General features: G+C 64.1%; 373 protein-coding genes, 1 tRNA gene, 17 pseudogenes and 2 riboswitches (2 of these 393 cut by a window edge). Of the genes and pseudogenes, 179 read left to right on the forward strand and 212 right to left on the reverse strand.

All coding sequences use genetic code 11. The annotated features are described in order from the left end of the window. Positions 1-387: the 3' portion of a TetR/AcrR family transcriptional regulator gene (locus tag ACM62G_RS28010; RefSeq protein ID WP_419736128.1), read on the forward strand. It extends 273 nt beyond the left edge of the window; 387 of the gene's 660 nt are visible here — the last part of the coding sequence; its start codon lies off the left edge, out of view; its stop codon occupies positions 385-387. Between the two features lie 88 nt (positions 388-475). Here the strand turns inward: ACM62G_RS28010 and ACM62G_RS28015 are convergent, their stop codons facing one another. From ACM62G_RS28015 to ACM62G_RS28025, 3 genes are all read right to left on the reverse strand, one after another. Further along, positions 476-1,840, reverse strand: coding sequence for a DUF1329 domain-containing protein (locus tag ACM62G_RS28015; protein WP_419736129.1), 1,365 nt, complete (start codon positions 1,838-1,840; stop codon positions 476-478). A 35-nt stretch (positions 1,841-1,875) separates the two neighbouring features. Then, positions 1,876-3,801, reverse strand: coding sequence for a DUF1302 domain-containing protein (locus tag ACM62G_RS28020; RefSeq protein ID WP_419736130.1), 1,926 nt, complete (start codon positions 3,799-3,801; stop codon positions 1,876-1,878). A gap of 142 nt (positions 3,802-3,943) precedes the next feature. Beyond that, complete coding sequence (locus ACM62G_RS28025; RefSeq protein WP_419736131.1) at positions 3,944-4,741, reverse strand: SDR family NAD(P)-dependent oxidoreductase; 798 nt, start codon at positions 4,739-4,741, stop codon at positions 3,944-3,946. Between the two features lie 252 nt (positions 4,742-4,993). Here ACM62G_RS28025 and ACM62G_RS28030 point away from each other — a divergent pair, with 252 nt between their 5' ends. From ACM62G_RS28030 to ACM62G_RS28050, 5 genes are read left to right on the forward strand one after another with little or no spacing between them, the layout of a single operon-like run. Next, positions 4,994-6,226 (forward strand): amino acid deaminase/aldolase, encoded by a 1,233-nt coding sequence (locus ACM62G_RS28030; RefSeq protein ID WP_419736132.1) that lies wholly within the window; start codon positions 4,994-4,996, stop codon positions 6,224-6,226. A 59-nt stretch (positions 6,227-6,285) separates the two neighbouring features. Next, complete coding sequence (locus ACM62G_RS28035; protein WP_419736133.1) at positions 6,286-7,722, forward strand: coniferyl aldehyde dehydrogenase; 1,437 nt, start codon at positions 6,286-6,288, stop codon at positions 7,720-7,722. 34 nt (positions 7,723-7,756) lie between these two features. Further along, positions 7,757-8,941, forward strand: coding sequence for an MFS transporter (locus ACM62G_RS28040; RefSeq protein WP_419736134.1), 1,185 nt, complete (start codon positions 7,757-7,759; stop codon positions 8,939-8,941). A 29-nt stretch (positions 8,942-8,970) separates the two neighbouring features. Next, on the forward strand, positions 8,971-9,864 hold the full coding sequence (locus ACM62G_RS28045; protein ID WP_419736135.1) for an SMP-30/gluconolactonase/LRE family protein: 894 nt from the start codon (positions 8,971-8,973) through the stop codon (positions 9,862-9,864). Between the two features lie 34 nt (positions 9,865-9,898). Then, positions 9,899-10,717 carry an SDR family NAD(P)-dependent oxidoreductase gene (locus ACM62G_RS28050; protein WP_419736136.1) on the forward strand — a complete coding sequence of 273 codons (819 nt, stop codon included), beginning with the start codon at positions 9,899-9,901 and terminating at the stop codon, positions 10,715-10,717. A 133-nt stretch (positions 10,718-10,850) separates the two neighbouring features. Here ACM62G_RS28050 and ACM62G_RS28055 read toward each other — a convergent pair whose 3' ends face one another. Then, positions 10,851-11,162: an SCP2 sterol-binding domain-containing protein gene (locus tag ACM62G_RS28055; protein WP_273822784.1), complete on the reverse strand. Its 312-nt coding sequence runs from the start codon at positions 11,160-11,162 to the stop codon at positions 10,851-10,853. Between the two features lie 70 nt (positions 11,163-11,232). Beyond that, on the reverse strand, positions 11,233-11,988 hold the full coding sequence (locus tag ACM62G_RS28060) for a class II aldolase/adducin family protein (protein WP_419736137.1): 756 nt from the start codon (positions 11,986-11,988) through the stop codon (positions 11,233-11,235). 157 nt (positions 11,989-12,145) lie between these two features. On the opposite strand from ACM62G_RS28060, the gene ACM62G_RS28065 reads away from it, so the two are divergent. Next, entirely contained in the window at positions 12,146-13,237 is a 1,092-nt protein-coding gene (locus ACM62G_RS28065; RefSeq protein WP_273822781.1) for an AraC family transcriptional regulator, read from the forward strand. 378 nt (positions 13,238-13,615) lie between these two features. Here the strand turns inward: ACM62G_RS28065 and ACM62G_RS28070 are convergent, their stop codons facing one another. The 12 genes and pseudogenes from ACM62G_RS28070 to ACM62G_RS28125 all read right to left on the reverse strand — a co-directional run bounded on the left by ACM62G_RS28070 (position 13,616) and on the right by ACM62G_RS28125 (position 28,647). Continuing rightward, the gene (locus ACM62G_RS28070) at positions 13,616-15,067 is read right to left on the reverse strand and encodes an amidase (RefSeq protein WP_419736138.1); all 1,452 of its coding nucleotides are present in this window, start codon (positions 15,065-15,067) and stop codon (positions 13,616-13,618) included. A 21-nt stretch (positions 15,068-15,088) separates the two neighbouring features. Beyond that, entirely contained in the window at positions 15,089-16,288 is a 1,200-nt protein-coding gene (locus tag ACM62G_RS28075; RefSeq protein WP_273822779.1) for an MFS transporter, read from the reverse strand. A 52-nt stretch (positions 16,289-16,340) separates the two neighbouring features. After that, positions 16,341-17,273: a SphA family protein gene (locus tag ACM62G_RS28080; RefSeq protein WP_273822778.1), complete on the reverse strand. Its 933-nt coding sequence runs from the start codon at positions 17,271-17,273 to the stop codon at positions 16,341-16,343. A gap of 69 nt (positions 17,274-17,342) precedes the next feature. Beyond that, positions 17,343-18,335, reverse strand: a complete 993-nt coding sequence (locus tag ACM62G_RS28085; RefSeq protein ID WP_273822777.1) for a helix-turn-helix domain-containing protein — start codon at positions 18,333-18,335, stop codon at positions 17,343-17,345. A gap of 192 nt (positions 18,336-18,527) precedes the next feature. Next, positions 18,528-20,344, reverse strand: a pseudogene (locus ACM62G_RS28090) (glycosyl hydrolase family 28 protein). Positions 20,345-20,443: 99 nt separating this feature from the next. After that, a complete protein-coding gene (locus ACM62G_RS28095) occupies positions 20,444-21,220 on the reverse strand; it encodes an ABC transporter ATP-binding protein (RefSeq protein WP_419736139.1) in 777 nt (258 codons plus the stop codon). 10 nt (positions 21,221-21,230) lie between these two features. Continuing rightward, entirely contained in the window at positions 21,231-22,070 is an 840-nt protein-coding gene (locus ACM62G_RS28100) for an ABC transporter ATP-binding protein (protein WP_273822774.1), read from the reverse strand. Between the two features lie 11 nt (positions 22,071-22,081). Further along, positions 22,082-22,999: an ABC transporter permease gene (locus ACM62G_RS28105; RefSeq protein ID WP_419736140.1), complete on the reverse strand. Its 918-nt coding sequence runs from the start codon at positions 22,997-22,999 to the stop codon at positions 22,082-22,084. Positions 23,000-23,049: 50 nt separating this feature from the next. Beyond that, complete coding sequence (locus ACM62G_RS28110) at positions 23,050-24,660, reverse strand: ABC transporter substrate-binding protein (RefSeq protein ID WP_419736141.1); 1,611 nt, start codon at positions 24,658-24,660, stop codon at positions 23,050-23,052. Positions 24,661-24,707: 47 nt separating this feature from the next. Continuing rightward, positions 24,708-25,745, reverse strand: coding sequence for an ABC transporter permease (locus ACM62G_RS28115; RefSeq protein WP_273822769.1), 1,038 nt, complete (start codon positions 25,743-25,745; stop codon positions 24,708-24,710). A gap of 64 nt (positions 25,746-25,809) precedes the next feature. After that, complete coding sequence (locus ACM62G_RS28120) at positions 25,810-27,420, reverse strand: ABC transporter substrate-binding protein (protein WP_419736142.1); 1,611 nt, start codon at positions 27,418-27,420, stop codon at positions 25,810-25,812. Positions 27,421-27,492: 72 nt separating this feature from the next. Continuing rightward, positions 27,493-28,647, reverse strand: coding sequence for a mandelate racemase family protein (locus ACM62G_RS28125; RefSeq protein WP_273822766.1), 1,155 nt, complete (start codon positions 28,645-28,647; stop codon positions 27,493-27,495). A gap of 349 nt (positions 28,648-28,996) precedes the next feature. Here ACM62G_RS28125 and ACM62G_RS28130 point away from each other — a divergent pair, with 349 nt between their 5' ends. Both ACM62G_RS28130 and ACM62G_RS28135 read left to right on the forward strand, forming a co-directional pair. Next, positions 28,997-29,722, forward strand: coding sequence for an oligogalacturonate-specific porin KdgM family protein (locus tag ACM62G_RS28130; RefSeq protein WP_273822765.1), 726 nt, complete (start codon positions 28,997-28,999; stop codon positions 29,720-29,722). Between the two features lie 88 nt (positions 29,723-29,810). Beyond that, complete coding sequence (locus ACM62G_RS28135; protein ID WP_419736143.1) at positions 29,811-30,626, forward strand: NAD-dependent epimerase/dehydratase family protein; 816 nt, start codon at positions 29,811-29,813, stop codon at positions 30,624-30,626. 17 nt (positions 30,627-30,643) lie between these two features. On the opposite strand, the gene ACM62G_RS28140 is transcribed toward ACM62G_RS28135, so the two are convergent. Beyond that, the gene (locus ACM62G_RS28140; RefSeq protein WP_419736144.1) at positions 30,644-31,399 is read right to left on the reverse strand and encodes a FadR/GntR family transcriptional regulator; all 756 of its coding nucleotides are present in this window, start codon (positions 31,397-31,399) and stop codon (positions 30,644-30,646) included. Positions 31,400-31,771: 372 nt separating this feature from the next. Between ACM62G_RS28140 and ACM62G_RS28145 the strand changes: the two genes are divergently transcribed. Continuing rightward, positions 31,772-32,914 (forward strand): pectate lyase family protein, encoded by a 1,143-nt coding sequence (locus ACM62G_RS28145; RefSeq protein ID WP_273822761.1) that lies wholly within the window; start codon positions 31,772-31,774, stop codon positions 32,912-32,914. Between the two features lie 111 nt (positions 32,915-33,025). Here ACM62G_RS28145 and gspF (ACM62G_RS28150) read toward each other — a convergent pair whose 3' ends face one another. The 7 genes from gspF (ACM62G_RS28150) to gspG (ACM62G_RS28180) are packed head-to-tail and all read right to left on the reverse strand — an operon-like array spanning position 33,026 to position 41,181. Further along, the gene (gene gspF / locus ACM62G_RS28150) at positions 33,026-34,237 is read right to left on the reverse strand and encodes a type II secretion system inner membrane protein GspF (RefSeq protein WP_419736145.1); all 1,212 of its coding nucleotides are present in this window, start codon (positions 34,235-34,237) and stop codon (positions 33,026-33,028) included. Beyond that, complete coding sequence (gene gspE, locus ACM62G_RS28155; RefSeq protein ID WP_273826487.1) at positions 34,237-35,643, reverse strand: type II secretion system ATPase GspE; 1,407 nt, start codon at positions 35,641-35,643, stop codon at positions 34,237-34,239. Before gspE (ACM62G_RS28155) ends, gspF (ACM62G_RS28150) begins: the two co-directional genes overlap by 1 nt. Next, positions 35,640-38,015, reverse strand: a complete 2,376-nt coding sequence (gspD, locus tag ACM62G_RS28160; RefSeq protein WP_419736146.1) for a type II secretion system secretin GspD — start codon at positions 38,013-38,015, stop codon at positions 35,640-35,642. Before gspD (ACM62G_RS28160) ends, gspE (ACM62G_RS28155) begins: the two co-directional genes overlap by 4 nt. Then, positions 38,012-38,560 (reverse strand): type II secretion system protein GspM, encoded by a 549-nt coding sequence (gene gspM / locus ACM62G_RS28165; protein WP_419736147.1) that lies wholly within the window; start codon positions 38,558-38,560, stop codon positions 38,012-38,014. Before gspM (ACM62G_RS28165) ends, gspD (ACM62G_RS28160) begins: the two co-directional genes overlap by 4 nt. Beyond that, positions 38,553-39,740, reverse strand: a complete 1,188-nt coding sequence (gene gspL / locus ACM62G_RS28170) for a type II secretion system protein GspL (protein WP_419736148.1) — start codon at positions 39,738-39,740, stop codon at positions 38,553-38,555. Before gspL (ACM62G_RS28170) ends, gspM (ACM62G_RS28165) begins: the two co-directional genes overlap by 8 nt. Beyond that, positions 39,737-40,723: a type II secretion system minor pseudopilin GspK gene (gene gspK, locus ACM62G_RS28175; RefSeq protein WP_419736149.1), complete on the reverse strand. Its 987-nt coding sequence runs from the start codon at positions 40,721-40,723 to the stop codon at positions 39,737-39,739. Before gspK (ACM62G_RS28175) ends, gspL (ACM62G_RS28170) begins: the two co-directional genes overlap by 4 nt. 8 nt (positions 40,724-40,731) lie before the next feature. Further along, positions 40,732-41,181 (reverse strand): type II secretion system major pseudopilin GspG, encoded by a 450-nt coding sequence (gene gspG / locus ACM62G_RS28180; RefSeq protein ID WP_273820786.1) that lies wholly within the window; start codon positions 41,179-41,181, stop codon positions 40,732-40,734. 146 nt (positions 41,182-41,327) lie between these two features. On the opposite strand from gspG (ACM62G_RS28180), the gene gspI (ACM62G_RS28185) reads away from it, so the two are divergent. Then, positions 41,328-41,714 carry a type II secretion system minor pseudopilin GspI gene (gspI, locus tag ACM62G_RS28185; RefSeq protein WP_419736150.1) on the forward strand — a complete coding sequence of 129 codons (387 nt, stop codon included), beginning with the start codon at positions 41,328-41,330 and terminating at the stop codon, positions 41,712-41,714. 7 nt (positions 41,715-41,721) lie between these two features. Here gspI (ACM62G_RS28185) and ACM62G_RS28190 read toward each other — a convergent pair whose 3' ends face one another. Then, positions 41,722-42,153, reverse strand: coding sequence for a general secretion pathway protein GspC (locus ACM62G_RS28190; RefSeq protein WP_273820784.1), 432 nt, complete (start codon positions 42,151-42,153; stop codon positions 41,722-41,724). 125 nt (positions 42,154-42,278) lie between these two features. On the opposite strand from ACM62G_RS28190, the gene ACM62G_RS28195 reads away from it, so the two are divergent. The 8 genes from ACM62G_RS28195 to ACM62G_RS28230 all read left to right on the forward strand — a co-directional run bounded on the left by ACM62G_RS28195 (position 42,279) and on the right by ACM62G_RS28230 (position 51,117). After that, on the forward strand, positions 42,279-42,740 hold the full coding sequence (locus tag ACM62G_RS28195; protein ID WP_273820783.1) for a GspH/FimT family pseudopilin: 462 nt from the start codon (positions 42,279-42,281) through the stop codon (positions 42,738-42,740). Continuing rightward, a complete protein-coding gene (locus ACM62G_RS28200; RefSeq protein WP_273820782.1) occupies positions 42,737-43,354 on the forward strand; it encodes a prepilin-type N-terminal cleavage/methylation domain-containing protein in 618 nt (205 codons plus the stop codon). Before ACM62G_RS28195 ends, ACM62G_RS28200 begins: the two co-directional genes overlap by 4 nt. Positions 43,355-44,109: 755 nt before the next feature. After that, positions 44,110-45,519: a circularly permuted type 2 ATP-grasp protein gene (locus ACM62G_RS28205; protein ID WP_054057367.1), complete on the forward strand. Its 1,410-nt coding sequence runs from the start codon at positions 44,110-44,112 to the stop codon at positions 45,517-45,519. Between the two features lie 3 nt (positions 45,520-45,522). Next, entirely contained in the window at positions 45,523-46,473 is a 951-nt protein-coding gene (locus ACM62G_RS28210) for an alpha-E domain-containing protein (protein WP_054057366.1), read from the forward strand. Beyond that, the gene (locus ACM62G_RS28215) at positions 46,470-47,270 is read left to right on the forward strand and encodes a transglutaminase family protein (protein ID WP_054062221.1); all 801 of its coding nucleotides are present in this window, start codon (positions 46,470-46,472) and stop codon (positions 47,268-47,270) included. Before ACM62G_RS28210 ends, ACM62G_RS28215 begins: the two co-directional genes overlap by 4 nt. A gap of 73 nt (positions 47,271-47,343) precedes the next feature. After that, positions 47,344-48,075 carry a proteasome-type protease gene (locus ACM62G_RS28220; RefSeq protein ID WP_054057364.1) on the forward strand — a complete coding sequence of 244 codons (732 nt, stop codon included), beginning with the start codon at positions 47,344-47,346 and terminating at the stop codon, positions 48,073-48,075. A gap of 247 nt (positions 48,076-48,322) precedes the next feature. Next, on the forward strand, positions 48,323-49,822 hold the full coding sequence (locus tag ACM62G_RS28225; RefSeq protein WP_419736151.1) for a sensor domain-containing diguanylate cyclase: 1,500 nt from the start codon (positions 48,323-48,325) through the stop codon (positions 49,820-49,822). Between the two features lie 53 nt (positions 49,823-49,875). Beyond that, on the forward strand, positions 49,876-51,117 hold the full coding sequence (locus ACM62G_RS28230; protein WP_273820795.1) for an MFS transporter: 1,242 nt from the start codon (positions 49,876-49,878) through the stop codon (positions 51,115-51,117). Here the strand turns inward: ACM62G_RS28230 and ACM62G_RS28235 are convergent. Genes ACM62G_RS28235 through ACM62G_RS28250 form a run of 4 tightly spaced genes read right to left on the reverse strand, consistent with a single transcriptional unit; the run spans position 51,112 to position 54,036 of the window. Next, complete coding sequence (locus ACM62G_RS28235; protein ID WP_419737572.1) at positions 51,112-52,638, reverse strand: cryptochrome/photolyase family protein; 1,527 nt, start codon at positions 52,636-52,638, stop codon at positions 51,112-51,114. The two genes, ACM62G_RS28230 and ACM62G_RS28235, sit on opposite strands and share 6 nt — an antisense overlap. An 8-nt stretch (positions 52,639-52,646) precedes the next feature. Further along, positions 52,647-52,952 (reverse strand): DUF6482 family protein, encoded by a 306-nt coding sequence (locus tag ACM62G_RS28240; RefSeq protein ID WP_416773391.1) that lies wholly within the window; start codon positions 52,950-52,952, stop codon positions 52,647-52,649. Beyond that, the gene (locus ACM62G_RS28245) at positions 52,949-53,485 is read right to left on the reverse strand and encodes a DUF3833 domain-containing protein (protein ID WP_419736152.1); all 537 of its coding nucleotides are present in this window, start codon (positions 53,483-53,485) and stop codon (positions 52,949-52,951) included. The genes ACM62G_RS28240 and ACM62G_RS28245 overlap by 4 nt, the downstream gene beginning before the upstream one ends. A gap of 2 nt (positions 53,486-53,487) precedes the next feature. Beyond that, positions 53,488-54,036: a chalcone isomerase family protein gene (locus ACM62G_RS28250; protein WP_416773387.1), complete on the reverse strand. Its 549-nt coding sequence runs from the start codon at positions 54,034-54,036 to the stop codon at positions 53,488-53,490. 277 nt (positions 54,037-54,313) lie between these two features. Here ACM62G_RS28250 and ACM62G_RS28255 point away from each other — a divergent pair, with 277 nt between their 5' ends. Both ACM62G_RS28255 and ACM62G_RS28260 read left to right on the forward strand, forming a co-directional pair. Next, entirely contained in the window at positions 54,314-56,731 is a 2,418-nt protein-coding gene (locus tag ACM62G_RS28255; protein ID WP_419736153.1) for a glucose/quinate/shikimate family membrane-bound PQQ-dependent dehydrogenase, read from the forward strand. Positions 56,732-56,901: 170 nt separating this feature from the next. Further along, positions 56,902-58,422 carry an MFS transporter gene (locus tag ACM62G_RS28260; protein WP_419736154.1) on the forward strand — a complete coding sequence of 507 codons (1,521 nt, stop codon included), beginning with the start codon at positions 56,902-56,904 and terminating at the stop codon, positions 58,420-58,422. A gap of 10 nt (positions 58,423-58,432) precedes the next feature. On the opposite strand, the gene ACM62G_RS28265 is transcribed toward ACM62G_RS28260, so the two are convergent. Next, on the reverse strand, positions 58,433-58,951 hold the full coding sequence (locus tag ACM62G_RS28265) for an SgcJ/EcaC family oxidoreductase (protein WP_419736155.1): 519 nt from the start codon (positions 58,949-58,951) through the stop codon (positions 58,433-58,435). 175 nt (positions 58,952-59,126) lie between these two features. Between ACM62G_RS28265 and ACM62G_RS28270 the strand changes: the two genes are divergently transcribed. The 4 genes from ACM62G_RS28270 to ACM62G_RS28285 are packed head-to-tail and all read left to right on the forward strand — an operon-like array spanning position 59,127 to position 63,737. After that, the gene (locus tag ACM62G_RS28270; protein ID WP_419736156.1) at positions 59,127-60,311 is read left to right on the forward strand and encodes a sensor histidine kinase; all 1,185 of its coding nucleotides are present in this window, start codon (positions 59,127-59,129) and stop codon (positions 60,309-60,311) included. Beyond that, the gene (locus ACM62G_RS28275; RefSeq protein WP_419736157.1) at positions 60,308-60,961 is read left to right on the forward strand and encodes a response regulator; all 654 of its coding nucleotides are present in this window, start codon (positions 60,308-60,310) and stop codon (positions 60,959-60,961) included. Before ACM62G_RS28270 ends, ACM62G_RS28275 begins: the two co-directional genes overlap by 4 nt. Next, on the forward strand, positions 60,958-63,285 hold the full coding sequence (locus ACM62G_RS28280) for an ATP-binding protein (RefSeq protein ID WP_419736158.1): 2,328 nt from the start codon (positions 60,958-60,960) through the stop codon (positions 63,283-63,285). Before ACM62G_RS28275 ends, ACM62G_RS28280 begins: the two co-directional genes overlap by 4 nt. Further along, positions 63,282-63,737, forward strand: a complete 456-nt coding sequence (locus ACM62G_RS28285; protein ID WP_054060049.1) for a response regulator — start codon at positions 63,282-63,284, stop codon at positions 63,735-63,737. The genes ACM62G_RS28280 and ACM62G_RS28285 overlap by 4 nt, the downstream gene beginning before the upstream one ends. A 93-nt stretch (positions 63,738-63,830) precedes the next feature. Here the strand turns inward: ACM62G_RS28285 and ACM62G_RS28290 are convergent, their stop codons facing one another. From ACM62G_RS28290 to ACM62G_RS28310, 5 genes and pseudogenes are all read right to left on the reverse strand, one after another. After that, positions 63,831-64,448 (reverse strand): methyl-accepting chemotaxis protein, encoded by a 618-nt coding sequence (locus ACM62G_RS28290; RefSeq protein WP_419737573.1) that lies wholly within the window; start codon positions 64,446-64,448, stop codon positions 63,831-63,833. After that, positions 64,422-65,186, reverse strand: a pseudogene (locus ACM62G_RS28295) (PAS domain-containing protein); the annotation flags it as partial. The pseudogene ACM62G_RS28295 and the gene ACM62G_RS28290, both read right to left, overlap by 27 nt. A gap of 271 nt (positions 65,187-65,457) precedes the next feature. Continuing rightward, on the reverse strand, positions 65,458-67,587 hold the full coding sequence (locus ACM62G_RS28300) for a TonB-dependent siderophore receptor (RefSeq protein ID WP_419736159.1): 2,130 nt from the start codon (positions 67,585-67,587) through the stop codon (positions 65,458-65,460). 160 nt (positions 67,588-67,747) lie between these two features. Continuing rightward, on the reverse strand, positions 67,748-68,614 hold the full coding sequence (locus tag ACM62G_RS28305) for a methyl-accepting chemotaxis protein (RefSeq protein WP_419737574.1): 867 nt from the start codon (positions 68,612-68,614) through the stop codon (positions 67,748-67,750). Further along, positions 68,606-69,709, reverse strand: a pseudogene (locus tag ACM62G_RS28310) (nitrate- and nitrite sensing domain-containing protein); the annotation flags it as partial. The gene ACM62G_RS28305 and the pseudogene ACM62G_RS28310, both read right to left, overlap by 9 nt. A 421-nt stretch (positions 69,710-70,130) precedes the next feature. Between ACM62G_RS28310 and mexE the strand changes: the two are divergent. The 10 genes from mexE (at position 70,131) to ACM62G_RS28360 (ending at position 85,475) form a co-directional block, all read left to right on the forward strand. Next, positions 70,131-71,387, forward strand: a complete 1,257-nt coding sequence (gene mexE, locus ACM62G_RS28315; protein ID WP_054062230.1) for a multidrug efflux RND transporter periplasmic adaptor subunit MexE — start codon at positions 70,131-70,133, stop codon at positions 71,385-71,387. 12 nt (positions 71,388-71,399) lie between these two features. After that, positions 71,400-74,579 carry an efflux RND transporter permease subunit gene (locus ACM62G_RS28320; RefSeq protein WP_419736160.1) on the forward strand — a complete coding sequence of 1,060 codons (3,180 nt, stop codon included), beginning with the start codon at positions 71,400-71,402 and terminating at the stop codon, positions 74,577-74,579. After that, positions 74,576-76,000: an efflux transporter outer membrane subunit gene (locus tag ACM62G_RS28325; RefSeq protein WP_419736161.1), complete on the forward strand. Its 1,425-nt coding sequence runs from the start codon at positions 74,576-74,578 to the stop codon at positions 75,998-76,000. The genes ACM62G_RS28320 and ACM62G_RS28325 overlap by 4 nt, the downstream gene beginning before the upstream one ends. 231 nt (positions 76,001-76,231) lie before the next feature. Beyond that, positions 76,232-77,521 (forward strand): HAF family protein, encoded by a 1,290-nt coding sequence (locus tag ACM62G_RS28330; RefSeq protein WP_419736162.1) that lies wholly within the window; start codon positions 76,232-76,234, stop codon positions 77,519-77,521. A 66-nt stretch (positions 77,522-77,587) separates the two neighbouring features. Further along, entirely contained in the window at positions 77,588-77,971 is a 384-nt protein-coding gene (locus tag ACM62G_RS28335) for a hypothetical protein (RefSeq protein WP_419736163.1), read from the forward strand. 157 nt (positions 77,972-78,128) lie between these two features. After that, the gene (locus tag ACM62G_RS28340; RefSeq protein ID WP_419736164.1) at positions 78,129-79,943 is read left to right on the forward strand and encodes a beta strand repeat-containing protein; all 1,815 of its coding nucleotides are present in this window, start codon (positions 78,129-78,131) and stop codon (positions 79,941-79,943) included. A gap of 232 nt (positions 79,944-80,175) precedes the next feature. Further along, the gene (locus tag ACM62G_RS28345) at positions 80,176-81,075 is read left to right on the forward strand and encodes a bestrophin family protein (protein ID WP_419736165.1); all 900 of its coding nucleotides are present in this window, start codon (positions 80,176-80,178) and stop codon (positions 81,073-81,075) included. Positions 81,076-81,153: 78 nt separating this feature from the next. Further along, the gene (locus ACM62G_RS28350) at positions 81,154-82,206 is read left to right on the forward strand and encodes a tetratricopeptide repeat protein (protein WP_054058149.1); all 1,053 of its coding nucleotides are present in this window, start codon (positions 81,154-81,156) and stop codon (positions 82,204-82,206) included. 96 nt (positions 82,207-82,302) lie between these two features. Next, on the forward strand, positions 82,303-83,805 hold the full coding sequence (locus ACM62G_RS28355) for an ATPase domain-containing protein (protein WP_273820763.1): 1,503 nt from the start codon (positions 82,303-82,305) through the stop codon (positions 83,803-83,805). Next, positions 83,802-85,475 carry a response regulator gene (locus tag ACM62G_RS28360; protein ID WP_273820762.1) on the forward strand — a complete coding sequence of 558 codons (1,674 nt, stop codon included), beginning with the start codon at positions 83,802-83,804 and terminating at the stop codon, positions 85,473-85,475. The genes ACM62G_RS28355 and ACM62G_RS28360 overlap by 4 nt, the downstream gene beginning before the upstream one ends. A gap of 1 nt (position 85,476) precedes the next feature. Here ACM62G_RS28360 and ACM62G_RS28365 read toward each other — a convergent pair whose 3' ends face one another. The 6 genes and pseudogenes from ACM62G_RS28365 to ACM62G_RS28390 form a co-directional block, all read right to left on the reverse strand. After that, on the reverse strand, positions 85,477-85,854 hold the full coding sequence (locus ACM62G_RS28365) for a response regulator (RefSeq protein WP_054058152.1): 378 nt from the start codon (positions 85,852-85,854) through the stop codon (positions 85,477-85,479). 64 nt (positions 85,855-85,918) lie between these two features. After that, positions 85,919-87,112 carry a hybrid sensor histidine kinase/response regulator gene (locus tag ACM62G_RS28370; protein ID WP_054062234.1) on the reverse strand — a complete coding sequence of 398 codons (1,194 nt, stop codon included), beginning with the start codon at positions 87,110-87,112 and terminating at the stop codon, positions 85,919-85,921. Next, on the reverse strand, positions 87,106-87,711 hold the full coding sequence (locus tag ACM62G_RS28375) for a chemotaxis protein CheB (RefSeq protein ID WP_419736166.1): 606 nt from the start codon (positions 87,709-87,711) through the stop codon (positions 87,106-87,108). The genes ACM62G_RS28370 and ACM62G_RS28375 overlap by 7 nt, the downstream gene beginning before the upstream one ends. Then, a complete protein-coding gene (locus ACM62G_RS28380; protein WP_419737575.1) occupies positions 87,708-88,523 on the reverse strand; it encodes a CheR family methyltransferase in 816 nt (271 codons plus the stop codon). The genes ACM62G_RS28375 and ACM62G_RS28380 overlap by 4 nt, the downstream gene beginning before the upstream one ends. After that, positions 88,523-89,782, reverse strand: a pseudogene (locus ACM62G_RS28385) (response regulator); the annotation flags it as partial. The gene ACM62G_RS28380 and the pseudogene ACM62G_RS28385, both read right to left, overlap by 1 nt. Before the next feature lie 71 nt (positions 89,783-89,853). Beyond that, positions 89,854-92,014, reverse strand: a pseudogene (locus tag ACM62G_RS28390) (CHASE3 domain-containing protein); the annotation flags it as partial. A 252-nt stretch (positions 92,015-92,266) separates the two neighbouring features. Between ACM62G_RS28390 and ACM62G_RS28395 the strand changes: the two are divergent. From ACM62G_RS28395 to ACM62G_RS28420, 6 genes are all read left to right on the forward strand, one after another. Beyond that, positions 92,267-92,623 carry a response regulator gene (locus ACM62G_RS28395; RefSeq protein ID WP_419736167.1) on the forward strand — a complete coding sequence of 119 codons (357 nt, stop codon included), beginning with the start codon at positions 92,267-92,269 and terminating at the stop codon, positions 92,621-92,623. Between the two features lie 132 nt (positions 92,624-92,755). Further along, a riboswitch (cobalamin riboswitch) is annotated at positions 92,756-92,980 on the forward strand. Between the two features lie 96 nt (positions 92,981-93,076). Then, positions 93,077-93,262, forward strand: coding sequence for a CbtB domain-containing protein (locus ACM62G_RS28400; protein ID WP_054058157.1), 186 nt, complete (start codon positions 93,077-93,079; stop codon positions 93,260-93,262). 23 nt (positions 93,263-93,285) lie between these two features. Then, on the forward strand, positions 93,286-93,996 hold the full coding sequence (locus ACM62G_RS28405; protein ID WP_054062237.1) for a CbtA family protein: 711 nt from the start codon (positions 93,286-93,288) through the stop codon (positions 93,994-93,996). Continuing rightward, positions 93,993-94,418 carry a cobalamin biosynthesis protein gene (locus ACM62G_RS28410; RefSeq protein WP_054058159.1) on the forward strand — a complete coding sequence of 142 codons (426 nt, stop codon included), beginning with the start codon at positions 93,993-93,995 and terminating at the stop codon, positions 94,416-94,418. The genes ACM62G_RS28405 and ACM62G_RS28410 overlap by 4 nt, the downstream gene beginning before the upstream one ends. Positions 94,419-94,584: 166 nt before the next feature. After that, positions 94,585-95,331 (forward strand): precorrin-4 C(11)-methyltransferase, encoded by a 747-nt coding sequence (gene cobM / locus ACM62G_RS28415; RefSeq protein ID WP_054058160.1) that lies wholly within the window; start codon positions 94,585-94,587, stop codon positions 95,329-95,331. Between the two features lie 19 nt (positions 95,332-95,350). Beyond that, a complete protein-coding gene (locus ACM62G_RS28420; RefSeq protein WP_419736168.1) occupies positions 95,351-95,770 on the forward strand; it encodes an NUDIX hydrolase in 420 nt (139 codons plus the stop codon). 136 nt (positions 95,771-95,906) lie between these two features. On the opposite strand, the gene nfuA is transcribed toward ACM62G_RS28420, so the two are convergent. Continuing rightward, the gene (nfuA, locus tag ACM62G_RS28425; protein ID WP_054058162.1) at positions 95,907-96,491 is read right to left on the reverse strand and encodes a Fe-S biogenesis protein NfuA; all 585 of its coding nucleotides are present in this window, start codon (positions 96,489-96,491) and stop codon (positions 95,907-95,909) included. 57 nt (positions 96,492-96,548) lie between these two features. Further along, on the reverse strand, positions 96,549-97,427 hold the full coding sequence (locus tag ACM62G_RS28430) for an EamA family transporter (RefSeq protein ID WP_273820758.1): 879 nt from the start codon (positions 97,425-97,427) through the stop codon (positions 96,549-96,551). A 121-nt stretch (positions 97,428-97,548) separates the two neighbouring features. Here ACM62G_RS28430 and ACM62G_RS28435 point away from each other — a divergent pair, with 121 nt between their 5' ends. Beyond that, the gene (locus ACM62G_RS28435) at positions 97,549-98,331 is read left to right on the forward strand and encodes a helix-turn-helix domain-containing protein (protein WP_419736169.1); all 783 of its coding nucleotides are present in this window, start codon (positions 97,549-97,551) and stop codon (positions 98,329-98,331) included. Here ACM62G_RS28435 and ACM62G_RS28440 read toward each other — a convergent pair. Further along, the gene (locus ACM62G_RS28440) at positions 98,316-100,607 is read right to left on the reverse strand and encodes a fatty acid cis/trans isomerase (protein WP_054058165.1); all 2,292 of its coding nucleotides are present in this window, start codon (positions 100,605-100,607) and stop codon (positions 98,316-98,318) included. The genes ACM62G_RS28435 and ACM62G_RS28440 overlap by 16 nt on opposite strands. Positions 100,608-100,762: 155 nt before the next feature. Between ACM62G_RS28440 and metH the strand changes: the two genes are divergently transcribed. The 4 genes from metH to ACM62G_RS28460 all read left to right on the forward strand — a co-directional run bounded on the left by metH (position 100,763) and on the right by ACM62G_RS28460 (position 107,498). Next, entirely contained in the window at positions 100,763-104,473 is a 3,711-nt protein-coding gene (gene metH, locus ACM62G_RS28445) for a methionine synthase (RefSeq protein WP_419736170.1), read from the forward strand. Between the two features lie 131 nt (positions 104,474-104,604). Continuing rightward, positions 104,605-104,823, forward strand: a complete 219-nt coding sequence (locus tag ACM62G_RS28450) for a DUF2970 domain-containing protein (protein ID WP_273820755.1) — start codon at positions 104,605-104,607, stop codon at positions 104,821-104,823. Positions 104,824-105,361: 538 nt separating this feature from the next. Further along, on the forward strand, positions 105,362-107,020 hold the full coding sequence (locus ACM62G_RS28455) for a nitrite/sulfite reductase (RefSeq protein ID WP_419736171.1): 1,659 nt from the start codon (positions 105,362-105,364) through the stop codon (positions 107,018-107,020). After that, entirely contained in the window at positions 107,004-107,498 is a 495-nt protein-coding gene (locus tag ACM62G_RS28460) for a DUF934 domain-containing protein (RefSeq protein ID WP_054058169.1), read from the forward strand. Before ACM62G_RS28455 ends, ACM62G_RS28460 begins: the two co-directional genes overlap by 17 nt. Positions 107,499-107,643: 145 nt before the next feature. Here ACM62G_RS28460 and ACM62G_RS28465 read toward each other — a convergent pair whose 3' ends face one another. From ACM62G_RS28465 to sohB, 3 genes are all read right to left on the reverse strand, one after another. Then, the gene (locus tag ACM62G_RS28465; protein WP_419736172.1) at positions 107,644-111,663 is read right to left on the reverse strand and encodes an NEL-type E3 ubiquitin ligase domain-containing protein; all 4,020 of its coding nucleotides are present in this window, start codon (positions 111,661-111,663) and stop codon (positions 107,644-107,646) included. After that, positions 111,579-112,472 carry a dermonecrotic toxin domain-containing protein gene (locus ACM62G_RS28470; RefSeq protein WP_419736173.1) on the reverse strand — a complete coding sequence of 298 codons (894 nt, stop codon included), beginning with the start codon at positions 112,470-112,472 and terminating at the stop codon, positions 111,579-111,581. Before ACM62G_RS28470 ends, ACM62G_RS28465 begins: the two co-directional genes overlap by 85 nt. A gap of 126 nt (positions 112,473-112,598) precedes the next feature. Continuing rightward, on the reverse strand, positions 112,599-113,630 hold the full coding sequence (sohB, locus tag ACM62G_RS28475) for a protease SohB (RefSeq protein ID WP_273820752.1): 1,032 nt from the start codon (positions 113,628-113,630) through the stop codon (positions 112,599-112,601). Positions 113,631-113,837: 207 nt separating this feature from the next. Here sohB and ACM62G_RS28480 point away from each other — a divergent pair, with 207 nt between their 5' ends. Both ACM62G_RS28480 and ACM62G_RS28485 read left to right on the forward strand, forming a co-directional pair. Then, positions 113,838-114,548 carry a histidine phosphatase family protein gene (locus tag ACM62G_RS28480; protein WP_419736174.1) on the forward strand — a complete coding sequence of 237 codons (711 nt, stop codon included), beginning with the start codon at positions 113,838-113,840 and terminating at the stop codon, positions 114,546-114,548. 57 nt (positions 114,549-114,605) lie between these two features. After that, positions 114,606-114,920 (forward strand): SCP2 sterol-binding domain-containing protein, encoded by a 315-nt coding sequence (locus tag ACM62G_RS28485; RefSeq protein WP_419736175.1) that lies wholly within the window; start codon positions 114,606-114,608, stop codon positions 114,918-114,920. Between the two features lie 79 nt (positions 114,921-114,999). Here the strand turns inward: ACM62G_RS28485 and ACM62G_RS28490 are convergent, their stop codons facing one another. From ACM62G_RS28490 to ACM62G_RS28515, 6 genes are read right to left on the reverse strand one after another with little or no spacing between them, the layout of a single operon-like run. Next, positions 115,000-116,535: an ABC transporter substrate-binding protein gene (locus ACM62G_RS28490; protein WP_419736176.1), complete on the reverse strand. Its 1,536-nt coding sequence runs from the start codon at positions 116,533-116,535 to the stop codon at positions 115,000-115,002. Beyond that, positions 116,532-117,545 carry an ABC transporter ATP-binding protein gene (locus ACM62G_RS28495; RefSeq protein ID WP_419736177.1) on the reverse strand — a complete coding sequence of 338 codons (1,014 nt, stop codon included), beginning with the start codon at positions 117,543-117,545 and terminating at the stop codon, positions 116,532-116,534. Before ACM62G_RS28495 ends, ACM62G_RS28490 begins: the two co-directional genes overlap by 4 nt. Continuing rightward, positions 117,542-118,531, reverse strand: a complete 990-nt coding sequence (locus ACM62G_RS28500) for an ABC transporter ATP-binding protein (RefSeq protein ID WP_419736178.1) — start codon at positions 118,529-118,531, stop codon at positions 117,542-117,544. Before ACM62G_RS28500 ends, ACM62G_RS28495 begins: the two co-directional genes overlap by 4 nt. Next, the gene (locus ACM62G_RS28505; protein ID WP_419736179.1) at positions 118,528-119,385 is read right to left on the reverse strand and encodes an ABC transporter permease; all 858 of its coding nucleotides are present in this window, start codon (positions 119,383-119,385) and stop codon (positions 118,528-118,530) included. The genes ACM62G_RS28500 and ACM62G_RS28505 overlap by 4 nt, the downstream gene beginning before the upstream one ends. Continuing rightward, positions 119,382-120,329 (reverse strand): ABC transporter permease, encoded by a 948-nt coding sequence (locus ACM62G_RS28510; protein WP_419736180.1) that lies wholly within the window; start codon positions 120,327-120,329, stop codon positions 119,382-119,384. Before ACM62G_RS28510 ends, ACM62G_RS28505 begins: the two co-directional genes overlap by 4 nt. After that, positions 120,326-121,219 (reverse strand): proline iminopeptidase-family hydrolase, encoded by an 894-nt coding sequence (locus ACM62G_RS28515; RefSeq protein ID WP_273820746.1) that lies wholly within the window; start codon positions 121,217-121,219, stop codon positions 120,326-120,328. The genes ACM62G_RS28510 and ACM62G_RS28515 overlap by 4 nt, the downstream gene beginning before the upstream one ends. A gap of 167 nt (positions 121,220-121,386) precedes the next feature. On the opposite strand from ACM62G_RS28515, the gene ACM62G_RS28520 reads away from it, so the two are divergent. From ACM62G_RS28520 to ACM62G_RS28545, 6 genes are all read left to right on the forward strand, one after another. Continuing rightward, a complete protein-coding gene (locus ACM62G_RS28520) occupies positions 121,387-122,151 on the forward strand; it encodes a LuxR family transcriptional regulator (RefSeq protein WP_054058944.1) in 765 nt (254 codons plus the stop codon). A gap of 88 nt (positions 122,152-122,239) precedes the next feature. Continuing rightward, positions 122,240-123,139, forward strand: a complete 900-nt coding sequence (locus ACM62G_RS28525; RefSeq protein ID WP_054062251.1) for a proline iminopeptidase-family hydrolase — start codon at positions 122,240-122,242, stop codon at positions 123,137-123,139. 213 nt (positions 123,140-123,352) lie between these two features. Continuing rightward, positions 123,353-124,420: a phosphotransferase family protein gene (locus ACM62G_RS28530; RefSeq protein ID WP_273820744.1), complete on the forward strand. Its 1,068-nt coding sequence runs from the start codon at positions 123,353-123,355 to the stop codon at positions 124,418-124,420. A 24-nt stretch (positions 124,421-124,444) separates the two neighbouring features. Continuing rightward, entirely contained in the window at positions 124,445-125,212 is a 768-nt protein-coding gene (locus ACM62G_RS28535) for an SDR family oxidoreductase (RefSeq protein ID WP_054062253.1), read from the forward strand. Positions 125,213-125,409: 197 nt separating this feature from the next. Then, positions 125,410-125,796 (forward strand): DUF2946 domain-containing protein, encoded by a 387-nt coding sequence (locus ACM62G_RS28540; protein ID WP_419736181.1) that lies wholly within the window; start codon positions 125,410-125,412, stop codon positions 125,794-125,796. A gap of 93 nt (positions 125,797-125,889) precedes the next feature. Beyond that, a complete protein-coding gene (locus ACM62G_RS28545; RefSeq protein ID WP_419736182.1) occupies positions 125,890-128,022 on the forward strand; it encodes a TonB-dependent receptor in 2,133 nt (710 codons plus the stop codon). 130 nt (positions 128,023-128,152) lie between these two features. On the opposite strand, the gene ACM62G_RS28550 is transcribed toward ACM62G_RS28545, so the two are convergent. The 3 genes from ACM62G_RS28550 to ACM62G_RS28560 form a co-directional block, all read right to left on the reverse strand. Next, positions 128,153-129,163: an ABC transporter substrate-binding protein gene (locus ACM62G_RS28550; RefSeq protein ID WP_273820741.1), complete on the reverse strand. Its 1,011-nt coding sequence runs from the start codon at positions 129,161-129,163 to the stop codon at positions 128,153-128,155. Between the two features lie 104 nt (positions 129,164-129,267). Then, positions 129,268-129,471: a hypothetical protein gene (locus ACM62G_RS28555; RefSeq protein WP_419736183.1), complete on the reverse strand. Its 204-nt coding sequence runs from the start codon at positions 129,469-129,471 to the stop codon at positions 129,268-129,270. Further along, the gene (locus tag ACM62G_RS28560; RefSeq protein ID WP_273820739.1) at positions 129,468-129,938 is read right to left on the reverse strand and encodes a hypothetical protein; all 471 of its coding nucleotides are present in this window, start codon (positions 129,936-129,938) and stop codon (positions 129,468-129,470) included. The genes ACM62G_RS28555 and ACM62G_RS28560 overlap by 4 nt, the downstream gene beginning before the upstream one ends. A gap of 521 nt (positions 129,939-130,459) precedes the next feature. On the opposite strand from ACM62G_RS28560, the gene ACM62G_RS28565 reads away from it, so the two are divergent. Further along, on the forward strand, positions 130,460-130,873 hold the full coding sequence (locus tag ACM62G_RS28565; protein WP_419736184.1) for a hypothetical protein: 414 nt from the start codon (positions 130,460-130,462) through the stop codon (positions 130,871-130,873). Between the two features lie 33 nt (positions 130,874-130,906). On the opposite strand, the gene ACM62G_RS28570 is transcribed toward ACM62G_RS28565, so the two are convergent. The 12 genes and pseudogenes from ACM62G_RS28570 to ACM62G_RS28625 form a co-directional block, all read right to left on the reverse strand. Further along, positions 130,907-132,520, reverse strand: coding sequence for a methyl-accepting chemotaxis protein (locus tag ACM62G_RS28570; RefSeq protein ID WP_419736185.1), 1,614 nt, complete (start codon positions 132,518-132,520; stop codon positions 130,907-130,909). A gap of 311 nt (positions 132,521-132,831) precedes the next feature. Next, the gene (locus ACM62G_RS28575) at positions 132,832-133,236 is read right to left on the reverse strand and encodes a TraR/DksA family transcriptional regulator (RefSeq protein WP_010445713.1); all 405 of its coding nucleotides are present in this window, start codon (positions 133,234-133,236) and stop codon (positions 132,832-132,834) included. 345 nt (positions 133,237-133,581) lie between these two features. Next, the gene (locus ACM62G_RS28580) at positions 133,582-135,288 is read right to left on the reverse strand and encodes an AMP-binding protein (RefSeq protein ID WP_419736186.1); all 1,707 of its coding nucleotides are present in this window, start codon (positions 135,286-135,288) and stop codon (positions 133,582-133,584) included. Positions 135,289-135,309: 21 nt separating this feature from the next. After that, a complete protein-coding gene (locus ACM62G_RS28585) occupies positions 135,310-136,608 on the reverse strand; it encodes an acetyl-CoA C-acetyltransferase (RefSeq protein ID WP_419736187.1) in 1,299 nt (432 codons plus the stop codon). 64 nt (positions 136,609-136,672) lie between these two features. Beyond that, positions 136,673-137,557 carry a MaoC family dehydratase gene (locus ACM62G_RS28590; protein ID WP_419736188.1) on the reverse strand — a complete coding sequence of 295 codons (885 nt, stop codon included), beginning with the start codon at positions 137,555-137,557 and terminating at the stop codon, positions 136,673-136,675. Between the two features lie 3 nt (positions 137,558-137,560). Then, positions 137,561-138,913 carry a 3-oxoacyl-ACP reductase gene (locus tag ACM62G_RS28595; RefSeq protein ID WP_419736189.1) on the reverse strand — a complete coding sequence of 451 codons (1,353 nt, stop codon included), beginning with the start codon at positions 138,911-138,913 and terminating at the stop codon, positions 137,561-137,563. Positions 138,914-138,943: 30 nt separating this feature from the next. Further along, positions 138,944-141,492, reverse strand: a pseudogene (locus ACM62G_RS28600) (acyl-CoA dehydrogenase). A gap of 212 nt (positions 141,493-141,704) precedes the next feature. Then, positions 141,705-143,147, reverse strand: coding sequence for an outer membrane protein transport protein (locus tag ACM62G_RS28605; protein WP_419736190.1), 1,443 nt, complete (start codon positions 143,145-143,147; stop codon positions 141,705-141,707). Positions 143,148-143,262: 115 nt separating this feature from the next. Beyond that, the gene (gene praB / locus ACM62G_RS28610) at positions 143,263-143,766 is read right to left on the reverse strand and encodes an alkane oxidation protein activator PraB (RefSeq protein ID WP_419736191.1); all 504 of its coding nucleotides are present in this window, start codon (positions 143,764-143,766) and stop codon (positions 143,263-143,265) included. Between the two features lie 141 nt (positions 143,767-143,907). After that, entirely contained in the window at positions 143,908-144,399 is a 492-nt protein-coding gene (gene praA, locus ACM62G_RS28615) for an alkane oxidation protein activator PraA (RefSeq protein ID WP_081005873.1), read from the reverse strand. Between the two features lie 246 nt (positions 144,400-144,645). Continuing rightward, a pseudogene (locus tag ACM62G_RS28620) lies at positions 144,646-144,741 on the reverse strand (hypothetical protein); the annotation flags it as partial. Beyond that, positions 144,738-145,808, reverse strand: a pseudogene (locus ACM62G_RS28625) (alkane 1-monooxygenase); the annotation flags it as partial. The pseudogenes ACM62G_RS28620 and ACM62G_RS28625, both read right to left, overlap by 4 nt. 12 nt (positions 145,809-145,820) lie before the next feature. On the opposite strand from ACM62G_RS28625, the gene ACM62G_RS28630 reads away from it, so the two are divergent. Beyond that, positions 145,821-146,072, forward strand: coding sequence for a hypothetical protein (locus ACM62G_RS28630; RefSeq protein WP_273820727.1), 252 nt, complete (start codon positions 145,821-145,823; stop codon positions 146,070-146,072). Positions 146,073-146,080: 8 nt separating this feature from the next. On the opposite strand, the gene ACM62G_RS28635 is transcribed toward ACM62G_RS28630, so the two are convergent. After that, positions 146,081-147,073, reverse strand: coding sequence for an alpha/beta fold hydrolase (locus ACM62G_RS28635; protein ID WP_273820726.1), 993 nt, complete (start codon positions 147,071-147,073; stop codon positions 146,081-146,083). A 256-nt stretch (positions 147,074-147,329) separates the two neighbouring features. Between ACM62G_RS28635 and ACM62G_RS28640 the strand changes: the two genes are divergently transcribed. Genes ACM62G_RS28640 through ACM62G_RS28650 form a run of 3 tightly spaced genes read left to right on the forward strand, consistent with a single transcriptional unit; the run spans position 147,330 to position 150,649 of the window. After that, the gene (locus ACM62G_RS28640) at positions 147,330-148,883 is read left to right on the forward strand and encodes a flavin-containing monooxygenase (RefSeq protein WP_419736192.1); all 1,554 of its coding nucleotides are present in this window, start codon (positions 147,330-147,332) and stop codon (positions 148,881-148,883) included. Further along, on the forward strand, positions 148,880-149,782 hold the full coding sequence (locus tag ACM62G_RS28645; protein ID WP_054062265.1) for an SDR family NAD(P)-dependent oxidoreductase: 903 nt from the start codon (positions 148,880-148,882) through the stop codon (positions 149,780-149,782). Before ACM62G_RS28640 ends, ACM62G_RS28645 begins: the two co-directional genes overlap by 4 nt. A gap of 33 nt (positions 149,783-149,815) precedes the next feature. Then, positions 149,816-150,649: a metal-dependent hydrolase gene (locus ACM62G_RS28650; RefSeq protein WP_273820723.1), complete on the forward strand. Its 834-nt coding sequence runs from the start codon at positions 149,816-149,818 to the stop codon at positions 150,647-150,649. 156 nt (positions 150,650-150,805) lie between these two features. Here the strand turns inward: ACM62G_RS28650 and ACM62G_RS28655 are convergent, their stop codons facing one another. After that, positions 150,806-151,954, reverse strand: coding sequence for an HlyD family secretion protein (locus ACM62G_RS28655; protein ID WP_273820722.1), 1,149 nt, complete (start codon positions 151,952-151,954; stop codon positions 150,806-150,808). After that, positions 151,951-153,612 (reverse strand): MFS transporter, encoded by a 1,662-nt coding sequence (locus tag ACM62G_RS28660; protein ID WP_419736193.1) that lies wholly within the window; start codon positions 153,610-153,612, stop codon positions 151,951-151,953. The genes ACM62G_RS28655 and ACM62G_RS28660 overlap by 4 nt, the downstream gene beginning before the upstream one ends. 501 nt (positions 153,613-154,113) lie before the next feature. On the opposite strand from ACM62G_RS28660, the gene arnC reads away from it, so the two are divergent. The 8 genes from arnC (at position 154,114) to ACM62G_RS28700 (ending at position 163,517) form a co-directional block, all read left to right on the forward strand. Next, positions 154,114-155,127, forward strand: a complete 1,014-nt coding sequence (gene arnC, locus ACM62G_RS28665; RefSeq protein WP_054060832.1) for an undecaprenyl-phosphate 4-deoxy-4-formamido-L-arabinose transferase — start codon at positions 154,114-154,116, stop codon at positions 155,125-155,127. Beyond that, entirely contained in the window at positions 155,124-157,115 is a 1,992-nt protein-coding gene (arnA, locus tag ACM62G_RS28670) for a bifunctional UDP-4-amino-4-deoxy-L-arabinose formyltransferase/UDP-glucuronic acid oxidase ArnA (protein ID WP_273820721.1), read from the forward strand. Before arnC ends, arnA begins: the two co-directional genes overlap by 4 nt. Beyond that, positions 157,115-157,999 carry a 4-deoxy-4-formamido-L-arabinose-phosphoundecaprenol deformylase gene (gene arnD / locus ACM62G_RS28675; protein ID WP_054060834.1) on the forward strand — a complete coding sequence of 295 codons (885 nt, stop codon included), beginning with the start codon at positions 157,115-157,117 and terminating at the stop codon, positions 157,997-157,999. The genes arnA and arnD overlap by 1 nt, the downstream gene beginning before the upstream one ends. Beyond that, a complete protein-coding gene (arnT, locus tag ACM62G_RS28680) occupies positions 157,996-159,645 on the forward strand; it encodes a lipid IV(A) 4-amino-4-deoxy-L-arabinosyltransferase (RefSeq protein ID WP_273820720.1) in 1,650 nt (549 codons plus the stop codon). The genes arnD and arnT overlap by 4 nt, the downstream gene beginning before the upstream one ends. Then, a complete protein-coding gene (gene arnE / locus ACM62G_RS28685; protein ID WP_273820719.1) occupies positions 159,642-159,986 on the forward strand; it encodes a 4-amino-4-deoxy-L-arabinose-phosphoundecaprenol flippase subunit ArnE in 345 nt (114 codons plus the stop codon). Before arnT ends, arnE begins: the two co-directional genes overlap by 4 nt. Next, positions 159,983-160,390 (forward strand): 4-amino-4-deoxy-L-arabinose-phosphoundecaprenol flippase subunit ArnF, encoded by a 408-nt coding sequence (gene arnF / locus ACM62G_RS28690; RefSeq protein WP_054060837.1) that lies wholly within the window; start codon positions 159,983-159,985, stop codon positions 160,388-160,390. Before arnE ends, arnF begins: the two co-directional genes overlap by 4 nt. Beyond that, positions 160,387-161,754, forward strand: a complete 1,368-nt coding sequence (locus ACM62G_RS28695) for a UDP-glucose dehydrogenase family protein (protein ID WP_419736194.1) — start codon at positions 160,387-160,389, stop codon at positions 161,752-161,754. Before arnF ends, ACM62G_RS28695 begins: the two co-directional genes overlap by 4 nt. Positions 161,755-161,921: 167 nt before the next feature. Continuing rightward, on the forward strand, positions 161,922-163,517 hold the full coding sequence (locus ACM62G_RS28700; RefSeq protein WP_419736195.1) for an ArnT family glycosyltransferase: 1,596 nt from the start codon (positions 161,922-161,924) through the stop codon (positions 163,515-163,517). 157 nt (positions 163,518-163,674) lie between these two features. Here the strand turns inward: ACM62G_RS28700 and ACM62G_RS28705 are convergent, their stop codons facing one another. From ACM62G_RS28705 to ACM62G_RS28750, 10 genes are all read right to left on the reverse strand, one after another. Then, entirely contained in the window at positions 163,675-165,513 is a 1,839-nt protein-coding gene (locus ACM62G_RS28705; protein ID WP_419736196.1) for a polyurethanase, read from the reverse strand. A gap of 49 nt (positions 165,514-165,562) precedes the next feature. After that, on the reverse strand, positions 165,563-166,921 hold the full coding sequence (locus ACM62G_RS28710) for a TolC family outer membrane protein (protein WP_419736197.1): 1,359 nt from the start codon (positions 166,919-166,921) through the stop codon (positions 165,563-165,565). Between the two features lies 1 nt (position 166,922). Next, a complete protein-coding gene (locus tag ACM62G_RS28715) occupies positions 166,923-168,251 on the reverse strand; it encodes an HlyD family type I secretion periplasmic adaptor subunit (RefSeq protein ID WP_419736198.1) in 1,329 nt (442 codons plus the stop codon). Then, complete coding sequence (locus ACM62G_RS28720; protein ID WP_273820714.1) at positions 168,248-170,044, reverse strand: type I secretion system permease/ATPase; 1,797 nt, start codon at positions 170,042-170,044, stop codon at positions 168,248-168,250. The genes ACM62G_RS28715 and ACM62G_RS28720 overlap by 4 nt, the downstream gene beginning before the upstream one ends. A gap of 161 nt (positions 170,045-170,205) precedes the next feature. Next, positions 170,206-170,823, reverse strand: coding sequence for a M10 family metallopeptidase C-terminal domain-containing protein (locus ACM62G_RS28725; protein WP_419736199.1), 618 nt, complete (start codon positions 170,821-170,823; stop codon positions 170,206-170,208). 120 nt (positions 170,824-170,943) lie between these two features. Further along, complete coding sequence (locus ACM62G_RS28730) at positions 170,944-171,252, reverse strand: AprI/Inh family metalloprotease inhibitor (protein WP_419736200.1); 309 nt, start codon at positions 171,250-171,252, stop codon at positions 170,944-170,946. A 127-nt stretch (positions 171,253-171,379) separates the two neighbouring features. Then, on the reverse strand, positions 171,380-172,738 hold the full coding sequence (locus ACM62G_RS28735; protein ID WP_419736201.1) for a serralysin family metalloprotease: 1,359 nt from the start codon (positions 172,736-172,738) through the stop codon (positions 171,380-171,382). Between the two features lie 22 nt (positions 172,739-172,760). Then, the gene (locus ACM62G_RS28740; protein WP_419736202.1) at positions 172,761-174,251 is read right to left on the reverse strand and encodes a serralysin family metalloprotease; all 1,491 of its coding nucleotides are present in this window, start codon (positions 174,249-174,251) and stop codon (positions 172,761-172,763) included. Between the two features lie 189 nt (positions 174,252-174,440). Then, the gene (locus tag ACM62G_RS28745; RefSeq protein WP_273820710.1) at positions 174,441-174,653 is read right to left on the reverse strand and encodes a M10 family metallopeptidase C-terminal domain-containing protein; all 213 of its coding nucleotides are present in this window, start codon (positions 174,651-174,653) and stop codon (positions 174,441-174,443) included. A gap of 83 nt (positions 174,654-174,736) precedes the next feature. Continuing rightward, positions 174,737-176,185, reverse strand: coding sequence for a serralysin family metalloprotease (locus ACM62G_RS28750; protein WP_054059348.1), 1,449 nt, complete (start codon positions 176,183-176,185; stop codon positions 174,737-174,739). Positions 176,186-176,692: 507 nt separating this feature from the next. Here ACM62G_RS28750 and ACM62G_RS28755 point away from each other — a divergent pair. From ACM62G_RS28755 to ACM62G_RS28770, 4 genes are all read left to right on the forward strand, one after another. Then, a complete protein-coding gene (locus ACM62G_RS28755; protein WP_273820709.1) occupies positions 176,693-177,541 on the forward strand; it encodes an AraC family transcriptional regulator in 849 nt (282 codons plus the stop codon). Positions 177,542-177,592: 51 nt separating this feature from the next. Then, positions 177,593-178,204, forward strand: a complete 612-nt coding sequence (locus ACM62G_RS28760) for a LysE family translocator (protein WP_419736203.1) — start codon at positions 177,593-177,595, stop codon at positions 178,202-178,204. A gap of 151 nt (positions 178,205-178,355) precedes the next feature. Then, positions 178,356-179,303: a choline ABC transporter substrate-binding protein gene (locus ACM62G_RS28765; protein ID WP_419737576.1), complete on the forward strand. Its 948-nt coding sequence runs from the start codon at positions 178,356-178,358 to the stop codon at positions 179,301-179,303. Beyond that, positions 179,300-180,229 carry an alpha/beta hydrolase gene (locus ACM62G_RS28770; protein ID WP_419736204.1) on the forward strand — a complete coding sequence of 310 codons (930 nt, stop codon included), beginning with the start codon at positions 179,300-179,302 and terminating at the stop codon, positions 180,227-180,229. Before ACM62G_RS28765 ends, ACM62G_RS28770 begins: the two co-directional genes overlap by 4 nt. Before the next feature lie 64 nt (positions 180,230-180,293). On the opposite strand, the gene ACM62G_RS28775 is transcribed toward ACM62G_RS28770, so the two are convergent. The 6 genes and pseudogenes from ACM62G_RS28775 to ACM62G_RS28800 all read right to left on the reverse strand — a co-directional run bounded on the left by ACM62G_RS28775 (position 180,294) and on the right by ACM62G_RS28800 (position 186,070). Then, the gene (locus ACM62G_RS28775) at positions 180,294-181,157 is read right to left on the reverse strand and encodes a methyl-accepting chemotaxis protein (protein WP_416773487.1); all 864 of its coding nucleotides are present in this window, start codon (positions 181,155-181,157) and stop codon (positions 180,294-180,296) included. Next, positions 181,152-181,958 (reverse strand): annotated as a pseudogene (locus ACM62G_RS28780) (MCP four helix bundle domain-containing protein); the annotation flags it as partial. The gene ACM62G_RS28775 and the pseudogene ACM62G_RS28780, both read right to left, overlap by 6 nt. A 323-nt stretch (positions 181,959-182,281) precedes the next feature. Beyond that, positions 182,282-183,361, reverse strand: a complete 1,080-nt coding sequence (locus ACM62G_RS28785; RefSeq protein ID WP_419736205.1) for a polyamine ABC transporter substrate-binding protein — start codon at positions 183,359-183,361, stop codon at positions 182,282-182,284. Between the two features lie 51 nt (positions 183,362-183,412). Next, positions 183,413-183,754, reverse strand: a complete 342-nt coding sequence (locus ACM62G_RS28790; protein WP_416773291.1) for a cupin domain-containing protein — start codon at positions 183,752-183,754, stop codon at positions 183,413-183,415. Positions 183,755-183,798: 44 nt separating this feature from the next. Beyond that, entirely contained in the window at positions 183,799-185,205 is a 1,407-nt protein-coding gene (locus ACM62G_RS28795; RefSeq protein WP_273820705.1) for an NAD(P)/FAD-dependent oxidoreductase, read from the reverse strand. A 49-nt stretch (positions 185,206-185,254) separates the two neighbouring features. Continuing rightward, positions 185,255-186,070, reverse strand: a complete 816-nt coding sequence (locus tag ACM62G_RS28800; protein ID WP_419736206.1) for a helix-turn-helix domain-containing protein — start codon at positions 186,068-186,070, stop codon at positions 185,255-185,257. A 186-nt stretch (positions 186,071-186,256) separates the two neighbouring features. Here ACM62G_RS28800 and ACM62G_RS28805 point away from each other — a divergent pair, with 186 nt between their 5' ends. Beyond that, the gene (locus tag ACM62G_RS28805) at positions 186,257-186,547 is read left to right on the forward strand and encodes a DUF1652 domain-containing protein (protein ID WP_054059438.1); all 291 of its coding nucleotides are present in this window, start codon (positions 186,257-186,259) and stop codon (positions 186,545-186,547) included. 83 nt (positions 186,548-186,630) lie between these two features. On the opposite strand, the gene ACM62G_RS28810 is transcribed toward ACM62G_RS28805, so the two are convergent. After that, complete coding sequence (locus ACM62G_RS28810; RefSeq protein WP_419736207.1) at positions 186,631-189,093, reverse strand: UvrD-helicase domain-containing protein; 2,463 nt, start codon at positions 189,091-189,093, stop codon at positions 186,631-186,633. Positions 189,094-189,361: 268 nt separating this feature from the next. On the opposite strand from ACM62G_RS28810, the gene ACM62G_RS28815 reads away from it, so the two are divergent. After that, positions 189,362-190,060, forward strand: a complete 699-nt coding sequence (locus ACM62G_RS28815; protein ID WP_054059436.1) for a pirin family protein — start codon at positions 189,362-189,364, stop codon at positions 190,058-190,060. Positions 190,061-190,188: 128 nt separating this feature from the next. On the opposite strand, the gene pgm is transcribed toward ACM62G_RS28815, so the two are convergent. Continuing rightward, positions 190,189-191,835 (reverse strand): phosphoglucomutase (alpha-D-glucose-1,6-bisphosphate-dependent), encoded by a 1,647-nt coding sequence (gene pgm, locus ACM62G_RS28820; RefSeq protein ID WP_419736208.1) that lies wholly within the window; start codon positions 191,833-191,835, stop codon positions 190,189-190,191. 164 nt (positions 191,836-191,999) lie between these two features. After that, complete coding sequence (locus tag ACM62G_RS28825; RefSeq protein WP_054059434.1) at positions 192,000-192,269, reverse strand: DUF1652 domain-containing protein; 270 nt, start codon at positions 192,267-192,269, stop codon at positions 192,000-192,002. 373 nt (positions 192,270-192,642) lie between these two features. Here ACM62G_RS28825 and eco point away from each other — a divergent pair, with 373 nt between their 5' ends. Together eco and ACM62G_RS28835 are read left to right on the forward strand one after the other, a co-directional pair. Then, positions 192,643-193,125: a serine protease inhibitor ecotin gene (eco, locus tag ACM62G_RS28830; RefSeq protein WP_054059433.1), complete on the forward strand. Its 483-nt coding sequence runs from the start codon at positions 192,643-192,645 to the stop codon at positions 193,123-193,125. A 16-nt stretch (positions 193,126-193,141) separates the two neighbouring features. After that, positions 193,142-193,447: an NIPSNAP family protein gene (locus tag ACM62G_RS28835; RefSeq protein ID WP_054062285.1), complete on the forward strand. Its 306-nt coding sequence runs from the start codon at positions 193,142-193,144 to the stop codon at positions 193,445-193,447. Positions 193,448-193,457: 10 nt separating this feature from the next. Here the strand turns inward: ACM62G_RS28835 and ilvA are convergent, their stop codons facing one another. Next, positions 193,458-194,498 (reverse strand): threonine ammonia-lyase, biosynthetic, encoded by a 1,041-nt coding sequence (gene ilvA, locus ACM62G_RS28840; RefSeq protein WP_273820698.1) that lies wholly within the window; start codon positions 194,496-194,498, stop codon positions 193,458-193,460. 262 nt (positions 194,499-194,760) lie between these two features. On the opposite strand from ilvA, the gene ACM62G_RS28845 reads away from it, so the two are divergent. Next, complete coding sequence (locus ACM62G_RS28845) at positions 194,761-194,961, forward strand: ParD-like family protein (RefSeq protein ID WP_054059431.1); 201 nt, start codon at positions 194,761-194,763, stop codon at positions 194,959-194,961. Beyond that, positions 194,961-195,749, forward strand: coding sequence for a type I methionyl aminopeptidase (gene map / locus ACM62G_RS28850; protein WP_273820697.1), 789 nt, complete (start codon positions 194,961-194,963; stop codon positions 195,747-195,749). Before ACM62G_RS28845 ends, map begins: the two co-directional genes overlap by 1 nt. A gap of 18 nt (positions 195,750-195,767) precedes the next feature. Here map and ACM62G_RS28855 read toward each other — a convergent pair whose 3' ends face one another. After that, positions 195,768-196,709 carry a magnesium transporter CorA family protein gene (locus ACM62G_RS28855; RefSeq protein ID WP_419736209.1) on the reverse strand — a complete coding sequence of 314 codons (942 nt, stop codon included), beginning with the start codon at positions 196,707-196,709 and terminating at the stop codon, positions 195,768-195,770. A 10-nt stretch (positions 196,710-196,719) separates the two neighbouring features. Next, on the reverse strand, positions 196,720-198,306 hold the full coding sequence (locus tag ACM62G_RS28860; protein WP_054062287.1) for a RimK family protein: 1,587 nt from the start codon (positions 198,304-198,306) through the stop codon (positions 196,720-196,722). A gap of 89 nt (positions 198,307-198,395) precedes the next feature. Between ACM62G_RS28860 and ACM62G_RS28865 the strand changes: the two genes are divergently transcribed. Then, entirely contained in the window at positions 198,396-199,502 is a 1,107-nt protein-coding gene (locus ACM62G_RS28865) for a GNAT family N-acetyltransferase/peptidase C39 family protein (RefSeq protein ID WP_419736210.1), read from the forward strand. Here the strand turns inward: ACM62G_RS28865 and ACM62G_RS28870 are convergent. From ACM62G_RS28870 to ACM62G_RS28880, 3 genes are all read right to left on the reverse strand, one after another. Continuing rightward, positions 199,481-200,629 carry a PQQ-dependent sugar dehydrogenase gene (locus tag ACM62G_RS28870; RefSeq protein WP_419736211.1) on the reverse strand — a complete coding sequence of 383 codons (1,149 nt, stop codon included), beginning with the start codon at positions 200,627-200,629 and terminating at the stop codon, positions 199,481-199,483. The two genes, ACM62G_RS28865 and ACM62G_RS28870, sit on opposite strands and share 22 nt — an antisense overlap. Before the next feature lie 41 nt (positions 200,630-200,670). After that, a complete protein-coding gene (locus ACM62G_RS28875; protein WP_419736212.1) occupies positions 200,671-201,024 on the reverse strand; it encodes a hypothetical protein in 354 nt (117 codons plus the stop codon). Positions 201,025-201,248: 224 nt separating this feature from the next. Then, a complete protein-coding gene (locus tag ACM62G_RS28880; RefSeq protein ID WP_054060094.1) occupies positions 201,249-201,431 on the reverse strand; it encodes a hypothetical protein in 183 nt (60 codons plus the stop codon). A 416-nt stretch (positions 201,432-201,847) separates the two neighbouring features. Here ACM62G_RS28880 and ACM62G_RS28885 point away from each other — a divergent pair, with 416 nt between their 5' ends. Together ACM62G_RS28885 and ACM62G_RS28890 are read left to right on the forward strand one after the other, a co-directional pair. Then, positions 201,848-203,437: an ABC-F family ATPase gene (locus ACM62G_RS28885; RefSeq protein ID WP_081006056.1), complete on the forward strand. Its 1,590-nt coding sequence runs from the start codon at positions 201,848-201,850 to the stop codon at positions 203,435-203,437. Positions 203,438-203,613: 176 nt separating this feature from the next. Beyond that, positions 203,614-204,807 (forward strand): MFS transporter, encoded by a 1,194-nt coding sequence (locus ACM62G_RS28890; RefSeq protein WP_054060118.1) that lies wholly within the window; start codon positions 203,614-203,616, stop codon positions 204,805-204,807. A 1-nt stretch (position 204,808) separates the two neighbouring features. Here the strand turns inward: ACM62G_RS28890 and ACM62G_RS28895 are convergent, their stop codons facing one another. Both ACM62G_RS28895 and ACM62G_RS28900 read right to left on the reverse strand, forming a co-directional pair. Beyond that, positions 204,809-205,840, reverse strand: a complete 1,032-nt coding sequence (locus ACM62G_RS28895) for an alpha/beta hydrolase family protein (protein ID WP_273820692.1) — start codon at positions 205,838-205,840, stop codon at positions 204,809-204,811. A 246-nt stretch (positions 205,841-206,086) separates the two neighbouring features. Continuing rightward, on the reverse strand, positions 206,087-206,698 hold the full coding sequence (locus ACM62G_RS28900; protein WP_419736213.1) for an FMN-dependent NADH-azoreductase: 612 nt from the start codon (positions 206,696-206,698) through the stop codon (positions 206,087-206,089). A gap of 131 nt (positions 206,699-206,829) precedes the next feature. Between ACM62G_RS28900 and ACM62G_RS28905 the strand changes: the two genes are divergently transcribed. Both ACM62G_RS28905 and ACM62G_RS28910 read left to right on the forward strand, forming a co-directional pair. Continuing rightward, positions 206,830-207,738, forward strand: a complete 909-nt coding sequence (locus ACM62G_RS28905) for a LysR substrate-binding domain-containing protein (RefSeq protein WP_054060121.1) — start codon at positions 206,830-206,832, stop codon at positions 207,736-207,738. A gap of 11 nt (positions 207,739-207,749) precedes the next feature. Beyond that, the gene (locus ACM62G_RS28910; protein WP_419736214.1) at positions 207,750-208,094 is read left to right on the forward strand and encodes an MmcQ/YjbR family DNA-binding protein; all 345 of its coding nucleotides are present in this window, start codon (positions 207,750-207,752) and stop codon (positions 208,092-208,094) included. Between the two features lie 7 nt (positions 208,095-208,101). Here the strand turns inward: ACM62G_RS28910 and ACM62G_RS28915 are convergent, their stop codons facing one another. Further along, positions 208,102-208,536: a DUF1294 domain-containing protein gene (locus ACM62G_RS28915; protein WP_273820690.1), complete on the reverse strand. Its 435-nt coding sequence runs from the start codon at positions 208,534-208,536 to the stop codon at positions 208,102-208,104. Continuing rightward, positions 208,533-209,360, reverse strand: coding sequence for an undecaprenyl-diphosphate phosphatase (locus ACM62G_RS28920; RefSeq protein WP_054060138.1), 828 nt, complete (start codon positions 209,358-209,360; stop codon positions 208,533-208,535). Before ACM62G_RS28920 ends, ACM62G_RS28915 begins: the two co-directional genes overlap by 4 nt. Before the next feature lie 292 nt (positions 209,361-209,652). Between ACM62G_RS28920 and ACM62G_RS28925 the strand changes: the two genes are divergently transcribed. The 9 genes from ACM62G_RS28925 to ACM62G_RS28965 all read left to right on the forward strand — a co-directional run bounded on the left by ACM62G_RS28925 (position 209,653) and on the right by ACM62G_RS28965 (position 217,863). Beyond that, the gene (locus ACM62G_RS28925) at positions 209,653-211,287 is read left to right on the forward strand and encodes a methyl-accepting chemotaxis protein (RefSeq protein WP_419736215.1); all 1,635 of its coding nucleotides are present in this window, start codon (positions 209,653-209,655) and stop codon (positions 211,285-211,287) included. A gap of 210 nt (positions 211,288-211,497) precedes the next feature. Beyond that, positions 211,498-212,061 (forward strand): nicotinamide riboside transporter PnuC, encoded by a 564-nt coding sequence (gene pnuC / locus ACM62G_RS28930; protein ID WP_419736216.1) that lies wholly within the window; start codon positions 211,498-211,500, stop codon positions 212,059-212,061. Beyond that, the gene (locus ACM62G_RS28935) at positions 212,058-212,582 is read left to right on the forward strand and encodes an AAA family ATPase (RefSeq protein ID WP_273820792.1); all 525 of its coding nucleotides are present in this window, start codon (positions 212,058-212,060) and stop codon (positions 212,580-212,582) included. The genes pnuC and ACM62G_RS28935 overlap by 4 nt, the downstream gene beginning before the upstream one ends. 345 nt (positions 212,583-212,927) lie before the next feature. Continuing rightward, the gene (locus ACM62G_RS28940) at positions 212,928-213,374 is read left to right on the forward strand and encodes a hypothetical protein (protein ID WP_419736217.1); all 447 of its coding nucleotides are present in this window, start codon (positions 212,928-212,930) and stop codon (positions 213,372-213,374) included. Between the two features lies 1 nt (position 213,375). Further along, the gene (locus tag ACM62G_RS28945) at positions 213,376-213,951 is read left to right on the forward strand and encodes an adhesin (RefSeq protein WP_273820687.1); all 576 of its coding nucleotides are present in this window, start codon (positions 213,376-213,378) and stop codon (positions 213,949-213,951) included. A 61-nt stretch (positions 213,952-214,012) separates the two neighbouring features. Beyond that, the gene (locus tag ACM62G_RS28950; protein ID WP_054060129.1) at positions 214,013-214,975 is read left to right on the forward strand and encodes a hypothetical protein; all 963 of its coding nucleotides are present in this window, start codon (positions 214,013-214,015) and stop codon (positions 214,973-214,975) included. A 62-nt stretch (positions 214,976-215,037) separates the two neighbouring features. Continuing rightward, positions 215,038-215,718 carry a C39 family peptidase gene (locus ACM62G_RS28955; protein WP_054060130.1) on the forward strand — a complete coding sequence of 227 codons (681 nt, stop codon included), beginning with the start codon at positions 215,038-215,040 and terminating at the stop codon, positions 215,716-215,718. Positions 215,719-215,762: 44 nt separating this feature from the next. After that, positions 215,763-216,512: a hypothetical protein gene (locus tag ACM62G_RS28960; protein WP_419736218.1), complete on the forward strand. Its 750-nt coding sequence runs from the start codon at positions 215,763-215,765 to the stop codon at positions 216,510-216,512. A gap of 49 nt (positions 216,513-216,561) precedes the next feature. Beyond that, positions 216,562-217,863 (forward strand): hypothetical protein, encoded by a 1,302-nt coding sequence (locus ACM62G_RS28965; protein ID WP_273820685.1) that lies wholly within the window; start codon positions 216,562-216,564, stop codon positions 217,861-217,863. A gap of 89 nt (positions 217,864-217,952) precedes the next feature. Here the strand turns inward: ACM62G_RS28965 and ACM62G_RS28970 are convergent, their stop codons facing one another. Next, complete coding sequence (locus ACM62G_RS28970; protein WP_054062296.1) at positions 217,953-219,278, reverse strand: sigma-54 dependent transcriptional regulator; 1,326 nt, start codon at positions 219,276-219,278, stop codon at positions 217,953-217,955. Between the two features lie 321 nt (positions 219,279-219,599). Between ACM62G_RS28970 and ACM62G_RS28975 the strand changes: the two genes are divergently transcribed. After that, the gene (locus tag ACM62G_RS28975) at positions 219,600-219,863 is read left to right on the forward strand and encodes a hypothetical protein (protein WP_017906965.1); all 264 of its coding nucleotides are present in this window, start codon (positions 219,600-219,602) and stop codon (positions 219,861-219,863) included. A gap of 134 nt (positions 219,864-219,997) precedes the next feature. On the opposite strand, the gene ACM62G_RS28980 is transcribed toward ACM62G_RS28975, so the two are convergent. The 4 genes from ACM62G_RS28980 to cobW are packed head-to-tail and all read right to left on the reverse strand — an operon-like array spanning position 219,998 to position 226,522. After that, entirely contained in the window at positions 219,998-220,651 is a 654-nt protein-coding gene (locus ACM62G_RS28980) for a vWA domain-containing protein (RefSeq protein ID WP_419737577.1), read from the reverse strand. A gap of 2 nt (positions 220,652-220,653) precedes the next feature. Continuing rightward, positions 220,654-221,667, reverse strand: coding sequence for an ATP-binding protein (locus ACM62G_RS28985; protein ID WP_273820684.1), 1,014 nt, complete (start codon positions 221,665-221,667; stop codon positions 220,654-220,656). 12 nt (positions 221,668-221,679) lie between these two features. Continuing rightward, positions 221,680-225,450 carry a cobaltochelatase subunit CobN gene (gene cobN / locus ACM62G_RS28990; protein WP_419736219.1) on the reverse strand — a complete coding sequence of 1,257 codons (3,771 nt, stop codon included), beginning with the start codon at positions 225,448-225,450 and terminating at the stop codon, positions 221,680-221,682. Positions 225,451-225,454: 4 nt separating this feature from the next. After that, positions 225,455-226,522 (reverse strand): cobalamin biosynthesis protein CobW, encoded by a 1,068-nt coding sequence (gene cobW / locus ACM62G_RS28995; protein WP_419736220.1) that lies wholly within the window; start codon positions 226,520-226,522, stop codon positions 225,455-225,457. Between the two features lie 98 nt (positions 226,523-226,620). Continuing rightward, a riboswitch (cobalamin riboswitch) is annotated at positions 226,621-226,830 on the reverse strand. An 88-nt stretch (positions 226,831-226,918) separates the two neighbouring features. Between cobW and ACM62G_RS29000 the strand changes: the two genes are divergently transcribed. After that, positions 226,919-228,208: a glycosyltransferase gene (locus ACM62G_RS29000; protein ID WP_419736221.1), complete on the forward strand. Its 1,290-nt coding sequence runs from the start codon at positions 226,919-226,921 to the stop codon at positions 228,206-228,208. Positions 228,209-228,212: 4 nt separating this feature from the next. Here the strand turns inward: ACM62G_RS29000 and ACM62G_RS29005 are convergent, their stop codons facing one another. After that, positions 228,213-230,531, reverse strand: a complete 2,319-nt coding sequence (locus ACM62G_RS29005; RefSeq protein WP_419736222.1) for a glycoside hydrolase — start codon at positions 230,529-230,531, stop codon at positions 228,213-228,215. A 131-nt stretch (positions 230,532-230,662) separates the two neighbouring features. Further along, positions 230,663-231,418 carry a precorrin-6A synthase (deacetylating) gene (cobF, locus tag ACM62G_RS29010; protein WP_419736223.1) on the reverse strand — a complete coding sequence of 252 codons (756 nt, stop codon included), beginning with the start codon at positions 231,416-231,418 and terminating at the stop codon, positions 230,663-230,665. A 133-nt stretch (positions 231,419-231,551) separates the two neighbouring features. On the opposite strand from cobF, the gene ACM62G_RS29015 reads away from it, so the two are divergent. From ACM62G_RS29015 to ACM62G_RS29055, 9 genes are all read left to right on the forward strand, one after another. Further along, positions 231,552-232,457, forward strand: a complete 906-nt coding sequence (locus ACM62G_RS29015) for an AraC family transcriptional regulator (protein ID WP_054060685.1) — start codon at positions 231,552-231,554, stop codon at positions 232,455-232,457. Positions 232,458-232,751: 294 nt separating this feature from the next. Continuing rightward, entirely contained in the window at positions 232,752-234,062 is a 1,311-nt protein-coding gene (locus ACM62G_RS29020; RefSeq protein WP_054060686.1) for an ABC transporter substrate-binding protein, read from the forward strand. 142 nt (positions 234,063-234,204) lie between these two features. Beyond that, positions 234,205-235,131 carry a carbohydrate ABC transporter permease gene (locus ACM62G_RS29025; RefSeq protein WP_054060687.1) on the forward strand — a complete coding sequence of 309 codons (927 nt, stop codon included), beginning with the start codon at positions 234,205-234,207 and terminating at the stop codon, positions 235,129-235,131. Positions 235,132-235,141: 10 nt separating this feature from the next. Further along, on the forward strand, positions 235,142-235,981 hold the full coding sequence (locus tag ACM62G_RS29030; protein WP_054060688.1) for a carbohydrate ABC transporter permease: 840 nt from the start codon (positions 235,142-235,144) through the stop codon (positions 235,979-235,981). Between the two features lie 49 nt (positions 235,982-236,030). Further along, positions 236,031-237,134, forward strand: coding sequence for an ABC transporter ATP-binding protein (locus ACM62G_RS29035; RefSeq protein ID WP_419736224.1), 1,104 nt, complete (start codon positions 236,031-236,033; stop codon positions 237,132-237,134). A gap of 15 nt (positions 237,135-237,149) precedes the next feature. Beyond that, positions 237,150-238,628 (forward strand): mannitol dehydrogenase family protein, encoded by a 1,479-nt coding sequence (locus ACM62G_RS29040; protein WP_273820680.1) that lies wholly within the window; start codon positions 237,150-237,152, stop codon positions 238,626-238,628. A gap of 152 nt (positions 238,629-238,780) precedes the next feature. After that, positions 238,781-240,277, forward strand: a complete 1,497-nt coding sequence (xylB, locus tag ACM62G_RS29045; protein ID WP_273820679.1) for a xylulokinase — start codon at positions 238,781-238,783, stop codon at positions 240,275-240,277. Between the two features lie 6 nt (positions 240,278-240,283). Next, positions 240,284-241,222 carry a carbohydrate kinase family protein gene (locus ACM62G_RS29050; RefSeq protein WP_273820678.1) on the forward strand — a complete coding sequence of 313 codons (939 nt, stop codon included), beginning with the start codon at positions 240,284-240,286 and terminating at the stop codon, positions 241,220-241,222. Between the two features lie 286 nt (positions 241,223-241,508). Further along, positions 241,509-242,744, forward strand: coding sequence for a hypothetical protein (locus ACM62G_RS29055; RefSeq protein ID WP_152974402.1), 1,236 nt, complete (start codon positions 241,509-241,511; stop codon positions 242,742-242,744). A gap of 30 nt (positions 242,745-242,774) precedes the next feature. Here ACM62G_RS29055 and ACM62G_RS29060 read toward each other — a convergent pair whose 3' ends face one another. Continuing rightward, positions 242,775-243,944: a PilT/PilU family type 4a pilus ATPase gene (locus ACM62G_RS29060; protein ID WP_419736225.1), complete on the reverse strand. Its 1,170-nt coding sequence runs from the start codon at positions 243,942-243,944 to the stop codon at positions 242,775-242,777. Between the two features lie 135 nt (positions 243,945-244,079). Here ACM62G_RS29060 and ACM62G_RS29065 point away from each other — a divergent pair, with 135 nt between their 5' ends. Together ACM62G_RS29065 and ACM62G_RS29070 are read left to right on the forward strand one after the other, a co-directional pair. Then, positions 244,080-246,614, forward strand: a complete 2,535-nt coding sequence (locus tag ACM62G_RS29065) for a PAS domain-containing protein (protein WP_419736226.1) — start codon at positions 244,080-244,082, stop codon at positions 246,612-246,614. A 45-nt stretch (positions 246,615-246,659) separates the two neighbouring features. Next, a complete protein-coding gene (locus ACM62G_RS29070) occupies positions 246,660-246,935 on the forward strand; it encodes a peptidylprolyl isomerase (RefSeq protein WP_054059738.1) in 276 nt (91 codons plus the stop codon). 135 nt (positions 246,936-247,070) lie between these two features. On the opposite strand, the gene ACM62G_RS29075 is transcribed toward ACM62G_RS29070, so the two are convergent. The 8 genes from ACM62G_RS29075 to ACM62G_RS29110 form a co-directional block, all read right to left on the reverse strand. Further along, positions 247,071-247,997 carry a sugar kinase gene (locus tag ACM62G_RS29075; RefSeq protein ID WP_419736227.1) on the reverse strand — a complete coding sequence of 309 codons (927 nt, stop codon included), beginning with the start codon at positions 247,995-247,997 and terminating at the stop codon, positions 247,071-247,073. Between the two features lie 206 nt (positions 247,998-248,203). Further along, the gene (locus ACM62G_RS29080) at positions 248,204-249,415 is read right to left on the reverse strand and encodes an amino acid deaminase (protein WP_419736228.1); all 1,212 of its coding nucleotides are present in this window, start codon (positions 249,413-249,415) and stop codon (positions 248,204-248,206) included. 39 nt (positions 249,416-249,454) lie between these two features. Beyond that, the gene (locus ACM62G_RS29085; RefSeq protein ID WP_273826479.1) at positions 249,455-250,219 is read right to left on the reverse strand and encodes an IclR family transcriptional regulator; all 765 of its coding nucleotides are present in this window, start codon (positions 250,217-250,219) and stop codon (positions 249,455-249,457) included. A gap of 146 nt (positions 250,220-250,365) precedes the next feature. After that, complete coding sequence (locus ACM62G_RS29090; protein WP_054059735.1) at positions 250,366-250,752, reverse strand: RidA family protein; 387 nt, start codon at positions 250,750-250,752, stop codon at positions 250,366-250,368. Positions 250,753-250,773: 21 nt separating this feature from the next. Then, the gene (locus ACM62G_RS29095) at positions 250,774-251,556 is read right to left on the reverse strand and encodes an amino acid ABC transporter ATP-binding protein (protein ID WP_054059734.1); all 783 of its coding nucleotides are present in this window, start codon (positions 251,554-251,556) and stop codon (positions 250,774-250,776) included. Next, positions 251,553-252,215, reverse strand: coding sequence for an amino acid ABC transporter permease (locus ACM62G_RS29100; protein ID WP_419736229.1), 663 nt, complete (start codon positions 252,213-252,215; stop codon positions 251,553-251,555). The genes ACM62G_RS29095 and ACM62G_RS29100 overlap by 4 nt, the downstream gene beginning before the upstream one ends. A 9-nt stretch (positions 252,216-252,224) precedes the next feature. Then, positions 252,225-252,887 (reverse strand): amino acid ABC transporter permease, encoded by a 663-nt coding sequence (locus tag ACM62G_RS29105; RefSeq protein WP_273824045.1) that lies wholly within the window; start codon positions 252,885-252,887, stop codon positions 252,225-252,227. A gap of 53 nt (positions 252,888-252,940) precedes the next feature. Beyond that, positions 252,941-253,789 (reverse strand): transporter substrate-binding domain-containing protein, encoded by an 849-nt coding sequence (locus ACM62G_RS29110; protein WP_273824046.1) that lies wholly within the window; start codon positions 253,787-253,789, stop codon positions 252,941-252,943. A 461-nt stretch (positions 253,790-254,250) separates the two neighbouring features. Here ACM62G_RS29110 and ACM62G_RS29115 point away from each other — a divergent pair, with 461 nt between their 5' ends. After that, on the forward strand, positions 254,251-254,700 hold the full coding sequence (locus ACM62G_RS29115; RefSeq protein ID WP_054059730.1) for an Sbal_3080 family lipoprotein: 450 nt from the start codon (positions 254,251-254,253) through the stop codon (positions 254,698-254,700). 108 nt (positions 254,701-254,808) lie between these two features. Here the strand turns inward: ACM62G_RS29115 and ACM62G_RS29120 are convergent, their stop codons facing one another. Further along, on the reverse strand, positions 254,809-255,006 hold the full coding sequence (locus ACM62G_RS29120; protein WP_054059729.1) for a hypothetical protein: 198 nt from the start codon (positions 255,004-255,006) through the stop codon (positions 254,809-254,811). Positions 255,007-255,207: 201 nt separating this feature from the next. Between ACM62G_RS29120 and ACM62G_RS29125 the strand changes: the two genes are divergently transcribed. Further along, complete coding sequence (locus tag ACM62G_RS29125) at positions 255,208-255,474, forward strand: DUF2790 domain-containing protein (RefSeq protein WP_273824047.1); 267 nt, start codon at positions 255,208-255,210, stop codon at positions 255,472-255,474. 168 nt (positions 255,475-255,642) lie between these two features. Here ACM62G_RS29125 and ACM62G_RS29130 read toward each other — a convergent pair whose 3' ends face one another. After that, positions 255,643-256,398 (reverse strand): IclR family transcriptional regulator, encoded by a 756-nt coding sequence (locus ACM62G_RS29130; protein WP_419736230.1) that lies wholly within the window; start codon positions 256,396-256,398, stop codon positions 255,643-255,645. A gap of 96 nt (positions 256,399-256,494) precedes the next feature. Here ACM62G_RS29130 and ACM62G_RS29135 point away from each other — a divergent pair, with 96 nt between their 5' ends. Genes ACM62G_RS29135 through ACM62G_RS29145 form a run of 3 tightly spaced genes read left to right on the forward strand, consistent with a single transcriptional unit; the run spans position 256,495 to position 260,481 of the window. Further along, positions 256,495-258,027, forward strand: coding sequence for an MFS transporter (locus tag ACM62G_RS29135; RefSeq protein WP_419736231.1), 1,533 nt, complete (start codon positions 256,495-256,497; stop codon positions 258,025-258,027). After that, positions 258,024-259,052 carry an HlyD family secretion protein gene (locus ACM62G_RS29140; RefSeq protein WP_419736232.1) on the forward strand — a complete coding sequence of 343 codons (1,029 nt, stop codon included), beginning with the start codon at positions 258,024-258,026 and terminating at the stop codon, positions 259,050-259,052. Before ACM62G_RS29135 ends, ACM62G_RS29140 begins: the two co-directional genes overlap by 4 nt. Position 259,053: 1 nt before the next feature. Beyond that, positions 259,054-260,481: an efflux transporter outer membrane subunit gene (locus ACM62G_RS29145; protein ID WP_419736233.1), complete on the forward strand. Its 1,428-nt coding sequence runs from the start codon at positions 259,054-259,056 to the stop codon at positions 260,479-260,481. Positions 260,482-260,496: 15 nt separating this feature from the next. Here ACM62G_RS29145 and ACM62G_RS29150 read toward each other — a convergent pair whose 3' ends face one another. The 13 genes and pseudogenes from ACM62G_RS29150 to ACM62G_RS29210 all read right to left on the reverse strand — a co-directional run bounded on the left by ACM62G_RS29150 (position 260,497) and on the right by ACM62G_RS29210 (position 285,536). Further along, entirely contained in the window at positions 260,497-261,024 is a 528-nt protein-coding gene (locus tag ACM62G_RS29150; protein WP_054061491.1) for a GNAT family N-acetyltransferase, read from the reverse strand. Positions 261,025-261,112: 88 nt separating this feature from the next. Continuing rightward, on the reverse strand, positions 261,113-262,090 hold the full coding sequence (locus ACM62G_RS29155) for a LysR family transcriptional regulator (protein WP_419737578.1): 978 nt from the start codon (positions 262,088-262,090) through the stop codon (positions 261,113-261,115). A gap of 58 nt (positions 262,091-262,148) precedes the next feature. Further along, the gene (locus ACM62G_RS29160) at positions 262,149-263,033 is read right to left on the reverse strand and encodes a peptidylprolyl isomerase (protein WP_419737579.1); all 885 of its coding nucleotides are present in this window, start codon (positions 263,031-263,033) and stop codon (positions 262,149-262,151) included. Positions 263,034-263,098: 65 nt separating this feature from the next. Continuing rightward, complete coding sequence (locus ACM62G_RS29165; protein WP_273824052.1) at positions 263,099-263,590, reverse strand: YbjN domain-containing protein; 492 nt, start codon at positions 263,588-263,590, stop codon at positions 263,099-263,101. Positions 263,591-263,607: 17 nt separating this feature from the next. Beyond that, positions 263,608-264,249 (reverse strand): hypothetical protein, encoded by a 642-nt coding sequence (locus tag ACM62G_RS29170; RefSeq protein WP_054062317.1) that lies wholly within the window; start codon positions 264,247-264,249, stop codon positions 263,608-263,610. 18 nt (positions 264,250-264,267) lie between these two features. Then, complete coding sequence (locus ACM62G_RS29175; protein ID WP_419736234.1) at positions 264,268-265,965, reverse strand: putative porin; 1,698 nt, start codon at positions 265,963-265,965, stop codon at positions 264,268-264,270. A gap of 39 nt (positions 265,966-266,004) precedes the next feature. Further along, a complete protein-coding gene (locus tag ACM62G_RS29180) occupies positions 266,005-266,712 on the reverse strand; it encodes an energy transducer TonB (RefSeq protein WP_054057512.1) in 708 nt (235 codons plus the stop codon). A 2-nt stretch (positions 266,713-266,714) separates the two neighbouring features. Then, on the reverse strand, positions 266,715-267,140 hold the full coding sequence (locus tag ACM62G_RS29185) for an ExbD/TolR family protein (RefSeq protein ID WP_054057511.1): 426 nt from the start codon (positions 267,138-267,140) through the stop codon (positions 266,715-266,717). A 15-nt stretch (positions 267,141-267,155) separates the two neighbouring features. Continuing rightward, a complete protein-coding gene (locus ACM62G_RS29190) occupies positions 267,156-268,988 on the reverse strand; it encodes a DUF2341 domain-containing protein (RefSeq protein ID WP_419736235.1) in 1,833 nt (610 codons plus the stop codon). A 26-nt stretch (positions 268,989-269,014) separates the two neighbouring features. Next, entirely contained in the window at positions 269,015-270,709 is a 1,695-nt protein-coding gene (locus ACM62G_RS29195) for a ShlB/FhaC/HecB family hemolysin secretion/activation protein (RefSeq protein WP_419736236.1), read from the reverse strand. Beyond that, positions 270,706-271,311, reverse strand: a complete 606-nt coding sequence (locus tag ACM62G_RS29200; RefSeq protein WP_054057509.1) for a transposase — start codon at positions 271,309-271,311, stop codon at positions 270,706-270,708. The genes ACM62G_RS29195 and ACM62G_RS29200 overlap by 4 nt, the downstream gene beginning before the upstream one ends. A gap of 280 nt (positions 271,312-271,591) precedes the next feature. Next, positions 271,592-284,121 (reverse strand): annotated as a pseudogene (locus ACM62G_RS29205) (filamentous haemagglutinin family protein). Positions 284,122-284,333: 212 nt separating this feature from the next. Continuing rightward, entirely contained in the window at positions 284,334-285,536 is a 1,203-nt protein-coding gene (locus ACM62G_RS29210; protein ID WP_419736237.1) for a substrate-binding domain-containing protein, read from the reverse strand. A gap of 154 nt (positions 285,537-285,690) precedes the next feature. On the opposite strand from ACM62G_RS29210, the gene ACM62G_RS29215 reads away from it, so the two are divergent. Both ACM62G_RS29215 and ACM62G_RS29220 read left to right on the forward strand, forming a co-directional pair. Further along, positions 285,691-285,885, forward strand: coding sequence for a hypothetical protein (locus ACM62G_RS29215; RefSeq protein WP_419736238.1), 195 nt, complete (start codon positions 285,691-285,693; stop codon positions 285,883-285,885). 22 nt (positions 285,886-285,907) lie between these two features. Next, positions 285,908-286,549, forward strand: a complete 642-nt coding sequence (locus tag ACM62G_RS29220; protein WP_419736239.1) for a DUF1345 domain-containing protein — start codon at positions 285,908-285,910, stop codon at positions 286,547-286,549. A gap of 148 nt (positions 286,550-286,697) precedes the next feature. On the opposite strand, the gene hppD is transcribed toward ACM62G_RS29220, so the two are convergent. Both hppD and ACM62G_RS29230 read right to left on the reverse strand, forming a co-directional pair. Further along, positions 286,698-287,774, reverse strand: coding sequence for a 4-hydroxyphenylpyruvate dioxygenase (hppD, locus tag ACM62G_RS29225; protein WP_273824058.1), 1,077 nt, complete (start codon positions 287,772-287,774; stop codon positions 286,698-286,700). Between the two features lie 245 nt (positions 287,775-288,019). Next, a complete protein-coding gene (locus ACM62G_RS29230; protein WP_419736240.1) occupies positions 288,020-288,961 on the reverse strand; it encodes a DMT family transporter in 942 nt (313 codons plus the stop codon). Positions 288,962-289,050: 89 nt separating this feature from the next. On the opposite strand from ACM62G_RS29230, the gene ACM62G_RS29235 reads away from it, so the two are divergent. From ACM62G_RS29235 to gloA, 4 genes are all read left to right on the forward strand, one after another. Further along, entirely contained in the window at positions 289,051-289,923 is an 873-nt protein-coding gene (locus ACM62G_RS29235) for a LysR family transcriptional regulator (protein ID WP_416773225.1), read from the forward strand. Between the two features lie 79 nt (positions 289,924-290,002). Further along, positions 290,003-291,553 (forward strand): EAL domain-containing protein, encoded by a 1,551-nt coding sequence (locus ACM62G_RS29240; protein ID WP_273824060.1) that lies wholly within the window; start codon positions 290,003-290,005, stop codon positions 291,551-291,553. Between the two features lie 252 nt (positions 291,554-291,805). Then, a complete protein-coding gene (locus ACM62G_RS29245; RefSeq protein WP_054057502.1) occupies positions 291,806-292,165 on the forward strand; it encodes a histone-like nucleoid-structuring protein, MvaT/MvaU family in 360 nt (119 codons plus the stop codon). 612 nt (positions 292,166-292,777) lie between these two features. Beyond that, positions 292,778-293,311, forward strand: a complete 534-nt coding sequence (gloA, locus tag ACM62G_RS29250; RefSeq protein ID WP_017907015.1) for a lactoylglutathione lyase — start codon at positions 292,778-292,780, stop codon at positions 293,309-293,311. Between the two features lie 75 nt (positions 293,312-293,386). Here gloA and ahpF read toward each other — a convergent pair whose 3' ends face one another. The 3 genes from ahpF to ACM62G_RS29265 all read right to left on the reverse strand — a co-directional run bounded on the left by ahpF (position 293,387) and on the right by ACM62G_RS29265 (position 296,718). Continuing rightward, positions 293,387-294,952, reverse strand: coding sequence for an alkyl hydroperoxide reductase subunit F (ahpF, locus tag ACM62G_RS29255; RefSeq protein WP_419736241.1), 1,566 nt, complete (start codon positions 294,950-294,952; stop codon positions 293,387-293,389). A gap of 125 nt (positions 294,953-295,077) precedes the next feature. Next, a complete protein-coding gene (gene ahpC / locus ACM62G_RS29260) occupies positions 295,078-295,641 on the reverse strand; it encodes an alkyl hydroperoxide reductase subunit C (RefSeq protein WP_017907017.1) in 564 nt (187 codons plus the stop codon). A gap of 135 nt (positions 295,642-295,776) precedes the next feature. Then, positions 295,777-296,718, reverse strand: coding sequence for a site-specific integrase (locus ACM62G_RS29265; protein ID WP_419736242.1), 942 nt, complete (start codon positions 296,716-296,718; stop codon positions 295,777-295,779). Between the two features lie 178 nt (positions 296,719-296,896). Between ACM62G_RS29265 and ACM62G_RS29270 the strand changes: the two genes are divergently transcribed. Further along, positions 296,897-297,946 (forward strand): DNA-binding protein, encoded by a 1,050-nt coding sequence (locus ACM62G_RS29270; RefSeq protein WP_419736243.1) that lies wholly within the window; start codon positions 296,897-296,899, stop codon positions 297,944-297,946. Here the strand turns inward: ACM62G_RS29270 and ACM62G_RS29275 are convergent. After that, the gene (locus ACM62G_RS29275) at positions 297,917-298,162 is read right to left on the reverse strand and encodes a hypothetical protein (RefSeq protein WP_419736244.1); all 246 of its coding nucleotides are present in this window, start codon (positions 298,160-298,162) and stop codon (positions 297,917-297,919) included. The two genes, ACM62G_RS29270 and ACM62G_RS29275, sit on opposite strands and share 30 nt — an antisense overlap. 191 nt (positions 298,163-298,353) lie before the next feature. Next, entirely contained in the window at positions 298,354-299,223 is an 870-nt protein-coding gene (locus ACM62G_RS29280; protein ID WP_419736245.1) for a hypothetical protein, read from the reverse strand. A 754-nt stretch (positions 299,224-299,977) separates the two neighbouring features. Here ACM62G_RS29280 and ACM62G_RS29285 point away from each other — a divergent pair. Further along, positions 299,978-300,466, forward strand: coding sequence for a hypothetical protein (locus ACM62G_RS29285; RefSeq protein WP_419736246.1), 489 nt, complete (start codon positions 299,978-299,980; stop codon positions 300,464-300,466). A 79-nt stretch (positions 300,467-300,545) separates the two neighbouring features. On the opposite strand, the gene yghU is transcribed toward ACM62G_RS29285, so the two are convergent. Together yghU and ACM62G_RS29295 are read right to left on the reverse strand one after the other, a co-directional pair. Then, a complete protein-coding gene (gene yghU, locus ACM62G_RS29290; protein WP_054061212.1) occupies positions 300,546-301,424 on the reverse strand; it encodes a glutathione-dependent disulfide-bond oxidoreductase in 879 nt (292 codons plus the stop codon). A 56-nt stretch (positions 301,425-301,480) separates the two neighbouring features. After that, positions 301,481-302,443, reverse strand: coding sequence for a LysR family transcriptional regulator (locus tag ACM62G_RS29295; protein WP_054061215.1), 963 nt, complete (start codon positions 302,441-302,443; stop codon positions 301,481-301,483). 180 nt (positions 302,444-302,623) lie between these two features. Here ACM62G_RS29295 and ACM62G_RS29300 point away from each other — a divergent pair, with 180 nt between their 5' ends. After that, positions 302,624-304,153: an MFS transporter gene (locus tag ACM62G_RS29300; protein WP_419736247.1), complete on the forward strand. Its 1,530-nt coding sequence runs from the start codon at positions 302,624-302,626 to the stop codon at positions 304,151-304,153. A gap of 4 nt (positions 304,154-304,157) precedes the next feature. Here the strand turns inward: ACM62G_RS29300 and ACM62G_RS29305 are convergent, their stop codons facing one another. Continuing rightward, on the reverse strand, positions 304,158-304,799 hold the full coding sequence (locus ACM62G_RS29305; protein WP_419736248.1) for a TetR family transcriptional regulator: 642 nt from the start codon (positions 304,797-304,799) through the stop codon (positions 304,158-304,160). A gap of 81 nt (positions 304,800-304,880) precedes the next feature. Here ACM62G_RS29305 and ACM62G_RS29310 point away from each other — a divergent pair, with 81 nt between their 5' ends. Together ACM62G_RS29310 and ACM62G_RS29315 are read left to right on the forward strand one after the other, a co-directional pair. Beyond that, positions 304,881-305,546, forward strand: coding sequence for an O-methyltransferase (locus tag ACM62G_RS29310; RefSeq protein WP_054062335.1), 666 nt, complete (start codon positions 304,881-304,883; stop codon positions 305,544-305,546). Between the two features lie 151 nt (positions 305,547-305,697). After that, complete coding sequence (locus ACM62G_RS29315; RefSeq protein ID WP_419736249.1) at positions 305,698-306,372, forward strand: polysaccharide lyase family 7 protein; 675 nt, start codon at positions 305,698-305,700, stop codon at positions 306,370-306,372. A gap of 28 nt (positions 306,373-306,400) precedes the next feature. Here the strand turns inward: ACM62G_RS29315 and ACM62G_RS29320 are convergent, their stop codons facing one another. Then, positions 306,401-306,796: a DUF3224 domain-containing protein gene (locus ACM62G_RS29320; RefSeq protein WP_273824071.1), complete on the reverse strand. Its 396-nt coding sequence runs from the start codon at positions 306,794-306,796 to the stop codon at positions 306,401-306,403. Positions 306,797-306,969: 173 nt separating this feature from the next. Between ACM62G_RS29320 and ACM62G_RS29325 the strand changes: the two genes are divergently transcribed. The 10 genes from ACM62G_RS29325 (at position 306,970) to ACM62G_RS29370 (ending at position 340,500) form a co-directional block, all read left to right on the forward strand. Then, positions 306,970-311,766, forward strand: coding sequence for a hypothetical protein (locus tag ACM62G_RS29325; RefSeq protein ID WP_419736250.1), 4,797 nt, complete (start codon positions 306,970-306,972; stop codon positions 311,764-311,766). A gap of 2 nt (positions 311,767-311,768) precedes the next feature. Further along, a complete protein-coding gene (locus ACM62G_RS29330) occupies positions 311,769-312,203 on the forward strand; it encodes a hypothetical protein (RefSeq protein WP_054062338.1) in 435 nt (144 codons plus the stop codon). Positions 312,204-312,273: 70 nt separating this feature from the next. Beyond that, the gene (locus ACM62G_RS29335; RefSeq protein ID WP_419736251.1) at positions 312,274-317,256 is read left to right on the forward strand and encodes a dermonecrotic toxin domain-containing protein; all 4,983 of its coding nucleotides are present in this window, start codon (positions 312,274-312,276) and stop codon (positions 317,254-317,256) included. A gap of 1 nt (position 317,257) precedes the next feature. Continuing rightward, a complete protein-coding gene (locus ACM62G_RS29340; protein ID WP_419736252.1) occupies positions 317,258-321,106 on the forward strand; it encodes a dermonecrotic toxin domain-containing protein in 3,849 nt (1,282 codons plus the stop codon). 82 nt (positions 321,107-321,188) lie between these two features. Further along, positions 321,189-323,252 (forward strand): dermonecrotic toxin domain-containing protein, encoded by a 2,064-nt coding sequence (locus tag ACM62G_RS29345; protein ID WP_419736253.1) that lies wholly within the window; start codon positions 321,189-321,191, stop codon positions 323,250-323,252. Then, the gene (locus ACM62G_RS29350) at positions 323,249-326,404 is read left to right on the forward strand and encodes an NEL-type E3 ubiquitin ligase domain-containing protein (RefSeq protein WP_419736254.1); all 3,156 of its coding nucleotides are present in this window, start codon (positions 323,249-323,251) and stop codon (positions 326,402-326,404) included. The genes ACM62G_RS29345 and ACM62G_RS29350 overlap by 4 nt, the downstream gene beginning before the upstream one ends. Before the next feature lie 119 nt (positions 326,405-326,523). Further along, complete coding sequence (locus ACM62G_RS29355; protein ID WP_419736255.1) at positions 326,524-330,780, forward strand: dermonecrotic toxin domain-containing protein; 4,257 nt, start codon at positions 326,524-326,526, stop codon at positions 330,778-330,780. Beyond that, positions 330,767-331,702, forward strand: coding sequence for a hypothetical protein (locus ACM62G_RS29360; RefSeq protein WP_419736256.1), 936 nt, complete (start codon positions 330,767-330,769; stop codon positions 331,700-331,702). Before ACM62G_RS29355 ends, ACM62G_RS29360 begins: the two co-directional genes overlap by 14 nt. A 17-nt stretch (positions 331,703-331,719) precedes the next feature. Beyond that, a complete protein-coding gene (locus ACM62G_RS29365) occupies positions 331,720-335,337 on the forward strand; it encodes a hypothetical protein (protein ID WP_419736257.1) in 3,618 nt (1,205 codons plus the stop codon). 96 nt (positions 335,338-335,433) lie between these two features. Continuing rightward, on the forward strand, positions 335,434-340,500 hold the full coding sequence (locus tag ACM62G_RS29370) for a dermonecrotic toxin domain-containing protein (RefSeq protein WP_419736258.1): 5,067 nt from the start codon (positions 335,434-335,436) through the stop codon (positions 340,498-340,500). Positions 340,501-340,552: 52 nt separating this feature from the next. On the opposite strand, the gene ACM62G_RS29375 is transcribed toward ACM62G_RS29370, so the two are convergent. Together ACM62G_RS29375 and ACM62G_RS29380 are read right to left on the reverse strand one after the other, a co-directional pair. Then, positions 340,553-340,894, reverse strand: coding sequence for a hypothetical protein (locus ACM62G_RS29375; protein WP_054058292.1), 342 nt, complete (start codon positions 340,892-340,894; stop codon positions 340,553-340,555). Positions 340,895-341,211: 317 nt separating this feature from the next. Next, the gene (locus ACM62G_RS29380) at positions 341,212-342,087 is read right to left on the reverse strand and encodes a DNA/RNA non-specific endonuclease (RefSeq protein WP_273824080.1); all 876 of its coding nucleotides are present in this window, start codon (positions 342,085-342,087) and stop codon (positions 341,212-341,214) included. A gap of 232 nt (positions 342,088-342,319) precedes the next feature. On the opposite strand from ACM62G_RS29380, the gene ACM62G_RS29385 reads away from it, so the two are divergent. Continuing rightward, entirely contained in the window at positions 342,320-343,270 is a 951-nt protein-coding gene (locus ACM62G_RS29385) for a class I SAM-dependent methyltransferase (RefSeq protein WP_419736259.1), read from the forward strand. 181 nt (positions 343,271-343,451) lie between these two features. Then, complete coding sequence (gene rarD, locus ACM62G_RS29390) at positions 343,452-344,336, forward strand: EamA family transporter RarD (protein ID WP_419736260.1); 885 nt, start codon at positions 343,452-343,454, stop codon at positions 344,334-344,336. 129 nt (positions 344,337-344,465) lie between these two features. On the opposite strand, the gene metC is transcribed toward rarD, so the two are convergent. The 10 genes from metC to ACM62G_RS29440 all read right to left on the reverse strand — a co-directional run bounded on the left by metC (position 344,466) and on the right by ACM62G_RS29440 (position 355,153). Continuing rightward, complete coding sequence (gene metC / locus ACM62G_RS29395; RefSeq protein ID WP_419736261.1) at positions 344,466-347,204, reverse strand: cystathionine beta-lyase; 2,739 nt, start codon at positions 347,202-347,204, stop codon at positions 344,466-344,468. Positions 347,205-347,230: 26 nt separating this feature from the next. Then, positions 347,231-347,887: a glutathione binding-like protein gene (locus ACM62G_RS29400; protein WP_419736262.1), complete on the reverse strand. Its 657-nt coding sequence runs from the start codon at positions 347,885-347,887 to the stop codon at positions 347,231-347,233. Continuing rightward, positions 347,887-348,483 (reverse strand): cysteine dioxygenase, encoded by a 597-nt coding sequence (locus ACM62G_RS29405; protein WP_054061546.1) that lies wholly within the window; start codon positions 348,481-348,483, stop codon positions 347,887-347,889. The genes ACM62G_RS29400 and ACM62G_RS29405 overlap by 1 nt, the downstream gene beginning before the upstream one ends. A 21-nt stretch (positions 348,484-348,504) precedes the next feature. Next, complete coding sequence (locus tag ACM62G_RS29410) at positions 348,505-349,323, reverse strand: amino acid ABC transporter ATP-binding protein (protein WP_419736263.1); 819 nt, start codon at positions 349,321-349,323, stop codon at positions 348,505-348,507. Next, on the reverse strand, positions 349,310-349,999 hold the full coding sequence (locus tag ACM62G_RS29415) for an amino acid ABC transporter permease (RefSeq protein WP_054061548.1): 690 nt from the start codon (positions 349,997-349,999) through the stop codon (positions 349,310-349,312). The genes ACM62G_RS29410 and ACM62G_RS29415 overlap by 14 nt, the downstream gene beginning before the upstream one ends. Continuing rightward, positions 349,989-350,711: an amino acid ABC transporter permease gene (locus tag ACM62G_RS29420; protein ID WP_419736264.1), complete on the reverse strand. Its 723-nt coding sequence runs from the start codon at positions 350,709-350,711 to the stop codon at positions 349,989-349,991. Before ACM62G_RS29420 ends, ACM62G_RS29415 begins: the two co-directional genes overlap by 11 nt. Continuing rightward, the gene (locus ACM62G_RS29425) at positions 350,711-351,925 is read right to left on the reverse strand and encodes an aminotransferase class I/II-fold pyridoxal phosphate-dependent enzyme (protein WP_416773187.1); all 1,215 of its coding nucleotides are present in this window, start codon (positions 351,923-351,925) and stop codon (positions 350,711-350,713) included. The genes ACM62G_RS29420 and ACM62G_RS29425 overlap by 1 nt, the downstream gene beginning before the upstream one ends. Next, positions 351,922-353,331, reverse strand: a complete 1,410-nt coding sequence (locus ACM62G_RS29430; RefSeq protein ID WP_419736265.1) for an FAD-binding oxidoreductase — start codon at positions 353,329-353,331, stop codon at positions 351,922-351,924. The genes ACM62G_RS29425 and ACM62G_RS29430 overlap by 4 nt, the downstream gene beginning before the upstream one ends. Then, positions 353,328-354,149 carry a transporter substrate-binding domain-containing protein gene (locus tag ACM62G_RS29435; RefSeq protein WP_419736266.1) on the reverse strand — a complete coding sequence of 274 codons (822 nt, stop codon included), beginning with the start codon at positions 354,147-354,149 and terminating at the stop codon, positions 353,328-353,330. The genes ACM62G_RS29430 and ACM62G_RS29435 overlap by 4 nt, the downstream gene beginning before the upstream one ends. A gap of 170 nt (positions 354,150-354,319) precedes the next feature. After that, the gene (locus ACM62G_RS29440) at positions 354,320-355,153 is read right to left on the reverse strand and encodes a transporter substrate-binding domain-containing protein (protein ID WP_416773184.1); all 834 of its coding nucleotides are present in this window, start codon (positions 355,151-355,153) and stop codon (positions 354,320-354,322) included. Between the two features lie 244 nt (positions 355,154-355,397). On the opposite strand from ACM62G_RS29440, the gene ACM62G_RS29445 reads away from it, so the two are divergent. Continuing rightward, complete coding sequence (locus ACM62G_RS29445) at positions 355,398-356,255, forward strand: LysR substrate-binding domain-containing protein (protein WP_054060662.1); 858 nt, start codon at positions 355,398-355,400, stop codon at positions 356,253-356,255. Positions 356,256-356,310: 55 nt separating this feature from the next. Here the strand turns inward: ACM62G_RS29445 and ACM62G_RS29450 are convergent, their stop codons facing one another. Beyond that, a complete protein-coding gene (locus ACM62G_RS29450; RefSeq protein ID WP_419736267.1) occupies positions 356,311-357,609 on the reverse strand; it encodes an ATP-binding protein in 1,299 nt (432 codons plus the stop codon). A 4-nt stretch (positions 357,610-357,613) separates the two neighbouring features. Beyond that, positions 357,614-358,315, reverse strand: a complete 702-nt coding sequence (locus ACM62G_RS29455) for a response regulator transcription factor (protein WP_054060660.1) — start codon at positions 358,313-358,315, stop codon at positions 357,614-357,616. Positions 358,316-358,469: 154 nt separating this feature from the next. On the opposite strand from ACM62G_RS29455, the gene ACM62G_RS29460 reads away from it, so the two are divergent. Together ACM62G_RS29460 and ACM62G_RS29465 are read left to right on the forward strand one after the other, a co-directional pair. Then, positions 358,470-359,627, forward strand: coding sequence for an efflux RND transporter periplasmic adaptor subunit (locus ACM62G_RS29460; protein ID WP_419736268.1), 1,158 nt, complete (start codon positions 358,470-358,472; stop codon positions 359,625-359,627). A gap of 2 nt (positions 359,628-359,629) precedes the next feature. Beyond that, entirely contained in the window at positions 359,630-362,722 is a 3,093-nt protein-coding gene (locus tag ACM62G_RS29465) for an efflux RND transporter permease subunit (protein WP_054061238.1), read from the forward strand. A gap of 72 nt (positions 362,723-362,794) precedes the next feature. Here ACM62G_RS29465 and gspF (ACM62G_RS29470) read toward each other — a convergent pair whose 3' ends face one another. Genes gspF (ACM62G_RS29470) through gspG (ACM62G_RS29500) form a run of 7 tightly spaced genes read right to left on the reverse strand, consistent with a single transcriptional unit; the run spans position 362,795 to position 370,914 of the window. Beyond that, positions 362,795-364,006 (reverse strand): type II secretion system inner membrane protein GspF, encoded by a 1,212-nt coding sequence (gspF, locus tag ACM62G_RS29470; protein ID WP_419736269.1) that lies wholly within the window; start codon positions 364,004-364,006, stop codon positions 362,795-362,797. After that, on the reverse strand, positions 364,006-365,412 hold the full coding sequence (gspE, locus tag ACM62G_RS29475) for a type II secretion system ATPase GspE (protein WP_419736270.1): 1,407 nt from the start codon (positions 365,410-365,412) through the stop codon (positions 364,006-364,008). Before gspE (ACM62G_RS29475) ends, gspF (ACM62G_RS29470) begins: the two co-directional genes overlap by 1 nt. Beyond that, complete coding sequence (gene gspD, locus ACM62G_RS29480; protein WP_419736271.1) at positions 365,409-367,793, reverse strand: type II secretion system secretin GspD; 2,385 nt, start codon at positions 367,791-367,793, stop codon at positions 365,409-365,411. Before gspD (ACM62G_RS29480) ends, gspE (ACM62G_RS29475) begins: the two co-directional genes overlap by 4 nt. Continuing rightward, positions 367,790-368,332, reverse strand: coding sequence for a type II secretion system protein GspM (gspM, locus tag ACM62G_RS29485; protein WP_419736272.1), 543 nt, complete (start codon positions 368,330-368,332; stop codon positions 367,790-367,792). The genes gspD (ACM62G_RS29480) and gspM (ACM62G_RS29485) overlap by 4 nt, the downstream gene beginning before the upstream one ends. Next, complete coding sequence (gspL, locus tag ACM62G_RS29490) at positions 368,325-369,485, reverse strand: type II secretion system protein GspL (RefSeq protein ID WP_419736273.1); 1,161 nt, start codon at positions 369,483-369,485, stop codon at positions 368,325-368,327. Before gspL (ACM62G_RS29490) ends, gspM (ACM62G_RS29485) begins: the two co-directional genes overlap by 8 nt. Continuing rightward, a complete protein-coding gene (gene gspK / locus ACM62G_RS29495; RefSeq protein WP_419736274.1) occupies positions 369,482-370,456 on the reverse strand; it encodes a type II secretion system minor pseudopilin GspK in 975 nt (324 codons plus the stop codon). Before gspK (ACM62G_RS29495) ends, gspL (ACM62G_RS29490) begins: the two co-directional genes overlap by 4 nt. 8 nt (positions 370,457-370,464) lie before the next feature. Further along, positions 370,465-370,914, reverse strand: a complete 450-nt coding sequence (gene gspG, locus ACM62G_RS29500) for a type II secretion system major pseudopilin GspG (RefSeq protein WP_054062362.1) — start codon at positions 370,912-370,914, stop codon at positions 370,465-370,467. 173 nt (positions 370,915-371,087) lie between these two features. On the opposite strand from gspG (ACM62G_RS29500), the gene gspI (ACM62G_RS29505) reads away from it, so the two are divergent. Continuing rightward, positions 371,088-371,501 carry a type II secretion system minor pseudopilin GspI gene (gene gspI, locus ACM62G_RS29505; protein ID WP_419736275.1) on the forward strand — a complete coding sequence of 138 codons (414 nt, stop codon included), beginning with the start codon at positions 371,088-371,090 and terminating at the stop codon, positions 371,499-371,501. Here gspI (ACM62G_RS29505) and ACM62G_RS29510 read toward each other — a convergent pair. After that, positions 371,461-371,892 (reverse strand): type II secretion system protein N, encoded by a 432-nt coding sequence (locus ACM62G_RS29510; RefSeq protein ID WP_419736276.1) that lies wholly within the window; start codon positions 371,890-371,892, stop codon positions 371,461-371,463. The genes gspI (ACM62G_RS29505) and ACM62G_RS29510 overlap by 41 nt on opposite strands. 151 nt (positions 371,893-372,043) lie before the next feature. Between ACM62G_RS29510 and gspH the strand changes: the two genes are divergently transcribed. Beyond that, on the forward strand, positions 372,044-372,499 hold the full coding sequence (gspH, locus tag ACM62G_RS29515; protein WP_273826461.1) for a type II secretion system minor pseudopilin GspH: 456 nt from the start codon (positions 372,044-372,046) through the stop codon (positions 372,497-372,499). Then, the gene (locus ACM62G_RS29520) at positions 372,496-373,104 is read left to right on the forward strand and encodes a prepilin-type N-terminal cleavage/methylation domain-containing protein (protein ID WP_419736277.1); all 609 of its coding nucleotides are present in this window, start codon (positions 372,496-372,498) and stop codon (positions 373,102-373,104) included. The genes gspH and ACM62G_RS29520 overlap by 4 nt, the downstream gene beginning before the upstream one ends. Positions 373,105-373,143: 39 nt before the next feature. Here the strand turns inward: ACM62G_RS29520 and ACM62G_RS29525 are convergent, their stop codons facing one another. The 3 genes from ACM62G_RS29525 to ACM62G_RS29535 are packed head-to-tail and all read right to left on the reverse strand — an operon-like array spanning position 373,144 to position 375,384. Then, on the reverse strand, positions 373,144-374,094 hold the full coding sequence (locus ACM62G_RS29525; RefSeq protein WP_273826459.1) for a FecR family protein: 951 nt from the start codon (positions 374,092-374,094) through the stop codon (positions 373,144-373,146). A gap of 37 nt (positions 374,095-374,131) precedes the next feature. Beyond that, positions 374,132-374,677, reverse strand: a complete 546-nt coding sequence (locus tag ACM62G_RS29530; protein ID WP_054061534.1) for an RNA polymerase sigma factor — start codon at positions 374,675-374,677, stop codon at positions 374,132-374,134. Next, entirely contained in the window at positions 374,674-375,384 is a 711-nt protein-coding gene (locus ACM62G_RS29535; RefSeq protein WP_273826458.1) for an STN domain-containing protein, read from the reverse strand. Before ACM62G_RS29535 ends, ACM62G_RS29530 begins: the two co-directional genes overlap by 4 nt. A gap of 170 nt (positions 375,385-375,554) precedes the next feature. Here ACM62G_RS29535 and ACM62G_RS29540 point away from each other — a divergent pair, with 170 nt between their 5' ends. Then, positions 375,555-375,878: a hypothetical protein gene (locus ACM62G_RS29540; RefSeq protein WP_419736278.1), complete on the forward strand. Its 324-nt coding sequence runs from the start codon at positions 375,555-375,557 to the stop codon at positions 375,876-375,878. A gap of 123 nt (positions 375,879-376,001) precedes the next feature. After that, positions 376,002-376,280 (forward strand): putative quinol monooxygenase, encoded by a 279-nt coding sequence (locus tag ACM62G_RS29545; protein ID WP_301602151.1) that lies wholly within the window; start codon positions 376,002-376,004, stop codon positions 376,278-376,280. 204 nt (positions 376,281-376,484) lie between these two features. Here the strand turns inward: ACM62G_RS29545 and ACM62G_RS29550 are convergent. Next, a pseudogene (locus ACM62G_RS29550) lies at positions 376,485-376,784 on the reverse strand (cytosine permease); the annotation flags it as partial. Between the two features lie 50 nt (positions 376,785-376,834). Here ACM62G_RS29550 and ACM62G_RS29555 point away from each other — a divergent pair. Beyond that, positions 376,835-376,987, forward strand: coding sequence for a putative quinol monooxygenase (locus ACM62G_RS29555; RefSeq protein WP_419736279.1), 153 nt, complete (start codon positions 376,835-376,837; stop codon positions 376,985-376,987). Between the two features lie 204 nt (positions 376,988-377,191). Here ACM62G_RS29555 and ACM62G_RS29560 read toward each other — a convergent pair. Further along, positions 377,192-377,491: pseudogene (locus ACM62G_RS29560) on the reverse strand (cytosine permease); the annotation flags it as partial. 50 nt (positions 377,492-377,541) lie between these two features. On the opposite strand from ACM62G_RS29560, the gene ACM62G_RS29565 reads away from it, so the two are divergent. Further along, positions 377,542-377,694: a putative quinol monooxygenase gene (locus ACM62G_RS29565; RefSeq protein ID WP_419736280.1), complete on the forward strand. Its 153-nt coding sequence runs from the start codon at positions 377,542-377,544 to the stop codon at positions 377,692-377,694. A 204-nt stretch (positions 377,695-377,898) separates the two neighbouring features. On the opposite strand, the gene ACM62G_RS29570 is transcribed toward ACM62G_RS29565, so the two are convergent. After that, entirely contained in the window at positions 377,899-379,296 is a 1,398-nt protein-coding gene (locus tag ACM62G_RS29570; protein ID WP_419736281.1) for a purine-cytosine permease family protein, read from the reverse strand. Positions 379,297-379,620: 324 nt separating this feature from the next. On the opposite strand from ACM62G_RS29570, the gene ACM62G_RS29575 reads away from it, so the two are divergent. Then, on the forward strand, positions 379,621-380,106 hold the full coding sequence (locus ACM62G_RS29575) for a flavin reductase family protein (RefSeq protein WP_273825711.1): 486 nt from the start codon (positions 379,621-379,623) through the stop codon (positions 380,104-380,106). A 52-nt stretch (positions 380,107-380,158) separates the two neighbouring features. Here the strand turns inward: ACM62G_RS29575 and ACM62G_RS29580 are convergent, their stop codons facing one another. Then, positions 380,159-380,926, reverse strand: coding sequence for a methyl-accepting chemotaxis protein (locus tag ACM62G_RS29580; RefSeq protein WP_419737580.1), 768 nt, complete (start codon positions 380,924-380,926; stop codon positions 380,159-380,161). Positions 380,927-381,064: 138 nt separating this feature from the next. Further along, positions 381,065-382,168 (reverse strand): annotated as a pseudogene (locus ACM62G_RS29585) (cache domain-containing protein); the annotation flags it as partial. Positions 382,169-382,319: 151 nt separating this feature from the next. On the opposite strand from ACM62G_RS29585, the gene ACM62G_RS29590 reads away from it, so the two are divergent. Beyond that, positions 382,320-383,363, forward strand: coding sequence for an LLM class flavin-dependent oxidoreductase (locus tag ACM62G_RS29590; RefSeq protein ID WP_419736282.1), 1,044 nt, complete (start codon positions 382,320-382,322; stop codon positions 383,361-383,363). Between the two features lie 258 nt (positions 383,364-383,621). Continuing rightward, positions 383,622-384,524 carry a bifunctional 5,10-methylenetetrahydrofolate dehydrogenase/5,10-methenyltetrahydrofolate cyclohydrolase gene (locus ACM62G_RS29595; protein WP_273825709.1) on the forward strand — a complete coding sequence of 301 codons (903 nt, stop codon included), beginning with the start codon at positions 383,622-383,624 and terminating at the stop codon, positions 384,522-384,524. A 6-nt stretch (positions 384,525-384,530) separates the two neighbouring features. Here ACM62G_RS29595 and ACM62G_RS29600 read toward each other — a convergent pair whose 3' ends face one another. Together ACM62G_RS29600 and ACM62G_RS29605 are read right to left on the reverse strand one after the other, a co-directional pair. Continuing rightward, positions 384,531-384,779, reverse strand: a complete 249-nt coding sequence (locus ACM62G_RS29600; protein WP_273825708.1) for a DUF1652 domain-containing protein — start codon at positions 384,777-384,779, stop codon at positions 384,531-384,533. Between the two features lie 150 nt (positions 384,780-384,929). Continuing rightward, on the reverse strand, positions 384,930-386,039 hold the full coding sequence (locus ACM62G_RS29605) for a pyridoxal phosphate-dependent aminotransferase (protein WP_419736283.1): 1,110 nt from the start codon (positions 386,037-386,039) through the stop codon (positions 384,930-384,932). Between the two features lie 260 nt (positions 386,040-386,299). Here ACM62G_RS29605 and ACM62G_RS29610 point away from each other — a divergent pair, with 260 nt between their 5' ends. Both ACM62G_RS29610 and ACM62G_RS29615 read left to right on the forward strand, forming a co-directional pair. Next, the gene (locus ACM62G_RS29610) at positions 386,300-387,865 is read left to right on the forward strand and encodes a methyl-accepting chemotaxis protein (RefSeq protein ID WP_419736284.1); all 1,566 of its coding nucleotides are present in this window, start codon (positions 386,300-386,302) and stop codon (positions 387,863-387,865) included. 287 nt (positions 387,866-388,152) lie between these two features. Beyond that, the gene (locus ACM62G_RS29615) at positions 388,153-388,557 is read left to right on the forward strand and encodes a helix-turn-helix domain-containing protein (protein ID WP_054062372.1); all 405 of its coding nucleotides are present in this window, start codon (positions 388,153-388,155) and stop codon (positions 388,555-388,557) included. 21 nt (positions 388,558-388,578) lie between these two features. On the opposite strand, the gene ACM62G_RS29620 is transcribed toward ACM62G_RS29615, so the two are convergent. Next, on the reverse strand, positions 388,579-389,862 hold the full coding sequence (locus ACM62G_RS29620; RefSeq protein ID WP_273825705.1) for a cystathionine gamma-synthase family protein: 1,284 nt from the start codon (positions 389,860-389,862) through the stop codon (positions 388,579-388,581). 176 nt (positions 389,863-390,038) lie between these two features. Between ACM62G_RS29620 and ACM62G_RS29625 the strand changes: the two genes are divergently transcribed. Beyond that, positions 390,039-390,530 (forward strand): Lrp/AsnC family transcriptional regulator, encoded by a 492-nt coding sequence (locus ACM62G_RS29625; RefSeq protein ID WP_419736285.1) that lies wholly within the window; start codon positions 390,039-390,041, stop codon positions 390,528-390,530. A 1-nt stretch (position 390,531) separates the two neighbouring features. Here ACM62G_RS29625 and ACM62G_RS29630 read toward each other — a convergent pair whose 3' ends face one another. Further along, a complete protein-coding gene (locus ACM62G_RS29630) occupies positions 390,532-391,362 on the reverse strand; it encodes an oxidoreductase (RefSeq protein ID WP_273825703.1) in 831 nt (276 codons plus the stop codon). 117 nt (positions 391,363-391,479) lie between these two features. Then, positions 391,480-392,487 (reverse strand): AraC family transcriptional regulator, encoded by a 1,008-nt coding sequence (locus ACM62G_RS29635; protein WP_273825702.1) that lies wholly within the window; start codon positions 392,485-392,487, stop codon positions 391,480-391,482. Between the two features lie 282 nt (positions 392,488-392,769). On the opposite strand from ACM62G_RS29635, the gene ACM62G_RS29640 reads away from it, so the two are divergent. Continuing rightward, positions 392,770-393,582, forward strand: a complete 813-nt coding sequence (locus tag ACM62G_RS29640; RefSeq protein WP_273825701.1) for a helix-turn-helix transcriptional regulator — start codon at positions 392,770-392,772, stop codon at positions 393,580-393,582. Here the strand turns inward: ACM62G_RS29640 and ACM62G_RS29645 are convergent. Next, positions 393,579-394,226: a LysE family translocator gene (locus tag ACM62G_RS29645; protein ID WP_419736286.1), complete on the reverse strand. Its 648-nt coding sequence runs from the start codon at positions 394,224-394,226 to the stop codon at positions 393,579-393,581. The genes ACM62G_RS29640 and ACM62G_RS29645 overlap by 4 nt on opposite strands. Before the next feature lie 246 nt (positions 394,227-394,472). Between ACM62G_RS29645 and ACM62G_RS29650 the strand changes: the two genes are divergently transcribed. Next, positions 394,473-394,700, forward strand: coding sequence for a hypothetical protein (locus ACM62G_RS29650; RefSeq protein WP_054056739.1), 228 nt, complete (start codon positions 394,473-394,475; stop codon positions 394,698-394,700). A gap of 155 nt (positions 394,701-394,855) precedes the next feature. Here the strand turns inward: ACM62G_RS29650 and ACM62G_RS29655 are convergent, their stop codons facing one another. The 3 genes from ACM62G_RS29655 to ACM62G_RS29665 all read right to left on the reverse strand — a co-directional run bounded on the left by ACM62G_RS29655 (position 394,856) and on the right by ACM62G_RS29665 (position 396,914). Beyond that, positions 394,856-395,305 (reverse strand): hypothetical protein, encoded by a 450-nt coding sequence (locus ACM62G_RS29655; protein ID WP_419736287.1) that lies wholly within the window; start codon positions 395,303-395,305, stop codon positions 394,856-394,858. A 177-nt stretch (positions 395,306-395,482) separates the two neighbouring features. Next, complete coding sequence (locus tag ACM62G_RS29660; RefSeq protein WP_054056737.1) at positions 395,483-395,938, reverse strand: anti-virulence regulator CigR family protein; 456 nt, start codon at positions 395,936-395,938, stop codon at positions 395,483-395,485. A gap of 79 nt (positions 395,939-396,017) precedes the next feature. Beyond that, the gene (locus ACM62G_RS29665) at positions 396,018-396,914 is read right to left on the reverse strand and encodes a LysR family transcriptional regulator (RefSeq protein ID WP_419736288.1); all 897 of its coding nucleotides are present in this window, start codon (positions 396,912-396,914) and stop codon (positions 396,018-396,020) included. A 116-nt stretch (positions 396,915-397,030) separates the two neighbouring features. On the opposite strand from ACM62G_RS29665, the gene ACM62G_RS29670 reads away from it, so the two are divergent. Then, a complete protein-coding gene (locus ACM62G_RS29670; protein ID WP_273825697.1) occupies positions 397,031-397,777 on the forward strand; it encodes a sulfite exporter TauE/SafE family protein in 747 nt (248 codons plus the stop codon). Positions 397,778-397,803: 26 nt separating this feature from the next. Here ACM62G_RS29670 and ACM62G_RS29675 read toward each other — a convergent pair whose 3' ends face one another. The 3 genes from ACM62G_RS29675 to ACM62G_RS29685 all read right to left on the reverse strand — a co-directional run bounded on the left by ACM62G_RS29675 (position 397,804) and on the right by ACM62G_RS29685 (position 399,783). Further along, a complete protein-coding gene (locus tag ACM62G_RS29675; RefSeq protein WP_241494289.1) occupies positions 397,804-398,469 on the reverse strand; it encodes a helix-turn-helix transcriptional regulator in 666 nt (221 codons plus the stop codon). 11 nt (positions 398,470-398,480) lie between these two features. Continuing rightward, positions 398,481-398,855, reverse strand: a complete 375-nt coding sequence (locus ACM62G_RS29680; protein ID WP_054056733.1) for a RidA family protein — start codon at positions 398,853-398,855, stop codon at positions 398,481-398,483. A gap of 214 nt (positions 398,856-399,069) precedes the next feature. Further along, the gene (locus ACM62G_RS29685; RefSeq protein WP_081005870.1) at positions 399,070-399,783 is read right to left on the reverse strand and encodes an IclR family transcriptional regulator; all 714 of its coding nucleotides are present in this window, start codon (positions 399,781-399,783) and stop codon (positions 399,070-399,072) included. A 455-nt stretch (positions 399,784-400,238) separates the two neighbouring features. Here ACM62G_RS29685 and ACM62G_RS29690 point away from each other — a divergent pair, with 455 nt between their 5' ends. Then, positions 400,239-401,159: an SMP-30/gluconolactonase/LRE family protein gene (locus tag ACM62G_RS29690; protein WP_419736289.1), complete on the forward strand. Its 921-nt coding sequence runs from the start codon at positions 400,239-400,241 to the stop codon at positions 401,157-401,159. Between the two features lie 42 nt (positions 401,160-401,201). Further along, complete coding sequence (locus ACM62G_RS29695) at positions 401,202-402,542, forward strand: MFS transporter (RefSeq protein ID WP_419736290.1); 1,341 nt, start codon at positions 401,202-401,204, stop codon at positions 402,540-402,542. 16 nt (positions 402,543-402,558) lie between these two features. On the opposite strand, the gene ACM62G_RS29700 is transcribed toward ACM62G_RS29695, so the two are convergent. Together ACM62G_RS29700 and ACM62G_RS29705 are read right to left on the reverse strand one after the other, a co-directional pair. Further along, a complete protein-coding gene (locus ACM62G_RS29700; RefSeq protein ID WP_273825694.1) occupies positions 402,559-403,788 on the reverse strand; it encodes an MFS transporter in 1,230 nt (409 codons plus the stop codon). A gap of 85 nt (positions 403,789-403,873) precedes the next feature. Continuing rightward, positions 403,874-404,551 (reverse strand): RraA family protein, encoded by a 678-nt coding sequence (locus ACM62G_RS29705; RefSeq protein ID WP_054059558.1) that lies wholly within the window; start codon positions 404,549-404,551, stop codon positions 403,874-403,876. 224 nt (positions 404,552-404,775) lie between these two features. Here ACM62G_RS29705 and ACM62G_RS29710 point away from each other — a divergent pair, with 224 nt between their 5' ends. The 3 genes from ACM62G_RS29710 to ACM62G_RS29720 all read left to right on the forward strand — a co-directional run bounded on the left by ACM62G_RS29710 (position 404,776) and on the right by ACM62G_RS29720 (position 408,167). Next, on the forward strand, positions 404,776-405,753 hold the full coding sequence (locus ACM62G_RS29710; RefSeq protein WP_273825692.1) for a hydroxyacid dehydrogenase: 978 nt from the start codon (positions 404,776-404,778) through the stop codon (positions 405,751-405,753). Positions 405,754-405,835: 82 nt separating this feature from the next. Then, on the forward strand, positions 405,836-407,164 hold the full coding sequence (locus tag ACM62G_RS29715) for an MFS transporter (RefSeq protein ID WP_054059560.1): 1,329 nt from the start codon (positions 405,836-405,838) through the stop codon (positions 407,162-407,164). An 85-nt stretch (positions 407,165-407,249) separates the two neighbouring features. Continuing rightward, entirely contained in the window at positions 407,250-408,167 is a 918-nt protein-coding gene (locus tag ACM62G_RS29720; protein ID WP_054059561.1) for an amidohydrolase family protein, read from the forward strand. 54 nt (positions 408,168-408,221) lie between these two features. On the opposite strand, the gene ACM62G_RS29725 is transcribed toward ACM62G_RS29720, so the two are convergent. Further along, complete coding sequence (locus ACM62G_RS29725) at positions 408,222-410,102, reverse strand: sigma-54-dependent Fis family transcriptional regulator (protein ID WP_419736291.1); 1,881 nt, start codon at positions 410,100-410,102, stop codon at positions 408,222-408,224. A 387-nt stretch (positions 410,103-410,489) separates the two neighbouring features. Between ACM62G_RS29725 and ACM62G_RS29730 the strand changes: the two genes are divergently transcribed. The 7 genes and pseudogenes from ACM62G_RS29730 to ACM62G_RS29760 all read left to right on the forward strand — a co-directional run bounded on the left by ACM62G_RS29730 (position 410,490) and on the right by ACM62G_RS29760 (position 418,896). Continuing rightward, positions 410,490-411,560: an ATP-NAD kinase family protein gene (locus ACM62G_RS29730; protein WP_419736292.1), complete on the forward strand. Its 1,071-nt coding sequence runs from the start codon at positions 410,490-410,492 to the stop codon at positions 411,558-411,560. Further along, complete coding sequence (locus tag ACM62G_RS29735) at positions 411,541-412,515, forward strand: thiamine pyrophosphate-dependent dehydrogenase E1 component subunit alpha (protein ID WP_419736293.1); 975 nt, start codon at positions 411,541-411,543, stop codon at positions 412,513-412,515. Before ACM62G_RS29730 ends, ACM62G_RS29735 begins: the two co-directional genes overlap by 20 nt. 68 nt (positions 412,516-412,583) lie before the next feature. Beyond that, positions 412,584-413,603 (forward strand): alpha-ketoacid dehydrogenase subunit beta, encoded by a 1,020-nt coding sequence (locus ACM62G_RS29740; protein WP_054060718.1) that lies wholly within the window; start codon positions 412,584-412,586, stop codon positions 413,601-413,603. Then, positions 413,600-414,712, forward strand: a complete 1,113-nt coding sequence (locus ACM62G_RS29745; RefSeq protein WP_419736294.1) for an acetoin dehydrogenase dihydrolipoyllysine-residue acetyltransferase subunit — start codon at positions 413,600-413,602, stop codon at positions 414,710-414,712. Before ACM62G_RS29740 ends, ACM62G_RS29745 begins: the two co-directional genes overlap by 4 nt. A gap of 63 nt (positions 414,713-414,775) precedes the next feature. Then, positions 414,776-415,840: a 2,3-butanediol dehydrogenase gene (locus tag ACM62G_RS29750; RefSeq protein WP_273825713.1), complete on the forward strand. Its 1,065-nt coding sequence runs from the start codon at positions 414,776-414,778 to the stop codon at positions 415,838-415,840. A 234-nt stretch (positions 415,841-416,074) separates the two neighbouring features. After that, positions 416,075-417,823 (forward strand): annotated as a pseudogene (locus ACM62G_RS29755) (copper resistance system multicopper oxidase). A gap of 122 nt (positions 417,824-417,945) precedes the next feature. After that, the gene (locus ACM62G_RS29760) at positions 417,946-418,896 is read left to right on the forward strand and encodes a copper resistance protein B (protein ID WP_419736295.1); all 951 of its coding nucleotides are present in this window, start codon (positions 417,946-417,948) and stop codon (positions 418,894-418,896) included. Between the two features lie 43 nt (positions 418,897-418,939). Here the strand turns inward: ACM62G_RS29760 and ACM62G_RS29765 are convergent, their stop codons facing one another. Next, a complete protein-coding gene (locus tag ACM62G_RS29765; RefSeq protein WP_419736296.1) occupies positions 418,940-419,845 on the reverse strand; it encodes a methyl-accepting chemotaxis protein in 906 nt (301 codons plus the stop codon). 257 nt (positions 419,846-420,102) lie between these two features. Then, positions 420,103-421,287, reverse strand: a complete 1,185-nt coding sequence (locus tag ACM62G_RS29770; protein ID WP_419736297.1) for an MFS transporter — start codon at positions 421,285-421,287, stop codon at positions 420,103-420,105. A gap of 114 nt (positions 421,288-421,401) precedes the next feature. Here ACM62G_RS29770 and ACM62G_RS29775 point away from each other — a divergent pair, with 114 nt between their 5' ends. After that, complete coding sequence (locus ACM62G_RS29775; RefSeq protein WP_054062396.1) at positions 421,402-421,842, forward strand: helix-turn-helix domain-containing protein; 441 nt, start codon at positions 421,402-421,404, stop codon at positions 421,840-421,842. Positions 421,843-421,868: 26 nt separating this feature from the next. Here the strand turns inward: ACM62G_RS29775 and ACM62G_RS29780 are convergent, their stop codons facing one another. Continuing rightward, positions 421,869-423,638: an EAL domain-containing protein gene (locus tag ACM62G_RS29780; RefSeq protein WP_419736298.1), complete on the reverse strand. Its 1,770-nt coding sequence runs from the start codon at positions 423,636-423,638 to the stop codon at positions 421,869-421,871. Positions 423,639-423,847: 209 nt separating this feature from the next. Here ACM62G_RS29780 and ACM62G_RS29785 point away from each other — a divergent pair, with 209 nt between their 5' ends. The 4 genes and pseudogenes from ACM62G_RS29785 (at position 423,848) to ACM62G_RS29800 (ending at position 429,073) form a co-directional block, all read left to right on the forward strand. Beyond that, complete coding sequence (locus tag ACM62G_RS29785) at positions 423,848-425,758, forward strand: ATP-binding protein (protein ID WP_419736299.1); 1,911 nt, start codon at positions 423,848-423,850, stop codon at positions 425,756-425,758. Between the two features lie 234 nt (positions 425,759-425,992). Next, a pseudogene (locus ACM62G_RS29790) lies at positions 425,993-426,679 on the forward strand (PAS domain-containing protein); the annotation flags it as partial. Between the two features lie 99 nt (positions 426,680-426,778). Next, positions 426,779-427,225, forward strand: a pseudogene (locus tag ACM62G_RS29795) (methyl-accepting chemotaxis protein); the annotation flags it as partial. 312 nt (positions 427,226-427,537) lie between these two features. Beyond that, on the forward strand, positions 427,538-429,073 hold the full coding sequence (locus ACM62G_RS29800; protein ID WP_419736300.1) for a diguanylate cyclase: 1,536 nt from the start codon (positions 427,538-427,540) through the stop codon (positions 429,071-429,073). Positions 429,074-429,196: 123 nt separating this feature from the next. Here the strand turns inward: ACM62G_RS29800 and ACM62G_RS29805 are convergent, their stop codons facing one another. Then, positions 429,197-429,748, reverse strand: coding sequence for a hypothetical protein (locus tag ACM62G_RS29805; protein ID WP_273825673.1), 552 nt, complete (start codon positions 429,746-429,748; stop codon positions 429,197-429,199). Positions 429,749-429,896: 148 nt separating this feature from the next. Here ACM62G_RS29805 and ACM62G_RS29810 point away from each other — a divergent pair, with 148 nt between their 5' ends. The 4 genes from ACM62G_RS29810 (at position 429,897) to ACM62G_RS29825 (ending at position 432,817) form a co-directional block, all read left to right on the forward strand. After that, positions 429,897-430,433 (forward strand): hypothetical protein, encoded by a 537-nt coding sequence (locus ACM62G_RS29810; protein WP_419736301.1) that lies wholly within the window; start codon positions 429,897-429,899, stop codon positions 430,431-430,433. Between the two features lie 367 nt (positions 430,434-430,800). Continuing rightward, a complete protein-coding gene (locus ACM62G_RS29815; RefSeq protein ID WP_206542439.1) occupies positions 430,801-431,142 on the forward strand; it encodes a hypothetical protein in 342 nt (113 codons plus the stop codon). Next, complete coding sequence (locus ACM62G_RS29820) at positions 431,139-432,254, forward strand: AAA family ATPase (RefSeq protein ID WP_419736302.1); 1,116 nt, start codon at positions 431,139-431,141, stop codon at positions 432,252-432,254. The genes ACM62G_RS29815 and ACM62G_RS29820 overlap by 4 nt, the downstream gene beginning before the upstream one ends. Beyond that, entirely contained in the window at positions 432,248-432,817 is a 570-nt protein-coding gene (locus tag ACM62G_RS29825) for a hypothetical protein (RefSeq protein ID WP_419736303.1), read from the forward strand. Before ACM62G_RS29820 ends, ACM62G_RS29825 begins: the two co-directional genes overlap by 7 nt. A gap of 242 nt (positions 432,818-433,059) precedes the next feature. On the opposite strand, the gene ACM62G_RS29830 is transcribed toward ACM62G_RS29825, so the two are convergent. From ACM62G_RS29830 to ACM62G_RS29845, 4 genes and pseudogenes are all read right to left on the reverse strand, one after another. Further along, entirely contained in the window at positions 433,060-433,842 is a 783-nt protein-coding gene (locus tag ACM62G_RS29830) for an EAL domain-containing protein (RefSeq protein ID WP_273825669.1), read from the reverse strand. 181 nt (positions 433,843-434,023) lie between these two features. Further along, positions 434,024-434,806: pseudogene (locus tag ACM62G_RS29835) on the reverse strand (IS256 family transposase); the annotation flags it as partial. Positions 434,807-435,125: 319 nt separating this feature from the next. Further along, positions 435,126-435,212: transfer RNA gene (locus ACM62G_RS29840), tRNA-Leu, on the reverse strand. A gap of 261 nt (positions 435,213-435,473) precedes the next feature. Beyond that, positions 435,474-436,391, reverse strand: a complete 918-nt coding sequence (locus ACM62G_RS29845; RefSeq protein ID WP_273825668.1) for a LysR family transcriptional regulator — start codon at positions 436,389-436,391, stop codon at positions 435,474-435,476. Positions 436,392-436,497: 106 nt separating this feature from the next. Here ACM62G_RS29845 and nfsB point away from each other — a divergent pair, with 106 nt between their 5' ends. Next, the gene (nfsB, locus tag ACM62G_RS29850; protein ID WP_273825667.1) at positions 436,498-437,154 is read left to right on the forward strand and encodes an oxygen-insensitive NAD(P)H nitroreductase; all 657 of its coding nucleotides are present in this window, start codon (positions 436,498-436,500) and stop codon (positions 437,152-437,154) included. A 25-nt stretch (positions 437,155-437,179) separates the two neighbouring features. Here nfsB and ACM62G_RS29855 read toward each other — a convergent pair whose 3' ends face one another. The 4 genes from ACM62G_RS29855 to ACM62G_RS29870 all read right to left on the reverse strand — a co-directional run bounded on the left by ACM62G_RS29855 (position 437,180) and on the right by ACM62G_RS29870 (position 441,663). Next, positions 437,180-438,040, reverse strand: coding sequence for a TIGR03915 family putative DNA repair protein (locus tag ACM62G_RS29855; protein ID WP_419736304.1), 861 nt, complete (start codon positions 438,038-438,040; stop codon positions 437,180-437,182). Beyond that, positions 438,037-439,257: a putative DNA modification/repair radical SAM protein gene (locus tag ACM62G_RS29860; protein WP_416773083.1), complete on the reverse strand. Its 1,221-nt coding sequence runs from the start codon at positions 439,255-439,257 to the stop codon at positions 438,037-438,039. Before ACM62G_RS29860 ends, ACM62G_RS29855 begins: the two co-directional genes overlap by 4 nt. A gap of 157 nt (positions 439,258-439,414) precedes the next feature. Next, positions 439,415-440,434: a branched-chain amino acid aminotransferase gene (locus ACM62G_RS29865; RefSeq protein WP_054057947.1), complete on the reverse strand. Its 1,020-nt coding sequence runs from the start codon at positions 440,432-440,434 to the stop codon at positions 439,415-439,417. Between the two features lie 152 nt (positions 440,435-440,586). Further along, positions 440,587-441,663, reverse strand: coding sequence for a diguanylate cyclase domain-containing protein (locus tag ACM62G_RS29870; RefSeq protein WP_419736305.1), 1,077 nt, complete (start codon positions 441,661-441,663; stop codon positions 440,587-440,589). A gap of 384 nt (positions 441,664-442,047) precedes the next feature. Here ACM62G_RS29870 and ACM62G_RS29875 point away from each other — a divergent pair, with 384 nt between their 5' ends. Further along, positions 442,048-442,392: an FKBP-type peptidyl-prolyl cis-trans isomerase gene (locus ACM62G_RS29875; RefSeq protein WP_273825663.1), complete on the forward strand. Its 345-nt coding sequence runs from the start codon at positions 442,048-442,050 to the stop codon at positions 442,390-442,392. A gap of 5 nt (positions 442,393-442,397) precedes the next feature. On the opposite strand, the gene ACM62G_RS29880 is transcribed toward ACM62G_RS29875, so the two are convergent. Continuing rightward, positions 442,398-442,853, reverse strand: a complete 456-nt coding sequence (locus ACM62G_RS29880) for a GNAT family N-acetyltransferase (RefSeq protein ID WP_054057944.1) — start codon at positions 442,851-442,853, stop codon at positions 442,398-442,400. 141 nt (positions 442,854-442,994) lie between these two features. Between ACM62G_RS29880 and ACM62G_RS29885 the strand changes: the two genes are divergently transcribed. Further along, positions 442,995-443,834, forward strand: a complete 840-nt coding sequence (locus tag ACM62G_RS29885) for an NAD-dependent protein deacetylase (protein ID WP_419736306.1) — start codon at positions 442,995-442,997, stop codon at positions 443,832-443,834. A 24-nt stretch (positions 443,835-443,858) separates the two neighbouring features. Here the strand turns inward: ACM62G_RS29885 and ACM62G_RS29890 are convergent, their stop codons facing one another. Next, positions 443,859-444,557: a glutathione S-transferase N-terminal domain-containing protein gene (locus ACM62G_RS29890; protein WP_273825661.1), complete on the reverse strand. Its 699-nt coding sequence runs from the start codon at positions 444,555-444,557 to the stop codon at positions 443,859-443,861. Positions 444,558-444,689: 132 nt separating this feature from the next. Between ACM62G_RS29890 and ACM62G_RS29895 the strand changes: the two genes are divergently transcribed. Continuing rightward, positions 444,690-444,914 (forward strand): YgdI/YgdR family lipoprotein, encoded by a 225-nt coding sequence (locus tag ACM62G_RS29895; protein WP_054061542.1) that lies wholly within the window; start codon positions 444,690-444,692, stop codon positions 444,912-444,914. A gap of 69 nt (positions 444,915-444,983) precedes the next feature. On the opposite strand, the gene ACM62G_RS29900 is transcribed toward ACM62G_RS29895, so the two are convergent. The 4 genes from ACM62G_RS29900 to lexA are packed head-to-tail and all read right to left on the reverse strand — an operon-like array spanning position 444,984 to position 450,724. Beyond that, positions 444,984-448,064, reverse strand: a complete 3,081-nt coding sequence (locus ACM62G_RS29900) for an error-prone DNA polymerase (protein ID WP_419736307.1) — start codon at positions 448,062-448,064, stop codon at positions 444,984-444,986. Next, positions 448,061-449,479, reverse strand: a complete 1,419-nt coding sequence (locus tag ACM62G_RS29905) for a Y-family DNA polymerase (protein ID WP_419736308.1) — start codon at positions 449,477-449,479, stop codon at positions 448,061-448,063. Before ACM62G_RS29905 ends, ACM62G_RS29900 begins: the two co-directional genes overlap by 4 nt. A gap of 7 nt (positions 449,480-449,486) precedes the next feature. Then, the gene (gene imuA / locus ACM62G_RS29910) at positions 449,487-450,104 is read right to left on the reverse strand and encodes a translesion DNA synthesis-associated protein ImuA (RefSeq protein WP_054062560.1); all 618 of its coding nucleotides are present in this window, start codon (positions 450,102-450,104) and stop codon (positions 449,487-449,489) included. After that, the gene (gene lexA, locus ACM62G_RS29915; protein WP_054062561.1) at positions 450,104-450,724 is read right to left on the reverse strand and encodes a transcriptional repressor LexA; all 621 of its coding nucleotides are present in this window, start codon (positions 450,722-450,724) and stop codon (positions 450,104-450,106) included. The genes imuA and lexA overlap by 1 nt, the downstream gene beginning before the upstream one ends. Positions 450,725-451,128: 404 nt before the next feature. On the opposite strand from lexA, the gene ACM62G_RS29920 reads away from it, so the two are divergent. Beyond that, positions 451,129-452,265, forward strand: coding sequence for an aKG-HExxH-type peptide beta-hydroxylase (locus ACM62G_RS29920; RefSeq protein ID WP_419736309.1), 1,137 nt, complete (start codon positions 451,129-451,131; stop codon positions 452,263-452,265). Positions 452,266-452,274: 9 nt separating this feature from the next. Here ACM62G_RS29920 and ACM62G_RS29925 read toward each other — a convergent pair whose 3' ends face one another. Further along, positions 452,275-453,291, reverse strand: coding sequence for a succinylglutamate desuccinylase (locus ACM62G_RS29925; RefSeq protein WP_419736310.1), 1,017 nt, complete (start codon positions 453,289-453,291; stop codon positions 452,275-452,277). Positions 453,292-453,501: 210 nt separating this feature from the next. Here ACM62G_RS29925 and ACM62G_RS29930 point away from each other — a divergent pair, with 210 nt between their 5' ends. After that, positions 453,502-454,137 (forward strand): TetR/AcrR family transcriptional regulator, encoded by a 636-nt coding sequence (locus ACM62G_RS29930; RefSeq protein ID WP_054060972.1) that lies wholly within the window; start codon positions 453,502-453,504, stop codon positions 454,135-454,137. Positions 454,138-454,178: 41 nt separating this feature from the next. Here the strand turns inward: ACM62G_RS29930 and ACM62G_RS29935 are convergent, their stop codons facing one another. The 5 genes from ACM62G_RS29935 to ACM62G_RS29955 all read right to left on the reverse strand — a co-directional run bounded on the left by ACM62G_RS29935 (position 454,179) and on the right by ACM62G_RS29955 (position 460,359). Then, the gene (locus tag ACM62G_RS29935) at positions 454,179-454,877 is read right to left on the reverse strand and encodes an ABC transporter permease (protein WP_054060973.1); all 699 of its coding nucleotides are present in this window, start codon (positions 454,875-454,877) and stop codon (positions 454,179-454,181) included. Between the two features lie 5 nt (positions 454,878-454,882). Then, on the reverse strand, positions 454,883-455,596 hold the full coding sequence (locus ACM62G_RS29940) for an ABC transporter permease (RefSeq protein WP_273825655.1): 714 nt from the start codon (positions 455,594-455,596) through the stop codon (positions 454,883-454,885). A 167-nt stretch (positions 455,597-455,763) separates the two neighbouring features. Next, positions 455,764-456,546, reverse strand: coding sequence for a transporter substrate-binding domain-containing protein (locus ACM62G_RS29945; protein ID WP_419736311.1), 783 nt, complete (start codon positions 456,544-456,546; stop codon positions 455,764-455,766). A gap of 27 nt (positions 456,547-456,573) precedes the next feature. Further along, the gene (locus ACM62G_RS29950) at positions 456,574-458,577 is read right to left on the reverse strand and encodes an aminotransferase class I/II-fold pyridoxal phosphate-dependent enzyme (RefSeq protein WP_273826150.1); all 2,004 of its coding nucleotides are present in this window, start codon (positions 458,575-458,577) and stop codon (positions 456,574-456,576) included. 150 nt (positions 458,578-458,727) lie between these two features. Then, the gene (locus tag ACM62G_RS29955) at positions 458,728-460,359 is read right to left on the reverse strand and encodes a 5-guanidino-2-oxopentanoate decarboxylase (protein ID WP_419736312.1); all 1,632 of its coding nucleotides are present in this window, start codon (positions 460,357-460,359) and stop codon (positions 458,728-458,730) included. 277 nt (positions 460,360-460,636) lie between these two features. Between ACM62G_RS29955 and ACM62G_RS29960 the strand changes: the two genes are divergently transcribed. Next, a protein-coding gene (locus ACM62G_RS29960) for a dermonecrotic toxin domain-containing protein (RefSeq protein ID WP_419736313.1) crosses the window boundary here: on the forward strand, positions 460,637-461,373 show its 5' portion. The gene runs 4,900 nt beyond the window's last position; only the first 737 of its 5,637 coding nucleotides appear in the window; its start codon is at positions 460,637-460,639; its stop codon lies beyond the right edge, outside the window.

The following is a 461,373-nucleotide window of genomic DNA, read 5'->3' on the forward strand; positions in this document are numbered from 1 at the left end:
GCCTGTATCGATCGATGGATAACTCCGCAGGTCCTGAGCGGTACTGCGCTTGAACTGGAAACGGCCTTGAGCGGGCTGATCCTCAATACCTACGAAGTGACACGCGAGACCGAAGGAGGCATGTGGACCCTCAAGGCGCTACGCGCCGTGCCGGTACTTGAACACGTGAGGCTGGACTCCCATCGCCGCGTGGCCCGGGAGCAGGTCGACGCGATGATGGCACTGTTTCCGCACGCCCAACGCGAGACCCTGGATGATGCCATCCGCCTCACCGTGGAGATGATCCACGCCACGGTGGAGATGCTGTTCGACGAGAACATGGATGCGGCGAAAGTCAGTGCAATGATGGCCGCGATGATCGCCAGTCAACTGGAGCGAATCCTGTAGGCGGCCGAAGCATCGGGCCGCATCTGAAAACCCAGTTTTCGTCCAGGCCACCTCCATGGACCTGGTCCGAAGACTGAGCCAACGACTATCAGCGTGTACCGCGGCGGCGCAGCTCAGCCGGGCTGAAATAGTCGGCCGGGGGATTCGGCTGGTCGAAATCAATGGAGCGTGGCTCTTCGCTATCCATCTTCTGGGCATCGTAGCGGCGCGATTGCAGATCATAGAAGGCGTCGGCGGCCGACCAGATCGTGGGCAGGTTGTAGTAATTCATCAGGTAGGAAACAGACACACGCCACAACTCACCCCGCCCATCGTACTGATCGGCCAGGACGATCTGCCAGCTGTCCTCATCGAAGTAGAGCGTGCGCTTGGAGTACAGGTGCCGGGCACTGGGTTTCAATGTGCCTTCCACCACCCAGACGCGGTGCAGTTCATTACGGGTGTAAGCAGGGTTCAGGTGACCCGGTTTCAACAGGTCCTTATAAGTCACACCGGGACTGCTGGTCTTGTAGTTATTGTAGGGAATGTAGATTTCCCTTTTTCCCACCAGTTTCCAGTCAAATCGATCCGGGGCCCCGTTGAACATGTCCTTGCTGTCCAGCGTCATCAAACCCGCATCGTCACCAGGAGAATCATAGGCCAACGTCGGGGCTCGGCGCACTCGACGCGAGCCAGCTTCATAGGTCCAGGCCAGGCGCGGTTCACGGACCTGATCCATCGTCTCGTAGACCAGATTGACCACACCGGCTATGCGCGGCGGGCTGATCGCCACGCTGAAATAGTGAAACATGACATTCTGCAGTTCAGAAAAACTGGAGGTTTTATCGTAGTAGTTGAACAGGACCTCCTGCTGATACTTGGACATCGTGAAACTGCCGTTGGTCTCGACCGAGGCCTCGTTGAGCGGCTGTACCAGATGGGTTCCGCGGTAACGCGCGATATGGTTCCAGACAACCTCTACACCACTTTGCGGGATTGGAAACGGGGTACCCCCAAACGCGTCAGCAAAGCCATTTCCGCCCTCCAGCAGTTTCGCCGTGGTCGCATTTTTCAAAGTATTGTCATACACCCACTGGGGCGCTGCCGCCGTACGACGGGTTTGATACACCGGCATCTGATAAGTGTCCGGGTACGTCTTGAACATCGCCATCTGACCTGCCGTCAGCTTGTCCTTGTAACGATCCAGATTGGCCGAGGTGATGGTGAATAGCGGCTTGTCCTCTGGAAACGGGTCCACATAGTGGTCACCCGACTTATAAGGCACGGGCGGCTTTGTCAGCCCTCCACTCCATGCCGGAATGCTGCCATCGGCGTTCCCTGCCTTCTCTGCACCCAAGGGTGTCAAGACTGTTCCAAGTTTCTGTGCTTCCTGAACAGAAACCGCCGCCTGGGCCGTGACGGCAAAAGATCCGAGTATCATTGCGACACTCAAGAGGGGCGCTACTCTAGGCATGGTGAGTCTCCAGCATGGTATTGAAATACGGCCAATCAGAAGGAATATTTGACGTCGAAGCTGACGTTGTCGCGATCACGCACGGTGTTGCTTTTCCCGGCCCCATAAAAGGCGGTGTATTGAACTTCGGTTTCCAGACTCCCCTGATAGTTCGCCTTGAGCCCCACGGTGTAGGCCTGCCGACCTTCCATGAAGTTACCGGTCAGGTCGGAGTTACCCTTGAAGTCATTTGAATAGGTCAGGAACGGTGAGAGATTCACACCGACATACACATCATTCCACGTTCCCGTCATCACCAATGTATAACCATAAGAGTCCCGACTGATGGGGTTACCGGGCAGATCTGGAGAGCCGGCAAACTTGCGTTTTTCTGGTGTTGGAGTAAACGCGGTGTAAGTCAGGCTACTGCCATGCAGACTCTCGGTTGCCAGTTCGGCGATACCAATCAATGAGTCAAAACTCAGCGCCGGGCCGAAATTGTAGATAGTGCCCAACGAGGCATTAAAGGCCTCGACTCGCTCGTAGTTATTCAGACTGCCGGAGCGGCACAACGCTTTACCGGACACCTGAATGCACGCTTGAGAGCCGGAGACTGACGCGTCATATACATTGGTCGAGCCGGAAACGCCCTGACCGAGGATATCACCCAACAAATCATTGGTTGCACTGATACTGATCGGCAAGTTCGGTCGATAAGCCAACTCACCAAACACCGATGCATTGCCCAATGTCGTGTTGAAACTGAAGCCGTACATCCGTACATCCTCGACATAGGCACGACGAACCACCGCATTCCCCACCAGGTCAAGTGTCGCGATGGCGCCAGCGTTGCTACCTGCCAAGGCCGACAACGTGGACATGTCGACCCCCTGATAGTTGCCCAGGTTGACCGACTCCAAGGGCTCCTTGGTGTGGTAGTTGACGAAATAAAAGCCGAAATCGGTGTAGTTCAAGGCCGGGGCGATGTAGTGCAGGTTGATACCGAACTGGCCGCTGTCCCGCGCCTTTTCATCCTTGCCGATATTGGCCACCTTGAAGATACCGGTGCCTGAATCCATGAAGCTGTTGAGCCCATAGGGCCCGGCACCCAGCCGGGTGCCTGGAACACTCGCGGCAATCGCCTGGTAGGCCGAAAATGCCGGTGCCAGGTCCGGGACCTGCACGTAAGCCTGCCTGCCTCCCTTGCCGAACAGATCTGTTGTGGAATAGTAGGTGCCCACCGGGTCAAGCGAGCTCTCCTTCCAGTCCACCTGGTAAAAGGCCTCCATGGACAGGTTGTCCGTCAAGCCAAGGTTGAAACTGAGGGCCCCTACAGGTACGAGGACTTCCTTGAGTTGCGAACCGGGCAAGCGAAACTTGGTAACGTCCAAAGGGTTGGTGGTGTTGACCCCTCCTCGGTAGAACATGCTTTCGCCCCAGTTGAACACCTGCTTGCCGGCGCGAACAGAAAAAGGATGGTCCAACAGATCCCATTTGCCATAGATATACGCATCGAGAAGTTGTGCACCTCGTCCGGCATCACGCCGAGCCTCATAAGTGAAACGATCATCCTTGGGATAGTTCTGGCTGGGTTCAACGACAGCCGAATGGTTGTAGTAGTCGGTTCGCTTATCCATGATCTGGGTGTCATAAAAAGCGGTACCACGAACAAAGACGCCGTAGTTCTTATAGGTCGCCCCCAATTCGGAGGTCAACTTATAGACTTCTGAAACGAGGCCAGTGGCGAAATTCCGATCGCCATCATTGCCGTTGAATTCATCATTGTGTTTATCCTGACTTTGAACTCGCCAAGTCGTCCCATAGGACACCGTAGTATCGAGAGTTCCCTTGACTTCATTATCCAGAAAGTCAAACTCGACCGCTTCCGCTACTGGTATCAGCGCCGGACACAACCCCACCAATACCAGACCAACGCTGGCACGCAGGCACACTTTCCCCGACTTCCTACTTGATTTATTCATTCGAAAATCACTCCACAGCAGTTTTTTATTTTTCTGAACTACTCACCGCTCAGGGCAAGGGCTAGTTTTTTCCAGGCTCGTCAACATGGGGAGATTTCAACCTCGGACCCTTTGGACGAGTGGATACTCAGTGAAAGTCGATTTAATCCAGGTCACGGGAAACCACATAAGCGGAGATGTTCCCGGTCAGGGTTCGCGAAGGAGAGAGACGCGCCAACCAGGTGACGATGTTGTTGCTGATACCCGGCATGACCGCCGTGCGACCGGCGAGCATCGCCCGGTAACCGATTTGCGCAATCTCCTCGGGCTCGCTGTAGCCAAGCCTGGCCATGCGTCGCTCATCAACCAGCCCGGCCGCCACGAAAAAATTGGTTCGGGTCGGACCTGGCGCCAGGTGGGTGCAGGTCACACCGGTACCTTTCAGATCATGGGACAGTGACTCGGATACGCTGATGACATAGGCCTTTGATGCGGCATAGGCCGCCTCCAGGCCATGCGGCACGACATACCCCGCCGACGAACTGAGATTGAGCACCCGCCCGTGACCCCGCTCGATCATCGGCCTGACAAAATGCAGGGTCAGCTCCGATAACGTCACGATGTTGAGGTGAAGCATCGCCGTGAGCTGCGCGGCGTCATAGTCCTGATAGGCCAGACCGACGATACCGGCTCCGGCGTTGTTGACCAGGTACTCGATCGGCAACTCCAGCGCGTTGACGTGCGCCACCAGGCGGCCAGCGGCCCCCGGCACCGACAGGTCCTCGCAGAGTGCGTGCACCTTTATGCCGTACTGCTCGGTCAATTCGTCAGCCAGCAGCTCCAGCCTGGCTCGACTTCGTGGGCTGGCGCACAACACCAGACCGACACCATCACGGGCGAACAGCCAGGCCAACTCGCGACCGATCCCTCCCGACGCCCCCGTAATCAATGCGTAGTGCATGACTTCACCTTTGTTCTTGTTGTCGGCTCGTTGCTGGATTCGAGTGTAGGACCGCAAGCCGCCGTCTCCGCATAGGCTCACAGGCCAGTTTGGGGTCAGTTCCGGCCATCCGAACCGGCAGCTTGCTGGCCTGTTCGGACCCCTAGAACGGCCTCCTTCACCCTTGGTCGCGATCCCCCCAGGCTCCTATCCTTGCGCCAGTACAGCGAGGGGCAGCCGCGCCCTCTTCGCTCATTACGCAGAGACAGCCCCATGAGCCGTGTTACACCAACAACAAGCAGATCGATCGGACAGCACACGCACGACTACGCCTATTACCGGACCGTCCTGGCCAATCACGCCTTACCGGCGGCCTTCATTGACCTGGACCATTTCGCCATGAATCTGGAGCGACTGCGCCAGCGCGCGGGCAACTTGCCCATTCGCCTGGTGACCAAATCCGTGCGCTCGGTAGAAATGATTCGCCGAATACTGGCCGCCGGCTCTTTCATGCAAGGTTTGCTCTGCTACAGCGCGGGGGAAGCGGCATGGCTGGCGAGCCAGGGATTCGACGACATTGTGGTCGCCTACCCCAGCGTGGAACCCACTGACATCCGGGCTGTCGCAACGCAACTGCGTTATGGACGCGCTATCACGCTGATGGTCGATAGTATCGAGCAGGTGATGAAGATCAGTCGCATCGCACAGGCCGAGGACGTCGTCATTCCTCTGGCGATCGACCTGGACATGTCTTCGGCCTTCCCCTTCATCCACTTCGGCGTCCATCGCTCACCCATCCATGACGAGACAACCGCGCTGATACTGGCCCGAAAGATTGCCGAACAGCCAGGCGTTGCCCTGCAAGGGCTGATGGGCTACGAGGGACAGATCGCCGGCTTGATGGATGACGTACCGGGAGAGCCTGTCAAAAGTGCAGTGATTCGCCATCTCAAGAAAAAGTCGATTGTGGAGGTCAACGCTCGCCGACAAGCCGTGGTGGACGCCCTGAGGAAAGATGGGCATACGCTGCGATTCGTCAATGGCGGTGGCACCGGCAGTTTTGAAAGCACCCGCCAGGACCGCTCGGTCACCGAGCTCGCCGCAGGCTCGGGCCTCTACGCCCCCACCCTGTTCGATCACTATCGGGCGTTCAAGGTGCTCCCCGCCGCCGGCTTTGCCCTGCCCGTTACCCGCGTCCCCAAAGCGGGTGTGGTGACCTGTTCGGGGGGCGGCTACATCGCTTCCGGACCGATGGGCAAGAACCGCTTGCCACTTCCCTGGCTGCCCGCCGGTTGCCGCCTGCTCGCCAACGAAGCCGCAGGAGAGGTGCAAACCCCCGTGCAACACGCCTTATCGACTTCGCCGGCAACCGGCGACCCCATTCTGTTCCGCCACGCCAAGGCCGGCGAGCTCTGTGAACGCTTCAACGAACTGCTGCTGATTCAAGACGGCCAGATCATCGACACAGTGCGCACTTACAGGGGCGAGGGAAAAAGCTTTTTCTGAACGGCCAGCTCAATCCCCCGCTTGGCCAGCCACTTGCGATCCGCCGATGGAAAACAACAATGAACCAATCAGCCACCCCAGTGACATCACTCCTCGACTCGACCCACGACCTGCAGGCGTTGTTTGACGCCCAAAAAGCAGGCCTGCATCGCGACGGCGCCCCCTCTTACGCAGATCGCATGAGCGCCCTCGATAAACTGGCGCAGATGATCAGAAACAACCGCCAGTCATTGCTTGAGACGGTCTCACAGGACTTCGGCAACCGCTCCTTTGCCGAAACGGAACTGGGCGAATTGATGCCCATCCTCAACAGCATCAAGTATGTCCGCGCGCATCTTAAAAAGTGGATGCGCCCGCACAAGCGCAAGGTCGGTATTGCCTTTCGGCCGGCCAGTGCACAGGTACAGTATCAACCGCTGGGAATCGTGGGCATCCTGGCCCCCTGGAACTACCCCTTGACGCTGACACTGGTGCCCCTGGTTGAGGCCGTTGCCGCCGGTAACCGGGTCATCATCAAGCCCTCGGAACTGACCCCCCGCACGGCCGAACTCCTGAAAACCCTGATCAGCGCGACCTTTCCCACAGATCAGGTGGCCGTCGCGACGGGCGGCCCGGAAGTCGCTGCACAACTGAGCGCTCTGCCCCTGGATCACTTGCTGTTCACAGGCTCGACACGGATCGGTCGGCAGGTCATGGCCGCCGCTGCGCCGAACCTGACCCCCGTCACCCTGGAGCTGGGCGGGAAATCACCCGTCATACTCTGTCGGGACTACCCCATGGAGAAGGCCGCCCGCATTATCGCCATCGGAAAGTTCTTCAATGCCGGGCAGACCTGCGTTGCACCGGACTATGCACTGGTGCCCAATGACTTGACTGAAACCTTCGCCGCCGCCCTGCTTCGCGCCGCCAAGACGCTTTATCCGTCCATTGCCGGCAACCGCGACTACACCTCCATTGTCTCCCAGCGCCACTATGAACGCCTGGATGACCTGATCGAACAGGCTCAATGGGCAGGGGCGAAGGTCTGGCAATTGAACCCGGAGGGTACCCTGCAGGAACGCAAGATCGCTCCCACGATCCTCACCGCGGTCTCGCCCGAGGCCACTGTCATGCGGGAGGAAATATTCGGCCCGATCCTGCCGATCATTGGCTACGACACACTGGAAGAGGCCATCGCCTTCATCAATGAACGCCCCAAGCCCCTGGCCCTCTACGGCTTCTCGATGCAGACGCCAAATATTGAACGGATTCTCGAACAGACCCGCTCCGGCGGCGTGACGATCAATGGCACGATGCTTCATGCCACCCAGGAAGACCTGCCCTTTGGCGGTGTCGGAGAAAGTGGTACCGGCGCCTATCACGGCTACGACGGTTTCGTTCAGATGTCCCACGCCCGCGGTGTACTCAAGATGAGCCGCTTCAACATGTCCCACAGGATCGCGGCGCCGTACGGGAAAATCACACGCCTGGTCACCCGCCTGATGCTCGGAAAGTAATTCGTCCACCCATAACAACAAGCAAGGTGAATCGATGACAGCAGTTCCAGCAGTACCCGCGCTCCGCCCCGAGTTGAGCGCCCGCGTCGTCATGCGACTGGCGCTGGCGTACGCCCTGGCGACCAATGGCCTTGTTCTGACACCCTTTCTGGTGGCCGCCGTCATGCTGCGCTTGCAGCTCGACGAAAGCGTTGCCACACAGATTGCCGGCGTTGAAATACTGGGGTTGGCGCTCAGTTGTGCCGCCATGCCGCGCTGGATTGCCCGCACGTCACACACATTCACGCTGTACGCACTGCTCGGCACCATCGCCGGACAGGCCTGCAGCGCGCTGGCCCCAACACTCACAACCCTCGGCATCGCCCGCGGTTTTACCGGCATCTGCGAAGGCATTCTGTTCGTCATCGTCGCCGCCAGCGTTTCCCAACGCGTCTCGGCAGAGCAACTCTGGGGAAAAATCAATGTGCTGGCAGGGGCGATCAACGGCAGTGTGCTGGTGCTCATTTCCTATTTGCCCCAACAGTGGCTGGGACGCTGGCTATTTGTTTTGTTGGTGGTCGTGGCCGTTCTCTCGGCACCGGCGGTTTACGGGATCGGGCGATTGACCGGCCAGGTGGCTGAGCCCCGTCCGCGCCGCAAAATACCGATCCGCCTGGTCCTGGCCGTCTGGGCCGTGACGGTATTGATTTACGGCGCCCAGGCCTCGCAGTGGGCCGTTTCCGGCATTGTCGGCAATCAGGCCGGACTTTCCCCCTCCTTGATTGGCGTCCTCTTGTCGGTGTCCTCCCTGATAGGTTTTGCCGGGGCCATCATCCCCTCGCATCGCGCCAGCCATCAGCATCGACTGGCACTCATCTGGCTCGCCCAACTCGCCCTGATTGGCTCAATCCTCTGCTTCTTCCGTGCCACCGACGGCTGGTCCTACTTCCTCAGTCAACTGGCTCTGAACTGTTCGTTCTTCGCGATCATCCCCTTCATGAGCGGACTGCTTTCGGAGGTCGACCCCGATGGTTCCCTGGTCTCACGTACCGTGGTCGTCACCTTCCTGGGTGCCGGGCTCGGCACCGGGGTGGCCGGTGCGCTGTTCGACCAGTTTGGCGGCGTCTACTTCTCATATGGGCTGGGCCTGAGCATCGCCGCCGCACTGCCCTTCGTCTGGTGGTCGCTTCGCGGCAACGCCTCTCTCGCCCGTAGTACCACGTCACCGTCCCTCAATTGACGGCCCCTTCACTACCAGGAGATCACTCAGTGAACGTTATCGAGATCCCCGTCACCCCCTGCATTGATGTCCCTCTGGCACTGGGAGAAAGTCCCGTATGGGATGACGAGCGCGAAGTGCTCTGGTTCGTCGATATCGACGCGCCAGCGCTCTTGAGTTTCAACCCGCTCACCCGCGAGTTGATGCGTTTCGACATGCCATCGCCCATCGGTTGTGTCGGCCTGAGCCACGACGGCCGACTGATCACCGGTCTCAAGTCCGGGGTCCATCTCTTCGACCCACAGACCCGGGAGCTGCAGTTTCTGGTCAACCCGGAAGCGGATCGTCCCGACAACCGCCTCAATGATGGCAAGGTGGGCCCCGACGGGTGCTTCTGGGTGGGCAGCATGGATCAAAACAGCATCAACACGACGGGCGCCCTCTACCGAGTGACGCCCGAAGGGCAGTGCACCCGCGTGCTGGACAACCTTTTTGTCTCCAATGGCCTGGCCTGGAGTCCGGACCACCGCACGCTCTATCACACTGATGGTACGACTTCGGCGATCAACGCCTACGACTTCAATCCCGTCAGCGGCGAGCTGTCCAATCGGCGAGTCCTGGTGACACTCGACTACGAACAGACCGGCTGGCCAGACGGCGCCGCCATGGACAGTGCCGGTCACTACTGGAGTGCCGGAATCTACCGAGGAATGATCAATCAGATCTCGGCTGATGGGCAGCTGTTGCGCAGCCTGCAGATGCCCGTGCAGGGAACCACCATGGCGTGTTTCGGCGGTAAAGACGGCCGCACGCTGTTCATCACCTCCCTGACAGTCGAGCTCGACGACCAGGAGCAGGCGGGCACCCTGCTCTCTTGCGAACTCGATGTCCAGGGCACGCCGGCATTCAGGTTCGGAAAGCCTGCAACCCCCGCCTCCCACTGATCCAACCCCATCAAGCGGGTACAGGAAAAACATCATGAAAAAGAAGAAACCACAGGTGATCCTGCTGACCGGCGCCGCCAGCGGTATCGGTGCTGCCAGCGCCAGACATGCCATTTCCCTGGGCTACAACGTCATACTCGCCGATATCAATCTCAAGGGTGCGAAGGCGCTGGCGACGTCCCTGGGTGAACGGGCCCACGCCATCGAGCTGGACATCTGTTCGGCGAGCCAGTGGGAGCGCGCACTCGATACCGCGTACCAGCACTTCGGCCAGCTCGACATTCTGATCAACAATGCCGCCATCGTCTGCACCGGTTACGCCCGGGACGTGTCCCTGGAACAGCACCAACGGACCCTGAACACCAACTTCATGGGCCCGCTCACCGGCACCCTGGCGACCCTCAAGCGCTTCCGCGAGCAAGGCCATGGCCACGTGGTCACCGTGTGCAGCATGACCGCTTTCATGCCCTTCCCGGGCATCGCCAGCTATGGGGCGTCCAAACAGGCACTGCGGGCATTCCATCATGCACTCGCCCTGGAGGAGCGGCATGGGCCCGTGCACTTCACCATCCTGCACCCGACGTCCACCGAAACCCCGATGCTGGAACAGGAGGCCAAGGACGATGCCGCCTCGTTCGCCTTCGCCACAGAGTCGGTAAGCCCTGAGTTCGTCGCGGAAACACTGTTCAAGGCGATCAAGAAAAAGTCGATCGAAGTGTTCATGCCACCCGAGCAGGCCCGTGCTATCCGCATGCTCGGCACTGATCCGAAAAAGCTGCGCGGCCTGTTCGACACCATGGAAGAAATCGGTAAGCAGACCCAGCAGGCACGACGCTCCGCATCCGTCCTGTAAATCGGCGCCGGTGTCTGGCCGGCGCGTGCGGCGATAAACAAAAACCGCAGGATCCTCTGTCACGAGGTCCTGCGGTTCTGGGCGTTTGGGTTCAGTGCCGTGACCCGCTCACGGCACCGGGGTAGCGCCTGGCTTATCCGCGCTGGAACACCGGCAGCCATTGCAGGGCCGCTCCCGGGTCCCCCTTGATCTTGATCTTGCCCTGCATGAAGGCCACCGGCGCATTCAGCTTGCCAGCGATCAGACCTTCAAAATCCTTGCGCGAAATGGTGATCGTGGTATCGGCCTCGATATCGTCATTGCTCACGGTGGAGCCCGATACCGAAATAAAACCGACGTCCTTGAGACTGACTTTCAGGCTCGTGGCAGGGGTAGGACCGCTGGCAATTGACGCCTTGAATTTTTCGGTCACTTCAGTGAGATATTCCATTTTGAGATACTCCAATGCGAGATGTTCGATGCTCGAAAATCCCGGGGTGAATGAATGGTTGAATGGCTGGACCGCAACAGAACGGTTAGGACCGGTAGTCCGAAGCAAGGCGGTCCAGCTTGCGCAGAAGGGCCGGCCAGACGAAGCCTCCGCCCATGCCTTCGGTCTGAACCCGCGCAGCATCGGCAACGCCCTCGATAATGCGCGGATCAATGGCAAGCAGATCGCCGCCGGCTTGCGCGGCCAACTGGATCTGACAGGCGCTTTCGAAGATGTACATCGCCAGAAAGGCATCGGCGATGCTCTGGCCGACGGTGAGCAACCCGTGATTACGCAGCATCAGGAAACTGCCTGCGCCCAGGTCCGCCTGCAAACGCGGCTTTTCCTCATCACGAAGCGCCACGCCCTCGTAATCGTGGTAACCGAGGCCTGCGAGGACAAAGGACGCCTGCTGCGAGACGGGCAACAGGCCGCCGCGTTGTGCACTGACGCCGACACCAGCCCGGGTATGGGTGTGAAGCACACACTGGACATCGGCACGTGCCGCATGAACGGCGCTGTGAATGACAAAACCCGCCTTGTTGACCGTAAACCCCGACTCACGGACCTGGTTACCCTCCTGGTCCACCAGCACCAGCGACGAGGCCGTGATTTCGTCAAAGAGCAACCCGTACGGGTTGATCAGGAAGTGATGTTCGGGGCCGGGGAGACGAGCACTGATATGCGTGAATACCAGGTCCGTCCAGCCATACAGGGCCACCAGCCGATAGCAGGCTGCCAAGTCACATCGCAGTTGCCACTCCTGTTCACTCACATGAGCCTTGAGCGAAGGGATGTTCATACAATCTCCTTACCTTTTCGGGTTCTTATTGTGCTGTTCACCTCAGTTCTGCCCGGTAAGCATAAAGCGATACCCCGTTCAGCCCTGTCGCTCAAACGGACAGCTGAGAGTCTTTTCAGGTCAGCATCGATATCCGGCAGACGACCTCGAAAAAAACGTGGCACAACGCCCCAAACAGGCACATCAAAACCGTCGAAAGGCTTTAGAATCTGAAGAAAAAAAGGACATCCCGATGGACGGTTCAGCTCATTACACCCAGGCCAACCTGCATGTTTACCTGCTGCGCTGCCTCGCCGGCATGAGCAAGGACTTCGGGATTGAGCCGACGCGCCTGTGCATGGGGTTGGGGTTCGACATAGCAGACCTCTCCAACCCCGATTGTCGTGTCTCGTTTCGCCAGGCCAGTTCGATGATTCGTCGGGCACTGGACATGACCAAAGGTCGGGAGCGTGGCCTGGGGCTTGATATCGGCTGCAATGAAACCATCGGTTCCATAGGCCTGGTCGGCTATGCGATGCTCACCAGTCCGACACTAGGCGAGGCCATCAACCTCGGCATCAAGATGCAGAGCCATGCCGGAACCTTGTTGCAACTGGATCGTATCGATAGCCCCAGCCACATCTCGATTCGCGCCAGCAACTTCTTTCACGAACCCGACCTGCAGACATTCCTGATCGAGGAAACCTTCGGCACCTTTCTGAACCTGGTGCGCACCCTGGTCGGGGATGCCTTCAACCCAAGCTCCATCGACTTGAGCTATTCGAAACCGCCCTACTCGGCCCAATACGATCAAGTCTTCAAATGCCCGGTGCGTTACGAACAGAAGGACAACCTGTTCACCTGTGAAGCCCATTGGGCCGACAAACCAATCGCGACCTACGATCCGCTCAGTCACCGCCAGGCCCTGGAGTTCCTCCAGATGAGCGTGACTCGGCAATCGGCGGAAAACGAGTTCATCGAGTCGATCGAGCGAATCGTGCGCCGTGACCTGCGCCAGCCCCCTGCCCTGGCCACCGTCGCCACGCAGTTGTGCATGAGTGACCGGACGTTGCGCCGACGATTGGCGGACCAGGGGCGGTCCTATCAGAATGTGCTCGATACGGTCCGTAAACAGCGAGCGCTCGCGCTGCTGAGCAATTCGCGCCTGACGATTGAAGAAGTTGCTTATGAAGTGGGCTTCAGCGACGCGCACAATTTCCGTCGGGCCTTCAAGCGATGGACCGGACATGGGCCACGACAAGCCCATTGACCTTCACTGGCGCCCCGTGAGTCGTTGACGTCAAGTCTCTCTTGGCTGCCCCGGCGCCGTTACGGGGCGTCGAATCGTCCGGACGCGTGAACGCCTTCCAGACAGACGCCCAGTCCTCGATCAGTTGCGCCGTCACCAGCAACGGCCAGGGGAATCGCGCTTACAGCGCGGACTGCTCCAGCCAATAGGCTTCGGCAGCCCCTTCTATCAGGCAAGGGATAGCCTGACAGAAGGACCGCTACCGCGAGCCTGTGCTCGCCCGGTCGCTGAACAATACCGTTCAGGCGCGCGGACTCGCGCGCAGAATGGAAGGTTCCTCGCCACGGTACAGCGCCTCGACCGAGTCCGCACGCCCGTGCTGCCAGGCTTCACCGCAAGTCAACGCATGCAGGCATTGATCGGCGGCACACGGGCCCGCCAGGGCCGGGCCTGTTCCAGCTGCGCGGCCAGCGCCAGCAGCGTGGCTTCATCGCCAAAGCGGCCGGCGAAGTGCGCCCCCATCGGCAAGCCTTGTGCGCTCCAGTGCAACGGCACCGACATCGCTGGCTGCCCACTGGCGTTGAACAAGGCGGTGAAGGGGGAATAACTGTGAAAGCGCTCGATCAGCTCGGCAAGGCTCAGGCGGTCGTCGCGCAGGTCCAGCTCGCCGATCTCCACCGGCTCGCGGGCCAGGGTCGGGCTGAGGATCAGGTCGTAATCCTGCATGAACGTTGCCAATTGCCGGCCAAGGGCATGGATCCATTCGACCGCTGCCGCATACTGCGCACCACTGACACCGCCCTTTTCCCGCAGAATGATGCGCGTGCGGACTTCCAGTTCCTCCGACGGCACGGGCGCCCCGCGCATGCGCGCCAACAGTTCGAGATAGTTTTGTGTGCTGGCACCGATGATGGTGAAGACCTGATCGAGAAACTCGGGGATCACCACCGGCAAGCGAGCTGGCTCGATCCGATGTCCCAACGACTGGCACAAGCTCGCCGCCTGGCGCACGGCCTCCAGACTCTGCGCGGAGGTCCCCCAGGGCCCGACCTCCTCCACCAGGGCAATCCGCAGTGGCCGCGGCGCCTGCTCCAGAGCCGTCACATAGGGCCGTGCATGAAGCGGCGCGGCGTAGGGGGCCCCCAGGTCGATACCGGCAGTGGCATCCAGCAACGCGGCACTGTCACGCACCGACAAGGTGATGCAATGGTTGGTGCCCATGCCCGCCCACCCCTCGCCGACCATGGGGCCGGACGGCAGCAGGCCGCGGCTGGGCTTGAAACCGAAGACACCACAACAGGACGCCGGCACCCGCAAGGAGCCCCCGCCATCGTTGCCATGGGCAAAAGGCACAACCCGTGCAGCGACCAGGGCTGCGGCTCCGCCGCTGGAGCCACCGGCGCTGCGGTCGCGGTTCCAGGGATTGCGAGTGGCCCCCAAACGGGTGGACTCGGTGGTGTACGAGCTACCGAACTCCGGCGCCGTGCTGGTGCCGACGATCAGACATCCGGCCCGTCGCAGACGGGTCACCACCTCTGCCTCGAAATCGGCACGCGCCCCACCCAGGGCCAGCGAGCCGTTGGTCATAGCCGCCCCGCGTACCGGTGCAAACAGGTCCTTGATCAAGGTCGGCACACCGGCAAACGCCCCCGCACGAGCCCCAGGCTCCAGGGCCGTCTCGCGGGCACTCTCATAAAGCCGCTCGGCAACGGCATTGAGCGTTGGCTCGACCCGCTCCAGGCGTTCGATCACCGCGTCGAGCAATTCCACGGGCTGCACCTCCCCCCCCCTGACATGGGCGGCCAGGCCGGTGGCGTCTTCCTTGTCCAACAACTGTTGGATGTCTTGCATGCTGGATACTCCCGATCTATTTCAATGACGAATGGCTGGAGGGGTGAGGTCGCCCGACCGGCGGCCCAGCAAGGCAGCCGTTCCCCATAGCAGCGCGACAGCAAAGCTGGCAAAGGCCAACCACCCAACGACGTGGCGCAGGTCCCCGGCAAACGCCCCCAGTGCGGCCACGGCCAGGGGGCTGACAAACTGGCCGAAATACAGGCAGGCGGTGAAACCGCCCAACCCTCGGCCGCGGGTTCGCGCACTCAGCGATGCCATCACCGGTGCCATGGCATTGGGCACCAGCAGTCCGGCCCCCAGCCCATGAATCAATACCGCCAGTAACACCGCGTTGTAGCTCTGCGCTTGCATGAGCAGCCACAACCCGGCCCCCATCAGCACCAGCAGCACCGTGTTGGTCCCGGCGATGCCCAGGAATCGCCGCAACAACGGCCAGGCCAGCGAGCCACCGAGCGTTGCCAGCAGGCCCAGCCCCGCGGACAGACCGATCAGGGTGCTGGATGTGACCCCGAGGCCGACCAGCAGAATGGGGGTCTGTACCGGCACCACGAAGCTCAGGACCATGCCACCGAGAATCAGCAGGTAGCCCAGGGCCAGCGGCACCACGGCGACCCGCTCCGTGTCCTGAATCTGCGTGGCAGGCTGGGTGCGCAAGGGCTCCCACAGCACTTTCATCATCGCCGGCACCAGCAACAGCGGCAGCAGGTACAGAAGGAACGGGAGGCGCCAGGACTGCTCGCCCAGGGCACCGCCAAGGACGAAGAACAGCGCACCGACCAGACCGATGGTCACCACCTGCCGATTGATGTAGCGCAGCCGTTCCTCGCCCTGCCAATAGTCGGCGATCAGGGTGGCGCAACAGGTCATCACCGCCGCCTCGGCCAAGCCGAACAACAGGCGCACGACGACAATCGACTGCAGGTCGGCGAGCAGCGCCGGCAGCGCACCGAGCAACGCGTAGAGCACCGTGGCCAGCACCAGCAGTGCCTTGCGCCCCAGCCGATCGGCCAGCCAACCGGCCAAGGGCGCACAGAGGGCTATCGCCAGTGCAGGCCCGGTCACGGCCAACGGCACAAGAAGATCCGCCTGGGGATTGAGCGGCCCAAATTCGGCGCCCAGCTTGGGCAGGATCGGCGCGATCATCACCGACCCCATGATGGTCAGGCTGCTGCCCAGCATCAGCACCAGACCTTCACGACGTCCCGTGGCCTGACGCATACCAGGCGCCACCAGGCTCGTGGCAGAATGCACATAAGTCATGGTTCGGCCCTCAGAAGCTTTGCGAAACGCGCAGGGAGACGGTGTAGCCTTCGGCACGGTTGGTGGCGCCCTGCTCCTTGTAGACATGCAACCAGACAGGCGGCAACCCCGGCTTGAAGTAGCTCACCGCTGGCCCCAATGCCATTACCCGGGCACGGTTGCCGCTGCTCAGACCCGGCGCATCGTCATCGCTGAGCTGGCGGTAGTAGTAGCCGCCGATACCCGCGGTCCACGGGCCGAAGTGTTGGCCCACGGCGAACTCATGCCGGTACTCCGCCCCGTTCCTGTAGTCGGTCGCCTGGTTGCGCGTGTTGACATCCACCTCGAAGCTCGACGACACCTCGAAACCGGTATCGCTGAGGTAGGTGGCATTGACGATGGGAGAAAAGGTCCAGTGATTGAGACCGGGAGACACCAACCGGTTCTTGTCGTAGTCGCCCGTGGGCGCCTGGACCTGGAACTGGGTGTTGACGAAAAGGTTGGGTGACAGGTTCCACTGCAGGATCAGCGGCAGGAACTGCACGTCGGCCAGACGGAACGGATCGGCCGCAAGCTTCAGAGGCCCCCCCGGAGTGGGCACTTCGAGGGAGGCGTCCATCTTGAAGAAGGGCACCACCGTCCCGAAACCGTATTGGGCCCCCAGCACCGTGTAGTCGGTCATCCGCATGTAGGCTAGACCGATGGAAAGCACATCCAGGGAGAAGTTGTTGTCCACCGACCGCCCGTGTCGGTCCTTCTGCACATGGGTCGAATAGAAGGACGTACGCAGGCCCACGGTGCCGAACGGCGTGGCCGGTGGCATCATCCCCGCACCGAAGTCATAGACCCCCACGGCCGTGGTCGGCGAGCCGTTTTCCGTCGCCTGCACGGTACTGCACATACCGCACAAACCCAGGGTGAACAAGGTGATGCGGCTGAGATTTGAATTCTTGTCGTGACTCATCGAATGCCCCTCCCAATCAAATGGTGTGGGCCATCCTAGTAACGCTGCCGATAGACAAGTTATCCGATTTCAGCACACTTGATGACGGCGCAAGGTTTGCGATGGCGTCTCGCCGAACAGGGTCCGATAGTCGTGAGCGAAGCGGCTCAGATGCCAGAAGCCCCAGCGCGCCGCCATCTCCTGCACCCCTTGCCCATACGGACCGTCACGCAGCTCACGACGCACCGCATTGAGGCGCAACGCCCTCAGATATGCCACCGGATTGATGCCGAGTGTCTCCTGGAAACAATACTGGAGCTTGCGTCGACTGGCACCGATGTGATTGCACAGGTCGAGGATCGACAGGGGCTCATCCAGATGGCCGAGGGCATACTCCCTGGCCCGATCAACCATGCGCTTGCGCGCCGTAGGACTCAAGGGTGGGGCCTGGTCCGGCGCCACCAACTCCAGCAACTGGACCATGACCGCATCGCGCAGTCCCTGTCGCACCGCCGCATGAGCCAGCAGGTTGTCGTCTGCCTGGGCGGCCACGTCCAGCTCATCGAGGAGCAGCTTCAGCTCACCTTGCAACGAGGTTGTTCCCAAACGGTAACACTTGGGAAGATCAGTAATTCGAAAACGGGCGCCCTGGCGCTCCAGCAGATGCTCGAACACCTCGATCTCAACCGCCACACCCAACAGGTCCAGATGCGCGGGCGTGCGCAAGTCCGGCAGGTGATCACCATGGGCCACCAACAGGCTCGGCTCATGGATCGGATGGCCGGCGCAGAACACCGGGCCCTGGGAACTGAGCGGCACGCTGAAGGTGATCGCCCCTTCCCAGGCGTTGCCACTCTTGAGCATGGACTGATTGGAACAGTCGCGCACCAACTGCATCCAGCCCGCGCGGAACTCGATCAACTCGCCCTCGAAGCGCCCCGGCGTCAGCTGGTCATACCGCACCTCCCAGCCCCCCATGTTCCTGGCGTGCTGATCGATGTCGCACGTGTGATGGCGATGGATCGCTGAAGGTAAGCCCGCCATGGCGGTGCCTTTTTCCAGACCTGAGTTATTGTTGTTCATCGGCGGATCCTGTTGAGCCCACAAAGCCTACAGGCAGCGAAACAGGCAAGTTCCATTCCTTCACATCGACCGCCGGGGCAATTGTGCCGAAAACGGCTAGGCCCCTACACGACAAACCGCCAGCAGGCGGTTTTCAGCGGCCCGGCCCAAGCTCGAAACGGGCTCGGGCTTGAGCCGGCCAGACATGCTGAGCTACAGGGGAGCCGGCTGCACCTCCTTGAAGGTCAGCCCCTGACTGTTCTTGACCTGCCAGGGATTGCCCCCTCGGTCTGGCTGAACACCACCTGGTCGAAGCGTGAATCCTTCAAGCCATCAATGTTCGCCTTGGCCGGACCGCTGAAACGTACCCGTTCGAAAACCAGGCCCTGGTGGTAGGCATTGCCCTGGCTGTCACCCTTGACCTCGATCGCCGCAAGCTTGGCCTGCTCGACGCTGACATCGCTGACGTGAATATCCCTGAACTGCCCGGGGATCGCGGAGCGCGTATAGTCGAGCTTGGCGTTCGGATCGTTGTAGTCGAGGGTGAAGATGAACCCCTGCTTGACGGTATTGCGAATCGCCGAATCGCGGAAAATGACATTACGCGCCCCGCCACCCATGAAGTTGGTGCTCTTCATGCGCAAGCCGGCATCGGTGCCGTCGGAAACATTGTCTTCGGCCAGGATGTTCTGTATCCAGGCGCCAGTGTGGCTACCAGCGACCACCATGCCGTGCCCCTTGCGAAAGTAGTTGTTGAAGATCCAGGCCTCTTCCTGGGGCTTTTGGTGCACCGCCTCGGCCCCCGTGCCAGCGGCGAAGTTGACGCAATCGTCGCCCGTGTCGAAGAAGTTGTTGAAGACCATCGCGCCCTTGCTGTTGGCGAACTCGACGCCATCGCCGTTGTTCGCGTCGTAGGTCTTGTGCGTGGTGTTGGCCAGCACCACATTCTCGGTTTCCAGGTTCATGATGCCGTGGTAGGCCGGGTTGACCACGGTGAAACCGCCATAGAAGACATTCTTCACATCACGCAGGGTGATCAGCGACGAACGCATCTGCCCGTAGGCGTCCTTGACGTTCATGCCACGGGCCAAGGCCTGCTCCACCTGGGCCCTGGCGAGGATGCCGTCCTGCATGTAGCGGGTATTGTCACTGGGTATATAGAACGGCAACGCCTGGCCACGCTCGTCGATCACGTCCGCCCGCCGCTTCCAGCCATTGCCGTCAATGGTGCCCTTGCCGACGATGCGGATGTTCTCGAACGTCTGGTGCTCCTTGGGATTGCGCGGCAAGGCGTTGATCAGCGAGGCCGGACGCACCGTCGTGGAATACGGGTACTGGATGTAGCCCGCCAGCGGATAGTCTTCGGCGCGCTCGGAACCGAGCAGCGTGGCGCCTTCGGCGATTTCCAGGGTCATGTTGCTTTTGAGATACAGCGCACCACTCTTGTAGGTGCCCTTGGGCAGCAGCACCTTGCAGCCGACGGTGCACGCATCGATGGCATTCTGGATGGCCTGGGTATCGAGGCTGCTGCCATCTCCCTTGGCCCCATAGTTTCTGACGTTGAACACCGGCGCCACCTTGCTGGTGCGTTGCACCAGCGCCGGGCTGTCGGCAGACTCCTGGCCGTCGCTGCCCACCGAACGCACGGTGAAACGGTACTGCGTGTCCGGCTTCAGGCCTTCAGCGGTATAGCTGTGGATGCCGATGCGGTAATGAAAGTTGCTCGTGTCCTGCTCGTAGAAGCGGTCGATGTAAGGCTTGGCCGGCGAAACCCGGTCGTTGTTCGCGTTGCTGCCGCCCAGCAGGACACCGTTGGCATAGACCCGATAGTCGCGGATATCAGCGTGATCGGCGGGTTTCTCCCAGACCAGGATGATCTGCTGGTCATCGACGGCCAGGGTCGGCACCTGCAATCGCGACGGTGGCTGCAGCGCCCATGACGGCAGGCTGCACCCCAGCGCCAGTGCGGCGAGTCCCAGGCGCGCCAAAGGGTGGCGCGACGAAACGGCAAAAGGGTCTTGGTACGACATGTGGTTTTCCTTGTTTTTATCCATCATCACACCAGGACGCCCGACCTGTGGGTCGAGGCCGAGCACCCGGTTTCCTTGAAATGCCGCCGCAATGGCGGCTCACCCGACCCGTTCGTAGCCGGCCGCCTGGCTGAAGTCCCGGCTGGCCTGCACCAGCATCCGGGTGTACGCATGGGACGCCAGGTCCTGGCTCAGGGCCGGGCAGTCGAGCGACTCGACGATCCGGCCCTGCTGCATCACGGCCACCCGATCACAGAGGTGCGTGACCACGCCGAGGTCGTGAGTCACCATCAGGTAGGTGAGTTTTTCCCGCTGCCGCAGGTCTGCCAGCAGGTTGAGGATTTCCGCCTGCACCGACACGTCCAGCGCCGAGGTCGGCTCATCCAGCAACAGCACCCGCGGTTCGAGGATCAGAGCCCGGGCGATCGCCACCCGCTGTCGCTGGCCGCCGGACAACTGGTGCGGATAGCGGTAGCGGAAGGTTTCGTTCAGGCCAACCTTGAGCAGGATCTCGTTGATCCGGTCATCCTTGTCGGCAATCGCGTGGATGATCAACGGCTCGCGCAGGGCCGTATCGATGGTGTGACGCGGGTGCAGCGAGCCATAGGGGTCCTGAAACACCATCTGCACCTGGCGAAAGTGCGCCTTGGGAATCTTGTGCTGCAGCGGCACCCCGGCAATGCTCAGGTCACCGCTCCAGTGCCGATACTGCCCGGCCAGGCAGCGCAGCACCGTGGTCTTGCCCGACCCGGACTCCCCCACCAGGCCAAAGGATTCGCCATCGGCGACGTCGATGCAGACATCGTGCAGTACCTGGTTGGCCGTCGGACCGGCGCCGAAACTCAGGTTCAGCGAGTGTGCTTGGATCATGGTCATGGTCGGGTCCTCAGCAGGTCAGCCAGAGCGGGTCGCGTTGCAGCACCGGCAGCCGCTCACGGCGGTTGTCCATGCTCGGCAACGCGGCCAGCAGGCCACGGGTATAGGGGTGTTGGGCGTGATCCAGATCGCAGGCGGCCAGCGACTCGACCACCCGCCCGGCATACATCACCAGGACCCGGTCACAGTAATGGCGTACCAGATTGAGGTCGTGACTGACGAAAATCAGCCCCAGCTCCTGTTGCTCCACCAGCTCTTCCAGCACGCTGAGCACCTGCTGGCGCACCGAAACGTCAAGGGCCGAGGTCGGTTCATCGGCGATAAGCACCTGCGGACGGGTAATGACCATCATCGCGATCATGATGCGCTGACCCATCCCACCCGAGACCTCGTGCGGATAGAGGTTGTAGACCCGCTGCGGATCACGGATGTGCACCTTTTCCAGCATCTCCATGACCCGCTCGCGGGCCTCGCCGCGGCTGGCCTTGTGATGCGCCAGGTAGGCTTCGGCGATCTGGTCGCCGACCTTCACCACCGGGTTCAGCGAATACTTGGGGTCTTGCATGATCATCGAGATGCGCTGGCCGCGGATCGACTGCATGACCTTTTCGCTGGCCGAGAGCAGATCGATCTCGCCGAAACGCATGGCCCGGGCCGTGATCTTCGCGCTGGCCGGGTGCAACTTGAGCAGGCTGCGCCCGACCGTCGACTTGCCCGAACCGGACTCGCCGACGATGGCGAGCTTTTCCCGGCCCAGGGTGAACGACACGTCACGCACCGCATGGGTTTCTTTCTGACCGTTGACGAAGCGCACATTGAGCCCTTCGACCTTCAATTTGATGGCAGACATACAACCTCCGATTACTCGCTACGCGGGTCAAGGATGTCCCGCAGGCCATCGCCCAGCAGGTTGAAGGCCAGGCTGACCAGCATGATCGCCGCCCCTGGGACAGCCACCAGCCACCAGCACTCGAGCATGTAGCGCCGCCCCGTGGAAATCATCGCGCCCCACTCCGGCAACGGCGCCTGGGCGCCCAGGCCGAGGAAACCCAGGGCCGCGGCGGTGAGGATGATCCCGGCCATGTTCATGGTCAGCCGGATGATCACCGACGACAGGCACATCGGCACGATGTGCCGCAGGATGATGCGGCTCGACGAAGCCCCTTGCAGTTCCACCGCAACGACGAAGTCAGCCTTGCGCAGAGAGAGGGTTTCGGCTCGCGCCAGACGGGCGATCGGCGGCCATGAAGTCAACGCAATGGCGACCACCGCATGCTCCAGGCCAGGCCCCAGGGCCGCAATGAACGCCAGCGCCAGGACCAGGCTGGGAAAGGAAATGAAGATATCGGTCAGGCGCATGAACACCGTATCGACGATGCCGCCGTAGTAGCCGGAGACGGTGCCGATGAACAGCCCGATGGGCCCGACGATCACCGTCACCAGGGCAATGATGTACAACGTGACCCGCGAGCCGTAGACCAGCCGGCTGAAAATGTCCCGGCCATACTCGTCGGTGCCGAACCGGTGGACGGCGCCCGGAGCCTGCAAGGCGTTGCCCAGGTTCTGCACCACCGGATCGTGGGTGGCGATCCAGGGGGCGAAGGCCGCGACCACGATCAACAGTAGCGCGACCAGCAACCCGGCCAGGGTCATGGGGTTACGCAATAGATGACGCAACACCCGCAGGCCGCTTTTGCAAAAGGCATCGAAGCTGGACCCCGGGGTACGCTCCAGCCGCCGCTTGGCGCTGGATTCGGCAGAAGAGAGGTTGGCAATCATTGGCATGTTCTCGGGTTGAATTCACATTCGCCTGGTACACCAGACGTTGTTCAGCGCTGCTTGTAGACGCCCAGGTAGCGGGTCGCCTCGGCGTCGTCGCCACTGAACCCCTTGACGTCAGCCGCACTGACCACGGTGTCGGTCATCTGAGAAATCATCATGATCGGGCCGACCTGCTGGTCGTAGAGGGTCTGCGCCTGGTGGTACAACTCCAGACGCCGGTCCGCGTCACGCTCGACCCCGGCTCTGTCGATCAGGCTGTTGAGCGGCGGACTGAAGAACGACGCACGCCAGCCCTGGAAGTTCGGCAGACCGGCGTCATCGCGATTGTCGGGGTTGTAGGCGAAGGTGCGCAGGCTGAAATACGGATGCGGATAACGTTCGGCCCCTCGGGCCACGATGATCTCGAAGTTGCGTGCACGCATCGCGCCGTACACCTGGTTGCCGGTACCGGGGACGATACTGGCCTTGATCCCACCCTCGGCCAGGGTCGCCTGCAGGCGGGCGGCGATGTCGATGAACGGCGGTTCCGACAGGGTCCGGATGGTGGTGCTGAAACCGTCGGGGTAGCCGGCCTCGGCCAACAGTTGCCTGGCCTTGGCAACGTCCAGGTGATAGCCCGGATCCGGCAGGCGCGCCTGCAACCCAAGCTGCATCGGCTGCTGGTTGAGCTTGCCGTAGTAAGGCATGACCTGCTCATCCAGGCCCTTGTAGTCGATCAGGTTGCGCACTGCTTCGCGGACCTTGTCCTTGGCGAATTCGGGCTGCTTCATGCTCAGGGCCACGTAGTACATCGTGCCGCGCGGCAGCGACTGCACCTGCAGTTTTTCCGAACCGTCGATCGCGCGGATATCCGGCGCTGCCATGCCATAGGCCAGGTCGAGGTCGCCACGTTCAAGCATCAGGCGCAGCGACTGGGACTCGGTCATGTGCCGCACCACCACGCGCTTGAGCTTGGCTGCGCCAGCCCAGTAGCCGTCGAAGCGGGTCAGCAGCAACGAGTCGTTGGCGGTCCACTTGCTCAACACGAACGGCCCGCTGCCGGCCTCGTTGGTCACCAGCCAGCCGGCCCCCAGGTCGCCATTCTTCTCGTGCGCCAGGACGGTCTTGCGGTCCACCACCACGGCGCTTGGCGATGTGGCCAGGGAGTCCACCAGCAGCAGCGGGTCCATGACCTGCGGCAGGTCGATGACCAGCGTGTGGTCATCACTGGCGCGAATCAGCGAGCGGATGTTGTCGACGCTGTAGCCATAGGCCTTCCAGGTGGTGGCCAGACCGTAGTTGAGTTTCATCACCCGGTACAGCGACCAGGCGACGTCCTCGGCGGTCAGCGGGTTGCCAGAATGGAACTTCACGTCCTGGCGCAGGTGGAAGGTGACCTGCCTGCCGTCCTCGCTGATGTCCCAGCGCTCGGCCAGTTGTGGCAGGTGCTGTTCCGGGTTGCCCCGGTCACGCTTGACCAGGGTGTCGTAGAGATTGGCATTGACCCCGGAGGCATCCAGGCCGGGTGCGTTGGCCGGGTCGATGGAGAACAGGTTGACCAGGCTCATGCCGACGATCAATTGGTCGGCCGGGGTCTTGGCCTGCACGGCCGCCATCGGCGCCACGATCAGGGCGGCCGCCAGCAGGCTGGCGTGCCATCTGGAAAAAACAGTTTTCATGAAAAAATCCTTCTTTTTATAGTTTTATCGAGACTGCAGGTGCGGGCTCAGCGGGTACGCGGGTCGAACACCTTGTACAGGGCGTCGCTGATCAGGTTGAGCGCGACGAAGATCAGGCCGATCACCAGCACGCAGCCCATCACCGCGTTCATGTCGCCCAGCATCAGGCTGCTGGTCAGGTACTGGCCGAAGCCTGGCCAGGCGAACACGGTCTCGATCAGCACCGCCCCCTCGAGCAGGGAACCGTAGGCCAGCGCCACCACCGTCAGCAATTGCACGAGGATGTTGCGAAAGGCATGGCCCCAGACCACCTGTCGCCGGGACAGGCCCTTGACCCGGGCGGTGATGATGTATTCCTGGGACAGTTGCTCGAGCATGAAGCTGCGGGTCATGCGACTGATGTAGGCCACCGAGTTCAGGCCGAGGATCAGCGCTGGCAGAACGATATGCCGCAAGGCGCTGGCGAAGGCTTCCCAGTCACGGGCCAGGGCCGAGTCAACCAGCAGCAGGCCGGTGACTTCCGGCACCATGCCGTCATACGCCAGGTCGATACGCCCCGCGCCACCGGCCCAGCCGAGCCAGGCGTAGAACACCAGCAGCCCCATCATGCCCAGCCAGAAAATCGGCGTGGAGTAGCCAAACAGGGTGATGACGCGCGCCATGTGATCCCCCAGACGGCCCTGGTTGCTGGCGGCGCAGACGCCCAGCGGCAGGCCGATCAGCACGCCGAACAGGATCGCCAGGGTCGCCAGCTCGATGGTCGCCGGAAACACCCGTCGGATGTCGTCGAGCACTGGATGGCCAGTCAGCAGGGCGTTACCGAAATTCCCGTGCAGCAGGTCGTTGAGGTACAGCCCGAACTGGGTCCAGATCGGCTTGTCCAGGCCCATGGCCCGATGCACCTGCTCATAGGTGGAGCTGTCGGCGTCCGGGCCGACCACCGCCAGTACGGGGTCCAGCGGCATGACCCGACCGATGACGAAAGTCAGTGCCAGCAGACCGAGCAGGGTCACCAGGACCGTGCTGGCGCGCCGGACGGTGTTGGAGGCGCGAGCCCCCAGCACAGAGGCAGTCGAAACAAACATAGTGATCTCCTGATCAATCATTTACAGGGGCACCGGGCATGCGGACTTTCGTCGCGCACATTGCTCAGCGCTGCTTGTAGACGTCCTTGTAGCGGGTGGTCGCGGCGGTGTGGCCCTGGAAATCGGCGACATCGCTGTAGACCAGCACCGTGTCGGTCATCTGCGCGACCGGCAGGATAGCGCCAACCTGCTGGTCGAACTGCTCCTGGATCTCACGGTATTGCGCCTGCTGCCTATCGGCATCCGGCTCGACCTCGGCGCGCTCGATCAACTGGTTCAGCTCGGGACTGTAGAACGAGGTGCGCCAGCCCTGAAAATTGCTCAACTTGGCATCGTCCCGGTTATCCGGGTTGTACACCAGGGTACGCAGGCTGGAATGCGGGTGACGCTCCGCCCCGCCACCACCGCGACCGACGATGATGTCGAAGTCACGCTCGCGCATGGCGCCATAGATCTGGTTGCCGGTGCCGGTGATGATGCTGGCCTCGATCCCGGCCTGGGCCAGGGTCGACTGCAGGTTGGAGGCGATGTTGATGAACGGCGGCTCGGCCAATACCCGGATGCTGGTCTTGAAACCATTGGGATAGCCGGCCTCGGCCAGCAGCTTCCTGGCCTGCTCGACGTTCAGCCGATAACCCGGATCCGGCAGGCGCGCGGCCAGCCCCAGCGGCAGCGGGCGCTGGTTGATCAGCCCGTAGTGGGGCATCACGGTCTGGTTGATGCCCTGGTAGTCGATCAGCGAACGCACCGCCTTTCGCACCCGCACGTCGGCGAACATCGGCTGCTTCACACTCAATGCCACGTAGTAGAGGGTACCGCGCTGCAAGGTCTGGGTACGGACCTTGTCACTGTGCTGCAGGGCCTCGATATCCGGCGCGGAGATGCCTTTGGCGATGTCCAGATCGCCACGCTCGATCATCAGCCGCAACGACTGCGACTCGGTCATGTTGCGCATGACGATGCGCTTGAGCTTGGCCGGGCCGCCCCAGTAGCCGTCGAAGCGGCTCATCAGGATCACGTCGTTGGCACGCCAGTCGTTGAGCACGAAGGCACCGCTGCCGGCAGCATGGGTCACCAGCCAGGCCGCGCCCATGTCGCCATTCTTCTGATGCTCGAGGACTTTCTTGCGATCGAGGATGAAGGCACTGGGCGAGGTCGCCAGGGTATTGAGCACCAGCAAAGGATCGGTCGGTCGCGGCAGCTCGATGACGAAGGTCTGGGCATCGCTGGCGCGCATGTAGCGCTCGACGTTCTCGGCGCTGAAACCGTAGGCCTTCCAGGTCGAGGCCAGGGCGAGGTTGAGCTTGAGGACGCGCTGCAGCGACCAGGCGACGTCCTCGGCGCTCAAGGGATTGCCGGACTGGAACTTCACGCCGCTGCGCAGGTTGAAGGTCAGGGTCTTGCGGTCATCGCTGACCTGCCAGTGCTCCGCCAGGGCCGGCAGCAGGCGGTCCGGCTGGGCCGCATCCTGCACCAGCAGCATGTCATAGAGGTTGGCGTTGATCTCCGACACGTCCAGGCCGGTCGCGGCGGCCGGGTCCAGGGACAATAGGTTGATCATGCTCATGCCGATGATCAACTGGTCGGCCGGGGTCTTGGCATAGGTGACCGGCACAGCGGCAAAGGCCAGGGTCGCCACCAGTGCCCGCGCCAGAAACGAGGGACGAATATTCATAGTGAGAGTGCCTTTCTTATATTTATTGGGCGCTCGGGTGACCCGGTATCGAGCGGGACACCCGTGTACAGATCAGAAGCTGTTAAGGGTATGGGTCTCGATGAAGTCGAAATCGATGTCTTCGCCCAAGCCAGGCAGATCGGACAGGTGAACGAAACCGTCGCTGTCCATCGGGTCCACCAGTTGCTTGAGGTAGGCCGGTACCTCGTCATAGTCCAGGTACGGGTGCAACAGGCCGCGCTCATACCAGGTGCAGTTCTTGATGGCCCCGACCACGGCCAGGTTCGCGGCCCCGTTCCCATGGATTTCACAATCCATGCCGAAGGACTCGGCCATGTGCGCGACCTTCAGGCACGGCGCAATGCCGCCTACCCCGGCCACACCGGCGCGCAGGATGTCGCAGACATCGTGCTTCACCCAACTGGCGCGGCTCAGGTGCTTGCCAGCCAGGGTTTCCGGGCCCAGTACCGGAATATCCAGATTGGCGGCCAGCCAGGCATAGGACTCGGCGGAGTCTTCCATCATCGGCTCCTCGATCCAGGCGAAATCGAGCTTCTCCAGTTCGCGACCGATATACAGGGCGTCGGTACGGCTGTACCAGTGGTAGCCGTCGAGCATCAGCGCGATATCCGGCCCGACCGCCTCGCGCACCGCGGCGCAGGCCTTGACGTCGATCTTCGGACTGGGTGCGAAGGACACCGGTGGCATCCAGGTGTGCAGCTTGATCGCCTTGTAACCGCGCTTGACCAGGGTTTCGGCGAAACGACCGTAGTCTTCGGGGGTCGCCAGGCCACCGGGCAGTTCATCGCCGCACATGGTCGAGCCGTAGGCCGGCACCTTGTCGCGAAAGCCACCGATCAGTTTGTGCACCGGCACCCCGAACTTGCGCCCGGCCCAGTCCCACAGGGCCTGCTCGACCAGGGCCAGGGCGCGATCGGTCAACTGACTGGCACTGCCACGCTGCCAGTGCACCAGGTCGTGCCAGATTTTCTCCCGATCCAGCACGTTCTGCCCCACCAGCACCTTGCGAACAAAGCCATCGAGTACATAGGGACGGATCAGTTCCGGCGCCCCGAAGGCAAACCCTTCAGAGCCATCTTCGCTACAGATCCGCAGGAGGGCCATCTGGGCCTGAGTGACATCGCCGGGGTGCGCATGCCCGGCGCTGTCCACCGCGCGACGGGTCGGGTAGGAAAACACCTGGACGTTGACTGCTGTGATTCTCATGGGCGTCTTTAGCCTTTTTTATTGGATTCATGACAAGGATGCGGCCGCTGACGAAGATCATAGGTCATCGTACAACAATTGAAAAGCCGCCCCAAAAAACCCGGGGAAAACCCAAAAAACGCCTTTTCACCCCGTAAAACCTGCCCGTAAATGAGCAAAAAAGAATAACAAGCTCATCTTGATACGCCTACACAGCGGCAATATATGTAACACAATGTTTCAAAATGCCTCATACCACGTAGACGTCGGGCAATGTCGTACGATAACTTATCTCAACGGAAAAGATGAGACTCAATCTCAACAACCGTATCGTTCGACAACCTCAACAAAAACAATAAAAGAAGACCGTATGAACAACACTCTACGCACCCTCGCAACCCTCGTGACCGTCAGCCTGCCCTTCTGCGTCAACGCCGACTCCGCCAACATCAACTACCGCCATCAGCTCACCGAGGACGACCGGGCCCATGCCGATCGGATCAAGCTGGCTTATCGCATGGACAGTGGGTTGGGATTCGAGGGCGAACTGAAGTACCGCACCGCCGGTGACCGCAAGGATGTCGCTTACGACAACATGGTCAACAACGGGCATGAGTTCACAGTTAGTTACAACTATGCACTCAGCCCGCAGTCGACCCTGACCCCGGCGTTCCAGATGGACAGCTCGAAGGACTCGACCACCTACAAGTTCGGCCTCAAGTACAACTACAAAATCAACGATGCGTTCTACGTTGCGACCCGCTACCGGCTGGACGCGAGGAAACTCGATCGTGACCAGATCAACGAGGACCTGCCAGATCGCGCCAAGGACAACCAGAACACCCATCGCTTCGAAGGCTGGCTCGGCTACACCCCGGCCAGCAAGTGGGCTTTCGAGTATCAGTACATTTACTTCAAGACCGACTACATCCGCTACGACAACAACAAGAGCGACTACGAGCAGAACCTGATCGTCAAATACAAGCTGGACAAGAAGTGGGCACCGTTCATGGAGATCGGCGATGTCAAGGTCAACTCCACCACCGATGATCGCCAGGCACGCTGGCGCCTGGGCGTCCAGTACAACTTCATGTAGGCCACGCGCGGCCTGGTGATCGCGCATCGCTCGCCAGGCATGCCGTCATTCTCGAACCACTCGCAACCAGAGCAAGGAAGACCTGACCATGAGCATCAACCCAACGTCACACAAACCCTTCAACCGCATCCTGCTGACCGGCGCCGCGGGTGGCCTGGGGCAAATCCTCAGGGAGACCCTCCAGGCGCATGCCGCCATCGTCCGTTCCTCGGACATCAGCCCGATGGCCCCCAGCCGCGGCGAGCACGATGAAGTGATCAACTGCAACCTGGCCGACAAGGCCGGCGTCGAGGCACTGGCCAGGGGTGTCGACGCGATCGTTCATCTGGGCGGGATTTCGGTGGAGCGGCCTTTCGAGGACATTCTCGAGGCCAATATTCGCGGCACCTTTCACCTCTACGAGGCCGCACGCAAACACGCAATCAAGCGGGTGGTCTTTGCCAGTTCCAATCACGTCACAGGGTTCTACCCACAGGGCATCGAGGTGGATGCGCACTCCCCCCGCCGCCCGGATGGCTACTACGCGCTATCGAAGTCCTACGGTGAAGACCTGGCGACCTTCTACTTCTACCGATATGGCATCGAGACCGTCAGCCTGCGCATCGGTTCGTCATTCCCTGAACCACGCAACCTGCGGATGCTCTCGACCTGGCTGAGCTATCCCGACCTCGAACATCTGGTGGAACGCGCCCTGCTGACCCCCGAGGTCGGCCATAGCGTGGTCTATGGGGTTTCCGCCAACCGCGACCGCTGGTGGAGCAACCGTCACGCGACGCACCTGGGCTTTACCCCGCAGGACACCTCGGAAGACTTTCGGGCCCGGATAGAACAACAGCCCAAACCTCAGCCCGACAGTCTGTTTCAAGGCGGAGCCTTCACCGCCGCCGGGCCGTTTGGTGACTGAAAGGGCAACGCCTGCGTTCAGTTTTCCAGCGTGTGCGCGCCCAATGCCTCATAGGCGCGCCGCATGCGCTCGCGGCTATTGGACAGGTGCAGGCGCATGGCCGCGCGCGCGGCATCGGCATCGCGTCGCAGGATCGCCTGATAGATGTCTTCGTGCTCTCGACTCAGGCGCTCCAGATAAGGCTCGGTGCGATCATTGGCCACGCGTGTGGAGTGCAGGCGCGCACGTGGCAGGATGCTGACGCCCAGGTGCAACATGATATCGGTGAAATAGCGGTTACCCGTGGCCAATGCGATCTGCTGGTGGAAGCGGAAGTCCGCGGCCACGGCGTAATTGACGCTGACCACTCTGGAGTTCAGCAGGTCCAGTGAATCACGCATCACCTGCAGGTGTTCATCGGTGCGACGGGCACAGGCCAGCCCTGCCGCCTCCACTTCCAGACTGATGCGCAACTCCAGAACGGCGAGCACGTCATGCAGCGTGACAATGCTCTCGGGGTCGATTCGAAAGCCACTCGGTCCTGGCACATCGCACACGAAAGTACCGATGCCATGGCGGGTTTCAACCAGACCGGCGGCCTGCAATCGGGAAATGGCCTCACGGACCACGGTGCGGCTGACACCATGCTCCTTCATCACCTCGGACTCGCTCGGCAGCTTGGCGGCACACTCAAGCTCTCCGTCGTGAATACGCCGGGAGAGTTCGGCGACCAGATTCTCGGCCAGGCTGCGGTGCTTGGGACGAACGCTGGGTTGGACACTCTGTTTGTCCATTGAGAGCACTTATCTCGGCTGGAGGAATGAATCCTTATAATAGCCCAAGCAGTTGTACGACAACACGCCCTCACGGTTAACAGAACCTACCTGCACAATCTGGTGTCTGGTCAACGAACGGATGGCGTAAACGCTGCATCTTCAGTTATATACAGATCGATTCCATATTTTTCCTGTCGAAGCGGGGGCGGTAGGTGTGTCGTTTTTTTCATAAAACCTCATAAACTTGTACGACAACACATCAGATCACATGATAGTATTTCGCATGTAGCGGACGTTCGATTCGCTGCAGTGGCGACAAGGACGTCCGCTTGAAGGACACGCCAGACACTGGCGTGTGCGTACTTAAGTCAATCAAGGATCTGATTACTCATGGTAAAACCCACAACGTTCACACTCGGCAAACTGACCAGCGCAGTGGCCGGTGCCCTCCTGCTTTCAAGCCTGCCCGCCCATGCTGCCGACATCTGGCTGGATGTTGCCACAACAGGCTGGGCCACCCAGAACGGCGGCACCAAGGGGGGTTCCCGAGCTGCAGCGAATAACATCTACACCGTCAAAAACGCCGCCGAGTTGAAGGCAGCACTGAGTGCCAGCGCGGGCAGCAATGGTCGCATCATCAAAATCACCGGGATCATCGATATCAGCGAAGGCAAGGCTTACACAACGACCGCTGACATGAAGAAACGAGCCCGTCTCGACATTCCGGGCAAAACCACCATCGTCGGGACCAGCAGCAATGCGGAAATCCGTGAGGGTTACCTCTACGCCAAGGAAAACGATGTGATCATTCGCAACCTCACCATCGAAAACCCATGGGACCCCGAGCCGGTGTGGGATCCGAACGATGGTGCCGACGGCAACTGGAACTCGGAATACGATGGCCTGACGATCGAAGGCGCGAACAACGTCTGGGTTGACCATGTCACTTTCACCGACGGGCGTCGCACCGATGACCAGAATGGCACCGCCAATGGCCGCCCCAAGCAACACCACGACGGCGCATTGGACGTCAAAAACGGCGCCAACTACGTGACCATCTCGTACTCCGCATTCAAGTCCCATGAGAAAAACAACCTGATCGGCTCGAGCGACAGTCGCACGACCGATGACGGCAAGCTCAAGGTGACCATTCACAACACGCTGTTTGAAAACATCTCGGCCCGTGCGCCACGCGTGCGCTTCGGCCAGGTACACCTGTACAACAACTACCATGTGGGCAGCGTCAGCAATAAAGTGTATCCGTTCACTTATGCCCATGGCGTAGGCAAGAACTCGAAAATCTTCTCCGAGCGCAACGCCTTCGAGATCAGCGGCGTCAGTGGTTGCGACAAGATTGCTGGCGATTACGGCGGCAGTGTCTACCGCGACCAGGGCTCGATCCTCAACGGCAGCGCACTGAGCTGCTCGTGGAACTCGAGCATCGGCTGGACGCCGCCCTACAGCTACACCCCGCTGAGTGCGGACAAGGTCGCCGCTGACGTCAAGGCCAAGGCGGGTGCCGGCAAGATCTGAATGCCCCCTGCGTGAAGGAAAAGCCCTCGGTGACGAGGGCTTTTTCATGCCGTCAGAAGCCTTGGGTTTGAGTGCTGTCGCGGGCAGCCCGACCAGCCCCCACAGGCCCCACTACTGCACCAACTGGTTGATCTCGATGATCGGCAGCAACACCGCCATCACGATCACCAGCACCACCGCGCCCATCACCACGATCATTAACGGTTCGAGCAACGCCGTCATCCCCATCGCCCGCCGTTCGATATCCAGCGACAGGGTCTGCGCCGCCCGCTCCAGCATCGGCGGCAAGGCGCCGGTCTTCTCGCCGCTGGCGATCAGGTGGATCAGCAACGGCGGAAACACCTTCTCCACCTTCAGCGCCGCCGCCAGGTTCACCCCTTCCCTGACCCGCGCCGTGGCCTCGCTCACGCTCAGGCTCAAGCGGTCGTTCGACACCGTCTGCCGCGCCGCCTCCAGCGCCCGCAGCAACGGCACCCCGGCACCGCCGAGAATCGCCAGGGTCGAGGCGAACCGCGCCGTGTTCAGCCCCAGCACGAAACGCCCGATCATCGGCAACCGCAGGATCCGGCTATGCCAACCCAGCCGCGCAGCCGGCTGGCGCAGGTACAGCCGCCAGCCCCAGAACGCCCCCGCCAGCCCGGCAAAGCACAACACGCCCCACTCGCGAATGAAGTCGCTGGCATTGAGCATCACCAGCGTCAGCCCCGGCAGGTCCTGGCGCGCCTGGGAAAACGCGCTGACCACCTGCGGCACCACGTAGCTGAGCAGGAAGATCACGATGCCCACCGACACCAGCCCGACCACCGCCGGGTAGATGAACGCCGTGAGCACCTTGCCGCGCAGGTTGTTGCGCTCCTCGATGTAGTCGGCCAGCCGTTCCATGACCAGGGCCAGGTCGCCGGATTCCTCGCCGGCGGCGATCAGCGCCCGGTAGATTTCCGGAAAGTCCCGGGGCCGCCGGGACAGCGCGTCGGCCAGGCGCATGCCGCCCCGGACATCGGTACGCACCGCACTCAGGGTCTGGGCGATGTGCTTTTTTTCCGCCTGTTCGACCGTGGCGCTCAACGCCGCCTCCAGCGGCAGGCTCGCTCCCAGCAGGCTCGCCAGTTGACGGGTGGCCCAAGCCAGGTCGTTGTCCGAGAGTTTTGCGCTGAACAGCCCGCCGGCCGTCTCGCCACTGTCGCTGCTTTCGGCCCGCAGCGACAAGGCGGTCAGCCCACGCCCGCGCAAGGTGGCCATGGCCGCGCCCTGGCTGTCGGCCTCCAGATGGCCGGACTCGATCTTGCCCTGGGCATCGGCCGCTTCGAAGCGATAGCGGTTCATCAGGCGTCCCTCGTCACACGCAGGATTTCTTCCGGCGCCGTGGCACCCGCGCGGACCCAGCGCTCACCATCCTCGCGCAGGCTCAGCATGCCCGCCGCCCGTGCCGCCTGGCGCAACGCCTGCTCGCCGGCGCCCTGGTGGATCAGGGTGCGAATAGCGTCGTCGATGCAGAACAGCTCGTGGATGCCGGTGCGGCCGCTGTAGCCGGTGTGGCTGCAGGCGCTGCAGCCGACCGGGCGCCAGGTGCCCGGCGTGGCCGGATCGGGCTGGCGGCAGTGCCGGCACAGCCGCCGCACCAGGCGCTGGGCCAGCACCCCGAGCATCGACGAGGCCAGCAGGAACGGCTCCACGCCCATGTCGATCAGCCGGTTGACCGCCGACACCGCGTCGTTGGTGTGCAGAGTCGCCAGCACCAGGTGCCCGGTCAGCGAGGCCTGCACGGCGATCTGCGCGGTTTCCAGGTCACGGATCTCGCCGATCATGATGATGTCCGGGTCCTGGCGCAGGATCGCACGCAGCGCCAGGGCGAAGGTCATGTCGATCCTGGCGTTGACCTGGATCTGGCTGATGCCCGGCAGGTCGTATTCCACCGGGTCCTCGACGGTGAGGATGTTGCTGGTGCTGGCGTCGAGCCGGGCCAGGGCGGCGTAGAGGCTGGTGGTCTTGCCGCTGCCGGTGGGTCCGGTGACCAGCACGATGCCGTGGGGCTGGCGGATCAGGTGGTCGAGCCGGGCCAGCAGGTCCGGGTCCATGCCCAGGGTTTCCAGTTGCAGGCGCCCGGCCTGCTTGTCCAAAAGGCGCATCACCACCCGCTCGCCATGGCCGGTGGGCACGGTGGAGACGCGGATGTCGATCGGCCGTCCGGCGACGCGCAGGGCGATACGGCCGTCCTGGGGCAGGCGTTTTTCGGCGATGTCCAGTTGCGCCATGATCTTGATCCGCGACACCAGCGCGCCGTGCAGCGCCTTGCGTGGCGAGACCACGTCGCGCAGGGTGCCGTCGACCCGGTAGCGCACCACCGAATGGGTCTCGAACGGCTCGATATGGATATCGCTGGCCTCGTCGCGCGCCGCCTGGGTCAGCAAGGCGTTGATCATGCGGATCACCGGCGCGCCGTCCTGGGTGTCGAGCAGGTCGGTGACTTCCGGCATGTCCTGCATCAGCCGGTCGAGGTCCACCTCGTTTTCCGCCGCGCCGACCACGGCGGCAGCGCTGCCGGTGTCGGCATAGGCCGTGGTCAGCAGGCTGTCGAGTTCCTCATCACGCACCCGCTCCAGCCGCGCCGGCCCGAACTGCCGGCGCGCCTCGCTGATGGCCCAGCCGGGGGTCGAGGGACAGGCGGTGAGCACGCCGTCGACCAGCACCAGCCGCTGGGCCTTGGCCCAGGCGTACGGTAATGCGTTCATGGCTGCGCCTCGTTCAGCGACACCGGCACCGCGCGGATCGGCCTGGGTGCCTGCGGCACGGGCACCGGCTGCGAGCCCGGAATGGCGTGGGCCGCACTGGGCAACTGCGGGGCCTGCATGTCCGGCAAGGCCCAGTTGCGTTCCGGCGTCAGGCTGCCCTGGGCACGGCGGATGAAGTCGTAGCGGTTCAGGGTGATCGCCCGCCCCGCCGCGCCGTCACGGATGATGTACGGCCGCAGGAACACCATCAGGTTGGTCTTGTTGCTGTCGCGCCGCTCATGGCGGAACAGCGCGCCGATGCCGGGGATGCTCGACAGCAACGGCACGCCGTCGTTGCTCTGGCTGTAGCCGTCCTGCAGCAGGCCGCCCATGACCATGATCTGCCCATCGTCGAGCAGGATGCTGGTGTCGATCGCGCGCTTCTTGGTCACCGTGCCCGCCGCCGTCGCGGTGGCGCGGTCGTCGACGCTGCTGACCTCCTGATACACGTCCAGCTTCACCGTGCCGCCCTCGGAAATCTGCGGCCGGACGTTGAGCTTGAGTCCGACCTCCTCGCGCTGGATGGTCTGGAACGGGTTGTTGCTCGAACTGCTGCCATTGGTCACGTAGCTGCCGCTGACGAAGGGAATGGTCTGGCCAACGAAGATGCTCGCCACTTCGTTGTCCAGGGTCAGCAGGTTCGGCGTCGACAGCACGTTGGAGCCGCCCTTGCTCTTCAGGGCCCGGGCCAGCACCTTGAGGTCCATCACCTGCCCCACCCCGGGAATGTTCACCGATCCGCGCACCACGCCGATATTCAGCCCCTGGGGCAAGGCGTCGATGCTGTTCTTGGCGGTGGTGACGATGCCGGTGTTGCCCAGGTTGGCCCCGGCGAACACCCCGCTGCCCCCCAGGTTGCCGCTCTGCCACTGCACGCCGAACTCGTTGGCCTCGTCCTCGCTGACCTCGACGATCAGGCTCTCGATCACCACCTGGGCACGGCGCTGGTCGAGCTGGTCGATGACCTCGCGCAGGCTGCGGTACAGCGGCTCCGGCGCGGAGATCAGCAGGGTATTGGTGGTCGCGTCGGCTTGAATGGTCACGCCACCCGCACTGAAGGCCACACTCTGATCGCTAACGGCAGGCCCGCTCTTGCCGGTTGTACTACTGCCCTGCCCATAAGCGCTGCCGTTGCTGCCCGAAGTGCTGGTGGATGGGGTACTGGCCAACGGACTGCTGTTCTGTCCACCCTGCCCGCTGCCATTGCTGGTGCCGCCCATCACACTGAGCGCCGACCGCGTGCTGTCAGTGGTGCCGCTGTCACTCTCACCTGTCAGCAGCCCGCGCAGGGCCTGGGCCAGCTTGCCGGCCTGGGCGTTGCGCAGATAGACCACATGCAGGTTGCTCGGATTGCTCTGGGCGTTGTCCAGCTTGTAGATCAGATTGCGCGCCAGCTCGGTGCGCTCGGGACTGCCGGCACGAATGATAATGGTGTTGGAACGCGGATCGCCGATCACCGCGATTTTCTGGGTCGGATCCCCCCCCGGTGCATCGAGCAGCTCGGCCACCATTGGCGCAATATCAGCGGCGATGCCGTTATGGATCGGCACCACGTCGGTGTCGATGGCACTGGGCGTATCGATCCCCTGAATCAGTTGCGCGACCCGGGTGAGATTCTCGGCATAGTCGGTGACGACAATCGTGTTGTTACCCGGATAGGCATTGATCGGATTGTTCGGCGAAACGATGGGCCGCAGCACTGGAATCAGGTTCACCGCGTTCTCGTAATGCAGGCGGAAAGTGCGCGTCAGCATGCCGTTACCGGCCGGTTTGTCGGCACTGTAGATCGGCCCACCCAACAGTTTGGCATCCGCCTCCGGCACCACCTGGGCGATACCGCCGACATCGACCACGCTGAAGCCCTGCATGCGCAGCGCTGCCAACAGCATGTCGTAAGCCTGGCGGGCCGGCACCTGGCCTTCGGAAACAAGGGTCAGGCTGCCCTTGACCCGTGGGTCGACCAGAAACTGTTGGCCGGTGGCCCGGGACAATGCGCGAACCACCGCCTGGATGTCAGCCTCGACGAAATTCAAGGTCACCGGTTGCTCACCCAACGGGTTGGCCGGTAGTGAGCGGCTGCGCGCCGCGCCACCCGGAGCGCGCCCGGGAATATCATGCAACAGCCTGGGCACAGGCCGGGTCTGTGCCTGCGCACGCTCGCGATCCCGTAGGACGTCTCCACCGCGCTGAGTGTCGCCCAAAGGCCGACCGAGTTCACTGTCGACCAGCAACGTGGATTGACCGGGCCCGGTGGCGGTGTTGCTGCACGCCCCCAGGACCATGAGCAGCAGGGGCAATGCAATACGTACCGATTTGGGTCCTGAACCCTTCATGAAGCTTCCTTAGCGTCCAGCGCCTGATCCATGCGAACGGTGCCTGACAACGTGCCGGCGGTCTCATTGGTCGCCGCCTCGCCTGCACGTTGCAAACGGGCCTCGACCACTTTCAGTGAAAACTGCTGCGGATGGCTCAACAGCCAGACGAGTATCGCCTCGGCTGGGGCCGCCTCGAAACGCAAATCCCAAGTGCCAGGCTGTTCGGCCTGGAGCTGGAAGTGCCCGGCGAGTCCACTGGATTGCAGGCTTTGCCGCAGAGACTGCTCCAGGCTTTGCCCGTCCGGCCTGATATGAACCTCTTGCAGCAACGACTCCAGTGCTTCGTCCTGCGCTCGCAGTTTCGGTATCTCGGCTTGCCAATAGGCGATTTTTCTCAGAGGCGGCTCGACCAGGGCTACCCACACCACCAACGCGGCTAGAGCCACGGCCATGCCGCTGACCATGGTTTTCTCCCGCGGCGTGAACGCCTGCCAATGGGCTTGGAGCTGACTGCGCCAGCGTTGCCAACGGGCACGGTAGTTTGCCAAGGCAGCCTTACTCATCGCCTGCACCACTGCTATCGTCGGTGGGGGCGTCGGGGTAGCCCGCCGGGCCTTCGACGGGGCGCAGCGTCCAACCGTTCTCGTCGGCCTTGGCGCTGATACCGACCCGTGCCAGGCTGTCCTGCCAGGAGCGATCAGCACCGAACCGCCGGGCGTCGGCCAGTAGCGTCAACTGCAACGCCCCGTCGACGAACACCAGGCGCTCCACACTTGCCGACATGAACGGCATGCCGCTGCCGGCCTGCAACACCAGGCGATTGAACAACTGACCCGGATCACTCACCGCGCCCTGCTTGCGCGCCGCCAGTTGCTGGCGGGCCTGTTGCAGCGGATTGAGGATCACCGGCAGTTCGGGAAATGCCTGCCTGACCCGCTGACTCATCTGCTGTTTCATGCGCTGACCCTCACTCACCTCACGGGCGGCGTAGAGGTTCAGGCCGATCGCCCAGACCGCCAGCGCCAGCAAGCAGCACCCCACCGCCCGCCCCCACCCCTGAGCGGCAACACGGGGTTGCCGCGTGCCGCCCTGCAGCCCCCACTTTGGCGCAACGCCCGTCCAGAGCCATGTGGCGGGCTGTTGCGTGAATACTCCGGCAGGTGCGTTGTCACCGATCCAATGGAAAACCTCGCCCTGGGCCAGCCGCTCGGCCAGGCACTCCTCGAACACGGGTTCCACCGTCGCCTGCTCGGCATTCAGGCGCAGCAACAACTGACCGTCCTGCACACAGGCACTTGTCTGTCCGTCAGGGGGCAAGGCCAACCTGTAGGGTGCCGGGTAAAGACCCCGCAACGCCAACCGATGCTGCCACAGCAACTGGCCGAGACAGTCCAGGTGCGCCTTGGGTAACCAACTCACATGTACCCACCCGGCACCATCACGGCCGCTGTGGGCGATATGCATCTGATCGCTGTCCCCCAACATCAGCGCCTGGGCGGCGAGGCGCACGGCGGCACCGATCCGGGCGGACGAAAGTGGCGGTATTTCGATACGCGTCAGAACGCTGTCGACAGGGTGGAGAAAACACTCGACAGCTTGTGACCTGGCGGCCTCCCCCAGTTGCATGAATGTGCCGACACGGGGCTGGCTGACACGGCCACTCGAGTCCAGGCCCACGTACTCGAATTCGGAGTGGGCCGTCAGGTGTGCCAACGGCGGCAAGGCAATTCTCAGCAGCGTCATACGCCCAGCCTCGACCAGATCACCTGGGGTCGTTGCTCCTGTGGACGATGCAGGAACGCGTTGATGCCGAGCCGACGCCGATCACAACGTGCCTGCCCCTGGAGCAGGAACCACTCGCTGGTGATACCGACATTGAGTCCATCCACACTCAAGTGCGGCAGGTGCAGACGATTGACGAAGTCTCCCCGGTTGATGAACCACAAGCCACTGTCACGTTCGGCCACCACGGCCTGCGCCTGCGACAGGGACAACCCCGGCACCACCGACGCCAGGACCTCGGCACTGGCGGTGTTGGCGTTGACCCAGGTGTTGGCCGGGATGATGCTGACGAATTGTTCCAGTCGAGCCAGCACACGCTCATTCATCCCCTGGATATCGCGCAGCCCCTCCAGGGTGCGCAACATGGGCCGGGTTGCAGGCAGCGGTTGGCGGGCCACCCCCGCAGAAGTGGGCCGATCGCTGGCAAGGTGGCTCGGAGCGGTATCCTGCCCGGCCGCTGGCGGACTCATCACTCGCGGATAGGATGCGATGACTCTCTGGCTGATGCGCTGACCGAGACCGGTGTCGATACCGATCATTTCGCATAACCGGGCAAAGCTGCGGAGTTGCCCGACGTCGACGCGCTCGTTGGTGAGCAGATTGCGCAGGTTGAACTTGCCTTGCTGGTCCACCAGACGCCCCTCGAAAGGTCCCAGCAGGACGTTGGGCGAGGTGAACCGAATGGGCCGCGCCCAAGGTTGATCCAGCCGGGTCAGCACCTCCTGCTGGCGAGACGCCCAGAGCAGTTGCCGGCTGGCCTCCAGACCGCCCTGGAGCACCGCGCGGCCTTGGGCGTGACATTGCTGCGCCTCGAGTGAACGAGTGAACACACGCTGCCGGGTGAGCATGCCTGCCGCGATCACTGCCACCACGGCGGCGATCAGCAGGGCACTGATAACCGCCGTGCCAGCTTGGCGGGTCGATAGCTGCGAATACGTGTTCATGGCAGAGCCTAGAGCTGCCAGGACCCGATATCCGCGTTCACCCCTTCGCCATCCGGTTGGCCGTCGGCCCCTAGTGAAAAGACGTCGATTTCGCCGTTGGCGCCAGGATTCAGGTATTGATAAGGACGCCCCCACGGATCATTGGGCAAGCGTTCCAGGTAGGAACGCCATTGGCCATCCTTGGCGTTCGCCGGCCGTTCCACCAGGACCTTCAGTCCCTGGTTCAGGGTGGGGTAACTGCCGTGATCGAGACGATAGAGCTTCAGTGCCTGCATCAGCCCCGCGACATCCTGCTTGGCGGCTGTGGCCCTGGCCTGATCAGGCCGATCAAGGACCTTGGGCACCACCATGGCGGCGAGAATTCCGAGAATGACCACCACAACCATGATCTCGATCAGCGTGAAGCCCTGCTGACCGTGACGGCCACCGGAACGGAATCTGACGCGCGCGCAATCCATTTCAACCTTCCTTGGTATATGACAATTCGTCGCGCAGTGTAACAAAACCTACTGAATGAAATACAAAAATACACCGTGCAATACCTACCCTGCTCGCTGACACCAGGTGCTATTCTGCGCCCCTGTTTTTCGGTCAAGAGTCACCCATGGAGAGGTTGTGCAAGGAGCGGGGTTTTACATTGATCGAAGTGCTGGTGGCCTTGACGATCATTGCCGTCGCCCTGTCGGCGGCAGCACGCGTTGCGGGCCTGATGACGCAGAGCAACGGACTGTTACGCGACCGTTCGATCGCGCTGCTGGCGGCGCAGAGTCGACTCGCCGAACTGCGCCTGGAAGGCCATCTCACGCCAGGCATCAAGCAGTTCGAGTGCGACCAGGGACGACTGCAACTGCGCTGCGACCAAAGCATCACCCCGGACGCCGAGGCCAACCTGATGCGCGTCATGCTGTTGGTGTCGGATCGCAAGCACGAGGCACCGCCGCTCGCGCGGCTCGATTCACTGCTGGGCCAGCCCATGGAAAAACACCCATGAGGCGCGCTCAAGGGCGGATCAGTCGGGGCAGCGTGGGCACGTCCGGCAACGGGCTGATCTTGAGTCGGGTCGGCTGCGAACCGCGTTCGAGGATGACCGCATCCCCCTCGATCGCCAACAGACGCACGCCGGGGGCCAGGCGCTCACCCGCCAGAACACCGCGAGGCGGCCCACCGTTGAGACTGATGATTGCCACCGCCCCCTGTGCACCGGCAATCACGCCAGACACCTCGACCTCCATCGCCACCGGCTGGTTGGAAAACCACTGCAAGGCGGGTGTGTCGATCCCTGCGATCGGGGTCGAACGCTCCATCACCGGCGTATTCGATTGCGCCGGCGTCAACAACAGCGATGACCAGAACAACACACCCGCCAGCGCTGCCAGCAATGCAGCCCCTTGCAAAATACGTGGCGCCGCTACGCCCAAAATCAATGTCAAGACGAAACCTCCCTGTTGTCCTGCACGGCAGTCTACAGGACAACAACAGCTTTGGGTCCAGGCCATTTCTTGAGCGGGACCACTGAGTTCGACAGGATTGATTCATCACGACGGAACGTTAAGTCATGCCCTCACCCAGACAACAGGGTTTCACCCTGATCGAGCTGATGGTGGTGCTCATCATCGTTGGTATCGCCACTGCCGCCGTGAGCATCAGCATCAAACCCGACCCACGACAGTTGTTGCACAAGGACGCCACTCGGCTGGTCCAACTGCTGCAGATCGCAGAGGCCGAAGCGCAGGCCGACGGTCGCCCAATCACTTGGGAGCCAGGCGCCAAAGGGTTTCGCTTCAGTCGCCCGAATGAACAGGGTCTGGGGTTCGATGACTTCTCGGCGGATCCACAACTGCACCCTCGCCTCTGGGAAAGCGCCTCGATCAAGGTACGCGTCACCCCCAGGCAACCGGTGGTCCTGAATGCCGAATGGTTCAACCCACCATGGCGCCTGGAACTCTCCGACGGCCGCTACCGACTCACCGTGCAACGCACGGCAGCCGGGCAACTGCAGGTGGTGGATGCACCATGAGGCACAGGCAGAAGGGTTTCACCCTGATCGAAGTCATGGTGGCGATTCTGCTGATGGCCATCGTCAGCCTGATTGCCTGGCGCGGCCTGGACAGCGTGACCCGCACCGACTCCCACCTGCAGCGCGACGCGGAGCAAACCCGGGAGTTGCTGCGGACCTTGCAACAGCTCGAACGCGACCTGGCCTTGCGGGCCAGCATCGAGTTGCGGGAACCGAGCCCGACCGATAACGACACCGAACAAACCGAAAAGACCGGAGCCATCAGCGTGCGCAGCACGGACAGGAACACCTTCAGTCTCGATGTGATTCGCAGTGCGGCCACCTCGGCGGGCAGTTTGCAGCGGGTGCGTTGGTGGTTGAAGGGCGACACCCTGTACCGGGCCAGTGCGGCAGCCCGTGATCGCTTGCCTCTGCCGGCGCCTGAGCCGCGGGCCGGTGTGGCGGCCCTGAGCAACATCAGTGGGTTACAGGTACGGGTTTGGGAACCCGGCCAGGGCTGGCGTCAATTGAGTGGCAATCGCAAGGTCGACCCTGTGGGGTTGGAAATACGACTGACCCGGCAGACGCCTCAAGGGGAGGAACATTACAGGCAGGTATTCGGGCCATTGGATTAATCCGCAACGCCATCCAAGACGTGCCGACCTGCCCGGGGGAGCCCAAGATTTCGCCTTCCGCCCATACCGGCATGTCGGCCTTCTCGTCGGGCAGCGAGCTTCAGTGAGCCTTGCTTGCAAGCAGGCAGGTGCGCGTCAGATCTCCAATCATTTTACGGCAGCGATTTACAGGAGCGATCAGGTCGTGGATGCGCCCGGTCAAGATGCCCTCCAGTTGGCCAGTGTGCATGGGCCAGCGCACCCTGCTCAGGATGCCACGCCAGTAGCTTTTCAGGCGTTTAGCAAACTGCTTCAGAGCGGGGACCCCGATACCTCTAAACGCTGCAAGTCCCTGCGCCAGGTGCAACCACCCTCCTCTGGCGCGCCATTTTGGTGCGCAACCCCGTGTCGCGGGAACAGGCCCGGCGCCTGGTCTTCCCGCATCGCCCGGCCTCGACGCCGATAACCGATACAAATGCCGCAAAATCGATCATCCCAGCCGGGAAAAGCGGTCGATTTCTGCACTTGCGGTTTTCCGGCATCGTTATTGCTAAAGCTTGCCTACCAGCGCAAGTCTTCGTTCACCAAAGAAAAATGTGAGCCAGGCCACCAGCATGGAAAGGCAAGCGACGCCGATCCGAAGCGCCGCTGGCAGTCGATAACGCACACTGAGGTGCCCCCACAGCCAGTACTCGATCATCTCTCGCAGGGTCTCGCATCGTGAAATAGCCAGGTAGAAGGAAAATGCCGTCGTCTTGAACGGCAAGGAGTGCGATATGTCCCGAGATTTTTTCAACGAAATGTATGACGCGGACGGTGCCTGCCGCCCCCATTATCAGCCGTTTGCACACTGGCTGGCGGATACACCGCCCGAACTGTTGGAGCAGCGCCGTCGCGAAGCCGACCTGCTGTTCCACCGCGCCGGTATCACCTTCACCCTCTACGGGGACGAACAGGGCACCGAGCGCCTGATCCCCTTCGACATCATCCCCCGCAGCATCAAGGCCAGCGAATGGCAAATGGTCGAACGCGGCTGCATTCAACGGGTGCAGGCGTTGAACCTGTTCCTGGCCGACGTCTATCACGATCAGCGCATTCTCAAGCAAGGCATCATCCCGCCCGAGCAGGTGCTGGTGAACGAGGGTTATCAGATTGCCATGCAGGGCCTGGACCTGCACCGCGACATCTATGCGCACATCGCCGGAGTCGACCTGGTGCGTGACGGCGATGGCAGCTACTACGTGCTCGAAGACAACCTGCGCACCCCCAGCGGCGTGAGCTATATGCTCGAGGACCGCAAGATGATGATGCGGCTGTTCCCAGAGCTGTTCGCCAGCCAGCGCGTGGCGCCCATCGACCACTACCCCAACCTGCTGCTCGACACCCTCAAGAGCGCCAGCCCGCTGGACAACCCCACCGCCGTGGTGCTGACCCCGGGTCGTTTCAACAGCGCCTATTTCGAACACGCGTTCCTGGCCCGGGAGATGGGCGTGGAACTGGTCGAAGGGGCCGATCTGTTCGTGCGCGACGACCATGTCTTCATGCGCACCACCGCCGGCCCGAAACAGGTGGACGTGATCTATCGGCGCCTCGACGACGCCTACCTCGACCCGTTGTCCTTCACTCCCGACTCGTTGCTCGGGGTGCCCGGCCTGATTGCCGCCTACCGCTCGGGCAACGTGGTGCTGGCCAATGCCGTGGGCACCGGCCTGGCCGACGACAAGTCGATCTACCCCTACGTCGGCGACATGATCCGCTTCTACCTCGACGAGGAACCGATCCTCAAGAACGTCCCGACCTGGCAATGCCGCAACCCCAAGGAGCTGTCCCACGTGCTGGCGCACCTGCCGGAACTGGTGGTCAAGGAAACCCAGGGCTCCGGCGGCTACGGCATGCTGGTCGGGCCGGCCGCCACGGCGGCGGAAATCGAAGACTTCCGCGCGCGGCTCAAGGCCCGCCCCGAGGCCTACATTGCCCAACCGACCCTGAGCCTTTCGACCTGCCCGACCTTCGTCGAGAACGGCATCGCGCCGCGTCATATCGACCTGCGGCCGTTCGTCCTGTCGGGTAGCGAAACCCGCCTGGTCCCCGGTGGCCTGACGCGGGTGGCCCTGCGTGAAGGCTCGCTGGTGGTGAACTCGTCCCAGGGCGGCGGCACCAAGGACACCTGGGTAGTGGAGGACTGACACATGCTTTCAAGAACCGCTGCGGACCTCTACTGGATGTCCCGTTACCTGGAGCGCGCCGAGAACCTGGCACGCATGCTCGAAGTCAGCTACTCGCTGTCGCTGATGCCCCAGGCCGGCCGCACCGACGGCCAGGCCGAGCTGGCCATGTCGCTGCTGGCGGCAGGCACCCTGGATGACTACAACCGGCGCCACGACGCGCTCGACACCGCGCGCATGCTGCATTTTTTCGCCTTCGACGAAACCAACCCCGGCAGCATCTACTGCTGCCTGCAGGCGGCGCGCACCAATGCCCATGCGGTGCGCGGGCGGATCACCGCCGACATGTGGGAGAACATCAACGCCACCTGGCTGGAAATGCGCAAGATCGCCAGCAATGGCCTGGCCCGCTACGGCATGAGCCAGTTCTGTGACTGGGTCAAGGAGCGCTCGCACCTGTTCCGTGGCGCCACGGCGGGCACCATCATGCGCAACGATGCCTACTGTTTCATCCGCCTGGGGACCTTCATCGAGCGGGCCGACAATACCCTGCGCCTGCTGGACGTGCGCTATGAGATGTTCGGCGAGGCGTCGGAAGAAGTCAGCGACCATTCGGCCCGCGGCTACTACCAGTGGAGCGCCCTGCTGCGCGCCCTGTCGGCGTTCGAGGCCTTCAACGAGATCTACCGCAATGCTCCCAGCGCCAGGCAGGTGTCCGAACTGCTGCTGTTGCGCGCCGACGTGCCGCGCTCTCTGCATGCGTGCATCGAGGAACTGGACCACATCCTCGCCGGCCTGCCCAGCAACAGTGGCCGCGCCTCGCAGCGCATGGCCGCGGAACTCAACGCGCGCCTGCGCTACACCGACATCGACGAGATCCTGGAGGCCGGCCTGCACCCCTGGCTGACCGATTTCATCGAATGCATCCGCCAACTCGGCCAGACGGTTCACCACTCCTACCTGGAGGTCGTATGAAGCTCGCCATACACCACGACACTCGCTACACCTACGCCAACCCGGTGAGCGCAAGCATCCAGTTCCTGCGCCTGACGCCCAAGAGCACCGAGCGCCAGCAGATCCTCGACTGGCGCGTGCAGATGCCCCGCCAGGTACGCAGCCAGATCGACCCCTATGGCAACGTGCTGCACGTCCTGACCCTGGAAGAGCCCCACAGCGCCCTGGCGCTGAGTGCCTGCGGGCAGGTGGAAATCGACCAGTCGCTGGAAGTCGAACACGACAGCCAGTCGCCCTTGCCGTTCCTGCGTACCAGCCGCCTGACCCTGGCCGACGCGGCCCTGATCGACTTTGCCACACAACGTTGCGGCCGCCGCCGTGATCGTGCCGCCCTGATCGAACTGATGGCGGGCCTGGCCGAACGCATGCCGTACAGCCCTGGCACGACCGCGGTCGACAGCACCGCGGCCGAGGCGTTCGCCGCCGGGGTGGGCGTGTGCCAGGACCATACCCATGCATTTCTTGCCTGCGCCCGCAGCCTGGGGATCCCGGCCCGGTACGTCTCCGGCTACCTGTGCACCGAGGATGAAAACCACCTGGCCAGTCACGCCTGGGCCGAGGCCTGGCTGGAGGATGGCTGGTACAGCTTCGACGTGACCAATCGACTGGCCAGGCCCGATCGTCACCTGAAACTGGCGGTGGGCCTGGACTACCTCGATGCCTGTCCGGTACGCGGCATGCGCCGCGGAGGCGGAGCCGAGTCGATGCTGGCGCAGGTCAAGGTCACCTCGCTCCCACAGGGGCAACAGCAACAGTAGGCCCCTCCACTTCAACCCGCGCCCCCCGCCGTCGCCATGACGGCGGGGCATCCAACGTACACAGGTAAAACACATGACGTACTGCGTGGCCATGCACCTTGCCGACGGGCTGGTGTTTGTCTCCGATTCACGCACCAATGCCGGGATCGACCAGATCTCGACGTTTCGCAAACTGTTCATTTTCAGCACGCCGGGCGAGCGGCTGCTCGTTCTGCAGAGCGCGGGCAACCTGGCCACCTCGCAATCGGTGGTCAACCTGCTCAGGCAGCGTTGCAACGGCACGGGCAACCACCTGTTGAATGTCCGTACGCTTTATGACGCAACGGTGCTGGTGGCCGAAACCATCCGTGAGGTCGTCATCCGCGATCGCAGCAAACTGGCGAGCAAGGTCGACCTGAGCTGCTCGTTTCTGGTCGGTGGGCAGATTGCCGGCGGACCGATGGGCCTCTACAGCATCTACCCGCAAGGCAATTTCATCCAGGCCACCGAGGACACGCCGTTCCTGCAACTGGGGGAAAGCAAGTACGGAAAACCGATCCTCGATCGCAACCTGACGTACCAGACGTCATTGGGCGAGGCGTTGCGTTGCGGCCTGATCTCGTTCGATTCGACCATCCGCAGCAACCTGTCGGTGGGCATGCCCCTGGACCTGCTGGTGTATCGCAAGGACGCTTTCGGGCCGGCGCAAAGCTATCGCATCACCCAGGACGATCCCTACTACGCCCAGATCCGCAACCAGTGGTGCACCGGGCTCAGGGACCTGCTGGCCGATCTGCCGGCACCGCCCAAAGACTACATGGCCTGACGTCCCCCGTAACCGGACCTTTCGTTCATCGAGGTTTTTCCTGGCAGGTGCCCCTTGTCCGTGCGGTGCGCCTGCGACTCCGGTGCAAGCGGGCACAGTCCCCCTTGCCGGCGCCTGCCACCGACTGGCTACTGCATCCCGACCCGAGTCCCTGTATCCTTTGCCCGAAACCAGGAATGGCTTTGTGCTATGCCCCCTTCGGAAAGGGTCGCCGGCCCAGGAATTCGGACTCCCATCAGGTATTGACGTGAAGCGTGACATCCACCTCGTTGTCCTTCTGCTATCGATCATCGGTTGCTCACTCGCCTCGTTGACGCTCTGGAAAGTGATGGCCTCCCGCGAGCGGGCGCTGGAGGAAATCAATACCCACAGCCTTAACCTGACCCAGGCGTTATCCACCTATTCCGAAGGCATCGTCAGGCAGAGCTCACTGCTGCTGCTCGGACTGGTCGAGCGCCTGGAAACCGAAGGCAGCGGGCCCGCCCAGATCGAACGCCTGAGCCAACTGGTCAGCCGCCAGCAGCCCCTGATGCCGCAGATGAGCGGCATTACCGTCTACGACAGGCACGGACACTGGCTGATGTCGTCCAACCGCCCGATACTGGTCGGTGCCAACAGCAGCGACCGGGCCTACTTCATCCATCACCGCGACGACCCATCGCGCGAGCCGTTCATCGGCCTGCCCATCCGCAGCCGCACCAACAATGAATGGGTGATCACCATCAGTCGCCGTTTCAACGACGCCGACGGCGGGTTCGCCGGCGTGGTGGCCGTTACGCTGGGGGTGGAGAACTTCCTGCGCCTGTTCGGCCAGATCGATGTGGGCCAGGAGGGCGCCATCGGTCTGTCCTACACCGACGGCTCGATGCTGGTGCGCTACCCGTTTCGGGAGCAGGACATGAGTCGCAACTTCTCCAAGTCGCCGATCTACGCCAAGTACCTGGTCGACAAGACGGTGGGCACCGCCTCCTTCACCTCCAGCCTGGACGGGGTGGAGCGCCTGTACGCGTTTCGCAAGAGCGACAAGCTGCCCCTGGTGACCACCGTGGCCCTGGGCAAGCGTGAAGCCCTGGCGGCCTGGCAACTGGAGGCGCTGCTGTCGTTGCTGGTGGTGTGTGGTCTGCTGGTGGTCACAGGCACCATCGGCTGGATGCTGATACGCAATATCAACCGCCGTATCGCGGTGGAAAACGAACTGCGGCTGACCCAGCAACAGTTGCTCGACAGCAACCAGCAACTCGAACGCCTGGCGATGCACGATGCCCTGACCGGCCTCGCCAACCGGCGCTGCTTTGACGAAACCCTGGAGCAGGAAGTCGGCAGGGCCCGCCGAAACGGGACATCGCTGGCGTTGCTGATGATCGATATCGATTATTTCAAGCGCTACAACGACACTTACGGCCACCCCGCCGGCGACGCCTGCCTGCAACAGGTGGCCCGGCTGCTCTCGACCTGCATTCGCCGTCCACCCGACCTGCTGGCGCGCTACGGCGGTGAAGAGATGGCCGTGATCCTGCCCGATACCGACAGCGCCGGCGCAACCGTGGTCGCGCGCCTGATGCTCGAACGCCTGGCTCTGGAACCTATCGCTCACCCGAGCAGTCCCTTTGCACAGGTGACCGTCAGCATTGGCATTGCCTGCGCCACGAAAACTGACCTCGACAACTGGCAGCCGCTGCTCGAACGTGCCGACCAGGCGCTCTACATCGCCAAGGAGGCCGGGCGCAACCGCCTGCATGTCGGCTGAAACAGGCCGGCAAGGCACATGCTGATGGTGTCCCCCTCCTCTGGCCAATCGAGATCGCATCCTTGAACGACTTCCGGCAAACCGCTTCCTCCAACCGTGCGCTTGACTGGCTGAACTTTTTCCTAGCGGACGTGCGCGACGGCCTGGGGCCTTACCTGGCGATCTATCTGCTGGCCGTGCACCAATGGCAGCCGGCGAGCATCGGCCTGGTCATGACCCTGGCCGGCATCGCTGCACTGCTGGCCCAGACGCCGGCCGGCGCGCTGATCGACCGGACGCCAGCCAAGCGCGCGGTGGTGGTGATTGCCGCCCTGCTGGTCACCGGCAGTTGTCTGTTGCTGCCGATGGTCTCGTCGTTCGGGCTGGTGGCCCTGACGCAGACCGCCAGCGCCCTGGCCGGCTCGGTGTTCGCCCCGGCCATTGCCGCCATTTCCCTGGGCCTTGCCGGCCCCAAGGCCTTTACCCGGCGCGTGGGCCGCAATGAAACCTTCAACCACGCCGGCAATGCCTGCTCGGCCCTGCTGGCCGGTGGCCTGGCCTACCTGTACGGGCCCGTGGTGGTGTTCTACCTGATGGCGGTGATGACGGTGGCCAGCCTCATCGCGGTCAGTCGGATACCCGGCGCGGCCATCGATCACCAGGTGGCACGTGGCCTGGCCCATCTGCCAGCGGGCGACGCTCACCCGGCCGGCCTTGCGCTGTTGCTGCATAACCGCACCCTGCTGCTGTTCGCCGTGTGCTGCGCCCTCTTCCACCTGGCCAACGCGGCGATGCTGCCGCTGGTGAGCCAGAAGCTGTCGCAGGTCGATCTGCACCTGGCCACGCCGCTCACTTCCGCCTGCATCGTCGCGGCGCAACTGGTGATGGTACCGATGGCGCTGCTGGTGGGCGCCAAGGCCGAACAATGGGGGCGCAAGCCTTTCCTGCTCGCCGGCTTTCTCATCCTGCCGCTGCGCGGCGCACTCTACGTGGTCTCCGACAACCCGTTCTGGCTGGTCGGCGTGCAACTGCTCGACGGCATCGGCGCGGGGATCTTCGGCGCATTGTTCCCGATCGTGGTCAAGGACCTGACCGAGGGCAGTGGCCGCTTCAATGTCAGCCTGGGTGCGCTGAGCACGGTGTTCGGCCTCGGTGCGGCGCTGAGCCCCGGGCTCGCCGGGCTGGTGGTCCAGTCGGCCGGCTACGACGCCGCCTTCCTGACGCTGGCCGCCATCGCCGCGGCCGCCTTCATGCTGGTGTTGCTCGCCCTGCCGGAGACCCGCGCTCGAACGGCCCCGCAAGTGGCCTTTTCATAACACCTCGGCACTGTCCAGGCGCTGCAGCAAGGTCTCGCCACGCTGCCACAAGGCCTCACGGCGTGCCTGCGACATGCCGTCGAGGCTGCGATAGACCAGGGCCAGCCGCGGGTTGGCCGCCAGCGGCTGGCGATGGCGGATGAGGAAATGCCAGTACAGCGCATTGAATGGGCAGGCATCCTCCTCCACCGCCCGCTCGACCTTGTAGCTGCACGCCTTGCAATGGTCGGACATGCGCTGGATATAGCGACCACTGGCGCAATAGGGCTTGGACCCCAGGTAGCCGCCGTCGGCATGCATCACCATGCCCAGGGTGTTGGGCAGTTCAACCCAGTCGAAGGCATCCAGGTAGACGGCCAGATACCATTCGCAGATCGCGGGCGGCGCGATCCCGGCCAGCAGCGCAAAATTGCCGGTGACCATCAGCCGCTGGATATGGTGGGCGTAGCCCAGTTCCAGGGTCTGGCCGATGACCTGGGCCATGCAGCGCATGCGGGTCTTCCCCGTCCAGTAGAACTCCGGCAATCGACGCTCGTTACCCAGGTAGTTGAGCCCGGCGTATTCGGGCATGCGCAGCCAGTAGATGCCCCTCACGTACTCGCGCCAGCCGATCAATTGGCGAATGAAACCCTCGGCGGCGTTGAGGGGCACCCGCCCCTCGCGCCAGGCGCTGTCGACGTCTTCGCACAGCTGGCGGACATCCAGCAGGCCGATGTTCAGCGCGGCACTGATACGGGCATGGAACAGATAGGGCTCGCCCTCGGCCATCGCATCCTGATAGTCGCCGAAGGCCGCCAGGCCGAACTCGAGGAAATGCGCCCACAGCTCCCGGGCCTGGTCGTGGGTCACCGGATAGTCGAAGGTGTCGAGCGCGCCGTAGTGCTCAGGGAAACGCTCACGGACCAGGTCCACGACCGCCGCCGTGGTCGCATCCCGGGCAAAATGTGCCGGGAATGGCCCGCGCAAGCCCCGGGGCAACGCTTTGCGGTTGTCGCCGTCGAAGTTCCAGGCACCGCCCACCGGGTGGCCGTCGGGCTCCAGCAACAGGTTGCAGCGTTTGCGCATGCCCCGGTAGAAGTGTTCCATGCGCAATTGCTTGCGGCCGGCAGCCCAGCGCGCGAAGGCTTCCCGCGAGCACAGGAAGCGGGTGTCACGGTGCCAGACCAGGGGCAACCCGGTGTCGCGCAGGGCCTGTTCCAGGCGCCATTCGCCGCACTCGGTCACGTGCAGTTCCTCCACGCCCAGCCCGGCCTGCCAGCGGCGCAGCTCGCCGGCGATGCTGCCCGTATTGCCCGGATCGTCCAGCGGCACGTAATGCACCCGCCAGCCACGCTCACGCAGGGCCTGGGCGAAATGGCGCATGGCGCTGAAGATCAGCACGATCTTCTGTGGATGATGGGGCACGTAGCGCGCCTCACCCTCGACCTCGGCCATCAGCAGGACATCGCGCGTCGGGTCCAGTGCGCGCAGTACCGCCACATCGAACGAAAGCTGGTCGCCCAGCACCAGGCCCAGCCGCACCGCCTGCGCTACCACTGGCTGGCCAGCGTCACCGGCACCCGCAGGGGTTCGATCGGGCCGCTGCGCTGCCCGCACATCTCATCGTGCACCACGTGCTGCACCAGCATGCAGCGCAACGGCGGTACATCGGCGAGCAATTGTCGCAGTTCGGTGGTCGAGCGCAGGTGCATCACCTCGCCTCGTGCATCGCACAAGGTTTGCGGCCCGGTCCCGGTCAGTGCGCGCAGGACATAGAAACCGCCCTCCAGGGACAGCAGTTCAAGCTCATCGATGGCGCCGGCGTGGGCCAGCTCGGTCAGGTGTTGCAGGTTCATGGTGTGCCCTCCGGCAGGCGGCGGAAGAACAGGGTGATCTGCCCGATCTCCACGCCGAGTTTGCTCATGCTCGAGCGGTTGATGAGGGTGTCGTCATCCATGCGGTACATCCAGTCGTCCAGGTCGACTGCCCAGTGCCGGCTATCGACCGGCAGATCCAGGCGATAACGCCAGCGCAAGGCATTGCCGGCGACCTGCCCCCGTGCCTCGCCGATCACGTCACCGGCCGTCCCGCGCCAGCGACCGGGGCCATCCGGGGTGAGCGTCCAGGTCCGCTGCTGGCGGGTCCCGTCGCTGTAGAGGAAATGCTCGTCGAGAATCAGGCTCTGCCCTTCACGGCGGCTGTCGATGCGCACCTGGAAGCGCTTGACCGCTTCGCCCGAACGCTTCTGGAACATGCCCCAGGCCTGCACCGGTCGGGAAAAGAACTCCACCAGGTCCAGGCGCGGCTGCTCCCCGGCATAACGATCGACATCAACGTTGCCGCAACTGCCCAACAGCAGGCAGCAGATCAACAGCAGACTTCTGTACATGCTCACTCTCCTGACGAATTCCCCGCCTGGCCGAGCAGGCGCTGGCGCAGTTGTGGGTCACGGGCGCGCGGGTCGAGCCAGATGGCGAAGAACGACCGGGCAAAGGCCGGGTCGGCGATTTCCCGGCTCAGTCGACCGTCGACATAGAAACGACAGCCCTGGCCCGGCAGATACAGCCCGGTGATGCGCATGCCCGGGCGGACATCGACGAATGCCTCGCGCATTGCCTGCGCCCAACGCGCCTCGGTGGCAGGGGGCAGCGGCCCGTCGGCCAGTCGGCGGATTTCATCCAGGCTGGCCTGTACCAGCGTGTCCCGGGACAACGACCGGTGGTAGATCAGATCCAGGGCGAACGGCTGTTGCCAGCCCTGTACCGGCCCCGCACTCCAGACCTGGGCGCTGTACAGGCGCAGGCCGAACCAGGTGAACTCGCCCGTGCCGATCAGCCGCGCTCCCGGCAGCCCGGAGCGCCAATCCGCCCAGGCGGGGGGCGTGATCGTCAGCAGCAGGCCGAGGACGAACGGGCTGAGCGCCGAGGTTCCATATGTCATGACCAGGACACCGGAAGCGGAGAATATTGTACAAGCATATATCCTTGTACAAGTTTTTGTATAAATTTTCGAAGACCTGGGCAGGTTCGGATCGCCCTGCCCTCGACACCGCGAAAATCAGGACTGCGTGGCGGGCACAGCATGCCAACGAGAGCTAATCTGCGCTTGTCAAGGCAGACCCTTGCGAAAATTTGTCGCATTATTTCAAATTAACTATTCAGTTAATTAGCAAGCTAAGGGTATAGTCGCCCGCATTCACACAGCGAGACGTTCTTGTATGACACAACCTTCTCAGGCCCGCGGCCTCAGCAGATTCATCCTTTCCGGTCTGGGCATCGTCATCGCCCTGCTCGGCCTTGCCCTGGCCGCTGGCGGCGTGCGCCTGGTCACCCTGGGCGGTAGCGGATACTTCCTGATCGGCGGCCTGGTCATGGCCAGCGCCGGGCTCCTGATCGCCCGCCGCAAGCCGGGTGGCGCCTGGCTGTTCGCCGCGTTCCTGATCGGCACCGCGATCTGGGCACTGGTGGATACCGATCGCAGCTTCTGGCCAATGTTCTCCCGCCTGTTCATGTTCAGCGTCATCGGCCTGGTGGTCGCGCTGGTCTACCCGACCCTGGTGCGGGCCTCCGGCCGCACAGCCGGACGCGGCGCCTACAGCGTGGCCGGGATACTGGCGATCGCTCTGGTCTGGGCGGTGGGCAACATGTTCGTCGCTCACCCCACCGTGCCGGCCACCGGTAACGGCCCGGCACTGACACCGGTCGATCCGGCCAAGGCGCAGAAGGATTGGGCGCATTACGGCAACACCGAGGGCGGCAGCCGCTTCGCCGCGCTGGACCAGATCAACCGTGCCAATATCAATCAGTTGAAGGTGGCCTGGACCTACCATACCGGCGATGTGGCCATCAGCGACGGCAACGGTGCCGAGGACCAGCTGACCCCGCTGCAGGTCGGCGACAAGGTGTTCATCTGCACCCCGCACAACAACCTGATCGCGCTGGATGCCGACACCGGCAAGGAACTGTGGAAGAACCAGATCAACGCCCAGACCAAGGTCTGGCAGCGTTGCCGCGGCATGGCCTACTTCGATGCGACCCAGCCGCTGGTCCAGCCGTCCCAACCCAACAGCGTGCCGGTGATCGCCGCCAGCGTGCCGGCCGGCGCCAACTGCCAGCGTCGCCTGCTGACCAACACCATCGATGCCCGCCTGATCGCGGTGGACGCCGACACTGGCGCCTTCTGCGAGGGCTTCGGCAACCATGGCCAGGTCGACCTGAAAGCCGGTCTCGGTGATGTACCGGACTCTTACTACCAACTGTCGTCCGCGCCGCTGATGGCCGGGACCACCGTGGTGGTCGGCGGCCGTGTCGCCGACAACGTCCAGACCGACATGCCCGGTGGCGTGATCCGTGGTTTCGACGTGATCACCGGCGCCATGCGCTGGGCGTTCGACCCGGGCAACCCTGAGGACAGGCAGGCACCGGCCGAAGGCAAGACCTACGTGCGCAGCACCCCGAACAGTTGGGCGCCGATGTCCTACGACCCGGCGATGAACACCGTGTTCCTGCCGATGGGCAGCTCGTCCACCGACATCTACGGCGTCGAGCGCACCGCGCTAAACCACAAGTACGGCGCCTCGGTCGTCGCGCTGGATGCCAGCACCGGCGCCGAGAAGTGGGTCTACCAGACCGTGCACAACGACCTCTGGGACTTCGACCTGCCGATGCAGCCGAGCCTGATCGACTTCACCCGGGATGACGGCAAGCAGGTCCCTGCCGTGGTCATCGGCACCAAGGCCGGGCAGATCTACGTGCTCGACCGCGCCACCGGCAAGCCGCTGACCAAGGTCGAGGAAGTACCGGTCAAGGCCGCCAACATCCCCAACGAGCCCTACTCGCCGACCCAGCCGAAATCGGTGGGCATGCCGCAGATCGGCGCCCAGACCCTGACCGAGTCGGACATGTGGGGCGCGACCCCGTTCGACCAGTTGCTGTGCCGTATCGACTTCAAGAAGATGCGCTACGACGGCCTCTACACCGCGCCGGGCACCGACCTGTCGCTGAGCTTCCCGGGTTCCCTGGGCGGCATGAACTGGGGCAGCCTGTCCACCGACCCGGTCAATGGCTTCATCTTCGTCAACGACATGCGCCTGGGCCTGTGGATCCAGATGATTCCTTCGGCCAACAAGGGTGCCGCCGCAGGCGGTGGTGAAGCGCTGAACACCGGCATGGGCGCGGTGCCGCTCAAGGGCACGCCGTATGCGGTGAACAAGAACCGCTTCCTGTCGGTCGCCGGCATTCCATGCCAGGCCCCGCCCTACGGTACCCTGACCGCCATCGACATGAAGACCCGCCAGATCGCCTGGCAGGTCCCGGTCGGGACCGTCGAAGACACCGGCCCCCTGGGCATCCGCATGCACCTGCCGCTGCCGATCGGCCTGCCGACCCTCGGCGGCACCCTGTCGACCCAGGGCGGCCTGGTGTTCATCGCCGGCACCCAGGACTTCTACCTGCGCGCCTTCGACAGTGGCAACGGCAAGGAGATCTGGAAATCCCGCCTGCCCGTGGGCAGCCAGGGCGGCCCGATGACCTACGTGTCACCGAAGACCGGCAAGCAGTACGTGGTGATCACCGCCGGTGGCGCGCGGCAATCGACCGACCGCGGGGATTACGTAATGGCGTACGCCTTGCCGTGATCCTGGAGCCCGCCTGCGGGTGGGCGTTCCATTCGCCTGACGGGGCCAGCTCGAACCAGCCCCGTTCGGCATCCATGTCCAGATGGACACAAAGCTTCACAATCCCTCACATTCCTCTCGACCGTTGCGAGGCACACTAGGACCTTGCGCAATGATTCCGTCGAGTGCCCATGCCTCTTTCCCCTTCCTCGGCCAAACGCTGGCTGATCCTGTTTGCCGTGATGCTGGCCTTCCTGCCGGTGGTGATCGACATGACGATCCTGCACATCGCCATTCCGCCACTGACCCTGGCACTGGGCGCCTCCGGCACCGAAGTGCTGTGGATCATCGACATCTATCCGCTGCTGATGGCCGGCCTGCTGGTGCCCATGGGCACCCTGGCCGACCGGATCGGCAACCGACGCATTCTGCTGACAGGGTTGCTGGTGTTCGGGATCGCTTCCCTGCTGGCGGCCTTTGCCCCGAGTCCGGCCATGCTGATTGGCGCCCGCGTGCTGCTCGCCCTTGGCGGTTCGATGATCATGCCTTGCGTGCTGGGCATCATTCGCAGGACCTTCGAGGATGAAAGGGAGCGAGCGATGGCCTTGGGCCTATGGGGTACCGTCGGTGCCGCAGGGGCGGCGGTCGGGCCGCTGATCGGCGGTATGCTGCTGGAACACTTCTGGTGGGGCTCGGTGTTCCTGATCAACGTGCCGGTGGTGCTGGTCGTGGTGCTGTCCGCCTTCGTGCTGTTGCCCCGCCGCGAGATCACCACGCCCGGCGGTTGGGCCTTTGGCCAGGCGCTGGTGTTGATCGCCGGCATCATTGCGCTGGTGTATGGCATCAAGGCCGGGGTCGCCGGGACACAACCGCTGGTGCTCACCCTGTGGATCCTGGCTTTCGGCCTGCTGTTGCTGACGCTGTTCGTCCGCCTGCAACTACGCGCCGAAAGCCCGATGCTGGACCTGTCGCTGTTCTCGCATCCGGCGATCCTGGCGGGCATGATCATGGCCCTGGTCGCCTGCGGGGCGCTGGCCGGGGTGGAACTGACCCTCGCCCAGGAACTGCAGTATGTGCTGGACAAGACGCCGTTGCAGGCCGGGATCTTCATGATCCCGATCATGGCGGCGGCAGCGATCGGCGGCCCCTGCGCGGGCCATCTCACCCACCTGTTCGGCCTGCGCCTGGTGGCGAGCCTGTCATTGGCCCTCTCCGCGCTGGTGCTGGCGCTGCTGGCCAACGCCGACTTCCATCATCCCGGCCTGTGGGTACCGGCCCTGCTGGGAATGCTGGGCCTGGCCCTGAGCATCGGGCTGACCGCCTCTTCCATCGCGATCATGGGTTCGGTCGACGCCAGCAAGGGCGGTGCGGCGGGATCGCTGGAGGCCACCGGCTATGAACTGGGCAGTGGGCTGGGCATCACCTTTTTCGGCGTGTTCATGTCCAGCGTGTTCGGGCGCACGCTCGAACTGCCGGCCAGTCTGGCCCAACCGCTGGCGACCCAGGCCAGCCGTTCGATCGGTGACTCCCATGTCGTGGCCCGGCAGTTGGACGCGCAGCAGGCCGGTGCGGTGATCGAAGCGGCAAAAGCGGCCTTCTCGACCACGCACTCGGTGCTGCTGACCACCTCGGCCGTGCTGATCGGCCTGCTGGCGGTCGCGGTGTTCTTCATGCTTGCCGGCCATGCACCCAGGGACATGTCCCCGGCCTAGGCCAGCGGGATCACTTGGCTGCGTGCCTGGCCTGCAGTTCCGGCATCGCCGAAGAGTGATGGTTGAGGATCTTCCACTGACCGTTCAGTTGCTCATAGACGAAGGTGTAGCGGGCCTGCACCTGACGGGTCGAACCATCGGTCCCGGTCAGGGTGAAGGTGTAGACGCCGCTGTCGATCGCCACATCGTTGCCCAGGCGATGGATGTCGCGGTAGTTGATCTGTCCGATCGGCTTGAGCGCCAGGAAGTGGTCGAAGTAGTCCTTGATCTGCGCCGGCGTGGTGCGCACCTGGTTGGAGACCGTCGGCTGCAGCATGGCGTCCGGCGCATAGAGGTCCACCACCGCCTGGGCGTTGCCGCTCTTGAGGGCCGCGTTCCAGCGATCGAACAGGTCGGCGATCTCGCGGTCCTTCTGGTTTGCCGGCTGCGCGGCGACGTCGTGGTAGACATAGGGGGCCGTTTGCGCAGCCTGGGCAAACGGGGCGCTGAGGGCTGCCAGCAGTACCAGGGCCGAAGTCTTCATGTGCATTGCAACTCTCCAGTGATGTCCGATGGCTGCACTTTGCCCGGCGCCGCCCCGGCCGCCATCGGCCAACCGGAGCCTTTTGCCTATGCCATTCGGCAGATAGCCCACGGCCCGGTTACACGGTTTAATAGCGCCCTCGCCCGTACGGGCACGCCTCTCGAAGCGTCGGAGCCCGACCATGCAAAACCTGCCTCATGATCCGGGCAGCGCCCTCGCCATCCGCACCCAGTACCGGCAGTCACAAAGTCGCGCGGCGCGCCTGCGCCTGCTGGTCGACACCGGCCAGGAACTGACCCGGCTGTCCCCGGCGGCCATGCGCGAACGCGTGCTTGTCCGCGCCTGCGCGTTTCTCGCCATGGATCACGGGGTTCTGCTGGAGCACGCGGCCGATGGCCGGGTCCACAGCAGCGCGAGCCTGGGCAGCCAGGAGCGCCTGAACAGCCTGGAGCAGCAGGTCGATACCTCGCTGCGCAGCCCCTGCTGGCAGGAACAGCCCGGCGCCCTGCTGTCCCGGGTGCTGCGGGTGCCGTTGCGCGGAGGCGACGACCGGGCCTTCGGCCTCCTGGTGCTGGCCAACAGCACCGGTATTGCCGCGCCCGATAACGAAGACCTCGAATCCCTGCAACTGCTCGCCACCCTGCTGGCCGCCCACCTGGAAAACGACCGCCTGCTGAGCACGCTGATCGTGCGCGATCGCACCCTGTCGGATCTGGTCAGCCGACTGTTCCGCGCCCAGGAAGACGAACGCCGGCGCGTGGCCTACGACCTGCATGACGGCCTGGCCCAGACCCTCGCCGGGCTGCATCAACGTCTGCAGGGTTTCGCCGGCCGGTGCCCGACACTGCCGCAGGCGCTGGATGCCGACCTGCAGGCGATCCTGAACCTGGCCCAGCATTGCGTGGTCGAGGGGCGCCAGTTGATCGCCGGACTGCGCCCCAGCGTACTCGACGATTTCGGCCTGCTCACTGCTCTGGACAAGGAAGCCGACCGCCTGCGCGACGCCGGCATCCAGGTGCAGTGGACAGCCCGCGACCCGGCGCGCCTGTCGAGCCCGGTGGAGATCGCTCTGTTCCGGATCGCCCAGGAAGGCATCAACAACATTCTCAAACATGCCCTGGCCAGCCAGGTGCAACTGGCCCTGGAAGTGCGCGACGGCCAGGCTCTGTTGCGGGTGGCCGACAATGGCGAAGGTTTTACCCCGGCCCTGGCGCTCGCGGCCCACGACGCCCGCCACCTGGGGCTGGCGACGATGCAGGAACGCGCCAGCCTGCTCGGCGGCACATTCACCTGCATCAGCAGCGCACAGCGCGGCACGCAACTGTCGATCAGCGTGCCCTGCACCCTGGAGGAAACCGCACAATGACAGCCGCCCTGCGCCTGGTCCTGGCCGATGACCACGAGGTCACCCGTACCGGCTTCGTCGCCCTGCTCGCCGGCCACCCGCAATTCGACGTGATCGGCCAGGCCTGCGACGGCCAGCAGGCCGTGGAGCTGTGCGAACGGCTACAGCCCGACATCGCCATCCTCGACCTCCGCATGCCGGTGCTCAACGGCCTGGGCGCGGCGCGGATCCTGCAACAGAAAATGCCGGCGCTGAAAGTGGTGATCTTCACCATGGACGACAGCCCGGATCACCTGGAGGCGGCCATGCAGGCCGGTGCCGTGGGCTACCTGCTCAAGGACGCACGCCGTGACGAGGTGATCGATGCCCTGCAACGGGTCGCGCGCGGCGAGGAGGCGCTGAACAATGCGGTCAGCGCCCGTCTGCTGCGGCGCATGACCGAACGCCACGGCCAGGGTGCGGCGGCCAGCGAAAACCTCACCGCCCGCGAGCGGCAGGTGCTCGGGCTGGTGGCCGGCGGCCTGAGCAACCGTGAAATCGGCGAAAGGCTGGGCATTACCACCGGGACCGCCAAGGCCCATGTCGAACGGGTCATCGGCAAGCTCGGCGCAGCGGACCGCACCCAGGCCGCGGTTCGCGGCATCGCACTGGGTCTGGTGACGCAACCGTGAGGCTGCTTTCCGCCCGACGCTGGATCGACCTGCCGCTGCGGGGCAAGGCGCTGGTGGCGATCTCCCTGCCGCTGGTGATCCTGCTGATGTCGCTGGTGCTGATCTACATCACCGAACGCCAGACTGCCCACGCCGAAGAGGACGTACGCCGGGTGCTGCGCGTCCAGGGCGATATCCAGACCGTGCATACCCTGCTCGCCGAGGCGGCCGCCAGCGTGCGCGGCTACCTGTTGACCGGGCGCGAGGACTTCCTGCCGGGCTACCTGAAAGCCCGCCCGCTGATCGACGGCGCCCTGCAACGGCTGAACCGGAACGTGCGTGATGAACGGGTGCGCCGGCACCTGGAAGCCATCGAACCGCTGATCGACAGCAAGGTGGCGGGCCTTGAGGAAATGCTCGCCGGACACCGCGCCAACCCGGCGGCGATCACGCCGATCCTGATCAGCAACAAGCACATTCTCGACGAGCTGCGCGAACATATCGGCACCATCCTCACCCTGGAGGACACCCTGCTGGCCGAGCGCACCGCCGCCGCGGTCGCGACCCGTCAGCGACTGTTGCTGTCGACACTGCTGGCGGCCTTCTGCGGCCTGTTCGGCGCCATCGTCGCGGTGCTGTTCCTGTCCAGGGGCATCGTCGCCCGGGTGCAGCAGGTCAAGGGCAATGCGCAGCGCCTTGCACTCGGCCAGCCACTGCAGCCGCAACCGCCGGAAAACGATGAAATCGGCCAGCTCGGCACCCGCCTGGTGGAAGCCGGGCTGCTGCTGGCCGAACGCGAGCGGGCCCTGCGCGACAACGAGGAACGGCTGAGGCTGATCATCGACGGCGTGAAGGACTATGGCATCTTCGCCCTCGACACCCGCGGTTTCGTCACCAGCTGGAACGCCGGCGCCGAGCGGATCAAGGGCTACACCGAGCAGGAAATCATCGGCCAGCACTTTTCGCTGTTCTACCTGCCCCAGGAATGCCCGGAACATCCCGAGCATGCGCTGCGCGAGGCGACCCGCGATGGTCACTACATGGAAGAGGCCTGGCGTATCCGCAAGAATGGCAGCCGCTTCTGGGCCAGCGTGGTGATCACCGCCCAGTACGACAGCCGCGGCGCCTTGCGCGGCTTCTCCAAGATCACCCGCGACATCACCGACCGCCGCACGGCCGAAATCGCGCTGCGCACCGCCCGCGAGGAAGCCGAGCGCGCCAGCCGCGCCAAGAGCGAGTTTCTCTCGCGCATGAGCCATGAACTGCGTACCCCGCTCAACTCGATCCTCGGTTTTGCGCAATTGCTGGAGATGGATGCGCAGCCGGGGCAGGAAGCCAACGTCGGGCACATTCTGCGCGGAGGCAAGCACCTGCTGGGGCTGATCAACGAGGTGCTGGACATCGCCCGGATCGAAGCCGGGCACCTGCAGTTGAACCTTGAGCCCGTACCCCTGGCACCGGCCCTGCAGGAGGCCCTGACACTGGTCTCGCCAATGGCCGCCAGTGCCGGCATCCGCCTGTTGCCATTGCCCGCGCTACCGGCGGACAGCGGCATCATCGCCGACCGGCAGCGCCTGACCCAGGTGCTGCTCAACCTGCTGTCCAACGCCATCAAGTACAACCGGCCCCGGGGCCAGGTCAGTATCGAGGTCAGGATCGATCAGCCACGGGTCGCGGTATCGGTCAGCGACACCGGCAAGGGCATTGCCGCCGAGCGCCTGGGGCAACTGTTCAAACCGTTCGAGCGCCTGGATATCGACCCGAACATCGAAGGCAGCGGCCTGGGCCTGGCGCTGAGCAGGAACCTGCTGGAAATGATGCAAGGCCGCCTGACGGTGCACAGCCAGCCCGGCCTGGGCTCCCGATTCACCCTTGAACTGCCGTTCGTGCGCCTGCAGGAGAACCCGCAGCCCGGTACCGCCGCCCTCGAGCGACCGGTCGAGCCGCCGGCGCCCTGCGCACCGACCTGGCGCGGCCAGGTGCTTTACATCGAGGACCATCTTTCGAGCCTGGCGCTGATCGAAACCCTGTTGCAGCGACGCCCGGGTATCAGGCTGCTGTCGAGCATGCAGGGACAACTGGGGCTTGACCTCGCCGCGCAGCATGCGCCACAGCTGATCCTGCTGGACGCGACGTTGCCGGACATGGAGGGGCTGGCCATCCTGCGCCTGTTGCGCGAATCGCCTATCACCCGCTCGACCCCGGTGCTGATGATGACCGCAGACGCCAGCGAGACCACCCGCCAGGCGCTGTGCGAGGCCGGTGCCACGGCGGTGCTGGGCAAGCCGATCCACATCCCCACATTCCTCGCCCACCTTGACCAGTACCTTGCGGAGCCCGCGTGAACAACGACCTGCGTATCCTGATCATCGACGATCAACGCCCCAACCTCGACCTGATGGAGCAACTGCTGGTGCGCGAGGGGCTGAGCAACGTCCTGAGCAGCACCCAGCCGTTACGAACCCTGGACCTGTTCAACAGCTTCGAGCCGGACCTGGTGATTCTCGACCTGCACATGCCGGAGTTCGACGGCTTCGCGATCCTCGAACAATTGAATCGGCGCATTCCGGCGGGCGAGTACCTGCCGATTCTCGTACTGACCGCCGACGCGACCCGCGACACCCGCCTGCGCGCCCTGGCGCTGGGCGCGAAGGACTTCATCAGCAAGCCCCTGGATGCCCTGGAAACCATGTTGCGGGTGTGGAACCTGCTGGAAACGCGTGCGCTGTACAAGACCCTGCGCACGCTGGTGCCCGCCGAACGGATCGAGCTGCTGCGTCAGGCGGGGACGCTCTAGACAGACCGCCAGACGTGGTCCGTACCGAGGCTCAGTGACCGCTTCCAGAGGCCTTGCCGGTCGATGGGCCGGCAGGCGCTCACGAACCGGTCCCTATCCCACCCAGCCAACCGCCGTCTTCGGAATGATGTCGGACTCCTCCAGCTTGGACGCGAACATGCTCACCGCCTCCACCGCATCGCTGGTGCCGCTGCGGATCTGCAGAATCACCGAGCCGGCCTGGTCGGCCAGGGTGACGCCACGTTGTGCCCCCTCCTGGGTGACATGCATGCTCGCCACCGCATCACGGGTTTCGGCGAGGATCTTGCCGATCACCTCGGCGATCTCGGTGGTCGAACGGCTGGTGCGTCCGGCCAGTTGTCGCACCTCGTCCGCCACGACGGCAAAGCCCCGCCCCTGATCACCGGCCCGCGCCGCTTCGATGGCGGCGTTGAGGGCCAGCAGGTTGGTCTGTTCGGCGATGCCGCGGATGGTATTGACGATGGCCGTGATCTCCTCGGAACGGCCGCCCAGTTGCCCGACCAGGCGCGACGAATTGCCGATGTTGTCGGCAATCAGGCGCATCTCCTTGGCCGTCTGCTGGATGACCTGCTCACCCTGTTCCGCGACGCGCTCGGTCTCGGCGGAAATATGGTAGGCCCGCGCCGCGCCGAGGGAGTCCGCCTCGAATTTCTCGACACGCTCGGTGATGTCGCTGGCGAACTTGACGATCTTGCTCAATTTGCCAGCGGCATCGAAGACCGGGTTGTAGGTGGCTTCGAGCCAGACGGTCTTGCCGTGCTTGCCGATGCGCTTGAACTGGCCACTGAAGAACTCGCCGGCGTTGAGCCGACGCCAGAAATCGCTGTACTCGCTGCTGTTGACCAGGCTGGACTCGCAAAACAGCCGGTGATGCTTGCCCTTGAGGTCGCTCAGGGCATAGCCCATGGTGCTGAGGAAATTGTCATTGGCCCAGAGGATATTGCCACTCAGGTCGAACTCGATCACCGCCATCGCCCGGTCGAGTGCCGCCAGCTTGGCGCCGGTGTCGGCCTCCCTGACCACCTGGCTGGTGACATCGAGGGCGTATTTGACCACCTTGCAGACCTGGCCCTGCTCATCCAGCACCGGGTTGTAGCTGGCCTCCAGCCAGACGTTCTGGCCCTGGGCGTTGACGCGCTTGAACGTGCCGGAAACGAAATTCCCGGCGCGCAGCTGGGCCCAGAACTCGCTGTACTCGCGGCTGCGGACCAGCTCGGGGTCACAGAAGTCCTTGTGGGACTTACCAGGCAGTTGGTCTGCACGGTAGCCCATGGTTTTCGAAAAATTCTCGTTGGCGCGGATGAGCTTGCCATCCAGGCTGAACTCCACCACCGCCATGGAGCGGTCGAGCGCGGCAACCAGTCCCTTGTAGTTCTCCATCTCGGCCGTCCTGGCCGCCAGTTCATCTTTGAGTTTTCTATTGAACATGACACACCTCGGCAAAGGACGCACACCCTTAACCGATTATCGGCCGATAAGGGTATGGCTGAAGGCCCTTCGAAAGAATTAAGGGTATGCCTGATTCTAGATGCGGAGATGGATGAGTGGAGGGCTGGGGTGAGGCGGTTGGCGTATTCGCGGGCAAACCCGGTTCTGCAAGGGCGCGGCATACACGGAACTTGTGTACGACACCTTCCTGTAGGAGCCGGGCTTGCCCGCGAAGCTTTACCCTTGAGCCCGCAGGCGAACGCCGTTGGGTCTAGAGCGTGTAGGAAACGCCAACCTGAACGGTGCGCGGTGCACCCGGATAGGCATAGACGTTACCGAACGCGCCCTCTTCATAGTCACGGTCAAGCAGGTTCTTCACATCCAGGTTCAGCCGCACCTTCTCGTTGACCTTATAGAAGCCGAGCAGGTCGACGACCGTGTAGCTGCCCATGGAGAAGCCGGTTGCGGCAGTCTGGCCGGCACGCTCGGCGACGTATTTGCCCCCGACACCCAGGCCCAGCCCCTTGAGCGTACCCTCCTGGAACTCATAAACGTTGAGCAGGCTGAAGCTGCTGCGCGGGATGTTCATCAAGCGGGTTCCCTTGGGAATCGTGGTGTCCTTGGTCACCTCGGCATCGACATAGGCATAGCCGCCAATCACCCGCCATTGCGGCGTCAGGTTGCCGGTCACGTTCAGGTCGAAACCGCGGCTGCGGACCTCGCCTGCTGCGACCTTGAAGGTGGTGGGGTCAACCGGATCCGCGGTCAGCACGTTGCGCTTGTCGATCTGATAGATCGCCGCATCGACGCTCAACTGACGATCGAGTGCTTCCCACTTGATCCCCACCTCATAGGATTTCCCCTTCTCCGGGTCGAAACCGCCGCCCTGGCGGCTGGCGCCACTGTTGGGCTTGAAGGAACGCGCAGTGTCGGCATACACCGCCAGCGTGTCGGTCAGGTCATAGTTCACCCCAAGACGCGGGGTCACGCCGTTTTCGCTCTTGGTCCAGCTCGGCACGCCCGTCACGAAAGACTCATAGTCATCTTCGAAACGCTCGAAGCGAGCCCCTGCCAGCACCTTCAGGCGCGAGGTCAAGGCCACTTGGTCCTGCACGAAGGCCGCGTAGGTCTTGAGGTTTTCCTTATCATGGGTCGGCGTGCGGGTCAGCGCCGGCCGCGCCTGACCGTACACCGGGTTGAAGATGTCGACCGTATAGGAACCCACGGCACCGCTGGAGCGCCGGATGATCGACTTGTAGTCGTAGTCCTCGTACTCGACACCGGTCAGCAAGGTGTGCTCCAGGCCCCAGGTGGCGAAATGCCCGGTCAGGTTCAACTGGGCGTCCTTGTCCGTCCACTCCAGCTTGCGGTAGTTGAAGTTGCGGCCCAAGGTACGCCCATCGGTGCCGATGCCGTTGGCCTCGACCGCATTGCCCTGCAAGGTCCCGTCCAGCCACTGGAAACCGCCGCCCAACGTCCAGTTCTCGTTGAGCAGATGCTCGAAGCGCACCTGCGCCATGTTGTTGTCGTTGTGCAGCTTGCCCGCGTCCTTCTCACCGAAGAAAGTCTCGCGCGAAGCCGTGCCAACCTGCTTGGCATAGTGCGTCACACCGCGATCCAGCGGGTGGTTGTTGCGCATGAAATCACCCTCGAAGGTGATTTTGGTATCGTCGGTGGCCTGCCAGGCGATCACCGGCGTCACGCCATAGCGTTCGGTCTCGATGTGATCACGAAAGGTGTCTCCGCCCTCGCCGATCACGTTCAACCGATAGGCCAGGCGCCCTTCCTCATCCAGCGGGCCCGAGGCGTCCAGGGTCCCGCGCTTCATGCCCTGATCATCCAGTTGGCTGCCCAGCGTGACGGTGCGCTCGGCCAGCGGCTGCTTGGACACCACGTTGAAGGTACCGCCGGGATCTCCGCGGCCGTAGAGCGTGGTCGCCGGCCCGCGCAGCACTTCCAGGCGTTCGATGGTGTTGGCATCGGGCATGTTCGGGTAGCCGCGGTTGATCGGGAAACCATTGCGGTAGAACTCCCCCGTGGTGAAGCCGCGAACCGTAAAGGTGGTCAGCCCCTGCCCGCCGAAGTTGTTGGCCCGTCCCACGCCGCCGGCATAGTCGAGCGCGTCCTGCAGGCGGGTCGCGCCGATATCCTCCACGGCATCCTTGGGCACCACGCTGATCGACTGTGGCGTCTCGTGAATCGCGGTATCGGTGCGCGTCGCACTGGCTGAGCGTGTAGCACGATAGCCCTTGACCGGCCCCTGTGCGGTTTCATAGTCCGCAGTACCGACGACATCGGTGGCTTGCAATTCCAGGGTGGTCTTTTCCACGGCGTTCTGCTCTGCCCAAACGGACGAGGCAAACGCCTGAAGCACGCAAATCGAAATCAGGGTGCGACGCATTAACAATGAATCCTAGTAAAAGAGCCAAATGAGAGGGTATAGGCGCCAAAAAATCCGGCGCATGGTATGCCATCTCATTAGCTTTTGATACTGATTCTCATTAAATATTTTGCAGCGAGGCGACAACTGTGATCGCCTCGTCGTCGCGAAGGTTGCCGAATCAGGCGACCTTGAAGCGGTTGACCAATTGTTGCTGGTGCTCGGCCAGACGCGCGAGTTCACGGCTGGTGACGGCGGTCTGCTCGGCTCCGGCACTGACCTGTACCACCAGGTCATTGATCTCGTTTACGTTGCGGCTGATGTCTTCGGAAACGGCACTTTGCTCCTCGGCCGCCGAGGCGATCTGGATATTACGGTCGCTGATGCTGGCGACTCCTTCGGAGATCTGCCCCAGCAGCTCGCTCGCCCGCTCGATCCGGATGGCCCCCGCACGGGCCTTCTCCAGCGTCTCCTGCATCGAACTGCTGGCACGGTCCGAACCCTGCTGCAGGTTGACGATCATCTGCTGGATATTGCCAGTGGACTCCTGGGTCTTCTGCGCCAGGGTGCGCACCTCCGAGGCCACCACTGCGAAGCCGCGACCGTGGTCCCCTGCCCTTGCCGCCTCGATGGCCGCGTTCAGCGCCAGCAGGTTGGTCTGCTCGGCAATGTCGCGAATGACGTCGATCACCGAGGAAATCGCGTCGCTTTCGTGCTTGAGGTCGCCAATGACCGAGGCGGTCTGCCCGGCCTGGGTCGAGACCTGACGAATCAGTTCGATGGTCCCCTCGATCTCGCCGCGCCCCTGGGTGGTGCTGGCATTGACCTGTTGCGACAACTGCGCCGCATCGCTGGTGCTGCGGGCGACATCGCGTACGGTGGCACTCATTTCGTTGATTGCCGTGGCGACCAGTTCAGTGCCCTGGCGCTGTTGCTCGACACTCTGGCTGGTCTGCACCGTGACTTGCGAGGACTCTTCGGCAGCCGTGGCCACCTGCGCGGTGGCACTGCCGATTTCCTGCACGATATCGCGGATCTCCTGAGCCATACCATTGAGGTTGCGCGAGATCTGGCCGAATTCGTCCCGGCCGTCATAGGTGGTGCGGGCGGTCAGGTCACGTTGTGCCAGGCCACCCAGCACACGGTTCACCTCGGCCACGGCTTCATTGATATTACAGATGATCAGATAGGAGAGCAGCGAAACGGCCAGCAAGGCCGCGACGGCACCGCCGATCGTCAGCCACAGGGCCCGGCTGGCGTCGTCACGACGCTCTGCGGCCAGGGCGCTGACGCTCTGCCCCAGGGCTTCCTCGACCCGTCCCATCAGGTCGATGCGCTGCGTGGCGGTCTCGAACCAGGCCTGGGGCCTGATCCCCAGTGACTGGCCCATGGGCACTTCAAAACCCAGACGTTGCAGCCTGGCGACTTCGAGCGCCGCCGGTGCCTGCATTTCCCGGTCGAACTGCTGCAACGAGGTTTCGGGAGCCTTGCGGCGGAAAGCATCGGAATACGCGGTGAACTCGCCAAGGTTGCGACTGAAACTGGACAGCAGGGCTTCATCGAAATGATCCTGGTTGAACACCAGGCCCAAGATCACCCGCTCCCGCCCGGCCCGCTCTTTCATCTCGATGAACTGATTGAGCGCGCCCAGTGCATAGACAATCGTTGCGTTATTGACGTGAGCCTCCAGCGATTGCGTATAACCGATCAGCTGTTTAATGGTCTCGGTATAACGCTGGCCGGAGTCATTCGCCGTGATTGCCAGCTTATCAACCTGTCGACGAACTTGCGTCAGCTTGTCCAGGGCATCGATAACCGTAGCGAGGTTCTCGCCGTTAGTTGCCGAAAGGCTGCGCACGACATCGATCGAGTCATCGGATTCCTTTCGCAACTGCCCCAGGCGATCCCCCATCGCCGTACCGCGACTGCCCAGGAAAACCCCGCTGGCACCGCGCTCCCGCTGCAATGTGGTGATCAGGCGACTCAGTTTCTGTGCGGTGGCGCTGGCACTCACTGTCGCATTCATGTCCTTCAGGGTCTTGTAGTTATCGACAACGAAAACCCCCGCCAGCATCAGAAACCCCAACAAGGGCAACATCAGGATCAGCATTAATTTCATGCGCAACGGCAGGTTTCTGAACATGTGACTTCAAGCCTCTTTATGAACCGATAAAGTTTTAGCGCTGTGAAGTTGCTTGTTCTTGTCCCTCGATGCGCGAACGCATCTTACGCGACATAGCGAAGTGCCATCACCCCTATTGGAGTAAATAATCAGTTACGCGGAAATCTCTATCACACTATCTATCGGCATTCATTGACCCAAATCAGCAGAATATATTTAACCTGTCTCGGTCTCTCTCGAAAAACGCCCCCTGTTGCATTTCCGGCAACAGTGATTTGCACCGGAAGAGATTGATAGGCTGCTAACGAAGGGCGCATGCTAGAGGGCTGGCTGCGCGCTCATATCATTCCGAATGATAGTTACCTTCGCTTCATTCGATTCGTGTGCGATCAGCGGCCAACGCATGATCCGCCCATCCTCAATAGATTGGCGGACTCCCCCCATGGAACAGTCACTTAAACTTTTGCGCTTCCCTCTCGCGGCCCTGGCAGTCGTGGTGATGAGCGCTTGCGGTAAGGCACCGGTGGCAGCAGGCGGCGCGATGCCGGCGGCCAAGGTCAGCGTGGCCAAGGTCATCGAACAACCCGTCAACGAATGGGACGAATTCACCGGGCGCCTCGAGGCTCCGGAAACCGTGGAGATCCGTCCGCGCGTCTCCGGCCAGATCGACCAGGTGGCCTTCACCGAGGGTGCGCTGGTGAAGAAGGGCGACCTGCTCTTCCAGATCGACCCACGCCCCTACCAGGCCGAAGTCCATCGCCTTGAAGCCCAACTGCAGCAGGCCCGCGCCACGGCCAACCGTACCGCCAACGAAGCCGAACGCGGCAAGCGCCTGCTGACCAGCAACGCGATTTCCACCGAGCTGGCCGACACCCGTACCAGCACCGCCCAGGAAGCCAAGGCCGCGGTCGACGCGACCCAGGCACAACTGGACCTGGCGCGTCTGAACCTGAGCTTCACCCGCGTCACCGCGCCGATCACCGGCCGTGTCAGCCGTGCCGAAATCACCGCCGGCAACATCGTCACCGCCGATGTCACGCCGCTGACCAGCGTGGTCTCCACCGACAAGGTCTACGCCTACTTCGACGCCGACGAGCGGGTCTACCTCAAGTACACCCAGCTGGCTCGCCAGGGCAAGCGCGGCCAGACCACGCCGGTCTACCTCGGCCTGTCCAACGAAACCGGCAACCCGCACCTGGGGCAGATGAACTTCGTCGACAACCAGGTCAACCCACGCACCGGCACCATTCGCGGTCGCGCAGTGTTCGACAACAGCGACGGCAGCTTCACCCCCGGCCTGTATGCACGCCTGAAGCTGGTCGGCAGCGGCACCTACGACGCCGTGCTGATCAACGACGAAGCGGTCGGCACCGACCTGGGCAAGAAGTTCGTGCTGGTGATGGATGCCGACAAGAAGACCGCCTACCGCACCGTCGAGCTGGGTCCGAAGATCGAAGGCCTGCGCATCGTCCGCAGCGGCCTGAACAAGGATGACACCGTCATCGTCAAGGGCCTGCAGCGCGTGCGTCCTGGTTCACCGGTGGATCCTGAAGTGATCCCGATGGCCAGCAAGGAAACCCTCGCCGCCCTGGCGCAACAACGACAAGCCCTGGAAGCCAGCAACCTGTCCCAGGTCGCCCCGGCCAAGGCCGCCCCGACCCAGGCAAACAAGCTGGCCGCAGCGACTCCACGCGGTTAAGGGATACACACGATGAATTTTTCCCAGTTCTTCATATCAAGACCGATCTTCGCGGCCGTACTGTCGCTGTTGATCCTGATCGCCGGTGCGATCTCGCTGTTCCAGTTGCCGATCAGCGAATACCCGGAGGTGGTGCCGCCGACCGTGGTGGTGCGGGCCAACTTCCCCGGCGCCAACCCCAAGGTGATCGGCGAAACCGTGGCCGCCCCGCTGGAGCAGGCGATCACCGGCGTCGAGAACATGCTCTACATGTCCTCGCAGTCGACCGCCGACGGCAAACTGACCCTGACCATCACCTTCGCCCTGGGCACCGACCTGGACAACGCGCAGGTGCAAGTGCAGAACCGCGTGACCCGTACCGAGCCCAAGCTGCCGGCCGAGGTGACCCGGATCGGTATCACCGTCGACAAGGCCTCGCCCGACCTGACCATGGTCGTGCACCTGACCTCGCCGGACCAGCGCTACGACATGCTCTACCTGTCCAACTATGCCCTGCTCAACATCAAGGATGAGCTGGCGCGCCTGGGTGGCGTGGGTGACGTGCAACTGTTCGGCATGGGCGACTACTCTCTGCGGGTCTGGCTCGATCCGAACAAGACCGCTTCGCGCAACCTGACCGCCACCGACGTGGTCAACGCCATCCGCGAACAGAACCGCCAGGTCGCGGCCGGCCAGTTGGGCGCCCCGCCCGCCCCGAACGCCACCAGTTTCCAGATGTCGATCAACGCCCAGGGCCGCCTGGTCACCGAGGAGGAGTTCGAGAACATCGTGATCCGTGCCGGCGACGACGGCGAGATCACCCGCCTGAAAGACATCGCCCGGGTCGAACTCGGCTCCAGCCAGTACGCCCTGCGCTCGCTGCTGAACAACCAGCCGGCGGTGGCGATCCCGATCTTCCAGCGTCCCGGCTCCAACGCCATCGAGATTTCCAACGAAGTCCGGGCAAAAATGGAAGAGCTGAAGAAGGATTTCCCCCAGGGCATGGACTACAGCATCGTCTATGACCCGACCATCTTCGTCCGTGGCTCCATCGAGGCGGTGATCCACACCCTGTTCGAAGCCCTGGTGCTGGTGGTTCTGGTGGTGATCCTGTTCCTGCAGACCTGGCGCGCCTCGATCATCCCGCTGGTGGCCGTACCAGTGTCGCTGATCGGTACCTTCGCGGTCATGCATGTGTTCGGCTTCTCGTTCAACGCCCTGTCGCTGTTCGGCCTGGTACTGGCGATCGGTATCGTGGTGGACGACGCCATCGTGGTGGTGGAGAACGTCGAGCGCAACATCGGCCTGGGCCTGAGCCCGGTCGAAGCCACCAAGCGCGCCATGCGCGAGGTGACCGGCCCGATCATCGCCACGGCGCTGGTGCTCTGTGCGGTGTTCGTCCCGGCGGCGTTCATTTCCGGCCTGACCGGCCAGTTCTACAAGCAGTTCGCCCTGACCATCGCCATCTCGACCGTGATCTCGGCGTTCAACTCGCTGACCCTGTCGCCGGCCCTGGCCGCGGTACTGCTCAAGGACCACCATGCGCCCAAGGACCGTTTCTCCAGGTTCCTCGACGCGCTGCTCGGCGGCTGGCTGTTCCGTCCGTTCAACCGCTTCTTCGACCGCGCCAGCCATGGCTACGTCGGTGCGGTGGCCCGTGTCATCCGCGTCAGCGGCGTGGCGCTGGTGCTCTACGCCGGCCTGATCGTGCTGACCTGGCTCGGTTTCTCGACCACGCCGACCGGCTTCGTGCCCGGCCAGGACAAGCAGTACCTGGTGGCCTTCGCCCAACTGCCGGACGCGGCGAGCCTGGACCGTACTGAGGACGTGATCAAGCGCATGTCCGACCTGGCCCTGAAACAGCCTGGCGTGGAAAGCGCGGTGGCCTTCCCCGGCCTGTCGATCAACGGTTTCACCAACAGCCCGAACGCCGGCATCGTGTTCGTCACCCTGAAGCCGTTCGACGAGCGCAAGGACCCCAGTGAGTCGGCCGGCGCCATCGCCGGTGCGCTGAACGGCAAGTACGCCGGGATCCAGGAAGCCTACATGGCGATCTTCCCGCCGCCGCCGGTTCAAGGCCTGGGCACCATCGGTGGCTTCCGCCTGCAGATCGAGGACCGGGGCAACCTGGGCTACGACGAGCTGTACAAGGAAACCATGAACATCATTGCCAAGAGCCACAGCGTGCCGGAGCTGGCGAACCTGTTCACCAGCTACACCGTCAACGTGCCGCAGGTCGATGCCGCGATCGACCGCGAAAAGGCCAAGACCCATGGCGTGGCCGTCAGCGACATCTTCGACACCCTGCAGATCTACCTGGGTTCGCTGTATGCCAACGACTTCAACCGCTTCGGTCGTACCTATCAGGTCAACGTCCAGGCCGAACAGCAGTTCCGCCTCGAATCCGACCAGATCGGCCAGTTGAAGGTCCGCAACAACAAGGGCGAGATGATCCCGCTGGCGACCTTCATCAAGGTCAGCGACACCTCGGGGCCGGACCGCGTGATGCACTACAACGGCTTCATCACCGCCGAAATCAACGGTGCCGCGGCCCCGGGCTACAGCTCCGGCCAGGCCCAGGCGGCGATCGAGAAGCTGCTGCAGGAGGAACTGCCCAACGGCATGACCTACGAGTGGACCGACCTGACCTACCAGCAGATCCTCTCGGGCAACACCGCATTGCTGGTGTTCCCGCTCTGCGTACTGCTGGCGTTCCTGGTACTGGCGGCCCTGTATGAAAGCTGGAGCCTGCCGCTGGCGGTGATCCTGATCGTACCGATGACCCTGCTGTCGGCGATTGCCGGGGTGATCCTGTCCGGTGGCGACAACAATATCTTCACCCAGATCGGCCTGATCGTACTGGTGGGCCTGGCGTGCAAGAACGCGATCCTGATCGTCGAGTTCGCCAAGGACAAGCAGGAAGAAGGTCTCGACCCGCTGAGCGCGGTACTGGAAGCCTGCCGCCTGCGTCTGCGGCCGATCCTGATGACCTCGGTGGCGTTCATCATGGGTGTGGTACCCCTGGTGTTCTCCAGCGGTGCCGGTGCCGAAATGCGTCATGCCATGGGTGTGGCGGTGTTCTCCGGGATGCTCGGCGTGACCTTCTTCGGTCTGCTGCTGACCCCAGTGTTCTATGTATTGATCCGCCGCTTTGTCGAGCGTGGTGAAGCTCGCAAGGCTGCCCGGGCCCTCAAGCTGGAGGCGCAACAATGAGCAGTATGAAGGCCTTTCTCCCGAGCCTGCTGGTACTGGCGCTGAGCGCCTGTGCCGTCGGCCCGGACTACAAGACCCCCGACACCCCGGCGGCGAAGATCAGCGCCGCCAGCGATGACAGCGCCGATCGCAAGAACTTCGACCGCGCGCGTTTCGAGGGTGTCTGGTGGCAACAGTTCGACGATCCGACCCTCAACCAACTGGTCACCCAGTCCCTGAGCGGCAACCGTGACCTGCGTGTCGCCTTCGCCCGCCTGAAGGCGGCGCGGGCGATCCGCGACGATGTCAGCGACGATGCGATGCCGACCATCACCAGCCGTGCCAGCGCCAACCTCGGCAAGGGCCAGGTGCCTGGGCAGACCGAAAGCCGGGTCAACAGCGAACGCTATGACCTGGGGCTGGACATGGCCTGGGAAGTCGACCTGTTCGGCCGCATCCAGCGCAACCTGGAGGCCGCCGACGCCGACCAGCAGGCGGCCGAAGCCGACCTGTACCAGTTGCAGGTGACGATGATCGCCGAACTGGTGGATGCCTACGGGCAACTGCGCGGCGCGCAACTGCGGGAAAAGATCGCCCTGGCCAACCTGAAGAACCAGCAGGAGTCCCGGGGCATCACCGAAAGCCTGCGCGATGCCGGTGTCGGCGACCAGCTCGACGTGGTCCGCGCCGATGCCCGCCTGGCGGCGGTCGAGGCCAGCGTGCCGCAATTGCAGGCCGAGCAGGCCCGGCAGAAGAACCGCATCGCGACCCTGCTCGGCGAGCGTCCGGACAGCCTGACGGTGGACCTGAGCCCGAAGGAGCTGCCGGCGATTTCCAAGGCCCTGGCCATTGGCAACCCGGGTGACCTGCTGCAGCGTCGGCCGGACATCCTCAGCGCCGAACGCAAGCTGGCCGCCGCCACTGCACGGATCGGCGTGGCCAAGGCCGACCTGTTCCCACGGGTCAGCCTCAGCGGCTTCCTCGGCTTCACCGCCGGGCGTGGCTCGCAGATCGGCTCGTCGGCAGCCAATGCCTGGGCCCTGGGCCCGAGCATCACCTGGCCGGCGTTCAACCTGGGCAGCGTGCGGGCCCGCCTGCGCGGCGCCAATGCCGAGGCCGAAGGTGCCCTGGCGACCTACGAGCAGCAGGTGCTGCTGGCCCTGGAGGAATCGCAGAACGCCTTCACCGACTACGGCAAGCGCCAGCAGCGGCTGATCTCGCTGATTCGCCAGAGCGAATCGAGCCGTGCCGCCGCCGACCTGGCCGCGATCCGCTATCGCGAAGGCAGCGTGGACTTCCTGGTGCTGCTCGATGCCCAGCGCGAACGCCTGGCCGCGGAAGACAGCCAGGCCCAGGCCGAGGTTGACCTGTATCGCGGCATCGTCGCGATCTACAAGGCGCTGGGAGGCGGTTTCACGCCGCAGACCGTCGCCAGCAACTGATTCAAGCTCTCCCGGTTGGATGCCCCTCCGACCGCTTCGGCCCCGCAGCCCTTGGGTTGCGGGGCTTTTTTTCATGCATGAACAACACCGGGCGATAGTGTTACAAGATATTTCATCAACTCCGAAATACTCTAACGAACTGTCATTTCTGACAGTTACCGGGGAAGCAGGCGCTGGGTACGTTAAGGACGCGCATAGATCGTGCGCGCACTCATCGCAAGGAGAAGCGTCATGAAAATTCCCCCTCGTCTTGTCACCTCACTTGGCCTGGCTATCGCCGTCGCCAACCTGGCCATGACGGCACAGGCTGCCGGATGGGCCTATAGCATCGGCAACGGCTCATTCAGCAATACCCTGGTGGCTGCTCTCAATGATTTCCATGTGGCTGTGGGCAGGGCCGAAGGCACAAACTTCATCACCCGAGCCGTCTATGACACTACCGCTGGCGGGGCCACGGCCCTGCCCTCCCTGTTCGCCTCCCCCAGTGGCGTGCAAGCGAGCTGCACCGCCGACGCGGTCAATAATGCGCCGCTCAGCACCGCCGTGGCCATTGGCACCTGTGAAGACGCCAACGAAGTAGGCCAGGGTGTCAAATGGAATCTGAACAATCCCAGTGCAGCCCCTGTGCAAATGCAACCACTGCCCCCTCTCGCCGCGCTGCACCTGGTAGCTGACGTAGAGACAGAAACCGTTGCCGTCAACCAGGCAGGTATCGTGGTGGGCAACAGCATCAGCCCCACGGGGGTGAGCTCTCCGGTGTACTGGAGCGCCGCCGGGGCGGCGAACCTCCTGCAACCGCCGCTGCTCGGCTCGGTCGACAACTGCAACGTGGTGGATATCAATGACGCTGCGACCCCATCGGTCATCGGCAATTGCCCGGCGGGGGTCGGAGGCCTGGGAAAAAACCTGGCCGTGCTCTGGACCACTCTCACCAGCAGCTATACCGTGTTAACCGTGCCCAGCGGGGCCAGCTACTGCGAGGCCAGTGCGATCAATGCAATCGGACAAATCCTCGGCACCTGCTACTACACCGGCACCGGCAGCGGCACGCCCGGTGTGTATAAAACCGTGCAATGGCCGGCCGGCGGTACCAGCGCGCCAGCAGTGATGACGACCATCAACGGCAGTACCTCATTGCGTAACTCCGGGGTAGCCATGAATGCTTCGGGGCAGATCACCGGCAACCGGGTGAAAGCCGGCGGCTTGACCGGGCCCTTCGTCTGGGACCCCGCAACAGGTACCAACGGCATCCCGATCCCACTCTTGTCGGGCAGTTCGCAAGCCGTCGCCAAGGCGATTTCCAACAATGGCATCGTCGTCGGTTGCGGCGAGGTCAATGGTGAAAGTGAAGCCTTTGCCTACCATCTCACCGGCGCTACGCTCATCCCGATCACTTCCCTTGGCGCCGGTGGCAACGACTGTGCCGACGCCATTTCTCCCAATGGCGCCTATACCGCAGGCATCAGCGAAGACGCGAGCGTAAGCCAGCAGGGAGACGGCGTGGTCGCCAACACCCCCTGAGGCGGGCACGTGAAGGGTTCAGGGTTTGCACCTGAGTGTATTGGTTTGATCCAGAGGGATACTGAAATGACTCCTATCGTTCTTTCGTCGTCGGCCCGTTCCGGGGAGACAAAAACGGCGTACTCCTTGCGCTCCCGAAAAGGGCTTGCATTGGCCTTGCTGGTTGCAGCGGGGATTATCTGCCCGCTGATCGCGACACCCAGCCAGGCCGCGCTCGCCTGCCGCACTACTTGCCATAGTAACGTGCCCGCCAGACCCCTGAGTTACGCTTCGGCTTACACTGTCGGATACAACAATGGGTATAACAGTGGCTATAAAGCGGGTTACATAGCGGGCAACACCCATGCTCTTGCCATGCAGTACAATGCAGGCTACGACTATGGCTTCTCAGGCGGTTACAGCGGCGGTTATCCCGCCCACCCGCCGATTTATCGCCCGGCCCGCTATTAAGACTCTGCCACTCCCCCACAGCCCCGAGTGTCCCTGGCCTCGGGGCTTTCCTGTCGCCCTTTCATACTTCGATCGATTCAGTCGATAATCCGCCCATGTGCAGTGAGCGGTCTACCGCTTACCAGGGACAGGATTCAGCAACGCAAGGAAGTAACAAATGGCAGTGATAAACGGAACAGATGGGGCGGACACGCTGGCAGGAACCAGCGGGAATGATGAGATCAACGGACTGGGTGGCAATGATCTGATTCTAGGAAGTGCGGGTGCCGACAAGATCGATGGCGGCAACGGTACCGACACCGTCAACTATTCGTCATCCACCGCAGCTATCAACGTCGACCTTCGTTATGGCGTCGTAGGCCGGACCGGTATGGGTGGTGATGCCGAAGGCGATACCCTGGTCAACGTCGAGAGGGTTATCGGCTCGGCGTTCGACGACACCTTCAGCATCGACACCCTCAATGCGACGCTCGAAGGGGGTGCCGGTGACGATGTTTACATCATCAGCAACACACTCGGTACTGCCATCATCGAGCAGGCCGGTGGAGGCAACGACGAGGTCCGTACCAGTTATGGCGCGCACACCCTGTCGGCCAACATCGAGCGCCTGACCTATACCGGCACCGGGGCCTTTACCGGCTACGGCAACGCTGGTGACAACATCATCACCGGCGGGATTGGAAACGACACATTCTATGGTGGCGACGGGGCCGATCAGTTCATTGGCGGCGCAGGTACCGATACGGTCAGCTACACGGAAAGCGCCGTCGGCGTAAACCTCAACTTCCGGACCGGAGTTCACTCGGGTATCGCACGGGGTGATACATACAACAGCATCGAAGCGATTCTGGGTTCCAACTACAACGACATCTTTGTTGGCGACAGCCGAGCCATGGCATTCAATGGCGGCACGGGCATCGATCTGATCAGCTATGAAAGCTCGGACGCAGGAGTCACCATCGACCTGAAGACCAAGGTCAACGGTGGTGACGCCGCCGGTGACACCTATACTGGAATCGAACTCTTCCAGGGTAGCCGGTTTGCCGACACGCTGTCGGGTTCGACTGCCAACGACAACTTCATTGGAGGTGCCGGTGCCGATGTGATCGATGGCCGCGAAGGCATCGACACAGCCTGGTATGCCAACAGCAGCACCGCCGTAAATATCAACCTGCTGACAGGCGTCAATCAGGGTGGAGATGCCGAGGGCGATGTACTGATCAACGTCGAGAGTCTCATCGGCAGCAATTTCAACGATATCCTGACCGGTAACGCAGTTGCCAACGGCCTTGAAGGCGGCCTGGGCAATGACACCATCTACGGCGGTGACGGCGATGATGTCATTTACGGCAGCCTCTATACCGCGCTCGGGCCGTTCGCAGTTGACGTTACGGCCGCCGGTCCGCAGGCCGATATATTGTACGGCGGAAATGGCAATGACATCATCATCAGCGCTCCAGATGACCGGGGCACCTTCGCCTTTGGTGAAGCCGGTAATGACACGATTACCGTGATCAGCGGTACCGCCGATGGTGGCGATGGTGCCGACATCCTGATCGGTGCCGGCAACAACTTCTCGCTGTTCGGCGGCGCGGGCAATGACACGCTGCAAATGGGCCTGAAGGTCGAGTTCCCATGGCAAATGAAGTCCGGAGGCTTTGCCGACGGCGGCGAAGGCGATGATACCTATATCGTCAACACCAACCAGTTGGTCACCATTCAGGACACGGGCACCAGCTATGGCGACAAGCTGGTCCTGAACTTCCTTGGTTCCGGAATGCTGCTCGATCGTGTCGGCAATGACCTCTATCTGCACAACAACAGTGTGGCGGCCGGAGAGATTCCACAGGAAGGCGTGCGCCTGAAGGACTGGTTCGCCGGTTACGACACCATCGAACAGATCCAGACGGCGGACAACCAGATCATCAACCTGCCAGCCAACAGCGGCGATGCATTCGCCATGTTCGGCTAACCGACTGAAAGCCTAATATTGGCTGAGGCTGCGAGAAGAAAGGGATGAGTTCGGTCAAGGGCTCATCCCCTTTCAGCGCACGGCTTTTCGAGAGCTGATAATCCAAAGCTGCACTCGATGTCCTGTTGATAGACATCGTCGATCAAACCGTCGGATAAAGCGATTGGACAAGCCCGACCCGGACTTCTAGTCTACGCCTGCGTAAACCCCGCGCTTCAAGCAGTTCCTGCCCATGATCGTCCGCCCCAAGCCGAACCTGTTCGCCATCCTGTTTTCCCTCAAGGGTTCGATCGCCCGCCGGATTGCCCTGCGTTGCCTGATGGTGACCCTCCTCGCCGCGGTCATCGTGCTGGTGGAAACCGCGCGCCCGGAGCTTTTTTCCAAGGTCAACGCCACGCCGTTCACCCTGCTCGGCCTGTCGCTGTCGATCTTCATGAGCTTTCGCAACAACGCCTGCTACGACCGCTGGTGGGAGGGCCGCAAACAGTTGGGGCAGATGATCATCGATATCCGCTCGGTGATCCGCGAAAGCCAGGTGCTCGGCGAGGGTCCGCAGCGCACCGTGCTGTTGCGCGAGCTCTGCGGCTTCGCCCATGGCCTGATCGCCCGCCTGCGCCGGGAAGACGAACGCCAGGCCATCAGTCCCTGGCAGCAGGACATGCCAGACCCCGGCCACCCGAATGTCACCGACCAGTTGCTGCAAGCCATCGGCGCCCGTTGCCAGGCCCTGGCGCACCAGGGGTTGATCAGCGAATGGCGCTATACGGTACTCGCCGGGCTGCTGCTCAGCCTCAGCCAGGTCCAGGCCAGTTGCGAACGGATCAAGCTGACACCACTGCCCTTCCCCTACAACCTGCTGCTGCACCGGACCATCTACCTGTTCTGCATCCTCCTGCCCTTCGCCATGGCCGAACCGCTGGGCTGGCTGACGCCGGTGTTCACCGCCATCGTCAGCTACACCTTCCTCGGCCTGGACGAGATTGGCGATGACCTGGAGGACCCGTTCGGCTTCGATGAAAACGACCTGCCCTGCAGCGCGATCCTGCGCACCGTGGAACGCGAAATCCTCGCCAGCCTCGGCCACCGCGACCTGCCGCCACCGCTGCAACCGGTGGAATACGTCCTCAACTGAGCCCCGGGGTTTGACTCCGGGACGCTGCTGACCGAAGCTGGCAACCTCACGAAAAGCTCGCCAGCTCACGGACCCTGCATGACGAAGCCCCGCCGCTATCTGCTGATCAGCCTGTCGCTACTGCTCGCCCTCGGCTTCATCTGGCACAAGCTGCCCGGCAAGCTGGCCGCGCCCCAGGCGCCGCACGTCAACTACGGCCAGGCGCTCAAGCAGGCGCACAACGGCCTGCCGGGGGCTGCGCGGGTGCTGTATCAGCAGTTGGCGCGCACCGACCTCTCGGACATCCGCCGCGCCGCGCTGCATGCCGAACTGCCCAACTACCCCAGCCCGCGCGCGCTGAAATTGGCCGATGCGGACCTGCAGAGCCCGTCGGCGCTGGTGCGCGAAGCAGCGATCCAGAGCATCGTCGGGCTGGTGCCAGGGGCCCAGCGCAGCCTGCTGCTGGGGCCGGTGCTGGAAGACAGCGAACAGGAAGTCCGTTTCGCCGCGGCCAATGCCATGCTCGGCCTCTCACCGGACGACCAGGGACTGTACTTCGGTCCGCTGCAGCAGGTGGTCGACGAATATGAACGCACCCTCAAGGCCCAGCCGGAAAGCGCCGAGGCGCAGTTCCAGCTGGCCCGGCTGTACCTGCATGAGGGGCAGCTGGACGAAGCCCAGCAGTCCCTGGAACGCGTCTCGCAACTGGAGCCGAACAACCTCAAGGCAGTGGTCGCGCAGGTCGAACTGCTGGATAAACGCAACCAGCCGGACCAGGCCCGCCAGTTGCTGGCCAGGCAGTTGGAGCTGCAACCGCAGTCGGCTTACCTGCAACATGCCCTGGGTGTGTGGCTGTTGCACCACGGGCAGAGCGAATATGCGCTGCTGAGCCTGGCCAAGGCGGTGGAACTGGAGCCGGACAACAGCGAGTACCGCTTCAAGCTCGCCACGACCCTGCATGATCTCGACCAGCTCGAGGCCGCCCAGCGCCAGTTGGAGGAACTGGTCCAGCGCCACCCGGCGAACCGCAAGGCCCGGGTGCTGCTGATCGCCTACTGGAAGGAAAGCGGCCAGTTGCAGAACGTGCAGATCCTGCTGGCCCAGCTGGAGCAGCAGAATCCGGATGACCCGGCGTTGCAGCAAGGCCTGTAGCCCTCCCACACAGACACAATAGCGCCGTTGAAGTGGGGAACCGTGGGTGACGCTGAAGGTCCAGTAAGGAACTCCCAGCCAAAAGAGCCCCTGGAATTGACTACATCCACTGCCCCCAGCACACCCAAGGCAGCCACTGGCATCGAAGGCCTGGACGACATTCTTTCCGGCGGCCTGTCCCGCGGCCATGTGTTCCTGCTCGAAGGCCAACCCGGTACCGGCAAGACCACCGTCGCATTGCAGTTCCTTCTGGCCGGTGCCGCCGCCGGGGAACGCTCGCTGTATATCACCCTCTCGGAAACCGAGGAGGAACTGCGCCAGGGGGCCAGCTCCCATGGCTGGGACCTCGACGACAACATCGAGATCTTCGAGCTGACGCCGCCGGAGAACCTGCTCGATACCGAACACCAGCAGAGCCTGCTGTATTCCTCGGACCTGGAACTGGGCGAAGCCACCCGGCAGATCTTCGAGGCGGTCGAACGGGTCAAGCCGACCCGCGTGGTGCTCGACAGCCTGTCCGAGATCCGCCTGCTGGCCCAGAGTTCGTTGCGCTACCGCCGGCAGATCCTGGCGATCAAGCATTACTTCGTGCGCTACGACGCCACGGTCCTGCTGCTCGACGACCTGACCAACGAATCTCTCGACAAGACCGTGCACAGCGTCGCCCACGGGGTGATCCGGCTCGAGGAACTGGCACCCAACTACGGCGCCGAACGGCGCCGGGTCCGGGTGGTCAAGTACCGTGGGCAGAAGTACCGCGGCGGCTACCATGACTTCACCATCAGCAACGACGGCGTCCATGTGTTCCCGCGCCTGGTGGCGGCCGAGCATCGCGGCGAGTACCTGCGCCAGCAGCTGAGCAGCGGTATCAAGGAGATGGACGCCCTGCTCGGCGGCGGCATCGAAACCGGCTCCAGCACGCTGATTCTCGGCCCGGCCGGTACCGGCAAGACCCTGATCGCGATGATCTTCGCCGCAGCAGCCGTGGCCCGCGGTGAAAAGGCCGCGCTGTTCATCTTCGACGAGGAACTGGGCCTGCTGTACGAGCGCATGAAGAACATCGGCATCGACCTTGCCGCCCTGCGCGCCACCGGCAACCTGTGGATCGACCAGGTCGACGCCGCCGAACTCTCCCCCGGGGAGTTCTCCCACAAGGTCCGACGTTGCGTGGACGAGGGCCATATCAAGACCGTGGTGATCGACAGTATCAACGGCTACCAGGCGGCCATGCCGGAAGAAAACGCGCTGATCCTGCACATGCACGAACTGTTGCTGTACCTCAATCGCCGCGGCGCCGCGACGTTCATGACCGTCGCCCAACACGGGCTGGTCGGTGACATGCAGGCCCCGGTGGAGATCACCTACCTGGCCGACACGGTGATCCTGCTGCGCTACTTCGAGGCCCTCGGCCAGGTGCGCCGGGCGATGTCGATCATCAAGAAACGCACCGGCTCCCATGAGTCGACCATTCGCGAATACCGCATCAGCCCGCGCGGGATGACCATCGGCGAACCGCTGGAGGCCTTCCAGGGCGTGCTGCGCGGCGTTCCGACCTATCTCGGCGAGGACCTGCCGCTGCTGCAGGACGCAGACTTGTGAGTCTGCGCGACGAGGTCTCCGAACGGGCGATCATTCTCGCGCCCTGGGGGCGCGACAGCCAGATTGCGCGGATGGTCCTCGAACAGGCCGGATTCAGCGGGGTGGTCGCGCAGAACCTGCCGACACTGTGCGACGAACTGAAGCTCGGTGCCGGCCTGCTGATCATCGCCATCGAGGCCTTGCAGACGACCGACCTCGAGCCGCTGCTGCAGCACCTGCAGGAACAACCGGCCTGGTCGGACCTGCCGATCGTCCTGCTGACCCATCATGGCGGCCCGGAACGACCGGCCTCTTCCCGCTTCGGCAGCCAGCTGGGCAACGTCACCTTCCTCGAGCGCCCCTTTCATCCGGTGACCCTGATCAGCCAGGTGACGTCGGCCATTCGCGGCCGAAGGCGACAGTACGAAGCCCGTGACCGGCTGATCGACCTGAGCCAGAGCGAATTGCGGCTAAAGGAAACCCTGGAAACCCTCGAGCAACAGGTCGAGGAACGCACTGCACAACTGCGTCACAACGAGGAAGCCCTGCGCCAGTCGCAGAAGATGGAAGCGGTCGGCCAACTGACCGGCGGCATTGCCCACGACTTCAACAACATGCTGACGGGCATCATCGGCAGCCTGGAACTGCTCAAGCGCCGACTGGCGCGCGGGCGTCTGGAGGACCTGGAAAACCTCATCGACCTCGGCGTGACCTCGGCCAACCGCGCCGCCGGCCTGACCCACCGGCTGCTGGCCTTCTCCCGACGCCAGTCGCTGGACTCCAAGCCGGTGGACATGAACGAGCTGGTCAGATCCATGGGCGAACTGCTCCATCGCAGCCTGGACGAGAGCATCGAACTGCGCATGAACCTGGCCGAGGCGCTGTGGACCGCCGAAGCCGACCCCAATCAACTGGAAAGCGCCCTGCTCAACCTGGTGATCAATGCCCGCGACGCCATGCCGGACGGCGGCCAGTTGCTGGTCAGCACTTCCAACCAGACGCTGGACCTGGCCTTCACCCAGACCCAGGGCCACCTGGAACCCGGCGACTATGTGCTGCTGCAGGTCCGCGACACCGGCTGCGGCATGCCGGAGAGCATCATCAGCCGGGTATTCGACCCGTTCTTCACCACCAAGCCGATCGGCCAGGGCACCGGCCTCGGCCTATCGATGATCTACGGTTTCAGCAAGCAGTCCCATGGCCACGTCAGCATCGACAGCCATGTCGGCCAGGGCACCTCGGTCAACCTCTACCTGCCGCGCTACAAGGGCGAGCCGACACTGCAGGACGATTCGCTGCAACTGCTGCCGACCTCACACGCTGCGGAAGGCGAAACCGTGCTGATCGTCGAGGACGACCCGGCCGTGCGGGTGCTGGTGCGCGATGTGTTGAGCGAGCTGGGCTACCACTTCGTCGAGGCGGCGGACGCCAATGCCGCCGTACCGGTGCTGGAGTCCGGCCAGCGCATCGACCTGCTGATCAGCGATGTCGGCCTGCCGGGGATGAACGGCCGGCAACTGGCGGAGATCGGTCGCCAATTGCGCCCCGGGCTCAAGGTGCTGTTCATCACCGGCTATGCCGAGCATGCGGCAGTACGCGGCGGCTTCCTCGATCCGGGCATGCAGATGATCACCAAGCCCTTCAATCTGGACCTGCTGACGGCCAGGGTGCGGGAAATGATCAACGCCTGAGTCAGGCCAGCAGGCGCTGGATCTGCTCCTGCAGGGTATCGAGGTCGAACGGCTTGGCCAGGATCGGCGCCTTGCGGGTGATCGGGCTGTCCGTCTCGAGGATCTCCGCCGGATAACCGCTGATGAAAATAACCTTCAGGTCCGGGCGCAGCTTGATCGCGGGCTCGGCGATGTCGACCCCGGAAATCCCGCCGGGCAGCCGGAAGTCCGTAACCATCAGGTCCAGGTTGGGCTTGGTCGCCAGTATCTCGAATGCCTGCTCGCCGTTTTCGGCCTGCAGCACCCGATAGCCCACACTGGACAGATAGGCCGACAACACCATCAGGATCGACGGGTCGTCCTCGACGATCAGGACGACGTCTTGTGCATCTTCACTCATGGAAAACCTTCATTCTCAAAATTCTGCCCATACGACCACCGGCCCGCCCGGAGGTTGCGTCGGTTTACCGGTTTTCCTGTAACGGCAGGTGAACGCAAAAGGTTGAGCCTTCACCCAACCGGCTGCTGACCGTGATGGTACCGCCATGGGCGGCGACGATCTGCTCGGAAATGAACAGGCCCAACCCCAGCCCGGCGACCGCATGGGCCGCCGAAACCCGCTCGAACTGCTGGAAGATACGTTTCTGGTTCTCTTCGCTGATGCCGATACCGCGGTCACGGACCTCGATGCAGGCCTGATTGTCCCGTGTATAGACGCGGACATCGATCGGGCTTTTCGCACCGTAGCGCACAGCGTTGGTCAGCAGGTTGGAAACCACCTGCTCGATACGGAACTCGTCCCAGTTGCCTTCCACCGGGCCGCTCGTCTCGAAGTTGAGGGTCGATTCGGCAGCCTGGACCTGGGGAGCAAAGCCTTCCAGCAGCTTGCTCACCAGCTGCGACAGATCGAAGCGGCTCGGGCGGATCGACAGCTTGCCGGTGCGGATACGCGACACGTCGAGCATGTCCTCGATCAGCCGGATCAGGCTCCGGATCTGCCGCTCGTCACGCTCGACCATGGCCGTCATTTTGTCGAGGGTGAAGGCCGCGGCGTTGTTGCGGGCCAGGTGCATCTTGCGCAGTTGGGTTTCGAGGATCAGCCCGTTGAGCGGCGTGCGCACCTCGTGGGAGACGATCGACATGAAATCGTCGCGCATGCGCACCGCGCGTTGCAGTTCCTCCTGGGTCGCCTGCAGCTCGCGCAGCAGTGCCTCCTGCTCGCGCCGGCTCTGTTCCAGGGCCTCGACCTGCTGCTTCATGGCCTTGCTCTGCCGGTACAGGTCGACAAAGACGTTGACCTTGCTCTTCACCGCATGGGTGTCCAGCGGCTTGTAGAGAAAGTCCACCGCGCCGCTTTCATAACCCTTGAAGGCATAGTTGAGCTCACGCCCGCCGGCGCTGACGAACACGATGGGAATGTTCTTGGTCTTTTCCGTGCCGCGCATCAGTTCGGCCAGCTCGAAACCGTTCATGCCGGGCATCTGCACATCGAGAATGGCCATGGCGAATTCATGCTGCAACAACAGCGACAGGGCCTCGTCGGCGCAGTGGGCCTTGTAGACGACACGATCCTCACGTTTGATCAGCGCTTCCAGCGCCAACAGATTTTCCGGCAGATCGTCGACGATCAGCAGTTTGGCCTGGATAGTACTTAGCATGCGATTCGTTCCAGCTCGGCAAGCAGGCGGCCAATGCCGCGAAGAGGGAGTATGTAGTCGGGAGTATGCAGCGCCAGGGCCGCCTCGGGCATGGTGGCCACCCGCGCCTCGCGCGGGTCCTGCACCACCGTCAGGCCACCCTGGGCCTTGACCTGGGCCAGTCCGCCGGCACCATCGTGGTTGGCTCCGGTCAGCAGCACCGCCAGCAGTCGTGAGCCATAGGCATCGGCGGCCGATTCGAACAGGTAGTCGATGGAGGGACGCGAATAGTGCACGCGCGCCTCGCAACTGAAGGAAAACGTGCGGTCCTGCTCCACCGACAGGTGATAACCGGGTGCCGCGAAATACAGGGTACCGGGACTGATCAGTTCCTTGTCGGCCGGTTCCCTGACCGGCATCGACACACGCCGGGCGAATACCTCGGCCAGGTGGCTCTGGCGCTCCTCGGGCAGGTGCAGCACCACGATGATCGGCAGGCCGAAACCTCTTGGCAACTCGCCGAACACCGTCAGCAACGCTTCGACACCGCCAGCCGAAGCCCCCATCGCTATGGCTTCGACACGCTGTCGCTGGGTGAACTCAAGGGCCAGTCTGTTCATAGCTTGCGATAGATCCGCTCTTGCTTGACCAAGGTCTCGAACTGCTTGCCAAAGGAGGAAAATTCCAGGGTTTCCCTGTTGCCCAGCGCGAGGAACCCCCGGTAGCAGAGCGACTCGTGAAACAAGCCAAAGGCTCTATCCTGAAGCTTTTTATTGAAATAAATCAATACGTTACGACATGAAATTAATTGAGTTTCTGAGAATACGCTGTCGGTTGCCAGGCTGTGATCGGCGAAGGTCACGTTCTCACGCAGCGTCTTGTCGAAAATCGCATAGCCATAAGCGGCCGTGTAGTACTCGGAAAACTCCCGCTGCCCACCCGCCAGCTGATAGTTACGGGTATAGGCAGGTATGTTGTCCAGGGAAAAGATTCCCTGCTTGGCCTTTTCCAGCGAACTGGGATTGATATCGGTGGCGTAGATGATGGTGCGTTCCAGCAGGCCTTCCTCGCGCAGCAGGATCGCCATCGAGTAGACCTCTTCCCCCGTGCTGCAGCCGGCCACCCAGATCTTGATCGACGGGTAGGTCCGCAGCAGCGGCACCACCTCCTGGCGAATCGCCAGGAAATGGCTGGGGTCGCGAAACATCTCGCTGACCGGAATGGTCAGGAACTGCAGCAGTTGCATGAACGCCGCCGGGTCGTGCAGGACCCGTTCCTGCAGCGCGGAAATGGTCGCGCAGTCGAACTGGCGCATGGCGTGAACGATCCGGCGCTTGATCGATGCACCGGAGTAATCGCGAAAATCGTAGCTGTACTTGAGGTAGATCGCCTCGATCAACAGGCGTATTTCAATGTCGATGTTCTGCTGCACTAGATCCTTTCCATTTTCGGCAACCACACGCGAATCAGCGAGAACAGGCGGTCCAGGTCGATCGGCTTGGCCAGGTAGTCGTTGGCGCCGGCCTGCAGGCAGCGTTCCTGGTCGTCCTTCATCGCCTTGGCCGTCACCGCGATGATCGGCAGCTTGCGCCAGCGCGGGTCCTTGCGGATTTCGACGGTGGCTTCATAACCATCCATTTCCGGCATCATCACGTCCATCAGCACCAGGTCGATGTCCTCGACCTCATTGAGCCGCTCGATCGCTTCGCGGCCGTTACGTCCGATCTCGACCACCGCGCCCTTGTGCTCCAGGGCGCTGGTCAGGGCGAAGATGTTGCGCACGTCGTCGTCCACCAGCAGGATCCTGCGACCTTCGAAGACCTTGTCGCGGCTGCGGGCGGTCTTGAGCATGCGCTGACGTTCATGGGACAACTGCGATTCGACTTTGTGCAGAAACAATGTCACTTCGTCGAGCAGGCGCTCCGGCGAGCGGGCGCCCTTGATGATGATCGAGCGCGAATACTTGCGCAGGTCGGCCTCTTCATCGCGGGTCAGGTTGCGTCCGGTGTAGACGATCACCGGCGGGAACGAGCGGATTTCGTCGGTGGACATCCGCTTGAGCAACTCGTTGCCGAGCATGTCCGGCAGCTTGAGGTCGATGATCATGCAGTCGTAGACATTCTCGCGCAGCAGGTCCAGGGCCTCCTGAGCCAGCCCCACCGCGGTGATCTGGATGTCGTCGTCGCCGATCAGCCGGGCGATGCTGTCACGCTGCAGGTCGTCGTCCTCGACCAGCAGGACGCGCTTGACCTTCTGGGTCAGCTTGGCCTCGAGCCGGGAGAAGACCTCCTTGAGTTCCTCGCGGGTGGTCGGCTTGACCGCGTAGCCCATGGCGCCCATGTGCATGGCGGTTTCGACGCGGTCCTCCACGGAAATCACGTGCACCGGGATGTGCCGGGTCGACGCCTGCTCCTTGAGGCGTTGCAGCACGGTCAGGCCGGAGTGATCGGGCAGGCGCATGTCCAGCAGGATCGCATCCGGGATGAACTGCGCCGCCAGCCCGAAGCCCTCGTCGGCACCGTGGGCCACCAGGCACTGGTAGCCCAGTTCGTGGGCCAGGTCGTAGAGGATCTGGGCAAAGCTCGGCTCGTCCTCGATCACCAGGATGCTGCGGGTGGTGAACGGCGCCTTGTCACGATCGTCGGCGAAACGCTCGATCGGCGTTTCGATCGCCGCCGGCGGCTCGACACGGGGGCTGGCCGCCATGATCGACGGCACGTGGGCCGGCACCGGAGCCTGGGTGACCTCGTTGGTGGCCATGGTGTACTCGCGCGGCAGCGCCAAGGTGAACACACTGCCCCGACCCGGCTCACTGGCCACACTGATCGAACCGCCCAGCAGCGCCGCCAGGTCGCGGGAGATCGACAGGCCCAGGCCGGTACCGCCGTAGCGCCGGTTGGTGGTGCCATCGGCCTGATGGAAGGCCTCGAAGATACTTTCCTGCTGCTCGACGGCAATGCCGATACCGGTGTCGCGCACACTGAAGACGATGCCGACACCGGGCCGGCTGGAAACGGTCAGGTTGACATGGCCCTGCTCGGTGAACTTCAGCGCGTTCGACAGCAGGTTCTTGAGCACCTGCTCCAGGCGCTGGCGATCGGTGAACAGCATCTCGGGCGCGCCCTCCTCGATCACCACGCTGAATCCCAGGCCCTTGTCGTTCGCCAGCGGCAGGAACAGGTTGTCCAGGCCTTCAACGAGCCGTGCCACGCTGGTGTTCTCGGGGCGCACCTCAAGCTTGCCCGCCTCGACCTTGGCGATATCGAGAATGTCGTTGATCAGGTTGAGCAGATCGTTGCCGGCGGAATAGATCGACTCGGCGAACTTGACCTGCTCGTCGGTGAGGTTTTCCTGGGGGTTCTCCGCCAGCAGCTTGGCCAGGATCAGCGAACTGTTGAGCGGCGTGCGCAGCTCGTGGGACATGTTGGCGAGGAACTCGGACTTGTACCGGCTCGAACGCTGCAGTTGATCGGCCCGTTCTTCCAGCTCGACCTGTGCCTGGTTCAGCTCGCTGTTCTTGCGGTCCAGAGCGTCGCGCTGTTCGGCCAGGGCCGTGGCCTGCTCGGCCAACTGCTCGTTGCTCTGCTCCAGCTCGGTCTGCTGGGTCTCCAGGTGCACCTGGGATTCCTTGAGTACCCGGGATTGCTCCTCCAGTTCCTCGTTGGCGGTCTTGAGCTCCTCCTGCTGCACCTGCAACTCTTCGTTGAGTTGCTGGGTCTCGGCCAGTACCTCCTGCAGGCGCTGGCGATAGCGGGCGGCCTCGACGGAAGTGCCGATACTGCCGGCAATCAGCTCCAGCAATTCGATGTCGCGCTCGACGAGCTCACGCAGGAAGCCCAGTTCGATCACGCCGTTGACTCGCCCATCGTCGCGTGTCGGCACCACCACCACGTGGCGTGGCAACCCCTCGCCGAGACCGGAACTGACCTTGAAGTAGTCCTGCGGAAGTCCGTCGAGACGAATCAGGCGGTCCTCGGTGGCGGCCTGGCCGACAATACCTTCATCGGTGAAGACCTCGACCCGCTGCTGCTCCTGCTCGCGAGACAGACCATAGGTGGCGATGCGCCGGAAACCACCATGCTCCTCACGGACATACAGGACACCCACGGCACTGCCCAGGTACTGGGCGCAGAACTGCAGAATATTGCGCCCCAGGGGGCTCAGCCCGAGTTGGCCGAGCATCTGCGAGGACAGTTCGTTCTGACCGCCACGCAGCCAGGCCTGCTTCTCAAGGCGCTCGGAACTCTTCAGTTGCGACTCGAGATTCTTCCCATAACTCGCTGAAAGATTTAGTAAATCTCTTCTACCAACGTAAGCCAGGAGCGCACTCAGGCCCAGCACGAAGACCAGATAGGCAGTGATGCTCCATAGGGTGGTACGCCGCACATCGTCATTGCGGGACAGGCGCAGTTGCTGCTCGGTGTCGATGGCATTGGCATACTCGCTGCGGATCTCGTCGGTCAGGCGCTTGCCACGCCCGGCCTTGATCGCTTCGCGATAGTCGCCCTTGCTGCGCTGCAGATCGATCATCGATTGCGCGTATTCGGTCCAGGCCCCCTGCAGGGCCTCGATGCGCCTGAAACGATCGACCTGCTGCGGGTTGTCCGCCACCAACTGCTGCAAGCCGCGCAGTTCGGCCATGATCTTCGGCTTGGCGACTTCATAGGGGTCGAGGAAGTGCTCATCGCCGGTGATCAGGAAACCGCGCATGCCGGTTTCCAGGTCCACAGACAGCGTCATCACCTCATTGATGTTGTTGATCACCCGGTCCGTGTGCTGCACCCATTGGATCACCGAAAGCAGATAGCTGATCAGGGAAACGAAGAACACTGCGCTGAGCACACCCACCCCAAGCGGCAGGCTGATGTTGCGACTCAGGAGTTTGCGAAAACTGCTCTCATCAACCGAAGACGGTGAATTCATTTCGGGCCCCGGAGGAAGTCTTGAAAACCAAGGAGTTTGACGTAATTTTGTAAAAAAAGGATCCATTTTTCTCACAGCGTAGAAGGCATTTTCCTGCCTCGCACTGCCCAGCATCAATCAGACCCGCTATCCTACTCTCTTGTACAGCAAAATATTTTTGTACAAGAAATAGAACTTGTGGCAATTGGCCGCTTACCAATACAAAAGACAGGCACCTTCCTGCTCCGCTTTCACTTTTTTGGGAAACCCCTTATGTGCGCAGCCAGCTCCACCATCCTGGTCGTCGAAGACGACGCCATTGTCCGCATGCTGATTGTCGATGTGCTGGAGGAACTGGAGTTCAGGGTCCTGGAGGCCAGCGGCAGCGACGCGGCCCTGGAGTTTCTCAATGACACCGCCACCCCCATCGACCTGCTGATGACCGATGTCGGCTTGCCCGACATGGACGGCCGAGACCTGGCGAGGACCGCGTGCCAGGTCCGCCCCGGACTCTCGGTGCTGTTTGCCAGCGGCTACGCCGACAGCCTCGAAGTACCCGCCGGCATGCAGGTGATCGGTAAGCCGTTTTCGATCGATCAGCTCAGATATAAGATTAAAAGCATTATCTAACTCATTGTTTTTATTGAGATTATTATTCTAGAAATAACTTTAGGTTCGGCTTTTTACCGCAGCCCTCCCCACCTTTTCTCGACCCGGTGGTCACCATGCAGCTCAGTTGACGCACCGGTAGATGGCATGCTTTCCTACTCGTCTGTTCTGGGTGCCCTTCACAGGGTGAAACGGGAAACCGGTGCGTCGGCGGATGCTTCATCATGCCTGACAAGTCCGGTGCTGCCCCCGCAACGGTAAGCGAGAGAAGCGTCAGATCCACTGTGCCAGCCGGCATGGGAAGGTGATGCTGGAAGGTTCGAGCCAGGCTGGAACCCCTCGCGAGCCCGGAGACCGGCCCGGAAATATCGAATGACAAACCTGCGGTGGGCAGGCGCTGTTGAAACCTCCGGGCCCGGCCCGCCGAGGTTTTTCTGCGCGTGGCCGCCTGCTGAAGACCCAGAAGGAAGCGCCATGTCCGTCACCACCGCCAGCCATTCCGGCACCGTCACATCGACCCGCAGCCAACGTCTCGTCGCCGCCATCGGCGCCAGCGTCCTCGGCGTGCTGCTGGTTTATTTCGCCGGGTTCTCGCACATCGATGCGGTCCATAATGCTGCCCACGATACACGTCACAGCGCCGCCTTCCCGTGCCACTGAGCCGTGCCACCGAGAACCCTGCCATGATCAAGCGTATCGCCCAAACCGCCGGCTTCAGCGGACTGCTGGCCGCCCTGCTGCTGACCCTGCTGCAAAGCTTCTGGGTCGCCCCCCTGATTCTCGAAGCGGAAACCTACGAGAAGGCCCCGGCCAGCGAAGCCCATGAGCACACCGGCGCCGCCATGGCCGGGCATAGTCACGAAGGCCACGATGAAGCAGCGTGGGAGCCGGAAGATGGCTGGCAGCGCGTGCTGTCCACCACCGGCGGCAACCTGGTGGTCGCGGTCGGTTTCGCCCTGATGCTCGCCGGCCTGTATACCCTGCGTACGCCCAATCGCACCTCCCAGGGGCTGCTCTGGGGGCTGGCCGGCTACGCCACCTTCTGCCTGGCACCGACCCTCGGCCTGCCGCCGGAACTGCCCGGCACCGCCGCGGCGGATCTGCTGCAACGGCAGATCTGGTGGGCCAGCACCGCTGCCTCCACTGCCGTGGCCATCGCCCTGGTCGTGTTCGGCCGGCATTGGCTGCTCAAGCTGCTGGGCGTGGCCATTGTCGTGGTGCCCCACGTGATCGGTGCACCGCAACCGGACGTGCATTCCAGCCTGGCACCAGAAGCACTGGAGGCGCAGTTCAAGATCGCCTCGCAACTGACCAACGCGGTGTTCTGGCTGGCCCTGGGCCTGATCAGCGCCTGGCTGTTCCGTCGCAAGGCCGACACTCGGCACCGGGCATGACAAAGCCCCCCGCGCAGCCAGCCCTGGCGGCTGGCTTCGGTTGCCGGCAAGGCTGCGAGGCGTCGGTCCTGCGGCAACTGCTGGAAAGTGCCCTGCAGAGCTGTCGACTCGACCTCTCGGCAGTCACCGGGCTGGCCAGTATCGATGGAAAACGCCATGAGCCGGGATTGCTGGAACTCGCTCGACAGTTGCAACTGCCACTGCTGTTCTTCAGCGCCACGGCGCTGCAACCCTACGAGCCACATCTGAGCCATCGCTCCAGCCTGGCTTTCGCCCATACTGGCTGCCACGGCGTTGCCGAAAGTGCCGCCCTGGCCCTGGCCGAACAACAGGGACAGTCCCCGGCAAGCCTGCTTATTTCACGCCAGAAGCACCCGCAGGCGACCTTCGCACTGGCCTGGACCGGGCAAAACCCTGGATAATCCCCTCCTCCTGCATGAGCGTTGTTCATGTGGACCCAGGATTTACCCGCAAACCCACCCGGCGAGCTCCGCGTGCGCTCGACGCGAAACGAGCGACTGCCGTCAGGGCTTCGCGGATAAATCCGGTGCCCATGGAACCTTGCGCGCAGCCCGTTCAGAGAAGTTTATGACCGTCTATTTCATCGGTGCCGGCCCCGGCGATCCGGAACTCATTACCGTCAAGGGCCAGCGCCTGATCCGCAGTTGCCCGGTGATCATCTATGCCGGCTCACTGGTACCTGCGGCCGTGCTGGAGGGCCATGGCGCCAGCCAGGTGATCAACAGCGCCGAACTGCACCTGGAACAGATCATCGAGTTGATCAGGGCGGCCGATGCCCGCGGCCAGGATGTGGCCCGGGTGCATTCCGGCGACCCATCGCTGTACGGCGCCATCGGCGAGCAGATCCGCCACCTGCGCGAGCTGGGCATCGCCCACGAAATCGTTCCCGGGGTCACCGCCACCGCTGCCTGCGCGGCCCTGCTCGGTGCCGAGCTGACACTGCCGGATATCTCCCAGAGCGTGATCCTGACTCGTTACGCCGACAAGACCGCGATGCCCGCAGGCGAGGAGCTGGGCGACCTGGCCCGGCACAAGGCGACCATGGCGATTCACTTGGGGGTCAACCATCTGGCGAAGATCGTCGCCGAGCTGCTGCCTCATTACGGCGCGGACTGCCCGGTTGCGGTGATTCACCGCGCCACCTGGCCCGACCAGGACTGGGTACAGGGCACATTGGCGGACATCCAGGCCAAGGTCGAGGCCAAGGGATTTCGGCGCACGGCGCTGATCCTGGTGGGACGGGTACTGGGCAGCGACCATTTCAGCGAATCATCCCTGTATCGGGCCGGTCATGCCCACTTGTATCGACCCTGAACAGGCGGAGAAAAAAACGATGCCCGAACCGACGTTTTCCGGAGCCAAGCTGGCACTGCTCTGCGGCGATCAGTTGTTGACCTACCTGCGCGACATGAAGGACGGCATCCCCTACCCTGGCCACTGGGACTTTGCCGGCGGTGGCCGCGAAGGCGAGGAAACCCCGAGCGAATGCGCGCTGAGGGAACTGGACGAGGAGTTCTCCCTGCGGATCGGCGCCGAACGCATCGAGTGGGCGCGACGCTACCCCAGCGTCACCCAGCCGGGCAGCCACTCATGGTTTCTGGTGGGGCAACTGGACCCGGTGGAGATCGAGGCGATCCATTTTGGCGATGAGGGACAGTACTGGCGGATGATGCCGATTGCCGAGTACCTGGAGCATCCGCTGGGGGTGCCGTATCTGCAGGAGCGGTTGCGCGATTACCTGCGGGGGCGCTAGCGAGCTTCAGGACGTATTCGCGGGCAAGCCCGCGAATGGGCCGACACAGGCACCACAAATCCTGCCCCCAATAAAAAACGGTGCTCACGGGCACCGTTTCTTGCGACTCAAGGCAGCGAACGCCCTGCTACCGGACTCAGTAGTAGGCGTTTTCTTTCTGCGTATGGTCGGTCACATCACGCACACCCTTGAGCTCGGGCACGCGCTCGAGCAAGGTGCGCTCGATCCCTTCCTTCAAGGTCACGTCCGCCTGGCCGCAGCCCTGGCAACCGCCACCGAACTGCAGCACGGCGATGCCGTCGTCGACCACGTCGATCAGGCTGACCTGGCCGCCGTGGCTGGCCAGCCCCGGGTTGATCTCGGTTTGCAGGTAGTAGTTGATGCGCTCGTTGATCGGGCTGTCGGCATTGACCATCGGCACCTTGGCGTTCGGCGCCTTGATGGTCAGCTGGCCGCCCATGCGGTCGGTGGCGTAGTCGACCACCGCGTCATCGAGGAACGCCTCGCTGAACGAATCGATCCAGGCGGTGAAACTTTTCAGGCCCAGCGCGGTGTCTTCCGGTTTTTCCTCGCCCGGCTTGCAGTAGGCAATGCAGGTCTCGGCGTACTGGGTGCCCGGCTGGGTAATGAAGATGCGGATGCCGATCCCTGGAGTGTTCTGCTTCGACAGCAGGTCCGCCAGATAATCGTGGGCGGCATCGGTAATGGTTATGGCGCTCATGGAATCTCCTCACAGATTGCTGTCAGTCTACGCCAAATCGCGCCACTCGACAAAGTCCTAGTATTTTTGTCGGAAAAGCATCGAGACCCCATTCGTCGAGCCGACCAGCAGCGCCGAGAAAATCAGTGCGCTCGCCAGCCAACCCGCCGGACTTGGCCAGACCCCCAGCAGCAGGATCGAGCCGAGAATGCCAAAGACCGGAATCAGCAATGACAGCGGCGCCACCCGGGACAACGGGTACTCGCGCAACAGCAGGTTCCAGCCCCAGTAGCTCAGGTGCGTGGCACCATACACCTGAAACGCCAGCGAGCCCAGCAGGCCGGCGCCGATCTGCCCCGGCAGTTCGACGAAGGGTGTCACGCCGCCCCGGAGCCAGGCCAGCAGCAACAGTGGCAACGGTGCGAACAGGCTGGCCCAGAGGACAAAGGCAAACACCTCCTTGACCCGTGACAGCTTGATCAGCACGTTGCCCAGGCTCCAGGCCACGGCGCTCAATACCACCAGCAGCAAGCCGGCCCTGCTCGCCCCCACCGGGCTGCCGAACAGCACGCAGGCCAACCCCAGGGCCGCCAACAGCGCGCCGACGAGTTGGGACGCTTTCAGCGTCTCGCGAAACAGCAGCACGCCCCAGCCCAGGGTAAAGAAGGCGCTGGTCTGGATCAGCAACGAAGCCGTCCCCGGCGGCACTCCCAGGCTGATGCCGAAGTTGATCAGGCCCCACATGGCAACGCCGAAAATCATTCCGTAGGCGGCTATCCAGCCCATGGCCACCTGCGGACGGCGGATGAAAAACACCCCCGGCAGCGCCGCCAGGGTGAAACGTAGCGCGGTCAGCAGCAAGGGATCGACCCGCGCCAGGCCGAGCTTGGTGACAGGGAAATTCAGGCCCCAGACCGCCGTGACCAGCACGGCGAGCAACAGGTGTTTTTTCTGCATGGCAAACCATCCGGATAATCAGTTCCGGGCTACTTTGCCCGCAGGTGCAATGGCCCGCTTGCGGCTCAAGGCCAGATAAGGATAAAAATGGGCCAAAGATCAACCCCTGCCCCTTTATCCCATGCCCGACTTCTACCCAAGCAGCGCCCAGGACGTCATCGTCACCCGTCATGACTACCGTGACGGCCAGCGATTCGACTCGCACCGCCACGAACGCGGCCAGTTCGCCTATGCCGGGTGTGGCGTGATCACCGTATTCACCGACGACGGTGACTGGGTGGTGCCGCCAGGACGCGCCGTCTGGGTGCCTGCGGACCTGCCGCACGCCATGTGCATGCGCGGCCCGGTGACCATGCTCAACGCCTATGTTCTGGCCGAAACCGGGCAACGCCTGGCACTGGCCGGGCAGTGCCAGGTCCTGGAGGTTTCCGAACTGCTGCGCCAGTTGCTGGCACAGGCGGCCGAGGTTGGCAGCAACGGCAGCTGCAATGAGCGTGACAGCTACCTGCTGGGCCTGCTGCTCCACGAGATGGCCCGGATGCCCCGGCTGGCACTGAACGCGCCGCTGCCCCGGGAGCCTCGCCTGGCGCGGATCTGCCGCCGCCTGCTGGACCAGCCCTCACTGGAGGTCGCCATCGACGACATGGCCCGTGACGCCGGCATGAGCCGCCGCACCTTCACCCGACTGTTCCGCCAGCATACCGGGGTCAGCTTTGTCGAATGGCGCCAGCAGGCCTGCCTGCTGGCGGCGGTGGTGCGCCTGGGCAACGGTGAAGCCGTGACCCGGGTCGCCCTGGAGCTGGGCTACAGCAGCCCTGGCGCCTTTGCCACGGTCTTTCGGCGGGCGCTGGGGGCGTCCCCCAGCCGCTACTTTCAGCAGGACACGCCCTACAGGTTCTCGTAGCGGTTCATGTCCAGCACACCGGCATTCACCGGGTCGGTTTCCTTGAGGTACGTCGTCAGGTCATGGAAATAGAACCAGAACTGCGGGTGGCTGCGACGAATGCCCCAGCGCTGGACGATCTGCTCGAACGCCGCCGCATCCCGGGCCTGCTCCATGGCATCGACGAACGCGGTCACCTGCTCGGCCGGCACGTTGAACATGAAGTTCGGATAGCTGCTCAATACGCCGGGGTAGATGGTCACGGTATCCAGGCCCGGCTGGTAGCGGTAGGCCTCGCCGAGCATGAATGCGACGTTACTGTGGGCCCGGTTGCGCAGCAGGCTGTAGACCTCGCGTTTGCCGCCACGGGTCTCGACGCGCAGCATCGTCGCCTCCGGCAGTTGGTCGATCACCTTGAGCCCAGCCGCCGGGCGCGAAGCCAGCCGGCTCAGGGACTGTTCGGCCTCCTGCAGCGCCGGGTCGATATTGGGCCGCGAGCAGTAGGCGCCGTCACAACGGTTGATCGGGTCCGGGTGGACGTTGAGATCGCCGTAGCGCGCCAGCAACTGCCTGGCAAAGTCGAGTTTCGGGTCCTTGCCATGGAGCTTCAGCGCGCTCGGCTTGCTGTCGTCGATACGCTCGTAATCCAGCCACATCTTGATCTTGCCGCTGTTCTGGTACCAATCGTCGAGATAGCCATCGCGCGAATCCGCCGGCATCAGACGCAGGAAGTTCTGCTCGGCGCCGTTGCGGATGAGGTCGAAGTACAGCCGGGTCTGGGCCTGGTGCGAAACGTTGCCGAACACGTCGAAGTTCACCGCCAACTGATAGTAGGTGCGCTCCAGCAGCGGATAGTCGAACAGCCACAGGGTCTGCGGGACTTCGCCGATCAGCCCCTTGCTGACCGTGGCGCTGTCGAAATGCCGGAAAATGCTCAGCAAGGCGTTGTCATTGCCGGCCCACAGGCTCGACCAACTGGGCGCCGGCACGGCGGCATAGGCTTCGGTGCGCAGCGACTCGTATTCGTTGCGCTTGTCCCGGTAGGCCAGCCACAGGCTCAGCACGCTGCCGACATCGTCGTTCTGCCCGGGCATCGCCAGCAGCGGCGTGGCCTTGCCCCGATAGCTCGGGTCGGTGATGTACAGATCATGCTCCGGCGCCTGGAAGAGCGCCCAGAAGTTGTCACGGATCACGTCGGTTGCAATCTGCCCCCGGCAGACCGGCCCGCGGATGAAGGTGTCGACGAAATACTCGGCATTGTCGAGCATGAACTGGTAGCGCGCCGCGGCCGGGATCGCCTCGAAGGTCTCGAACGGATTGGCCCGGCGCTGCGGGCCATAGCCCGGCAAGGCGCTGACCTGCCAGTTGCCGCTGTAGAACAGGGTCTTGATCCGCGCCATCTTCGCCGCGTTGAGGGCATAGGTGATGTGGGTCTTGTGGACGATCGCCCCCTGCACCGGCCACAGGCGGTAGTAGACCTGGGTGCCGGGATCGTCATTGGGGCGCCGGGTGTTGATCAGGTCGATCGGCTGGCCGCTGGGCGTACGCGAACGCACCCACTGGTAGAAGTGCCCGGATTCGCCGCCATCGAAATAGATGTGGGCCAGGAACCAGTGCTCGTACAGCCAGCGCGCCACCAGGCTTTCCCGGGCGCCCGGGGCGTTGAGCAGGTTTTCCCACTGGCTGATCTGCTGCGCCTCGCGGGCCGTCGGCGCCAGCGGCTGGGCATCCATCGGCGCACCGAGCGCCAGCCAGGCGCGCAGGGTCTGGTACTGGCGGTCGGTCAGGCCGGTCACCGCCAGCGGCATGCCTTCCCGGGGGTGGGCACTGGCATAACCGTCGAACTCCTCGGGCAACGGGCACAGGTTCTGCCGGTTCAGGCCCAGCACGATGTCGTCCGGCAATTTGGCATTGGGCTGCAACGGCGTGCGGTGCCCCAGTTCCAGCATGCGCGCCATCAGCGCCGCCTGGCTGCCCTGGGCATCGAGCACCGAATAGAACTTCTTCTGGCGCCACTGCAACGGGGTCTGCGCATCGATATACAGACGTGTCGGCTTGAGCGCCTTGCTGCGGTCGCCATCATAGACCGGCAGCTTCGACGCCCCCCGCGCCGCGCCCTCGGCGCTGCCCAGGTTGAGCTGGCAGGCGGAGTCGTAGCAGGCGTGGCAGGCCACGCACTTCTCGGTGAAGATCGGTTGTATATCACGGGTGTAGGAAATCGCAGGGGCCGGGCTTTGCGCCTGAGTGACACTGCTGAATAGCAGCAGTAAGAAAACACTGACAAAGCGATGCGACATATCCCTGGTCCTGGAAGTAAAAAAACGCGCTGATTCTACCCTGTCGCCAAGGTTTCAACATGAGCGATTTTCATGGAAAAGCCCGACATGCTCTCAAAGCGTACAGCTTTGCTATCATCGCGGCTCTTTTTGTATCCGTCTTTCCAGGTAGTCCCATGTCCGACCGCAGCGCTCGCCTCAACGCTCTCCAGCAGGCCCTCAAAGAACGCATCCTGATTCTTGATGGCGGCATGGGCACCATGATCCAGAGCTACAAGCTCGAGGAGCAGGACTATCGCGGCAAGCGCTTCGCCGACTGGCCGAGCGACGTGAAGGGCAACAACGACCTGCTGGTCATCACCCGTCCGGATGTGATCGGTTCGATCGAGAAAGCCTACCTGGATGCCGGTGCCGACATCCTGGAGACCAACACCTTCAACGCCACCCGCGTCTCCCAGGCCGACTACGGCATGGAAGAGCTGGTCTACGAACTGAACGTTGAAGGGGCGCGCCTGGCCCGACAGGTGGCCGACGCGAAAACCCTGGAAACCCCGGACCGGCCACGCTTCGTCGCCGGCGTCCTCGGCCCGACCAGCCGTACCTGCTCGCTGTCGCCGGACGTGAACAACCCCGGCTACCGCAACGTCACCTTCGACGAACTGGTGGAAAACTACACCGAGGCCACCCGTGGCCTGATCGAAGGCGGCTCGGACCTGATCCTGATCGAAACCATCTTCGACACTCTCAACGCCAAGGCGGCGATATTCGCCGTACAGGGTGTCTTCGAGGAACTGGGCTTCGAACTGCCGATCATGATCTCCGGGACCATCACCGATGCCTCCGGCCGTACCCTGTCGGGCCAGACCACCGAAGCATTCTGGAACTCCGTGGCCCACGCCAAGCCGATCTCCGTCGGCCTGAACTGCGCCCTCGGCGCCAGCGAACTGCGCCCTTACCTGGAAGAGCTGTCGGACAAGGCCAGCACCCACGTCTCCGCCCACCCCAACGCCGGCCTGCCGAACGAATTCGGCGAGTACGACGAGTTGCCCGAGGCAATGGCCAAGGTGGTCGAGGAATTCGCCCAGAGCGGCTTCCTGAACATCGTCGGCGGCTGCTGCGGCACCACTCCGGCGCATATCGCGGCGATCGCCCAGGCGGTCTCGGCGTATGCGCCGCGAGTGATCCCGGACATTCCCAAGGCCTGTCGCCTGTCCGGCCTGGAGCCGTTCACCATCGATCGTCAGTCGTTGTTCGTCAACGTCGGCGAGCGGACCAACATCACCGGTTCCGCCAAGTTCGCCCGGCTGATCCGCGAGGAGAACTACACCGAAGCCCTCGAAGTCGCCCTGCAGCAGGTGGAAGCCGGCGCCCAGGTGATCGACATCAACATGGACGAGGGCATGCTCGACTCGAAGAAGGCGATGGTCACCTTCCTCAACCTGATTGCCAGCGAGCCGGATATCTCCCGCGTGCCGATCATGATCGACTCCTCCAAGTGGGACGTGATCGAGGCCGGCCTCAAGTGCATCCAGGGCAAGGGCATCGTCAACTCCATCAGCATGAAGGAAGGCATCGAGCAGTTCATTCATCACGCCAGGCTGTGCAAGCGCTACGGCGCCGCCGTGGTGGTGATGGCCTTCGACGAGGTCGGCCAGGCCGATACCGAGGCGCGCAAGAAGGAAATCTGCAAGCGCTCCTATGACATCCTGGTCAATGAAGTGGGCTTCCCGCCGGAAGACATCATCTTCGACCCGAACATCTTCGCCGTTGCCACCGGCATCGAGGAACACAACAACTACGCGGTCGACTTCATCAACGCCTGCGCCTACATCCGCGACGAGCTGCCCTATGCCCTGAGCAGCGGCGGCGTGTCCAACGTGTCGTTCTCGTTCCGCGGCAACAACCCGGTGCGCGAGGCGATCCACTCGGTGTTCCTGCTGTACGCGATCCGCGCCGGCCTGACCATGGGTATCGTCAACGCCGGCCAGCTGGAGATCTACGACCAGATCCCGCTGGAGTTGCGCAACGCGGTGGAGGACGTGATCCTCAACCGCACGCCGGAAGGCACCGACGCCCTGCTCGCCATCGCCGACCAGTACAAGGGCGACGGCGCCGCCAAGGAAGCCGAAACCGAGGAGTGGCGCGGCTGGGACGTCAACAAGCGCCTGGAGCACGCCCTGGTCAAGGGCATCACCACCCATATCGTCGAGGACACCGAGGAATCGCGCCTGTCCTTCGCCCGCCCGATCGAAGTCATCGAAGGCCCGCTGATGGCCGGCATGAACATCGTTGGCGACCTGTTCGGCGCCGGCAAGATGTTCCTGCCCCAGGTGGTCAAGTCCGCCCGGGTGATGAAGCAGGCGGTGGCGCACCTGATTCCGTTCATCGAACTGGAGAAAGGCGACAAACCGGAAGCCAAGGGCAAGATCCTGATGGCCACGGTCAAGGGCGACGTGCACGACATCGGCAAGAACATCGTCGGCGTGGTGCTGGGCTGCAACGGCTACGACATCGTCGACCTCGGCGTGATGGTCCCGGCGGAGAAGATCCTGCAGGTGGCCCGCGAAGAAAAATGCGACATCATCGGCCTGTCCGGGCTGATCACCCCGTCGCTGGACGAAATGGTCCACGTGGCTCGGGAAATGCAGCGCCAGGACTTCCACCTGCCACTGATGATCGGCGGCGCGACCACCTCCAAGGCGCACACCGCGGTGAAGATCGAACCGCGCTACAGCAACGACGCGGTGGTCTACGTGACCGACGCCTCACGTGCCGTCGGCGTGGCCACCCAACTGCTGTCCAAGGAGCTCAAGGCCGGTTTCGTCCAGCGCACCCGCGAGGAATACATCGAGGTCCGCGAGCGTACCGCCAACCGCAGCGCCCGCACCGAACGCCTGAGCTACGCCGCCTCGATCGCGAAGAAGCCGCAGTTCGACTGGAGCGGGTACCAGCCGGTCAAACCGACCTTCACCGGCACCCGCGTACTGGACAATATCGACCTGCGCACCCTGGCCGAGTACATCGACTGGACGCCGTTCTTCATCTCCTGGGACCTGGCCGGCAAGTTCCCGCGCATCCTCGAGGATGAAGTGGTCGGCGAAGCGGCCACCGCGCTGTACAAGGACGCCCGGGAGATGCTCGACAAGCTGATCGACGAGAAGCTGATCAGCGCCCGTGCCGTGTTCGGCTTCTGGCCGGCCAACCAGGTACAGGACGACGACATCCAGCTGTACGGTGACGAGGGTCAGCCTCTGGCCAGGCTGCATCATCTGCGCCAGCAGACCATCAAGACCGACGGAAAACCGAACTTCTCCCTGGCCGACTTCGTCGCACCACAGGGCAGCGGCCTCACCGACTACGTCGGCGGTTTCATCACCACCGCCGGCATCGGCGCCGAGGAAGTCGCCAAGGCCTACCAGGACAAGGGCGACGACTACAACTCGATCATGGTCAAGGCCCTCGCCGACCGCCTGGCCGAGGCCTGCGCCGAGTGGCTGCACGAACAGGTGCGCAAGGAGCACTGGGGTTATGCCAAGGACGAACAACTGGACAACGAGGCGCTGATCAAGGAGCAGTACAGCGGGATCCGCCCTGCCCCCGGCTATCCGGCCTGCCCGGATCACACCGAGAAGGCCACCCTGTTCAGCCTGCTGGACCCCGAGGCCAGCGAAGGCAAGGCCGGTCGCAGCGGCGTGTTCCTCACCGAGCACTACGCGATGTTCCCGGCGGCGGCGGTCAGCGGCTGGTACTTCGCCCATCCGCAGGCACAGTATTTCGCCGTGGGCAAGGTCGACAAGGACCAGATCGAAAGCTACACCGCGCGCAAGGGCCAGGACCTGGCCGTCAGCGAGCGCTGGCTGGCACCGAACCTGGGTTACGACAACTGACGCGATTCGCGGGCAAGCCCGGCTCCTGCAGTTACCTCCACGTTCGCGCGTGGGCAGGTCTCACCGCACGCCCGGCGACCACCGCGGAAATTGTCTATGCTCTCCACACACAGAACTGTGTGGAGGGCTTTATGGACGACCCTATCAATAACAAGCCACCGACCTTCTGGCAGATGCTGCACAGTGTGATGGCGGCGGCGTTCGGCGTTCAGAGCGGGAAAAACCGGGCGCGCGACTTCACCCACGGCAAGCCCAGCCATTTCGTGATCCTGGGCATCCTGTTCACCGCCGTGTTCGCCTTGACCCTACTGGGTATCGTCAAGCTGGTGTTGCACTTCGCCGGCGTCTGATGCACACGAGAATTCACGGTTCCCCGCTCCTTCGGGGAACCGCGTGCTGCTGCATCTGGCTACACCCCTTTCATTCCTGAGCCCCACAACAGACTGCACACAGACCCGGGAACAACGTCTGGCTCAGGCCAGGCCAAACGGCCCGATCACTGATGACTGACCCAGAACACCGCCGTGACCACCACCAGGATGATCAGGAACAGGATGGCCCAGGCATCGACCGCGCTGTCGCTTTTCCTTGTCTTGGTTGGATTGCTCATCGCATCGCCTCTTGTAGATTTTGTCGGTGATTGCTCGAAGACTCATCGACAGTTAAGACCACAATTGTCCCCACCACAACCAAGGGCTTTGCGGCTTCGCGGAGCATATCGATTTTGGTTATGTTCATATTCAAAAACATCATTTTTGCACATAACCGCAAACTGCTATCTTTCGCCGGCTCCCCCTGGGAGTGCGCGGCCGTGCGCGCGGAATTGTTCAGGTCTGGCGACGGTGTCTTGCCCTCGACAGACCTATAAAGCCTGAAAACAGGATCAATATGTACGTATACGACGAGTACGATCAGCGAATCATCGAGGACCGCGTCAAGCAGTTCCGTGATCAGACCCGACGCTATCTGGCGGGCGAACTGAGCGAAGAAGAGTTCCGCCCCCTGCGCCTGCAAAATGGCCTCTACATCCAGCGCTTCGCGCCGATGCTGCGGGTCGCCGTGCCCTACGGCCAACTGAGTTCGCGCCAGACGCGGATGATGGCCAGGATCGCCCGCGACTATGACAAGGGCTACGCCCACATCAGTACCCGGCAGAATATCCAGTTCAACTGGCCGGCGCTGGAAGACGTTCCGGATATCCTCGAGGAACTCGCCACCGTGCAGATGCACGCGATCCAGACCAGTGGCAACTGCCTGCGCAACGTCACCACCGACCAGTTCGCCGGCGTCGCCGCCGACGAGCTGATCGACCCGCGCCCCTGGTGCGAAATCGTCCGCCAGTGGACCACCTTCCACCCGGAATTCGCCTACCTGCCGCGCAAGTTCAAGATCGCCATCAACGGCTCGAGTTCCGACCGTGCGGCCATCGAAGTCCATGATATCGGCCTGGAAGCGGTGTACAACGCCGCCGGCGAGCTGGGCTTCCGGGTCCTGGTCGGCGGTGGCCTGGGCCGTACCCCGGTGGTCGGTGCCTTCATCAACGAGTTCCTGCCGTGGCAGGACCTGCTGAGCTACCTCGACGCCATCCTGCGTGTGTACAACCGCTATGGCCGTCGTGACAACAAGTACAAGGCGCGGATCAAGATCCTGGTCAAGGCCCTGACCCCGGAAGTCTTCGCCGAGAAGGTCGAGGCCGAGATGGTCCACCTGCGTGGCGGCCAGACCACCCTGACCGAAGCCGAAGTGCAGCGGATCGCCAAACACTTCGTCGGCCCCGACTACAAGGTGCTGCAAGACCAGGCTGCCGAACTGGCGGCACTGGACCAGCAGCACCCGGGCTTTGCCCGCTGGCGCGTGCGCAACACCCTCGCGCACAAGAAGCCGGGTTATGTCGCCGTGACCCTGTCGCTGAAGCCGACCGGCGTTGCCCCGGGCGATGTCACCGACAAGCAGTTCGACGCGATCTCCGATCTCGCCGACCGCTACAGCTTCGGCCAGTTGCGCACCTCCCACGAGCAGAACATCATTCTCGCCGACGTCGAGCAGAGCAAGCTGTTCGAACTGTGGGGTGAACTGCGCGAATACGGTTTCGCCACGCCGAACATCGGCCTGCTGACCGATATCATCTGCTGCCCGGGCGGCGACTTCTGCTCCCTGGCGAACGCCAAGTCGATCCCGATCGCTGAGTCCATCCAGCGCCGTTTCGACGACCTGGACTACCTGTTCGACATCGGCGAACTGGACCTGAACATCTCCGGCTGCATGAACGCCTGCGGCCACCACCACGTCGGCCATATCGGCATTCTCGGGGTGGACAAGAAAGGTGAAGAGTTCTACCAGGTTTCCCTCGGCGGCAGCGCCAGCCGCGACGCCAGCCTGGGCAAGATCCTCGGCCCGTCCTTCGCCCAGGACGACATGCCCGACGTGATCTCGAAGCTGATCGACGTGTACGTGGAACAGCGTACCGAAGACGAGCGCTTCATCGACACCTACCAACGTATCGGCATCGACCTCTTCAAGGAACGCGTCTATGCAGCGAATCATTAAGAACAACCAGGTGGTCGACGAGACCTGGCACCTGCTGCCCAAGGACGCGACCCTCGACGGCATCACCAACTGCGACGACCTGATCGTCCCGCTGGCCCTGTGGCGCGACCACGGCCACGCCCTCAAGGCCCGCGACGGCGGCCTGGGTGTGTGGCTGGACGCCGACGAGGAAGCCGAGGAAATCGGCGACGACGTCAAGCACTTCCAGGTGATCGCCTTGAACTTCCCGGCCTTCACCGATGGGCGCAACTACTCCAACGCCCGCCTGCTGCGCGACCGCTACGGTTTCAAGGGTGAACTGCGGGCGATCGGCGACGTGCTGCGCGACCAGCTGTTCTACCTGCATCGCTGCGGGTTCGATGCCTTTGCCCTGCGTGCCGACAAGGACCCGTATGAAGCCCTGGAAAGTCTCAAGGACTTCTCGGTGACCTACCAGGCCGCCACCGACGAACCGCTGCCGCTGTTCCGTCGTCGCTGAAACGCTGTGGTCCGGGCTCGCCAGAGCCCGGGCCCGGTCGCTCCACGGCAAAAGCCGAAACGCTTGATCGATTTGAATGTTGCGGTGCTCTTATCCGCGAAAGCGCCCTCAAGACCGCCAGAAGCTTCGCGGGCAAGTCCGGCATCTACAATTGCCCCTGCGGCGTCCTTTGCAGTATCTCTCCGGTCAGTTTCTCCAGTTCCCTGCCCTGCTCTTCACGCCAGGCCTTGAGCTGGTCCCCCATCTGCGCCTCCAGTTCGATATCGATGAACTCATGCCACGCCGGGTCCTGGCGACTGGTACGCCGGGCATCGAGTGCCTGCACTGCGGCCTGGTACCGGCTGTTGATCGCCTCGAAGCGCTCGGGATAGCGGGCCTTGAGATGGTCACTCCAGAACTCGCGCGCGGCCAACGAGCGGAGGTAGTCCGGGCCCTTTTCCCGTTCGAGCACCTTGAGGCAGGCGGCATCCAGCACCGGCTGCGGGACCCGGGCCAACTCGGTGAAGGTCATGTGGGCCGGCTGCCCCGGCAGGCCGAGCCGGTTGGCCAGGCCAATCCGGTAGGCCAGCCGGACCTCCAGTGGGTCGACGTGGGTACCCGGCAGCCTGAGGCGTGCCTCGACATCGGCCTGCGCCAGGGCCTCGACCTCATCCAGGCGCCACAGCCCCCTGGCCAGCTTCAACAGATTCGCCTCGGTGAGGGCCGGACTGTCGTCAGACATGACCCTGGCCTGGAACACCAGGGTCCGAACTTCCAGGTCACTGAAGATCAGTTCCGCACCATCGGAGCAGGTCTGCGGCTGGGACGCCGTCACGAACAGTTCTTCGCGCAGATGGGTGTACTGGCTCGCCGCATCCAGCACCTGCCAGACCCGCCCGCTCAGCGCTGCCCGTGCCTCGCGGTACTCGGCCGTGGCGGCCAGGTCGGCCAGCAGGCGGAAAAAGTCGCCGGCCCCCTGCTCGCGGAACAGCGCCCGCCATTGCTGCTCTTTCAGTGCCTCCTGCCCCCGGGACAGACCCACGGTCCAGCGATCGTAGGCCTGCTGCGACGGTGTTCGGCGAAGGGTGTGCGCACGACGCCGGGCCGGCGTATCGATGCCGAAGTTGATCCCGGTCTGCTGTTCATAACGCTGCAGGCGCTCCATCTGCACCGTCGACAGCCGCGGGTTGTCGTGCAGATGAATCACCCGGTTGGTGGCGACCGGATTGGCGTAGACCGACTCGGGAATCGTCACGATCAGGTTGTCGCGCAGGTCCAGCATCTGCAAGCGGTGCAACAGGCCCAGGCCCGTGGGCCACTCCTCGATGTGGGTATGGCGCAACAGCAGGTGTTCCAACGCGGGCATACCGCTGACATCCGGCGGCAACACCAGCGGATTGTTCGAGAGGTTCAGGAACCTGAGCCTGGTCAACCGCCCCAGGACCCCGCGGACCTGGGTGTTCATCACGATCTGATTGCCTGGCAGATGCAGATGCACCAGTTCGGACATTTCCGCCAACGCTGCCGGCAAGCCGTCGAGGTGATTGAACCCCATCGACAACCAGCGCAACTGCCGAAAGTGCGTCAGAAACGACAGTTCGCTACTGCTGAGGCCCATGTCGTTCATGAATAGAAAACCCACGTGACTGAAATCGGCGGTGAGCGGCGGCAGGTCGCCGACGCGCATGCCCAGCAGGTCCAGTTCATGGAAATGGCGTCCGCCCAGCAGGTTGCGTGGTGATTGCCGACGCCAGCAGGCCAGGATAGCCTCCGCCACCCGCTGCTTGTTGTCCATGGCCACGGGGGCCACCTGCAGGCTGCCGCGAACCCGGCGCCAGGTCTGGCGCTGTACCCAGCTGTCCAGTGTGGCGGACAAGGTTTCATATTCCTCGCGCCGCCGCTCGAGCTCGATCAGGCAGGCCGGTTCGGAAAGATCGAGCGACGTGATGAACGTTCTCACTTCATCGGCGGAAAAACCCGGGTACAGGTCCCGTACCCGCTGGCTCAGGCGTTCGGAGTCACCGACAACGGCACCAACGTCGCTCAACGGGTAGCCAATACGTCCCGAGGCCAGGCGCATCGGCGGCTTGAAGCGCTGACTGTACGGTGCCAGGCCCAGAATGCGCTGGCCGCTCTGCGAATCGACGGTGACCCGGCGGACAATCTGGTCCCGAAGCCAGGTGCCATTGACCGTCGCTCCAGAGCCGAGGCTATCGCGCGCCGACTGCGGCAAGGCCAGCGCCAGGGCGTCGAAGATATCCTGTGCCGTCCCCAGGATCAGCCCTTCGCCATCGAGGGCCGTGTATTGGTGACCGACCTTGAGCAGCACACGAAGGGTCGTGGCCTGCGCCGCGCCCACCGCCTCGACCGCCTCACTGATGATCCGCTGCCGGCGCAGCTCCAGGCGCAGGTTCTTCGGCCAACCGGGCAACAATTCAAGAGCATGCAACGCCAGGCGATCGGCCTGGGGCTCTTCATTGCTGGCCAGATACCAGCTTTCACAGACCCGATTGAGCTTGAGCTGCTTGAGGTACCAGCGAATCTCCTCGACCAGACGCAACGGAATCCGTTCGCTCATCTGCTCCAGCTCGGCACCGTTGGCCTGGCTGATCAGTTCCTCGGCGATGCTCCTGGGCAGCCCGGGAAAGCTGTCGAGCATACGCCTTTCGAGCGCGTTGTCGGTCATTTCGCTGACCTCGTACAAGGTATCGAACAACCACTGTCGGCGCTGGGCCGCCGCCTGTCGAAGGCGTAGCGCCAGTACCCTGGCACGCTCGGCCCGGTCCGGCAGGGTGCTGCCCAGCAGCTCCAGGCGTTCGGTTTCGCTCAGCATGCCCAGGGACAGGTTCAGCATATCGCCCGACTTGAGTTGCGACTCGCTGATCTGCAACGACGAGAATTGCTCCGAAGTACGCAGGCCATACTCTTGCAGTATGTCGCCCTCGGCATTGAACAAATGGATAACGCGGTTTTCCGGCCAACCCGGCAATGATGTCAGCACCCGCAGTTGCAGATCACCCTGCTCCAGGGTCCGTATCCGGGCACCCGACGCATCGGCAATGAATTGCTCGATGGCCTGGTCGATTCGGAAACGCTTGAGGGTATCGAGCAGCAACGCTGGCGGGCGCTGATTGTCCACCAGGCTGCGGCGCAGGGCGGGCACCTCGCTGCCGTACAACTGCCGGACCTGCTGCAGGATCCGTTCACCCAGCCCGGCAACCGGCCGCCCCAGGCGCTGGAACAGTTGCATCGCCGACCACTGCGCCGGCCGCGCATGCAGTGTCTGCCAGGTGCCCATGCCATTGTGCCGCAGGGCCGGGGCATGGAAAGCCTCACCGCCTGGATGTTCGATTCGCCAACACAGGCGCTGGCGGTCATAGCCCACCACGTAGAGCTTGCCCTCCAGGGGCAGGTAATGATTGCCCTCGAACGGATAGAGCCCGGTTTCGTCGGGCATCGTGCCCTCCGGCAGCCGGATGCCCCGCTCGTAGGGCGCCAGGTCGGGGCTCCACAAGCGGGTGCGTCCGCCGACCTCGACCGGAATCAGCGAGTCGACCAGAGGTGATACCTTGATCGACTTGAACAGCGCCCGGCCGCCACCGATGACCAGTGCTCCGGCCGCGAACAGCGCGACATTCTCCGCCACATCCATCAGGTAACCGAGGGCTTCGTGCCTTTGCCCCAGGTGCCAGGCCTCCAGGCCGTTATAGACGTCCGTGACCAGTTGCACCACGGTCGCCGCCAGGATCACCTCGCCGATCACCGGCACGAACGACAGGGCCAGGGTCAGCAGGCTCAGCCCGGCCTGGAGGTAGGCATCCAGCCTGGCCTGTCGCACCCGGGCATCGACATCGGCCGTGGCCACCACCAACTGCCGTGCATGAGCCTTGATCTGCTGGTAGCGCTGCTGGTGCAGACTCTCGAACAGGTCACCCTCGATCCGGATCTCACTCAACGTCACATGACGAGGGGTGACGCCCGTGGGCGGGCGGCCATAGCGCCTGAACGCGATTCGACCGTGAATGGTGGCCAGGAAACGCAAACGCTGTTCTTCGACGATAAAACGGCTGAAGAAGCGCAGGTAGTCGGGATCCTGCAGCTTCAGGGCCAGGTCCTGCTCAAGAGAGAAGAAGCTGCTGTAGCGCTTGAGGGGGCCAGGGGATCCCCGGGAATATAGGCGATGCAAGGGGCGACCGCGTCGCTCGAGAGTTGTGCCCCGATCACCACCCAGCCGAAGGACTCGATGTCGAACAGGTTCATCCGGCTGTAATGAACCCTGGCCCCTTCCAGCTTCAGGTCGGTTTCTCCATTGGCCAGGCGTATCAACAGATCATGCACCGTCGAGGTGATCGCCCCTTTCATGCAGGCGATATCGGCGCTGACCCTCAGCGCACGCTTGTCATAGTCGAGAAAACGCCGATTGACCGAGCCCGGAGCGCGGTCGGCGGGTTTGAAGACATTGTCGATATGCGCCTGGTAATGCCTGCCGAGGTCCAGGCCGCGGCAGATTCCGGCGAAGACCTCCGGCGCGAGCACCGCCCTCCGGCCGGGTATGCGACCGGGCAGCCTGATGATCCCCCTGCCCTTGAGCGCGCCCGGCTCGGTCTCGCCAGCCTCGAAATTCTGCAGGGCCGCGCCCAGCAGCGTCTGGCGCTGTACGAAGGAATAGAGCCTGCTTTCGAAGATACTCAGCAGGTAGGTCTCGTCGATCCTGATGAACTCGGTGTGGTCCACCTCCAGAGCGGTATTGAGATGTTTCTCCAGTGCCGCGAGCAACAACGGTCGGCAGAACTGCTCGATACCCTGCAACTGCGCCAGGACCTGTTGCACTTCGTGCCTGGCGGTTTCCAGCGCCAGCAGGTGCTCGCGAAACGACTGACGCATGGCCGCACCGGCCTTGTACAGCCAACCGGGTAGCTTTTCCCTGACCGTATCGAAATGCACCCCTAACCCTGCCGACGCGGCATTGTCGACGGTGGAACCTGTTTCTGCCATGAGCCTCGTCCTGAAAATCCATTGAAGGCTCCAGCGTATTGACGGGACAACGACAGGGAGGGGTATTTATCGCTGGCCCCCTGGCCGCTGGCGACAGGAGGCGCCAGCGGCCAGGGAGCGGAAGGGTTACCAGAAACGCTGGCGGGTCAGGCGATTCCAGCCGTTGAGCAGCACCCGCTCGAACGAGGCGCTGGCGGCCAGGCCGACACGCTCCTGCAGGCTCTTGCGCTCGGCATAGTGCAGATGGAACAGTTCGGCGCTCTTGGCGCGTTCGGCCAGGTATTCGTCACTGGTGCGCAGTTCGTCGACCAATTGCTTGTCCAGCGCGGCAATGCCCAGCCAGACCTCGCCGGTCGCCACGTCGTCGATCGCCAGTTGCGGGCGATAACGGGCGACGAAGTTCTTGAACAGTTGATGGGTGATGTCCAGATCCTGCTGGAACTTCTCCCGGCCCTTGTCGGTGTTCTCGCCGAACACCGTCAGGGTGCGCTTGTATTCGCCGGCGGTCAGCACCTCGAAGTCGATGTCGTGCTTCTTCAGCAGCTTGTTGACGTTGGGCAGTTGCGCCACCACGCCGATGGAACCGAGGACGGCGAACGGCGCGCTGATGATCTTGTCGCCAATGCACGCCATCATATAGCCACCACTGGCCGCCACCTTGTCGATGCACACGGTCAGGGGCACCCCGGCCTGGCGGATACGCGCCAGTTGCGAGGCGGCCAGGCCGTAGCTGTGGACCATGCCGCCGCCGCTTTCCAGGCGCAGCACCACTTCGTCCTTCGGCGTGGCCAGGCTGAGCAACGCGGTGATTTCATGGCGCAGGCTCTCGGTGGCACTGGCTTTGACGTCACCATCGAAGTCCAGCACGAATACCCGGGACTTGGCCTGGGGCTGTTTCTTCTGCTTCTTCTGTTTCTTGTCGTCCTTGCCCTGTTCCTTGCGCAGCGCCTTGAGCTGCTCCTTGTCCAGTAGCGTCTGCTCCAGGCGTTCGCGCAGGCCCTTGTAGAATTCGTTCAGCTTGCTGACCTGCAACTGGCCCGCGGACCGGCGCCGGCCCTTGCTGCGCAACGAAGCCGCGACCACCAGCACCACGATGATCGCGATGACCAGGGTGACGGTCTTGGCCAGAAAACTGGCGTATTCGGAGAGAAACTCCACGATAGCTCCTTAAAAAATCCAGACAGCCCCGGTTCCGGCGGCTTGACGCCCCAAGCATACCGTCGGGACAGCCCTGCGGCCAGCCGCCGTCACCGCGCGATACAAGTCTCTAACAGACATTTCAAACGAGCGTATGTTTTTTCATTGACAGGCTTCCGGCATCCTCATAACCTCGCCAGAACATCAACGTACCGGGATGACGCGGACGTGGGCAGCATCTATCTGATTCGACATGGCCAGGCCTCCTTCGGCGCGGACGACTACGACGTCCTCTCGCCGACCGGCGTGCGCCAGGCGCAAGTCCTCGGCCAGCACCTGGCCGAGCTGGGCCTGAGTTTCGATCGTTGCCTGGCCGGCGACCTGCGTCGCCAGCAGCACACCGCGGAGCTGGCCCTGGAGCAGTTCGCCCGGGTCGGCATGCCGGTGCCGCCGCTGGAGATCGATGCCGCCTTCAACGAGTTCGATGCCGACGCGGTGATCCGCGCGCTGCTGCCGGCCATGCTGCCGGACGAACCCGAGGCTCTGCATATCCTGCGCAACGCCGCGCAGAACCGTGGCGAGTTCCAGCGCATCTTCGCCCTGATCATCGCGCGCTGGCTCGACGGCAGCCACGACCCGGCGGGCCTGGAAAGCTGGCTGGGTTTCGTCGAGCGGGTCAATGGCGGCCTGCAGCGGATCCTGGAACGCGCCGACAACACTCAGAAGATTGCCGTGTTCACTTCCGGCGGGACCATCACCGCCCTGCTCCACCTGATCACCCAAGTTCCCGCCAGGCAGGCTTTCGAGCTTAACTGGCAGATCGTCAACACCTCGCTCAACCAGCTCAAGTTCCGTGGTCGCGAGGTGGCCCTGGCTTCCTTCAACAGTCAGACCCACTTGCAACTGCTGAAGGCGCCGGAACTCATCACCTTCCGCTGAGAGCCGGCCAACCGTGACCCTTGGGGTCGCTGTAATCACCCATAAAAGGATCGAACCATGACCGCTGTAGCCAAAGCCGTAGAAGCGATGAAAGCCAAGTTCAAACCAGAAGCCGCTGCCGGCCTGGACGTTGTCTTCGGTTTCCGTATCGATGAAACCCAGCACTTCTCGCTGATCGTCAAGGATAAAACCTGCGAATTGAAGGAAGGCGAAAACCCGGACGCCAACGTGACCCTGGTGACCGACAGCGAAACCATGCAGGGCATCGTCAGCGGCGACACCGACGGCATGCAGGCCTTCATGAGCGGCAAGCTGCGCGTCGAGGGCGACATGATGCTGTCGATGAAGCTGAGCGAGCTGTTCCCGGCCTGATACCGGCAGCGTAGCGCTTGAACGCAAAAGCCAGGGATTTCCCTGGCTTTTGCTTTTTTACCGCTCCGACATTCGCCGATCAGTTGCTGGCGAGCTTGTCGTCCTTCTTCACCGTCTCTTCCAGCGAGAAGCGGCCCAGCGGGTTCTGTTGGAAGTTCTCGATGTTCCTGCGCGAGATGTTGATGTAGGGGCTGTAGTACAGGTCGATCCAGTTGACATCGGCCTTGGCCATCTTCTGCAGGTCGACGTACATCTGCTGGCGCTTGGCCGGATCGCTCTCGATACGTGCCGCCGCCACCAGTTCCTTGACCTTCTCGTTGCGGTAGCCGGTCATGTAGTTGTTGTTGGTGTCGTGACCGAGGACGAAGGTGGTCTTCTGGTCGGCATCGAGGATGTCGTTGGTCCAGTACATCACCGAGAGGTCATAGGCGCCGTCGATCAGCATCTGCCAGCTCTGGGTCGGGTCGACCTTCTGCAGGTTGGCGGTGACGCCGACCTTGGCCAGTTGCTGCTGGACCATGACCGCGATCTGCTCGTCCGCCTCGTTGCCGGCGTTGACCACATAGTTGAGCTTGAGGTCCTTGACGCCCGCCTCGGCCAGCAGCTTTTTCGCCTTCTCGGGGTCATACGGGCGCTGCAGGTTGTCCGCGTAGTGGTACTGACCGCCCTTGGGGATGTAGGAATAGGCCACGGTGCCCTTGCCGAAGGTCACGGTATTGACCAGCGATTTCTTGTCGATGGCGTAGTCCAGCGCCTCACGCACCTGCTGCTTGGCCAGATCGCCGTGGGCGTGGTTGATCAGCAGGTGGTCCTCACGGGTCGACGGATCGAGGTGAACCACCAGGTTCTTGTCTTTCTGCAGGGCATCGACCCGCGAGAACGGCACGAAAATCGCCGAATCCAGCTCACCGGCCTGGACCTTCAGCATCCGCGTGTTGTCATCCGGAATGGAGATCCACTCCACGCCATCCAGGCTGACGTTGGCGGCATGCCAGAAGTCCGGGTTCTTCTCAAGCACCACGCGATCGCCACGGATCCATTCCTTGACGGCGAAAGCCCCGGAGACCACCGGCTTCTCCGCATAGGCGTCTTCGCCCATCGTCTCGATGGCCTTCTGCGACAGCACCGAGGCGGTCGGCGAAGCCAATTGCGAAACGAAGGGGGTCGATGGGGTCTTGAGGGTCACCACCAGGGTCTGCGGGTCCCTGGCTTCGGCCTTGTCGATCAGCTTGAACGAATCGCTCCACAGCGAGGCCTTGTTGTCACGGATGCGCAGCAGGCTGAAGGCCGCATCGCCGGCGGTGATCGGCGAACCGTCGGAGAACTTCGCCGCGCGCAGCTTGAAGGTGTAGGTCAGACCATCCGGCGAGACCGACCAGGACTGCGCCAGGCCGGGCTGCAGCTCGGTGCCGGCCTTGTCGACCCGCACCAGGGTGTCGTAGACGTTGGCGAACACCCAGGTATCGCGGTTCTGCGCACTCTTGATGGGATCGAAGGTGGTGCTGTCCTCCCGGCAACCGATGGTCAGCACGCCCGCGGCCTGCGCCACGCCCGCCGCCAGCGAGCAGACGGCCAGGGCGGCCGCGCTCAACAGTCTGAAGTGCCTGGATCTCATGCGTATAACTCCCTGTTAATCGAGGTTGGGGTTGGGGTTTGCGACAACGGTTGCTCGAGCACGCAGCTGTAACGCTGGTGTTCGAGCTGATGGGTGGGCGGCCGGGCCTCGGCACAGGCGGGCCGGGCCTGCCGGCAGCGCGGATGAAAGGCGCAACCGCTCGGGGTCTGCAGCGGGCTCGGCGGCTCGCCGGGCAAGGGTTCGACGGGCAGGCGGCGTTCGGGGTCGATATCGGGGATCGAGTCGATCAGGGCCGCGGTATACGGATGGCGCGGCGCACCGAACACCGCCTCGACATTGCCCTGCTCGACGATCTGCCCCAGGTACATCACCGCCACCCGGTCGCACAGGCGCCGGACGATCGCCAGGTCGTGGGCGATGAACAGGATCGACAGATTCAGGCGCTGGCGCAGCTCCAGCAGCAGGTTGACGATCTGCCCCTGGATCGACACATCGAGCGCCGCCACGCATTCGTCGGCGACGATAAGCCGCGGTTCCACCGCCAGGGCCCGGGCAATGCCGACCCGCTGGCACTGCCCGCCACTGAGGCTGCCCGGCTTGCGCCCGGCCAGCTCGGGGCGCAGGCCGACCAGGTCGAGCAGTTCCTCGACCCGCGCGGCGATCCGTGCGGGCGCCACCTTGCGCTGTACCCGCAGCACTTCGGCGAGGGTCTCGCCGATGCTCAGGCGCGGATTGAGCGCGGCATAAGGGTCCTGGAAGATCATCGCGGTCTCGCGACGCAGTCGCTCCAGCTCGATGGCACCGCCCCGGGCGACGTCGACACCGTCGAACAGCACCTGGCCAGAGGCGATATCGTTCAGGCGCAGGATCGCCCGGCCAAGGCTGCTCTTGCCGCTGCCGGACTCACCGACCAGACCCAGGGTCTCCCCCGCCGCCAGGCTCAGGGACACGCCATTGACCGCCCTCACCCATTGCCGACGCAGCCCCAGCAGGCCGCGGCCCTGGGCGGCGAAGCGCACGTGCAGATCCTTGACTTCGAGCAGGCTCATGGCTGACCTCCGACCCGCAACGGATAATGACAGGCGACCCGCTGCCCCTGGTCGAGGGCCCGCAGGTCCGGCAAGGTTTCACGGCAGTCGGTCGCGGCTTGCTGGCAGCGCGGATTGAAACGGCAACCCGCCGGCAAGTCGGCGAGCAACGGCGGCTGGCCGCCAATGGTGCGCAACGGCTCCTGGCTGGCGCCACCGGCCGGCTGGCAGGCCACCAACCCGGCGGTATAAGGATGCCGCGGGTACGCCAGCAGGTCCTGCTTGCGCCCATGCTCACAGAGGCGACCGGCATACATCACGGCGATCGAGTCGCAGGTCTGCGCCACCACACCCAGGTCGTGGGTGATCATGATCAGCGACAGGCCGCGCTGATCGCGCAAGTCCAGCAGCAGCCGCAGGATCTGCGCCTGCACCGTCACATCGAGGGCGGTGGTCGGCTCGTCGGCGATCAGCACCTTCGGCTCGCAACCGAGAGCCACGGCGATCATCGCCCGCTGGCGCATGCCACCGGAAAACTCGTGGGGGTAGTTGTCGACCCGGCGCTGCGGGTCGGGAATACCCACCTGGCGCAGCACCTCGATGGCCTGGGCCCGGGCCTCGCGGCGCGAGCACTGCTGGTGCTGGCGGATGCCTTCGGCGATCTGCTCGCCGATACGCATCAACGGATCGAGATGGCTGCCGGGGTTCTGGAACACCATGCCGATCTGCCGACCACGCATGGCTCGCATGCCCTTTTCGTCCAGCGCCAGCAGGTTCTGCCCGGCCAGACGCACGGCCTTGCCCTCGACACTCAGGCTGCCGGACGGCAACAGGCGCATCAGCGCCCGACAGGCCATGGTCTTGCCCGAACCGCTTTCCCCGACCAGGCCGAGGATCTCGCCCTCGCCCAGGTCAAAGGACAGACGGTCGACCAGGGTCAGGGGTACCGGGCCATTGTGGGCCACCACGCTGAGCTCCTGTACCTGCAACACCGGCGCACGACTCATGTCCGCTCCCCCATGGCTTCGGCGACACCGTCGGCCAGCAGGCTGAAGCCCATGGCGAGGGTGACGATGGCAATCCCCGGAAACGTGCAGATCCACCAGGCGCTGGTGATCAGGCTCTGCCCTTCGGCGACCATGGTGCCCCACTCCGCCGTCGGTGGCTGCACCCCCAGGCCGAGATAACTCACCGCCGCACCGTTGAGCAGCACCAGCACCGCATCGGACATGGCGAACACCACCGAACTGAACAGCGCATTGGGCAACAGGTGGCGGAACAGGATGCGCCCATGGCCGAAGCCCAGGCTCCTGGCCGCCAGGGCGAAATCGCTGTGCTTGAGAATCAGGATCTGCGAGCGGATCAGCCGTGCATAGGACACCCAGCCGACCAGGGCCATGGCGATGTAGAAGCTGGTGAGGCCCGGGCCGAGGATCGCCATGATCGCCAGCATCAGCACCAGGAACGGAAAGGCCAGGACGATATCGATCAGGCGCATGCAGAGGGTATCGAAGCGCCCCCCGATGTAGCCGCACAGGGCACCGACCACGGTGCCGATCAGGAACGGGAAGACCACCCCCAGCATCGCCAGTTGCAGGTCGACCCGGGCGCCCCAGATCACCCGCGACAGCACGTCGCGGCCGAAGTGATCGGTGCCGAACCAGTGCGCCGCGCTCGGCCCCAGCAGGCGCACCTCGGTGTCCTGCTGGATCGGATCGTAGGGCGCGATCCATGGCGCGAAGAGCGCCAGCAGCAGCCAGCCACCGAGAATCGCCAGGCCCAGGACCATCGCCAGCCGGCCGTTGCCCAGCCGCAGGCCGAGCAAGTTGCGCCGCAGTGTCATCGTCTGTGCGTTGCTCATCGGACGTTCACCCGCGGGTCGATCGCCACCGTGGCCACGTCGGCCAGAAAGTTCACCGCCACCGTCGCCAGGGCGAGGACCATCGCCACCCCCTGCACCACCATGTAGTCACGGCCGAAAATGCCGCGCACCAGCAACTGGCCGATACCGGGGATGGCGAACAGGCTCTCCACCACCACCGTGCTGCTGATCAGCCAGCCGATGTTCACCGCCAGCAGGTTGACCGTCGGCACCAGGGAATTGGGCAGCACATGCCGACGCAGGATCGCCGCTTCGGACAGGCCGCGGGCGCGGGCGGCGGTGACATGATCGGCCTGCAGTTCGGCCAGCATGCTGGCGCGCAGGTTGCGGATCAGCACCGAGGACAGCGCCAGGGCGATGGTCAGGCACGGCAGCGTCAAATGGTGCAGCTTGTCCAGCCAGGTGCGCCCGTAGCCGGTCACCGGGAACCAGCCCAGTTGCACGCTGAACACCAGGATCAGCATGATGCCCAGCCAGAACGCCGGCACTCCCAGGCCACTGGTGGTGAACACCCGCACCAGGTTGTCGGCCCAGCCGTCCTTGTGCCGCGCCGCCAGGGTCGCCAGCGGAATGGCGATCAACAGCGCCAGTAGCACGCTGCCCAGCACCAGTGTCAGAGTCGGCTCGATACGGGTGGCAATCAGCTTGAGCGTATCGACCCGATACTGGATCGACTGCCCCAGGTCGCCCTGCAACAGGTTCCGGAGGAAATAGAAGTACTGCAGCGGCAATGGCTGGTCGAGGCCGAACTGCGCCCGGACATTGGCCAGCGCCTGCGGCGTGGTGCGCGAGCCCAGCAGGGCCCGCGCCGGATCGCCGGGAATCGAGCGGATCAGCACGAAGGTCACCAGGCTGATACCGAACAGCACCGGCAGCAGCTGCAGCGGCCGGGTCAGGATGAAACGGTAGCGCTGCAGGTTCATGCAACGCCCCGGTGTCGCCGCAGGAAGTCGAGCAGGACCGGGAAGTAGGCCTGAGGCTCCTCGTAGAACGGCATGTGGCTGCTGTTGGGGAAGACATGCAGCTCGACATCGCGCAGCGACCGTTTCATCCGGTAGGCGCAGGCCGGGGTCAGTTCATCGTGCTGGCCGGTGGTGATCAGCACCGGCATCTCGAAGGCCTTCATTTCCTCGATGCGGTTCCAGTCCTTGAGGTTGCCGACATACAGGAACTCGTTGGGCCCCTGCATGGTTTCGTAGGGTTCCATGTTCCAGTCGCCCAGGGAGCGCCGCACCGGTGCCGGCCACTCGTCGAGACGGCACACGTGGCGGTAGTTGAGCAAGGTGATCGCCGCCTGGTACTGCGGGTGGTCGAACCGCCCTTCGGCTTCATGGCGCTGCATCATCGCCACGGTCTCGCTGCCCAGGGCGCTGCGCAGGCGTTCCAGTTCCAGGGTCAGGTGGGGGATGTCGCCGACGGTGTTTTCCAGCACCAGGCTCCTGAGGTGGCCGGGATGGTGGATCGCGTACTCGATCGCCAGCCAGCCGCCCCAGGAATGCCCGAGCAGGTGCACCCGCCCCAGCTCCAGGGCCTGGCGCACGTGTTCCACCTCGGCGACGTAGCGGGTGATATCCCACAGCGCCGGGTCGGTAGGACGGTCGGAGGCACCCGTGCCCAGCTGATCGAACGCCACCACCCGCAAGCCCTTTTCCTTCAGCCAGCCATGGGCGTCGCGCAGATAGTCGCACGGCAGGCCGGGGCCGCCGTTGAGACACAGCAGCACGTCGTCGCCGCTGCCGAAGCTGTAGACAACGATGTTGTGGCCATCGACTTCAAGGGTGTAACGCTGATCCGGTTCCAGCTCGTACCACATTGCCGCTCTCCCTGTTGCAGACCTTGTGGCCTGTCGGCTTCACCCTAACGGGTAATTTCCGAGCCCATAAGCTAGCAATTCTTATAGGTTTGGTATGGCTGTCCCTCGCCGAGGCGTGGCATTCTACTTGCTTGATTTCAGGATTGAAATTTTCAGGAGAGCAAAGGATGCAGACCAAATTCACTGAAGTCGACCCCCGCCGCTTATCCGGCAGCACCCTGGATGAGCTGATGGACAACGCGATGGTCCTGGCGGGCCAGCTGGGCTTCGATGCCCTGGTCTACGACTACACGCCGGTACCGACGGACCACGAGGGCGCCCTGATCACCCCGTCGCTGCTCAAGGTGCGCAACACTCCGTCGGACTGGCATTCGCTCTGGTGCGAGCAGGGTTTCTACCAGATCGACCCGGTGCAACACCTGGCCCTCAATAGCACCTCGCCCTTCGTCTGGTCCTACCGGCCCAAGGCCGAAACCGCCCTGCAGAAGGTCATCGACCAGCGCCACTCGCCCGTGACCAGCTACCTGCATGACCGCCAGATGACTTGCGGCGTGAGCGTGCCGATTCACCTGCCCAAGGGTGGATTTGCCTCGTTGACGGGATTACGCACAGGCAACGGTAAATATGTCCTAAAGGACGCCCAGCAGACCCTGACAGAATTCAGCGTTATTTCCCACGCATTACAGGAAGCGGCCTACCCATTATTCAGCCCTGAGATACGCGCCTACCCGCACATCCATCTGACCCGGCGCGAGCGGGAGTGCCTGCAATGGGCTGCCGAGGGGCTCACCGCCAAGGAAATCGCCGAACAACTGCACCGTTCACTGGCTACCGTGACCCTGCACCTGGCCTCGGCCATGCACAAACTGGGGGCGAAGAACCGCGTACAGGCAGTATTGCGCGCCGTGCACTATCGACTGCTGGACAACTGAGCCGCAAAACCTAGCAATTCACCTAGTTATGCCGGCCGGCCAGTTTCGCTATCGTTCCCCACATCGTGCATACAGGGAGCTTGGCGAGATGGAATTCAAGGAAATACAGGAAGGCTTTGCGAACTTCGGCCCCTACCAGACCTGGTATCGGGTGACCGGTGACTTGGCCAATGGCCGCACACCCCTGGTGATTCTCCACGGGGGCCCGGGTTGCACCCACGATTATGTCGACGCCTTCAAGGACATCGCCGCCAGCGGCCACGCGGTGGTGCATTACGATCAACTGGGCAACGGCAAGTCCACCCACCTGCCCGATCAGGACCCTTCATTCTGGACCGTTCAGCTGTTTCTCGACGAACTGGACAACCTGCTCGACCACCTCGGCATCCGCCAGCACTACGTGCTGCTCGGCCAGTCCTGGGGCGGCATGCTCGCCAGCGAGCACGCGGTTCGTCAGCCGGCCGGGCTCAAGGCGCTGATTCTCGCCAACTCGCCATCGTGCATGCGCACCTGGGTCAGCGAAGCCAACCGCCTGCGCGAGCAACTGCCACCCGCGGTGCAGCAGGCCCTGCTCAAGCACGAGAAGGCCGGTACCTACAGTGATCCGGAATACGTCGAGGCGTCGCGGGTCTTCTATGATCGCCACGTCTGCCGCATCAGTCCCTGGCCGGAAGAAGTGGCGCGCACCTTCGCCCAGGTCGATGCCGACCCGACCGTCTACCACACCATGAGCGGCCCGACCGAGTTCCACGTCATCGGTTCACTGAAGGACTGGACCATCATCGATCGCCTGCACCGGGTCCAGGTGCCGACCCTGGTCATCTCCGGCCGCCACGACGAAGCGACCGAAGCGGTGGTCAAACCCTACGTGGAGAAGATCGCCGGCGCGCGCTGGGCGCTGTTCGAAGACTCCAGCCACATGCCCCACGTCGAGGAACGCCAGGCGTGCATGGGCACGGTCCTGCAATTCCTCGACGAAAGCCTCTAGCCCGCTGCTTCGCCCCTTCCCCTTCGAGAACTGCCCGGTCTGATTCAGACCGGGCTTTTTTCGGCTACGCTGCATTCCGGCTCGCGCATCAGGAACGCTGATCATCCTGCAACACCCAGACCTATAAGGCCCGTTCAGGCTTGTGAGCGACGCAGGGCGAGCATTAGATTAGCCAATAATCTCTGGCCTCCAGAATAAGCAGAAGGGATAAGCATGGCGCTTACTGACCAGTCCACTCAAATCCGTGCCGGCGAAGAACTCGATGCCGCCCTGATCGACCCATACCTCAAGGCGCATATTCCCGGCCTCAGCGGCGAACCGAGCATCAGCCAGTTCCCCGGCGGGGCCTCGAACCTCACCTACCTCATCCAGTACCCCGAGCAGGAGTTCGTCCTGCGGCGGCCACCGTTCGGCCACAAGGCCAAGTCAGCCCACGACATGGGCCGCGAATTCCGCATCCTCAACCAGCTCCGGGACGGCTTCCCGTACTGCCCCAAGGCCTATGCGCACTGCACCGACGAAAGCCTGATCGGTTCCGAGTTCTACGTCATGGAGCGGGTCAAGGGGATCATCCTGCGCTCCGAACTGCCGCCGGAACTGGGCCTCGATGCCGCCCGTACCGAGGCCCTGTGCAAGAGTTTCATCGACCGCCTGGTGGAACTGCACCGCGTCGACTACACCGCCTGCGGCCTGGCCGACCTGGGCAAGCCGGAAGGTTATGTCGAGCGTCAGATCCGCGGCTGGAGCGAGCGTTATGAAAAGGCCATGACCCCGGATGCGCCGAGCTGGGCAGCGGTCAAGGCCTGGTTGAACGACAAGATGCCGGCCGACCACCCGACGTCCAGCATCGTCCACAACGACTACCGCTTCGACAACGTCATCCTCGACCCCGAGAACCCGATGCAGATCATCGGCGTACTCGACTGGGAACTGACCACCCTCGGCAACCCGCTGATGGACCTGGGCAACACCCTCGCCTACTGGATCGAGGCCGACGACCCGGCACCGGTGCAACTGATGCGCCGCCAGCCCAGCCACGCGCCAGGCATGCTCACCCGCCGCCAGTTCGTCGAGTACTACGCCGAACGTGCGGGCCTGGCGATCGACAACTTCGACTTCTACTACACCTACGGCCTGTTCCGCCTGGCCGGCATCGTGCAACAGATCTACTACCGCTTCTACCACGGCCAGACCCAGGACAAACGCTTCGCGCAATTCATTCACATGAACAAGCTGCTGGAGCAGATGAGCCTACAGGTTATCCGCAACTCCAGCCTCTGATCGCGACTACAACAAGGAAAAACCATGTCCAAGACTCAGTTGTTCGACCTCGACGGCAAGATCGCCTTCGTTTCCGGTGCCAGCCGCGGCATCGGTGAAGCCATCGCCCGGCTGCTGGCCCAACAGGGTGCCCACGTGATCGTCTCCAGCCGCAAGCTCGAAGGCTGCCAGCAGGTGGCCGACGCGATCATCGCCGACGGCGGCAAGGCCACCGCGATCGCCTGCCACATCGGCGAGATGGAGCAGATCAGCCAGGTCTTCGCCGGCATTCGCGAACAGTTCGGGCGCCTGGACATCCTGGTCAACAACGCGGCGACCAACCCGCAGTTCTGCAACGTGCTGGACACCGACCTCGGTGCTTTCCAGAAAACCGTCGACGTGAACATCCGCGGCTACTTCTTCATGTCGGTGGAAGCCGGCAAACTGATGCGCGAGCACGGCGGGGGCAGCATCATCAACGTCGCCTCGATCAACGGCGTCACCCCGGGCATCTTCCAGGGCATCTACTCGGTGACCAAGGCCGCGGTGATCAACATGACCAAGGTCTTCGCCAAGGAATGCGCGCAGTTCGGCATCCGCTGCAACGCCCTGCTGCCGGGCCTGACCGACACCAAGTTCGCTTCGGCCCTGGTCAAGAACGACTCGATCCTCAAGACAGCGCTGCAGCAGATCCCGCTCAAGCGCGTGGCTGACCCGAGCGAAATGGCCGGCACCGTGCTGTACCTGGCCAGCGACGCCTCCAGCTACACCACTGGCGTGGCGCTGAACGTCGACGGTGGTTTCCTCTCCTGACCCCTGGGTTGCAAAGTCCTCCTTGCAGGAGCCGGCTTGCCCGCGAAGCTTCAGGCGCCCTCACCGCCGCCTTCGCTGGCAAGCCAGGCTCCTGCGGTCTTGGCCGCCACAGGCCGATCGCTCCGACAGATCCAGCTTCCCTGCGCCGATGACCTCGGCTTTGTAACCGTTCGTCGCTCCTGTTAAAGTCCGCGCCCATGAAACTGGCCCGTACCGACCGCTCGCTCATTGCCTGGATGCTTTACTGCTGCGTCCTGTTCAATGTGTTCGCCTGCAGCATCGGCCACGGGCAGATGGTCGGCCAGCAGCTCAACGGCATCGGCGGGCAGTTCTGTGCCGTCGATCCGGGCACCCGGGCGCCGCTGTCGAGCAATCCCGCCGAGGAAAAGCTGCCCACCCTGGCCAAGGCCTTCGGCTGCCCGCTGTGCTCCACCGGTGGCATGGGCCCGGCGCTCAACTCCAGCCTGACCCTGGCGATCCTCCCGGAACAGCACAGCCCGCCGCGGCTCCACAGCCCCAACCTGCCACTGCCCGGTCGCTTCACCTGGCCTTCGGCCCATCCCCGCGCACCACCCCTCGCCTGAGTCATTGCGCCCGACGATCAGCCCATCCGGTCGACGCCCAACCGTGTCGTGCCCGTGCGCGCTGGAGATTTGCCATGATTTCAGGAATTCACCATGAAACGCTTCCCCCTTTTTGCGGGCCTGCTCGGCTGCCTGTCCGCCGGAGCCTGGGCGCAAGACACGCTCGACCTCGCCCCCATTACCATCGAAGCACAGCCAGCCACCGAACCGGGGCTGGACCTCGACACGCCGATCGCCACCGGCTCACGCCTGGGCCTGAGCCCACGGGAAACCCCGGCCTCGGTCAGCGTCGCCAACCGTGACAGCCTCGAACGCCACGGTGCGCGCAACTTCCAGGATGCCGCCAACAGCCTGCCAGGGGTCAACGCCACCGCTCCGCTGGGCTTCGGTGGCTTCGTCTCCTACCGCGGCTTCACCAGCGGCCAGGTCAGCCAGATGTTCAACGGCATCGTCGTCCCCACCGGCCTGGCGCGACCGGTGGATGCCTGGATCTACGACCGGGTCGAACTGGTCGGCGGCCCCTCCTCGCTGCTCAATGGCGCCGGCTCCGTCGGCGGCTCGCTGAACTACATCACCCGGCTCGCCAGCCGCCAGGAACAGGCGGCCGAAGGCAGGATCAGCTATGGCAGCAACGACACCCGGGAAATCTCCTTCGGCCTCAATCACGCCCTGAGCGATCCCGGCGCCGACGTGCAGCACTACGCCCGCCTGGATGTCAGCCACAACGCCAGCAACGGCTACATCGACCGCAACCGGCGTGATGCCTGGAGCGCGGCATTCTCGCTGCTCAGCGACCTGACCCCGGACCTGTCCCACACCCTGGCCCTGGAGTATCAGGACGAGGTGCTCGACAGCCCGTACTGGGGCACGCCGGTGCTCAACCCCAAGGTCGGCGAGCTGAAGATCGACAGGCACAACCGTTTCAACAACTACAACGTCGCCGATGGCCAGTACGTGCAACGTACCCGCTGGCTGCGCTCGATCATCGACTACCGGATCAACGACAGCACCAGCCTGCGCAACACCCTCTATCATCTGGGCAGCGAACGTGACTACCGCAACCTGGAGACCTATCAGTACAACGCCGACAACACCGCCGTGAACCGCTCCACCGCCTACCTGGTGCGCCACGCCGGCGAGCAGAACGGCGACCAGTTCGAGTTGCGCCACCAGTCCAGCCTGTTCGGCCTGGACAGCCGCTGGGCCGGCGGTTTCGAGTACCGGATCAACACCACCACCAACCACCCGTGGAATGTCTCGGCCGCCAACCGCGTGAGCCCGGACCACTTCGATCCCGGCTACTTCTACGCGCTCCCCGGTACCCGTCCGGGTTTTGTCAGCGACAAGACCAACCAGGTCACCACCCGCGCCCTGTTCGTCGAAAACCGACTGATGCTGACCGACAAGCTGGCCCTGTTGACCGGGCTGCGTTACGACGACATCGACCTGGACGTGACCAACCACCGAGTGGTGACCGCCAGCAATCCGCGACACCTGCGCCGTCGCTGGGAACCGATCACCGGGCGCGCCGGGCTGACCTACCAATTCGTACCCTCGGCCAATGTCTACGTGCAGTACAGCACGGCGGCCGAACAACCCGGCGGCACGCAGAACTTCGACGTATCCACCGGCAGACAGTGGGAAATCGGCAGCAAGTTCGACTACCTCGACGGTCGTGGCAGCGCCACGGCGGCGACCTATCACATCGTGCGCAAGGACTTCGCCGTCACCGATCCGCTGGACCCGAACAACACCCTGCCGGTGGGTCAGCAATCATCGAAAGGCATCGAACTGGCCAGTTCGCTGCGGATCACCCCGAAACTTCTGGCCGAAGGCAATTTCGCCTGGGTCGATGCGCAGTACGATGAATTCAACGAGAAGAACGCCGCCGGCATCGTGGTTTCGCGCAAGGGCAACACGCCGACCAATGTGCCGGAACGGGTGGCCAACCTGTGGCTGACCTATGACTTCGATCCGCACTGGCAAGGGGGTGTCGATGCGCGTCATGTGGCCAGGGTGTATGCCGACAGTGCCAATACCCGGTACGTGCCGGGCTATACCCTGTATGGCAGCTTCCTGAGCTACAGGCTCGACAGCCACACGACGCTGACCGGGCGGGTGCGCAACCTGACCAACCGGGTCTATGCCGAGTTCGCCCACGTGTCCCCGGCGTATTACCTGGGCACGCCGAGAACCTTCGAGCTGGCGGTACAAACCCGCTTCTGATGGGGTTCAGAGATCGGATAAATCCTCCCACAATGCCCGCGTCGTTCGCAGGATCCATGCACGGCGCGAGCACTTGGGGGAGCCGGCGGTCCGGCGTCCCGGTTCATCCGCGAACAGGCCTCCACCGAACCTACAGGCTGTCAGCGACCTTCTGCGCCACGTCCGCCGGCACCCAGGCCTTCCAGACCTGCGGGTTGTCCTTGAGAAAGGCCCGGGCCACCTGATCCGGCGGCAGGCGTTCCTCGCTCATTTTCGCCAGCGCCTGGTTCAACAGGTCGATCGGCAGGTCGACCTTGGCGAAGAACTCCACCACCTGCGGATGTTGCTGGCGGAACGGTGCCGACACGCCGATACTCAGCTTCGAGGCCAGTGACCGGGTCGGCTTGGGGTCGGGATTGTCGGCATCGGTCAGGGTCTTCCAGGCCTCGGCATCGAACGGCGGCTCCTGCAGTTGCACCAGCTTGAACTTGCCCAGCAGCGGCGTCGGCGACCAGTAGTAGAACAGGATCGGCTTGCCGCGCCGAATCGACGAGGTGATTTCGGCATCCAGCGCCGCACCGGAGCCACTGCGGAAGTTCACGTAGCTGTCGCTCAGGCCATAGGCCTTGAGCTTCTGCTTGTTGACGATCTCGGAGGTCCAACCGATCGGGCTGTTGAGAAAGCGCCCCTTGCCGGGCGACTCCGGGTCCTGGAACACCGCCTTGTAGCGCTTGAGATCCTCGACACTGCGCAGCCCCGGTGCCAGGGGCCTGATACCCCGCTCGGGGTCCCCCTTGATCACATATTCCGGCACCCACCAGCCCTCGGTCGCGCCCTTGACGGTATCCCCCACCGCCACGACCTCGCCCGCCGCCTCGGCCTTGACCCAGACCGGGCTGCGCCCGGCCCACTCCTCGCCGATCACCTGGATATCGTTTTTGGCCAGCGCGGTTTCCAGGGTCACGGTGGTGCCCGGCAGCGTATCCGTCGGCAAGCCGTAGCCCTTCTCGACAATATGTCGCAACAGCTCGGTGATCAGGCTGCCACTTTCCCAGTTCAGGTCGGCAAAGTGGATCGGAACCGCCGCACGGGCCGGAAGCGCCGCGAAGGCAACGCTCAATACCGCCAGAGCGCCGGCGAACAGCGCACGAAATCCTTTCATGGGTCTACCTCAGTCATGGAATCACCCTCGACGCGTTGCCGAAAGTCTCTGAATTAATCAGTCAACTGACTTTAGTAGAGGTTCCTTGACAATCACGGCGCGATTCAATCCGTATCGTGCGTCTGAAGTTGCTGCAACTCGCGCCGGACCATGCTGGCGTATTCCGCCGGGGCCATTGCATAGAGCTGTGAAGCGACCCATGGCAACCAGGCGCCCTGCAACTCGCCCTTGCGTTCGAACAGGCGCCGGGCATCGCGGCGAGCCTGTTCCAGGTGCTGCCGATGAAACCCGGCCCTGCCGCCACTCATTGCTCGCTGGCCTTGAATGTCAGCTCGCCCTTGCGCCACTTCGCGGCCTTTCGGGTGACGTCCTTGAGGGTCTTGGTCAGGCCTTCCTGCAGCTGTTCATGGGCCGCGAACACCATCACCACGGTATGACCTTCCTTGAACAGGATGCCGTGGCCCTGTTCGCAGGTGACATAGGCGTAATCGCCCAGTCCATAGACCGTCAGCTTGATTTCGCGAAACTTGATATCGAACTTCCCACCTTCGCGACTGGGCAGTACCGCGGCGCGGAAATGATCGCCGACTTTCAGTTCAAGACGCTGTTTGTCATCGACGACCATCGCCGTTTCAGTGTCGATTTCAGCGATATAGATGCCTTCGGCGGTTTGTTCGGTGATGTAGACGAAACGTGATTGAAACTGCTTGACCAGCTTTGCCCGCAAGTCGCCCAGTACGAACAATGCGTGCATATCCAGATTACTGACTGCCAACGAAAAGCCCTCAAACCCAAAAATGAAGCCGCCCGGCAGGGAGCAGGCAGCACAAGTCCTTCGGTCATTGCCGACGGTTACTCACTGGAAACCCTGATGACGGGCCTGTCGCCCCCCCGCAGGTCGCGTGAAAAGACACAGAGAGACTAATGGATCAAAAGCCCCGTTACTTCTGCGAATACTCACCAGAGTGTGAAGGAAAACACCGCATATCGCTGACGCCAGCCAGTGGGACAGTGAAGTTGCGGAGATGACCTTTCTGAAAAAGCGAAGTTTCCGACGTGCAAGTTGAAAGCCCCCAGGACAACGATCGGGGGCACGGCTTCGATTTTAGAACACGTCGACCCGTCACTGCCAATCAAACCACCGTCAAGTGGTATCAGACAAGACAAAAAGTACTGATCGATTGCCGGTCTGGCAATCCCCTGCGGCAGGGTACCTGCGATTTCCGCGGGATAGCCGCTCAAGCACCCGGTAACGATGCCGATACAATGGCAGGCATCCATTGAACGGAGTCCATGATGATCAGCCTGAATCCACTCGCGATGCCCATGTCTTCGCTGACCAGCCGCAGCGACGACACCGAGGATGCGGCGCCGGTCCTGTCGATTCGCGCCCTGCTCGGCGAGGACACCGACAGCGACTTCAATACCGCGTCTGCCGGCGACAGCCTGGCCGGCAATGAGCTGGCGGCGAAAAACCGCATCAGGCAATTGAAGAAACAGATCGAGCAGCTGCAGCAGAAACTGCGGCGGGCCAACGCCCGCCTGGCAGCGCTGAAAAAGGCCCGCTACCGCAGCGAAGAGGCCCGCAATGCGGCCATCCAGCCGGCCCGGGCCGAGGTAATGGCGCTCAACAGCGCCTTGAGCAGTGTCAATATCGCACTGTTCATGGCGCAGAAACTGCTGGCCGGGATGGTCAACACGACCGTCTGACAGCGCCGAACCCATCAGGCGCGGGGCCAGCGGTCACTTGTGCGGCGCGCTTTCCGGCCGGTAGCCCAGGCGCAAGCCACCCCAGTGCCGGCCCTTGACCATGATCGGCACCGAGAGATCGTGCATCAGCTCGCCGGTATCGCGGGTATAGGTCTGCAGCAGCACCGGTTGCTGATGGCTGCCACAGCGGATGCCGGTGCGGTCATCGAACTTGCGCTTGGTGCGGTTCTGCAGGGCGTCCTTGGCCGTATCCCCGGTCAACGGCTGGGAAAACGCCTGGTTGTGGGTCGGCACATAGCCTTGCGGGGTACAGGCGATGGCGAACACCAGACCCTCATGACGGCTCAGCAGCGGCTCCTGGATCGCCGGCAGGACCTGGTCGGTGTAACGGTCGAAGCGGGTCTGGTACTTGGTCGGTGAAGTGTTGGCAATGGGCTGGTAACTGCGATCGAACAGATCCTCGAGGCTGATGCGGTTCTGCTCGATATCGGCCTCGAAGCGGGCGGCGATCTGCGCCGCGCCCTCGCGCGCCAGGTCGTAGACACGCTGGTGATAATCGTCCAGGCCGACCTCGGCCAGCCGTTCGCTGATGGTCTCGGCCTGCCCTTCCATCTGTACCGCAGCCTCGGCCAGCCGCCGGGTTTGCTGGTCACTGATCGACAGGTCGCCGCGCATCTGCTCTACGGCGCTGAACAGGCTGCCCAGTTGCTCGCGATTGTTCTGGGCGCCGTGGGCGATTTCGCTGACCTGGCTTTCCACGCCCGCCGCCAGTTGGGCAATACTTTCCAGTTGCCGGCCGGTGTGTTCGACCTGCTCGACACCGCTCTCCAGGTCCACCGACAACTGCTGGATCTGCTCCACCACCTGTGCCGTGCGCTGCTGGATATCGGCGACCATCACCCCGACCTCATCGGTGGCGGCCGCGGTGCGCCCGGCCAGGCCACGCACTTCGTCGGCCACCACGGCGAAACCGCGTCCGTGCTCGCCGGCACGGGCCGCCTCGATGGCTGCGTTGAGGGCCAGCAGGTTGGTCTGGCTGGCGATCGCCTGGATCACCAGGGTCACTCGCTGGATTTCCTCGCTGCGCTGGCTCAGGGCCTCGATCAGTTGCCGACTGGCCGCCGCGCGCTGGCTGAGCTGGTGCATGCGGCTGATCGACTCCGACAGCACCGCGTGCCCCTGGGCACTGCTCTGCCGCGCCTCGCTGGCCGAACCCAGCGCCTGCTGGCTGAGCTGCGACGTGGCCTGCTCGGTGTCGATCACCTGTTCGGCGCTGCTGACGATCTGCGCTGCGGCATCGAGTTGCGATTGCAGCTTGGCGGCCAGTTGCTTGACCGCAAAGGCCACACCGGCGGCGGACAAGGCGTTATGGCTGGTGGCATAGGACAGGTCGCGGGTCAGTTCGCCCAACGCATCGCCCTCGGCCCGGGCGGCAATGGCAGCCGGACGTGGGCGCAACAGCGGCAACCAGGCCAGCAGCAGCGCCAACGGCAGGCAGACGCCCAGGGACCAGTTGGCATAGGCCATGGCCGTCAACAGCAGCGTCAGCCCGATGCTCTGCAGCAACGGTACGAGCCAGCGTGGGGACGACTTCGACTGCGCCTCCAATGGCGCGAAAACCCCGGACAGAATTCCTTCTCCAGACATAGGCGTTACCCACTCTCGGCTTCTGATTGTTTTCCTTCATTAAACGCCATCACACGGCCATTATCCATGGTCCATTAGTGGTAATCGGTGAAGGGGAACGATCATGGGGCCGGGCGGCGCTGAAGAACGTGAGAGGGTTCAGGGGCAACACCGCAGGAACTGACGAGCGGCCGGGTCGGGACTCTGCACGCCGTACCCGCGCGGCGAAGTGCTCGCAGCCGATCATGTCGGGGCGTCGGGTACGGCGTCTATCGGCGCTTGCATCGGGGCGCTTTGGCACCCCGACGAGGCCGCGGGCATCAGGAGGCCGATCAGGCCTGGCGCTGGTGCTTGTCGATCTGCTCGTGACGCTCCTGCGCCTCGATGCAGTATTTGGTGGTCGGGCTGATCAGCAGGCGCTTGAGGCCAATCGGATCGCCACTGTCGTCACACCAGCCGAAGGAGTCGTCGCGAATGCGGTCCAGGGCCTGTTCCAGCTGCGGCAGCATGCGCTGGTCGCGGTCGATCGCGTTCACCAGCCAGGTGCGCTCTTCTTCGACGGACGCGGCGTCGGCCGGGTCTGCCGGAGTATCGAGGCTTTCGATGGCGACACGGTTCTGCTCGATACGCTCGTGGGTTTCCACTTTCATGGCTTGCAACAGTTCAGTGAAGAAAGCCAGTTGCTCGGCGTTCATGTAGTCGTCCGCCGGCATGGCCAGCAACTTTTCCTTTGTCATTGATTTCTCTATAGAAAATACGTGCATTAAGGCGAATTAGGGAGCGTTCTGGGCACCTGAGGGGATGCACAGAAAGGCGCCGTCCATTCCAAGCGCCACCCGGCACTCAATTTACGAGGGGCGGCAGTCTAAGGCCGAGTTATCGAGTCAGCAACAGAAATGACAGCAAAATCGTTCGATAGCCCCGAACAGGCGCGATGAAGCCCTGTATACGGGGGGTATCGGAGTGCTTTTATAACAAGAAATTCCCTGGCCTGCCTGTATCCGGGAGACGGACGGCAGTGACCAGCGGGCCGGGAATGGCCGCACCACAGGCGCCAACCCTGCGCGCGGCCCGGACTGCCACTATTCGCGCAAGGCCCTGCGCAATACCTTGCCCACCGTGGTCTTGGGCAGTTCCTCGACCCGGAACTCGACGATCCTCGGCACCTTGTAGCCGGTCAGGTACTCTCGGCAATGCGCCAGCAACTGCATTTCGGTCAAGCCCGGATCCCGCCGCACGACGAAGATCTTCACCCGCTCCCCGGTCACCTGGTCCGGCACGCCGATCGCCGCCACCTCGGCCACGCCCGGATGCAGCGCCACCACGTCCTCGATCTCGTTGGGATACACGTTGAAGCCCGACACCAGGATCATGTCCTTCTTGCGATCCACCAGGCGGATGAAACCCTGCTCGTTCATCACCCCGATGTCCCCGGTCGACAGCCAGCCGTCAGCGTCGAGGACCTTGGCCGTCTCGTCCGGGCGCTTCCAGTAGCCCTTCATCACCTGTGGTCCACGTACCTGCAGCTCACCCTCCTCGCCGATTTCCGCCAGCGTGCCGTCCTCGCGGACGAAGCGCACCCAGGTCGACGGCAACGGCACCCCGATGGTCCCGCTGAACTCGCCCTCGCGCATGCGCTTGATATCGATCGGGCTGATGCTCACCACCGGCGAGCACTCGGTCAGCCCGTAGCCCTCGATGATCGGCACCCCGGTCACCTCCTGCCAGCGCCGTGCCACGGCGGTGTGGGTGGCCATGCCGCCGGCGATCGCCAGCTTCAGGTCGGAGAAGTCCCGGGCGCGGAATTCGTCATTTTCCAGCAGGCCGTTGAACAGCGTGTTGACGCCGACGATGCCGTTGAACTTCTCCTTGCGCAGGATCATCTGCACCCGTTTCACGTCCCGCGGGTTGGCGATGAGGATGTTGCGCCCGCCCAGGCACATGAACATCAGGCAGTTCACCGTCAGCGACAGTACGTGGTACAGCGGCAACAGGGTGACGTTGGTCTCCTGCCGGTTCTCGTCAAGCTGGTCGCCGACCCAGGCCTTGGCCTGCATCAGGTTGGCGAGGATGTTGCGATGAGTGAGCATCGCGCCCTTGGCGTCGCCGGTGGTGCCGCCGGTGTATTGCAGGAAAGCGATGTCATCGTGGGCCAGTGCCACTGGCTTGGCCTTCAGCCCGCGGGCCTGCTTCAGCATCGCCGGGAAACGGATCGAGCCCGGCAGGTCGAAGGGTGGCACCTGCTTCTGCACATGGCGCAGCACGAAGTTCAGCGCGGCGCCCTTGAAGGTCCCGACCAGGTCCCCGATGGCCGCCACCACGATGTTCTTCAGCGAACTGCCGTCCATCGCCTGTTCCAGGGTGTGGGCGAAGTTCTCGAAGATCACCAGGGTTTCGGCGCCGCTGTCCTTGAGCAGGTGCTTGAGCTCGCGGGCGGTATACAGCGGGTTGACGTTGACCACCACGGCGCCGGCCAGCAGGGTGCCGAACAGGCAGATCGGGTACTGCAGGCAGTTGGGCATCATCAACGCCACGCGATCGCCCTTCTTCACCCCGCGCGACTGCAGCCAGGCGGTGAAGGCGAAGACCCGGCGCTCCCATTCGTCATAGCCCATCTCGGTGCCGATACTGACGTAGGCCACCCGCTGGCGGTACTTCTCCACATGTTCGAGGAACACCTCGCGCAGCGACGGGTAACGGTCGATCTCGGCCTCGACATCGGCCGGCACGCCGGGGTGGTAGGCCTTCACCCAGACACGTTCGGTACTCTGCAGGCTCGCGACACTCATGGCAGTCTCCTTGTTGTTGTTTTATTTTTCGACGATCGCCGTGACGCCCAGGCCGCCAGCGGCACACACGGAAATCAGCCCGCGGCCGCCACCGCGCTGGTCGATGGCCTTGGCCAGGCTCGCCAGCAGCCTGCCGCCGGTGGCGGCGAACGGATGTCCACAACCCAGCGAACCGCCATTGACATTGAGCCTGCTGCGGTCGATGGAGCCCAACGGCGCCTCCAGCCCCAGCCGTTCACGGCAATAGTCGGCATCCTCCCAGGCCTTGAGCGTACACAGCACCTGTGCGGCGAAGGCTTCGTGGATCTCGTAGAAGTCGAAGTCCTGCAGGCTCAGACCTTCGCGGGCGAGCATTCGTGGTACGGCGTAGGCCGGTGCCATCAGCAACCCTTCGCTGCCATCGACGAAATTCACCGCTGCGGTTTCGCCGGTACGCAGGTAGGCCAGCACCGGCAGGTTGTGCGCCGCCGCCCACGCCTCACTGGCCAGCAGCACCACCGAGGCGCCGTCGGTCAAGGGCGTCGAGTTGCCGGCCGTGAGGGTGCCGTTGCGCTTGTCGTAGGCCGGTCCCAGCCCCGCAAGCCTCTCCAGGCTGGCGTCGGCGCGCAGGTTGTTGTCGCGCTGGAGTCCGCGATACGGGGTGATCAGGTCGTCGAAAAAGCCCCGCTGATAAGCCGCATGGAGCGACTGGTGGCTGCTCAGGGCCAACTCATCCTGGGCCAGGCGCTTGATCTGCCAACGCTTGGCCATCTGTTCGCAGTGTTCGCCCATGGACAGCCCGGTGCGCGGCTCGCCATTGCGCGGCAGCAGCGGCTTGAAGAACATCGACGGGCGAATGCCGAGCAGGCTGCGCAGCTTGCCCAGGGTATCCTTGCTGCGATTGGCTTCCAGCAGGATTCGGCGCAACGACTCGTTGATGCCGATCGGCGCATCCGAGGTGGTGTCGGAGCCGCCGGCGACCCCGACCTCGATCTGCCCCAGGGCGATCTTGTTGGCCACCAGCAGCGCCGCCTCCAGGCCCGTGCCGCAGGCCTGCTGGATGTCATAGGCCGGAGTTTGCGGCGCCAGCGTGGTGGACAGCAGCGTCTCGCGGGCCAGGTTGAAGTCCCGCGAATGCTTGATCACCGCACCGGCGGCGAACTCGCCGAGGCGCTGGCCATGCAGGCCGAAGCGCTCGACCAGCCCTTGCAGGGCGGCGGCCAGCAGGTCCTGGTTGCTGTCATGGGAATACGCGGTATTGGAGCGGGCAAACGGAATCCGGTTGCCGCCGAGAATCGCGACCCGTCGTACCGGGGCCGGGGTGAAACTGTATTCGGTCATGCGGAGTTTCCTTCCATACACTGGCCCTTGTCTCTTGTGTTTCCTGTGGGAGCGGGCGGCGTGTTCAAGTAAGCGTGAGCACCCCACGCATGTGCGGCTTGTCACCCGCCGCCGTGCGCACTTCAAAGGCCTGGCGCGCCTCGGAGGACGGCAACTTCCATAACGTCGCACTGCCGGGCAGGAACATCGGCAGCTTGAACTCGCAGTCGAGCCCGGCCGCGTCCAGGGGCCGCGGTGGCTGTTGCGCCGCCAGGGCCCGGCCGAGGGTCCACATGCCATGGGCGATCGGCCGCTTGAAACCGAACAGCCGGGCGCCTGGCCAGGAGGTGTGGATCGGGTTGTGATCGCCCGACACCCTGGCAAAACGCCGTCCCAGGTCCGCCGCCAGCGGCCAGCGCTGGGTCAGGACCCATGCCTGTTCATCCGGCTCCAGCTCACCCTGCCAGGGCTCGCCGAGCGGCGCGGCGACACCCCGGCGCAGGTACAGGCTCTCGCTTTCCCAGACCAGGCTGCCATCGCCATGGGCCTGGCTGACGATCAGCAGCGCCTGCCCCTTGGGGTGCGCCACCCAGCGTTCGCAATGCACCTGCAGGCGCAACGCCTGACCCTCGTGCAGCCGCCGGTACTGGCGGATGCGATTGGCCAGGTGCACCATGCCGCTGGCCGGCCAGGGAAACGCCGGGCTGGTCAGCAACAGCAGGTGCAGGGGAAACGCCAGGGTGTGCACGAAGGACAGCGGCACCCCGTGTTCGCGGCGAAAGCCACAGGCACGGGCGTAACGCTCGATATCCGTCGCGCGCAGTTCCACGGCCGGCCGTACCAGCCGCTCCTGCGGCAGGCGCGGCGCCCCCTCGACCTTGGGCTTGCGCAGGCTGCGCAAGCCGCTCCACAGCAACTGGCCGGTCGAAGGCACCGGATCGATGATACGAAGGGTCGAATCGGCGTTCATGGTTCAGGCCCCCAGCAGGCTTTGCCCGCACACGCGGACCACCTGCCCGTTGATCCCGCCGGAAGCCGGGTGTGCCAGCCAGGCGATGGTCTGCGCCACGTCCTCGGCCTGCCCGCCCTGGGACATGGCGTTCATCCGCCGCCCAGCCTCGCGGATCAGCAGCGGGATCTTCGCGGTCATCTGGGTCTCGATGAACCCCGGCGCCACACCATTGACCGTCACCTGCTGCCGCCCGGCCAATGGCGCCAGGCCCTGCACCAGGCCGATCACCCCGGCCTTGGAGGTGGCATAGTTGCTCTGCCCGAGATTGCCGGCGATCCCGGAAATCGACGACACACAGACGATCCGCCCGCCGGGGTTGAGCCCCTGCCCTTCGAGCAGCGCCGTGCTCAGTCGCAGCGGCGCCTCGAGGTTGACCGCCATGACCTTGCGCCAGGCCGCTTCGGTCATCTTCGCCAGGGTCTTGTCCTGGGTGATGCCGGCGTTGTGCACGACGATATCGAAGGCCCCGTGCTCCCCGACAAAGGCCAGCAGGCGCTCGGCGGCCTGCGGCGCGGTGATGTCCATGGCCAGCGCCGTGCCCCCCAGTGAACCGGCCACCTGCTGCAACTGCGCCTCGACCGGTGGAATATCCAGGCAGACCACCTCGGCGCCCTCGCCGGCCAGCACCTGGGCGATCGCCAGGCCGATGCCGCGACAGGACCCGGTGACCAGCGCCCGGCGTCCGGCCAGCGGCCGCTGCCAGTCGACGGCCTTGGGCACATCCACCGGCTCGGCGATGCGTACCACCTGGCCGGAAACATAGGCGGAACGGCGCGACAGGAAGAAGCGCAGGCTGCTGTCCATTTCCGTTTCCGCACCGGGTTCCACGTACAACAACTGCACGGTGATGGCCTTGCGCAGCTCCTTGCCCAGCGAACGCACGAAGCCCTCCAGGGCCCGTTGTGCCACGGCCTGGGCCAGATCTCCGCAGTGCTCCGGCGGCGTGCCCAGCACCAGCACGCGACCGTGCTGGCTCAGGCGCCGGACATTGGCATGGAAGAACCGGTACAACTCGTCCAGTTGGGCGATATCGGCCAGGCCGCTGGCATCGAACACCAGGCCCTGGACCTTGACCGTGGAGGGAGCCTCGACACTCGCCGGGGCGGCGGCGACCGTCTCGGTAGCGGCGAAGATCCGCTGCAACTCGCCCAGCAACCGACCTTGTGGCGCCCCCGCCAAGACCACCGGATTGAGATGGTTGCCCACCTGCCCCTGCCGGTAGCGCTGCAGCGGCAACGGTTGCGGCAAGCCGACCGAGCGGGCCAGGCGCCGCCCCCAGGGCGAATTGACGAAAGCAAGATAACTGTCAGACATGAAAGAATTCCGTTCCAGACCCGAGAAAGATCAATAGCTGCTGTCGTCAGCGACAGCCGTGCCTTCGCTGACCGCCGCACGCCGCCTGGACGCCGGCTTGGCGGCCTGCTCGAAGTGCGCCTGGCGCCGTTGCAGGGCTTCGAGCAGACCGAAGTCCTGCGGGAAGTCGTCGACCTGGATTGCGTGGTCGCCGTACTCGACGTAGCGTTCGAGCAACTGCTCCTCCTCGGCGCTGATCAGTTGCAGTTCCAGGGCCTTGGCACGCCAGGCCACGAAGGCCTCGCGGGAGATCGGCAGCGGCGCAATGGTCCCGTCGCGGACCGCTGTCTTGAGCCGCGCCTCGATCAGTTCCACCTGCGGCAGCAGGCGGAAGGCCAGTTCGCCATAGGCCAGCTTGTCGATGTCCGGTTGCGGGATATAGGAATCGGCCAGCAGCCGATCGCGGCTCGCACCCGACTGTTGCACCAGTTCGGCGACTTCGCCGAGCAGGCGGTCGGACGGCTTGCGCAGCGGGATACCGAACGGGAAGCTCAGCGCGCGAATCACCCGCGCCGCGGCCTTCGACGGGTAGTTGTCAAGGGTTTCGGCCAGGGCCTCATGGGCACGCAGCAAGGCATCCTGGGCAGCCCAGTGCACCAGCGGCAGGTCGCCCTGTGGACGCCCGTCGTCCTCGAAGCGCTTGAGCACGCAGGACAGGATGTACAGTTGCGAAAGGATGTCGCCCAGGCGACCGGTGATGCTTTCCTTGCGTTTCAATGCCCCCCCAGCACGCCCATGGAGATATCCGAGGCCAGCGCCAGCACCACCGACAGGCGTTCGATCTGCCGGTAGTAGGCGGTCAGCGCCTTGTCGGTTTTCGCCGGGGCCTTGAGCAGGCGCCCGCCACTCAGGCCATGGACCGCCGCCCGTACGGTGTTGGCGACGACGAAGCTGATATGGCCGAACATTGCACTGTCGAACGCGTCCAGGCCGGCACGCCCCTGGGCGCGGGCAGCTTCCATTTCGCGGAACACATAGGGATGGCAACGAATCAGCCCCTGGCCGTAGATGATCAGGCAGCGGGTCATGATGTTCGCGCCTTCCACGGTGATCGCGATCGGGCTCTGCTGGTAGGCGCGGGCCAGGAAGTTGTTCGGGCCCATGCAGATACCCTTGCCGGCGACGATGTCCATGCCGTCATTGACCACCGCCCGGGCACGCTCGGTGACGTGGTACTTGGCGATGGCCGAGATCACCGACGGTTTTTCCCCGGCATCCAGCGAGGCCACCGACACCTTGCGCACCGCGTCACAGGCATACAGGTGCCCGGCCATCCGCGCCAGGGGGGCCTGCACGCCTTCGAACTTGCCGATGGGCAGGCCGAACTGCTTGCGCATCGCCGCATAGGCGCTGGTGCCCCGCACCGCGATCTTGCTCAGGCCGACGTTGGCCGACGGCAGCGAGATCGCCCGCCCGGCGGCCAGGCATTCCATCAGCATGCGCCAGCCGTTGCCGACCTGGTCGCGGCCGCCGATCACCCACTCCAGGGGGATGAACACGTCCTTGCCCTGGGTCGGGCCGTTCTGGAACACCGCATTGAGCGGCCAGTGCCGACGGCCGGTCTGCACGCCGGGATGGCTGGTGGGAATCAGCGCGCAGGTGATGCCCAGGCTGCCCTTGCGCCCCAGCAGGCCCTCGGGGTCTTCGGCGCGGAACGCCAGGCCGAGCACCGTGGCGATCGGGCCCAGGGTGATGTAGCGCTTGTCCCAGGTGACCCGGAAGCCCAGCACTTGCTCGCCCTCGAACTGGCCCTTGCAGAGGATGCCGACATCCGGGATGGCCCCGGCATCGGAACCGGCGTACGGGCTGGTCAGGGCGAAGCACGGAATGTCCTCGCCGCGCGCCAGCCGCGGCAGGTAGTGCTGGCGCTGGGCCTCGGTGCCGTAGTGCAGCAGCAGTTCGGCCGGGCCGAGCGAGTTGGGCACCATCACCGAGATCGCCGCCGCCGAGCAGCGGGTCGACAGCTTCATCACCACCTGGGAATGGGCGTAATGGGAGAAACCCTTGCCGCCATACTGCCTGGGAATGATCATGCCGAGAAAGCCGGCATCCTTGGTGTATTGCCAGGCCTGGGGCGACATGTCCTGCCAGACCTGGGTGGTTTCCCAGTCGTTGGCCATGTCGCAGAGGGTTTCCACCTCGTTGTCGAGGAACGCCTGTTCCTCCGCGCTCAGGCTCGCCGGAGCCGCCTTGAGCAGGCGCTCCCAGTTCGGCTTGCCGCTGAACAGCTCGGCATCCCACCACACCGTGCCGGACTCGATAGCGGCGCGCTCGGTGTCGGACATCGCCGGCATGATCTGGCGAAACAGCGCCAGAGCCTTGCTGCTGAGCAAGACCCGACGCAGCGGTTTGATGGCCAGCACCCCAGCGGGCAGCAGGACCAGGATCGCCGCCACCGCCGCCCCCAGCGGACCGACCACGTTGAACAGATAGCCGCCGGCCAGCCAGGCTGCGGCAACGCCGAGCCAGAGAACGGCCGCAGCCTGTCGATAGGCGAGTACGAGGGCGGCAACGAGCCCTGCCAATAACCATACCATCATGGAATACCTCTCTCTTTGCGTACGAGACAACCAGCGAGGGCGGGATTCAGCGCCTTCTCGAAGATCACCTTACAAATGAAGCGCACGCGTTTCAAATTTTATTTTTAAATATTTATTTATTTCATGGGCAAAAAAATGAGGCCGAACGGGTTCAGCCTCAATGAACGGTAAAAGGAGTGAAAATGCGCGCTCAGATCACTTCAGTGCATGCCTCAGAAACGATAGGTCGCCGATAGGCTGACCACTTCGCCCTTGCTGTTGACCTTGCCATCGAGCGAGGCGCCACCGAGACGATCCTGGTTCTGGGTCTTGAGCTTGACCTCTTCCACGAACTGGCGTGAATACGCACCGTCCACACTCAGGCCCGGTATCGCCCTGATTTCGTAGCCAAAGCCCAGCGATGCAAACCAGCGGTCGCCGTCGGGGATACGCGGGTCGCGGGTCGAATTGCGGGTTGGCGTCTGGTCACGGGCCACACCGGCACGGAAGGTGAAGTCATCGGTGACCTTGTAGTCGCCGCCCAGCGAGAGCATCCAAGAGTTCTTGTAGTTATAGGGAATGGCAACCAGCGTATTGCCATCGGATTTCAGCGTCAGGTTCTTGAACGATGACCACTCGGTCCAGTTGACGCTGGCCCCCAGGGTGAACCTGTCGTTGAACTGATGAACCCAGTCGAGTGCCGCTGTGGCGGGAATGTCCAGTTGGGTCGAGGCGTTGGCCCCATCGGGAAACAGCTTGAGTCCAGGATAGGCAAACTCGACCAGCGTCTCCCCATTCGGCCCGAAAGGCTGGGTCATGAGACCCCTGGAGGTCTCATCCGCGTAGATGTTGTATTTGCCCTCCATCTTGTTCTTGATCTTGGCGTGATAGTTCAGTCCGATCGTATCGACCTCGGTCGGTTTCCAGACCACCCCGGTAAACCAGCCCACCGAAGTATTGTCTACCTTCACCCGAATCAGGGACTGCCCCATGCCCGATGGAAGCTGAACTCCACCGAAGTTGGGGGAGAGAGAGGCTGCTGCCAGAAGGTCAATGTTCTGGCTGACGAAACCACTGCTGTGCTGGACGATGAGGCCACCACCCAACGAAAACTGATCGTTCACCTTGAACGAAAGAGATCCAGTCAGTCCGACCGTCTCAATTTTGGTGTCTACGGCAAAATCACGTCCTTTCCAATCCTGATCCCAAGTGCTTTTCATGCCTTGGGGAACCACCTGGCTCAGGCCGAAACTGATCCGGTCGTTGATCGGCATCACCAGAAAACCGGTAGGCAACCAGGCTGTAAAACCTGCCTGACCACCATTGCCAGTACGCTCGTTGAAAACGGGAGCGCCGGTCAGTGGGTCAGTCGTCGTGTTGGAAGTCGGCTGGCCGGTGTAATCCTTGGCCGTTCCCTTGTACTTGATGCTGATTCGCGCGTAATCCACGGTCTGCTGCACGACCGCCTGATCGATAAATGCCATGGCAGCCGGGTTGTTGAACGCAGCCGAAGGATCGTTCTTGAACAACGACCCCCCGCCAAATGCCCGCCCCCATCCTGGCGCACCGTAGGTCGGTGTCTGGAAGCCACCCGCCTGCACCGAACCGGACGCCATCACACTGCCCAGCAGTGCCAGTCCAATCGCTACATGCAACTGCTGTTTCTTATTATTCATGCCCCACTCCTTATTATTATCTACCGCTGCGCCGTAGCTCTTAGCACTCAACAGGCGCCTCTTGCGAGGCGCCTGTCTTTCAGCGGGTGATCAGCCCATTACGGAGTACCCAGCCTCAAGGGGTGATGCTGATGGTCGGAGCGCTGACAGACAGCGAAGACACGGTGCAGTTACCGCTCAGCGCCTGGTTGGTAGCGCTCAGAGTGCCACCGACCGTCCCCGTGGCGGTCCAGGTCACGTTAATGGTGCTTGGGCCGCAGTTGGTCGATGGCAGGCTGCTGATGGTGTAGCCCACGTTGGCGATGGTACCGGCGGTGGTGCTGGCGGCAGTAATCACCCAGCCTGGAGAAGGCAGGTTCTTGAACTGCGGCAGTTGGCACAGACCGCTACCGCTGGCAGTGCTGAAGCTAGTGATCGTGGCAACACCATTGGCGACTGTGCCGCTTGCGGTGACAGGGCAGGTCACCGGAGCCTGGAACGACGACGGCGACTTGACGGTGATGGTACCCGTGGCCGAAAACGGACCATTCGGGCCGATGGTTGCGGCGGATGCCATGGATGCAGCGCCCATGCAGACAGCGATAGCAGTTGCAGACACGAGAGTCTTGATGCCTTTCATTGTTGTTTTTCCTCACATGTATGGCGATTCATTTCGCCGGGGTTAATGGCCTTTTGAGACGACACGGAGTACCGCAACCACGACCGAGTTTCCCTTTCAGCCAAACTTCAAAATTCTGCTGTGGCCTGAACCACCGCCGACTCAGGGGACTACCCGGAACGTCGGCGGCATCTGGATCGAAACCGTCTTGATGGTGCAACCGCCGTCCAGCGCCACGTTGGCCGCCTGGAGCTTGCCGGTGCTGTTGTTCCAGCTGCCTTCGGCGGTAGTCGGCCCGCAGTCGCCGCCCACCAGCGGCGCATGCACGGTGACCTGGATACCCGACATCGCACCGCTGGTTTCATCCTTGGCGATCAGCTTCCAGGGCAGGTGCGTGGCCTCGACCTGGCCGCACTTGAGGCCGCCGTCGAAACCGACCTTCTCGACGCTGACATAACTGCCGTCGGCACTGATCCGGCCACTGACCTGGATGGTGCAATCGGCACTGATGATGCTCTTGGCGAAACTGATGGGGCCCTTGGCGGTGAACTCGGCATTGGCCGGCTCGATCCGCGCCGCGGCAAACGCTGGCGCCACCTGGGAAAGCCCCAGCAGCGCGGCAACGACACGAACGGTCAACAGAACCTTGTGCATGGTCGACATCCTTCCCGTTACTTATTGTTTTTATCCGGTCAACTTGTCACGGCTGCAAACAGCCCCTGAAAGTGGGCAAGCCGCTCCCGTCATGCGCACGTTCAAGTACGCATTCAATGCAACTCTTCAATTCAATCGGTGTAGCGAGTGCCGTACTGTTGAAGCAACTGCTTTCGCCTGGAAGGTTGCAGATTCGCCAGGCGCACATCACCCGCGTAGTGCGCCAGCACCCGGTGATCCATCAGCCGCCGCCAGAGGAACGGCACGTAGGCCCAGACGATCATGCTCGCGTAGCCGTAGGGCAGCTGCGGCGACTCGTCGAAGTGCCGCAGTGCCTGGTAACTGCGGGTGGGATAGGCGTGGTGATCGGAGTGGCGCTGCAACTGGAACAGAAAGATGTTGGTGACAATACGGTTGCTGTTCCAGGAGTGCCGGGGCGAGCAACGTTCATAACGGCCATTGGGCAACTTCTGACGCAACAGGCCGTAATGCTCCACATAGTTCACCACTTCCAGCAGCGAGAACCCGTAGATACCCTGGATGATCAGGAAAGGAATCACTGCCACACCCAACCAGGCAATCAGCACGCCCCACAGCACCACACTGAACAGCCAGGCCGTCAGCACCGTGTTTTTCCAGTGGAAGGTCGGCAGGCCCTGCTTGTGCAGGCGCTCGCGCTCCAGGTGCCAGGCCGAGCGCAGGCTGAACCAGACCGAACGGGGCAGGAAGCTCCAGAAACTCTCGCCCAGGCGCGAACTGGCCGGATCCTCCGGCGTCGCCACCCGTACGTGGTGACCGCGATTGTGTTCGACGAAGAAGTGCCCATAGAAGGTCGGTGCCAGGGCCACCTTGGCCAGGAACTGCTCCAGCGGCCGGGTCTTGTGGCCCAGCTCATGGGCGATATTGATCGCGATACCCGTCGCCGCCCCGGTGGACATCGCCATGCCCAGGTAGGTGAACCAGCCGATACTGCCATGCACCTGGGCCCGCTCGGTGATGTAGCCCAGCAGGCCGGCCAGGCCGCCCTGCAGGTGATGGGCCTGGACCAGTTGCGTCAGGCCACCGCCGATGATCCAGTCGATGCCCCCGGCGGCCATCCAGGCCGTGGTGACCACGGAAAGGCACATCAGGGCGACACAGGCGTAGATGATCCAGCGGTAGTAGGTCTGTTTTTCGAGGTCAGGAACGATGGTTTCCGGTGGGTTGCTGCGGTCTTCGCCGAGCAGGCCGTCGATCATCGGGATCAGGCCGAAGATCACCACCACCCCGCTCCACCACAGCGATTGAACGCCGGTGACCAGGGCAAAGATGCCGGACAGTACCGGGGTTGCCATGGGCAAGGCGCCGAGCCACCACAGGTGACGCTTGCCATCCGTCCAGATACCAGGTGCAGCGACAGTGGAGTTCATGGCAACCTCCGGATGACGCTGATGGACGGCGCTGTGGCGGATGCAGCCCAGATGCGGGCCGAATCTTGCGCCAGGCAGCGGGCAGGAGTAGACAGAGAAAATGCTTCAAAAGGCGTTATTTTCATTATTCTAACCGCTCAATTGCATTTTTTAAAAAAAACATTCAAAACGTTTTTTCAAAAAACTAGCCCGATTTCGATAGCTCGTCAACTATTTTTTTGGCGTCATTTCGAATGTCGTTCGTGGCGCCGCTCGCACACCTGAAACCCATCTCAGGAAAGCGTGGCGGCCGCTGCTTCGTGTTGCCGGGTGATGCCTTGTTGCTCGTTGGCCCGAGCGGCGACAGCGCGCACCATGGCCACGACCGGCTCAACTGCCGTCACCGGCAGCATGTGCCCTCGCCCCTCGAGAATGTCCATTTGAATGCCGGGCACCAGGCCCGCCATCGACTCGCCGTGCCGGCGATAGTCCAGCACCTCGTCCTGCGCGCCGTAGATCAGCCCCACCGGCAGGTCGAGCTGCGGATAGCGCCGGACCATCCGCGGCAGATCGTCGTTGACCGTGGCGATCTCGCTGGAGGCGCAATAGAAGTTGCCGGAGCGCATGCCCAGCAGGCCGCCGCCGCGCTCGGCGAAATCCGCTGGCGGCCGTTCGGGCGCGAACACCGCCTTGAGCAGGCTGCCGCGTCCGAGCATGGCCATGGGCGCCGCCAGGGTCCGGGCGAACCAGCGCCGGATGAAGTCGGGCCTGACCCCCAGTGACAGGAACACCAGGGGCAACATGCGCTGCGGATGGGTCAAGGGAGCCACCAGCACCAGCCCGGACACCCGCTGTGGATGATCGAGCGCCAGGGCCAGTGCCAGCGCGCCACCCAGGGAGTGCCCGACGACCAGTGGCCGGTCCAGGTGCAGGATCTCGATGAAACGGGCGACCAGGCTGGCCTGCGCGGTAATGCTGACACCCGCACCGCGAGAGCGGCTCGAATAACCGGAACCGGGGCGATCCAGGGTGATCACGCGGAACTGCTCGCGCAGCCGGGGCGACAGCGAATGGGTCAGGTTGCGCCCGCAACCGCTCAGACCATGGATCATCACCAGCACCGGGCCCTTGCCTTCATCCACGTAGTGAAGGCGCTCGCCGTCGACTTCGATGAAACGCCCATCGGGTGGTACGGCCTGTTCGATCCGGCGATTGATCCGGTTGCTGGTGGCCCAGAGTCCGACACTGCCCAGCATAAAAGCCACCGCTGCTACGCCCCATCCCATGACTTCAGCCCTCTGCTTCCCTGCACCCGGCCAGAAACCGGTATTGGCTCCTGCCGTGGCTATCTCCCGGCGCCTGTTTCGCGACTCCCATCGGTCGGGTGAGTCGGTCAATTCGTACAGACCACTAGCGTAGGTGAGATTTTCAGGTAAATTATTTAAATTAATTTTTAAAACAAATAATTTAATTGTGCAACACCGGGTTTTCCCCAAGCGACGAAACTGACGGTCAGGCGTCGCCACAATCGAGGTACACACCATGAATGCGTACTCGTCACCCCCAGGCCGCGAATCGGTCGATATCGCGATCATCGGCTCCGGCTTTGCCGGGCTGTGCATGGCCATCAAGCTGAAAGAGGCCGGGATGGCCGATTTCTTCATTGCCGAACGCGCCGACTCGCTCGGCGGCACCTGGCGGGACAACCACTATCCGGGCTGCGCCTGCGATGTGCAGTCCCATGTCTATTCCTTTTCCTTCGCACCCAACCCGCACTGGAGCCGGCAGTTCGCGCCCCAGGCGGAAATACGCGCCTACCTGGAGCGCTGCGCCCGGGACTTTGGCCTGACGCCGCACCTGCGCTACAACATGGAGCTGCAGCAGGCCGTGTACGACGAGACGCAGCAACGCTGGCACCTGAGCTTTTCCGATGGCCGCGAGGTCAGCGCCCGGGTGTTGATCAGCGGCATGGGCGGGCTGTCCCGCCCGGCATTGCCGGATATTCCGGGGCTGGAGAATTTCGCCGGCAAGAGCTTTCATTCCCAGCACTGGGATCACCAGTACCCACTGGAGGGCAAGCGTGTCGCGGTGATCGGTACCGGTGCCAGCGCCATCCAGTTCGTGCCGCAGATCGCCCCGCGGGTGGCGCACCTGAGCCTGTTCCAGCGCACCCCGCCGTGGATCCTGCCCAAGCCCGACCGCCCGTTGTCCGGCGCCGAGCGCTGGCTGTTCAAGCACCTGCCGTTCACCCAGCGCCTGGCCCGTTCGGCCATCTACTGGCTGCTCGAAAGCCGGGTGATCGCCTTCGCCCGCCAACCCAGGCTGATGAAACTGGTGCAGAAGGTCGCCCTGCGCCACCTGCACAAGCAGGTCGCGGCCCCGACCCTGCGCCAGGCCCTGACCCCCGACTACACCATCGGCTGCAAGCGCATCCTGATCTCCAACGACTATTACCCGGCGCTGACCCGCAGCCACGTCAGGGTGGTGACCCAGGACGTGCAGCGGATCGAGGCCGATGCCGTGGTCACCGCCGATGGCCTGCGCCACCCGGTCGACTGCCTGATCTACGGCACCGGTTTCCAGGCCACCGAACCGCTGCCCCGTGGCCTGCTGATCGGCCGCAACGGCGAGGACATCATGGACGCCTGGGCCGAGGGTGCCCACGCCTACCTGGGCACCTGCCTGCCCGGCTACCCCAACCTGTTCCTGATCATCGGCCCCAACACGGGCCTGGGGCACAACTCGATGATCCTGATGATCGAGGCCCAGGTCGACTACATCCTCCAGGCACTGAAACAGATGCGCGACCAGCGGATCCGCGCCCTGGAGGTCCGACCCCAGGTCGAAAGCCGGTACAACAGCCGGCTGCAGCAGCAGCTCAAGCGGGCGATCTGGTCCACCGGCGGTTGCCGCAGCTGGTACCTGGACCCGCGCACCGGCAAGAACACCACGCTCTGGCCGGGCTCGACCTGGCGCTTCCGCCAGGCGACGCGGCACTTCGAGCTGCGCGACTACCTCACCTTCGGCGACAGCCATCAGCGCCCCGCCGCTGCCGTGCCCGCCGCCATCGAACCCGCACAAGGCAGCCACTCATGAAGACATTCGACGGCAAGGTCGCCGCCATCACCGGCGCCGCTTCCGGCATGGGCCGCGCACTGGCTATTGCCCTGGCCCGCGAGGGTTGCCACCTGGCGCTGGCCGACAAGAACGCCGCCGGCCTGGAACAGACACTGCACCTGGCCCGCGCCGCGGCGCTGCTGCCCCTGCGCATGAGTTCGCAGGTACTCGACGTGGCCGATCGCCTGGCGATGTTCGACTGGGCCGCGGCCACCGCCGCCGAGCATGGCCAGGTCAACCTGATCTTCAACAACGCCGGCGTGGCGCTGTCGAGCACCATCGAGGGCATGAGCCTGGAAGACCTGGAGTGGATCGTCGGCATCAACTTCTGGGGCGTGGTGCATGGCACCCAGGCCTTCCTGCCCTATCTCAGGCAGTCCGGCGAGGGGCATATCGTCAACACCTCCAGCGTGTTCGGGCTGTTCGCCCAGCCGGGCATGAGCGGCTACAACGCCAGCAAGTTCGCCGTGCGCGGTTTTACCGAAGCGCTGCGCCAGGAACTCGACCTGATGAACTACGGCGTCTCGGCCACCAGCGTGCACCCGGGCGGTATCCGTACCGATATCGCCCGCGCCAGCCGCATCAGCGACAACGTCAAGGGCCTGCTGATCGACAGCGAGCAACAGGCCCGGGCCGACTTCGAGAAGCTGTTCATCACCAGTGCCGAACAGGCCGCCAGGGTAATCCTGCAGGGCGTGCGCAAGAACCGCCGCCGCGTGCTGATCGGCCGTGACGCCCACGCCCTGGACCTGTTCGTCCGGCTGCTGCCCAGCGCCTACCAGGCCCTGGTGGTGTTCCTCACCCGGCGCCTGTCGCCCCTGGGCCGCCGCAAGAACAGGGCCGCAGGCTACGACGTCAAGGACTCGGGCGGAATCTGACCGCCCCCAACCGACATTTCAGGAGGGCCAGCCATGCTGCCAATCCGTCGCGACATCCACCCCGAACTGCCAGCCGAACGCATCAAGGACTGGCATGCCGAAGGCCCTTGGGTCACGCATTTCTTCAACGCCCTGTCCCTGCTGTTCCCCTCCGGCGAGCTGTTCTTCATGGACAGTGTGCGCCACTACCGCGACCGCATAGAGGACCCGCAACTGCGCAAGGCGATCCAGGGCTTCATCGGCCAGGAGGCCATGCACAGCCGTGAACACCTGCTCTACAACGACCTGCTGCAGCACGCCGGCCTGCCGGCGCACCTGCTCGACCGGCGCCTGCGGGCCATCCTCGACTTCCAGAAGAAACACTTCGCGCCGTCGTTCAACCTGGCGATCACCATCGCCCTGGAACACTACACGGCGATGCTCGCCGACCTGCTGCTACGCGACCCGAGCCGCTTCGGCGATTCGGTCGAGGGCTACCGGCAGATGTGGACCTGGCACGCCCTGGAGGAAACCGAACACAAGTCGGTGGCCTTCGATGTCTGGAACACGGTGATCAAGCCGGGGCCCAAGCGCTACCTGCTGCGGACCGGCGCGATGCTGTCGACCACGTTCTTTTTCTGGCTGGTGGTGTTCGACTTCCATGTCCGCCTGCTGATCGCCGACCGCAAGGCCGGCCATCACCTGCGGGGCGGGTGGCGGATGATCAAGTATCTGTTCGGCTGGCGCGGGGTGTTTCCACGCATTGCGCTGCCGTGGCTGGACTATTTCAAGCCGGGGTTCCATCCCTGGGACCATGATAACCGCGAGCAACTGGAGCGCATCGAGGGGTTGATGGAGGCCATCAAGCGTGGCAAGCCTGCCCAATAGCTGAGTGGGCGCCGGAATCAGCTGTCACCTTTAGAGCCCTGTTCGCGGATAAATCCTGCTCCCGCAAACGCTTCGCGCTGATCACAGGCCCTATGAGCCCGGTCAATCGGTGGGAGCCGGCGGTCCGGTTCATCCGCGAACAGGCGCCCCCCAACCTCAGAAGGCCTCCTCCACCGCCTTCACCTCACTGGCGGTGTCGATACTCACCACCACCGACATCCCCGGCCGCAGCCGCTCGGCCTCGGCCTGGCCCGGATCGACAGTGATCCGCACCGGCACCCGCTGGGCGATCTTGACGAAGTTGCCGGTGGCGTTATCGGCCTGCAACAGGCTGAACTCCGAGCCCGTGGCCGGCGCGATGCGCTGGACCCGCCCGGTAAAGCGACGATGGTCGAGGGCATCCACGGTGAACGACGCCGCCTGCCCTTCGCGCACCCCGGCCATCTGCGTTTCCTTCATGTTGGCGATGATCCAGCGCCGCTCCGGCACCAGCGCCATCAGTTGCGCACCGGAGTTCACATAGGCGCCCAGGCGCACGCCGATCTGCCCCAACTGCCCGTCCCGGGGCGCCACCACCCGGGTATTGGACAGGTCGATGCGCGCCAGCTCGACCGCCGCCTCGGCACTGGCCACCGCCGCTTCCAGCGACCCGCGGTTGACCACCACCGTCTGCAGGTCCTGCCGGGAAATCTCCAGCGCGGCCTCGGCCTGGGCGATGGCCGCCAGGGTCTGGGCCCGGTCGGCACGGGTCACGTCCAGCTCACGGCGTGATACCGAGCCATCGGCGATCAACGCCTGGTTACGGGCCAGGTCGGCTTCGCTCTTGCGCGATTGCGCCTTGCTGTTCTCCAGGGCGGCACGCCGCTGGGCAATGGTTGCCTCGGCACTGCGCCGTTGCTGCAGATTGTTGGCCAGGGCAGCCTTCTGCACCGCCAACTGGGCCAGTGCCTGGTCCAGGCGTTGCTGGTAGATGCGGTCGTCGAGGCGCACCAGCAGGTCGCCGGCCTTGACGTGCTGGAAGTCCTGCACAGGCACCTCGAACACATAGCCGCTCAACTGCGGGCCGATCAGCGTCACCTGGCCGCGAACCAGCGCGTTCTCGGTGCTCTCGATGGCACTGCTGAACGGCGGCAGTTGCCAAGCGTACAGCACGATCAGCACGCCGACCAGGGCGATCGCGGCAAAGCCCAGCGACGAGATGATCCGCACCCGCAACGAGCGCGGCTCGGTCGACGATGCCCCGGGAGGCGTCTGGCCCTCGGCGGTGGCGGCAATGGCATTGGTGGTGGTGACGGATTCGCTCATCGTGGGGTGGCACCGCTGCTGGAGGTGGAAGGTGGAGGATTGCCGGCGACCCGCCGCGTGGTGCTCATCAGCCACAGGCTGCGGATGAAGATCCAGATCATGGTCAGCACCGCGATCAGCGCGATCAGCATGAACACATCGTTATAGGCCAGCACGTTGGCCTCGCGGGTCGCCGCCGTGGCCAGCGCGCTCATGCCCTGGGTGGTACGCAGCGCCGGATCGAAAATGGTCGAGGCATAACCGGCGGCGGAACCCTGTATCCGCGCGGCCACCAGCGGGTCGCTCAGCACCAGGTGCTCGACGATGCTGCTGGAGTGGAGTTTCTCGCGCACCACCTGGAAGGTTCCCAGCAGCGCCGAACCGATCAGCCCGCCGAGGTTGTTGCAGATCCCGAACAACACGGAAAAACTCACCAGGTTGCGCGGGTTGGTGATCACGTTGCGGGTGCCCAGGGCCATGGTCGGGCCGACGAAGAAGGTACCGCCGAACGCCAGCAGGAACTGGCTGAGGTACATGTTGGCCGGACGGGTCAGGTTGTTAGAGAAGCTGTCGAGGGAGGAACCCAGCGCCATCAGCGCCAGGGAAATGATCAGCGGCATGAACAGGTGGTCGGGATGAATGGTCAGGGCACTGACCGCCAATCCGGCGATGCTGCCCACCAGCATCACCAGATAAAGGCTGCGCATCTGCTCGCTCCCCATATTCAGGGCCTGCAGGAAGCCCACCGCCCCCGTGGACTGCTCGGAGAACACCAGGCGGATCAGGATCACCGCCAGCGCCAGGCGGATCATCGCCCCGCTGCCCAGCCAGCGGGTCATCAGCATCGGGTTGCTGCGGTTGTGCTCGATCGCCAGCCCGGCCAGGATCAGCACGATCGACGCGGCGCTGGCGATGCCGATCCACGGCGCCTCCAGCCACCAGTCGATGCGGCCCAGGGACAGCACCGCACACAGCAGCGCGACACCGGTGGCGAGGATCGCGAAGGTGAGAAAGTCGAGCTTTTCGAAGGTCCTGAAACGGTCGCCCGGTGGCAGCTTGAGCAGGAACACGCAGCCCAGCGCCGCCAGCGCCAGGCCCAGTTCGAACAGGTACAGGCCACGCCATTCGGCGATCTGTAAAAGGTCCTCGGAAAACAGCCGGGCCAGCGGCAATGCCAACTGCGAGGTGCCCAACCCCAGCACCAGGGCCTTGAGCCGCCATTTCGCCGGGAACGCCTGGATCATGTAGTAAAGGCCGAGGGAGCTCAGGGCCGCGCCGACCATGCCGTGGGCCGCGCGCACGGCAATGGCCGAACTGAGGTCGTTGACGAACAGGTGGCCGAAGGTCACCAGGGCGTAGAGCACCAGGAACACCTCGGTGAACGCCCGCAGACCGAACTGCTGGCGAAATTTCACCAGCAGCAGGTTCATCGAGACATTGGTCATCACATAGGCCGCCGGCAGCCAGGCCATTTCCGCGGTGGTGGCGCCGAGTGCGCCCTGCAGGTAAGGCAGGTTGGCCACCACCAGCGCATTGCCCAGGCCACCGGTCAGGGCTACCAGCAGCCCGACCATGGCATAGGCCAGGCGCCGGGGCGTCGAATGCAGTGGAGTCGAGGGTGAGCCGGGCAGACTGGGGCGTTCGTGGGGCTGCCAGTTGCGCGGCGTGTACTGATTCATCCCGGATTCCCGAATACAAGAGCGACTTGGAGATTACTTATTTTCGTACAGCGCCGGGAGCCTGTCAGAAAAATTCCCATGCTCGAAGCGGTTGCAGTGGGTTGAGCAAAAAATCACCGATTGCAAGCCGCAGAACGTTACAAGTTTTCACATCCCCCCGGATTCCTGAATAGAGCCTGTCTGTATGTCAAAAAGGACACGATGTTGAGCTATCTTTCATAGGCTTTTCACATCTCTACGTTTACCGTAGCCCCTGTCCAGGACTCAAGTCAGGGAATTGATGGAAATCATGAAGATAACGCGACATCACTCCTTTACCTTTCACGGTTTTAGGCTTTAATCGCCGGATGTCCGTCGTGTGTGTTTAGCATCTTCCTACAAGCAGTTCTGGTTTTGCCCGACACACTGGTACAAGTCGTCTTTCCCATGGTGAAATCCGACCTGTCACACGATGACACAGATCATCGCTTGCATTACTGAAACCTTTCTGGAAAGAAGCCTTTGAAACCTTACCCGATTCAGCGCGTGTCGATCGTCATACCGGTCTACAACGAAGAACAGAGCTTGCCCGAGCTGTTGCGCCGTACCGAAGCCGCCTGCGCGCAGTTGAGCCAGGACGTGGAAATCATCCTGGTCGACGACGGCAGCCGTGATCGCTCCGCCGATCTCCTTCAGGAAGCCGCCGAGCGCGAAGGCAGCCCGGTGGTTGCCGTGATCCTCAACCGCAACTATGGCCAGCACGCAGCGATCATGGCCGGTTTCGAGCAGTCCACCGGTGACGTGGTGATCACCCTGGACGCCGACCTGCAGAACCCGCCGGAAGAGATTCCGCGCCTGGTGGCCCAGGCCGCGCTGGGCTACGACGTGGTCGGTACCGTGCGCAACAACCGCCAGGACTCGGCCTTCCGCCGCTGGCCGTCGCGCCTGATCAACCTGGCCGTGCAGCGCTCCACCGGCGTTGCCATGAGCGACTACGGCTGCATGCTGCGCGCCTATCGCCGCAGCATCGTCGACGCCATGCTCGCCTGCCGCGAACGCAGCACCTTCATCCCGATCCTGGCCAACAGCTTCGCCCGCCACACCACCGAGGTGCTGGTGCAGCACGCCGAGCGCGAGCACGGCGACTCCAAGTACAGCCCGATGCGCCTGATCAACCTGATGTTCGACCTGGTCACCTGCATGACCACCACGCCCCTGCGGCTGCTGAGCATCATCGGTTTCGCCATGGCCGGCCTCGGCGCGCTTTTCGCCTTGCTGCTGATCTTCCTGCGCCTGATTTTCGGCGCCGAATGGGCCGGTGACGGTACCTTCGTGCTGTTCGCCGTGCTGTTCGTGTTCACCGGCGGCCAGTTCATCGGCATGGGCCTGCTGGGTGAGTACCTGGGTCGCATGTACAGCGATGTCCGCGCCCGTCCACGCTTCTTCATCGAGAAAGTGCTGCGCAGTCAGCCCTCTTCCAGCAGCACTGCCGCGCAAACCCCTTCTACAACTACTGTCAATCAGGTTGCCCCATGAATCCGAAAGCTGTTGTCTTTGCCTATCACGATATCGGTTGCGCAGGCATCGAAGCCCTGCTGAACGCAGGTTATGAAATCGCTGCCGTGTTCACCCATGCCGACGATCCCAAGGAAAACACCTTCTACGGTTCGGTAGCCCAGCTGTGCGCCCTCAAGGGCATCCCGGTGCATGCCCCGGAAGACGCCAACCACCCGCTGTGGATCGAGCGCATCGCCAAGCTGAACCCGGATTTCATCTTCTCCTTCTACTACCGCAACCTGCTGAGCGAAGCGCTGCTGGCCACCGCCAAAAATGGTGCGTTCAACCTGCACGGCTCGCTGCTGCCACGCTATCGCGGCCGCGCGCCCGCCAACTGGGTACTGGTCAACGGCGAGACCGAAACCGGCGTGACCCTGCACCGCATGGTCAAGCGTGCCGATGCCGGTGCGATCCTGGCGCAGAACCGCGTCGCCATCGAGCGCTCCGACACCGCCCTGAGCCTGCACGCCAAACTGCGTGACAGCGCCGCCAGCCTGCTGCGTGACGCCCTGCCACAACTGGCCCAGGGCAAGCTGAGCGAAACCGCCCAGGACGAGTCCAAGGCCACCTACTTCGGCCGCCGTACCGCCGCCGATGGCAAGCTGGTCTGGAGCAAGCCTGCCGAACAACTGTTCAACCTGGTTCGCGCCGTGACCAAGCCTTATCCGGGTGCGTTCTGCGCCGTGGGTGAGCACAAGCTGATCGTGTGGGGCGCCGAAGTGGTCAAGGGCAACGAAGGCCAGGCGCCTGGCCGCGTGATCAGCGTCGACCCGCTGCGCATCGCCTGCGGCGAGGACTCGCTGGTGATCAACGCCGGCCAGCGCAATGAAAACGGCCTGTTCCTCAGCGGCCCGCAACTGGCCAACGAGCTGGGCCTGGTCGACGGCTCCCTGCTGCGTGGCGCTGAAGCGGCCCGCAAGAAACGTCGGACCCGCGTGCTGATCCTGGGCGTCAACGGTTTCATCGGCAACCACCTGTCCGAGCGCCTGCTGCGTGACGACAAGTACGAAGTCTATGGCCTGGACATCGGCTCCGACGCCATCGAGCGCCTGCGCAGCCACCCGAACTTCCACTTCGTCGAAGGCGACATCAGCATCCACTCCGAGTGGATCGAGTACCACATCAAGAAGTGCGACGTGGTCCTGCCGCTGGTTGCCATCGCCACCCCGATCGAATACACCCGCAACCCGCTGCGCGTGTTCGAACTGGACTTCGAGGAAAACCTGAAACTGGTTCGCTACTGCGTCAAGTACAACAAGCGCGTGATCTTCCCGTCGACCTCCGAAGTCTATGGCATGTGCCAGGACAAGAACTTCGACGAAGACACCTCGAACCTGATCGTCGGCCCGATCAGCAAGCAGCGCTGGATCTACTCCGTCTCCAAGCAGCTGCTGGACCGCGTGATCTGGGCCTACGGCGCCAAGGGCCTGAACTTCACCCTGTTCCGTCCGTTCAACTGGATGGGCCCGCGCCTGGACCGTCTGGACTCGGCCCGTATCGGCAGCTCCCGCGCCATCACCCAGCTGATCCTGAACCTGGTGGAAGGCACGCCGATCCGCCTGTTCGACGGCGGCGAGCAGAAGCGCTGCTTCACCGACATCGCCGACGGCATCGAGGCGCTGGCGCGTATCGTCGACAACGAGAACGACTGCTGCAACGGCCAGATCATCAACATCGGCAACCCGGACAACGAAGCCAGCATCCGCCAACTGGGCGAAGAGCTGCTGCGTCAGTTCGAAGCGCACCCGCTGCGCGGCAACTTCCCTCCATTCGCCGGTTTCCGCGAGGTGGAGAGCAAGGCGTTCTACGGCGCCGGCTACCAGGACGTGGAACACCGCAAGCCGAGCATCGAAAACGCCAAGCGCCTGCTGAACTGGGAGCCGACCGTCGAGATGAGCGAAACCATCGGTAACACCTTGGACTTCTTCCTGAAGGAAGCCATGCTCGAAATCGCGGAAAAACGCTGATGCAAGCTGGACTTCGTATCGATGTGGACACCTATCGCGGCACCCGTGACGGTGTGCCGCGACTGCTGGAACTGCTCGACGAGGCCCAGGTCAAGGCGACGTTCTTCTTCAGTGTCGGGCCGGACAACATGGGGCGCCACCTGTGGCGCCTCATCAAGCCGCAGTTCCTGCTGAAGATGCTGCGCTCCAAGGCAGCCAGCCTGTACGGCTGGGACATTCTCCTGGCCGGCACCGCCTGGCCAGGCAAGCCGATCGGTCGGGACCTGGGGCATCTGATGCGCCAGACCCTGGCCGCCGGTCACGAAGTCGGCCTGCACGCCTGGGATCACCACGGCTGGCAGGCCAATGCCGGACGCTGGAGCGAAGCCGAGCTGATCGAACAGATCCGCCGTGGCGTCGACTGCCTGAGCGACATCACCGGGCAAGCCGTCGAATGCTCTGCCACCGCCGGCTGGCGGGCGGACGAGCGCGTCGTGCAAGCCAAAGAACATTTCGGCTTTCGCTACAACAGCGATTGCCGGGGACACGGCCTATTCCTGCCACGGCTGGCAGACGGTAGCCCGGGCACCCCGCAAATCCCCGTGGACCTGCCGACCTTCGACGAAGTCGTCGGGGCGGACCTGGCCGCGAAAGACTTCAACGCATTCATACTCGACCGGTTCAGCCCGGCGAAACTGAATGTCTACACCATCCATGCAGAAGTAGAAGGGATTCTGATGGCAAACGAGTTTCGTCAGCTGCTGGCGCAAGCCAAGGCACGCAGTATCGAGTTTCAACCCCTGGTCAATCTGCTGCCAGCCCAACTGGACAGACTGCCCGAAGGTCGGCTGGTGCGTGGCACCCTCAGTGGCCGTGAAGGCTGGCTGGGGGTGCAGCAGGGATGACCAGACGCTGGGCTTTGCCACTCCTGTTCCTCGCTTTCCTGCTGTTCTATCTGGCTCCGCTGATGAGCCACGGCATGTGGATTCCGGATGAAACCCGCTACGCGCAGATCGGCCAGGAAATGCTCCTGCGCGGCCACTGGGCGGCACCGCACTTCATGGAGCTGCGCTACTTCGAGAAGCCGATTGCCGGCTACTGGATGATTGCCATCGGCCAGGCGATCTTCGGCCAGAACTTCTTCGGCGTGCGCTTCGCCTCGGCCCTGAGTACGGGCCTGAGCGTGTTGCTGGTGTATCTGCTGGCCGGGCGCCTGTGGAACGACCCGCGCAAGAGCTTCGCCAGCGCCGCGCTGTTCATGAGCTTCGGGCTGATCGCCGGCCAGGCCGGCTATGCCAACCTCGATCCGCAATTCACCTTCTGGGTCAACCTGAGCTTCGTCGCCCTGTGGCTGGCGATCGACAGCCAGACCCGCAAGGCCCGCCTGCTGTCCTGGGCGGCCCTGGGCTTCGCCTGCGGCTGGGGCTTCATGACCAAGGGCTTCCTGGCCCTGCTGCTGCCGGTACTGATTGCCCTGCCCTACATGATCTGGCAGAAGCGTTTTCGCGAACTGGTGGGTTATGGCCTGGTGGCGGTGCTGGTCGCCGCGCTGGTCAGCCTGCCCTGGGTCATCGCCGTGCACCTGCAGGAACCGGACTACTGGCGTTTCTTCTTCTGGCACGAGCATATCCGCCGCTTCGCCGCCGAAGACGCCCAGCACACCCGGCCGTGGTGGTTCTACCTGCCGCTGATCGTGGTTTCCAGCCTGCCCTGGGCCCTGCTGTTCCCGATCACCCTCAAGGATGCCTGGAAAGGCAAGGGCCAGCGGATCACCGCGTTCCTGCTGCTGTGGCTGTTCCTGCCGCTGGCGTTCTTCAGCCTCAGCCGCGGCAAGCTGCCGACCTACATCATGCCGTGCCTGATGCCATTGGCGCTGCTGATGGGCCATTCGCTGATGGAGCGGCTCAACCAGGGCCTGCCCAGGGTGTCGCGCCTCAATGGCCTGCTCAACCTGCTGCTGGGCCTGCTGGCGCTGGCTGCGGTGGTGTTCTTCCAACTGAAGAAACCGTTCTACGACAACGAGCCGCAGCACCTGGCCCTGCTGTGCGTGGTGATCGTCGGCTGGATCCTATTCAACGCCCTGACCGTGTTCAAGCCGCTGCAACTGTGGGCGCTGCCGGCACTGGGCATGGGCCTGCTGATCGCCCTGCTGCCGGCGGCGATGCCGAGCGTGATCGTACACAACAAGATGCCCGACCAGTTCATCGCCGACCACGAGCAGGAACTGGCCAGGAGCCGTCATCTGCTGAGCAACGACCTGGGCGCCGCCTCGGCCCTGGCCTGGCGGGTGAAACGTACCGACATCACCCTCTACAACACCCAGGGCGAGGTGAAATACGGCCTCTCCTACCCGGAGGCCGAGCACCGTACCCAGGACATGGACCAGATCCAGGGCTGGATGGAGCAGGCCCGGCGTGAAGGCCAGGTGGGTGTGGTGATGCGCGTCAAGGACGAGGAAGAGTTGCGCGAAATCGACCGGTTGCCCAAGGACTTCAAGCGTTACGACGAAGGCAATATCGTGATCCTGATCTTCCCGCAGAGCGCTCCATGACCCTGGTTCTTCTCCTCGGCGCCTGCCTGCTGACGTGCCTGGGCCAGGTGGCCCAGAAGTTCGCCGTCGAAGGCTGGCGTGAAACCTCCCCGGGCGTACTCGACAAGCTGCGTTCGCCCTGGTTGTGGCTGGCCCTGGCCAGCCTCGGCCTGGGCCTGCTGGTGTGGCTGCTGGTGCTGCAGCGGCTGGAGGTGGGGATCGCCTATCCGATGCTCAGCCTCAACTTCGTGCTGATCACCCTGGTGGCGCACTACCTGTTCAAGGAATCGATCGACCGCCGCCACTGGCTGGGCGTCGCCCTGATCATGGCCGGCGTGGTGCTGCTGGGGTTGCATCTATGAGCCTGGCACGCGGTTTCACCTTCGCCAGCGCTAGCGTGGTGCTGGTCAGCAGCGCCCAACTGGGCATGCGCTGGAGCATGACGCGCCTGCCCGAGCCAAGCCAGTGGCTGGACGCGCTGATGACCGGCAACGTCTCGCTGGTCGCCCTGGCCGTCGTAGCGGCTTCGATCCTCGCCTATGCGCTGTCGATGCTCTGCTGGCTGATGGCCCTGCGTGACGTGCCGCTGGGCCGCGCCTACTCGCTGCTCAGTGTCAGCTATGCACTGGTCTACCTGCTGGCCGCCAGCCTGCCGTTCTTCAACGAAAGCTTCAGCCTATCCAAGACCCTGGGGGTGGCGTTGGTCATCCTCGGTGTCCTTACGATCAATTCTCCACGTATACCCCGTCCTAGAGACTCCGTATGAAAATCAGCGTAATTGGTAGCGGTTATGTAGGCCTGGTACAGGCGACTGTTCTGGCCGAAGTCGGTCATGACGTCGTGTGCATGGACGTTGACCAGAACAAGATCGACTTGCTGCGCAAGGGTAATATCCCGATCTTCGAACCAGGGCTGGAGACCATGGTCAAGAGCAATCTGGAAAGTGGCCGCCTGCACTTCACCAGCGATGAAAAGCTGGCCATCGAGCACGGCCAGGTGCTGTTCATCGCCGTCGGCACGCCATCGGACGAGGATGGTTCGGCCGACCTCAAGTACGTGCTGTCGGTGGGTGACGCCGTGATCCGCCATCGCTTCGAACCGCTGATCCTGGTGGAAAAATCCACCGTGCCGGTCGGCACCGGCGACACCCTGCGCGCCCACATCGAGGCCGGCCTGAGCAAAGCCGGCCGCAGCCTGCAGTTCGATATCGTCTCGAACCCGGAATTCCTCAAGGAAGGCTCGGCGGTCGAAGACTGCCGCCGGCCGGACCGCATCATCATCGGCTGCGAACGCGAGGAAGTGCGCGAGGTGATGCGCGACCTGTACGCACCGTTCAACCGCAACCATGACCGCATCATGTTCATGGACCTGCGCAGCGCCGAACTGACCAAGTACGCCGCCAACTGCATGCTGGCGACCAAGATCAGCTTCATCAACCAGATCGCCGAACTGGCCGAACACCTGGGCGCCGACATCGAGGCCGTGCGCATGGGCATCGGCGCCGACCAGCGCATCGGCTACCACTTCATCTACCCGGGCTGCGGCTACGGCGGCTCGTGCTTCCCCAAGGACATGCGCGCCCTGATCCACAGCGCCCAGGAAGCCAACTGCTCCAGCGACCTGCTGCAGGCGGTGGAGGCGATCAACGAACGGCAGAAACACAAGCTGTTCGACCGCATCAATGCGTTCTACAAGGGCGACCTCAAGGGCAAGACCTTCGCCCTCTGGGGCCTGGCGTTCAAGCCCAACACCGACGACATGCGCGATGCGCCAAGCCGGGTGCTGATGGAAGCGCTATGGGCCGCCGGTGCCCAGGTCCGCGCCTTCGACCCGGAAGCCATGCAGGAAACCCAGCGCCTGTATCCCGATGAACCGGGCCTGTCGCTGATGGGTACCCCGGAAGCGACCCTGGTCGGTGCCGATGCCCTGATCATCTGCACCGAGTGGCAGCAGTTCAAGGCGCCGGACTTCGAGCGGATCAAGCAGCGCCTCAAGGCGCCGGTGATCTTCGACGGCCGTAACCTGTATGACGCCAACCGCATGCAGCGCAAGGGTTTCACCTACTTCGCGATCGGCCGCGGCGCGTCCCTGGAACTGCCGGTGACCCGCCATGGCCAGGTAGAAGCCTGATCCCCGGCGTGCCTCTGTAGGAGCCGGCTTGCTGGCGATAGCGGTCTGACAGCCCCGATGCGGTCATTGAATGGCCGCCTGGCGGCGGTTCGCGGGCAAGCCACGCTCCTACAGACTTCCTTCGCGTCCTCAAAACGGTGTCATCCTCCTTTCACAAGGACTTCGTTGTGACATTGACCTCCCGCGCCACCCTCAATCGTCAGTCCCTGGGCCTGGGCCTGCTCGCCCTGCTGCTGTTCCTCGCCGGGGTTCACCAGCAGGCGGCCATCGGCTTCGATTCGCGCTTCGTCCTGTTCGCCCAGGAAATGCTGCGCCACGGCCCGGGCTTCTTCCCCACCACCTACGGCGAGCCCTACCCCGACTACTCGGCCTTCTCGACCGTGCTGGTCTGGCTGTTCGCCCTGCCCTTCGGCACCGTCAATGCCCTGGCGGCGTGGCTGCCCAGTGCCCTGGCAGCGGCCTGGATCGTGGTGCTGATGTACCGGCTGGTCGCCCCCCACTCCCCGCGCTGGGCACTGCTGAGCATCGCCCTGCTGTTGTTGAGCAACACCTTCATCACCGAGACACGTGCCGTCTCGCTGGATCTGCTGCTGGCCGCCGTCGGCTTCTCGGTGTTCTACCTGGGCTACGCCGCCGATCATTTCGCCGCAACGAAACGCCATGGCTGGATACTCGCCCTGCTGGTGCTGGGCTTCGCCATCCGCGGACCGATCGGCCTGGTGATCCCCACCGGCATGCTCTGCAGCTACTACCTGCTGGGCGGCCAGTGGCGACGCCTGTTCGTCTTCGGCTTCCAGGCCCTGGGCCTGCTGGCGGTCTGTATCGCACTACTGCTATGGCTGGCTTGGCTGGATGGCGGCAGCGTCTTCCTCCATGAAGTGATCCGCATGCAGTTCACCGGCCGCATGGATGGCAGCGAAGGCTCCAGTGGCCTGCTGTATTACTTCGGCAGTTCGTTCGGCAACTACGCCCTGGCCTATCCGCTGGCGGCCCTGGTGGTGGTGGCACTCTTCGCCGGTGGTCGCCAGCAACGTGGGCCGGCGCTGCAACTGATGCTCTATTGCCTGGCCGCCGGCCTGATCGTGATGCTCGGGCTGTCGGTACCGCAGGCGAAGAAGGCCCGCTACATCCTGCCGATGGCGCCGATGATCGCCATCGTCGCGGCCTTTGCGTTCCAGGCCGGCCAGGGGCGGCTGTTCGCTTGGCTGCGCGGACTGATCCAGGGCCTCTGGCTGCTGCTGCCGGGGCTGCTGATCGGCGGGATGATCCTGCTGCATCGACGCTTTCCCGAGGAACTGCCGACACTGGGCATCGCCCCCTGGCTGGTGGGTGCCCTGCAGGTCATTGCCGTGGTGATGCTGTTCAAGACCCGCTGGCGTGCCATCGGCCTGGCGGCCTGTGCGGTATTGGCGATGTGGTCGAGCTACATCCTGGTCGTCGAGCCGGTCGAGCGGACGGCCTATGACACCCGGACATTTACCCGGGCGGCCCAACAGTTGATCCATCAGGCGCCGGCGCCCGTGGTGCTGCACGCCATGGGCAAGGACGCGAAGGCAATCAAGTTCATGGTCAACCTGGACGAGGATCTGCAACCGCTGTTCACCGATACGCCGCAGCAGTTGCAGGCGGTGAGCGGGCCGGCGTGGCTGGTGATGGACAGGCAGGATTACCAGAAGCTGCAGGGTACGCCGGTCGGGGCGCTGGTGCCGGTGTTGAGTGGGCGGTTCGACAAGAATGATTTCGTGCTGCTCAAGCAGCCCTGATACGGAGTCGCCTGGCCGCTCCTGGCGGTTCGCGGGCAAGCCCGGCTCCTACGGGGGATCGATACCGAACGCGGCATTGGCGTACGGCACCATCCTGTAGGAGCGTGGCTTGCCCGCGAACCGCCGCAGGCGGCCAGACGACACCAGCCGACTACCCTCAGGCGATCACCACACTGGCGCCTTTGAGCGTATCCAGCCCAACCCCCACCAAGGTCACCGAATCAGCGCCAAAGCTGAGTACGGTGTCATTGCCGACCACCTTGGCATGTTCAAGAACGTTGTGCCCCTGGGTATCGGCATAGCCCATGAACACCAGCTTGTCCGAAGACTGGAAGCCGCTGATGCGGTCCTGGCCAAAGGCACCGTTGAACAGGAAGGTGTTACCCCCGCCCCGCGCCTCCATCAGGTCATTGCCCGCCCCGCCGATGAACAGATTGCCGCCCTTGGCCGCGCCGATCAGGTGATCGTTGCCGCCATTGCCCAGCAACCATTCACCCGAAGCCGTCGCGGTCAGGGTGTCCGCCCCGGCGCCGCCCACCTGCGAAGCGACATACTGGCCGCCGGACAGGCTCTGGTCAGCGACCTTGTGGGCCACGTCCCGGGACAGGAACACCAGGTGCGGTTCGCTGCTGACCAGCGTGCCGATATCCCTGGCAATGGTGATCCCGCCCTGGGCATCGCGAAGATACAGCGTGCCCTGGCCGTCATTGGCGATCTCGACGCTGTCGAGAGGCTTCTGCAGGTCAAGGGTGTTATGGCCCTTGCCACCGAGAATGATGTTGTAGCCGCCGTCGTCGCGGAACCTGTCATCGCCGCCGCCCCCTTCGAGATAGTCGTTGCCGCGCCCGCCCTTGAGCAGGTCGCTGGCCTCGCTGCCGATGATGAAGGTGGTGCCGCTATGGGCCTCGGCGTTGCGGTTGAGGTCCTGCACCCAGGTCTTGTCCCGCGCCGGATCCGACAGGTTGCTGACGACGATGGTCGAGTTCCTGCCGGTCAGGTCGTAGAACGACGAATCGACTATCCGTTGCATGCCGTTGCCATAGGCGGTCGGCAGATGCGACAGCCAGGTGGCGATGTTGCCGATGGAGAACGGCATGGCGTTCCAGGCATCGGACGCGTAGTGGTCGTTGAAGTTGACGATGTTGTTGGTCGCCGAAGCCTTGTAAGCGTCATGCACGCCGAGGGTCGCCAGGGTTAGGCTGGAGCCGTCGAGGGCCCGGAACACCGGATCGTTTTCATAGCCGATGTTCAACACATGGGTGCCCGCGCCGCTCTGGGTCGGCGAGGCGAAGGCGATGTAGCTGGCATCCTTGTAGAAACCGCCCCACTGGCCCGCACCCAGGTCCGCCAGGCTGTTGACCGCCAGCCCGCCCAGGCTGTGCCCGCTGACCAGCACATCCTTGCCGCCCAGGCCGTTGGCCCGGGCAAAGGCGGCGACGCTGTCGAGCAGGCCGGAGAAGGCATTGGCGCTGTAGTTTTTCGCGTAGTCCTTGGGGCCGATGGCCGCCAGCAGGTCATTGATCGCATCACCGATGGTGTCAGTGATCACGGTTTCCCGCGGGCCGCTGGTGCCGCGAAAGGCGATGCCGATGGAGGTCAGGTGGCCCTCGGCGTCGTACTTGCCGAGCACTTCCGCCTGAGCGGTGGTGTAGCCGGCCTTTTCGCCGTAGAAGGTACCCCGGCCATCGGTCTTGCCGGCGTAACCCAGCTGGCTGGCGCTGATCGGCGTCCAGCCGGCAGCCTTCACCGCCGCCAGCGCCGCCTTCTCCGAATCGGGGTTCCAGGGCACGCCGGGAATTACGCCCTGGGCGTCCGTGCCACCGATCAGCGCCTTGACCAGCGTCGCCGGCAGGCCGAGGCCGAAGCCGTGCTGCTGGTAACCGACGGCCAGGCCGTTGTCGATGTTATGGTAGGAATACAAGGTGATCGCCATCGCGTCAGCGTACAGCGCCTTGGAGACAGTGGAACCCGCATTTTCATAGTCAAAAACACCCATGGTATTGCCTCTCTGTTGTTGAAATTGTCGAGAAAGCCTGCAACGGAAGTCAGTGAACGGCCGCCGGCGCCACGAAAGCCTCATCGACCCTGGCCAGGTCGGTTTCGCGCAGCGTGCCGGCGTAGTAATGCAATCGGGTCCAGGCCATCAGGTAGTCATAGCGCGCCTGCGCCATGTCCCGACGGGTGCTGTAGAGCTGTTGTTCGGCGTTGAGCAGGTCGAGGTTGACCCGCTCGCCGCCGAGGATGCTTTGCCGGGTGGAGAGCACCAGCGACTCGGCCGAAGCCAGCGCCTTGCGGTAGGCGCGCAGCTTGCTCGCCCCCGACTGGCAGGCGTTGTACTGGCGCCGCAGCTCGATCAGGGTTTCGCGGGTCTTGCCATCGAGTTCGTATTCGGCCTGTTCCAGGTTGGCACTGGCCTGGCGAACCGAGGCGGACACCCCGCCACCGGCGAACAACGGCACGCTGACCTCGAAGCCGACGGTGTTGGTGTCGTAACGCTGGTTGTAGGTGTTGCCGCTGTCGGACTCGCTCTTGCGCAGGCTGGCATAGGCATTGAGCTTGGGCAGGTGCCCGGCGCGGTTGCGCTCCACTTCGTAGTGCGCCACCTCCACCGCCTGGCGCTGGGAAGCCAGCGTCGGGTTGTTGCTCAGGGCCAGCTCATGCCAGGTGGCGAAGTTGGCCGGCTCCAGTGGAAACGACTCGAACCCCTGCGCCAGCGGCGCCAGCTCGGCGACGTCGACCGTCGGCACGCCGATCAGCGCTCCCAGCTCGCGCAACGCCGCATCCTGCGCATCGCGGGCCTCGATCTCCTCGGCCGTGGCCAGTTCATAGCGCGCCTGCGACTCGAGGATGTCGGTGCGGGTGCCCTCGCCCCGGCGGAACAGCTGCGTGTTCTGCTGGAACTGTTCGTCGAGAGCCTTCTTCCGGGCCCTGGCGATCTGGATCTGGTCCTCGGCGAACAGCGCCTGGGTGTAGTAGGTCAGCACCCGAACCAGCAGTTCCTGGCTCTTGCCGCGAAAGGTTTCGTCGGCAAACAGCGCCTGGGCCACGCCCTTGCGATAGTTGGCATAGGCCTCGTAGTCGATCAGCGGCTGCTGCAGGGTCAGGGTGGAGCCGGAACTGGTGTAGTTGCGGTCCTCATGGAAATTGCCGCGTTCGTTGAGGTAGGTGACCCGAGAGTCGTTGCGGCCCTGGTTGTAGTTGTAGGACAGCCGCGGCAGCAGGCCGGCGCGGCCAATGGCACGGTTTTCCTGGCCGGCATCGCGCTCCTTGAGCGCGCCGAGGAACACCGGGTCGTTGCGCAGCGCCTGCTCATAGACCTGGAACGGCCCCATGGCCTGGCAATCGAGGGAAAACAACAGCAACGCAGCCGCCACACACAGCGGTTTGGTCATCAGGCGCAACATACTACTCCTCGGTCAACGCAGAGCCCGCACGGTCCATCAGGGGCTTGAACAGATAGTTGAGCAACGACCGCTCACCGGTGCGCACGAACATTTCCGCCGGCATGCCCGGCTTGATCACCAGCCCGTTGAGTTTCTCCAGGGCCAGGTCGCTGACCGAACTGCGCAGTACGTAATACGGCGTACCACTTTTTTCATCGAGCAACTGGTCGGCGGAAATCAGGCTCACCGCACCGCTGACCCGCGGCGTGCGATTCTGGTTGAAGGCGGTGAACAGGATGTCCACCGGCAATGCCGTGCCGACCTTGTCCACCAGGTGGACCGGCAACCGCCCCTCCACCTCCAGGCGTTCGCCCTGTGGGACGATCTCCACCAGGGTGTCGCCGGCACGCACCACCGCACCTTCGGTATGCACCCCCAGGTTCACCGCGATACCTTCGGCCGGTGCGCTGATTTCGCTGTGCTGCAGTTCGAAACGGGCCGAGGTCAGTTGCTGTTCCAGGGTCAGGGTCTTGAGCTGGGCCTCGGCCAGCTGGCTGCGCACCTCCTTCTGGTATTCCTCGGCGTGCTGCGAAAGCTTCAATCGCGACTCGAGAATGCCCTGCTCGACCCGCCCGCTCTCACCGCTGTTCTGCGCCAGGTCCTGCTGCACCTGGGACAGTTGCCGCTCGTACTCCAGCAGGCGGTTGGCCGGGATATAGCCGTTCTCGGCCAGCGGCCGCAGGTTGTCCAGTTGACGTCGCAGGGAGTCGGCGCGGGCGTTCATGTCGGCGCGGGCCCGACGCATGCCGGCCAGTTGCGCACCAGCGCCCTCGATGGCGGCACGAATACCGGCCTGTTCGCGGGCAAACGCCTCGCGCCGGCTGCTGAACAACTGCCGCTGACCTTCGAGCACCAGGCCCAGTTGCGGGTCGGTATCGGCGGTCAGCTCATCCGGGAAGTTCACCCGCTCCAGGTTGTCCCGCTCGCTCTGCCAGCGCGCCTGGCTGGCCCAGGCCACCCGGTACTGCGCGCGCAGGGACTGGACATCGGCCGAGCGCTGGGTCTGATCGAGGCGAAACAGCGGCTGCCCCTGGCGGACCAACTGCCCCTCGTGCACCAGGATCCGCTCGACCACCCCACCGCCGAGGGACTGCACCGCCTTGCGCTTGCCGGAGACCACCACGGTCCCTTGGACCGCAATGCCCTGGTCCAGCGGCGCCAGGGCCGCCCAGGCGAAGAAGCTGCCGGCACCCAGCAGCGCCAGCCACCAGCCGGCGCGGACAAAGAAGCGGGCATCGCGCTCCTGGCGCTCGTGGGGTTCATCGTGTTGCATCAGGCTGTCCTGGCTCATGCTCCACTCCTGCGTGTCGCTGCACCGTATTGCCGGCTCAGGCTGAGCCCGGCCGGAGTTGGGGATGGCTCGCGCGGGGCTTCGGCCACCGCGGCAGCCGCCGGTTGCGCGTTGCCGGCCAGAGCCTTGAGCACCTCGGCGCTGGGCCCGAAGGCCTGCATCCGCCCCTCGTTGAGCACCAGCAGCTTGTCGGTCTGGGCCAGGGACGTGGTCCGGTGGGTCACCAGGATCACACTGCTGCCCTGGGCCTTGAGCTGGGCGATGGCCGCGGTGAGCGCCGCCTCGCCGACCGCGTCGAGGTTGGAGTTCGGCTCGTCGAGGATCACCAGCCGAGGGCCGCCATACAGCGCCCGGGCCAGGGCCACCCGCTGTTTCTGCCCACCGGACAGGCCGCAGCCATCGTCGCCCAGCAGGGTGTCGTAGCCCTGGGGCAGGCGCAGGATCAGTTCATGAACACCGGCCTGTACCGCGGCAGCCACCACCTTTTGCGGGTCGGCCTCGCTGAAACGGGCGATGTTCTCGGCCACCGTGCCACTGAACAGTTCGATCGATTGCGGCAGGTAGCCAATGTGCGGGCCGAGTTCATCGCGGTCCCAGCGATGGATATCCGCGCCGTCCAGGCGCACCACGCCCGCCAGGGTTGGCCAGACCCCCACCAGCACCCGTGCCAGGGTGGACTTGCCCGACCCCGAGGCGCCCAGTACGCCCAGCACCTCACCGGCCTCGATGGCAAAGCTGACATGGTGCAAGGTGGCCCCGCGCCGCCCCGGGGGCCCGGCGCTGACCTGCTCGAACGCCACCCGCCCCTTGGGCTCGGGCAGGCTCATGGCGGGCTCGCCCTGGGGAAACTCGCGCAGCAGTTCGTCGAGCCGCCGGTAGGCCAGCTTGGCCGCGCTCCACTGCTTCCAGACGGCGATCAACTGGTCGATGGGGCTCAGGACGCGCCCCATCAGGATCGAGCCGGCGATCATCATCCCGGAGCTCATGTCGCCCTTGATCACCAGCAAGGCGCCCAGGCCCAGTACCAGCGATTGCAGGCACAGGCGCAGCGACTTGCTCAGCGAAGTCACCAGGGCGCCGGTATCACTGGCCTGGTTCTGCCGCGCGAGAAACCGCGAGTGCACCTGGAACCAGCGTCGACGCAGGGCCCCGAGCATGCCCATGGCCTGGATGGTCTCGGCATTGTGCAAATGGCTGGTGGCCAACTGGCTGGATTTCTGCGAATAGCCACTGGCTTCGGCCAGGGGTTTGCGGGTCAGCCACTCGTTGAGGCAGGCCAGCGCGATCAGCAGTACCGCGCCCACGCTGGCAAACACTCCGAGCCACGGGTTGAACAGGAAGATCACCAGCAGGTAGAGGGGAAACCACGGCGCGTCGAAGAACGCGAACAACGCGGGCCCCGTGAGAAACTGGCGGATATGGGTCAGGTCGCCCAGGGCCTGGCCGGCATGCCCCTCGCCGCGAAACAGGTTGCGTTCGAAGGCCGCCTTGTACACCCGCAGGTTGAACTGCCGTTCGAGCTGGCTACCGATGCGGATCACGATGAAACTGCGGATGGTTTCCAGCACCCCGATGAAGGCGAAGAAGCCCACCACCATCAGCGTCAGCATCACCAGGGTGGTTTCGTTCTGCGACGTCAGTACCCGGTCGTAAACCTGCAGCATGTAGATCGACGGGACCAGCATCAGCAGATTGATCAGGGCGGTGAAACAACCGACGCTGATCAATATGCTCTTGTAGTCACCCAGTACGCGGAACAAGGGTGTACCCGAAATCATCTTCAACGATTTCATTTATCGTCCCTGATTTTTTGATTCTCGAAATTCGTGAGACCCGCAAGGATCTCTGCCTATCACTGAAGTGGATTCAAAACAGGCAATGGTCCTGTTCCCGAGGCGATGGATTCGCCATCCAACGGACAGAGGCAGCCATCAGGCTGCCTCCTTTCCCAGACTCAGGCGACGATATCCGTCTGCACCGCCTGCCCGACGGTCATGACCCGGAAATCGGCCACGCCGTCCCCATCGAAGTCGACCGTCAGGTCATACCCCAGCACCGCCTCACGGGCCTGCCCGGTGAACTTCTCGACATAGGTCAGGCCCGAGCCGTGGGTGAGAGCACTCAGATCGATCTTGTCCTTGCCGCTGACGAAGTCGACGATCCAGTCGGCACTCTCCGGGATCGAGTCGCTGATATCGCGATACAGGAAGGTATCCCGACCGGGGCCGCCCACCAGCCAGTCAAGCCCGGGGCCCCCGACGAGGATGTCGTCGCCGGCCCGGCCATTGAGACGATCCTCGCCGTCGCCACCATTGAGGTGGTCGGAACCGCGGCCGCCGATCAGGAGGTCGTCACCGGCGCCCCCGTAGAGGGAACTGGCCTTATGGCCCGCCTTCAGCATGTCGTTGCCAGCGCCGCCGAGCAACAAGTCATGACCACCGCCGCCGACGATACGATTGTCCTGGGCATTACCGACGATGTAGTCGTTGCCGGTCGTGCCGTTGAAGTTGACAAGCGGGTCATGGGGCGCATCCTGCTTGGGAGAAAAGGGATTGAGGATAAACAAAGACATATCATTTCCTTAAAAATCAATAGGTAAAGCGACAAGAGCGCTTCACCAACGAAAGGTGGTATCGGGCGGACTCTTGTGTACGGCTGTCTTGGGCTGGCGGTCACCCGCGCTTGCCGAAACTCAGTCGCGGCTCTTTCTGCCGAGGGTCAGCTCACCTTGCTGGCGTGACACCGAATAACCCGCGCCATCCCGGTTCAGGTGCACCAGGCCGCTGCCCTGCTGATCGAACAGCCACAGGCCATCCGGGGTCGGCTCCCAGCCGCTGGGGCGCTCGCCGAGCAGCTCGGTGGCGCATTCCAGGTCGCCCGTCAGTATCGGCGGCTGGGCCGCCAGCTCCAGCACGCAGGTCCGCGCCGGGCTTGCACTGCTGGACAACTGCCATTGGCCCGCGAGCGATTCGCGGCTGGGTAACACCAAACTACTGGCCATGACGGCTTCTCCCATGAAAGTAAGTGACAGGGCCAGCAGCCAGGCCCCCCTGCGTTTTCGAGTGATGGGCCCGCTGGCGGGCCGGTGGTGGTCTTGCATGCGTTCCTTGCTCGTGCGTTTGATACCGTCAGACCAGAATATCCGTGACCGCCATCCGCCCTACGGTGACAACCTGGAAATCCGCCAGGCCCCGCCCGGAAAAGTCGATGGCCAAGGTGCCCAGGTCGGTGTCGGCGTCATGACTCAACACCGCCTCGCCGGCCCGTCCGGTAAATGCGTCGACGAAACTCAGGCCGGTCCCCTGGGTCAGCCTGCCCAGACCGATCTGGTCCTGGCCGCTGACAAAATCCATGATCCGATCAGAGGCCTGCGGCGTCGAGTCGGTGATGGCGCCGAACACGAAGATGTCGTTGCCCTCGCCGCCCCAGAGGCGATCCGCACCGCCACCGCCATGGAGGATATCGCTGCCAGCGCCGCCACGCAGTTCGTTGGCTACGTCATTGCCGATCAGTACATCGTGGCCCGAACCGCCCATGGCATTCTCGAGGGTGACGCCGTGGGCAATCGAGACATTGCCCCGCAGGCCACCCACATCGGAGAACGAACCGGCCCGCAGGTTGATTTCCTGGTCCTGGGTGAAACCGGAGAAGTCCAGGGTGTCATTGCCACCCCCATCCCACACCGAGAACACCAGGGCATCGGCAGACGAGTGGGCACTGAGGTAGTCACGGCCGGTGTTGGAGTTGAAACCGTAGACGGTGTCATCGGCGCGGGTACTGTAGTTGGCCCCGTAGAGTTTCTGGATCGCCGCGATATCGTCGCGCAACGGCGCGGATGAATAGTGTTCGGCGCCGTTCTTGACGAAGTCCTGCCCGGTGTTGCTTTCGCTGAAGTAGCTCATGATGCTGTAACCCAGCGTGTCCTGCACGTAGCCGGCATCCCGGTAGCTCGGCTGGTCCACATTCGCCCCGTAGTCACTGGGGTGGGACAGCCCCAGGGTATGGCCGATCTCATGGACCAGCGACATGCGCCCATAGTTGTTCAGGCCGGGTGCACTGTTGAGGTCGTAGCTGTCGCTGACCAGGTACCACGACTGGCCGTCGTAGTCGGGATCGGACCCTGGCGCATAGGCGAACGCCGCGCTGCCCGCCGGGCCGACCTCGTAGTTGCCAAAGCTCAGGTGCCCTTCACCACCGCTCGGCGCCTCGGCGAAGCTCAGGTTGGCGACATCCGCCCAGGATTGCAGGGCCAGCACCGCCTGCGCCTGCTGCAACGCGCTGAACTGGCCGAAGCCGCCGAGACCGTGGTCGACCTTGAGCTCGACGAAGTTCGAGGGCGGCGTGTCCGGGAAGGCGAACGTCAGTTCGACGGTACCGTTGCCGTCCTTGTCCTTCCAGGACTGGCCGCTACGGGTGAGCTGCTGCGCCGCCTGGTCCACGGAATAGCTCGGCTTGCCGCTGGTGATAGGGGAATTGATCGTTGTCACGCAAAATCCTCAAGGCAGGGCATCAGGCCACGATATCCGTGACGGCCATCCGACCGACCGTGATGATCTGAAAATCCGCCAGGCCCCGCCCCGCGAAGTCGATCGCCAGGGTGCCCTGGTGGGTGCTCTCGTCATAGGCCAGTACCGCCTCCCGGGCATTGCCACTGAAGGCACTGACGAAGTTCAGGCCCGAACCGCGGGTCATCCCGGCCAGGCTGATCTCGTCCTGACCCGTGGTGAAATCCATGATCCGGTCAGAGGCCTGCGGCGTCGAATCGGAGACGGCGGAGAACATGAAGCTATCCTTGCCGGCACCGCCCCAAAGTTCATCCGCACCACCGCCGCCCTTGAGAACGTCGTCGCCGGCACCACCGCGCAACTGGTTGCCCAGTTCGTTGCCGACCAGCAGGTCCTTGCCCGAACCGCCCATGGCGTTCTCGATAGCAACGCCATGGGCGATGGAAACATTGCCACGCAGGCCGCCCACGTCGGAAAACGCCCCCTCATTCAGGTTGATCTCCTGGTCCTGGGTGAAACCGGAGAAGTCCAGGGTGTCATTGCCACCGCCATCCCAGACCGAAAACACCAGCTTGTCCGCGGATGAGGTGGCGGTCAGGTAATCGCGGTCGGTATTGGAGTTGAAGCCATAGGTGGTGTCACCGGCGCGGGTGCTGAAGTTGGGGCCGTAGAGTTTCTGGATCGCCGCAATATCGTGCAACTGCGGCGCCGAAGGGTAGACATACGCGTCGTCCTTGGCGAAATCCTGTCCGGTATTGGTTTCACTCCAATAGCTCATCAGGGTGTAGCCGACGGAATCCTCGACCACATCGGCCTTCAGCCCGTAGTCATCGTCGCCGCTGATCCGATTCCACAGCCAGTCGAGCCAGGTATCTTCCCGGGAGTTGTAGTCACCGGGGTGGTCCAGGCCCAGGGTATGACCGATTTCGTGAACCAGGGCGAATCGGCCAGCGCTGCCCATCACCGGCGCCTGGTTGGGCCCGTCGCCAGAGGTGCGGCTACGCAGCCATCCGGACCAGGTATCGTCGCTGGGCACCCGGTACCAGGACTGGCCGTCAAGGATGGGGTGGCTGTTGGGCAGGAAGGCGAATGCCGTGGCACCGTGCATGCCATCGCTGAAATTGCCAAAGCTCATTTGCCCCTCCCCACCCGCCTGGGCCTCGGTGAAGGTCACATTGGTCACATCCGCCCAGGTCTGCATGGCCAGTTTCGCCTGCGCCTTCTGCTGCGCATTGAACTCACTGAATCCATCCAGGCGCATTCCAACGAAGGCCGGATTGGGTGCGGTGAGAAACTGGTAGGTCAGGTCGATTCGGCCGTTACCATCCTGATCCGCCCAAAGCTGATTGGAACGGGCGAGCAGCATCGCCGCCTCATACGTGGTCAGGGAAAACTTTCCGGAAGATTCCAAAGTATATTGCCGGGCCTCGGACGGAAACTGTCCAGAGAGAACTTTATTGTAGCTGGTAGATGTCATGCTGAATCCTTGAGGCATGGAGAAACTTGCTCGAACCGGTAATTAACCGATAAAAAGCCGAACTATTGGACTGTCCCCTGCCTGAAGCCTCCTGCAAATAACGCTCATTCGTCCATGCCCCGTACAACTTTTGAAAATGCTATCTGAAGCATGCTCAGCCCCAAGAGGAAAAGTCGACAAGACCGTTAAATCATCCAGACTTTCCACTCAAGATTTCCCTTTGTCCAGGCAACAGCGACTCCCGGCTATATCGGCCAGGTCGATCCGGTCCTCGCCGCTGACGAAGTCCATGGTCCAGTCGCCGGCCGCTGGCGTCGAATCCGATAGCCTGGTGAGCACCCTGCAGGTAGGGGTGATCTGGTTGACCGCGTGCCCCTGACAATAGAGTGGCTTGTCATCGATCGACAGGAAGGTGCCCATCTGGGCGAATCCCGATGCGAGCGCTCACCCGACACCTTCTGATTCGAGGAGGCGGCGCAGGCGCCACCTCCCGTTTCATCGACTCAGGCCACGATATCCGTGACCGCCGCCTGGCCCACCGTGGTGACCAGGAAGTCCGCCACACCGTGCCCGGAGAAGTCGACCGCCAGGGTGCCGAGGTTGGTACCCGCGGCGTAGGTCAGTACCGCATCGCCGGCATGCCCGGTAAACGCGTTGACGAAGTTCAGGCCCGTACCATGGGTGATCCCGGACAGGTCGATCTTGTCCTGGCCACTGACGAAATCCATGATCCGGTCGGCCGCCTTCGGTGTCGAATCGGAAACCGCGCCGAACACGAAGGTGTCGCTGCCGGCACCGCCCCACAGCTTGTCCGCACCGCCAGCCCCGTAGAGGATGTCGTTGCCGGCACCGCCACGCAGTTCGTTGGCGACGTCGTTGCCGATCAGCAGGTCGTTGCCCGAACCGCCGATGGCGTTCTCCACCGTTACGCCCTGGGCAATCGAGACGTTGCCGACCATGCCGCCCACATCCGAGAAGGAACCTGCATGCAGGTTGATCTTCTGGTTCTGGGTGAAGCCGGAGAAGTCCAGGGTGTCATTGCCGCCGCCGTCCCAGACCGAGAACACCAGCTTGTCCGAAGACGAGGTGGCGCTCAGGTAGTCACGACCGGCGTTGGAGTTGAAACCGTAGGTGGTATCCCCGGAACGGGTGCTGTAGTTGGCGCCGTAGAGCTTCTGGATCGCCGCGATATCGTCCATCAGCGGGCCGGACGAATAGGCCTCGACGCCGCCCTTGCTGAAGTTCTGGCTGGTGTTGCTTTCGCTCCAGTAGCTCATGATGCTGTAGCCGCGGGTGTCCTGCCCGTAGGTCGCATCCTTGTAGCTCGGGTTGCCCTCGCCGGCGTTGTAGTCGCCAGGGTGGGACAGGCCCAGGGTATGGCCGATCTCGTGGGTCAGGGTCTGGCGCCCGTAGTTGTTCAGGCCCGGCGTCTTGTTGACGTTGTAGCCGCTGCCGGTCAGGTACCAGGACTGGCCGTCGTAGCCAGGCTCGGTCCCCGGCAGGAAGGCGAATGCCGCCGCACCCTCCTGACCGGCGCTGTAGTTACCGAAGGTCATGTGACCATCTCCGCCCCGCGCCGCCTCGGTGAAGGTCACGTTGGCGACATCGGCCCAGGACTGCATGGCCAATACCGCCTGCGACTTCTGCAAGGCACTGAACTGACTGAACCCGGTAACGCCCAGACCACTGAAATTCGAGGTCGGGGACGTCAGGAAGGTATAGGTCAGCTCGATCTTGCCGCTGCCGTTCAGATCATGCCAGGCGGCACCGTCACGCAGCAGTTGCGTGGCGGCCTGATCGACGGAGTAGGAGGGTTTGCCATTGACCGTGAGATTGCCACCGCGGTCATACTGATGGCTGAAGCTATCGATCTGGTTGAAGGCGGAACTTGTACCGCTGGCCGCCAGCGCCGACTCTACCGAAACAATAGCTTTCGCTTTGACTTTCGACATAAACACACTTCCTTGTTTACAAGTGAAACAGTTTTTGTCCGATAGCGACAATCCCTTGGCGAGATCATCCTATCACTCGCCCTTTTTGAAGGCAGCGAGAAACTGACACATTTTGAAATCAACCGTCCAGCGCTTTTTTTGATATCAAAACGCCAAAATCCGGAAAGATCCCGTAAACATTGCCTATGTCTGTGAAAATATTTTCTGACAGAAGTTTCCCAACCCCATGAGCAGGACATCGCGAACATTCAAGTGAGAAAAATGCATAAGCGAAGTGCATCGTTAAATGACCAATGGGTCATTTATCAACTTATGGGTCTTATTACTATTTTTCACCCTTTATTATTGTAGGACAATCCAACTATTCAACGCCACCGGTCCAGCCCCCGCATTCCCGCCATGGCATGCCCGCGAGGCCCCCGACAGCTGCACAGATGTTCTAGACTTGCCCTGGCCAGGCAGTGCCTACTGTTATCCTGCACGATTGAGCTATGTTCCAGGTACAGCATGCCCAGCAACGCCGACAACTGGATCGACCTGACTCAGGATCGCGATACCGGTATCGAAACCCTCCGTGCCCACTTCAAGGGGCACGCCTATGACGCCCATTGGCACGACACCTACCTGATCGGTGTCACCGAACAGGGCGTGCAGCAATTCAATTGCCAGCGCACCCGCTTTCACAGCATGCCGGGCCATGTGTTCATGCTCGAACCGGGGGAAATCCACGACGGCGACGCGCCCACCGAAGGCGGCTTCACCTACCGGACGCTGTACCTGGAACCCCACTGGCTGGAGCGTGAGCTGGGCGCATTGTTCCAGGAAGCGCCCGCCAACAGCCAATTGTCCTTTGCCACACCGCTGGCGACTGGCGACAGTCGCCTGGCCCAGGCCACCAGCGCGGCGTTCCAGGCGATGCACAGCCCGGAGCTGCGAATCGTCCAGCAAAGCGCCCTGGACCAGATGTTCGACGCCCTCACCCGCCACCTGCACTGGCGCACCCGCTACCGCGAGGACCCACGCCTGCCGCGGGTGGCACAGCGGGCCCGGGAATACCTGCATGCCAACCTGCAGCTGGATGTCAGCCTGGATGACCTGGCCGCGGTGACCGGTGTCGACCGCTTCCGGCTGACCCGGGCCTTCAAGTCGGCCTACGGCCTGCCACCCCATGCCTACCTGGTGCAATTGCGCCTGGCCCGGGCGCGGCAACTGCTGGCCCGTGGCGAACAACCGGCCACGGTGGCGATGACCCTCGGCTTCTCCGACCAGAGCCATCTCGGACGCTGGTTCGTCCGGGCCTACGGCCTGACGCCGGCAGCCTACCGCAAGCGCTGCTCAAACCTTCCAGACGCCTGAGGCGGCAACCGCGAAGATCGTTGCATCGATTCATTCGCGGAGCCGCCCTTCATGCTGTCCACTTTCCCCAACCTGCTTCCTTTCGTGCTGTTCGCCTTCGTCGCCTCGGTCACCCCCGGGCCGAACAATATCCTGGTGCTGAGCAACAGCGCCCGTCACGGCGTGGCGGCGGCGTTGCCGATCATCCTCGGTGCGGGTACCGGAGCCGCGTTGATCGTGCTGCTGGTGGGCAGCGGAATCGGCCAGTCACTGAGCAACCTGCCCGCGCTGCAAAGCCTGATGCAATGGCTGGGACTGGCCTGGCTGAGCCGGTTGGCCTGGCAGATCTTCACGGCCCCGGTGAACGCCGTGGACTCCACCGCCACTCAGGCACGGCGTCTCGGCCTGCTGGGCGCCGCCAGCCTGCAATTGATCAACCCCAAGGTATGGATGATGGCCCTGGCGGTGGTCGGCGTGTTCGCCGGCAACGGTGCCGAACGCCAGGCACATGTCGCCTCCTTGTCCCTGGTGTTCTTTCTGGTATCACTGCCGTGCATGGGACTGTGGGCCGTGCTCGGTGCCGGCTCGGCCCGACTGCTGCGCTCGCCCCTGGCGATGCGGCGTTTCAATCGCGGCATGGCGTTGCTGTTGCTGGCCTCGGCATGGATGAGCGTGCTGGCATGATGGAGTCCGAGTCGCCCTAGTGCAAAAGCCGGTCGCCCTGGTGCGCTTTTGCCAGGCAATGGCTGCGTAACTTAGCCGAACGGTGCAAGAAGACACCGGCCACGACAATAACGACCTGCCACGAGACTCAGCGCTCATGAAAACCCCGAACCTGAAAAGACTGTTCAACGGTTGTCTGCTCCTCGGCGCCACCGCATTGCTCGGCAACCCGGCCTTCGCGGCCGAAGACGCTTCCTGCAAGAACGTGCGCATGGGCGTGGTCAACTGGACCGACGTGATTGCCACCAGTGCGGTGGCCGATGTGCTGCTCAACGGTCTGGGCTATGAAAGCAAGCAGACCAGCGCCGTACAGCAGATCATCTTCGCCGGCATCCGCGACAAGCGCCTGGACATCTTCCTCGGCTACTGGAAGCCGGCGATGGACAAGAACATCGAGCCCTTCGTCAGCGCCAACCAGGTCAAGGTCATGGCCAGCCCCAGCCTGGCCGACGCCCAGGCGACCCTGGCGGTACCGCAGTACGTGGCGGACGCCGGACTGAAGACCTTCGGTGATATCGCCAGGTTCAGGGACCAGCTCAAGGGTACGATCTACGGTATCGAACCCGGCAGCGGCGCCAACACCACGATCAAGACCATGATCGACACCGACCATTTCGGGCTCAAGGGTTTCAAGCTGGTGGAGTCGGGAGAGGCCGGCATGCTGGCCGCGGTGCAGCGGGCGATCAACCGCAAGGAGTTCGTGGTCTTCGTCGGCTGGACCCCGCACCCGATGAACATCAACATGAAGATCGCCTACCTGACCGGCAGCGAGGACGTCTACGGCCCCAACGAAGGCGCCGCAACCGTCTCCACCGTGACCGCCCCGGACTATGCGCAACGCTGCCCGAACGTGACCCGGCTGCTGGAGAACCTGACCTTCACCGCAGCCCAGGAAAGCCAGCTGATGGTACCGATCATGGAGCGCCAGGCTCCCCAGGATGTCGCCCGGCAGTGGCTGCGTGATCATCCCGAGGACCTCAAGCGCTGGCTGGCAGGGGTCACCAGCATCGACGGCCGGGATGGCGTGGCAACGGTGCAGGCCAGCCTGAAAGCGCAATGACCGACTATCGCCTTTCCCCCGGCATGAGCGCCTTCGTCAGCAAGACGCTCGGTTTCACCTCTCCGGACAGCAGCATCCAGGGCCTGCGCCGCAGCTACAGCCGGATGTGTCGGGCCTTCACCCCGCCCCGTCCGGCCGATATCGAAGTCCGGGAGCAGCGTATCCGCCAGGTGCCGATACGCCTGTACCGCCCGACCTCGCCTCGCCCGGCCAATGGCTGGCCCTGCGTGGTCTATCTGCATGGGGGTGGCTGGGTGGTGGGTGATCTGGACTCCCACGACTTCATCACTGCCGAACTGGCCTCCAGGCTCCAGGCCGTGGTGGTTGCCGTGGACTACCGGCTGGCACCCGAGCACCCCTACCCGGCCGCATTCGACGATTGCCTGGCCGTCTGGCGCGGCTTGCGTGCCGAGGCCGGCACCTGGCAGGTGGACCGGCGGCGCATGGCGATCGCCGGCGACAGTGCCGGCGGCAACCTGGCCGCCGCCGTGTGCCTGGCGCTACGCGATGCCGCCGAGCCGCAACCGCTGCTGCAGGCACTGATCTATCCGGGACTGGGTGGCAGCGACGGCCTGCCTTCACGTAGCGAGTGCGCCGACGCGCCGTTGCTCAGCAGCGACGATGTACGCAGCTATCACGCCTGGTACCTGGCGGACAGCGACAGGCCTGAAGCCTATGCGATGCCACTGCGGGCAACGAACTTCCAGGGCCTGGCCGCGGCGTTCATCGCCGTGGCGCAGTACGACCCGCTGCGGGACGACGGTGTCTGCTATTTCGAGCGCCTGAAAAAGGCCGGCGGCAGCGCCAGCCTGCATGTCGGCCTGGGCCTGGTGCACGGCTGCCTGCGGGCACGGGGCCAGGTGCCCGAGGTGGACCAGCTGTATGAAAAGCTGCTGGCACAGTTGCGACGCCATCTGACCCTGTGAGCGAGCGCGCCGCGAAGCCTCTACCCCGAGCGGGAGCCGGCCCCCACAGACAGGGCCGGCGACGTCAGATCACGAAACGGGCCACCATCGCCTTCAGGTCCACCGCCAGGCGCGACAGCTCATGGCTGGCAGCGCTGGTCTGGTTGGCGCCGGCAGCCGACTGGGAGGCCAGGTCACGGATGTTCACCAGGTTGCGGTCGACCTCGCGGGAGACCTGTGCCTGCTCCTCCGAGGCACTGGCGATCACCAGGTTGCGCTCGTTGATCAGGTTGATCGACTGGGTGATCTGCTCCAGCGCAACCCCCGCCGCCCGTGCCCGCTCCAGAGTATCCTGGGTACGCTGGTTGCTCTGCTGCATCGACTGCACGGCTTCACTGGTGCCGTTCTGGATCCCCGCCACCATCTGCTCGATCTCGCGGGTCGACTGCTGGGTCCGATGGGCCAGGGCCCGCACCTCGTCGGCCACCACCGCGAAACCACGCCCGGCTTCGCCAGCCCGGGCCGCCTCGATGGCGGCGTTGAGCGCCAGCAGGTTGGTCTGCTCGGCAATCGCCCTGATCACGTCCAGCACCTGGCCGATGTCCCGGCCCTGGGCGGCCAGGCCCTCGATCAACGCCGAAGTGCTCTGCACGTCATGGGTCATGGTCTGGATCGCTTCCACCGTCTCCACCACCCGATCCCGCCCGTCGCGGGCGGCGTGGTTGGACTGCTGGGACGCCTCGGACGTCGAGACCGCGTTACGTGCCACCTCTTCCACGGCGCTGGTCATTTCGTTGACTGCGGTGGCCGCCTGTTCGATCTCGTTGTTCTGCTGTTGCAGGCCACGGGAGGCCTCTTCCGTCACCGCGCTGAGTTCCTCTGCCGCCGAGGCCAGTTGGGTGGCCGAGCCGGAAATCTGCTCGATGGTCTTGCGCAGGTTGTCCTGCATGCTCGACAGGGCCGTCAGCAGGCGCGCCGGCTCGTCCGTACCGTCGATCCGGATCGGCTTGGTCAGGTCGCCACCGGCAATGATCTCGGCGGTTTCGACGGCGGTCTTCAAGGGGCTGACAATACTGCGGGTCAGCAACCAGGCCAGCAGCACCGTCATCAGGGCGGCAATCACCGAAACGCTGATGATGCCGGTACTGGCATTGTCATACTGACGGCCCGCCTCGTCCGAGGCGGCCTTGGCCCCGGCCTTGTTGATCTCCACCAGTTGATTGAGCTGCACGCCCATCAGATCGGTCCCCGCCTTGATCTGGGTATTGATCAGGTTGCGCAACTCATCGAGCTTGTTCTGCCGGGACAGCTCCATCATGCGGGTCTGATCCTGCAGGTAGGTCTCGAGGGTCGCGGAGAACTCCCGGTACTTGGCCAGTTCCTCGCCCTGGGAAGGCAGGTCGGCATAACTTTTCTGATCCTTGCGAACCTTGTCCACCAGGAACGCGATGCGCGTTTCGGCTTCCTGCAGAGCGGCAGGTTCACGATTGGTCAGGACCCGAAAGGACAGGATGCGCATCCGCAGCACACCCTCGATCACATTGCCCAGGTAACCCACGCTGGGCAACTGGTTGGTCTGCATGTCGATGGACGCCTGACGGATCACCGTCATGCGGGTTTGCGCAAACACTCCCAGCACAATCACCAGCAATGCAATGAATGCAAAACCGAGAAAGGCCCGAGGGGCGATATTCATATTGCGTAGGGACATGGGAAGCTCTCTCTCAACAATGAGGCGATCAGCATCCATGCCATCTCTCTATCGGGCTCTGTCACCGGATAGTTTCAACGCCATGCAGCAAAACGACATGGACTCATCAGCAATATCGGCAGGACTTTATGTTTTATACAGGGCGAAAAGTAAAAATACTTCCAGAAATTACAACTAGTTGAGAACTCTTATCTATGACGCCAAAAAGATGGCCGTTTAATATTAAAAAATCGATTCAGCTAGTGTAACTTTATAACGCTTTAAATAAAACTGGATCCAATACCCAAGGGAAAACAATGAAAAAGGCGGAAAGCGAATGCACTTCGCCTCCCGCCTTCTACCAATCCTGGAAAACCCCGTGGTTATTCACCCGTCTTGATCTTGCTCCACAGCCGTGTGCGAATCCGGTCGATGTTCAACGGCATGGCCTCCAGGGCAAACAGCTTGCCCATCATTTGCGGGCTCGGATACACCTTGGTGTCGGCCTTCAGGGCCGGGTCGACCAGGCTGTCGGCCGCCGCGTTGCCGTTGGCATACTTCACGTAGTTGCTGATACCGGCCATCACTTCAGGCCGCAACAGGTAGTTCATGAAGGCATAACCGGCCTTCTCGTCCGGCGCATCGGCCGGCATAGCAACCATGTCGAACCAGATGGCCGCGCCCTCCCTGGGAATCGAATAACCGATCCTGACCCCATTGTGCGCCTCCTGGGCGCGACTGGCGGCCTGCAGGATATCGCCGGAAAAACCCACCGCCACGCAGATATCGCCATTGGCCAGGTCGGTGGTGTACTTGGATGAATGGAAGTACGCCACAAACGGCCGCACTTTCATCAACAGCGCCTCGGCCTTCTTGTAGTCCGCCGGGTTCTTGCTGTGGTGCGGCAGGCCCAGGTAGTTGAGTGTCGCCGGCAACAATTCGGGGCCATTGTCGAGAATCGCTACACCACACTTGTGCAACTTCTGCATATTCTCCGGCTTGAATATCAGGTCCCAGGAGTCCACCGGCGCATTGTCCCCCAGTACCGCCTTGACCTTGTCGATGTTGTAGCCGATCCCGGTGCTGCCCCACAGATAGGGGAAACCGTGTTCGTTGTCCGGATCGTTGACCTGCAGGGCCTTGAGCAGCACCGGATTGAGGTTCTTCCAGTTCGGCAACTGGCTCTTGTCGAGCTTCTTCAGCGCGCCGCCCTGGATCTGCCGGGCCATGAAGTGGTTGGAAGGAAACACCACGTCATAACCCGATTTGCCGGTCATCAACTTGCCATCCAGGGTCTCGTTGCTGTCGTAGACGTCGTAGCTGAAACCTATCCCGGTTTCAGCCTGGAAGTTCTTGGTGGTGTCCGGGGCGATATAGTCCGACCAGTTGTAGATCTTGACGGTTTCGGCCGCCTGGACGAAGGACGCCACCAGCATCAGGGGAGCAAGGGACATGCGGATCATGAGTCGATTCCTGGGTATGGTTGTTATTGGCAGGCTCAAGTGATCAGAGGATCAGAAAATCAGCACATAGGTCTTGCGCACGGTCTCCTGGATATCCCAGATGCCGGTGCTGTTGGCCGGCAGCATCAGGGCATCGCCGGCTTCTATCTGCAGGGGCTCGCCCTCATCTGGCGTGAAGGTGCAGCGGCCCTGGATGAAGTGACAGAACTCCTGGGCGGTGATCTGCCTTCGCCAGCGCCCCGGGGTGCACTCCCAGATGCCGGTCTCGACGCCGTCGCTGCGCTCGACGCAGGTGACCGAAGTCACCGACACCGGCTCGCCCAGGGGGACCGCGACCGGAGTCGAGGTCTCCAGGGCGACCGTGGCGGTGTTCTTGAATTGCGTAATGCTCATGGATTGGACTCCAGCGGATGAATGATCCGGCGCCCCAGCGCCGGCTACTGCATGAAACTTTCCATGAAACCGGCCAGGCGGCTGGCCAGCTTGCGGCGCCAGGGGGCGGCATTCGGGTTGGCCAGCACCTGATCCTCGTGGACGAAACTGCGCACGATCGCGTTGTAGCCCAGCCAGCGGCAGGGCTCGGGTTCCCAGGCACGGAGCGCGGCCAGCCCGCCTTCATGGATCACCCAGGGCTGCCGGACACGCGCGGTATCCTCGCGCAGGATCAGGTCGGCCAGGGTGCGCCCGCCCAGGTGACTGGCCCCCACGCCCTCCCCGCCATAGCCGCCGGACAGCGCGATACCGTTGGCACGATCGCAGAGCATGTGCGGCCGGAAACGTCGCGACATGCCCAGGTTGCCGCCCCAGGAATGGCTGATACGGACCTTTTTCAACTGCGGGAACAGCTCACCGAACAGGTAGCGACGCAGCTCGATTTCCTGCCCGCTGAGGTTGAAGTCATGCCGCAGCCGGCCGGCGAAGCGATAACCGCCGCGGGCACCGAAGACCAGTCGATTGTCGGCCGAGCGCTGGCCGTAGGTGACCTGGCGGCTGCCTTCGCTGAAGGCCTGGCCGCGGTCGAGGCCGATTTCCTCCCAGGTGGCCGCCGGCAGCGGTTCGGTGGCCACCAGCAGGCTCTGCACCGGTAACTGGTAGCGGCCCAGCGGTGGCAGGGTCACCGAATAGCCTTCGACGGCCGGCACCACCCAGTGGCTGCGGACCTGGGCCTTGGCGGTGCGCAGCCCCCCGGGGCGCCAGTCGGTGACCGGCGTGTTTTCGTAGATCGGCACCCCCAGCCGCTCCACCGCACAGGCCAGCCCGCGGGCCAGCCGGGCCGGCTGGATCGTCGCCATGTGCGGCGAGAAGATCGCCCCGTACGGCCGGGCGATGCGAATCTGCCGGGCCAGCTCGCTGGGGCTCAGCCAGGTGTAGTCGGCTTCGTCCAGGCCCTGGCGGTGCAGGCCCTGCAGGTAGGCCCGCAAGCTGTGTTCCTGCTCGGGATAACGCGCGGCACAGTAGAGCACCCCGCCCTTGCGATAATCGCAGTCGATGGACTCCTGCTCGATGACCGCTTTCACCTCGTCGGGAATGCCGTGCAGCAGCTCGAAGGCGTCGCGCCGTTGCTGCGGCGACAATCCGGCCAGCAGGCGATCCTCGCCCAGCAGGTTGCCCATCAGCCAACCGCCATTGCGCCCCGAGGCCCCGAAGCCGGCGGTCTGCGCCTCGATCACCACCACCTTCAGCTGCGGGGCCTGGCGCTTGAGGTAGTAGGCGGCCCACAACCCCGTGTAACCGGCACCGATGATCGCCACATCGACGTCCAGGTCCCGCTCCAGGCTGGGCCGTGGCGTCAACGGCTCATCGAGCTGATCCATCCATAAACTGATATTTCGCCAGACCGGCATGCAGGACTCCGCGACCTGTAACAGATGGCTGCGATGCTAGTCCGGCTGCTCAAGGCGTGTCTTGCGCGCGTGCACGCAAGGAAATTTGCCGGACATAGGCCTTGGGCGACAGGCCGGTGTGCTGGCGGAAACAGCTGTAGAAGGCCGACAGCGAGTTGAAACCGGCGGCGAACGCCAGGTCGTCGATCCGCGCCGACGGCCCGGTCTGCTCCAGCGCCGCGAGCAGATGCCGCAGGCGGGCCTGGTTCACATAACGGTAGAAGCTCTGGCCGAGCACCTGGTTGAGCAGGTAGGAAATCTGGTTGCGGCTGTAGCCACTCTCCCTGGCCACCCGTTGCAGGTCGAGGCCGGGGTCGAGATAGGGTTGCTGGCGCTCGAAGTACTGCTGCAGGTCGTCCGCCATGAAGCTCAGTTGCCGGGGCGAAAGGCCCAGGCGGCTGGTCGCCGGACGCAATGGGCTCGCCTCGGGGCTGGCGGCCTGCTCATGCACCAGCGAGGCGTATTCATTGACCCGCCAGATCAGCCCGTCACGGACGGTGATCGCCTCGCTGGAACGAAACGACACCAGCCCCGCGCCACCGCGCAGGGTGAGCTTGTACTGGATGAACGCCGTGTTGCCGTCGAGACGGATCCGGTCACTGTGTTCCAGCGCCTCACCGCAATCGCGGGGCATGCTGGCCTGTACGTAGTCACGCAACTCGCCCAAGCCCATCACGCGGTTCTGGAAGAAATCGTGATACTGGACATCCGGGTGATACAGGGCCATGACGCCGTCCAGGTCGCGATGTTTCCAGCGCAGGTGGTAGCGCAGGACGATTTCGCCGGTGGCCTGGGTCTGCAGTGGACCGTCATCGTCGTCGAACATGGAGCGCTCGCAAGTGAAGGTTTCATGACATCGATCAAGTTACAGGAAAACAATCGCCCCACAGGCCGAAAAAACTCCCTGCGGGTGATGGACGGGTGCTATTTTTAGCACTCGGCTTTTTAACACAAGGCCAGGTCGGACCATGAGGTCCTGCCGTTCCTACCCGCGAGCACAAGGAAGCGCTCAATGACACAGGTGGGCAACATGAGCAAATTCTTCAGCAAGGTCACGTTTCCCAATGCCTGCCAACTGATGCGCTGGCATTTTCATCCGATGGGTTTCGAAGCCAGCATGGACGCGCCGGGCAGCATGGTCGCCCGACTGTTCGACCGGGCCAGCGGCGAGACCCTGATCGCCATCGCCGGCATCCCCTGTGCGACGGTGATGAATGCGGCCGATGTGGAACGCATCATCGAGGCGATCGAGGCCGAGCTGGAGTCCTTTGTGCCACCCCAGAACCTGCAGGTCCTGGCCTGATCAGTCACACGCTGTCGCCAGCAGGCCGGCTCCCACGGGGTACAGCCGTGCCGGTGTGCCTACCTTGTCAGTGACACCACCGTTCACCTGGCGCGCCAATCGGCAAAAAACGCCTTGCCCGCCGCGATCCGATCGGACGCCTTCGGCGCATTCGCCGCCTGGGCATCCGGAGCGTCCAGAAACCAGTAGCAGTGCTTCACCGCCCGGGTGATGCCCACATAGGCCAGGCGCAGGATCTCGTCCTTCTGGGCGCTGTCATACGGCTCGGCATCGCCGTCCCGGGCCAGCCCGGCCATCCGGTAGACCTGGTTCTTGTACGGCGAACGCGTCAGGTGCAGGCAATCACCCAGGAGAAACACCGCATCCGCCTGCAGGCCCTTGGCGCTGTGGTAGGTCAGTTGCTTGAGCCGCCGTTGCTCGAACGGCAAGCTAGAATCAGCATTAACTACAGCCTGAATATGCTCTTCAATCAACAGCTTATCGCTACTTTTTCGAAATAACATCAAGACACTGTCACCGTTTCGATAGTGCTCTGCCAGGCGCCTGCCCAACTCGGCATCATCGCGCTCGAACACCTGCACCGGCCCCCCTTCCCTGGGCTCGCCGGCAGCCTTGGCCTTCTTCCCGGCGATGGCCGGCGCCGCGCGCACGATATGCTCGGCGGCATCGATGATGTGCTGGTGGCTGCGGAAGTTGTCGCTGAGCATCACCCGCGTGGTCGACGGCGATGGGAACTCCTTGCCGAACTCCATGAAGTACTTGGGCGAGCTGCCCCGCCAGCCGTAAATCGACTGCCAGTCATCGCCCACGCACAGCAATGAGGAGTGCTGGGCGCCACGCCCGACATGCAGTGCCGGACCGCGCCGGCGAATCTCCCGCAGGCTCGCGCGCAGCCAGGAAACGATCTGCGGCGAGACATCCTGGAACTCGTCGATCATCAGGTGCGACAGCGGTCGCAGCAGCTCGTCGCTGAGCAGCGCCTGGTTTTCCGGGCTGTTTTCACCAAACAGCGAGAACATCCGGTTGTAGGTCATGATCGGCGGCGACTGCGCCAGCAGGTGTGCTTCCAGGGCCTTCCAGAACAGGCTCAGGGCTTCGAAGAAGAACCGGTCCGGATCATCCTTGGCAAAGCTCATCCGGCCGACCGCCACGCTGACGTCCAGGCCAAGGTTCTCGATGAACCCGGCCGCCATGACGAAACAGTCGAGCAACGGCGCCGAGGCCAGCTCACCCTTGACCTTGTAGTCGAATCCCGGGCCGGCACTGGCATTATCGCCCAGGGACGCCAGTACGCGCTTGGCCGACTCATAACTATCCAGCCATATCAATGGCTTACGACAGAAAGCTTGAAACAGGGTGCGCTTTACCGCCCACTCCGCACGCACCGTCAGGCGCGACCCCGGGCGGGTGATCTGCGGACTTTCGCGCGGGTCGAAGCCCAGCACCACCCAGGCATCCAACTGCTCGATGTAGCCGTGGCAATGGAACGGCGAGCCGTTGATCTCCAGGATCTCGCGGTTCGGTTCGATGCCCTTGATCGGCCAGGCACCGGCGCGGAACCACAGGTCCTCGATGGTATCGCACAGTTCCTCATCGCGCCGGGAAGCCAGCTCGGTCACCGCCATGCGCTTCTGCACGTCAGGATGGTCCTGCTCCAGTTCCTTGAGCTGCAGGGCATGCTTGTACAGCGGCGCCAGAATCTCGCGAAAACGTGGATTGTCCCGCTGCAGGCGGTGGTAGCAGGCGTTGAGGTGTTGGCGCTGGGCGTCGTTGATCCGCAGGTCGAAGGGGTTGCTGTCGCTTGCTTCGTCGTCGCCGACCGTGCGTGCCCCCAGATTCTCGAACGCCTGCAATTGACCGAAACCCGGCAGGCCGCGCACCATCGGCAGGATTCGCGAGTGGAAAGTGCGCACCACCTCCCTGGCCTCGCGCAGGCCGAGCGGGCGCCCCCACAGGGCGAAGACCTCGATCAGCTTGGCAATGAAATCCTTGCGCGACTCGCGGGTGAAGGTCACCACGGTCAGCGAGTCGAGCTCGAAGCCCAGGTAATGGGTCAGCAACAGGATGCGCAGCACCAGCGAAGTCGACTTGCCCGCGCCAGCCCCGGCGATCACCGCAGTCGACGGGGTATCGCTGAAGATCATTTTCCACTGCGCCGCGCTGGGTTGCCCATGGGCGGGCAACCGTCGGGCGACGTCGGCCTTGATGCGTTTCTTCAACTCGGCGCTCAGCGGCAGGCGCCAGTCGTCGAACAGGTTGTCATCGACCCCGGGCGCCCGGTGCTCCGCTGGACGGGTATCACGGATCAGCAGAACCTGGCGGCCTTGCTCCAGGCCCTCGGCGTGCCCTTCCCGATAGCCGTACTCGACACCGGCGCTGTGGCCGCTGCGAAAGCCGTCCGCCTGGCCCTGCAACCAGGACGCCACGTGCTGCGCCCGCAGGCGGCTCAGGCCACCGCCCAACAGACGGGCCAGCAGGCGCCTGAACAGCGGCAACTGGGCCAGGGAGGAAAGTTCGGCAGGCGGTTCGGGGCTGTATTGCGACACGCTGACTCCAGGTATGGGACTGTCCGGGCGAAAGGCCTATGGTCGCCCGATTGGACCAGCAGTTCTAGTCAATTGCTTTTCAATCAGCCATTTAGATGACGAAGTGAAAGAACAGACATCACTCTGCCACTGACCAATTATCGATTAAATCGATCATTATTAAGAACAATTTACGCTTTTTATCGATATTGCTTTGACCGATGATGAGTCCATCAACCACCGGTCATCGCGACACCAGCCCGCGACGAACCTGAACAGGAGCAGAATCATGCTGCAACTTCGACCTTTCAACAGCCTGGGCGGTGCCCATCATGGCTGGCTGAACGCACACCACCACTTCTCGTTCGCCGAGTACTACGATCCGCAACGCATGCACTGGGGCAACCTGCGGGTCTGGAACGACGATGTCATCGCCCCCGGCACCGGCTTCCCGACCCATCCGCACCGGGACATGGAAATCATCACCTATGTGCGTGAGGGCGCGATCAGCCACGAGGACAACCTCGGCAACAAGGGCCGTACCGAGGCCGGCGATGTGCAGGTCATGAGTGCCGGCACCGGCATCGCCCACAGCGAGTACAACCTGGAGTCGACACCGACCAAGATCTTCCAGATCTGGATCATCCCGCAACAGGCCGGGGCGGCGCCTTCCTGGGGCACCCGACCGTTTCCCAAGGGCGAGCGTGGCGAAGGCTTCGTGACCCTGGCCAGCGGCCGGGAGGGTGATGAGCAGAGCTTGCGGATCCGCGCCGATGCGCGGCTGGTGGCGGCCAACCTCAAGGCCGGCGAAAGCGCCGAGTACCCTCTGGGCAGCGCTCGCCGCGCGTACCTGGTGCCAGCCACCGGGGTGATCGAGGTCAACGGCCTGCGCGCCGAGGCCCGCGATGGCGTGGCCGTGGCCGAGGAAGAGGTGCTGCGGGTCACCGCGGTGCAGGACAGCGAGATCATCCTGGTGGATGTGGCTTGAGGCGGCGGTGACTGTACCGACGCTTTCGCGGCTGAATCCGACGCCCACAGGTTCTGTGCAGTACACAAAATATGTCTGCACCCCGATCCACTGTGGGAGCCGGATTCAGCCGCGACCGGGCACAGGCATCAGGCCGGGGAAATCGCCCCGTCCACCAGCACCTGCGCCTCTTCCACCAGGCGCTTGAGGTGATCGTCGCCGATAAAGCTCTCGGCGTAGATCTTGTAGATATCCTCGGTGCCCGATGGCCGCGCGGCGAACCAGCCGTTCTCGGTCATGACCTTCAGGCCGCCAATCGCCTGTCCGTTGCCCGGCGCATGGCTGAGAATCTGCCGAATCGGCTCCCCGGCCAACTGGGTCGAACTCACCTGCTGCGGCGACAGCTTGCCCAGCAGCGCTTTCTGCGCCGGCGTGGCAGCGGCATCGACCCGTACGGAGAACGGTTCGCCCAGTTCGTCGGTCAGGCCACAGAAGATCTGGCTCGGATCACGACCGCTGCGCGAGGTCATCTCCGCCGCCAGCAGCCCCGGAATCAGGCCGTCCTTGTCGGTGGACCAGACACTGCCGTCCTTGCGCAGGAACGACGCACCGGCACTCTCCTCGCCACCAAAGCCCAGGGAGCCGTCGAACAGCCCGTCGGCGAACCACTTGAAGCCCACCGGCACTTCGTACAGGCGACGGCCCAGGCGCGCCGCCACGCGGTCGATCAGGCCGCTGCTGACCACGGTCTTGCCCACGGCCGCCTCGGCGCGCCATTGCGGACGGTTCTGGAACAGGTAGTCGATGGACACCGCCAGGTAGTTGTTCGGCGCCAACAGGCCGCCAGAGGGGGTGACGATGCCATGGCGGTCATGGTCGGGATCGCAGGCGAAGGCGACGTCGAAACGCTCCTTCAGGCCGATCAGGCCCTGCATGGCATGGCTGGAGGATGGGTCCATGCGGATCTTGCCGTCCCAGTCGACGCTCATGAAACGGAAGGTCGGATCGACCTGGGTGTTCACCACCTCCAGGTTCAACTGGTAGTGATCGGCGATCGCCGACCAGTAGCGCACGCCGGCGCCGCCCAGCGGGTCGACGCCCAGGCGCAGATTGGCACTGCGGATGGCGTCCATGTCGATGACATTGGCCAGGTCCGCCACATAGCTGTTGAGGTAGTCATGGCGGTGGGTGGTGGTGGCCTTGAGCGCGCGCTCGTAGCTGATGCGCTTGACCCCGGCCAGCTGGTCGGCCAGCAGTTCGTTGGCCTTGGCCTCGATCCACTTGGTGATATGGGTATCGGCCGGGCCGCCATTGGGCGGGTTGTACTTGAAGCCGCCGCTTTCCGGCGGGTTGTGGGACGGGGTGATCACCACGCCGTCCGCCAGGCCGCGGGTGCGACCGCGGTTGTAGCAGATGATCGCGTGGGACACCGCCGGCGTCGGGGTGTACTCGTCGCCCTGGGCGATCATGGTTTCCACGCCATTGGCGGCGAACACTTCCAGGGCACTGGCTCCCGCCGGGGTGGACAGTGCATGGGTGTCGATACCGACGAACAGCGGACCATCGATCCCCTGGGCCTGGCGATACAGGTAGATGGCCTGGCTGATGGCCAGGACGTGCCATTCATTGAAACTCAGCTCGAACGAGCTGCCCCGATGTCCTGAGGTACCGAAGGCGACACGCTGGGTGGAGATCGTCGCATCGGGTTGGCCGGTGTAGTAGGCCGATACCAGTCGCGGGATATCTACCAGCAACTGTGCCGGTGCCGGTTTACCCGCAAAAGGACTGAGTGTCATGCAAAACCTCTGGAAGTGAAGGGTACGGGGAAAGCGCGCAGTTTACTGGCAGTTCGACACCGCCGGTAAGCTATCTATCCCGTGGCGGGAAAGATTTTTATGAGAGGCGCCCCCTTCGGGCAAAGGGGGCGCGGGAGGGAGAGTCGTGCAGCGCGAATCCGGCGTCAGGACGCCCTCGCCCGCTCCTGCTGATGGCCGCCACCCTGGCTGTATTGCAGGTCATGGCGCAGCTTGGCGATCAGCTCCGAAATGGCGCGGCTGCTATCGAGCTTCGAGGCGCAGATGCCGGTGACCATCAGGTCCACCCGCTCGGATTTCCTGTCGAACACCTTGACGGTGAGGGATTCATCCGCCCCGACACTGCACTGGCAGCGCGTCGGCAGAAAGCTGCTTTCAATGATATTGCGTAATTCAAGCGACGATAGCGATAGCATGGCGACTCTCTCCGTTATATGAGACTGCCAGTTTCGAAGCCGGGACGGTCATCGACCGCCTGCGGATGGTTCACACATCACAAGCCCTGCAAGCGCCACCGCCCTGTCCTATCCTGAAAGGCGGGTGCACCAACACAGACTAGGCCGTTTCCCCGCCATGCGTGAGCGCTGTTCGTCCGACAGGCGCACCACTGGTCGAGTTAATAGCGAAATGCCGCTATTCGGCCGGCAAGAAAAAACCTTTGCCGAGGCGGCATTTGCCCTTATCTTCGCCAGTTGTTTGCGGTTGCACCGTGAAAACGGTACGGACCACCCGCGTTGTATCTTTCCACCGAGGGCACGACCCCTCCTGACCCCAGGGCACAGAAAGCTCATGAATTCGACGACCATCGCCGCCACCTTCCTGCTGGCCATGACCACAGCCGCCAGTGCGGTCGCCGCCGACAAATCGGACCTGGCGCCCTTCCCCAAGGCGGAAGACGGCTTCACTCGCACGGTCATCCGTGTGCCGAAAATGACCAAGGACTCCGACCACCGGGTCGAGATCATCGCCGGCAAGGTCCTGCCCGTCGACTGCAACCAGAAACGCCTGACCGGCAACCTCGACGAGAAAAACCTGGAAGGCTGGAGCTATGCCTACTATCGCCTGGAAAGTGTCAGCGGCCCGGTTTCCACCCTGATGGCCTGCCCGCCCGGCACCAAGCCGAAAAAGGACTTCGTTCCGGTCGTCGGCAACGGCTACATGCTGCGCTACAACAGCAAGCTGCCGCTGGTGATCTACGCGCCGGACGATGTGCAGATCCGCTACCGGATCTGGAGCCCGTCCAAGCTGATCAAGAAAGCCGTCAGCGAATGACCCGGAGAGCCAGCCGATGATCACCTGCCACGTCAAATACGTCATCGATCCGTATCAACTGGCTGAGTTCGAGGCCTATTCCAAGGCCTGGATCGGTATCGTCCAACGCCTGGGCGGCACCCACCACGGCTACTTCCTGCCCAGCGAGGGCGCGAGCAATATCGCCTATTGCCTGTTCAGCTTCAGCTCGCTGGCCGAGTACGAACGTTATCGCCAGGCGGCCCTCAGCGACCCGCAGAGTACGGCCCTGGTCGCCTCGGTGGTGGAGAAGAAGTTCATTCTCAGCTACGAGCGCAGCTTCATGCGCCCATTGCTGTCCTGAGCCAGCCCGCTCAGGCGGGCACCGCCTGCGGCCTGACCAGGGCCGCACGCTCGACCACATGGCGCAGGCTGTCGAAATTGATGTTGGCACCGGAGTTGATCGCCACCAGCGTCTGCCCCCGGGCCCCACTACCCGCCACGTACTTCCTGATCCCGGCCACCGCCAGCGCGCCCGACGGCTCGGTGATGGAGCGGGTATCGTCATAGATGTCACGGATGGCGCTGCATAACTCGTCGTTGCTGACCGTGATCACCTCGTCGACATGCCGCCGGCAGATCTCGAAGCCGTACGCACCGATCTGTGCCACCGCCACCCCGTCGGCGAAGGTCCCGACCTGCGGCAACACCACCCGCTCGCCGGCCTGCAAGGCCCTTTGCAGGCAATTGGAATGCTCCGACTCGACCCCGATGATCCGCACCTGCGGTCGCAGGTATTTGACGTAGGCGGCGATCCCGGCGATCAGGCCACCACCACCGACCGGGACAAAGATCGCGTCCAGGGTTCCCTGGTGCTGGTTGAGCAGTTCCATCGCCACCGTGCCCTGGCCGGCAATCACCTCGGGATCATCGAATGGCGAGACGAAGGTGTAGCCTTTTTCCTGCGCCAGGGCCAAGGCATGCGCCAGGGCGAAGGGAAAGCTGTCGCCGTGCAGTACCGCCGTGGCTGCACGGCTGCGCACACCCTGCACCTTGAGCTCGGGCGTACTGGTGGGCATGACGATCGTCGCCTTGATCCCCAGGGTACGCGCCGCCAGGGCCACGCCCTGGGCATGATTGCCCGCCGATGCGGTGATCACCCCGCAGTTGCGCTGGGCTTCGCTCAGTTGCACCAGCTTGTTGTAGGCACCACGGATCTTGAAGGAAAAGGTAGGTTGCAAGTCCTCGCGCTTGAGCAGCACCTGGTTGCCCAATGCCTCCGACAACGCCGGGGCCGGTTGCAGGGGCGTGCAGATCGCCTGATGGTAGACCGGTGCCGCAAGAATCCTGCGGACATAGCGGCCCAGCAGTTCGTCATCGACGTTGGCGTGTTGGCTGACGGTATCGGTGTTCATCTGGCTCTCCGGGTTGGCACTTGACCTCGGAGGCAGAAACGACAAACCCGCCTCGGAGGCGGGTTTGGGTAAACAGGTGCAGCTCAGCCCGCCGGATAAGGAATGGCGATAATAATGCTTGGCTGAGGCAGAACGTGAGCGCAGGTCATGGCCCGAAACTATCCGGGAGCGATGGACAAGTCAATGGGGAAAATTCGCCGTGGCTTGCCTGAAATATACGAAACATATACGCTTCGTATATCAACTTCCTCAAGAGAACCCCATGGGTATCGTCAAGATCTCCGATGAACTGCATGAACAGGTCCGCATGGCCAGCGCCGCCATGGACCGCTCGATCAACGCCCAGGCCGAGTTCTGGATCAAGCTCGGCCTGCTGGCCGAACTCAACCCGCAACTGGGCTACAACGAGTTGGTCAATCGTCTGCTGCTGAACCGGGACGATCTCATCCGGGGGCGCAGCTGATGTCCGTCGGCCTGATCAAGAGCGAAACCGAACTGGCGCTGATGCGCGAGGCCGGGCGCCTGCTGGCGCAGGTCTTCAGCATGCTCGACGGCCTGGTGACCGCCGGCCTGTCGACCCTGGAACTGGACCGGCGGGTCGAGACCTTCATCCGCCAGGAGTTGCTGGCCCGCCCGGCGAGCAAGGGCCAGTACGACTACCCCTACTCCATCAACACCTCGATCAACGAAGTGGTGTGCCACGGCATGCCCGACGCCCGGGCGATCCTGCACGAGGGCGATATCGTCAATATCGACATCACCCTGGAAAAGAACGGTTTCATCGCCGATTCCAGCAAGATGTACCTGATCGGCGCCGTCAGCCCAAAGGCCCGGCGTCTGGTGGACAAGACCTTCGAGGCGCTCTGGGAAGGTATCCGGGTGGTACGCCCCGGCGCGCGCCTGGGCGATATCGGCCATGCCATCCAGAAACACGCCGAAGGCAATGGCTACAGCGTCGTGCGCGAATACTGCGGGCACGGCATCGGCCGGCAGATGCACGAGGAACCGCAGGTGCTGCACTTCGGCCGACCGGGTACCGGCCTGGTGCTGCGCGAAGGCATGGTCTTCACCATCGAACCGATGCTCAACCAGGGCAGCCCACGCACTCGTGGCCTGAAGGACGGCTGGACCGTGGTGACCCGCGACGGCAGCCTGTCGGCGCAGTGGGAGCACACCGTGGCGGTGACCCGTGACGGCTTCGAGGTGCTGACCCTGCAACCGGAACTTCAGGATTGTCCGACACCTCAGTGAAACCTCACGCAAACGCGATCAACTGACGCGGTCAGCCTTCCCGGCCAGACGATTGAGCCCCACGACCATCAACCCCGCCCCCGCCAGCATCGCCAGCAGGAACAACGGGTAGGATACCCACCACGGCGTGCCGGCGGTCATCATGCTGTATTCGGACATGCCACCGATGCTGGCGATCAGGTTCAGCGGCAGGAATACCACGTTGATCAGGGTCAGCTTGCGCAACAGGCCATTGGTGCTGTTGTTCATCAGGTTGCCACGGGCATCGATCAGCGCGGAAAACACGTTGGAGTAGATTTCCGCCTGCTTGTAGCACTGGTTGTTCTCGATGATCAGGTCGTCGATCAGGCCGATCGCCTGTTCGCCGAAGGCCTGCTTCTGCGCATGATTGCGCAGCCGCGTCAGCACCGCGCCGTTGCTGTGCAGGGCATTGATGTAATAGATCAGGCTCTCGCTGAGATTGAACATCTGGATCAGGTGGCGGTTTTCCATCGAGGCATAGAACTTCTGCTGCAGCTCGCGGGCAACCATCTTGATCACCTTCAGGTGCCCGAGATAGTGGTGGATGTTGTTGAAGAGCATCTCCAGCAGCACGTCGAGCGGCGTGTTCAGCGCCTTGTGGCTGCCCAGGCCATCGAGCTGGGAGGCATGGGTGGCGATCACCAGCAGGCGCTCCTCGCACAGCAGCAGGCCGCAGGAGGACACTTCGAAGGACAGGCTGTCCGCTCCCGAGTAGTTCAGCGGGCGCTTCCAGATCAGGAACAGGTTGTCCGGGTGGAACTCGATACGCGAGATCTCGTCCGGGTCCAGGGCCGAGGCCAGGGCATGTTCGTCGAGCTTGAAATGACTGCGCAGCAGTTCCCGCTCGACCGCATCGGGGTTGCAGAACAACATCACCGCGGCCTCCAGGTGCGCGACAGCCTGCAAGGCCCCCTGCCGCAATTCGAAACGCCTGATCATCGCCGCCCTCCTACCAGGCCTGGCCGCGACGCTTGAGCTCAAGGCGCCGGATGAACTCCTCGAGCACCAGCCCATACAGGTCATCCTGCAGGTAGGCATCCTCGATCCCGGCATCCAGGTTCGGGTTGTCGTTGACCTCGATCACCACCACCTTGTCGCCGGACTGCTTGAGGTCGACCCCATACAGCCCGTCGCCGATCAGATTGGCGGTTCTGACCGCCAGGTCGACCACTGCCCGCGGCGCCTCGTGAATCGCCAGGGTGCGGCATTCGCCGTTGACGTCCTGGCCCTTGGCCTTGTGGTTGTAGATCTGCCAGTGTCCCTTGGACATGAAATACTGGCAGGCGAAGATGGGTTTGCGATTGAGCACCCCGATGCGCCAGTCGTACTCGGTGTAGAAAAATTCCTGGGCCAGCAACAGCACCGAATGCTCGAACAGTTCGGCGGTCGCCTCCAGCAAGGCCTGCTGGCTCTCGACCTTGATCACACCGCGGGAGAAACAGCCGTCGGGGATCTTCAATACCAGCGGAAAGCCCAGACGCTCCCCCACCCGCTCGAAGTCTTCCGGTCGCTCCTTGTACAGGATCTCGGTCGCCGGCATGCCCAGGCCATGGCTCTTGAGCAGATCGGTCAGGTAGACCTTGTTGGTGCAGCGCAGGATCGACGCCGGATCGTCCATCACCACCACACCCTCGCTCTCGGCCTTCTTGGCGAACCGGTAGGTGTGGTTGTCGACGCTGGTGGTCTCACGGATCAGCAGGGCATCGTATTCGGCGATCCGCCCGTAGTCCTTCCTGCCGATCAGTTCGACATCGATACCCAACCCCTTGCCGACCCGGATGAAATTCTCCAGCGCACGGGCATTGGAAGGCGGCAGGGCCTCCTGGGGATCATGCAGGATCGCCATGTCGTAGCGGGCCAGGCGACGCGAGCGCGGCAGGCGCCAGATCCTGCGACTGAAACCGTCCAGCGCCTGGGCAAAGTGGTCTTCCTGGTCATCACGCAACTTGTGCAGCGTTCCGGCCTTTACGCCTTCGACATGCCAACCATTAGTCTTCTTGAAGTCCACCAGCAATAGAGGACAGGGAAATACTTCAAACAATTGCCGGGCAAGTTCCTGCAAGGGCTCGATAACCGTACTACCAAAATACAGCGTCAGGGTAAAACCTTCGGTATCACGATAAAGATGATCACCCAATGCCCGGTCCAGGGTCTTGTCCAGATCATCCAGGGCTAACCCGTAAAGGGATTTGCGGGCCAACTCGCTGATGGTCTTCACCGACGGAATGACCCGATGCCCACGCGCCTCGGCCAGCAACGAGCAGTAGTAGCCGTGCCCCAGGTACTTGTAGCTGCGACACAGGTTGATCACCTGCACGCGCTTGCCCGGCTCACCGGCACGGGACTGTTCGAGGTACTCCTGGGCCGTGACGATATCCTCGCAGGGAAAGTACGAAGCCCAGTCTTCCTTGCGTTCGACAATAATAACCAGCTGACTGCCCAGATTATTCGACAAGGACAAATAAGTTTCTGGGGATATTGCTACCGGAAAACTTTGATCGGATACTTCGCGCCAATCACCTTGCACCGCTGACATAGAGATAGATCCGTTGAACAAGACACTTTCTATTAAGCACGAAGTTTCGGGAAAGTCCCGTTTCGTTACGCAACTTTTACGGTGGTTATATGGATCTTGTCTTTCGCCCTGCCACAACCGATGACTTGCCCGCCCTGCTGCAACTGGAGGAGCACTGTTTCACCAGCGACCGCCTGACTGCGCGCAGCTTCCACTGGATGATCAATCGCGCCCATGCCCGGCTGATCGTCGCCCAGCAGGCCGACGCTCGGCTGGCCGGCTATGCGCTGCTGCTGTTCCATCGCGGGACGTCCCTGGCACGCCTGTACTCCATCGCCATCGCACCCCACGCCCGCGGCATCGGCCTGGGCAGGCAACTGTTGCAGCGCAGCGAAGCCTGCGCCCTGGACCACGATTGCGCCTACCTGCGACTGGAGGTCCGCACCGACAACGGCGCGGCGATCGCCCTGTACGAGCACAACGGCTATCGCCGTTTCGGCCTGATCAACGACTACTACGAAGACCACGCCGATGCCCTGCGCCTGGAAAAGCGCATCCTGCACCATTCGGCCAGGCGCGAGGCCCAGGTGCCCTACTACGCCCAGACCACCGAGTTCACCTGCGGCCCGGCCTGCCTGTTGATGGCGATGGCGGCCCTGCAGCCCGAACGCCCGGCCACTCGGCGCGAGGAGGTACAGCTCTGGCGCGAGGCGACCACCGTCTTCATGACCTCCGGCCACGGCGGCTGCAGCCCCCAGGGCCTGGCGCTGGCGGCCTGGCGGCGCGGTTTCGCGGTACGCCTGCAAGTGAGCATCGATGGCCCCCTGCTGCTCGACGGCGTGCGCAATGCACATAAAAAAGCCGTCATGCGCCTGGTGCATGACGGCTTTGAAGAGGAACTGCGAGCGACCGATGTCGAACAGGTGCTCGCTGGCACCCTGGACCTGCCCCGCCTGCTGGCGGCCGGCGGCAAGCCACTGGTGTTGATCAGCAGCTACCGCCTGACCCGCTCCAAGGCACCGCACTGGGTGATCGTCACCGACTGCGACGAGGAGTTCGTCTACCTGCATGACCCGGATGTCGACCACAGCCAGCATCGCCAGCCGCTGGACTGCCAGCATCTGCCGGTCAGCCACGGCGAGTTCGACAAGATGAGCGCCTTCGGCCACCGCAAGCTGCGGGCCGCGGTGATCCTCTACTCCAGGCCGACCCTGTAGAGTGCGCCGTCATCGGCATCGGTCAGTACATACAGATAGCCGTCCGGCCCCTGGCGGACATCGCGTATGCGCGACTTCAACCCACTCAACAGGCGCTCCTCATGCACCACCTGGTCGCCATCGAACTGCAGGCGGATCAGTTCCTCGGCGGCCAGCGCGCCGATGAACAGGTTGTGCTGCCATTTCGGGAAACGGTCGCCGTCATAGAAAGCCATGCCGCTCAGGCCCGGGGATTTTTCCCAGACATGATGGGGAGGCACGGTGCCCTTGACCGTCTTGCCCTGGGCCTCGGGAATGGGCTGGAGCGAGTAGTTGATGCCATGGGTCGCCAGCGGCCAGCCGTAGTTCTTGCCGCGCTCGATGATATTGATCTCGTCGCCGCCACGGGGCCCGTGCTCATGGGTCCACAGGGTACCGGTCCAGGGATTGAGGGCGGCGCCCTGCTGGTTGCGGTGGCCGAAGGACCAGATCTCGGGGCGTACCCCCTGCTGGCCGACGAAGGGATTGTCGTCGGGCACCCGGCCATCGGGGAAGATCCGCACTACCTTGCCCTGCAGCTTGTCCAGGTCCTGGGCGGTCGAGCGCTGGTTGTTTTCGCCGAGGGCGATGAACAGGTAGCCATCACGGTCGAACACCAGGCGCGAACCGAAGTGGTTGCCCTCCGAAAGCTTGGGCTCCTGGCGGAAGATCACCTTGAAGTCGACCAGTTGCTTCAGATCCGCCGACAGCCGTCCGCGCCCGACCGCGGTGCCGGCTTTGCCGCCTAAGCCGCCGCCTTCGGCATAGGACAGATAGACCAGGCGATCCTCCTTGAACGACGGCGACAGCACCACGTCCAGCAAGCCCCCCTGGCCCTTGGCCCAAACCTCGGGAACGCCGCCCAACGGCGCCGAGAGCTTGCCGTCGGGGCTCACGACCCGCAGCCGCCCCGGACGTTCGGTGACCAGCATGCCCTGTTTGTCCGGCAGGAAGGCCAGCGCCCAGGGATGCTCCAGGCCGCCAACGATCTGCGTGGCAGTGACCGGCCCCAGCTCGGAGTCGACGGTCTGCGCCGCCAGGGCCGGCTGCAGCGGCAGGCTCAGCAAGGCGCCGGCGCAAAGCGCGGCTATCAGATTTTTTCGCAACATGGACAGTTCCTTACGGGGATAAAGAAGGGCCACGGCAACGTTCAACGCTGCGTGTTCGGACTGCGGGTACCCGGCTGGATCGGCACCGCCATCGGTGCCTGCTGCTGGCGTGGGTAGCCGTTGCCGATCGCGCCGTTCTCGATGGTCGAGGGACGCGGCGTCGGCAGCGTGTTGGGCCCGCGCAGGGGCGGCGTGCCGGGTTCGGAGCCCTGGCGGCTGTTGGGGTTGGCGCGCCGGATCGGGCTGTTGTAGGGGTTGTCGCTGTTGGGCAGGTTCTGCGCCAGTTGCAGCGCGGCGGGCCGGCCGCCGTCCAGGGGCGCCGCAACGGCGGGAATGGCGATGGCCAACAGGCCGGCTGCCAACCAGGGTGCCAGGCCGATTACCACTCTGTTCATGACGCCTCTCCTGATGCGATAGATCATTCCCTTGATTGGATAGCACCCAGGCCCGCAGGTTCGAACCTGAGGGAAATTTCATATGACAGAATGCTTCAGCGCCGCGCCCGGCACCCCTTCGGCGAAAGCCACAGGCCACCCCGGGGTGGGTGGAACTGGACGGGTAGCGCAACGCTCTCGTCGGCTCCCGAGCGCCTCCAGGCCCCCGGGAGCCTCGCCGGTTGCTACTGATTGGCGGGTTGACGCACCCTGTGCATTGGCAGCGATACCGCATAGGCCATCGCTTCTTCCCGGGTCTGGAACGAACCGAGTCGATCGGTCCCGGTGCACACCTTCCAGGGGCCACCGCCAACGCGGATCACATCATAGCCGTTGACATGCGTCTTCAAGAGCTGGGAAACGCTCATGGTCACCTCCTTTTCACGTCCAAAGATCCAAGGCGTTGCCCCGCCACCATACACCCGCCTGGCGCCAACGGCCCCTCCGTATGTCGGCGAGACGCTGGGACTGTTCGCGCGCCTGGTGGGCTGCATCTTCTTCTCCAACCTGGTCGAGCCGGGCGCAACGCCGTCCGGATGACGTTCAGGCGCAGACCGGCGTACAACTGTCATCACACCTATGCGACAATAGGCGCAATGGTCCGGTCTCAACCCCCGCATTCATCGCCCAACCATTGGGCCACAGCCTGCAGATGCTGCTGTCGCCCCATGCCTGTTGGTCCAACTCAAGCTCCGACTGGAGCGGGCTGGAAAGACTCAAGATTGGTATCGAGTCGGTATCGGCTGAACGATCCAGCTGCGCAAGCTATTGATAGGTAAGTATTTTGATCTCCACAGCTAACATCACGATGCAATTCGGCCCCAAGCCACTGTTCGAGAACGTTTCGGTCAAGTTCGGCAGCGGCAACCGCTACGGTCTGATCGGCGCCAACGGCTGCGGCAAGTCGACCTTCATGAAGATCCTCGGCGGCGACCTCGAACCGTCCAGCGGCCAGGTCATGCTGGAGCCCAACGTGCGCCTGGGTAAACTGCGCCAGGACCAGTTCGCCTACGAGGAATTCACCGTGATCGACACGGTGATCATGGGCCACGAGGAGCTGTGGAAGGTCAAGGCCGAGCGCGATCGCATCTACTCGCTGCCGGAGATGACCGAAGCTGACGGCATGGCCGTCGCCGAGCTGGAAACCGAATTCGCCGAAATGGACGGCTACACCGCCGAATCCCGCGCCGGCGAACTGCTGATGGGCCTGGGCATCCCCCTGGAACAGCACTTCGGCCCGATGAGCGAAGTCGCTCCCGGCTGGAAGCTGCGGGTGCTGCTGGCCCAGGCGCTGTTCTCCGATCCGGAAGTGCTGTTGCTCGACGAACCGACCAACCACCTGGACATCAACACCATCCGCTGGCTGGAAAACATCCTGACCCAGCGTAACAGCCTGATGATCATCATTTCCCACGACCGGCACTTCCTGAACAGCGTCTGCACCCACATGGCCGACCTGGACTACGGCGAGCTGCGCCTGTTCCCGGGCAACTACGACGAATACATGACTGCCGCGACCCAGTCCCGCGAGCAGTTGCTGGCCGACAACGCCAAGAAGAAAGCCCAGATCGCCGAGCTGCAGACCTTCGTCAGCCGCTTCTCGGCCAACGCCTCGAAGGCCAAGCAGGCCACTTCCCGGGCCAAGCAGATCGACAAGATCCAGCTGGCCGAGGTCAAGCCCTCGAGCCGCGTCAGCCCGTTCATCCGCTTCGAACAGACCAAGAAGCTGCATCGCCAGGCGGTCACCGTCGAGCGCATGGCCAAGGGCTTTGACGGTACCACGCTGTTCAAGGACTTCAGCTTCACCGTCGAAGCCGGCGAGCGCGTGGCGATCATCGGCCCGAACGGTATCGGCAAGACCACCCTGCTGCGCACGCTGATGGGCGAACTGACCCCGGATGCCGGCAGCGTGAAGTGGACCGAATCGGCCGAACTGGGCTACTACGCCCAGGACCACGCCCATGACTTCGAAGACGACGTCACCCTGTTCGACTGGATGAGCCAGTGGACCCAGGGCGGCGAGCAACTGGTACGCGGCACCCTGGGCCGCATGCTGTTCTCCAACGACGAGATCCTCAAGTCGGTCAAGGTCATCTCCGGGGGTGAACAGGGCCGTATGCTGTTCGGCAAGCTGATCCTGCAAAAGCCCAACGTGCTGGTGATGGACGAACCGACCAACCACCTGGACATGGAATCGATCGAGGCGCTCAACCTGGCGCTGGAAAACTACCCGGGCACGCTGATCTTCGTCAGCCACGACCGCGAGTTCGTCTCGTCCCTGGCTACGCGCATCATCGAGCTGAGCCCGAATGGCGTAACCGACTTCAGCGGCACCTACGACGACTACCTGCGCAGCCAGGGCGTGCTGTTCTAAGAGGCTCCCGACCGCTGCCATGCTCCCCGTGGCAGCGGTTATGCACTGATGAGTCAAAGACCGTTGGCTGCCCAATCGCGGTGAGGACGCCGCAAAAATTAGTTAGCCTGCTTTCATTTATCCCGGCATGCCGCCATGATGGAGTTCTCCAACCGCCCGCCCGCGAACGAGCCTCCATGTCAGCCCAGCAACCACCCCGCCAGCCCGGCAACCTGACCGTCACCCTGCAAATCGTCTCCATCGTTTTCTACACCTTCGTCGCCTTCCTCTGCATCGGCCTGCCGATCGCGGTATTGCCCGGCTATGTGCATGAACAGCTGGGGTTCAGTGCGGTGATCGCCGGCCTGACCATCGGCTCGCAGTACCTGGCTACCCTGCTCAGCCGCCCCATGGCCGGACGCATGGCCGACAGCGTCGGGACCAAGCGCGCGATCATCTACGGACTGGTGGGCATCTGCCTGAGCGGCGGACTGACCCTGCTGTCGACGCTGATCCAGCAGTGGCCCCTGGCGAGCCTGATCATCCTGATCCTCGGGCGCCTGCTGCTCGGCACCGCCCAGGGCCTGATCGGCGTCGGCACCATCAGTTGGGGGATCGGCCAGGTCGGCGCCGACCAGACCGCGCGGGTGATTTCCTGGAACGGCATCGCCTCCTACGGCGCCATCGCCATCGGTGCGCCACTGGGGGTACTGATGGTCGCCGACTACGGTTTCGCCAGCCTCGGCATCGCCCTGTCGGCCCTGGCCGCCGGCGCCCTGCTGCTGATCCGCAACAAGCCCTCGGTACCGGTGATCCGCGGTGAACGCCTGCCGTTCCGGGCGGTGTTCGGCCGCATTGCTCCCTACGGCACCAGCCTGACTCTGGCGTCGATCGGCTACGGCACCCTCACCACCTTCATCACCCTGTTCTACCTCAGCCGCGGCTGGACCGGCGCCGCCTACTGCCTGACCGTATTCGGCAGTTGCTTCATCCTTGCGCGGCTGTTCTTCATCGGCAGCATCAACCGTTTCGGCGGTTTCAAGGTGGCCATCGCCTGCATGAGCATCGAAACCCTCGGCTTGGTGCTGCTCTGGCTGTCCCCCTCCACCGGCTTCGCGCTGGCCGGCGCGGGCCTGGCGGGGTTCGGCTTGTCTCTGGTGTACCCGGCCATCGGCGTCGAAGCCATCCGCCAGGTGCCCACCAGCAGCCGCGGCGCGGGGTTGAGTGCCTATGCGGTGTTTTTCGACCTGGCGCTGGCGATCGCCGGCCCGCTCATGGGCGCGGTCGCGTTGAACCTGGGATATGCGTGGATCTTCTGCTGTGCGGCGCTGCTGTCGATCATCGGCCTGTCGGTCACCGTGCTGCTGGCACGGCGCCCGACAGCCGGATGAGTCACTGATCGGCGGTCTGCATGCCGGCGCGGTTCGGCACGCTCAGGGTCTTGCTGAAGAAGCGCCCGGCCTCGGAGATCAGATCGCGGTGGATATCCGCCCGGTTGACACCTTCGGGGTCGGTACACAATCCCGGCGTGGCGTGCAGCTGTTCCTCGCTGCAGGGCGCCATGAACACGAAGTGTCCGGCCCCGGCGATCAGCTTGAACTGCGGCGCCACCGGCAGCTTGCGCGCCAGGGCCGCGGCGTTCTTGTCAGGGAACACCAGCTTGTCGCCATCGCCGCTGTACATCAGCACCGGCACGTGCACGTCGGCCAGCGTGTGCCGGCCGAACATCAGGCCCAGTGGCGCCATCAGCATCAGCGCATGGACCCGTGGGTCGGCCACCGGCTGCAGGTCATCGCGGTCGACGATCAGTTCGCCCTTGGTGGTGCAGGCGTCCTTGTCGTCCGGAAACTCCTGGCAGTAGCGCCGCAGGCGATCGAGGTTCGGCTGTGCGCCGGAGAGGATCAGGGCGGTCTCGCCGCCGGCGGAATAGCCGATCACCCCGACCTGATCGGCCTCCACGAACGGCGACAGCATCGGGTCGCCGAGGGTGGCGGTGATCGCCTCGGAAATCTGCATCGGCCGGCCGTAGAGGTTGCTCAAGGTACCCAGCCGGCTGTGGTCCTTGTAGTTGTCGCCGGGGTGCAGCACCGCGACCACGACGAAGCCCTTGCGGGCCAGCGAGGTTGCCAGGTCATGCAGGGCCAGCGGCGTGCCGGTGTTGCCGTGGGATAGCATCAACAGTGGATAGCGGCCAATGGCGATCCGCGAGTCCTCGCTGGCCTGGATGGTGTAGCCGCCGATCTTGCTCCACTGCTCACGGCCGGTGGAGGGGTAGAAGACAATCGCCTTCATCGGCTGCAGATCCAGCGGATCGAGAAACGTCAGACGATGAAAACCCACGCTCCAATGAGCCGCGGGAGCCGCCTGCACCGTCGTGAAGCCTGCGGCCAGGCAAATCAGCAATACTGCACAAAGACGCATCATCGGGATGCCCACCTTTGTCGAGTCACTACACACCAAAATCTCTGTCATTCCTTGAAACTGAAGCACTGCACCGGGCTTCGACCGACTCTTCGCAGTTTTCCAGAGCGCCTGTGCGGATGGTTTTTGCACAAGATGGGCCAAACCTGCGCAGAGAACGCAAAAAACTCCGTACCCGATCATTCATCATGATCAGAGTACAGAGTTTAGTGTTTGTTACCGGAAGTTTCTTGCGCGTTTACAAAAGCTTTACGGGGCGGCGAACAAGGTGTCGTTTATTCGCGCCTGGGCGTCGCTCATGGCCTTGGTGCGCACTTCTTCACCATAGCCCAGACCGTGGGCGCGAACGAACTCGATGTCGGTGATGCCGAGGAAGCCGAACAGTACTTTCAGGTAGTCTTCATGGCCTACACCGGTCGGCAGGCCCACATGCAGGCCACCGGAAGTCGAGACGATCACTACCTTCTTGCCACCGGCCAGGCCTTCAGGGCCGTTTTCGGTGTAGCGGAAGGTCTTGCCGGCCACGGCGATACGGTCGATCCAGGCCTTGAGCTGGGTCGGCACGCTGAAGTTGTACATCGGCGCGGCAATGACGATGGCGTCCGCGGCCAGGAACTCTTCCAGGGTCGAAGCGCTCAGTTCGGCTTCGTGGCGCTGGGCCGCATCGCGCAGTTCGGCAGCAGTGCCGCCGGCAGCCAGGGTCAGGCTGGAGAAGTGGCTGATGGCATCGGCGGCCAGGTCACGGTAGGTCACCACGCTCGAAGGCTCGGCGGCCTGCCAGGCCTTGACCACGCTTTGGCTCAACTGACGCGAAGCCGAGTTGTCACCCAGGATGCTGGAATCGATGTGCAAGAGTTTCATGCGGGATCTCCAAGTGAGGATCGCCACTTGGCGATCGAGTTGGGATAATCCTACTTGCGAAGCCAATAAATGATTAGCCGCTCAAAATGCGATAGATTGTCCTACCCATAGAACGACCGGAACTTCACACCATGCAAGACCTCAACGATCTCTACTACTTCGCCAAGGTCGTGGAAGCCGGTGGTTTCGCCGCCGCCGGGCGCCTGCTGGGGATTCCCAAGTCCCGGCTGTCACGGCGGATCGCCGAACTGGAAGAGCGCCTGGGCGCCCGCCTACTGCAGCGCACCACCCGACAGTTGAAGCTGACTGCGGTGGGCGAACGTTACCTGCGCCATTGTCAGGCCATGCTGCTGGAGGCGGAGATGGCCGACGAGGCCGTGGCCAGCATGTCCAGCGAACCTCGTGGACGGCTGCGGGTGTCGTGCCCGATCGGCCTGGCCCAGGTGTTCATGCCCCGGGTGATTGCCAGCTTCCTGGCGGCGCACCCGCTGGTGCAACTGGAGGTGGTGATGGTCAACCGTCGGGTCGACCTGGTCACCGAAGGCATCGACGTCGCTCTGCGGGTTCGTGAACATGGCGACGAGGACCCGTCGCTGGTGACGCGGCGACTGCGCCAGGCCCAGACCTTCATGCTCGCCACCCCGGCCTTTCTGCAGCAGCACCCGATCGACAGCGTCGACGACCTGCTGAACGCCCCCGCCCTCGGCGCCCTGGAGGCCGACCGCCAGGTCCATCTCAGCCTGCTGGACGAACGCGGGCAGAAGCGCGAGCTGGCGCTCGAAGCCCGGCTGGGCGTGGACGACTTCATCGTCCGCAAGGCCTGTGCCCTCGCCGGCCTGGGCTTCACCGTGCTGCCCATGCTCTACTGCGAGGAAGAACTGGCCAATGGTACCTTCGTGCGAATCCTGCCCGAATGGTCACTGCCGGGCGGCTGGCTGCAGGCGGTCTACCCGCACCGTCGCGGGCTGCTGCCGGCCGTACGGGCGTGGATCGACCACCTGGCCGAAGCCTTCAGGGAATGTGGAGACAGAGCACTATGAAAGGAGCCAGCATGAACAAGGAGGCCGTCGCGCGCTTCTGCCTCGACCTGCCCGGCGCACGGGAAGACTACAAATGGGGCGGCGTCAGGGTGTTCTCGATCGCCGAGACCAAGATGTTCGCGCTGCTCAACCTGAGTGGCGACACACTGTCGCTCAAGGTCGGCAAGGAACTGTTCCTCGGCTATGTCGACCGCCCCGGAATCCGTCCCGCGCCTTATCTGGCGCGAGCGTTCTGGATCAGCATGAACGCGCCCTACCCGCTGGGCGCCGAGGAACTGCAGGAGCTGCTGCGCCGCTCCCACCAACTGGTGGTCGCCAAGCTGCCCAAGCGCAGTCAGGTCGGCCTGCTGCTGTAGCGCTACCCTACAGAAAGGACAGCTGCGCCAGGGTGGCATCGAGAAACAGCCGATCGATCCAGAAAACCTGGTGCAGCAACACGATCAGCCAGAACACCACCTGGAACGACAGCTTGCGGGTTTTGTGCCGGAACACCTGCTGGGCGATCAGTGCCCCCGGCCAGCCGCCCAGCAGCTCGACGCCATGCAGAACCTTCTCCGGTATGCGCCAGGCGTCATTGCGCGCCTTGCGCTTGTCGTTCCAGTACAGAACGAACGCCAACAGGCTGGCGCCGCCGTAGAGCCACAGCGGCCAACTCGTCCCGCTGCCCAGCCACAGGCGCAGCGCGCCGAAACCGGGCAAGACGCAGAGCAGCAGCCCCAGCAGCACCTTGAGCTTGAGCTGGCGGACCCGGCCCGTGGGCGCTGGCCGGCCATTGCCGGGAGTGTTCGGCTTTCTCATCCCTTGGTCGACCAGTCGACCCAACCGAACTGCCAGGTGGCCAGGATCACCAGGCCGAAGACGATCCGATACCAGGCAAACGCCGCGTAGCTGTGGCTGGCGATGAACTTCAGCAGGCCGCGCACGGCGATCATGGCGAACACGAAGGAAGTGACGAAGCCCACCGCGAACACCGGCAGGTCGGCCATCTGGAACTGATGGCGGAAACCATAACCGGAGTACACCGCGGCGGCGACCATGGTCGGCATGGCCAGGAAGAACGAGAACTCGGTGGCGGTCTTGCGCGACAGGCCGAACAGCAGGCCGCCGATGATGGTCGCACCGGAGCGGGAGGTTCCCGGAATCATCGCCAGGCACTGGGCGAAGCCGACTTTCAGGGCGTCCTGCCAGCGGATCTCATCCACCGTTTCGGCATGCACCGTGTGCTCGCGCCGCTCGGCCCAGAGGATGACCACACCACCCACCACCAGCGCCGAGGCCACGGTGATCGGGTTGAACAGGTAAGTGGCGATCACTTCCTTGAACAACACCCCGAGAATCACCGCCGGCATGAACGCCACCAGCAGGTTGAGGGTGAAACGCTGGGCACTGCGCTCCCTGGGCAGGTCCCGGACCACGGTGAAGACCTTCTGGCGAAACTCCCAGACCACCGCAAGGATCGCGGCCAACTGAATGATGATGTTGAAGGCGATTGCCCGTTCACCGCCAAAACCCAGCAGATCGGCCACGATGATCTGGTGGCCGGTGCTGGAAATCGGCAGGAATTCCGTCAGGCCCTCGACAATCCCCAATATCAACGCCTGTGCGGCGGTCCAAAAATCCATCATTCCCCCTCAAGGCCCGCTCCCGCAGGCCCTACAAAAATCGAAAAGCGTGATTCGCCATCTCGGCGATCCACTGGCAAGCCTGCTGCGCAGTTCGTCGGCAAACCGTGAAAAATGCCTGAAAAATCAAACAGCAACTCAGGTTTGTCGAGATTGGGCCGAAATCCTATCAGACATGCCTGTTTATCGCTGCCTCGATAGTAGCCATAAGCATAGTGGGCACTCTGGGCTAAACCTGCTGGTATAAGCTGCATGACAGCAGGACAACAAGAAAAAAAGGAACGGTGGTCTTATGAATAGCTTGCGCAGTGTGTCGATCAGCCGACGCTTGTGGCTCATCCTGGTCCTGGCGGTAGCCATGCTGCTGACCCAGGGCCTGCTGATGCTCAAGCAGACCCATGACAACCTTTACCAGGCCAAGGCCCTGAAAACCCAGCACGTGGTCCAGACCGCCAGCGGCATCCTCGCCTACTACCAGGGGCTGGAAACCGCCGGCACCCTCAGCCGCGATGCCGCGCAGAAACAGGCGCTGAGCGTCATACGCGGGCTGCGTTACGACCAGAACGACTATTTCTGGATCAACGACCTGCGCCCGGTCATGGTCATGCACCCGGCCAACCCCAAGCTCGAGGGCCAGGACCTGTCCGGCATCAAGGACCCCGATGGCTATGCGCTGTTCAACGAGATGGTGATTCTGGCCAAGGCCAAGGGCCGCGGCATGATCGATTACCGCTGGCCGAAGCCGGGCGCCAGCGCTCCGGTGCAGAAAACCTCCTATGTGCAGTTGTTCGAGCCCTGGAGCTGGATCATCGGCTCAGGCGTGTACATCGACGATGTGCAGGCCGAGTTCTACGAGCAGGTGCGCAATGCCTCGCTGGTCGGCCTGGCGATTGCCGTGCTGGTGAGCGTGCTGGTCCTGCTGATCGGCCGCAGCATCGTCCATCCGCTGCGGGAAACGGTCCAGGCCATGGCCAACATCGCCAGCGGCGAAAGCGATCTGACCCGCACCCTCGATACCCACGGCCAGGACGAAGTGACCGAACTGGCCCGCCACTTCAACGCCTTCACCAGCAAGCTGCGTGGCGTGGTCAGCCAGTTGCAGGTTTCGGCCAGTGAACTCGGCCAATCCTCCAGCGACCTGGGTAACAGCGCCATCGAATCCCAGACCCGCAGTCAGCAGCAATCGCAGCAGATGGAAATGGTGGCCACGGCGATCAACGAGGTGACCTATGGCGTGCAGGATGTCGCCAAGAACGCCGAACAGGCCGCCAGCGAGGTGCGCGATGCCGAAGGCCAGGCCCGCCAGGGCCAGTTGAACATCGACAACAGCCTGCAGCAGATCGACCAGTTGTCCGCCACCATCGCCCAGGCGGTCGAGGTGATCCGCACCCTGGCGGCGGAAAGCACGCAGATCGGCAGTGTCCTGGAAGTGATCCGCGCCATCGCCGAGCAGACCAACCTGCTCGCCCTCAACGCCGCCATCGAGGCCGCAAGGGCCGGTGAACAGGGCCGCGGCTTCGCCGTGGTGGCCGACGAGGTGCGCTTGCTGGCCCAGCGTACGCAGAAATCCACGGCGGAGATCCAGGCGATGATCGAACGTCTGCAGAATCACTCCGAAGCGGCGGTGAAAGTCATCGGCGACAGCAGCCGTGTCTCGCAGCAGACCATCGAACTGGCCGGGCTGGCCGGCGAAAGCCTGAATGCCATCAGCCAGGCGTTGCGCAACCTCAATGGCCTCAATGCCTCGATTGCCAGCGCCACCCTGCAACAGGCCCATGTGGTCGAGGAGATCAATCAGAACGTCACCGAGGCGGCGGGCCTGTCCCACACCACTGCCCTGGCGGCCGAACAGTCGAGCACCGACAGCGACCGGCTCAAGGTGCTGAGCGAACAGCTCAACGGGTTGCTGCGCCAGTTCCGTATCTGACCGGAGAGCCTGTTCGCGGATCAGTCCGGCCCCGACAATTTTGCGGCGCACACAAGACCAGTGCTCACCGCGATGCCTTGTGGGGCCGGCGTCCAGGCTTATCCGCGAAGAGGTCGCGAGAGATAAGCGCAATCGCGCTGCGGCCCTCCCTTCTCCCTGCCACTCTGGGTACAATCCGCCCCCCCTTTCCCTTCGATCCAGAGGTCTCCCATGTCCGGGCTTGAACTGTTCGCCGCCGCCCTCGGCGTGATCGCCGTCTGGCTGACGGTCAAACAGAATCCCTGGTGCTGGCCGATCGGCCTGGTCATGGTGCTGCTCTACAGCTGGATCTTCTTCGATGTGAAGCTCTACTCGGACCTGCTGCTGCAGGTGGTCTACGCCGTGCTGCAGCTCTATGGCTGGTGGCAATGGACCCGCGGCGGCATCGTGCACCAGGGCCGCGAGGTGTCCAGCCTTGGCCCGCAAGCCCTGCTGGGCGGCCTTGCCGTCGGTGCCTTGGGCAGCCTGCTGCTGGGCGCTGCCATGGCCACCTGGACCGACGCCGCACAACCCTGGCTCGATGCCGCACTGACCGCCTTCAGCCTGGTCGCACAGCTGTGGATGGCGCAGAAACGCATCCAGTGCTGGCCACTGTGGATCGCCGTCGATGTGATCTTCGTCGGCCTGTTCATCTACAAGGACCTGTACCTGACCGCCGCCCTCTATGGCCTGTTCACCCTACTGGCCGTGCAGGGCTGGCGCGAATGGCGTACCGACCCGGCGTTGCAGGCATGAAGGTGGTGGTGCTGGCGGGCCCCGAATCCAGCGGCAAGAGCTGGCTCTGCGAGGCCCTGCAGGCACGCTTCGGCGGCCTGCTGGTGGGTGAATACGTGCGTCATTTCATCGAGCGGGAACAGCGCGACACCTGCCTAGCCGACATCCCCGCCATCGCCCGCGGCCAGTTGGTCTGGGAGGACGAGGCGCGGGCACGGCAGCCTTCGCTGCTGATTCTCGATACCCACCTGCTGAGCAACATCCTCTGGAGCCAGACCCTGTTCGGCGACTGCCCCGCCTGGCTCGAACCGGCCCTACTCGCCCGGCATTACGACCTGCACCTTCTGCTCAGCCCCGACGGCGTCGAATGGACCGATGACGGTCAGCGCTGCCAGCCCGACCTGGAGGAGCGCCGGGCGTTCTTCGAGGCCAGCCGGCAATGGCTGACCCGGCACCGGCAGACGGTCGAGGTGCTCGGCGGTGATTGGCAGCAAAGGCACCGCCAGGCCATGGGTGCGGTCGAGAAGCTGCTGGGACGCTGACTCCGGCCAACGCCGCAAAAGGCCTGGCCCCGCAGCCGCAGTGTCCACTCATGAAACACCCTGCACCACCGCAAACGACCAGATTCAACAGCTTGGGGCCCTTGCACGGCCATGTGTCAAGCCACTGATACAGCTGTCCGAAAGCCCCATTCCACGGGGCTTTGCCACCTCTCCAGCGCTCTCCCGGCACGGACCTGTTTCAAAGCTGAAACAGGCAAACACCGTCACCTGCCCGACAGCCCTGGCAACCCATTGATACAGAAGAAAAAACGAAAAGCGGCACAGCTTCTGCTCTTTCCTTCCCAACGCTGAACAGGGCCAGCGCACTGAAGAAGGAACACTGCCGTGGGGATGACAAGAACAGCTTTAACCCGCACCTTGCTGATCGGTTGCGCCATTGGCTCGCTGTTCAGCCTGACCGCCGAGGCCGGTGGCAACAACGGCGTGATCGTCCTCGAGCGCACCGTCCAACCGCAAATGTACGGCCGCCCGCCCCTGCAGCCTGATCCGAATCCGACCACGGTCAATGCCAACCCCTCTGCCCGTGTCATCTCGCTGACCAACGGCATGGAACTGAGCGACGGTGATATCGCCGGCATCAGCACCGGCGCAACCGTTAACCGTGTGATCACGGTCCATACCGAGCACATGCCCGGCCTGAGCAACCCCAACGGCCTGCCGGGCCTGTCCTCCGGACACGGTGGCGGCAGCGGTGCCGGCATCGCCAATACGGTCAATCGCGGGCTGTCGGCCGGCATGGGTGCCCTCAACGCCATCGGCAAGGGGCAATGAAATGAAGCGCACCCTGCTTTTTCTCGCCCTGTTCAGCAGTTTCACCGCCTACGCCGACAGTGGCGTGACCGCCAATGACAATGCCGTGATCAACAACTCCGGCCAGCAGTACAAGGGCAGCCTCATGGTCAACCAGGCCGCCGGCGACCAGCAGCAACAGATCAACAGTCGTGCGATCGCCATCGGCACCGACGCCAGCGCATCGACCGCCCTGACCCAGAAGCTCAGAACCCCGGCCAGCACGGCAATCAACGCCAAGGCGGCCATCCAGGGCAACGCCTTCAGCAATGGCACCGGCATGGTGGGCGTCAACCAGTCCGCCGGCGCCAACAACCAGATGATCAACGCCGTGCGCATCAGCATCAGTGCTGCGCCGCAGAGCGTCGATGACAGCGCCCTGTCGCAACAGAACGTGGCGCTGTCACCCAACTCCGGTTCATCCGGCACCCCAGGCAGTCGCCAGGTCGTTACCAGCGACCAGGCCTTCACCGGCAGCCGGGGCGTGATTCAGGTGAACCAGAGCGCGGGGGTGGGGAACCGCATGGCCAACACCCTCAGTATCCGGGTCGCCGACTGACCCGAGCAGTGCAATTAGAAAGTACCAACACTTAACCAACTAATAAGCACGGAGATACATCATGAAACCTACAATGGCTCTCAAACCACTGGTGTTCGCACTGGCCGCAGTCATGGCAATGGCCGCCCAGGCAGGCGGCAACAACCACGGCCATGGTCACCATGGCCCCAAAGGTCCTGACCTCGGCACCCTGCTGCAGATCACCGCCGGCGCCGGCGCCGCCGTGATCGACACCCAGTACAGCCACAACAACGCCGTGATCAACCAGGGCACCAGGAACAACGCCAGTGCCAATGACTCGCTGAACGGCTCGAGCGGCAACATGGGCGCCAACGTTGCAGCCGGCGACGGCAACCAACAGGACAACGCCGCCGCACTGGCCACCGCCGACGAAAGTTTCATCTTCGGTACCGCCGTCTCGGCCAGCAGCGCCACCCAGACCAACACCAACAACGTCGTGCTCAACCAATCGACCCAGAACAATGCGTCGATGAACAACTCCGGCAACAATGGCTCCGGCAACATGGGCGTCAACATCACCGCCGGCAACTTCAACCAACAGAAAAACAACCTGGCCATCGCCGTCTCCGGTGGCCGCGTAGCCACCGCCGCCGCCGCCGCCAACCAGACCGAAAGCGGCCTGCTGGTGACCAACAGTGGCGTGCAAGCCTATGAGAAAGAAACCCTCAAGGGCACCATCGATCTCAAGGGCAGCTACAAGGGCACCGGCTCCGGCACAATCAAGGGTGACGACGATCATCATGGCCATGGCTACAAGGGTGGTCATGACAACGATGACCAGAAGTTCACCTTCAAGGAACAAGGCTCTGTTGAACTGGCCGGCTACTGGACCCAGCAAGTGCTCACTCCCAACGGCTGGAAAAACGTTGTCACCAACAACGCCAGCATGAACAACTCGGCCAACCACATGTCCGGCAACGCTGGCATCAACGTTTCGGCCGGGGTGGGCAACCAGCAAAGCAACTCGCTGTCCATCGCCGCCGGTTGCAAAGCCTGCATGTAGTCGCGACAGCAGAGAGCCCCGGAAACGGGGCTCTTTTTTCCGCACCTGAAGGCGTATCGACCATGCGTATTCTCGTCCTTGCCTTGCTGATCGGCCTTTGCGACCTGACCCAGGCCGCCACCATGGCGGTCCCCGGCCTGCCCGGCGCCAGCGTCTTCTACAAGAACGTACAGAGCATCCGCGAACGGCGTTTCGCCAACCTGGTCCAGCAGAAAACCGATTTCAGTTGCGGCGCCGCCGCCCTGGCCACGGTGCTGCGCCAGGCCTACTGGCTGGATGTCGACGAGGAGCAGGTGATCAAGGGCATGCTGACCACTTCCGATGCGGAGCTGGTCAAGACCCACGGTTTCTCCATGCTGGACATGAAGCGCTACGTCGAGAGCATCGGCATGCGCGCCCGCGGCTATCGCATACCCGCCGACAAGCTGACCAGTGTCAGCATTCCGGTGGTGGTGCTGATGGATATCCGCGGCTACAAGCATTTCGTGGTGATGCAGCGCGCGGACAAGGACTGGGTGTACATCGGCGACCCGGTGCTTGGCCACAAGCGCTACGCTGCCGCGGATTTCGCAAAGGGCTGGAATGGCATCGTGTTTGCCATCGTCGGCCCCGGCTATGACAAGACCAACGCTCTGCTGGCCCCGCCGGCCCCGCTCACGGCGAAAGACAAGCTGGATACCTTCAATCCGGTCAAAGACGCCGAGCTGATGGATTTCGGCTTTATACAGAGCGATTTTTTCTGAAGTGCAGTAACGAGTAAGGGAGCAGGAAGCCCCGGGAGCAACAGATGAAAACTCCACACTGGCTGGTCGTGAGTTGCCTGGCATTCACCTGCCTGCCCGCACAGGCGACATCACCCTTCAAACCCATCGAAATCAAGGATCAGGAACTGTCCGAACTGCGTGGCCGTTATGTCATGCCGGGACGCATCATCAGCTTCGGCGTCGTGATGGAAAGCAGTTGGAAAAACGCCAGTGGCGACATCATCGGCGCAACCACCAGCCTGCAGATCCAGCAATCGACGGTCAAACCGCAGTTCTACGTTTCCACCTACAGCAACCAGGGCAACGGCTCCCCTGCCGCCCCGGGCTCCGGCACGGTGGTCGGCGGCAACGGTTTCACCACCTCGGCCGGCGTGACCCAGGTGGTCCGTGCCGCCGGCGATGGCAACAGCGCCTACAACAATGTCGCCATCAACGTCAGCGAAGCCAACCAGGCCCCCGTCAGCGGCCAGCAGGTCGGGCAGATTCTCAACAGCGGCGGTAGCATCAGCGGCTCTGGCGCGGCCGGCAATATCACGGTTTCCGCGGTCTCCGGCGGCATTCAGATGGCGATCGCGGCCAGCAACAACCAGGGCCATTCGCTGCAGCAGATCGCCCAGGGTGGCGTCCTGCAGTCCACCGCCCTGCTCGGTGGCCAGAACCTGGTCCACAACATGACTCAACTCAATGTGGTATTGCAGAACAACCTGCAGACAGTGGGAGCCTTGGACTGCAACCTGACCCAACTTAAAGGCCTACGCAACATGGGATTCTGAACTACGCTCACTTTCGACCATTGGAAGTCAGTAAGGGATGGCTAATTTCATGTACCGATCGTTTTCTCTGCGGGCGGCAATTTGTGTGGGGACACTTTTCCCGGCAGCGATGTTGCAAGCGGCACCTGACGCCGAGGTGGAGGCCCTGAAACAGGAACTTCTGGAGCTCAAACAGCGTTACGTTCAACAGCAACAGGCGCTTTCGGTGCTGGAACAGCGGGTTCGACAGGTCGAGGACCAGCCGGCGGCGCCGCCGCCCAAACGCCTGGTCAAATCGCCGGCCGACCTGAGAAAGGGCCAGGCGGTGGCGGGGGCCAGCGCCAATGCCCCGGGTGCCGCGGCAGGGACCTCCGGGGCCTCCTATGGCCAGTCGCTCAAGGATGATTCGGCACCGGCCCAGAGTGTTTCCGACCTGTACAACGAAGCCAGCGGCTTCTTCGGCAATGGCAAGTTCAGTGTCGAAACGGGTATCACCTATTCGCGTTATGACACCCGGCAGCTGACGCTGAACGGTTTCCTCGCACTGGATTCGATTTTCCTCGGCACCATCAACCTCGATCGGATCAAGGCCGATACCTGGACGCTGGATCTGACGGCTCGCTACAACTATGAAAACCGTTGGCAGTTCGACATTAACGCTCCGGTCATCTATCGCGAGTCCACCTATCAATCCGGCGGTGGCAACGGCGGCAGCGCCGCCTCGACCGTGGAAGACACCGTGACACGCGACCCGACACTCGGTGACGTGAACTTCGGGGTGGCCTACAAATTCCTCGATGAAACGGAAAGCCTGCCGGATGCGGTGGTCAGCGTCCGGCTCAAGGCGCCGACCGGCAAAGACCCTTTCGGCATAAAATTTGTCCAGTCGCCAAAGAGCAGCAGCCTGTTCGTGCCTGAGGACCTGCCCACCGGCAATGGCGTCTGGGCGCTCACCACCGGCCTCTCGCTGGTCAAGACATTCGACCCGGCGGTACTGTTCGGCACGTTCGCCTACACCCATAACTTCGAGGACTCCTTCAGCGACATCAGCGCCCAGCAGGGCGTCACGCAGCCAGGCAAGGTCAGTATCGGCGACAGCTACCAGTTCGGTGCGGGCGTTGCCTTCGCCTTGAACGAAAAGATGAGTATGTCGTTCTCGGTGTCCGACCTGGTGCAACGCAAAAGCAAACTCAAGCCCGATGGGCAGAGCTGGCAAAGTGTAGTGGGCAGCGACGCCAACGCCGGCTATTTCAACGTCGGCATGACCATCGCCGCCACGCCGAACCTGACCATCGTTCCACAATTGTCCCTGGGCATGACCCCCGACGCCCCGGACTTCAGCTTCAGCCTGAAATTCCCCTACTACTTCTGATCCAGCCTGATGGCGCCCTCTGCCCCGGCCATCGCCGTGGCAGAGGCGCCTGTGAACGGCGCCATACCTGCCTGGGCAGCCTCCAGTGCCTAGCGAATCTGATGCTTGTGCAGCAGCCGGTAGAACGTCGGCCGGGAAATCCCCAGCACCTTCGCGGCGATACTCATGTTGTCGCCATGCCGATTGAGCACATCGCACAACGCCTGGCGCTCGGCCTGATAGAGGTAATCCTCCAGGGTACCCATGGCCAGCTGGGCACTGGATTCGCTGGCCAGGCCCAGGTCACCGGCCTCGATCTGCCGCCCCTCGGCCAGCACCAGGCCACGCCGGACCCGGTTGGCCAGCTCGCGCACATTGCCCGGCCAGCCATGGTTGCCCATGGCGACCAGCGCCTCCTCGCTGAAACTGCGCGGTCGCCGCCCGGTTTCCTGGCTGTAGAAATGGGAGAAATGGTTGGCCAGCATCCGCACGTCACCGTGGCGTTCACGCAGCGGCGCCGTCACCACCTGCAGCACATTCAGACGGTAATAGAGATCCTCGCGAAAGCGCCCGGCAGCGATCGCGGCTTCCAGATCGACGTGGGTCGCAGCCAGGACCCGCACATCGACCGGGATCGGTTGGCTGCCGCCCACCCGCTCGATGTGTTTTTCCTGGAGAAAGCGCAACAGGTTGGCCTGCAGCTCCAGCGGCAGGTCGCCGACTTCGTCGAGAAACAGTGTCCCGCCATTGGCCGCTTCGATGCGCCCGACCTTGCGCTGGTGCGCTCCGGTAAAGGCGCCCTTCTCGTGGCCGAACAGTTCGGACTGGATCAGGTGCTCGGGAATCGCCCCGCAGTTGATCGCCACGAAGGGCTTTGCGTGGCGCTGTGACTGACGGTGCAGGGTACGGGCGACCAGTTCCTTGCCGGTCCCGCTTTCACCCCGGATCAACACCGGCGACTCGGTCGGCGCCAGTTTTCCGAGGAGCTTGCGCAACTCGCGGATCGACCGGCTGTCGCCGAGCAACTCGTGCTCCGGCGGTTCGACAGGGGCCGGCCCCTGCCCGCGCAGGCGCGCCATGCCGAAGGCGCGACCCAATGTCACCTGTACGCGGGAAACGTCGAAGGGCAAAGTATGAAAATCGAAGAACCACTCGCAGACGAAGTCACCCACGTTCTGCAGGCGCAGGACTTCCTGGCTGAGCACCGCGATCCATTCGGTGCCGCTGCGACTGATCAGGTCCTTGACCGCATCGGGGCGCTCCAGATGAAACGGTTGCAGGCGCAACAGGCCGATATCGCAGGGCCGATCGACCGCCGCCTCGAGCTCGCAACTGTCGACATCCCAGCCAATGCTGCGCAGGCCGGGAAGCAACTGGTGGCAGTCGTTGCAGGGATCGACCACCAGGAGACGCCTTAGCGGTGTGGCTTCTTGCATGACAGCTCCCTGGCACCTGAATTATAAAATTTTATTAGAAACAGTAATTTGGCAAACCTGGCTGTAACACTAGCAAGAAATTGACGCTAACTTGTACCGATTGAGCATAAGGGCGAAAGCCGATCGAACGCGCCAAACATAACAGTGAAACCATTTCGGTATTCGAGAGTCTTGTTGGAGGCACTGAAAAAAAGTTGAAAAAAACTGTATTTCCCGTGTGACCTGATGCCCCTCAGCGGACATCAGTACAAGTAACCAGCCGCGACGGTGCGCCCAGCCGACGGCTGACACACTGTTTGGGCATACTTGAGAGAAGACCCCATGAACGCCCCGCTCCGTTTCAACGAAGCACTCCTGATGGCCGGCAACGCATTCAAACCCTTCCAATGCGTGGCCTGGACGGCACAAGACAAAGGCGACCTGAGCCTGACCGTAATCGATCGCACCAACAACAGCATCGACCGCCGGCAGATCTCTTGCAGTGACTATTCGAACCTGGCGCAGTTGAAATCCGTTCTGGAACAGGCCCGTGCCGAATTGAGCAAGAAGGGCTACGACTTGCAGCCCTGGACTTTCTCGGCCTGATTCTCGATCTTTAAAGCGATAAGCTTCGCGGGCAAGCGCTGCCCCTACAGTAACCGAGCAAGACACGCCGCAATATCTGCAGGAACGTGGCTTGCCCGCGAATGCGATCAAATGGACACAACTTTTAACTGAAGTTAGAGCAGCTCGATGTGCCGATAATCGGCCCCGAGTTCACTGGCCAGTTGCCGCGCCCGCCCCAGGCGAATCGGCCCCTTCTCCAGGTCGACCAGTAATGTCGGGCAATTGAATGGCGCCAACCCCGTCCAGGCCTTCAGGCGCCCATCGGTCAAGACCAGTACCCGCTGCCGCTCCTCGGCAAAACGCCGCTGTCTGACGGCCAACCAGTGGCCGGCCTCCTGCAAGGCCGCCAGCAACGGCGTTCCGCCGCCCGCCCCCAGGCTCGCCAACCAACCCGCCAGGCCACTGGAGGCCTTCAGCCCCTGGACCTGCCACTGCGGCCGGCTGCCACTGGCGGTCAACAATGCCAGGCGTGCCCGCTGGCGATAGGCATCGTCGAACAACTGCGCGAGCAGCCCCTTGGCATCGCTCAGGGCCTGATGTCGCCGGGTGGAAGCCGATGCATCGACGATCACCAGCCACAATTCGTGGGCCGTACTGCTGCGCAAGCGAAAACGCAGATCGCGGCGGGCCTTCGGCCGCCCACCCAGTAGCGTCCCGAGCCAATCGATCGCCCCGCTCGCCGCACCCCGGGCCGCACCCTGGCGCCCTCCGGGAACCTCACCCGCACCGGTTCTGGCATTCGCCCCCGGCTTGAGTCGAGGGCGAATGCCTAGGGCTTTTTTGGCCAGCTCGGAATATCCCGACGAGCCCCCATGGCCATGGCCTTGGCCGGCAGTTCACCCCATTGCCCCTGGGCCTGCTCCGTGCCCGGGGCCGGATCGGGGCGGTTCTGTGGCGCGCCGGCGGGAGGGTTTGACGAGGTTGCGGGCGAGTTCTCGCGACGCCGATGACGCAAGGCAAACTCGGCGACCGCCTCGATATCCTCGTCGGCGATCTGCCGCGCTCCCCGCCAGGCGGCGTGGGCACGGGCCGCCCGCAGCCAGACCAGGTCGGCGCGCAGGCCATCGACCCCGGCGGCAAAACAGCGCTCGCTGATCGCGGCCATCGCCCGATCATCCAGGTCGATTTCCGGCAGCAACGCCCGGGCCCGCTCGCAACGCTCGCGCAGCACCTGCTGTTGTGGCGCCCACTGGTCGCAGAAGGCCTGCGGGTCGCTGTCGAAATCCAGCCGGCGCCGAATGATCTGCGTCCGCTCGGCCGGTTCCGGCTGGCCGCTCAGGGCGACATTCAGGCCGAAACGGTCGAGCAATTGCGGGCGCAGCTCGCCTTCCTCGGGGTTCATGGTACCGATCAGCACGAAGCGCGCCGCATGCCGATGGGAAATGCCGTCGCGCTCCACCAGGTTGGTGCCGCTGGCCGCCACATCGAGCAGCAGGTCCACCAGATGATCGGCCAGCAGGTTCACCTCATCGACATACAGCACGCCGCCGTCGGCCTTGGCCAGCACGCCGGGGGAAAACTGCGCGCGGCCCTCCCCCAGTGCCGCGTCCAGGTCGAGGGTGCCGACCAGGCGCTCCTCGGTGGCCCCCAGGGGCAAGGTGACGAACTGCCCGCTGACCAGCAGGTCGGCCAGGCCACGGGCCAGGGTCGACTTGGCCATGCCGCGCGGCCCCTCGATCAGCACACCACCGATCTTCGGGTCGATGGCGGTCAGGCACAGCGCCAGCTTCAGCGCATCGGCACCGACCACCGCCGACAGCGGGAAATGCGGGGAGTCACTCATGGTGCATAGTCCTCAGGCATCTTCTTCAATATCCAGCAGCAGGTTTTCCAGCGCCTCGCGGTATTCCCCCGGTTCACGCCACAGCCCGCGCTGCTGGGCTTCCAGCAGGCGCTCGGTCATGTCGCGCAAGGCATGGGGGTTGTGCTCGCGGACGAACGCGCGGGTGTCGGCATCCAGCAGGTAGGCATCGGCCAGCAACGCGTACTGGTGATCGTCGATCAGATGGCTGGTGGCATCGAAGGCGAACAGATTGTCGACCGTCGCCGCCAGTTCGAAAGCGCCCTTGTAGCCATGACGCTTGACCCCGTCGATCCACTTGGGGTTGGCCGCCCGCGAGCGGATCACCCGGTTCAACTCCTCCTTGAGCGTGCGGATCTTCGGCAGGTCCGGCTGGCTGTGGTCGCCATGATAGCTGGCGGCGGTTTCGCCACTGAGGCTTTCCACCGCCGCCAGCATGCCGCCCTGGAACTGGTAGTAGTCGTTGGAATCGAGCAGGTCATGCTCGCGGTTGTCCTGGTTCTGCAACACGGCCTGGACCTGGCTCAGGCGCCGGGCGAATGGCGCCCGGGCCGCGGTACCCTCGTCGGAGCCGCCATAGGCGTAGCCACCCCAGTTCAGGTAGACCTCGGCGAGGTCCTCGCGGCTCTGCCACAGGCGCCCGTCGATGGCGTTCTGCACACCCGCGCCATAAGCGCCCGGCTTGGCGCCGAAGATCCGCCAACCGGCCTGGCGTGCGGCCTGCTCGGCATCCAGGCCCTGCGCCTGCAGTTGCTCGCGCTCCTGGCGAACGCGGGCCGCCAGCGGGTTCAGGTCCTCGGGTTCGTCCAGCGCCGCCACCGCCTGCACCGCCGCGTCGAACAGACGGATCAGGTTGGCGAAGGCGTCACGGAAGAACCCGGAAACCCGCAGGGTCACGTCCACCCGAGGGCGGTCCAGCAGGCTCAACGGCAGGATCTCGAAGTCGTCGACCCGCTGGCTGCCGGTGGCCCAGACCGGCCGCACGCCCATCAGCGCCATGGCCTGGGCGATGTCGTCGCCGCCGGTGCGCATGGTCGCCGTGCCCCAGACCGACAGGCCAAGCTGACGCAGGTGGTCGCCGTGGTCCTGCAGATGTCGCTCGAGAATCAGGTTGGCCGACTGGAAACCGATGCGCCAGGCCGTGGTGGTCGGCAGGTTGCGTACGTCCACGGAAAAGAAATTGCGCCCGGTAGGCAACACGTCCAGTCGCCCGCGGCTCGGTGCACCACTGGGACCGGCCGGGACGAAGCGCCCGTCGAGGGCGGCAAGCAGGCCCTGCATTTCCGCCGGCCCGCAAGCATCGAGCCGCGGCGCCACCTGTTCGAGCAGGCCGTCGATGATGCTGCGCACATCGGCCCATGCCTCGCTGTCCGGCAGCTCGGCGAGGCCCGCCAGGGCCTGCTCGATCAAGGCTGCGGCATACAGTTCCAGGCGCTCGCGACTGTCGCCGGCGGTGCGCCAGGTGGCCGCGCCGAGGTCGCGCAGCGCCTCCGGGCGGCGGCCGGTCCAGGGTTCGGCCAGGTTACAGTCGAGCGGGTCGAAGCCCAGTTCGAAGGCCTTGGCCAACGCCCGCAGCAGGCTCGACCGGGCACCTCGCCCGTCACCGCGGGGAATACGCAGCAGGGCCAGCAGGGTATCGATGCGCAGCCGTCCCTGCGGCGACTCGCCGAACACGTGCAGACCATCGCGGATCTGCGACTCCTTGAGGTCGCAGAGGTAGGTGTCCAGGCGCGGCAGCCAGATCGCTGCGTCGGCATCGCTGTCGAGCCCGGCATCCAGCTGCAGCTCGCGGTCGATCTGCGTCTCGCGTACCAGTTTGAGGATGTCTCGCTGCAACTCCCGGGCCCGGCGTGGGTCAAGCAGTTGCGCTTCGTAGTATTCGTCGGCAAGCAGTTCCAGGTCGCGCAACGGGCCGTAGGTTTCGGCACGGGTCAGCGGCGGCATCAGATGATCGATGATCACCGCCTGGGTCCGGCGCTTGGCCTGGGCCCCCTCGCCCGGGTCGTTGACGATGAACGGATAGATATTCGGCAGCGGCCCCAGCAGCGCATCCGGCCAGCAGTGCTGCGACAGACCGACCCCCTTGCCCGGCAGCCACTCCAGGTTGCCATGCTTGCCGACATGGATCACGCCGTGGGCACCATAGCGGTGGCGCAACCAGAAATAAAACGCCAGGTAGCCATGGGGCGGCACCAGGTCCGGATCGTGGTAGACCGCACTCGGGTCGACCTGATAACCACGGGCCGGCTGGATGCCGACGAAGGTCAGCCCCAGGCGCAGCCCGGCGACCATCATCCGCCCGTCACGGCACATCGGGTCGTTTTCCGGCTGCCCCCAGCGAGCCAGTACCGCCTGGCGGTTGGCCTCGGGCAATTGCTCGAACAGGGCCTGGTATTCGGCCAGCGCCAGGCTCTGCCGGCAGGGTCGCAGATCGAGGCTGTCGAGATCGTTGCTGACGCCGCCGAGCAGGGCCTGGATCAGGCCGGTGCCACTCTCGGGCAGTTCGGCAACCGGGTAGCCCTGCGCCTGCAAGGCCCGCAGGATATTCAGCGCCGCGGCCGGCGTGTCCAGGCCGACACCGTTGCCGATGCGGCCGTCACGGGTCGGATAGTTGGCCAGGACCAGGGCGATGCGCTTGGCGCCGTTGTCCAGCCGTGCCAGGTCGACCCAGCGCCGCGCCAGTTCGGCGACGAAGTCCATGCGCTCGGGCTGGGCCCGGTAGCAGACCACGTCGCTCTGGCTGCGCTCGCTGCGCCAGGCCAGGTCCTTGAAGCTGATCGGCCGGCTGATGATCCGTCCGTCCAGTTCCGGCAAGGCGATGTGCATCGCCAGGTCCCGCGGCCCCAGGCCCTGCTCGCTGGCCTGCCAGCCGGGCTCGTTGTCCTGGGCGCAGATGGCCTGGATCACCGGAATGTCACGGCGGAACGGCCGCAGGTGCGGCGCCTCGGGGGTCGATTGGGCAAAACCGGTGGTATTGAGGATCACCGCCGCCGACACTTCGTCCAGCCAGTCCTCGACCGTCGCCAGGCAGGCCGGCTCCTTGAGGCTGGCCACGGCGATCGGCAACGGGTTCAGCCCGGCCGCCTGCAGGCGCTGGCAGAACACATCGACGAAGGCGGTGTTGGCCGCCTGCAGGTGCGAACGATAGAACAGCAGCGCCGCTACTGGTTGGTCGGCCTGCCAGTCGGTACGCCAATCCGCCAGTTGCGCATCGACCACGCGGGGGTGGTAGATCGCCGTGCGCGGCAAGGCGCGAGGCTCGTGCCACGGGTAATCGCGCCCCAGCCAGGTACTGGCCAGGCAATTGAACAGTTGCAGGGCGTTACCCAGCCCCCCCTGGCGCAGGAAATGCCAGAGCCGTTCGGCCTCGGCCGCCGGGACGTTGCCCAGGGCGCTCAGTTCCGGGTCGGGACGGTCATCGCCCGGCACCAGGATCAGCGCCACGCCGCGCTCGGCCAGTTGCACCAGGCGCTCGATGCCGTAGCGCCAATAGCCGATCCCGCCGTGCAACGACAGCAGGATCACCTTGGCGTGTTGCAGCACCTGGTCGACATACAGGTCGACCGAGGCATGATTCTGCACCTGCATCGGGTTGGCCAGGCGCAGGCTGGGGTAATCGTCCGGCAGTTGCTGCGCCGCTTCGGCGAGCAACGCCAGGCTGGAATCACCGCTGCACAGGATCACCAGCTCGGCGGGGGTTTGTCCCAGGTCGGCAATGTTGTCGTCCGACACGAAACCGCCGGGCTGGGTCCTGAGCAGGTGCATGGGGTCAGACCGTCAGCGCCGCGCGCAGGGTCGACTCGAGCAGGGCGGCATCCAGTTCCTGACCGATCAGCACCAGGCGGGTGACACGCGGCTCGTCAGCGCCCCAGGCACGGTCGAAGTGCTTGTCGAAACGGGTGCCCACGCCCTGGATCAGCAGGCGCATCGGCTTGTTCGGGATCGCCGCGAAGCCCTTGACCCGCAGGATGCCGTGCTTGACCACCAGTTGCGTCAGGGCATCGAGCAGCAGGCTTTCATCGGCTTGCGGCAGGTCGATGGAGATCGAGTCGAAGGCATCGTGATCGTGGTCGTCATGATCGTCGCCCTCGTGGTGGTGATCATGGTGGCTGTGACGGCTGTCGATATGTTCTTCGGAGCCGGCACCCAGGCCGAGCAGCACGTCCAGCGGCAGGCGACCGCTGCTGGCCTCGATGATCTTCACCGCCGGTGGCAGTTCCTCGGCCACTTCCAGGCGGACCTTGGCCAGGTCTTCGGGGGCGATCAGGTCGGTCTTGTTGAGAATCACCAGGTCGGCGCTGGACAACTGGTCGGCGAACAGTTCGTGCAGCGGCGACTCGTGGTCCAGGTTCGGGTCGAGCTTGCGCTGGGCGTCCACCTGGTCGGGGAAGGCGGCGAAGGTACCGGCGGCCACCGCCGGGCTGTCGACCACGGTGATCACCGCATCGACGGTGCAGGCACTGCGGATTTCCGGCCACTGGAACGCCTGGACCAGCGGTTTGGGCAACGCCAGGCCGGAGGTTTCGATGAGGATGTGGTCCAGATCGCCGCGCCGTGCCACCAGTTCGCGCATCACCGGGAAGAACTCTTCCTGCACGGTGCAGCACAGGCAGCCATTGGCCAGTTCGAAGACACGACCGACCGCCTCTTCCTCGGTGCAACCGATCGAGCACTGCTTGAGGATTTCACCATCGATGCCGAGTTCGCCGAACTCGTTGACGATCACCGCAATGCGGCGGCCCTGGGCGTTGTCGAGCATGTGGCGCAACAAGGTGGTCTTGCCCGAGCCGAGGAAGCCGGTGACGATGGTGACGGGAAGCTTGGCCAGTGTTTTCATCGGGATGCCCCTTGGCAAAAATAGCGGGCATACGGGACGAGAACCGCTGCCGGAACAGGCGCGGGTAGGTTCGCCACCGGATCACCCCGCCCGGTTTAAGTGAAATTCTGTCACGAGGCAGGTCTCCTGGCTTGCGGGCGGGTGTTCGGCAGTCGCCCGATCACCGGGTCTTGCGCCTTCCCGCCCCCAAGGGGCAGTGGCCAGGCAAGACTATCAAACCGCTCACAGTTGCGGGGGCAGCCGCGGCTTGCCGCGTTCCCATCTTAGCTTCGGCCGGATGCCGAAGAACCTCGAACCTGCAAGGCTACGCAGTGCGCGGGAGCAGGTCAATCTCGACGGCCGCTGTGGTTTAATTGCGCCCCCCTTTCACCCTGCCCGTTTCAAGGAAGCCCGCCCATGAGTGCCACCGGCACCACCACCGTCCTGGTCATCGGTTATGTCTGGCCCGAACCCCGTTCCTCGGCCGCCGGTGGGCACATGATGCAGATTCTCGAAAGCTTCCTCGAAGCCGGCTGGCACATCACCTTCGCCAGCCCCGCCAGCGTCGGCGAGCACAAGGCCGACCTGCAGAGCCTGGGAATCGACGAACAGGCCATCGAGCTCAACAACAGCAGCTTCGACACCTTCATCACCGCCCTGCAGCCGGATGTGGTGCTGTTCGACCGCTTCATGATGGAGGAGCAGTTCGGCTGGAGGGTCGAGAAGCACTGCCCCGACGCCATCCGCGTGCTGGAAACCTCCGACCTGCAAAGCCTGCGCGACGCCCGCCAGCAGCAGCTCAAGGAACGCCTGAAGGCCGATCCGGATCCGAACGACTTCAGCACGCTGTTTGCCCCCGACCTGCCGCAGGTGTTCCAGCAGATGAGCGAAACCGATCAGGCCCAGCGCGAGATCGCGGCGATCTACCGCTCGGACCTGAGCCTGATGATCTCCGATGTCGAGATTCGCCTGTTGACCGAGCAGTTCCGGCTGCCGCCGGCGCTGCTGCACTGGTGCCCGCTGATGCTCGATCAGCCCGCTGCCTTTCGGCCGTTCGAGGAGCGCGCGCATTTCCTCAGCATCGGCAACTTTCGCCACGCACCGAACTGGGACGCGGTGCTCTGGATGAAAACCACCCTCTGGCCGCTGATCCGCCAGCAATTGCCGAGCGCGCAACTGCACGTCTACGGCGCCTATACACCGCCCAAGGCCACCGCCCTGCATAACCCGACCCAGGGCTTTCACGTGCTGAACTGGGCCGAGGATGCCTTGCAGGTCATGAGTGCGGCGCGCATCTGCCTGGCACCGTTGCGCTTTGGCGCCGGGATCAAGGGCAAGCTCGCCGATGCCATGCTCTGCGGCACGCCAAACGTCACCACGCCGATCGGTGCCGAAGCCATGCACGGCGACTTGCCCTGGCCCGGCGCCATCGAGACCCGCGCCGAAGCCCTGGCCGCGGCCGCCGTGCAGCTCTACCAGGACCCGGCGGCCTGGCGGCAGGCCCAGGTCGCAGGCCAGGCCTTGCTGGCCGCCCGCTACGACCGGCGTCAGCACGGCCCGGCCCTGGTGGCGCGTATCGAGCAATGCCGGCAGCGACTGGCGCAACATCGGCGCGACAACTTCACCGGCGCCATGCTGCGGCATCACCATCACAAGAGCACCCAGTACATGGCCCAGTGGATCGAGGCGAAAAACCGCAAGGCCTGAGGCCTCATGCCGAAGGCAGGAACAACCGGGCAATCTCGATCAGTTGCGGCCCCCGATCCGGCGCCAGCACCAGGGCCGAACGCGGCGGCAACAGCCGGCCCTCCGGCGAACGGGCGGGTTTCCTGGCGAAGTTCACCGTGATCAGGGTGCCGTCGCTGAACGAGGTACGCTGAACCAGGCGATCGGCCGAGAACACCTGAAAATCGCTCAGCCGCTCGGTGAACAGCCTTTCGTGCAACGGCCGAAACACCTTGTCATAGGCCCGAATGAACGGCAGATCGCGGGCCAGCACCTGGTCGTTGAGGTGATACAGGGGCGGTACCATGTGCAGCAACTGCAGCAACGCCGTGGTTTCCCGCTCGCTGGAGAACTTCAGCGAGCCATATTCCCAATGGTGGGTACTGACCAGGCTGTCGTGGAACACCAACTGATACAGCGGCAGGCGAAACTGCGCCGAGGTGACGAAGCGGGCGACCGCCGGCTTGAGCGGTATCGGCTTGAAATACAGGTCCGGGGTCTCCGGCGGCCAGTACCCGCCGCGGTAGAACGGCGACTGCTTGTTCTTGCCGATATCCGGGTCCATCCAGGCGAACGGCTGGGTGGCGATGCCATGGCTGTAGGCGATGCTGGGCACATAGAAGGCCACCCCACCCTCGCTGCCGGTGACCAGCCCCAGCTCGGTGCCGGGAAACTGCAAACGGCGCCTGCGCGCCTCGGCATCCTCGCGCTCGCTGGTTTCCCGGCCCGGGGTATAGTCCCTGAACTCGGGACCGGCGGCATCGACATCGAGAAAATAGCTGTTCAGGCGGGCGCCCCGGGCAACCGCACTGATACGCCGTTGCGCATAGGGTTCGACCACCCGGGAATTGACATAGACCCCGCGGCCATTGAAGCCACGCAGCTTTTCCCCCCGGCTGTCGCGATAGCCCGCCGCCGCCAGTTCGTCGCCCATCTGCGCCGTGGCCCAGGTGGCCCGCAGGTTGGAGGGATGCGCACTGCCGTAGCTGTCATACACCGCCACCAGATAACCGGCAGCCTTGGCCGCCTCCACCGCCTCGGGGTGCCACAGCGCATCGCGCCAGTCGTCCGCCCCCAGCCAGGCCCGGCTCAGGCCGGCCTTGCGCAGCGCCTCCACGGTCTCCAGCGACAGACCGCCGCCCCAGCGCCGGGGCGATGCCAGCCAGGGGCCGAACGCGTCGAGCAACTGCCCGCGGACCTGCTGCCCCCAGGCCACATTCGCCGCCGGATCGTGATTGCCCGGCAGCGGCTCGACCGGCACCAACGGCAACGCCGCCTGCAATGCCGTATTGAGCGCACGGGTCACCTCGCGCCGACGAAACAGCGACACCCCGCTCTTCCAGTCACCGGCCTCCTGCAACGCGGCCTCGAAACTTTCCCGTGCCGGTGGGTCGAACGCCGCCCACAACCTCGATGCCAGGTGCCGATGATCCTGGCGACGCGCGGCAAAAAACCTCAGGAACGCCGGCCAGTCCTTGATATCCGCGGTTTTCAGCGGCCCCGCCCCCCACAGATAGATATGCGCGGCCCCGCCAAGCCGGGCGACCAGCGGCTGCCGGGCAATTTTCTGTTTCAGCGAAACCAGGCGGTGACGGGCCTCCAGCCACTGGCGATAGAAACGCGCGCCATACAACGGATCGGCCGGGCCGACCCTGATGCTGACCGTGAAGGGCGCGTCCCCGGCCAACCGGTTGAACTCGTGACTGATCCGCGGCAACGGTCGCGAATCCTGCTCGATCATGCCGAAACGGGTATCGAAGGGCGTTTCGATCAGCCAGGTGATCGAGTGATCGCCCCGCAACTCACTCCAGAAGGGCATCGACAGCAGGCCGTTGAGGGCATCCGGCTCATAGCGGCGCAACAGCCAGTCCAGCCACTGGCGATCGTCAGCGGGGACATAGGCGCCCTCCCCGAACGGCAGTGCATAGGCCTCGATGGCTGCGGCCTCCACGGGCCGCGGCCACTCCAGCAGCCCCGGCTGATCGGCGCGGATCGACAGGCGCAAGGCGTCCTGCTCGATCCCGGCCTCGACCCGGAAGCGATCGGCACCGTGGCTGATACGCCAGCTGCGCCCGGACAATCCGTTGGCCCGGGCACTGTCGGAAAAGGCCGGCGCGCTCAGTACCGAGACCTGGCCATCGTCACGGTGCAGGATGACCTGCAGGGTCGCCGGATCGACGCTGAACACTCCGCCGCTGTAGGGCAGGTCGACCGGCAACTGCCCGAAAACCGGCAGGCTGGACAGACACAGGGCCAGCGTCAGGAACAGGCGGCGAAATCGATCAATAGCGGGTACGGGGCGCATGGCGTTCCACAGAGGTATCCCAGGAATTTTGAGAGCCTGCGGACACTAAACGACATCGCCCTCCTTCTCCGTAAGAACGGTCTCTTAGCGACACCTGAAATATCGCCAAATCGCTGCTACCAGGATCTGTCCTACGAACCCAGCGGGCGACGCAGCAGGTAGGTATCCATGATCCACCCCTTGCGTTGCCGGGCAGCCTCACGCAATTCACGGATCTGTCCGTGCACTTCATGCAACTTGCCGCTCACCAGCAGCTCGTCCTCGGTGCCCAGGTAGGCTCCCCAGTAGATGTCCAGGGTCTGGTCGACGAACTGGCCGAAGGCACAATGGGCATCGAGCATCACCACCACATTGTCCAGGTCGGCCGCTTCCAGGCGCCGGCCAGTGGTGATACGGATCGGTTCGCCGATGCGGTTCAACGGGATTCGATGCCGCGCCGCCAGCGCCTGCACGCTGCTGATCCCGGGGATCACCTCGACCTCGAACGCCGGGCCGCCAAGCGCCACTACCCGCTCCAGTACCCGCAGGGTGCTGTCATACAGGCCCGGCTCGCCCCAGATCAGAAAGGCGCCGCACTCGTTCTCGCCCAGTTCCTCGTCGATCAGCCGGGCGAACAATCCGGCGCGCTGCGCATGCCAACGCTCGACCCCGGCTTCATAGGCATCCTCATCGTCCTCGCGCAGCGGGTCGCTGACCTGTACCAGGCGATAACCCGGCTGTTCGATGTAGCGCTCGCAGATCTCCCTGCGCAGGTTCACCAGCTCTTCCTTGGCCCGTCCCTTGTCCAGCAGGAAGAACACCGTGGCGCGATTCAGGGCCCTGATAGCCTGCAGGGTGATCTGCTCCGGGTGGCCGGAACCGATACCGATCAATAGAACGCTCTTCACCGTTTTGCTCCTGGAAATGGGCACGATAGACGCCGTCCAGCCTGTTTCAGCTTATCCGAAACCTGGCGCAAGGTTGGCAGATGGCCGACGAAGGAGGCATTATCGAGCAGCAATAATAATAAAAGCGCTTCCAATGACTCGAACGACCCGTATCACCGATCCCTCCTATGAACTGATGGATGACCATAACGGCCTCTCCATCATCTACCGCCAGCACGGCTTCCCCTGCCCGCTGGTACGTTGGCATTTCCACAAGGAATACGAGCTGCACCTGATCGTCGCCAGCTCCGGCAAGGTCTTCATCGGCGACTACATCGGCAACTTCCATCCCTACACCCTGTTCCTCACCGGCCCCAACCTGCCCCACAACTGGATCAGTCAGGTGGCCGAAGACGAGGTGGTGCCCAAGCGCGACATGCTGGTGAACTTCACCGACGAACTGTTCGAGGAAGGCCACCAGATCTTCGCCGAGCTGAAAACCCTGGCGCCGCTGCTGGAACGGGCCCAGTACGGTATCGAGTTCCGCTGCAAGGACACCATCGGCCAGGCCGCGCAACTGATGCAACGCATCGCCGACTCCCAGGGCGTGACGCGCCTGGGGCACTTCCTGATTCTGCTGGAACTGCTCAGCACCTGCGACGACTACCAGTTGCTCTCCGGCGTCACCACCCCGCAACTGGCCGACGAAAACAATATCGACCGCACCAACCGCGCCGTCGACTACATTTTCGCCCACTACGCCCGGGAACTGCCGCTGGAAGAAGTCGCCGACTACCTGGGGATGAAGCCCACCTACTTCTCCCGGGTGTTCAAGCAGGCCACCGGGCGCTGCTTCGTCGAGTTCGTCAATCGCCTGCGCATCAGCAAATCCTGCGAACTGCTGGTCGATGGCGACAAGCCGGTCACCGATGTCTGCTTCGAGTCCGGTTTCAACAACATTTCCAACTTCAACCGGCGCTTCCAGCAGCTCAAGGGCATGACCCCCTCGCACTATCGCCGCCTGGCCGTCCAGCGCCTGACCGAACAGAACCTCGGTTGACCCACTTCGGGCGCCCCGCTCGGGGCGCCCCCGGCCGATTGCGCAAAATCCTGTACGGATTTACCCCCGCCCGCCTACCCCGGAACACCCGGCCTTGAGCCTTCGTACGGAGGTTTCAACGAGACGCGCCCTACCCATCGAGTGCAAAAAAGTATCGATCACAGTGTCTTCAAGGATTTGTCTGGCTGGCGATTGAGGGCTGTAATCAGCCACAGATTCTTCCGGGGCACAGGAAGACACAACAACAATAAACCGACCTTCGACCGCCACCGGGCGCCAGAAGAGGAGTGTTCGATGAAAGCCATAGCAAAAGCTCTGCTCGTCTCCACCTGCCTGACCGCCAGCAGCGTCAGCTTCGGCGCCCAGACCCTGACCATCGCCACCGTCAACAACAGCGACATGATCCGCATGCAGAAGCTGTCGAAGACTTTCGAGGCCGAGCACCCGGACATCAGGCTGAACTGGGTGGTGCTGGAAGAAAACGTGCTGCGCCAGCGCCTGACCACCGACATCGCCACCCAGGGCGGCCAGTTCGACGTGCTCACCATCGGCATGTACGAAGCCGCACTCTGGGGCGCCAAGGGCTGGCTGGAGCCGATGAACAACCTGCCCGCCACCTACGACATCGATGATGTGTTCCCCTCGGTACGTGATGGCCTGTCGGTCAAGGGCACCCTGTTCGCCCTGCCGTTCTACGCCGAAAGTTCCATGACCTACTACCGCACCGACCTGTTCAAGGACGCCGGCCTCACCATGCCCGAGCGGCCGACCTGGGAGCAGTTGGGCGAATTCGCCGCCACGCTCAATCACCCGGACAAGGAGCAATACGGCATCTGCCTGCGCGGCAAGGCCGGTTGGGGCGAGAACATGGCGCTGATCACCACCGTCGCCAACGCCTATGGCGCCCGCTGGTTCGACGAGAAGTGGCAGCCGGAATTCACCGGCCCCGAATGGAAGAACGCCCTGAACTTCTACGTCGGCACCATGAAGAAATCCGGCCCGCCCGGCGCGTCGAGCAACGGTTTCAACGAAAACCTGGCGCTGTTCAACAGCGGCAAGTGCGCGATCTGGGTCGATGCCAGCGTCGCCGGCTCGTTCGTCACCGACAAGACCCAGAGCAAGGTCGCCGACCATGTCGGCTTCACCTTTGCCCCGCACCAGGTCACCGAGAAAGGCTCGGCCTGGCTCTACTCCTGGGCCCTGGCGATTCCCACCAGTTCCAAGGCCAAGGACGCGGCGAAGACCTTCAGCGCGTGGGCCACTTCCAAGGAATACGCGGCCCTGGTGGCCAAGGAAGATGGCATCGCCAACGTCCCGCCGGGCACCCGGGCCTCGACCTACAGCGACGCGTACATGCAGGCCGCGCCGTTCGCGAAAATCACCCTGGAATCGCTCAAGGTGGCCAACCCTAAAGACCCGAGCGCCAAGCCGGTGCCCTACGTCGGCATCCAACTGGTGACCATCCCCGAGTTCCAGGCCATCGGTACTCAGGTCGGCAAGCTGTTCTCCGCCGCACTGATCGGCCAGACCACGGTCGACCAGGCCCTGGCCTCGGCCCAGCAGAGTACCGAACGCGAGATGAAACGCGCGGGCTACCCCAAGTAGACGCTGACCTGCAGGCGCCGGGCTTGCCCGCGAAGATATCGGTCCAGGCAACACGCCATGCCAGGAACGCCGAGTCGCACCCTTCGCGGGCACGCCCTGCTGCACAAGATCCGCTCCCTGACCCCAAGCGGTTTTGAACACCATGAATACCACTACTGCAAAAGCCCATATGGACCGTCCCCAGCCGCTGCGCAAAAGCCGTCTGCGCAACCCCGGCTGGTTTCTGGTCAGCCCCTCGGTAGCCCTGTTGCTGCTGTGGATGATCGTACCGCTGGGCATGACCCTGTACTTTTCGCTGATCCGCTACAACCTGCTCTACCCTGGCGAAAACCAGTACGTGGGCCTTGAGAACTTCAGCTACTTCCTCACCGACTCGGGCTTCCTGCCCGGCGCCACCAATACCCTGCTGCTGGTGGGCAGCGTGCTGCTGATCAGCGTGGTGTTCGGTGTACTGATCTCGGCCCTGCTGGAAGCCAGCGAGTTCCTCGGCCGCGGCATCGTCCGGGTACTGCTGATCTCGCCGTTCTTCATCATGCCCACGGTCGGCGCGCTGATCTGGAAGAATCTGCTGTTCCATCCGGTCTCGGGCGTGCTCGCCGCGCTGTGGCGGCTGTTCGGCGCCGAGCCGGTGGACTGGCTGGCGCACTACCCGTTGCTGTCGGTGATCATCATCGTGTCCTGGCAATGGCTGCCCTTCGCCATCCTGATCCTGATGACCGCCATGCAGTCCCTCGACCAGGAACAGAAGGAAGCCGCGCGCCTGGACGGTGCCGGCCCGCTGGCGATCTTCTGGCATCTGACCCTGCCACACCTGGCCCGGCCGATCGCCGTGGTGGTGATGATCGAGACCATCTTCCTGCTGTCGGTGTTCGCCGAGATCTTCACCACCACCAACGGCGGCCCCGGCTATGCGTCGACCAACCTGGCGTACCTGATCTACAACCAGGCGCTGGTGCAGTTCGACGTCGGCATGGCCTCCGCCGGCGGCCTGATCGCCGTGGTCATCGCCAACATCGCCGCGATCATCCTGGTGCGGATGCTCGGCAAGAACCTGACAGACAAGCCCTGAGGCCCGCGCCATGACGACCCTGACCCTCAAACAATCACGCCGCCTGCAGAGCGTGCTGCTCGGCATCCTGGCCTGGGCCCTGGCCCTGCTGATCTTCTTTCCGATCTTCTGGATGGTGCTGACCAGCTTCAAGAGCGAAATCGACGCCTTCGCCACGCCGCCGCAGTTCATCTTCAGCCCGACGCTGGAGAACTACCTGCATATCCAGGAACGCAGCGGCTACCTGCGCTTCGCCTGGAACTCGGTGGTGGTGTCGTTCAGCGCCACCGCCCTGTGCCTGCTGATCGCGGTACCGGCGGCCTACTCCATGGCGTTCTACGAAACCCAGCGGACCAAGCGCACCCTGCTGTGGATGCTCTCGACCAAGATGCTGCCACCGGTGGGCGTGCTGATGCCGATCTACCTGCTGGCCAAGTCGTTCGAGCTGCTCGACACCCGCCTCGCGCTGATCGTGATCTACACCCTGATCAACCTGCCGATCGTGATCTGGATGGTGTACACCTACTTCAAGGACATCCCCCGGGACATCCTCGAAGCCGCCCGTCTCGACGGCGCCACGCTGTTGCAGGAAATGCTGCGGGTGCTGCTGCCGATCAGCAAGGGCGGCCTGGCCTCGACCATGCTGCTGTCGCTGATCCTGTGCTGGAACGAGGCGTTCTGGTCGCTGAACCTGACCTCCTCCAATGCCGCGCCGCTGACCGCGCTGATCGCCTCCTACTCCAGCCCCGAGGGGTTGTTCTGGGCCAAGTTGTCCGCCGTCTCGACCCTCGCCTGCGCACCGATCCTGATCTTTGGCTGGATCAGCCAGAAACAGCTGGTCCGCGGCCTGTCCTTCGGTGCCGTGAAGTAATGACCCCAACACGGACCGGTGTTCTGCCAAACAACCGAGGAGCCACATCATGGCCAACCTGAAAATAAGACATCTGCAAAAAGGCTTCGAAGGTCTGTCCATCATCAAGGGCATCGACCTGGAAGTGCGCGATCGCGAATTCGTGGTCTTCGTCGGCCCGTCGGGCTGCGGCAAGTCGACCCTGCTGCGGCTGATCGCCGGCCTTGAGGAAGTCACCTCCGGCACCATCGAGCTGGACGGCCGCGACATCACCGAAGTCAGCCCGGCCAAGCGCGACCTGGCGATGGTGTTCCAGACCTACGCCCTGTACCCGCACATGAGCGTGCGCAAGAACATGTCCTTCGCACTCGACCTGGCCGGCGTGGCCAAGGCCGAGGTCGAGCGCAAGGTCAACGAGGCCGCGCGCATCCTCGAACTCGGCCCCCTGCTGGAGCGCAAGCCCAAGCAACTCTCCGGCGGCCAGCGCCAGCGCGTGGCCATCGGCCGGGCCATCGTGCGCAACCCGAAGATCTTCCTGTTCGACGAACCGCTGTCCAACCTCGATGCCGCGCTGCGGGTGCAGATGCGCCTGGAGCTGGCGCGCCTGCACAAGGAACTGCAGGCGACCATGATCTACGTGACCCACGACCAGGTCGAGGCCATGACCCTGGCCGACAAGGTGGTGGTGCTCAACGGCGGGCGCGTCGAGCAGGTCGGCTCGCCCCTGGAGCTGTACCACTCGCCGGTCAACCTGTTCGTCGCCGGCTTCCTCGGCACGCCGAAGATGGGCTTTCTCAAGGGCAAGGTCAGCCGCGTCGACGCCCAGGGCTGCGAAGTCGAACTGGAGGCCGGCACCCGCATCAGCCTGGCCCAAAGCGGCGCCAGCCTCAGCGTCGGCAGCCCGGTGACCCTCGGCATCCGACCGGAACACCTGGAAATCGCCAAGCCCGGCGACTGCGTCCTGCGGGTCACCGCCGATGTCGGCGAGCGCCTGGGCAGCGACACCTACTGCCACGTCCGTACCCGTTCCGGCGAGGCGCTGACCATGCGTATCCGCGGCGACCTGGCCAGCCAGTACGGCGAAACCCTCGACCTGCACCTGGACAGCGCCCACTGCCACCTTTTCGATGCCGACGGTGTGGCGCTGCCCCGCGCGCTGCGTGCCGCGGCCTGATCAAGAGAACCCGCAATGAACCTGAACAAACAGAACCTGCACAACCTGTCCCCCCAGGTCGCACTGCCCGGCTATGTGGCGAGCGACACCCGGCAAGGCATCGCCCATATCGGCGTCGGCGGCTTCCATCGCGCCCACCAGGCCTACTACACCGATGCGCTGATGAACCTCGGCGAAGGTCACGAGTGGAGCATCTGTGGCATCGGCCTGCGCCCCGAGGACCAGGGCGTACGTGACGCCCTGGCGGCCCAGGACCACCTCTACACGCTCTACGAACTGGGGGACGGCGACGACACCGAAACCCGCGTCATCGCCTCCATCAGCGGCATGCTGCTGGCCCAGGACGGTGCCCGGGCACTGATCGACAAGCTGGCCTCGGCCGAGATCCGCATCGTTTCGCTGACCATCACCGAAGGCGGCTACTGCATCGATGACAGCACCGGCGAGTTCATGAGCCACCTGCCGCAGGTCCGGCACGACCTCAGCCATCCGGACACCCCCCGGACGGTCTTCGGCTTTCTCTGCGCGGCCCTGGCGCAGCGGCGGGCCAACGGCATTGCGGCCTTCACCCTGATGTCCTGCGATAACCTGCCGCACAACGGCGCGGTGACCCGCAAGGCGCTGCTGGCCTTCGCCGCGCTGCGCGACGCCGGCCTGCACGACTGGATCGCCGCCAACGTGAGCTTCCCCAACGCCATGGTCGACCGCATCACGCCGATGACCAGCTCGGCGCACCGCCTGCAACTGCATGACGAGCACGGGATCGACGATGCCTGGCCGGTGGTCTGCGAACCCTTCGTGCAGTGGGTGCTGGAAGACAAGTTCAGCAACGGCCGCCCGGCCTGGGAGAAGGTCGGCGTGCAGTTCACCGACGACGTCACGCCCTATGAGGAGATGAAGATCAAGCTGCTCAACGGCAGCCACCTGGCCCTCACCTACCTGGGTTTTCTCAAGGGCTACCGTTTCGTCCACGAGACCATGAACGACCCGCTGTTCGTCGCCTACATGCGCGCCTACATGGACCTGGACGTCACCCCGCAACTGGCCCCGGTGCCGGGGATCGACCTGGGCGACTACAAGAACACCCTGGTCGAGCGTTTCTCCAACCAGGCGATTGCCGACCAGTTGGAGCGGGTCTGTTCCGACGGTTCGTCGAAGTTTCCCAAGTTCACCGTGCCGACCATCAACCGGCTGATCGCCGATGGCCGCGACACCGAACGCGCCGCCCTGGTGGTGGCCGCCTGGGCCCTGTACCTCAAGGGCGTCGACGAAAACGGCGTGCGCTACCGCATTCCCGATCCACGGGCCGAGTTCTGCCAGGCGATGGTCACCGATGACAACCTGATCGTGCAACGCCTGCTGGGCGTGGAGGAAATCTTCGGCACTGCGATTCCCCAGTCCGAAGCCTTCGTCGCTGCCTTCAAGTCGTGCTACGACAGCCTGCGGGAAGTGGGGGTGAGCAAAACCCTGGAGCGCCTGCTGGCGAGAACCTGATCCCATTACCCTGTAGGAGCCAGGCTTGCCCACGAGGGGTCTTCCTGACATTGACACGTTGTCAGGGCCGACGCCTTCGCGGGCAAGCCCGACTCCTACAGGGTTGTGTTCACACCACGACCGGGGGCGCGCCCCAACCACCAGGCACCACCATGAACCAGAAACTCTACCTCGGCATTGACTGCGGCACCCAAGGCACCAAGGCCCTTGTCCTCGACAGCGTCAGCGGCCAGGTGCTGGGCCAGGGCTCGGCCCGCCACGACCTGATCAGCGGCGCCAACGGCCGCCGCGAGCAGGACACCGGGCAATGGCTGGAGGCGTTCATCCAGGCCACCCACCAGGCCCTGCAAGCCGCACAAATCGATGGCCACGCCATCCGTGGCCTCGGCGTTTCCGGGCAGCAGCACGGGCTGGTGCTGCTCGACGAACAGGGCCAGGCCCTGCGCCCGGCGAAACTCTGGTGTGACACCGAAAGCACCCCGCAAAACCAGCGCCTGCTCGACTACCTGGGCGGCGAAGCGGGCTCGCTGGCGCGCCTGGGCCTGGTGATCGCCCCCGGCTACACCGTGTCCAAGCTGCTCTGGACCCGGGAGCAGCACCCGGACCTGTTCGCCCGCATCGCCCATGTCCTGCTGCCACACGACTACCTCAACCACTGGCTCACCGGCCGGGCCTGCGCCGAGTATGGCGATGCCTCCGGCAGCGGCTATTTCGACGTGCGCCGACGTGACTGGGACCGGCCGCTGCTCCAGCACATCGACCCCAGCGGCCGCCTGCAGGCGGCCCTGCCGGAACTGATCGAGGCCCACCAGCCAGTCGGCCGGATACAGCCCGCCATCGCCCGGCGGCTGGGCATCAACCCCCGGGCCGTGGTCGCCAGCGGTGGTGGCGACAACATGATGGGCGCCATCGGCACCGGCAATATCCAGCCCGGCGTGATCACCATGAGCCTGGGCTCCTCCGGCACTGTCTACGCCTATGCCGAGCAGCCGCTGATCAGCCCGGATGCCGCAGTGGCGGCGTTCTGCTCCTCCAGCGGCGGCTGGCTGCCGCTGATCTGCACCATGAACCTGACCAACGCCACCGGCGCGGTGCGCGAACTGTTCAGGCTCGGGCTCGACGAGTTCAACGCCCTGGTGGCACAGGCCCCCATCGGCGCCGAGGGCGTCAGCATGCTGCCGTTCCTCAACGGCGAGCGGGTGCCGGCCCTGCCCCGGGCCAGCGGCAGCCTGCTGGGCCTGACCCTGACCAACCTGAACCCGGCCAACCTGTGCCGCGCCGTGGTCGAGGGCACAACCTTCGGCCTGCGCTATGGCCTCGACCTGCTGCGCGGCAACGGCCTGCAGGGCCAGAGCATCCGCCTGATCGGCGGCGGCGCGAAAAGCCCGGTCTGGCGGCAGATGGTCGCCGACATCATGAATACTCCGGTCATCTGCACCGAACAGAGCGAGGGCGCCGCCCTCGGTGCGGCGATCCAGGCGGCCTGGTGCGAGTCCGGAGCGCTTCACGGCCTCGCCGAACTGTGCGAGCGTTGCGTCAGCCTCGATACCGGCAGCGAGACCCGGCCGATCCCGGCCCATGTCAGCGCCTATCAACCGATTTATCACCGCTACCGCCAACAGGTCGCGGCCCTTCAAGAGCAAGAGTGAGCATCCATGTATCTGGTCTGTGGTGAAGCGCTGTTCGATTTCTTCAGCGAGCCCGACGCGAGCGGGCAAACCTCGAAAGTGAATTTCAAGGCGATTGCCGGCGGTTCGCCGTTCAACGTCGCGGTGGGCCTGCGCCGCCTGGGCGTGGAGGCGGCGCTGCTGGCCGGGCTGTCCAACGACTACCTGGGGCGCCGCCTGCAACAGGTTCTCCAGGAGGAAGGCGTGCGTGCCGACTACCTGCGGGCTTTCGACGCGCCCACCACGCTGGCGATGGTTGCCGTCGGTGCCGATGGCTCGCCCCAGTACAGCTTTCGTGGCGAGGGCTGTGCCGACCGCCAGTTGCTGCCGGAACACCTGCCGCCCCTGGACGACGCGGTGCGCGGCCTGCATATCGGCTCCTACTCGCTGGTGGTGCAGCCGATCGCCGATACCCTGCTGACGCTGGTCCGCCGGGAAAGCGGACGCCGGCTGATCACCCTCGACCCCAACGTACGCCTCAACCCGCAGCCGGACATCGGGCTGTGGCGCCAACGCATCGCCGCCCTGGCGGCCCACGCCGACCTGATCAAGGTCAGTGACGAGGACCTGCACCTGCTCTACCCCGATCGCGAACCGCAGGACGTCGCCCGGGAATGGCTGGAGCAGCGCTGCCAACTGCTATTCCTGACCCGTGGCCGCCAGGGTGCCAGCGTCTACAGTCGTCGCCACGGGCATTGGTCGGTGCCGGCCCGACAAGTCACCACGGCCGATACCGTGGGGGCTGGCGACACCTTCCAGGCGGCGCTGATCGCCTGGCTGACCGAGCAGCAACTGGATTCGGTGCAGGGCCTGGAGCGCCTGGAAAAGACCCAGATCGAAGCCATGCTCGACTTCGCCGTCCGCGCGGCCGCGATCACCTGCAGCCGCATCGGGCCGGACCTGCCCTATCGCCACCAGGTGGTCTGACGGCAGGAAAACGACGGATGGTGCCTCGAACTGTCATTTCTGACAGGTGGCAAACGAGAGGCCGTAGCGTTAACTAGGCTGTGTACGAAATTGTTTGAAACGCAGGTTAGGCAAGGCAAAAACCGGCGAGGAAGCGCAGTTGACTGGTTGTCAATGAGCATTCCGAGCCGGTTTTTAACGCCGCATAACCAAGTTTCAAGCGATTTCGTACATAGCCTAAGCCCGTCACTTGTAGAAGGTCGTCACAGGTGAGCCAGAGAAACGTCTCATCAAGGATGGATCAAACATGGCAAGCCTTCTGAAAGCTCATGCAACCACGCTCATGACCTGTGGCGTCCTGTCCGTCGGACTCATCGCACCGCTCGCGCACGCCGCCACCTTTCAGCCCGTGGGGCCCACCAGCGCTACCGCCAGCAGCATCGCTCAATCGGTGAACAGCACCGGCAAGGTCGTCGGAGCCATCGGCTCCGATACACCGGGCGGCCCCGATCGGGCCTGGGTCGATCCGGGTGTCGCGCTGACCCCGCTGAACAGCGGTGATTCATGTCGCGCCAACAGCATCAGCAACGAACCATCGACGGGAAGTCCCAATCGCATACTCGGTGTCTGCACGGCACCCAGTGGCCTGGCACGTGTAACAACCTGGTCATCCGGACTCAACAACCCCACCGAGGACAAACCGCTGTCGCTGCTCGGCACCGGGCTGCTGCCCGACACCAGCGCCAAAGCCACCTCCCGCAGCCGCGTCACGGGGTTCACCGCCGGCCAGAGCCTGAACAGTGCAGGACAGGCCACCTCCGTTGTCTGGAACCAGGGCAACGCCGTCGCTCTGGCCCTGCTCGACGTACCGCTGGTGCGCGACAACTGCCTGCCTGTCGGGGTCAATAACCAGGCATTCAACAATCTCGCCATCGCGCTCAACTGCCCCGGCCCCGGTGGCACGGTAACGCCAAAGCTTGCCACCAACGGGCTGCTGGGCTTTACCGTGGTCAATCTGCAGGTGCCCACCAACAGCCATTGCGAACTCGTTGCCGTCAACACACAGCGCCAGGTTTTCGGTACCTGCCTGGACCCGGCAACCTCCAAGCCGACAGCCGCCTACTGGGAAACCCCGTCCAGTGCGCCGAAGTTGCTCAATATGTCCGGGCACCCGGCCAACCAGGCCAAATTCGCCAATGAACTCGGTTATGTGGCGGTCACCTATCAGCTGACATCGGGTGGCTTCGGGGCGGCGCTCTGGCAACCGGCAGCCAGCCGCATATGGTTCGTCACCCCACCGGCGAACATCACATCCCTCGCTATCGTCGCGCTGGCGAGCAGCAATCGCCTGCTGTTGGACCAGACCAATACGGCACAGATCGTCAACGGTGCCACCTGGACAGTTGAAAACGGTCTGCAGGCCTGGGGCAGCTATCAGGGGCAGCCGGTCCAGGGTATCGACATGGATAGCAGCGGCAGCTATGCCGCTGCCACAGCCACGGTCGCGGGGAAAGTCGTAGCGCTCAGAGCAATCCTGCCCTGAACCGATCCTCGGGAGCGCCGGGCAGCCCGCTCAACCCGGGCCGTCTTCGCCGTCCTCCACCAGGCCCCAGTCCTTCACATCCAGCTCCCGAGCCGCCACCGGCGGCGCGGGTGGTGTGCTCTGCGGGGTCAGAGCCCCGCCGTCCTGATGCAATTTCAGGCGCAGGCGCAGGTTGTTCACCGAGTCGGCGTTCTTCAGCGCCTCCTCCTCGTCGATCGCCCCCTCCACCACCAGGTTGAACAGCGCCGTGTCGAAGGTCAGCATGCCGCTGACCTCGGATTTCTCCATGATGCCCTTGAGTTCGGAGAACTCGTTGCGCTTGATGAAATCGCGGATCGTCGGTGTCCCCAGCATCACCTCGACCGCGGCCCGGCGCTTGCCGTCGGTAGTGCGCACCAGACGCTGAGAGACGAAGGCCTGCAGGTTGTTGCCCAGGTCGTTGAGCAACTGCGGGCGACGGTCCTCGGGGAAGAAGTTGATGATCCGGTCCAGCGCCTGGTTGGCATTGTTGGCATGCAGGGTGGAAATCGCCAGGTGCCCGGTGTCGGCAAAGGCCAGGGCGTGCTCCATGGTTTCACGGTCGCGGATCTCGCCGATCAGGATCACGTCCGGGGCCTGGCGCAGGGTGTTTTTCAGCGCGGCATGGAAACTGCGGGTGTCGACCCCTACCTCGCGCTGGTTGATGATCGACTTCTTGTGCCGGTGAATATACTCCACCGGGTCCTCGATGGTGATGATGTGCCCGCTGCTATGCCGGTTGCGGTAGTCGATCAGCGCCGCCAGGGAGGTGGACTTGCCCGAGCCGGTGGCACCGACGAACAGCACCAGGCCACGCTTTTCCATGATGGTTTCAAGCAGGATCGGCGGCAACTTGAGGTCTTCGAAACGGGGTATTTCCAGCTTGATGTTGCGGGCTACGATGGAAACCTCGTTGCGCTGCTTGAAGATATTGACCCGGAAGCGCCCGACACCCGACAACGACAACGCCAGGTTCATTTCCAACTCCCGTTCGAACTGCTGGCGCTGTTCGGCGTCCATGATACCGTCGGCAATCAGCGCCACCTCGCCGGTCTTGAGCGCTTCGGTGCCCAGCGGCTTGAGTACGCCATTGAACTTGGCGCAGGGCGGCGCCCCGGTCGACAGGTACAGGTCCGAACCGTCCTGGGCGGCAAGGAGTTTCAACAAGGCGTGGATTTCCATGGCAACGATGTCCGCAATACATTCGAATGAGGTTGAAATGCTCAACCAGGCGTCATTTCAGATTGGCAACGCGCTACAGCTTGGCGGGATAATGGCCCGCCACGCAACCCAAAGCTTCATCTTCAAGGCAGGTTTATGAACGGATTGCCCCACGACAACGATGTCGCCACCCTGCTCGCTTGCCTGGACTGGTCGCAAACCGCCCTCGGCCCGCGTCAGGACTGGCCGCAGAGCCTGCGCACCGCTGTCGATATCGTCGTCCATTCCCCCATGCCGATGCTGCTGTTGTGGGGCACGGAGCGAGTGCAGATCTATAACGACCGTTTTTCCCGGCTCTGCGGCAACCAGCATCCCCAGGCCTTCGGGCAAGCGTTTGCACTGACCTGGCCGCAATACCTGGAGTTTAGCGCACCGCTGTTACAGGCCGTGACCCAGGGCCGCAGCGTCGAGCTGGCGGAACAGCAGTTCATCCTGCAGCGCCCCGAAGGTGACACCGACCTCTGGCTGGACCTGACCTACAGCCCGGTGCGCGACGAGTCCGGCGAGGTGGCCGGCGTGCTGGCCACCGCCATCGAAGTCAACGAACGACGGCTGCGCGCCCAGGAACTGGAGCAACGCTCCGAGGCCAGCATCAAGGCCCAGCGCGACAGCGAGGAACGCCTGCAACTGGCGATGGCCGCCACCGGCACCCTCGGCACCTGGGACTGGGATATCGACCAGGACCGTTTCGTCACCGATGCCCGGTTTGCCCGGCTGCATGGCGTCGACCCGGCACTGGCGGCACAGACGCCCCTCAGCGTGTACATGGAAAGCGTGCACCCGGAAGACCGGGGCCTGGTCGCTCGCGGCATCAAGCACTGCCTGGAGAACAACACCGAGCACGCCGAGGAATACCGGGTACAGACCGACGGCCAGATCCGCTGGGTGTTCGCCCGCGGCCGCTGCTATCAGGGGCCCCATGGTCGCGCCCAACGCTTCGTCGGCGCCGCCCTCGACATCACCGAACGCAAGCAGAACGAACAGGCCCTGCGCCAGAGCCAGACCGAGCTGCAACTGGTGATCAACGCGGTGCCGGCGCTGATCGCCTACGTCGACCGCGAGGAGCGCTTTCGCCTGAACAACAGCGCCTATCTCGACTGGTTCGGCAAGACCCCACAGGAACTCTACGGCAAGACCCTGCGCGAAGTGCTCGGCGAACAGGCCTATGCCATGCGCGCCGAACATGTCGCCGGGGCCCTGGCGGGCAAGGCCTGCAGCTTCAGCCTCGACACGCCCTATCGCGACGGCAGCACGCGGCACGCCAACATGCGCTACCTGCCGCGCCACGGCCAGGATGGCGCGGTGAACGGCTTCTACATCTTCGTCAGCGATGAAACCGAGCGCAAACGCACCGAGGAAGCCTTGCGCAACCTCAACGAAACCCTTGAGGAGCGCGTCGCCCAGCGCACCCAGGCGCTGGCCGAGTCGAACCAGCGCCTGCAGAACGAGATGTTCGAGCGCGAGCGCGCCGAAGACGCCCTGCGCCATGCGCAGAAGATGGAGGCGGTCGGCCAGCTCACCGGCGGCATCGCCCATGACTTCAACAACATGCTCACCGGCATCATCGGCAGCCTGGACCTGATGCAACGCTACATCGCCGCCGGGCGCAGCGCCGAGATCGGCCGCTTTGCCGATGCCGCGGTCAACTCCGCCCAGCGCGCAGCCGCCCTGACCCACCGCCTGCTGGCGTTCTCCCGCCGACAGTCGCTGGACCGCAGACGCATCGAGCCGAACCAGCTGGTGCAATCGCTGGAGGAGCTGTTCAGCCGCACCAAGGGCGCCCACATCGAGCTGCAGGTGCGCCTCGGCCAGGACGTCTGGCCGGTCAATACCGACACCGGACAGCTGGAAAGCGCCCTGCTCAACCTGGTCATCAACGCCCGCGACGCCATGCCCCATGGCGGCACGCTGCTGATCGAGACGGCGAACAGCTACCTCGACGGCAGCGACATCAGCACGGTGGAACCGGTCAAGGCCGGCGACTACGTGATGATCGGCGTCAGCGACAACGGTACCGGCATGAGCCCGTCGGTGATGTCCAAGGCCTTCGACCCGTTCTTCACCACCAAGCCGATCGGCCAGGGCACGGGCCTGGGCCTGTCGATGATCTATGGTTTCGCCCAGCAATCCGGCGGCCATGTCACCCTGCACAGCAAACCCGGCGAAGGCACCTGCGTGCGTCTGTACCTGCCACGCTTTCACGCCCAGGCCGTCGAGGACGAGCCACCTGCGGACTGCCCGCAATCGCCGACCGCATCAGTCGATGAGTCGGTGATGGTGGTCGAGGACGACCCGGCGGTGCGCATGCTGGTGCTCAACCTGCTGGACGAGCTGGGCTACACCGTTCATCCGGCCGCCGATGCCAGGACCGCCCTGCCGCTGCTGGAATCGGCGCTGCGCATCGACCTGCTGGTCACCGACGTGGGCCTGCCGGGCATGAACGGCCGGCAGTTGGCCGAGATCGCCCGCCAGCACCGCCCCGGGCTCAAGGTGCTGTTCATGACCGGTTATGCGGAAAAAGCCGCCGAACGCCAGGGTTTCCTCGAGGAAGGCATGGACCTGATCGCCAAACCCTTCACCCTGGACCTGCTGGCCAACCGGGTGCGCGACATGCTCGGCCATTGCGGCTGATTTCAGGCATAATCGCGCGCCCCAGCGTTTCAAGGTAGCCCGTCAATGAAAGCCCAAGCCCGTCATATCCTGGTCAGGACCGCCGAGGAGGCCGAACAGCTCAAGCAGCGCATCGCCAAGGGCGAGGCCTTCGACGTGCTGGCCAGGAAGCATTCCACCTGCCCCTCGGGCAAGCGCGGCGGCGACCTCGGCGAAATCCGCCCGGGGCAGATGGTGGGGGCCATCGACCAGGTGATCTTCAAGAAACCGCTGCGCACCGTGCACGGGCCGATCAAGAGCAAGTTCGGCTATCACCTGGTGCAGGTTTTTTACCGCGACTGAAGGTAGACCGCGTTATCGTGCTTCGCGGATAAACCCACAAGTGCTCGCGCCGTGCATGAATCCTGCGAACGACGCTGACACTATGGGAGCAGGGTTCATCCGCGAAGAGGCCGGCAAGGCCCCCCGACGTCCGGATCAGTCCCGTGGGATCAGCGCACCACGCACCTGAATCACCCGGCTCGCCAGTCGATGTCCGGCCAGTGCCGCCGCCTGTGGATCGCCACCCGTCAGCCGACTGGCCAGGTAGCCGGCACTGAACGAGTCCCCCGCCGCCGTGGTATCGACCACCGTCTCGACCTGCTGCGCCGGCACCTCGAACGCCTGGCCCGCGCACCGGATCAGGCAGCTTTCGGCCCCGCGCTTGATCACCACCTCGGCAATACCGAACGCCTCGCCAGCACTGAACACCGCGCCGGCATCGGCATGCCCGAACAACGCCTGCTCGTCCTCCAGGGTCAGCAGCGCCGTGTCGACGTAGGGCAGCACCGAGCGATAGGCCGCCCGGGCCTGCTCGACACCTGTCCACAGCCGTGGCCGGTAGTTGTTGTCGAAGACCACCCGGGTATCGCCCTCACGCGCCTGACGCAGCACCGCGAGCAGCTTGTCCCGGCCGGTTTCGCCGAGCACCGCCAGGGTGATGCCGCTGAAATACAGCACGTCGTAGTCCGGCAGCGCCGCCAGGACCGGCGCGGCCGTGGCGGCGGTGAAGCAATCGCGGACCGCCGCCTCGTTGCGCCAGTAGAGGAAGCGCCGCTCGCCGCGCTCATCGGTCTGGATGCAGTACAGCCCGGGCAAACGACCGGGCAGGCGCTGGACCAGGCCCAGGCCGATGCCCTCCTCGGCCCAGATCCGGCACATGGCGTCGCTGAAGCTGTCGTCGCCCAGGGCCGTGACGTAATCCACCGAGCCGCGCCCGGCCAGTTCGCGGGAGAGGTACACCGCGGTGTTCAGGGTGTCGCCGCCGAAGCTTTGCCGCAGGCTGCCATCGGCGTGTTGTTGCAGTTCGATCATGCATTCGCCGATCAGGGCGATGCGCGGAGGAGGCAGGGTCAGGGTGCTCATGCTGGGAATCTCGTGATGGTGTGTCGGGCCTGTTCGCGGGCAAGCCCGCGAAAGCGATCTCAGGCTAGGCTATGTACGAAATCGCTTGAAACTTGGTTATGCGGCGTTAAAAACCGGCTCGGAATGCTCATTTACTCCAGTAAACTCCGCTTACTCGCCGGTTTTTGCCTTGCCTAACCTGCGTTTCAAACAATTTCGTACACAGCCTAGAAACAGGTCTCGAAGGTTTCGATCACCCGCAACTGCTCATCGACAATGCACCCCACCCGCCACTTGTCGAAGGTCAGGCACGGGTGGGAGGTCCCGAAGGAGATGATGTCCCCCACCCGCAACTCACAGCCCGGCGCCACGCTCATGAAAGCGTGCTGGTCCATCACCGCCGTGACCTTGCAGGCACTGACATCCTCGCCCAGCGCCGCCGCCACCCCGGCCTGGTAGCGTCGCAACGGCATCGGCAACCCGGCATCGAACGCCACGTCGCGCTTGCCCAGGGCGATCACCGCAAAGCCCGGTTCCGGCATCGACTGCACATGGGCCCAGACCTCCATCGCCGGGCGCAGGCCTTCATCCAGATCGGCGCGGCGATGCAGTACGCAGCACTGCGCCTCCTTGTAGATGCCATGGTCATGGGCCACATAACTGCCGGGGCGCAGCACACTGAGAAAACGCCCATCGGCATTCTGCGCCTTGAACTCCTCGGCGATCAGGTCATACCAGGCCGAGCCCGAAGCGGTGATGATCGGCTTGGTGATGGCGAAGGCGCCGCTGTCCTGCAACTGCACCGCCAGGCGCACCAGGGAACCGGCAAAGGCACGGATGCCGCTGACGGCCTGGTCGCCGTGGATCACCCCTTCATAGCCTTCGATCCCGGTCAACGCCAGCGCCGGCTGGGCCCGGATCGCCCGGGCGAGGTCGAGCACCTCCTGCTCGCTGCGGCAGCCACAGCGGCCGCCGACCACGCCGTACTCGATCATCACGTTGAGTTTCAGGCCACGGCCGGCGAAGAACCCGCCCAGGGCGGCGACGTTGTCCGGGTGGTCGACCATGCAATGGAACTCGAACGCCGGGTCCGCCAGCAGCTCGGCGATCAGCGCCATGTTCGCCGTGCCCACCAGCTGGTTCGCCATCAATACCCGTCGTACGCCGGCGGCATAGCCGGCCCGGGTCTGCACTGCGGTGGCCAGGGTCAGGCCCCAGGCGCCCTCGGCCAGTTGGCGCCGGAATAGCGCCGGGACCATGCTGGTCTTGCCGTGGGGGGCCAGTTCGGCGCCGCTGCGCTGCACGAAGTCCTGCATCCAGCGGATATTGTGTTCCAGCGCCGCACGGTGCAGCACCAGCGCCGGCAGGCTGACATCACTGACCAGTTGGGCGCCGATGGCGGCCGCGCCCTTTTCCACCGGGGGAAGGTTCACAGGCATGTCTCTGACTCCTCGAAACGCGGCCGCAGGCAGCCGCTGCTAATCGTTGATCCGACGCGCCAGGTTGTTCGCGCTGTCGATCAGCACCCGGCGATAGTCGTGGTAGTTGTTCTTCGCATCGGCCCTTGGGGCGACGATGCACAGGGTCGCAATGCAGATGCCGCGCTCATCCTTGACCGGCGCGGCGAAACAGTGGGTGAAAGTGTCGGCAACGCTGTCGAAGGAGAAGAACCCGTCGATTCCGGCCTGGCGGATTTCCTTGAGGAACACCTCCAGGGGCAGGCGCTGGCCGTCGGGCAGGATGAAGTCGTCGGGATCGATCAGGTCGACGATTTCCTGATCGCTCAGGTGCGCCAGCAGCAGACGACCGGATGCCGTCCAGGGAATCGGCGCGTTTTCGCCGATATCCGAGGAGATGCGGAAATGCCGCTCGCCCTCCTTCATCAGCGCCACCGTGTACTTGCGCCCGTTAAGCAGGCACATCTGCGCGGTCTCGCGGGTCTGGCTGACGATCTCCTGCAAGGCGTGATCGGCCTCGCGGCTCAGGTCGAAGTGGCGCAGGTGGGCCTGGCCGAGAAAGTACAGCTGGCGACCGAGGTAGACATGCCCTTCCTTGCCGACCGGCTCCAGGATCCGCCGCTCCAGCAACGAAGCCACCAGCTCGTAGACCGTCGACTTGGGGCTGCCGATGCCACCGGCGATGTCGTTGGGACGCAATGGCTGGCCGACCTCCTTGAGGTAATCGAGGATATCGAACGCCCGGTCCAGTCCCTTTGCGCGGCGCTTGATGGTGTCTTCGCTCATGATTGGTGCAATCCCATGGAAAATTTGCCGGGGAGTTTACCCAGAGTGCCGCGGTGATCGTTAGGGCCCATTCGCGGGCAAGCCACGCTCCTACAGGTCTGTGCTGTCTGTAGGAGCGCGGCTTGCCCGCGAACGGCGCCCCAGGCTCACTTCTTCCGGTAGGCGATACAGTCGATCTCGACCTTGCAGTCGACCATCATGCTCGCCTGCACGCAGGCCCGCGCCGGCGCATGCTCGGGCTTGAAGTACTCGGCGAACACCTTGTTGAAACTCCAGAAATCCCGCGGGTCCTCCAGCCAGACACCGGCCCGCACCACATCCTCCAGACCGTAGCCGGCCTCCTCGAGAATCGCGATCAGGTTCTTCATGGTCTGGTGCGTCTGTTCGACGATCCCGCCGCTGATGATCTCGCCATCCACCGCCGGCACCTGGCCGGACACGTGCAGCCAGCCATCGGCTTCGACGGCCCGGGCGAAGGGACGCGGCTGCCCGCCACCCGCGGTGCTGCCAGTGCCGTAACGAGTAATGCTCATGATGTGCTCCTTGAGTGAAAGTTAAAAACGGGTGTTCCTGAGGAATTCCGCCAGACGCGGCGACTGCGGGCGCTCGAACAGTTCCTTGGGTGGTCCCTGTTCCTCTATGCGCCCCTGATTCATGAAAACGATCTTGTCCGACACCTCGAAGGCGAAACGCATCTCGTGAGTGACCAGCAACATGGTCATGCCCTCCTCGGCCAACCCCTTGATCACCGCCAGCACTTCGCCGACCAGTTCCGGGTCCAGCGCCGAGGTCACTTCATCGAACAGCATCAGGCTCGGGTTCATGGCAATGGCCCGGGCGATCGCCACCCGCTGCTGCTGGCCGCCGGACAGTTGCCCCGGATAGTGATCGCGGCGCTGCAGCAGGCCGACCCGCTCCAGCCATTTCTCCGCCAGGGCCACCGCCTGGTCCCGGGGCAGCTTCTTGACCTTGAGCAGGCCCAGGGTGACGTTCTGCAACGCGGTCAGGTGCGGGAACAGGTTGAACTGCTGGAACGCCATCCCGGTCATGGCCCGGTGCTGGGCGATCACCTTCTCCGGATGACGGACGCGCTTGCCATCGACCTCGCTGTAGCCGATCGACTCGCCATCGAGGGTGATCTGCCCGCCCTGGAACTCTTCCAGCAGGTTCACGCAGCGCAGCAGCGTGGTCTTGCCCGATCCGCTGGAACCGATCAGCGTGACCACGTTGCCACGGTGCATGTCCAGGTCGACACCCTTGAGCACTTCGAGCTGACCGTATTGCTTGTGCAGCCCGCGAATGCTGAGCAGTGCTTGCTTGTCGTTTGTCGCAATCATGGCAACGCCACCCGCTTTTCAATATGCCGACCGAGCAGTTCGATGGCGTAGTTGATGATGAAGAACAAGAACCCGGCGAACAGGTAGAACTCCAGGGTCATGAAGGTCCGGGCGATCACCTGCTGGGTGCTGAGCAACAGCTCGGCAACGCCGATCACCGACAACAGGGTCGAGGCCTTGACGATCTCGGTGGACGAGTTGACCCAGGTCGGCAGGATCTGCCGCAGGGCCTGGGGCAACAGCACGTATCCGAGCGCCTGGAAGAAGGTCAGGCCGATGGCCTGGCTGGCTTCCATCTGCCCGCGGGGAATGGCCTGCAGCGAACCGCGGACGATTTCCGCGACATGGGAGCCGCAGAACAGCGTCAGGCCCAGGGCACCGGCCTGGAACGCACTGATCTGCCAGCCCAGGGCCGGGGCCATGTAGAAGCAGGCCAGCACCAGGACGAACACCGGCGTACCGCGGATCAGGTCGACGTACAGGCGAAATGGCAGGCGCATCCAGACATTGCCGTAGGCCAGCACCAGCCCGGCGACGATGCCGATCAGCGTGCCGCAGACAATCGCCAGGGCCGAACACTGCACGCTGGTCAGAAAGCCCTGCCACAACGGCTCGCGGGCGATCCACAACTCATGCAGCCAATGGGGGGATTCGTACATGACAGGCTCCTAGCGGCGGATCGCCAGACGCTGTTCGAGCTGACGCAGCATCAGGGCAATGAGGTAACAGGCAGCCACGTAGAGGGCGGTGGTGACCAGCCAGGTCTCGATCACCCGGTAGCTCTCCACGTTGATCTTGCGGGCGTAATAGGTCAGCTCCGGCACGGCGATGGCGGCCGCCAGGGAGGTGTCCTTGAACAGCGAGATGAAGTTGTTGGACAACGCCGGCAGCACGTTGCGCAGCATCACCGGCACCGTGATGTAGGCACGCACCTGCCACTCGCCCAGGCCGATCGCCAGCCCCGCCTCGCGCTGGCCCTTGGGAATGCTCAGCAGGCCGGCGCGGAACACTTCGGTCAGGTAGGCCCCGGCATACAGCGACAGGGTGATGATGAACGAAGGGATCTTGTCCAGGCGGATGCCCAGGCTCGGCATGGCGAAGTAGATCAACAGGATCAGCACCAGGATCGGCGTGTTGCGGATCACCGTGACGTACACCGAGGCCAGCGTACGCAAGGTGCGGTGCTGGCTGAGCAGGGCGAACGCCATCATCAGGCCGATCACGCAGCCGATGGCGATCGACACCAGTGCCAGCTCCAGGCCCAGGCCGAGCCCCGCCAGCAAGCTGGGGAAGTCGCGCCACACGGCAGCAAAATTCAACTGATAGTTCATGGTTCACAGTACCTTCGACAGGGCACCGCACGCGGCGCCCTGCTCTGGAGAGATCACTTGAATTCGACGGGGAAACCGATTTCCGGAGTGGGCAGGTCGACACCGAACCACTTCTTGAAGGAGGCGGCGTAGGTCGGGAACTCGACCCCGGTCATCGACTCGTGCAGGGCGGTGTTGACGAAGTTCAGCCAGTCCTGGTCGCCGCGCTTGACCGCACAGGCATAGGTCTGCGGGCTCCAGGCGTAGGCAGGGCTGCGGTAGCGGCCGGGGTTCTGCACCATCAGGTACTTGACCGAGGACTGGTCGGTGGCAGCGGCGTCGGCGCGGCCGGAGTTCACGGCCTGGTACATCAGGTCGACGCTGTCGTACTGGTCGACCTTGGCCTTGGGCAACGCCTGGTGCACCAGTTCCTCGGCATAGACGTTCTGCAAGACGGCCACGGTGACCTTGTCGCCGGCGGCCCTGAGGTCCTCGATTTCCTTGTACTTGCTGTTTTCCGGCAGCAGCAGGCCGACGCCTTCGCGGTAATACGGCAGGGTGAACGCCACCTGCTGGGCACGACTGGCGGTGACGGTGATGAACTGGCAACTGATGTCGACCTTGTCGGTCAGCAGGTTGGGAATCCGCGCATCCGACGACTGCACCACGTACTCGACCTTGCTCGGGTCGTTGAACAGGCCCTTGGCGATCATGGCGCCGATGTCGATATCGAAGCCCTGCAACTTGCCGTCCGCCCCCTGGAAGTGCCAGGGCGCGTTGGTGCTGCCGGTGCCGACGATCAGGTGACCGCGCTTGAGCACGCTGTCGAGCTTGCTGTCGGCGGCCTGGGCCGTCCCTACCGCAGCCGCCGTGGCGGCCAGAATGAAAGCACAGGCTTTGAACAAGGAAGGTACGCGTTGCATGACGTTGCACTCCGATGATGTGTATTCCGCTATAGCGGAACTTGGTATGTAACAACGGAATATAGAGCAGAAAGTGTGCCACAGGAAATCGCGGTCGTTAACCGGCTCGGTAAAGTTCAGGAAAATCAGAGAGATAGGTTTTTCTGCAGGAAACCGGTTACACAAGGTGCGCGTGGGCAAATGCTACGGAAGGCAACGATGGTGGGTGCCAAGGCCCCAAGGCGGTGCAGGAGCGAAGATCAGGCGCTTCGCGGACAAGCCCTGCTCCCATCGTTTTTTGCCGCATGCAAATCTTGTGTACGACATCACCCTGTAGGAGCAGGGCTTGCCCGCGAATGGGCCGCCAGGAGCAGCACGAAATCCGGACCAGCGCAGCGGCTTCTGCTTTGCGGCACCCGAGCAAACAGCTAGTATCCCGCCCTCTCTTCCCACCGCCCTTGCGGGCCTACATGGATGTCGCGATGCGTTCCCTGCTTCTGCTCTGTTTAGTTACCCTGATCACCGGCTGCAGCATCAGGCAGCAGGTCACCCCAGTCGATTTCGCCGCCAACCCCGCCGCACGGATCTGCGTGATCCCGGCTGATGGCGTGCGTGAGTCGTTTACCGAAGCCTATGGCAATGCCCTGAAGGCCAAGGGTTTTACCGTGGAAGTGCTGCCCAGCGTCAGCAACCCGCAGAACTGCCCCCTGAGCAGCACCCTGCTGGGGCGCTGGAGCTGGGACATGGCGCTGTATCTGTCGGAAGTGGATATCAGGGTCTACCAGTTCGGCCGGGAAGTCGGCTCGGCAACCTATAACTCAAGGAGCGGCTCATTGCGCATGGACAAGTTCATCAACGCCGAAAGCAAGATCAAGGAACTGACCGACCAGTTGTTCCCGATCGGCGTGCGCCCCCTGAGCGCCCAGCGCTGAGATCGCAACAGCCCAGGCAGGCGCGAGTGCCAGGCATCCCCCTGGGGCTCGCGTGCGGGAACGCAACGGCACCCTGTTCGAGCTGTCTGGAAAGTGTCGCGGCCGCGCTCAGTGCAGCAGCATCACCACCGCCACGGCGAACGTCGCCATCACTGCCGTCATGCCGGTCATGTACAGTGCAAACCCCTTGGCCATGCTGATCCCCCGAAATAGGCTGTAGAAATCACCGTCGTTTTTTTGACCCTTCCAACAAACGGTTAAGGATTCTAGCAGCGAGTGATGTGTTTTTGACATTAACTTTCGCATGAATACTTTCGCCTCCCGATCGGTGGCGGCTGCACCATTTAATTAGCAGCCTAATAAAAAGCTCCGCACTTAATTCAGCGTTAATCGTGTGCAGGGAAAGTGAAGTCGACCGCGTCAGCGCAGATCTCCCCTGCCGCCTTGCGCGGCATGTCCAATGCCCTGGCGATTGGACCCTTGTTCAGCCTGATTCGGAGAAAGATCATGAAGTTTCGCACCTTACTGATGAGCGGTGCCCTGGCCCTGAGTGCCTTCGCCGGCGTGGCCCAGGCCGACACGGCTGCCACCGCCCAGGCCGTGCCCTATCACTACGGCATGCCCCTGAATATCGACAAGGTCATCTCGATGACCGAACAGCCCACCGCGGACTGCAAGGTGGTCAAGGCCGACATGAAGTTCATCGACAAGGCCGGCAAGACCGAGGAAGTCAGCTATCGCAAGCTGTCGGATGCCTGCAACTTCAACAACTGAGGCAGGGTTTCGAAGGCCCATTCGCGGGCAAGCCCGGCTCCTACAATTTTGTGTCGTTCACAATCTGGCGTACTCCCTCGAACCGTAGGAGCCGGGCTTGCCCGCGAATGGGCCCCAGAGCCCTGCCTACCCTAATGAAATCCCCCGCAAGCAGGCGCTGCCCCAGGCTCAGCGGCTGTCGAAAGCCTTGAGCATGGCCTTCTGCGTTGCCAGCAGCCGCCCCTTCACCGCCTCCCGAGCCCCTTCCAGGCGCGCCGACGGCGCCACCACGCACAACGCGTAGGCACTTTGCCCGGCCAACAGCTCGACACCCATGGCGCTCACCCCCGGCATATGCCCGTCGGCATCGAAAGCCACCCCCGTGCGCCGCACCTCCGCCAGCTCCGCCAGCAGGTCCGGCCAATGGGTCTTGGTCATGGGCGTCAGGCTCTTGAGCTGCTTGCCCAGCAGTTGTACCACCGCCTCGTCGCTCATCCGCGCCAACAGCACCTTGCCACCCGAAGTCGCATGCATGGTCAGGAACGAACTGGCATCCGGCACCACCCGCAACGGCTGGTTCGACACCGCCATCTGCAGAATCAGCAACTCGGCACCGCTGGCATGCAGCAGCACCGCGGTTTCACCGGTCTCGCGCGACAGCTGTTCCAGGTAGGGCCTGGCCTTTTGCGTCACATCGATATGGCTGTGGGACGCCAGGCGCATCAGCGCCGGCCCCAGGCGCACCCCGGCCGGCCCCTGGATTTCCAGTAACTGTTCCTGGGCCAGGGCATCGACCAGCCGCTGGACCGTCGAGCGCGGCAGATCGATGCGCTTGGCGATCGCCCCCAGGCTCAAGCCCCCCGGTTCGTCCTCCAGGCAGCGCAGAATGGCAGCCGCCCGGCTGATCACCTGGATACCCCCACGTTCGGTTTCAGGGACTGACATCGACATTGCTCCTTTGTACCGCTCACTGATACAGTGTACCGAAATATTGTTAGCGGTGACGTTTTCGCGCAACCGCCTTCCACAGGATTTGCGTGCATGCTGTCCCCACCCCCCGGGCCACCCGTGGCCGTTCCCTTCGATCGGCGGCTGATCATCGGACTGGTCGGCGTACTGATCGCCGCCCTGACCTCGGGCATCAACGACCGCGTCACCGAACTGGCACTGGCGGATGTGCTGGGGGCGTTCGGCATCGGCCATGACGAAGGCACCTGGATCAGCGCATTGTATGCAGCGGCGGAAGTCTCGGCGATGCTGATCGCGCCCTGGCTGGCGGTGACCTTCTCGCTGCGGCGCTTCGCCATGGCCATGACCCTGGCCTTCGGCCTTTTCGGCGTGCTCTGCCCCCTGGCGCCGAACCTTGAGGCGCTGTTGCTGCTGCGGGTATTGCAGGGCCTGGCCGGCGGCGCCCTGCCGCCTTTGCTGATGACCGTGGCCCTGCGTTTCCTGCCCTGGCACTACAAGCTCTACGGTTTGTCGGCCTATGCGCTCACCGCCACCTTCGGCCCGAACATTTCCCTGCCCCTGGCCGCCACCTGGACCGAAAACCTCGACTGGCGCCTGGTGTTCTGGCAGATCGCACCCTGCTGCCTGCTCGCCACCGCCTTCATCGCCTACGGCATCCCGCAGGACCCGCTGCGCCTGGAGCGTTTCAGGCAGGCCGACTGGCGCGGCGCGCTGCTCGGTTGCGGCGGCCTGGCCATGCTGGTGATCGGCCTGCTGCAGGGCGAACGCCTGGACTGGTTCGCCTCGCCGCTGATCGGCCTGCTGCTGGGTGGCGCGGCCCTCTGCCTGCCGCTGTTCCTGCTCAACGAGTGGTTCCACCCGCTGCCGCTGTTCAAGGTGCAACTGCTGGAACGGCGCAACTTCGCCTATGGCATCGCCACCCTGGCGCTGTTCGTCATGGTCTCGATGTCCAGCGTCGCCCTGCCCGCCAACTACCTGGCCCATATCCAGGGCTACCGCGCCGAGCAAAGCATGCCGCTGGCCCTGCTGATCGCCCTGCCGCAACTGCTGCTGGCGCCCCTGGTCGCCACAGTGATCAACCGCAACTGGGTCGACTCGCGCTACGTGATCGCCTGCGGCCTGCTGCTGATGACCCTGGCCTGCCTCGGTGGCTCGCAGTTGACCAGCGCCTGGGTCCGCGAAGATTTCTACCCGCTGCAACTGCTGCAGGCCCTCGGCCAGCCGATGATCGTCGTACCGCTGCTGATGGTCGCCACCGGCGTGATCCAGCCCATCGAGGGCCCCTTCGCCTCGGCCATGGTCAATTCGCTGCGTGGCCTGTCCTCGGTGATCGGCGCGGTCCTGCTGGAGAATTTCATCACCACCCGCCAGCACCTGCATTCCAACACCCTGGTTGACCAATGGGCCGCCAACCAGCAGGCCCTGATTCCGCTGCTCGATGAACAGCCGCTGGCCGGCATGGCCGCGCGCCTGCGCGAACAGGCCTTCGTATTGAGTTTCAGCGATGCCTTCCTGGCCATGATCGGGCTGATGGCGATCCTGACGATTCTCCTGTTGACCCTGCCGACCCGCCCTTTCCCTCCCCAAGCGCCGAAAATGCCATGAAACCGAAACTCTCTCTCAGCCTGGTCGGGGGTGCCGTACTCCTGATCGTCGCTTACAGCGGCTATCACCTGCTGCGCAACGACGGCACGCAGAGCACCGACGACGCCCGCATCACCGCCGATTCGGTACTGATTGCCCCGCAGATCGCCGGCGTGGTGAGCAAGGTCGCGGTGGCCGACAATGAACCGGTCAAGGCCGGCCAACTGCTGCTGGAAATCGATGCCCGCGACTATCAGGCCGCGCAGGCGGCTGCCATCGCCGCGGTCAACGCGGCCCAGGCCCAGGTGAAGGACCTTGCGGCGGAGCTCGAACGCCAGGCGACGCTGATCACCCAGGCCGACGCCACCCTGCGCTCGACGGCGGCCTCACTGAAGTTCGCCCAGGCCAATGCCCAGCGCTATCGCAACCTGTCCAGTTCCGGTGCCGGCACCCGCGAAGAACAGCAGAAAGCCGATGCCGAACTGGCCCGCTGGCAGGCCGTGCACGACCACGACGCGGCGGCCAGGCTGGAACAGCAGAAGAACCGGGAAGTGCTCAAGGCCCGCCTGGAGATGGCCCACGCAGCAGTGGAACAGGCCCGCGCCGCGCTGCTCAAGGCCGATCTGGAGGTGTCCTATACCCGGATCGTCGCGCCCCACGATGGCGTGGTCGGCCAACGCAGCGTCCGCGTCGGCGCCTATGTCGCGCCGGGCAAGGCAGTCATGGCGGTGGTCCCGATCAGCGATGCCTACGTCGTCGCCAACTTCCGCGAGACCCAACTGGCCCACATGCAGCCGAACCAGGCCGTCGACATCAGCATCGACAGCTTTCCCGACCGCACCTACAACGGCCATGTCGACAGTCTCGCGCCCGCCACCGGCCTGAGCTTCTCCGCGATTGCCCCGGACAACGCCACCGGCAACTTCACCAAGGTGGTACAACGGATTCCGGTGAAAATCGTCTTCGACCATGACCAGCCCGGCCTGAACGACCTGCGGGTCGGCATGTCGGTGATTGCCCGGGTCATCACCCTGGAGAATCGATAGGATGCGTGGCTATTTTTACCTGCTGGCCTTTTTCGGACTCGGCGCCTGCAGCGTTGGCCCCGACTTCTCCAGGCCTGCCGCTCGACTGCCCGCCACCTGGGCCGCAGAACCCCGGGAGGTGCGCAGCAATGCCGCCACCCGGGCCATCGAGGCCCACTGGTGGCGGCAATTCAACGATCCGTTGCTGAGCGAACTGGTCGAACGCGCCGCCCAGGCCAACTTCGATGTGCGCACCGCCAATGAACGTCTGCTGCAGAGCCGGGCGGCCCGCCAGATCGCCGGTGCGGAGCAACTGCCCGGGGTGGCGGCCGACGGCAGCTACCAGCGCCAGCGCAACAGCGCCGTCGGTCTGATGGACGCCTCGGGCCACAGCGGCAAATCGCCTTTCGAGCTGTGGAACCTGGGCCTCGATGCCAGTTGGGAAGTCGACCTGTGGGGCCATGTACGACGCGGCCTCGAACGCGCCGGGGCCGCGGTCGAGCTCAGCCGCGCCCAGCGCGACGGCGTGCTGCTCAGCGTCGCGGCGGAAACCGCCACTGACTACCTGCGCCTGCGTGGTACCCAGGCGCGCCTGGAAGTGGCGCGGCAGAACCTCGACATCGCCCGGCAGAGTCGCGACCTCACCCAGACCCGCTACGACAACGGCGTGACCACCCAGCTGGACACCGCCAATGCCGCCGCCCAGGTTGCCGATATCGAAGCCCGCCTGCCCTTGCTCGAGGCGCAGCAGGCCCATCTGATCAATGCCCTGAGCTATCTGCTCGGCGAACAGCCGGGCAGCCTGAGCGCACGGCTGTTGCCTCCGGCAGCGATTCCCCTGCCCCCGCTCCGGGTGCCGGTCGGCCTGCCTTCGGAACTGGCGCAACGGCGCCCTGACATCCAGCAGGCCGAAGCCGCCCTGCACCGCGCCACCGCCGCCATCGGCGTGGCCGAGGCCGACTTCTATCCACGGGTCAGCCTAGGCGGCGGCTTTGGTTTCCAGGCGCTGCAGGGTTCGGACATCGGCAGTTGGGGTTCGCGGCAATGGAGTTTCGGTCCCAGCCTGTACCTGCCGATCTTCCAGGGCGGCCGGTTGACCGGAACGCTCGAACTGCGCGAGCACCAGCAGCAGGAAGCGGCGTTGAACTACCAGCGTACGGTGCTCGCTGCCTGGCATGAGGTGGACAATGCGCTGACCGACTACAGCGCCGAACAGCGTCACCATGCGGCCCTGGAAGAAGCGGTGAAGCAGAACCGGATCGCCCTGGCCAATGCCCGGCAGCGCTACAAGGAGGGTGCGGTCGACTTCATCAACGTGCTGGGCGTACAGCGAGCGCTGATCGCCAACCAGAGCGAACTGGCCGACAGCGCGACCCGCGTGTCGACCAACCTGGTGCAGCTCTACAAGGCACTGGGCGGGGGCTGGCCACAGCCTGCCAAGGACAGTTGAAAACTCCCACAGGGTCTACCGCCCAACGCGCCCCAGGCGAAGCCGCGCCATGTTCAGCGTATCGGTCAACACTCCATCGCGAATCGCATAGGCGCGCATCACCCCCTCCTCCTCGAACCCGAACTTGCGGTACAGGGCCTGGGCCGCCTGGTTGTCGACATAGACGCTCAACTCGACCCGCTGCAGGTTCATCCAGTTGTCCGCCACCTCCAGCACCGCCGCCAGCAACTGCGAACCGATGCCCTTGCCCTGCCAGGCCGTCGCCACGCCCATGCCGATACTCCCGGCATGACTGCGCCGCACCCGCGCATACTGCTCCAGCGAGCAACTGCCGATCACCACGCCCTGATGCAACGCCACCAGCGACAGCTGGCGCTCGTTGCCCTGGTTCTGCAGCAACCGCTGACGCCACACCTCGGCGGACTGGAACGGCATCTGCAGGACCTGACGGCAGACCGCAGGCTCGTTGTACAGCGCGGTGACGCCGTCGATATGGGCTTCGCGGAAACGTTCGAGGGTGATGGCGGGAGTGTCGGCGGGCATCGTCTTTTTAATCCATGAAAAATGACAAGGCCGCCCAGTGTAGCGGCCTGTACGGTTACAGGCGAATCAGCCACACAGGCCGCCAGACCTACTCAAACCACTCCCGCCGCTCCCTGAAGGTGTTCAATATCAGCTCGACGATCATCTGCACCTCTTCCCTGCCCTCGGCCCCACGCCGGGTGGCCAGCCAGGCACGCCGCTGCATGCCCTCGTGGAACAGGCCGGGCAAGGCCGCCAGGCCACGGTCGAAGCGGGTGATGTAGCGCGGCAGCAGACCGATGCAGGCACCGCAGCGGATCATTTCCAGCATCAGCTCGTAGGAATGCACCTGCACCACGCCGGCCAGGCGCTGCTCCAGCACGTTGTTCCACGGCTGGAAACCTTCGACCTGGCGATCCTGCTGCCACTGCACCAGCATGTAGTCCTCCAGGTCCTGCAGCGAGTCCGGACGCACCGCCACCCGCGAGTAGCGCTTGGCGATGTGCGGCAGGTAATCCAGCCGCGCCAGGGGCTGCGGTGGGGTCGTGTCGAAACTCGGCCCGGGCAGTGGCGAGTCGCCATCCGACAGCCAGACCACCACCTCGGCACTCAACGCCTGCAACGACAGGACGCTGTCCACCGGGATGATTTCCAGGCGCACGCTGGCGTTGCGACGCAACAGGGCGATCAGGTCGCGACCGAGGATGTCGTGCAGGATCGACTCGGCAATCGCCAGCCTGACCAGTGGCTGCTCCATGACCGGCAGCCGCCGTTCGTGGGCCAGGGCCAACAGTTGCGCCTGCAGGTGCTGGCCTTCACGGCTCAGGGTCAGGGCGCTGCCCTGGTAGACGAACAGTGGCCGATTGAGCTGGTCTTCAAGCGCCGCCAACTGCTTGCGCAACTGGGTCGACTTGATATTCAGGCTGCGCGCCGCCTGCATGAAGCAGCCACAGCGCGCACTGGCGAGAAAAAACTGTGCGGTTTCCGGCTCGATCCGCTCGGCCAGCGCCAACCAGCCCCCGTGCGTCTCGACGGGGCCGTGATACTCCATGTCGCCCGTACGCTGGGCGGGTTCATTCAACGACATCATTCAGACTCCCTGTCGACGCCTCACGGCGCCCAACCATCCAATGGCAAGTTTCCCGTCAGTGTTTGTCTTCCAGTACCTGGTTGAGCACCGCGCCATCGATGCTCAGGGTCGCGGTGTTCAGCATGCCTTCCAGATAGGCCTTGGCAATCTGCTGCTGACGCTGGGCCCGCAGGGCTTCACGCAGGCGATCGCGCAGCTCGTCGAGAGTGGCCGTGCGTGCCGGCTGCAGCTCGGTGAGCCTGACGATATGAAAGCCCGCCGGGCTCTGCACCGGATCGGCCACCTGGCCGACCTTCAGCCGCGACAATGCCCCGCGCACTTGCGGCATCAGTTGCTCCAGCGGTTGCAGTCCGGTATCGCCACCGCGGCTGGCGGTTTCGCGGTCCTGGGAATACTGGGTCGCCAGGGCGGCGAACTCGCCCGGTGCGGCCTGGGCCTTGCGGCTCAGGTCCACGGCCTGCCTGCGCACGCTTTCCAGCGATTGCTGATCGGACACCGCCAGGAAGATCTGGCTGACCCGGTACAGCGCCGGCGTCTGCCACTGCGACTTGCCGCTGTCGTAGACCTGCTGCAGCTCCTCGTCACTCGGGTAGTCGGCCGGCACCTGGCTGACCGAGGCCATGTAGTTGCGAAAGACGATCTGCTCGGTCGCCGCCCGGGTCTGCTGCTCGATTTCCGGGCGCTGGCGCCAGCCCTGGGCATCGGCCTGTTCGAGCACCGCCTTCTCCGCCAGGCGGGTGCGCAGCCAGCTTTCCAGGGCGCCGCGGTTGCTGCGCAACTGCTCGCGCGACGCCTGCGGCAACGCCGCGAACAGCGCCTTCAGCTCTTGCGGGGACACTTGCTGGTTGCCCAGCCGGGCCACCGTCGGCGCACTCGCGGTGGCTGGTACGGCGGCCGGTGCCGGCTGCACCGCCGCCACCGGATCGTTACCCGGACGCATGGCCAGGGCAACGGCCCCGACCAGCACGGCCAGCGCGCCCGCGCCGGCCAGCAGGTTGCCTTTGTTCACAGGGCGGCCTCCTCCTCACGGGTTTGCTCCGGCTCGGCCGCAGCCTGGGCCTTGGCCTGCAACTGCGCGGCCTGCTGGCTGTATTCGCGCAGGTAGACGATGAACTCCTGCAACAGGCGATCCCACAGCTCCAGGTTGGCCCGCAGGTAGTTGACGCTGACGCCCGCGGCGACCACCACGTCCATCTCCATCACCAGGAACTCGCCCTGCGCCGACAAGCGGGCGAAACGCCGCGAAGCGTTCCACAACTCGGCCAGGCCGGCCGGCAGCTCGCCCTGCACACGCAGGGCGCAGCTGTAGGTGAAGTCGACATAACCGCCCTCCTGCGCGCCCGGGTTGCCGAAACGCACGGCATAGCCGATGCCCTGGCTGGCGCTGAGCAGTTGCACGATACCGTTCTGCTCGGTGCGGTTGACCCGGTAGCCGGCGCCTTGCAGCAGCTCGGTCAGGCTGTCGGGGGTAACTTGTTCGATCAGTTGCTCGCTCATGGAGGTTCTTCCTTGTGTCATGGGTTCAGGGATGCGTGGGTCGCATCGAACTGGTTCTTGTAGAGGTCATCGCCAAAGGCCTGGGCCATTTCCTCGAACTTGACCCGGGCGCTGCCGGCAAACGGCTGGCGGATCTTCATCACTTCGGCCACGTCGATCTTCTCGTAGGCGGCGAGGATGTCCTTGGCGATGCCGTACATCTGCTGATTCTTGGCTGAACATTGCTGCACTTGTGTGTCACGCTCGGTCAACTGGCCCTGCAACCTGGCCCGTTCGGCTTCCTTGGCCTTGGCCATCACCAGCAGGTCGTCATAGGCCTTCTTGTACTTGCCCAACTGCTCGTTGGCCGCCACGGAGAAGGCCTGGGCCTGGTTTTGCAGGGCCTGCTGCTGGCCAGCCAGTTGCTCGCTCAGGCCCTTGGCCCTGGCCAGCTCGGCCGTCAACTGCCGGATCTGATCCTGGGCCGCCCTGGCCTGGTTCTCGGCGGCAATCCGTGCCGCACTGGCCTGGGCCTGCTCGCTTTGCAGCGCCTGCAACTGCTGGGTGGTGCTGCGCAGCTGGGTCCGCAGGCGCTCTTCCATGCCTTCGGCGCTGGCGCCGTGGGCAGTGAAGAGACCAACGGTCAGCAGGCACAACGCTGCCGGGATTCGCCTGTTCATGGGGATTCTCCTTCGGGCTTAGAAGCGCGTGTTCAGCTCAAGTTGGAAGACATCGACCTGGAACGGGTCGCCGTAGACTTCCTCGGCGCTCAACCAGCGGGCCGAGGCGATGATGTTCTTGTCCAGGCTGTAGTTGCCGCCGATGAAGTAACCCTTGGCGTTGGTGCCGCCCAGGTGGTAGGAGGAGTCGTTGAAACCGTCAGGCAAGGCGTCCGGCTGGATGTACTTGTAGCCGGCGTAGAGGTTCCAGTCGCCCTTCTTTTTCAGCTCGAGCGCGTTGCCGAGGGTGAATTGCATCATCAACGCGCTGCCACCGCTTTCGAACTCGCCGTTGCTGTTGATGTTATTGACGATCTGGCCTTCGGAGCGCTTGAGCATCTCGCCCTTGTCGTACGCCAGGTTATGAATGAAGTTGGCCTGGCTGCGCAGCTTGAAGTCTTCGGGCAGTTGCGTATCCCAGGCCAGGTTCAGGTCGAGCACGTTGAATTCCGAGGCCAGGCCCAGGTACTGCGGCTGCGGCGTCAGGTTCGGGTTGGTCGGGTTCGGCGTGATGTTGCGCAACAGGAACACGCTGTTGCCGTGCTGCATGAAGGCCAGGCGGGTGCCATCCGTGTCGCAACCCGGCTGGCCGTCCCACGGCTTGCAAGGGCTGGAACGCTTGCCCTCGATATCGTTGAAGCTGTAGTAGGCCGCCGAGCCCTTGAGGCTGTTGTCGGCGTTGATCTTCCAGTTGGCGCCGATCTGCCCGCCGATCAGCCATTTGTTCTGGCTGTCGGCCTTGTCGATGCCGTTGCTGGTTTCCGAATCCGAGGTGTATTCGACCGGGAATGCCCCGAGGGTACCGAACAGGCCCCATTCGCTGTTGAGCGTGTGATTGAACACCGCCGCCACGCCGTCGAAGTTCAGGTCGTTGGAGTACATCATGTCGGTGGAATAGAACGGGTTGGCGAAGCGCCCGCCGGTTACCGTCAGGTCCTGCGAAGGTTTCCAGCTGATATACCCCTGGTCGAGCCAGATGTCTTTCTTGGCAAAGCCGCCGCCGAGGGTCTGGGTGGTCGAGACCGGGTTGTTGTCGGAGCCGGTGCCGATGCGCACGCCGGCGACCCACTCGGGCGTCAGGACCGCCTTCATGCCCAGGCGGGCGCGCAGGCGGAACAGGTTCTCGCGGTCCTCGCGGCTGTTGAGCAGCGGCGGATACTGGGTGTTGGTGCTCCGGTTCACGTCATAGGGCGAGCCGCTGTTGATCCTGGCGTAGTCGACCAGGGTGTTGCCGTTGCCACCCGAAAAGTAGCGGGACTCATTGCGCACGCGCAGGTCACCGTCGAAGCTGATGCGCGAGACCCAGTCCGGGAAAGTGTTGGGTTGTGCCCAGTTCTCCTGCCTGGCGGTCGCCATGACCTCGGCCTTGACCTGGTCGCGGATCTGCTCGCGGACGATCGCCGGCACGTACTGCACCCGCACCTCTCCCGGCGTGGCCGAAGGGGCCGCAGCCGCCACGGCGTTGGCCTGACGTGCCTGGACTGCCTCCTTCTCGGCCTGGGCGATCAGGCCATCGGCCTGTTCCTGCTTGAGCACACCCTGCTGCACCAGCAGGCGGATCAGATTGATCGTGGCGTTCTGCGAAGGCGCGGCGGGCTGCGCCGCCACCGCCTGGCCGACCAGGGTCGCGATGACCATGCCGACCGCCAGGGTCAATCGATTCACGTTGGAAATCATTTGCACACAACTCCTGTTGAAAAGCGTGAAAGTGTTCGATCAGTCCGGGCGTCGGCCCTTGAGCGATACGCGAATGGGCAAGGTCAATGAAGCCGGTGTGCGCTCCCTGAAACGCGGTGCGTTCTGCAGGGACGCGATGATCCGCTCGTCAATCTTCGGCTCGCCGGTCCCCTTGACCATGGCCACCTTGAGCACATCGCCGTCCGCCGAAAGCCAGAAATCGACCTGCACCGAAAACGCCAGCCGACGCAGGTCCGGGTCGTCACGCAGCAGCCGTTGCAGGGTCGCGGCCAGGTACTGCTTGTAGGTACCGGTGCCCAGCCCGCCCCCGCCGGAACCGGCCATGCCACCGCCCTTGCCCGCGCCGATGTTGAACGCGTCGCCGCCGGCCTGGGCGTCGCCGTCGATCTGCATCGGGTTGGCCAGGTCGTCCGCCGGTGACGGCGGTGCCTCTTCCTGAGGCTTGATGTCCTCGGGCTCGGGCGTCGGTTCGGGCACCTTCTCCTCCACCGGCGGTTCCGGCTCCTTGGGTTTCTCCGGCTCCGGAGGCGGCGGTGGTGGTGGAGGCGGCAACGGGATGATCATCGGCACCTTCGGCGCCTCACGCCGTACCCCGCTCATGTCATGCGCCCACTGCCACAGGAACCAGGCGGCAGCCGCCCCCAGCAGCAGCCCGGCGCCCCACTTGAACAGGCGCAGCGGCGACGGCTTCACGGGCTCGGGGCTGATCGGTAATTTCGCGGTCATGGTCATCCCTGATTCGGTTTGCCGGTGACCAGCCCGACCTGGGACAGCTCCAGGCGCCGCAGCAGGTCGAGCACTTCGATGACTTTCTGGTACTGCACCGTGGCGTCGCCGCGCACGATGATCGGAAAGTCCGGGTTCTGCGCCTTCTCGATACGCAGGCGTTCCTCCAGCTCCGGCAGGGTCACCGGATAGGCATCGAGGAACACCTGGCCACCGTCGTTGACCGAAATGGCCTTGGTCTTGGCCTCGGACAGCGACACCGAGGCACTGGCCTTGGGCAGGTGGATCTGGATCCCCGAGACCTGGGCCGTGGCGGTCAGGATGAACATCACCAGCACCACCATCAGCACGTCCACCAGGGGCGTGATGTTGATACTGTCGACGGCGGCATCGTCATCGTCGTCATGGGAGGCGTTTACGGAAGCCATGGCAGTTCCCTCCCCTCAGACCGATAGCAGGTCGACGGCATGCTGGCCGGCCTGGGCGGGCCTGGCACGATTGGCGTCATGGCTCTGCCCCTCACCGTGCATTTCCGCCAGGCGGGTGATGAACTCGTCGACGAACACCCGCATGTCGGCACTGACTTCCTTGTTGCGGGTGATCAGCCGGTTGTAGCCGAACAGTGCCGGGATCGCGACGAACAGGCCCATGGCGGTGGCCAGCAGGGCTGCGGCCATGCCCGGAGCGATGGCGTTGATGTTCACGTCACCGGCCATGGCCGTGCCGAGGAACACCACCATGATCCCCAGCACCGTACCGAGCAGGCCGATGTACGGGCCGCCGGCGATGGCGTTGGACAGCGTCGAGAGTTTCGAACCCAGTTGCTGGTTCTCCCGGGTGCGCACACCGTCCATGGAGCAGCGGATGGCCTCGATGGTGGCCGCCGAAACCGACGAGGTATCGGCGCCCTGGGCGCGACGGGTGCGAATCTCCTTGACCGCCACCAGATACAGGCGCCACAGCGAGGAATGCTCCAGGCGGCGGGCCAGGTCCTGGTCGTCGGCGAACATTTCCAGGCGCGTACCGACCTGGGCGAACTGCTCGCGGAACGCCTCGTTGGCGCGGCTGACACGGCTCAGGGCGCGGTTCTTGCGGACCATAATGACCCACGACTGCAGCATCATCAGCACCAGGATGGCGATGATCACCCAGGCATCCGCCGGCACCGACTTGAGCAGGAAGCCCAGGCTGCCGAAGCCGAAACCGGACTGTTCCTCATCGGCGCCATAGGCCACCAGCTTCGACTCGGCGCCTTGCGCGCCGGCATCGGCCAGCAGCACGGCGGCCGGCCGCACGACCTTGGACAAACGCAGCTCATCGATGGCGCCATGGAAGCCGGCGAAGGGGCTCGCCGCCGCCGCGGGGTCGGCAGCCGGCAGGTCGCCGCCCAGGGCGATCGGCGAATTGAACGCCGCGACTTCCTGGGCCAGGCTGGCACTCTCACGGCCGTTGACGAACAGCGAGACCTTGCTGCCCTGGGCGGTCAGCGCCAGGTGTTGCCACTGGCCGGGGTTGAGCGGCTGGGTCGATACCGCGCGCTGACCGTTGACCTCCACGAAGGGCGTACCCTGGCTGACCCCCAGCAGCAAGGCATGGCCGCCTTCGCGCCGGGCCATCAGCAACTGCTCGCCCGAAGCCTGGTCCAGACGCACCCAGGCGCTCAGGGTGAAGGCCCCCCCGGCGTTGTATTGCAGCGACGGACTGGCCGGCAACAGCAGCGGCTGGCCACTGAACTGCAAGGCCGCGCCGATCACCCCGTCGATACGGCTGCCGGTGGCGTTCTGCGCGTGGTTGGAGAAGGCCGTGGCATCCTTCGCCGGCGTCCCCGGCGCGCCATCGAAGTGATAGACCGCGGTGTAGTTCGGTTCGAAGGCCAGTTGCCCATTGCTGGTGGCCGGGGCCTTCGGGTTGCCGTAATACATCCAGATGTCCTGGCGCTGGCCGCCTTCGACCTTGGGCACATCGACCCAGATCAGCGCCGAGCCCATCAGCGGGTCGAAGCTTTCGATCTGATAATTGAGCACGGTCTTGTCGTCGGCCGCGATGAAGCGCAGGTCCGAACCGTCTTCCTTGACCCCGTCGAAGGTGAAGTTGCCGGTGTGCAGGCGCACCAGCAGGCTGGTGCGACCCAGGGCCTCGCTGATGGCCGCGCCCTGGGGCGTGGTGTCGACGCTGATCTGCTTGCGGTAATGCCAGTCGTCCTGCCACCAGGCCTGGGCGGTGGCCGGGAGCACGAAGCCCAGGCAGATCAACAGGGACACGATTAAGCGTGACATGCGGTGGTTCTCCGTCAGTAAAAGGGTCAGAAAGTCGCCTGCACACTGAAGTGCAGACGTGAGTCGTATTTGCGGGTGTTCGGGCCGTCGAGCAGCGGGTAGCCCCAATCCAGGCTGCCGGACAGCCATTTGCTCAGGCTGGCGCGTGTCCCCAGGCCGACGCTGGCCAGGCTGTATTCGTCTTCCTGCTCGGGCAGGGCCTTTTCCAGGGTCAGCCGCGCGCCTTCGGCGAAGGCGTAGAAGCGCCACTCCTTGACGTAGCTGCCGACAAACCTGGCCAGCGATGGCGTGCGCAGTTCCTGGGAGAACAGCATCCCGCTGTCACCCGAGCGCTCGGCCGCCAGGTAGCCACGCACCGAAGTGGCGCCCCCGGCGGAAAACTGTTCGTTGGACACCAGCGGGCCGGACGCCAGCTGGAAGGCTGCCTTGGACGCCGACTGCCAGTCGCGGGTGAAGGTGTAGGTGTAATTCAGGTCGCCCTTGAGCACGGTGAAGCTGGGGCTGGCACGGTAGCGCTTGTAGTCGAACTCGTCGGAATCGCTGCCATAGCCGAAGAAGCTGCGGGTCGCCGCCACCAGGTTCAGGCCCAGGCCGAGCTGGGCGTTTTCGGTATAGCGGTAGCCGTTGTAGCCAAAGGTCAGCGGGGCGTACTTGAGCGGAATCTGGTCGCTGCTGCTGCCGAACTTCAGCTCTTCCTCGAAATCCTTGAAGTCCACGCCGATGGAGAACGAGTTGGCCCAGGCCCCGCTGGAAGGCAAGGTGTAGATACCCGAGACGCCATAGGAATGGCCCTTGCCCAGTACGTTGCTGCCGCCGATGGTGGCGACATTGCTGTCGGACTGGTAACCGGAGAACTGCAGGGTCCAGCGCTCGCTCAGCGGTGCGCTGTAGGAACCGGACCAGACCTTGGCGTTGCTCTGGTCCTCAGGTGCGGTGAAGTAGGTCAGCGAGACGCTGTGCCCCAGTTGCCAGAGGTTGTCGTAACCCAGGGAGGCGACTGCTCGCAGCTCCTTGGTGTCGGCACTGTAGTCGTTGTTCAGCCCAAGGCTGGCGTGCCACGGATTCTGGTCCTCGACCTGCAGGTCAACGTCCATGGTCCCGGGCCGTTGGCCTTCGCGCACCAGCGGCATGACCTGGCGACCGGCGCCCTTGTTGAGCGCCGCCAACTCGCTCTGGACCTTGGCAAAATCCGGTACCTCGCCCTCTTTCAGGGCCGGCACGTCTTCGCGGATCTCCACCGGCGAATAGTGTTTGGCACCCACCACGCGCACCCGGCCAACCTTGGTTTCGCTGACCTGCAGGAAGACGATGCCACCCTCGACCTTTTGCTCGGGCAGTTCGACGAACACCGACTGATACCCCTTAGCCTGATAGACCTTCTGCAGGGCATCGCGGGCGCCTTCGATATCGGCCAGGGCCTTCTGCGGACCGAGGAACGGGTAGACCGCTTCCTCGATATCCCGGGCCTGCAACACGGTGTTGCCGCGCACGACGTACTCGTTGACGTCCACCAGACGGGCCACCGGAGCCTCCTCGGCGACCGATGGCCCGGCCAGCAGGGCCAGCACCAGGCCCGCGCCGGCCGGCCAGGCGCGTCGTGCCCCTGTCGGTCGCGCCGTCTCTTTGAAGAACAGATGCTCCACACCGCCCCCTTGATTCAAGAAATGGCCCCGAGCGTTGTCGAGGCCGCATGGCCGGGGCTGTCGCCCCTGGCGCCTCATTGGTTGTTCGTGATCGCCAGCGATGGATGCCTTGCCAGCCAGGTGTGCAACAAGGCGAAGTTCAGCGAGAACTCCGGCATCTGCAGCAGGGCGCCACAGAACAGTTCACCGACGATTTTCTGGATCAGCAGCACGGCCTGCGGGTTGTCCAGCAGCGTGGCGATGTCCTTGCTCAGGACGTTGAAGCTCCAGACCTTCTGGTTCAGGTCCAGGCCGACGAACCAGCGGAACAGCAGGTTGTAGTTGAGCTGCTCGTACAACTGCTGTTCGCCGGGCACCGAATACAGCAGTTGCAGCAGAAGGATGTGCATCACCGTCTGCGGGGCGATCAGCATCTTCGCGTTGGCCCCCGCCGCCAGCAGGACGTCGCGATGCTCGTCGAGCAGGTCGTCGATCTGTGGCCGCAGCAGCACCAGCGAATGACCGGGCGGGATGTAGCTGGAGACCTCCTTCAAGGCGCCCTGCCAATCTTCCTGGGACACGATCCAGACCCACGGTGCACCGTAGCGATAGACCGACACCGGCTTCTTGCGCGCCGCCTCGACGATCTTCGACAGGCGCTGGTCCAGCTCCTGCATGCCCACTTTCGAGTAGCGTTCCATAGTCCCCATACCCTCCCCTCCAGCGTTCCCTGCAACCTTGGAAAACGGGGCCTGACGCCCCCTTGCCCGTTCTACATATCCAAGACGGGGCTGGCCTTGTGCTACCGAACTTTTGTCACAAAAGCTTCATTCCTGGCGCTTTCCGGCCAGCAAATGCGGCCTGAAAAATCCATGCCCGTAGGCGCCGGTGGGGCCCATGGAAGTGGGATTGCCCGCCACAGGACGGCCGGGCAAAAAAAGGCGGCCATCAAGGCCGCCAGAGAGGAGAAAGAACCCGCGTTTACAAGGTCAGGTTGCCCCGTTCCTCTTCGGTCAGGCGTAGCCTGGCCTGCTCGCTCAAGGGGCCCGCACCGAGGACCTGGACCGGGCTGTCGGGGTTATAGGCTGGCGTGTGGCTGGCACTGTCGCGACTCGGGGTCACCGGTTCGCTGCCGAAACCGAGCACCTCGACGGTGAAGACCGACGGCCGATCCTGCTTCGCCGCCTGTTGCTGCTGCCGCGCGGCGTCTTCGGCCGCCTGGGAGGCCGCAGCGCCGGCGGAGCTGGCGGCGGTCATGGCCCCGGTGTTGATCGACGCGGTCATCGGCACCCCCGAGGACTTGCCCTGGGTCTGGATGTTGGCCGCGTTGACCACCTGCAAGGCCGCGATGTTGACGTTGCCCGACACCCGAATTCCCGCCTCGCCGGCATCGATGGTGCCCAGCGGCGCGATCAGGTCGATGTCGCCCGGCGCGATCTCCGGAATCGGGTTGAGCGTCGCGATCCCCGCCCCGGTGCTCGGTACCGAGGGCGACAGGGTGACATTGCCCCAGTTGTCGTAGACCCGCTTGGGCGGCGTATAGACCACGGTGGTCTTCGAACCGCGGCCGGCGTTGATGTCGCCGGCCGCCGACCAGGCCATGATCGAACCGCCGAAGGTGGTCATGATCCGGCTCTGCCCCAGCAGGATGCTGTCCAGGGAATAGAGCTGGATATCGCCGGCACCCTGGGTGATCACGCCGGCCGTGGACGGTGGCGCCACGCCCTCGATACCGAATACCTGGCCACCGCCCGGCGTGAGCATCTGGATGTTGCCACCGAAGTCGGTGTGTACCCCGGCGCCACCGAACAAGGTGATGTCGCCCTGGTAGGTGATCGGGTTGCCCGCCACGTCGGTCTGCGGGAAGAGCAAGGCGATGGCCTCGCGACCGCGCAGGTAGCTGCCCTGGCGTGGTCCGCCAACCTGGTTGTACTCGCGTCCCGCCGCTTTCAGCTCGGCGAAGTAGACCTCGCGGGCGAAGATCCGCTGTTGCTCGGGCGACAGGGCCGCGTAGTCGGCACGCGCCTGATCGGCAGTGCCACTGAAGCCGTACCGCTCGGCCAGCCAGGCGACCAGTTCGGTCTCGTAGGTCTTGGCCACCTTGCCGCCGCTCAACGACTGGCCGGCCTGTGCCAGGTTCTCCGGGTTCAGGTAGGTCTGGACGAAACGCAGGTAGTCCGCGCCATTCGTGCCGAAGCCGGCCTGCATGACGATGCTGGCACCCGGGCGGCTGTCGCCGGGGACCACGGCACCGATGCTGGTGATGCTGGCCTTGTCTTCCATCAGGATGTTGCGCCCTGCCGTCAGCTCCAGGGTACCGGGACCGGCCACCGTGAAGTTGCTGTAGAGAATGTCGCGGCCGGCGGAAACGATGGAGACATCGTTCGGGTCGTTGTGCACGAACAGGTTGCCGGTGCTGGTGTATTTGTTGATATCGGTCATGCCCGAATCACTGCTGCCCAGTGCGGTACCGCTGCTGACGATATCGCGACCGGCCATCATCCAGACCGGGCTGGCGCCTTCGTACCAGGTCTGGCCAAAGCGTGGAGTGCCAGTCCCCTGGAAGCTGATGATTCGGCCGCTGGTGACGCCCAGCAGGTCGCCGTTGAGCGCGTAGAAGCGCGAAGGGAGACGGCTGGCGGCAATGGTGTCGGAGGCGGTGGCGGAGCCAAAGGCGAACAGGGGCAATACCGCCGGTACCTGGGCCGTGTTGCCATCCGTCGACAGGTTGTTGCCGTTGGTCACCATACTGCCGTTGATCAAGCCCGCGAATGCCGGACGCCAGGGGTCGCCATCGTTTCAGCGGCCGCGCCGGAACGACTGACGCTGAACCCACTGGCGTAAATGGAGTCGCCGGCCAGGAACTGCAGTTCGCCGGTCACCGAAGGTGCCAACAGTAACGGTGCCTTGTATTCGGGGTCTCTCAATTGGCTGGTGGCAGCCTTGCCATAGTAGAAACTGCCGCTGGCCGCGACCGCCCGCAGGATGGAGGGGTAGACCACCGCCGCATCGGTGACGGTACCCAGGGTATAGGGGGTGAGGTTGCCACCGGCCGAGAACAGATCGATCGCCGTATGCCCGGTCCACAGGGTGAACCAGCTCTGGCCCGCACCATTGACGCCGCCGCTGACAAAAGGCGTGGCGTTCATCAGGGCGACCCTACCCGGATCCTGCACGTTCTGTACGACCAGATCGCCCAGCGTAGACAGATTGAACGTGGCATCCCCCGGAACCAGCGTCATGCCGCCGGCCGAGAGGGCGCGAGTAGCGATCGTCGGATCATAGGCCCTGACCTCGCCAGGTGCCTGGTCCGTGGCCTGGTTGCCGTAGTGCAAGGCCACGCTGCCCATCGATGCGCCATTGAGTTGCACATGCCCGCGCAGGTCGACCAGCAAACCGTTCTGCTGTCCCTGGGTGAGATCGCTGGCCGGGTTCAGCGCGCCCCCTACCCGCAGGTTCAGATCGCCACCGCCGGTCATCTGCACGCTGCCATCGGCCGCTACCCGCCCCGTGCTGCCAACGGCAAGCACCAGGCCCTGGCTGCGCGGGTTGATCGACGTTGCAAACGCCGCCCCGGACAGGGGGGCCAGGATGCCCGCATCCCCCGCCACACGGACATCGACATTACCGCCGCCCAGGGTGCCGAACCCGGTGAAACCGACCATCTGGTCGGCGCCACTGCCGCCCAGTGCGGCAGTGTTGGTGTAGGTGCCGAAGTTGATCCACCAGGCGGTTGGCTGTGCCTGTCCCCCTGTGTCGACGCTGCCGCTGCCCTGGCGCCAGAGCCAGTTGCCGACACCGGCGGTGTCATGGCCCAGGTCCGCCGAGTTGGGCCGTCCCAGGCCAGTCGAGACACGGTCCATGATATTGCCGGTGAGATCGCCGCCCACCTTGAGGGTCAGGTTGCCACCGGCGTCCGGGTACCAGGCACGGTAAACGCTGGTGGCACTGCCATTGACCAGCTCCTCGTAGCCACCGAAGGCATCGCCAAGGACTGTTCCGCCGGTCCCCCGCGCCCGGGCCTGGTTGTAGGGATCATTGGCGGAGGTGGCTGTCGATGAGTTGCCGGCGGTGTAGACGCCGTAGAGCGAGTCCATCTTCAGATCGCCACCGGCCAGCAATTCAAGGTCTGCCGTACCGGTACGAACCACGCTGAAGCGCTGGCTACCGGCAACCAACTGAGACTGACCGACCGCCTTGCAGAACGTCGGGTTGTCGGTACATAGCTCAGGGTAACCAATGGCATCGAAATCGATGGGTTGGCCAACCAGGCTGGTATCGCCGGCCCAGTTCAGCGACCCCTCCTCGGTCCAGACATAGCTGGTGGCTGCCTTGCAGAACGTCGGGTTGTCGGTGCACAGATCCGGGTAGCCAATGGCATCGAAGTCGATGGGTTGGCCGACCAGGCTGGTATCGCCGGCCCAGTTCAGCGAACCTTCTTCGGTCCAGACATAGCCACCCGGCTTGGCCTTGCCGAACATGCCGTAATGGGTATCCGCCAGATGCAGGTCACCGCTGACAGGGTACGGCTGGACGATACGGCTGTCGGCCGCTTCGGTGTCGGCTCCCGCCACCAGGCGCAGCGACCAGGACTGCGAACCTTCAGCCAGCATCGGCGCAACGGCCCAGATCTGCCCCTGGCGGCCGGCAACCTCAGGACGCAACTGGATGGACTCCACGCCCGCCAGCAGTTTTACATCGGTACCCGAAGGAATCAGAGCACCCCGGGACAGAACCTGGTTCCCATTCAGGACCACGGTCTGCGTCGTACCGGCAACGCCCGGCAACGGCACGCCCCTGGGCCAGGTCAGGGCCTTGAAGTTGGCCGCCACCGGAAGCAGGCTGCCGGCATCCAGCTGGGTGCCCGCCGCCAGGGTCTGGGACTGACTCAACAACGTACCGGCGGCAAATAGAATATTGCCGGAGGCGTCGCGTACCGCTGCCGCCAACACGGTCCCCGCCGGCAGCGACAGCGCCTGGTCGAGTGTCGCCGATACCGGCAGGCGGGTTCCAGGCGCCAGTTGCAAGCCTTTTATCGGCAAGTCGTAGTTGAGAGTGACGCCGCCGGGGAAGGTCGTGCCATCGGCCAACGTCACCCCGGCCCCCGGTACCACGGTATCGCCACCATTGATGTCGCTCCCTGGCAGCAAGATCCAGCCCTTGTCGTCCTGGGTCGCCGGCGGTGGCGCGAACCCGTCGCTGATACTGCCGTAGATATTCAGGTCGCCACCGGCCCGTAAGGTCAGGCTGCCGACTTCGCCGGAACCGTAGACCCCGGTCTTCCGGGTGTTCGGGTTCACACTGGCATAACGATAACCCGACAGATCGATATCGCCTTGCACCACCAGGTCGCCGTCCGGCGTCGCGCTGACAATCTCCACGCCGGGACGCAGATGGAAGGCATCGGCATAGGTGGCGTTGTTCAAGCCCGCCAGCTTGCCTTGCATCAGGCTGGTATTGGCCAGGGCAGCATTGATGAACGCGGTACTCTGCAGATGCTTGGCGTCCAGGTAGGCCTGGTCGATGATCTGGTAGGGACGGCCGCTGGCCGCCGGATCGGTGCCGTAGGCCGCATCGTCATAGCGCCAGGTCCCGTTGACGGCGATCGAACGCGCCCCCTGGATGGTCAGCGGACCGCTGGCATCGATGGCAATGTCGCCGCCAGTGGTGCCGCCCAGGCGCGGAGCATTCAGTTCCAGGGTACCGCGGGCACGGCCGTCGTTCTGCCCCGGCAGATTGCCCAGCGGCCCATCGGTGCCGTGGCGCAGGTCGATGCGTGCACCGCTGCCCAGGGTCAACTGACCATTGCCCGAGTTGAGTTCGACGATCGCCCGGTTCGGCGAATCGATGATCTTGCCGTAGCTGTCGACCCGCAGGCGCGTACCATGGGCATCGAGTACGGCGCTGCCGTCCAGGGTCAGGCCGTTTTTCGCCGACAGGCGAATACTGCCCACCCGCTCGCCGCTCGCATCGACGGTGCCGCTCACCCGCAGGCTGCCGTTGTCGATGGAGACAGTCACGTCACCGGCCTTGAGGCCCTCGCCAATGGTCAAGTCGCCCTGCTTGAACTGGAAGCTGCGCGAACCGGTGACCTGCCCCTCGTTCAGCCGCTGGTTGAGGGCGGCGAACTGCTCATCGAGCGTTCCCGTCGCTCCCAGCCGTTGGGCCTGGATCTCAACGCCCGCCGCCGTGTACGGCATCAGGGTGCCGCCCGCATCGTAATAACCGCCGCTGGAGCCGAGAATACGCCCCTGCAGGTCAACGATACCGGCCGCTGCATCCAGCGCCACCGCGCTCAAGGTCCCGGCCTGGTTGTACCTGGCCGACAGGTCGATACGCGAGCCCGCCGCCTGGTGGATATTACCGTTGCGGCTCTCCAGCCTGACGCTGCCGCCCCAGCCGTACTTGGTCACGTCGTTGAAGACAATGGCCCGCCCGGCCACATCGAGCCGGGCATCATCGGTGAGCAGCACGTCACCGGTCGCCCCCAGAGTGACCTTGCCGCTGGGCAGGACCACGGCGCTGGCCAGTCGGATACTGCTGCCCTGCAGGGCCAGTTCGGCGCCCTGCCCGTTCACCTCACCCACAGCGGCGCCCGACGACGAAACGTCAATCGTGCCACCAGCGGTGATGCGGTTCACCGAGCCAGCCTCACCGGTCATCAGCGGTGTCAGGACGTTCAGGTTGCCGCCGCTGTACTGGAAGCCCTTGCCGGCCTCGTAGGCACCCTGGCTCCGGTAGACCGAGAGGCTGCCCTTGTGGTTGGCGGTGATGCGTTCGCTGGCGTTGAGATTGACGTTGGCGAAACCAAGCACCAGGCGATCGAAGCTCTTGACCGTATTGGGCTGGGCGAAGTCGCCATAACCGAACTCGATGCGTTGGGCATTGATATCCAGGCGCCCGCTGCCGGTTCCCGCGCCACCAGCGATCACCGAACCGGCCGGCTTGTCCGAGCCCAGCCAGATCAGGTTGGCGGTATGGATCGTGGCCACGTCGCCAGCGCCACCGGCACCGTAGATCGCCGGAGTGGACAACATCAGGTTGCTCAGGCGCGACTTGCCGGTCTGTACGTCATAGGTATCGAGCGTCGTGGTGCCATGGAAGTTGAACGCATCACGCGCCGACAGTTGCAAGGTCTCCAGGGCCGGCGCACCGGACTGGGTGTCACCTTGCAGCAGGCGATCGATCAGTTGCTGGTTGAGCGTCAGGCCGGCCGGCAGCCGATTGCCGGCCACCGCATCGGCCAGCGCTTCTGGCGTACCGACGTTGATATTGTTCAGGGCCAGGGTCAGGTGACGAGTGCCGTAACGCACCTTGTCATCGAGCTGGAACGCTGTCGGCGTGACAGCGGCGATGCTGCCGTTGGAATACAGCGAAGTCTGGCCGGTGCACGGGACAAGGGCACAGGTACCCACCTTGATCCCGCCCGTCACCGCCGTTTGGCCCTCAGGCAGGTTGACGACATTGAGCAGACCGTTGGAGACGGCGAGCAGGTTGCCAACCTGATAGATAAAGCCGTTCCGGGCATCGTAGGCGGCGTTGCCGTAACCCAGTGTGGTGATCGAGGCGCCCTGCTCCAGCACGATGTCCCCGGAACCGGTGGCCAGGAACACCTCCGGTGCTCCCAGGGTCGCGCCGTCGCGCATGACGATGCTGCTCGACAGTTTCGACAGGGTGATGTAGTTGCCGCCCTGTCCATAGGTCAGCGTCGGCAACCCGCCAATCACCATGCGCCCCGCCCCCAGGGCACTCAGGCTTTGTGCATCCAGGGTCACACCGTCAAACTGCGCCGTGGCCTGGCGCCCGGCGCCGACGATTTCCAACGCGGAGCCGTTACTGCCCAACACCGCGACCGTACCGGCATACCCCCCTTCGGCGGCGTCGAATTTGCCGATCCCCGCAAAGGTGAAGGCTTTCTCCCCGGCGCCCTTTTCCAACTCCAGCTTGAGCGTCCGGGCGTCCTTCGGCAGCAGGGCCCGGGGCACGCCGAGGCGGGCCGCGTCCGCAATCGCGAACTGTGCATAGCTGGTTTCGTTGTACTGCGAGTAGCGACGCAAGACGTCGCCGGAGGTCAGGATGATCTGGTTGGCGACACCGTTGCGGATACCGGTGTTGGCAATGGACAACTGGCCCGAGGTTGACCACGATCCGTTGCGCATCCGTTGCGTACCACCCGCCGTGCCGCCGGTTGCCAAACCATTCAGTTCGACCCGGAAGGCACCGGGCAACAGGGCGTAGGTCGAAGGCATCAAGGTGTAGGTGCCAGCCGGCAGCCCGGGAATCCCTGCACCGAGAGTGATCTGCTGGCCGATCATCGGGTCGACCGCGCCCCCTTCCGGTGATACCGGCGCATAACCCGGCTGCACGCCGGGCACGATGGCATAGATCGGGTTGGTCGCCAGGCCCGGCAACAGGAAGCTGCCATCGGAGCCGAACTGGACCAATGGATTGAAACGCGCATCAGTGGAACCGCCACGCCCGGAAATGAAACCGGCACCGAGCAGGTCGCCACCGCCGGACAGGTCCAGGGTGGCGTCGGGCAGGACCGACACCGACTTGCCACCCAATGCGATACCCACCTGCAATCCGCGGTTGGCGGTGGGTGTACCGCCCTGCCCGAGGAATTCCACCGCCTTGCCGTTGTAGTAATAGGTCTGGCCATCGAAGGTACCACCATACGGAAGCACCAGGCCCTTGCCGCTGACGGAGGTGATACTGCCGGGAAGCAGTTCCACTTTCTCCACGCCTGGGGTGCCCAGGCCGCTGCCGATTTCGATCAGCCCCAGGGGCGCTCGGACCACGCCACCCTGTTTGATGACCGCCGCCCCGAGCCGCAAGCGACCAAAAGCCGAATAGGGAATCGGCGCACTGGCATCGCCCACGCGACCGATGGTCAAGGTTCGCGTCGGATCGAAACCGCTACCACTGCCTCCGGAACCCGCCATGATGGCGGCACTGGTCTGTGTGGTCGGGTACAGCTGGGCCGCGCGCAGAGTCATGTCACCGGCAGTGTACAGACCTGTCTTGGGACCTGTCGTCGGATCGGTATCGCTGGAAACCGCCAGGAAGCGCAAGTCGCCCTGGCTGGTCAGCTCCACCTGGTCGAAACCTCGACGCTCGATGGCCACCGCCGGTTGGCCCAGGTACGCGACGGAGCTCTTGACCCCGAAGGTAACGTCACCGCGCACATCAATCAGCTTGGCATCCGCAGAGAACACACCATGGCCCAGCGGGGTTGGCGAACGACCGTTCAGGCCGGGAACGACATAGCTCTCTTTCCCCAATGACTCGAGCATCCCACCCAACAGCAGATAGGCGCTGGAAAGACGAACCCGAGCCTGATCCGCGGCGTTGCCCGTCAATCCCAGGTAGCTGGAATAGAGTTGCAGGCTTTGGCGGGTCGATAGCGTCACATCGCCATCAACGCTCAACAGGCCACTGCTGAACAAGGTCAGGTTGTCAAAACCTCCAGCCTCGAACTGGTCGACGCCGAACCGGCCCTGCCCGTAGGTCAGCACACCCGCCGCGTCCTCGGCCGTGGTCGGTAGCGTATTGGCCTGACGGATCTGGCTGAGCACCAACTCGCGGTAGTTCAGCACTCGATCGGTGGCAAACGCCTTCAAGTACGCCTGGCTTTGCAGGGCCACCGTCAGCGTGCCGCCAGCAGCGCCCTCTGCGCCGGCGCGGGCATTGAAACGGCCATCCAGGTACAGGCCGTTGTTCGAGGCCAGGGTGATGCTGCCGCCATTGCTGGCGACCAGCGTGCGCCCCTGCCCCGGGACGTCGAGCATCGCCTGTGTGCCGGAGGCTTCCAGTCGTGCACCTTCACGAACCACCAGGAACAGGTCCGCCGCCTTGACCTTGCCCGTCGCGGCGTCGAACGTGCCACCCAGGCTGATACTGCCGCCGTTGGCCACCCGGCCGTAGACGCGACCACTGGCATCGGTCGCCGTCACGGCCCTGGCCGCCACATCGATCAGGGCGTGCTCGCCCACCCAGATGGAGCGGCCATGGCCGATGGCATTGACCTGATCCGAACTCCCTGTGGGGATCGCGCCCAGGCTGACCTTGCCACCCCAGGCGCTCAACGTGCCATCCAGCGTCAGTTGGCCGATACTGTTCAGGGCGATGGCCTGGCCGGGATCGACATGGATGAGCGCACCGCGGCCGACATTCAGTACGGTGCTGGCCATGTCCGCAGCACTGGATGTATTCGTCCCCGCGTTAAGGCTCAGGCTGGCGCCGCTACGCTGGGTCAGCACCCCCTTGGCGGCATCGTTCTGGTAGAGATCGGGCGTCCAGCGTTCCAGCAGTGTCGATGGCGATCCCCCCGACGGTATGTCGCCGGCCTGCTCCCCGACCCGATAGACCGGTATGCTTACGTCGACCTGAGTACCGTCGGTGACGGTCAGCCCCTGGTTTCCGGTGATGTCGTAGGCCGAGAACCCCTTGTTGAAGAAATCGCCCGCCAGTTGAAGGGTACCGGAAGCTGCCGGTGTCGAACTGTCGCCGATCTGTACCTTGCCGGCCTGCAGCTTCAGGGTGCCGCCACCGTTGACGCCGTAGCCACGCAGTTCACCAGCAAGCGTCAGATCAGCTGCCGCCGTGGAGTTACCCACGTTGACAGCAAGGGTGATGTCACCCCCTTTGCCACCGCTGAGCTTGCGATTATTGAGCAGGGCAGCCCCCGAAGAGACATCGACCAGGCTTCCCGTCCCAAGCGTCACATCACCGGTACTGCGTAGCGAAACCGCCCCCCCGTTGATATAGGGCAACCGGCTGTTATCGCCATCCAGCGCCAGGTTGCTCCATAGGCCAGTGGTATCGAGTTTCACCCCAGCCACGATGTCGACCACGGCCTTCTGGCCAGCCGCCGGCTGGATGATCTGGTCGATGACGCCCTGGGTCGGGTTGGCGGAGTTCACCTGATTGAGCACGTTGCCCAGATGCAGGCTACCGGAGTGAGCGGTCAGGTTGGCATTGACCCGGACCTGCGGCCCGTACAGGGTGATATCACCGCCCTTGCCCACGGCCAGGTCGCCATTGACCTGGACCTGCTGCCTGGCCGCCACCTTGATGGCGCCGAGCTGGAAACCATTGAGTTGATCGCTGTCCAGGTACAGGGTGCCCTGGCGATTGGCTGGCAGCGCGGTGTCCAGGTCCAGTCCGGCTGCAATCTGCTCGACCCCGTCGCCGATCTGCACCTGGTCCGCAACCGCGTCCAGGCTGTAGCGCAGGGTGCCGGTCTTCTTGTCATGGATCGGCGTGTACTTGCCGAAAATCAGCTGCGCCCGCTGGGCGACAGCGTTGCGCGATTGCTGGTAGCCATCGAGATTGAGGTTCGGCGCCTGATTCTGCCGGTCGCCCTTGAACACCTCACTGACGATCTGGCCTTCCAGCACCGCGTTGCTGGTACCGATCACCAGCTTGCCAGCATCACGGCCCACGGTGTAACCCGATTCATAGCGTTGCTGCTGCGCGATCATCGGGTTGTAGAAATACTCGGTCTGGCCCCAGCGGGCACTGCTGGACTCGAAGCCCTTGTAGATCCCCGAATAGAGAATGTCTCCGGGGGCCCGGGACAATTCGTAAAGGCGACCGTCGGGCCCCTTGAGCCAGGTCTGCCGGATGTAGCCGGACTGTACGTCGACGGTGCCGCCGGACAGGTTGAGCTGTGCGCCCTGCTGGGTCACCACCTCCTTGCCGGTGAAGGTCAGCGTGCCGCCCTGGGCCATCCATTCGCCGATGTTGTGGCCCTGGGTACCGAGATACCCGCCGACTTCCAACAGACCGCCCGCCGTGTACCAGCGATCGGTGGCATAGCCGTTGGTGCCGGCGGGGACGAACACCAGCTCGCGCAGGTCGACCCAGACGTCGTTGTTGATCAGCTTGCCACCGTCACGGTTGACCGGTGCGTCGCGCTGTTCGTTACCTTGCACGTTGATCTTGATGTTGTTGGACTCCATCGAGACCTTCACGCCGACCGCGCCGGAAACGTCGATCACCGCGCCATCACGCACCAGGCTGCGCTGGGCGGCACTGACGGCCACCTGGCCGCCGGTGGCGAGGGTGATGGAACCCTTCTGGAAGTCGACGTTGCCCCCACTGACGATCTCGATGCGCGACTGGTCGGTGCGATCGCTGACCGTGCTCAGGTTGTTGAAGAACCCGGTGATCAGGGTGTTTGGCAAACCGTCGAGACCGGTCAGGCCGTTGTTGCGCTGGCTGTCAAGAGCAGTAGCATCGGTGTTTTCCAGCAGGATCGCGGTGGTACTGCCCTGCCCCAGGGTCACGCTGCCAGTGGTGTCGGTAGCCGAGTTGAGCAGGTGAATGGTGCCACGGGTGTCGACCGAGGTGCTCGCCAGCGCCACACCGTTCTGCTGTACCTGGTGCCCGGTCAGGGTGATATCGCCGGTGGAGGCCAGGATCAGACCGCTGTTGCTCACCTTGCCGGCGGTACTGCCGGCTTTCAGCGAAGTCGCCACTTCGTTGCCACGGGTGGTCGAACGCTGGTTGCTGCTGGTACCGACACCGCGACGAATGTAGAAGTTGTCACCCGCGGCCAGGGTGGTCTGGCCTTTGGCAGTAGCGATGGTCCCGGCGTTTTCCACCTCGGAACCGAGCAATAGCGCATAACCGCCGGCCTCGGTCGACGAGGTGGGCGCCAGGGTCTGGATGATCGCACCACGCTGAACCTCGACCTTGCCCGCCGCATCGGTGAAGGTCGGCTGGGTGCCATTGGTGTCGACGTAGATGCCCCGCTGGATGAACTGATCGTCGCTGATGGTTGCCGCAGCGGCCACCAGGTTGCGCACGTTGACCTGGCTGGAACCGCTGAAAACCACACCGTTGCGGTTCATGATCATCACGGTGCCATTGCCCTTGACCTGGCCCTGGATTTCGCTTGGGCGTGCCAGCGGGTCGTTGACACGGTTGAGCACCGCCCAGTTCGACTGCTGCTGGAAATCCACCGTGGTGTTGCGCCCGACGTTGAAGGTTTCCCAGTTGAGAATCGCCTTGTCGGCGGTCTGTTCGATGGTCACGGTGGTCTTGCCACCGGATTGGGTCTGGGTCGGCGCCTTGGCATTGAGCCAGCCCTGGGTCAGGCTGTTGTCGACCTGCAGGCCGCCCTTGCCCAGGCCATCGGGAATGTTGCTCAACTGGCCGAGCGCCGCCTGGCGACCGGCCGCCTGGGCCGCCTGCTGGGCGGCGATGGCGGCGACGGTGCTGTTGAGACTGCCCAGCGAACGCTGCAACTGCTGGTTGGCCCGGCTCTGCTCCGCCAGGGTCGGGATACCCGGAATCTGTCCGCTGTTGTTGCGCGCCGCGGTGGCCGACAGGTTGGCCCCCTTGTTGGTGAACCAGGCCGAACTGAACGCTGTTTCCGCCTGGGCGCTGCCCGCCACCATCCACAGGGCGATGGCCTGGACCAGGGGCTTGAGCCGCAGGATCGAGGAGGCGTCGTCGTGACGCCGGGCGTTGAGTCTTGCCGAGGGTTTGCAGCGCAGCATCACTCCATCCTTTTCAGATCGTGCCAAGGGCGGCAACGCATGACCCGATCGGTGACGGGGCGTTGCTCATTACCGGATAGGCGGTTACGGAAGGTCGCGACCGAACTTCTGTCATGGAAAATTCATCTGCCGGGAACCGTGCTCCCAGACGCAAGAAATCAGCAACGGCAGGACCGTTGCTGATCGGGTATTGCCAGTCGTTGAAGCCAGGGTTACAGCGGACGACCGATGGTGTTGCAGACGCTGGTGTTGCCGATGTACTGGGCGCTGGTCGCGGTCAGGAAGCTGCTGCGAACAGCCACTTTCCAGGCAGCCGGCAGCGGCACGAAGCGGTTGGCGGTGATGGCGGCGTCGTTGTTGCTGGCAGCGTTGGCACCGTAGTGACGGGTGAAGAAGTCACGAACCTGAGAGGTCTGGGTCGCATCGGCGTAGCACTGGCTGAACACCAGGTTGGTGAAGCCCAGGATCGGGTAACCCGAAGATGGGTAGGCTACGACGCTTGGGTCGGTCGAGCTGGCAGTAGCAGCGAAAACAGGTACCCAGGCGTTGGGGTTGGCACGGTTGGCGGCAGCTGGAACCGGTACGGCAGCGATGGCGGCCGAAACGTTGGCAGGGGCTGGCGACAGGCCGTTGATCTTGGCCACTTTGGTGGCGTCGTCCAGACCGGCCAGGGTGGTCGCGGCGAAGTCGGGGCTCATGTAGGTCACACGGCCTTCTACAGCGTTGACAGCCGCCATCACACCGGCGCTGGTATCGGGTTGAGCGGGCGAAGCCTGGTCGGCGCTGATGGCACCGGCTGGCAGACCACCCGAGAAGCTGGTGCCGAAGGTGGTGGTGACAGCGAAGGTGCCGCCTTCAGTTGCAGCCGAGCACTTGGCGTTCAGGAAGCGGGTGAACAGCTCGGTGGTACCGCTGCTGGCTTTGCGGTAAACGATCTGGATGTTCTTGTTGACGCCTGGAACGATGGTGTTCCAGTTGGAGATACGGCCGGAGAACACGCCGCAGAGTTGGTCAACGGTCAGGTTTACGCTATTGCCGCCAGCCAGGTTGAAAGGCACGGCAACCGAAGTGGCAACCGATGGCACCTGGATCAGCGGGCCCCAGGCGGCACCGTGAGCGGAGACGTAGCCATCCAGTTCAGCCTGGGTCAGTTTCGAGTCGCTACCGGCCCAGTGTACGTTCTTGCCAGTGGTACCGGCCACGAACTTGGTGTAGTCGTTGTTCAGGAAAGCTGCTTTACCTGCACCGCTGCCTACGCCGATGTAGGGAGCAAAACCGGCAGTCAGTACGCCGGAAGTCTGGTACAGCGGTTGTGGCAGGGTGGCACCGCCGCCGTTGAGGTCAGCCATTGCAGCCTGTGCGGTGCACAGGGCGGCGAGAGCCAGGGAAACTGCCAGAGCGTTGCGCTTAAACATGAAGAATCTCCTTTCGTCGTGTTCGTACGTTGAGGTTGCTCGTTCGTGACGCCATGGCGCTCGATGCGTCGCCTTCGTTCCAGACGACTTGTGGGCTGAGGCCATGACGCAGAAGTTCTCAACTTCCGGTGACAGATAAAGGAAAAAACCTCGGGTGGATGCGATTGATTTTCAAATTATTTATCGGGTGATTTCGCTATTTTTACTGCAAGTTCATGGTGTTTTTTCGGGAGTGGCAAAGAGCCCTGCGCTACAGGCGACGGGAACCGCGACACCCTTTTGCGGATATGACAGAACAGGGAACCCGAGTTCTGAAGTGGCAGTTCCTGCTAAGGTGCAGGAAATCTGAAAAAAACTGCAGGCTCCCCTTCATGCCCCACCTTGCCCGAACCCATCCCCGCCTGACCATCGCCACCCTGCTCGGCCTGGCCGCTGGCGTACTGGTGCCGCTCAGCCCGGTACTGACCAAGGTCCTTGTTGGCTGGAACAGTGCCGTCTGGTCCTACCTGGCCATGATGCTGTGGCTGACCGTGCGGTCCCGGCCGGAGGATGTGCAGCGGTTCGTCGAACGCGAGGACGAGAATGCCGGGACGGTGTTGCTGATCGTGTCGATCGCGGCGATTGCCAGCCTGGCGGCGATCACTTTGGAGCTGGCCGGCGGCAAGGATCTGGAGGCGCATGCCCGGGCCTGGCACTACGCCTTTACCGGGTTGACGGTGCTGGGTTCATGGCTGCTGATCGGAGTGATCTTCAGTGTGCACTATGCGCGGCAATTCTATCTGTCAGATGAGGATGAGCCGCCGTTGCGTTTTGCCGATGGTGAAAAGTATCCGGATTACTGGGACTTCCTGTACTTCTCTTTCACCATTGGCGTGGCGGTGCAGACGTCGGATGTCGGTGTGGCGACCCGAGCGATGCGCAGGGTGGTACTGGCGCAATCGTTGATCGGGTTTCTGTTCAATACGGCGATACTGGGCTTTTCGATCAATATCGCGGCGGGCTTGTTTGGCTGAAAGGCTGGCTTACACCAGACTGTAGGAGCTTGGCTTGCCAGCGAAGACGGCCTTGAGGGCGCTAAAAGCTTCGCGGGCAAGCCCTGCTCCTACAGGGCCGGAAACATCCGGAAGAACCGGATATGTCCGGCAGGAGCAAATGGCAGGATTACTCGGTGGTCAGCACACCACGGCGAATCTGGTCACGCTCGATGGATTCGAACAGCGCCTTGAAGTTGCCCTCGCCGAAACCATCATCGCCCTTGCGCTGGATGAACTCGAAGAACACCGGGCCCATGAGAGTTTCCGAGAAGATCTGCAGCAGCAGACGCTTGTCACCCTCCTGCGAAGCGCCGTCCAGCAGGATGCCGCGCGATTGCAGTTCCTGGACCGGCTCGCCGTGGTTCGGCAGGCGGCCTTCGAGCATCTCGTAGTAGGTGTCCGGCGGCGCGGTCATGAAGCGCATGCCGATCTTCTTCAGCGCATCCCAGGTCTTGACCAGGTCGTCGGTGAGGAAGGCCACGTGCTGGATGCCTTCGCCGTTGAACTGCATCAGGAACTCTTCGATCTGCCCCGAGCCCTTGGACGACTCCTCGTTGAGCGGGATACGGATCATGCCGTCCGGCGCGGTCATCGCCTTGGAGGTCAGGCCGGTGTACTCCCCCTTGATGTCGAAGTAGCGGATCTCGCGGAAGTTGAACAGCTTCTCGTAGAAGTTCGCCCAGTAGGCCATGCGCCCACGATAGACGTTGTGGGTGAGGTGGTCGATGATCTTCAGGCCCGCCCCTTTCGGGTTGCGATCGACGCCTTCGAGGTAGACGAAGTCGATATCATAGATCGAGCTGCCCTCGCCGAAACGGTCGATCAGGTACAGCGGCGCGCCGCCGATGCCCTTGATCGCCGGCAGGTTCAGTTCCATCGGGCCGGTGGCGATGTGGATCGGCTGGGCACCCAGCTCCAGGGCACGGGAATAGGCCTTCTGCGCGTTCTTCACACGGAAGGCCATGCCACAGACGGACGGGCCGTGCTCGGCGGCGAAGTACGAGGCTTCGCTGTGGGGCTCGTTGTTGAGGATCAGGTTGATCGCGCCCTGGCGATACAGGTGCACGTTCTTCGAGCGGTGGGTCGCGACCTTGGTAAAGCCCATGATCTCGAAGATCGGCTCCAGGGTGTTCGGGGTCGGCGATGCGAATTCGATGAACTCAAAGCCCATCAGGCCCATCGGGTTTTCAAAGATATCTGCCATGGTGGCGCCTCATCATATCAATCAAGTAACGGTCGGTTAGTTGCTGTCGATGCGGACGCTGGAGGGTGGCGCGCAGGAAATCCCCCGCACGCTGCGGGCAAGGAAGTCGCCGTAGATCAGTTTGAACCCGAGTATCTTCATTGCAACCCAGTCTCTCAGGGCGAGGCTTCTGTCGCCAGAAGACATTATTCTTATATGCGTAAGCAGATTCTACATGGCGTAAAACGTTTTGTCCGTATCACTTTTCATTTCCGGTTGGGCAACGGCGATGCCAGCCGGTTGCAGAGGTAGATGCCGACCAGGATCAGCACACCGCCCAGGCACATGATCAGCGTCAGTTGCTCGCCCAGCAACAGCGCACCGCAGATCACCGCGGTCAGTGGGTTGAGGCCGATGAATACTCCGGCGCGGGTCGCGCCCATGCGCTGGATGCCATCGTAGTACCAGATGTAGGCCAGCGCCGAACCCAGGCCGCCGAGATAGACCAGGCTCAGCAACTGCTGCGGTGTCAGGGCGCGGATCACCTCGACACTCGCCTCCCCGCGCAGCCAGGTCGCCAGCCACAGCATCGCCGTGCCGAGCCAGATGGAATAGGCCACGGTGGCCAAGGGCCCCAGCGCGCGGGTCAGGTTGCGGGAAAACAGCGAGTAGATCGCCCACGACAGCACGCAGCCAAAGATCAGCAGGTCACCGATCCAGGCCTGGCTCGCCCCCGCGAACAGCGAATGGTTGCCACTGACGATCACCAGCCCAGCGCCGCCCATGCACACCAGGATACCGAGGACCTTCACGGCACCGAGGCGCTCCTTGAAGAACAGCCAGGAGGCCAGCCCGAACACCGCCGGGTTGAGCACCACGATCAGCGAGGCCCGCGAGGCGTCGATGTAGTGCAGGCCATAAAAGAAGCACAGGTTGTAGAAGAAGATGCCGAAGAAGCCGAGCACCAGCAGTTGGGCGAACTGTTTCCGGTCAGGCAGCACCAGCGGGATCCGCGCCAGCAGGATAAAACCCAGCAGGATCAGGCTGGCCAGCAGGAACCGCAGGCTGGCCAGCAACCACGGGGCGATGTCGGCGCTCAGGAAACGCCCGGCGACAAAGGTGCCGCCCCAGATCATCGAAACCCCGGCAAGCTTGAGATAGACCCACGGTTCGTCGCTGTGGCTGAAGGTGCCGGCCTGGGTGTGCATGATTTCTCCTGGGCACGCGGCCCGATGGGTTGCTAATCTGCGCGCATTATTTTTCTTATTCCCAATCATCGTAAAATGAGTAAAAACTCATGACACTGACCCAACTGGAAGTGTTTTCCCTGGTGGCCGAACTGCAGGGTTTCACCAGCGCCGCGCATCGCCTGGGGATCAGCCAGTCGGCGGTGTCCCATGCCCTCAAGGGTCTGGAACAGGAGCTGGGGGTCGAGCTGTTGCGCCGTCATCAGCACCGGGTGGAACTGACCGATATCGGTGCGCAGTTACTGCAGCGAACCCGGGCCATGCTCGGGCTGGCCGAGACCCTGAAGCAGGAGGCCGCCGACGCCAGGGGCATGAAAAGCGGGACCCTGCGGATCGGCTCCTTCGGTCCGACCGCTTCCAGCAAACTGTTGCCGGCGCTGCTGGAACGCTACCGGCGCGAGCATCCCGGTATCCAGGTGCATGTCGATGAAGGGCCGGACCGCCAGGTCGTGCAATGGCTGGAAGAACGGCGCATCGACATCGGTTTCGTGGTGCTGCCCGAAGAACGCTTCGACACCATCCCCCTGGTGCAGGACCAGATGATCGCCGTGCTTCCGGTCGGCCACGCCTTGAGCCACAAGGCGGCGGTCGAACTCCGGGAGCTCTGCCAGGAGCCGTTCATCCTCACCGGTGCCGGCTCCGGCGAACTGGTTTCCAGGCTGTTCGCCGCCCAGCGCCTGGTGCCCGATGTGCGTTACCGCACCACCCAGTTGCTCAGCATCCTCGCGGCGGTGGCCCGTGGCGAAGGGCTGACGGTGATTGCCGAGCAGTCGCTGCCCGACCACCCTGCCCCGGGTTATGTCAGCCGCCCCCTGTCACCGCCGGTCACGCGACAGATCGGCCTGGCCGTACTCGACCGCCGCGCGGTTTCCCCCGCGACCGAGGCGTTCCTCGACCTGGCCACACGCGGCAATCATCGTTGAACGTGCGAATGCATCAGCCCCGACTATCCTGCCAGGAGCCGTGCCACCCACCGCTTCCCCTGCCCAAACAGGTCTTCCCATGCCACTGACTGTCAAAGGCCGCCCCTGGCCTGCCCGCTACGGGCTGAATCTGCTGATCGGCCTGCTGCCCGTCGTTTCGGGTATCGCCATCCTGCACTGGCAGGCCGACCGGGCGCTGAACGCCAATACCCGGGAAACCGCCCAGGATGCCCTGAAGCAGTTCGAGCTGATGCTCGACAACGCCGAGCGGGCCGCCCACGCCATCGTGCCACTGGCCGGGCGCCCCTGCGCCCAGGTGGAACTGGCCCTGCGCGAGCAGGTCACCCGCCGCCCGTTCGTGCGCGCCGCCAACCTGGCCTGGGACAACAACCTGTATTGCACATCGTTGTTCGGCCCCTACCAGGAAGTCATCGATCCGGCCAACTATGTTGCCGGCAGTCTCTGGCTGATGAAGGGCAACACGGTGACGCCCGGCTCATCGCTGCTGGCCTATCGGCTGGCGCAGGGCAACGGTGCGGCGATCGTCAGTATCGACGGCTATCACCTGAGCAACCTGCTGCACCTGATGGGGCGCGAGACCGGCCTGGTGTTGCAGGTCGGCAACGCCTGGACCTCCGGCCTGGGCCAGATCATGGATGGCAAGGCCCCGGCATTCGCCGTGGCCCGTACCACACTGCGCTCCACCCGCTTCCCGTTCAGCGTCAGTGCGGGCTTTGCCGAGGGCGAGACCTGGCGCTACCTCGTCCGGGAGTATCGGGAACTGCTGGCGCTGCTGCTGATCCTCGGCCTGCTGGCGGGCATCACCACCCGCTGGCTGCAGAAGCGCTCGGGCGCGCCGAGCAACGAACTGCGGCGGGCACTCGAGGCCAGGGAGTTCATCCCGTATTTCCAGCCGGTGGTGCGCAGCGGCACGCTGCAATGGTCCGGTCTCGAGGTGCTGATGCGCTGGAACCACCCCCGCGAAGGCCTGGTGCGCCCCGACCTGTTCATTCCCTTCGCCGAGCACTGCGGGCTGATCGTACCAATGACCCGCTCGCTGCTGCAGCAGACCGCCGCCCTCCTCGCGCCCCATTCGGCGTCGTTGGAGCCGGGGTTTCATGTCGGTGTGAATATCACCGCCCAGCACTGCCACGACCTGCGACTGGTGCAGGATTGCCGGGATTTCCTGGCGGCCTTCGCTCCGGGCCAGATCCGGCTGGTGCTGGAGCTGACCGAACGCGAGCTGATCGAACCCGGCGAGGTCACCCACCAACTGTTCGAACAATTGCACGACCTGGGCGTGATGGTTGCCATCGATGATTTCGGCACCGGCCATTCCAGCCTGAGTTACTTGCGCAAGTTCAACGTCGACTATTTGAAGATCGACCAGAGTTTCGTCGCCATGATCGGTGCCGATGTGTTGTCGCGGCATATCCTCGACAGCATTATCGAACTGAGCGTCAAACTGGAACTGGGCATCGTCGCCGAAGGGGTGGAAACAACCGAGCAACGCGATTATCTGGCCGCCCGCGGCGTGGATTTCCTGCAGGGTTATCTGTTTGGAAAGCCGTTGCCGGCGGCAGACTTCCTCAATAGCCTGAAATGCCAGGCCAGTGAATATCGTGAATAGTGTCCGGCGGCGAAGATAACGGTTCAATCCCGGTAACATCTGCCGCCCCGGACATATGATTTACTCTTGGACAAATAACTACTACACTTTTCCTGCCTGCAGTAAATCGACGGGAAAGCCTCTGGCTTATCAATAATGATCCGCGGCATTCCGGGCGTTACCGACAACGCCTTATCGGATCGACTGCAAGCGCCGGCTTGTCTCTCTCGTTACAGGTTGCCCGCAACCCAATAGACCACTGGAGTAAAAACCTTGTCCAAACTCGCTGAGTTCCGTGCCGCAGAAAAAGCCCTTCAAGAACAACTCGCCCAGCTGGAAGCATTGAAGAACGATGCCGGGCTCAAGAAGGAAATCGAGTTCGAGAAGAAGCTTAATGACCTGATGACGAACTACGGCAAAAGCCTGCGGGACATCATCGCCATCCTCGACCCGCACGCCAGCTTCGGCAAGGCCGCCCAGGCACCGAAACAGCGCCGTGCCCGCGTGGTCAAGGTCTATCAGAACCCGCACACCGGCGAACTGATCGAAACCAAGGGCGGCAATCACCGTGGTCTCAAGGCCTGGAAAGAACAGTACGGTGCCGCGACTGTCGATTCCTGGGTTCGCAGCTAACTGCCCGGTCGGTCGATAAAGAACAAACCCTGCACATGCAGGGTTTTTTCATGGATATAACCTTGCCCGCCGAGTGTGACAGTTGTATGCCACTGCAATCGCCAGCCTACTGGCGGCGCAAGCAGGCGCCAGATATTTCAGCGCCCGACAGGCATAGTTCAAAAGAGTTCAACCCGTTCGAAACTTTCATCCGGATCGGTTAATGACAGTTTGCCAGTAGGCTATGGACTACTGCCATCAAACCTGATCCGCTTGTAAAAAATCCCCCACACTCCTGAGTGAACAGTCGTACCTCTTTGCGTCGGTCGGATAAAAAACGCCGCCTTGCATCTTTCACATTTTTTTCACATCAACTCTTACAGGATGAAGGCTGCTAAAGGACTAGCGCCCCAATGCCCGCTTCGGCGGGCTTCTTTATGCCTTCGATATTTACCCGTCGCCTCTGCATATAACGCCCCAAGCCAGTGAAGTAGCCGGCTATTACCTTTTGCCTTGAACAGCGCTCCAGAATGCGGGTCGAGCGGATTTGGAGCTTGAGTCCGCTTTCCGTATCATCCCTTTCCCACAAGGTCCAATGAGCGACCGCCGTTCCATCACCTTCGCGGAGGGCTTATGAGCCTGCACGACCTGAACACCTTCCCTGGCGTAACCGCCCAACCCGACAGCGCCACCCAGGGCTTCGTGTTCAACCACACCATGCTGCGCGTCAAGGACATCACCAAATCCCTGGATTTCTACACCCGGGTACTGGGTTTCTCCCTGGTGGAGAAGCGTGATTTCCCCGAAGCCGAATTCAGCCTGTACTTCCTGGCCCTGGTCGACAAGGCACAGATCCCGGCCGATGCGGCCGAGCGTACACAATGGATGAAGTCGATTCCCGGCATCCTGGAACTGACCCACAACCACGGCACCGAAAACGACCCGGACTTTGCCTACCACAACGGCAACACCGACCCGCGCGGCTTCGGCCACATCTGCGTCTCGGTACCGGACATCCGTGCCGCCTGCGAGCGCTTCGAAGCCCTGGGCGTCGAATTCCAGAAACGCCTGAGCGACGGCCGCATGAAACACCTGGCCTTCGTCAAGGACCCGGATGCCTACTGGGTTGAAATCATCCAGCCAGCACCGCTGACAGACGCCGAATAAGGCGCTGCCACGCAAAAGCCCCATGGACCAAGGATCCATGGGGCTTTTTTACACCATCACCCTGTTGGAGGGCGATCAGGCCGGAGCCGAAGTCCGAATCAGGTGATCAAAGGCACTGAGCGAAGCCTTGGCCCCCTCGCCCACCGCGATCACGATCTGCTTGTACGGCACCGTGGTCACGTCACCGGCCGCGAAAATCCCCGGCAGCGAAGTTTCGCCCCGCGCATCGACGATGATCTCGCCCCGTGGCGACAGCTCGATGGTGCCCTTGAGCCAGTCGGTGTTCGGCAGCAGGCCGATCTGCACGAAGATCCCTTCCAGATCGACGGTGTGGAACTCACCCGAATCACGGTCCTTGTAGACCAGACCGGTGACCTTCTGGCCGTCGCCCTTCACTTCACTGGTCAGCGCACTGGTGATCACCTTGACGTTCGGCAGACTGTGCAGCTTGCGTTGCAGTACGGCGTCGGCGCGCAGCTTGCCGTCGAACTCCAGCAGGGTCACGTGGCTGACGATACCGGCCAGGTCGATGGCCGCCTCGACACCGGAGTTGCCCCCGCCGATCACCGCGACGCGCTTGCCCTTGAACAGCGGGCCATCGCAATGCGGGCAGAAGCACACGCCCTTGGCCTTGTATTCCTGCTCGCCCGGCACACCCATTTCGCGCCAGCGGGCGCCGGTGGCAAGGATCACGGTCTTGGCCTTGAGGCTGGCACCGCTCTCGAAGCGTACTTCGTGCAGGTCGCCGGCATGCTTCGCCGGAATCAGCGCACTGGCACGCTGCAGGTTCATGATATCGACGTCATACTGGCGTACGTGCTCTTCCAGGGCCCGGGCCAGCTTCGGCCCTTCGGTTTCCTGGACCGAGATGAAGTTCTCGATCGCCATGGTGTCCAGCACCTGGCCACCGAAACGCTCGGCCGCAACACCGGTGCGGATGCCTTTACGCGCAGCGTAGATTGCCGCCGAGGCACCGGCTGGGCCACCCCCGACCACGAGGACCTCGAAGGCCTCCTTGGCGTTGAGTTTTTCCGCCTGCTTCGAGGCGGCACCGGTGTCGAGCTTGCCAAGAATCTCTTCCAGGCCCATGCGGCCCTGGCCGAAGTTCTCGCCGTTGAGGTAGATGCTCGGTACGGCCATGACCTTGCGATCGTTGACTTCATCCTGGAACAGCGCACCGTCGATGGCGACGTGACGGATGTTCGGGTTCAGCACCGCCATCAGGTTCAGCGCCTGGACCACGTCCGGGCAGTTCTGGCAGGACAGCGAGAAATAGGTCTCGAAGTTGTACTCGCCCTCGAGCGAGCGGATCTGTTCGATCACTTCGACACTGGCCTTCGATGGGTGGCCGCCGACCTGCAGCAGGGCCAGCACCAGCGAAGTGAATTCATGCCCCATGGGCAGGCCGGCAAAACGCAGGCTGATATCGCCACCGGGGCGGTTCAGCGAGAACGATGGCTTGCGCGCATCGCTGCCGTTTTCCAGCAGGGTGATATGAGTCGAAAGGCTGGCGACGTCTTTGAGCAGCGCGAGCATTTCCTGAGATTTCGCGCCGTCATCGAGGGAGGCGACGATCTCGATCGGTTGCGTAACCCGTTCCAGGTACGACTTCAACTGGGCTTTAAGATTGGCGTCCAACATGCGGGCGATTTCCCTTTTTCAATACGGTAGAAATAACAACGCCCAGGTGGATACCACCCGGGCGTCATGGGGCGGTGCGGCTGACTTATGAAGTGCGGATGACCGCCCTCGACTGGAGCATGGACTTAGATCTTGCCGACCAGGTCCAGGGAAGGCGCCAGGGTGGCCTCGCCTTCTTTCCACTTGGCTGGGCAGACTTCGCCTGGGTGGGCAGCGACGTACTGGGCAGCCTTGATCTTGCGCAGCAGCTCGGAAGCGTCACGGCCTACGCCGCCATCGTTGATTTCAACGATCTTGATCTGGCCTTCAGGGTTGATCACGAAGGTACCGCGGTCAGCCAGGCCGGCCTCTTCGATCAGCACGTCGAAGTTGCGGGAGATGGCCAGGGTCGGGTCGCCGATCATGGTGTACTTGATCTTGCCGATGGCTGGCGAAGTGTTGTGCCAGGCAGCGTGGGCGAAGTGGGTGTCGGTCGAAACGCTGTAGATCTCGACGCCCAGCTTCTGGAATTCGGCGTAGTTGTCAGCCAGGTCTTCCAGTTCGGTCGGGCAGACGAAGGTGAAGTCGGCTGGGTAGAAGAACACGACAGACCACTTGCCTTTCAGGTCAGCGTCCGACACTTCGACGAATTCACCGTTTTTGAAGGCGGTTGCTTTGAAGGGCTTAACTTGGCTGTTGATGATAGGCATCGTTGACTCTCCGTCAGTGGTTGTGAACTTGATGGGAGAATCCTAGCCATTCTTTTCCGATCTGGCTCATTGGCAAAGCTGATGCTCGCGATTGGTTTTCGCTATAAGCCCTACGTATTAATAGAAGAAATTTTATCAGCCCGGCCTCACCGACTTCTCGACGGCCAGGCTCATGCCCTCGAACGGGCTGGCCTCGACATAACGCATGGCGGATTTCAGGTCCTTCCAGCCGACATAACTCATCAGTGACTTCAGATCCCAGCCGCTGCGATGGGCCCAGGTGGCAAAACCCCGGCGCAGCGAGTGGCTGGTGTAGTGCTCGGCGGCAATCCCGGCGCGCGCCAAGGCCTGGCGCAACAGCGGGATGATGCTGTTGGCGTGCAGCCCCGCCTCGCCCAGGTTGCCCCAGCGGTCGATGCCGCGAAACACCGGCCCACGGACCAGTACCGCACAGTTGATCCATTCGATATAGGCCTGCACCGGGCAAAGCCTTTGCAACGCCGGCGTTTGATAGGTACGTCCGAGGTTGTCGCGATCACTCTTGCTGCGCGGCAGATAGAGCGTGATGCCGGCGCCGGCCTGGGCCACCACATGCTCAACCTCCAGCCGGCACAACTCATCGCTACGAAAACCGCGCCAGAACCCCAGCAGGATCAGCGCCAGGTCGCGCCGCGCCCGCAGCAGTCGCGGCCGATCCTCCTGTGCCAGGGCCGCCTGCACCTCCTGCTCCAGCGAGACAACCACCTGTTCCAGGTGCTGCAACTGCAGCGGCTGGGCCTGCTTCTCCTGCACCGGATGCAACGCGCGGATGCCCTTGAACACCTGGCGCACCACCGGTGCCTTGGTCGGGTCGGCAAAACCCTGGCTGTTGTGCCACTGGGCCAGGGCCGACAAGCGCAGTTTGAGGGTGTTGATCGACAGCACGCCGGCATGGGCCGCCAGGTAGCGCGCCACGCTGTCGCTGGTGGCCGGCAGGAAGCCGCTCCAAATGACTTCGAAATGTTCGATGGCCGCCTGGTAGCTGCGGCGGGTGTTGTCCCGCGTGGCGGCGTGCAGGTAGCGATCCAGCTCGCTCATGGGCAGAAATCCCGGCAGGTGTGCGGAAAAAACCGGGTTGGAAGCGAAAAGCGCTTCTCACACGGGGTAATACCACTATATCCCATGTGAAAAATTCGGAATATCGCTTTATATTTTTTTCGATTTATACTATGTATTTACATGCTACGTAACACAGTACGAAATCGTAGGAGAGAACATGGCTCGCGGCGGCGTGAACAAGGCGGTGGTGCAAACGGCCCGTATGGCGATCCTCGCCCGTGGCGAATACCCCAGCATCGATGCGGTACGGATCGAAATGGGCAATACCGGCTCGAAAACCACCATCCATCGCTATCTGAAGGAGCTGGACGAAAGCGACCAGCGCCAGGCGGCCGCGGGCGAGCACCTGGATGACGAACTGACCGACCTGATCACCCGCCTCGCCCGCCGCCTGCAGGAACAGGCCCGCGAGCCGCTGGAGCTGGAACAGGCCCGCCATCGCCTGCTGGAGAACCAGTGGCAGGAGCAGTTGGGCGCCCTCACCCGCCAGTTCGAGCAGTTGCAGCAGGACTTCGACGTGCAGGCCGCAGCACTGGCCCAGGAAAGCGAGCAGTTGCACACCACCCGCTCGATGCTGCAGACCGAGCAGACCCGCAACGCCGGGCTGAGCCAGGCCTGCAGCGACCAGGAACTGCGCCTGGCGGACAAGGAAGCCCAGGTGCGCTCCCTGGAAGACAAACACCAGCACGCCCGCGACGCCCTGGAACACTTCCGCAACGCCGCCCGCGAACAGCGCGAGCAGGACCAGCGGCGCCACGAGGGGCAGTTGCAACAGGTGCAGATGGAATTGCGCCAGGCCCAGCAGAATGCCCTGGTCCGCCAGGATGAAATCACCCAGTTGCACCGCGACAACGAGCGGCTGCTGGCGGAAAGTCGCGGCATTGCGAAAGAGGCCAGGCAGCTTGAAGAGCAACTGCACAAGGGCAGCAAGCGCGAGGAACAGTTGCAGAGCCTGATCTCGACGCGGGAAGGCGAGCGCACGCTCCTCCAGGAACGCCTGAGGGTGGCGCAGCAGGAAAACGAGTCGCTCAAGCAGGGCCTGGAAGCGCAGCGGTCAACGAACAGGGAACTGGAACTCAGGCTGCGCGAGGTCGAGGCGCAACTGAGCAAGGAGCGGGAGAATGCACGGGAAGCCAAGGCCGCTCCAACCCGGACGATTGAAAAACAGGCTGTCGAATCAGTTGTCCAGACCCCGGGCAAGGTCTGATCCGGCAATACTGCCGAGAACTTCGTTGGTGTCGTACTCGACCCTGAAACTGTTGCCGTCGCAAGCCACCACCAGGACCTTGCGGGTGACGACATGGGTGACCCCCGGGGTCGATTCGAACCGCAGTTCATCCCCTACGTTGATGAACGGATCGAAGGAGATGCGCTGGGCTTTCTTCTGCTTGCCGTCGGAAAAGTGGATCAGGTGAGTCTCCATGACGACCTCCTCCAGGGATTCAGAAACGCCCCGGTTTCGCGATCGCCTGTCGATCGCCCAGCCTATTTCATGGCGTATCGACCTCGCCGGCTACTGTCAGAAATGACAGTAGCGACGAGCGGCACATGGCACCCTGCCTCATCGCTGCCGCCGGTACCGCATCAACGACACCAGAAAGAGCAGCAGCAGGATTACGTCGCCAACACCAACTCCAGCTGACTGAGCAGATACACGACCCGTTCATCCCCGTGATAAACGCTCACACGGCTCCTGACCCAACAGGAATTTGCCGGATCTGGCGTTATTTCCACACTGAACTTCAACACACTGTCAGCCCCCATCAGCTTCTCTGCCGACAACTGCGTATCCCGTACACAGAAGCGTGTTCCCATACCGTATTTTTTCCTGAGCAACTCGCCGGTAACCTGAAACGCCGTCTGCGAAATAATTGCTACCGGCCAGCACGGAAAACCGGGAAAGTGCCCGGCACATTGCTGCGCAGACAAAGGTCCCGCCAAGGCCTCCAACTGCTCATGCTGGTACTTCAGGCTATAGATGGGCACCGGCCATTGATAAGGGGAACGGGAAGTAACACCCCGAATGTCGTTGGCGTAGCTGCGGAAATTACGCTGAAACAATGCCGGCGAGAGAATGGCATATTCACAGACCAACTCTGCTATCGGCTCGCGACCCCATGCCCGCGCTGAAACTTCCAGGGAGCGCTTATCGAGATTCACGACCTGGGCACTGGCGTGGAAACCTTCTTGAGCCATAGCCTGCTTAGTGCTCTTTCGTATGAAATGCGCTCGGGTTGCCAGATAATAGCCGTCAGCCCCGTTTTGCAATGCAACAGCCGCACAGCCACCCAGAATAGCCATATGCCGCCCCAACTCACCGGCTGTTATGGGGCCGACCTCATGGACAAGAGGCTGCTCGGAAGTGAACGTCCCCATCAGTGATTCCCCCTCCTGCCAAAGCGCCTGAAAGGCGAAATACGGCACTTGCAGCCTGATTCGCCGAGAGAGTTCAGCAGGATCAAAAGACCGCCTTTGCTCTTTCATACCCACGCACCCACGCCGTGTTTTCGAGAACGGATAATCGATGATGTCCTCGAACACCCAGACAGGGACAACACCGGCCCCGGGGTCGATACTCCAGGACTGGAGTTTGCAGACGGGCCTTACGCGGTCAGCCTCGCTGATCGCCTATCTGCCACTGGACCTATTTCATGGCCTCTCGGGGCCGTTCGCTACTGTCAGAAATGACAGTAGCGACGAACGGACGAGTCACTGCCTGCCTCGATACAGCATCAACAGCACCAGGTACGGCCCACCGTCGCCACCAGCCCCGCCGGGCCACGCGGCAGGACAATAGCCTGCCGATGCCCCTAAACCTATGTGGAACGAATCCTCTGCGGGGCACCGGGGGTGGTGAATGAAGAGGCCAGCGCCGAACGGGTCGGAACCGGCTCAATGGCCTTGGCAGAAACAACCCGCCAAGGCGCCGCCACCCGCTGAACACGGACAAACCGGGCAGCCCTTTCTCATGGCAGGCCAGGAAACCGCCGACTAGCCCGACCCGCCATGCCGGAGCAATCATCCAGGCTGGTTCGCTGTCGTCGACAGCACCTGTCCCACGTGGTCGCGATCTTCCAGGCCACAGTGCGCATTGCGCATTGATCGTCTGAAGTTCGCCCAGTATTCGGAAGCGCGAACGGTCGTCGATGCCCTCCTCGACCGAATACACCACACCCCCATGACGGAGACCCCAGCCGTCAGGTGGTGTCTCCGTTGCTCGCAAAGAAAAGGAGACACCATGGAAATGAAGACCTTGCTGCACGAACTTCTGGCGGCATTCGGTGCCGACCTCAAAGGCACGGAGAAACAGCTGAAGCAGTCGATCGCGGATGTAGGGAGCGAGTTTCGCGGCACCCTCAAGCGCGTCCAGACGTCACTCGGCGACAACAACAGCGGGTTGCGGACGCTGCTTGAACGACAAAGTGAGCAGATCGCCGCGCTGAATCTCAGCATCGACGACCGGTTCAACGAACTACGCTCGTTCAGGGGAAAAACCGTTGACGGTCTTTCCGACAACGCCGGAGCGAAAGGCCATGAGCCTCTTGCACAGGGAGAGGAACCGGAGGAAGTCATCGACGAAAGAGACGTTCGGCTGGAGGCGGCCATCAGGCGCCTCGACTCGAAGAATCGACTCATCCAATGGCATTTGGGGATCATCAGCGTCGGCGTGGCCTTCCCGTTCGTTCGGGACGCGTTCGAACAGATCCTTGCGCTTTGCCAACGTTGATCCACCGTTACGCCTCGGCCTGAGCGAGGCGGCTTGACCCTTTGCTCGCCCGCCCGGGCGAGCAAAGGTTTTCATCCCTTTACGCCTGGGCGGCGGCCAGCTTGTCTTCGGTGCGGGTGTCGAAGTCCGAGGCGTCATGCCGCTCGCGCAACTGGCTGGACAGTTCCCCGGACACGCGGTTGACCATCCGCCCGCGCTGCACGGCGGGACGGGCGTCGATGGCGTCGGCCCAGCGCCGAACGTTCGGGTAGTCCTGCACCGACAGGAACTCGGCCGCGTCATAGAGCCGGCCCTTCACCAGGCCACCGTACCAGGGCCAGATGGCGATGTCGGCGATGGTGTAGACGTTGCCGGCGATGTACTCGGTGACGGCCAACTGCCGTTCCAGCACATCGAGTTGGCGCTTGGTTTCCATGGCGAAGCGGTTGATCGCGTATTCGATCTTGATCGGCGCATAGGCGTAGAAGTGCCCGAAACCACCGCCCAGGTACGGCGCACTGCCCATCTGCCAGAACAGCCAGGACAGGCACTCGGCACGGGCCGCCGGTTCGGTGGGCAGGAACGCGCCAAATTTCTCCGCCAGGTACTGCAGGATCGCCCCTGACTCGAACACCCGGATCGGCTTGGCACCGCTGCGGTCCAGCAGCGCCGGGATCTTGGAGTTCGGGTTGACCTCGACGAAGCCGCTGCCGAACTGCTCGCCTTCACCGATACGGATCAGCCAGGCATCGTATTCGGCCCCCTGGTGCCCGAGCGCCAGCAGTTCCTCCAGCAGGATGGTGACCTTCTGCCCGTTGGGCGTGGCCAGGGAGTACAACTGCAGCGGATGACGGCCGACCGGCAGTGCCTTGTCATGGGTCGCGCCGGCGATCGGCCGGTTGATGTTGGCGAACTTGCCTCCATTCTCGGTATCCCAGGTCCAGACCTTGGGCGGCTGGTAATCCGATGAATCACTCATGCTCGGTACTCCTTGGTTTCAATGGATGACGCGTTGGCGTGCCAGGGCTCGCGCCCCTAGCGCACCGATGAATTGTCGTTGCGACGCGAATACAGGCAGTCCTGCGCCAGGGTTGCGCGCATCTGTGTCGCCTCCTGCTCCAGCCGCTCGCACATGAAGTCGACGAACACGCGGATCTTGCGCGACAGTTGCCGGCTCGACGGCCAGACGATGCTCAACGTGTCCGGTGGAATCAGGTAGCCATGCAGCAGGCAGTACAGCGAGCCGTCGGCCAGCGCCTCGCGGGCCAGGAAGTCGGGAATGGTGCCCAGGCCGAAACCCTTGATCAGCGCCGCGCGAACCATTTCCATGTTGTTGCTGACCATCACCGTGCGGGTCCGCGGCTCGCGCGCACCCTCCTCGCGCAGCAGCGGAAAGTCCAGCAGCTTGCCGTTCTTGTAGTAGCGAAAGCGCACCGCCAGGTGATCATCCAGCTCGGCCGGGGTCTGCGGCACGCCATGCCGCTCCAGGTAGGACGGTGCCGCGCACAGCACCGGCTGCACGCCGGGCAACGGCCGATGCATCAGCCGCGAGTCCGGCAGCTCGCCGCTGCGGATGACCACGTCCATCCCCTCCTCGATCACATCCACCAGCTTGTCGCTGAAGTCCAGGTCCAGCTCGATATCGGGATACAGTTCCATGAAGGCGATCAACACCGTCTGGAACAGGTGATAGCTGGCCGCCGGCATGCTCACGCGCAAGCGCCCGCGCGGGATTTCGGTGGACTGCGACAGCGTCGACTGCGCATCGTCCAGGTCATCGAGGATGCGCCGGCAACGCTCCAGGAACACCCGGCCCTCGTCGGTCAGGCTGAGGCTGCGGGTCGAGCGCTGGAACAGCCGGACGCCCAGGCGCTGCTCGAGCCGGGTCACGCCCTTGCCCACCGCCGACGCCGACAACCCCAGCGCCCGGCCCGCCGCCACGAAACTGCCCAGCTCCGCCGTGCGGATGAAGGACATCAAGCCACTGAGTCGATCCATCTGCCGCCCCCATTCGATCATTTTATTCCGCTATAGACGGAATTCTTACCGTTTTTCACACGATTACCTGTTCCTTATCATCCTTGCACGTTCTGTCGACCCCGGTAAACCACCGGATAGTCGATGCAGTCACCTTTAACTGCGGGCGCCTTGACCGGCCCGACACCAGGATTTCATGTCATGTCCAACCTGCTGCTACAACAACGGCTGATACTGCTGGCGGTGTGTATCACCGCCATCACCATGCCCTTCAACTTCACCGCGCCCGCGGTCGCCCTGCCGGCCATCGGCCAGTCCTTCGGCGGCTCGCCCATGGAACTGAGCTGGGTCACCAACGCCGTCATGCTCACTTTCGGCAGTTGCCTGATGCTGGCCGGCACCCTGGCCGACAGCTACGGTCGCAAGAAAATCTTCATCGGTGGCGTCAGTGCGTTCGCCCTTCTGGCCGCGATCCTGCCTTTCGCCCCCAACCTGGTCCTGTTCGATGTGCTGCGTGGCGCCCAGGGGGTGGCGGCGGCACTGGCCTTCTCCGGCGGCATGTCGGCCCTGGCCCAGGTGTTCGACGGTGCGGGTCGCATTCGCGCCTTCAGCTTCGTCGGCACCAGCTTCGGCATCGGCCTGGCCGTCGGCCCGGTCATCGCCGGCGCCATCATCGAAGCGTTCAACTGGCAACTGATGTTCCTGCTGATCACCGTACTGGCAGTCATTTCCCTGGTACTGGCCGGCCGCTACATGCCGGAGTCGCGCAACCCTGACGCCGCCGGCATCGACTGGCCCGGCGCGATCACGTTCACCTGGGCGCTGGGCATCTTCACCTTCGCCATTCTGGAAGTGCCGGAGAGCAGTTGGACCAATCCGCTGGTGCTCGGGCTGTTCGTCGTGGCCCTGCTGTCCTTCGTCGCCTTCGTAGTGATCGAAAAGCGCGTGGCGCAACCCATGCTCGACCTGAGCCTGTTCCGCTACCCACGCTTTGTCGGCGTGCAATTGCTCGCGGCCGCTCCAGCCTACTCCTTCGTGGTGCTGCTGATCCTGCTGCCGATCCGTTTCGTCGGCATCGAAGGCATGAGTGCGATCGCCGCCGGCTGGCTGCTGATCGCCCTCTCGGCCCCGCTGCTGGTACTGCCGATCGTCGCCGGCTACCTGACCCGCTGGCTGTCGCCGTCGACCCTGTCCGGCAGCGGCCTGCTGGTTTGCGCGGCCGGGCTGTACTGGCTCAGCCAGGTGCCGGTGGGCAGCAGCGCTGCCGAACTGGCCTGGCCAATGCTGGTAATCGGTGCCGGTATCAGTCTGCCCTGGGGCCTGATGGATGGCATGGCGGTCAGCGTGGTGCCCAAGGAGCGCGCCGGCATGGCCACCGGCATCTTCAGCACCACCCGGGTGGCTGGCGAAGGCGTGGCGATTGCCGTGGTCACCGCATTGCTGTCGGCCTATACCGCCAGCAACCTGGGCGTATTGGCGCAGGGCGACCTGAGCGAGGTGGTCGGGGCCGCCCAACACCTGGCCACCGGCAACCTGGCCGGCGCCGAGCAACTGCTGCCGGCGGCCGGACGTGAAGCCCTGGCGGCCGGCTACAGCGCCGCGTTCAGCAGCCTGTTGTGGGTACTGACGGTGATCACGGTGCTGACGGCCGCGGTGGTGTTCCTGTTCCTCGACCGCGGCCAGGTCGAGGACGGCGAGGCCGACGGCACGACCCTGGACCCGGCGGCCTGAGCCATCAGGCTCGGCCAACAGCCCCCAGGGTCTTCAGATAGGCACAGAACATGTCCGCCATGGCATCGGCATACACCTCGATTTCCGCCTCGGTCCGCGGGCTCTCCGAATAGGTCTTGCCCACGGAACCGAGGGTCATGCCGATCAGCTCACAGGCCAATGCCCGGGTGCTCGCCGAGGCTTCGGGCAAGGCCTCCTCAATGAACAGTTCGAAAGTCCGCCGACCCGCCGCCCTCACCTCCCGGGCCTGGGGCGCATCGCGGTACAGCGGCGCCGCATCATTGAGCGCCACGCGCACCGCGGCCTCATCGCATTCGGAACGGACGAACGCCCGCACCAGGGTCCGTAGCCGCACCAGCAGCGGATGCGCGCGGTCCTCGACAATGGCGCAGAGCATGTCGCTGGTCTGTTGCCACTCATCGCTCTGCAAACGGAAGAGGATCGCCGCCTTGTTCGGAAAGTACTGGTACACCGAACCGACGCTGACACCGGCCCGCTCGGCCACCCGCGTGGTGGTGAAGCGGCGCATGCCTTCCTTCGCCAAAACCTGAACAGCGGCCTGCAGAATCGCCGTCACCAGCTCATTGGAGCGGGCCTGCCGGGGCTGTTTGCGTGAGGTAATCCGCGGGCTTGGGCGTTCGCTCATGGGAATGGCTCGCAATGCGAATAGAAAATGTGAAGGTTCATTCGCATTATAACGGCTCACCTACCTGCACAGGAAAAGCCCATGAGCACCCTGACCCAAGCCCCGCTCGCCCCTCTGCTGGAACGCCTGTTCAGCCAGGCCGACGCGAGTTCGCCGATGAGCAGTCCGGCCTTCGCCAACGTCTCGAAGCAAGAGCGCGAGCGCCTGATGCGCAGCAAGACCGAATACCTGAGTCTCTATACACAGTTGAAGGACTTTCCGCTGGCCGTTTCCCGGGAGACCGGTAGCCTGCTCTACATGCTGGCCCGTAGCTGCAATGCCCGGAACATCGTCGAATTCGGTACCTCGTTCGGTATTTCCACCCTGCACCTGGCCGCGGCGCTGCGTGACAACGGCGGTGGACGCCTGATCAGCAGCGAGTTCGAGCCGTCCAAGGTGGAACAGGCAAGGCGCAACCTCGTGGCCGGCGGGTTGGCCGACCTGGTGGAGATCCGGCTCGGCGATGCCTTGCAGACCCTGGCGAACGACCTGCCGGAGCCTATCGACCTGGTCCTGCTCGACGGTGCCAAGGCGTTGTATCCGCAGATTCTCGCGCTGCTGGAAAGCCGCCTGAGGCCAGGGGCGCTGATCATCGCCGACAACGCCGACTACAGCCCCGAGTACCTGGAGCAGGTGCGCGGGAGCGGTTCGGGCTACCTGTCCGTGCCGTTCGCCGAGGACGTCGAGCTGTCCATGCGCCTGGGCTAGCCGTACGTCGCCCTGATCGAGCGTAATCACTCCCGAAGCGGTCACAACCCAGGCATTGCCGCTACCGGCATCGGCAGCGGCATGTGGCAATTCCTCCGGTCGAAAGGCAATCGTGCCAGGCCAATGATCTTTATCGTCAAGGAGACCTACCATGACCGTAAACATCAGCAATCTGACGATCGCGACTCCAGTCGCCACCTCCGCCACCAACCCCGTAGCCCTCGAACTCAACGGCGCCCAGGCCATCTCCCAGTTTCCCAGCGTGATCCAGGTGCTGCCGGACGGCTCCCTGCAGTTCAACGCGCCCACTCGGGGGGCGTCGAGCAAAAGCACCCATCGCACCCGATGCGAGTGGAAGGAATCGATCTACTGGTCGCTGGCCAGCGCGGCGCAACACATCAACGACCAGGAAATGACGGTGATCAAGGTCAACTCCGCACAAAAGGTGGTCATTGCACAGATGCACGTGAAGGGTGACGATAGCCCGGCGGTAAAAGTGTTCTGGAACAAGGGCAATATCACCCTGGGCTTTCGCCAGCGCTACAACCAGACCGACCCGGTGAACACGACGGTGCTCAAGGGCGTTGCGCTCGGGGCGCGGTTCCGGGTCAGCATCCGCGCGACGTCACAGGGCACGGTCAACGTGACCGTCCAGAGCAACGGCCTGTCCGGCGCCTCGGGTGACCTGCAACTGGACGCCAGCTGGAATACCCAGCTGTTCGACTTCCACGGCGGCGTCTACAACCAGATCGATTTCACCGACGCGACACCGGCCGATGACGGCTCGATCTGCATTATCAGCGACCTGCAGATCAGCCACCTCTAGGTGATCACCCTATCAACCGCCAGGGTTGTCAGCCCAACGAATAATCGAACCGATAGGCATGCTGCCCCTCGGTAATGGTAATCACCATCCGCCCGGCCAGCCCCACCAGATCCCCGGTCGCCGAGTCCGGCACCACGATGATCGACTGCTCGGGCACGCCCCGGCTCATGGTCGAGCTGTGCTGCAGGACGAAACTGCCCTTGCGGCCATCCAGCGTACCGGTCACCGTCTCCAGCGCCACGTAGCCGGCCGAGCCCTGCACGCCGCTGCGAAAGGACAGCATCTCGCCCTGGCTGGTTGCCACCAGGTCGCCGTGAAACCGCTTGTCGAGGGACATGCGCCCCAGCCCCGCGCCCCCGGCAGTCTCACTCAGGGATTCGGGGTTGAGCTTGACGTCGAAAAGTCCGTTTGCCTGCTTGTTCATCATGAAGGGTCTCTCGAGAGATGGAACGTTCACCGCGTATTTAACAGATTGCCCTTCGACGAACCAGCAACCTCGAACCGCCGCGCCCGTGGCAAACCCTACCTATCTACCTCACGCCGGGCAGGCACGGCGCCTAGCGTAGCCGATTCGAATCACGTATCGGACCCACGCTCATGTCCAACGCCCCCACCAACCTGCCCGTTGCCCCCACCCGGCCGGAGGCCCTGTTGGCCGCCGCCAGCCAAAAATACGACTACTCCATCAGCAGCGCCGGCCACCTGCTGAACCTGATGGTCCCGAAGGAGATACGCGAGGCCCTGAACAACGCGCGAACGGTCGACGAGGCCCGCGCCACGCTGTCCCGGCTGTGCCGTCAGCCGACCTTGCTGCAGGCCCTGAAAGACATCAGCGGTACACCCATCCCCTCCGGCGGGGCCGCCTGGGCCGCCCTGGCCAGCCTGGTGCGCGCCACCGGCGCCAGCGCCGATTGGGCCAGGGATAACGGCCAGGCGTCGATCGCCGCCTTCATTGCGCCCGGGCTCGGCGAACAGCGGATCGACTTCCTGCAGGCCGTATTCATCCGCGTTCTGCTGACCCAGGCCTACGATCAGCCGGAGCCCCTCTCCAGCGACGTGGGCACGCCGCCGCCCCCCCTGGAAAGCCCTGCACGGCTGGCGGACAGTGCCCAGCCAGGCGCCAACCTGGCGCTGCTCAGCGCGCTGCTGCCGGCGACCACGCCCCGACGCCCACTGGCCTCGACCCTGCTGGCGTACCTGGGGGTCTACGACCTGTCGACCCGTATCCCCACGCACTGGAGTGCCGTCGAGGACTATCAATTTCTGCGTGCCCTGCCGCACTTCCAGGCGCTGGCCGCAAGGATGGGCGACGGCACGACCGACACGCCGGTTTCGCCAGGGCAACAGGCCCACCTGCTGATCCAGGCGCTGCTGGCCACGGTGGAAGCCGACGTCAGCGACCTGTGGCCACTCGGTACCGAATTGGGCACTGCGGATGCCGCCGCCGGCCAGGGCTGGCACGTACTGCGCGACAGCGCCATCCGCGACATCGGCCAGCAGTTGCTGGCCCGGCACAGTGTCGATGACCCGGAACAGGCGAAATTCCTCGCCCGCCTGCTGCTGCAGCGCGAGCGCCCCGAATGGTTTCTCGAGGACGTCGAGACCATCCACAACGACTACGCCCGGGACGTGGCCTCCATCACCTGGCGCTACGTCACCCGCCTGTGCGAAGCGCTGGCGCCGCGCTCGACCCTGGGCAAGCCCCTCGGCGAAGTGGTGCGCCTGGCCGGCGCGCTGGAAAAGCTCGCCGGCGTCTGCGCGCTGGACCCGGGCACCGGCCAGGCAAGGCCCGCCGATGCCAATGAACTCGGCACCCTCAGCGGATTGCTGCTGGCCGAGTCCACCCAGGCCTGGGGCAGCGTCTGGCAGGCCAGAAACGCCGCGCAGTTGCTCGACACCCTGAACCGGGTCGAACAGAACCATCGGGGCCTGCTCGAGCACCTCGGCGCGGAAAAACCGCCGGACCTGACGAAACTGGCCAGGCAGGCCCTGCGCGCGCGCAAGGCCGACCCGGACGAACGGGTCCAGGTCACCGAACACGCGGACACCTATTTCAACTTCTCCCCCTCCCCCAATCAGGTGCTGCGCAGACCCGACCCGACCTGGACGGTGTCGGCCGTGCAGCGCTTGCTGATGAAGGATGCCGGGATTTTCGAGGAGGAGCGCGCCACGGTGGTCGGCCAGTACCAACAGCAGATCGCCCGGTACGCCAACGCGCGCCTGCCCCTGGTGGAAATACGCATCTCGCAGATCCTGCAGCAAATGGCACCGCAAACCCTCAAGCGCCTCGACAGCGGGCGCTGGCGCGTGCACCAGTTGTCTTCGCGCAACGCCCAGCTCTATCAGGAAGGGATTTTTGCCGTGGTGGAAATGGCCCCCGAGGGCAAGCGGCCGGCCCTCTACCTGGCGGCCCGAAAGGACCCGTCCGGAGTGTTCTTCCTGCGCCAGGAAAACGTCCAGGACATGCGGAAAAAGGAACAGGGCGGCCCCCTCGACACGGCACTCAAATACAACCTGGTCGTGCACCTGGGCGGCAAGATCATCAAGGTCATCAGCGAAGCGGCCCAGGATGTGCCCGTCGAGGGGATAGGCCTGGAGCCCGGCGCCTGGCAGGACGGTAAACCGGCGGCGGACCGATCCAGCCTGCACCCGCTCGACCCGGGCAGCGCGGCCTGGCAACTGGCACGCCAGTTGGCCAAGCCCCTGTGGCTCGACCCCATGGTCTGGGAAGCCGCCCACGAGGTCGACCGCAAAGGCCGTGCCCCCTGGCAGAGCGGCGCCAGCTTCAGCCTGTGGTCGCTGATCCCGCTCTACGACTACTTCAAGAAACCCGTTGCCGAGCGCGGCGAGGAGGATCATCGCTCGGCCCTGTTCGACGTCGGCACCTTGTTCGCGCCCGGCGCCGGTCATGCCAGCCGGGCCATGTCGCTGCTGGCCCAGGCGGCCTTGAGCGCCGCGCGGGCCGGCCTGCTGCGAACCCTCGGCCAGGGGCTCACGCTCAAGACCGTGATCGGCGGCCTGCAAGGGGTGATTAACGCCACCGCGTCGCCGCTGTTTCGCCAGGGCCTGCGGGCGGGTGGCCTGCAGTTGACCCAGGCCGCCGGGGAAACGCTGCTGAATATTTCGCCGGTCCCCCTGCCCAACACGCGCTGGTTCGGCAAGCGCAGCCAGCAGCTCTGGCAATGGCTGCCGGGCCCGCAACTGAGGGAAAAGGCCACGCGGCTGATCGATGAGGTGCTGACCAACCGCCTGCGGCCGGCGAACCTTGGCAACCTCAGTGCCTACGTCGTCGAGGATGGCGAAGCCCTGCTCCGTCAGGCCCGCCCGCACCGCTTCAATGGCAGCGCCAGCCTCTACCACGCCAGGGACAGCCGCAACGCCGACCGCTGGCTGATCCGCTACACGGATGACACGCGCCGCGAAAAGGTCTACGAGATCAAGGGCAACTTCAAGCCGCAAAACCACTACGTGGAGATCATCGACCCCATCAGCCGAAAAACCGTGCTGACGGTGGGCAACCAGGCGGGAACCTGGCAGCGGCTCGCGGCCAAGGGTGGCGTGCTGCCCAGCAATGGGCGCAAGATCACCTACCCGATCATCCAGCAGTGGCAGGAACTGGTCAAAACCGACAGCAGCAAGGCCACGCTGAAATTCCAGGCGCAGTTTGCCAAGTCCCACGGGCTGAAGGACAGAAGCCTGTGGGAGTACGTCTCGGTCAATGGCGAACTGGCCGATGAGGGGAAATTCCTCCAGGCCGAGGCCGCGGGCCGCACCTTCAGCCCGCCCACCGTACAGCAACTGCGGGAATGGCGGGACATGCCCGCCGCCGTCCGCCGCAAGACCTCGCAATTCCAGTTCGCCATGGACCACGGCATCCAGTTGCGCGCCCTGGCCCGCCAGGCCAGGAAAACCGGTGAACTGAACTGGCAGGGGCAATATGCCGTCGACCTGGACGAAGGCCGAACCTTCCACGCGCCCACCGCGGATGACCTCAACGCCTGGCGTAACCTGACCCCGGGTCATGCCATCCCCTGGTACGAGTTCGCCCGCGAGCACAGCATCAACCCGAAGACCTTTTCCCGCCTGATCAACCGCGGCCACAAAGCGGACGGTGCCCTGAGTGTGATGGGCGAACATTCGATCAAGCAGAAGACCGGACAGACCTTGCGCGACGTCACCGCCGCGGATATCCAGGCCTGGCGCGACCTGTCACCGGCCGAACGCAAGCAAACCAGCCGGGAACGGTTCGCGGTGGCCCGTCACATCAACCCGAACATCCTCGGCAGACACATCACCACACAGGGCGAACTCAAGCCACTCGGCGAGTTCCGGGTCAACCAGGCCGCCGGTATCGAATACCACGAGCCCACCGTGCAAGAGATCATCGAGTGGCGGGACCTGCCCAGGGCCGAACGCGGAAAGACCTCCCGCGACCGCTTCGCCCTCGACCGGCGCATCGACGTGCCGGGCTTCCAGATCCATGTGAAGGCCAACGGCGAGTTGACGGCGGTCGGCGAGGTCAAGATCCGGCCCGGCGATGAAACATTCCGGCCGCTCACCGCCCAGGACCTGGTCGACTGGCGCGACCTGTCGGCAGCGGAACGCAAGCAGACCAACCGGAAAAAGTTCGCCATCGCCCGCGAACTCAACCCCCGGGTATTCGCCGATGAGGCCCAGGCCTCCGGTGAACTCAAGCCTCCAGGGCAGTTTCGCGTCGACAAGGCCAATGGCGTGGAATTCCATGAGATGACCGCCGAAGAACTGGTCGCCTGGCGAGACCTGTCCAGGGCCGAACGCAAGCTGATGCCCTGGCACCGGTTCGCCCTGGAGCGCCAGATCGATCTGAAGAGCTTCCACCAGTTCAGCTACACCAACGGCAAACTCAAGGACATCGGGCTGTTCAAGGTCAACGCCGCCGCCCGGCAGCGCGCCGCCGCGCCAGACGGCCAGCCAGCGCTGCCGCCCGCCCAGGCGGCATCAGCCGAGGGACCGCCGGCCAAACGTGGCCGGTACGCGCCGAAGGCGGCGATGTCGCCGGCCGAGGCGAAAAAATACGTGGCCCACCGTGTGCTGGAGTTGCAATCGCAACTGCCGTCCTACACAAAGGACAAGACCACCATGGCCGTGGCGCTGCTGGACGACCCCGACGGTCGACAGATCACCGCCATCGCCTCCAGCAATCCCAGGGGCTACCTGCCCAAGGGGGTCACCGTGAAAAAACACGAGCACTTCGTCCGTGGCAATCTGCACGCCGAAGCCGACATCCTCGAATGGGCCGCCCAGCACCAGTACCAGGTGGCGGTGATCGGCGCCGGCCGGCCCATCTGCCGCCCCTGTGCCGAATTGATCGAAGCGGCCCAGGCCGTTCCCGCCACATCGCTGAAGAAGGTATGAACATGAACACTCGACTCGCCACGGTAGCGCCAGAACTGGTGAACTGGGCCGAAAGCCTGCCGGCAGCCCGCCGGCGAACGCTCGCCTGCGCGGTGGCGCAATGGGCCTGCGCCAGGACCGATGTGGCCGGGCTGCTGGGCGAAGGCCCGCTGCAACGCCTGCTGCAACCTGGCTACCATGCCACGGCGCAGGACCGCGCCCTGCTCGGCGCCAAGGCCGATGAACTGGACGAACAGTACTTTCGCCTCGCCGATGAAGGGGAAATTTCGGAGCAGGCCCTGGGCGGGTTCGAACAGGCCAGGGCGCTGTCCTCGCTGCTCTGCTCGTTCGATGCAGGCAACCTGCCGAGCCTCTGCGACACCCTGTACGAAGCGCAGGCGGTGACCGATGACCTGCCCGCCTTCGAGCAACTGTGCCGAAGCTACGCCATGCCATAGATACCTACCACATCCGCACGCGGCCCGCCCCTAGTGTGTCCGATTCGAACCACGAATCGGACCACAGGCCATGCCCAACTCCCCCCAAGACCCTCTTCCTGCCACCGCAGCCCCTCGTTCGGCGCGCAACCGCCGCCTGATCATCGACCAATTGCCCACCTGGCTTTCCGGTGCCAGCCTCGAACGGCGCCAGGCTTTCGCCGCCTGCCTCAAGCGCAGCCAGGCGTCCAAGGCCGCCCTGGCCAAACACCTCGACGGCTTCAAGAGCGTCAGGGAATTTGCCGCCCCGCTGCTGGCCCAGGCCCTGCTGAAACACTACGGCCCGGGCCTGGACGTCCACCAGGATCGGCTCAAGCACGTCCACATCCTTGCCGCCGCCACCCTCGGCAGCCCCCGCCAGGAACAGATCGTCAACCAGAGCCTGCTGCAGGCGGCGCTGCAGAATTTCGAAAGCAGCGAAACCGGCCATTTCGGTTTCGACCGCGGCTCGGCGATCCTGCGCACCAGCAGCCTGCCGCTCAAGCACGCGATCACCCCGCCGGACTTCGCCAGCCTGGCCCGCCAACTCGACCTGGGCGGCCAGTACCAGAAACACATCGAAGGCTTTCTGCTGTCTGCCGAGCCGGGTCAACGCGCCGGCTACCGCCAGTTGTTCGAGCGCCAGCAACGCGACGAACTGGCCCTGCAGACGGAAATCGCCCGGCTGCAGGGCCAGCTGGACGAGGCCGCCTACCAGATGCTGCAGAGCCTACTCGACCCGGACCGCACGCCCAGCTGGGACCAGCGCCCGATCAGTTGCAACACCCTGACCCTGCTCGACTTCGCCAACCCCAGCGGCAGCTACGGTGCCCTGCTCAAGGGGGTCCTGCTGATCGAACGCCAGGCGCCATCGGGCAGCAGCGAGGCCCCCTGCGTGCTCTACCTCGCCGGTGAGCCGAAAGGGGCCGTGCGCCAATATGCCTCGCGCCAGGCCGTGCATGACGACCTGCGCGAACGCCTGCGCGACAGCCACTACCGGACCTTCTTCCAACGCTACGTGCACGTGCGCAGCCAACCGGCGTTCTTCCAGACGCTGGCCGAATGCCTGGCCCCCCTGGACCGCCTCACGGGCCAGCGCAAGCCGGCAACGAATGCCGACCTGCAACTGCAACTGGGCTCCCTGGGCGACGACCCGCTGGACGAATTCTGCGTGTTGCAAACCGTGAAGCGGCTCGACGACGCGCGGGTCACCGCGGTCCCCACCGACGACGAGGACCGGAAAACCCGCAACGCCCGCCTCAAGTCACTGCTCAACTGGACCGAGAACCTGCTGTTCCTGGTTCCCGGGCTGGGCGAAGCCATGCTCGCGGTGGCCGGCGGACAACTGCTGGTGCAGCTCTTCAACGGCATCGAACAGTGGCGGCACCATGAGCAGGAACAGGCCGTGCTCGGTTTTCTCGGCGTGGTGCTGAACCTCGAACTGCTCGGCCTGGCGACCGCGATGCACGTCGATTTCGACGGCGCGGACTTCATCGAGGGGCTGCACCCGATCAGCCCCGAGCCCGGCAGACAGGCACTCTGGAAAGCCGACCTGGCGCCCTACGAACAGACCCTGCCCGAGCTCGGCCGGGCGCACCCCGACGCCACCGGACTCACTCACCACCAGGGCGCCGCCTACCTGAAACTGGAAGGCCGCCACTACCGGGTCGGCCCCGACAACGGCCGCCATCGCTTCCGCCTGCGCCACCCCAACCGCGCCGAAGCCTACGCGCCGCTGCTGCGGCATAACGGCAAGGGCGCCTGGCAACTGGAATTCGAACGGCCCGAGCAATGGCAACAGCCGCAGCTGTTTGCCCGGCTGGACCCACAGGCCGCCAGCCTCGACAGCGAGTCGGCCAACCGCGTCCTGCAGGCCAGCGGCATCGACGAACGCCTGCTGCGGCGCATGCACATGGACCGCCAGGCACCGCCCGCGCTGCTGCAGGACAGCCTCACCCGCTTCCGGCTCGACCAGGACCTGAGCCAGTTGATCCGGCGCCTGAGCAGTGGCGCCGCGGCCGACGGCTCGCTGAACGAGCTGCACATGGAGCTGCAACTGCTCACCAGCGAACCGGTCTGGCCGCGCACCAAGGTCCTGCGCCTGCTCAACCGCCAGCGTGCGCAGATCCAGGAATACCCGGCCGGGCAGCCGCCGGAGGTCAGCCGCATCGACCTGCAATGGCCGGGCCTCGATGCCAACCGCCTGCTGAGCCACGTGCTGGAAAACCTCACCGAGGGTGAAATCCGCACCCTGCTGGACGAGGAGTTCGGCGCCGGCCCGTTCAGCCTCCAGACCCGCACCGCCAACCTGCGGCGCAAGCTGGCCTCCCAGGCGAGCGTGCAGCGCCAGGCCCTGTTCACCTCGCACTACCGCTACCGCACCCAGTCGGAGCTGCCCGCGGCCTCCGTGATCCAGCGCGACTTTCCCGGGCTGTCGAGCCCCATCGCCGAAGAGCTGGCGAGCAACGCCCGCCCGCTCGAACTGCAGCAACTGCTCAACGCCCGCCGGGTACCGCTGCGCCTGGCCGAAGAGGCACGCCACTACCTGCGCAACCAGCGCCTTACGCGTGCCGTCGAAGGGCTCTACCTCGCGTCCGGGCCCAACCCCGACAGCGACCGCCTGATCCTGCGCCTGTTGCAAAGGCTGCCCGGCTGGCCGCGGCAGGTGCGGCTGGAGATCCGCGAGCGCACCGTCAATGGCGCCCTGCTGGACAGCATCGGCGACGAGTCGGCGAGCATCCGCAAGATCCTGGTGTGCAACGGCGGCGGTTACGACACCTACGACGCCCAGGGCCAGGAACTGCACGCCGCCGACGACCTGTATGCCAGCGTCCTGCACGCCCTGCCCGATGCCGAACGCCAGGCCCTGGGCTTTCCCGGCACCCACGAGGCCGAGGGCCTGCGCCAGCGCCTGCTGCAACAGCCGCTGCCGCCGCGCCGGGAGCTGGAAAAACTGCTCGGCCTGCCGCCCATCCGCCCCGGTTACCAACCGCCGATGCGCCTGGCCGATGGCCGGCTCGGCTATCCGCTCAGTGGCAGCGGTGCCGGCGGACGGTCCCTGGGCTCACGCTCGGCGGCCTTCACCGAACTGGCCGAGCGCCTGTACCCGGATCACGCCTGGCAGGAAGTGCAAAGGTTTCTCGGCCTGCAGGGCCTGAACGAAGGCGCGGCCGTGCGCCGTCTCGAAGCGTTGGAGGCCGAATACAACACCCTCTGCGCCGAACTCGATGCCTGGTCGACGGCCGCCCCGGGGTCCATCGCCAACCAGCAGTTGCGCAGCCAACTGGCGGACAGCCTCATACGCTGCTGGCGCCGCGCCCCTTCCACCAGTTCCACCCTGGGCGGTGTCCAGTTCAACTTCCTCACCATGGGCGACCTGACGCCCCTGCCCACGCTCTCGGCGGACTTCAGCCATGTCAGCGAACTGACCCTGCTGCATGGTTTCCCGAATGCCCCGAGCAACATCGACGGGTTTCTCGCGCGCTTCCCCAGGCTCCAGCAACTGAGCATTCGCGGCGGCATCCTCCAGGAACTGCCTGCGCGCCTGGAGTCGATGACGCAACTGACCCACCTGGACCTGAGCAGCAACCGCATCGTCCTCACCCCACAGGACGCCAGCCGCCTCGCCGCCCTGACCCGCCTGAGAAGCCTGAACCTGGGTCGCAACCCGGCACTGGGACACACACCGGACTTCAGCGCGATGACCGAACTGGTCTACCTCTACCTCAACGACTGCGGGCTCGCGACCTGGCCCAGCGGTTTTGAACGACTGCACGGGCTGGACCTGCTGAACCTGCGCTCCAACCGCCTGACCCATGTGCCGTCGGCGCTGCTGCGCACCAGCCAGGAAGGACAGCGGATCGCCAGGGCCCTCGACCTGTTCAACAACCCCATCGACAACCTCGATGACGTCGTCGAGTACTACGAAGAGACCGATATCGACTTCAATCTGGAGCTGCCGATCGACTCGGAGGACGATGACCTGTCACTCGACGATGAGCCCATCCACAACCCGCACCTGCCACGCGGCCCGGTGTCCCGGGATGGGGAGGCCTGGCTGCAGGGGCTGGCGCCCCAGGAGCAGGAAGCCTTTCACAATGACTGGCTGCTGTTGGCCAATGAAGAGCCGGCGGAGCAGTCCGAGGCGTTCTTCCGGGTGATCCAGGACCTGCAAAAGTCCGCCGACTATCTGGACACCCGCCTGCGCCCGCGGGTGCTGGACAAGGTCCGCCGCATGGTCCGCGCCATGGTCGCCGACACCGCGCTACGCGAGAAGCTGCTGCTCAAGGCCAACGCCCCGGATACCCATGCCTGCGAAGACGGCATCACTGTGGTGTTCAGCGACATGGGCCTGGATGTGCTGGAACACGAGGCCTATGCCCAGCCCACCCCGCAGCAGATCGAAGCCAGCCTGCTGGAACTGGCCCGGGGCAAATCCCGCCTGAACCGGGTCAATCAGCAGGCGCGGGCGGAGATCAATCGGCGCAAGGCCGAGGGGCGCAACCCGGATGAGGCGGAAGTCTACCTGGCCTACCGCACCGGCCTGGTCGAACGACTGAACCTGCCCTGGCAGGCCTCGACCATGCAATACGGCGAGATCGCCAACATCGACCAGGACCAGCTGGACCGGGCCTACGCCAGCATCCTCGACCTCGAACGACAGCCCCTGGATCGGGTCAGGGAAGCCTTGCGGCAAGGGTTCTGGCGGGACTACCTGGACATCCAGTACCTGCAGGAACTGGATGCGAAAAGGGCCCTGCGCGACAACAAGGGCGGTGCCCTGGATGACCTGCACGGCGCGCAACAGCGCTGGTTCGCCAGCGCCGGCCTGCCCGCGGCGGAAAAGGCCCGGCTGAAGTCGGCCATACAGGCCGCGGCCCGTATCCTCGGCATGTCGGACCAGGCGGTGTTCGCCCGTAGCATGACCGACGCCGAATACCAGGCCCTCTACGAGGCAATCGCCCGCGAATACGAAGACGAACTGGAGCGCCTCACCCAGCAGGCCCTGCAGGAACTCGAGCCGAGGGTCGCCTGACATGCCGCGCACACCTCTGCCCCCCGTCCTCGACCTGCCTCACGCGCGCTTCATCCTGAACCGCCTGCCACGCTGGTTGAAGGACACCCACTCCGAGCAGCGCGCCGAGCTGCGCGAAGCCCTGGCGACCGCGCACCGGTCCGCCGCCAGGGCCAGCAGCCTCCTCGCCCCCCTCAAAAGCCTGGACAGCTTTGCCGAGCCCATCCTCGAACTGGAGCTCAAGGCCAGTCATCCGCAATTGCACGACATGCAACGGGCCACCCTGGACAAGCGCTGGCAACGCGACACGTTCCTCTGGCAGGCCATCTACGACAGCAGCCCCGAGCACAGTCTGCTCGAGGCGGCCCTCTACAACTTCGAAGACTGGGAAACCCGCCGCAGTGCGTTTGGCAAGGGTTCGACCATTTACCTCACAGGCAAGGCCCAGGGCCTTCGGAGCGAGCTGCTGCCCGAGGAGTTCGCCCAACGTTGCCGACAACTCGACCTGGGCCACAAGTACCTGCAACACCTCATCCAGGTGCTCGACGACACCAACCCGGCGAACGAGCCGCTGGGCTCGGGGAGCAAGCATCAGGTATTCATCAGGCATCAGCGCAACTGCTTCCAGGCCGAACTGCAGATGGCCTACCTGAGTGGCAACCTCACCCAGGAAAGCCTCCAGGCGCTCAAGGTGTTCCTGTTGCACTACGACGCCACCTACGGCAGACGCCTGCGTTGCCACCGGGTCAAACTGCTGGGGCAGATCCTTCCCGGTCTCATCCACTTCGCGGCCGACCCTGACAATGACCAGGGGCGCTGCGCGGTCTATTTCGCCGGGCACCCCACCTACCCGGTCAGGGAGTACAGCTCCCTGAAGATGTTCCAGGTCGCGCTGATGGCGCAACTCAATTCGGCAAACCTGCGACAGCAGTTGGGCCAGCTCCTGCCGCTCGATCACCAGGAGCCGCTGCTGCTGGCCAAGCTGAAAAAAGCCATGCAGAGTTCCAGCGCACCGGACACCCAGCTCGTCAGCCTGTCCGGCTGGATCGAAGAGGATGTGTTCGAGGAAACCCACCGATTGCGGCTGCTGCACCTGATGAGCGACCTCGGCAGGCTGGCGCCGTCGTCCAAAGACGTCAACGCCGAGCGGCGTGAACAACTGCTCGATGAGTTCAAGCTGGCCGGCCTGGACCTGCTGTCCAGCCTCAAGGACCGCATCCCCCGGTTCAAGCGAACGCTGGCGGCCCCACCGGAGATGCTCGGTACGAACGCCATCTTTCAGGACCTCCACACCTGGGGCAAGGCCGAGCGGCTGGCGGCCGCCCTCCATCTGCTCAATATCGTCGAGGCCCAGGCGAGCGGCCAGGTGACGCAACCGATGCACACCGAGGGCCGCTCACTGCCCGAACTGATCCCTGTTCGCGCCAAGGGCGGGACGCGCCTCTGGAAGCCCGACCCAAGCCACTACCGGGTAGCCCTGCGCCTGCCCGAAGGCCAATGGCAGACCAACGCCCTGGGGCTTCATGAAGTGGCGGGCAAGCACTATCTGCTGCTGGACGAATCGTATTACGAGGTCCGCTACGACGGACATCACGGCCACTGGCACATCCTCGGCCAGACCCAGCCGGAGACCTACTCGCCCCCGCTGCGGCACAACGGCGTCGGTGCCTGGCGCACGATACACGAGGACGTCAGGCAATGGTCCGACGCCAGGCTGATCGCACGCCTGTCCCCGCTGGCAGCCCAGTTGCCGCGCCCACTGGCCGATGCCCTGCTGCCTCTGGGCAACACCAACCTGCACACCCTGCGACAACTTCACAAACACCACCGCCGCACCCCGCCGCTGCTGCTCGACAGCCTCAAGCGCCTGTGGATCCTGAAGGAAATCGAGGGTTTCAACCTCGATCAACCCCGCGACAATGCCTGCTCCACACTCTGTTCGGCCATCCGTTCATACCTGGCGAAACTGCTGTCCGACGTGCCGGCCGGCACACAGCTGCGGTTCAGGAAGCAGAACTCGCGCAAGTTCATCCAGTACCCCAAGGGCTCGCGCTGGGTCGACGTCGATGAAGCGTACTGGCTGCCCGATCTGCTCGATCACCTGTACCAGCAGTTGGATCACCCCAGCGCCACCACACAGCGGCATCTGCGTGAAGAACACCCCAAACTGCCCTTGAGCTTCCTGGAGGATCTGGATTTTACCCGGCAGGTCCTGGCACCGACCGAAACGGCGCTGCCGAACCTGGACAGGGAAATCAACCGGGCCCTGGAGCAGGTGCAGGTATCACGGGCATTCGAGGGGCTGCATCCGGACTGGCCGCATGCCCAACACAGTGAACGCCTGGCCTTTTCCCTGCTGGAAACATTGGCGGGTTGGCCAGAGGATATGCGTCTTGAGTTCGTGGACAACGAAGCCAGGCCGTGCCAGCCTGCGTCGGGCATCGGAGCGATCACCAGCCTGAACCACCGGCGGCTGCTGAAAAAGGGCGCCTTTTACGAGATCCAGGACCGACAGGGCAGGACACTCTCGAGCACGGCCGACTTCTACAATGCCCTGTGGCAGGTGCTGCCGACCCCGGCCCAGAGGAAGGTGAGCCAACACCACCAGATCAGCCTGGAAGAGGGCAGGAGTACCGCCGATCTGAAACAGGCCTTGTTCGGGCAGGCCGCCAGGCTGCGCGGCCAGGCTCCCGCGGTGCGCAACCTGCAGCACTTCCTGGCACCGCCCATCAGCGCCTCCGCCGCGCCCCTGCCGGTGCAGTTCGCCGTCCCCGGCCGCCTGGTGTCCGGCCTGCAATTGCGTGACGACGGGATCTACTGGAACCTCAACCGTCACCCGCTCGCCAACCATGACCATCGGCACTACATTCTCGAACGTTATCGCTACTACCCGGTGACCTGGACGCCCGAGGGCTGGCGACTGCTGAACGCCAGCAACCCCTACGGTTTCTATCAGCCGCTGTTGCAGCGCAGAAGCAAAACCGACCCCAGGTGGACCCTTCACCATCCGGACCAGCCGCCGCGACTGCTGGCACAGCCCGACAGCCTGCCAGTACCGGCGGACAACGACACCCGCGACGAACGCCTGCAAAAGAAGATGTTCACACAGGCCCAACGCGTGCGCCTGCAAACCGCCAAATCCTACCATTCCTGCGCGAACTCGCCGTTGACCTATGACCGTGTCGACAACGCCCGCTACCCGCTGCGGGACCTGGAAGGCAGGCCCATGACCATCACCCGGCTGCATTATTCCAACGCCGAGGATGCCCCCCAGACCCTGGCACGGGCGCAACAACTGCTTGCCTACCTCGGGCAGGGCGTGGAGGTGGCACGGCTTTACGAGAGCAAACTGCGCATCCGGCGCTTCCAGCCGTGGCACATGCTGTCCGCCCACGAGCAGCATCTGGTTGGCCGCTTCCGCGTCGCAGCCCGCCGCGACCTGGCCAGTGGCGAGTTGCTCGGCGTCTACGGCGGCATGCTGATTCCGTTGCTGCTCTGCCACCATCGTCGCGACCCTTTTGCCACCTGGGTCGAGGTGGACCGCTCGCTGGAATTGATGCGCCTGCGCGACGGTCGGCTGCAGACGGCCCTGCCGTGCCTGACCGCAGACAACATCCTGTCGCGGATCAACACGATCTTCGAATACGAGGATGGCGTGCCCGTCAGGCAGGCCAGGAGCGGTTACAACGTCCAAGCCATGGCCTTTCCCGTCGACATCCGCACCCATGACGGCTGTATCGAGAAGGACCGCTACTTCATCACGGCGCTGTTCACCTCCCGGGTCGTCAAGGCCGACGAGGAACTGCGCCTGAACCACGGCTACAGTCACGAGCAGATCCAGACCCTGAACAGTGCCGAGTCCACCCGCTGACGAGCACTGCAATAGCTACCGCAACCCATGGAGGTGCCGCGCCTACCCTGCCCCTTCGAACCACCAATCGGGGCCACCCCAAATGACCACCACTGCAAGCCTTACGAGCGGCGCCACCCCTGGCGCCGCCTCCCCTGCCCCCCAGTTGAACCGCCACCAGGCCTTCATCGCCAGCCGCCTGCCGGCGCCGCTCAAGCAACGGCATTCGGCCTGCCTCAAGCCGCTGCTCGACATCCACCCCACCACCCCGGCCTGGTACAGCCAGGCCGACGCCAGCCTGCGTGGCGCCTTCGAGGCCAGCCAACTGGCGCGCTGCGCCAGCCAGCACCCGTTCGAAAGCCTGCTCGGCCAGATCACCCCGCTGGCAGCCTTCGCCGCGCCGCTGCTGCAACTGGCGATCCGGCAGACCTTCGGGCTGGAGCTGGATGTACACGACACCTATTTCGTGCGCCGCCTGCAAACGCCGCGTCCGGCCAGGCTGGGCGGGCTGCTCGACTTCTCCGCCGGCGACCCCAAGGTCAGTGGCTGGTACTGGGATGTCACGCTGCTGGAGGCGGCGCTGCACAACTTCACCGCCGACGAAGCGGCCAAACCGCCCACCGAAGGCGACGAGTTCATCACCCGCGACCACAGCACCGAGCAGGTGCGGATCGCCGCCTACGACCGGGAGCGCGCGCTGTCCCTGCGCCCCGAGCAGTTCGCCACGCTGTGCCGCCAGCTCGACCTGGGGCAACGTTACCAGGAACACCTGCACGCGGTACTCAACCCGGCCGATGCCACGCAAAAGGCCCAGGTCCGCCAGACCTGGACCACTCACCTGCACAACCAACTGGCCGAGGCGGTGCACCTGGCGCGAATGCAGGCGCACATCCCGGACGATGCCTACCAGATGCTCACGCACTGGCTGGCCGACGGCACGGACCTGCGCCTGGGCGGCCACCCGGTGCAGCCCGCGCGCCTGCGGATGCTCGGCGTCGACCTCGACGAAGTCCTGTTCCTGCGCCCCGACGCCGGCCCGTCACCGCGGCGCTGCCTGGTCTACCTGCCCAACGACGAGCTGCATCCGCTGCGCCACTACGATTCCAGCACGGACTTCATGATCGACCTGCGCACGCGCCTGCACAGTGCCCGGTTCCGGCGTTTCTTCGCCCGGTTCATTGCGCTGCGTGAACAGCCGGCGTTCTTCAGCGCGCTGAAAAAACGCCTGGACCCCGGCGACCGCCATGACCTGTGGGACGACTACACCGTCGATCCCGAACGGCGCGTGGGGCTGGACCTGATCGAACTGTACCTGCCGACGGACAGCCGACCCTCGCTGCCAAACCTGCTCCGGGAGCAGTGCGAATCCAGGATCGAGCGCCTGCTCGGCGACGCCCGGGCCCTGGCGGTGCCCACCGACGACGAGGATCGCCAGGCGCGTATCGCGCGTTTCCTCGGCTTCGCCGACGCGGCCATGGACCTGCTCAACCTGCTGGTGTTCATCCCCGGCGTCGGCCAGGTGATGCTGCTGGCCATGGGCACCCGCCTGCTGCATGAGGTCTACGCCGGCATCGAGGCCTGGGAGGCCGGGGAAACCCGCCAGGCCTGGGCCCAACTGCTCGGCGTGGCGATGAACCTGGCCTTCATCGGCAGCGCCGGCGTGGTACTGCCGCATCTGGACAGCTCGGCCTTCGTCGACGGGCTGATCCCGGTCAGCGTGCGCCAGGGCATCACCCGGCTGTGGAAACCCGACCTCGGCCCCTATCGGCACCCGCTGCAACTGCCGGCCCGCTCCCAGCCGGATCGGCTGGGCTTGCACGAGTACCTGGACCATCGCTATCTGCCGCTGGACGACGGCTACTACCAGTTGCACGCCGACCCGCGCAGGGCCGGACGCTATCGTGCCCGCCATGGCCGCGCCGAGGAACTGCTGCACCCCTACCCCCCGAATTCCACAGCAATGGCGCCGGCGCCTGGCGCCACGCTTTCGAACGCCCCCTGGGCTGGTCCGACGCCCACCTGTTCCAGCGCCTCGGCCCCGAGGCCGCGCGCCTCGACGCCAGCGCCGCGCGGCATGTCCTGCACATCAGCGGCGTCGACAACGACGCGCTGCGCGCCCTGCATCACAACCGCGGGCGAACCCCCGCGCTGCTCAGCGACAGCGTGACCCGCTTCGCCCTCGACCGCGAGCTGGCGCACCTGCTGCAACGCCTGGAGAACGGCGGCAATTCAGGCGGTACCCTCGACGAACTGCACATGGAGCTGCAACTGCTGACCAGCGACCCGGTCTGGCCGGCCACCCGGGTCCTGCGGCTGCTCGACGATGCCGGGCGCACGCTTCAGGAATACCCGGCAGACATCGACGCCCAGGTACCGCGGATCGAGGTGAGCTGGCCACAGCTGGAGGCCGATGACCTGCTCCGCCAGGTGCTGGGCCCGCTCGACGACAGCGAAATCCGCCTGTTGCTGCGCGAGGAGTTCGGCCAGGGCAGCACCAGCCTGGCGGCCCGGGTCGCGGCCCTGCGCCGACGCCTGGCCGGGGCTGCGCTCAAGCGCCGCCAGGACCTGTTCGAATCCCACTACCGCCACCGCACGGCCGCCAGCCGTGGCGAACCGGGGGCCGCCCTGTTGCAGCGCGATTTCCCCGGCCTGCCGGACCGCCTGGCCGAGGAGCTGGCCCGCGCCGCCGACGGCAACGAAAGCAAACGCCTGGCCGCCGGCCGGGTACCGCTGCGCCTGGCCGAGGAAGCCCGCTACCTGTTGCGCAACGTGCGCCTGGCGCGCCTGTACGAGCCGCTGTACCTCGACTCGGTCGGCCAGGCCGAGGGGCATCGCCTGGTGCTGCTGATGCTCGGCAAGTTGCCGGGCTGGTCCAGCCAGGTCCGCCTGGAGGTACGGGACCGTTTCTTCGCCGGCCCCCTGCTCGACAGCCTCGGCCCCGAGACGGCGCCGATCCGCAAGGTGCTGGTGAGAAACGGCGAACGCTACGAGGCCCATGACGATCAGGGCCAGGAACTGCACGGTGCCGACGACCTGTACGCCAGCGTGCTGCACGCCCTGCCCGATGCCCAGCGCCAGGCACTGGGTTTTCCCCATGTCGGCCAGGGCGCGCAACTGAAACAGGCCCTGCGCGCCCTGCCGCCGCTGCCCCGCGCGGAACTGGCGCGGCACCTTTCGCTGCCGCCCATCAGGCCACGCTGGCGTTCGCCACTGCGCCTGGCCGATGGCCGGGTCGGCTACGCGCTGAGCGGCCGCGGCGCGGGCAACGGTCCGGGCACGTCCCTCGTCAGCCGGCTGGCCCGCGAGCTGTACCCGAACCTGTCGCTGGCGCAGGTGGAAACCCTGCACGGCCTGCGCGACCTCGGCCAGGGCGCGGCGATCGGCCGGCTGCGGGCCCTGCAAGGCGAATACCGCACCCTGGAAAACGAGCTGGAGGCCTGGGTCGGCGAGCCCCAGGGCGCCGAGGGCAACGGCAAACTGCGTTTCGCCGTCCAGCTCAAGCGCTGCTGGCGCCACGAGACCGATCGCGCCATCGACCACGAAGGCGACCCGATCGTCCTCGACCACCAGGGCATGCGCGTGCCCGGCCATGAACTCACCCTCACCGGCTACCCGCTGGACAGCCTGCCGCTGCTGTCCGGGCGCTTCGTGCATGTCGCCGAATTGCACCTGCGTTCGATCACGCTGCAAAACTCGCCGTCGCTGGAGCGGTTTCTGGAGGCGTTCCCCAACCTGCTGCGGCTGAACCTCTCGGGCAACCTGCTCACGCGCCTGCCGGCGGCCCTGGCGCACATGAACCGACTGACGCACCTGGAGCTGAGAAACAACCAACTGGTCATCCCCGCCACCGGCACAAGCCCCCTGAGCCCGTTGCGCCACCTGCAAACCCTGAACCTGGAAAACAACCCGGACCTGGGCACCCTGCCCGATCTGCGCCCGCTGGCCGCCCTGCGCTTCGTGAACCTGCGCAATACCGGCCTGCGCGAGATCCCACAGGGCTATGACCGCTTGCCCGATCTGCGCCGCCTCGACCTGCGGGACAACCGCATCAGCCAGGTTCCCGACGAAGTCTTCGGCCTGAGCGCCGCCCGCCAGCAACTCAACCTGTCGATCAACCTCGACGCCAACCTGATCCCCGCCGACCTGCATCGACGCATCGCCCGCTACCGCCAGCAGACCGGCATCGACCTGGGCCTGGAAGTGCTGCCGGAGAGTGACGACCTTTCCGAGTCGAGCAACAACTCGCGCCCGCACTCCCAGGCCAGCCAGCACCACAACCGCTGGGGCAGCGCCTCGCCCGTGCCGCGTGACAGCGCGCCCTGGCTGCCGGGCCCGGATACCGCCGAGCACGAACTGCGGCGCAACACCTGGCTGCGCCTGGCCAGCGACGAGATCGAGGCCTCCGAGGCTTTCTTCAAGGTGCTGGCCGACCTGCGAAACTCCGCCGACTATCTCCAGGGCGATGGCGCCCACCGCCCGCAACTGCTCGATCGGGTCTGGCGCATGGTCAAGGCCGCCGAGCAGGACAGCGCCCTGCGCCACCGGCTGTACCTCATGGCCAACCGCGCGGTCGACACCAGCGGCAGCATGATCGAGGCCGATACCTGTGAAGACGGCATGACCGTGACCTTCGACGACATGGGCCTGGAAGTCCTGCTGCACGAGGCCCGGGCCCTGCCCCTCGAACAGCGCGAAGAGCCGTTGTTGCGGCTGGCGCGCGGCAAGGCCCGCCTGGCCCAGGTCAAGCAGCGGGCCCGCCAGGTGATCGAGGCGCGCCGCAACAGCCAGGAAGCCGTGCATGAAGCGGAAATCCACCTGGCCTTCCGCATCGGCCTGGCCAGCCGGCTGGACCTGCCCTGGCAGGCCGGGAGCATGCTCTACAGCCAGGAGGCGAACGTCGACCGGGCGACACTGGAACAGGCCAGCCGGGCCATCCTGGCCGAAGAGCGCCTGCCCGGCGAAGCGGCCAGGCGCCTGCTGGAGCAGCCGTTCTGGGAAGAATACCTGCTGGAGCGCTACGGCCAGACCCGGCTCAAGGAACCCAGGGAGCAACGCGACGACATGATCGGCGCGCTCGATGACCTGCTCGACGCCCAACGCGAATGGTTCACCGGCGATGCCCTGGACCGCACCCGCAAGGACGCATTGCAACAGACCATCAGCCAGTCGGCGCGCACCCTGGGCCTGACCCAGACCGAAGCGTTCCTCCGAGCCATGACCGACAGTGCCTACAAAAGCCACGCCGAGCGTATCGCCAGGACCTACCAGCGGGCATTGGCGCAGTTGACCGAACAACTGCGCCAACAGCACGGGCTGTAAGCCCACGCCAGCACTATCTAACGCCCCGCCCGCGCCGGTCGCGGTAGCGTGGCCGGCATTCCGGCGGCTCCACCCCGCCCCCGCGCGGCGGGGCCGCTCCCCCCATGAAGGTACCCTACATGCCCGATCAACCTCCCTTTTACCTGCTGTCCCAGGCCGCGGAGTTGCGCAGCACCCTCAGCGCCGAAGAACAGGCGCTGTCCATCGACAGCGCCGAGCGCAATTGGCTGAGCAACCTGTACCTGGCGAACCAGGACGCCCGCGAGGCGCTCGATGAGCCGATGTACGTCGACAAGCTGCTCATCGTCGCCCAGGGCGCCACCACGGCGGACCTGGCCGGCAGCTTCCTGGCCAGCGGCGCCGCCGGCCACGCGGTGTTCCTCTGCACCCCGGCATTCGGCCTGGAACGCTTCGGCTCCCGCGACCTGGCCCTGGCCAAAGTACGCGAACGCCTGGCTGTCCCGGCCCAGCGCGATGAACTGCTGCGCTTCGTCCCGCTGCACATCCGCAACGCCATCGGCCTGGAGCCACTGCCGGCGCTGATCACCCGCCCGATCCAGGGCATCGTCCTGGATGACCGGCGCCAGGCCATCAACACCTACCTCGACATCACCCTCAAAGACCTGCAGGACGAACTGCTGGAACTGCCCAGCCTCAAGTCCCTGCTCAATCGGTTGTTCGACAGCACCCTGGGCAAGCGCTTTCCCCAGGCCAACCTGAAAGCCCTGCGGGTGATCAGCCACCCGGCCCCCAGCGCGGCCGAATCGACCAGCGGGCAGCCGCTGCGCGCCCTCTCGACCCACTCCCTGACCGAGACCCTGCTGGAGCGCTACAACCACGGCCCGTGGCCCGGCGACCAGGTTCACGAGTTCCTCGCCCCCGGCTACACCGCGCAGGCAGCGGACACCGCGGTCTGGGAAAACACCCTGCTCACCCTCGCCAGCCAGTTGCCAGGCCACCTGCAAAGCCGGCTCAACGCCTTCTGGGACGCCCCGCTGGCTATCGGCCAGCCGCGCCGGCACTTGTTCGTCGACGCCCTGGGCAGCCGTTTTCGTGCCGAGCTGCTGCACCAGGAACAGGACCTGAATGAAATCGCCGCCGACGACTACCCGGTGCTGAGCGCCCTCTATCCGCTGGACCGCTCCCGGCTCGGCGCCGTGGCGCTGTACACCCTGATGGTCCAGTCCAGCGCCGGCTCGTACCCGCTGGCCAACGCCTTCGTGGTGCACAACCTGGGCCGCCGCTCCGCCGAATACCTGCTGTATGGAGCCGATCGGCTGCAGGCCTTCGACAGCCAGGCGGCGCTGCTGGAATCGGTGAGGACGCAACTGCAGCAGCCCGGGCAAGACCCAGACTGGCACCTGGGCCTGTCGCTGCGCGAACGCGCCGAACTCCAGAGCGCGTCCCTCAGCGGGGTTGCACTGGTCGCCAGTTCCCTGTCGATTTTCGATACGCTGTTCAGCCGCGTCATCAGCAAGCTGCTGGACAATGTCAGCTACGTGCTCAAGCGCTATCGCGACAGCGACGGCGCCCTGGTGCTGCCGGCGGCCTTCGACAGCGCACTGGATATCCGCGGCCTGATCTCTCCCCGGCTACCGGCCCTCGCCAAAGGCCCGCGCTGGAGCCATCGGCTGGACCTGTCGCCCAGCGAAAAACCGGCGTCACAGCCGCTGATCAAGACCCTACGGCCAACCCTGGAGACCGCCCGGCACCAGTTGGCGACCCTGGAACAGCTCAAGAGCCGGCTCAGCGAAGGCCTGCAAAAACGTCCGTCACTCAAGGACTTCATCCGCGGCGAGCTGTCCAGCGCGCTGAAGCAGGCAAAACTGCACAACCTCTCGCCCGACAACCTGTACCTCAACCACTACGCCTCGGCACTGCCCGAGGTCGGCGATCCCAGCCTGCCCCCGCTGACGTCGCGGAGCGTGGTGGACCATGTGCTCGAACGCCTGACCGACGGCAGCGGCGAACCCGACCAGACCACCAGCGGCCTGTTCAGCAAAACCGCCGACGGCGGCTGGTCACGGGTGACCAACCTGGAGATCGAACCGTTCAACCGGATCGTCGCCACCCTGCTGCCGGACCTGCTCGGCCAGTACCTGCGCCGGCAACGCTCGCTCTATGGCGAGCTGTCCGGCACCCTGCACGAGGCGATCCGCAGTGGCTTGCGCCAGGAAGTGCAACTCAAGGAAATGCGCGGCGCCCTCAACGCCGGCGACCTGGACCTGCTCGACAACCTGCTCGACAGCCATCGCCGCGACGAGCGCCCGGGCCTGCACGGGTTCATCCCGGACGCCTTCGCCCTCACCTACAGACCCGACACCGCAGCCGCGCCGATCAGGCTGCACAACTGCTTCCTGCTCACCGCCCACGGCGGCCTGGACCAGGAGCACTCCGGCAGAACCCTGCTCTGGACTCCGGCCCAGGGCGCCGAAGCCTTCGACTCGCTGCACAGCGCCGACAACGAGTTGCAACGGCGTCTGCATGACCCGGTGGAGCGCCTGTCCCTGCTGGAAAACACCACGCAAGAGCAACGGCCCCGGCATTTGCCCATCGCCACGCCGCAGCGCGGCAACCGCCGGACCTACCCGAGCCTGGGCTTCGAGCTGATCCACAACGGCCTGCAGAACAATCGCTACAACTCACTGATCGACAAGGCACTGGCCGACTTGAACCATGCCGTCACCTCGGATTACAAGGGTGACAACCTGCACCAGCACCTGCAAAGCTGCCTGGACAGCCACGCCACCGTGCCCATGCTCGAACGGGCGCTGCAAGCGGCGCAGAACAGCGCCACCCACCTGGCGCTGCCGCCCTGGCTCAGGAGCGCCAGCGACAGCCAGCAGTTCGCCCTGGCCGCCCTGCTCGACCGCTATCGCCAGGACGCCGCGACCACCGACGACTACCACCGGGGCATTCCCGATATCCGCGAGACCGCCCGCACCAAGCTCAAGAGCCTGCTGGCGCGGGACTTTCCCCAGGCCTACCTGGACCCGCAGCGGATCACCGTCTGGCTGACTCCGCGCGAGGCGGCGCTGCCGCTCAGCGAACCGTTGAGCGAATTCGTCCTGCGCCATGTCGACGACATCAGGCCGCGCGCGATCAGCCTCAGCAGCGACGCAGGCAGCCTGCCCGGCACGTTGACCGACGAGCGGATCAAGGCCCTGGTGCAGGAGGCGGACATCGGCCAGCACTACGCAGCACTGCTCGAATCGCATCTGTCGCCCGAGGTGCTGCACAACGCCCATCGCCGTCCGGCGTTCAGCCGGCACAGCTTCTGGCAGGGCCTGCTGCACGCCTTCGTGCAACGGCTGCGCAACACCCTCTCGGAAAAGGCCCACGCCTACATCAAGCACCTGCTGGCCATGCCGGACGGTGTCGCGCGCCTGCCGCTCGATGGGCAGCACATCGAACTCAAGCCACTGCAACTGCAAAGTGGCGCGCAGACGCCGGCCGACCCGGTGGCCGGGTTCTACCTGATCGGTCCGCACGCCAGCCAGCCGGGCCCGCGTGTCCTGTTCTGCCCCCAGGGCGATCGACCGGTGTTCCAGGAATACCCCAGCGAAGCGGCGCTGCTCGGCGACCTCGGGCGCTCCACCAGCCTGCAGCAGCAGGTCCTGGAACGGCTGCCCCTGGCACGCTACGCGCACTACGCGCAGCAGGCGTTCAAGGGCGCCCTGACGCTCGGCGACCACCCCGAGCGCGGCAATCTGTTCCATCGGCTGTACCAGGACATGACCGGCCTGTTCAAGCACCTGCTCGGTTGCCAGTACCTGGCAGGCCGGGGCTCGCTCTGGAACAAGGCGCTGTCCTGGCTCAAGGGTGAACTGCAACAGGGTGCGACCCACCTGCTGGGCCGGCTGCGCCTGCCGTGGCTGGTCTGGCAGTCGCTCTCGCAACTCAGGGACGCCGGGCAGAAAGCCTGGCAAGGTCGCTGGAGCGAGGCCATCGAGGCGTTCGCCATGACCCTGGCCAAGCTGGCGATGGCGCGCCGCGGCTGGGTCCAGTCCGACCTCGGCGGTGCCGCGCAGCCCCCCGCCAGCGCCCCCGCCGAATCGCCCTTCCCCAGCCAGGCCTGGGGCGACCAGCGCCTGACACCCGGGCAAAAGGCCATGCTCCTGGGCCTGCAGGCCCAGCGCGTCGCCCTGCAGCACATGACCCCGAACCGCGCCGGCGACCTCTACACCGACCCGGCCAGCCGGCAGACCTTCGTGGCGATCGGCGGCCGGGTATTCCGGGTACGCCAGGAACAACAGCGCTGGCGCATCGTCACCGACAGCGGCCAGGGCCCCTGGCTGCGCCAGGATTCCCGGGGGCAGTGGTCATTCGACCTGGCCGACCGCTGCCTCAAGGAGGCTCACCATGAAAATGCTTGATCATTGCATCGGCCAATGGGCGATCCGCGAAGAACTGCGAGTGGAGGCCGTCGGCATCCACGACATCCGGCAACTCTATCCCAACCGCGCCCGCATGCTCGCCCATGCCCATCGCCAAGCCGTGGCATACCTCAACAACGCCCTGTACAACGTGGACCGGCTGTTCAACGGCCAGCGGCTGGACACCAAGCGTCGCCGCTTCATCGAAGAATTCCTCGGCGTTGCCCAGGTCGACAACGACATCATCCGCAAACTCAAGATCCGCATGGGCGTCATGCTCGACGAATTGCTCAAGCCCTCGCTCAACCCACAGCACTCGTCCCGTTACATCGTCGGCTCGGGACGGCAGCCGGAGCACACCAACCAGGCCTTTACCGTGAGGCGGGAAAAGGGTGGGAACATCTACCTGACCGAACGCTTCTTCGAGCCAGGCCTGGAGGTGTACCTGCCCATACGCCCGCGCACCTTCGACGCCTATGGGCACCACATGGCCACGGTGCTGCTGCACGAAATCAGCCACATGACCCTCGAAACCCTGGACTTCGCCTACCTGGACCCCAGCCGCCCGTTCGTCGACCTGATCGACACCAGCACACCCGATGGACGGCTTCGCCACCTGGTGCTCGAAGAACTGCAACGGAATGCCTTGTCCGCCACCACACCGGGCAACGAGCTGTTCAAGACCCTCGATGACTACGAACTGCGCTGGTACGACCTGGAAGGCGACCTCAGGCAGCGGGTATTGAGCCTCACCGGCACCCGCGACCTGGACAGCGCCCGGCGGGTCTTTTACTCCGACGCGGGCAAGCGCACCGATGTGATTCTCAACAACGCCGACTCCATGGCCCTGCTGATCACGCACCTGGGCCGACCGGTGGAGTTTCAGCCCCTGGAAGAACCCAGCTCCAACCCGTCAACCTGAGCCACGAAGCCACCCACATGAACCACGAGAACCGCAGCACCACCCTGGCAGCGGAGCTGTCCGCTGTCAGCTCGGCCTTTCAGAGCCGCGTCATCGAGCTCCCGCCGGGCGACAACCTTCTCCCCAGCCCGGCCTTCAAGGCCGATGGCACCAGCATCGCCGAACTGACGCTGAAGTTCCTGCAATCGGCGCTGCCCCATCGGACGTTCTCGCAGGACAGCCTCGCCAACCTGAGCCCTTCGCAGTTGTTGTGGGCCTGGCTGAGCCCTGGCGAGGTGAACAGCCAGAAGGCTGCGGCGCTGGTGCAGAGTATTGTCCACTCGGCACTCGACGACAGTCCCGGGGTCGAGAACAACCCCAGGGTCCAGGCCTTCGTCACCCTGCTGTCACGGCACTTCGCCTCGGAGCACCCGTCGACGCCCATCGGGCTCACGCCGGATATCCGACAAGTCCAGGCCGACATCATCCACGGCAGCCTCACCGCGCAACCGCCCACCCCGGGCCTGACCCTGGCCGAACGCGAACGGCGCCTCGACGCCTACGCCACCCGCGTGCGTACCAGCCTGGCCAACACGGAAAAAGGCAGTGAAGCGCAGAGAAACAGCCACTTCATGACCCATCAGCCCTTCACCCGGCCCGAGGGCTATATCAGCGCCGGGCTGCTCGCCGCCAGCCTTGATCCCCAGGAAAGGATTCCCATCATCTACACCAGCGCCACCCGCACCCTCGCCAACGAGGAACGCACCTCCAGCCGCTACGAGCGCACCTATGCCGCCTGGGAGATCGCCGCCGGCCTGCACCAGCACGACGCCCCGGACAACAGCGGCAGCGTGCTGAACTTCCAGTACGAGCAGTTCAGGTCGGAACAGGACCGGCAGCGGGTCAGGGACCTGGAATCGCTCGGCCAGGGCCTGAGGGACCACTGGCAGGAGGACGTGCTGGCCGCCCTCGACGACGTGACGGACGCCCAGGCCAGGCGTTCCGGGGAGGCCGATGCGTATCAGGTCAAGGCCATGCTGGCGAGCCTGCGCCGGGACCTCGTCCTGTTCGGGAAAACCTCCGCCGCCACGCAGAAAGCCGTGATCCGCACACTGGATTACAACGGGCAGGTGATCATTCCCAATCTCTATGGTTATCCGCTGGAAGGCTATGCCTTCATTCCCTACCAGCCGTATGACCAGGTCCACCGCCCCAATCGCGGGCTGATGCTCGACCTGCGCAACGTCACCATCAGCGCCATCAACGGCGACCCGGCGTTCGCGCACTGGGCCCGAAACCACAAGGGCACGCTGCTGCAACGCTTCAACAGCTGCGACGCCCAGGGCGGCCGGGATGCGCACTGGCCCAGCGCGCCGAACCTGCTCGACACGCTGATCGACAACCCTTCCGCGCAACTGGAGCGCCCAGTGTTCCAGGGCAGTTTCCCGGTGCGGCAGGCCTTCAACTACACAGGGTCGGCGACCGCCGGATACCGCTTGAAGTATGCGCCCTTCGACACCATCGCCAGCCTGTATACCCAGCTCAACGCCAGGAACGCCCAGGCCCGCAGCCAGACCCAGCTGTTCAGCAGTACCCAGCGCAACTGGCGCACGGCGCAAAAGATCTGGGCCAGCACCTTCGGCTACATTCCCGTGGTCGGCAACATCGGCAACCTGGTGTTCGGCGTCCATGAGCTCACTGCCGGCATGAGTGCCCAGGAACGCCTGGGCGGCAGTGTCGCCATCCTGATCTCGACCCTGCAGTTGGCCCATGAAGTGCCGGCGATCGTCGCTGGCACCCCCCCCCTGGAAGACACCGGCAGCCCCGGGTTCGGCTGGAAGGCGAACCCACAGGGCAGCGAGTGGCGTTTCAGCCTGGAGGCCGAAACCCTCGACCTCGTCGGGGTCGAATCCGCGGTCGAGGACCGGGAAACCGGCGTCGAGCCCGACACGCAGCAACCGCCACCCGCCCTCCCGTCCGTGGTCGTCACCGAAACGACGGTGGTGGCACAGGTCAAGGATGACGGCTCGGTGTTCGAGCTGGCGGGCAAGTCGTATATCCGGGTGAAGGAGCAGGTCTTTCAAAGCCGAAGCAGCCTGCTCGGCCCGGAACAGCGCACGGTCATCGACCCGCACAGCGAAAGCCCGCTGTTCCAGGTGCACAATGGCAGTGGCAGGTGGCAAAGGCTGCGCGGGCTCCAGGGGGGCGGGCATTGCCTTGGAAAACTGTGCTACGCCTCGGTCAGCGAAACCGAGGTGGGCATCGAGATGCACCCCGCCCCCCCCGCGGACGAGTCTGCGGCCAGTGACACGGTGCTGTTCGCGCTTTCCAAGACCCAGCGCCAGCAAGCCTTCGCCGCTGAGGTGGTCAACCTGGAAATCTGGCTGAGCCATGAGCAATCACTGGCCGAATTCAAGGCCATCTACACCCGGGAACAAGCGAATCCCCATGGTTTCTGGGGCCCGGCCCAGAGCTACACCGACTGGCAAGCCATCCGCCGCATGGTCCGCGACGACACCTCCCGGCTCCCCCTGCAGGACATCGACCACCCGCTGCCGAATGAAATGCTCGATGAAATCAGACAGCAGTTCACCCGCCCACCCCATCCGACGCTGCATCTGGATGAGGAGGCCAGCACCCGGGCGCTGTTCGACAAGATCCTGGTGCCGCCCAGCAGTGCCGATGACCTCACCTTCCTCGTCGGCCACCGGCAGAGCCTCAGGCTGGCCAGCTACACCCGCCGCATCCTGTTCAAATACGGCTTGACCGCCCGGCAACTGCGCCTGCTCATTTCCGAGCGGGCCACGGTGCGCGATACCGTGCGGACGGTGATCGACGAACGTTATCCCGACCTCCGCGAGCGTGCGGAGATTCTCTTCAACTCCCACGAATTCGACCTGCAGCACCTGCCCTTGAGCCAGAGAAAGCTGGACACCTTCCTCGAGTGCCTGGAGGACCAGAGCATTGCCGTGGAGAAATTCCGCCTCATCGTCCAGTGCATCGATAGCGATACCCTCCCGCCCCCCAGCTCGGCCATCTACCTGTTCAGCAACAGCCGCAAGATCAACATCCTCAAGGCCCTGGACGAGCCACAACTGCGGCAACGACTGCAAAATGCCTCGACCCTGGTCGAAAGGACTTCCAGTTTCTGGAGACGCCTGCGGCATCGTAACTACGTGGTCGAAAACTCCGCGACCGGAGACCCGGTTGCGATCCTCAACTGGTCGTTCTTCAAGCTCAAGAGAACCCCCGTCCTCAGGGACGCGGGCCAGTGGTACGTCAAGGAGCAATGGTGGCCGGATATGCTGGACAAGCGCTATGCCAGCTTCGATGAGCTCGAGCAGGACCTGCAACGGCGGTTCGGCGGGTTCCGGCAGACGCTGGCGACGGAAAATATCACCCTGGTCTCCACCCCCGCCCTGGCCGCGGCCAGCTACGAGGTCGAACGCTCCCCGCAAGGCGCGCCGATCGCGGTTTTCTACCGGGCCTTGCACGAGGCACAAACGAAAAGGGTCCCTATCGTCAGCGAAGCCGGCAAGCTGTTCGTGGTCAACAGCGACCCCAATTGGTCGGCGGTGAGCGACAGGGCCTTTTCCACCCTCGGCGATCTGGAGCGGGCCATCCGGGGGGCCTTGACCGAGCCGCTGGAAATCTGAGGCACGGCCCCCGGACGGCGCCATGCACAGTTACCGCAGGCCCTGGCGGCAGGGCACCTACCCTGGCCCTTCGAATCAACAATCGGGCCCGCTCCCATGACCGCAACGACCGCAACAACCGGCAGCGACCACGCTGCCGGCTCCCCTGCCCCGGCTCTCAACCGCCACCAGGCCTTTATCGCCAGCCGCCTGCCGGCGCCGCTGACGCAACCCGGCTCGGCCTGCCTCAAGCCGCTGCTCGACATCAACCCCACCACCCCGGCCTGGTACAGCCGGGCCGACGCCAGCCTGCGCAGCGCCCTGGAAAACAGCCAACTGGCGCGCTGCACCAGCCAGCACCAACTCGAAAGCCTGCTCGGCCGCATCACGCCCCTGGAGACCTTCGCCGCCCCGCTGCTGAAAACGGCCATCCAGCAGGAAACCGGCCTGGACCTGGACGTGCGCAACACCTATTTCGTGCGCCGCCTGCACGTACGGCGCCCCTCCAGCCTGGGCGGGCTGTTCGACTTTTCCGCCGGCGACCCCAAGCGGCGCACCTGGTACTGGGATGTCTCGCTGCTGGAGGCCGCCCTGCACAACTTCACCGCCGGCGAAGCGGCCCAGCCGCCCAACGAGGGCGACGAGTTCATCACCCACGACCACAGCACCGCCAACGTGCGGATCGGCGCCTACGACAAGGACCGTACCCTGCCCCTGGCGCCGGAGCGCTTCGCCACGCTGTGCCGCACCCTCGACCTGGGGCAACGCTACCAGACGCATCTCACCGCGGTGCTCAACCCCGAAGAAGCCGCGCAAAAGGCCCTGGTGCGCCAGACCTGGACCACGCACCTGCACAACCAACTGGCCGAGGCTGTCCACCTGGCGCGGATGCAGGCGCACATCCCGGACGACGCCTACCAGATGCTCCGGCAGTGGCTGGCCGGCCGCACCGATATCCGCCTGGGCGATCATGCCGTGAACCCCGGCTGCCTGCGCATGCTCGGTGTCGACCTGAGCGACATCCTCTTCCTGCGCCCCGAGTCCGGCCCGTCACCGCGGCGCTGCGTGGTCTACATCCCCGGCGACGACCAGCATCCCGTGCGCCACTACGACTCCAGCGCCGACTTCATGGTCGCCTTGCGCACGCGCCTGCACCAGGCCCGCTACCGGCGCTTCTTTGCCCAGTTCGTGCCGGTACGTGAACAGGCGGCGTTCTTCATCGCCCTGAAAAAGCGCCTGGACCCCACCGACCGCCACGCGCTGTGGGACGACTACACCGTCGACCCCGCACGGCACGTCGGGCTGGACCTGGTCGAGCAGTCGCTGCGGGTCGGTACCCGTCCGTCCCTGCAGACGGCGCTCAAGGACCAGTGCGAACTGAAGATCGGCCGCCTGCTCGGCGATGCCCGCACCCTGGCCGTGCCCACCGACGACGAGGATCGCGAGGCGCGCATCGCCCGCTTCCTGGGCTTCGTCGATGCGGCCATGGACCTGCTCAACCTGCTGGTGTTCGTCCCCGGACTCGGCCAGGTGATGCTGCTGGCCATGGGCACCCGCCTGCTCCACGAGGTGTACTCGGGCATCGAAGCCTGGGAAGCCGGCGACACCCGCCAGGCCTGGGCCCACCTGCTCGGCGTGGCGGTGAACCTGGCTCTCATCGGCACCGCCGGCGTGGTGCTGCCCCATGTCGACACCTCGGCCTTCGTCGACGGACTGATCCCGGTGAGTGTCCGTGAAGGCGTCTCGCGGCTGTGGAAGCCCGACCTCGCCCCCTACCGGCACCAGCCGAACCTGCCAGCCCGCAGCCAAGCCAATGAACTGGGCCTGCACGAAGCGGCGGACGGGGCCTACCTGCAGTTGGAAAGCCACTACCACCGCCTGGACGCCATCGGGCCGGGCTATTATCGCGCCCGCCACAGCCAGGCCGCCGAACTGCTCAACCCCTATGCCCCCGAATTTCGCAGCAACGGCGCCGGCGCCTGGCAACACGAACTCGAGCAGCCCCTGGGCTGGAGCGACGAGCGCCTGTTCCAGCGGCTGGGCGCCGATGCCGCCAGCCTCGACGCCGCGACCGCCCGCCGCCTCCAGCACATCAGCGGCGTCGACAGCGATGTGCTGCGCGCCACCCACCAGAACGTCGAGCGGCCACCGGCCCTGCTCAGCGACAGCGTGACCCGCTTCGCCCTCGACCGCGACCTCGGCCGCCTGGTGCAACGCCTGCAGAACGGCGGTGTATCCAGTGGCAGCCTCGATGAACTGCACATGGAACTGCAACTGCTGACCACCGACCCGGTCTGGCCGCGTACCAAGGTGCTCAGGCTGTTCAACGCCGCGGGCCGGACGATTCAGGAGTACCCGGCGAGCGTCGACGCCCAGGTCCCGCGGATCGACGTGCGCTGGCCGGACCTGGACGCCGACGGCCTGCTCCAGCAAGTGCTGGGCAAGCTCGACGAGGGCGAGATCCGCAGCCTGCTACGCGAGGAATTCGGCCAGGCCACCACCAGCCTCCCGGCCCGGGTCGCGTCCCTGCGCCGGCGCCTGGCCGGAGATGCGGTGAAGCGGCGCGCCGACCTGTTCGAGTCGCACTACCGCTACCGCACCGCCGGCAGCCGTGGCGAACCGGGCACCGGGGTGCTCAAGCAGCACTTCCCCGGCCTGCCGGACCCGATCGCCGCAGAGCTGGCCCGGGGCGCCGATGCTCTGGAACGCCAACGACTGATCAGCGGGCGCCTGCCGGCGCGCCTGGGCCGGGAAGCCCGCCACTACCTGCGCAACGTGCGCCTGGCGCGTCAGCACGAATTGCTGTACCTCGACTCGGCCAGCCAGGCCGAGGCCTACCGTATCGTCCTGAGCATGCTGCGCAAGCTGCCGGGCTGGTCGAGCCAGGTGCGCCTGGAAATCCGCGACCGCTTCTTTGGCGGCCCGCTGCTCGACAGCCTCGGCCCGGACACGGCGCCGATCCGCAAGGTGCTGGTCAGGGACGGCGAGCAGTACCTGGCCCATGACGCCGACGGCGAGGAGCTGCACGGCCCGGACGACCTCTATGCCAGCGTGCTGCACGCCCTGCCCGATACCGAACGCGCCGCGCTGGGCTTTGCCCATGTCGGCCAGGGCGCCCAACTGAAACAGGCCCTGCGCGCCCTGCCGCCGCTGCCGCGCGAGGACCTGGCCCGCCTGCTGGCCCTGGCGTCGCTGAAGCCGGGCTTTCGCCCGCCGATGCGCCTGGCCGACGGCCGGGTCGGCTACGCCCTCAGCGGGCGCGGCGAAGGCCTGAGCCGACGCGACGGCCTGGCGCGCCAGCTGTACCCGAACCTGTCCGTCGAGCAGGTGGAGGCCCTGCACGACCTGGGCACCCTGCGCCCGACCGAGGCCCTGGCCCGGCTGGAGGCTCTGCAAGCCGAATACCGCGCCCTGGAAACCACCCTGCAAGCCTGGCAACGCGAACCGCAGAGCTATATCCAGGCGTTCAACAGAGGCCGGGCCATGGCCGGGATCCTCCGCTGCTGGCGCCATGAAATGGAGCCCGGCGCCATCGGCCTGCTCAAGCTCAAGGGCAACCTGGGCCGCCTGCCGGTGCTCCCGGCCAGTTTCGACCAGGTCACTGCGCTGCACCTGGAACACCTGGAGCTGGAGGACTGGTCGACGCTGACGGATTTCCTCGGCCACTTCGCCAAGCTGGAACGCATCGACGCCTCCAGCCACCTGCTGGCGCATTTGGCCCCGGCGTTTCGGCAGTTGCCGGGCATCCGCTACCTGCGGCTGCTGGACAACTACGCGACCGCGCTCGGCCCCGACAGCCAGGGTTACTACCGCTTCAAGGCTGGCAGCGACACGCTGTATGCCTTCAAGCACGAGGACGGCAGCTGGGCTCCGGTCACCCCACCGCCGGGCCGCTTCGATGCCACCGGCCAGCTGGTTTCCCCCAGGCAGCTGCCGTCCTGGACCGACGGCGAAATCTGGCAGCACTACCGGCTGCAGGGCACGGCCGCCGACGCGTTCCGCAACCAGGCCGCCCTCACCGGCAAGAGCCCCGCCTGGGAGTATCCGGGTTCGCGCGAGCGCGCCCGGACCCGGCTGCTGCGCGACCTCAAGTGGGCGTTCCCGGAAAAGACCACCCCGGAGCGCGCCGAGCTGCTCAAGGGCTACAACCTGCTGCCCAGCCAGTGGCCGCTGCTGAAAAAGGCCCTGCAGGACACCGGCCGGATCCCCGACTGGGCCGAAAGGCACAAGATGCAGATGCAGGACGCCGGCAACCTGCAACGCTTCGACCTGTTGCAGGCCGAGGTGGTCCCGCAGATCCGCCATCTGCGTAACTTCGAGCTCGCCAAGCTCGAACTCGACCGGGATTTCCCCGACTACTACACCCGGGATTTTCTCGACGCCTTCCTGCTCAAGATCGGCTACCAGCGCAATATCCGCAATTGCCTGTACCGCACGGACATCCCGGCGATGTTCCGCAGCGACGACCGCACCCCGTTCGAACTGGCCCGCGACAACACAATGCTGGCCCGCGAGACACCCGGCGAGGAACGCGCGACCACCGAGGAGGCCCTGAGCGCCAGTTTCAGCCTCGACGATGCCAAAAGTTATGGCCTGGGGGGCGGCCCGGGTGAAGGTCAATTGCGCTACAACAGCCAGTTCGACCGTTACCCGGGCGGCCGCGATTCCGACTCGGACATGCAGACCGAGGGCGACGCCGACAGCCAGGTGGAAAGCGGCTCGGACGCCGACAGCGATGAGCCGTGGAACCGCGAGCGCGGCTACAGCCCGCGGCGGCTGCGCCAGAGCGTGGCGTTCCTGTACATGATCGACACCCGGGGCATCGAGGTGGTCCCCGGCCAGGAGAACGAGTTCTTCAACAGCGCCGGTCCCCAGGGGCTGTTTCCCAACGACGACATCGAAGGCGAAATCTCCGTGCCGACGCTGGGGCTGAGTGCCGACCGGGTCTGGCTGGTCAATTCCAGCCAGACCCGCGCCGCCAATGTGCACGCGATCAACGAGGCGGCGGGCGAACAGGCCGCCGGCATCGAGCACGACACCTGGGACGGCGTCGAGAACCAGACCGTGTACGACGACCTGATCGACCAGGTCGCGGTGTCCGGCGGGCAGGTGGTGACGGCACCGCCCAACAGCTCGATCTTCTCCGATGACGTGGTGTGGCCACATCCGCAGCCGTCGGCCTGAAGCTGAACGGTGGCTTCTGGCCGATCATGGCCAGAAGCCCAGGCGCCGCGAATCAGCCGGCCGGCAAGCGCTGGCCGGACGCCCGGTCGCCTTCGAGCAGCGAATCCACCACCGCCCGTGCCATTTCCACCGAGTGCAGCAGGCTCCAGAACAGCGAGCGTTCGAAGGGGTCGGTGTGCAGGCTGAGTTCGTCGCCATTGAGCTGCGCCGATTCGAGCAGGCGCGAAACGTGGGTCAGCGCGTCATAGGCATTGACGCCCGGCTGGATGGCGAACAGCGACGGTTTGCCGGGGGACTCGGCGGTGACGGGTTTGGCGCGGGTGACGGTGAGGGGGTCGAGTGAGTCGTCGGCGTCGTGTTCTGACGGGGGATCGGGGGTGAGTTTCTTAGTCATTGCGTAAAGCCCTCTGTAGGAAAAGAGCTTGTCACTCACGCTGCAAAACGATGGGTGGCAAGCTGTACACAGGTTTGCAGACCGGACAGAGGAGCCGGCAGGCCGAAGCCTCCTGCGCACAGCTCGCCATGACACGAGCATGAAAAAGCCGCTTTCGCGGCGCTGTGCGCCTCCGTATCCGGGCTGCAAAACCCGCGTCGCTGAATTTGCAGCGACCCACGGACTGTATTCCCGGCACCTTGGCGCACACCATAGTGTCCCACGCCTGATTGTCGTGGGACATATTGGATTGTGTTGAAGGTTGTTTCTTACAGAGATCAGCCCTTGGCCAGCGACCCCGACACCGGCAGGCTGTCCAGCAGCCGCAAGCCAGTGGTTTTCACGAAGGTCGCGTAGTCCATCGGCCGTTCGATACGGGTTTCGGCGTTCGGCAGCACGTAGGCCCAGGCGCGGCCCGAAGCGCTGTCATAGACCAGCTTGAACAGCCGCGTCGGCACCCAGACATTGTTGTCGCCGACCGTGCCATGGCCTTCGTCGAACAGCGGGCCGGTGAACACATAGACGTTGCCGCCCGCACGCTGGGCGAACTTGCGCACGTCGGCCTCGACCTTGCTCCAGATCTTGCGGTTGTTGGTCGGGTCCTGCGGCACCATGTTCGACAGGGCGAAGGATTGGGCCATGGCATTCGGCGTCGGCGCATCGGCCGCCGGCGCCTGGTGCCCGCGGTCCACCGCCGGCTGCTGGGCGCGGTAGTCGCTCAGCTCGGCGCGGCCGCCCTTGGGAATGCGCGGGTCGGGGTAGAACTGGTTGGTGCGTTCCTCGCCCTTGGCGTCCTTGAGCTGCGCGGCGTTCAGGCGCTCGACCACCACCAGCGGGGTCTTGCTGGTCTGCGAGTAGAGCACCGCGAAGGTGTCGGAACACAGCGCCATCGGTTTCATGCTCGCCGGTACGCTGCCGAGGTTGATCGGCCGCGCGTTCGGGAACAGTTGCGCGCAACCGTCGAACGAGGCCTGGCGCTCCTGGCTGGAATACAGGTCGAGGGCCGCGCTCTGGCTGATGGAGCCTGCGCGGTGCCCCGACTTTTCGTGTGCCGCGGGCGCGTCGAGAAAATCCAGCACACTGCGCGCCTGCACCGCGCCGCTGGTAAACAACAAAAGGGCTGACAAACCGACTGCTAACTTGCCTGGTTTCATGCGTCGCTTCTTTACTCGGGAGGGTCGAAAAAAATCCTGCAAAGCCCTCTAGGTCGGGGCTCGGCGAGGCTTCTACCATCCACTGCCGGCAAAGGACAAGAAAATCCTGCAACGAGCGTAGGAATCGGCGAAAAGCTGGCAGACTGACAGTACTTAACCCGGAAAACCCGACGATTTTCCGCCGCCATGGCGTTAAACTGCCCGGCCCTTTCCGACTGCCGACGTTAGCCCGATGAATCCGCAAGCCCTGTCCACCCTCCATGCCCACCTGCTCGACGCCCTGGCGAACCCGCCCACGGAGACCCGCAGGCTGTTCCATGGCCGTGGCCGTTGCTGGCCGGGGCTGGAGCAACTGACCGTGGACTGGCTGCAGGGCGTGCTGATGGTCTCGCTGTTCCGCGAGCCGGAGGCCGCGCAACTGGACGCGCTCAAAACCATGCTCGGCGAACTGGACCGCTCGCCGGCCTGGCAGGCCAGTGGCGCCCATACCCTGTTGCTGCAGCACCGCTACCTGCCGCTGAGCCCGGCCGAATGGCTGCTGGGCGAGCCCATCGACGAGTGGACCCTGACCGAAGGCGGCCTCAAGTACCGGGTCGACCTCGGCAAGAAGCAGAACAACGGCCTGTTCCTCGACATGCGCTACGGCCGCGACTGGGTCCGCGCCCAGGCCGGTGGCAAGCGGGTGCTCAACCTGTTCGCCTACACCTGCGGTTTCTCGGTGGCGGCCATCGAGGGTGGCGCCGAGCGCGTGGTCAACCTGGACATGTCCCGCGCGGCGCTGAGCCGCGGTCGCGACAACCATCGCCTGAACGGCCACGACCTGGGCAAGGTGGCGTTTCTCGGCCATGACCTGTTCAAGTCCTGGGGCAAGGTGATCAATGGCGGCCCCTACGACCTGGTGATCATCGACCCGCCGTCGTTCCAGAAAGGCAGCTTTCTGCTGACCAAGGACTACCAGCGGGTACTGCGCCGCCTGCCGGAACTGCTGGCCGAAGGCGGTACGGTGCTGGCCTGCATGAACGACCCGTCGCTGGGTCCGGACTTCCTCATCGAGGGCGTGACCCGCGAGGCACCGGGCCTGCGCTTCGAACAACGGCTGGAGAATCCGCCGGAGTTTCCCGACAGCGATGCCGATTGTGGCCTGAAGGCCCTGGTGTTCCGGCTACATCCCGGCCTGGCCTGAACATCCGGGGCGAGCCGGCTGGCCCGTTCGCCCGATACGCCCAGGCGGTTTGCGTCACATGTCGTGAATCGGCAAGCTGTCGACCAACAAGAAACCTATATTCAACTACCTGACTGACCGATCGTTCCCACGCTCCGCGTGGGAACGCTCATTAACCTATCTGCCCACCCGCGAGGCTGTTGTGTCCAGAGGCATCGTTTTATCGGTATCGGCGTCCTGCCTGTTCGCCGTCATGTATTTCTACACGTCCCTGCTGTCGCCGCTCAACGGCGAGGACATCTTCGGTTGGCGCATGCTGCTGACCGTGCCCTGCATGACCGTATTCATGCTGATTTCCGGCGACTGGAAACTGGTGCCGACTCTCGTCGCGCGCATCGCCCGGCAGCCGGCGCTGCTGCTCACGCTGATGGCCTCCTCGGCGCTGCTCGGCGTGCAGTTGTGGATTTTCCTCTGGGCGCCGCTCAACGGCCACAGCCTGAACGTGTCCCTGGGCTACTTCCTGCTGCCGCTGACCATGGTGCTGACCGGGCGCATCGTCTACGGCGAACGGCTGTCGCGGCTGCAACTGCTCGCCGCCCTGCTCGCCCTCGGCGGCGTGCTCAACGAGCTGTACCAGGTGGGCCGGGTGTCCTGGACCACCCTGGTGGTCGCTGGCGGCTATCCGGTGTACTTCGTGCTGCGCCGGCGCACCGGCACCGACAACCTCGGCGGCCTGTGGTTCGACATGGCGCTGCTGCTGCCGGTGTCCTGGTGGTTCGTGCACAGCGGGGAGCAGGGCTTCGCCGTGGTCGACCAGCGCCCGGCGCTGTATGCGCTGATCCCCGGGCTGGGGCTGATCAGCACCGCGGCGCTGATCTGCTACCTGCTGGCCAGCCGCAAGCTGCCGTTCGGCCTGTTCGGCCTGCTCGGTTATGTCGAACCGGTGTTGCTGGTGTTCGTCGCCCTGCTGCTGGGCGAAAGCATCGCCCCGGGCGAATGGCTGACCTACATCCCGATCTGGCTGGCGGTGGCGGTACTGGTGCTCGAAGGGGTCAAGCGCCTGCTGAGGCAGCGCCGGGCCCAGTAGCCCCTGATCGTGTCCACCGATGGGAGAGCGGAGGGTCTTGCGGCACGGGCTGTTGCCATTCAGTCCGAGAGGCGGCGGATTGATACCCGCCGCCTTCGCCTGGACGACTGCCGCCCCAGCCTGCCTGGCTCAGAGGGCCGCAAACCCGCGCTGCAGATCCTCGATCAATGACTCCACCGCCTCCAAGCCGATATGCAGGCGAATCACCGGATGGCTCGCCGCCACCGGGAACTGCCGATCGCCCAGGTCGGCCAGGGTCACCAGGCTCTCGTAACCGCCCCACGATGCCCCCAGCCCGAACAGTTGCAAGGCATCGATGAACGCCTCGGCCTGGCGCCTGTCGGCTTCGGCGAACTCGAATGACAACAACCCATTGCTGCCACTGAAATCCCGCCGCCACAGCGCATGCCCCGGATGCTCCGGCAACGCCGGATGGAACACCCGCCGCACCTGCGGCTGCGCCTTGAGCCACTGGGCAATTTCCAGGGCCTGGCGCTGGTGCACCTCCAGCCGCGCCGCCAGGGTCCGCGCACCGCGCAGCACCAGGTAGGCGTCGTCCGGGCTGACCGTGTTGCCGAAGCTGTCGCTCATGCGCGCCAGCGCCGGCCAGGCCGCCTGGGTGGTGCAAACGCTGCCCATGACCACGTCGCTGTGGCCGGCCAGGTACTTGGTCAGGGCCATGATCGAGATGTCCGCACCGAGCGCCAGCGGCCGGTACTGGTAGGCCGAGCCCCAGGTGTTGTCCACCGCCACCAGGATATTGCGCGGCTTGCACAGGGCGACGATCGCCGGCAGGTCGGCCAGTTCGTACAGCAAGGAACCAGGCACCTCGCAGTAGACCAGCCGCGTGTTGGCCCGCAGCCGCGCGGCGAGGTCCTGGCCATCGGCCGTAAAGTACTCGACCTCGATGCCGAACGGCCCGAGAAACTCTTTCGCCAGTGTGCGCACCGGCCCGTATACGCCGTCGGTGATCAGCACATGATCGCCCGGCCGCAGGTAGGCCAGCAGGGTCTGCGCCACCGCCGCCAGCCCGGTGCCGAACAGCCGCGTGCGGTAGCCGCCTTCCAGTTCGCTCACCAGGTCTTCCAGGGCGAAGGCCGTGGGGTTGCCACGGGCGCCGTAGCTCAGCACCTGTTCATGGTCGCGCCGACGGCGGGCATCACGCATCTGCGCGACGTTGTCGAACAGCACCGTGCTCAGGCGCGTCACCGGCACGTTCACCGCCCGTGCCCCGCTGCCCGCCGCAGTACGGGCCGCGTGGACCAGGCGGGTGCGCACAGCGCTGGCAGCCGCCGGTTTCAGCGGCTTCAGGCTGGCGATTTCGGCCGCGGTCATCTGCCCCAGCAGGCCGGTCTCCCAGGCCAGATACTGGCGCGCCGCGTCCTTGTTGCCGGAATGTCGGTCGTGGGTGAAGAACAGAAAGTCGATGCAACGCTCATCAGGCAATGCGGCCGCGTCGCTCACCAGCGGCAGGTCGGCCGCCTGCCAACGGGCGAGATCGCCCGCCAGCAATCGGGCAGCGGCCTGTTGCGCCGCCGGCAGTTCCAGCAGTGCCAGGCGCGCCACCGCCGGGTCGTCGGCGATCAGCACCAGTGGCCGCCCTTCCCCGGCCAGCTCGGCGGCCAGCAACGGGCGGATGGACCACTGCGAACCGGCCACATGGTTTTTGCGAAAGCTCATGCTCGGCCGCAGGTCGATCAGCGCCACCCGCCGTTCGGCCCACTCACGCACCAGCACCTCGGGCTCGATCCGCGGCAGCTCGGGCAACGACGGCAGCGTCGTCACCGGCAGTTGCAGGCCGCTGTGCAAGCCCTCCGCCAACACCTGGGCATTGTGCCCCAGTTGTCGCAGCCAACTGGCAACGATCGGCGCCCGCACACCATCGTCGTCGAACAGCACCAGCCGCGCCTGGCGCACGCCGATGTACAGGTCGGTGGCCTGGATCAGTTGGCCGCCGGGCGTGTGCTGTGCGCCGGGCAGGCTGCCACGGGCGAATTCCTCGGCACTGCGCACATCGCAGAGAAACAGGCTGCCCGCGGCGCTGGCGGCCCAGGCTGCGACCTCGGCGGCGCTGACGCTCGGCACGCCGGCACGCTGCGCCAGTTGCCGGGCGGCGGCGCGCTGTTGCTCGACGCCAGCCGGCGCCTGCTCGTCGCGGTAGCGCCGGGTGCTGCCATGTTCCAGTGGCAGGTCGGCCAGGTACCAGCCCTGGGTGCCGTTTTCCAGGGCGTAGACCGGGTTCTTCACCCCCAGGTTGATCAGCGTCTGCGCGCCGATGATGCTGCGGGTGCGGCCGGCGCAGTTGACCACCACCGGCGTCGACTCGTCCGGCACCAGGTCGTGCAGGCGGTAGCCCAGCTCGCCGTTGGGGCAGCAGATGGAACCGGGGATGGTCATCTTGCGGTATTCGTCGAACGGCCGGCCGTCGAGCAGCACCAGCGGCTTGCCCTCGGCCTGCCAGGCCGCCAGTTCGCCGGCGCTGAGATGGGGCGTATGGCAGGCCTCTTCCACCCGTTCGCCAAAGGCCTTGGACGGCACGTGGACACCGGCGAACAGTTGCAGGCCGGCAGCCTGCCAGCCATCGGCGCCGCCTTCGAGGCGATGCACCTGGCGGTAGCCGAGGTCGGCCAGGCGCCGGGCCGCGCGCAACGACAGCTCGCCGCCGTCCTGGTCGTAGATCACCAGGCGCACCGCCGGGTTCGGCGCCAGGCGCCGAGCTTCCAGTTCCAGGCGGCTATAGGGCAGGTGCACGCCATGGAACAGGTGCGCCTCGCCGTACTGGCCGTGTTCGCGGAGGTCGAACAGGGCGATTTCCCGGCCATCGAACAGCCACGTCTGCAACTGTGCCGGGGTAATGGTTGTGCTCACGAAAGCCTCGTCTCGGGATAAAGATGTCATTCCAGCACCAGCGACCGTTCGGCCGGCGCCACCTCGCGGCCGCGGGCATAGGCCCGCTGCACCGCCGGCCGGGCCTGGATGCGCTCGCGCCAGGCCCGGATCGCCGGGTAGTCGGCCAGGTCGAAGCCCTGGCGGCGCGGCTGAATCCAGGGAAAGATCGCCATGTCGGCGATGCTGTAGTCGCCGGCCACGTAGTCGCGCCCGTCCAGGCGCCGCTCCAGCACCTCGTACAGGCGGGTCGCCTCGCCCTGCAGCAGGTCGAGGGCGAACGGAATCGGCTCCGGGGCCTTTTCCCGGAACAACTGCCACTGGCTCAGGTACGGGGTGACATGCCCGACCTGCCAGAACAGCCACTCCTGCACGCGCTGGCGCTGGACGCTGCCGGCCGTGGGCAGGAAGCGCCCGGCCTTGTCCGCCAGATACGTCAGGATAGCGCCGGATTCGAACAGGCTCAGCGGCTCGCCGCCGGTGCTCGGCGTGTGGTCGACGATCGCCGGAATGCGGCCATTGGCGCTGATCTGCCGGAATGCCGCGGCGCGCTGCTCTCCAGCGCGGATGTTCACCGGTTGCAGGCGGTGGTCCAGGCCCAGCTCTTCGAGCAGGATGCCGATCTTCAGGCCATTGGCGGTCGGCCAGTAGTAGAGGTCGATCATCAGGCGTAGGCCTTGATCGAAGGCGCCATCTGCGACTTGTTGTAGTTGAGGACGGTGCCGTCGTCCTGCACGCCGTAGCGGCCTTCGAGGGATTCCAGAGGGCGCCCGTAGAGGTGGAAATGCAGGGTCGCCTGTTCGCCGTCGACGCGGATGCTGTGCAGGTCCTCGCCGAGGAAGGCGATCGAGGTGCCGGGCTGCACCACCACCTCGCGCTCCAGTTCCAGCACCGCGCGGGCCGGGTCGCGGCCATCGTCGCGGCGGGTGTAGACACGGTTCAGCTCCTGGCCCTCGACGGCGCTGATCACCGCCCAGGTCTCGTGGTTGTGGGCGATGGTGCTCTTGCCCGGCAACAGCGAGTTCAGGTACAGGGTCGGGGTTTCGCCGTCATCGTTGAGGCGGTAGCGGAACGCGGTGTTGCCCTCGCCCGCCACCGGCGCCGGGAAATGATCGAAGTTGAACAGATCGCGGCGCTCGGCCAGTTCTTCCAGCAGGGCAACGATGGCTTGCAGGGCCGCGCGGTCGACGCCGCGCTGGTGGATGGCGCGGATCTTCACCAGGAAGGTTTCGATCACGTTGGCGCGTTCGGTGGTGCTCATGGCAGGCTCCTTGTAGGTGCGTCAGATGGACAGGCTGAAGGGGCTGATATTGGTCAGGCGGTACGGGTCGGCCTGTACCGGACGACGGTTGTCGCCCAGGGCATGCCGGAGGAACTCGCGGGTCCGCTCGCTTTGCGGCTGCTGGAAAATCCGTTGCGCACTGCCGGATTCGACGATCCGGCCGTTCTCGGTGAAATACACCACGTCGCTGATCTCCTCGGCGAAACGCATTTCGTGGGTCACCAGCACGCAGGTCATGCCTTCCTCGGTCAGCTCGCGGATCACCGTCAGCACTTCGCCGACGGTTTCCGGGTCGAGGGCCGAGGTCACTTCGTCGAACAGGATCAGTTCCGGGCGCATCGCCAGGGTGCGGGCAATCGCCACCCGCTGCTGCTGGCCGCCGGAGAGCTGGCCGGGGTAGGCCTCGGCCTTGTGCTCCATGCGCACCTTGGCCAGCAGTTGCCGGGCCTGCCGCTCGGCCTCGGCACGGCTGCGGCCGAGCACCTTGCAGGGGGCGATCAGCAGGTTCTCCAGCACCGACAGGTGCGGGAACAGGTTGTACTGCTGGAAGACGAAACCGACCCGCTTGCGCAGCTCGATCAGTTCGGCCTCGCGCTGCAGGCGGTGCACCTCGGTGTCACCGACACGGATGCTGCCGCGCTGCGGCTTGAGCAGCCCGGTGATACAGCGCAGGAGGGTCGACTTGCCCGAGCCGGACGGGCCGATGATCGACACCGCCTGGCCGCGCTGCACGTCCAGGTCGATGCCCTTGAGGATCGGGTTGGCGCCGAACGACAAGTGCAGGTCGCGCAGGCTGACCAGGGGTTCAGTAGAAGGCATAGCGGCGCTCCAGGCGTTGGGTCAGGCGGGAAATCGGGTAGCAATAGGCGAAGAATAGCGCCAGCACGCTGAAGTAGATCAGCACGGTGAAGCCGGTCCGGTTGACGGTGTTACTGGCGATCTGCGCGGTGTCGATCAGGTCGTGCACGCCCACCAGCGAGGCCAGCGCGGTACCCATGGTGATCACCGCATAGAGGTTCATCCACGGCGGCAGCATGCGCTTGAAGCACTGCGGCAGGATGATCGAGCGAAACAGCTGGCCGCGGCTGAACGCCAGCGAACGCGCCGCTTCCCACTGGGTCGACGGAATCGAGCCGATGGCACCGCGAAAGATCTCGGCGACGTTGGCGCTGGCCGGCAACGCCAGGCCGAGGGTGACCTTCACCCAGTCGGGGAATGGCAGGTAGTAGCCGCCGACGTGGATCTCGAACGGGAACACGTAGGTGGTGAAGTAGATCAGCACCAGCCACGGCGCGTTGCGAAACAGTTGCACCCACAGCCGCGCCGGCAGGCGCAACAGCCGCAACGGCGACAGGCCGAGGGCGCCGATCAACAGGCCGAGCAGCGACCCGAGGGCGATCGCCAGCAGGCTGATCAGGATGTTCTGGCCGAAGCCCGCCGCCAGCGCCGGGCTCCAGCGCAGCAACGATTCGACCACCGCGGTTTCAATGGCCATAGCCGGGCATCCTCAGGCGCGCTTCCAGGTAGCGGCCGACACAGTTGACGATAAAGCTGAGCAGGCCGAAGAAGCTGAGGATCAGGATCATCAGTTCCAGCACGTTGTCGCTCTGGGTCCAGATCATGATCGAGGCGTAGGTGATATCGCCGACAGCGATGGCCGAGGCCACGGCGGTCATCTTCACCAGGTCGATCAGGTTGTTCACCAGCGCCGGCAAGGCGAAGCGCAGGGCCAGCGGCAATTGCACGTTCCACAGCAATTGCCGGCGGCTGAAGGCCAGGGAGCTGGCGGCTTCGAGGGTCACCGGCGGCACCGCCTCGATCCCCGCACGCAGCGCCTCGGCATGGAAGGCGCCCTTGTGCAGGGAGATCACGATCACCACCCAGGCGAACGGCGTCAGCGGGTTGGCCGCGCCCACCGCCTGGGTCAGCAGCATGTTCAGCACCAGGAAGGCGCAGTACAGCTGGACCAGGGTCGGCGTGTTGCGCGTGACCTCGACGAAGACCCGCGCCGGACGCGCCAGCCATCGGCTGCCGCTGGTGAGCATGGCGGCCAGGACCACCCCGGCCAGCAGGCTGCCGACAAGGGTCAGCCCGCACAGCAGCAAGGTGGTCCAGGCCCCCTCCAGCAGGCTGCCGCGCTGGTAGGCGTCGAGCAGGAAGCGATAGTTGAGGCCCAGTTGCGCGGCCCACTGCACGAACGTTTCCATCAACCGCGATCCTCGACCAGCCGGGCGCAGGCCGCGGCGATCCGCCGGCCGGCTTCACGGACGCTGTCGGTGGCGGTGGCGATCGACAGCCGCAGCCACGGCGACAGGCCGTAGGCGCTACCGGCCACGGCGGCCACGCCCGCCTCCAGCAGGTAATCCACCAGGTCGTTGTCGCTGGCGATCAGGCCCCCGTCGGGACGGCGCCGGCCGATCAGGCCGGCGCAGCGGATGAACAGGAAAAAACCGCCTTCGGGCACCAGCACCTGCAAGCCGTCCACCCCGCTCAACGCGGCCACCAGCACGTCGCGCCGCTCGCGATAGGCCGCCACCTGCGCCGGCAGGAAATCCAGCCCGCCCTGGTAGGCGGCCAAGGCCGCGGCCTGGCTCACCGAGGACGCCCCGGAAGCCGACTGCGACTGCACCACCGCCATGGCCGCGGTGAGCACCTGCGGGCCGGCACCGAAGCCGATGCGCCAGCCGGTCATGGCGTAGGTCTTGGACACCCCGCCCACCAGCAGGCAACGTGGCTGCAGGTCCGGCGCGACATTGAGCAGGTTGAGCGGTGGCTGGCCGTCGAAGCGGATGTGTTCGTAGAGTTCGTCGAGCAGCACCAGCACCTTGGGATGCCGGCGCAGCACCTCGGCCAGCGCCTGCAGCTCGGCGGCGCTGTACACCGCACCACTGGGGTTGCCGGGGCTGTTGAGGATCAGCCAGCGGGTACGCTCGCCGATCAGCGCTTCGAGCTGCGCGGGCGTCAGCTTGCAGCCCTGCTCCAGGCTCGACTGCACGAACACCGGCTCGCCGCCGTTGATCCGCACGCTGTCGGGAAACGACGGCCAGTACGGCACCGGCACCAGCACCTCATCGCCCTCGTCGAGGGTCGCGGCGAAGGCATTGAAGATGATCTGCTTGGCACCGTTGGCGATGACAATGCCGGCCAGCGGGTAGTCCAGGCGGTTTTCCTCGGCCAGTTTGCGCCGTACCGCTTCACGCAGGGCGCGCACGCCGGGGGTAGCGGTGTACTTGGTGGCGCCGGCGGCAATCGCCGCGCAGGCGGCCTGCTTGATGTGCCCGGGGGTGTCGAAGTCCGGCTCGCCGGTGGTCAGGTCGAGAATGTCCCGCCCGGCCTCGCGCAGCTCGGTGGCGCGGGATTTGGCGGCGGCATTGGCCGACAGCGAGACCTTCTGTACCCGCCGGGAAAGTTGAACGGTCATGGCAGCACCTTGCCTGGGTTGAGCAGCCCGCGGGGGTCGAGGGCCTGTTTGATCCGCCGCATCAGGTCCAGCTCCACCGGGCTCTTGACCTGCCCCAGCAGCTCGCGCTTGCGCTGGCCGATACCGTGTTCGGCGCTGATGGAGCCGCCGAAGGCGTGGGTGTTGCGGTGCACCAGCTCGCTGAGGGCGGCGTAGTGGGCCATATGCGCCTCAACCGGCTGGCCCAGGGGTGCGGCGACGTTATAGTGCAGGTTGCCGTCGCCCAGGTGGCCGAAGGTCAGGTTGCGCACGCCGGGGAAATGTTCCTGCAACAAGGCATCGGTGCTGGCGACGAACTCGACGATGCGCGAGATCGGCAGCGAAATGTCGTGCTTCATGTTGCGCCCTTCGCGGGCCTGGGCCTCGCTCATGTTCTCGCGCAACTGCCACAGCGCCGCGCTCTGGGCCAGGCTCTCGGCGATCAGCGCATCGGCCAGCAGACCGGCCTCGAAGGCCTCGCCCAGTACCCGCTCGAACGCCGCGCAGGCGTGTTCGGCGCCGTGGTTGTCGGACAGTTCGAGCAGCGCAAACCACGGCTGCCGCGCCGTGGCGAACGGCTGCGGGCCGTCGGGGAACTGCTGGCGCAGCAACGCCAGGCAGGCCGCGGACATCAGCTCGAAGGCGGTCAGGTCGGCGCCGAAACCGGCGCGGGCATGGGACAGGAAACTCACCGCCTGGGCCAGCGAGTCGAAGGCCAGCAAGGCGGTGCTCCGGGCCTTGGGCAGCGGGAACAGCTTGAGGGTCGCGGCGGTGATGATACCCAGGGTGCCTTCGCTGCCGATGAACAGGTCACGCAGGTCGTAGCCGGTGTTGTCCTTGCGCAAGCCGCGCAGGCCGTTCCAGATCTCGCCGTCGGCGGTGACCACTTCCAGGCCCAGGGTCAGCTCGCGGGTATTGCCGTAGCGCAGTACCCCGGTGCCGCCGGCGTTGGTGCCGAGGTTGCCGCCCAGGGTGCAACTGCCTTCGGCGCCCAGGCTCAGGGGGAACAGACGGTCGGCCTGGCGGGCGGCATCCTGCAGGTGCTGCAGGATGCAACCGGCCTCGACGGTGACGGTGTCGTTGTCGGTATCGAGCTGGCGGATGCGGTTCATCCGGTCCAGGCGCAGCAGCACGCTGCGGCCGCTGTCGTCCGGCGTGGCGGCGCCCATCAGCCCGGTGTTGCCGCCCTGCACCACCAGCGGCGCGCCATGGTGGGCACACACACGCACCACGGCGGCGACTTCCTCGGTGCTGGCCGGGTGCACCACCGCCACCACCTTGCCGTGATAGACCCGATGCTTGTCACTCAACCAGGCCGCCCCGTCGACACCGTCGCGGACATGGGCGGCGCCCAGCAACTGCTGCAACTGGCTGAACAGCAGGCTCATGGCGCGGCCGCCAGGGGGGCGCTGTTGCGGTACTGCTCATGCAGCTTGAGCAGGGCCTGGGACGGCGGCATGCCGGTGCGCTTGCCCAGTTCGATCAACCATCCGCTGCGATGCCAGTCGCGGACGATGGCGTCCAGGCGGGCCTGGGTGTCCCACTCACCCTTGCGGACCCAGATCACCGACGGCGACGGGATCAGGTCGTCGGGCAAGGGAATCTCGTAGCCGCTCCACTCGGCCTCGTCGAGCAGGCTGTGCATGGTCGGGCTGACGTGCACCGCCGCCACACAACCGTTGCCGCGCAGCGACAGCAGCGACTCGGACTGGCTGCGGAAGGCCTTGATCTGCGCGCCGTAGGTTTCCTGCAGCGGCTTGATGAAGTTGCTGCCCTGGGACACGCACACCGGCTTGCCCTTGAGGTCTTCCCAGCGAGCGATGCCGGCGCCCTTGCGGATCAGCGCGGCGCCGCCGACTTCCTCGTAGGGGGTGGGCACGTAGTCGAGGATTTCGGCGCGTTCTTCGGTCAGTTGCATGTTGGCGACCAGCACGTCGACCTTGCCCTGCTGGAGGAACTGCACGCGGTTGGGGGCCAGGACCGAGACGGTTTCCAGTTCGACGCCCAGGCGTTCGGCGATGCCCTTGGCCAGTTCGACGTTGTAGCCCTGGTGGGCACCGGTGGCGGGGTCGATGGTGCCGAACGGCGGACCGCTGAGGATCACCCCGACACTGATCCTGTGGCGTTGCTGGATCTTGTCCAGGGTGGCGTCGGCGTGGGCCAGGCCGGTGAGCAGCGCCAGGGCCAGCGGCATGTACTTGAGCATCGCGGTATGTCCTTTGGATGGTGGGGAGGACCCGAGGGCCTCTTCGCGGGCAAGCCGCGCTCCTACAGGGTCCGTGTCGTACGTAAGGCGTTTGTACGCCGCAGCTTTGTAGGAGCGTGGCTTGCCCGCGAAGAGGCCCCCAAACCTCACAAACACTCAGCGGCTGAACATCAGCCCTTGTATTTCTCGTGCAACTCCACCAGCGCCGGCGACGCCGGGGCGATGTGGTTGCGCGTCTCGGCCTCGATCAGCCAGCCGCTGCGGTGCAGGCCCTGTACCACGCTGTCCAGGCGCTTCTGGGTGTCGGTCTCGCCGGTGCGGGTCCAGATCACCGACGGCGCCGGGTTCAGCTCCGGGGTCAGCACGCGGTAGTCCTTCCACTCCGGATTGCCGGCCACCAGCGGGTTGATCAGCGTCGAGTCGTGCACCGCCGCCACGCAGTTGTTGCCGCGCAGGGCCAGCAGGGACTCCGACGAGCTCTTGAACGCCTTGATGTCCGCGCCCAGTTCGGTCAGCGGCTTGACGTAGCTGCTGCCCTGGGAAGTGCACACCGGCTGGCCCTTGAGGTCTTCCCAACGGGCGACCTTGCTGTCCTTGGGCAGCGCGGCGGCACCCCCGATCCTGTAGAACGGCGTCGGCACATGGCCGAGGATCGCATCGCGTTCCTGGGTCCATTCCATGTTGGCGATCAGCAGGTCGACCTTGCCCTGCTGCAGGAACTGCACGCGGTTGGCCGGCAGCACCGGCACCAGCTCCACCGCCACGCCGAGGTCCTTGCCCAGGGCGTTCGCCAGGTCGACGTTGAGCCCCTTGGGGTCCTGGGTCGCCGGGTCGATGGAGCCGAACGGGCCACCGGACAGCACCACGCCGACCACCAGCTTGTGCCGCTGCTGGATCTTGTCCAGGGTGGCATCGGCCTGGGCCGCGGCGCTCGCGCCAAAGGCCAGCAAGGCGCCGAGCACGGTGGGCAGGAAGCGATGGATCGGTGTGCGCGTGAACTGCATGGTTATCCCCTCGATGGCGGCCGGCGTCTCCCGGCCTCGTTGCCCCGCATGCTAGGGACGGCCCTCCACGAACGGAAATGCAAATATCTAATATTGTTATAACTTTCTGGTTATTAGGTTTTTGAAAAAATGGCATAACCCGTATTTACAGGGCCTTTATTGGGGGCTTGCATTTTTATCTCGCCATATGCATAAGAATCCGTAATCTATTGCGAACCACCCTTGATATGAATTCGAGCCGCCCATGCCCTCGCCCACCCTCGATCTGGAACTGCTGCGCACCTTCGTCGCGGTGGTCGACCACCACACCTTTGCCGAAGCCGGCCAGCACCTGGCCCGCACCCAGTCGTCGGTGACCCAGCAGATGCAGCGCCTGGAGCACCAGGTGGGGGTCAGCCTGTTCCAGAAACAGGGGCGGCAGAAACAGCTCACCGAGCCGGGCCGGCAGCTGCTGCGCCATGCCCGGCAAATGCTCTCGCTCAATGATGAAGTGCTCAACTCGCTGCAGGAGAGCCATCTGAGCGGGGTGCTGCGCATCGGTTCGCCCCACGACATCGCCGACACCATCCTGCCGCCGATCCTCAGCCACATCGCCCGCTCGGCCCCGCGCCTGCGCCTGGAGATCGACGTGGGCCGCAGCCCCTACCTGATGGAAGACCTGCACCGGGGCAAGATCGACATGGTGATTTCCACCCGCGAGGACTCGCGGCTGCAGGGTTTTGCCCTGCGCACCTCACCGGTGTGGTGGATCTGCTCGGCGCAGTACATCCATGTGCCGAGCGAGCCGCTGCCGCTGATTCTGGTGGAGGAACCGAGTATCTATCGGCGTTATGCCATCGAGGCGCTGGAACGCGCCGGGATCGCCTGGCGCCAGGCATACCTGGCGTCGAACCTGATCGGGATCAAGGCGGCGATCCGCGCGGGGCTGGGGGTGACGCCGCGCAGCATGGAACTGCTGGGGCCGGATATGCGAGTGCTGGGCGAGAACGACGGATTGCCGCGGTTGCCGGATGTGACCTATCACCTGTGGATCCGGCCGAATACGGTCAACCCGCTGGTACGCCGGGCCTATGACCTGATCCGCGCGAGCCAGGGGTTGTAGAGCTCTACCGACCTGCCCTCACAACTGATCGTTCCCACGCTCCGCGTGGGAGCGATCAGGTTACCGGTAGCCAGAGGCGGAATCGGGCTCCACCCAGCGGCGATTGCTCGACCGTCAGCGTCCCCCCCTGGGCCTCCGCCGCGCGCCGGCTGATCGCCAGGCCCAGGCCAAAGCCGCCCGTGGAACGATCACGACTGCGATCCAGCCGATAGAACGGCTCGAAGATCCGCTCGCGTTCCTGCTCGGGAATGCCGATCCCATCGTCATCCACCCACAACTCGCAGCCCTCGGTCGTCGCCTGGATGCCCACCTGGATGCGCCGCTCGCAGTAGCGCATGGCATTGCGCAGCAGGTTCTGTACCGCCCGCGCAGTCAGCCGCGGGTCCAGGGAGAAATGCTCCTGGGAACCCTGCATCAACACGTCGAGCACAATATCCGGCGCCTCCAGTTCTTCGTCGAAACTGCCGAGGATGCTGTCGACGAACTCGTGCAGCGGCACCAGCACCCGCTCCGGCAGCCGCCCGGGATTCTGCAGGCGGCTGTAGGACAACAGTTCCAGCACCAGGTCATCCAGCTCGCGGATGTGCCCGACCAATCCCTGCAGTCGCTCACGTGAAGCCGGCGGCAACTCGTCGGACAGCGCCAGGGCCAGGCCGAAATCCAGCCGGGTCAGGGGCGTGCGCAACTCGTGGGACACCGCATTGAGCAGGTCACGCTGCTGGTTGAGCAGGCATTCGATGTCGTTGGCCATGGTGTCGAACACCTGCGCCAGTTCGCCGATGTTCGAGCGCGGCGAGATCCGCGTGCGTTCGCTCAACTGGCCCTGGCCGATCTGCCGGGCGGTCTGCTTGAGGCGCTCCAGGTCCCGCCAGTGCGGGCGCAGCCAGAACAGCAGGCAGCCCAGCAGCGCTGCGCCGACCAGCACGTTCATGCTCCAGTACAGCAGCTTCACGTCCAGCGGGTCCGGCGGTATCACCACCTGCACCGCCAATTGCCCATCCAGCGGCGAGGCCACCAGGTCCGGCGCGCCCCAGTCGCCGACACGGATGGCGTTCTCGCCATGGCGCAGGCGCTTCTGCTCCGGCTCGCTGAAGCTGATGTCGTCGATGCGGATCAGCGAGACCCGCAGCGGCGCGAAACTCTGGTCCAGCTCGGCCGCCACCGCCGGCCAGCGCGCGTTCGGCACCGTCTTGAACTGCTTGACCAGGAGGTCCTGCATGCCCCGCGCCTGGTCGATGTTGTAGTTCAGGAAGCGCTCGTGAAACACCCCGACCACCAGGTCCGGCACCAGGTAGATCGCCGCGCTGAAGGTGATGATGGTCATCAGGTAGAGCCGGATGAGGATCTTCAGCATCGGCTCAGCATTCCCATTCGGAACGGCTGAACAGGTAGCCCTTGCCCCAGACGGTCTTGATCTTGCGCGCCTCGCCGGCGTGATCGTCGAACTTGCGCCGCAGCTTGGAGATCGCCACGTCCACCGAGCGGTCGGTACCGTTGAACTCGATACCGCGCAGGCGCTGCAGGATCTGGTCGCGGCTGAGCACTTCGCCGGCATGCCGGGCCAGCACCACCAGCAGGTTGTATTCGCCGCTGGACAGTTCCACCTGCTGGCCACGCCAGGTCACGGTGCGCTCGGAAAGGTCGATGCACAGGTTGCCCATGAGGATCTGGTCGCTGGCCACCTGCGGTTCGCTGAGGCTGCTGCGGCGCAACAGGGTGCGGACCCGCGCCAGCAGCACCCGCGGCTCGCAAGGCTTGGTGACGTAGTCGTCGGCGCCCATCTCCAGGCCCAGCACCTGGTCGTGGCTGTCGTCGCGGGCGGTGAGCATCAGGATCGGCAGGCTCGCCGAATCGGCGCGCAGCAGGCGGCACACTTGCAGGCCGTCGAGGCCCGGCAGCATCAGGTCGAGGATCACCAGGTCCGGCGGCTCCTGCCGGGCCCGCTCGCGCACCTGGTCGCCACGGGCCAGCACGTTGACCTGATAGCCGTTGCGCTCCAGGTAGCTGGCAATCAGTTCGGCAAGGGCGGTGTCGTCTTCGACCAGGAGAATCGTCGGCATAAATAACTACGAAATGAAGGAAAAGGTGAAGGATATACGCCCTTACGCGTGCGCGAGCATTCGCTTCACACTTTTTCACCAACCACCTACATTGCTTCACAGCAGCGCTTGACGGCCGCCCTTAGCATGGCCGGGTCATCATTGGGACTCGATTATGTTGAAGAAGCTGTTTGCCCCGCTCTGCCTGTCGGCGCTGGCCCTGGCGCTGACCGCCTGTGACCGGTCCGCCGGCGAGCCCGAGACCATGCCCGCGCCCAAGGTCCGGGTCGAGACCATCCACACCCAGCCCCTGTCGATCAGCAGCGAGCTGAGCGGCCGCATTGCCGCACCGCGGATCGCCGAAGTACGCGCGCGGGTCGCCGGCGTGGTGCTCAAGCGCCTGTTCCAGGAAGGCAGCGACGTCAAGCAGGGCGACGTGCTGTTCCTGATCGATCCGGCACCGTTCAAGGCCGACCTGGACAGCGCCGTGGCCGCCCTGCAGAAGGCCGAGGCCAATGCCTTCCAGGCCAGGCTGCAGCACCAGCGCTACCGCGAACTGGTGGAGAGCAACGCCATCAGCCGCCAGGACTACGACAACGCCCAGGCCGCCGCCCGCCAGAGTGCCGCCGACGTCGCCGCCAACCAGGCGGCGGTGCAACGGGCCCGGCTGAACCTCGGCTACGCCACCGTCACCGCGCCGATCTCCGGGCGTATCGGCCGTGCGCTGGTCACCGAGGGCGCGCTGGTCGGCCAGAACGAGACCACCGCCCTGGCGCTGATCCAGCAGTTGAACCCGATCCATGCCGACCTGACCCAGTCGACCCGCGAACTGAACGACCTGCGCCGGGCCTTCCGCGCCGGCCAGTTGCAGCAGGTCGGGCAGAACCAGGCCAAGGCCACGCTGATCCAGGACGACGGCAGCGCCTACCCGCTGCCGGGCAAGCTGCTGTTCACCGACATCAGCGTCGACCCGGGCACCGGCCAGGTGATCCTGCGCAGCGAGTTCCCCAACCCGGAACTCGACCTGCTGCCCGGCAGCTTCGTGCGGGTGCGCGTCGAACAGGCGGTCAACCGCGAAGGCATCAGCATCCCGCAGCGGGCGATCCAGCGCGACAGCGCCGGCGTGCCGCAGGTGCTGCTGGTGGACGGGAACATGCAGGTCAGCCTGCAATCGGTGAGCCTCGGCGCCACGCAGAACGACCGCTGGATCGTCAACGCCGGCCTCAAGCCCGGTGACCGGATCATTGTCGAAGGCCTGCAGCACGCCCGCCCCGGCGAGCCGGTGCAGATCGACGACAGCCCCCTTTCCCTCGCCCAGTCCAAAGGACAGTGAGCATGCCGCACTTCTTTATCGACCGCCCGATCTTCGCCTGGGTGGTCGCCCTGTTCATCCTGCTGGCGGGCGTCCTCGCCATCCCGCAGCTACCGGTGGCGCAATACCCCAACGTCGCGCCGCCGAAAGTGGAAATCGTCGCGACCTACCCCGGCGCCTCGGCCCAGACCCTGGACGAAAGCGTGGTCAGCCTGATCGAGCAGGAGCTCAACGGCGCCGACCACCTGCTGTATTTCGAGTCCCAGAGCAGCCTGGGCAGCGCCACCATCACCGCGACCTTCCAGCCCGGCACCCACCCCGAAATGGCCCAGGTCGACGTGCAGAACCGCCTCAAGGCGGTCGAGCCACGGCTACCCGCCGCCGTCACTCAGCAGGGCCTGCAGGTGGAAAAGGTGTCCGCCGGCTTCCTGCTGCTGGCGACCCTCACCTCCAGTGACGGCCAGTACGACGACACCGCGCTCAGCGACTACCTGGCGCGCAACGTGATGAACGAGATCAAGCGCCTGGACGGCGTCGGCAAGGCCCAGTTGTATGGGGCCGAACGCGCCCTGCGGATCTGGATCGACCCGCAGAAGCTGGTCGGTTTCAACCTCACCGCCGCCGATGTCAGTGCCGCCGTTGCGGCGCAGAACGCCCAGGTCTCGGCCGGCAGCATCGGCGACCTGCCGGGGCCGTCGACCCAGGAAATCACCGCGGCGGTGCTGGTCAAGGGCCAGTTGTCGACGCCCCAGGAATTCGCCGACATCGTCCTGCGGGCCAACCCGGACGGTTCCACCGTGCGCATCGGCGATGTCGCCCGGGTGGAGATCGGCAGCCAGGAGTACCAGTACTCGACGCGCCTGAACGGCAAGCCGACCACCGCCTTCAGCGTGCAATTGTCGCCGGGCGCCAACGCGCTGAAGACCGCGACCCTGGTACGGGCGAAAATGGATGAACTGGCGCGCTACTTCCCGGCCGGCGTGGAGTACAAGATCCCCTACGACACCTCGCCGTTCGTCAAGGTATCGATCACCAAGGTGATCTACACCCTGCTCGAAGCCATGGTGCTGGTGTTCGCGGTGATGTTCCTGTTCCTGCAGAACATCCGCTATACGCTGATCCCGGCGCTGGTGGTGCCGGTGGCGCTGATGGGGACCTTCGCCACCATGCTGGCCCTGGGTTTCTCGATCAACGTGCTGACCATGTTCGGCATGGTGCTGGCCATCGGCATCCTGGTGGATGACGCCATCGTCGTGGTGGAGAACGTCGAGCGGATCATGGCCCATGAAGGCCTGCCGCCCAGGGAAGCCACCCGCAAGGCCATGGGCCAGATCGGCGGCGCGATCATCGGCATCACCCTGGTGCTGGTGGCGGTGTTCATCCCGATGGCCTTCATGCCGGGCTCGGTGGGAGTGATCTACCAGCAGTTCTCGTTGTCCATGGCGACCTCGATCCTGTTCTCGGCCTTCCTCGCGCTGACCCTCACGCCGGCGCTGTGCGCGACCCTGCTCAAGCCGATCGCCCCGGGCGAGCACCACGCCAAGGGCGGCTTCTTCGGCTGGTTCAACCGGCGCTTCGAACAGATGAGCGACGGCTACCAGGGCTGGGTGGTCAGTGCGCTCAAGCGCAGCGGCCGCTACCTGCTGCTGTTCGGCCTGCTGGTGGTGCTGCTGGGGCTGCTGTTCAGCCGCCTGCCCGCCTCGTTCCTGCCGGTGGAGGACCAGGGCTACACCATCACCGACATCCAGTTGCCGCCGGGGGCGAGCAAGAACCGCACGGTCAAGGTGGTCGAGCAGATCGAGGCCAATGACGCCAGCGAAGCGGGCGTGGGCGACACCACGATGATTCTCGGCTTCAGTTTCTCCGGCAGCGGGCAGAACGCCGCGTTGGCCTTCACCACCCTCAAGGACTGGTCGGAACGCAGTGCCGAGGATTCGGCGGCGGCCATTGCCGAGCGGGCGAACATCGCCTTCAGCGAACTGAAGGATGCGGTGGCCTACGCCGTCCTGCCGCCACCGGTGGATGGCCTCGGCACCTCCAGCGGCTTCGAGTTCCGCCTGCAGGACCGCGGTGGTGTCGGCCACCCGGCGCTGATGCAGGCGCGCACCGAACTGCTGGAAGCGGCGCAGAAGAGCAAGGTGCTGGCCAACGTCCGCGAAAGCGCCCTGGCCGAAGCGCCGCAGGTACAGTTGGAAGTCGACCGCAAGCAGGCCAATGCCCTGGGCGTGTCGTTCGCCGATATCGGCGGCATTCTCTCCACTGCCGTCGGCTCGGCCTATGTCAACGACTTCCCGAACCAGGGCCGCATGCAGCGGGTGGTGATCCAGGCCGAAGGCGACCAGCGTGCCCAGGTCGAGGATCTGCTGAAGATCCACGTGCGCAACAGCAACGGCAAGATGGTCCCGCTGTCGGCCTTTGTCCAGGCGCGCTGGACCCAGGGCCCGGCGCAGTTGACCCGCTACAACGGCTACCCGGCGATCGCCATCTCCGGCGAATCGGCACCGGGCTACAGCACCGGCCAGGCCATGGAGGAGATGGAGCGGCTGGTGCAGCAACTGCCGCAGGGCCTGGGCCTGGAATGGACCGGGCTGTCGTTGCAGGAGCGCCTGTCCGGCGCCCAGGCGCCGATGTTGCTGGCGCTGTCGCTGCTGGTGGTGTTCCTGTGCCTGGCGGCGCTGTACGAGAGCTGGTCGATCCCGACCTCGGTGCTGCTGGTGGTGCCGCTGGGAGTGCTCGGTGCGGTGCTGGCGGTGACCTTGCGCGGGATGCCCAACGACGTATTCTTCAAGGTCGGGCTGATCACCATCATCGGCCTGTCGGCGAAGAACGCGATCCTGATCATCGAATTCGCCAAGAGCCTGTACGACGAGGGGCATGACCTGCTGGAAGCGACGGTCCAGGCTGCGCGGCTGCGGTTGCGGCCGATCATCATGACCTCGCTGGCGTTCATCCTCGGCGTGGTGCCGCTGGCGATCGCCACCGGCGCCAGCTCGGCGAGCCAGCAGGCGATCGGCACCGGGGTGATCGGCGGGATGATCACGGCGACATTGGCGGTGGTGTTCGTGCCGGTGTTCTTCGTGGTGGTGATGAAGCTGGTGCGGCGCAAGGCTTCATGATGCTTCGCTGAACCTGGGGCCCCTTCGCGGATTTATCCGCGAAGGGGCCCCACCAGACAGCATAAATCCCGGTTATTGCACCAACTGGTTGATCTCGATGATCGGCAGCAACACCGCCATCACGATCACCAGCACCACCGCGCCCATCACCACGATCATCAACGGTTCGAGCAACGCCGTCATCCCCATCGCCCGCCGTTCGATATCCAGCGACAGGGTCTGCGCCGCACGCTCCAGCATCGGCGGCAAGGCGCCGGTCTTCTCGCCACTGGCGATCAGGTGGATCAGCAGCGGCGGAAACACCTTCTCCACCTTCAGCGCCGCCGCCAGGTTCACCCCTTCCCTGACCCGCGCCGTGGCCTCGCTCACGCTCAGGCTCAAGCGGTCGTTCGACACCGTCTGCCGCGCCGCCTCCAGCGCCCGCAGCAACGGCACCCCGGCGCCGCCGAGAATCGCCAGGGTCGAGGCGAACCGTGCGGTGTTCAGCCCCAGCACAAAACGCCCGATCATCGGCAACCGCAGGATCCGGCTATGCCAGCCCAACCGCGCCGCCGGCTGGCGCAGGTACAGCCGCCAGCCCCAGAAAGCCCCCGCCAGCCCGGCAAAGCACAACGCGCCCCATTCACGGATGAAGTCGCTGGCATTGAGCATCACCAGGGTCAGCCCCGGCAGGTCCTGCCGTGCCTGGGAAAAGGCGCTGACCACCTGCGGCACCACGTAGCTGAGCAGGAAGATCACGATGCCCACCGACACCAGCCCGACCACCGCCGGGTAGATGAACGCCGTGAGCACCTTGCCGCGCAGGTTGTTGCGCTCCTCGATGTAGTCGGCCAGCCGTTCCATGACCTGGGCCAGGTCGCCGGATTCCTCGCCGGCGGCGATCAGCGCCCGATAGATCTCGGGAAAGTCCCGGGGGCGCCTGGCCAGTGCCTCGGCCAGGCGCATGCCGCCCCGGACATCGGTACGCACCGCACTCAGGGTCTGGGCGATGTGCTTTTTTTCCGCCTGTTCGACCGTGGCGCTCAACGCCGCCTCCAGCGGCAGGCTGGCGCCGAGCAGGCTCGCCAGTTGGCGGGTGGCCCAGGCCAGGTCGTTGTCCGAGAGTTTTGCGCTGAACAGCCCGCCGGCCGTCTCGCCACTGTCGCCAGCCTCGGCCTTCAGCGACAGCGCGGTCAGCCCGCGCCCGCGCAGGGCCACCATGGCCGCGCCCTGGCTGTCGGCCTCCAGATGGCCGGACTCGATCTTGCCCTGGGCATCGGCCGCTTCGAAGCGATAGCGGTTCATCAGGCGTCCCTCGTCACACGCAGGATTTCTTCCGGCGCCGTGGCACCCGCGCGGACCCAGCGCTCACCGTCCTCGCGCAGGCTCAGCATGCCGGCCGCCCGTGCCGCCTGGCGCAACGCCTGCTCGCCGGCGCCCTGGTGGATCAGGGTGCGAATAGCGTCGTCGATGCAGAACAGCTCGTGGATGCCGGTGCGGCCGCTGTAGCCGGTGTGGCTGCAGGCGCTGCAGCCGACCGGGCGCCAGGTGCCCGGCGTGGCCGGATCGGGCTGGCGGCAGTGCCGGCACAGCCGCCGCACCAGGCGCTGGGCCAGCACCCCGAGCATCGACGAGGCCAGCAGGAAAGGCTCCACGCCCATGTCGATCAGCCGGTTGACCGCCGACACCGCATCGTTGGTGTGCAGGGTCGCCAGCACCAGGTGCCCGGTCAGCGAGGCCTGCACGGCGATCTGTGCGGTTTCCAGGTCGCGGATTTCGCCGATCATGATGATGTCCGGGTCCTGGCGCAGGATGGCCCGCAGGGCCAGGGCGAAGGTCATGTCGATCCTGGCATTGACCTGGATCTGGCTGATACCCGGCAGGTCGTATTCCACCGGGTCCTCGACGGTGAGGATGTTGCTGGTGCTGGCGTCGAGCCGCGCCAGGGCGGCATAGAGGCTGGTGGTCTTGCCGCTGCCGGTGGGCCCGGTGACCAGCACGATGCCGTGGGGCTGGCGGATCAGGTGATCGAGCCGCGCCAGCAGGTCCGGGTCCATCCCCAGGGTTTCCAGTTGCAGGCGCCCGGCCTGCTTGTCCAGCAGGCGCATCACCACCCGTTCGCCATGGCCGGTGGGCACGGTGGAGACGCGGATATCGATCGGCCGGCCGGCGACGCGCAGGGCGATACGGCCGTCCTGGGGCAGGCGTTTTTCGGCGATGTCCAGTTGCGCCATGATCTTGATCCGCGACACCAGCGCGCCGTGCAGCGCCTTGCGTGGCGAGACCACGTCGCGCAGGGTGCCGTCGACCCGGTAGCGCACCACCGAATGGGTCTCGAACGGCTCGATATGGATATCGCTGGCCTCGTCGCGCGCCGCCTGGGTCAGCAAGGCGTTGATCATGCGGATCACCGGCGCGCCGTCCTGGGTGTCGAGCAGGTCGGTGACTTCCGGCATGTCCTGCATCAGCCGGTCGAGGTCCACCTCGTTTTCCGCCGCGCCGACCACGGCGGCAGCGCTGCCGGTGTCGGCATAGGCCGTGGTCAGCAGGCTGTCGAGTTCCTCATCGCGTACGCGCTCCAGCCGCGCCGGCCCGAACTGCCGGCGCGCCTCGCTGATGGCCCAGCCGGGGGTCGAGGGACAGGCGGTGAGCACGCCGTCGACCAGCACCAGCCGCTGGGCCTTGGCCCAGGCGTACGGTAATGCGCTCATGGCTGCGCTTCGTTCAGCGACACCGGCACCGCGCGGATCGGCCTGGGTGCCTGCGGCACGGGCACCGGCTGCGAGCCCGGAATGGCGTGGGCCGCACTGGGCAACTGCGGGGCCTGCATGTCCGGCAAGGCCCAGTTGCGCTCCGGCGTCAGGCTGCCCTGGGCACGGCGGATGAAGTCGTAGCGGTTCAGGGTGATCGCCCGCCCCGCCGCGCCGTCACGGATGATGTACGGCCGCAGGAACACCATCAGGTTGGTCTTGTTGCTGTCGCGCCGCTCATGGCGGAACAGCGCGCCGATGCCGGGGATGCTCGACAGCAACGGCACGCCGTCGTTGCTCTGGCTGTAGCCGTCCTGCAGCAGGCCGCCCATGACCATGATCTGCCCATCGTCGAGCAGGATGCTGGTGTCGATCGCGCGCTTCTTGGTCACCGTGCCCGCCGCCGTCGCAGTGGCGCGGTCGTCGACGCTGCTGACCTCCTGATACACGTCCAGCTTCACCGTGCCGCCCTCGGAAATCTGCGGCCGGACGTTGAGCTTGAGCCCGACCTCCTCGCGCTGGATGGTCTGGAACGGGTTGTTGCTCGAACTGCTGCCGTTGGTCACGTAGCTGCCGCTGACGAAGGGAATGGTCTGGCCGACGAAGATGCTCGCCACTTCGTTGTCCAGGGTCAGCAGGTTCGGCGTCGACAGCACGTTGGAGCCGCCCTTGCTCTTCAGCGCCCGGGCCAGCACCTTGAGGTCCATCACCTGCCCCACCCCGGGAATGTTCACCGATCTGCGCACCACGCCGACGCTCAGCCCCTGAGGCAAGGCATCGATGCTGTTTTTGGCGGTGGTGACGATGCCAGCACCGCCCAGGTTGGCCCCGGCGAACACCCCGCTGCCCCCCAGGTTGCCGCTCTGCCACTGCACGCCGAACTCGTTGGCCTCGTCCTCGCTGACCTCGACGATCAGGCTCTCGATCACCACCTGGGCACGGCGCTGGTCGAGCTGGTCGATGACCTCGCGCAGGTTGCGGTACAGCGGCTCCGGCGCGGAGATCAGCAGGGTATTGGTGGTGGCATCGGCCTGGATGGTCACGCCGCCGGCGGAAAACGCCAGGTTCTGCTCCTTGCCCGGCCCCGTGCCGGAAGCCAGGCTGGAACCATTGCGGGCGGATTGACCGTAGAGCGAATTGCTGCCGCTGGTGCTGCTGCCGGTCTGGGGGGTGCTGTTGACCTGGCTGCCGTTCTGGCTGTTGTTGCTGTTACTGCCGCCGCCGAGCATGGCCCGGGTCTGGTCGCCCTCGCCGCTGCTGTCGCTTTCGCCGGTGAGCAGCCCGCGCAGGGCCTGGGCCAGCTTGCCGGCCTGGGCGTTGCGCAGATAGACCACATGCAGGTTGCTCGGGTTGCTCTGGGCGTTGTCGAGCTTGTAGATCAGCTCCCGGGCCAGTTGCGTGCGCTCGGGGCTGCTGGCGCGGATGATCACCGAGTTCGAGCGCGGATCGCCCAGTACGCTGATTTTCTGCGTCGGGTCGTTGCCCTGGTTCTCCAGCAACTCCGAGACCATGCTGGCGATATCGCTGGCGATGCCGTTCTGAATGTTCACCACATCGGTGTCGATGGCGCTCGGAGTGTCGATGCTGGCGATCAGACTGGCCACCCGTTGCAGGTTCTGCGCGTAGTCGGTGATGACCACGGTGTTGTTGCCCGGGTAGGCGTTGATCGGGTTGTTCGGTGAGACGATCGGTCGCAGCACCGGAATCAGGTTCACCGCGTTCTCGTACTGCAGGCGGAAGGTTCGCGTGACCATGCCGTTTTCCGCCGGCTTGTCCGAGCTATAGACCGGTCCGCCGAGCAGCTTGGCATCGGCCTCCGGTACCACCTGGGCGACCCCGCCGACATCGACCACGCTGAAGCCCTGCATGCGCAGGGCCGAAAGCAGCATGTCGTAGGCCCGGTAGGCCGGTACCTCACCTTCGGAGACCAGGGTCAGGGTGCCCTTGACCCGCGGATCGACCAGGAACTGCCGTCCGGTGGAACGCGACAAGGCGCGCACCACCGCCTGGATATCGGCGTCGACGAAATTCAGTTGCACCGGCTGGTCGCCCAACGGGTTGCTGGCCGGGAGCGCCTTGCCCGGCCCATGGCCGGCCCGTGCCGAATTGCCCACGGGATGCAACACGCGCCGCGGCTGCTCGGCCTGCGCCTGGGCCCGCTGCCGCTCAGCCAGGACGTCGCCGCTCTTCACGGTCGAACCCAGTGGCCGCCCGAGTTCGCTTTCGGCCAGCAACGGAGCCTGCGGCGCCGTACCGCTACTGCACGCGGTCAATGCCAACAGCAACCACGGGGCCGCCGCCTGGCGGCAGCGCAACCCATACAACCAGCCTGAGCACTTCATGAAGCTTCCTTAGCGCCAAGCGCCTGATCCATGCGAACGGTTCCCGACAGTCTGCCCGCCGAGCCTTCGGGTTCGGCCGCGGCCGCCCGTTGCAGGCGGGCCTCGACCACATCCAGGGAGAATGAGCGGGGTTTTCCCAGCAGCCAGTCCAGCAGCACGTCGGCCGGTGCGTCGTCGACGGTCAACAGCCAGCCGGCGCCACGGCCCTGCAACCGGTAATGCCCGGACAACCCGCTGGCTTCGAGACTGGCGCGCAGCCCCGCTTCCAGGTCACCGGTGGCCGGTCGGGCAAGACCTTGCAGCAGGCCTTCCAGGGTCTGGGCCTGGGTTTTGAGCCTGGGTGTTTCGGCGGCCCAGTAATCGAGCGTCTTCAACGGCGGCTGGATCAGCACCAGCCAGACCAGCAGCCCCGAGACGCCGAGGGCCATGCCGCCGACCAGGCGGCGCTCCCGTGGCGCCAGACTGCGCCAGTAGCCCTGCGCCCGGGCCGACAGGGCCTGCCAGCGGGCCCGGTACTGCGCCAACCTGGGGTTATTCATTTTCCGTCTCCGCCAGCGGTTGCCCCGGTTCGGCCTGGGCCTTGAGGGTCCAGCCCTCGGCGGCGGCGCTCGCCAGCACCCCGGCCTGGGCCAGTTCGGCCTGCCAGGCGCCGGCCGCGCCCGGCTTGCGGTTGTCGGGCAGCAGGTTCAGGTGCAGTTCGCCGTTTTCGAACACCAGGCCCTGCACACCGCCGACCACGAACGGCATCGCCAGGCCGGCCTGGCGTAGCAGTCGGGAGAAATCGCTGTCGCCGGCAGCGCCGGCCTCCCGCCGGGCCAACTGCTGGCGCGCCTGCTGCAAGGGGTTGAGCACCACCGGCAGTGCCGGAAAGGCCTGCCTGACCCGCTGCACCATCCACGCCTTGAGCTGTTCGCCCTGCTCGGCCTGCCGCGCCGCGTGGAGGTTCAGGCCTACGGTCCAGACCGCCACCGCCAGCGCGCAGCAGGCCAGCGCCCGTCCCCAGTGACCGGCACTGGCGCCCGGCTGCCGCAGGCCACCGTGCAGCCCCCAGCCCGGTGCCTGGCCGGTCCAGCGGCGGTCGGCGGGCACTGCCTGGAACAGCGGATTCGCCGCCGGCGCTTCACCGAGCCAATGCAGCACTTCGCCGCGGCCCTGCCATTGCGCCAGCGCCTGGTCGATATCCGGGTGCACTTCGGCCAGGTCCACGCCCTGGCGAATCAGCAGATGCTCGTCGCGGGCCTCCAGCACCGGCTCGCCGGCAATCACCGGCAAGCAATAGGCCGCCGGATACAGGCCACGCAGGCCCAGGCCGGCCTGGCGCACCAGGGCGCCGAAACGTTCGAGCACCTCCCGTGGCAACCAGGCGACCGGCACCCGGCCCTGGGCATCGCGCGGGCCATGGGCGATGTGCATCGACTCGCAGGCGTCGAGGATCAGCGCCTGGGCCGCGCAGTCGACCGCCGCGCGGATCTTCGCTGGCGGCAGCGCCGGCAGTTCGAGGCTGGCCAGCAGGCTGTCCTGGGGGTGCAGGTAACATTCCACGGCCATGCCCCGGTTGGCCTGCCCCAACTGCCTGAGGTTGGCCCGGCCGGTTTCAGCGAGCCGGCCCTGGCGGTCGAGCCGGGCGAACGCCAGCGGACTGTCGAGTTCCAGCGCCTGCAAGGGCGGCAGGACGATACGCAAGAGGCTCATACGCCCACCCGCGACCAGATCACCTGGGGCATTTCCAGCTCGCTACGGTGCAGCAACGCGGCCAGATTGACCCGGCGCCGGTCGTTGCGTACCTGGCCGACCAGCAGGAACCACTCGCTGGTGATACCGACCTTGATGTCGGCAACCGCCACTTGCGGCATGCGCAGGCGGTTGACGAAGTCGCCACGGTTGATGAACCACTGCCCCGCATCACGCTCGCCGATCAGGCCCCGGGCCCGCTGCGGCGACAAACCCGGCACCTGGGAAGCGAGCACCTCGGCGCTGGCGGTATTGCCATTGACCCAGGTGTTGGCCGGCAGGATGGTCACATGGGGCGCCAGCCGGGCGAGGGTCTCGTCGTCCACGCCGTCGACGCTGCGCAGGTCATCCAGGCTGCGCAGCATCGGCCGGCTGGCGGGCAGCGGCTTGTCGGCAGCTCCCGGCGAGGTCAGGCGACCGCTGTCGAAGGTGCCCTGCACCTTCGCCGCGGCCTGGCGCTGCGGATTCGGCAGGCGCGGGTAGGAACTGATCACCCGCTGGGCAATGCGCTGGGCGACCGCCGCCTTGACGCCGAGCATTTCGCACAGGCGGGCAAAACCCTCCATCTGTTCGTCATCGACGCGCTCGTCGCGCACCAGGTTGCGCAGGTTGAACTTGCCCTGCTCATCCTCCAGGTGGCCGTCGAACTGGCCGCCACGTTCGCCGAGGATCGGCCGGGCCCAGGCCTGGGCCTGGTGGGTCAGCGGGTCGCGCTGGCGGGCCTCCCACAGCCGTTGGCGGCTGATTTCGAGGCCGCCACGCAACTGCCAGGCGCCCTGGACCCGCGATTGCTCGGCCTCCAGGTTGCGGGTAAACAGGGTTTCGCGGGTGAGCATGCCGGCGGCGATCACCGCCACCACTGCGGCGATCAGCAGCGCGCTGATGATCGCCATGCCCTCCTGCTTCGCGGCCATCGGGGAATGAGCCTTCATGACCGCGACTACAACTGCCAGGAGCCGATATCGGCATTGACCCCGTCACCGTCCGGCTGGCCGTCGGCACCGAGGGAAAACACGTCGACTTCACCGTTGGCGCCCGGGTTCAGGTATTGGTAAGGACGTCCCCAGGGGTCGTTGGGCAAGCGTTCCAGATAGGAGCGCCAGTTGCTGTCCTTGGCGTTGGCCGGCCGCTCGACGAGGATCTTCAGGCCCTGGTTCTGGCTCGGGTAGCTGCCGTGATCGAGGCGGTAGAGCTTGAGCGCCTGCATCAACCCGCCGATGTCCTGCCTGGCCGCGGTGGCCCGCGCCTGGTCGGGCCGGTCGAGGACCTTGGGCACCACCATGGCAGCGAGAATCCCGAGGATGACCACCACGACCATGATCTCGATCAGCGTGAATCCCTGCTGTGCCCGACGACCTCTGGAACGGGAATTGATACGCGCGATATCCATCTCGACAGTCCTTGGCTTGATTCGATTCGCGGCGGATTGTTGCAAGAAGATATGTCACCGATATTGAAAATCCTCGGGTGAATCGCCCGGGCAAAAACTCGGGAGCTTTGGTCAGCAAGCGGTCAAACAGGCACGCTAGGCTCCGGACTCGCTTCCCCATGTCGAGACAGCCCATGCAGCGCCCGTTCCGCCAACAAGGCTTCACCCTCATTGAAGTGCTGGTGGCGCTGGCGATCATCGCCGTGGCGATGTCCGCCGCGGTGCGCGTGGCCGGTCTGATGACCCAGAGCAACGGCCTGCTGCGCGATCGCTCCGTGGCCCTGCTGGCCGCCCAGAGCCGGCTGGCCGAGCTGCGCCTGGAGGGTCGGCTGGGCACGGGACGCAAGTCCTTCGAGTGCGATCAGGGCCGCCTGGCCCTGCGCTGTGATCAGACCATCGGCCCGGCCGGCAGCCCACGGCTGTGGCGGGTCGAGATCCTGGTAATGGACCGGCACCACGAAGGGCCGCCGCTGGCGCGCCTGGAAACCCTGATGAGCCTGCCCGACCTCAAGGCCGCGTCAGTTGCGGCAGGAACGGCGCTTCGCTGAGCCGGGTCACCGCCAGGTGCAACTTCTGCGAGCCCTGCTCGATCAGAATGCCGTCGCGCTCGATCGCCAGCAGCCGTACGCCCTGGCCCAGCCGCTCACCGGCGAGATAGCTGCGCGGCGGGCCATCGTTCAGGCTGAGGATCGCCACCGCGCCACGCGAGCTGGCCATCACCCCGGAGACCTTGATGTCGAGCCGGGCCGGCTGGTTGGAAAACCACTGCAAGGCCGGATTGTCGCTGCGCGTCGCCGCCACCGCCGGCTGAGCCGCGGGCACCTGGGACACGGCCGGCGTCAGCAGCAGCGTCGACCAGACCAGCACACCGGCCAGGGCGGCGAGCAGGGCCGCCGACTGAACGATCTGCACCGGGGAAAAGCGCGGGGTCCATTGCATGCTTGAGGCTCCTTTTCTATCGGTCTGCGCCACAACGAAGGGCCCACAGGGGCACGTCCGAACAGCCTACCGGGCAATTCTCACGTTTTTATTTCACACGCCCATCATCTTTGCCAGGCAGCATGGAGCCAGCCTCGAGGAGCCTTGTCGAATGGATGCCCTACGCCCCGCCCAGGCGGGTTTCACCCTGATCGAACTGATGGTGGTGCTGGTGATCGTCGGCATCGCCAGCGCCGCCATCAGCCTGAGTATCCGGCCCGACCCACGGCAACTCTTGCGCAAGGATGCCGAGCGCCTGGCCCAGGCTATCCAGGTGGCCCAGGCCGAAGCCCGCGCCGATGGCCGGCCGATTCTCTGGCTGAGCGACCGCCAGGGCTACCAGTTCATCCGTACCGATGGCCAGGGCGGCAAGGAGCAGTTCGACGCAGACCCGCAACTGCGTCCGACCCGCTGGCAGAGCGCATCGATACAGGTGCAGCGGGATCGCGACAGGCCCCTGATACTCGACGCCGAGTGGATTGCCCAGCCCATGCGCCTGTCGCTCTCCGATGGACTGCACAGCATTGGCGTGGTACGCAGCGCCAACGGCGAGGTGCACGTGCAATGAAGCGCCAGGCCGGTTTTACCCTGATCGAGGTGATGATCGCGCTCATGCTCATGGCGGTGGTCAGCCTCATTGCCTGGCGCGGCCTGGACAGCGTCAATCGCACCGACGAACACCTCAGGCGCAGCAGCGCGCAGACCCAACAGTTGCTGGCCGCGCTGGGCCAACTGGAGCGTGACGTGGCGCTGCGCGCCGGGATCGAGCTGGTGGAACCGCTGCCGCCCGACCAGGCACCTTCGCCGTCGGCCGGGCCAGTTCCGTTGAGCGTGCGCAGCGCCGAGGGCAAGGGCTTTCGGCTGGACCTGATTCGCGCGTCGCCGCAGCAGGATGGCCGCCTGCAGAGGGTGCGCTGGTGGTTGAAGGGCGGGACGCTTTACCGGTCGGCGGCAGAGGCGCGCTCGAGGTTTCCGCTACCGGCCCCGCAGGACGGGGTGGCGGTGCTGGAACAGGTGACCTCGATGGACCTGCGGGTGTGGCAACCGGGCAAGGGTTGGCGGCCGTTGAGTGGCAATCGCCAGGACAATCCGACAGGGCTGGAGATCAACCTGGTGCGGGATACGCCACAAGGCGGGGAGCGCTATCGGCAGGTGTTGGGGCCGTTGGAGTGAATCCGGGAAGTGGGTGGAAGATGGGCGGGCCCACAATACTCAACTGAGCAACACCACCCCACCCGGCAATTCGGTGCACTTGGCCCCATAAGCATCGCGAATCAGCAACGCCACCCCCGCCAACTGATCCAGGCTGAACCGCGCCTGCACCTTGCGCTTGCCCAGTTCACTGTTGAGCAACACCAGCATGCCCGGTCGATAGCGGTTGATCTCGCTGATCACCGTGGCCAGGGTCGCATCGTTGAACACCAGCATCCTGTTGCGCCAGGCAATCACCGCCGTCGGGTCGACAGTCTGCGGCTCGCCGGCCTGGCGGGTGTCGTACACCAGTTGCCGGCCGCCCTCCAGGCGGAAACGCCGGCCCAGCACCTCCACCGTCAGGGTACCTTCGATACAGGTGACACAGACGCTCCGGTCGAGGTTGCGCAGATTGAAGCGCGCCTGTTCGGCCGTCATCAGTCCGCCGCCGGCCTGGACTTTGACCGGTCCCCGGGTCCGCGCCAGCACCTCGACCTCGCCACTGAGCAGTTCGATCCGCGTATCACCGTTGTCCGATGGCAGCCGGTTGATCCGGGTCTGGGTATTGAGCTCCAGGCTGACGCCATCGGCGAGGTCGACGCGCCGTTGCTCGCCGACCTCGGTGCGATAGTCCGCCCCCAGGCCGGAGAAACCGCCCGGCACGGTGCCGCGGACCAGGAAAAACGCCGCCGATGCGGCAATCGCCCCCCCCAGGAAGGCCCGGCGCCCGAAATGCCGGGCCCGTGGTGGATGCTGCAGGTGTTCGAGAGCCGGTTTGAGCGACTGCCACAAAAGCTTGGCCTGTTCGAAGGCCCGGGCGTGCTCGGGGCTCTGTTCGCACCATTGGCGCAAGGCCCGCGCATCGGCGACGGTGGCCTGGCCGGAGGTCAGGAGAATCAGCCAATCCCGGGCTTCGCTCTGCAGGCGGGCGCTCGGGCCGGCCCGCAATGGGGTAATGGAAGTCGTGTTCAAGCGCACAGGTACTCACGAAGATTTCGCTGATGTATGACTAAGACGGTTTTCCCGCCCCGGGACCGAACCGCTGAATCACTTTTCTTTCCAGACGGGCCGCACAATGCCCCAGGGCGGCCTTCAGTTCCTTCTCGACCATGCGCGTGGAAATACCGAAACGCTGGGAAATCTCCAGGTGAGGCGCCTCCTCCAGGCGGGCGGCGATGAAGATCCGCCGGCGTCGGGCCGGCAGTTCGTACAACGCGTCGAGCAGCGCCTGAATCTCCTTCTGGCCACCGACCACCCGCTCCGGGTCAAGGGCCTCGTCACTCAGGTGCAGCAGTTCCTCGACCTCTTCGCCGGTGAGCAGGCGCGCATCGGCCTGGCGGCGGTCGGCGGCGATGTTCAGGGCCATGCGGTACAGGTAGGCGTTGGGCTGGGTCAGGTTCAGCGGCGGCTCCATGCGGTCGACCCGCAGGTAGGTCTCATGCAGCACGTCATTGGCCAACTCCTCCGACCCCAGCCGGCGGCGCAGGCGCAGCTTGAAATCGTCGTAGGAGGTCAGGAACAACCGGACCATCGGACTGTGCCCGATATTCTTCATACCCCAGCGGCTCCCTTTGGTGCTGTGCAATCCATGCTCGTTCCTGCTGAATCCGGCGTTAAAAGAAGGGTCACCGGCTGGCGCAGCGACGACGGGGCCGAACGCTCGACCCGCACCGTACGCAAACGCTCGACCAGCGCCCCATCGCGCTGAACATCCCCGGTCGAACTGACCAGACGGCTGTGCTGCAGGGCACCGTCCTGGCCGATCCAGACCTGCAATACCGCCCGGTAGGTGCCGGGACGGGTCAAGGGGACGGCGCACAGGGCCTGCTCGATGGCCTGCTGGATCGCCCGTGCGTAACTGCCGGCCAGGGCCCCGCCCTTGCCGGCCGGCGCCCGGGCCGACGACTCGCTGACCTGGGCCACCTGCAGGGTGAAGGCGTCGGCACGGGCATAACGCGCCATCAACCCGCTGCCGGTGAGCAACAGGGCCAGGGCCTCGCCGGCCCGGTAGTGGCCGTGTACCGCCAGGGAGCGGCGGGCCCGGGTCAGGTCGCGGTCGACCAGCACCGCCATGCCGGTCTGGCGACTGAAGGCATCCAGCGCACCGGCCAGGTCCTGGGCAGCGATATCGAACTCGACACGGGCCTGTGGATCGACCTTCAGCGGCTCGGCCGCCAGGCAGACGGGCGCCTGCCCGGCCAGCAGCGCAGCCAGGGCGATGAGTAGCGGACCCAGGCGAAAAAACGACAGACGCACGGCCACGGATCGAAGTCCCTGCACTGCTGACGTGTCCCTGAAAACCGTCATCCTGAGGGCTGTTTATGAACCTGGTATGACGGTCGCCGCAAAAAAACCATCACCCAGGCCGGCCGGGCTTTGCACTAGACTTCAGGGCACCAGGACCGCCGCCGCGCGGTCAGCCAGGAGGCCACATGAAAGCCCTTTCACGTCTTGCCAGCATGCTTCTGCTCGCCACCCTGCCCGGCCTGGGCCACGCCGCACAGGTTGAGCCGAGCGGTTGCGTCGAAGTCAGCGTCGACGGCTACAAGGCACCGGACTACTCGTGTCTGAGCCAGCAGATGAGCAGCCCGGAAAACCGCGAAGCCAGGCGCCGCAACCTGGAAGCGACGAGCCCGGATATCCGCACAAAGGCACCGAACCAGGTCGGCCTGGCCACGCCAGCCGCCACCCACATACGCATGGGCAATACCTTCGGCACCTCGGTCAAGCCGCAGCGGCCGGTTTCGGGCCAGTAGCACCACCGCAATTGGCCCGTGGGTTTTGCCGGAAATTGGCTATAGGTGCGCTCGCCTGCCGCCTCTACTCTTGTTCACGCCGCCCTGCTTATCGGGGGGGCCGTCCAAACAGGAGAACCGCCAATGTCTGTCCAGGCGACCAATACCCTTCGATTCAAGGCCGCCCCGGGGTGCAGCGCCGAACTCGGGCGGCGCCTGGAAACGCTGGCCGAAACCCTGCGCCATGCCCCCGGCTGCCTGGACTACGCGGTGACTTGCGCGGGCGAACCCGGCGAGTGGACCGTCACCGGCCACTGGCAGTCCCCCGCAGCGCTGCAGGCGCATTTCCAGTTGCCGGCCCTGCAAGGCTTCATCGACCTGCTCGGCACCCGATTGGCCTGGCGCATCGACTTGCAGCACTGAAGTCGGTGCCAGCAGCGCTTTGAAGCAGGCAGCAGGGAGAAGCCTGGGAATTTTGCAGTGACCGTGATGACGCTTTCGCGGGCAAGCCCTGCTCCTACAGGGCTATGTCGTACACACACTCGTGTACACCACCAAACTGTAGGAGCAGGGCTTGCCCGCGAAGCTTTTGATCTTCGGCCCCGTTCCCGGCAGGCTGAGTGGAGGTCAGTCGGCAACCCCCAACCGCCCCACCCCGACCCGCTCCTGGCGAGTCCGCGTCGCCAGGCAGTAGTACAGCGGACAAGTCACCACCAACCCCACCAGCCACGACAGATCCGCCCCCTCGACCAGATTGGCATAGGGCCCGACATACAGCGACGTGTTGGCAAACGGCAACTGCACCAGAATCCCGATGAAATACGCCACGATCGCATGCAGATTGAAGCGCCCGTAGATCCCCCCATCCGCACTGAAGATCGAGGCAATGTCGTACACCCCGCGCTTGATGAGGTAGAAGTCGATCAGAAACGCTGGCCGAAACCCTGCGCCATGCCCCCGGCTGCCTGGACTACGCAGTGACTCGCGCGGGCGAACCCGGCGAGTGGACCGTCACCGGCCACTGGCAGTCCCCCGCAGCGCTGCAGGCGCATTTCCAGTTGCCGGCCCTGCAAGGCTTCATCGACCTGCTCGGCACCCGACTGGCCTGGCGCATCGACCTGCAGCACTGAAGTCGGTACCAGCAGCGCTTTGAAGCAGGCAGCAGGGAGAAGCCTGGGAATTTTGCAGTGACCGTGATGACGCTTTCGCGGGCAAGCCCTGCTCCTACAGGGCTATGTCGTACACACACTCGTGTACACCACCAAACTGTAGGAGCAGGGCTTGCCCGCGAAGCTTTTGATCTTCGGCCCCGTTCCCGGCAGGCTGAGTGGAGGTCAGTCGGCAACCCCCAACCGCCCCATCCCGACCCGCTCCTGGCGGGTCCGCGTCGCCAGGCAGTAGTACAGCGGACAAGTCACCACCAACCCCACCAGCCACGACAGATCCGCCCCCTCGACCAGATTGGCATAGGGCCCGACATACAGCGACGTATTGGCAAACGGCAACTGCACCAGAATCCCGATGAAATACGCCACGATCGCATGCAGATTGAAGCGCCCGTAAATCCCCCCATCCGCACTGAAGATCGAGGCAATGTCGTACACCCCGCGCTTGATGAGGTAGAAGTCGATCAGAAACGCTGGCCGAAACCCTGCGCCATGCCCCCGGCTGCCTGGACTACGCGGTGACTTGCGCGGGCGAACCCGGCGAGTGGACCGTCACCGGCCACTGGCAGTCCCCCGCAGCGCTGCAGGCGCATTTCCAGTTGCCGGCCCTGCAAGGCTTCATCGACCTGCTCGGCACCCGATTGGCCTGGCGCATCGACTTGCAGCACTGAAGTCGGTGCCAGCAGCGCTTTGAAGCAGGCAGCAGGGAGAAGCCTGGGAATTTTGCAGTGACCGTGATGACGCTTTCGCGGGCAAGCCCTGCTCCTACAGGGCTATGTCGTACACACACTCGTGTACACCACCAAACTGTAGGAGCAGGGCTTGCCCGCGAAGCTTTTGATCTTCGGCCCCGTTCCCGGCAGGCTGAATGGAGGTCAGTCGGCAACCCTCAACCGCCCCACCCCGACCCGCTCCTGGCGGGTCCGCGTCGCCAGGCAGTAGTAAAGCGGACAAGTCACCACCAACCCCACCAGCCACGACAGATCCGCCCCCTCGACCAGATTGGCATAGGGCCCGACATACAGCGACGTGTTGGCAAATGGCAACTGCACCAGAATCCCGATGAAATACGCCACGATCGCATGCAGATTGAAGCGCCCGTAGATCCCCCCATCCGCACTGAAGATCGAGGCAATGTCGTACACCCCGCGCTTGATGAGGTAGAAGTCGATCAGATTGATCGAAGCCCACGGCACCAGCACCAGCAGCAGCGCCAGGATCAGGCCGATGAAGTGCGAGATGAAGTCCGCCGAAGCGCCCAGCGCCACCAGGCAGCAACCCGCCAGGATCACCCCGGACAACAGCACCCGTACCTTGATGCTCGGCGTCCAGTGCCCGGCGAAGGTCTGGATCGAGGTCACGATCGACAGCACCGCGCCATACAGGTTGAGGGCGTTGTGGCTGATGATGTTGAGCAGGAACAGCACCATCAGGATCGGCCCCAGCCAGCCGGTGGCCTGCTTGACCGCCAGCATCGCCTCGGTGCCCTCGGGCGTGGCCAGTGCCGCCACCGCGCCAAAGGAGAACGACAGGATGGTCCCCAGGGACGCGCCCAGGTAGGTCGCCCAGAACGGCCGGCTGATGCCGATGTCGACCGGCAGGTAGCGTGAGTAGTCTGAGACATAGGGCGAGAAGCTGATTTGCCAGATCACCCCCAGCGATACCGTGGCCACCCAGCCGGACAGGTTGAAACCGCCCCGGCTGAAGAAGTCCGCCGGCAGGTCGTGGGCGAAGATGTAGATGAACCCGGCCAGCAAGGCGCCGCCCATGACCCAGGTACCCAGGCGGTTCAGGCTGTGGATGAAGCGGTAGCCGATCACGCCGATGGCGGTGGCGCCCAGGGCACCGATCAGCAGGCTGGCCGACATCGGCATCGACGGCACGATCCCGGTGATCGACTTGCCCGCCAGGACGATATTGGAAATGAAGAAGCCGATGTAGATGATCGCCGCGAAGAACACGATCAGCAAGGCGCCGTAACGACCGAACTGGCCACGGCTCTGGACCATCTGCGGAATGCCCATCCTGGGCCCCTGGGCCGATGCCAGGGCGATCACCAGGCCGCCGACCAGGTGCCCGAGGGCGATGGCGACCAACCCCCAGAACAGGTTGAGGTGGAACACCTGCACCACCATCGCCCCGGTGACGATCGGCAGGGGCGCGATATTGGTACTGAACCACAGGGTAAACAGGTCACGCGCCTGGCCATGGCGCTCGGCCAACGGCACGTAGTCGACCGTATGCTGTTCGATCAACGGATCTTGCTGGGACATAGTCATGAACTCGGTTCTGTCTGTTCTTATCTTTGTGCGAAGCCAAACCAGGGGGTGCTCTGCGGCACCGCCCAATGAACACCATATTATGGTATTCCAAAAAATCCACAAGACTGATCCGCATTTCCTGACGGCATCTGATCCGCAATTCTACTCCGAAAAAACCCGGTAGAATCAACTGAAAGCCCCGTAAACATTGGGATTTCGTCAAATGATTAAACGTTTGTCGGCCTCCTGAAAAAGCCCTTGCAAAGACAGAATTACGGTATACCATCAGACAATAATTCAACAAAAATGCCGCTGGCGGCGGCCGAGGTTTCTCCAATGATCGACGCAACCCTCTACAAGCAAGTCATGGGCTCGTTCCCGTCCGGTGTCACCGTGATCACCACCCTGGACGACGACGGCCAGATCGTCGGCCTGACCGCCAGCGCCTTCAGTTCGCTGTCGATGGAACCGGCGCTGGTGCTGTTCTGCCCCAACTACAGCTCCGACTCGTACCCGCACCTGATCAGGAGCAAGCGTTTCGCCATCCACGTGCTGTCCGACGCCCAGCAGAAGGAGGCCTATGCCTTCGCCCGCAAGGGCAAGGACAAGGCGCAGGGCATCGAGTGGAGCCTGAGCGAGTTGGGCAACCCGCTGCTGGGCAACGCCACGGCGATCATCGAGTGCGAGCTGTGGCGTGAATATGAGGGCGGCGACCATGCGATCATGGTCGGCGCGGTGAAGAACCTGATCGTGCCGCAACGTGACTGCGGCCCGCTGGTGTATTGCCACGGCAAGATGGGATCTCTGCCCGCCGTGGCCTGATCGACCGGCCTTGCTGCGGCAGTGCCCGTGGGCACCGCCGCGCTCCCCCGCCTCAGGTCCGGAAGCGCCGGACCCACTGATTCAGGGTTTCGGACAGGTGCGTCAGGTTCTGCGCATCCTGACTGGTCGAGTCCGCCAGATCCGCCACCAACTGCGCATCGCCATGAATCTGGCTGATGTGCCGGTTGATGTCCTCGGCCACCTGGTGCTGCTCTTCGGCCGCCGTGGCGATCTGGGTGTTCATGTCGCGGATGACGTCCACCGACTCACGGATCAGCTCGAAACTGGCCCGCGCCTCATTGATCGACACCACGGTTTCCTGGGACACCTCCAGGCTGGCGTGCATCTGCTGGCCCATCTGCTGGGTACGACGGGCCAGGGTGCCGAGCAGCTCATCGATCTCGCCGGTGGAGTCGGCCGTGCGCTTGGCCAGCGCCCGCACCTCGTCGGCGACCACGGCAAAACCGCGACCCTGCTCACCGGCACGGGCGGCTTCGATCGCCGCGTTGAGCGCCAGCAGGTTGGTCTGCTCGGCAATCGAGCGGATGGTGCCGAGAATCGACTGGATGTCATTGCTGTCCTGCGCCAGTTGCTGCATGGCCTCGGCCGACAGGCCGATCTCCTGGCTCAGCCGGTCGACCTTGTTCACCGCCGTCTCGATCTGCTTCTGCCCGCTGTGGGCCTGGCGCTGGCCGTTGTCCGCCGAGTCGGCGGCCTGGTTGCAGGAGCGCGCGACCTCATTGGAGGTGGCGACCATTTCATGGAAGGCGGTCGAGACCATGTCCACCGCCTCGCGCTGGCGCGCGGCGACCTCGGCCATTTCCCGGGACACCGCGGTGGTGCTGCCGGAGGTGCTGTGGATCTGCACCGCCGCCTCGCCGATACGCTGGATCAGGCTGCGGATCGCCTCCAGGAACTGGTTGAACCAGCCCGCCAACTGCGCGGTTTCATCGCGCCCACGCACCTGCAGCCGTGCAGTCAGGTCACCCTCGCCCTGGGCGATGCCTTCCAGGCCATTGGCCACCCCACGGATCGGCCGCACGATCAGGCCGGCGAAAAACGCCCCGGCAAAAGCGAACAGCACGGCGCAGACGACCGCGATGGCGGCGATGATCCAGGTCAGGCGTGTGACACCGGCCATCACCTCGCTTTCGCGCACCAGGCCGACGAAGCGCCAGCCCAAGGCCTCGGAAGGCTGGACGTTGGCCATGTAGCGCTCGCCGGCCAGTTCGACCTCGACCAGCCCCTTGCCGGCCTTGGCCAGGGCCGCGTAGCCATCGCCCAGTTGGCTGAGGTTCTTGAAGTTGTGCTCGGGCTGTTGCGGGTCCACCAGGACCTTGTCGCTGCCTTCGGTGAGCATCAGGTAGCCACTGTCCCCCAGGCGGATCTGCTTGACCAGGTCGGTCAGTTGCTTGAGCGAAACGTCGATGTTGACCACCCCGCCCTGCTCGCCCAGGCGATTGGCGAAACTGCGCACCGTGCTGACCAGCACCACGTTATCCGCAGCCCAGTAGTAGGCACCGGTGCGCAGGGTCTTGCCCGGTTGGGCCATGGCCGCCTGGTACCAGGGACGGGTACGCGGGTCATAGTTGGCGAGATTGGGATCTCCCGGCCAGAACACATAGCCGCCCTCACGGGTACCGAGGGACAGATAGCTGTAGGCCGGATGGCTCTTGGCCAATTGCGCGAACAGCCGGAACACCTGCTGGTCCTGCTCGCCCATGGCAACTTTCGGTGCCTCGGCATCCAGATAGCGCTTGAGCTGGCCATCCACATTGTGCAGTTGAGGGGCTTCGGCGAGGAACTCGACGTTCTGGGTGATGCCCTCGAAAAACAGCTGCATAGCGTTCTCAACCTGGCGGATTTCCCGGCCACTGCTGTCCAGGAACGCCTCGCGGGCCTCGTTGCGCAGGTTGATGATGATCAGGACTGCCACGAGGATGACAGGCAAGGCGGCAATTGCGGCGAATGCCAGGATCAGTTTTTGTTTTATGTTCATCGGGTAGGACGCGTTCCTTGTCAGGTGAGTGCGAGTCGTCGGTGAGAAAACTTTTGCAGACATTCCATATTATGGTATACCAATAACCTATCGATGAGCCAGTTTCTCTGGCCGACTCGAACCCGCTTGAACATATCCGGCAGCGCCCCGCGCGCCATCCAGGCAACAGGCCCGCAGTCGACCGGCCAACTACAAGAGACCCGAGGTAAGCGTCATGAAATTTTCCCTGTTCGTGCACATGGAACGCTGGGACGAAAGCGTCAGCCACCGCCAACTGTTCGAAGACCTCACCGAACTGACGCTGATGGCCGAAGCCGGTGGTTTCAGCACCGTGTGGATCGGCGAGCATCACGCGATGGAATACACCATCTCGCCCAGCCCGATGCCGCTGCTGGCCTACCTCGCGGCCCGCACCACCACCATCCGCCTGGGCGCCGGCACCATCATCGCGCCGTTCTGGCACCCGCTGCGGGTCGCCGGCGAATGCGCCCTGCTGGATGTGATCAGCAACGGCCGGATGGAAGTCGGCCTGGCCCGTGGAGCCTACCAGGTCGAATTCGATCGCATGGCCGGTGGCATGCCGGCCTCCTCCGGTGGCCTGTCCCTGCGGGAGATGGTTCCGGTGGTCCGTGCCCTGTGGCAAGGCGACTACGCCCACGATGGCGAGATCTGGAAGTTCCCCACCTCCACCAGCGTGCCCAAGCCGGTCCAGCAGCCCAACCCACCGATGTGGATCGCCGCCCGCGACCCGGACTCGCACAACTTCGCCGTGGCCAACGGTTGCAATGTCATGGTCACACCGCTGATGAAGGGCGACGAGGAAGTGCTAGACCTGAGGAACAAGTTCCAGACCGCGCTGGACAACAACCCCGGCGTGCCACGTCCGCAACTGATGGTGCTGCGCCACACCCACGTGCACGCCAAGGACGATCCGCAAGGCTGGAAAGTCGGCGCCACGGCGATCAACCGGTTCTACCGCACCTTCGATGCCTGGTTCGGCAACAAGCAGGTGCCGCAGAACGGGTTCCTCGCCCCGAGCCCGGAAGAAAAGTTCGCCGAGCGCCCGGAGTTCGAACTGGAGAACATCCGCCGCAACACCATGATCGGCACGCCGGAGGAGATCATCTGCCGCCTGCGCTACTACCAGGAACTGGGGGTCGACGAGTTCAGCTTCTGGTGTGACAACAGCCTGTCGCATGCCGAGAAGAAGAAGTCCCTGGAACTGTTCATCCAGCACGTGGTGCCGGCGTTCCGCTGAAGTCCTCCATAGCCCCCCTTGCGGGAGCCGGCTTGCCAGCGAAGGCGCTCTTGAGTGCGCCAGAAGCTTCGCGGGCAAGCCCGCTCCCCCAGAGGAGTTACTCTCGTCACAGGGGTGTGATTTTCCGGCCAGGCTGCTGCGCTATGTCACACCGCCGGCCGCTGCGCAGGTGCTATATTCCCGTCACTCCGCCAGCGCCCCGGGCCTTGCCCCGAGGCGCTGGCGATCTTTTGGCTACAGACGACGGTGACGCATTCCATGAGCAATCCCCTTCCCCTCGCCCGCGATATCGACGGCAAGGCCATTGCCGCCCGGGTACTCGAAGAAGTCCGCGAGGATGTCGCGGCCCTGGCCGGGCAAGGTGTCGTGCCGTCCCTCGCGGTGCTGCTGGTCGGCGACGATCCGGCCAGTCATGTCTACGTGCGCAACAAGCTGCTGCGTGCCGGGGAAGCCGGTATCCGCTCCCTGGAGCATCGCCTGCCGGCCAGCGCCAGCCAGGCCGAAGTCCTGCACCTGATTGCCGAACTCAACGCCGACCCGGCCGTCAACGGCATCCTGGTGCAGTTGCCGCTACCGGCGCACATCGAGGAACAGGCGGTGATCCACGCCATCGATCCGATCAAGGACGTGGACGGTTTTCATCGGGAAAACGTCGGCGCCCTGGTGCAGGGTGCCGAAGTGCTGACGCCCTGCACACCGAGCGGCTGCATGCGCCTGCTGCAGGAAACCTGCGGTGACATCAGCGGCTTGCACGCGGTGGTCATCGGCCGTTCGAACATCGTCGGCAAGCCGATGGCCACCCTGCTGCTGCAGGCCCACTGCTCGGTCAGCGTGATCCACTCGCGCAGCGTCGACGCCGCCGCCCTGTGCCGCCTGGCCGATATCGTGGTGGTCGCGGTCGGGCGGCCGCAGCTGGTCGACGCCAGTTGGCTCAAGCCAGGCGCCGTGGTGATCGATGTGGGGATCAACCGCATTGAAACCGAAGCGGGTGCGCGGCTGGTCGGAGATGTCGACTATGCCAGCGCACGCACGGTGGCCAGCGCGATTACGCCGGTGCCGGGCGGCGTCGGGCCGATGACCATTGCCTACCTGCTGAAGAACACCGTGATCGCCACTCACCTGCAAGGCGCCCGCCGCCCCCTCGCCGCAGTAGCGGGATGATCGCGCCTAGAGGGCGCCGGCAAAGGCCCGGCGCCCAGCCTGCATTTCGGTGCGCAGTTCGCCGATAAAGTTGGCGACCGACCTGATGCTGGTGAAACTGCTGATGGCGACACCATTGAGCTGAAGGTCCACGCGTCCGGACACCGGGTCGAAGATCTTGATCATCAGCGCACCGTTGCCGTTGGCGGTGCAGGTGCAGGACAACGGGAGAAAACCGGACTCAATGATCTGGCACAGTTCACGTTCTGGAAGCATGGCGGTCATCCCTGAAGGCGAGCTCGAGGCAGCTCTTGCCGAACCAGCGTAGACCACCTGCCGCGAAGTGCCTGCGGCGTGACGGTCTGGAACCGTTCCTGGCTCACCACTTTAAGGAAATGTGAACCCCGTCACGCTATCAACCCCGAATCAGTGCTTGGCCGGCAGTGCCACCAGGGCGAACGCCTTGCGCAGGCGGGCCATTTCCTCTTCCTTGCCGACGGTGACGCGCATCCAGGTCGGCCAGTTTTCCCAGGTGCGCGCCACCCGTACTCCGTGCTGCGCCAGGGCCTGGGCCACGTCACTGGCCGGGCGACGCAGGTCGACCATGAAGAAATTGCCCTGGGCATCGGTGCAGGTGAAGCCGCGGTCGCGGAACCAGGCCATGCTCTCACTGCGGATACGGGCGTTAGCCTGCCGGCGCTCCGGCAGCAGCGCACGGTCTTCCAGGCTGGCGATGCCGCCCAGCAACGACGAAGCGGCGGCGACATTCTGCTCGCCCAGCACGTTCAGCTTTTCCAGCAGCGCCGACTGGCCGACGGCATAGCCCAGTCGCGCCCCCGCCATGCCGTAGATCTTGGAGAAGGTACGCAGCACCAGCAGATCGGGATGGTCCTTGACCAGCGGTACGCAACTGGGGGCATCGCAGTAGTGGATATAGGCCTCGTCGACCACCACCAGCGCACCGGCAGGCTTTTCCCTGAGGGCCCGCTCGATCTGCGCCATCGGCGTGAGGGTGCCGGTCGGGTTGTTCGGGTTGCAGATATAGATCGCGCCCAGGTTGGCATCCGCCGCGAGCATGGCGCCGATGTCATGGGCATGCCGGGCATCGAGGTCGATCTCATGCACGGCCGCTCCCTGTGCCCTGGCGGCCAGAGCCGGTGCCTCGTAGGTGGGTGTCGCCAGCACCAGGCTGCGGCTGCCACCGGTAAAGGCCATCACCGCCTGCTGCAGGGCGACCTTGGAGCCGGCGTAGATCTCGATGTGTTCTGCGGGCACCGACAGTTGCCGCGCCAGCAGGTCAACCAGCTGGTACTGGAACCGGTAAGGGTAGCGTCCGGACAGGGCGACGCCCTGCTCCATGGCCCGCCGAGCCGCCGCCGAGGGCCCCCAGGGGTTCTCGTTGAAGTCGAGACGGACCTCGCTGGACGAAGCCTTCGAAGCGGCGGGCAAGGCCGCCGAAAATGCCCTTGCCGACCCCCCTAACAACGGCAGTGCTGCCATCAACCCCACCACCGAACGACGCGTTACATCCACCATTTACCCGATCTCCCTTGATCTCCAGGCTGGATGGCCTCCAGGCCACTTGCAAAAGCTTGTTATCAAAGGGACGAAACGGAAAAAGTACGATTTATCGGCAATCGGGTATCGGTCATTCTACAAATAGTGGCATATTCAAACCATTCCAACCTGCCTCCCCGGCACGCCCGCACGATTGGGCTAGAGTTTTTATCCGCATCAGCCTAATTCTTTTCATAGAGTCGGCAGATAGCTTTGTATGGAAGACAGGAGCAGTCGGAATGAGAAACAACCAGCCTGTTACACAGCGTGAAGTCTCGCTTGCCCCGCAACAAAAGCTTATCTCGACGACAGACGCCCGAGGCGTGATCACCTACTGCAATGACGCGTTCGTGGAAATCAGCGGTTTCGATCGGGCCGACCTGATCGGCGCACCCCAGAATATCGTCCGCCACCCCGATGTCCCTCCAGCGGTATTCGCCCATATGTGGGGTGCCCTCAAGCAGGGGCGGCCCTGGATGGGCATCGTCAAGAATCGCTCCAAGACTGGCGATCACTACTGGGTCAACGCCTACGTGACGCCGATCTTCGAAGGCAGCCAGGTGGTGGGCTACGAATCGGTCAGGGTCAAGCCGACGGCCGAACAGGTCCGTCGTGCCGAGTCGTTGTACCGGCGTATCAGCCAGGGCAAGACCGCCGTGCCGCGCCAGGACACCTGGCTGCCGCTGCTGCTCGACTACCTGCCCTACCTGGGACTGGGCCTGGCGGCCGCCGTGAGCGGCCTGTTCCTCAGCGCACCGCTGGCGATCGCCGTGACCGTGGGCCTCTCCGTGCCGATCGCGCTGCTGTCCTCGCGTTGGCAACGGCAAGGTCTGCAGCGTCTGCTGCAACTGGTCGAGCCCTCGACCAGCGATGCACTGCTGGCGAAGATGTACAGCGATGCGCGAGGCCACCAGGCGCGCCTGGAAACCGCCCTGGTCAGCCAGGATTCGCGCCTGAAGACCTGCCTCACCCGCCTGCAGGACACTGCCGAGCAGGTCAGCGAACTGGCCGGACAGTCCGACCTGCTGGCCACCGACAGCTCCAAGGGCCTTGAGCGCCAGCGCCTGGAAACCGAGCAGGTGTCGGCCGCGGTCAACCAGATGGCCGCGACCACTCAGGAAGTGGCCAGTCATGTCCAGCGCACCGCCGATGCCACCCAGCAGGCCAACCAGCTCACCCGCCACGGTCGCGATGTGGCCCGCGACACGCGCCAGGCCATCGAGCGCCTTTCGGCGGTGGTCGGCGAAACCGGCATGACCGTGGCGCAGTTGGCCAGGGACAGCGACGAGATCGGCACCGTGGTCGACGTGATCAAGGGCATTGCCGACCAGACCAACCTGCTGGCTCTGAACGCCGCCATCGAGGCGGCCCGCGCCGGCGACATGGGGCGCGGCTTTGCCGTGGTGGCCGACGAGGTTCGACAACTGGCCCAGCGCACCTCGCAATCCACCAACCAGATCCACGAACTGATCACCAAGCTGCAGACCTCATCCAGCAATGCCGTGCAGACCATGGAGAACGGCAATCGCCAGGCCGAGGAAGGCGTGGCCTGGGTGCTCGAGGCGGACAAGGCCCTGGTGGGGATCAGCGAAGCCGTCGCCCATATCACCGACATGACCTCGCAGATTGCCACCGCCACGGAAGAACAGACGGCGGTCGCCGACGAGATCAGCCGCAATATCAGCACGATCGCCCAACTGGCCGATCAGTCCTCGGAGCAGGCCATCCTCTCCACGGAACTGAGCAAGGACCTGACCAGGACCGCTTCCACGCAATACTCCCTGGTCGAACGATTCAATCGATAGCCTGGTTGCACAATGGTCGGTCAACGCCGAAACTCAGCGCCAGGGCTGAAGCGATCATGCACGCCGCTGTGTCAGCGGTCTGTACGAAATGTTTTCGAGCGAGGGCCAGGCAAGGCAAAAACCGGCGAGCAAGCCCAGTTGACTGGAGTCAACGAGCATGGCGAGCCGGTTTTCAACGCAGCCTGGGCCAGCGCAGATCCATTTCGTACAGAGCCTGGCCGCGTCAGCTCTGGCACGTTGATCCTCCTCTGACTGACACAGAAATGCCGCTCTCTCAGGAACGTTTTATGTCGCTCAAAGCAACCTTTGCCGCTGTGCTCAAGGCCATGCGCGCCACCCGTGGACTCTCCCAGAAAAAACTCGCCGAAGTCAGCAGCCGGACGTACATCTCGAAGTTGGAACGTGGTCAATGCTGCCCGACCCTGGAGATGATCAGCGCACTGAGCGTCCCGCTGAACGTCAGCCCGCTGACGCTGATGGCTGTCACGCTTGGCGCGCAGACCGGTGAACCGATCCAGGTGCTGCTCGGCCGCCTGGAACGCGAAGCCGCCGAGCTGGCGCAGTCGGGGGTGCTCAAGGAACTGCAGATTCCGTTCAGCGAGGAACCACGGGTACCGCCGCGTCGTGCCCAGCCCCGCCTGCGCGATTCATCCCAGGCCATTCGGCAAACCGAGTTCTGCTTTGCCGAGTAGCCCTGGAACCTTGCGTTTGCCTCAGCTGTTGCGCAGGGCGTTTTCGAGGTCGGCAATCAGATCCGCCTCGTGCTCCAACCCGATCGAAACACGGATCAGTCCCTCGGACACACCGGCCTTGGCACGCAGTTGCGCGGGCACGCCGGACTGGGTGGTCGAGGCCGGATGGCAGATGAGCGACTCGGTGCCCCCCAGGCTCACGGCGGACTTGAACAGGGTCAGCGCATTGATGAACTTGAACGCCCGCTCGCGGCCACCGTCGAGGATGAACGAGAAGGTGGAGCCCGGCCCGCTGCACTGGCGCTCGTACACCGCCTGATAACGCGAATCGTCAATCAGTTCCGGATGCAGCACCTTGATCTTCTGATAGGGGTTGTTCGCCAGCCAGTGGGCAATGGCGCTGCCGCTGCGAGCCGCCTGCTTCATGCGCAGCACCAGGGTTTCCATGGAGCGCGAAATCATCCACGAGGAATGCGGGTCCAACTGCGAACCGAAGGCGCTGCGGATCGCCCGCACCTTGGCGATCAGTTCCCTGCTGCCGGTGATGCCGCCGGCGACCAGGTCGCTGTGCCCACCGACGTACTTGGTCAACGAGTAGACGCACAGGTCGGCGCCATGGCGGATCGGCTGCTGGAAGATCGGCCCCAGCAGCGTGTTGTCGCACACGATCAACGGACGGTAGCCATGCCGGGCCGTGAAATCATCGACCTCCGTCCGGATCGCCTCGAAGTCCACCAGGGTGTTGGTCGGGTTCGCCGGCGTCTCGATGTAGCAGATTCGCGCAGCGCCATGGCGCGCGGCGGCCTCCAGTGCCTCACGGATCGATTCGCGCGACAGGCCGTTGTCGATGCCGTGGGAACCGATGCCCCACTCGGGCAGGATCTTGGCGATCAGGGTTTCGGTACCGCCATACAGCGGTGCCGACTGCACGATCTGGTCTCCCGGCCGCAGGAAGGCAAGCAGCACCGCGGCAACGGCGGCCATGCCGCTGGAGGTCACCGCGGCCGCCTGCGCGCCATCCAGCACCGCCAGGCGGTCCTCGACCATTTCCAGGTTCGGATGGTTGAAACGGCTGTACACCAGCCCGGCGGCCTCCCCCTCGGGCAGCGGCTTGCGGCCGGAAACGATATCGAAGAACTGCGCACCGTCTTCAGCGGTACGGAAGGCAAACGTGGAAGTCAGAAAGACCGGCGGCTTGACGGCGCCCTCGGACAGAAACGGGTCGTAGCCGTACGACATCATCAGCGTTTCCGGGTGCAGCTCGTGATCGGCAATTTTCTTCTTGTGGTAGCTGGAGTAGGACATTCGTGAGTCTTCCCTGAACTGAAATAGAGCCCACGCACCTCGTCTCAGCCACGCGAGACACGACGAACCGAGCGGGTGGTGAACCCATCCAGTGTATCCACTGCCCCGAAAAAGATTCTTTCCATTTTCATCATGTTAAAGCCAGAATGGGAAATATTCTTCCATAAAAAGTCAGAATGATGAAATCAAGAACTGCGAAGATCGAGCTGGACGACACAGACCTGAAAATCCTGAAGATCCTCCAGGACGATGGTCGACTCAGCAACGCCGAACTGGCGGAGCGCGTTTCCCTTTCGCCCTCGCCCTGCTGGAAACGCCTCAAGCGCCTGGAGTCGATCGGTGCAATCAGGGGCTACCAGGCCATCCTGGACAGGCACCTCATGGGCCTGGGTGTCGTCGCCTTCGTCAGCATCCTCCTGGACAACCACACCGAAGCCACCTGCCGGGTCTTTGAAGAGCGGGTCCGGCAAATGCCCGAGGTCACCGCCTGCCACAACATTTCCGGGCAGCACGACTACCTGCTGCAGGTGCTGGCCGATGACCTGGAAAGCTTCTCGGCGTTTGCCCTCAACCGCCTGCGCACCATCCCCGGCGTCAAGGAGATGCAGTCGAGCTTCTCGTTGCGCGAAGTGAAGGCGTCCAACAGGATCAGCGTTCGCCAGGCGTGACTCAGCGGGCCTGGCTGAGAATGATCCGGTCGAACAGACGATCACCCAGCCATACCCGCAGGCCAATCAGCAGCCTGGCGAACTTGCCGGCCACGTAGCGCGTGCGTGGATTGCGGCTGGCGACGGCCCGGGAGACAACGTCCGCGATCACGCCCGGATCACTGGCCGTCCCCTGGCCGTAGGTCTGTCCGATCAGCCTGGCGACCACCTGTACCAGCCGTCCATAGGGCCCCTCGGCCGAGCGCTTGACCAGGCTCTGGCTCGCGCCCTCGCCGAAGCCCGTTTCGATAACGCCGGGCTCGACGATCACGACCTTGATGCCGAACTCGGCGACTTCCAGGCGCAGACAGTCCGACCAGCCCTCCAGGGCATGCTTGGTGGCGTGATACCAGGCCCCCAAGGCGCTGTACATCTTGCCGCCCATCGAAGTGATGTTGACGATGTAGCCTGAGCCCCTGGCACGCATCGAGGGCAGCAGCAACTGCGTCAGGCGCGCCGCGCCGAAGACATTCACCTCGAACTGGTAGCGGGCCTCGTCGATGCCGATTTCCTCTACCGGCCCGTACAAACCGAAGCCGGCGTTGTTGACCAGCACCTCCACGCCGCCGGTCTGGGCGAGGATGGTTTCAACGCCGGCAACTATCTGCCCGTCGCAGGAAACATCCATGCGCAGGACCTGAGCGCCCAACCGGGCCAGATCGGCCATCTTCTCGACACTGCGCGCAGCGACGTAGACCTGATAACCCTCCTCGATCAGTTTCCTGGCAATGGCCTTGCCCATGCCCGACGAAGCGCCGGTGACCAAGGCGGTTTTCTTTGTGTGGGTGAACATGTCGAACCTCGCTTGTCTGGATGGAACCCATTATCCGGATACCGCCAGGCAGCTCACTTGCCATCGGTGCCAGGAGGCCGACAGTTCGCGCCAACGCTGAACGAGTTGTCCTGTCGCTCAATTCGGGCGCATGGCATGGCGGACGCGCTCGGGCGTCTGCCCGGTCCAGTCCTGGAAGGCGCGGTAGAAGGAATTGGGATCCTCGAAGCCGAGCAGGAAGGCAATCTCCCCTCCGGACATCGTGGTACTGCCCAGGTAGTGCCGGGCCAGGCTCTCCCTCGTGGCATTGACCAGGGCACGAAAGTTTTCCCCTTCGTCCTCGAGACGGCGCTGCAGCGTGCGTTTGCTCAAGCCCAGGCGCTCGGCGGTTTTCTCGATGGTGGCGGCGTTGCCTGGCAGCAGTTCCAGCAACACCGCCCGCACACGCGCCACCGTCGTCGCCGTGGCATCGAGTTCGCTGAGTCGTCGGCGCAGATCGGGCTCGAATACCCGCCACATGCCTTCGTTGACAGTGAGGAATGGACGCAGCACATCCGCTGCGTCAAAAGTGACAGCGGGACATTCCGCGTACTGCACGGGCGCACCGAAGAAGTGCTCGTAACGCCGCGCATAAGCGCCGGGGGGCGACTTGGGAAGAGCGACCCGCAGCACCCTGATCGGTTCGCGGGTAGCGAGACGGGCCAGGCGCAGGAAGAATGCCACCTCGGCCACCTGCAACGAATACGGCACCGCGCTCTGCGCCAACAGCCAGCGAGGCGATAGCGTCAACTCCCCCGCCTCCCCCACGACCACCTCAAGGCTCATGGGTGCCACCAGTTGCTTGTACTTGGCCAGGCGCTGTACGGCCTGCATGAGATTGGCGCTGCACAGGGCCGCGAACAACGGTGGACTGAAGGTCTCCGCCGACACGGTTTCGACCAAGCGCAGGGGAAACATCAGATCACCCGATTCCGCCTCCAGAGCACTCCAGAAACGGAAATACTCTTCTGTGCTGAGCCCGGGCCCTGCCCGGGAAAACAGGTCGTCGGGGAGACCGGCCCGACGCAGGACATGAACGGGTTGCAGGCCAAAGTCCCTGAGCAGGACCTGCCAGCCGATGTCCAGCCCAAAGGTTTTGTTCTGCATCGTCAGCCCCTGTCGTGGGTCCAGGGTGGCGACATGCCGCCCTTTCAAGCATGCCCCAGTATAGAGAGATGGCGCATTTTCCATTCATGCAAAACGCGCCACGGCCTATTCAAGTGGCGCCACGGCCTCATGCCTTTGCCAATACCTCCCGGCTATGCGCCCATTCCGGAGTTTATCGCCGCCAGGACTGCGCTCTGGCACAATGGCAGCATGACTTTCCTGCCCGATCCCCAGCCGATAACCCCGCCACAGCCTGATGCGCTGACCAGGAGGACGTGACTCATGCCCCTTGTCACCGACGACTGGCAAGCTGGCACGTTGATCGAAGCCTCATGGGTGCGTGCCGATGCCGCGAGCTTCCCCCGCCATACCCATGATGAGTATGTGCTGGGCACGAACCTCAAGGGCACCGAACACATCTGGCTCGATGGCCGGACGCTGACCGCCAGGCCCGGCGAGATCACCCTGTACAACCCGCTGGCCATGCAGGCCTCGGAGTTTTGTCCGACCGGGGTCGAGTATGTGAGCCTGCATCTGGACCCTGAGGGTATTTCCCGCGTGGTCAGGGACAACAACCTGGCCAGCAGCACCTTTGAGCAGGGCGTTTTCAGTCACCCCGACCTGCACCAGGCCCTGCTCGACTTCGCTCGGACACCGGCCGCTCATCGCAGGCAGCGGGAGGAAGCTTTCCTGTGCCTGCTCTGTCAATGGCTGGAACCCCGCAATACGCGGTTCGGCGAACAGCACGCCGCCGTCTCGCGGGCCGTCGAGTACCTGCGTGACTGCCTGACCCGCAAGGCCGATCTGGATGACCTGGCCGCAGCCGTGGGTCTGAGCAAATACCACCTGGTGCGATGCTTCAAGAAGCAGATCGGACTGGCGCCCCTGCAATACCAGATGCAACTGCGGCTGATCGAGTCACGCCGGCGGCTACGTGATCGGGCCTGCGTGCTGGACGTCGCCACCGAACTGGGCTTCTACGACCAGAGCCACTTCATCAACGCCTTTCGCAAGGTGATGGGCGTCTCTCCCCAGGCCTACTCGGACGCTTACAGGGACAGCCCGCGAATGCCACGCAAGGGCCCACGGCGCTAGGCGACAGGCTGCCCGAGGATGAACTCCTGGTACCCCGTTGCGATCACGTAGGCCGCGAACCAGGCGAAGATCAGTGCCGAGGCAATGTAGCTGTACCTCAGCATGCGGTCACCCAGCAGCTTGCCGCCGTGGCTGGCCGCGGTGCACAAACCGACGCTCCAGCACACGCCCGCCACGAAAAAACCGGCGAGAAACAGGGATGCATTGCCCAGCCCACCGGCACCGGAGCGGGAGATGAGCGTGCCGCCCACCGCCGCGAACCAGAGGATGGCGCTGGGAGAAGAGACGGCCATGAATATTCCCCGCAGGAACGCCTTGATCGCCGAGCGCTCCACGACCTGCCCCGCGTTCTGCATGGTGCCATGGCTCTGCCAGGCATTGATGATCATGCGCACGGCGAAGTAGATCAGCAGCGCCGATCCTCCGATCCACAGGCTCCACTTCACCCAGGTGAACTGGAGCAGGACGGTCATCCCGACCAGGGCCAGGATCGCGTAGATCAGGTCGCCGAAGCAGGTACCCAGCCCGAGCCAGAAACCCTGCAGAAAGCCCCGCTGCATCGCCAGGGTGATCATGGCGATATTGGCCAGGCCGATGTCGAGACAAAGCGAAAGACTGAGAAGAAAACCACTGGTGAACTGCACGGACAAACCCAGGCAAACGTAAACAGGTCGCTGATTGAGCCAGAACGCGGCGGCGGAATATTGGAAAAAATTGCTGTTGCCCAGGTATCTGCCAACACCGCCCGGGCCAGGGCGGCCACAGACCTGACTCGTGACACCAGGGTTGCGCTCGGCGCTGTAGGCCGGCGGGCAAAACGCCGAGGCAAGCTGCCGCCATGTTCCGACAGAGCGCTGCTACACTGATGAGGTCGAACGGAGGATCCCATCATGTCCGAACGAGAACTCACCAACCTGCTGTCGTTGATGAACCAGCGTCAGGCCTGCCTGAGCAGTGCCTGCAAGGAGATAGCCGACTGGATCGACCGCCAGGGCGACATGCCGGCGGCCGGCAAGATCCGCGCGAGTCTCAAGGCACTGGAGGCCGAGGATGCCCAGGTGCGCAAGACGCTCACCTCGCTGAGCATCGAGCGTCCATTGCCCAGGTTTCGCAGCTGACTGAAAACAGGTGAATGGATCCGTGTTTTCCGGCAGCGGCACGGGACAAGCCTTCGTTGGCACGAAGGCTACGGTGTGCTGTTGTCCGCTCGCCGCCGCCCCTCCCCGGCTATAGCTACAGGCTATACCCCACGAACGCAGCCTGATCGACCGCCCTACCTGGCCTTTGACACGCTGGCCTTGCTCAGCCCCTTGGCATTGTGATCGCCCGGCGTGGTGGCCGAAATGGCGGTCGCCTTCGACAGGCCCTGGGTCGCCTTGGAGTGGGCGACGCCGGAAGTGGCAACGCCATGTCCCTTGGAACCGTTACGGGCCTGGCCAGTATGTTGGCCGCTCACCCCATGATCCCGAACCGCCTTGCCGACATGATCGCTCTGGTGACCCAGTGCCTGGCCTCGCCCCTCGGCGCTCGCCGAGCGCCCGGCACCGGCGTGACCGCCGCCCTCTCCCCCATGCCCGCCGTGGCCGCCACCGCCGTTGCCACCTCCACCGCCCTTGGCATAGGCGGAGGTCACGAGGGAGAGTTGTGCCGGTAGCAGCGGAGCAGTTGCAAACATCATGAAGCAGGACATGACGGCAATCAGGTTGGTTTTTTTGAAACGCATGATGGCTTCCAGTTGAGTGAGTCTTTTGCACTGCCTGGGACTCGATCAATGGGTTGCCGTTCAATGGAAGACGACAGACGGAAGCCTTGATGGCCTTTTATAAAGTGAATGAGAACGCCTCTCCCTGGATCCCTTCGACAACCGGCCACCGCCGAAGCGAATGGCCGGTGGAACGGGTCAATTGAAGGCACCACTGAGCACTTCATAGATGATCCCGCTGGCAATCGAAACCAGGATCAGGTCGGCCCCTGCCTGTTGCCATTCATAGCCGTCGTAACGCGGCAACTGCCCCAGCAGTCGACCATCGAGCTTCCTGGCGATACCGGGTGGCAGCGGCTTGCCCCGGGCCAGGTTCTTGCGAATCCCCGGCGGCAAGGCAGGCCCCGGGCTCCAGTAGTCACGGTATCCACCCAGCACGACGAGCACCCCATTGCGGTCGATGCTGGGACCCTGCGCCCGATCGCCATGAGCGGATTTCCTGCCTTTACCGTGACCGCCCTGATCGTCCTGGCCCTGAAAGCCCTGGGAAAACTTCTTGCCGTTTCCCTGGCCATTGCCCGGATCTGCCCAGGCGGAGCCGGCAGCCAGCACCAGGGCGGTGGTCAGGGCCGTCAACAAACGAGCGTTACGCATGGTCGTCCTCCTGAAAAGGAAATGTCTCACCGCTATCAATGTAGCTGCCCCGAAGCCGGTGCGCCGTGCCAGCAGAGGCTCAAACCGCTTGCGGCCCGCCTCCCAGATGAACCAGCAGGCTTTGCATCGGCGCCGCCAATTCATGCCACTGCCGAAAGCAGAGGCAGAGCTGCCGCCGTGCCCAGTCATCGTTCAAGGCAAGCAGCCGAAGGGGGTACCGCCGTTTGTAACGCCGGGCGATGTCCTGGGGCACGATCCCGACACCGACGCCATGGGCAACCATTTCGCACAAACCTTCGAAGGTTTTCATGCGAACCCTGAGATCGAGAGGCCTGCCCGCGGCATGGGCATGGTCGTTGAGGTGATCCTGCAGGGCATTTCCGGGGGACAGGCCGACGAAGGGAAGATCCACGACCTGCGAGAACGTGACGTCCTTGCCTGGCGGAAATGGCTGCCCGGCCGCCGCGATCAACACCAGGTGATCCTTCGCCACGGCCTGCAACTGCAGGCCCTGCGCGTCAACGGCATCCGAGACGACACCGGCCTCGACCAATCCAGCCGCCACCGCGCTGACGATGTCGGCACTGGTGCGCTCCCTGAGTTCGAGGCGTAAACGGGGGCGCTCGGCCAGCCACGGTGCAAGGCGGTTCGGCAGAAACCCGGTGAGTGCGGCGGTGTTGGCATACAGGTGGATCGTGCCCCGGACACCGGCGGCAAAGTCCTGCAGTTCGCCCTTGAGCCTCTCCTGCTGCCGAAGCATCAGCCGGGCGTGATGCGCCAGCACCTCGCCCGCCTCGGTGGTCACCACTCCTCGCGGGCGTCGATGCAACAGGGCCACGCCGGCGGCGCTTTCAATGCTGCGCAATCGCTCGCTGGCCGAGGCCAGGGCCAGATTCGCCCGGGCCGCGCCAGCGGTGATGCTGCCGGCATCCACGACACACAGGAACAACTGCAGGTCCGCCAAGTCGAAACGCATGGATCACCTCGCTCCTGCCTTCGGATCATCCGAAGGCTGTGCTGATATTTCCGCATTGTGCAGCGTTCCGCCAGAGGCTTCAATTCAGCCCTGTCCCCCCTCGAAGCGGATCACTCATGCACGATCACACGCTGTACATTGTTCTGTTGGTGGGCACCTTCCTGGCGGCCGGCCTGGTCAAAGGCGTCACCGGCATGGGGCTGCCAACGGTGGCCATGGGATTGCTCGGCACGGCGATGCCGCCGGCGGCCGCTGCCGCGATGCTGCTCATACCGTCTTTCGTCACCAACGTCTGGCAACTGTTTTGCGGCCCATCGATAACGCGTCTGCTACGCAGGCTCTGGCCGATGATACTGGGCATCCTGCTCGGCACCGTGGGCGGCTCGGCATTATTGGTGAAGGCAGACCCCGTCTGGTCAGGCTTCGGCCTGGGCATGGCGCTGATCGTCTATGCCGTCTACGCCCTGGTTGCGCCCACCCTCGCGGTGCCGGGCCGGGTGGAAAAATGGCTATCGGCGGTCATCGGCCTGATAACCGGGGTGGTGACAGGGGCGACAGGTGTGTTCGTGATGCCTGCGGTGCCCTACCTCGGGTCACTGAACATGAACCGGGAGGAACTGGTTCAGGCGCTGGGCCTGTCCTTCACCCTCTCCACGGTGGCCCTGGCCATCGGGCTGTTCTCCCACGGCGCCTTTCACGTCGAGCAGTTCGGTATGTCGACAGCAGCCGTCGTGCCGGCACTGATCGGCATGTGGGTGGGCCAACGTGTACGGAGGCGGATCAGCCCCCTGCGCTTCCGCCAGTGTTTCCTGCTGTTGCTCCTCGTGCTTGGCCTTGAGCTTTGCTCTCGGCCGTTGCTCTGAGGCAACCTGGAACAGGGTGGCTGCGCTCAGGCAGACGACTCGCCGTCCTGTGCCGAACGCAGGTGCAGATAGACGGTGTTCCTGGAGACCCCCAGGTCCTGGGCAACCCGAATGACGGCGCCCTTGAGCTTGAAGATGCCCTGCTCGTGAAGCAGGTTGATGACCGCCTTGTTGTAGCCGCCCGAGGACACCGCCATCGTCTCGGCGACCTTCCTGCGCGCCGTGCTCAGCGCCACCAGCACGGTTTCATTGACGTCAGCGCCAAAGTTCTCCGACAGCACCTCGGGGGCGCCGGCGGGCAGTTGTGTGAAACTGCCGAGGATCTCGTGCAGCGGCGTGTTCAGGTGGAAGTTGATGCACAACAGCCCTATCGGCGTGCCCTGCTCGCCGCGGATGACGAGGGTGGTGGACTTGAGCGGTTCACCGTTGCGATTGCTGCAGAAGTAGCTCATGCCGGAGCGGTTCGGCGAATCGTTGATCTCGGCGAGCATGCGCAAGGCCAGGTCGGTGATCGGAGCGCCCGCCTGCCGCCCGGTCAGGTGCCCGTTGATGATCTTGATCACCGAGGCGTCCAGGTTGTCCAGGCTGTGGAGGACGAACTCGAAGCCCGCCCCCAGGTAGGCTGCCAGGCCGTCCAGCAGCGTCGAATGGGACTGCAGGATGGCCTGGTCTGCCGGCGAAAGCTTGACCATGCTCCGGGGCATCAGGCCGAGACGGCGATCGCCTCGATCTCGACCAGCACACCTTTTGGCAGGGTCTTGACCGCCACGCAGGAGCGTGCCGGCTTGGACACGAAGAACTGCTCGTAAACCTCGTTGAAGACGGCGAAATCGGCCATGTCATGCAGGAAGCACGTGGTTTTCATCACCTGCTCGAAGCCGACCCCACCTTCCTTCAGGACAGCTTCCAGGTTCTTGATGGTCTGCAGCGCCTGCTCGCGAATGCCGCCTTCCACCACCTGGCCACTGGCAGGGTCCAGCGGAATCTGGCCGGAGGTGAAAATCAGATTGCCGAAAGCCTTGGCCTGGGAGTACGGGCCGATTGCAGCGGGGGCATTGGCGCTGGTGATGGTCTTCATGAAAGGGGCTCCGATAGCGATTGGTGTGACCCATGAGGGGAAGCCCAGGATGCTAAAATGAACAAATGCTCATTCGCAATACTTTTATTCACTCTGCAGCATCATGCCGAAGCGCGGCCCTGCCATTGCCCGAGCAGCCGTCGACGTTACAAAACCGGGGGCTTCAGACGAGGACCAGCGGGTTTTCACACCATCGGCGAAGGGCTGCTCCCCGTCATTCAGCGTCAAGCTCCGCATTGGAAGGCTTGTAGCCCAGGCTGCGCATCAGATCGCGCGCCGTTTCGAAAAACACCTGCTTGAAGCTGTCCGCACATTCCTCCGTCAACCGGCTGGCAGGCCCGGAGATGACCAGCGCGCCCATCAATTCATGCTGCGCACCATAGATCGGCAAGGCCATGGATGAGGCATGCGGGTCGGTCGCACCACAGGAATAATAGGGTTTCTCCAGGGCAATGCCGGTCTGGAACGGCGCGCGCAGGGCCTGGGCACCGGCGGCCTCGTCCATGGGCCGCATGTCGCCTGGCTGCATGTTGAGACGAAGGCGATGGGAGGAGTTGACCCGATACTGGCACATCCGATAGGCGCCATGACGCACGTAGAACGAGGCGGTCTCGCCGGACTGCTCGGCCAGATAATGCAACCGAGGCATGACATGTCGCTCAAGGTCGAGGGTTTCCTGGTACACCGCGTTCAACCTCATGACCTCACTGGCCAGTTGATAGCGGCCATCGCTCATTCGAGTGATGAAACCGTGGTTCTCCAGCGACACCATCAGCCGCATGATCGTGCTTTTGATCAGCCCCGTACGCTCCGTGAGTTCCACCAGGCTCAACGCCGAATCGCCCATTTGAAACGCTGAGAGCACAGTCAATACACGGTCGGCCGAAGCCACACCGTTTACCGCTGGACGCGGCCGCGCTTTTACCATCAGAAAGACCTCACGTGATTGGTGCCCTCATGTTTCGCAAGGGCTAATGCACGCATTATCCGACAACCCCCCTGCTCCTCGCCATCCTTGTGCCGCCGATGCGGCCCTGGATGGATTCGGGCAAGAAGACCAGCCGTCCCTGGCCTCGGCGTAATCGGTGGACTGGCGTTGAAAAACCTCTTCGCGCTGGCCCACATGAGGCCCGGCCCCCAACGGCCCGCTGGCGCTGCCGGAGGCCATGCCGCCAAAATATTAGAACAACATTCCTTTTTTTAATCCACCTACAACCACACCACTCTTCACCGCATCCTTACCACGCAGTTAAATCGGAAAATACCGGACGCCAGGCATCGCATTTTTGAAACTTATGATTTATTTTGAAATGGCATTTCATTAAATTGCAAAACACAACAACAACCAGGCGCCCTGTTGCGCCCCTGTCGCCCGGAGCCTCCATGAGCTTCTTCGCCGCGCCACCGCGCACCGAAACCACCGTTTTCACACGCCTGCCCGATCGCTACCGCGATGTCCGCCCCACTGCGTGGGCCAATGCCAATCGCCAGGGCCGGGCCATCGACTCGTTTCTCGAAGGCCCATCCTTTGATCGTCAAGGCAACCTCTACGTGACCGACATCCCCAACGGCCGGATTTTTCGCATCTCCCGCCAGGGAGAATGGGAACTGGTCTGCCAGTACGACGGTTGGCCGAACGGCCTGAAAATCCACCAGGATGGGCGAATCTTCATCACCGACTACAAGCGCGGCATCATGGTGCTCGATGCGCAGAGCGCAAGGATCGAGCCATTGCTGGAGTCCGCAGGCTCGGAAGGTTTCAAGGGCGTCAATGACCTGGTGTTCGCCCCCAACGGCGACCTGTACTTCACCGACCAGGGCCAGACCGGCCTGCAGGATGCCAGTGGGCGCGTGTACAAGCTCGACGCCGGCGGCAATCTCACCTGCCTGCTCAATACGATCCCCAGCCCCAACGGCATCGTCTTCGACCCGCACCTGAACCACCTGCTGATCGCGGTGACCCGCGCCCAGCAGATCTGGCGAATCCCCCTGGGCAACGGCTCGATCATCGGCAAGGTGGGCGTCTTCGCCCAGTTGCATGGCGGCCTCGGCGGCCCGGATGGCCTGGCCCTCGATGCCCAGAGCAACCTCTATGTCGCCCACACCGGTTTCGGTTCGGTCTGGAAGCTGTCCAGAGTCGCGGAGCCCCTGGAGCGCATCGTCTCTTGCGTCGGGATCAGCAACACCAACCTGGCCTTTGGCGGCGACGATGGACAGACCCTGTTCATCACCGAATCCGAGACCGGCAGCATCCTCCAGGTTCGTACCGCCAGCCCCGGGCTGCCCCTGTATTCCCATAGCTGACAGCCATACGGCTCACACAACAATTACAAAAAGAGTAATGACATGTCCCACGACACTCCCCACGCTGCGGCGCCGCTCGACGACGCCGAGGGCGAACGCCTCATGCGCCGCGTTCTCTGGCGACTGATCCCGTTCATCTTCCTCTGCTATGTGATCAGCTACCTGGATCGCACCAACGTCGGCTTCGCCGCCATCAGCATGAACCAGGACCTGGGCCTGACCGCAACCTTGTTCGGCTGGGCCGCAGGGCTGTTTTTCTTCGGCTACTTCATCTTTGAAATACCCAGCAACCTGCTGCTGCAACGCTTCGGCGCACGCGTGTGGATTGCGCGGATCATGATCACCTGGGGCCTGGTCTCCATGGCGACGGCGTTCGCCACCGGCCCCATCAGTTTCAGCATCGCACGCTTCCTGCTGGGCCTGGCCGAAGCGGGCTTCACCCCCGGGGTGTACCTGTACTTCACCTACTGGTTCCCGGGCAAATGGCGGGCCAAGGCGACTGCGGCATTCCTCCTGGGAATTCCCGTTGCCAACATCGTCGGCTCGCCGCTGTCCGGCTGGCTGCTGGAACAGCACGGCGTCTGGGGGCTGAAGAACTGGCAGTTGCTGCTGGTGACCGAGGCCATGCCGGCCGTGCTGCTGGGCGTTGCCTGTCTGTTCGTGCTGGTCGATACCCCGGCGAAGGCCAAGTGGCTGACAGCACGCGAAAAAGCCTGGCTCAGCGAAAGGATTTCCAAAGAGCAGCAGACCATTGGCGCATCGCACGGCAATACCCTGCGCGCCGCCCTGACCAACCCCAAGGTGTTTACCCTGGCCGCCATCAATTTCTGCTGTATCGTCGGCTCCATCGGCATCGGTATCTGGCTACCCCAGATCATCAAGGGCATGGGCATCAGCAACGGGATGGTTGGCCTGGTGGTGGCCCTGCCCTATCTGCTGGGTGCGGTGTCGATGACCCTGTGGGCCCGTCTGGCCAACCGCAGCCAACGGCGACTGCCCTATGTCGTGGCGGCCCTGGCGCTGGCCGCAGTGGCCCTGGTTGCCGCCGCCCTTACGACCCATCCAGTGCTCAGGATCGCCAGCCTCTGCGTGGCCGTGGCCAGCATCCTGTCGTTCCAGGCAACGTTCTGGGCCATTCCCTCGACATTCCTCACCGGCCGCGCCGCGGCGGGAGGCCTGGCGATGATCGTTTCGATCGGCAACCTGGGCGGTTTCACCGGTCCCTTCCTGATCGGCCTGATCAAGGATGCGACCCACAGTTTTACCCTGCCGTTCTTCGCCGTGGCGTCGATCCTGCTGATCGGTACCTGCCTGATGATCTGGCTGGGCGACCCGGCCAAACAGCAGCCGGCACAGCCCCGGGCACTCGACAGTCACGCCTGAGCCGCCGCGTGGCGCCTTATCGCAAAGGGCGCCGCGCGACCAGGATCACCAGAAGACCGACCGCCAACAGGCCGCCGGCAATCCCCAGGGTTGCCGGCGCACCGCAATGGGCGGCCATCAACCCCGCCAACATGCCGCCCAGCGCTTCGAAACCGAAACGCATGGCGATGTAGAACGCGACCACGCGACCACGCAACTGGGCCGGCGCAGTGCTCTGCAACTGCATGTTGGTGCTGACGTTGTTCAAGGTGATGCCAAACCCCAGCAGCCCCAGGGCCAGCAGCGCCCATGGCAGCGCCTCCGAGAGCCACAGCCCGATCAGGGCCACCGCGCAGAGCAGCGCACCGGCATCGGTAAAGCGCCGCAAGCGCTGCTGCGCGCCCCCGACCGCCAGCACCAGGGTGGCGACAAAGGCGCCCGCCCCTGCCGCCCCCCAGAGCCAGCCGAGAATACGCGCATCGCCGGCATACACGGCCTTGGCCAGAATGGGCAGCAAGGCGGCGTAGCAGGAGGCCAGCAGGTTCACCATGATGACGTTGCCCATGAGCTGGCGAACGCTTCGGCTGCGCCACATGTAGGCCAGCCCCTCGCGAAACACCTGGGCAGTCGATCCGGCGGCCTTGGGCGCCGGCGTGCCGCGCACCTTCAGCAGGCCACCGAGCAACGCCAGGAACCCCAGGGCCGTGAGCATGAAACAGGGCGCTTCGCCAGCCAGGGCGATCAGGCCGCCCGCCAGGGGTGGGCCGACGAAACGCGCCGCATTGATGAGCATGGCATTGAGCGCCAGGGCGTTCGGCAAGTCCGCAGGGTCGTCGACGAAACTGCCGATCAGCGCCTGGCGCAAAGGAGTCTCCAGGGCATTGAGCAAACCCAGCAGCAGCGCCATCACGGCGATGAACACTCCATCGATCCAGCCCTGGCTGGTTGCCAGGGCCAGGACAAGCGATTGCACCACCAGCATCCCCTGCACAGCGATCAACAACCGGCGCTTGTCATGGCGGTCGATCCAGGCGCCGGCGAGCGGACCGATCACCAGTTGGGGGGCCAGCGAAAGAAAGGTGATCAGGCCCAGCAGGACGGCCGAGCCTGTCAGGTGATAGGCCAGCCAGGACAAGGCGACCTGCTGCACCCATTTGCCCAGGGTCGAGACACCCTGGCCAATGAAGTAGATCTGGAAGTTGCGATAAGCGAGCGCCCGAACGGCCGCGGGCCACGGGTTACGACGAGACGACGATGAATCGGACAAGACTGCGTATCCTCAATAGGCCCGCGTCCGTGTCCAACTCATCGCCTCGTGCATACCGGTGGCGAGGTATGCATTCTGTGCTGAATCAGCCCGGCAGCAGGCAACCTTTCTTCTTCAGGGAATCCAGGACCCAGGAGCGGTCATTGGTACCCTGGGCAATGTGCTCCATCTGGGCGGTTTCGGCAGCATGCTTGGCGGTCGCACGCTCGTAGACTTCGGCAACATGGTCGTAAGGCACGCACAGCAGGCCATCGTCATCACCGATGACCAGGTCGCCCGGCTCGATCACCATACCATCAATGGCGATCGGCACGTTGATCTCACCCGGCCCATCCTTGTACGGCCCCCGGTGCGAAATACCGGCGGCAAACATCGGAAAGTCGCCTTCGCCAATGCTCGCGGCATCGCGGATCGCGCCATTGACCACGATACCGGCCACACCACGCTTGACCGCGTAGGCCACCATCATTTCGCCGATCAGGGCGTTGGTCAGGTCGCCTCCGGCGTCCACCACGATGACATCGCCGGGCTCGGCGATATCGATCGCGTAATGCAGCATGAGGTTGTCACCAGGGCGCGCCTTGACGGTCAGTGCCGGGCCGGCGAGTACGCCTGCGCGATGCATCGGGCGCAGTCGGGCTCCGCCTGCGGTCATGCGATTCATCGAGTCGCTGACGTTGGCGACCGGAACCTCGCGATAGCGCCCAACCCATTCTGTGCCGACCTTGCGCGCGCGCTCAAGCACTTGGAAGCCAATGCTCATGTGACCTACCTCTCTTGGTTTTTATTGGATGTCTTCGACAGCTGCCGAATCACATTTTTAGAATGTCATTTCATATTTGCATTGGCAAATGCTTTTTCAACCTGAGTTCGTGGACTCGACGAACAGCAGAATCATTTTCTTGCAACGCCATTTCATTATGTTAGGGTTAATCATCGCCGCTTCCGAGCGAGCGCATTTGCCCAGACAAGAACAAGGTATTCACGATGTCCCGCACCCTGCTGCTTACCGGCCCTGAACTCGCCGCCGATGCCATGACACTCGCCGCCGAGCACGGCATCCGAGTGATCCCGACCACACCGTATCTGCCGGAGCAGGAGCTGGAAGCGATCATCCGCGCCGAGCAGCCCGACGCGATCATCGTTCGCCAGGGCAAGCTGACCCGCGACATGATCCAGGCTTCGAGCAAACTCAAGGTGATCGCCAAGCATGGCGTCGGCTACAACACCATCGACATCCAGGCCGCCGCGGATCACGGTATCCCGGTCTCCATCGCGGTCGGTGCCAACGCCCAGTCCGTGGCCGAGCATGCCTTTGCATTGATGTTCAGCGTGGCCCGGCAAACCGCGCTGCTCGATGCGCGGATGCGCGATGGGCACTGGGACAAGAGCTCGGCCAACGGCATCGAGCTGTTCGGCAAGACCCTCGGCCTGGTCGGGCTGGGCTCGATCGGCAGCATTCTCATGGACCTGGTCGCGCCCCTGCGCATGAAGGTCAAGGTGTACGACCCCTACCTCAAGCAGTTGCCGGAGCGCGCCCATGTCGAGCGGGAGGAAGACTTCGATCGCCTGCTGAGCCAAAGCGATATCATCAGCCTGCATTGCCCGCTGACCGAGAGCAACCGCGACCTGATCGCTGCCGATCAGTTCGCCCGCATGCGTCCCGAGTGCATCCTGATCAACACCGCACGGGGCGAGCTGATCGACACCGACGCCCTGGTACAGGCGCTGAGCGAGCGCAGGATCGCCGGTGCCGGCCTGGATACCTTCAACCCCGAGCCGCCGCCTGCCGACAGCCCGCTGTGGGGGCTGCCAACACTGGTTGCCACTCCCCATGTCGGCGCCAACACCTCAGCAGCCAGGGATCGGGTCGGACTGGTCGCCCTGGGCCAGGTACTCGACACCTGGGCGGGCAAGGCCCTGGATCCGCGCTGCGTCGTCAATCGCCACCTGCTCGACAACTGATCGATAGACAGGCGCCCGGCCGTTGCCCGGCCGAGCGCCTTCACCCAGCGAAACTCCAGAAAAAAAACAATCGGAGAGCCCCATGAATCCTGCAACTTCCCAGCCTGACGCACTCGAGCGCAGTACCATGCGGCGGGTCGCCTGGCGACTGCTACCCTTCCTCATCGTCTGCTACCTGATCGCGATCATCGACCGCGGCAACATCGGCATGGCCTCGCTGCAGATGAATGCGGACCTTAACCTGACAGCCAAGGTCTTCGGCTTCGCCAGCAGCCTGTTCTTCTTCGCCTACTTCCTCATCGAAGTCCCCAGCAACCTGGCCATGCAGCGCTACGGCGCACGAATCTGGATTGCCCGGATCATGATCACCTGGGGCCTGATCTCCGCCGGCACCGCCTTCGTCCAGGGGGCCAACTCGCTCTATGTGATGCGCTTCCTGCTGGGGGCGGCCGAGGCCGGCTTCTTCCCCGGCGTGCTGCTCTACCTCACCTACTGGCTGCCGTCGGCCTACCGTGCCCGCATGGTGGCGTTGTTCATGGTGGCCATTCCGGCGGCCAACTTCATCGGTTCGCCGTTGTCGGGCCTGCTGCTGGGACTGGACGGCTGGATGGGCATGCGCGGCTGGCACTGGCTGTTCATCCTCGAAGGCATTCCGGCGGTGCTGCTGGGTATCGCCTGCCTGTTCGTGCTGACCGACCGTCCGGAGCAGGCCCAGTGGCTCACCGACGAGCAACGCTCCTGGCTCACCAGCCGCCTGGCTGACGAAGCCTCTAAAAAGACCGCCATCGGCCACATTTCCCTGTGGAAGCTGCTGCGCCACAAGGATATCTGGGTGCTGGCGCTGATCTATTCGGGGGCCTCCGCGGCGGGCAGCACCATGAGCGTGTGGGCGCCACAACTGCTCAAGACCTTCGGCCTGACTTCCCTGCAGATCGGCCTGGTCAATGCCATCCCCTACGGCATCGCCTCGGTACTGATGATCATCTGGGGCCGCAGCTCGGACCGTACCGGTGAACGCCGCTGGCACACCGCCATGACCCTGCTGCTGATCGCCGCCGGCCTGCTGATGACCCTGTTCACCTCGTCGCTGGCCGCCACGGTGTTCATGCTGACCCTGGTGCTGGTCGGTGCCTACTCGATGAAAGGCCCGTTCTGGGCGCTGGTTTCCGGCTGGCTTTCGTCATCCACCGCCGCCGCCGGCCTGGCCGCCGTGGGGGCCATGGCCAACCTGATCGGTGGCGGCCTGATGGTCAACGCCTACGGCGCCATCCACGATGCCACCGGCAGCTATGCCCTGGCGCTGATGCCACTGGCAGCCCTGTGCACCTTCGCCGGCATCAGCGTGCTGGTCATCGGTCGCAAACGCCAGCTTGAGCAGGCCGCACCCGTCCCCGCGGCCAGCGCCAAGTAAGTCGCTGCCCCTCCCCGCGATACCCACCTCCGCCCTCGGCGGTGGGTATCGTGCCCCCAGAACAACAATAATCGAGGTATGCCCGATGTCCCTGTCACGTCGTCATTTCCTGCTGGCGGGAGGCGCACTCGGCGCCGCCGCCTCCATGGGCGCCCTGGCCAAGGTGCCCTTCAGCGAGGGGGAAGCCAGCCCCCGACTGACTCCGCCGGCTGGCAGCGTGGACTGCCACATGCACCTGTACGACAGCCGTATCCCGGCGGCCCCCAACGCCACCCTGCTGCCACCCGATGCCTCGCTGGAGGACTACCGCGCGCTGCAGAAACGCCTGGGCATCCGCCGCATGGTGATCGTGACGCCGTCCACCTACGGCACCGACAACCGTGTCATGCTTGATGGCCTGCTGCGCAGCCGGGGGGATGCACGCGGAGTCGCCGTGGTGGATGGTTCGGTCACCGACGCCGAACTGGCCCGCCTGCAGGACGCCGGCGTACGGGGTATCCGCTTCAACCTCAGCCTCGGCGGTACCGCCCTGGACGATCTCGAACGTCTTGGCGCACGGGTCAACGAGCTGGGCTGGAATGTCCAGTTCGCAACCGGGCCCTTGCTGCCGGAAGTGGCGCCGCGGCTGCTCAAATTGCCAGGGAGCATCGTCATCGACCACATGGGCCACGTCCCCCAGCCTGAAGGCCTCAAGTCGGCGGCATTTGCCTCGCTCGTGCAATTGCTCGACAGCGGTCGGGCATGGGTGAAGCTCTCGGCACCGTACCTACGCTCGAAGGTTGGCGCTCCGGGGTTCGAGGATGTCGGGAGGGTGGCCGGCCACCTGATCGGTCGCTACCCCCAGCGCATGCTCTGGGGCAGCGACTGGCCACACCCGACCCTCGCCAGCGGGCAGAAGCCGGATGATGCCTCTGTCCTGGACCTGCTGCTGGCCTGGGCGCCGGAGGAAAGCACCCGCGCCCTGATCCTGCGCGACAACCCTGTCAGCCTGTACGGTTTCTGATTCGCTGCGGGCGCTGCCCCGGCGCCCGCCTCCGTTGCCGACCGTTGGAGGGTTTCAACGGCCTGGCACCGGTTCATGGGGCTTGACCCGCGGCATCACGATGTCATGCTGCTTCACGCGCCGATACAAGGTCGCCCGGGAGATACCCAGGGCTTGCGCCGCCGGCCCCGGCTGCCAGCGATGGCGCACCAGGGCCTCGAGCAACGCCTGGCGCTCGGGACTGGCGGGGCCCTCCGCCCGCACCGGTGGCAAGCGGCCGTGCAGATCCTCGGGCAGGTCCTCCAGGCGGATGCTGTCACCTGGACAGATGGCGCAGGCGTAGCGCAGGACATGGCGCAACTGGCGCACGTTGCCCGGCCAGCTGTAGCCCAACAGACACTCCAGGGCCGCAGCCCCCAACCCCAGGCGCAAGCCGCAGCGTGCGGCTTCCTCGTCGAGGATGCGGTTGATCAGGTCCAGCTTGTCGCTACGCTCGCGCAGCGGCGGCAGTTCGAAACGCGCACCGCTGAGACGAAAATACAAGTCCTCGCGAAAGGCGCCTTCGGCCACCAGGGTCGACAGGTCGCGGTGGCTGGCGCAGATCACCTGAATGTCCACCGCCTGCCGCCGCGCCGCGCCCAGCGGCGCCACTTCGCCCTCGGCCAGCGCCCGCAGCAGGCGCGTCTGCAGGGCCAGCGGCATGTCACCGATCTCGTCGAGGAACAACGTGCCGCCATCGGCCTGCTGCAGCAGCCCGCGCGCGCCCTTGCGCTCGGCACCGGTAAAGGCGCCGGCGACATAACCGAACAGCTCGCTCTCGATCAGGCTCTCGGGGATCGCGGCGCAATTGAGCGCCACGAAGGGCTTGTCGCGCCGCGCGCTTTGCTCATGCAACTGGCGGGCGAAGACCTCCTTGCCGGCGCCGGTTTCGCCATGGATCAGCACGGGCAGGTTGCGGTCCTTGACGCGGACCGCCAGGCGCAGGCTCTCGGCGATCCGCGGATCCGGTTCGCCGGCGGCGTGGCGCGCAACCGCCCTCTTTTGCGCGCCCCGGGGAACGCTCAGACGAATATGCAGGCCGTGCTCGGCAACATGCCGCGGATGTTCGTCGGCGGCCGCGTGCAACAGGTCCGGATCGAAGACCTCGCCGATGTGCCGTGGCAGTTGTCCATGGCGCTCCAGCAGGTAATGCCGGGCCGAGGGGTTGAGCGCCTGTACGCAACCGTCGGCGTCCCAGGCGAAGAGAAACTCCGGCTGGCTGTCGACATAGCCGGGGGCGGCGTGTGCCCGCAACACCCACAGGCCACGGGTGCTGTGCATGAAGAAGGCGTTTTCGATGTCACGGGCACTCTGCACGGTCATCTGTCGGATCAGATGCTGGCTGCGGCGGTCATCCGGGGATTCGACGGCCGACACGTCGAGGACACCGAGCAGTTCGCCCCAGGGGTCGAACACCGGTGCCGCCGAGCAGGTCAGGCCGATGAAGGCGGCGCGGAAATGGTCACGCTTGTGCACCGTCACCGGGATGCCATTGGTCAGCACCGCGGCCACGCCACAGGTGCCCTCCTCGCCTTCCGACCAGCAGGTTCCCAGGTACAGCCCGGCACGCCGGCAATCGGCACGGATCGCCGACTCCACGCGATAGTCGATGGTATTACCCTGGGCGTCGGTGAGCAGCACACAGTAGTCGGCGTCGCGCACCCGGCCATGCAGCCGCGAGACCTCCTCGCCGGCGATGCACAGGAAGCTCTCGGCGCGCTCTCGGTATTCCCTGAGCAGCGTCTGGCTCAGGATCCGCGGGCCCTGCAGGGAGCCCGGATCCAGGTGGTGCTGCTCCATCGAGCGGCGCCAGGAGTCGAGGATCAGGTTCGGTACCGGCGCTTCAGGCAAACGGCCGGCATGACGCAACACACGGCTGACACAGTCCACGTGGGCTCTGGAGTAGGCAGGAAGCATGGGGCCTCCACGGCGTGTTTCATTGTTCTTGTTGCGCTCATTTAAGCCCCGCCTCGCCTGCGGGACAAGTGCCACGAACAGGCGGCGGCCGACTGAGACGCAGCGTCTCAACGTCTCACCGCAGCGCCGGGCAGGCTGACATGGCCCGTCTCATTCAGCTGTGGCCCCAGGCCCCGCCCGATACGGCACCAACCGCTCTGGCACACCACATGCGCCGTCATGAATAGCGCCCTGGCACCGCCCTTGCTATGACCCGGCAGACACCGGGACGTCATCCCGCACCCACAACAACAATCAGAGGTGCCTCATGTCCGCAACTGTTGCTTCGCCCTGCTTCCTGGCCGGCAAGGTCGCCCTGATCAACGCCGTCGGTGGCGGCCTGTCCCTATGAGCGCCCCACTGCGTGTCGGCATCATCGCCAACCCCGCCTCGGGACGGGACCTGCGCCGCCTGACCGCGAATGCCGGGCTCTACTCCAGCACCGACAAGGCCGCCGTGGTCCAGCGCCTGCTGGGCGCCTTCGGTGCCACCGGCATCGAGGAGGTGCTGATGCCACCGGACATGACCGGCATCGCCGCGGCCGTGCTCAAGGCGAGCAGCGGCCGCCACGCCCGCGAAAACCGCTGGCCACGCCTGGAGTTCCTCGACATGCCGCTGCGCCAGAGCGTGGAGGACACCCGCCTGGCCGCGCGCCTGCTGGTCGAGCGAGGCGTCAGCCTGGTGGCCGTGCTCGGTGGCGACGGCACACACAAGGCAGTGGCCGCCGAGGTCGGTGACATCCCCCTGCTGTGCCTGTCCACCGGAACCAACAACGCCTTCCCGGAGCTGCGCGAGGCCACCGGGGCCGGGCTGGCCGGCGGGCTCTATGCCAGCGGGCGGATTCCTCCGCAGGTCGGCCTGCGACGCAACAAGCGCCTGCGCGTGCGACTGGCGGCACGGGGTATCGACGAGATCGCCCTGGTGGAGGTCGCCGTCTCGCCGCTGACCTTCACCGGCGCCCGCGCCATCAGCCGCGCCGAGGACCTGGCGGAAATCCACGCGGCGTTCGCCGAGCCCCACGCCATCGGCCTGTCCTCGCTGTGCGGGTTGTGGAACCCGGTGTCACGGCGCTGTCCCCGCGGCAGTTGGCTGCGCCTCTCCCCGCAGGCTGACGAGGCACTGCTGGCGCCGCTGGCCCCGGGCCTGCTGCAAGCCTGCGGCATCGTCGCCAGCGGCAGCCTCGAGCCGGGGGTGCCGCGCCTGCCGCTGCTGGCCGCCGGCACTCTGGCGCTGGACGGTGAACGCGAGATCGAGTTCGTCGCCGCCGACCGCCCCAGCATCACCCTCGAACTTGACGGCCCGCTGAGCATCGACGTCGAGGCCGCCCTGGCCTTCGCCGCCCACCATCATCTGCTGGCCGTTGCCGGCAAGCCCGTGAACCACCCTGGAGAACAAGAAAATGTCCACGCTACCGACTGAACAACTGCTCCATGCCTATCGCGTGATGCGCACCATTCGCGCCTTCGAGGAACGCCTGCACGTGGAGTTCGCCACCGGCGAGATTCCCGGCTTCGTGCACCTGTACGCCGGCGAGGAGGCCTCCGCCGCCGGGGTCATGGCCCACCTCGACGACGAGGACTGCATCGCCTCCACCCACCGCGGCCACGGTCACTGCATCGCCAAGGGGGTGGACGTGTACGGCATGATGGCCGAGATCTACGGCAAGAAGACCGGCGTCTGCCAGGGCAAGGGTGGCTCCATGCACATCGCCGACCTGTCCAAGGGCATGCTCGGCGCCAACGGCATCGTCGGCGCCGGCGCACCGCTGGCGGCCGGTGCGGCACTGGCCGCCAAGCTCAAGGGCAACCGCGCGGTGGCCGTGGCCTTCTTCGGCGACGGCGGCTCCAACGAGGGTGCGGTGTTCGAGGCGATGAACCTGGCCTCGGTGTGGAACCTGCCGTGCATCTTCGTTGCCGAGAACAACGGCTACGCCGAGGCCACGGCCTCGAACTGGTCGGTGGCCTGCGATCACATCGCCGACCGTGCCGCCGGTTTCGGCATGCCCGGGGTGACGGTGGACGGCTTCGACTTCTTCGCCGTGCACGAAGCCGCCGGGGCCGCCATCGAACGCGCCCGCGCCGGCGAGGGCCCGTCGCTGATCGAGGTGAAACTCACCCGCTACTACGGCCACTTCGAAGGCGATGCCCAGACCTACCGTGCCCCCGATGAGGTCAAGCACTACCGCGAAAACCGCGACTGCCTGATGCAGTTCCGCGAGCGCACCGTGCGCGCCGGCCTGCTGCAGGCCAGCGCCCTGGACGGCATCGACGCCGAAGTGCACGCGAGCATCGATGAAGCCGTGCTGCGCGCCAAGGCCGATCCCAAGCCGTCGCCAGCCGACCTGCTGAGCGACGTGTACGTCGCCTACCCCTGAGATCAGCCGCCGGGCGCCGTGCGACAGACCCGCACCCCGGCCCATGGAACAACAAGAGGAGAGCCATCATGGCCAGAAAGATCAGTTACCAGCAGGCCATCAACGAAGCCCTGGCCCAGGAAATGCGCCGCGACCAGACGGTGTTCATCATGGGCGAGGATAACGCCGGCGGTGCTGGCGCACCCGGTGAGGACGACGCCTGGGGCGGCGTACTCGGCGTCACCAAGGGCCTGTTCCACCAATTCCCCGGCCGCGTGCTGGATACCCCGCTGTCGGAGATCGGCTACGTCGGTGCCGCCGTGGGCGCCGCGACCCGTGGCCTGCGCCCGGTGTGCGAACTGATGTTCGTCGATTTCGCCGGCTGCTGCCTGGACCAGATCCTCAACCAGGCGGCCAAGTTTCGCTACATGTTCGGTGGCAAGGCGGTGACCCCGCTGGTGATCCGCACCATGGTCGGTGCCGGCCTGCGCGCCGCCGCCCAGCACTCGCAGATGCTCACCGCACTCTGGACGCATATCCCCGGGCTCAAGGTGGTCTGCCCGTCCTCGCCGTATGACGCCAAGGGGCTGCTGATCCAGGCCATCCGCGACAACGACCCGGTGATCTTCTGCGAACACAAGCTGCTCTACTCGATGCAGGGCGAGGTGCCGGAGGAGCTGTACACCGTGCCCTTCGGCGAAGCCAACTTCCTGCGCGAGGGTGATGACGTGACCCTGGTGACCTACGGGCGCATGGTCCACCTGGCCATGGACGCCGCCGCCAGCCTGGCGCGCCAGGGAGTCTCCTGCGAGGTGCTGGACCTGCGCACCACCAGCCCGCTGGACGCCGACAGCATCCTCGAAAGCGTGGAAAAGACCGGTCGCCTGGTGGTGATCGACGAGGCCAACCCCCGTTGCTCCATGGCCACCGACATCGCCGCGCTGGTGGCCGAACAGGCGTTCGATTCGCTCAAGGGCCCGATCCGCCAGGTCACTGCGCCGCATACACCGGTGCCCTTCTCCGACGCCCTGGAAGACCTGTATATCCCCAGCGCGGCGAAGATCGAGGCCACGGTCCTGGAACTGGTGCAAGGGAGGAAGGTGGCATGAGCCGAATCCATACCCTGACCATGCCCAAGTGGGGCCTGTCGATGACCGAGGGGCGTATCGACTCGTGGCTCAAAGATAACGGCGACGTCATCGAGAAAGGCGACGAGGTGCTCGATGTGGAGACCGACAAGATCAGCAGCAGCGTCGAGGCGCCCTTCAGCGGCGTCCTTCGCCGGCAGGTGGCACGCGAGGAAGAAGTCCTGCCGGTCGGCGCCCTGCTGGGCGTGGTCGTCGAAGGTGAAGCCAGCGACGAAGAGATCGACGAAGTGGTCAGGCGCTTCCAGGCCGAGTTCGTTCCGAACGACGGCAGCGAGGCTGACAGCGGGCCCACACCACAGAAAGTCGAGCTGCAGGGGCGTGTCGTGCGTTACTTCGAGCGCGGCGAAGGCGGCGTACCGCTGGTGCTGATCCACGGTTTCGGCGGCGACCTGAACAACTGGCTGTTCAACCACGAGACGCTGGCGGCCGGACGCCGGGTCATCGCTCTGGACCTGCCGGGCCATGGCGAGTCGGGCAAGACGCTGCAACGCGGCGACCTCGACGAACTGAGCGGCGCGGTACTCGCCCTGCTCGATCACCTAGATATCCAGCAGGCACACCTCGCCGGGCACTCCATGGGCGGCGCGGTGGCGCTCAATACCGCACGGCTGGCGCCTCGGCGGGTGCGCACGTTGAGCCTGCTGGCCAGCGCCGGGCTGGGCACGCAGATCAATGGCGACTACCTGCAAGGCTTCGTCAGGGCCAACAGTCGCAACGAGCTCAAGCCGCTGTTGGTGCAGCTGTTCTCCGACCCGGCACTGGTCAACCGGCAGATGCTCGAGGACATGCTCAAGTACAAGCGGCTCGAAGGTGTGGGCACGGCGCTGCAGCAGCTTGCCGACCAGCTCTTCGCCAACGGCCGGCAGCAGCACGACCTGCGCCATCTCCTGGATACCGCCGAACACCCGGCCCTGGTGATCTGGGGCGAGGCGGACGCGATCATCCCGGCCAGCCACGCCGAGGGGCTGCCTGCCGAAGTTCACGTGCTGCCCAAACAGGCCCACATGCTCCAGCTCGAAGACGCCGAGGCGGTCAACGCCCTGCTGCTGGACTTCCTCAAACGCCATTGACCAACGAGGGTCCGCCCATAGGGCCGGGCCCAGGAGACAGCCATGACCCTCAACACCAACAGCATGCGTGCCGCGGTCTGGCACGGCCGCAACGATATCCGTGTGGAAAACGTGCCGCTGCCGGGTGACCCGCCAGCCGGCTGGGTGCAGATCCGCGTGCACTGGTGCGGCATCTGCGGTTCGGACCTGCACGAGTACGTCGCCGGTCCCGTGTTCATCCCGGTGCAAGCGCCACACCCGCTCACCGGCATCAAGGGCCAGTGCATTCTCGGCCACGAATTCTGCGGAGAAATCGTCAAGCTCGGCCCCGGCGTCGAAGGCTTCAGCAGCGGCGAGGTCGTCGCGGCCGACGCCTGCCAGCACTGCGGGACCTGCTATTACTGTCGCAACGGTCTGTACAACATCTGCGAGAACCTGGCCTTCACCGGCCTGATGAACAACGGCGCCTTCGCCCAATGGGTCAACGTACCGGCCAACCTGCTGTACAAGCTGCCCGCGGGCTTCCCCGCCGAGGCCGGGGCGTTGATCGAGCCGCTGGCGGTGGGCATGCACGCGGTGAAGAAGGCCGGCAGCCTGCTGGGGCGCAACGTGGTGGTAGTCGGCGCGGGCACCATCGGCCTGTGCACCATCATGTGCGCCAAGGCCGCCGGTGCCGCGCAGGTGATCGCGCTGGAGATGTCCTCGGCCCGCAAGGCCAAGGCCCGTGAGGTCGGCGCCAGCCATGTGCTCGACCCGAACGAATGCGACGTGCTGGCGGAGGTGCGCCGCCTCACCCATGGCCTGGGGGCAGACGTCAGCTTCGAGTGCATCGGCAACCAGCACACTGCCAAGCTGGCCATCGACGCCATTCGCAAGGCCGGCACCTGCGTGCTGGTGGGCATCTTCGAGGAACCCAGTTCGTTCAACTTCTTCGAGCTGGTGGCGACCGAGAAGCAGGTGTTCGGCTCGCTGGCCTACAACGGCGAGTTTGCCGATGTGATCGCCTTCATTGCCGACGGCCGCCTGGACATCGCCCCGCTGGTCACCGGACGCATCGAGCTTGAGGACATCGTCGAGAAGGGCTTCCAGGAGCTCGTGAACAACAAGGAGCACAACGTGAAGATTATCGTTTCACCCCAAGTGCCTTGAGTTTCACCTTGAGGGCCGCAGGTTGCGGCCCTCTTCAGTTATGCAGCCGGTATCAGACCCCACCTGTTACATCGGTGAACAGCAGAATCTCCCCTCCAGAAGCTGACGGAAAAGTAATGTCGGGCTCAGGTCGCTGACAGCACGGGATCACTAACTTGATCACGAAGCCAGGGACCAGGCCGGCCGCATTGGCCTGCCTGGAGACCCGCGAATCATCTGACTGGACGCAACGGCATGCAAAGCAAAACCACGAGACGTTCCTTCGTCAAGGGCCTGGCCGCCACCGGCCTGCTGGGCGGGCTGGGCATGTGGCGCGCCCCGGTTTGGGCGCTGACCAGCCCGGGCCAGCCGAATGTGCTGACGGGCACCGACTTCGATCTCTACATCGGTGAGCTGCCGGTGAACATCACCGGCACCCCACGCACGGCAATGGCAATCAACGGTTCCCTGCCCGGGCCGACTCTTCGCTGGCGCGAAGGCGATACCGTCACGCTGCGCGTGCATAACCGCCTCAGGCAGGATACCTCCCTCCACTGGCACGGCATCATCCTGCCGGCGAACATGGACGGCGTGCCAGGCCTGAGCTTCCACGGCATCGCGCCCGATGGCCTGTACGAATACAGGTTCAAGGTCCGCCAGAGCGGCACCTACTGGTACCACAGCCACTCCGGCCTCCAGGAGCAGGTGGGCGTGTACGGCGCACTGGTGATCGATGCCAGGGACCCCGAGCCATTCACCCACGAACGTGATTACGTCGTCATGCTCAGCGACTGGACAGACGAGGACCCGGCAAGGGTTGCCTCCAGGCTCAAGAAGCAGTCCGACTACTACAACTTCCACAAGCGGACCGTCGCGGATTTCATCAGCGATGTGAGCGAGACGGGTTGGTCGGCCGCGTTAGCCGATCGCAGGATGTGAGCCGAGATGAGGATGAACCCCACCGACCTGGCCGACGTGAGCGGGTACACCTACACCTACCTCATGAACGGCCAGGCCCCGGACGGCAACTGGACCGGCGTATTCAAGCTCGGCGAGAAAGTCCGCCTGCGCTTCATCAACGCCTGCGCCATGAGCTATTTCGATGTGCGGATTCCCGGCCTCAGGATGACGGTGGTCGCCGCGGATGGGCAACCCGTCCATCCGGTTTCGGTCGACGAGTTCCGCATCGCCGTTGCGGAAACCTACGATGTCATCGTCGAGCCTGAAGACCAGCCGGCCTACACCATTTTCGCTCAGTCCATGGATCGCACCGGGTACGCCAGGGGTACCCTGGCCGTCCGCGAAGGCTTGCAAGCCCGGGTGCCGGCGGTCGACCCGCGCCCCCCGCTGTCCATGAACGACATGGGCATGGATCACGGCGGGATGGATCACGGCACCATGCCGGGCGGTATGCCGGGCATGGACCACGGCACGATGGCCGGCATGGACCACGCCCGCATGACCGGCCTGAGCACGACGCGGCAGGGGCATCCGGATTCGGAGAAGCACAATCCCCTGGTCGACATGCAGGCGACGAACCCGCTACCGAAGCTGAACGATCCGGGCATCGGGCTGCGTAACAACGGACGCCGCGTGCTGACCTATGCGGACCTGCGCAGCACCTTCCCCGACCCGGACGGCCGGGAGCCGGGCCGCACGCTCGAGTTGCACCTGACCGGCCACATGGAGAAATTCGCCTGGTCCTTCGACGGCATCAAATTCTCCGATGCCGAACCGCTGCGCCTCAGGTACGGCGAGCGCCTGCGCATCACCCTGGTCAACGACACCATGATGGCTCACCCCGTCCACCTCCACGGCATGTGGAGTGATCTGGAGGATGAGAACGGCCGTTTCCGGGTGCGCAAGCACACGATCGACATGCCGCCCGGCTCAAAACGAAGCTATCGGGTAACGGCCGATGCGCTGGGGCGTTGGGCCTATCACTGCCACCTGCTGTTCCATATGGAAATGGGCATGTTCCGGGAAGTCCGCGTGGAAGAATGACGGGAGATTCGAGATGACCCCACCGATGCAGCGTAACGCCCTTTTCCCCACGGCGGCGGCAGGCCCGCTTGCAGCCAATACCCCATTCTCCTGGTACGGTGACCAGGCCAAGGCAGGGCAACATGAGCAATAACCTGGCAAGACCCGCGCTGCTGACCTTGACCGCTGCCCTCGGCCTGCTGAGTGGAGCGAGCGGTTTCGCCGCTCAAGAGAGGGATCATTCGGCGATGGGACACGGCAACATGCAGACGGATAGCGCACCCTCGCCGGGATCGATGCCAGGCATGGATCACGGCGCCATGAATCATGGTGCCATGAATCATTCCGGCATGAACCCTGGCCCGACTACGCCGGCGGCGACCAGCCGGACGCCGATTCCGGCCCTGACCGACGCCGACCGCCAGGCCGCCTTCCCCCCATTGGGCGGGCACCAGATCCATGACAACCGGATCAACAGCTTTTTCCTGCTGGACCAGCTCGAGTACCAGGCTGCCAACAAGGGCAGCACCCTGGCCTGGGAAGCCTCGGGCTGGGTGGGCACGGACACCGACCGGCTCTGGCTTCGCTCCGAAGGCCAGCGTACCGATCGCACCACCGAGGACGCCGAGCTGCAGCTGCTGTACGGGCATTCGATCAGCCCCTGGTGGGACGCCGTCGCAGGGGTACGCCAGGATTTCAAGCCGCAATCGCCCCAGACCTGGGCGGCGTTCGGCGTCCAGGGCATGCCGCTCTATGACTTCGAAACCCAGGCCACCGCCTTCATCGGTGAAAACGGCCGGACAGCCGCTCGGCTGAAAGGCGAGTACGACATCCTCCTGACCAATCGCCTGATCCTGCAGCCAACCGCTGAAGCCAATTTCCATGGCAAAAACGACCCGGCGCGCGGCGTGGGTTCCGGCCTCTCCAATACCGAAGTCGGGCTGCGGTTACGCTATGAAGTCGTGCGCCAGTTCGCCCCCTACATCGGCGTCACCTGGAGCCGCGCCTACGGCAGGACCGCCGGCTTCATCCGCGACGAGGATGGGGACGTGGATGAGGCGCGTTTCGTTGCCGGCATCCGGGTGTGGTTCTGAGCATGAACCGTGCCCGCGCCGCCGTGGCAGTGGCCGATGCCATTCATTGTTTGTGCTGGTGCAACATGGTCTGAATCTGGTGGGTCGCCTGGCGGGTACTTTCCGCCAGTTTGCGCACCTCATCGGCCACCACGGAAAATCCACGTCCCACCTCCCCCGCCCTGGCCGCCTCGATCGCCGCGTTCAGCGCCAGGAGATTGGTCTGGTCGGCAATCCCCTTGATCACCCCCACCACCGTCGCAATCTGGTCGTAGGTCGCCTGATTCTGCGTCAGCATCTGCTGATGGGCTGACTGGGCCGATCGTTCATCGCTGATATCGCGCACCGCGCCAATCACCCGGGTCAATCGCCCCTGCTCATCGCGCACTCCGCGGCCACGCTCGCGGCACCAGATATAGCCCCGGCTCTTGTGCCGCATCCGGTACTCGAAAACATACTCGCCACTGCCTTGGGGACCGAGGATTTCACGGTCGAAGATTGCCATCATCTTCGGCAAGTCGTCCGGATGGGTGATACCCACCTGGGCCTCCCAGCCATCAGGCAACTCCTGGGCGGTGTAACCCAGCAGGACGCGGAACTGATTGGAAAAGCGCATGCAACTGGCCGGGTCCTGAACGTCGCCGTTGACCACCGCGATGTCCCAGCAGCCCTCGGTCAGGGTCGACTGCAACAGTTCCCAGACCCTGGCCTCCAACTGATGCTGGCCAGCCCGCTGCAGGTGCTGTTGCACCTCAAGGTCGAGAGCCTGCTCCCGCTGGCGCATCGGTTCCAGTTGCCGATGCAGGGTTTCAAGCGCGTGCTCAACCTGCCCCAGGCGAATGGCCTGTTGCTCGGCCAACTGCGTGGCCGCCTGCAACTGCTGTGTAAGACGCGCGTTTTCCTGCGTGGACTGCTCCAGTTGCCGGGCCTCGCCGGACCCTTGTGGCTGTTTGTGCTTCTTGAAGAACATGCGCCTGCCCTTTGTGCGTCACGTCGAAACACTGAATCTAATCGCAGGCCCAGGGTGATTACTTGTACGAGCCTGAAGCGGGTCTTGCCCATGCCTGCCAGGCAAGGGGACAGCACCCTGTCGACAAGAGGGGTTCGCCAGGCAGGTGCAAGGATCACGGTCTCGCATCGATGAAACACCGTGGTGCTTCAGGACTACAGGGGGCAGCGTGGCCCTTTGAAAAACGATGTTATCCGGGCCTGAGGGGTGTGTTGTTATCACGAACGACAGGAGGCGCGACCGAAGGTGATCACGATTGAGGCGATCATCATCACGCCAGCCAGTATGAAGGTCAGGCGCATGCCGGAAGCGATCGCCAAAGCGCTGGCGTGCGAGAACGCTTGCGTTCCGACACCGTACGAGAAAACGGCCCCCATCACGGATGCCCCGGTGATCAGGCCGACATTGCGCGACAGGCTGAGCAGTCCCGACACGGTGCCGCGCCGATCCTGGGGCACGTCTGCCAGTGTGGTGGTGTTGTTGGCCGCCTGAAAGAGCTGATAGCCCGGCGTCAGGACGATGATGGAGATCAGGTAGCCCGCAACGCCGATCATGTTCGGCACAAACGCGAGCAAGAAAGCGCCCGCCGCCAACAGGGCCAGTCCCAGGGCCAGTGCACGGTCACAGCCCCAGGCATCGACGAGCCGTCCCGAGGGAACCCCGCTGAAGATGGAGATCACCGGGCCCATGGCCATGACGCAGCCGACCTGCGCCGCCTTCAGGCCCAGACCGACGCCCAGAAAGAAGGGCCCCACCACCAGCGTCGTCATCATGACAGCGGCCACCAGGCCGTTGACAAGCAGGTTGGGCACCAGGCGCCAGCCCAGCACCGACCACACGCTTGCAGAAGGCGTCGTGCCCTCGCCGGTGTCGCCCGGCAGCGTCACGGCAGCCAGGATCAAGGCGATAAACGCCAGCGGGAACTGGACCCAGAAGATCCCGCGCCATCCCGTCACCTCGATCAAGAGCCCTCCCAACGAGGGGCCCAGCGCTGTTCCGAGTGCCGAGACGGTACCGAGCAGGCCCATCGCACGCCCCATACGCGCCTCACTGGCCGTCTGGCGCATCAACGCCATGGCCAGCGTCATCAGGAAGGCGGCGCCGATACCCTGGAGCGCCCTCGCACCGATCAGCAGCCACAGGTTGGGCGCAACGCCGCACAGCCCCGAGGCAACGCCGAATATCGCCAGTCCAGCCATGAGCATCGGTTTCAGCCCGAAGCTGTCGCCGAGCCGGCCGGCGATCAGGACCGCGATCGTCAGGGTCGCCAGGTAGGCGACGACCACCGACTGCACCTGGGCGAAAGGTGCCGAAAACGCCTCGGCCAGCGTGGGCAGCGCGATATTGGCAATGCTGGTGCCGAGCGAGGTCAGCAGCATCGACAATGCCAGCGTGAACGTCATGCCTGCTTGTGTTCTCTTCGATACGAGCGATTGCGCCCAATTCATCACCTTGCCCCCTTTCCAGAATTTCAGACTCAAAGTAGTTTGCAACTTCAAGTCAACTTGAGGTCAAGCATGAAACTTCTGGATATTGGCGAGGTGTCGGCGAAGAGCGGGATCAGGCCCTCGGCGCTGCGCTACTACGAAGAAGCCGGGTTGATCGCGTCCATCGCACGGCATGGGCTGCGCAGGCAGTTTTCGCCCGAGGTGCTGTTGCAGCTCAAGCTGATTTCGATGGGTAAATCAGCGGGTTTCTCGCTTGGGGAGATTGCCGGCATGTTCGGCAGGGATGGCCTGCCGGACCTGTCACGCCCCTTGCTCCATCACAAGGCTGACGAGATTGACCGCCAGATCCGCGAGCTGACGGCCCTGCGCGACACCCTTCGCCACGTTGCCGACTGCCCTGCGCCATCCCACCTGGAATGCCCCACTTTCCGGCGGCTGGTAGAGATGGCCGGCAAGCGCGACATCAAGCAGGCAAAGAAGAAATCACCCGCCTTCAAGGCCAACCGGTGACCCTGGAAGCGGGCCCGCCCAAGGCGTCACACCGGTCTCGCCAACCAGGCCACGAGGTCCTCGGGCGGCATGGGCTTGGCGTAGTAATACCCCTGCCCCTGATCACATCCCCAGCCACGCAGGAGGTGATGGTGTAAATCCGTTTCTATACCTTCCGCCACAACCGTGAGACTCAAGTCGCGCAGAAGGCTGATCAAGCCTCGAACAATGTGCCACTCATTGTTTCCCGGCTGCAGGTTGGCCAGCAGCGAACGGTCGAGCTTCACGCTGGTGGCGGGGATTCTGCGCAGATACACCCAGTTGCTGTAGCCACTGCCAAAATCGTCGATGCCAATCGCCACACCCAGGTCTCGGAAGCGTTGCAGTTGCTGGTGGACCATATCGAAGTCGGTCACGAGTGCGCTCTCGGTGAACTCGAGTTCTATATGGCGAGCGTCCAGGCGGTATTCGCTCAGCGCGCGGGTCAAGTCCTCGAACAGGTGGCCGTCACCCAGATCCAGCGCAGAGATGTTCAGCGATACCGACAGCTGCAGCCCTTGAGCCTGCCATTGGGCCAGTTGCTCGCAGACACGCCGGACCACCAGGCGTGTGATGCCACGAATCGATGCGGTCGTTTCAGCCAAGGGGATGAATTCCGCGGGGCTGATCGGACCCAAGGTGGGATGGGTCCAGCGCAGAAGTGCCTCGACTGCCACACAGCGATTATTGGCCAGGCCGACCCTGGGCTGGTAGACGAGCCGCAATTGATCCGAAGCGATAAGCGCCGCCTCGAGATCGTTGAGCAATGTGGTGCTGCGACGCAGGCTGGCATCCACCACAGGGTCATAACCCAGCCAGCGATGTTCGCTTTGACGTGCGGCGTCGGTCATGCTGGCCATCAGGCGCAGGCTGTCGAGTGAGGCATCGACCTCTACGCCCAGTTCCAGAACACTGATCGCCACGTCCGCGAACACCGGCACGTTGCCACAGTGCAGCGGCCTGCTCAGCGCCAGGACGATTTTATTGAGTTGTTCGGGCAAGGTCATCGCCTCGCAAGGCTCGACCAGGGTCAGGAAGCTCAGGGTACTGACCCGATACAGACGTGCGGATGCAGGCAGCACCTCCAACAGGACTTCCTTGACCGCGAGCATGAAATCGGTGAAGAACTCCACACCCAGAGCCTTCACCTGTCTGTCCATGCCAGATGCCGAAATCGGCTCGATCAATACAGCCAGTTGGCCGGCAAATGCATCGGCCTCATGAAGGTCAGCCTCGAAGCGCCGCCGATTGGGCAACCCGGTGATCGGGTCGTAAAAATGTTGCTGGTGGATGGACTGCAGTCGCGACACCACAATCTGCGCGGCATTGCGCAGCAGCTCCTGATCGCGCTCGTTCAGAGCCGCTCGCGTCTTCCGGTCGATGATGCACAGGCGGCCTACACTCACACCGGGCCTGACCATCAGGGCAGCCCCGGCGTAGTAGCGGATGTACGGGTCCCCCGTCACCAACGGATTATCGACAGTACGGGAATCTGTCTGTGCATCGCAGATTTCCAGCACCGTCTCCTGCCCCAGGCAGTGAGCACAGATGGACAGCTCCTTCGGCGTACGCTCCAGGGCCATACCTATCCGTGCCTTGAATATCTGATAGTCGCGATCAATGATGCTGACCAATGCGATCGGCACATTGAAATAAGCGCAGAGCATGGATACGACGCTGTTCAGCACAGGGTCCGAGCCGCTTGAAAGCTCGGACGTCAAACGGTCGACCTCGACCAGACGCAAGCGTTCATCCTGCTCGATTGTCGTATTGTCCATGGTAACTCCAGTTGCAGTGTGAAAGGCGCATGCCCTTAAGAGTGGCACATTGCCGGTTTGTTCATCCTTGAGGGCTCCGCAAGGTGGAACCTCATGCTCCTTCAAAGGAACTAATGCCAGACCGTTACTGACGGGGAAAGCCTCCAGGCAGCGCCCTAGACGCTTGCCAGCTATGATGATGGCCAGAAACCTCAACACCGGAGTCATTCTTGTCCAGTTTTTTTAGACGGGCCGTAGACGTTCTTCAACGTTTGGAACGAATTCATCTCAAGCGCCCGACACGCTACCTGGGGGCGGTGCTGGTGGTTGCGTTGTGCGGCGTTGCGCGCGCGCAGATGTCAGCCTCGGCGCTCCCTTACCTATTCTTCATACCCGGTTTGATGTTCATCGGCTTCTGGTTTGGTGTAGGACCCTCCGTACTGGGATGCGTCCTGGCAGTGCTGGCGGCACAATATTTCTTCATAGGACCGATCGGTTTTGACGACGACCCGACGACGTGGCTCAACAGCCTGAATTTCGGATTGGTCACCTTGGGCATAGCCATCGTCTGCGCCCTGTTGCGACGCAGCCTCAGAGCACTGGACAAGGTCAATAAAAACCTTGAAGGCGAAGTGCAACGGCGCACGGATGAGCGCGATGGTATCTGGAGGGCATCTCCCGATCTGATCTGCACGCTGTCCGAGAGCGGTGAAGTGCTGACGATGAACCCCGCCTGGCAGGTCGAAACCGGCTGGAGCGAGCAACAACTCAGGGAAGGCGCGTTTTCCAGTCTGATTTCACCGGCACAGTTATCGGACGCGTTGCGCAGTCTCGGTAATCGCCCCATAGCGGAACTCGATACCCAGAGTGTGCGCAGCAATGGCCAGCCCCTGCTCCTGAACTGGAGAATCGCGGAGCGTGTAGGCCTATATTTTGCTATCGCACGGGACATCACCCTCTACCGTGAGCGACAGCAGGCACTGGAACGGGTCAGCACCCAGTTGCAGCAGAGTCAAAAAATGGAATCGCTCGGACAATTGACGAGGGGGCTGGCGCACGACTTCAACAACCTGCTCACCATCATCAATGGTACCCAGGAGATGATCCAGCAGCGCCTCCTCCAGGGGCGATTCGGTGAAGTCGAGCGCTATGTCACGCTGGCCAGAGACGCCACCCACAGGGCCAGTTCACTGACACATCGGCTGCTGGCTTACGCCAGGAAGCAACCCTTGGCGAGTGAAACGGTCGACCCCGCCCTGCTCATGGAGGGCATGAAAGAGCTGATTGCCAGAACGCTGACACCGCAGATTGAATTCCAGTTGCTGACAGCCTCAGGCTCAGCCCTGTGCTACTGCGATGCCCATCAATTCGAAAATGCCCTGTTGAACCTGTGCATCAACGCACGCGATGCCATGCCCAACGGCGGTTGCCTGACCGTCGAGGTGCTCAGGCTGACTCTGGACGCTCCCCCGCCGGGTTCCGATCTGCACAGGGGTGACTATGTGCAGATACGGGTCACGGACACCGGCCAGGGCATGCCGGCCAGTGTGGCCGAGCATGCGTTCGAGCCGTTTTTCACCACCAAGCCGCTGGGTTCGGGTTCCGGCCTGGGACTCTCGGTGGTGCAGGACTTCATACGTCAGGCATCCGGGCATGCGCAAATCGAATCAGTGTTGGGTGAAGGCACCTCGGTCAGCCTGTTCTTGCCGGTATACAGCGGCGTGATGCCGGCTGCGAAAGATACCCCCGTCGACAGGATCGATAGGGCCGGACAGACGAACCTGGGCTCGGCGCTGGTCCTCGACGATGAGGCCGCCATACGCGAACTGGTCGGAGAGGCATTGCAGGACATGGGCTACCAGGTGGTCGAAGCGAGTACACCCAGTCAGGCTCTACAGCAGATCAATGAGCTACAGAATCTGCAGTTGATTGTGACGGACATCATATTGCCCGGTAATGTGAATGGCCACGACGTCGCCAAGGCTGCATGGGCAATGCGACCCGCCCTCAAGATTCTGTTCATATCAGGTTTCGTCGATGCCACCACCCGTATTCACGAACAGCAGGGCAAGGCCAAGCTGCTGGTAAAGCCCTTTACCATTCAGGAGTTCAAGACAGGCGTTGAACGACTGCTCAGTTAGCCCGACGGCTTCGTCGGGGGGATCATCGATTCACCTGCAAGCCAGGAAAATAGCTAGCCATACTATTACCACGACGCCGAACGATTAAACTTTCTGTGAAATCTTCCGATAAAATGGAACCAGCTAACGATGCGGAAGTGAAAAATGTTTAACTCTCACCTTAAAAAGGAGCTACAGCTACTCAAGGAGGAGATTAACGAGCTCCGCAGCAGACAAAATCTCATAAAAAACGAGATGCTGGAAGTTACAGTTGATCGCAACATGATCATCACGGCCGTCAACAGCAACTTCTCCAGCTTTGTTGGCCACGATCCAGACAAGCTCTTAGGTAACCCCCTGGGAAATCTCACGCCCAGTTACGTAAGAGACTTGCCTTGTTTCAAGAACTTTCAAAAAGCCATGAGCCTTGGCACAAGCGTTACAGATGAATATCGGTACATTGCAGCCAACGGCCAGATGGTTTGGATGAGAGCCATGTGGTGCCCTGTCAAAAACGAGACCGGCAGCGTTACCCACATGACAGCCTATGGCTGCAATGTGACGCAGAATGTAAACAAGTCAAGAGAGAACGAAGAGCTCATTCAAGCGCTGTATAGATCAACGGCAGTCATTGAGTTCAACCTGGACGGCACAATAATCAATGCCAACCAGAACTTTCTGAATACCGTAGGGTATTCGCTCGAGAGCCTATCAGGAAAACACCACAGGATATTCTGCGACCCCGAATATGCCTCCTCACCCGCCTACCAGGAACTGTGGAAAAGGCTGAATGACGGTCATTTTGTCGCCGAACGATTCAAGCGAATTGACAGTTCAGGCCGAGAACTCTGGTTGGAGGCTTCCTACAACCCCGTTCGCGACACTACCGGCAAACTCTACAAAATCGTGAAATTTGCCACAGCCATCACCGACCAGGTAAACCGGGAAAGGGAAGTCAGCTCGGCGGCCGGGATTGCCTACGAGGTCTCGCGCAAAACGGACAGTTCGGCCAAAAAAGGTGCGGAAGCCGTTCAGGACACCGTTGACACGATGAACAAGATAGTCGCGCAGGTCTCCAACGCCTCAGAGGGCGTTGAAGCCCTTGGTCATCAGTCACACCTGATCACCTCTATCGTTTCGACGATTGGAGGTATCGCGCAACAGACAAACCTGCTGGCCCTGAATGCTGCCATCGAGGCCGCTCGCGCGGGCGACCAGGGTCGCGGGTTTGCAGTCGTTGCGGACGAAGTTCGAAAACTGGCAGGAAGAACCAGTACCGCAACGGAAGAAATTGTCGAAGTTGTCCAACGAAACAATGCCCTGGTGGCGGAGGCGGTGACCAGCATGAGTGAAAGCCGTCGGCAAGCGGAAATAGGGCTTTCACTGGCCAGCCAGGCAGGAAACGTCATCGTCGAGATCCAGTCAGGAGCACAAGAAGTGGTCAGCGCGGTAGGAAGATTTGCCAACCATCTCTCTAACGAGGGGTGACAGCAAAATACTGTAGCGGTCCTCCCATCACTGCGGTACTGACGCCCAGGCACTCATTACCCACGTCATCAGGCGGGCAAGCCCGCCGATGACTTCACCAAGGCATTTCCACCTTGACCCAAGAGCAGGCCACTCAGTGGCCCTGACGATGCAGGCTATTGAAGCGCTCGTAATGCATGCTCACGGGTTGTACACCTTCATGAAGTGTCTTGTTCCAACACCTTGTTCATAAAGATAACGGCAAGCGTGCCGATACTCCAAAAGCACTCCAGTCACTGCACGCTGTTTTTGACGATGAGCAAGGAACACAAAATGATGTCTACTCGTCAGAACGCACTCAAAGCAGCAGACGTCATCCTGTGCGGATTGGTGTGCCTGGCAGGGCTGGCCATCACCTTTCTGGTACTGACTCTGTTCGAAAGGTCAGAGCAGCGTACCGTTAGCGTTGCTTTTGAGCTGGAGGTCGACGAGAGATTCAGTCGCCTGCAACGACGCTTTAATACCCAGGTCCTGAAACTGGATGTTGTGAGGCGTTTCTTTATCAACGCCGACGATGTCACTGAAAGGGAGTTTTTGGGATTCGTCACGCCCCTGGTCGGAGAGGACGAATCCTATGGCTGGGTACCGAGGATTCTCGAGAAGGACCTCCAGGCTTTTCGCGCCAAGGCGCTTGGTAACGGCACCAGTGATTTTTCATATCATGAAATGAATCCCGTCACCGGCGAGAGAGCCCCCCTCACCCACCGGCCGGAACACTTGATATTGCTCTACTTATTGAAGCGCGATGACGTAACGATCATGCCCGGGATGGATGTTCTGGCTCGCCCGGGCCGCCAAGCCTTGATGAGCAAGGCACGAGAAACACGTCAAATAGCCGTGTCGGAACCGTTGGAAATGACCAATGGGCAGTCGGGAATTTTCTTTGTCGCACCTGTCTTCAGCGAGTCCCCCAAGGCTTCCTTGAACGATGATGATTTGCAGGGATTCGTTGTCTCCACCGTGCGCTTGGCTTCTTTGATGGAACAAGGGATTCCATTGCCAAGTCTGCAACGACTGAACGTGACGCTTTCATTGAGCGACACGCAGCATCAAGGGGAAACCATTTATCACAGCTCGACCCCTGCTGCCCCTTCAGGGCTGTACGCGCAGCGGCTGCTGAAAGTAGCCGACCAGAATTACCTGATCCAGTTCAGACCCAGCTCGGCCTTTCTGCTCAGCAACAGCTACGCCCTGTCCACCAACCTGATCATCGTGTTCGGAGCAGGGCTGACACTGCTGCTGACCTCGATGGTGTACATGCTGATCACGCAGCGCGCCCGTGCGCTCTTGCTGGTTGATGAACGCACACAAGACTTGCGTCTGTTGAACATCACCGACCACCTGACCGGCGTCTATAACCGCCGATACTTCGAAGAATTGATGGAAAGCCTGCTCGTCGAGGCTACCGTGCAATACCGCCCTCTGTCGCTGATCATGTTTGACGTCGATCACTTCAAACAGATCAACGACCGCTACGGCCATCAGTGGGGTGATAACGTTCTGAAGTCGTTGTGCACACGGATACGTTCGGCCACACGCAAAACCGATCTGTTGTGCAGAACGGGCGGAGAAGAGTTTGCATTGATCTGCCCGGATACCGAACTGGACGATACGAGACTGCTGGCAGAAAAGCTTCGAGCTCTGATAAGCAACCTGCCGTTTGACGATATTGGACAGGTGACTTGTAGCTTCGGCGTTGCGACGTGGACTCCATCAGAATCGTTTGACGCCTTCGTCCGGCGTGCCGATACCGCGATGTACAGAGCCAAATCAAGTGGTAGAGATCAAGTCCAGCTTGCCGAGGTGTAGCAGAGCGGCTGCCGGGGTCCAACACCACCAAGCAGCACGCCGGAAGATCATCTTCACCAACAGCCCGCCGACCGAGGGGACTATTGCGGCTTTTCCCGACGATAAGGTGAGGCCTCACCCGTACTAGGCCCATCGTGTCCCCGCCACATCCCATGACAGCGCCTGCTGCTCTCTCACGTGACTCCAGGTGCCGTGGTCCAGGCGGTACATGACCATTGTCTTGAAGATCCGCTTGTTGACGCCTTCGTACTCGATCAGCGTGACCAGCAGCGGAACGTCGGCCTCCCAGTATTGCTCAATGTAAGCCAGCTGTTTTTCGATGGTGCCCGTGGGCGCATAGCTGAACAGAAAACAGAACTGGGGGCGTTCCTTGAGGGCCGCATCAGAGAGCTTTTTCGGCTCGTTGATTCGGTACTCGCGAGGCGTCGTCCACTCCCACTCGGCAAAGACTACCGCGCCCTTGTGCGAATCGCGGATCACCGCATCGGTCCGGCCACTGGATTCAAAATGAGCGTAGTACCCCATCAGGTCGGCGACCCGGCGTACGGTGTAGCCGGTATGGATGTTCCAATCCGAGGTCGAGCCCCAGTCCCGACTGTAGCCATCCAGGGGGAAGTCGCGGTACCAGCAATAGGCAAACAGCGTCGAGAAATCGTTGAGCAGGTCCGTCTTCATGTGTCATATCCTTTTGGGCCAGTGAAATGCTGAGCCCTTGATAAAACCCTCAACCTCGCTTTTTTGCGCCTTTGGGCCCCGCTGCACAGGTATGATACGCGCCCGAAGCCGTCCGCTGGAGGCGGTGTGTTTGAGCACAGGAAGTCCCATGAAAAAAATGCTGTTCGGTGTGTGTCTGCTCTCACTGGCCGGTTGCGTCAGCTCGCCCGATACCACCTTCACCCAGGCCACCCCAGGCTGCAAGTCGTCCACCACTGAGGTCAACGGAAAACCGGTCACCACGCAGTTCTGCATCAAGTCCATCGCCTTCAAACCCTCGCAATACCGAGTGGCTGTCAACGACCAGGTGCTGTTCACCGGTACGGATTACCAACGCGTAGCCTTCACCAAAACCATCAAGGAAGGCCCGGCCAAAGGTGGGTGCGATGAGCTGATGCAATTGCAGGGCTCAGGTTCCAAGCCGGTACTCTTGAACCAGTTGCCCGCCGAATTGGTGGCCGGTTGCCGAATTACCGCCGACGCGGCCGGAAATGCCCAGCCCTTCAGCAAAGACGCCGCCTGCGACAAGGTGTTCTACAAGTCGCTGGTGTCGTTGCTGGGGAAAGTGACGCCGGTTGAAGTGGCCCGCCAATGCACCGTAGCGATCGGTGAGCAAAAAGTGTTTGACCAGCGTTTCGATTTTTAGAGAACGCAGCTGGAGCGGAGGAATGGGTAGCGTTCCTCTGCTCTGGCCGTCAGTCGAGATTGTAGTGGTCAACTCATCCCGGACACAGAATTGAGTTTTTCTTCCGCAACCGCCGGCGGTACGAAGCCGTTGTGCTGATGCGGTCTTGTCCAGTTGTACCGCTGCATGAGGTAAGCGAGCCGGTTCCCGTCCATCATCATGGTCAGGGCCCCCCTGATCATACACAACGCTGCATGATGAGGCCCAAGCTCTATGGGAGCGCAAGGTCCGCATCGCAGCGAGCTCACTGTCGTATCGATCGAGAAACTATTCGACGTGCCTGCCGACCGGCTTTATAGTTCCGTTTAGTGGAACAGATGTGACCCGTATGAGCGAATACGAAGTGAATGAGCATGGCGTTCCTCAGTATCCCAAGGGGCATGCTGGACGGCTGTTTGTGACCCTGGCCGCGATCGACCGCCTGGAGCGTGCGACGACTACCAGCGTTGCGGCGTTGACGGGGCTTAGCAAAGGCAAGATTGACGACTACGTGCGAGTACTCAACCTAGAGTTCGGCACACGTATTGTGAAGCAAGGTCCCGAATTTCGTATTGAGTCTTGGGGAGAGGTGTTGAAGCGAGCCGGTGTCAGAAAGGCTCTTCAGGCCCCCTTTGACGGGGCAAACCCGACGCCTACTGAAGCTCAGAATGATCGACAGGAAACCTCATGAATATCAAGAAGCTGCACATAAAAGGCTTTAAGAGCTTGGCTGATTTTCAGCTTAAGGATGTCTCGCCGTTTCTGGTATTTGCAGGTGCCAATGGCTCTGGGAAAAGCAACATTGCCGATGCTCTGGCATTCATGGGGGCAGTCGTCAAATTCGGTGCGTCACAGGCCAGGACGCAGTTTGGAGGCTTTTCTCAGATTCACTGTTACAAGTACCGCAAGGAGCTGCGCACCAGCATCAGTTTCTCCATGGAGGTTGAGCTGGATGGCAACCTCCACGATTACAGCCTCACGATCCGCTCCCTGGACAAGAAACCTCAGTTGGCAGAGATGTTGAAGGTGGATGGCAAACTGTTGATTGATCGACGTCCGGGGGCGGATTTAAAAGTCCAAATGGGCGAGTCGACGGGTCTCCAAAGCCTGCCTGACTACCCGCAGGATCTGGCGGCACTGATGCTGTTGGGGCAGAGTCCACTTCGTGCGTTTTTGACCAATACCAAGGTGTTCCGTATTGATCCGATGGCGGCGAAGGAGCCGGATAGTTCGACCACCGATACCACCGAGCTGGACACTCAAGGGAAGAATGTTACGTCCATGCTGACTGTCCTTGAGAAGGACCCTGATTTCAGGGACCAAGTCCTGGAATGGATGGAGCTGATCGTCCCCGGAATGGAAAGCCTCTCCACTGAGAAGCAACGCTTGGATGGATCGACGGTCATTACCTTCAAGGAGTCAGGAACAAAAACACGCTTTCCGGCAAAGCTGGTGTCAGATGGCACGATCTATGTGCTGTGCATTCTGACTGCCGTACTAAGTCGTACGAGCAAGACGGGTATCACCATCATTGAGGAGCCAGAACGCGGCATTCATCCCAAAGCCATTGGTGAGCTGGTACAACTGATGCGCGATAGCGCTTCAGTCAAACATCCTGTTTTTCTGACCACACACAGTGAGTCGATTGTCCGCAGCCTGGAGACCACAGAGCTCTATTTCGTCAGTAAGCAGGACGGTAAGACCCGCAGTCAAGCCGCTTCAAACGCGGGTGTTAAGAAAGCTCAGATCCCTCTCGATACGGCCTGGCTGACCAACCTCTTTGACGGAGGATTACCATGGTAAAGGCCGGTTTTATCGTGGAGGGCGCCAGCGAAAGAATCGTCGTTGAGTCGCTGTCATTCAGAACGTTGTTGCAGTCCTGCGGCTACGAGTTGGTCACGCCGGTGGTCGATGCGAACGGTGGGGGTAACCTGCTACCCCATAACATCGAAGCGTTTGTCGATCGACTGGATGAAGCGGGGGCGCAAGAGATTTTCATCCTCACGGACTTGGAGGATGAAGCTCATGTGCAGACGGTCAGAGACCGGGTGTCCCATCAGCGCATTCGCTTTGCGTTTGTGGCCGTCAAGGCACTGGAGGCTTGGTTCCTGGCAGACACCCAGGCCATGAACGCCTGGCTGAAAACTGATGATTTTTTTGAAGAAGCGCCGGAGCAAACAGCAGAAAAACCCTGGGAGAGAGTCAAGCAGGTTGCTGCACAGCGAGGTGCTCGAGGGCCTGGCAGCAAAGTCGCTTTTGCCAAAAAGGCTGTCACACACTGGGGATTCAGCGTCGAGCACTCATCGGCTCACCCTTCCTGCCCCAGTGCACGGGAGCTGATTGAATTCCTTCGCAATAACCGGTGACCGCCCAGTGCCAGACGTGACGATGCACTGGCTCGAGGCCGTATGACCTGTCGTAAACCGCAAGCTGCTTTGGCGAGTTTGCGACCCTTGGGGCTCGCTTGCATCCCCATGCCTCTGGCCCGTCCGGGGCCGGCTCGCTCCGCTTGCTTGGGACGACTCCGAGACAACGGATGCCAAAAGCCTGGTGATTAATCCGCACTGGGTTCACGAAGGTTAAGTCAAGCTGTTCTATCAGAATAAGATCAAGAAAGCCGCTCAAACAACGGCAACCCATTTATCTGAGGCCGAGCAAATAAATAACCTTGCATCAAATCAATACCCAGCGCCACCAAAGCTTGGCTCTCTTCGTCAGTCTCAATCCCTTCGGCAATAAGCGTAATGCCCAATCGCTTGGCCACCAATACGATGCCGGCGACGATGGCTTGGCGAACCAAATCCTGATTGATTCCCCGAGTGAGTGCCATATCTAGCTTGAGTACAGCAGGCTGAAACTCTGCGAGTAGATTCAGCCCTGAGTAACCCGAGCCAAAATCATCTATTGCAGTGGTGAAGCCCTGTCGCTCGTACTCCTTGAAGATTGACTTCAAGTGCTCGGTGTCTTCGATCCGCTCGCCCTCGGTCACTTCGAACATGAGCAGGTTGGCGGGGAAGTTGAATGTTCGAGTTGCCTCTAAGGTAGCCCGAATGCAAGTGTTGGCACGGTAGACGGCATTTGGCAGAAAGTTGATGCTCAACTTACAGTCTGTCTGCCGCCCCAACCCCAGTGCAGCCGCTTGCTCGATGGCTTTCACGCGACAGGCCTGATCAAAGCGGTACAAATTGTCGGGGGATACCTTGGCCAAAATTTCCCCAGCGCTTTCGCCCTTCAGACCGCGAACCAGTGCCTCATAGGCGAACGGTCTGCCTGAGGGCACATGGATTATGGGCTGGAATGCCATGGTAATTTCGAAATCCAGGCTGGCAAGATCACGACATTGGGAGCAACCAATCGCTAAAAAGGGCTGGGGAAAAACAGGCTTGCTCATAGAATATCGTCGAGATCAGGAAGTATGTCTGTGCAGGATGCTCGAATATGCACATTAAGCCAATCTCTTCCCGTCCAATCCATCGACGGATGGACTGACTGCCCAAACGTTTTCGGCCTTGTGCGATTGATAGTCGACGACGGTTCGATACAGAGGGTCAGCATAACGTGGTGACCAGGATCTTGCCGACATGGGCCATGACGTTGCGCATGAAGTGCACGCGGCAGCGCTGCCAGGTGGTGTGGAAAACCTTGGAAACGGCGGCCTTGAGGCCTTCGTGGGCATCGGAGATCACCAGCCTTACGTCCCGCAGGCCCCGTCGCATCAGGCTGCGCAGGAAGTCCGTCCAGAACGGCTCTGCCTCCGATGGACCGACCCGCATGCCCAGGATTTCACGCCCACCATTGGTGTTCACGGCCACGGCGATTATGACGGCGACCGAAACGATACGCCCGGCCTCCCGCACTTTGACGTAGGTCGCGTCGATCCAGAGGTAGGGCCAGTCGCCTTCGAGGGGGCGGTCGAGAAAGGCGTGGACGCGTTCGTCGATCTCGCCAGCCAGCCGTGACACCTGGCTCTTGGAGATGCCGGTCATGCCCATGGCCTTGACCAGTTCATCGACCGAACGCGTCGAGACGCCTTGGATGTAAGCCTCCTGAATGACCGCTGCCATGGCCTTTTCGGCAATGCGCCGTGGCTCCAGGAAGCCTGGGAAATAGCTGCCTTGGCGCAGCTTGGGAATCTTCAGATCAACATCACCGGTGCGGGTTTGCCAGAGGCGATCACGGTAGCCGTTGCGGCTGTTTGTCCGGTCAGGGCTTTTGACGTCGAAGCCGGCGTTGCACAGGCCTTCGACATCGAGGTCCATCATGCGCTGAGCGACGTACTGGATCATTTGCTTGAGCAGATCAGCGTCTGCCCCTTTCTCAACCAACTCGGTCAATGCGATAGTGGGCTTGGGCATCGTGATTTCCCTGGTGTTCGTTAGGTCTTCGCAAACTCAACGTTAGCCAAGAACCACGATGACCATCCTCTTTCGCCCGCAGGGCGCCTTCGGTTGGTTCAGTTACACCACTTCTCGGGACACGATCATCAGAAAGCGGAACAGTTGTACGCGACATAAGGGTACACCCCCTTTATCGAACTGGCTGTTGTACCCCTAAACGGCTGGATTTCCGTGTACAGGCCTGGAATCTGATGGAAGGCAAAAACGAAAAAACCCGCCAGAAGGCAGGTTTTTCGGGGGTTCCAGAGATCTCGTAAGCGCTCTATGGAATCTGAGATGGTGCCCGAAGCCGGGGTCGAACCGGCACGTCCTTTCGAACGGGGGATTTTAAGTCCCATGCGTCTACCAATTTCGCCATTCGGGCGGCAGCGCGGTGAAGCGGTCGACACGGCGGCTCATGCGGAGCTGGAGAAGCTCAAGGCCTCTCGGTACCGGTGCGACAAGGGCACGAATATATACATCCCCTCCCCTTGAAGCAAGTTCACCGGCGCCAATTTCCCGTATTCGACACATTTCGCAAGCTTATGATTTTCAAGGGATTGCGTTCTGATTCGGATGAAGCGGTGAATCAGGGAAACACTTGCCCGTCATCTTCCCGCTTTTTCATTGCCGGCACTACCCGTTTTCAGGGCGGCAGCATCGGTCCCTGCCGATCCAACTCACGGAATTTTCCCTGGAGAAACTGATACAGGGCCTGCACCGAGGCGGAAATCTGCCGACGATGAGGACACACCAACTGCAGCCGGGTGCTCTCGCCATGATATTCGGGCAGCAACAGTTCCAGGCGCCCGGCCGCGATATCGGCGCGTACTTCCAGCCAGGCCTTGTAGATGATGCCCTCACCCGCCAGCGCCCAGTGCCGCACCACATCGGCATCGTCACTGAACAGCGTGCCCGTCACCGAGACGTCCCGGCGCTGGCCGTCCTTGTAGAACGCCCATTTGTCGTAGTAGCGACCTTGCAGCACGTAGCAGAGGCAATTGTGTCCGGCCAGCTCATCGAGGCTGCGCGGGCGCCCGTGGGCTTTCAGGTAGGACGGGGCCGCCACCAGCACCCGGCGATTTTCCGCCAGGGGCAAGGCGACGAAACTCGCATCCTCGAGTTGACCGTAACGGATCGCGACATCGACGGGATCACGGAAGACGTCGGAAATCTGGTCGGAGACGGACAGGCGCAGAATCAACCGCGGATGCAGGCGGCGAAACTCGATCAGCCAGGGTGACAGCAGGTTGCGCCCGAGGTCGGAGGAAACCGCCATCTGCAGAGTACCCTGCAACTCCAGGCACTCGACATGCAGTTGCTCGCGCCCTTCGCGCAGGGTCTCCAGCACACCGCGTGCATACGGCAGGTAGCGCTCGCCTTCGGCGGTCAGGCGCAGGCTGCGGGTCGAGCGGGCGAACAGGCAGATGTCCAGCTCACGTTCCAGGCGCTGGATCGCCGCGCTGACCTGGCCAGGCAGCAGGTCCACCTCGCGGGCGGCATTGGAGAAGCTGCCCAGGGCGGCGGAGCGAACGAAAAGCGCCAGGTCATCGAATCGGATCATTTTCACACCGGGAGTGAAAGAGCTAACCGATCTTACCCCTTTATCTCTCCGAGCACGAAGATCAGAATCAGCGCCAATCCCTCATCCCGCTTCCATGGAGTTCCTGATGAACCTCGCGCACATCACCGCCCAGCGTTACACCACCAAGGCCTTCGACGCCTCGAAACGCATTCCCCAGGCCGCCATCGACGAACTGCTGACCCTGCTGCGCAACGCCCCTTCATCGGTCAACTCGCAACCTTCGCACTTCATCGTGGCCTCCACCGCCGAGGGCAAGGCGCGCCTGGCCAAGGGCGCCGAGGGACGCTTCGCCTACAACGAACCGAAGATACTGAATGCCTCCCACGTGATCGCCCTCTGTACCCGCACCGGCATGAGCGACAGCCACCTGGAGAAGGTGCTGCAGCAGGAACAGGCCGACGGACGCTTCGCCAGCGATACCGCCAAAAGCGGCCAGCAACAGATCCGCTCGGGCTTCGTCGACCTGCACCGCTATGAGCAGAAAGACCTGCAGCACTGGATGGAGAAGCAGACCTACCTGGCCCTTGGCACTCTGCTGCTCGGTGCCGCCGCGCTGGGTATCGATGCCACGCCGATGGAAGGCTTCGATGCCAAGGCGGTGGATGCCGAACTGAACCTGCATGCACAAGGCCTCACCAGCGTGGTACTGGTCTGCCTGGGCTATCGCAGCGACAGCGACTTCAATGCCAGCCTGCCGAAGTCGCGCCTGCCGGAAGACTATCTGTTCACTCACCTCGACTGATCGGGCTCAGCCAAACCGGTTTGCCTCAGCTTGCCAGGCCATGGCCTGGCGAGCCCTTGCGGCCCGCAATCCGCTTGCCCTCCTGCAACCCCACCTCCTGCGCCTGCCCGTCGCGCTGCTTGCCCTGTCGCGCCTGCCCCACCAGCCGGGGAATCAGCGGCCCTTCCGGCAGATGCCGCCAGAAACGCCCCGGCATGTGCTGGCGCATCGCATCGGGATTGACCCGGGCCGGGTTGAAAATGTGCCGGTAGTAGGTCAGCCACAATTCAGCACCGGGATCATCGGCATGCCGGGCCCATTGGCGCCACTGCTCGGGGCAGTGGCGCCGGTAGTCGAGGGTTTCGCCATCGAAACGGATGCCATCACGCGGCGTCGCGATCAGCCAGCGTTGCCGGCCCATTCGTTCGGCGAAATGCCCGCTGGCACTGGCGAGAATGTCATGGGCCGGCTCATGGAAGGCCACCAGGTCCAGTTGCAGCCGCTCGGCCAGGGCCTCGGGCAGCGGCACGAAACGCACGAAGGCATGCAGGTGATGGGCCTCGCGACCGACCTGGCGGATCCGTCGTTGCAACTCGCTGCCCAGGCGGTCGCCGGCGAGCATGGCGGTGCGGTCGCCATGGGCGACCCGCCAAAGCACCTCATAGAGCAGATTCCAGCGCTGCTCGCCACGGTAGCGGGCGGCCTGTTCGAGATGCGCCAGCAAGGCCGCCGGCACCCGCGCACAGAACACCCCCGGGCCCGTGGGCAACGGGGTGGATCCGGCCAGCAGGTCGGCCATCGGCCCCTGGCTCCAGGTCACGTCGACCGGGTCGATACCATGACCGAGCAGCACCCGCGCCTGGTCACGCCAGGTCGCGAAATCATCGTCACAGTCCAGCGCGATCATCCCCACAACCCCATCTGCAGGGGTGCCTGGGGCTCGCGCAAGCGACTGCGCAGTAGGCCGCTGCAGGCTTCCGCCTGGGACGGCCGATAGTCGCTGGTGACAATGAACGGCCGGGCCTTGTCCAGCACGCAACGCAGCTGGATCAGGTCGTCGTAGCGAATGCGCCGCTCCCGCCGCAGCGCGACCATGCGCTGCACGCTGCGCAGGCCGATCCCCGGAATGCGCGCCAGCAACGCCGGTTCGGCACGGTTCACATCCAGCGGAAAGACCTCGCGGTTGGCCAGCGCCCAGGCGAGCTTGGGGTCGATGTCCAGCGCCAGGTTGCTCGACTGTTCCAGCAGTTCGCCCGCCTTGTAGCCGTAGCCGCGCATCAGGAAGTCGGCCTGGTACAGGCGGTGTTCACGCAGCAAGGGGGGCGCAGCCAGCGGTACGCTGTCGGGGCTGTCGGGGATCGGGCTGAACGCCGAGTAGTAGACGCGCCTGAGGCCATAGCCCTGGTAGAGCGATTCGGCGTTGCGCAGGATGGTGCGGTCGTCCGTGGCATCGGCGCCGACGATCACCTGGGTGCTCTGCCCGGCCGGGGTGAAACGCGGCGCCCTGGCCTCGCCCGCCACCGCCTGCTGGCCGAGGTGTATGGTCCCCATGGCCTGGCGGATGGTGGTCACCCGCTTCTCCGGCGCCAGGCGCTTGAGGCTGGCCTCGGTGGGTAGCTCGATGTTCACGCTCAGGCGGTCCGCCAGGCGCCCGGCCTCCTCGATCAGCAGCGGGTCGGCGTCGGGAATGGTCTTGAGGTGGATGTAGCCACGGAACTGGTGCTCCTCGCGCAACAGCCGCGCCACCCGGATCAGTTGCTCCATGGTGTAGTCGGCCGAGCGGATGATGCCGGAGCTGAGGAACAGCCCGCTGATGCAGTTGCGCCGGTAGAAATCGAGGGTCAGGCGCACCACCTCCTCCGGCGTGAACCGTGCCCGCGGCACATTGCTGGAACGGCGGTTGACGCAGTACTGGCAATCGTAGAGGCAGAAGTTGGTCAGCAGCACCTTGAGCAGCGAGACGCAGCGGCCGTCCGGGGTGAAACTATGGCAGATGCCCATGCCGTCGGTGGCACCGAGCCCGTCACGGCCACGGGAACTGCGCTTGGGCGCGCCGCTGCTGGCGCACGAGGCATCGTATTTGGCGGCGTCGGCGAGAATGCCGAGCTTGGCGATGAGTTGCATGGGACATACTCGAATACTGATTATCCATACAGTATTCCGAGATCACGCCACATGCAAGCGCCACCCGGCAAAAGGCCCGTTCAGCACGTCGCAAAAACAGAAAAGCCCGAGGCGATCACTCGCCCCGGGCTTTCAGACAGCCGGGCTCAGTAGTCGATCAGACCTTGACGATCCAACCGGCTGGCGCCTCGATGTCACCGGTCTGCACGCCGGTCAGTTCCTTGTACAGGCGCTGGGTCACCGGGCCGACCTCGGTTTCGCTGTGGAACACGTGCAGCTTGCCCTGGTATTCGATGCCGCCGATCGGCGTGATCACCGCGGCGGTACCGCAGGCACCGGCTTCGGTGAAGTCGCCGATCTTGTCGATCAGCACATCGCCTTCCACCACTTTCAGGCCCAGGCGCGATTCGGCCAGCTCGATCAGCGACAGACGGGTGATACCCGGCAGTACCGAAGGCGACTTCGGCGTGACGAACTCGTTGTTGGCGGTGATGCCGAAGAAGTTGGCCGAACCCACTTCCTCAATCTTCGAATGGGTCAGCGGATCCAGGTAGATGCTGTCGGCGAAGCCATTTTTCTTGGCTTCGGAGCCCGGCAGCAGGCTGGCCGCGTAGTTGCCGCCGACCTTGGCTGCACCGGTGCCCTGGGGGGCTGCGCGGTCGTAGCTGGAGATCACGAAGTTGTGCGGCTTCATGCCGCCCTTGAAGTACGGGCCGACCGGGATGCAGAAGATCGAGAAGATGAACTCCGGTGCGGTACGCACGCCGATGTTGTCACCCACGCCGATCACAAACGGACGCAGGTACAGCGCACCGCCAGTGCCGTACGGCGGAATGAAACGCTCGTTGGCCTTGACGACCTGGCGGCAGGCCTCGACGAAGGCTTCGGTCGACGGCGCCGGCATCAGCAGGCGGGCACAGCTGCGCTGCATGCGTGCGGCGTTCTGGTCAGGCCGGAACAGGTTGATCGAACCATCCTTGCAACGGTAGGCCTTCAGGCCCTCGAAGCACTGCTGGCCGTAATGCAGCGCGGTCGAGCCTTCGCTGATGTGCAGGACGTTGTCTTCGGTCAACACGCCATTGTCCCACTCCCCCTTGCGGAAGTAAGACAGGTAGCGCTTGTCGGTCTTGATGTAGTCGAAACCCAGCTTGTCCCAGTTGATGCTTTCCTGACCCATGACACCCTCAATCTGATAACTGCCCGGATACCCCGGGTTTATGACTTTTTTGCGCAGACCACCACAATACTCTATTCGGACAGGAAATCGCAGCCTGGACGATGTGCATGTCCTACATGCGTTTATGCGTGGTTCCCACGACGTGCTGATATTCAGTCGATACCGGCCGCCAGCACGGCCGATCGGCCCAGGCGATACTGGTTGTTGCCACTGCGCTTGGCGTCGTACATCGCCAGGTCGGCGATGTGGATCAGGGTGTCCATGCTCACGGCATGATCGGGGAAAACCGCCACGCCCAGGCTGGAACCGATACGAATCGGCTGTTCGTCGAGGCTGATCGGTACCGACAGCTCGATCAGCACCTTCCCACACAGGCGATGAATCTCTTCCGACAGGCCAATCCCCTGTTGCGCCAACCCCTCGAAAATCAGCACGAACTCGTCGCCGCCGATGCGCGCCACGGTATCGGAGACCCGCATCAGGTTCTTCAGGCGGTTCGCGGTGGCGATCAGTATCTGGTCGCCGGCGGCGTGACCATGGGCATCGTTGATTTCCTTGAAGCCGTTCAGGTCGAGAAACACCAGGATCACCCGCGTTCCGCCATCACGGGCACGCTCCAGGGCCCGGGACAGCCGTTCCTCCAGTACCAGGCGATTGGGCAGCCCGGTCAGGGCATCGTTGTGGGCCAGGGTATGCAATTGGCTGGCCCAGGCCTTTTCCTCGGTGATGTCGCGGACCACACCCATCATCTTGACCACCGAATCGTGGACGTTCTTCACCACGTTACCGGTCTCGCGCAGCCAGTGGATACTGCCATCCGGCCAGATCACCCGGTATTCCTCATCGTGGTTCTCACCGGTCTCGATGCAGCGCAACTCGCCGGCACGTACCCTGTCCCGGTCATCGGGGTGCACGCTGGCGCAAAACAGTTCGTAGGACGGCACCACTTCGTCGACCTTGTAGCCGAACATGCCGTAGATGGCTTCCGACCAGTAGAGCTTCTCGGTATCGACATCCCAGTCCCAGGTGCCGATCCGGGCGAAATACTGGCTGCGCCGGAAACGCTCGGCATCGTCACCGGTCTCGCCGCGCCGGTTGCACTCGCTCAACCGGTGCAAGAGCGTCCGGCACTCGGCCAGCTCCCGGCGAGCCTGGCGCCCGCGCCACCAGAACACGACGATCAGGGCAACCATCGACACCGCGACAAACGCCTCGATCCACTCGCTCATCCGTGAAAACCAGTCAACTTGAACATGGGCACGCAAAAGGTAAATAGCCAGTGGCTATCTTAATCCATGCTCAAGGTGCGCCATAGCGGTTTAGTGGCAATGTGCCTCGACCCTCGACCGAGGTCACGCCGGCCGCCGGCAAGCGCCGCGTAAAGACAGCCCGTCGACGCCCGTCACTCTTCTTGTTCGAGAGAGTCGATTTTGCTATACCTGCACGCTGTTTTTCACCCGCAATAACAGTCGCCTCTCCCGCATGTTGCTTGTGTTGATCCGAACGGACCGCCACGCCCCGCCTGCTCGGCGAAATCACCCTGCTCGACATCCACCACGCCCTCGGCGCGCCGAGCTGGAAATCATTCATGGGGTAGCCCCCCTGGAGAAGTCATGACAGAGACAGAACTGCAGGTCACCGACCTGCTCGAAGGCGACGGCAAGGCTGTGGTCAAGGGCGCGCTGATCACCACCCAGTACCGCGGCACGCTCGCCGATGGCAGCGAATTCGATTCTTCCTACAGCCGCGGCAAGCCGTTCCAGTGCGTGATCGGCACCGGCCGGGTGATCAAGGGCTGGGATATCGGCCTGATGGGCATGAAGGTCGGCGGCAAGCGCCGGCTGTTCGTGCCGGCGCACCTGGCCTATGGCGAGCGCGGCATGGGCTCGCGGGTGGCGCCCGGTGCCGACCTGACGTTCGAGATCGAACTGCTGGAAGTGCTGACCCGCGACGATTGAGGCGCTCAGGCGACCAGCCGCAGTTGCATGACGATGGTGCGTTCCTCGCCGTGCCAGACATCACGCACAGCCTCGAACCCCAGCCGTGCGTAAAAGCCTTCGGCGGTCACCGTCGAGGGCACCTTCAACCACCCGACACCCGCCTCCCGGGCCAGCCGGACCACCTCGGCCAACAGGGCCCGGCCGACGCCGGAGCCCTGGGCCCGCGGCGCCACGAACACGCTGCGCACCACCTCGCCATCGAGGCTGGCGGTGCCGATGATCCGCTCTCCCTGCTGGGCCACCAGCATGCTCCGAATGCCCAGCAGGCTGCGCACATCCTGCGGGCCGAAGCGCTGTTCGACGCGGTCGATCACCGCTGCCGGATAATCCGCGGCATTGCTCTCACGCAGTGCCTGGATGATCACCTGGCTGATGGCTTCGGCATCCTCGTCACGGGCCAGGCGAATGCTGTACACCATGGGGCTGAACCTCAAGCATCCGTTCACTGAAGGCACTATCCTACGCGCCGCGACCAGTGCGCAAGGGCAAGCTTGTTCCCCGGGAAACCCTGCGACTATGCTTGGTTTGCCGCCCGCCTTTCGCCCACCGGAGATGACCTCATGCCCGACCCGCAAGTCGACAGCGCCCTGGAAACCCTGCTGCCCCTGATGGCCGGGCAACCCTTTCTGGTGCTGACCGGTGCCGGCATCAGCACCTCCTCCGGCATCCCCGACTACCGCGACAGCGCCGGCGTACGCCGGGGCAAGGCGCCGATGATGATCCAGGAGTTTCTCGGTTCGCCCCAGGCCCGCCGTCGCTACTGGGCCCGGGCCATGCTCGGCTGGCCACGGGTGCGCCAGGCACGGCCGAATGCCGCCCACCGGGCGCTGGCCAATCTGCAGGCGGGCCAGCACCTGAGCGGCCTGATCACGCAGAATGTCGATACCCTGCACGACCAGGCCGGCAGCCATGACGTGATCGAGCTGCATGGCAGCCTGCACAAGGTGTTGTGCCTGGATTGCGGCATCCGCCTGGAGCGCGATGCCGTGCAGCACGCGCTGGAAACACAGAACGCCTATCTGCTGGAGATCGAGGCGGACCAGGCGCCCGATGGCGACACCCTGCTCGATGCCCATTTCGAGTCGGACTTCCAGGTCCCCCGCTGCCCCCACTGCCAGGGCGAGCGGCTGAAACCGGATGTGGTGTTCTTCGGCGAAAACGTCGCCCCGGCGACCGCCAGCCGCGCCCTGGCCTGCACCGAGCAGGCGGCGGGGCTGCTGGTGGTCGGCTCGTCGCTGATGGCCTATTCGGCCTTTCGCCTGTGCAAGCGCGTGGCCGAACGCGGCAAGCCGCTGATTGCCATCAACCTGGGCAAGACCCGCGCCGATGAACTGCTGGACTACAAGTTCGCAGCCTCCTGCGAGCAATTGCTGCCCTTGCTTGCCGAACACCTGGGCTGACCGGCCAGGCTTCGCACTGTCGACTCAACCCGGAATGGTCAGCCCCTTGATCACCGCCGGCCGGGCGAGGAACGCCTCCAGTGCGCGGGTGACGTGGGAGAAGTCCTGGATGCCCACCAGCTCGCCGGCCTCGTAGAAGCCGATCAGGTTGCGAATCCATGGGAAGGTGGCGATATCGGCGATGCTGTAGTCGTCGCCCATGATCCAGCGGCGGTTCTCCAGACGCTGGTTGAGCACCCCCAGCAGTCGCCTGCTTTCGGCGACATAACGGTCGCGTGGCCGCTTGTCCTCGTAGTCCTTGCCGGCGAATTTGTTGAAGAAGCCGAGCTGGCCGAACATCGGGCCGATTCCGCCCATCTGGAACATCAGCCACTGGAGGGTTTCATAGCGGGTCGCCGGGTCCACGGAGAGGAAACGACCGGTCTTCTCGGCGAGATAGACCAGGATCGCCCCGGACTCGAACAGCGGCAACGGCTGGCCGCCCGGGCCATCCGGGTCGATAATGGCAGGAATCTTGTTGTTGGGGTTCAACGACATGAACTGCGGGGTCAACTGGTCGTTGGTGGCGAAGCTGACCAGGTGCGGCTCGTAGGGCAGGCCCAGCTCTTCGAGCAGGATCGACACCTTGACGCCGTTGGGGGTCGGCAACGAATACAGCTGGAGGCGGTCTGGATGTTGAGCGGGCCATTTTTGCGTGATGGCGAACGACGAAAGATCGGTCATGAAAGGCTTCCGGCTGGCGACTGGGAACAACGTTCGAGCCGATTATAGGCACAGCCTGCGGGCCCGCTCACCCTGTCTGAGCCGGCAATTTGCGATACGGATGATCATCAACCCGTGAGTCTGGAGATACCCATGAAAGCGAGAACCCTGAGCCTGTCACTGTTGACGGCAGCCCTGCTGGCCCTGGGCGGCTGCTCGACGCCCACGGTCGTGACCTTGCAGAACGGCACCCAGTACCTGACCAGGGACATGCCGAAGACCCACGGTGCCGATGGGTTCTATGAGTTCCGGGACATCTCCGGGAAGAAGGTGCGGGTCAAGGCCGACGATGTCGCGACGGTCAAGGCGGAGGATTGAGGCGTCGACTCCGGGGGCTGTTCGCGGGCAAGCCATGCTCGCAGAGAGGGTCGCGCAAGGCCAGAAAGATCAGCGGAAATCCCGGCTGCGCACGGTGATGTCCGCCAGCATCGGACTCAGGTCGCTCAGGCGTCCGGCAATCACATTGCGCACCTCGCCCTCGGTTTCCAGGCGCCCATCCACCCTCAGCAATTGCGAACCCACCAGCACCTGTCGCTGGCGTTCGGCCAGGTCGCGCCAGACCACCACGTTGGTGTTGCCGAACTCGTCTTCCAGGGTGACGAAAATCACGCCGCTGGCCGTACCCGGACGCTGGCGGCCGGTCACCAGGCCAACGATGCTCACCGGTCGCCCATGTTCGAGCGCCAGCAGTTCCCGCGAACTGCGGCAGCGCAAGGCACGCAGTTGCCCACGCAGCAAGGCCAGCGGATGCGGTCCGAGGGTCGTGCCCAGGCTGGCATAGTCGGCCTGCAGGTCCTCGCCGACACTTGGCCGCGGCAGGGCCACCGCGGTCTCGGCCTCCCGTGACAAGCCGGCGAACAGGCCCAGTTGCGGGTCGACCCCGGCCACTTCCCAGCGGGCCCGGTAACGATTGCCCGCCAGGCCACGCAGGGCACCGGCATCCGCCAGCAGCTCGCGGGTCCGGCCATCGAGCCGCGCCCGCTCGATCAGGTCGGCAATATCCGCAAAGCCCCTGCACTGCCTGGCCACCTCGATCTGCCGCGCATCCTCCTCGCGAAACCCGCGGATCATCCGCAGCCCCAGGCGCAGCGCCGGCTGCGGCCCCTCGTCCGGCTCCAGGCTGCAATCCCAGGTACTGGCGCGGACATCCACCGGACGAATCCGCAAGCGGTGACGCCGGGCATCCTGGAGGATCTGGTCCGGACTGTAGAAGCCCATCGGCCAACTGTTGATCAGCGCACAGGCGAACGCCGCCGGCTCATGGCACTTGAGCCAGCAACTGGCGTAGGTCAGCAGGGCAAAACTGGCGGCATGGGACTCGGGAAAACCGTAGCTGCCAAAGCCCTTGATCTGCTCGAAGATCTGCGCGGCGAACTCCGGCTTGTAGCCACGCGCCGCCATGCCATCGGCCAGTCGCTGACGATGGGGTTCAAGCCCACCGTGGCGTTTCCAGGCCGCCATGGAGCGGCGCAACTGGTCGGCCTCGCCGGGCGTATAGCCTGCCGCGACCACCGCGATCTGCATCACCTGCTCCTGGAACAGCGGCACGCCCCTGGTCCGCTTCAGGACTCCCTTGAGATCGTCTGACGGATAGGTCTCGGGCTCATGGCCGTGTCGCCGACGCAGGTACGGATGCACCATGCCACCCTGGATCGGCCCCGGACGGACAATCGCCACCTCGATCACCAGATCATAGAAGTTCTTCGGCTTGAGCCGCGGCAGCATCGACATCTGCGCCCGCGACTCGATCTGGAACACACCGATGGTGTCGGCCCGGCCGATCATTTCGTAGGTCGCCGCATCGTCCGCCGGAATGCTCGCCAAGGTCCAGCGCGGCCCGCCGCGATACTGCTGCACCAGGTCGAAACAGCGGCGCAGGGCGCTGAGCATGCCCAGGGCCAGTACATCGACCTTGAGCAGCCCGACCTTGTCCAGGTCGTCCTTGTCCCACTGGATGATCGTCCGCTCGGCCATGCTGGCGTTTTCCACCGGCACCAGGGTGTCCAGCGGCTGCTCGGAAATCACGAAGCCGCCCGGGTGCTGGGACAAGTGCCGGGGAAAACCGATCAGTTGCCGGGTCAACCCCAGCACCCGGCGCAACACCGGGCTGTCGGGGTCGAAGCCGTTTTCCCGCAGCCGCTCGGCCGACGGCGGCTCGTCGCTCCAGCGGCCGCAGGCATCGGCCAGGGCATTGACCTGGTCCGCGGGCAGGCCCAGCGCCTTGGCCACATCGCGCACCGCCCCCGCGCCGTGATAGGTGCTGACCACCGCGGTCAATGCCGCCCGCCCGCGGCCGTAACGACGGAAGACGTACTGCAGCACCTCTTCGCGGCGTTCGTGCTCGAAGTCGACGTCGATGTCCGGCGGCTCGTTGCGCTCGCGGGACAGGAAGCGCTCGAACAGCATGTTGGTGCGATCCGGGTTCAGTTCGGTGACCCCCAGGGCATAACAGACCACCGAGTTCGCCGCCGAGCCACGACCCTGGCAGAGGATGCCCTGGCTACGGGCAAACTGGACGATGTCCTGCACTGTCAGGAAATAGCTGTCGTAGTCCAGTTCGGCGATCAGCTTCAGTTCCTTTTCAATCAGATCCCGGACCCGCTGGCTGATCCCCTCGGGCCAGCGTCGGCGAAGCCCCTGCTCCGTCAGGTGGCGCAACCAGGAAGCCGGAGTCTGCCCCTCGGGTACCAGCTCGCGGGGATACTGGTAATTCAGCTGGTCGAGGGTAAAGCGGCAACGCCGGGCAATCACCAGGCTCTCGGCCAGCAAGGCTGGCGGATAGAGACCGCGCAGGACATCGAGGCTGCGCAAATGCCGTTCGCCATTGGCATACAACTGCTGCCCGGCATCGGCCACGCGCACGTGCAGGCGGATGGCGGTCATGGTGTCCTGCAAGGCACGGCGGCTGCGCACATGCATATGCACGTCGCCGCTGGCCACGGCAGGGATCGCCAGTGTCGCGGCCAGGGCCTGCAGGCGGGCCAGGCGCCCTTCATCGTCTTCGCCGCAATGCAGCTCCACCGCCAGCCACAGCCGTTCGGGAAAACGCTCGCGCAACCAGCGCCCATCGGCCTCGGCCAGGTCCGGGCCCGGTAGCCACAGGGCCAATAGCCCCGACAGCGCCTGTTCGAAATCCTCGCGCAGCACCTGGTATCGGCCCTTCTCCACCCGCCGCCGGGCCTGGGTGATCAACCGGCAGAGCACCTGGTACCCTGCCAGGTCCTCCACCAGCAGGACGACACGGGGGCCGTTCGCGATCCGCATCTCGCTGCCGATGATCAGCGGCAAGCCGGTGTCCTGCGCTGCCTGCCAGGCACGCACGATACCGGCCAGGGTGCACTCGTCGGTAATCGCCAGGGCTTGATAACCCTGCTCCCGAGCCCGCTCGAACAGTTCCCGGGCACTGGAAGCACCGCGCTGGAAGCTGAAGTTCGACAGGCAATGCAATTCGGCGTATTCGCCACTCATGCGAACCAGCCCTGCAGCAGCAGCGGGCCGCCCTCACCTGCCGGACGATAGGCCCAGCCCTGCCGGCCGCCACGGATCTCGACCCGATAGTAGTCGCGGCGCACATCCGCGCCGTCCCACCAGCCCGACTCGATGCGTTCCGGCCCGAGCAACACCCGCGCCGCCTGCTCGGGCAGCGGCAGCGGTTCCCTGAGCAACCAGCCCGGACGCAGCGGCCCGGCCTGAGACAGTGGGCCCGGCGTACTGGCGGCCAGCGGCTGCCAGGCGCATTCGGGACGGTGGTCGGCCTGGAAGCACAGGCCCTGCACGGCCTCGTCGCCCAGCCGGGCGCGCAGGCGTTCGCGCAGTTGCTCCCAGGGCAAGGACTGTTGCGGGCGTTCGTCGAACAGCTCGCGGTGTTGGGGGACGAACGCCGGCAGGTCCTCGGCCTCCAGACGAAAACCGCGCACCGCCGACTCGACCTGGATCTGCTCCAGGCGCCCACGGGCCAGTTCGAACAGCATCGCCGGGTCACGTTCGGCACTGAGCAGACCGACCTTGATCCGTGTGTCGGCGCCTTCGGCATGTTCCAGCAGCATGTCGAAGCGCTGCACACCGCTGTCGCGGCCACAGAGAAACGCCGCCAGGTCGCCGGTCAACCGCCGCAGGGGAAACAGCAAGGCCTGGTGGGACGTCACGTCGAAGTTCAGTTCGATCCGCGCGGCGAAACGATCCGGCGGCTGGTAGAACGCCAGGACCAGCGGCCGCTCGCCCAGCAGGGTGTCGATATGCTTGAGCAGCGACGCCTCGAAGCGCCGGGCCAGGCTGTGCCGGGGCAACGCCAGCACCTGCTGCAGGGTGCGCAGGCCCATGCGTGACAAGGCCGTGGCCGCGCCCTGCTCCAGCCCGACCCGGTCGATGGACAACTGCCCCAGGGCCTGTCGCAGGGCGGCCTCGTCGGCCAGGGCCAGGCCATCGTAGGCATTGGCCAACACCCGGGCCGCCGCCGGATGGGGCGCAACCACGATCCGGTGACGAAAACCCAGTTCGGTCAACTCCCTGCGCAGGCGCGCCTCCAACTGCGGCCAGGGGCCGAACAGGCCCAGGCTGGACTCGATTTCGAACAGCAGGGCCCGGGGATAACGCAGGCTGACCTGGGAACTGAAACCGTAGGCCCAGGCGGCGAGCAACTGCTGCCACTGCTCGATCTCGGCAGGGTCGTATTCGGCCGTGGCGAACGCCTTGGTCAGCGCATGGGCGGCCGTCAGCGATTGTCCGGGGCGCAGGCCCAGGGCCCGGGCCGAGGCGTTCACCGCCTGCAGCACCCGCCGTTGCGGCGAACCGCTCAGCAGCGCCAGTGGCGCATCGGGCTCGGGGATGCGCCGCAGCACACCGTCCAGCGCCAATTGCGGGAACACGATGCAGACCCAGCGCATGCCAACCTCAATGCCCCGCGCCGAAGGCGATCGGTGCCGGATAGGCCAACCCACCCCGGCACTTGAGCACGCGCAACTGCGCGGGCCTGCCATCGATGGCGAGCCGCAGGGAAGCGGGCGACGGGTTGATCGCCTCCTCCAGCGAGCGATAGGCGAATGCCAGGGTCTGGCCACTTTCCGCCGCCACCTGCAAGCGCCGCAGCGCCCGGTCATCGGCCTGTTGCGGCCAGCACAGCACGGCACCGCAACTGCCGGAGCGCAGGCACTGCTCGGCGGCCCACAGGGCATCACGGGGAGCGGCCTGGATCACCGACAACTGCCGCAGGTCCACGCCAGCGCCGAGCCAGGCCTGGGGGTAAGGCACATGGGGCGGCGCCACCAGCACGACTCGCTCACCGCTGGCCGACAGGCGCGCCAGGGTCGGCCAGAGCAGTTGCAACTCGCCCACGCCCTCGCCGGCGATGAGGATCTCCGTCAACGCCGACTCCGGCCAGCCACCGCCGGGCAGCACCGCATCCAGCCGGGCATGCCCGGTCGAGGGCAGGCGGGCGGCCTGTACCGCCGGCCGGCCCTTCCAGACCCGCCGCTCATCGAGCAGCGAATCGAGCGCGACCACGGCACCCATCAGCCTTGCCTCACCAGGCCGCAGAACACCCCTTCGATGGCCAGTTCCTGGTGTTCAGGGTCGACGACGATCGGGGCATAGGCCGGGTTGCGGGCCAGCAGGCGGATACCGGTCGCACTGCGTTCGAAACGCTTGATGGTGACTTCGCCATCGAGCCGGGCGACGACGATCTGGCCGTTGCGCACCTCGACATTGCGCCGCACCGCCACCAGGTCGCCATCGAGGATGCCGTCGCCAATCATCGAATCACCCTGGACCCGCAACAGGAAGTCCGGCGTGCGGGAAAACAGCGCCGGGTCGAGCCACAGGCGCTCGTGAACCTGCGCATCGACATCGATCGGCCGCCCCGCCGCCACCCGCCCCAGCAGCGGGATTTCCAGCAGGGCCGGACGTGCGGGCTGGTTGAGCAGGCGGATGCCCCGCGCCTGATGGGCATTGACCTCGATGAAGCCGGCCTCGGCCAGGGCCACCACGTGCTTGCGCGCCACGCTGCGCGAGGCGAAACCAAAGGCCTCGGCGATCTCGGCGAGGCTCGGGGGCTGGCCGTGGTCCGCGATGCGTTCGCGGATGAAGGTCAGGATGGCGGAACGGCGGGGAGTCAGATTCGTCATGGAGTACATTTGTACTCCTGTGGGATTTTCCTGACAAGAGCCGCCAGTCGCTCGCCGGCCATGGATCGCTCCCAGGCCGTCACCCAGGCTGCGGAACCCGCTCCAGCGAATCACTGAAAACGCCATGAACCGAACCGACCTACAGACTTATCTCACCAGCCAACTACATGTAAGAAAACACCTGAATAACCAGAATAAAAACAACAAACCTCTTTAATCCGAAGAAACCTAAAGAATATTGAAAATGGAAATCCAGCCGTTATATTCAAACCCGGCAAATAGCAAACCCCCTCTACAACCCTTTGAATCCAAAGCTTCAGCAACCACAGATCAAAAAGGCAAGTCATAAGGCCAAGTCCAGCAAATGGACTTTCACGATAAAAACGGAAACTTGTGCCAGGAGGCCATCCCGCATGCATCCAAAACATCCGGCTGAACTCGACAACCTGTTCCAGCACAATACTTTCATGCCCGACGCGTCGCCCAACCGTTTCAGTCGCCTGCTGGACCAGATCGACCAGGACCGCTACACCACCCTCGCCACCCTCTATGCCGAAGCCTATCGCCTGTTTCCCGCCACGCCCGAACTCGGCGGGTTCTTCGCCAGCACGGCCAGCCTGATCCTGCTGCCAGCCGTCGAGCGACGGGCAACCCTCAATGAACCGGCCTTCCAGATCTGGGCACGCCGCTGCGTCTGCCTGACCTACCAGGTCCTCGACGGCCTGCAATCGGCTCGCGGGGTCCTGCTGGAGAGCCTGCGGGCCTTGCCGGAGCTGCTGCAGCGCCTCGCCCGGGCAGCCGCGGAGCACCAGCACGCCAACCGCCCACCCGTGCGCCGCTTCGATATCGACCCGCTGATCGCCGCCGAACTCGCGCCCTGCTACGAATTCCCGAGCGACGAGGCGACCCGCCAGCGCCTGGAGAACACTGGCTATTCCATCCATTTCTTCAGCGATGTGGTGAATGTCGCGCTGTCGCGCATCGCCCTGACCTGGCCCGGCTGTCACGAGCAGTTCCGTCACCTGGTCCGGCTCATCTGCTACCTGCCGGACAGTCACTTGGGCAGCGGCTCGGCCAGGCGCTACAGCGGCGCGATCCTGCTCTCGGCCAGGGACCACTCGCTGCTCGAGGTCGAAGAGTCACTGGTGCGCGAAACCGCCCACCAGTTGCTGTATTGCATCGAGGAGATCTGCCCGATCGTCGATCCCCAGGCCGATGAGGAACGCCTGTACTTCCTGCCCTGGTCGAACCGCCCCTGTGGCCTGGCCGAATATTTCCAGGCGTTCTTCGCCCAGCTCATGCGGCTCAAGTACCTGGAGCGCGTGCGCCAGCGCCCGGCCAGCGAAATGCAGCGCGCCGAGCACCACCTGGTGTTCATCCTGCGCGGCCTGGGCCGGGCCCTGGTGACGCTGACCGGCAGCCGCGAACTCACCGCCCGCGGCCGCCTGCTGCTGGACAACCTGGCCGAGGAGGTCCTGGCGCTGGAGCGGCATCATGCCAACCTGCTGGCTCGCAGCGGCCAGCTGTACGACATGCGCCTGGCGGTCTGAACACGCCGCTCAGTTTGGGTCCAGCAAACCACCGGCCCAGTTGCGCGACAGGCGACTGCCGGTGAACTTCGCCACCACCATGCCCTGGGGCACCAGCCGGTCGCGATGGCGCGTCAGCATGCGGCCGGCCTGCTCGGCATACAGCACCACCTCCGAGGACGGGTCTCCCGGGCGACCGATGATCCGCGCAAACCGCTGGCCCTCCTCGACCTGCTCGCCCAGTTCCCGTTCAAACACCAGCACGCCGGGGCACGGTGCCAGGATGGTTTCCATGTGTCCCATTTCCATGGCCGCCACCGGCCAGTCAGCCACCGCCTGGTCCTCGGCGATCACCCCCTGGGCACACAGCCAGGCATACAGGCCGGCGGCATCCTGCTCGGCGAAACGGTCGGCGACATCGCCCTGCCCGCGCAACTCCAGGGTCGCCGCCATGCGCCCGGCCGTCTCGCCGGCCCGCAACCAGGGGGCGATGAGGGTTTCCTCGAAGGAACCGTCGCCGCCATCGTCCCAGATGATTGCCACGTCCATCTTCATCGCGGCCGCCAGGGTCCGGCCGCGGGGCCAGAAGCTGCGGTGCAGGTAGAGGTAGGGCAGCGCCTCGTCATCGGTGTGCAGGTCCAGCACCACATCCGCCGGAGCCGCCAGTTCCACCAGTTGGCGCTGCCATGCCTGGACATTGGTCGCGCACCGCCCCAACGCCGCCGACTGGTCGAACCCGCGGTTGAAGTTCTGCCCGGTGGCCTCGTGAAAACGCCCGAGGATCCGTCCCTGGCGAAACTGCCCGATGCCCAGCGGGTTGGCCTGCGGCACCACGGTCACACTGCCCCGGAGCCGGCCCGCGGCCTCGGCGCCGGCCAGGCGCTGCAGCAGCAGGTGCAGCACCAGCATGCCGGCGATTTCATCGGCATGGACCCCGGCCTGCAGGTGCACCTTCAGGCCGTCGCCAGGCTCGCCGAAGCGCCAGGCGCCGACCCGGACCGGATCGCCGTTGTTGTTGCGCACACTGAACGAAACATCCTGCGCCATGCCCTCGCCCTCCCCTCATTGAAGGTTGAAAATCGTTACCGTCGACAGTGGAAATTGAACACTCGTTCAACTAAGCTTTCACGGGCAAGCCCGTTCCTGCAGTGGTCGCGCCCGCCGCACATCCGGTGCCCACTGGATACTTCTGGCAGCGGCTTGCCGGACCGCCGTGAGGCACCCGCCCATCCGCTCTCTCGAACAAAGGAACATCGCGTGCCAACCGCCTCTCCCAAATTCCGCCGTGCCGAACCCGACGAGCGTCGCGACCTGCTGATCGCCGCCACCCTGCGCTGCCTGGCCCGGGACGGTCATGCCGGCATCTCGGTACGACGTATCGCCAGCGAGGCCGGGGTCTCCGTCGGCCTGCTCAATCACCACTTCGGCACCCTCGACGCCCTGATCGCCGACACCTACCACAAGCTCGCCAGCGAACTGACCAGCAGCCTGCTCGACGAAGTCAACCAGGCCGGCAGCGCCGCGGAAAAACTCGAGGCGTTCCTGGTCGGTTCCTTCTCACCCAGGGTCCTGGACCCGCAACTGCTGGGCGTCTGGGTGGTGTTCTGGAGCCTGATCCGCCATTCCGAACACGTCAGCCAGTCCCACGAGCGCAGCTACGGCGCCTACCTCGACCTGATCCATCGCCTGCTCGACGACCTGGCCGACAGCGAAGGCTTCGTGATCCGTGACACCCGCCTGGCCGCCATCGGCCTATCGGCGATGCTCGACGGACTCTGGCTCGAGTGGTGCCTGAACCCCGAGACCTTCAGCCCCGCCAACGGCCTGCACATCTGCCGGTGCTGGATAAAGGGGTTGCGAAATGGAGCATTCGACACCGACGACGTCCCGTGAAGCAGGCTCAACCAGGCCGGCGTCACCCCGGGGCCGGCTCATCACACCGACCTGCGCAGCGGTGTGCCGCGCCGTTCGGCGAAGGCGAACAGCGCCTCGATCAGGAACGTCAGACAGACATAGACGCCGGCCACCAGCAGCAGCGGCTGGTACACCTGCAGGGTCTGCGCGCGCACCACGTTGGCCGCCCCCAGCAGGTCGATCACCGCGATGGTCGAGGCCAGCGCCGTGGACTTGAGCAGCATCACCGTCTCCCCCGCCAGGGTCGGCAGCAACAACCGCAGGGCCCGTGGCAGACGCACCCGCAACAGTGCCTGGCGCGGCGTCATGCCGAAGGCCGAAGCCGCCTCCATCTCGCCCTTGGGTACCGCCAGCAGCCCACCACGGATCACCTCGCCGACATAGGCGCCCACCGACAGCACCAGGGCGAAGACGATGTACCAGTAGCCGTCGCGCAGATAAGGCCAGAGAAAACTGCCGCGAATCGGCGGGAACTGCGCGAACAGGCTGCCCAGGCCGTAGTAGAAGATGTAGATCTGGATCAGCAGCGGCGTGCCGCGCAGCACGCTGGTGTAGAACAGGCTGGCCCTGGCCAGCAGGCGGTTCTTCGACAACCGCGCCAGGGCCACCAGCACGGCCAGGATGAAGCCCAGCACGCTGGAAATCAGCAGGATGCCGACGGTAGTCTGCAAGCCGCGCCCCAACAGTGCCGTGTACTCGAATATCCACGCTGGAATCATTGCGTTCACTCAGCCAAAGGCATCCAGCGACGAATGCGCCGCTCGAGCCGTCCCGACAGGTAGTTGGACACCAGCGTCACCGCGTAGTACAGCGCGGCGGCAGTGAGGTAGAACAACAGGTAGTGCCGCGTCGAACCCGCACCCTGCTTGGCGGTGTACAACAGCTCGTTGGTGCCGACCACGCTGATCAGCGCACTGTCCTTGATCAGGTTGATCCAAAGGTTGGCCATGCCGGCCAGGGCATGGGGCGCCATGATCGGCAGCGTCACCCGCCGGAACAGGGCCAGCCCGGTCAGGCCATAGGCCTTGGCCGCCTCGATCTGGCCGTAGGGAATCGCCTGGATCGCCGCGCGGAAGATCTCCGAGGCATAGGCGCCCTGCACCAGCCCCAGCACCAGGATCGCCGCCAGCGGCCCGCTGACATTCACCGCCGCCTGCCCGAAATGGGCCAGCAGCGAGTTGAGCAGCATGGAACCGACGTAGTACAGCAGCAGGATCAGCAACAGCTCCGGCACCGCGCGGAACAGGGTGGTGTAGCCGCGCATCAGCGCCGCCACCGGCCGCGGCCCGCCGACTTTCAGGCAGGCCACCAGCAGGCCGATCAACAGCCCGACGACGAAGGCCCCGGCGGAAATCTGCAGGGTCATCCAGAGCCCCTTGAGCAGCGCACTGCCCCATCCCTGCTCGCTGAAATCGATCAATTCGAACATTGCTGGCATTTCACTCTCCCGTCACTGACCTCAAACTTCGCACCTACCGCCGTTTCTGAAATCGGCACCGTCCTGTAGGAGCAGGGCTTGCCCGCGAAGCCTTTCAGCGATCCCGGGGACGCCTTCGCGGGCAAGCCCTGCTCCTACAAGGGGCGGTGGTGTACCGGGAACGGTGTTCAGAACGCCGGTTTCACGCTGGTACCGAAGTAGCTCCGGGAGAGTTCGTCATAGTCCCTGCTCGCCAGCAGGGTCGTGATGGCCTTGTCCAGGCGGGCCTTGAGTTCGGTGTCGTCCTTGCGCAGCCCGGCGCCCACACCGCGACCGAAGATCGGGTCGTAGGGCACCGAGCCGAGGTAGGCCAGGTCCTTGGCGTCGGGGGTCTTGACGAAGGCCGTCATGGCCGTGCCGTCCGCCATCATCAGGTCGATGCGCCCGGCGATCAGGTCGGCGTTGGCCGAGTCCTGGGTGTCGTAGTACTTCACCTCGGCGATCTTCTCGTAGTAGGCCTTCAGGTAGCTGGCGCTGACGGTGGAGTTCTGCACGCCGATGATCTTGCCCTTCAGATCATCCGGGTACTGCTTCACCGAAGCCCCCTTCGGGCCGACGATGGCGATCGCCGAGTCGTAGTAGGCCTTGCTGAAGGCGATCTGCTTTTCCCGTTCCTCGGTCACCGACATCGAGGAGAAGATCACGTCGATCTTCTTCGCCAGCAGCGACGGGATGATCCCGTCCCAGGCCACCTCCCTGATCTCGCACTCGGCCTTCATTTCGCTGCACAGCTTGTGGATCAGGTCGACCTCGAAGCCCTTCCACTCCCCGTTGGCCTGCTTCTCGGTGTAAGGCGGATAGGGTTCTGCCGCGACCGCGAAGCGGATGGGCTGAGCCTGTGCAGCACTCATGTCGGCCAGGAGGATGCAGGCCGCACCGGCCAACCAGTTTGCCAAACGTCGATATCCCATGATGTTGCCCCGTCTTCTTATGTTGCGTTAGCGAGTTTGATGAGCGTTGACGAACTGCCGGCAGCGCTCACTGCGTGGGTGTACGAACACTTCATCCGGCGAACCGGTTTCCTCGATCAGCCCCTGGTGCAGGAAAGCCACCCGGGAAGAGACATCGCGGGCGAAGGCCATCTCGTGGGTCACCAGGATCATGGTCCGGCCTTCTTCGGCGAGAGAGCGGATCACCCGCAGCACTTCGCCGACCAGCTCCGGGTCGAGGGCCGAGGTGGGTTCATCGAACAGCATGACCTTGGGCCGCATGGCCAGGGCCCGGGCGATGGCCACCCGTTGTTGCTGCCCCCCGGAGAGAAACGCCGGGTACTCGTTGCGCTTGGCCGCCAGTCCTACGCGCTCGAGCAGCGCCTCGGCCCGTTCGGTGGCCTCGGCGCGGCTCTCGCGCAGGACCTGGGTCGGCGCTTCGATCAGGTTCTCCAGCACCGTGCGATGGGGCCAGAGGTTGAAGTTCTGGAACACCATGCCCAGGGTCGAACGGATGCGCACCAGTTGCCGGGCATCGGCCACCAGCGGCGCGCCGGGGCGGTCATAGTTGAGCCGGAGGCTTTCACCATCCACCAGGATGCGGCCCTGGTCCGGCACTTCGAGCAGATTGATGCAGCGCAGCAAGGTGCTCTTGCCCGAGCCGCTGGCGCCGATCAGCGAGATCACCTCGCCTTCACGGGCGGTCAGCGAGACCCCCTTGAGGACCTCGATATTGCCGAAGCGCTTGTGCAGGCGGTCGACTTCGATCATCGGTCGGGTCGCCTCCACTTGCACCGTGCCCTGCACCGTCACCGGCTCGATCAGCGGACGGGCCGGCTCGTCGGCCAGCCGCCCGACGAATTCGCGAATCCTTCGGCAAGCCTCGGCCAGGCGTTCCTCGCCAAGCGTGAAGGACAGGCGCACGAAGCCCTGTGCCGGCTCGCCGAACGCCGCCGCGTCGAGCACCGAAACCCCGGCTTCGCGCAACAGTCGCCAGGCGAACTCCAGCGAGGTGAGACCGGTCTGGCGCACATCGAGCAGCACGAACATGCCGGCGTCGGGCTTGAGCACCGCGAGCCGCGGGCATCCGGACAATTCCTGTACCACCAGGTCACGGCGCCGGCGATAGATGTCGCGCATGCCCTGGGTCACCTCGTCATGGGCCTGCACCGCCTTGAGCGCGGCCTCCATGACGAAGCCGGGCAAGCCGTAGAGCATGCTCAGCACCAGGGTCTCGGCGTGGCTCACCAGGGTGGCGTCGGCGACGATCCAGCCGATGCGCCAACCGGTCATGGCGTGGGACTTGGACAGGCTGCCGATGGTCACGCAGCGTTCGGCCATGCCTGGCAAGAGCGCGAGACTGACATGCTCGCGCTCGAAGGCCAGGCTCTCGTAGACCTCGTCCACCACCACCCACAGGTCATGGGCGATGGCCAGCTCGGCGATCGCCTGCAATTGCTCTCGGCCAAGCACCACGCCGGTGGGGTTGTTCGGATTGGAAAAGAAGATCGCCCGGGTACGTGGGGTAATCGCCTTGGCCAGCAACGCGGCATCGAGCCTGAACCCTGCGTCCGCGGCACAGGGCACGCGTACCAGGGTCGCACCCGAGGCCTTGAGGGTGGCCTCGTAGGTGACGTACATCGGGTCCAGGGCGATCACCTCGTCGCCGGCATTGAGCAGGCACAGCGAGGTGATGAACAACGCATTCTGTGCCCCGGCCACGGTGATCACGTTCGCGGCCTGCAACGGCCGATCGAAACGCTGGCCGTAGCGGGCGGCGATAGCCTCGCGCAAGGCCAGGCGGCCGGCGATCTCGGTGTAGTGGGTATCGCCTTCGCGCAGAGCCTCGATGGCCGTCTCGGTGATGAAATCGGGGGTGGGGAAATCCGGGTCGCCCACACTGAGGATGATCACATCCTCGCCACGGCGCTGGGCTTCGAACGCCGCATGATGGATATCCCAGGCGGCGACGCCCTGGCCACTGATCCGTTCGACAAAGGGTGAAAACCGCATGCCAGTGCCTCGTTCGAAGTTGAAGAAACGCAAGCCCGCAAGCCACCCGAGGGTGCTGGAGCCAACATAGCCAAGACTGAACAGTCGTTCAATAGCAGAAAGCCGTGAGTTTCGCGTTCAGCGCAAACAGGTCGTTTTCACGACAGTGCCCTAACGCACACAGGCGTGTTTGAGCTCGATCAGCGTCACCCCGGCATGCGCGAACCCGGCGCGCAGATCACGCTCCAGCGCCTCCAGGTTCTGCGGCTCGGCCACCCGGCAGCCGAACGCCCGGGCCAGCAGTTGAAAATCCGGATTGCGCGGCAACACGCCGATCGGTTCGATATCCAGGTCGAGCATGTCGTCGCGGATCTGGCCGAGGGCATCGTTGTTCCAGAGCAGCACCACCAGCGGGCTGTCCAGTTCCTCGACGGCCGTGGCCAGCTCCTGGGCGGTGTAGAGAAAGCCGCCATCGCCCACCAGCACCAGCCCGGGACGTTGCGGTGCGGCGAACTTGCCACCGATCCCCGCCGGCAGGCCGTAGCCGAGGGTGCCGTAGCCGGTGGGGTGCAGCCAACTGCGCGGGGTGCGGCTGGCGAAGGCGTAGTTGCCGGTGTAGGCCAATTGGGTCATGTCGCTGCTGATGAAGGCATCGGCCGGCAGCACCGCCGCGATGCGATCGAGAATCCGCTGGTGGAGGCTCTGCAACGCGCCGTGCCCCTCGCGGATGGCGGCCTTCAAGGCCGCGACCGCCCGGCTCGCCTGTGCGGCATCGCGCGACGCCGTCGGCAGTCGCGCCAGCAACGCCGCCAGGGTCTGCTGCGCATCGCCGTGCAGCGCGACGCGGCAGGGATAGCAATCGTTGAACTTGCGCGGGTCGATATCGACCCGGATCACCTCGCCGCTCAGCGGCAGCCGTTCGCGCCAGTAGTCGGTATCGGCCATTTCGGTGCCCACCGCGAGCACCACGTCAGCCTGCCCGATCAGTTGCCAGCCGGGCTCGACGCACAGGCTGGCACCGGCATTGAGCGCCAGCTCCGGGGCCAGCAGGCCCTTGCCGGCGACACTGGTGAACAGGGGCGCCGCCAGACGCTCGCTCAGGGCCCGCAACTCGTCCCCGGCCGCCAGGGCACCGCCGCCGGCGATGATCATCGGCCGCCGGGCCTGCTGCAGCCGCGTGGCGGCCTCCTCCAGCGCCTGGGCACTGGGCAGCCCACGCCCCGGACGGCGTACCACCTCGGCACTCCAGTCGCGGCTGACCGGCCCGGCCAGCACATCCAGCGGCACCGCAATGTGCACCGGCCGCGGCCGCTCGCTGTCGAACACGGCAAAGGCGCGGGCAACCAGTTCCGGCAGGTCGTCGGTGTTCAGCGCCACAGCGGAAAACGCCGTGATCGGCGCGGTGATCGCCCGCTGGTCCCGGGTTTCATGCAGGCAACCCCAGCCCTTGCCGAGGCTGGCGGTGTGATTGACGCTGGAAATCACCAGCAGCGCAACCGAGTCGGCATAGGCCTGGCCAATGGCGGTAGCGGCGTTGGTCACCCCGGGACCGGTGATGATGAAACAGACCCCCGGCTTGCCGCTGACCCGGGCATAGCCGTCAGCCATGAAACCGGCCCCCTGCTCATGCCGGGTCAGCACGTGGCGAATACCGCTGCCGGGCAGCCCGCGATACAGCTCCAGGGTATGCACGCCGGGAATGCCGAACACCGTGTCGACACCATAGCGGGCCAACAGCCGCACCAGGGCCTGGCCACCGGTGAGCGGGGTCAAGGAAACGTCGGGGATCGATGGGGAGTTCATGCCAGCCCTCGCCTTTGTCGTTGTGGAGTGATGGGGAGCGCGCAGAGATATTAAACACTTGTTCAATAGCATGGCAATCGCCACCCAACCCCGCCCAAAAAAACGAAAGGAACGACTATCAGCTTGTTTTTAAAGGCTATTTTTGTGACAAAAAATACGTCCGGCACAGACCTGTTACATCTTTGAACATCCTTGTCGCGTCCAGCATTAACTACCGCTCCCGGCCCTGGGCTTGCGCGCTGAATGGCAGCCATCACCCAACGACAAGGAACCCGGCATGAGCCCCACCCTCCTCTCGAAGACAGCCGACCCGAGCGTTTCGCTGGAGCAGGCCATCGAGCACTTTCTCGCCGACCTGCCCGAGCAGACCGCCCGGCGCATCCGCCTCGTCAGCGGCATCGACAGCCCGGCGCTGCGCAGCGCCTACGCCGAATCCCCGCAGGTCCCCGCACTGCTGCTGGACACCCGCGCACGCTTCGAACTGGACCGGCAGATCGACGACTTCATCGACACGCTGGACACGGCCCCACCGGCGAACACCGGGGTGCCCCACGTGCACTGGCAGTTGCAGTTGTCGGGCCTGGAACTGGTCTGGCCGGCGATCTGCGTTCTGCAGGTGTACGATCCGCCGGCGACGGTGGCGGGCGAATATGGCGCCGACCTGTCGCCTGACCTGCCCAGGGTACGGGTGGCACGTGCCCACCTGCTCGACGGCACCCTGTGGAGCCATGCCCTGGCGCAGATGTCCCCGGACCAACGCGAGCGGCTGCTGGATGGCCAGTACCTCACCGCCGATACGCAGTTGGCGGCGCTCAGGCAGAGGATCAGGCCCCTGCTGCGCTCGCACCGGCAGGAACTGTTCGACAGTTTCCACGCCGCCAGGCAGCGCTCCGATGATCCCCTGGTGAATCGGCTGCGCCAGCGGCTGCCGCGCCTGTCGAAGTCGGCCGCCATCGAGCTGCTGGTCAATGCCAGCGCAGGCGATCTTGAGGCAATGCGCTTTTCCACGGGTGA

Source organism: Pseudomonas sp. COR18, from assembly GCF_048568395.1.
GTDB lineage: Bacteria > Pseudomonadota > Gammaproteobacteria > Pseudomonadales > Pseudomonadaceae > Aquipseudomonas > Aquipseudomonas fuscovaginae_B.

Excerpts from the sequence above, each read along its gene's own strand:
- ACM62G_RS28015 (WP_419736129.1), bottom strand. The coding sequence starts at position 1,840 with ATGCCTAGAGTAGCGCCCCTCTTGAGTGTCGCAATGATACTCGGATCT.
- ACM62G_RS28020 (WP_419736130.1), bottom strand. The coding sequence starts at position 3,801 with ATGAATAAATCAAGTAGGAAGTCGGGGAAAGTGTGCCTGCGTGCCAGC.
- ACM62G_RS28025 (WP_419736131.1), bottom strand. The coding sequence starts at position 4,741 with ATGCACTACGCATTGATTACGGGGGCGTCGGGAGGGATCGGTCGCGAG.
- ACM62G_RS28030 (WP_419736132.1), top strand. The coding sequence starts at position 4,994 with ATGAGCCGTGTTACACCAACAACAAGCAGATCGATCGGACAGCACACG.
- ACM62G_RS28035 (WP_419736133.1), top strand. The coding sequence starts at position 6,286 with ATGAACCAATCAGCCACCCCAGTGACATCACTCCTCGACTCGACCCAC.
- ACM62G_RS28040 (WP_419736134.1), top strand. The coding sequence starts at position 7,757 with ATGACAGCAGTTCCAGCAGTACCCGCGCTCCGCCCCGAGTTGAGCGCC.
- ACM62G_RS28050 (WP_419736136.1), top strand. The coding sequence starts at position 9,899 with ATGAAAAAGAAGAAACCACAGGTGATCCTGCTGACCGGCGCCGCCAGC.
- ACM62G_RS28060 (WP_419736137.1), bottom strand. The coding sequence starts at position 11,988 with ATGAACATCCCTTCGCTCAAGGCTCATGTGAGTGAACAGGAGTGGCAA.
- ACM62G_RS28070 (WP_419736138.1), bottom strand. The coding sequence starts at position 15,067 with ATGCAAGACATCCAACAGTTGTTGGACAAGGAAGACGCCACCGGCCTG.
- ACM62G_RS28075 (WP_273822779.1), bottom strand. The coding sequence starts at position 16,288 with ATGCGTCAGGCCACGGGACGTCGTGAAGGTCTGGTGCTGATGCTGGGC.
- ACM62G_RS28080 (WP_273822778.1), bottom strand. The coding sequence starts at position 17,273 with ATGAGTCACGACAAGAATTCAAATCTCAGCCGCATCACCTTGTTCACC.
- ACM62G_RS28085 (WP_273822777.1), bottom strand. The coding sequence starts at position 18,335 with ATGAACAACAATAACTCAGGTCTGGAAAAAGGCACCGCCATGGCGGGC.
- ACM62G_RS28095 (WP_419736139.1), bottom strand. The coding sequence starts at position 21,220 with ATGACCATGATCCAAGCACACTCGCTGAACCTGAGTTTCGGCGCCGGT.
- ACM62G_RS28100 (WP_273822774.1), bottom strand. The coding sequence starts at position 22,070 with ATGTCTGCCATCAAATTGAAGGTCGAAGGGCTCAATGTGCGCTTCGTC.
- ACM62G_RS28105 (WP_419736140.1), bottom strand. The coding sequence starts at position 22,999 with ATGATTGCCAACCTCTCTTCTGCCGAATCCAGCGCCAAGCGGCGGCTG.
- ACM62G_RS28110 (WP_419736141.1), bottom strand. The coding sequence starts at position 24,660 with ATGAAAACTGTTTTTTCCAGATGGCACGCCAGCCTGCTGGCGGCCGCC.
- ACM62G_RS28115 (WP_273822769.1), bottom strand. The coding sequence starts at position 25,745 with ATGTTTGTTTCGACTGCCTCTGTGCTGGGGGCTCGCGCCTCCAACACC.
- ACM62G_RS28120 (WP_419736142.1), bottom strand. The coding sequence starts at position 27,420 with ATGAATATTCGTCCCTCGTTTCTGGCGCGGGCACTGGTGGCGACCCTG.
- ACM62G_RS28125 (WP_273822766.1), bottom strand. The coding sequence starts at position 28,647 with ATGAGAATCACAGCAGTCAACGTCCAGGTGTTTTCCTACCCGACCCGT.
- ACM62G_RS28130 (WP_273822765.1), top strand. The coding sequence starts at position 28,997 with ATGAACAACACTCTACGCACCCTCGCAACCCTCGTGACCGTCAGCCTG.
- ACM62G_RS28135 (WP_419736143.1), top strand. The coding sequence starts at position 29,811 with ATGAGCATCAACCCAACGTCACACAAACCCTTCAACCGCATCCTGCTG.
- ACM62G_RS28140 (WP_419736144.1), bottom strand. The coding sequence starts at position 31,399 with ATGGACAAACAGAGTGTCCAACCCAGCGTTCGTCCCAAGCACCGCAGC.
- ACM62G_RS28145 (WP_273822761.1), top strand. The coding sequence starts at position 31,772 with ATGGTAAAACCCACAACGTTCACACTCGGCAAACTGACCAGCGCAGTG.
- gspF (WP_419736145.1), bottom strand. The coding sequence starts at position 34,237 with ATGAACCGCTATCGCTTCGAAGCGGCCGATGCCCAGGGCAAGATCGAG.
- gspE (WP_273826487.1), bottom strand. The coding sequence starts at position 35,643 with ATGAACGCATTACCGTACGCCTGGGCCAAGGCCCAGCGGCTGGTGCTG.
- gspD (WP_419736146.1), bottom strand. The coding sequence starts at position 38,015 with ATGAAGGGTTCAGGACCCAAATCGGTACGTATTGCATTGCCCCTGCTG.
- gspM (WP_419736147.1), bottom strand. The coding sequence starts at position 38,560 with ATGAGTAAGGCTGCCTTGGCAAACTACCGTGCCCGTTGGCAACGCTGG.
- gspL (WP_419736148.1), bottom strand. The coding sequence starts at position 39,740 with ATGACGCTGCTGAGAATTGCCTTGCCGCCGTTGGCACACCTGACGGCC.
- gspK (WP_419736149.1), bottom strand. The coding sequence starts at position 40,723 with ATGAACACGTATTCGCAGCTATCGACCCGCCAAGCTGGCACGGCGGTT.
- gspG (WP_273820786.1), bottom strand. The coding sequence starts at position 41,181 with ATGGATTGCGCGCGCGTCAGATTCCGTTCCGGTGGCCGTCACGGTCAG.
- gspI (WP_419736150.1), top strand. The coding sequence starts at position 41,328 with ATGGAGAGGTTGTGCAAGGAGCGGGGTTTTACATTGATCGAAGTGCTG.
- ACM62G_RS28195 (WP_273820783.1), top strand. The coding sequence starts at position 42,279 with ATGCCCTCACCCAGACAACAGGGTTTCACCCTGATCGAGCTGATGGTG.
- ACM62G_RS28200 (WP_273820782.1), top strand. The coding sequence starts at position 42,737 with ATGAGGCACAGGCAGAAGGGTTTCACCCTGATCGAAGTCATGGTGGCG.
- ACM62G_RS28205 (WP_054057367.1), top strand. The coding sequence starts at position 44,110 with ATGTCCCGAGATTTTTTCAACGAAATGTATGACGCGGACGGTGCCTGC.
- ACM62G_RS28210 (WP_054057366.1), top strand. The coding sequence starts at position 45,523 with ATGCTTTCAAGAACCGCTGCGGACCTCTACTGGATGTCCCGTTACCTG.
- ACM62G_RS28215 (WP_054062221.1), top strand. The coding sequence starts at position 46,470 with ATGAAGCTCGCCATACACCACGACACTCGCTACACCTACGCCAACCCG.
- ACM62G_RS28220 (WP_054057364.1), top strand. The coding sequence starts at position 47,344 with ATGACGTACTGCGTGGCCATGCACCTTGCCGACGGGCTGGTGTTTGTC.
- ACM62G_RS28240 (WP_416773391.1), bottom strand. The coding sequence starts at position 52,952 with ATGAACCTGCAACACCTGACCGAGCTGGCCCACGCCGGCGCCATCGAT.
- ACM62G_RS28245 (WP_419736152.1), bottom strand. The coding sequence starts at position 53,485 with ATGTACAGAAGTCTGCTGTTGATCTGCTGCCTGCTGTTGGGCAGTTGC.
- ACM62G_RS28250 (WP_416773387.1), bottom strand. The coding sequence starts at position 54,036 with ATGACATATGGAACCTCGGCGCTCAGCCCGTTCGTCCTCGGCCTGCTG.
- ACM62G_RS28255 (WP_419736153.1), top strand. The coding sequence starts at position 54,314 with ATGACACAACCTTCTCAGGCCCGCGGCCTCAGCAGATTCATCCTTTCC.
- ACM62G_RS28260 (WP_419736154.1), top strand. The coding sequence starts at position 56,902 with ATGCCTCTTTCCCCTTCCTCGGCCAAACGCTGGCTGATCCTGTTTGCC.
- ACM62G_RS28265 (WP_419736155.1), bottom strand. The coding sequence starts at position 58,951 with ATGCACATGAAGACTTCGGCCCTGGTACTGCTGGCAGCCCTCAGCGCC.
- ACM62G_RS28270 (WP_419736156.1), top strand. The coding sequence starts at position 59,127 with ATGCAAAACCTGCCTCATGATCCGGGCAGCGCCCTCGCCATCCGCACC.
- ACM62G_RS28275 (WP_419736157.1), top strand. The coding sequence starts at position 60,308 with ATGACAGCCGCCCTGCGCCTGGTCCTGGCCGATGACCACGAGGTCACC.
- ACM62G_RS28300 (WP_419736159.1), bottom strand. The coding sequence starts at position 67,587 with ATGCGTCGCACCCTGATTTCGATTTGCGTGCTTCAGGCGTTTGCCTCG.
- ACM62G_RS28305 (WP_419737574.1), bottom strand. The coding sequence starts at position 68,614 with ATGGCTCAGGAGATCCGCGATATCGTGCAGGAAATCGGCAGTGCCACC.
- mexE (WP_054062230.1), top strand. The coding sequence starts at position 70,131 with ATGGAACAGTCACTTAAACTTTTGCGCTTCCCTCTCGCGGCCCTGGCA.
- ACM62G_RS28320 (WP_419736160.1), top strand. The coding sequence starts at position 71,400 with ATGAATTTTTCCCAGTTCTTCATATCAAGACCGATCTTCGCGGCCGTA.
- ACM62G_RS28325 (WP_419736161.1), top strand. The coding sequence starts at position 74,576 with ATGAGCAGTATGAAGGCCTTTCTCCCGAGCCTGCTGGTACTGGCGCTG.
- ACM62G_RS28330 (WP_419736162.1), top strand. The coding sequence starts at position 76,232 with ATGAAAATTCCCCCTCGTCTTGTCACCTCACTTGGCCTGGCTATCGCC.
- ACM62G_RS28335 (WP_419736163.1), top strand. The coding sequence starts at position 77,588 with ATGACTCCTATCGTTCTTTCGTCGTCGGCCCGTTCCGGGGAGACAAAA.
- ACM62G_RS28340 (WP_419736164.1), top strand. The coding sequence starts at position 78,129 with ATGGCAGTGATAAACGGAACAGATGGGGCGGACACGCTGGCAGGAACC.
- ACM62G_RS28345 (WP_419736165.1), top strand. The coding sequence starts at position 80,176 with ATGATCGTCCGCCCCAAGCCGAACCTGTTCGCCATCCTGTTTTCCCTC.
- ACM62G_RS28350 (WP_054058149.1), top strand. The coding sequence starts at position 81,154 with ATGACGAAGCCCCGCCGCTATCTGCTGATCAGCCTGTCGCTACTGCTC.
- ACM62G_RS28365 (WP_054058152.1), bottom strand. The coding sequence starts at position 85,854 with ATGAGTGAAGATGCACAAGACGTCGTCCTGATCGTCGAGGACGACCCG.
- ACM62G_RS28370 (WP_054062234.1), bottom strand. The coding sequence starts at position 87,112 with ATGCTAAGTACTATCCAGGCCAAACTGCTGATCGTCGACGATCTGCCG.
- ACM62G_RS28375 (WP_419736166.1), bottom strand. The coding sequence starts at position 87,711 with ATGAACAGACTGGCCCTTGAGTTCACCCAGCGACAGCGTGTCGAAGCC.
- ACM62G_RS28395 (WP_419736167.1), top strand. The coding sequence starts at position 92,267 with ATGTGCGCAGCCAGCTCCACCATCCTGGTCGTCGAAGACGACGCCATT.
- ACM62G_RS28400 (WP_054058157.1), top strand. The coding sequence starts at position 93,077 with ATGTCCGTCACCACCGCCAGCCATTCCGGCACCGTCACATCGACCCGC.
- ACM62G_RS28405 (WP_054062237.1), top strand. The coding sequence starts at position 93,286 with ATGATCAAGCGTATCGCCCAAACCGCCGGCTTCAGCGGACTGCTGGCC.
- ACM62G_RS28410 (WP_054058159.1), top strand. The coding sequence starts at position 93,993 with ATGACAAAGCCCCCCGCGCAGCCAGCCCTGGCGGCTGGCTTCGGTTGC.
- cobM (WP_054058160.1), top strand. The coding sequence starts at position 94,585 with ATGACCGTCTATTTCATCGGTGCCGGCCCCGGCGATCCGGAACTCATT.
- ACM62G_RS28420 (WP_419736168.1), top strand. The coding sequence starts at position 95,351 with ATGCCCGAACCGACGTTTTCCGGAGCCAAGCTGGCACTGCTCTGCGGC.
- nfuA (WP_054058162.1), bottom strand. The coding sequence starts at position 96,491 with ATGAGCGCCATAACCATTACCGATGCCGCCCACGATTATCTGGCGGAC.
- ACM62G_RS28430 (WP_273820758.1), bottom strand. The coding sequence starts at position 97,427 with ATGCAGAAAAAACACCTGTTGCTCGCCGTGCTGGTCACGGCGGTCTGG.
- ACM62G_RS28435 (WP_419736169.1), top strand. The coding sequence starts at position 97,549 with ATGCCCGACTTCTACCCAAGCAGCGCCCAGGACGTCATCGTCACCCGT.
- ACM62G_RS28440 (WP_054058165.1), bottom strand. The coding sequence starts at position 100,607 with ATGTCGCATCGCTTTGTCAGTGTTTTCTTACTGCTGCTATTCAGCAGT.
- metH (WP_419736170.1), top strand. The coding sequence starts at position 100,763 with ATGTCCGACCGCAGCGCTCGCCTCAACGCTCTCCAGCAGGCCCTCAAA.
- ACM62G_RS28450 (WP_273820755.1), top strand. The coding sequence starts at position 104,605 with ATGGACGACCCTATCAATAACAAGCCACCGACCTTCTGGCAGATGCTG.
- ACM62G_RS28455 (WP_419736171.1), top strand. The coding sequence starts at position 105,362 with ATGTACGTATACGACGAGTACGATCAGCGAATCATCGAGGACCGCGTC.
- ACM62G_RS28460 (WP_054058169.1), top strand. The coding sequence starts at position 107,004 with ATGCAGCGAATCATTAAGAACAACCAGGTGGTCGACGAGACCTGGCAC.
- ACM62G_RS28470 (WP_419736173.1), bottom strand. The coding sequence starts at position 112,472 with ATGGCAGAAACAGGTTCCACCGTCGACAATGCCGCGTCGGCAGGGTTA.
- ACM62G_RS28485 (WP_419736175.1), top strand. The coding sequence starts at position 114,606 with ATGACCGCTGTAGCCAAAGCCGTAGAAGCGATGAAAGCCAAGTTCAAA.
- ACM62G_RS28490 (WP_419736176.1), bottom strand. The coding sequence starts at position 116,535 with ATGAGATCCAGGCACTTCAGACTGTTGAGCGCGGCCGCCCTGGCCGTC.
- ACM62G_RS28495 (WP_419736177.1), bottom strand. The coding sequence starts at position 117,545 with ATGAGCCTGCTCGAAGTCAAGGATCTGCACGTGCGCTTCGCCGCCCAG.
- ACM62G_RS28500 (WP_419736178.1), bottom strand. The coding sequence starts at position 118,531 with ATGAGTCGTGCGCCGGTGTTGCAGGTACAGGAGCTCAGCGTGGTGGCC.
- ACM62G_RS28505 (WP_419736179.1), bottom strand. The coding sequence starts at position 119,385 with ATGAGCAACGCACAGACGATGACACTGCGGCGCAACTTGCTCGGCCTG.
- ACM62G_RS28510 (WP_419736180.1), bottom strand. The coding sequence starts at position 120,329 with ATGAACCTGCAGCGCTACCGTTTCATCCTGACCCGGCCGCTGCAGCTG.
- ACM62G_RS28515 (WP_273820746.1), bottom strand. The coding sequence starts at position 121,219 with ATGTGGTACGAGCTGGAACCGGATCAGCGTTACACCCTTGAAGTCGAT.
- ACM62G_RS28520 (WP_054058944.1), top strand. The coding sequence starts at position 121,387 with ATGCAGACCAAATTCACTGAAGTCGACCCCCGCCGCTTATCCGGCAGC.
- ACM62G_RS28525 (WP_054062251.1), top strand. The coding sequence starts at position 122,240 with ATGGAATTCAAGGAAATACAGGAAGGCTTTGCGAACTTCGGCCCCTAC.
- ACM62G_RS28530 (WP_273820744.1), top strand. The coding sequence starts at position 123,353 with ATGGCGCTTACTGACCAGTCCACTCAAATCCGTGCCGGCGAAGAACTC.
- ACM62G_RS28535 (WP_054062253.1), top strand. The coding sequence starts at position 124,445 with ATGTCCAAGACTCAGTTGTTCGACCTCGACGGCAAGATCGCCTTCGTT.
- ACM62G_RS28540 (WP_419736181.1), top strand. The coding sequence starts at position 125,410 with ATGAAACTGGCCCGTACCGACCGCTCGCTCATTGCCTGGATGCTTTAC.
- ACM62G_RS28545 (WP_419736182.1), top strand. The coding sequence starts at position 125,890 with ATGAAACGCTTCCCCCTTTTTGCGGGCCTGCTCGGCTGCCTGTCCGCC.
- ACM62G_RS28550 (WP_273820741.1), bottom strand. The coding sequence starts at position 129,163 with ATGAAAGGATTTCGTGCGCTGTTCGCCGGCGCTCTGGCGGTATTGAGC.
- ACM62G_RS28555 (WP_419736183.1), bottom strand. The coding sequence starts at position 129,471 with ATGAGTGGCGGCAGGGCCGGGTTTCATCGGCAGCACCTGGAACAGGCT.
- ACM62G_RS28565 (WP_419736184.1), top strand. The coding sequence starts at position 130,460 with ATGATCAGCCTGAATCCACTCGCGATGCCCATGTCTTCGCTGACCAGC.
- ACM62G_RS28570 (WP_419736185.1), bottom strand. The coding sequence starts at position 132,520 with ATGTCTGGAGAAGGAATTCTGTCCGGGGTTTTCGCGCCATTGGAGGCG.
- ACM62G_RS28575 (WP_010445713.1), bottom strand. The coding sequence starts at position 133,236 with ATGACAAAGGAAAAGTTGCTGGCCATGCCGGCGGACGACTACATGAAC.
- ACM62G_RS28580 (WP_419736186.1), bottom strand. The coding sequence starts at position 135,288 with ATGAGTGTCGCGAGCCTGCAGAGTACCGAACGTGTCTGGGTGAAGGCC.
- ACM62G_RS28585 (WP_419736187.1), bottom strand. The coding sequence starts at position 136,608 with ATGACCGAATACAGTTTCACCCCGGCCCCGGTACGACGGGTCGCGATT.
- ACM62G_RS28590 (WP_419736188.1), bottom strand. The coding sequence starts at position 137,557 with ATGAACGCCGATTCGACCCTTCGTATCATCGATCCGGTGCCTTCGACC.
- ACM62G_RS28595 (WP_419736189.1), bottom strand. The coding sequence starts at position 138,913 with ATGTCTGACAGTTATCTTGCTTTCGTCAATTCGCCCTGGGGGCGGCGC.
- ACM62G_RS28605 (WP_419736190.1), bottom strand. The coding sequence starts at position 143,147 with ATGAATAATAAGAAACAGCAGTTGCATGTAGCGATTGGACTGGCACTG.
- praB (WP_419736191.1), bottom strand. The coding sequence starts at position 143,766 with ATGAAAGGCATCAAGACTCTCGTGTCTGCAACTGCTATCGCTGTCTGC.
- praA (WP_081005873.1), bottom strand. The coding sequence starts at position 144,399 with ATGCACAAGGTTCTGTTGACCGTTCGTGTCGTTGCCGCGCTGCTGGGG.
- ACM62G_RS28630 (WP_273820727.1), top strand. The coding sequence starts at position 145,821 with ATGACGCTGATGGACGGCGCTGTGGCGGATGCAGCCCAGATGCGGGCC.
- ACM62G_RS28635 (WP_273820726.1), bottom strand. The coding sequence starts at position 147,073 with ATGGGATGGGGCGTAGCAGCGGTGGCTTTTATGCTGGGCAGTGTCGGA.
- ACM62G_RS28640 (WP_419736192.1), top strand. The coding sequence starts at position 147,330 with ATGAATGCGTACTCGTCACCCCCAGGCCGCGAATCGGTCGATATCGCG.
- ACM62G_RS28645 (WP_054062265.1), top strand. The coding sequence starts at position 148,880 with ATGAAGACATTCGACGGCAAGGTCGCCGCCATCACCGGCGCCGCTTCC.
- ACM62G_RS28650 (WP_273820723.1), top strand. The coding sequence starts at position 149,816 with ATGCTGCCAATCCGTCGCGACATCCACCCCGAACTGCCAGCCGAACGC.
- ACM62G_RS28655 (WP_273820722.1), bottom strand. The coding sequence starts at position 151,954 with ATGAGCGAATCCGTCACCACCACCAATGCCATTGCCGCCACCGCCGAG.
- ACM62G_RS28660 (WP_419736193.1), bottom strand. The coding sequence starts at position 153,612 with ATGAATCAGTACACGCCGCGCAACTGGCAGCCCCACGAACGCCCCAGT.
- arnA (WP_273820721.1), top strand. The coding sequence starts at position 155,124 with ATGAATCCGAAAGCTGTTGTCTTTGCCTATCACGATATCGGTTGCGCA.
- arnD (WP_054060834.1), top strand. The coding sequence starts at position 157,115 with ATGCAAGCTGGACTTCGTATCGATGTGGACACCTATCGCGGCACCCGT.
- arnT (WP_273820720.1), top strand. The coding sequence starts at position 157,996 with ATGACCAGACGCTGGGCTTTGCCACTCCTGTTCCTCGCTTTCCTGCTG.
- arnE (WP_273820719.1), top strand. The coding sequence starts at position 159,642 with ATGACCCTGGTTCTTCTCCTCGGCGCCTGCCTGCTGACGTGCCTGGGC.
- arnF (WP_054060837.1), top strand. The coding sequence starts at position 159,983 with ATGAGCCTGGCACGCGGTTTCACCTTCGCCAGCGCTAGCGTGGTGCTG.
- ACM62G_RS28695 (WP_419736194.1), top strand. The coding sequence starts at position 160,387 with ATGAAAATCAGCGTAATTGGTAGCGGTTATGTAGGCCTGGTACAGGCG.
- ACM62G_RS28705 (WP_419736196.1), bottom strand. The coding sequence starts at position 165,513 with ATGGGTGTTTTTGACTATGAAAATGCGGGTTCCACTGTCTCCAAGGCG.
- ACM62G_RS28710 (WP_419736197.1), bottom strand. The coding sequence starts at position 166,921 with ATGTTGCGCCTGATGACCAAACCGCTGTGTGTGGCGGCTGCGTTGCTG.
- ACM62G_RS28715 (WP_419736198.1), bottom strand. The coding sequence starts at position 168,251 with ATGAGCCAGGACAGCCTGATGCAACACGATGAACCCCACGAGCGCCAG.
- ACM62G_RS28720 (WP_273820714.1), bottom strand. The coding sequence starts at position 170,044 with ATGAAATCGTTGAAGATGATTTCGGGTACACCCTTGTTCCGCGTACTG.
- ACM62G_RS28725 (WP_419736199.1), bottom strand. The coding sequence starts at position 170,823 with ATGTCTTTGTTTATCCTCAATCCCTTTTCTCCCAAGCAGGATGCGCCC.
- ACM62G_RS28730 (WP_419736200.1), bottom strand. The coding sequence starts at position 171,252 with ATGGCCAGTAGTTTGGTGTTACCCAGCCGCGAATCGCTCGCGGGCCAA.
- ACM62G_RS28740 (WP_419736202.1), bottom strand. The coding sequence starts at position 174,251 with ATGCCTCAAGGATTCAGCATGACATCTACCAGCTACAATAAAGTTCTC.
- ACM62G_RS28745 (WP_273820710.1), bottom strand. The coding sequence starts at position 174,653 with ATGGGCACCTTCCTGTCGATCGATGACAAGCCACTCTATTGTCAGGGG.
- ACM62G_RS28750 (WP_054059348.1), bottom strand. The coding sequence starts at position 176,185 with ATGTCGAAAGTCAAAGCGAAAGCTATTGTTTCGGTAGAGTCGGCGCTG.
- ACM62G_RS28755 (WP_273820709.1), top strand. The coding sequence starts at position 176,693 with ATGCCCAGCAACGCCGACAACTGGATCGACCTGACTCAGGATCGCGAT.
- ACM62G_RS28760 (WP_419736203.1), top strand. The coding sequence starts at position 177,593 with ATGCTGTCCACTTTCCCCAACCTGCTTCCTTTCGTGCTGTTCGCCTTC.
- ACM62G_RS28770 (WP_419736204.1), top strand. The coding sequence starts at position 179,300 with ATGACCGACTATCGCCTTTCCCCCGGCATGAGCGCCTTCGTCAGCAAG.
- ACM62G_RS28775 (WP_416773487.1), bottom strand. The coding sequence starts at position 181,157 with ATGCAGGACAACCTGCGCAAGACCATCGAGCAGATTTCCGGCTCGGCC.
- ACM62G_RS28785 (WP_419736205.1), bottom strand. The coding sequence starts at position 183,361 with ATGATCCGCATGTCCCTTGCTCCCCTGATGCTGGTGGCGTCCTTCGTC.
- ACM62G_RS28790 (WP_416773291.1), bottom strand. The coding sequence starts at position 183,754 with ATGAGCATTACGCAATTCAAGAACACCGCCACGGTCGCCCTGGAGACC.
- ACM62G_RS28795 (WP_273820705.1), bottom strand. The coding sequence starts at position 185,205 with ATGCCGGTCTGGCGAAATATCAGTTTATGGATGGATCAGCTCGATGAG.
- ACM62G_RS28800 (WP_419736206.1), bottom strand. The coding sequence starts at position 186,070 with ATGTTCGACGACGATGACGGTCCACTGCAGACCCAGGCCACCGGCGAA.
- ACM62G_RS28805 (WP_054059438.1), top strand. The coding sequence starts at position 186,257 with ATGACACAGGTGGGCAACATGAGCAAATTCTTCAGCAAGGTCACGTTT.
- ACM62G_RS28815 (WP_054059436.1), top strand. The coding sequence starts at position 189,362 with ATGCTGCAACTTCGACCTTTCAACAGCCTGGGCGGTGCCCATCATGGC.
- pgm (WP_419736208.1), bottom strand. The coding sequence starts at position 191,835 with ATGACACTCAGTCCTTTTGCGGGTAAACCGGCACCGGCACAGTTGCTG.
- ACM62G_RS28825 (WP_054059434.1), bottom strand. The coding sequence starts at position 192,269 with ATGCTATCGCTATCGTCGCTTGAATTACGCAATATCATTGAAAGCAGC.
- eco (WP_054059433.1), top strand. The coding sequence starts at position 192,643 with ATGAATTCGACGACCATCGCCGCCACCTTCCTGCTGGCCATGACCACA.
- ACM62G_RS28835 (WP_054062285.1), top strand. The coding sequence starts at position 193,142 with ATGATCACCTGCCACGTCAAATACGTCATCGATCCGTATCAACTGGCT.
- ilvA (WP_273820698.1), bottom strand. The coding sequence starts at position 194,498 with ATGAACACCGATACCGTCAGCCAACACGCCAACGTCGATGACGAACTG.
- ACM62G_RS28845 (WP_054059431.1), top strand. The coding sequence starts at position 194,761 with ATGGGTATCGTCAAGATCTCCGATGAACTGCATGAACAGGTCCGCATG.
- map (WP_273820697.1), top strand. The coding sequence starts at position 194,961 with ATGTCCGTCGGCCTGATCAAGAGCGAAACCGAACTGGCGCTGATGCGC.
- ACM62G_RS28855 (WP_419736209.1), bottom strand. The coding sequence starts at position 196,709 with ATGATCAGGCGTTTCGAATTGCGGCAGGGGGCCTTGCAGGCTGTCGCG.
- ACM62G_RS28860 (WP_054062287.1), bottom strand. The coding sequence starts at position 198,306 with ATGTCAGCGGTGCAAGGTGATTGGCGCGAAGTATCCGATCAAAGTTTT.
- ACM62G_RS28865 (WP_419736210.1), top strand. The coding sequence starts at position 198,396 with ATGGATCTTGTCTTTCGCCCTGCCACAACCGATGACTTGCCCGCCCTG.
- ACM62G_RS28870 (WP_419736211.1), bottom strand. The coding sequence starts at position 200,629 with ATGTTGCGAAAAAATCTGATAGCCGCGCTTTGCGCCGGCGCCTTGCTG.
- ACM62G_RS28875 (WP_419736212.1), bottom strand. The coding sequence starts at position 201,024 with ATGAACAGAGTGGTAATCGGCCTGGCACCCTGGTTGGCAGCCGGCCTG.
- ACM62G_RS28880 (WP_054060094.1), bottom strand. The coding sequence starts at position 201,431 with ATGAGCGTTTCCCAGCTCTTGAAGACGCATGTCAACGGCTATGATGTG.
- ACM62G_RS28890 (WP_054060118.1), top strand. The coding sequence starts at position 203,614 with ATGTCAGCCCAGCAACCACCCCGCCAGCCCGGCAACCTGACCGTCACC.
- ACM62G_RS28895 (WP_273820692.1), bottom strand. The coding sequence starts at position 205,840 with ATGATGCGTCTTTGTGCAGTATTGCTGATTTGCCTGGCCGCAGGCTTC.
- ACM62G_RS28900 (WP_419736213.1), bottom strand. The coding sequence starts at position 206,698 with ATGAAACTCTTGCACATCGATTCCAGCATCCTGGGTGACAACTCGGCT.
- ACM62G_RS28905 (WP_054060121.1), top strand. The coding sequence starts at position 206,830 with ATGCAAGACCTCAACGATCTCTACTACTTCGCCAAGGTCGTGGAAGCC.
- ACM62G_RS28910 (WP_419736214.1), top strand. The coding sequence starts at position 207,750 with ATGAACAAGGAGGCCGTCGCGCGCTTCTGCCTCGACCTGCCCGGCGCA.
- ACM62G_RS28915 (WP_273820690.1), bottom strand. The coding sequence starts at position 208,536 with ATGAGAAAGCCGAACACTCCCGGCAATGGCCGGCCAGCGCCCACGGGC.
- ACM62G_RS28920 (WP_054060138.1), bottom strand. The coding sequence starts at position 209,360 with ATGGATTTTTGGACCGCCGCACAGGCGTTGATATTGGGGATTGTCGAG.
- ACM62G_RS28925 (WP_419736215.1), top strand. The coding sequence starts at position 209,653 with ATGAATAGCTTGCGCAGTGTGTCGATCAGCCGACGCTTGTGGCTCATC.
- pnuC (WP_419736216.1), top strand. The coding sequence starts at position 211,498 with ATGTCCGGGCTTGAACTGTTCGCCGCCGCCCTCGGCGTGATCGCCGTC.
- ACM62G_RS28935 (WP_273820792.1), top strand. The coding sequence starts at position 212,058 with ATGAAGGTGGTGGTGCTGGCGGGCCCCGAATCCAGCGGCAAGAGCTGG.
- ACM62G_RS28945 (WP_273820687.1), top strand. The coding sequence starts at position 213,376 with ATGAAGCGCACCCTGCTTTTTCTCGCCCTGTTCAGCAGTTTCACCGCC.
- ACM62G_RS28950 (WP_054060129.1), top strand. The coding sequence starts at position 214,013 with ATGAAACCTACAATGGCTCTCAAACCACTGGTGTTCGCACTGGCCGCA.
- ACM62G_RS28955 (WP_054060130.1), top strand. The coding sequence starts at position 215,038 with ATGCGTATTCTCGTCCTTGCCTTGCTGATCGGCCTTTGCGACCTGACC.
- ACM62G_RS28960 (WP_419736218.1), top strand. The coding sequence starts at position 215,763 with ATGAAAACTCCACACTGGCTGGTCGTGAGTTGCCTGGCATTCACCTGC.
- ACM62G_RS28965 (WP_273820685.1), top strand. The coding sequence starts at position 216,562 with ATGTACCGATCGTTTTCTCTGCGGGCGGCAATTTGTGTGGGGACACTT.
- ACM62G_RS28970 (WP_054062296.1), bottom strand. The coding sequence starts at position 219,278 with ATGCAAGAAGCCACACCGCTAAGGCGTCTCCTGGTGGTCGATCCCTGC.
- ACM62G_RS28975 (WP_017906965.1), top strand. The coding sequence starts at position 219,600 with ATGAACGCCCCGCTCCGTTTCAACGAAGCACTCCTGATGGCCGGCAAC.
- ACM62G_RS28985 (WP_273820684.1), bottom strand. The coding sequence starts at position 221,667 with ATGAGTGACTCCCCGCATTTCCCGCTGTCGGCGGTGGTCGGTGCCGAT.
- cobN (WP_419736219.1), bottom strand. The coding sequence starts at position 225,450 with ATGCACCTGCTCAGGACCCAGCCCGGCGGTTTCGTGTCGGACGACAAC.
- cobW (WP_419736220.1), bottom strand. The coding sequence starts at position 226,522 with ATGAAAACACTGGCCAAGCTTCCCGTCACCATCGTCACCGGCTTCCTC.
- ACM62G_RS29000 (WP_419736221.1), top strand. The coding sequence starts at position 226,919 with ATGAGTGCCACCGGCACCACCACCGTCCTGGTCATCGGTTATGTCTGG.
- ACM62G_RS29005 (WP_419736222.1), bottom strand. The coding sequence starts at position 230,531 with ATGCGCCCCGTACCCGCTATTGATCGATTTCGCCGCCTGTTCCTGACG.
- ACM62G_RS29015 (WP_054060685.1), top strand. The coding sequence starts at position 231,552 with ATGACTCGAACGACCCGTATCACCGATCCCTCCTATGAACTGATGGAT.
- ACM62G_RS29020 (WP_054060686.1), top strand. The coding sequence starts at position 232,752 with ATGAAAGCCATAGCAAAAGCTCTGCTCGTCTCCACCTGCCTGACCGCC.
- ACM62G_RS29025 (WP_054060687.1), top strand. The coding sequence starts at position 234,205 with ATGAATACCACTACTGCAAAAGCCCATATGGACCGTCCCCAGCCGCTG.
- ACM62G_RS29030 (WP_054060688.1), top strand. The coding sequence starts at position 235,142 with ATGACGACCCTGACCCTCAAACAATCACGCCGCCTGCAGAGCGTGCTG.
- ACM62G_RS29035 (WP_419736224.1), top strand. The coding sequence starts at position 236,031 with ATGGCCAACCTGAAAATAAGACATCTGCAAAAAGGCTTCGAAGGTCTG.
- ACM62G_RS29040 (WP_273820680.1), top strand. The coding sequence starts at position 237,150 with ATGAACCTGAACAAACAGAACCTGCACAACCTGTCCCCCCAGGTCGCA.
- xylB (WP_273820679.1), top strand. The coding sequence starts at position 238,781 with ATGAACCAGAAACTCTACCTCGGCATTGACTGCGGCACCCAAGGCACC.
- ACM62G_RS29050 (WP_273820678.1), top strand. The coding sequence starts at position 240,284 with ATGTATCTGGTCTGTGGTGAAGCGCTGTTCGATTTCTTCAGCGAGCCC.
- ACM62G_RS29055 (WP_152974402.1), top strand. The coding sequence starts at position 241,509 with ATGGCAAGCCTTCTGAAAGCTCATGCAACCACGCTCATGACCTGTGGC.
- ACM62G_RS29060 (WP_419736225.1), bottom strand. The coding sequence starts at position 243,944 with ATGGAAATCCACGCCTTGTTGAAACTCCTTGCCGCCCAGGACGGTTCG.
- ACM62G_RS29065 (WP_419736226.1), top strand. The coding sequence starts at position 244,080 with ATGAACGGATTGCCCCACGACAACGATGTCGCCACCCTGCTCGCTTGC.
- ACM62G_RS29070 (WP_054059738.1), top strand. The coding sequence starts at position 246,660 with ATGAAAGCCCAAGCCCGTCATATCCTGGTCAGGACCGCCGAGGAGGCC.
- ACM62G_RS29075 (WP_419736227.1), bottom strand. The coding sequence starts at position 247,997 with ATGAGCACCCTGACCCTGCCTCCTCCGCGCATCGCCCTGATCGGCGAA.
- ACM62G_RS29080 (WP_419736228.1), bottom strand. The coding sequence starts at position 249,415 with ATGCCTGTGAACCTTCCCCCGGTGGAAAAGGGCGCGGCCGCCATCGGC.
- ACM62G_RS29085 (WP_273826479.1), bottom strand. The coding sequence starts at position 250,219 with ATGAGCGAAGACACCATCAAGCGCCGCGCAAAGGGACTGGACCGGGCG.
- ACM62G_RS29090 (WP_054059735.1), bottom strand. The coding sequence starts at position 250,752 with ATGAGCATTACTCGTTACGGCACTGGCAGCACCGCGGGTGGCGGGCAG.
- ACM62G_RS29095 (WP_054059734.1), bottom strand. The coding sequence starts at position 251,556 with ATGATTGCGACAAACGACAAGCAAGCACTGCTCAGCATTCGCGGGCTG.
- ACM62G_RS29100 (WP_419736229.1), bottom strand. The coding sequence starts at position 252,215 with ATGTACGAATCCCCCCATTGGCTGCATGAGTTGTGGATCGCCCGCGAG.
- ACM62G_RS29105 (WP_273824045.1), bottom strand. The coding sequence starts at position 252,887 with ATGAACTATCAGTTGAATTTTGCTGCCGTGTGGCGCGACTTCCCCAGC.
- ACM62G_RS29110 (WP_273824046.1), bottom strand. The coding sequence starts at position 253,789 with ATGCAACGCGTACCTTCCTTGTTCAAAGCCTGTGCTTTCATTCTGGCC.
- ACM62G_RS29115 (WP_054059730.1), top strand. The coding sequence starts at position 254,251 with ATGCGTTCCCTGCTTCTGCTCTGTTTAGTTACCCTGATCACCGGCTGC.
- ACM62G_RS29120 (WP_054059729.1), bottom strand. The coding sequence starts at position 255,006 with ATGCGAAAGTTAATGTCAAAAACACATCACTCGCTGCTAGAATCCTTA.
- ACM62G_RS29125 (WP_273824047.1), top strand. The coding sequence starts at position 255,208 with ATGAAGTTTCGCACCTTACTGATGAGCGGTGCCCTGGCCCTGAGTGCC.
- ACM62G_RS29130 (WP_419736230.1), bottom strand. The coding sequence starts at position 256,398 with ATGTCAGTCCCTGAAACCGAACGTGGGGGTATCCAGGTGATCAGCCGG.
- ACM62G_RS29135 (WP_419736231.1), top strand. The coding sequence starts at position 256,495 with ATGCTGTCCCCACCCCCCGGGCCACCCGTGGCCGTTCCCTTCGATCGG.
- ACM62G_RS29140 (WP_419736232.1), top strand. The coding sequence starts at position 258,024 with ATGAAACCGAAACTCTCTCTCAGCCTGGTCGGGGGTGCCGTACTCCTG.
- ACM62G_RS29145 (WP_419736233.1), top strand. The coding sequence starts at position 259,054 with ATGCGTGGCTATTTTTACCTGCTGGCCTTTTTCGGACTCGGCGCCTGC.
- ACM62G_RS29150 (WP_054061491.1), bottom strand. The coding sequence starts at position 261,024 with ATGCCCGCCGACACTCCCGCCATCACCCTCGAACGTTTCCGCGAAGCC.
- ACM62G_RS29155 (WP_419737578.1), bottom strand. The coding sequence starts at position 262,090 with ATGTCGTTGAATGAACCCGCCCAGCGTACGGGCGACATGGAGTATCAC.
- ACM62G_RS29160 (WP_419737579.1), bottom strand. The coding sequence starts at position 263,033 with ATGCGTCCGGGTAACGATCCGGTGGCGGCGGTGCAGCCGGCACCGGCC.
- ACM62G_RS29165 (WP_273824052.1), bottom strand. The coding sequence starts at position 263,590 with ATGAGCGAGCAACTGATCGAACAAGTTACCCCCGACAGCCTGACCGAG.
- ACM62G_RS29170 (WP_054062317.1), bottom strand. The coding sequence starts at position 264,249 with ATGAACAGGCGAATCCCGGCAGCGTTGTGCCTGCTGACCGTTGGTCTC.
- ACM62G_RS29175 (WP_419736234.1), bottom strand. The coding sequence starts at position 265,965 with ATGATTTCCAACGTGAATCGATTGACCCTGGCGGTCGGCATGGTCATC.
- ACM62G_RS29180 (WP_054057512.1), bottom strand. The coding sequence starts at position 266,712 with ATGACCGCGAAATTACCGATCAGCCCCGAGCCCGTGAAGCCGTCGCCG.
- ACM62G_RS29185 (WP_054057511.1), bottom strand. The coding sequence starts at position 267,140 with ATGGCTTCCGTAAACGCCTCCCATGACGACGATGACGATGCCGCCGTC.
- ACM62G_RS29190 (WP_419736235.1), bottom strand. The coding sequence starts at position 268,988 with ATGTCACGCTTAATCGTGTCCCTGTTGATCTGCCTGGGCTTCGTGCTC.
- ACM62G_RS29195 (WP_419736236.1), bottom strand. The coding sequence starts at position 270,709 with ATGAGGCGCCAGGGGCGACAGCCCCGGCCATGCGGCCTCGACAACGCT.
- ACM62G_RS29200 (WP_054057509.1), bottom strand. The coding sequence starts at position 271,311 with ATGGAACGCTACTCGAAAGTGGGCATGCAGGAGCTGGACCAGCGCCTG.
- ACM62G_RS29210 (WP_419736237.1), bottom strand. The coding sequence starts at position 285,536 with ATGTTTAAGCGCAACGCTCTGGCAGTTTCCCTGGCTCTCGCCGCCCTG.
- ACM62G_RS29220 (WP_419736239.1), top strand. The coding sequence starts at position 285,908 with ATGCCCCACCTTGCCCGAACCCATCCCCGCCTGACCATCGCCACCCTG.
- hppD (WP_273824058.1), bottom strand. The coding sequence starts at position 287,774 with ATGGCAGATATCTTTGAAAACCCGATGGGCCTGATGGGCTTTGAGTTC.
- ACM62G_RS29230 (WP_419736240.1), bottom strand. The coding sequence starts at position 288,961 with ATGCACACCCAGGCCGGCACCTTCAGCCACAGCGACGAACCGTGGGTC.
- ACM62G_RS29235 (WP_416773225.1), top strand. The coding sequence starts at position 289,051 with ATGACACTGACCCAACTGGAAGTGTTTTCCCTGGTGGCCGAACTGCAG.
- ACM62G_RS29240 (WP_273824060.1), top strand. The coding sequence starts at position 290,003 with ATGCCACTGACTGTCAAAGGCCGCCCCTGGCCTGCCCGCTACGGGCTG.
- gloA (WP_017907015.1), top strand. The coding sequence starts at position 292,778 with ATGAGCCTGCACGACCTGAACACCTTCCCTGGCGTAACCGCCCAACCC.
- ahpF (WP_419736241.1), bottom strand. The coding sequence starts at position 294,952 with ATGTTGGACGCCAATCTTAAAGCCCAGTTGAAGTCGTACCTGGAACGG.
- ahpC (WP_017907017.1), bottom strand. The coding sequence starts at position 295,641 with ATGCCTATCATCAACAGCCAAGTTAAGCCCTTCAAAGCAACCGCCTTC.
- ACM62G_RS29265 (WP_419736242.1), bottom strand. The coding sequence starts at position 296,718 with ATGAGCGAGCTGGATCGCTACCTGCACGCCGCCACGCGGGACAACACC.
- ACM62G_RS29270 (WP_419736243.1), top strand. The coding sequence starts at position 296,897 with ATGGCTCGCGGCGGCGTGAACAAGGCGGTGGTGCAAACGGCCCGTATG.
- ACM62G_RS29275 (WP_419736244.1), bottom strand. The coding sequence starts at position 298,162 with ATGGAGACTCACCTGATCCACTTTTCCGACGGCAAGCAGAAGAAAGCC.
- ACM62G_RS29280 (WP_419736245.1), bottom strand. The coding sequence starts at position 299,223 with ATGAAAGAGCAAAGGCGGTCTTTTGATCCTGCTGAACTCTCTCGGCGA.
- ACM62G_RS29285 (WP_419736246.1), top strand. The coding sequence starts at position 299,978 with ATGGAAATGAAGACCTTGCTGCACGAACTTCTGGCGGCATTCGGTGCC.
- yghU (WP_054061212.1), bottom strand. The coding sequence starts at position 301,424 with ATGAGTGATTCATCGGATTACCAGCCGCCCAAGGTCTGGACCTGGGAT.
- ACM62G_RS29295 (WP_054061215.1), bottom strand. The coding sequence starts at position 302,443 with ATGGATCGACTCAGTGGCTTGATGTCCTTCATCCGCACGGCGGAGCTG.
- ACM62G_RS29300 (WP_419736247.1), top strand. The coding sequence starts at position 302,624 with ATGTCCAACCTGCTGCTACAACAACGGCTGATACTGCTGGCGGTGTGT.
- ACM62G_RS29305 (WP_419736248.1), bottom strand. The coding sequence starts at position 304,799 with ATGAGCGAACGCCCAAGCCCGCGGATTACCTCACGCAAACAGCCCCGG.
- ACM62G_RS29310 (WP_054062335.1), top strand. The coding sequence starts at position 304,881 with ATGAGCACCCTGACCCAAGCCCCGCTCGCCCCTCTGCTGGAACGCCTG.
- ACM62G_RS29315 (WP_419736249.1), top strand. The coding sequence starts at position 305,698 with ATGACCGTAAACATCAGCAATCTGACGATCGCGACTCCAGTCGCCACC.
- ACM62G_RS29320 (WP_273824071.1), bottom strand. The coding sequence starts at position 306,796 with ATGAACAAGCAGGCAAACGGACTTTTCGACGTCAAGCTCAACCCCGAA.
- ACM62G_RS29325 (WP_419736250.1), top strand. The coding sequence starts at position 306,970 with ATGTCCAACGCCCCCACCAACCTGCCCGTTGCCCCCACCCGGCCGGAG.
- ACM62G_RS29330 (WP_054062338.1), top strand. The coding sequence starts at position 311,769 with ATGAACACTCGACTCGCCACGGTAGCGCCAGAACTGGTGAACTGGGCC.
- ACM62G_RS29335 (WP_419736251.1), top strand. The coding sequence starts at position 312,274 with ATGCCCAACTCCCCCCAAGACCCTCTTCCTGCCACCGCAGCCCCTCGT.
- ACM62G_RS29340 (WP_419736252.1), top strand. The coding sequence starts at position 317,258 with ATGCCGCGCACACCTCTGCCCCCCGTCCTCGACCTGCCTCACGCGCGC.
- ACM62G_RS29345 (WP_419736253.1), top strand. The coding sequence starts at position 321,189 with ATGACCACCACTGCAAGCCTTACGAGCGGCGCCACCCCTGGCGCCGCC.
- ACM62G_RS29355 (WP_419736255.1), top strand. The coding sequence starts at position 326,524 with ATGCCCGATCAACCTCCCTTTTACCTGCTGTCCCAGGCCGCGGAGTTG.
- ACM62G_RS29360 (WP_419736256.1), top strand. The coding sequence starts at position 330,767 with ATGAAAATGCTTGATCATTGCATCGGCCAATGGGCGATCCGCGAAGAA.
- ACM62G_RS29365 (WP_419736257.1), top strand. The coding sequence starts at position 331,720 with ATGAACCACGAGAACCGCAGCACCACCCTGGCAGCGGAGCTGTCCGCT.
- ACM62G_RS29370 (WP_419736258.1), top strand. The coding sequence starts at position 335,434 with ATGACCGCAACGACCGCAACAACCGGCAGCGACCACGCTGCCGGCTCC.
- ACM62G_RS29375 (WP_054058292.1), bottom strand. The coding sequence starts at position 340,894 with ATGACTAAGAAACTCACCCCCGATCCCCCGTCAGAACACGACGCCGAC.
- ACM62G_RS29380 (WP_273824080.1), bottom strand. The coding sequence starts at position 342,087 with ATGAAACCAGGCAAGTTAGCAGTCGGTTTGTCAGCCCTTTTGTTGTTT.
- ACM62G_RS29385 (WP_419736259.1), top strand. The coding sequence starts at position 342,320 with ATGAATCCGCAAGCCCTGTCCACCCTCCATGCCCACCTGCTCGACGCC.
- ACM62G_RS29400 (WP_419736262.1), bottom strand. The coding sequence starts at position 347,887 with ATGATCGACCTCTACTACTGGCCGACCGCCAATGGCCTGAAGATCGGC.
- ACM62G_RS29405 (WP_054061546.1), bottom strand. The coding sequence starts at position 348,483 with ATGAGCACCACCGAACGCGCCAACGTGATCGAAACCTTCCTGGTGAAG.
- ACM62G_RS29410 (WP_419736263.1), bottom strand. The coding sequence starts at position 349,323 with ATGCCTTCTACTGAACCCCTGGTCAGCCTGCGCGACCTGCACTTGTCG.
- ACM62G_RS29415 (WP_054061548.1), bottom strand. The coding sequence starts at position 349,999 with ATGGCCATTGAAACCGCGGTGGTCGAATCGTTGCTGCGCTGGAGCCCG.
- ACM62G_RS29420 (WP_419736264.1), bottom strand. The coding sequence starts at position 350,711 with ATGGAAACGTTCGTGCAGTGGGCCGCGCAACTGGGCCTCAACTATCGC.
- ACM62G_RS29425 (WP_416773187.1), bottom strand. The coding sequence starts at position 351,925 with ATGACCGTTCAACTTTCCCGGCGGGTACAGAAGGTCTCGCTGTCGGCC.
- ACM62G_RS29430 (WP_419736265.1), bottom strand. The coding sequence starts at position 353,331 with ATGAGCCTGCTGTTCAGCCAGTTGCAGCAGTTGCTGGGCGCCGCCCAT.
- ACM62G_RS29435 (WP_419736266.1), bottom strand. The coding sequence starts at position 354,149 with ATGCTCAAGTACATGCCGCTGGCCCTGGCGCTGCTCACCGGCCTGGCC.
- ACM62G_RS29440 (WP_416773184.1), bottom strand. The coding sequence starts at position 355,153 with ATGCAGTTCACGCGCACACCGATCCATCGCTTCCTGCCCACCGTGCTC.
- ACM62G_RS29445 (WP_054060662.1), top strand. The coding sequence starts at position 355,398 with ATGCCCTCGCCCACCCTCGATCTGGAACTGCTGCGCACCTTCGTCGCG.
- ACM62G_RS29450 (WP_419736267.1), bottom strand. The coding sequence starts at position 357,609 with ATGCTGAAGATCCTCATCCGGCTCTACCTGATGACCATCATCACCTTC.
- ACM62G_RS29455 (WP_054060660.1), bottom strand. The coding sequence starts at position 358,315 with ATGCCGACGATTCTCCTGGTCGAAGACGACACCGCCCTTGCCGAACTG.
- ACM62G_RS29460 (WP_419736268.1), top strand. The coding sequence starts at position 358,470 with ATGTTGAAGAAGCTGTTTGCCCCGCTCTGCCTGTCGGCGCTGGCCCTG.
- ACM62G_RS29465 (WP_054061238.1), top strand. The coding sequence starts at position 359,630 with ATGCCGCACTTCTTTATCGACCGCCCGATCTTCGCCTGGGTGGTCGCC.
- gspF (WP_419736269.1), bottom strand. The coding sequence starts at position 364,006 with ATGAACCGCTATCGCTTCGAAGCGGCCGATGCCCAGGGCAAGATCGAG.
- gspE (WP_419736270.1), bottom strand. The coding sequence starts at position 365,412 with ATGAGCGCATTACCGTACGCCTGGGCCAAGGCCCAGCGGCTGGTGCTG.
- gspD (WP_419736271.1), bottom strand. The coding sequence starts at position 367,793 with ATGAAGTGCTCAGGCTGGTTGTATGGGTTGCGCTGCCGCCAGGCGGCG.
- gspM (WP_419736272.1), bottom strand. The coding sequence starts at position 368,332 with ATGAATAACCCCAGGTTGGCGCAGTACCGGGCCCGCTGGCAGGCCCTG.
- gspL (WP_419736273.1), bottom strand. The coding sequence starts at position 369,485 with ATGAGCCTCTTGCGTATCGTCCTGCCGCCCTTGCAGGCGCTGGAACTC.
- gspK (WP_419736274.1), bottom strand. The coding sequence starts at position 370,456 with ATGAAGGCTCATTCCCCGATGGCCGCGAAGCAGGAGGGCATGGCGATC.
- gspG (WP_054062362.1), bottom strand. The coding sequence starts at position 370,914 with ATGGATATCGCGCGTATCAATTCCCGTTCCAGAGGTCGTCGGGCACAG.
- gspI (WP_419736275.1), top strand. The coding sequence starts at position 371,088 with ATGCAGCGCCCGTTCCGCCAACAAGGCTTCACCCTCATTGAAGTGCTG.
- ACM62G_RS29510 (WP_419736276.1), bottom strand. The coding sequence starts at position 371,892 with ATGCAATGGACCCCGCGCTTTTCCCCGGTGCAGATCGTTCAGTCGGCG.
- gspH (WP_273826461.1), top strand. The coding sequence starts at position 372,044 with ATGGATGCCCTACGCCCCGCCCAGGCGGGTTTCACCCTGATCGAACTG.
- ACM62G_RS29520 (WP_419736277.1), top strand. The coding sequence starts at position 372,496 with ATGAAGCGCCAGGCCGGTTTTACCCTGATCGAGGTGATGATCGCGCTC.
- ACM62G_RS29530 (WP_054061534.1), bottom strand. The coding sequence starts at position 374,677 with ATGAAGAATATCGGGCACAGTCCGATGGTCCGGTTGTTCCTGACCTCC.
- ACM62G_RS29540 (WP_419736278.1), top strand. The coding sequence starts at position 375,555 with ATGAAAGCCCTTTCACGTCTTGCCAGCATGCTTCTGCTCGCCACCCTG.
- ACM62G_RS29545 (WP_301602151.1), top strand. The coding sequence starts at position 376,002 with ATGTCTGTCCAGGCGACCAATACCCTTCGATTCAAGGCCGCCCCGGGG.
- ACM62G_RS29570 (WP_419736281.1), bottom strand. The coding sequence starts at position 379,296 with ATGTCCCAGCAAGATCCGTTGATCGAACAGCATACGGTCGACTACGTG.
- ACM62G_RS29575 (WP_273825711.1), top strand. The coding sequence starts at position 379,621 with ATGATCGACGCAACCCTCTACAAGCAAGTCATGGGCTCGTTCCCGTCC.
- ACM62G_RS29580 (WP_419737580.1), bottom strand. The coding sequence starts at position 380,926 with ATGGCCGAGGTCGCCGCGCGCCAGCGCGAGGCGGTGGACATGGTCTCG.
- ACM62G_RS29590 (WP_419736282.1), top strand. The coding sequence starts at position 382,320 with ATGAAATTTTCCCTGTTCGTGCACATGGAACGCTGGGACGAAAGCGTC.
- ACM62G_RS29595 (WP_273825709.1), top strand. The coding sequence starts at position 383,622 with ATGAGCAATCCCCTTCCCCTCGCCCGCGATATCGACGGCAAGGCCATT.
- ACM62G_RS29600 (WP_273825708.1), bottom strand. The coding sequence starts at position 384,779 with ATGCTTCCAGAACGTGAACTGTGCCAGATCATTGAGTCCGGTTTTCTC.
- ACM62G_RS29605 (WP_419736283.1), bottom strand. The coding sequence starts at position 386,039 with ATGGTGGATGTAACGCGTCGTTCGGTGGTGGGGTTGATGGCAGCACTG.
- ACM62G_RS29610 (WP_419736284.1), top strand. The coding sequence starts at position 386,300 with ATGAGAAACAACCAGCCTGTTACACAGCGTGAAGTCTCGCTTGCCCCG.
- ACM62G_RS29615 (WP_054062372.1), top strand. The coding sequence starts at position 388,153 with ATGTCGCTCAAAGCAACCTTTGCCGCTGTGCTCAAGGCCATGCGCGCC.
- ACM62G_RS29620 (WP_273825705.1), bottom strand. The coding sequence starts at position 389,862 with ATGTCCTACTCCAGCTACCACAAGAAGAAAATTGCCGATCACGAGCTG.
- ACM62G_RS29625 (WP_419736285.1), top strand. The coding sequence starts at position 390,039 with ATGATGAAATCAAGAACTGCGAAGATCGAGCTGGACGACACAGACCTG.
- ACM62G_RS29630 (WP_273825703.1), bottom strand. The coding sequence starts at position 391,362 with ATGTTCACCCACACAAAGAAAACCGCCTTGGTCACCGGCGCTTCGTCG.
- ACM62G_RS29635 (WP_273825702.1), bottom strand. The coding sequence starts at position 392,487 with ATGCAGAACAAAACCTTTGGGCTGGACATCGGCTGGCAGGTCCTGCTC.
- ACM62G_RS29640 (WP_273825701.1), top strand. The coding sequence starts at position 392,770 with ATGCCCCTTGTCACCGACGACTGGCAAGCTGGCACGTTGATCGAAGCC.
- ACM62G_RS29650 (WP_054056739.1), top strand. The coding sequence starts at position 394,473 with ATGTCCGAACGAGAACTCACCAACCTGCTGTCGTTGATGAACCAGCGT.
- ACM62G_RS29655 (WP_419736287.1), bottom strand. The coding sequence starts at position 395,305 with ATGCGTTTCAAAAAAACCAACCTGATTGCCGTCATGTCCTGCTTCATG.
- ACM62G_RS29660 (WP_054056737.1), bottom strand. The coding sequence starts at position 395,938 with ATGCGTAACGCTCGTTTGTTGACGGCCCTGACCACCGCCCTGGTGCTG.
- ACM62G_RS29665 (WP_419736288.1), bottom strand. The coding sequence starts at position 396,914 with ATGCGTTTCGACTTGGCGGACCTGCAGTTGTTCCTGTGTGTCGTGGAT.
- ACM62G_RS29670 (WP_273825697.1), top strand. The coding sequence starts at position 397,031 with ATGCACGATCACACGCTGTACATTGTTCTGTTGGTGGGCACCTTCCTG.
- ACM62G_RS29675 (WP_241494289.1), bottom strand. The coding sequence starts at position 398,469 with ATGGTCAAGCTTTCGCCGGCAGACCAGGCCATCCTGCAGTCCCATTCG.
- ACM62G_RS29680 (WP_054056733.1), bottom strand. The coding sequence starts at position 398,855 with ATGAAGACCATCACCAGCGCCAATGCCCCCGCTGCAATCGGCCCGTAC.
- ACM62G_RS29685 (WP_081005870.1), bottom strand. The coding sequence starts at position 399,783 with ATGGTAAAAGCGCGGCCGCGTCCAGCGGTAAACGGTGTGGCTTCGGCC.
- ACM62G_RS29690 (WP_419736289.1), top strand. The coding sequence starts at position 400,239 with ATGAGCTTCTTCGCCGCGCCACCGCGCACCGAAACCACCGTTTTCACA.
- ACM62G_RS29695 (WP_419736290.1), top strand. The coding sequence starts at position 401,202 with ATGTCCCACGACACTCCCCACGCTGCGGCGCCGCTCGACGACGCCGAG.
- ACM62G_RS29705 (WP_054059558.1), bottom strand. The coding sequence starts at position 404,551 with ATGAGCATTGGCTTCCAAGTGCTTGAGCGCGCGCGCAAGGTCGGCACA.
- ACM62G_RS29710 (WP_273825692.1), top strand. The coding sequence starts at position 404,776 with ATGTCCCGCACCCTGCTGCTTACCGGCCCTGAACTCGCCGCCGATGCC.
- ACM62G_RS29715 (WP_054059560.1), top strand. The coding sequence starts at position 405,836 with ATGAATCCTGCAACTTCCCAGCCTGACGCACTCGAGCGCAGTACCATG.
- ACM62G_RS29720 (WP_054059561.1), top strand. The coding sequence starts at position 407,250 with ATGTCCCTGTCACGTCGTCATTTCCTGCTGGCGGGAGGCGCACTCGGC.
- ACM62G_RS29725 (WP_419736291.1), bottom strand. The coding sequence starts at position 410,102 with ATGCTTCCTGCCTACTCCAGAGCCCACGTGGACTGTGTCAGCCGTGTG.
- ACM62G_RS29730 (WP_419736292.1), top strand. The coding sequence starts at position 410,490 with ATGAGCGCCCCACTGCGTGTCGGCATCATCGCCAACCCCGCCTCGGGA.
- ACM62G_RS29735 (WP_419736293.1), top strand. The coding sequence starts at position 411,541 with ATGTCCACGCTACCGACTGAACAACTGCTCCATGCCTATCGCGTGATG.
- ACM62G_RS29740 (WP_054060718.1), top strand. The coding sequence starts at position 412,584 with ATGGCCAGAAAGATCAGTTACCAGCAGGCCATCAACGAAGCCCTGGCC.
- ACM62G_RS29745 (WP_419736294.1), top strand. The coding sequence starts at position 413,600 with ATGAGCCGAATCCATACCCTGACCATGCCCAAGTGGGGCCTGTCGATG.
- ACM62G_RS29750 (WP_273825713.1), top strand. The coding sequence starts at position 414,776 with ATGCGTGCCGCGGTCTGGCACGGCCGCAACGATATCCGTGTGGAAAAC.
- ACM62G_RS29760 (WP_419736295.1), top strand. The coding sequence starts at position 417,946 with ATGAGCAATAACCTGGCAAGACCCGCGCTGCTGACCTTGACCGCTGCC.
- ACM62G_RS29765 (WP_419736296.1), bottom strand. The coding sequence starts at position 419,845 with ATGTTCTTCAAGAAGCACAAACAGCCACAAGGGTCCGGCGAGGCCCGG.
- ACM62G_RS29770 (WP_419736297.1), bottom strand. The coding sequence starts at position 421,287 with ATGACGTTCACGCTGGCATTGTCGATGCTGCTGACCTCGCTCGGCACC.
- ACM62G_RS29775 (WP_054062396.1), top strand. The coding sequence starts at position 421,402 with ATGAAACTTCTGGATATTGGCGAGGTGTCGGCGAAGAGCGGGATCAGG.
- ACM62G_RS29780 (WP_419736298.1), bottom strand. The coding sequence starts at position 423,638 with ATGGACAATACGACAATCGAGCAGGATGAACGCTTGCGTCTGGTCGAG.
- ACM62G_RS29800 (WP_419736300.1), top strand. The coding sequence starts at position 427,538 with ATGATGTCTACTCGTCAGAACGCACTCAAAGCAGCAGACGTCATCCTG.
- ACM62G_RS29805 (WP_273825673.1), bottom strand. The coding sequence starts at position 429,748 with ATGAAGACGGACCTGCTCAACGATTTCTCGACGCTGTTTGCCTATTGC.
- ACM62G_RS29810 (WP_419736301.1), top strand. The coding sequence starts at position 429,897 with ATGAAAAAAATGCTGTTCGGTGTGTGTCTGCTCTCACTGGCCGGTTGC.
- ACM62G_RS29815 (WP_206542439.1), top strand. The coding sequence starts at position 430,801 with ATGAGCGAATACGAAGTGAATGAGCATGGCGTTCCTCAGTATCCCAAG.
- ACM62G_RS29820 (WP_419736302.1), top strand. The coding sequence starts at position 431,139 with ATGAATATCAAGAAGCTGCACATAAAAGGCTTTAAGAGCTTGGCTGAT.
- ACM62G_RS29825 (WP_419736303.1), top strand. The coding sequence starts at position 432,248 with ATGGTAAAGGCCGGTTTTATCGTGGAGGGCGCCAGCGAAAGAATCGTC.
- ACM62G_RS29830 (WP_273825669.1), bottom strand. The coding sequence starts at position 433,842 with ATGAGCAAGCCTGTTTTTCCCCAGCCCTTTTTAGCGATTGGTTGCTCC.
- ACM62G_RS29845 (WP_273825668.1), bottom strand. The coding sequence starts at position 436,391 with ATGATCCGATTCGATGACCTGGCGCTTTTCGTTCGCTCCGCCGCCCTG.
- nfsB (WP_273825667.1), top strand. The coding sequence starts at position 436,498 with ATGAACCTCGCGCACATCACCGCCCAGCGTTACACCACCAAGGCCTTC.
- ACM62G_RS29855 (WP_419736304.1), bottom strand. The coding sequence starts at position 438,040 with ATGATCGCGCTGGACTGTGACGATGATTTCGCGACCTGGCGTGACCAG.
- ACM62G_RS29860 (WP_416773083.1), bottom strand. The coding sequence starts at position 439,257 with ATGCAACTCATCGCCAAGCTCGGCATTCTCGCCGACGCCGCCAAATAC.
- ACM62G_RS29865 (WP_054057947.1), bottom strand. The coding sequence starts at position 440,434 with ATGGGTCAGGAAAGCATCAACTGGGACAAGCTGGGTTTCGACTACATC.
- ACM62G_RS29870 (WP_419736305.1), bottom strand. The coding sequence starts at position 441,663 with ATGAGCGAGTGGATCGAGGCGTTTGTCGCGGTGTCGATGGTTGCCCTG.
- ACM62G_RS29875 (WP_273825663.1), top strand. The coding sequence starts at position 442,048 with ATGACAGAGACAGAACTGCAGGTCACCGACCTGCTCGAAGGCGACGGC.
- ACM62G_RS29880 (WP_054057944.1), bottom strand. The coding sequence starts at position 442,853 with ATGGTGTACAGCATTCGCCTGGCCCGTGACGAGGATGCCGAAGCCATC.
- ACM62G_RS29885 (WP_419736306.1), top strand. The coding sequence starts at position 442,995 with ATGCCCGACCCGCAAGTCGACAGCGCCCTGGAAACCCTGCTGCCCCTG.
- ACM62G_RS29890 (WP_273825661.1), bottom strand. The coding sequence starts at position 444,557 with ATGACCGATCTTTCGTCGTTCGCCATCACGCAAAAATGGCCCGCTCAA.
- ACM62G_RS29895 (WP_054061542.1), top strand. The coding sequence starts at position 444,690 with ATGAAAGCGAGAACCCTGAGCCTGTCACTGTTGACGGCAGCCCTGCTG.
- ACM62G_RS29900 (WP_419736307.1), bottom strand. The coding sequence starts at position 448,064 with ATGAGTGGCGAATACGCCGAATTGCATTGCCTGTCGAACTTCAGCTTC.
- ACM62G_RS29905 (WP_419736308.1), bottom strand. The coding sequence starts at position 449,479 with ATGCGCTGGGTCTGCATCGTGTTCCCGCAATTGGCGCTGGACGGTGTG.
- imuA (WP_054062560.1), bottom strand. The coding sequence starts at position 450,104 with ATGGGTGCCGTGGTCGCGCTCGATTCGCTGCTCGATGAGCGGCGGGTC.
- lexA (WP_054062561.1), bottom strand. The coding sequence starts at position 450,724 with ATGTACTCCATGACGAATCTGACTCCCCGCCGTTCCGCCATCCTGACC.
- ACM62G_RS29920 (WP_419736309.1), top strand. The coding sequence starts at position 451,129 with ATGCATCCAAAACATCCGGCTGAACTCGACAACCTGTTCCAGCACAAT.
- ACM62G_RS29925 (WP_419736310.1), bottom strand. The coding sequence starts at position 453,291 with ATGGCGCAGGATGTTTCGTTCAGTGTGCGCAACAACAACGGCGATCCG.
- ACM62G_RS29935 (WP_054060973.1), bottom strand. The coding sequence starts at position 454,877 with ATGATTCCAGCGTGGATATTCGAGTACACGGCACTGTTGGGGCGCGGC.
- ACM62G_RS29940 (WP_273825655.1), bottom strand. The coding sequence starts at position 455,596 with ATGCCAGCAATGTTCGAATTGATCGATTTCAGCGAGCAGGGATGGGGC.
- ACM62G_RS29945 (WP_419736311.1), bottom strand. The coding sequence starts at position 456,546 with ATGGGATATCGACGTTTGGCAAACTGGTTGGCCGGTGCGGCCTGCATC.
- ACM62G_RS29950 (WP_273826150.1), bottom strand. The coding sequence starts at position 458,577 with ATGCGGTTTTCACCCTTTGTCGAACGGATCAGTGGCCAGGGCGTCGCC.
- ACM62G_RS29955 (WP_419736312.1), bottom strand. The coding sequence starts at position 460,359 with ATGAACTCCCCATCGATCCCCGACGTTTCCTTGACCCCGCTCACCGGT.